Here is a 404,502-nt window from a genome sequence, read left to right as displayed (position 1 = left end):
CATCTGGGACACCCAAATCCAAAACTAAAAAATCATAAAGTAATGTATTTCAGTTTTTTACAATTAAATGGGACTGACGACTGTCGAAGTCAGGAAAAATGAAGGGTAGGCGGAAACAGTGCTCCTTTAGGCGGCAAGAATTAAAAAAGGGAAGACCATGGCCTTCCCTAAAATACCTAAAAATCAGAATTTAAAAGGTGAATTTCCGAATTAGTTTTTTTCTTGTTGAATACTGGAAAAATCAAAGGTATCCAGAAATTTAGTGGTAAAATTTCCGGCGACAAATTGAGGATCATCCAGCAAGGCCAGATGAAAAGGTATGGTAGTTTTGATACCATCGATTACAAACTCTGCCAGAGCTCGTTTCATACGCACGATCACTTCTTGTCTGGATTGCGCACTTACGATCAACTTGGCGATCATGGAATCGTAATTGGGAGGAATGACGTATCCGGCATAGACATGGCTGTCTATTCGGACCCCTTTCCCCCCGGGTAAATGCAGATTTACAATTTTACCGGGACTAGGTCTGAATCCATTGGAAGGGTCTTCTGCGTTTATCCGGCATTCCATGGCATACAGTTTTGGGAAATAATTTTTCCCGCTGATGGGTTCGCCTGCCGCTACCTTGATTTGTTCTTTGATAAGATCAAAATCCGTCACTTCCTCAGTAATGGGATGTTCTACCTGTATTCGGGTATTCATCTCCATAAAATAGAAATTACGGTTTTTATCCACCAGAAATTCGATGGTACCGGCTCCTTCATAGGAAATGGCCTCTGCTCCTTTTATGGCTGCTTTGCCCATTTGATCCCGAAGTTCATCTGTAATAAAGGGGGAAGGGGTTTCTTCCACCAATTTCTGGTGCCTCCTTTGAATGGAGCAATCCCTTTCTGACAAATGACAGGCTTTTCCGGTGGAATCGCCAATAATCTGGATCTCAATGTGGCGGGGCTCTTCTACGAATTTTTCAAGATACAACCCGGAATTTCCAAAAGCAGCAGAAGATTCCTGCCGGGCATCATCCCAGGCCTTTTTAAAACCAGCAGGCTCTTTTACTATGCGCATCCCCCGCCCTCCGCCACCGGCGGTAGCTTTAAGGATGACGGGGTACCCAATTTCCTCAGCCAAACTCAAACCCTCTTCTACGGACGTTAGCAGGCCTTCGGATCCGGGAATGATGGGCACTCCTGCCGCTGCCATGGTGGCTTTGGCTGTGGCTTTATCTCCCATTTGGTTAATCATTTCCGGGCTCGCACCTATAAATTTGATATTATATTCTTCACAGATTCGGGAAAATTCCGCATTTTCTGAAAGGAATCCGTACCCGGGATGAATGGCATCTGCATTGGTGATTTCCGCTGCCGCGATTATCCTGGGAATGTTAAGGTAAGAATCTTTGCTGGGAGGAGAACCGATACATACGGCTTCATCTGCGAAACGTACATGCAAACTGTCTTTATCCGCTGTGGAATAAACGGCTACAGTCTTCACTCCCATTTCCTTACAGGTTCGGATGATCCTTAATGCAATTTCCCCTCTATTGGCTATCAATATTTTATTAAACACGTTGTTTTGAGTCAATTTGGTTTGAAAAAACGATCAATTCTGAGGTTCGACCAGAAAAAGCGGTTGATCGTACTCAACGGGAGAAGCATCCTCTACTAATACCTTCACTATTTTGCCGGACACTTCGGATTCTACCTCATTAAACAACTTCATGGCCTCTATAATGCAGACTGTTTGTCCTTTTTGAATGGTATCTCCCACATTTATAAAAAAATCAGAATCTGGGTTAGGAGATCGGTAAAAAGTACCAATCATGGGGGATTTTACTTCGAGAAAATGAGAAACACCTGGATTGACGTTATCATGCGAATCTTCTGCCGGTCGTGCTTCTTGCCGGACCGCAGGAGCATTATCGGCACTTTTCGCCACAGGGTCTTGTGAATTTTTCTTGATAGAAAGCTTGAATTCATCCGTTTCAATTTTGACTTCGGCCAGCCCGGAATTTGAAATAAAGTCAATTAATTCTTGTATTTCTTTTGCCTTCATAAATCAGTTTATTTGGTTATCGTAAGGGAAACGAATTTCCCTTACGATGAGGTTCTGTTTTTTTATTTAATAAAACTACGTAAAATATTCAATTTCTGCTGAAATATCAGCTTTATTTCACCCTTTCCGAGTAGGAACCGTCCCGTGTATCTACTTTGATTAGTATATCCTGATCCACAAAAAGCGGTACCATGACCACAGCTCCTGTTTCCAGTGTGGCAGGTTTTAGGGTATTGGTAGCGGTATCTCCCTTGATCCCCGGCTCTGTATAGGTCACCATCAGTTCTACAAAAGGAGGTAGTTCCACACCCAGGGGCTTATCAGTTTCGGCATGAATCAAAATATCCACCACCTGACCTTCTTTCAGCAATTCGGATCTTTCAATCAGTTTTTTTTCAATCGGAATTTGCTCAAACGTTTCGGTATCCATAAAATGAAAACCAAAATCATCGTTGTAAATGTATTGATGAGGTCTTTTCTCCACCCTTGCAGTGATTACCTTTTCTCCTGCGTTGAAGGTTTTGTCCAGCACTTTGCCTGTGGTGAGGCTTTTTAGCTTGGTTCTTACAAAGGCAGGGCCTTTGCCAGGTTTGACATGTTGAAAATCAACTATCGACATGATGTCGTGGTTAAATTCCAAACAAAGTCCATTCTTAAAATCAGCAGTACTCGCCATATATTACGGTTGTTTTAATTTCCTAAGGTTTGGGATCGTATCCCCATTTTAAATACACTGCCCCCCAGGTAAATCCCCCTCCAAAGGCGGCCAGGATCAGATTGTCACCTTTTTTAAGACGGGATTCGTAATCCCAAAGGCATAAGGGTAAGGTTCCGGCGGTGGTATTCCCGTATTTCTCGATGTTCAACATTACTTTCTCCGGGCCGATGCCCATTCGGTTTGCCGTGGCATCGATGATCCGTTTATTTGCCTGGTGAGGAACCAGCCAGGCCACATCCTTCGCTTCAAGATGATTTTTTTTCATGATTTGGGCACTTACTTCAGCCATTTTGGTAACAGCAAATTTAAAAACCATAGAGCCTTCCTGAAATACATAATGTTCCCTGTTCTTTACGGTTTCCAGTGTTGCTGGCTTTCGACTGCCCCCTGCACGCATGTGTAAGAAATCAGCGCCGGAACCATCGGTATGGAGTAATGAATCCATAATTCCCAATGACTCTTCGGTGGGTTCCAGTAAGACGGCTCCTCCTCCATCCCCAAAGATAATACAGGTAGTCCGGTCCTGGTAATTGACGATGGAAGACATTTTATCCGCACCGATCACGATCACCTTCTTATGAGCACCGGTTTCAATAAACTTACTGGCGATGGTCAGGGCATATAAAAATCCTGAACATGCAGCAGAAATGTCAAAACTATAGCTATTCTTTGCTCCCACATTGTCTGCTACAATATTGGCAGTGGCAGGAAAAAGCATGTCCGGCGTTACCGTTGCGCAAATAATTAAATCGATATCTTCCGGGTTGGTATTGGTTTTTTCAAGCAACCCTTTTACTGCTTCGGTGCCGATTACGGATGTCCCCTGATTCTCTCCTTTTAATATTCTTCTTTCTTTGATTCCGGTCCTGCTGGTGATCCACTCGTCATTGGTATCCACCATGGTTTCCAATTCTTTGTTGTCTAAAACATACTCCGGTACCCAGGCATGAACGCCTGTAATTACAGCTCTTTTTTTCATTTGATGTATTCTCGTCTCAAAAAGGAATTGGGCAGGACTGTCATTTGTCTACAATGTTCAGACAGCGAATTTTGGCAAATCCCAGTTTTTTTTTACTGTTTATTTTAAGGTTTGATCCTGACAGTATTAAATTAAGAATCCCAAAATTATTTAAAATGTCCTTGCCCACCAAAGATTTTATGGATATATGGAAAATAAATGGGGAATGTGCCGCTGGCATCACTTTCCTGGAAGGGTTCATTGTATTTCTCCATTGAATTATTTAAATTAATCGATATACATGGAAACCCAAAGAATATCATGAAAGTTAGTGTAAATAATAAAGAATATACTGTGGAAGTGGACGGGAACCCCAGCCTATTGGAGGTTCTCCGGGAGCAACTGGACCTCACAGGTACGAAATATGGTTGTGGAGAAGCTGCTTGCGGTGCCTGCAGGGTGCTGGTAAATGGCACACCCACCCCCTCCTGTATTACACCTGTAACCAGTATACAGGGAAAACAGGTCTTAACCATAGAAGGGCTGGAAACAGATGGTAAACTGCATCCGGTTCAACAGGTTTTTCTGGAAGAGGACGTGTTCCAGTGCAGTTATTGTGCTCCCGGAATGGTCATGACCGCAGTAGCACTGGTGGAAAACAATAAGGGAATGGGGGAACAGGAAATCATCGATGGGATGAATGGAAATATATGCAGGTGTTGCACCTACCCCGCCATTGTAAAAGCCCTTCATAAGTTAACCCAAAAGGAAACCAAAGGATGAAAGACACCACGAATAGACAACCCAAGACAATGGAAAAATCGGCTCCGAAAAAGGGGATCAGCCGCAGAAGGTTCTTCAAATACATGGGAACAGGAATCGCCACCTATTTCGTTTGGACGGATTACCTGGCTTCCGAATCACTGTTCCGTGACCAAAAATCCCTAGCATACCCTGACCCCGACCAACTGTCTTCCTGGATTCATGTTTCCGAAACCGGAGCCATCACGGTTTATACAGGGAAAGTGGAAGTGGGGCAAAATATCCGGACCTCTCTGACCCAGGTAGTAGCAGAGGAGCTCTTTGTACCGATTTCAGCAATCAATCTGGTCATGGGGGATACGCAGCTTACTCCCTACGACAGGGGTACCTATGGAAGTCTCACTACGCCACAGATGGCACCCGTTTTGCGAAAAGCAGCGGCCAGCCTGCGAGAAATATTGCTGCAGGAGGCAAGAAAGGAATGGAAACTCGGTGAAGTGGAGCTAACGTTAGAAAAAGGCACCGTACAGCATCCTGGAAACGGGAAGAAACTGGGCTATGGAAGTCTCGCCAAAGCCAAGCATTTGCTTCAACCCATCGATGAAAACGTACAGACCATTCATCCGGATAATTGGAAGGTTTCAGGAACTTCTGTGAGGAAAATTAATGGAGAAGATTTTATTACCGGCAGGCATCGTTATGTCTCCGATAGGGTACTTCCTAATATGGTGTATGGGAAAGTGCTCCGGCCCCCGGTTTATGGGGCTAAACTGCTTCGGGTAGATACCAGCAGTGCCGCTGAATTACCAGGTGTTCAGGTGGTGAAAGAGGGGGACTTTATCGGCGTTACGGCAAAAAATTCCAGAACGGCAGCGATGGCCCTTGCCATGATCGAAGCAGAATGGGAAAAATCCCCACAGGTCCCCGGCAATCAGTTGTTTGAGCACTTGGAAAAAAGTGCCGGGAATACCGATCCGGTTCCAGCGGCAGTTTCGGATGCTTTTGATAATGGTTCAATAAAAGTGGCGCATGATTTTAAGGTTAGCTATATCGCTCATGTGCCCCTGGAACCCAGAGCCGGTTTGGCCCGGTGGACCGGTGACCAACTGGAAGTCTGGACCGGCACGCAAAGACCCTTCGGAGTACAGGAAGAACTGGAGAATACGTTTTCTATTCCAAAAGAGAAAATCCGGGTATACATGCCCGATACCGGCTCCGGATATGGAGGAAAGCATACGGGAGAGGCCGGAATTGAAGCTGCCAAACTGGCCAAGGCAACAGGTCTGCCCGTTAAGGTCAATTGGACCAGGGAAGAAGAATTTAAATGGGCCTATTTCAGACCGGCAGGTTTGATTCGGGTAAAGGCAGCGGTACATGGTAACCGCATTTCCTCCTGGGAATTTCATAATTACAATTCAGGGGGAGCCGGAATCTCATCCCCTTATTCCGGACAAAACAAATACCAGGAATACCATCGCTCTGATTCTCCCCTAAGGCAGGGGTCTTATCGTGCTTTGGCATCCACCGCCAATATTTTTGCCATGGAATCCATCATCAATGACCTGGCCAAGATGGCGGGTACGGACCCAATGCAATTCCGCTTGAATAATCTGGAAGACGATCGCTTAAAATCCGTCATCAAGGCTGCCGGACAATCCTTTAATTGGAACAGAGACAAGTCCAAATCAAGCCATGGATTTGGAATGGCTTGTGCGGCGGTAAAGGGAGGTTTTGTGGCTACATTTGCCGAAGTGGCGGTGGATCCCGACAGCAGGGAATTGAAGATTTTGTCTGCTGTTACTGCCTTTGAATGCGGAGCTGTTTTAAATCCACGTCATTTGGAAAGTCAGATTACCGGTTGTGTCCTTCAGGGCTTGGGTGGGGCCCTATTTGAATCCGTTGAGTTTAATGAAGGAAATGTATCCAATGCCTTTCTATCTTCCTACAGGGTTCCCCGATTTAAGGACGTCCCTGAAATGAAGGTAATTCTGGTCAACAGAAAGGATCTGCCTTCTTCGGGAGCAGGGGAAGCACCTATTGTGTGCATCGCTCCGGCTATCCGAAATGCTATTGACGATGCGGTTGGGGTCAAACTTTATGACTTGCCCATGCTACCATCAGGCGTTGTCCCCCGGTCTTAAGGAAGGGGCCAAAACCCCTTTCCACATTACAGGATATACTGAGAAAGGTCCCGGTTCTTAACCAGACTGCTTAACCTTTCCTGAACCATTTCTTTGGTAATCATGATTTTACTATTGGGTCCGATGGTATCGGGAACCTCAAAAAGGAAATCGTTTAGCAAGTGGCTCATAACGGTATGGAGTCTTCTGGCGCCAATGTTTTCCACCTCTTCGTTGATGCTGAAGGCCAAAGCAGCAATCTCCTGTATGGCATCATCGGTGTATTCCAGATATACCTGCTCTGCTTCGAATAAAGCCTGGTATTGTTTGGTCAGGGCATTTTTGGGATCTTTCAGGATTTTATAGAAATCGTCCCTGGTCAGACTGGATAATTCTACTCGAATAGGGAATCGGCCCTGCAATTCGGGAATAAGGTCTGAAGGTTTGCTCACGTGAAAGGCTCCTGCGGCTATGAACAGCACGTGATCGGTGTGAACAAGGCCATACTTTGTATTCACGGCACTACCTTCTACAATGGGGAGTAAATCCCTTTGAACGCCTTCCCGGCTCACATCTGGACCTCCTCCGGATTTTCCGGACCCCGAGGCAATTTTATCAATCTCATCAATAAAAATAATACCATTATTTTCAGCGAGGTGAATTGCCTGTTCCTTCACTTCATCGAAATCAATTAATTTGGAGGCTTCTTCCTCCATTAAAATTTTCCTCGCTTCGGAGATGGTGACTTTCCTTTTTTTGGTCTTCTTTGGCATCATATTGCTAAGCATGTCCTGAATACCTGCCATACTGGCCTCATCCATCATGCCATTGCCTATCATGCCTATACCTGAAGAAGTAGATTGTTTGACGTTGATTTCGATCTTCCGCGATTCCAGTTCCCCGTCTTTTAATTTTTCCCGAAACCTTTCGCGGGTTTTTTCATTTAATTCCTGCTCAGAAGCCTGATCCGGATTGAAATTTTCCCGAGATGTGCTGGGAGTAAATCCACTTCCCTTCACGGGAGGAATGAGTATATCCAGCAGCATGTCCTCAACAATTAGTGCTGCCTTTTCTTTAACTTCTTCATTTTTGGTTTCCTTGACCAGATTGACGGCTTGTTCTACCAGGTCTCGGACCATGGATTCTACGTCCCTTCCCACATAACCTACTTCAGTGAATTTAGAAGCCTCCACCTTTGTGAAAGGAGCATTGGCGATTTTGGCCAATCTTCGGGCGATCTCTGTTTTTCCTACTCCGGTGGACCCAATCATCAAAATGTTATTGGGGACGATGTCTTTCTGAAGTTCAGACTTGACCATCAGCCTCCTGATCCGGTTTCTAAGCGCGATGGCTACGTTTCTTTTGGCATCATTTTGCCCAATGATGTATTTATCCAACTCAGCAACAATCTGCTTTGGTGTCAATTGATTCATGGTGTTCCTGTCTTTAGTTTCCCTCATTTTTCCGGGATTTTGTCTCAAAAGTAAACGTTACCGGATGGTCAACTGTTTCGGGAAGCAGCGCGATCTGCAATACCTCACTTACATGGTCCACAAAATGGAAGGTAACCCCTTTAAGATAGCTTTCATCTATTTCTTCAATATCCCGCTGATTTCTTTTACAAAGCAGGATATCCTGGATTCCTGCCCGCTTGGCAGCCAGGATTTTTTCCTTTATTCCCCCTACCGGCATTACTTTTCCCCGAAGGGTGATCTCTCCAGTCATAGCCAACTTGGATTTTACTTTTCGCTGGGTGTAGACCGAGGCAATGGCCGTGAGCATGGTAATCCCGGCGGAAGGCCCGTCTTTTGGCACCGCACCGGCAGGAACGTGTATGTGCAGGTCGTATTGGTCAAATACCCTGTGATCAATATTAAGGGTGTCAGCCTGTGATTTCAGGTAGGAAATGGCAGTCATCGCTGATTCTTTCATGATGTCTCCCAACTGCCCGGAGAGGGTCAGCTTTCCTTTTCCACGGCTGATACTTGCCTCTATAAAAAGGATTTCACCGCCCACAGAGGTCCAAGCAAGTCCGGTGACCACCCCTGCCAGCGAATTATCCTGATAAATCTCTTTATCAAAAATTTCTCCTCCCAAAACTTTACGCACCATTGCTGGAGTAATTTTCTTCTGGTAGGTTTCTTCCAAAGCGATTGACTTGGCGATATTCCGAATCATCTTCCCGATTTGCCGCTCCAGACTACGGACGCCGGATTCCTTGGTGTAGTCTTCGATGATTTTGACCAGGGCCTCATTGGCAAACGTAACGTCTTTGGCTTTTAGGCCATGCTCTTTACGTTGTTTGGGCACGAGGTGTCGTTTAGCGATTTCTACTTTTTCTTCCATCGTATACCCTGTCACCTCAATGATCTCCATTCGGTCCCGAAGGGCAGGTTGAAGTGTTTCCAGGGTATTGGCAGTAGCTATAAATAAGACCTTGGATAAATCGTAATCTACCTCCAGGTAATTGTCTACAAAAGCGCTATTTTGCTCAGGATCTAAAACTTCCAGGAATGCCGAGGAAGGATCCCCTCTAAAATCGGAGCTTAACTTGTCAATTTCATCCAGTACGAATACAGGGTTTGAGGATTTCCCCTTTTTCATATTTTGGATAATTTTTCCAGGCATAGCACCCACATAGGTTTTTCTGTGACCCCTGATCTCAGCCTCATCATGTAGTCCTCCAAGAGACATACGGATGTACTTTCTTCCCAGGGCTTTGGCGATGGATTTGCCAAGGGAGGTTTTTCCAACCCCCGGAGGTCCATAAAGACAAAGGATGGGTCCTTTCAAATCCTGTTTTAACTTCAAAACTGCCAGGTACTCAATAATCCGATCTTTTACCTTATCCAGGCCGGAATGGTCCCTGTCCAGGATTTTTTTGGCCCGATTGAGGTCAAAATTATCTGTAGTATATTCATTCCATGGAAGTTCTACCAACACCTCAGCGTAATTTAGGGAGATAGGGTACTCCGCCGCTGCGGGATTCATTCGTAGGATTTTGTCCAGTTCTTTGTTAAACTGTATGGCGACTTCCTTAGGCCATTTCTTCCGCTTTCCTTTGGCCCGAAGTTCTTCCACTTCTTTTTCCGGTCCCTCTTCGCCCAGTTCGGTTTGCAATACCTTCATCTGTTGCCGAAGGAAATAGTCCCTTTGTTGCTGGTCAATATCTGTATGGACTTTTTTCTGGATTTCACTTTTGAGTTCCAGCATCTGAATGTCCTTCATCATGAATTCGAGCAAAAGCGTTGCCCGCTCGACGCCATCGTTTATCTCCAGCAGTTTTTGCTTGGATTCCACCGGGGCGTTGATATTGGATGAAAGGAAATGCGTTAGAAAGGGCGTACTGTCAATGTTATCCAAGGCTACCTGAGCCTCTCGTGGGATTTCCGGATTTAACTGCAGGATTTTAAATGCCGCTTCTTTCAAAGACTGCTCAAGGGCCTCGATCTCCTCACTGTTGTTTGGAAAAGTTTCCTCCAGATAACGAACATTTGCCAAAAAATAGGGGTCTTCTGTAAGTTCCGTATCGATCTCAAAACGTTTTTTCCCCTGTATGATAATGGTAGTGTTACCATCTGGCAAAACGATCATCTTGATGATTTTGGCCAGTGTTCCCACATGGTAAATATCCTCCCAGGAGGGATCTTCCATGTTGGGATTTTTCTGGGCACATACCCCAATTAGTTTATCCCCTTTTTGGGCTTTTTTTACCAATTTAATGGATCTTTGCCTCCCTACAGTTATGGGAATCACCACACCGGGAAACAAGACCGTATTTCTAACCGAAAGAATGGGGATTTCCTTGGACAGATTCTCCTCTTGCAATGCGTTCTCATCCTCGTCATCAGTAATCAGGTGTATCAGATCTCCTTCTCCCGAATAATCGCCTAACATTAATGAATGGTATAGTTGATTGTCGTTATTGTTCATATAGACAGAATGACAGGTATAATGCCATGTTAAATTTATAATGTTGAAAAAACCTCTACTAAACCAGAGATTACGGTAAAAGTATCCAAGGCTTGTGCCAAGTTGGTACTACGAACAAATTGTCAGGAAGTAACTAATGCCACTAACCTAGGTCTGTTTGCTAGAAAAGCGATCCTTTTCCAGAAAAGCAGGCTCAGGCTCCTGTGAATAATTTAAGTATATCATTGCCTATGGCAAATACCATAATTGCCAGAAGCAATACCATTCCTACTTTCTGCGCATTTTCCAGAAAGCGATCGGATGGACTTCGACCTGAAATCATTTCATACAATAAAAACATGACATGTCCGCCATCCAGGGCGGGTATGGGCAGCAAGTTCATAAACGCCAGGATCATGGAAATCAGACCGGTAATCGACCAAAATTTGGTCCAATCCCAGGTAGATCCGTATATTTTCGCCATGCCGATGGGACCACTGACATTTTTTGCGGAAACCTCTCCGGTAAACATTTTACCCATGGCCCGGGCGTTGATAATTACGATGCTGAAGGCCCTTTCAGTTCCTATGGGGATTGACTGCATAAAAGAGTAGGTCTTTTTGACCGGCTCCAACAGGTTTTCTACTGCAATTCCGATGGTGCCTTCTTCGCTGACTTCCACTTGCGTTATTAGTTCCTGCTTATCCCTTTCTATTGTGAGCGCTACTTCCTTGCCTTTTTGTTCTTCTAAGGCTGCTTGTAACTCGTTAAAATAATAAACTTCGGTCTCATTGACGGAAAGGATTTTATCTCCGGGCTGAAGTCCAGCTTTCTCTGCATTGCCATCAGGACTTACGTCCAAAACGGCAAAGGGAAACCGTATCTGGACGAAATTTGACATGCTTTCTTCATTTGAAAAGGAATTTATAAATCCTCTTGGAATTTCCACACGCAAGCGCTCACCATCTCTTTCCACTGTGTAGAAACCGTCTGAACTCAACAAGGCATCACCACTGCTGAGATCATTCACGGATTCATAGGGGATACCGTTTATATCCAGAATTTTATCGCCATCCTGCAATCCGATTTGCTTTCCAATGTCGTATGCCACGATTCCATGCTCCATCACCTGGTCTCTGGAATAAAAGGTTTCTCCTCTGTCGTAAACTAAGAAAACAAAGATGATAACACCGGTGACTACATTAACGAAGATCCCTCCCAGCATTACGATTAATCGCTGCCAGGCAGGCTTGGATCGAAATTCCCAGGGCTGTGGCTCGGCGGACATTTGTTCGGAATCCAGGGATTCATCGACCATTCCGGAGATTTTGACGAATCCTCCTAAAGGAATGGCTCCTATAGAGTATTCAGTGCCTTTCCATTGAAACCCGGCAATTTTGGGAGGAAATCCTATGGAAAATTTTTCCACCCGCATGCCAAATATTTTTGCTGCCAGCAAATGTCCCATTTCGTGCAGACCTACCAATATTGACAAGCCTAGTAGCAATTGCGCTACCATTATTAATGTATCCATTCTTTATATTCTACTAATGATTTCTTCTGATAATTTTCTAGTTTCCTTATCGGTTTGAATGAGGTCATCCAAACTTGGCGTTTCAATAAAACCAATTTTTTCCATACTCTGTTCAATCAAGTCGGACATTTCCAGGAATCCAATCCTGTCCCGCAAAAATGCTGCCACGGCCATTTCGTTGGCGGCATTCAGAGAACACGCTGCATTCCCCCCCTTTTTCAGCGCTTGGAATGCCAAGCCTAAATTCCTGAACGTCTTTTCATCTGGTTGTTCAAATTCCAGGTTGGGGTAATTTTTGAAATCAAACCTGGGGAAAGCGGATTTAATCCGATCCGGGTAGGATAATGCAAATTGTATGGGGATACGCATATCAGGTAAACCAAGTTGCGCTTTTATTGAACCATCTTCAAACTGAACCATCGAATGAATGATGGATTGAGGGTGTACTACTACGTCGATTTGCTCTGTTTTCAAATCGAAAAGCCATTTTGCTTCGATTACTTCCAGTCCTTTGTTCATCAGCGAAGCCGAATCAATGGTGATTTTGGCTCCCATGTCCCAATTGGGATGCTTTAAGGCCTGTTCCTTGGTGACTCCCGCCAGGAATTTTTTATCTTTTCCGCGGAAAGGTCCACCGGAAGCAGTCAGAATTATCTTTTCAATGGGATTGTGGAATTCACCCACCAGACACTGGAATATGGCAGAGTGCTCGGAGTCTACCGGATAGATGTTAACCGCTTTTTCCCGGGCTCGTCGGGTGACAAGGTCTCCGGCTACTACCATGGTTTCCTTGTTTGCAAGGGCAATGGGTTTTCCTGCCTCTATCGCTTTTAAAGTGGGGATAAGTCCCGCATAACCTACCAGAGCAGTCAGCACGATGTCTACCGTTTCCATTTCCACCACCGAGGCAATCGCATTTTGACCCGTGTATACTTTTATGGGGTATTTCGATAGTCGCTGTTTCACTTCTGGGTACCAGGCTTCATTTCCTATCACTACCGCGTTGGGCTGAAAGCTTATAGCTTGCTCTATAAGTAAATCCTTATTGTTTTGGGCAGTAAGGATTTCTGCTTGAAATTTTTCCGGATGTTTTTGGATGACTTCCAGGGTCTGGGTGCCGATGCTTCCCGTAGAACCCAGGATAGCCACTCGTTTGATTGTTGACATGGGGTCGCTTTACTTTCTTCAAAAAGTACACTGCTTAATCCGACAGCTCTAATTAAAACTACTGACAAATTTACAAGGTAAAAACAGTTTTCCCTGATTTTTTTGACCTTTTTACACATTCTCTTTTTTTGGCACAGAATTAGGAATTATTCCAGCCAGTAACGTGCCTCCGGTTTCTTTACTAATTTTTGTTAAATTAACCGATGGGATTTAGATGGTTTTCGTAAATCAGAAAAAACTAATTACAAAGTTATGCAAAAAATTTTCGTTGTTGTTATTATTTCATTTTTAGGGGGAATTCTAGGAGCCTGGTTTTTTGCTACCCAGCTGGATGTTCCTGAGAAAAACCTTCCGAATCAAGAATGGCAGGAAAACCTGGGCTTCCGGACATCCAGCGTAGAGGAAAGGCCGGACGAAAGAGTGAAAACCACTGATAAACGATTGGATAAAGTTCCAGATTCGTTTGTAGATGCGTCTGAAAAAAGCACCGGATCGGTCGTGTTTATAAAAAATTTTTCCGGAACAGACTCCCGGAGATACAGTATTTTTGATTATTTCTTTGGCCAGGGAGTTCCTCAGCAGACGGTTAGTACCGGATCCGGGGTTATTTTTTCTGAGGACGGATACATCATCACCAATAATCATGTGGTAGCAAGAGCAGAAACCATCGAGGTTGTCCATAAAAAACGAACCTATAAAGCCAGCATGGTGGGAGCAGATGCGAATACGGATATTGCGGTTTTAAAAATTGAGGCTAAAGGCCTTCCAGCCATAAAAATAGGCAGCAGCCGATCCCTGCAGATCGGAGAGTGGGTATTGGCTGTAGGCAACCCCTTTAACCTTACTTCCACAGTGACTGCAGGGATTGTTTCAGCTAAGGAAAGGCAAATCAATATTATGGGAGGGGAGTTTCCGCTGGAGTCATTTATTCAAACAGATGCCCCCATCAATCCCGGAAATTCGGGAGGCGCCCTGGTAAACGTCAACGGAGAACTGGTAGGAATCAATACCGCTATTTTGAGTCGAACCGGCTCGTATACAGGTTATGGCTTTGCTGTACCGGTGGATATTGCGACCAAAATTGCAAACGATCTGATTCGGTTTGGCGAGGTTCAAAAGGCCATTCCTGGGCTGGAAGTCCAGGAAATTACCCCGGAGTTGGCCGAAGAAATGAATTTGAAATCCCTGGATGGAGTGGTGGTTTCTCACATCATTCGAAATGGTGCAGCAGATAGATCTGGTATCCGGCTAAATGACGTAATCGTGGGCATAGATGGAAACCCCATTTCAGGAAAAGGAAGCTTTGAAGAAGCATTGTCTTATTATTATCCGGGGGATAGGGTAAAAGTGGCCTACCTGAGGGATAACGTTCGTCAAGAATCAGAATTAACGCTCCAAAATCTATTAGGAGGAACCGGAGTTATTAAAAAATCTTTTTATTCCTCTCCTTTGCTTGGGGCAAAACTTGAATCCATCAATACTATTGAAATGGACCGTTTTGGTTTGGAATATGGAGTGAAAATAACCGGATTAACCCGAGGCTACCTCAGGGATTTGGGAATGGGTGAAGGATTCATCTTAACCCAGATTAACAATAGGGCAGCAGAAGATCCGGAGGAAGTAGGCCAGTATCTGGAAGCGTTCAGTGGGCGATTGAAAATTGAAGGAATGACTGCTGGAGGAAGACCGTTTGTGCAAGAGTACACGATACAGTAGTCATATGCCTTGAAATTTTATTACTAATTCACGAACGGTTTATGTTGTCCGATTAGGGTTTCGAGATGGTCTTCTGTTGGCTGGACCATCTCCCTCCCTGACTTTTGATTTATTTTTTCGTATATTAGTGATTCTAAAAGACGTGTATTAATCTGGTAATCTGCCAATTGCGCGAATAGAAGTAGCACTTTTAGTTCTTTTCCTTCGTACCGTGTTAACTACAGCATGTCGAAGGGTCCACTTTGGATTTAGTGAAGAAGAAAGGGAAATTACCAGAATTCTACCCTATAACTACACCAAATCATGAAATACAAAACCAAAAATTACCATATCATATTTATTTTGTGTGTCCTGTTTCTGGCGTCCTGTACAGAAACCAAAACCATGGAAGTAACAGCCACAGCCTATAATTCAGTGGAGAGCCAGACTAAAAAAGGTGACGCTGTGACAGCCGCCTGGGGAGATAAACTTAGGCCGGGGATGAAAGCAATCGCCGTGTCCAGAGACCTCCTGGAAGTTGAAGGTATTGAACATGGTACGGACGTTACGATAAAGGGGCTACCTGGGAAATACAAGGTGTTGGACAAAATGAACAAACGATGGAAAAAAAAGATTGACATCTATATGGGAGAAAATGTTGGGAGAGCAAAAGAATGGGGCCGGCAGAAGGTGGAAATCAGCTGGAAAGTAGACTGAAAAGGCAGTTTGCTATATGAATAAAGGAAGACGTGAGGAACTGACAAAGCTTAAATACCTAGAAGGTGCAAAGAAATGGGATTCGACCCTAAAAAAAGTTATTCCCTTAATGCTCAAGGTAAGCCTTGTAGTTGTTCTCTCTGTAGCGGTTATAAGTACGTAAGAACCGTCAAACACAAAGACATGGATGGGGACGGACAGGAAGTGGTATCGAAATAAAACCCGGTACTGACGGATCTTGTTAAACCCGGAAGTATTTCTACTTTTCCCTGGCCAAACCGTGTTCTTTTTAAGATTCCCCTATTTCTTTGACCGGCTGGTCTGGCTTGGGATAAGCTAATCTGGCTAATTTTTTACCTAAATGATAGCCATCCAGTCCGGATACCGTTACCGTTCCGAGTTTTTCCAAGTCAATAAACCCCTCTTTACCTAAGGCACCCTCCTGAACATACACCTGGTCGATGCTGCCAATAACCAGCACGGTATCATTAACAGGAAGGGTCATTTGATCCAGGAGGGTACAACCTACTTTCAGAGGGCTCTCCATTACATAAGGAGCTGGGAATTCATCCCTGTACTCCTCTGTGAGTCCTGTGCCTTTAAACTCTGATATGGGCCAACGTGCACTGCAGTGATGAGCTTGTTTATAGATGGCCTCTGTAACGTGATTTAGCGTGAAAAAGCCATTTTGGATGATGTTTTCAAGCGTATGTCTTTCAACCGTATGGGGCCGGAATAAAACCCCTACCGTTGGCGGAGCAGCTCCGATATGGAAAACCTGGGAAAAAGGAGCCAGGTTGGTTTGGCTGGTTTCCAGATTGATCGTGCCAACGAGATTAAGACTTTTGTAGCCACTCAGGCAATTAACAAAATCCCTACGGAATGATTTGTCTGCCTGGAGGATTTCTTGCTGGGAAAAGTGCTTCATTAAGTTAGGATTGCTTCCTCCATAGAGTCACAATATTTGATGTCCAGGTTTTCGATAATGTTTCCCGGATTGTTTTCAAGGATTTGCTTTTTGGCAATCATCACCATTTTCTCAAACCATTTTTCCGGAGGAAGAATCTTTCGGTGTACGGTAATTCCTTCATAGTACATTTCCTTTTTCCAATCTAAAAAATACCACTCCATACTGGGCTGATGGAACGCCCGCAAGGCCGTTTTGTCAAAAATGAATTTATGATAAGAACCCTTTTTTATTATTGATGTTATCTGGTGAAACGTTTCCTTAAAATCTTCAATGGGAACGTAATCCACTAGCAACTCGCAAATGATTATTCCACGGGATTCATCGACATATACTTTGGCATACCTTCCTTCAAAAGACAGGTCAAAGTTTTCCATCGCTGATTTATTTAGGGTGTCATTCATTTTTACCTCTTTTTTAAATCAAATACCTCTTAATTTACGGAACTTTTGAATAATAGATTTAATGAAAAGAGTTTTTTCTATGCTTTTTCTCGTTTTCCACTTCCGCCTTAAAATTGCCCAGGTCTTCTTCTAGTTTAATAGCGTAGTTAATAGTCGTTTTCATCAATTCCTGTTGTGCTCCAATTTGTTCTTTTAACCGAGATAGTTCGCGATTCATTTCGGCTAGTTTTTCTTCATATGTTTTTCTCAACCGCTCTTTCTCAAGCTGCGCTTTCTTAAGCTCTGCTTTAAAGATCAAAAATGATTCAGGTGGAGTCCTCATAAGTATGCAATTTTTTTTCAGGGACAATACCCTACTCTTTTACACTTTGTTCAACATAAACTTGGTAAGAAATGGAACATTTATCTTACGCTCGACATACCGCCGTCAACTTTAATTACCTGTCCTGTCATCCAGGAGGATTTCTCAGAAAGTAAGAATAAAATCGATTCAGCTATATCATTCACCGTGCCAAATCTGCCCAGCGGGTGTCTTTTTCCGGCAGCTTCTTTTTTTTCAGGGGTGGAAAGTAAAGCTTCAGCAAGGGGAGTATCGGTAAGTGAAGGGGCCACGATATTTACCCGGATTCCTGCCGCAGCCCATTCGGAAGCAAGAGATCGGCCTAGCCCTTCTAACGCTCCTTTTGCACCTGCAATGGATGCGTGAAATCCCAACCCTGTCTGAACAGCTACGGTACTTACCAGCACCACCGATGAGGCGCCCGATTTTTTTAGTGGCCGCTGAAGAGCCTGTAATACCTTTACCGCTCCCAGGTAATTTATTTCAAGGTCTTTCCTGAAATCAGCCAAATTGAAGCGGTGAAAGGGTTTCAATTGAATGGTTCCCGGACAATAAAGCACTCCGTGGATTTTTTCAGGTACGCCCGCTATCTCTTCAAAGTCTTGTGTCACGTCCAACTTATTTTCTCCATCCTGAGATCGGGAATAAGTAAACACATTGGCACCCTCGCCTTCAAGAAGAGCCTTCACTTTTTCTCCAATCCCACTATTTCCTCCGATTATTACTATGTTGTTATTTTTCATAAAATGTAGTTGCTACGTAGATAATAATGAATAAATCATCAAATTGTTTGATTTAGGGTAGCGAAAAAAATATACCTCCAGTTCAAAAAAAACTCCCTCGAGGATTAGTCGATGGGAGTGAGTATTAAGAATCAAGACTTAAACTACAATACTTCGAATTTTTCGATAATTCTACCTGGGCAATTTCAGGTATTTGAGAAATTCGTTTCTTTTCTGGGCCTCATTCTCGAATCGACCACTATAAAAGGAAGTTACCGTACTACTGCTGGTATCTCTAACGCCCCTGCTGGATACGCACATATGATCAGCATCCAGTATTACCGCCACATCATCTGTATTCAGGGCAGCTTTCAGCTCATTACCAATCTGCACCGTTAATCGCTCCTGGACTTGTGGTCTTTTGGCAAAATATTGGACGATTCGATTTATTTTAGATAAACCAATCACGTTGCCATTCGAAATGTATGCCACATGCGCCTTGCCATAAATCGGAACAAAATGATGCTCGCAATGAGAGTAGAAAGTAATGTCTTTTTCAACTAACATTTCATTGTAGCGAAATTTATTTTCAAAAAGCTTCGCTTCTGGCTTGTTTTTTGGATCGAGACCGCTAAAAACTTCTTTTATAAACATTTTTGCCACCCGTTTTGGAGTACCTTTCAGACTGTCATCTGATAAATCCAATCCAAGGACGTACATGATTTCTTTAAAATGTTTCTCTATCAATTCCATTTTGAGATCATCGTCCATTTCGAAGGCATCCTCTCTTAATGGGGTATCGTGAGAAGATGAAAGGTGTTCATCTCCCAATTCTTCAAAGGTCTGATTAAGATCAATTCCCGCTGAATTCAACAAAGTTTCTTTCTGTTTCATATAATCGAACTGTTAAGTCGTATTTTTTTTCAATTTTTTCCCTCAAAATATTCCAAATAACCACAGCAATGTTTTCTGCAGTTGGGTTAAGTTCTTTAAATTCATCTGTATCTAAATTTAGGTTTTTATGATCAAATTTATCGGTAACATACTCCCTGATAACGTCCTTCAGCCGTTTCATGTCATAAACATACCCCGTCTCCGGGTCGATTGGCCCCTCTAGTTTCACAACCAGGTCATAATTGTGACCATGATAGTTTGGGTTATTGCATTTTCCGAAAATCTCTCGATTTTTTTCCTCCGACCAGGCTGCATTGTGGAGCCGATGGGCAGCATTAAAATGTTCTTTTCGGTATATGGCTAATTTCATAGATTCACTAACTGGGATTCCCTTTGCTTTGTTTATCATTCGTTCCAAAAAAACTCAACAAAATTTCCAGGTTTATTTTCAGGACTACTGGCTTTTAAACGAAAAAGGGCAGCAAACCATTTGTTGTCAAGAGTTTTTCAAGCCAATCAACAAGAAAATAAGCCTTTTGGGTTCAAAATAGAAAAAATAATAGCCCAAAGAAAAATATCAAAATAAATAAAAAGAGTGAAACTTAATTTTAATCAAATGCTGTTCTTTATTTGTACTTAGGTTACTATCTTTCTTACCTGCACCGCATGCACCTAAAATTTAATCCATGCAACAACTAGTATTTATCCTTGTTTTTTTCGCCAGCCCAATGTTTTCTTCTGGTGATGCAAATTTGAATCTCTCTGATTTAAAAGCTACGACGCAACTAATGCCAACGGAGCGGAACGTTCATCCTGAATTGGTAGAAAGCATTTGGCTAAATTTAAAGAAAGAAGCTCCAGCATTAAGGAAAGAGGTTTTGAAGGAAGCTGTTCAAGGTTACCGTATTCTAATTGAAAACGGAATGTTACGGGAGGGAAAACCCCTAACAGTTATCGATTTTGATTTGCCGTCTACCGAACGAAGATTATGGATCATCGACATGGGAACCAAAAGGCTGACGCATGAATCACTTGTTTCTCACGGTAGGAATTCCGGAGAGTTACTCGCCAGAAAATTTTCCAATAAGTCAGAAAGTTTTATGAGCAGTTTGGGCTTTTACCTTACTGGAGAAAGGTACGTGGGCAAGCACGGAGCTTCGTTGCGTTTGGATGGGTTGGAGAAAGGAATCAACGATAAAGCCAGATCCAGGGCTATTGTAATCCATTCGGCTGACTATGCAACAGAAACATTTGTCAAGAGGTATGGTAGGTTGGGTAGAAGTTTGGGATGCCCCGCGCTTCCAAAAGAGAACTATGAAGAGGTGATCGACCTAATTCAGGACAAAAGCTGCCTATACATTCATGCCAGCCAGGAATCATACAAGGAAAAATCAGTTTTTATCTCCCACAACGCTGGCAATGAGAGGGGTCCGCAGCAATTTTAATAACTCGATGTCCCGATCATAAATATCCCTTCGAATATTTTCCCGATGGTTTGAATCGGTCCAAAAGGTAAGGTATAGGATGATGACGGGGATCTTTCGGTCGAGTCTGACGATTTGTTCTTTTTTTCCGTTCATGGCACTCCGGATCCTTTCATCCGACCAGAGGGGTTGGTCTTTCAATAGTAATTGTGCCAATTCAAAAGGTTTTTCGATGCGAATACAGCCGGAACTCAACGCACGGTCTTCTCTGTAAAATAATTCTCTGGATGGAGTATCGTGAATGTAAACACTGTATTTATTTGGAAACATAAACTTAACCAATCCCAGGGAATTTTGTGGGCCCGGGCTTTGCCGGATCAGGTAAGGAAAATTGTCTCCATTCATCTGCTGCCAATCCACTGAGTTAGGATTAATTTCCTGCCCTGAGTGATCTATTACCTTCATATTTTTTTGAGCCAGGTAATTGATATTTTTCCTGATAGCAGGTAGGGCATCGTTTTTTAGGATGGTCGGCGGAAGCGTCCATGTTGGGCTAAAAACCAGATAGCTCATGGTAGCATTAAATACCGGTGTTTTTCGGTAGGATTTTCCGACAATCACCTTAGAATGAAGAAGCGTGTCCCGCTCGCGGATCAGATCCAAGGAATAGTTGGCAATATTCACAAGAATAAACTCCTGCAGGGTGGTGTCGGGGAGCCATCTCAGCCGTTCCATATTCACGGCCAGTTTGTCCATTAATTGTCGCGGACGCTGGTTAAGGGCTTCGATTGTAGCTCGGCCAAGGATTCCATCCGGCTGAAGGCCATTTCTCAGTTGAAATTTTTTCACCCCTTCTGCCATGGTACTATCGTAAAAATCCCTCTGCTCCGCAATGACTGGGTAGCTTTCCAGGTCTTTCCAGAAAATCAGCTTTTCCCGAATGTGGGGAACATGTTCGTTTCTTTGAGTGACTTTCAGGGATTCCTCGATGGATAACGGTATCCAGTTTTTATCTTCGTACGCTTTTTCCATTCCGTGGTATTTTTTCATGGAAAGGCGCATCCTTTCGTATACAAGCAATTTTGGACGTAGGCTATGAAGCTCCTCTTTAACATGGTTGCCTGAAAGCGCCCGGTTCAATCTTCCTAATACGCTAGGTTCGGTTTGTTTGGTTTGGATATCCCAAATACCATTTAGGTGTTCGGGGTGAACTTTACCTTTATATAGATGATGGGCGTACGTGAGGAATGCATCACTAAGTAGAATATCCAGCAGCGCTAGTTCTCTTTCCGCGAGGGATTTTCCCTCCATATCTTTATCAAAAAGGGTATTGAGAGACTCAAGGTGATAATCCTCCGGTACCAGTCCATCAAATCCCGCCTGACGAATTAAATATAGGAGCTCCCTTGCCTTACACGTGGGTTGTAGTGCTTCAGACCAGCCAGGAAGAAAGGCTCTCTCGAAGTAAAAGGTGAGCAGGGTGGATCTGGAATGGATAGGTGAGGGGTTGCCCGCAACGCTTATCTGGGTTTCGTTTCCTTCCAATAAGGATCTGATTTCCGCGGCAATGTTACTATCATTTGAAAAAGCCTGGGTCGGAAAAAAGGCCCCTTCCGACAGGATTGACAAAATGAGAATCAGTAATGTCCGGAAAACGATAAATGACCTCATAACAGTGAAAATTCTTTATAACGGTCACCAATCTCCCAAGCCTCCCTGATCATACCAAGGAATGCTTCCATTTGGGAAAGCGGAACCATATTGGGGCCATCACTGAGTGCTTTGGAGGGTTCGGGATGGGTTTCTATAAAAAAGCCGTCTATCCCAGCAGCTCCTGCCGCACGAGCCAAATAGGGAGCCATCTGGCGGAGACCTCCACTGCTACCCTGATTAGCGCCAGGCTGCTGCACACTGTGGGTCACATCGAACACCACCGGCGCAAACTGCCTCATAATGGGCAACGCGCGCATGTCCACCACTAAGTTGTGGTAGCCTAAGGCAAAGCCTCTCTCTGTCAGGCATACGTTCTGATTACCTGTGGAGCGAATTTTATCTACGGCGAATTGCATGTCTTCGGGGGCCATGAATTGACCCCTTTTTATTTTGATTGCTTTTCCTGAATTTCCCGCAGCCAGTAAAAGGTCGGTTTGCCGGCACAAAAATGCAGGGATTTGGATGACATCTACAACAGAAGCCACAGATTCTACCTGGTAGCTTTCGTGTACATCAGTAAGTAAGGGAACTTCCAGCTGCTTCCCGACTTCTTCGAGCACCTTCAGGGACTGATCAAACCCAATCCCCCGAAAGGAATTACCGGAAGTTCGGTTGGCCTTGTCAAAGGAGGCCTTAAAAACATATTCAAATCCATGATTTTGGGCATACTTCTTCACCTTACTTCCGATTTCCAGGCAAATGTCGAGGCTTTCCACGGCACAGGGGCCGGAAAACAACACCGGCTTATTTCCTCCTAAAATCAGTTGATCACGGATGGTCATGGTGTAAGAACTTCTTTCCATAGGTAGGGTTTGGTTTAATTGTCAGACTCAGATTGGGAAGTTGTGGAAATAATTGAGTGCAGGTTGCCTTGGGCAAACAAGATCAGGTCCGCCAATTCGCGAAACGAGCCGCCGCCGCCAGGCTTTGAAGTGACATAATGTACTTTATCGCATATGTAGTCCATGGCATCTGCCGGCGCCGCTGAAAAGCCTACTTTTTGCAGCAATTCCAGATCGATCAGGTCGTCTCCTATATAGGCCACTTCAGTTGTGGAAGTGTTGGTCTGTTCCAAAATTTCCGCTATCGTGCCCCACTTATCCCTTACTCCATGCAAGTGAAAATCCACCTTCATTTGATCACAACGCTTTTTAGAAACGGCTACATCTCTACCCGAAAGGACCCCCACTTGGATTCCGGTTTCCTGTAAGTACCGTATAATTTGCCCGTCTTTCACTTGAAATCTTTTGTACTCCATACCCTGGTCATCTAGAAGGATTCCGCCATCTGTGAGCACCCCATCCAGGTCCGTAAGAAGAAGTTTGATTTTTTTCGCCCGATGTAGGATATCGGTGCTAATATGGCTAAAATAGTCCATCACCTTTTGTTTTTCCATTGGATGGAATAAAGATCCAATCTCCGTTGAGCCAAATTTCTCACGCTGCCGGCTTTGCGGAGTTTGGTCAATAAATCCAGGTCTACGTCCGCTACGATGGTGGTTTCCGTATTAAGCGATGCCTCTGCTATAATGGCATCATGTGGGAAGGAGAAGTCAGAGGGCGAATAAATGGCCGCCTGCGAATGCTGAATATCCATATTTTCTACCCTCGGCAGGTTACCAACCGAACCCGTAATGGCAACGTAGCATTCGTTTTCGATGGCCCTTGATTTCGCACAGGTACTTACTCTAAGGTAGGCATTTTTTGTATCTGTCCAAAAAGGAACAAACAGGATATCCATCTCCTTTTCAGCCAAAATCCGACTCAGCTCAGGAAATTCAATGTCGTAGCAGATTAGGATTCCAACCTTTCCCGCATCGGTATCGAAGACTTTGATCCCGTTTCCACCCTGAAGTCCCCAGTAGGACTGTTCATCCGGGGTGATATGGAGCTTGTATTGCTTGTCCATAGTGCCATCTCTTCGGCAAAGGTAACTGACGTTCCGAAGTTTTTTGTTGTCGTATTCCGGCATGCTACCTGCGATGATATTCACATTATAGGAAAGTGCCAGGTCTCGCATGCGGTTGACAATCTCTTCCGTATAATCTGCCAGGTTTCGGATGGCTTCCGAAGCATCCATTTTATTAAATTCGGCTAATAGAGGGGCATTAAAAAACTCCGGAAAAAGGCAGAAGTCGGATTTGTAATCGGAAACTGTATCTACGAAAAATTCTACTTGTTGCATGAGGTCGTCCACATCATTAAACCGCCTCATTTTCCACTGTACCAATCCCAGACGGACGATGGTTTTCTTATTGCCAATAAGTTTTTCGTCCTTTTCGTAATAGATATTTATCCATTCCAGGAGGGTAGCGTAGGCCCTGGAGTCCGTATCTTCCGGAAGGTATTTGGTGATTACCTTTCGGACATGAAATTCGTTTGCGAGTTGAAATGAAAGAACCGGATCAAAAATTTCCTTATTTTTTACCAATTCAATGTATTTCCGGGGAGACATCTGGTCGGCATATTTGCTGTATCCCGGTATCCTACCCCCTGCAATAATGGATCTGAGGTTAAGGTTTTCACAAAGTTCCTTACGGGCATCATATAGCCTTCTGCCCAGACGTAGGCCGCGGTATTCTTTATCTACAAATACATCCGTACCATACAGGGTGTCCCCGTCTTCATCATGGGTATCAAATTTCCCATATCCTGTAATCTGATCGTAGTTGTGATTGTCTCCGTATTTGGAGTAATCCACTATAAGACTCAAAGCAACGGCGACTACTTTGCCATTGTCTTCCAGGCAAATTTGGCCCTCTGGGAAGGCATTCAATTGATTCTCAAATTCCTCCTTCGTCCATGTCATTCCCTGGGTTTTGTAGGCCGAAACCATGATTTTACGAATATCATCAAAATCGGAAAGCTTGATGTTTCGGAGTTTTAGTCGGTGTTCGAGTTCTTCTTTTTGCTTACTCATATCGTAAAATTAAGCACAAATTTACCTAAATTGACTGCCAAAGGTGTAAATACACTGCGAAATTATCCTCATTTTTTCAATAAAAAGGCTAATTTACGTGGATAAAAATCCGGGAATTCTTTTCTGGAGATGGACTTTGGAAATTTTCAGAGTTGGTCTAACAACTATTTGATGAGAGAAGAGTTGATTAGCTAACGGATTAACCCCATAAATTATGGATGAGATAATAGAAGATATAGAAAATGGCGATTTCGGGGCATTTTTGGAGAAGTTCAATGAATTTTTAAACCTAAAATTATTAATGCTTGGCGAGACCAAGCTGACCATCGGTTTATTTATAGGTTTGACCTTATCCATCATACTCTTGTTTGTTATTTCCGAAATAGCCAGGAAGTTTCTAGCAAACAAAATATTAGCACGCTATAATCTAGACCTGGGTATCCGGCAGTCCATTGCGACCATTTTCAAATACATTTTTATCATATTTGGTCTGGTCACGATCCTTCAAAACAGCAATGTGGACCTGAGTGCGCTGGGAATACTCGCTGGAGCCATAGGTGTAGGCATTGGTTTTGGGTTGCAGAATATCACCAATAACTTTATCAGTGGCTTGATTATTCTCGTCGAAAGGCCGATCAAAGTGGGTGACCGAATCGAAGTAGATGACGTAAACGGAGATGTGATAAAAATATCCGCCCGGTCCACCATGGTGCTTACCAATGATAATATTTCCATCATATTACCCAATAGCCAGTTTATCGACAACCCCGTGATAAACTGGTCGCATAATGACCGGAATATCCGGTTTAACATACCTGTAGGAGTTTCGTACAAGGAGGATCCGGAAAAAATTAAACGAATCCTGATGGAGGTCGTCAAAAACAATACGGGTGTACTAAAATATCCAGAGCCGGATGTGCTCTTCGAGCAATATAACGACAGCAGTATTGATTTCAACCTCAGGATTTGGACTTCGGAATACACGAGCAAACCGAAAGTTCTAAAAAGTCAACTTTACTATTCCATATTTGCTAAATTTCGGGAGGAACAGGTAGAAATCCCTTTTCCCCAGCGAGACCTGCATATACGCTCCGGTCTTGAAAAATTTACCTCTTCCTAATTTTTTTTATTATGCCCTTTTCATTTATCTTTAGGCCTTTAAATATCAACGGATTAATCGGGATGGGATCTGGTGACGTAGTTTTATGATATGATAAGAACCGTATTTTTTTTAGCCTTTTTTTTAATTGTCTCTTCTAAAGAACTACTTGCGCAAAGCATGTATCGATTTCGATTCGAAGAGCCCTGGTCTTTTTCATTACAGGTAGGGCCTTCTCAATATTTCGGTGACCTATATGCACTTTGGCAATACTATGAAGGCATACAGCCGGATTATAATGCCGCTTTTAGTGCACGGTATACCTTTGGAACAAACCTAAAAGCCAGAACTGACATTACCTTTATTGAAATTTCCGGGCAGGACGTGAAAGCAGATCCAAGAAGTGGTCGGATTCCCAGAGACCTGCATTTCAGAAGCCGAAACTGGGAGGCAGCCTTTCTGGTTGAATACTATTACAAGCCAGTAAAGGTGTACAACATCACCCGTGAATTTCTGAATCCCTATATTTTTTTTGGTGTAGGTGCTACCACTAACCAGCCTAAAACCCGGTACAGGGATCAATGGGTTGATTTAAGGCCGCTTCGAACCGAAAATGAATTGTATTCAGACATTGTTATGGTTTTCCCAATGGGACTGGGATTAAAATACAAGGTAAATGTGTACATGGATTTTTTTATGGAGGGCAACTATCGCTTCACGCTTTCTGATTACCTGGATGATATCAGTACCTTCAATATTTCGGGTTACCACGAAGAACTGATTGCGGATTATGTTTCCGGAGAAAATCCGGATCGGCTTCGGCTATCTGTCAGGCAAGGGCGATACCTGCTTCCCAACGGCGAGCCCAATATAGAAATGATACGAAATAGCAGGGGAGCGCCCCGAAGGGGAAGCGGAGACCCCAGACTTAATGAACCAGAAGCAAGGTACGATGGCTATTTTACCTTGAATTTTGGTGCAGAAATTTATTTTTCTCAGGATATTTGGGACAATTGGATTTTTAGAAACAGGGGTAGAGGATTTAGGTTTTGGTAAAAATCTATCGATTTAGCTACCATTAATCTTACTATTTTTCCATATCTCCCGCTCCTTTCAAAATGAATACGGATATTTTTTATAATTTTGAAATCGAAACGATCAAAAAAACTGACCAAAACAGCACATGTCTGAGTATAATTTTCGCGCCATAGAAAAAAAATGGCAGGATCGATGGGAGAAAGATAAGCTTTTTAATGCTAAGCCGGATCCTGAAAAACCCAAATTTTATTCCCTGGACATGTTTCCTTATCCCTCCGGAGCAGGCCTCCACGTAGGACATCCCCTGGGATACATTGCTTCCGACATTGTAACGCGGTATAAACGTCTGAAGGGATTCAATGTCCTTCATCCGATGGGCTACGACTCTTTCGGTCTGCCAGCCGAGCAATATGCCATCCAGACAGGCCAGCACCCTGCCATAACCACCGCAGAAAACATCAAACGCTACACCGAACAACTCAAAAACATAGGTTTTGCTTTTGATTGGGAAAAGGAAGTTCAAACTTCCGATCCGGACTATTACCGATGGACCCAATGGATTTTCATGCAGCTTTTTGAAAGCTATTACGATCTGGATGCGGATAAGGCCCTACCTATAAGTCATCTGGTGTCGATTTTTGAGAAAGAAGGGAGTCGTACTGTCAGGGCTGTCTGTGATGAAGATTCAGCGGCTTTTAGCAAAGAGGATTGGCACCTTTTTTCAGAATCAGAGCGACAAAAGATACTGTTGCAATACCGGCTTACATTTTTGGCGGAGACCACGGTAAATTGGTGTGCAGCGCTGGGGACCGTGCTTTCAAACGATGAGGTGAAAGACGGCTATTCAGAGCGTGGAGGACATCCGGTAGAAAGAAAACGGATGATGCAATGGAGCATGCGGATTACCGCCTATGCCGAGCGCTTGCTAAAAGGATTGGATGAACTGGACTGGCCCGAGCCAGTCAAGGAGATGCAACGAAATTGGATTGGAAGATCGGTAGGAGCGGAAATGTCCTTTGCGATAGATGGAATGGAAGAAACCATTAAGGTTTTTACTACCCGAATAGATACCATCTATGGGGTCACCTATCTGGCACTCGCTCCTGAGCATGAACTGGTGAGCCAATTGATCACTGAGGACCAAAAAGAAGAAGCGCAGGCCTACGTTTCCCAGGCAAAGAACCGGTCTGAGCGAGACCGGATGACAGACGTAAAGACCATTTCAGGGGCCTTTACAGGAAGTTATGCCACCAATCCTTTTAATGGAGAGCGAATTCCTATCTGGATTGCGGACTATGTCCTCGCGGGCTATGGAACGGGAGCCGTGATGGCCGTTCCTGCTCATGACGAGCGGGATTATAATTTTGCCCAACATTTTAACCTCGAAATCCGGCAGGTAATTGAAGGGAGCATGGAAAATGGTTCCTTTCCCGGTAAGGGCGGAACCATCATGAACTCCGGGTTTATTTCTGGAATGGAAATGCAGGAAGCCATGGATAAAGCCATTGTATTCCTTGAAGAAAAGGGAATAGGAAAGGGTAAAATCCAATATAAAATGAGAGATGCCATTTTTACACGGCAGCGCTATTGGGGAGAACCTTTACCTGTTTATTTTAAAGAGGGCCTTCCGTATTTGATAGATGAAAAAGAGTTGCCACTGCGCTTGCCTGAAGTGGATAAATACCTGCCCACAGAAGATGGGGCACCTCCTTTGGGAAGGGCGAAGAACTGGACCTACACCACCCCAGAAGGAACCTTTCCATTGGAAATGAGTACCATGCCGGGTTGGGCCGGCTCGAGTTGGTATTTTTTCCGGTACATGGATTCGGCCAACAAAGAAACTTTCGTCAGTAAGGAAGCGGCAGATTACTGGGGTGCAGTTGACTTGTACATTGGAGGAGCAGAACATGCTACGGGTCATTTATTGTATTCCAGATTTTGGACCAAGTTTCTCTATGACAGGGGCCTTGTGCCCATAGCCGAGCCTTTCCAGAAAATGATCAATCAGGGGATGATTCAGGGCCGATCCAACTTTGTGTACCGGAAAAAAGAGAGTAATACCTTCGTGAGTCATGGATTGATCGGCGATTACGAGGTGATTCCCATGCATGTGGATGTCAATATAGTACACAATGACCAATTAGATTTAGAGGCATTCATACGCTGGCGTCCGGACCTGGCTGATGCGGAATTTATTCTGGAGGAGGGCAAATACTACTGTGGTGCCGAGGTGGAAAAAATGTCCAAATCCAAATACAATGTGGTCAATCCCGACGATGTCATAGAACATTACGGGGCTGATACCTTGCGTTTGTACGAGATGTTTCTCGGGCCATTGGAACAGTTTAAGCCCTGGAACACCAATGGTATTGACGGGGTATTTAAATTTTTGAAAAAATTATGGAGGCTGTATTACGATGCAAAAGGGAACTGGCTGGTGACGGACCAGAATCCGGGCAAAGAGGCTTTGAAAGTGCTTCATAAAACCATTCGAAAAGTGGAGGAGGACATAGATAGGCATTCATTTAACACCTCAGTTTCCTCCTTTATGATATGTGTCAATGAGTTGTCCGCTCTGAAATGTCATCAACGCGCTATATTGGAGCCACTTTTGGTGGTCTTATCTCCTTATGCTCCCCATATAGCGGAGGAACTTTGGGAAAGGCTCGGTCACGAGCAATCCATCATTCATGAAAGCTATCCCCGGGCAGAAGAAAAATACCTGGTGGAAGACAGCCACGAGTACCCCGTGTCCGTAAATGGAAAGATGCGCCTAAAATTAAGTCTGCCTGCGGACCTGTCCAGAGAGGAGATAGAAAAGGCCGCCCTGAACCATGAGGACCTTCAAAAATGGATTGCTGGCAAGACTCCTAAGAAAGTAATTGTCGTTCCCGGCAAGATTGTGAATATCGTGTTGTGATGGATATTTGGTGAGGCGAGAGATGGTGTTTGTTTAAAATGGTTAACCGAAAGGGAGGTTGATGGGGGATATGCAGCAAGGGGTTATTGAAAATTCCATTTGGGGTGGAAAATGCACCTTTTAACAAAGGGAAAGAAAAAATGTATGTGGGAGTGGCAGGTAATCTGGTTGCATTTAGCTTTAACAGACGGAAAAGGTCCCGTATTTATGTCTGTCCCCAAATAAAGCCTCCATTTTTCGATTCCAGCCCCAAAGAGGTGATTTCGTACTTCAATACTGCAATTCAGAACTGAAACGATCCGCGTTTTTACCGCAAACAAGTACGTTTTTACCCGGATCAGCCGCCAAAATGGCATACCGTTCCAACTTTTAACTGCCATGACCCAGTTCCGAACCGCAAGCTTGCGGTTCAGAACCTGACGCGCCGGGTTCCGAAGTACTCCCCCCCACTTCCGAAGTACCCTCTTCAAGCAGAAAATGCGAAAAGCTTCGGTCAACCTGTCAGGTTTTTTAAATTTTAACCGGAAAATTTCGATTTTTGGGTCAAAATGTACCGTTCCGAACATCAATGGGGGACTTCCGAACCGCAACGTTCGAGTTCCGAACCTCGAGCTTGTCCGGTTGAAGTACTCCCCCCCACTTGCGAAGTGGGGGGTACGTTGATTCGATTCACAGTAATTTACGGTATATTGGAAAAAGATTTTGTCAGAGGCAGCTCCATCTCCAAATGGAGGCTTCTTTAAAGCTATTGAGCTCCAAATCACATGCCCAGGGAAATTAGGAACAAAAAGGTTCAATCCATTTCTGAACTATCATTCTCCGAATGGAAGGCCATATTGCTAAAAGTAAAAGACCAGATTGGTGAAAATAATGTGATAATTGTTTCGGCCGGTGTGGGATTTTTTGGTTTTTTGGCCATTTTCCCTGCCATTATGGCCCTGATTTCCATTTACGGTTTCGTCATGGATCCTCAGGAAATCGAGGAACAGGTATCCAAAATCAGTTCCATGATGCCAGAGCAGACCCATGAAATCCTCCAATACCGGGTGGATCAGTTTATCCAATCCACGGGAGAATCCCTGGGCTGGGGTACCGTATTCGCCATTCTGCTGGGCATCTGGATTGCCAATATAGGGACCAAATCATTGTTTAGGGGAATAAACATTGCCTATGAGATCAAAAGTCACAGGGGGATCCTAAAACACAATGGGCTTACGTTATTATTTACCTTTGGGGCCATTATTCTAATCATTCTAAGTGCGGCCTTGATTGTGGCATTTCCTTCCATCATAGAACAAATAGGTTTACCTGATAATATGGAACGCCTGATCAGTTGGCTTCGATGGTTGATCATGGGGCTTATTCTGGTGGGGAGTATGGGTCTGATTTATCGGTTTGGACCGGGAAGAAAACGGCCTACGTTCCATTGGGTCATTCCAGGTGCCGTTTTAGCCACCATTTTGTGGCTTTTGGCTTCCTGGGCATTTTCATTTTACATCCGCCATTTCTGGAATTTAGGTGAAATCTATGGCTCCCTGTCGGCGGTTGTTTTTCTGATGCTTTGGCTTTTTATCAGCACTTTTATCATTCTCCTGGGAGCAGAATTGAATTCCGAAATTGAGCGCCATGCAATGGAGTAGTCGGTGGATCTTTAAAGAGGAAGGATGTCATTTTCCTCGTTCCGGTACGTATCGTTTACTAGCTACCTTTTAAAGAGGTATAGCCGTTGCTACACGGGTGATAGCACGGAATAGCGTTAGAAAATTTTTAGTGGAAAAAAGCGAAGATACCGACCCGTTTTTTTATCAGCGGATCAACGGAATGATTGCCTAGGATGCGTTTAGGACGAGGGTTACGAATAGATCCATCACAGAAAAAGGGACTGGATAGGTACTATCAGGTGCTAATTTCAGCCCTTTTTGGGCTGGAATTTGAACAAGGCCCTTGGAATTACCCCCCTGCGGCGCGATTACCGTCCGATAAGCTGAATATAAATGAAAAATCTAGTTGAGGATACTTGCATTTTTCTTATTTTTAGGAGATCTTACTTGCATTTCCAAAAGAGAAATATCCGCAAGGGTTGCGGTTAGCTAGTAGTTAGCCACAATTAGAAAAAATGTCAGAGAGTACAAAATCACCAAAAATTTTCATCTCATATTCTTGGCAACCAATTCAAAACAAAAATTGGACTCTTGAATTTGCCGAGAGACTTTCAAGAGATGGAGTTCATGTCATTATAGATGAATGGGATGCTTTAGAGGGAATGGATAAATATTCATTTATGGAGCAAATGGTTAATGACCCAAATATTAAGCGCGTACTTTTGATCTGCAATGGTTCCTATCAGGCAAAAGCTAATGACAAAAAAGGGGGCGTAGGAATTGAAAGTATGATTATCTCAGATGAAATCTATTCTCAAGCAGATCAAACCAAGTTTATTCCAATTGTAAGAGAATCAAAAGATGGAAAAGCATGCCTGCCAACTTTCGTAAATAGTAGATTCTACATAGATCTTTCTGACCCAGAATATTATGAAGACAATTATGAGCAACTGCTCAGGAACGTCTTCGATAAACCAAAATCATCACGTCCACCATTAGGCGAACCCCCTGCATTTATCACCCAAGATGACCCAATAAAAAGTCAAACAGCGAACAAATTGCTGCCCTTGATAAATGCATTAAAGAACAACAAGTCAAATACAGAGATTTTTATAAATGAGTATTTGGATGTCTTTATAAACTCAGTCATGGAGTTTCAATTCAGCGAAGAAGAAGCTGATCGAAATAAACCATTGGATGAATTTGTCCTAGAGCGACTTGAAAAGATGTCCATTTTTCGAGATGAATTCTTACTCTTACTTAAAACATACTCTAAATACTCAACTTTTGATACCGAGATTTTTCACAAGTTCTTTGAAAATCTTCTCTCACGTACACTCAATAGCCAATATTCTGATCAGGGCATTTCAGATCATTTTAATTTCTTCAACTATGAATTGTTTCTGTATTTCACATCGTTCCTAATCAAGAATGAACTATTTAAGGAATTACAGTATATGCTTTACAATCCGTTTCTTATCAGTAAACGAGATAGACCAATAGAGCCAATAATGTATTATCATTTAAATAAGCCAGTCTATTCATTAAATAAAGGACGGAGTGAAAGGTTGCGCCTTAATCGTGCGGATGTTACAGCAGATACCATTAAAGAGCGTATACATGAAGATTTCAAATTCGATGAAATTAAAGAAACTGACATAATGTTGTATTATGTTTCTTGCTTCCAATTTGATCCTTCAACCTTTGGACATTTTGCATGGTGGCCTCATTTGACTGTTTACCACACTTATCGACTACCTATAATTGAAAAGTGCATTTCAGAAAGACATTTCAACAAAATCAAAAGCTTGTTTGGGGTTCAAGACAAAGATGAGCTCAAAGAAAAGATTGAAGTAATTAGGGAAAAAGGAGCGGACAGGATTCAAAGGTTTCATAACGAATTCCCGCATTTAACAAATGTCTTTGACTTTGATAAAATTGGAAAATATAAATAACTGTGGCTAACATCTAAGTTTTCGTGCGGCTTGTAAAGCCAAGCATGAAAACGCTGTAACAAAACGTATAAGCAATAGCGCCCTGCGGGACGCTACTGCTCATAGCTAAAACGTTAGCTGCAATACTTACTCATGGGAATAATTAGACCAAGAATTAACGATTATCATAACATCCTTTTTACTCAGGAGGAAGTTGACTTTGCTATTCCCTATCTCAATGAAGACATTCCGCTATATGTAGATCCATTTTTACTTTGGAAATCACCTTCGCTGCAGGATAATTCACTTCATACAGCTTCAATCAACTCATTTAATAATCTAGGGTTTCTGTTAAATAAAGGAAAAGAAAACGAGGCTATCGAAATACTTATTCAGACAAGTGAATGTAACGAAGTGGGTTTAGGTAATTCAAAAACTCGAATCGGCAAACCAATAGGTAAAAAAACAGCGCTTGAGATTTTAAGCCTTTTCAAATCAATTCCGCAAGTAAACCAATCAGGTTTTATCCATTTTGAGAGTATCCAATTGTTCGTTGATGGAATTTCGAGAGACAGGATTAGCGATTTTACATGCAGTTTTATTAAGTCATTTTTGGTAGACTATACAATTGAACAGTGTGAAAAATATGGTATCCCTATACAGAAGGTGATATTAGACTCGGTTTATGATTATCGAAAAAACAAGATTGTATCCGAGCAGACTCACCTTCCAGTAAATCCTGAAAACAATGATCCAATTCTTTTTATCCCAAAACGATGGATTAGAGCAATCCCTTGGATAAATTTTGATGACTACTATTCTAACTTTTATGTCAAAGAAATTGATGAAAGCGGTGAGAAAGACCGCATTCCTCTACTCAATTACAATAGACACAACTATGACGTAATTGAGACTTATTTAAAAATCAAAGAACAGCAACAAGCAAATTGTAAGAACGATCCAATCTTTAAACCTATTTCGAAAACTTCTGTTTCTAAGAAGACTTCTACTATTCTAAAATTACCGACCGGTAAGACAGATAATGCGGATATGAAATTTGAAGATAATGTATGTTCTATGCTAGCTACTGTTTTCTATCCTCAATTAGACTTTGCACAAGAACAAAGTAGAACAATTAGCGGGGTAAGCATTAGGGACTTAATATTTTACAATAATAAATCATATAATTTTTTGGAAGAGATTTTTCAAAAATATGATTGTCGGCAAATTGTATTTGAACTCAAAAATGTAAAAGAATTGAATAACGACCATGTTGATCAATTGAATCGATATTTGAAAGATCAATTTGGCAGATTCGGAGTATTAGTTTCTAGAAATGATCCTCCTAAAAAGGTTCTAAAAAACATAATGGACCTTTGGGCTGGCCAAAGAAAATGTATTTTGGTACTTACCGATGAAGACATAAAAATGATGAATACACTTTTTAGAGGTAATCAACGACTTCCGATTGATGTCTTGAAAAAAAGGTATGTAGAGTTTACAAGAAATTGCCCATCATAACCAAAAGAAAATGAATAAAAAAGAAGTAGACAATTTCGAAAAATATCAGACCCAACTTGAAGGGCTTCTTTCAGAAATTGGAGTTCTTGCTAAAAAATCTCCAAACGATGGAGTAAATAAATTCAAACTTATATTCATCAACGAAGTAATTCAGGAGGCGAATACTATTCTAGGCGATAAGTACAAACCATTTGACTCATTTAATGAATTCGATGAGGATGAGCTACCCTCAAACAGTGATGTAACTTTCATTATGTCCCAATATCTTAATTGTTTCGAAAAGCTCAGGGCTGACAATATTTATGCGGACCAAAAATTTGAAGGAAATAGATACGTATACAACTGGTTTTGGAGAATTGATGGTAAGAAATCAGATATCAAAACGGCACAACCAAAAAAGATAAAATAATGGCGAAGAAAAAAGATAATTCAAAATATCCAACCGAAGCAGAGATTGAAAAGTATAAAATGCTTTCTGAATTAATAGATTCATTGATAGCTGAAACAAAAGAGCTTTCAAAAAAGAAACCTGATGAAGCATTAAATAAACTTAAAATTAAAATGATTAACAGGGTTCTGGACCAACTAAAAGAAATATTAAAAACTCAACCAACAATTGAATTTCTTGATCTGCTTGATGAAAATGAGCTTCCATCTAACAGTGATGCTGTCTTAATTCTTGGTCAATTTAGAGCTGCTATGGATAGATTTAGAAAAACCTATTATGGAAAAACCTCAAATTATGAGAGTAGCAGACGTTGGTTCACAAGAGAAAACCCTGGAGAACACTACAATTCCAGTTATTAATTAAGAAGCAGCTAACACCATGGATGAAATCATAGCCCCGCAAGGTATACGCACAGACCAAAGCTACGATTCATACATTTAATGTTGGGCAACATGCAAAAAAGGCCGACCGCACATTCAGGCAAATTTGGTTTTGCCGACACACAAAGCCAACGAAAAAAACCAAAAGAGCCTGAATTTTTGCCAACGCTCGACAGGAAATTGATAAATTGGCAAAGGAAGAAATGAGTGAAATGAAAAAGGACAAATACTTACAAATATTTAATTACCTTAAAGAGTTCTCGAAACTTAGAAGTAACCCTGTCCGCGACATCGACGCTCAAGATACACAATATCCTGAGAAATTTTGGCTGAACGACATTCCCGAAAATGAGCTTTTTGAAAACATTATCAGACCCGCCTTCAATGAAGACAACGACTATTGGTTGAAAGTAAGAAAGCCTAAAGAGCCAGCGAAACCAGAATTTGCCAAGCTTACAGAAAACTTGGAAAAATGGATTGACAAGCCAACATTATTAAGTGAAGAAGATGAACCCAAGTTAAAGGAAACATTTGAAATCAATGGAGAAACTCTTTCCATTGAAGATTTCCCAGAACTTGAAAAAGAATTACAGCAATACATTGACAAAAAATGGATTGATGACCTGATAGAATATAACGAGAAAATTGAAGCATATAGAATTGAACATGAGAACTATGAAAAACTAAATGCTGTTTATAGGCAACTTTTCCGAATATTCAACAAAACCCAGCAATTTGGAGAAGAGTACGAGTTGGTTGTTGGTGTCGGACTCTTGAACTTCAAGGAGAATGATGAAAGACCTAAGATTTTCAGACATATTTTAACCCAAAAAGTCGATATTAACTTCGAGTACTCTCAAAAGGACTCACAAATTTTCGTTTCACCAAACTTAGAATCTGCGCCTCAAATTGAAACTGATTCCATCCTTGACTTATTTGACCAGTTTGATTCGCAAAACATCATAGATGCCGAAAAGGCGGTAGAGAACTACATTAAAGAGAAAAATATTGAAACAATTTTTAGCAACACAGAAGATGCCCTACAAATGTTTGCAGAAAGGGTCTCTCCTGATGGTAGCTATAACCATTTAATTGAAAAGCCAAATAGAACACCTTCAAAACCAAATATAACTTTTTCCCCAGCTCTCTTACTTAGAAAAAGAAATACACGAAGCTTTACCGCTCTATATGAGAAGATATTAGAGAATATTGAAAATGGTGAAGATAGTCTTGAAATTCCGACAATAAATGACCTTATAGGCATCCACCCAAATATTGAAGATGATAATTCACTATCAGGTAACTCATTTAATGGTTCACAGATTGAGCCTATATTTTTCCCGAAGGAATACAATGACGAACAATTAGAGATAGTTGAAAAGGCCAAAAGAAACAATAAGGTTCTCGTTCAAGGCCCTCCAGGTACAGGAAAGTCACACACTATTGCCAATTTAATTTGTCACTTACTCGCTAACGGAAAAAAGGTTTTGATTACCGCCTATACAAAAAGAGCATTGGAAGTTCTAAAAGATAAGCTTCCACCTGAATTTCAGGATTTGGCAGTAAACCTTTTAAGTGGAGATTCATCTTCCATCCAAGACTTACAATCTAGCGTCAATGCCATAAATGATGAATTGTCAAGAGCCAATCTAACTCAATATCAATCACAAATTGATGAGTATGAAGATGAATTAAAAGAAACAAAAGAGAAAGAAGCAACTGCAAAACATCAATTGTTGGCTGTCAAAGAAAAAGCAACTCGAAAACAGGAGATTAACGAGAAATACAAAGGAACTTTAACTGAAATTGCTGAAAATCTTGAAAGAGACACCCCATTATTTGGATGGTATGAAGACGAATTCAGCAATATTGAAAATAATGAGTTGCTTACGCGGCTAACGGAATTCATTCAACTGCATGAAAGTTACAAGCAAATTGAGACTGATGAATTTGATTTTGAAATTCCCAACCCCGATAAATTACTTACTTCTGCCCAGTTAAAGGAATATTCAATCCTTACTGACAAGCTTGCGAATGGTTCCTTTCCAAAAGATGCTAGCCTAAATATTACATGTTCAGATTTTGAGCAACTATTTCAACACCTAAATAACCTTCAAAACTATTGCAACGAAGTTGATAAATTCCAGATCGACTTCACTTCTACCGTTGTAGAATCCTTTTTAAAAGGCAGGAATCAGGAATGGTTGCAAACTTTGAATCATTCTAAAGCAGTACTCGAAAAGTTCGAAAAACATGATTTACGAAAGATTGATAAGGATATAGAAGTCTCTTATCCTCAAGGCAAAAGTTTAAAGCAGCTTAAAAATGATGCTCAAATACTTCTTGCCTACTTAAATGAAGGCAATCCATTAACAGGATTTACCTTTTCAATTAAAAAGCCCTTTCTACCAAGAGAAATAAAAGAACGACTTTACTTTATTGAATCGGTTCGTGTCAATGGAAGTCCTTGCGATACCGTAGAAGAGTATGAAATTGTATTGAAGGATATTTCATTTCAACAAGACTTTATTGAGCTTTCAGAGAATTGGAAAAATGAAGTGCCTAAAGGGAGCTCGTTATTCAAGAAGTTTTCGTTTTTCCAGCAAATCCAATACGAGGTTCAGCGAATGTCAAAGTTAATGGATGAAGCAAACGCATTAAAATCGGCTATTGAATCCATTAGTAGTTTGCAAATAAAACTCTTTGATAAAGAAAATCTAAAAACAGCTGCTTTAAAAGCTGAGTTTAGCAAGATAACTGAAAGTATATCCGAGCATAAAGATTTGGTTAATCAATCCAAAGCATACCTGAATCATGGCAACTTTCATCCTATTAAAGAGGATATCCTTGAAGCGTATGATAAAATGGACTATCACATTTATGACGAGTTACTGATTAATCTCAATAAATTGATTTATGCTCAAGAGAATTTTATAAATTTTAATAACCTACGTTCAGAAGTTAATTCAGAACTCCCATCTACGGTAAAATCTGTGGAGGAGAATTCTTTTTCAGACCAAGATGTACAAAATCTAAAACAAGCAATCTATTTCAGAAATGCACAACATCAACTTGAAAAGCTGATGGATATGAATTATGAAAACCAACTTATTCAAAACTTAAATGAATTAGAACGGAAGGAAAGAAAACTGACTGCAAAGCTCGCTTCAAAGAAAGCATGGTATAAGGTTGTTGAAGGTCTTCAACAAAGCCGCTCTTTAAGACAGCATTTAGATGCATGGGTAATGGCAGTAAAGAAAATTGGTAAGACCGGAAAAAGCAAAAGAGCAATGAAGTTTAGAAAGATTGCTCAACAAGAAATGGAACATTGCAAAGACTCTGTCCCTTGTTGGATTATGCCGTTATACAAGGTTGCTGAAACAATACAGCCAGAACAGGAGATGTACGATTACGTCATAATTGATGAAGCCAGCCAACTCGGGCCGGATGCCATTTTCTTGCTTTACATTGCAAAAAATATAATTATTGTAGGAGACGATAAACAAACATCTCCTGAATATGTAGGTGTAGATGCTAACACAATGACACCACATATAAATAGACACCTCAATGGTATTCCAAGATCAGATTTTTATGGTACAGAATTTAGCTTCTTTGACCATGCTAAATTTTTCTGTGATGGAGTTACGGTTCTTAGGGAACACTTCAGATGTATGCCTGAAATAATTGAGTTCTCAAATCGTCATTTTTATGCCCCTGATGGAAAAGGACTTTATCCACTTAAACAATATTCAGAAAATCGTCTTGAACCATTGGTGGCAGAGTTTTGCGCCAAAGGCTACACAGAAGGCAGAGGCGCAAGAATTGTTAATGAGCCAGAGGCAAATTACATTGCTGAAACAATTGGGAAGTTAGTCGAAGACGAAAACTATAATGGGAAGACAATCGGAGTGATAACCCTTCAGGGAAATCAACAAGCAAGTGTGATTGAAAACCTACTCCTGAAAAGAATTGGAGAAAAGGAATTTCATAAGCGTAATATTGTTTGCGGAAACTCTTCATCCTTTCAGGGTGATGAAAGGGATATTATCTTTTTAAGCTTGGTTACTGCTCACAATCACAATAGGTCAGCACTTGTAAAACCAGAAGACGAAAGACGGTTCAATGTTGCAGTAAGTCGAGCCAAAGAGCAGATTTGGTTGTTCCATTCGGTACAGTTAGACGATTTAAGTAATACAAATGATTTGCGTTACAAACTATTAGACCATTTCAAAAATTACAGCTCGTACCAACCGATTTTCAATACACCGATAGAAAGGAGAATGGGAACACAACCTGAGCCTTTCGACAGTTGGTTTGAAGTTGACGTTTACAATGATATTATCAGAAAGCAACTCAGTATAATACCTCAATACGAAGTAGCAAAAGGTCGTTATAGAATCGACATGGTTGCTCTGCTTCCTGATGGCACCAAAATAGCCATAGAATGTGATGGTGATAAATGGCATGGTCCAGAGCAGCATCAAAATGACACAATGCGTCAGAAAGTACTTGAAAGGTGTGGTTGGCAATTTTTCAGAGTGCGAGGTTATGAGTATTACACCAGCAGAGAAAAAGCATTAGAACCATTTTGGAACATGATTCCTGTCTTTGAGGAAAAGGAAACAGAACATGTTAGGGATTTAGATTATCTAGAATCAAATACAAAAGAAGAAAGAGACGTAAATACGGATGATTCAATAGAGATGCAAGGTTCGAGGTTGGACCTTGATACAGATGACGAAGAAACTAGGATAGAACATCTTGAGCAGACAGATTCAAGTCCAAGTTCAAATAAAATTCTTCGATACTTCAACCTATTTAAGTCAGGTACATATATTCTGACAGATGATGAGCCGTTGGAAGCTGACTATGTTATTCCAATTCATGAAATTCACCAAACTGGTTTTCTTTTACAGTGCTACCAATCAGGCCATATTAATAAAGTCCATATTTATGCATTGCTTTCGAGAAGAATTGGGAAAGAATATATAAATGGATTGAATAAAGATGGGGAATTGGTGCATATCGAAGCTGTTGAAACTGAAAAAATCATTGGCATTTACTTCAATGAGAATGGTCGTAGAAAATTCAAAGCACATTTGACCGAAAACATTTCGACACGAGAGCAACTTCACTTGCAAGGCTACAAAGTAATCTCCAATGATTTTGAGCAAATAGAATACAATGTCTTGCCTTTAGATATCTACAATGACATCAGTCGTTTAGTATTCCAAAGTTTTACTGCCAATGGGAAACCAGTTGATAATAATTATTACGAATCTGAATGGTCTATAATTAAACGGCTCTCGAAAAAAGACCAAGAACCAGTAGTAGAACCAATAGTAGAACGAGTAGAATTCATTCCAAACTCTCTCTTTGACAATAGAGTCGAACTTAATAGCATAGTTAAAATCAAATTCCTAAGTAATGAAAAGGAATTGAAAGTGAAATTGGTGGACTATGCTACTAATGGTGCTGAAATTATTGGTGGAGTGCAAATTGTAAATATTATGAAGCCTTTAGCTGCTTCAATAAAAGGTAGAACAATTGGAGACAGGGTAACAATAGGCGAAACAAACAGTGAAGTTGAAATAATTGAAATAAGATAACCAATGACTTCAACGCTCAACAGCCACACACATTGTCAAGCCACTCAAAGCCAACGCAACAGCCAAAGCTTGACTAAGAGTTTGTCTTAGTCAACGCGGTACGAAAAAAATAAAAAGCACGAAAGCCCAACATTGGGTATAGTGCCTAGCTTCCTAATGGCAGCTGCGACACCATAGCCAAACCGTCGTGAATATCATTATTCGGAAAAACCACTTTGGTATTTTATAATGGCTGCGGACACTTTTCCTGGGCGCTGACTGATTTTTGATAGGGATTGCTAAATAATGGTGCTTTTCCCCTTTCTATTTGGTAATTTTAGGCTATGAATATAGGGGATAGAGTGAGATTGTTACATGGAAAAGAAGAAGGTGTCATTACCAGGCTTTCTTCCGGTGGGCAGGTGGAAATAGAAATCGAAGACGGCTTTCGGATTCCAGCCATGAAATCGGAAGTGGTCGTCATTGATAAAGCAGAAAAGGAATATTTTGACACACCTTCCTCCTCAGGTACCCTATTTTCGGGAGAAAGCAGGCCAAAACCGGTAGAGAACGTTCATAAAGGCGGGTTTTTTCTGGCTTATGTGCCCTATAACGACCAGGTTCATGACGTGCTGTTGATCAACACCACAAAAAAGGAATACCTTTTTTCTGTCGATGAGCTCCAAGGTGAAGCCTCAAAAAATGTGGCGGCGGGAGTATTGCAGCCCGGTAGCTCCACGAAGGTAGCTGAAAAAATGATTCGGGATTTTGAACAGTGGCCGCCATTAAAGTTCCTTATGGTACCCTTGAATAAACAGGTTGAGGCAAGCCCAAAACCCATTGAAAGAAAAGTGAAATTTAAGGCGAGTGCTTTTTTTAAACACAAAGGGAAGGCACCGCTAATCGACAAAGAGGCCTATTTTTTTAAATTGAACGAACAGGAAAGACTACTGGATGTCAAAAAGCTGAATGAAGAGTTGAATCCAGATGATCCGGAGATCTATCTGAGGAAAAAAATAAACCGACCTGCCTCCTCTATTGACCTGCACATTGAGAAGCTTACGGAAAATCACGACCTGATGAGCAATGGGGAAATGCTGCAGTTGCAATTGACGGTTTTTGAAAAAAGCCTAAACGATGCGATTGCTTCGGGCATGGATGAAATTACTTTTATTCATGGTATTGGTAATGGGGTGCTTCGTAAGGAAATTCACCGCTACCTCAGCCAGATGAAAGGGATAAAATATTTTAAAGACAGCCAGAAAACAAATTTTGGCTATGGAGCAACCACTGTTAAAATTCATGAATAACGATGGAATCTACCTTACCATTCATTATGCAGGTTTTCGACAGGCACTTTGATGCCGGTAAGTCGGTTTTTAGTGAATTATCAAAAAAAATTAAGTCCAGGAAGGCCTTGGAATTGCAGGACGAGTTGTTTTTTTTCAAGTTGTTTTTGCAGGTTTTAGAAAAGATTCATTTCAAGAATAAACATCAGGTAGCTCAGACCTTCACTCCTTTCAAATATTTGAATAAAAACCTGCGCAAGGTGCAGCATATACGCATGATTACCGATGGATTTGAGAATTATTTTGGAGAGAAAAGTGCCGATTATGGGGATTACGAAAAACAGATCGCCCAAAATAAAAAGGAGGTATATACCCAGGTTTACGAAATCATACTGTCCATAACCTTGAAGGACTGGGAAAACCTTTACCATCAGGTGAGGCATTTTTCAGAAGGCCTATCGGTGCTGACCATCAACACCGCCACTACCCAGATTATTAATGAGGAGATTGATTTTTTTTATTTCGATACCAAATCAAGATTGGATCCTCAAACCATTCATGATATTTTTAATGGCTTAAAAAGAGTCACTGCTCTGGAAAAGGTTCGCTTAAGTATTGGGTTAAACTCTATTTTTACCGACAAAGTGCACCAACAAATCACCGAATTATCTCAGCAAATGGAAGGCTGGCAAAGGAATCAATTGCTGCTACAACATTTTGGAAGTTTCCTGGGGCAAAAAGAAAAAGTAAGTAAAAAATACCAGTTGGTACTTACTCAGATTCAAAAAGACCATAAGGAAATGACACAATCCGTAGCGGAAAGATGCCGTGAATTATTTACAAAAATGCTCCATTAATCGCTTAGATGGTGTCCAGGGCCTGAGCTATGTCATTTTTCAGGTCTTCGGCATCCTCTATTCCTACGCTTAGTCGGATCAGGGAATCCGATAGTCCCACCTTTTCACGCTCTTCTTTCGGAATGCTGGCATGGGTCATGGTAGCCGGGTGGCCACAAAGTGATTCTACTCCTCCCAATGATTCTGCCAGCACAAAGACTTTAAAACTTTCGAGCACCTTGATGGCATCGGCTATCCGATTGTTTTTTAGGGTAAATGAAACCATGCCTCCATAGTCTCGCATTTGTTTTTTCGCTGTGGCATGGTTGGGATGGTCCTCAAATCCGGGCCAGTATACGTTTTCTATTTTGGGATGATTTTTAAGATAGGCTGCGATGGTTTTGCCATTTTGACTGTGCCGTTCCATGCGCAGGTGCAGGGTTTTGATGCCTCTTAAGACTAGAAAACAATCCTGGGGTCCAGGTACTCCCCCACAGGAATTCTGAATGAAGGCTAGCTTTTCTGCCAATTGGCTGTCTTTAACCACGATGGCTCCCATGATTACATCCGAATGCCCAGCCAGGTATTTGGTGACCGAGTGCATAACCAGATCTGCACCGTCATCCAGGGGATTCTGAAGGAAAGGCGTGGCAAAGGTATTGTCGACTCCAAATAGGATACGGTGTTTTTTGGCGATCGCTGCCAATGCCTTGATATCAATGATGTTCATCATGGGATTGGTAGGCGTTTCGGCCCAGATCAGCCGGGTGTTTTCATTAATATGAGATTTAACTTGCTCCATGTTATCCATATTGACAAAATGGAAGCGGATGCCATAATTGGAGAAAATCTTCGTAAAGATCCGGTAAGTCCCTCCATACAAATCATTGGTGCTAATGACTTCATCTCCAGGCTTTAGAAGCTTAAGTATCGCATCTATTGCCGCCATGCCAGAGGAAAAGCACAAGCCATGGTTGCCGTTTTCCAATGCAGCCAGATTGTTTTCCAATGCTTTTCGTGTTGGGTTTTGAGTTCTGGAATACTCATAACCCTGATGGTCTCCCGGAGATTTTTGAACGTAGGTGGAAGTCTGAAAGATTGGGGTCATAATCGCCCCGGTACTGGGATCAGGCTCAATGCCTGCATGAATGGCTTTGGTTCCAAATTTCATATGTAGCGAATGATTTTCCAATTTGCTGGCACTTATTTCTGTCCCGAAGGTGTATAAGCTCCAGATGGATTGAATTAAAGTTGGTATTATTTTTAGCTTTGCCCAAAGATGAATAAAAAACCCACTATTTTCAAGCAATTGACCGTTATCTATCGTAGAAACCCATGGGTGCTGCTTGCTTTTTTATGGACAGCTACGGTACCTTCCCTGGGAAGCATGCTGGTAGTTCATTGGCTGTATGAAAATTGGGGGGAGTTTGTAATTCCATCTTTGCTGATGGTAGATACCGCATTTTTGTTCGTAATCACAGGAGCGCTTTTAATGGGGCTGGCCTTCATTCCCACCACATTGTTCGCTATCATTAGTGGATTCCTTTTTGGTTGGCAGGCTTTCCTATTATTGGCGCTGGCTTATAGTCTGGCCAGCGTTTTGGGATATCTTGGGGGAAAAATTTTAGACAAGGATAGCCTGCAGTATTTACTGCAGCCCTATCCAAAAGCAAAGGAGATCATCGCAAGTAAGAAGGACCAAATGGGCAAGCTGGTGTTTTTTGTCAGGATAAGCCCGGTGGTTCCCTTTGCCATTTCCAATCTCCTTTTTGCATTGCTGGATAGCGGACTTAAGCGGGTAGTCTGGTTTGGTTTATTGGGGATGTTGCCAAGGACTTTTCTCGCCTTTTTTACCGGTACCCTCGCTGGAAGCATCCAACAAGCTCTGGCCTCCGGTACTTATTCCTGGCATTACCCGGCAATCGGGCTTTTGTTAGTGATTAGCGTTTGGGGAATCTATTCCTTTTTTAAGCGGTAAGAACACCTCAATGAAAGTTACAGATAAACACGCTCCAGGAAGTAGCCCTCTTTTTTCAGCAAGTGGATCAGTCCCTTTTCTCCGGCTAAATGTCCGGCACCCACTGCAAAAAACATGGTGCCCTTTTGCATCATGGAGCCCATTGTGTCGATCCAGTTTTCGTTTCTCTGATCGACGAGGATGCCTTTGTAATCCTTGTATTCAGGGCTTTCGGTGACCAGTTCCAATAATTGAGCGATGTCTTCTTCCCGGTAACTAGACATGAGTTTTCGAAACTCCTCTTTCCCTTTTTCCAGATTTTCCGTGTAATTAAAAAAACTTCGGTATTGCTCCTTTAGCGGGATCTGTTCAAAAAAAGCCAACTGCTCATCCACCGATTCCAATCCGAGTACGGAAATGTTTTCTGCTTTGGCCAACTGCATCAGTTCACTTTCAAAAGCCATGGTTTCGCATTCGAGCAAATTTGGATAAATCAGCGACATTAATACCATTGGGCGTATGCTTTGCATCCGGTCCATGTCCATACCCGTTCTTTCTTTTAAAAAGTCGCGGATTTTCTCATACTCGTTTTCCGATAAAAAATCGGTGATCTTTTGACCTTCTTCATTGTACATGTTTTCCATCATGCTCCCGTACAGATCCGGGTCATCCAAATCCACCTCCATGACCAAAGCTTCCGCGAGTTCCAGCCGCTTGCTTACCTGCTGACTGATTTGAAAATCATCTTCACACATTAGGTGAATAGTACCAAAAAGATAGGAGGATGAGCGAAGGTCCTTCCCGGAAATTTTCCAAAAGACTCCCTCTTCCTGAGAAAAGACAGAAAGCGCCGCCAGGAAAAAATAAATGCATAGTATAAATCTCTTTAGCATACGAATTCAATTAATTAGCCGTCTTATCAACCACTAAAAGTCTGGTCCAGATGACGGTCTCCCGTCTTTAATTGCTCAAACTCCAAAAACTGTTCCCAAAAGGGTTCTTCCGGAAGCGCTGCCCTCAGAAACAGCTTTTCTTTTTTAATGGGGTGAATAAAAACGAGGTGAAAGGCATGCAGGTTTATACTACCATCGGGATTCGGCTTGGCAAAACCATACTTAACGTCTCCTCTTATAGGACATCCTATGGCCGCCAACTGGACACGCAACTGGTGGGGACGGCCGGTATGGGGGCGAAGTTCTACTAACCAGTGGTCATTTAATTTACCCATCCTTTTATAGCCGAGTTCGGATTTTTTCGCATCAGGAACTTCGGTATCGTAGGCTTTAGAAACGTTTTTTTCGCTGTCCTTTACCAACCAATGGGTCAGTTTGGCCATTTCCTCGGGGGGCTTTCTTTTGACAACAGCCCAATATACTTTATGTACCTCCCGTTTCCTGAATAGGGTCGTCATGCGCTCAAGCGCTTTGGATGTGCGGGCAAAAACTACGATGCCACTTACAGGTCGATCTAAACGGTGGACCGGGTGTAAAAAGACTGCTCCCGGCTTGTTATATTTTTTAGCGATGTAGTCCTTGCAATAATCCGTCAGCGTCTTATCACCGGTTTTATCTCCCTGTACCAAAACCCCTGAGGCCTTATTGACTACCAGAAGGTGGTTGTCCTCAAAAATCACATTGAACGGTTTTTTCATAATCGTGGACGGTTTGGTTAGTATTCGGAAGTGTAATGAAATTCAATATCCGGAAAATTATCCTGGACCATTTGTAACCAGGCCTTACTTTCGGCCATGAATACCAATTTCCCATCTTTATCCCGGGCTATATGTCGTTGTTTGGATCGCACAAATTCATCCAGTTTCTTTTTATCACTACTGTGGATCCAGCAGGCTTTGTACAGGTTCATGGGTACAAAATCTGCAGTGGCATTGTATTCGTTTTTGAGCCTAAATTGGATGACTTCAAACTGCAGTTGCCCCACCGTACCGACTACTTTCCGGGCACCAATTTCAAAGGTAAACAATTGCGCCACACCTTCCTCCATTAATTGCTGCAGACCTTTGTCCAATTGCTTGGTTTTCATCGCGTCTTTGTTCACCACTTCCCGGAATATTTCCGGAGAGAAGCTGGGAATTCCTTTGAATTGTAACGCTTCTCCATCGGTAAGAGAATCGCCTATTTTTAAGTTGCCGGTATCGTAAAGCCCGACAATATCGCCGGGGAATGCCTCCTCTATGATTTCCTTGTCCTGTGCCATAAAGGAGGTCACGTTTGAAAAGCGAAGGGCTTTGGTTCCTCGTACGTGATTGTAGGGTTTGTTTCGTTCAAACCTTCCAGAGCAAATTCTCAAAAAAGCGATCCGGTTGCGATGTTTTGGGTCCATATTAGCATGGATTTTAAAAATAAATCCACTAAAGTGATCTTCCTCCGGTTTCACTTCTCTTTCCTCCGTTACCCGACTTTTTGGGCCGGGAGCGATTTTAATAAAGGTATCCAGCATTTCCTGTACACCGAAATTATTCACCGCAGACCCGAAAAATACCGGGGCCACCTTTCCTTCCAGGTATTCCTTAGGGTCAAAATCAGGATAGACCCCCTCTATTAATTCCACGTCTTCCCGTAGCTGATCTGCCAGGTTAGCACCGATCATATCATCCAATTGAGTATCGCTCAGGTCTTCGATGATGATTCTATCATCGCTTACTTTTCGCTGGCTTGGGGTGAATAGATTTAGTTGCTTGTCATAAAGGTTGTAAACGCCCTTAAATGACTTTCCCATGGAAATGGGCCAGGAAAGTGGGCGTACTTTGATGTTTAATTTTTGCTCCACCTCATCCAACAGGTCGTAAGGGTCTTGTCCTTCCCGGTCCAGCTTATTGATAAAACAGATGACAGGCGTATTTCTCATGCGGCAGACTTCCATCAATTTTTCCGTCTGTATCTCCACCCCCTTTACACAGTCAATGACCATGATGACGGAGTCCACTGCCGTAAGGGTTCGGTAGGTGTCCTCAGCAAAGTCCTGGTGACCAGGTGTGTCTAAAAGATTGATTTTTTGCCCTTTGTATTCAAAACCCATCACCGATGTAGCCACCGAAATACCTCGCTGCTTTTCTATTTCCATCCAATCGGATTTGGTAGCCGTATCGATTTTATTGGATTTTACAGCTCCGGCAGTTTTTATCGCTCCTCCAAACAGCAGCATTTTTTCCGTGAGGGTGGTTTTTCCCGCATCGGGGTGGGCGATGATACCAAAGGTTTTTCTTTTCGCAATCTCTTGAATCAAATTCATGGGGCAAAGGTGTTTTCAGGCTGCAAAGGTAGGTAAATCAGGCGAGAATGTGTGATAGGAAGCCAGTTGGTGCTCAATTTTATGGACCGTGTGGGTTCTTTTGTTTGTTTGCCCTATTTGCTTTAATTTTGTTTCCGTCTTTGGTAACTCATGAACACAAACGAACATTTCTTTCATAGGTTTTTCAAGTTCATTTGGAATGCAATCTTTGTTTTGACCTATCCGGTTCTGGCTACTTTTGGGTTACTTTTCATAGGTGTGACCTATTTTTTTTCTTTTATATCTCGCCTTCTGGCCAGATTAAGCACCTCCTCTCCGGAAATAGAAAATAAGTCCGAGTGGAAGCGGCTTTCAGCCGAGACGGATCTGATCGAAGGGAAACTGTATAAGCAGATTATTTTCGGACCGGAATGTTACCAGCTTAGAAGAAAAGACGGTATACCCTCCGTTATGGATGATTTTATTTTTGGAAAAAAGGTGATTGCATTGGAAGAGGGCTTGTTGTTAGAAAAGTGGAACACCACAGAATTGGCTCAAATACCTGATTTTGATATTTGTCTGTACCAGCCGGATGAGGATAAACTAGTTAAATTGGCCCATATTAAGTGTTTTGATTGGCACCTATCCGAAAGGCAGGACGATTTTGTCTACTTAAAATGGTTTGATGGGACCCAGGGTGGTGAGGTGAAAGTGGCATTAGCCTGATGAAAGACCTGAAAGCATTTCTGGATGAAAAGGTAAGCTTATATAACCGTCCCGACTTTATTGAAGACGACCCTATATCTGTGCCGCACCGCTTTGGAAAAAAGCAGGATATAGAAATTTCTGGTTTCTTTGCCGCCACCCTTGCCTGGGGGCAGCGAAAAACCATCATCAATAAGAGCCTGGAGCTAATGGCTATGATGGATAATAGTCCTCATGATTTCCTTTGTCACCATGAGCCAAATGACCTTAAACCCTTTTTGAAATTCAAACACCGAACATTTAACGATCTCGATACACTGTACTTTATTGATTTTTTGTCCCGGCATTATAGGGAACATGAAAGCCTGGAAACTGCCTTTATTCAGGGATTGACCGGGGAGGTGGATATTATGGAGCGACTTTTAAGTAACTTTCATGAATTGTTCTTTGAAGCTTCTCATGCTCCTCACCGAACCCGGAAACATGTGGCGACACCAAAACGCAAAGCGGCATGTAAGCGGATAAACATGTTTTTGAGGTGGATGGTACGCAAAGATGATCGCGGAGTAGATTTTGGCATTTGGAACAGCCTTTCTCCCGCTCAGCTTATTTGTCCCTGTGACCTCCATGTAGACAGGGTAGGACGCTCCCTTGGGTTGATACAGAGGAAAGCAACCGATTGGCAAACGGCCATGGAGTTGACACGTAATTTGAGGAAGTTTGACCCTAAAGACCCTGTCAAATATGATTTTGCGCTATTTGGTATGGGGGTAATGGAAAAAAACAAAAAGTAGGATTAATCAGCCCAAAAGGATGTAAGGAAGCTAGGTCCTGATAGCACGCTTCGCCATCAAACAACGATAATCGATTTAAACTTGATTGGTAAAAATATGGATCAAAATTGTTTGGGTCTCCTGGTTAGTGAGAGAAAATTAGTTTTTTTCGGGCCAGGTATCCGGTTTTTTCCGCCAGCTGTTGAGTGCTTCCATATCTTCCGGGGAAACGTACCCTTGCTCCAATGCCTGCGGTAGCATGGATGCATAATCGGCCAGGCATACCAGTTTGACCTTTTCTTTGGCAAAGTTTTGTGCTGCCACATCAAATCCGTAAGTGAAAATTGCCACCATTCCCAACACTTCAAATCCGGCATTCCGCAGATCCTGTACTGCTTTTAAGGAACTTCCCCCGGTAGACACTAGGTCTTCTACTACGACCACTTTTTGTCCCGGCGTAATTTTTCCTTCGATCATGTTTTCCATGCCATGACCTTTGGGTTTTGAACGTACGTAAACAAAGGGAAGGTCCAGTTTGTCCGCAATCAAAACGCCCTGGGGAATACCGGCGGTGGCAACACCTGCCACGGCTTCAATATTCAAAAAATGAGTTTGAATGGCTTTGGTCAATTTCTCCAGAATAAGTTTTCGAACTGCCGGATAGGATAACGATAGGCGGTTGTCGCAGTAAATGGGTGATTTCCATCCGGATGCCCAGGAAAAAGGTTTGTTTGGAGAAAGTTTAATGGCGTTTATTTCCAAAAGCTTTTTGGCTATGAGTGGGGCGGTGCTTTTATCATAAATTTCCATAGGCTAAAATTAACCAATAAATGCATACTCACGGTTGTGAGGCCTGGAAAAAAAATGCATTTTTGAAAAAATAAGCGTTGATTATGAAAATTTTTATCAATGACAAGCCCTTGGATTTGGTAGCATCTTCGGAATTTCTACCTAAAAAAACATTTGAATGCGTTTATGATAGCCCCACGGAATTACCTGCTACGGCAGATTTTCACGATGATGTTTTGATAAAGAATCCGTCCCGGGACATTATCGTACGATTATTATTTCTGATGCGCAACCGGAAACTGAAAAATCTGGATAGCATCACCTTGGTTACAGAGGAAAAGAAGGCGATAAAATCGTTTATTAAAAGCAGATTTATGATTATAAAGGCCGCCGGCGGGATCGTGACCAAAGGGGAAAAAGTACTTTTTATACATCGCTTGGGGAAGTGGGATTTGCCTAAAGGCAAATTCGAAAAAAAGGAGTCTCCCGAAGCCTGTGCCCTCAGAGAGGTGGCCGAGGAATGCAATATTCAGGTAAAGCTAACCGGTCCCATCTGCAAAACCTGGCATACCTATACTCAAAACAGAAAAAGTATTTTGAAAAAAACCTATTGGTACAGCATGGACTGTGTGGATGATTCCAGAATGAAACCTCAATTAGGAGAGGGCATCATAGAAACGAAGTGGATGAATCACCAGGACGCCAAGGTGGCATTGATCAATTCTTACCCTTCTATGCGGTATTTGTATCAGCAGTTTTTAAGGCTGCATCCGGGGATTTATCAAACTTTATAAGGAAGAAATTTATCTACATTTCCTCCGTAGCGGTGTACTTCCCGGATGATAGTAGAACTAATGGCCGCAAACTCCGGGCTGGTGATCAAAAAGACGGTTTCTAATTCTTCGTTTAGGTAACGATTCATCTGGCTGATGGTATTTTCATACTCAAAATCCGTGGTGTTTCTAAGTCCTCTGAGTAGGTATTTGGCCTCGTGAGTTTTAGCCAGTGAAGAAGTCAACTCGTTATATACCACTACTTTTACACCTGAGATGTCTGTATAGAGGGTTTTAATTTTGGTTACCATCAAATCAATATCAAAATACCGACTCTTTTTGGTGGTATTGTGCCCAATGCTTATAATGATCTCATCAAACAGGTTTAATCCTCTCATGACGATGTCATGGTGTCCTTTGGTATAGGGGTCAAAAGATCCCGGGAAAAGGGCCGTTTTTTTCATAAACCTAGTGTTGATGCCAGAAAGCTTCCAAAAGCTGCGTGTTCTTAAAATTTTCTGCCCCTTTTTGGTAACTTACTTTTTGAGCTGGAATTGGTTGGTGGATGTTTTTAAAATAGTTACGAAGGTTTTCCAAGGAAGTATGAACCCATTCCAGGTTTCCATAAAGATTGATTCGGCAGTGAGCCTGGTCAAAATCCAATTGCTTAAGAACAATAAATACATAGCGCAAAAATGCCGGCTCTTCGTGAACGATGAATCGGTTAAACACCATTAATTCACCAGCTTTAAATCCAGCAATGTAGATGCTATTTGGTGCTGCGTGAATAAATAGTTCTTGATCGAGTAGATCCTTGGTATGACTCAGAAAAAAATCCAATACATGAGCGGCGCCATGAGCTAGTTCCAACTCGGGTAGCTTCGTGTCAAGTTGCTGGAGCAGGGTTTTTGAACTGGTTCCCAAGACTTGAATACTGTTATTTTGAATACCTGTATAGGTGACTTCATCCTTTTCAGGATCTACCTCTGTAGCAAAACTTAGGTAAAGGCTGCTGTGAGCCGGATTAAAAACCATTCCGGGCACCAGTGTAAAGCCCTGGTGGTGGAGAAATAATTTCCCGGTAGTATTGGGTGCGTTGATCAGTTCATCCGAAGCAATAGACTGTTCCAAATCATTCTGCCCGGATAGGGTGTAAAGATTGGCAGCAGAAATGGCATTCCCGTACTTAGTATGAGAAATGACAACCAAAAGGCTTTCATATAAGAAAAGCGATAAACTTGATATGTTTTCACTATCAAATTTATCGCTAATAAACTTTCGTTGGGTATGATGGGTATCCTTATCCAATCTTATTCCCAGTTTCCTGAGGTAGAGGAATCCGTTCTTGATCCTACCCTCAATGCTTTCTCATTATTATTTCTTCTTCGCTCGGGATTGATTGGCGCAGGGTCTCTGATTTCAAATACAGCAATTTCCCGGTTGCTTCTTTCGATTTTATCTGCAAAAAACTCAAACGTTTTACCTCCTGAACCAGGAACCACATTCAATAAATCCAGGTTAAAATCAGGGTATTTGTTTTCATTAAAGAGGGAGTCCTGAACATTGGCAGAACCTAACGTATCCAGCGTTACGGTTGTTACCTCTTCGCCATAGTCCAAAAGCTCGGTGGTTTCAGTCCTTTGTACGATGTAAATCCGTCCGTCTTCAATAAACTCCCTAAGATCATTCCAGTTTGAGGCGTATTCACCATGAGAAGCCTGATACGCAATCTGCGCATCCCGCAACATTTCCAATTTCTCAATGATCCTGGCTTCTGTTCTTTCAAGCATTTTCTCTTCTTCCACTACTTCGTCCACTCCCATATACAGCCTGTATCCAAGGCCAAGAGCCGCTAGGAGAAACACAATCGATAAAATTTTACTCAATGTCATGTCAATATTTTTAAAGCTAGATTAAATTTATGAAGGTTTGATGGTTTTTTCTAGAACGCTATTTTATGGAATTATTTTCAAAATTAAAATATCCTTTCCATATTCTTACATCATTAAGGGAATTTATTCCTCGGAAGACCGCATGTTTTTCGGAACCGGGGATCTTTTTGATTTCATCCAGGTTTAAAAAGCGGATTTCCTCGATCAGTTGCTGTTCATCCCTTAACTCCGGATCCTTACCCAGGAGTAATTTCCCTCCCAGCAGGTGCACTTCAAAAAAAAGTTCGATAGCATGAAGGGGAGGAGCTAGCAATTCGTGAACAAATAGATAATTTCCCACCTCAATTTCCAGCCCTGTTTCTTCCAAAAATTCCCGGCGAAGATTGTCTTTTGCGTCCTTTCCGTAAATCATTCCTCCACCAGGGACATTCCAGAAAAATGCGTTTTCATCCATTCGGTGTTTAATCATAAGGACCTTGTCATTTACAATCAATATTCCATTCACACGTGTCCTCAACCGGTTTCCGAAATTATCCGCTATATCTTTTTTTATGTTAGCCATTTATCATTTAGCTTCGTCCTCCATCTGTAAAGATAACCAAGTGGTACAAAAGCCCTCTGAATCCATTGAGAAATTTTTCCCCCACGAGCCTACCCGTGATCAGCATTGCTTTTTTGAAGCAATGGATGGTTTTCTTTTGGGAAAAGGTACGGGGAAATCCTTCATTCTTAAAGGGTATGCCGGCACGGGCAAAACCTCTGTTCTTGCGGCACTGGTTCGCGCTTTACCCGGATTAGGACTGAGGCCTGTGATGCTGGCCCCTACCGGCAGGGCGGCCAAAGTAATGAGTACCTATGCTGGAAAAACGGGCTATACCATCCATAAAATTATATACAGACCGCAAGAGAAATCCGGCGATGGGCTGTATGGCTTTGAGGTTCAAAAAAATTATTACCAGCAATCGGTTTTTATCGTCGATGAAGCATCCATGCTTTCCGATGATAAATCCACGGGCTATTCACTGCTGGCAGATCTGATTGGCTTTGTTTTTCAAAATCCGGAAAACCTTCTGATCCTAGTCGGCGATTTGGCCCAACTTCCTCCGGTAGGAAGTGAAGCCAGTCCGGCACTGGACAAGGACTACCTGGTGCGGCGCTTTAATCTGGAAACCAATGAAGTTGAATTAAAAGAGGTTACCCGTCAGCAATTGGATTCGGGCATTTTGGTAAATGCCACCTCACTGAGGGAGCAAGTTCAGGAAAAAGTTCCGAAAATATCTTTTCGAACGAAAGGGTATGGAGATTTTTTTAGAATGACTGGTGAAAGGTTGGAGGATGGGCTGCGGTATGCTTATGATAAATTTGGATTGGATCATACCATGATCATCACCCGATCCAACAAAGCAGCGGTCCAATACAATCGCTACATTCGGAATTCATTGTTTTTTTACGAGGACGAATTGAGTGCAGGGGATCGGTTAATGATTGTTAAAAATAACTATACATACATGGAGTCTTCTGAAAAGGTCAGTTTTTTGGCAAACGGAGATTTTGTGGAAATACTAAAAATTCGTTCATTTGAGGAGTTGTATGGCCTGAGGTTTGCTACGCTTGAACTAAGGCTCATAGATTATCCGGAGGAGTTGCCTTTTGAGGCGAAAGTAATTTTGGATACCCTTCACACGGACACGCCGGCGTTGGGTTACGAGCAATGGAAAAAGTTATACAATCTGGTCACGGAGGATTACCTGGATTTATCCAACAGGTCCAAAATCAGGGAGGCTTTAAGAAAAGACCCCTACCTGAACGCCCTTCAAGTGAAATTCTCCTACACGCTGACTTGTCATAAATCACAAGGAGGGCAATGGGATGCCGTATTTGTAGATCAGGGCTTCTTAAAGGAGGATCAAGTAGACAGCACTTACCTTCGTTGGCTATACACTGCAGTAACCCGGGCAAAGAAAGAATTATATCTGGTGAACTTTCATCCTAATTTCTTCCTTTAATAACAGGTTTTGAAAATGAATGAATTAATTAAATCTAATAAACAGCTATGAAAAGGTTAGTAACATTTGTATTGGCAATCGTCTTTGGCGCAAGTCTCGCCATGGCACAGGAAAAGACGGTAGATGGGCCGGTAATTACCTTTGAAGAATCATCGAAGGATTTTGGAGACATTACCCAGGGGGATAAGGTAGAAAATGTGTTTAAATTTGAAAACACAGGAAATGCTCCCCTGATCATTTCCAATGTAGCAGCTACTTGTGGGTGTACGGTGCCAAGCTGGCCAAAAGAGCCCATCGCGCCTGGTAAAAAAGGGGAGATTAAAGTATCTTTCAATTCCGCCGGCAAAATGGGCAAGCAAAATAGCGTGGTACGCATTTACTCCAATGCTACTGAGCCCATAGAAAAAGTGTCCATGATCTCTAATGTACTTCCAAAGAGTACCAGGTAAGTAGGTACTTCTTTTGATAAAACAGCCTGGCGATTACCTTTCGTCAGGTTTTTTTTTGTCCACGTCTTTAAGGATTCCGGTTTTAATAATTGACGCAAGTGCCCTGGCCCAATCTGAGTAAATGTGCTGGTTAGGGTGTAGTCCATCTGCTACCACATGCGCCGACAGTCCTCCTTTGCCTCTGTAACTTTCCGTAATTTCCAGGTAGGCAATCCCCATCTTAGAAGTTTCTCTTTTAATGATCTGGTTGAACAAATCAATCTCCGCAGCAATCCTATTTATCTCCTGCGGGCCACGTTGACCAAAAGGGGTCACCCCCCAATCCGGAATGGACAGTACTGCAATTCGGCTGGTATTACCGTTGACTAGCAGGCGACACAAATCAATTAGGTGCAGTAAATCTGTCTGAAATTGTTCAGGGGATTGACCCCGATACTGATTATTAACTCCTATGAGCAGACTAACGAAGTCAAACCGCTCTTCTTTCAGGCCCTGAGCAATAGTGGCTTCCAGTAATTCACCACTGGTCCATCCGGTTTTGGCTAAAATCTGAGTTTTGGAAAATGTCCATCCCTCCTTTTCTAAAATTCTTACTACCTGTTTCGGGTAGGTATTTTCCGGTTTTTCTCCCTCTCCAATGGTGTAGCTGTCTCCCATGGCGAGATAGCTGATTTCTTTGGGTGATTCGGAAGTTTCGCTTTTCGGGGATGGTGAATGCATGCTGTCTTGATTGATGCAGGAAATTAGCAAGCTACAGTAAGCTACCAGCGATAGGAGAAAGGGACCGGATCGGCTGCTGAGCTTAACAAAATCCATGGATATTTTTATTGAAAAATCGGACCGTTGGTTTCCAGAATTCCTGTTTCTGAATCCATGGTCATCTTTGCTCCAAAGGGCAACAAAAACTGTTTGGGTACGTGTCCGATCATGGCTCCGCGGTAGGCGGGGATTTTCAGGTGAAGGAGGTAATCGTCCAGAATTTGGTCTAGGGTCAGGTTTCCATAGCCCCCAGTCGGATCACAATCTGTACACTGTCCAAACACAAAACCGTTGATATCCTTGAAAACCCCCATCAGCATCAGGGTGCTCATCATTCGGTCGATGCGGTAGGGTTCTTCTCCGATATCTTCCAAAAACAAGATTTTATCTTTAAAATCGGGAAGATAGGGGGAGCCAGCCAAAGCAGTAAGAACGGTTAGGTTTCCGCCCACAAGTTCCCCGCTGACTTTACCAGGGTAAATGGTCCGGATGCGGTTTTTCTTAATTACCAGATCATCGGTATCCTCCGTTTCATTCTGATAAGTGATTCTATTCTGCTCGCCAAAAAAGACGGTTCGAAACTGGTCTGCATTAAATGGATTCCAGCTACCGGAACCATTGGGACCATGAAAAGTCACCAACCCGGTTTGAGCATGGATGGCATTGTGCAGGGCTGTGATATCACTGTAGCCGAGAATCGGCTTTGGATTGTTTTTGATCATTTGATAGTCTATCAGGGGAAGAATTCGGGCTGCACCGGATCCACCTCTAATGCAAACGATCGCTTTGATTGCTTCATTCCCAAACATTTCATTCAGATCAGTAGCCCTCTCTGCATCGGTACCGGCCAAATGACCTCGTCGGCCGGTGAGGTACTTCCCTTCTTGCACCTGGAGCCCCAGGGCCTCCAATGCTTCCCTGGCAAAGGTAAATTCCATGATGTCTCCGGTTGCTGCTGAGGGGCTGATCAAACCAACCCGGTCACCGGGCTGAATTCTTTTGGGGAGTAAATTTTTAGTGGCAGGCTGATCCTTGGCAAAGGCTGGGATGCCTGCGACCGAACCAAATCCCATTCCCAATCCCAGGGTTTTGATAAAGGTTCTTTTTTTCATACGATTATGGTTGTTTTCTAGGGGTCATATGGAATCCCGCATGTTTTATAATCATCCCTCCGGGAGTCGCTTGCGTCATGCTCGATTTCATGGCAGAATTTAGAAATTATCGCGGATATAAAGCAATACTTTTTCCATTTCATTGCGCACCACAGAAGCTTTGTGCGGGTAATTGTTATTCATGAAAGCAAAAGCGTACACTTTATTTTTCTTGGTTTTAAGAAAGCCTACCATGCTATGATTATTGCTGATCGTACCCGTTTTTGCCATCACATAGGGAACAGGAGCCTGGTAGTTGTATTTTAAAGTACCCGTCCGGCCGCCGGTAGGCAGGAGCCGGAATAGTTCTTCGTCTGGAAACAAGCGGTATATTTTTTCCGCCAGAGCCACCATGGTTCGGGGGGTAAAAAGGTTGTGTCTGGACAAACCTGAACCGTCAACCCATTGTGGGTCATCGGGCAGGTCGTACAAATAAGTCTCTTTTATGTATTCGATCGCTTTCTCACTGTTTAGTTCCCTATGGACTTCATCCGATATTTGCAGTAGCAGCTGTTCTGCGATAAAATTATCGCTTTCCAGTAACATTTCTTTGTAAAGTGCCTGGGTAGGTACTCCTTTTAATATATAATGATCAGGCGGGAGTTTTTCATCAGATGGGATCACCGTTACCCCCCATTCATCGGATGCCAGACTTGCAAAAGTTTCCTGCGAAGTAATAAAGGGTAGGCGCATTTCCCTGCCATTGTAGGTTCTGGGGTTGTAAAAAAAGCGATTGCTGTGCCAATCCCTTTGCACGTTTTTCAACGCCTTTTCGGAAGTTTCTACGGAGAAATAGGTAGGGCTGATGACGGGCCGGTTGTTGATGTTTCTGGCGCGAATCAGGTTACCAAATAGGGGGGTGGGTGATTTTTCGGGAGAATAGGAATGGTAGTAATCGTCCCATTGCCAGCCATAGCCAAAAGGCTCGTCCTTCCAGTTGCTGTGGGAAAAGTACACCGTATCGTAGCTGGACAAAAATTCTTCAAGATTTGGAGAAGGGAGCGGGTTATATTTCCAGGAAGGGTCACCGGTACCCCATAAAGTAAGTGTTTCTTCTTTATTAATAAACCGCAGGAAGGTAGTGCTGTCCCCCAATACCATCAACGACCCAAAAAAAGTAAACAATTTGGTGGTAGAGGCTGGAATAAAGTACAGATGGCTGTTTTTGTCATACCTTACCAATTGGCTGTCCAGATCATAAAGCATGAATCCGGTAAGGTGATTATCAAAAAAGGAACCCTCACCCAACAGCTTTTCCAGACCCAAATACCTTGCTTTGGCATCCTGGGCAGGGGAAGTATGGACTAATAGGCAAACAATGAAAACTCCTAGAAGGCTTCCTTTACGCATATATACTGTTATTGATTTCCTTTTCTAAAACTAACGAATATCCACGCCCAACCCAATATAAAGCTAATGCCACCCAGTGGGGTAATGGCTCCCAACCAGGTGACCTGGCTGAGGCAGAGCAGGTACAGGCTCCCGGAAAAAACAATTATTCCTCCTAAAAAAAACCAGGCGCTTAATTTAAGACCTGTCATGGTTGGATTTTGTTGATAAAGAATCCCTACCATCAACAAGGCAAGACTATAATAGAAATGGTAGTTTACAGCGGTTTCATAAGTGTCCAACCTTCCTGTTTTGACCAATAAGGCCTCCAGCGCATGTGCCCCAAATGCTCCAAAAATTACTGCCAAAGCCCCGAAAATGGCTGCCAATTGCAGCATGATTTTTGCGTTCATGTTTCGATAATTTACTCGTAGTTTCTTTCCCCAAAAACCCCACTCCCAATTCGCACCATGGTACTTCCTTCTTCCTGAGCAATCCGATAGTCTCCGCTCATACCCATGGAAAGCTCACTCATTTGAACCTGATCGGGTAAATCCAAGCCTTTAAGGCGTTCGAAGAGGGTTTTCAGGCCTCGAAATTCTGACCTTATTTTTACGGTGTCATCGGTGTAAGTGGCCATGCCCATTAAACCCAAAATGCGGATATGTTGCATTTCCTTGATTTCGTCTCCGTTTAGAAAAGTAGTCAACTCCTCTTCATCCCAGCCGTATTTGCTCTCTTCACTTGCGATGTGTACCTGAAGCAGGCAGGGGATGACCCTGTCCAATTTCTGTCCCTCTTTATTAATCTGTTTGAGCAGGCGCAGGGAATCCACACTGTGAATCAAGTGAACGAAGGGCGCGATGTATTTTACTTTATTTCGCTGCAAATGCCCGATCATGTGCCAACGAATATCCTCCGGCAATTGTTCCTCTTTTTCGGTTAATTCCTGTACTTTGTTTTCTCCAAAATCCCGAATTCCAGCTTCATAGGCTTCTTTAATGGCTGAGATGGGCTTGGTTTTACTAACGGCTACCAGCCTGCAGTCAGGGTTGACAAACGAACGGGTAATATTAGTGATGTTAGTGGGTATGTTCGAATTTTCCATAAGGTTGACATTCCTATTTTGTTCCGAAACAAAGATATGGGTATATTGATAAATACACACTTTTTACCGACTTGTGAACTAGAATACCTGAGCCCAGATTAAACAAAATTAAGTATGAATAATTTTAAAGTAAATTTAAAACGTATGAAATGGAAACTACTGCTTTTAGTGGGCGGAATGTTGACTGGAGGGTTTTGTAAGGGACAGGGGAAAGCATCCATTCCTGATGTCAACCAGCACAGAAGCATGATTGAAAGCGGGGGAATGATGGTATTAGGGACCTGGGCGGCTGGAAACATGGTTTGGGCAGGGATCGGTGCTGCCAGTAAAAAAGGAAAGACTAAGGCTTTCCATCAGATGAACCTTTATTGGAATTCGGTGAATTTGGTGATTGCTGGTCTGGGATATATCAACGCCAAAAAATCCAGGGAGCCCATTGGTTTGTGGGAGAGTATGAAAGCTCAACAAAAATCAGAAAAAATTCTTTTGGTCAATGCAGCCCTGGATTTCGGATACATGGCAACTGGAATGTATTTGAAGGAAAGAGGCAAAAGGCTGGAAAGCGAACAATTACACGGTTTCGGAAATTCAGTCATTCTTCAGGGGGCATTTTTGATGGTTTTTGATGGTATATTGTACGCACTGCAATCCAAAAATGGAAAAAAATTTGAACCCTGGATACAAAACCTGGATCTCAGTACCTCAGGTCTGGGAATTAAAGCTACATTTTAATAAGAGTTGACGTTCATTAGTTTTCTTTCTAGAATAAGGACTAATGGTTTTTTTATTTTAAGTAACAGTTAAAAAGGTATTTTTTACAGATCATATTTTATTTTAAAATTTTTATTTACATTTTATATTTTTATTCAAATCCAGTGTATATCATTATGTAGTGATATTCTGACATTCAGTAATAAAATATTTTTAATTTTTAGGTTACCGTTTGTGTAATATAGAGGTACTCCCTTCCTTAAAAAAAACGTTGGGTTACCGTTGTTTTTCTATTAATAAAATTCTACATTTCTGTGACTTTCATGACTATTTGACTACCTATCTTCTATTTTTAATCAATAAAATTGGACAAAGGTCCGGTTAAGGCTAAGGTTATTTAAATTGGAGTAAGCAGACCTTCAATAAAATATCCTTTCCATTGATGTAAAAACCGGGAGTGAGTAGAAGAATGCTTGGAAAAAAACAATTTCAAATCCAAAATTATCTATTATGAAAAACCTATTACTTATTGTCTGCCTGATACTATCGTCCGCAATGGGCTATAGTACCCAGGCACAAACCGTTTCCGGGCAGGTGACTGACCAGTCAGATGGGATGCCACTTCCGGGAGTTTCGGTATTGATCAAAGGAACATCTACAGGTACGGCAACGGATGTGGATGGAAATTACAGTTTAAATGTGCCGGGTGAAGAGACGGTGCTCGTGTTTTCCTTTCTGGGTTTTCAGACAGTGGAAGAGCGGGTAGGCAACCGGAGCACCATTAATGTTAGCCTGGCAGAAGATGCGGCCGAATTATCGGAAGTTGTTGTGACAGCGCTTGGTATTGAAAGAGACGTCCGGGCACTTCAGTACTCGATGACGGAAGTGGGTGGAGAAGAATTTACACAGGCCAGGGAAAATAACATTGCCAACCAACTTGCGGGCCGGGTTGCTGGAGTAAATGTCAGCAACGTGGCCTCTGGGCCAGCCGGATCCTCCCGGGTGATCATCCGAGGAAATACCTCCCTTCAAGGTGGTAATCAGCCGTTGTATGTAATCGACGGCGTCCCGATGGACAACACCAATTTTGGACAGGCAGGAGTTTGGGGAGGTGCTGACCAAGGTGACGGTATGACGAGTGTGAACCCAGACGATATCGAATCCATGTCCGTGCTTAAGGGAGCCAGTGCTGCGGCACTTTACGGTTCGAGAGCTGCCAATGGGGTAATCTTGATAACAACAAAAAGAGGAACGGCCAGACGGGGTATCGGTGTGGAAATCAATTCAAATGTGGTGTTCGAAAGGATTAATAAGCAAACTGATTTACAGACCGAATTTGGTTCCGGACGGTTCCAGGGAGATCTGATCACCGGAGCTGCAGAACGACCTACCACGGTGCGTCAAGGTTACGATTGGGGTACACAAGCCTGGGGGCAACCGTTAGGCTCGGGGACCTCCATGCATTTTGACGGGGTGGAACGACCTTATGTATACGCAGGTGACAATTGGGATCGTTTTTATCAAACTGGCACCGCATATACAAATAGCATTTCCCTGGCTGGCGGTAGTGACACGCAAACATTTAGATTCAACGCAACGGACATGAGAAGTTCGTCCGTGGTGCCAAATGCTGGCTTTGACCGTCTGAATATGTCCATTGCCACAAATGGTAAATTTGGAAAAAAACTGACCTTCGATGCAAAAGTCTTGTACTCCAATGAGCGAACTCAAAACCGTCCGCGACTTTCGGATTCTCCCGGAAATGCCTTTCAGTCGATTTTTGCCCTTCCGCCTAATGTAAATGTAGAGTGGGGGAAAGGATCTCTTAATCGATTGGGAACCATACCGATAGGTACCGATCCGGCCCTACTCAGTACCTGGGGCTTTGCCGAACAGGAAGAATACTTGATGACCAATAATCCTTGGGGACAAAATCCTTATTTTTCTACCCATCAATTGTCGATCAACGATACCCGGGACAGGATCATTACCTCCGGGTCCTTGAGATATGACATCACCGACTACCTCTACCTGTCAGGAAGAGCAGGTATGGATTGGTATACCCGGAGGGGTACCACCCTTACTCCACAAGGAACCGGATACCAAAGAAATGGTAGCATGAGCGAAAGTGAGCGAAGAGTAAACGAGATCAACCTGGAGGCCATGTTGGGTTACAATCAGGAATTTGGAAATTTCGGAGTGAACGCTTTTATAGGAGCTAATCGAATGAGAAGAGAGGATGAAACCATTTCTGCCAACGGTCAGGGATTCAATGTGCCTTTCTTTCATGCCATCAACAATACGGTGACCAGAAACTTTGGCTATGGCTATTCGGGCTGGGGCATCAATTCCGTATTTGGATCTGCCGAAGTAAGTTACAAGAATATTATTTTCCTGACTGCTACCGGCAGAACGGACTGGTTCTCGGTGTTGGATCCGCAATTCAATGATGTCACCTATCCTTCCCTTGGCGGTAGTTTTGTCTTTTCAGATGCCCTGAACGAGTTGCCCAATTGGTTAAGCTTCGGCAAAATCAGAGGATCCTGGGCCAGAGTAGGTAATTCCACGGTGGGACCCTACCAGATTCAAAATGTGTATTCCTTATTAGGAGCTCCTGCTGTAGATCATAGTGGCAATCAGGTGGCCATGGCTTCCTTTGCTACCGCTGGAGGCAATGCAGGTACTATTCCAAACCGATTCCTGAAGCCATTGCTGTCTACCGAGATTGAAGCTGGTTTTGATGTGCGTTTTTATCAGAACAGATTGGGGCTGGACTTTACCTACTATCATCAGAGAAGTACAGATGATCAGTTAAATGCCCAGGTTTCCAGATCCTCTGGATTTGGATCTACCTTGGTCAATTTGGGAGAAATGGAAAACAAAGGAATCGAAATATTGCTGACCGGATCTCCCATTCGAACTAATAATTTTAATTGGGACATTTCCTTCAACGTGGCTCGAAACAGGAATAAGGTAATTTCCCTGATTGAAGGTAGTGATATACTGAATGTGGAAGAACCACGAACCAGAACGGTATTTGTGCAACACAGAACCGGCCATCCTTTCGGCGTTTTGGCCGGTTGGGTTCAGAAAAAGTCTCCGGACGGACAACCGGTCTTTGAAGAAAACGGGGCACCGGTACAATCCGATCAAATGGAAGTGATAGGAAACGGTATTCCGGATTGGACTGGTGGAATAAACAACAGTATCACTTTTAAGGGTTTTAATCTTTCAGCACTGGTTGATTTCAGACTAGGGGGAGATTTGTATTCCGGAACTAACGTAAGGCTTACCCAATGGGGATTACATAAGCAGACCTTGCAGGGCAGGGCTGGAGAGGAGCCACTTACCGTTTCCGGTGTCATCCAATCCGGCACGGCTACCGACGGCACTCCGATATACGAATCATTTTCCAAAACACTCTCGCCCGGAGAGGCCAATAACTATTGGAACCAGATGGGGAACAGGGTACAGGATTATTTCGTGTACGATGGCTCTTTTGCCAAATTAAGGCAGGTGACGTTAGGATATAATTTCCCAAGGAGTCTCATGGACAAAACTCCATTCACGAATTTGAACCTGTCTTTTGTTGGCCGAAACTTATCCATTCTTTGGAAAAATGTGGAAAACATCGATCCTGAATCCGGGTATTCATCCGGTAATGGGCAAGGACTGGACTACTTCGGTATGCCACAGACCAGAACATTTGGGTTCAATGTAAGAGCAACGTTTTAATTACTAAAGGAAACAATACTATGAAAAATATAAATAAGTTTCTCTTAATCGGACTAGCAGGTTGTTTTTCCCTGTTTGGTTGTGATACGGAGGAGTTACACGACCTGAATATCAACCCGCAGGCAGTCAATGAGATTGATCTCAATTTCATGTTTACTGCGGCTCAACTCGGTTCGGCCTCCGGTGGTTCCGCCGGTGATAATCGGTACATTGATTGGAGGACCAACATCGGCATGACGGCCTACCTGATCCAACACCTCGCAAATGCAGGTGGGGGCATTGCTCCCGGTGATAAATACACAGAAAACTTCGAGTCTAACAATGCTCCCTTTGAATTTTTCTACGGTGATGCCTTGAAGAATATTTCAGAAGTAATCCGGCAAACCGGTCCCGGTGGATATGACGAAGGAAATAAAATTAATACCCGAAACGCTGCCCGCATCCTGCGTGTTTTGAATTTTCATAGACTAACGGATTTTTATGGAAACATACCTTATTTCGGTGCACTCCAGGGGATGGATGGGGTGTTCTTTCCAGAGTACGATCCTCAGTCTGAAATCTATCCACACCTGCTTCAGGAGTTAGAGGAAGCCACCGCGGCCATCAGTGCATCGAATCCTGACGATGGATTTGCCAAGGCGGACATTATCTTTGATGGCGACATTACCCAATGGAAGCGCTTTGGCTATTCTTTAATGCTGCGGTTAGCCATGCGAGTCTCCGATGTGGCCCCACAATTAGCTAACGAATACGTTACCAAAGCTATTGCAGGCGGGGTTATGCAGAGTAATGAGGACAATGCCTGGGTGCCTATGTCTGAAGGACCTAGTTTATGGATTAATCAGAATGGAATTTCCAGGGCATTTTACCCCGGCGATGGGGGACAACCCAGCTATTTGAGCGAAACGCTGGTTGATTGGCTTAAAGATGGTGCCACTACCGCTGACGAGGTAGATCCCCGCCTGATGGTATTAAGTGGGGGCATTGCCGATTGGTCCGCTGTTAGTTGGTCGCCGATCAACACCAACCCTTTGGAGCAGAAAGGCATGCCCAATGGGTATGATGCTGCCGGACTGGAGGAGATTGAAGGCGGACCAGTCGATCAGGTATCTACCTATTCCAGAATCAACTACCTTATGTTGCAGCGTGATAGCCCCTACATGCTGATGAATTTTGCGGAATCTGCATTCCTGCAAGCCGAAGCTTTGGAAAGAGGAATCGGATCGGGCATTCCGGGGTCAGCAGAGGAGCATTTTAACGAGGGTGTAAAAGGAGCCATGCAAATGTATACGTTCTTTGATGACGAACTGGCAATTTCCGATGATCAGGTGAATGCGTATCTGGCCCGAAATCCTTATGGGGTAGAAAAGCCCGCTTTGGAAATGATTGGAGAGCAAATGTGGGTAAGCAAGTTCTTTAATTGGTGGGAAGCCTGGTCTGATTGGCGTAGGACAGGCTACCCGGAATTAACTCCTACCGATTATCCTGGAAATGTTACCCAAGGACAGATCATGAGGAAACTAAGGTACCCAGCTGCAGAAGTCGCAACCAACGAAAACTTTCAGGCGGGAGCTACCTTGCCGGATATTTTTACCACTCGGGTTTGGTGGGACACCGCTGATTGAGTAAGATGAATGGACGAAGTTAAATAAGAGGCTGCCATAGCAGCCTCTTATTTTTGGTAGATGCCATCTCCTTCTGAACCCATCAGGCTTCCCCATACGGGTGCCTCCCGGACTTTAATGGGAAGGTCGATTCGCTTTACCCGCATTCCCAAAAATGACAAAATATCGGTATGGCTGAAATACTGGCAGTGAACCAGGTCCAGGTAACCATCCTGATCCAGATCTCCAATCCAGGGAGTAGAAAATATATTTTTAAAGCCCTTTGATTGGTCCAGGGTATGCAATTCACCAGAGGCAAAATCCATTATCAGCAATTTGTTTTCGATTAAAAAGGCAGATTCATCGTCAATGGCTCGCTCACAGTCGTAATCATTGATGCTGAATAGCACCTCATCGATTCCGTCCCTATTCAGGTCATAAGCGACGGGAGAGGAAAAACCGGTGCATCCCAATTCTTCCTGCCGGACTACGTTTCCGGTTTCTCCATCTATCAAGACCTGAACAGATCCCGTATTTTCGGGCCAAACGCCCTTACTAACAAAGGTAAAAAGATCCGGAATGTCATCATCGGTAAACTGCCCAACAGCAAAGCTGTTGCTACACTCGGTATGCGGGATGTTTTGCTCCCAAAGCAAGTCCAGGGTTTTTCCTGAAATGGCCGAAATGGAGCTGCTGTGTGAAATCGCTACAATATCCAGAATCCCGTCCCGATCCAAATCGACTAATACCGGTGACGCTATAAATCCATGACCCGATTCCGAAACCAGCTTTCTGGCTTTGGATAAGTCGTTTTTCATCAAGTCTTTCAGGTTGGCCAGGTAAAGGCTCCCCGAAATGGTTTCTCCGCCCGTACCGAAAGCAATCCGATAGTCTTCATTTTCATTTCCGGGAATTACTACTGGGGACAGGTAGGTTTCTCCTCCGTCCGGCATACTGTCTGCGGCCAATACGTCGCCGTTCCATGGGTTGATAACCATCAAAATACCCGGATACCGATCCTTCGTTTCGTAAGGTGCTGCTTTTGAATTCCCACCATTGCAGATCAGTAGTTCATCAAGTCCGTCTCCATTCTGATCAGGTATCCAGACACTATTGGTAAAATTGAAACGCCCATGCCGAAGTACCGGATGGTGTTGGTGGGAAAGGGTGTCGAATTTCCAGATAAGATCACCGCTCCGTCCATCTATACCCTTGAGATAAGGACCACGTCCTCCGATAAAAACATCCGGTGTTCCGTCTCCATTTACGTCTTGAAAAGATGCGGAGCCAAATACCTGATCTTCCGCAGCATGGTGCCACAAAATTTCCCCGTTGGCGCCATCTATGGCGATGATCCCATAAGCACTGGCTTCAAATTCGTTTTTCCCAGCCCCCATCACTAAATCCTGAATGCCGTCCCCGTTGAGGTCCATGGGCCGAGGGGAAGATTGGGACCCGATCACGGGAAACCGGGCATCCCAAATCAGGGCACTTTTATCCTTTTTCTGGCAGGAAAGCATGATCAAAGCCAGACTCCATACTGCATACCGGGCTGGCCAATAGATTAAACCAAATCTTCTCATCAAAAGCGTCGTTGATTCTCTAGAAACACTCAAGATACTTATTATTGGCAAAAAATTGGTTATTAGCAAAATTTATTCAGTGTGAGTCTATATTGTCTCTCTATGTTAGGGGAATGTTTGTATTTTGTTGGGATATCATCCGAAAAAATGTAATTTAACTCCCAAAACCGTGGATTATGGATCATTCCTTTTCTAAGCGGATAAATGGACAAAAGATGGACAAGTTTTCATACCATTGCGTACAAGGCTTATTACTGTTGGTATTTTCCCTTGGTGGAGTTTTGGGTCAGGGTTTTGAAAAATTACCTGCAAGGAAAACAGGGGTAAAATTTCAAAACATCCTTAAAGAGGATCGCTCCTCTAATATTCTCACCTATGAATATTTTTATAATGGAGGAGGAGTAGCTATTGGAGATATCAATAATGACGGATTGGATGATATTTTTTTTACCGGGAACATGAGTACCAACCGCTTGTACCTGAACGAGGGGGATTTTAAATTTATTGATATTACCAAATCTGCAGGAGTAGGGGGAAGGGAAGCCTGGACTACTGGCACCAGCATGGTGGACATTGATGGGGATGGTTTCTTGGATATTTACGTATGTTATTCCGGGAAGGGTGCTCCCGAAACAAGAAAAAACGAGCTTTTTATCAATCAAAAAGACGGGACTTTCGTGGAGGCTGCCGAGAAGTTTGGGCTTGCGGATCCCGCAAATAGTATTCAGGCAGTGTTTTTTGATTTTGACCTGGATGGAGATTTGGACATGTACCTGCTCAATCACAATACTCAGGTGATCAATGAAATTGATTTTGATGCCAAAAGAAAGGACAGGAACCCTTATGCCGGTGATAAATTGTTCCGGAATGATGCGGGGATTTTTACTGATGTGAGTGAACAGGCTGGCATAAAGGGGAACTCGATGGGATTTGGATTAGGAGTGGCTGTGTCTGATGTTTCTGGAGACGGCTATCCGGACATCTACGTGTCCAATGACTATATCGAACCCGATTATCTGTATATCAATAATGGAGATGGAACCTTTACCGAAAGGTTATCGGATTATTTACAACACATTTCCTATTTCTCCATGGGCTCCGATATTAGTGATGTTAACAACGACGGATTGCCGGACATCTTCACGTTGGACATGCTTCCAGAGGATAACAAACGGCAAAAACTCCTCTATGGGCCGGAAAATTACGAGCAATATGCGTTGATGGTCATGAAGGGCTTTTACCATCAAAACATGCGAAACATGCTGCACCTCAACCAGGGCGGAGGTTTGTTTAGTGAAATTGGCCAATTAGCCCAAGTTTCCAATACAGACTGGAGTTGGGCCGCCTTTTTTGCAGATTTTGATAACGACGGATGGAAGGATCTTTTTGTAAGTAATGGTTACTACAGAGATTATACTAATAGGGATTTTTTGAAATACAAGGGGGATTATTATTTCAATAAAGCCAGAGCAAAAGAGGAGGCGGATACACTTCACCTCGTTACGACCATGAGTTCTACCCCAGTTCATGATTACCTTTTCAAGAATTTATCTGGCAAAGAATTTGTCGATAAATCGCAGGAATGGGGTTTGGAAACCCCTGTTTTTTCCAATGGGGCGGCCTTTGCGGATCTGGACAATGACGGCAATCTGGACCTGGTGGTGAATCACTTGAATGAAACGGCCAGTATCTTCAGAAACAAGGCAAGCAACGGTGATGGAAAGGCAAATTTTCTACAATTGTCGCTGCGGGGCGCTGGCAAAAACACTTCTGGTATAGGAGCGAGGGTGACGCTCTATACAAAATCCGGTACCCAGTACATGGAGCAACAACCCACGCGAGGATTTCAGTCGTCGGTTAGCCACAGGATCCACTTTGGACTTGGATCGTTGGAAGTGGTAGATTCCCTGCACCTTGTCTGGCCACAGGGAAAAGAGCAATGGTTAAAAAATATAACCCCAAACCAACTATTGATTTTGGAGGAAAAAGAAGATTTGGGTAGTTTTGACCGGATACTAGTTGACTCAAATCCTGTTTTCAGTCCCATCGTCTCTCCAATTTCCTATTCCCATCAGGAGCCCGGCTACAATGATTTCAAACGGCAGCCCCTGCTAAGTTACATGCTTTCCCCTAACGGACCTGTCATTGCCGTCGGAGATGTCAATAAGAATGGATTTACCGATGTTTTCGTGGGAGGAGCCGAGGGTAGTCCCGGGAAATTGTATTTTCAGGTGTCAACCGGTAAATTTTTAGAATCTCAGGGATTGGATTTGTCCGGAGATAGCAAAAGTGCAGATTCGGATGCTTTGTTTTTTGATGCCAATGGAGATGGATGGCTGGATCTTTACATAGTAAGTGGAGGATACCATGATTTTGCTAGCGACTCCCCCGAATTGCAAGACAGGCTTTACCTGAACGAAGGTGGGGGAAATTTCAGGAAATCAAACACGGCTTTACCGGAAATGGCTGTCAGCGGGTCGGTAGTGAAGGCCATTGACTATGATAAGGATGGAGACCAGGACCTTTTTGTTGGAGGAAGGGTGGTACCTGGGCAATATCCCAAAACGCCCGATTCATACTTCTTGGTCAATGACGGGCAAGGAAAATTTAATGACCAGACAGCAGAAATCTTCCCCGAGTTGAATAAAATGGGAATGGTTACCGATGCTCAGGTTTTGGACTTGAATGGTGATGGTTGGGAGGACTTTGTGGTAGTCGGAGACTGGATGCCTATCAGTGTGTTTATTAACCTACAGGGCAAGGGATTTGAAAACAAGACTAAGGACTTTTTTGACCAGCCTCTTTCTGGTATGTGGTCTGCCCTTCAAGCAGCGGATTTTGATGAAGACGGTGATTTGGACTTGATCGCGGGAAACTTTGGTTTGAATAGCCAATTAAAAGCCAGCGATGCGGAGCCTTTGACATTGGTGTATTCCGATTTTGATGGGAATGGATCCGTGGATCCGATTATGGTTCACTATATCAAAGGAGAACCTTACCCCTACATGAGCAGAGATGAGTTATTGGATCAAATGTACGGCATGCGGAGTAAATTTACAGACTACGAATCGTTCGCAGAGGCCAAGCTGGGAGATATATTTTCAGACCAACAGCTCGAAAACGCTGAAAAGTTAATGATTAACGAATTGCGAACAGTATATCTGGAAAGCCAAAACGGTTCGTTTAAAGTGCACGAACTTCCCAGGGAAGCGCAATTTGCCCCCGTTAATGCCATCGGAGTTCTGGATTACAATGAAGACGGAAACTTGGACGTTGTGCTCGGGGGTAATCAAAATACAACAAGATTGAGATTAGGTGTGATGGATGCCAATTTCGGGCAGCTCTACGAGGGAAATGGAAATGGGGGCTTTACCTATATTTCCTCTCCCGACTCGGGCCTGACTTTTTCGGGAGACGTGAAGTCACTTGAAGTAATAGACCTGAGCTATTTAAAAATATTGCTGGTAGGAATAAACAATCAAGGCGTGGCAGCTTACCTGCTTAACCGTTCACTGGATAACAAGCCATTAAACAGATTATCCGATTAAAATCAGTAAATCGTAAATAATAACTATTGAATGAAAATTAGAAAAACAAACTTAGAAGAAAAGGAGATTCCGGAAAAATGGTATAATATTATTGCGGACATGCCCAACAAGCCATTACCTCCATTGCATCCAGGCACCCTGGAACCTATCGGTCCCGACGCTTTGGCACCCTTGTTTCCCGAGGCACTTATCAAACAGGAAGTAACCACCGATAAATGGGTGACTATTCCGGATGAGGTGCGAAACATGTATTCCATTTGGAGACCCACTCCGCTTTACCGGGCATATGGACTGGAAAAGGCCCTGGATACTCCTGCCAAAATTTATTATAAATACGAAGGCGTGAGTCCATCAGGATCGCATAAACCCAATACTGCCATTCCGCAGGCGTATTACAATAAACAGGAGGGTATCAAAAGAATTACCACGGAAACCGGTGCAGGGCAATGGGGTTCAGCCTTAAGTTTTGCGTGCCAGCACTTCGGTATTGCCTGCGACGTGTACATGGTAAGACTCTCCTATAATGATAAGCCCTACCGAAAGATGATGATGAATACCTGGGGGGCCAATGTTTACCCTTCACCTTCAGACCGGACGGAGGCGGGTAGAAAGATCCTTGCAGAGAACCCGGACTCTCCCGGAAGTTTGGGGATTGCTATTTCGGAGGCGGTGGAAATGGCAGCTACCAGGGATGATACCAAGTATGCGCTGGGAAGTGTGCTAAACCACGTTAAACTTCACCAAACGATCATAGGGTTGGAAGCGATCAAACAAATGGAAAAAGCAGGAAGTGATCTGCCTGATATCGTCATTGCGCCATTTGGTGGCGGATCTAATTTTGCCGGCCTATCCTTCCCATTTCTTCGGTTGAACCTGGAGGAGGGTAAAAAGATTCGGTGCATTGCCAGCGAACCTTCTTCCTGCCCCAAATTAACCAGAGGAATCTTTCGATATGATTTTGGGGATACGGCGGGAATGACCCCCCTTTTGCCCATGTACACCTTGGGACATGATTTTATTCCGGCTCCGATCCATGCAGGGGGCCTGCGTTACCACGGTGCTGGAGTAATAGTTAGCCAATTGCTCAAAGATCAGCTAATCGAAGCCCGAGCTCATGATAACCTGGAAATTTTCGAAGCCGGGGTTCTTTTTTCCCGTGCTGAGGGAATTATACCCGCTCCGGAGGCCAACCACGGAATCGCAACTGCCATTCAGGAAGCCAAAAAATGCAAAGAAGAAGGGGTTTCCAAAACCATTTTATTTAATCTCTGCGGTCATGGAAATTTTGATATGAAAGCGTATGACGATTATTTTGCTGGAAAAATACGGCAGCATGAGTTGAGCCAGGAAGAAATTGATGCTTCCATTGCCAAACTAGGGACACCTACGATTCCCGTATGACAGTTTTGGGGAGATCATGAATAGAAGGAGTTTTTGCAAAAAAGGAGTGTTGGTATCCGGTGCGTTAGCATCGAATTCCACATTCCTTTTTCCCTTTGAGCAAGGAGACCAAAATCATTCAGACATTCCCCTGGTGGATACTCACCTTCACCTTTGGAATTTGTCAGAGATGGATTATCCCTGGCTACAGGGGGCTGATAATCCTTTGGCAAAAAATCACTTATTACCGGATTACCAACAGGCAAGCGACGCATTTCCCATTTCAAAGATGGTTTTTGTAGAATGTGGCAGGGTCCCCGAACAGTATTTACAAGAGGTAGACTGGGTGGTGAAACAATCTGAAAAGGATCCCCGGATAGCAGGAATGGTCGCTTACTTCCCGTTGGAAAAAGGAGAGAAAAGTCGGGGGGCTATGGAAGTCATGGCAGAAAGGAAAATTGTTCGTGGCATACGAAAAACTCCAATGCTTGGACATTCTGGATTTTTGCGAGGTATCGAATTCTTGAGGCGCTTTGGTTGGGTTTATGATCTTAATGTAAATCCCAGGCAATTACATGATGTATTTACTCTGGTAAAGAGTTTCCCGGACCAGGTATTTATTTTAGACCATCTTGCCAATCCTGATATTGTAAATGAGGACTGGGAAGCCTGGGCCAATTCCCTGGCACCTTTCGCTTCCATGGAGCAGGTTTACTGCAAAATCTCCGGTATGCTTACCAGGGCCGGGGCGGGTTGGAAATTGAATGGTCTGCAGCCCTATTTTGATACTGTCCTTGAGGTCTTTGGTCCGGATAGGGTCGTTTTCGGGGGAGACTGGCCGGTGGTACTTCGAGCGGGCACCTATAGCGAGTGGATGGCAACGTTTTATTCCCTTTCTCAAAAATTATCACCGGAAGAAAAGGAAAAATTATACTACCGAAATGCCGAAAAAGTCTACGATCTTTAAGTTGAGTAGTTGATTTGGCGAAAATTGAAGGATGAAATCTACTTTATTATTAGGAGAATAAGAATTGTCTTTTTTAAAATTTAAATCACATAAAAAGAGCTAAAGATGAATAAACAACCGAATAAAAGCGAAACGAATGATTCCCGAAGAAATTTTGTCAAAACAGCCTCCCTCAGTGCAGCGAGTTTTTTTATAGTCCCAAGGTTTGTGCTTGGGGGAAAGGGTCATGTGGCCCCCAGTGATAAGGTCAATGTAGGAATGATCGGCGTAGGGGGAAAGGGTCGTCAAAATGCGCTCGACCTGATGAAACTGGATGATGTTCAGATTACCGCAATTGCCGACCCGGGAGAATACTGGGATTTAGCGAATTTTTATTACCGGTCCATTGCGGGTCGGGGTCCGGTGAAGCGACTGGTTGAGGGTCATTACGAAGACAAAACTGAAAATTACAAACTCAATGAGTATTTGGATTTCCGAGAAATGCTGGAAAAAGAAAAGGGATTGGATGCCATTTGTTGCTCCACTCCAGACAATACCCACGCCTATGTGACCTATGCTTCAATGAAAGCCGGAAAACATGTCTATTGCGAAAAGCCCCTGACTCACAATATTTGGGAAGCCAGGATGGTCAAGCAATTGACCCAAGAAACCGGTTTGGCCACCCAAATGGGAAATGTGGGGCACAGCACAGATGGTATCCGGCAGACCGTAGAATATTTACGAGCTGGAGTGATCGGAGAGGTAAAGGAAACTCATTCCTGGGTCCCTGCTTCCCGCTGGATTCCTGAAATAGAAAGTGTACCCGAAGAAGGCACCCCCAAGCCCCATGGATTGGACTGGGATCTTTGGCTTGGACCTTCCGCCAACAGGCCCTATCACGAGTGGTATTCACCGGTTACCTGGCGGGATTTCTGGGATTTTGGCTGCGGTGCTTTAGGAGACTTTGGCTGCCACGACATGGACGCGGCTACCTGGGCATTTGAACTGGGCTACCCGAAAACCATCGAAGTTTTTCCGGCAGGATTTAGTAACGAGCACATCGCTCCCTATGGGGAAATAGGATATTATCATTTTCCGGAGAACAACACCGGAAAGCCCATAAAGTTAACCTGGTATTCTGGTGGGTTAAAACCTCCCTTACATCCTTCACTTCCTGCAGACTATCAATGGCCTTCCCGTGCGACTTTGTTCGTTGGAGATAAGGGCATCATTGTCAATGGCGGGAACCGGGTACCACACGTGTTTCCTGAGAGCTTGGCAGCCAGCATGAGAAAACCAGCAGAAGTCATCCCCAGGTCGAATGGCCATTTCAGAGATTGGGTGGATGCCATTAAGGGCGGTCCTGCTGCAAGTGCCAATTTTGAATATGGGGCGCACCTTACAGAGATTACCCTTTTGGGAGTTCTGTCCTTACGAATGGGAGGGCAAAAAATTCATTGGGATTCAAAAAACCTCAAAGCCATAGGACTGGATGCGGCAGACAAATACATCCGGGAACCGGTCCGTCCAGGTTGGGAAATGACTTGATTTTTGCAATTAATTGCATGGATATGCCAAGCCCGGTCAAATTTGGACCGGGCTTTTATATTCAGGATAGCCTAAAATACCCCTAATCCAATAAGAAATTGTTAAAAAATGTGCTCTTTAATAACATCCAAACGAAGAAGAACAAAATACCCCAAAAAAGGTACGGCCTGTAGTAGTCCATGGTCTCTTTGTACCGGGACTCAATGATTTCTGCTTTTTCCAGTTCGTCAATTTTTGTAAAAATGGTTTCCAAAGCACCATCGTCAGAAGCCCTGAAAAACTCACCTTCGGTAATGCGGGCGATGTTTCGAAGGGTTTCTTCATTTAGGTAACTCTCAATCATTTGGGGTCTACCAAAGAAGTCCGTGCCATAGGGGACCATTCCGTCCTTTCCAACCGCGATGGTGTAGATTTTAATATCCATTGCCTCCGCAAGCTGCGCAGCAAAAACCGGATCTACGTTTCCTGCATTATTATCCCCGTCACTGAGTAGTACCATGACCTTGGATTTAGCTTCTGATTCCCTCATCCGGTTGGTGGCAGTAGACACCGCACTGCCAATGGCGGTACCCTTGGCATCCATCATATTAAAGGTAATGCTTCCTACCAAGTCTGTTAATAGTTCGTAGTCAGTGGTAAGGGGAGCCAGGGAGAAGGCCTCACCGGAAAAGATGACCATTCCGATCCGGTCTGCGATGCGACCATTGATAAAATCGATTGCCGTTTCTTTAGCCGCTTCCAACCTGTTGGGAGAAAAGTCCTGTAAATCCATGGATTCGGAAATGTCCAATACCAACATGATGTCTATCCCTTCGGTGTATTGTTCCACTTTTTCATTGGTGCGCTGAGGACGAGCGAGGGCGATCACCACCATCCATAGGGCAAATAGAAAAAAAAGGGAGGGAATGAGTCTTAAATAGGTCCAGAAATTTTTCTTTGAAGCCTTTTTTGGTAGGGAAAGCTCCAGGACTGGTTTTTTTAGGAATTTGATGAATTTTCTGAGCAGCAAAAACAAAGGAATCGCCCAAATCAAATGAAGCAGGAAAAAATTCTCCCATTCAAATGACTGTAGTGTTTCCGGTAAAAACCAGTTCCAGGAGATATAGGAAGAGATGTCATTCATGATGTTGAATTTTTTCAATTTTTTCTTCCAATTGCCGCTTTGAAATTTGAAGTAAATTTTCGCAAGCCTCCCGGATATTGCTATCTACCCGATTGGCATAAATGATTAATTCGATCTTCCGGAAATCTTTAATAACGTCCGGTTGCTGGAGGAAGATAGAAATTTCGGTACTAGTCCACTCTTTGACAGGTCGTCCGGTAAGGGTTTCCAAATAGCTTTTCCAAAGCCCCAGAAGTTCATCTGCTTCCTGGATCTGAGGATTTTCCACCAATTTTTTCATGGAAAGTTCCCAATTACCCAAAAACCGTTTCCATTTCTTTTTCTCGCGGCGAACTTGCCAACGTTTTTTCAAGCCATCGCCAAAGAAATAAATTGCTCCAACCAGGAGAATCAGGGCCGCTACCAGGCCTATAATAAGATAGGGGTAGTTAAAATAGGAAGGGATTATCTGGTAATTGTCATTTTGGCGAAAGGCCAACTCCTCCGGAATTTCATCAATAGTAAAAATCAGGTTCAGGGAAGCGGCTTCAGGGAAATGGCTTATGCTGTCGTATTTGAGAATTTCAAATACCGGAATGCGATAATTTTGGACAGAATCAAGAGAAAAGTTTGCCAACCAATAAACGGCACTATCCAAGGTGGTTTGATCATCAGAAATGGAGGCGAAGGTTTGTTTTTCCAGCAACTCGAAATCCCCGAAACGGTAGGTAGAATCCGGAAAAAGTACTGGAAGGTCGCTTGGGTATTGGGCTTTGAGTACATAGCCCACTCGTTCGCCCAATCTGGCTGAATCCTCCATAAAGTACCCTTCAACGGATATTTCCTGTCCCTGTATCCGGTAAGGCTGTGCCATCAGGAATACCGCCAATACCAACAGCTTCACTACTTTATCCACGTTTCATGGTTTTGTTTCTTAACTTGAATAATTCCATTAATGGAAGGACGATATCTTTTCGGGTGTCTATCTGAAGGTAATTGATCTGATTTCTTTTACAAAATTCCCTGAGATGGTCTCTTTCCGAGCCAAAAGAAGAAGCTATTTTTCGGGAAAAACCACCAAAAGCGGTATTTACCCAGGTAGTCTTTCCACCCTCCTTGTCAAAAACAGGAATAATCCCTAGAGAAGGGAGGGCGGATTCGATTGGGTCGGTCATTTGCAAGACTACCAGATCGTGTTTCTTGGCCAATGCTTTTAGCGGGCGTTCGTATTCTGAATCAATGAAGTCGGAAATTACAAAAAGAATGCTTCGCTTTTTGATTAGATTGAGACAAAAGGTAAACATTCCATTGAGGTCAGTACCCTGAGATTTTTTTTCCTGGTCAAAGATCCCTTTGATGATTTTTACGGCTTGCCTGCTCCCTTTTCCGGGAAGGATGATTTTCTCTTTTTCGTCCGAATAACTTATTAACCCCACTTGAGATCCCTCGTGAACAGCAGCCAGGGTTAAGACCCCAGCAATTTCTCTGCCTTGGTCAATTTTTTTTCTTTCCTTACTCCCGATGTCCTGGGAACCGCTGATATCTAGAAGAAAATAGACAGATTGGTCTTTGTCCTCCTTAAAGGTTTTTACAAAAGTCCCGTGACCCTTGGCAGATACCTTCCATTCTACCGTTCTGATATCGTCACCATACTGATAGGGCCTGAGGTCATCAAATTCCAAACCGGCACCCTTAAAAATGGATTGATGGTCACCCTGAAGGTGGCTGTTGGCCACTTTTCTAAGGATGATTTCATATCTTCTCAGTTTTTTAATCAGTTGGTTCATTTTTCAGTTTCAATGAAAAGCCTAATTTAGCAGTCTCCCTTGAATAATAAAACGACTTCGCCTTTACTTATTGCCAATTGTAAAAGGAATTGGGTAATTTTGTGCTGTGAAATTAACTTATAGTGTATTCGCTCTTTTCATATTGCTGGTTTCCTGCGATGGCAAGGAGAAACCAGAGGAGCTATTATCAGAGGATAAGATGGTGGAAATATTAGTTGACATCCACCTGGCTGAGGGTTTTGTCCAGTCCCTTTCCATTCCCTATGATTCAACCAAAGTACTTTACCCCATTCTCGAAAAACAAATTTTTGAAAAGCACGGAATTGCCGATACGGTGTATATCAACAGTCTGGAACATTACCTGCTGGACGCCTCCAAAATGGAATACCTTTACGAACGAACGATTGATTCGTTGACCTTAAGAGAAAAAATCGCCCGATAATTAATGAAATTATACCCTGCAAATCTGGAAGAAAAGATCGATTTTGATAAAATCAAAGAATTGATCAAAGAAGAGTGTACTGGTAGTTTGGGAGCGGATTTTGTAAAGAAAGTCTCTTTTTCCAAAGACCGGAAATTGCTAACCAAACTGTTGTCTCAAACAGATGAATTCCGGAAAATCTTGGTTTCAGGTGAGCCTTTTCCTGCTTCTAATTTCGTCAATATTTACCCTTACCTGGATAAGGCTAAGATTGAGGGTACCTTCCTGTTTGAAGATGAATTTCATGAAGTCAGGCTGGGGCTGAAAACATTGGAAGGATGTGTTTCATTCTTGAACAAATTTAAGGAGGAATACCCGCAGTTATTTCAATTGCTGGGCATGGTGGAGGAGGACATTCCCTTGGAAAAAAGCATTGGGCGGGTGCTGGACGAGAAGGGTAAGATAAAAAATAACGCATCGCAGGAATTGAATCTGATTCGAACACAGCTGGCCTATGAGGAAAGTCGGATCCGTAAAGTGCTGGACCAAATATACCGGTCGGTAAAAGCCCAGGGCTTTACCCCTGAGGACGCATCTGTTACGATCCGGGGAGGGCGTATGGTAATTCCTGTATTGGCAGAATATAAAAAGCGCATCAAGGGCTTTATTCACGACGAATCAGCCACGGGGCAGACGGTATATCTGGAACCGGCAGAGGTTTTGGATATCAACAATGATATCAGAGACCTCGAGTACATGGAACGCAGGGAAGTTCAGAAAATACTGACAAAGCTCACCGATGAATTGAGGATGTACATTCCGGCCCTCCGCAGGGCATTTTATTTTTTAGGAATGGTAGATTTCATTCGGGCCAAAGCCAAATTTGCGCTCAAAATAAATGGAGTAAACCCGGAAATGGCTACTGGCAGGGAAATGTCTTGGGAAAAAGCAAGACATCCTCTACTGGAAATGGCCCTTCGGCAACAAAAAAAGGCGATTGTTCCCGTTAGTCTTCGACTCGATCCCAATCATCGGCTTTTGGTAATATCCGGACCCAATGCAGGAGGCAAATCCGTTACTCTAAAGACCGTAGCATTGGTGCAATATATGTACCAATGCGGGTTGTTAGTGCCTATGGAACCCAATTCTATTTGCAGTATTTTTGACCAATTCTTTATCGATATCGGGGACGAGCAAAACATCGAAAATGACCTGAGTACCTATAGCTCCCATTTAATGAACATGAAACATTTTACGTTTTATGCCAATAAAAAAACCGTATTTTTCATAGACGAATTCGGAACCGGTACTGAACCGCAATTTGGAGGCGCGATAGCCGAGGCAATATTGACCGATTTAAATAAATCCGGGTCCTATGGAATCGTGACCACTCACTACGGGAATCTGAAACAACTTGCCTCCAAAAGTCCGGGGATGGTCAATGGGGCCATGCGGTATGATGTGGAAAAGTTGGAACCCTTATATGAACTGGAGATCGGGAAACCGGGAAGTTCATTCGCTTTTGAAATAGCCGGAAAGATTGGGATACCGAATGAGATAATTCTCCATGCAAAGGCACAGGTAGGGGAAACCCGCGTAAAGTACGACAAACTTCTGCTTAGAGTGGAAAGTGAAAAGAGCAAATACGAAACCCTGATGGCAGAAGCCCAACGGAAAGACCGGCTTCTCAGCCAAAGACTTCAAGAATACAATTCACTCAAAACTACTCTGGACGATCAACGAAAAGCCATTCTTAACGAAGCCAAGGCTCAAGCTAAGCTACTTCTGGAGGATGCAAATAAAAAGATTGAACACACCATTCGGTCCATCAAGGAATCTCAGGCCGATAAAGCGACTACACGTCAACTAAGAAACGAGCTGGAGGCACACAAGACTACCATAAAACCCGAAAAGCAGGCTGAGGAACCACCAAAAGCGATAAAAGTGCTGGAAGGGGAAGTGAAGCCGGGGGATCAGGTGCGGGTGAAAGATAATGGTGCGTTGGCTGAAGTGTTGGAAATCCGGGGAATGCAAGCATCCATTCTTATTGGAGATCTCAAATCAAAAGTTAAATTGAATCGACTGGAAAAGATATCCAATACCTCTTTGAAAAAAGAAAAGAAGGCGGTTGAAAAGCGGATAAGCTACGATACCATGTCCAAAATGGTGGATTTCTCTCCAAATTTGGATATTCGTGGGAAAAGAGGGGAAGAGGTGCTTCCCCTGATTCAAAATTTTATAGACGAAGGTTATATGCTTGGCATGAATGATCTCAAAATCATTCACGGCAAAGGAGATGGGATCTTAAGAGGATTGACCCGAAACCTGATCAGTAAAATGCCGTCTGTAGCCGGATTTTCCGATGAGCATGCAGATAGGGGAGGATCGGGGATTACCCTTGTTCAACTTAAAGCATAAAAGCGGAGACGGATTATCACCGTTTGTAGGCTTGTCTTGCCAATAGGGTCCAATTTTTACCTTTTTTGTGCCAAACAGTTAAAACACCCAAATTTACAGGAGCGGGGTCACTGTTTTGGTTATGGGTCGCACCAATGAGAAAATGCCTGACCAATGCAATCTTTCCCTTAATGTCCACGGTCTGATTTTCAATAGTGATTTCGGTGAAATTAGACTCTCCAGAGCTTAGCGCATGGATGAATTCGGACTGGTTTTCGATTAGGCCATTCGAGTGCCCATAGGTCAATTGGGGATCTGTCAGCATTTTTAACTGAGATTCGTCTCCATCGACCATCGCCTTCACCAAATCAGCCACCGCTTTTTCTACGGCAGCCACCTCTTTACTTTGGGCACACACCGCGGAGGCAGAAAATAAAAAAATAATAAGTAGGTACTTGTTCATGGGTTTATTTGTTTAAGGTAGGTTTATTCCATTAAAACCAGATCAAACACATAGAACCCGGCTAAAGCGCTTACACGTGCATTTTGCGGCGCAGGAACATTCCATTCCAGCCGGAGTCGATTTTGATTTCTGGTAAAGGATATTTCCCGGTTAGCTGCAGGCTGGATTCCGGAAAGGATGATCTTATCGTAATTTTCACCCTCGAATGCCCAGTTGCCGTTGCTGTCAAATAGCAGGTTGCTGTTTTCGGTGATGTAGTTTTTTCCTGTATTGTTGGAGATAAATCGGATCTCGAAATCCGTAAAAGTGTCGGTTTGTAGCGTTCCGTCTTTGGATACAGAGCCCCCGTTTCTAATGGTCCAGGTTTGGCTTCCAGTGGCGCCGGCCAGTTTTTCGATAGCGAGCTCCTCAACTGTCTTTTCCGGTTCGTCACTACCGCTCCCATTGCAGGCCATAACCGCAACAAAAAACAGTATTGTCCAATAAAATCTCCCTGCCATTTTCATAGACTATTCCTAAAGAAGTAAAATTAATCAATTCCAAAATTTATCAAAGTAATCTTTGCCTTTTATAATCTTCAAGACAAAGGATTTGTTCACAAAAGTCATACTCCCTGGAATCATTAGATGCAATAAGCAGGCATTTGGATTTCCCGAAATCAGCTATCAGGTTGCGATACCACTGTATTCCTTTTTCATCCAAATTAGAAGTAGGTTCATCCAACAGCACCAGCGGGGATTGAGAAAAAAAGCATATTCCGAGCTTTAGCCGTTGTTTCATCCCAGATGAAAAAAGGGAAATGGGTTTGTTGACAGCATTTTTCAGATGGAGCAATTCCACCAATTCTCCAAACGGCACCGGGGAATCCAGTTTTTTAAAGGAGAAATGAAAGCGAAGAAACTCTTCAAGAGTAAACTCTTCGGGTAGTTCGAGATAGGGAGCACTGATCACGAGATGCTTGTAGACGTCATCCATTGATATGCTGTAATCTCCTGATTTGAAGTTCAATTCCCCTTCGGTGAGGGGCATTTGGCCAGAAAGGCATTTGATTAACGTAGATTTTCCAGAACCATTTCCGCCAGTGATGGCTATTTTTTCACCGCTGGAAACCCGGAGGCTTAACGCTTTAAAAATCCATTCTCTTTGAAATTTTTTTCCGCCCAGGCTTAGGTCTACAGAAAACATTTTATTGAATATATCCTTTCATTACACCCCTTTCCGAAGAGCGGATAAAATTCACTATCTCATCCCTCTCCTTGGTTGCGGGGAGATTGATTTCGATCTCTTCCAATGCCCTGCTATTGTTCCAGCTATTTAAAAAAAGGTATCGGTAGACTTCCTGAATTTCACTAATGGTTTTTCCCTCGAAGCCCCTTCTACGGAGACCCAGGGAGTTGACACCTGCATAACTCAGGGGTTCGCGTGCCGCTTTGGTAAAGGGGGGAACGTCTTTCCGAACTAGAGAACCGCCGGATACCATACTGTGCATGCCGATTTTCACAAATTGATGGATTGCACTGCTTCCACCGATAAAGGCCCAGTCATCAATCGTCACATGACCAGCAACTTGTACTGAATTGGCAATGATTACCCGATCGTGGATCAGGCAGTCATGCGCAATGTGAACATAAGCCATCAAAAGACATTGTTTCCCGATTTTGGTGGTTTGCTTATCAGCGGTGCCGCGGTTGATGGTTACAAATTCCCGAATGGTTGTTTCGTCTCCTATTTCAACCAGCGAATCTTCCCCTTTAAATTTCAGATCTTGCGGAATGGCTGCGATTACGGCTCCGGGGAAAATGCGGCAATTTTTCCCAATTCTTGCCCCGGGATAAATGGTCACATTGGAACCAATCCAAGTGCCATCTCCAATTTCCACATTGGCATGGATGGAGGAGAACGCTTCTACAGAAACGTTTTTCCCTAGTTGGGCCTTTTCACTTATTTCGGATAATTTATTGATCATGCGTCTTTTCTTACGATACTGGCGGTCATTACGGCTTCACAAACCAGGGCGTTTCCAACAAAGGCTTCGCCTTTCATTTTTGCGATTCCTCTGCGAATTGGGTTTAGTAATTCGCATTTGAAAATTAAGGTGTCACCGGGCAGCACCATTTTTCTGAATTTGCAGTTTTCGATGCTAAGGAAGTAGGTCCAATAATTTTCGGGGTCTTCTACGGTACTCAAAACCAAAATTCCTCCGGTCTGTGCCATGGCTTCCACTTGGAGCACTCCTGGCATGACAGGATTATTGGGAAAATGACCCATAAAAAACGGTTCGTTGATGGTTACGTTTTTTACTCCAGCTACCACCTTGTTGTCCAGATAGATGATTTTATCCACCAACTGAAAAGGGTACCTGTGCGGTAAAATGTTACTAATTTGGTTGATATCGAGGACCGGAGGAGATTTTGGGTCGTAGTAAGGGATATTCATGGGGCCTGCTTTTTCCATGGCCCGCTTTATTTTTTTGGCAAACGCCACGTTGGCTGCATGTCCGGGCCTTGCTGCCAGAATTTGAGCTTTTAGCGGCCTGCCTACCAAGGCCAGGTCACCAATAACATCGAGAAGTTTGTGACGGGCAGGTTCATTTTTATAGCGAAGCTCCACGTTATTAAGGATTCCCTCCTTCTTTACTTCCACTTTTTGCTTATTAAACATTTTGGCAAGATTGGATAACTCCGCCTCTTCTACCACCCGGTCTACTACCACAATGGCATTATTCAGATCCCCCCCTTTGATTAAGTTGTTATTGTAAAGCATCTCCAGTTCGTGGAGAAAACAAAAGGTCCTGCAGGAAGCGATTTCCTGCCGAAACTGGCTGATGTCTGTAATAGAGGCATGCTGACTTCCCAAAACAGGTGAATTGTAGTCCACCATCACCGTTACCCGGAAATCATCCAGGGGAAGTGCTGCCATCTCTACTTCCCTGGCGCTGTCCTTATAATGAATGCTTTCCGGAACCTCAAAAAACCGGCGAAGGGCATTTTGCTCTTCCAGACCGGCATCCTCCAGAATATCAATAAACTGGATACTACTGCCGTCCAATATGGGAGGTTCTGGTCCGCTAAGTTGGATCAGCACATTGTCTATTTCCATACCAACAAGGGCTGCCAGCACATGCTCTACGGTAAAAACCCTGGCTCCACTTTGTTCCAGAGTCGTGCCCCGCGATACATCCACCACGTTGTCTACATCTGCATCGATAATCGGCTGCCCTTCCAGGTCCATTCGTTGAAATTTGTATCCGTAATTGGGATTTGCTGGCAAAAAAGTCATATTGGCTTCAATACCGGTATGTAATCCTACCCCGGATATGGTCACCTGCTTTTTTATGGTATGTTGTTTTACTTTCATTAAAATAACTAACTAATAACTGTGATCTGCCGAATGACTGACAAATTTATAGTTTTTTTTCCAGCTCTCTTAATTTGTCCTGAAGTATAGGTAATTTTTTGAATATAGTATACGATTTTAAGAAAGCCTTAATATCAAAGCCTATATAGCCGAAAATAGTCTTTCCAGGTTCTAAGACCGATTTCATAACGCCTGTGTTGCCACCGACGGTCGTTCGGTCTGCCAGTTGTATGTGACCCACAATGGAACATTTTCCGGCCAGAACGCAATTTTTCCCAACAGTGGTGGATCCCGCTACACCAGCTTGGGAGGCGATTACCGTATTTTCACCCAGAATTACATTGTGGGCAATTTGAACCAGATTGTCTATTTTCACTCCTTTGCCTATTCGGGTGGATCCCATCGTGGCACAGTCGATGGTAGTATTGGCGCCTATGCTCACATTGTCTTCCAGTATTACATTTCCTAACTGTGGAATATTCTTATACGTACCGTCTTCCTGCGGCGCAAAACCAAACCCATCCGATCCAATTACGCTGCCCGCATGAATCTCGCAATCGTTTCCGATGATCGTCCCTGAGTATAATTTTACTCCGGGATAAAACACACAATTATCTCCAATTGTTACCTGATCCCCTATGTATACCTGAGGATGAATTTTGACATTAGTGCCGATGGTACAACCTTTACCAATGTAAGAGAAGGCACCCCGGAAAAACTTTTCTCCGATGGTACTGCTTTCGTGCATATAGCTGGGCATTTCCGTACCAAGTAGTTCTGATGTTGTTAATTCTTTATAGGTTTCCAGGAGTTTAGTAAAACCAATGTACGGATCTTTTACCCGGATGAGAGTCGTATGTATTTTTTTCTGAGGTTTGAAATTATCCGAAACAATGATTGCGGAGCATTGGGTGTTGTAGAGGTATTGCTCGTACTTCAGGTTAGATAAAAACCCAATGCTTCCTATTGTTCCTTCTTGTATTTTTTCAAGGCGGCTGATTTTAATCGAACCATCCCCTTCCACATTTCCATCTAAAAGTTGCGCAATTTGATCGATGGTAAATTCCATGAGGTATAGTTTGTTTTACCGTAAAGTTAAATTTTTAGCATGACAAGCATAATATTTTTTAACAATTTTACTCATGGCCTTGATGTTTGGCAGATCCGCAGCCATTGCCACATCCATTACCTCTCCCTTTTTGGTCAAAATATAGATTTTGTCATCTGCCAGGTATCCATAATTGCTGATTTCTCCCGATGTGAAAAAATAGGGCAAGTCCACATCGGAAAGGCTTAGTTTAGATTGCACGGCAGACTTCATTCGAGAAATATCCTCGTCAGTGAATGGTTGGTTTACCAGCTGGATTTTGAATAGTCTCCGGGTCAAAAACATGTGAGATATCTCACGCAGGACCAGATCATCACTATTTTTCCATAACTTGATGGCACCCCACACATCATAATCATCTAATTGTGAAAAGTCCTCCAGCCAATCAGGGGTTCCTGTTGGCCGTTCTTGTGAAAGGTCACGTTGTAGAAATTCCAACAATTCTACCGAACCAGGCAACGGAACGCCCGAGGAAACCAGTTCTTTCGCTCGAAGAATAAGGTTAATGAGCATTTTCTCTGCACAGACGGTAGTTTTGTGTAAGTAAACCTGCCAGTACATCAGCCTGCGGGCATTTAGAAAATTTTCGATGCTATAAATTCCTTTTTCTTCTATTACCAGATGATCATCCACTATGGTCATCATTTTAATGATGCGGTCAGCACCGATCGTACCTTCAGAAACGCCGGTAAAAAAACAATCTCGTTGAAGATAGTCCAGGCGGTCAATATCCAACTGGCTGGAAACTAATTGGTGAAAGAATTTTCTTTCGTAACTTCCCACAAAAATCGCTTTAGCCAACAAAAGCTGGCCATGAAATTGCTTATTGAGCTCATCAAAGAACAAAAGTGACAAGGATTCGTGGTGAAGCCCTTTGAGGAGGATGGATTCCAGCGCGTGGGAAAAAGGTCCGTGTCCAATATCATGAAGCAAAATGGCAATTTGGGATGCTTCATACTCTTGTTCAGTGATTTCAATTCCTTTGTTACGTAATTGATCCAATGTGATACTCATTAAGTGCATGGCGCCTATGGCATGGTGAAATCGGGTATGAAGTGCACCCGGATAGACCATATCTGTCAAACCTAGTTGTTTGATTCTGCGTAACCTCTGAAAATAGGGATGATCAATGACGGCAAAGATCAGTTCACTGTGGATGTTGATGAACCCGTAGACCGGGTCATTGATTATCTTATGGCTTTTCAATGTCCTGTTCATTTAGGCAACATGCTTAAAAGTAAGTAAACTTAAAAAGAATTAAACCAATTGATATGCAAAATTTCAAAATATTATGGGCCGATGATGAGATTGATCTCTTGAAGCCCCATATTTTATTTTTACAACAAAAAGGCTATGATATAGTCACCGTTAATAGTGGGTTGGACGCAGTAGAAAAGGTAGAGGAGGAAAATTACGATCTTGTGTTTCTGGATGAAATGATGCCCGGAATGACAGGTTTGGAGGCCTTGCAGCAGATCAAAAGCTTAAAGCCCCAAATTCCAGTGGTAATGATCACCAAGAGTGAAGAGGAACACATAATGGATGATGCGATTGGCGGAAAAATAGCCGATTATTTAATCAAGCCAATCAACCCTAATCAAATCCTGTTGTCAGCGAAGAAAATTCTTCAAAACAAACAATTGATCAGTGAAAAAACAAACCTTTCTTACCAGCAAGACTTCAGGAATATCAGTATGGCTTATAACGATGCCATCGACCATGAAGAATGGGCGGACATATTTAAAAAGTTGACCTATTGGGAATTGGAAATTGATGAGACGGAAAACAAAAGCATGCAAGAAGTTTTGGAATCACAAAAAGTGGAAGCCAATGTCAATTTTGCCCGATTTATCAAGGAAAATTATCTGGATTGGCTGAATGTCCCCAATATTAGCAAGCCCGTGTTGTCCCATCAGGTCATGAAACAGCATGTGTTTCCGAAATTGAAAGAGGGTAAACCATTGTTTTTTATTGTAATCGATAACTTGAGGCTTGATCAATGGGAAATGATTGAAAATCAACTGCGGGATTACTTTACGGTAAAAGAAGACGAAACCTATTATAGTATTCTACCCACCACTACGGCATTTTCCAGAAATGCACTTTTCAGTGGCATGATGCCACTGGATATGGCCAAATCTTATCCGGACCTATGGGAGGAAGAAGATACGGATGAAGGTAAAAACAACAACGAAGCCGAATTTTTAAAAATAAACCTGAAGAAAAACCGGCTTTCCATCCGCTCCAGTTACCATAAAATCCTGCAAACCAATCAGGGCAAAGCAGTATTGGATCAGTTTCCAAACCTGGTAAAGAATGACTTGAACGTATTGGTTTATAATTTTGTAGATATGATGTCCCATGCGAGGACTGACATGAAAATGATTCGGGAATTAGCGCCTGATGAGTCGGCCTATCGTTCGCTGACTACCAGTTGGTTTCAGCATAGCTCGTTATTTGAATTGTTCAAAAAAATAAGCCAGGCAGGAGCAGAAGTGGTGGTTACTACCGATCACGGCACCAAGCGGGTTAACAAGCCCTACAAAATCGTGGGAGATCGAAATGTAACTACAAATTTGAGGTACAAACAAGGGAAAAACCTTAATTTTGAATCTGGGAAAGTGTTTGAAATCAAAAAACCAGAGGATGCCAGACTTCCTCAGTTAAATATTTCCTCCAGTTATGTATTTGCAGTGGAGGATTACTTCTTTGCTTATCCGAATAATTATAACTACTACGTAAACTTTTACAAGGATACGTTTCAGCATGGTGGGGTTTCTCTTGAAGAGATGATCATTCCCATCGTTCATTTACAGCCAAAATAGCGAACATTTGAAATCCTGGGAATGTAAACAGTTGGATGAAATTTCAAAATCCGCCGAATTAATCCTAGATTTATGCCGTGATTACACCGTGTGGGTATTCAAAGGAGAGATGGGGGCAGGCAAAACTACCCTGATCAAGGAAATCTGTAGCCTGCTGGCGGTAGAAGATCCGGTAAGTAGCCCTACCTTTTCCATAGTAAATGAATACGATATCAAAAATGGAAAAATCATCTATCATTTTGATTTTTACAGAATAGAAGATCCTATGGAGGCAGTCGAAATAGGTGTGGAGGAGTATTTCTACAGTGGTAATTACTGCTTTGTAGAGTGGGCAGAAAAAATCCCTGGTTTTTTGCCTGAGACCTTTGCATTGATAGAAATCGAAAAAGGAACGGAAGAAACCAGGTATATAAGGGTAAAAATTAGCCACCAATGATAACGGGATCAGGATTTTCTGAAATAGCAAAGGAAACGGGAGTGTTTACCCAGGAATCTGTGGCCCGGGTAAAAAAGAAGGGCTCACATGTACTAATAGGAATACCCAGAGAGATAGCAGATCAGGAAAAAAGGGTTGTACTGACTCCGGAAGCTGTTTCCCTTCTGGTTCAAAACGGGCAACGGGTAAAAGTGGAAACCAATGCCGGCAAACTGGCGAAGTTCTCCGATAAGGATTATTCGGAGGCAGGAGCATCGGTAGTTTATTCTAGTAAGGAGGTTTTTGACGCAGACGTAGTATTGAAGGTTGAGCCACCGACACTTGAAGAGATTGAGTACATGCGCCAGGGATCCTGTCTGATTTCAGCACTCCAGTTGGGCAAACAGAAGGCCTCATTTATAGAGGAACTGAACCGAAAGAAGGTCACTGCTGTGGCATTCGAGCACCTGGAGGATAAGGTCGGGGGAATGCCAGTAGTTCGAGCCATGAGTGAGATCGCCGGAAGTACGGTGATGTTGATCGCTGCGGAGTACTTGAGTAGTGTAAGCGATGGGAAAGGGTTGGTATTGGGAGGAATAACAGGTGTGCCGCCAACGCAGGTGGTGATCATTGGGGCGGGCACCGTGGCAGAATATGCTGCAAGAGCCGCCTTGGGCCTTGGTGCCAATATCAAAATTTTTGATAACCACATTTACAAGTTGCGCAGGATCAAACAGGTTTTGGGACAGCAGGTTTTTACATCCACCATTGATAACTACGTACTGGGGCAGGCTCTTAGAGAATCAGACGTGGTAATCGGTGCCCTTCGGGCGGAAAAAGGAAGACCAAAAATAGTCGTTTCTGAAGAAATGGTTGCCCAAATGATGGACGGCAGCATTGTCATCGATGTAAGTATAGATCAAGGAGGCTGTATTGCGACAGCAGAAATGACCAATCATAGCGACCCGGTGTATGAAAGACACGGTGTGATCCATTATTGTGTACCCAACATTGCGGCCAGGGTTTCCAGAACGGCTTCTTATTCCTTGAGCAATATCTTTACTCCGATTTTGCTTCAAATGGCAGAACTGGGAGGCGCTGAAGAGATGATTTTTAATTACAAATGGTTTATGAAAGGGGTTTATACCTACCGGGGAAGCCTCACCAATGCCCACCTCGGAAGAAAGTTTCAAATGGCCCACAAAGAGCTTCAGCTATTGCTGGCAGCGAGGTATTAAAAATAGCAGACTTAAGAGAGAAGGTTTTGCCGGAGAAGAAACTCTAATTGATCGTTGGCCTTAAGCAAACTATCGGTAAGTTGTTTATTCTCCTTTCTTAGCGAAAAAACTTCAAAAGCATTTTTCACCACGGTACGCAAGTAATCTTCCTCCCAGGGTTTGGTAAGGTAATGGTATACTTTTCCTTTGTTAATCGCATCAATTACCGCTTGAATATCCGTATAACCGGTAAGTAAAATCCGCATGGGATCGGGATGCATGGGTATGATGGACTCCAAAAAGTCTACCCCGTTTTCCTTAGGCATGCGTTGGTCAGTAATGATGATGTCTATGTCCTCCTGCAGTAAAATATCCCTGCCGTCATCAGCTGATTCTGCCAGAAATATCTTGTAATCCCTCCTAAAAGTAGCCTTAAAAGCTTTAAGGTTATTTACTTCATCATCTACATACAGTATCCTGATCTTGTCTTTTTCCATGCCTTAAATATCGTAAATGCTCTGAAATTTCTAAAGAATAAAAAATTGAATTTTAATTTTAAATAAAATAACAGTCTTTTTCAAATATTATTCATTAGTTTAATCGTAATTTATTTATATTCAAAAGTTTATTTTATAAATTAAGGAATTAAACCTAAAATACAAAAAAAAATATAATAAATTAATTCTGTATTTTTGATTGTTTATAATCACAAAAATATAACTTTACCAATATTATTACCTATTTTAGTCATAAAAATTATGGACGACTCAACTAATAAAAATGAGTTTGATCATGCATGGAAACCTGTAATATTATCACCTAGAGATCAGGTAGATAAGAATGTAGTAACAAAATTGAAGGATACAGGTAAAGTAATGTTTTTTGATACTTTTGAATTGCAATTGACCGAGCTGATAAAAACAATGAATCCCAAAAGGAGTTTGAGCCTTGAGGAGTTGTCGGAAAAGAAGATAGATTATTATAAAGCTTCTGGAAATAGTGCTCAGGAATGCGGAAATTGGATATACTATCCCTGGAGGAAAACCCTGGTCCGCGTTTTAGAGGAAAAAGACTTTATCCGGTTACGCACTATTAGAAATAAGTATAAAATCACAGAAGAAGAACAGCAAAAGCTTCGGGAGCAAGCTATCGGAGTAATTGGCCTGTCGGTAGGTCAAAGTGTCGCACTCTGCCTGGCAATGGAAAGATGTTTTGGAGAGTTGCGTATTGCGGATTTTGACACACTGGATTTGAGTAACATGAATAGGATCCGAACGGGTCTCTTCAATCTGGGATTGAAAAAGTCATGGATTGTGGCCCGGGAAATCGCCGAAATAGACCCCTACTTAAAAGTTAGCCTTTTTAATGATGGCGTTTCGGAGGCTAATTTAGAGGAATTCCTTACCTGGAAAGGAAAAAAATTAGATTTGTTGATCGAAGAATGTGACAGTTTGCCGGTAAAAATCCAAAGTAGAATAAAAGCAAAAAGGTTGGGAATACCGGTAATAATGGATACCAGTGACAGGGGTATGATGGACATAGAAAGATTTGACCAAGAGCCTGGACGGCCTATTTTTCACGGACTTTTAGGTGGTTTTGGGGAGGAAGCCGATTTAATGGCAAAAATCCCGGATAGGGGTAAAGAAATCATGATGGCATTATTGCAGTTTGACAACCTTTCCGAAAGGGTAAAATACAGTTTTTTGGAACTTGGAAAATCCATTACCTCCTGGCCTCAACTTGCTTCCTCTGTAGTATTGGGAGGAGCGGCCTGTTGTCATTATGCCAGAATGATCCTTCTCGGGCTATCAGTAGCATCCGGAAGATTTTATGTTGATTTGGACCAAATAATCGATCTGAATGAAGGTTAGAGTTAGGATAGTCAGGGCTATTGACGATGTAGAAGCCACAGAGAAATATATTTTTGGACACCATAAAGTTTTGGAGTCGTATGGGATTACGAAAGTGACGTCTGCTGATCGGTCTTGGGCATTAAACCCGCACGTTTACCTGATTTTGTTTGAGTCCATGGATGATTTGCGAATTTTGGGTGGGGGAAGAATCCAACTCAGAACTGAAAACTTCCCCCTTCCTTTTGAGCTGGCTATAAGAGAAATTGATCCTCAAATCAATGATTACCTATCAGATTTTAAGGATCTTGAGGTGGCTGAATATTGTGGGTTGTGGAATAGCCGGGAAGTAGCCGGTTACGGGATAGGGAGCATTTACCTGGTTAGAGTTGGGATTGCAATTCTTCCGCAGTTGAATCTGAAAAAACTCTTTGGACTCAGTTCGCCTGTCACCCTGAGTATTTCTAAAAGTGTGGGATACCAGGTGATTTCGCTTTTAGGAGATAATGGTTCCTTCTATTATCCTAAAGAAGGCCTCATTGCCACAGCGTTAGAAATCAATGATATCAACGAGCTTTCCCATGCCCAAGATGCCGAAAGATCCTATATTTTTGATTTAAGAAAAAAGATAAATTTTAATACGATCGAAAGTGGTCCGAAAGGTGAGATGGAATTGCAATTTGAACTTCAGATACCGAAACCTGATAAATGAAACACTTATACAATTACCTGAGGAACATAGGCTTGTCCCTGTTTTTGATTTTGTTTGTTACCCTTCCGATTATCTATTATTTGGGAGTTTTTAGCCAGGATGAGGGCATGCGTTTCCAACACTTCACTTATTTCACCGCAAAGGAGGATTTCACTTATTCCTCGTTAGACATGGAATTATTTGATAAGGATGCTTTTCAAACCATTGATTTGGGTGTATTGGAGGAAGATTTATATGTGAAAATGGATTTGGACGAAATAGATGGGTTGCATCAGGATAGTTTGTATGTGGTTGAAATAAGTAATCCCTCATTTCGAGAAGTAGAATTGCTTCGTTTTAATGATTCAGGAGAAATTGCCTCCCGCAATAGAGCGGGAACCGGATTATCAAAAACAAATCCCTTAAAGAACCCCAATCCGTTTTTTAGAATTGTACCGGGTGAAGAACCCAATTCCATCCTTGTCTTCAGAATAAGATCCGCTGTTCCGGTTGAATTTGACGTTTCAATTTCACCCTCCGTTTCCTTTTTTCAGAATTACAGTTTGAGGCTGATCATCATCAGTACCTATTTCGGGATCATGATTGCGTTGTTTTTATACAATTTGATCCTCTATTTCTCTGTAAAAGACAAAGTGTATCTTTTTTATTGTTTTTATATTTTCTTTATCGCCCTGGCCCAACTGTCACTATCAGGGTATTCGTATTTTTTTCTGATGGAAAATGCGTTCTTGTATGAGATAAGTATCATTGGGTTTACGGCTCTTTCGAGCATCTTCGTTATTCCTTTCATTCAACTATTTTTAAAAACGGATGTCTACCTCCCTAAATACGATAAATTTCTCTATCTTATTCCATTATCATATGTAGTTGCCTTGATCTTCAGGGTTTTTGGCTTCGTTCAGTGGAGTTATTCTCTGACAGATCTTAATGGGATGGTATTGGCCATTTGTTTTTTTACCATAGGGATCATAGCTGCCAGAAAGGGTTATCGGTCCGCTTATTTTTTCTTGCTAGCCTGGAGTTTTTTACTTTTTGGCTTGGTGGTATTTATCTTACATAATCAGCGTGTAATCGATCTAGGATCTTATGCTAATTTCCCGCTGTTGGCAGGTACCGCAATTGAAGCCTTGTTACTTTCTTTTGCATTGGCAGACAAAATCAATATACTTAAAAAAGAAAAGGAACATGAGCAGCTCGACAAACTGGAAGCACTGAAAGAAAATGAGCGACTTATTAAAGAGCAGAATCTTTATTTGGAGGATATGGTGAAATCCAGGACAGAAGAATTGGAAAAAACACTAAAAAACCTGCAAAATACCCAGACTCAGCTTGTAAACCAGGAAAAAATGGCCTCCTTGGGTCAGTTGACAGCCGGCATTGCTCACGAAATCAATAATCCGATTAACTTCGTTAGCTCTAATATATCTCCTTTGAAACGTGATCTGAAAGATATTCTGGAATTGATGGAAGTCTATAGAGAGAAAGGAAACGAGGAGTTTACAGAGGAAACCAAGTCGGAAATTGAAGAATTGGAGGAAGACATTGAAATCGAGTATCTTTTGGAGGAAGTAGAACAGCTGCTCAATGGAATGGAAGATGGCGCCAAGCGGACTGTTGAAATTGTTCGTGGGTTGAAGTTGTTTTCCAGGGTTGATGAACAAGATGTGAAAAAAGTCGACTTACACGACGGTATTGACAGTACCTTAATCCTACTGAATAGCAACATGTCCGGGAGGATTAAGTTGACCAAAAATTACGGCTCCATCCCTATGGTAGAATGCCTGGCCGGAAAAATAAATCAGGTTTTTATGAATATTATTAGCAATGCCATCCATGCCCTCATGGATCATCCTATAGAAGGTAGAGAACCTGAACTTACCATTGGTACTGCTTTCGAAAACCAGCGGGTGATCATCAGGATTCAAGACAATGGACCTGGCATGCCTCCCCATGTGAAGGATAAGATTTTTGAACCCTTCTTCACGACCAAGGCGGTCGGAAAAGGAACGGGGCTGGGCTTGTCTATTGTATATACCATCATAGAAAACCATAAGGGTACTTTAAAAGTTGAATCAGAAGAAAGCGTAGGAACTATTTTCATAATTGAATTGCCGATTGATCAAAATTAACAGCTGATGAAACAAAAAATCAATGTGCTGTACATTGATGATGAAGATAATAATCTGAATTCGTTTAAGGCAGCATTGAGGAGGGAGTTTAAAGTCTACACAGCTTTGGATGCAGAGGAAGGACTGGAAATTGCCAGGACCAAAGAATTTGAAGTGGTCATTGCCGATCAGCGGATGCCAGGCCTGACTGGAGTCGAGTTTTTTGAAAAACTGGTGGAGATTAACCCTGATCCGATTCGGATATTGCTGACAGGCTATTCGGATATTTCCAGCGTGATTGATGCAATTAATAGGGGGGAGGTATACCGGTTCATTGACAAACCCTGGAATCTGGAACAGATCAAAAATGCGATTATTAATGCTGCTGAGATTTATTTTGCCCGCAAAGAGTTAAAGGAAAAAAACGAGCGCTTGCAAAAACTGCATTCCGAAATGAACCAATTTGTTTATAGCCTTTCTCATGAGCTCAGAGGACCATTGATGAGTATTTCCGGTATTTCAAAATTGGCTAAAACAGAAGTCCTTGAACCGGGAATCATTGAATATTTTGAAATGATCGACTCGGCTACCCTTAAACTTGACGATTTTATTTACAAAATGTTGGACTTTTATCGATCTACCAAGATCGAGAATAAAGTAGTATCCATAAATTTTAAACATATCCTGGATCAATTAGTTGCAGAGTATAAAGAAAAGTGGGACTTGAGTTCTCTTGAAATGAATCTTGATATCGGCCAGGATGGGTTGTTTTATTCCGATGAGTCCAAAATAAGGGTGATTATTAATAATCTTTTTAGTAATGCTTACAAGTTTCAGAAAGAAGGAGAAAAAGGGTGGATTCGGATCAAAATTAAAGCGAGTCCAACGAAAGCTAATTTGGAAGTAGCGGATAATGGAATAGGCATCGAAGAAAAGCATCAAACCGATGTGTTTAACCTATTTCATCGCGCCACGCAGCGTAATGTGGGGTCCGGATTGGGATTGTATATGGTTAAGGAATCCGTGGAACAACTGAAGGGAAATGTTATCCTTTCATCTGATGTGGGAAAGGGTACGGTGATTCGCGTAGACTTACCCAGTCTGGGAGCTCCTGAACCCGATACAGCTCAAGGTGGCAGGTAGCAATTATATTCATCTAACGCCATTTAAGGGAGGTTCCTTGGGGAAATAGGCTTCTGGGCTTGGACCTTTATTTTAAAATTAGTTACTCTAAGATTTTGCCCTGTTTCCTTTGTTGACAGGCAAAATGGAGCTAATTTGCATGTCAAATAATGTTAATTAAATTGTTTTTTATATGATTAATCCTTGGCATGACGTCAGTATAGGCGATGATTCTCCTGAATATGTAATGGGAGTAATAGAAATTCCCAAAGGGAGTAAGGGGAAATACGAATTGGACAAAAAATCCGGGATGTTATTGCTCGACAGGGTCCTTTTTTCTGCAGTTCATTATCCGGCTAATTATGGCTTTATTCCCCAAACCTATTGTGAGGATCATGATCCATTGGATATTTTGATTATTTCTCAAATTGATATTCCATCCATGACTTTGGTGAAAGCAAAAGTCATCGGAGTAATGCGAATGGTAGACGGAGGAGAAGCCGATGATAAGATTATTGCCGTAGCTGCAGATGACCAATCGGTTAATTATATAGATGATATTTCAGAACTTCCTCCGCACTTGATGAAGGAAACACATCGTTTTTTCGAAGATTATAAAAAGCTGGAGAACAAAGAAGTAAAAGTTGAGGATTTTCTGGGAAAGAAAGATGCCATGAGGATCATAAACGATGCCATCGCACTTTATGACAGGGCTATCAGACCTGTGAAGTATAAATGAGAGGTTTCCAGTGTTTCGTCAATTTGGATATTAGACACCTGCTAACAGCATGTTCCATCTGGAATGCCGATACAATTACAGCCCGGAACGTTTATTTAATTGCGGGCAGGTAAACTAAGCAACGGAAATACCCCATTGAACACCTTCTTTGCCATTTCTTTTTAATTCTTACTGTTCGAGTTTCCTCAAACTTTCTTCCAAAGCATTTAATTTGGACCTGGCATCGGCCATCTTTTTCTTTTCTTTTTCTACTACGGCTTCCGGTGCGTTGGAAACAAATTTTTCGTTGGCCAGCTTTTTCGATACGGAATTCAAAAACCCTTTGGTATATTCTAATTCTTTGAGTAGGTCTTCCTTTTCTTGTTCCAGATCTATTTCCTCCTTCATTGGGATGTAGATTTCATCCGCCTTCACTACAAAGCTGACGGCATTTCCTTCCGGGTCACCAAAATTTACAGAAGTAATAGTAGCTAGCTTTTTAATGATTTCGTCGTACCGGGCATATAGGCTTCGGTTTTCTGTATGAATGTAAAGCTGTAAAGGCAACTTAGGGGATAGTCCTTTCGACGCACGGATATTTCTTATCTGTGAAATCACTTCAAAAATCTGTTGTGCTTCGGATACAATATGTTCATCATAGGAGCTGCTTTTTGGCCATGGAGACAGCATGAGGGCCTCCCCGTCTTTTCGGACTCCTATTTGCTGCCATAGCTCCTCGGTAATGAAAGGCATGAACGGGTGGAGAATTTTCAATAAATCTTCGAAAAAGGAAACGGTCCTTGCTTTGGTGTATTCATCTATTGGAGCCTGGTACGCAGGCTTTATCATTTCCAGATACCAGGAGCAGAAGTCATCCCAAACCAACTTATAGACCGTCATTAAAGCATCGGAGATACGGAATTTTTCAAAATGGTCGGAGAGTTCGTCCAGGGACTGCTGTAACCTACTTTCAAACCAGGCGATAGCGGTTTTGGTAGTAGGATTGGCCGTGGGAGTTACTTCCCACCCCTCAATCAGCCGGTAGGCATTCCAGATTTTATTACAGAAGTTCCTGCCTTGTTCCACTAGTTTTTCGTCAAAAGGCAAGTCGTTGCCGGCAGGGCTGCTGAACAACATGCCTGTCCGTACCCCGTCTGCGCCATAGGTATCTATCAGTGCAAGAGGATCGGGAGAATTTCCCAGCGATTTGGACATTTTCCTACCCATTTTATCCCGGACGATTCCGGTCAGGTAAACGTTTTTGAACGGTTTTTCACCGGTGTATTCATAGCCTGCTATGATCATTCTGGCTACCCAGAAAAATAAAATCTCGGGGGCCGTTACCAGATCATTCGTCGGGTAATAATAGGCCAGATCCCGATTTTTTTCGCCAGTTTTGAAAAATTCAGGATCAAAAACGGAAATGGGCCACAACCAGGATGAAAACCAGGTATCCAGCACATCTTCGTCCTGCTTTATATCCTTTTCGGTGAAATTTTCATTGAACCTTTCCCTTGCCAAATTGAGGGCTTCTTCAGGACTGTTTGCTACAATATATTCCCCATTGGGTAGGTAATAGGCCGGAATCCGGTGCCCCCACCAAAGTTGCCGGGAAATGCACCAGTCACGGACATTTTCCATCCAACTCTTATACATATTTTTGAATTTGGGAGGAAAGAGCTGTACCGTATCGTCCATCACTGCCTTAAGGGCTGGCTGGGTGATTTCCTCCATTTTCAAAAACCATTGCAGGGAAAGCCTTGGCTCAATTACGGCATCGGTTCGTTCCGAATGCCCCATGTTGGAAGCATAAGCCTCCTCTTGGATCAGCTGTCCGGCTTCCTGGAGTAGTTTTGTTATTTTTTTTCTGGCAACAAAGCGGTCTTCGCCGATCAAAATGCTGGCTTTTTCATTCAGGGTTCCGTCATCGTTCAAGATGTCAATGACCTCTAATTTGTGCTTTAAGCCAATTTCATAATCATTGATATCGTGTGCAGGTGTGATTTTGAGACATCCGGTACCAAATTCCCTTTCCACATATTCATCTTCAATGATCGGAATGGGTCGCTCTATCAACGGGATCAACGCTTTTTTTCCTTTAAGATGGCTGTACCTGTTGTCTTCTGGGTGAATACATATGGCAACATCTGCCATGATGGTTTCCGGCCGGGTAGTGGCAATGGTCAGCGATTCATCCGAACCTTCGATTTTATAAGCGATATGGTAAAGAGTAGAGGCCACTTCCTTGAAAATAACCTCATCGTCAGAAAGGGCGGTTTTTCCTTTGGGATCCCAATTGACCATTCGGATTCCCCGGTAAATTTTTCCTTTTTGATGTAAATCTACGAAGACATTGGTAACGGCTTCGCTCAGAGAAGGATCCATGGTGAATCGGGTTCGTTCCCAATCGCAGGAAGCCCCCAGTTTTTTTAATTGCTCCAGGATAATCCCTCCGTACTTTTCTTTCCATTCCCAGGCATGGGATAAAAAAGCTTCCCTGCTGATATTTTTTTTCTCAATGCCTTTTTCTTTCAGCATGGCCACTACTTTGGCTTCAGTGGCTATGGAAGCATGGTCTGTTCCCGGTACCCAGCAAGCGTTCTTACCTTCCATTCGGGCTTTTCGCACCAGGATATCCTGTATGGTATTATTGAGCATGTGGCCCATATGGAGTACTCCAGTCACATTAGGTGGCGGTATGACAATGGAATAAGCCTCTCTTTGATCATCCGGTTCGGAATGGAACATGCCGTGATCCATCCAGTATTGGTACCATTTGGATTCAGAGCTTCGGGAGTCGTACTTGGTAGAAAGTGCCATGCTGATTTAATTTAGGGGGCAAAAATAACACAAAAATGCCTGAAGGTATACTTTTTTACCTTCAGAATTCTAAAAATTCACTAATTGTGCGGATGCTTGGCGGCCTCTATTTAGAGGACCTTTCCAATTTTTGGACGTAACTTGACAGGAAAATGATTGGATGGGAATTTTTTGCAGTGATTAACCGTACCATTGGCGTGGCGGATATCGGAGAAGTTGGAACTCACAAAAACAGGATCGATTCTCTTTTCAGGAAGTAGATCCCAATTAAACGGATGGAAAGTTCGGCTGCCTCCATGAGACGGGATGAGCGAATTGCCCTTGCTGTTATGTAGAGTTTCTTCTTCATTTGATTCCTGGTAAGCGGGTTTGGATTCATCCCCATAAAAATCTCCTGTCAGGATGCAGGGCAAGTGTTCTTTATTGATCTCGGTGATTTTTTCATGAAGCAATTTACTACTCTCCTCACTGGCGGTTTGGCCAAGTGTATCGTAATGTACGTTAAAAACATAAAATAAATCACCCTCTGATGTTTCAAATTTACCCCAGGAACAGATCCTGTTGATTGCTGCATCCCGGTCTTTGGAGGGCTTTTCCAGAGAAGGAGAAAGCCAGAATGTTCCCTTATCTAAAAGCTGAAATTTTTCAGGATTGTAAAAAACAGCGCAAAATTCTCCCTCTTTTTTCCCCGAGTCCTTACTTACCCCAATATAAGGGAAATTAAGGTCCTTACTATTATCTTCCACTTGGGAATACAAGCCTTCCCTAGTCCCGATAATATCCATTTCGTGGAATCGGATCAGGTTGATAAGGTGTGGACCCCTGTCTTCCCAGAGATTTCCAGAATTACTTGGAGTGTCAAAAAAGACATTGTAATTAGCGATGGAATAGGAATCCTGCGCCCATGACCCGGTGATTTGCAAATTGGGCAATAAAAGAAGGACCAGGAAATAATTTTTAAAGGGAACAGCCATGGAATAGGAGGGGTGTTTTCCGGGAATTTAATTTCTTTAATATAGCAATAATTTCGATTTAATCAGTCTATATCCAATAGGAAAGGGAGTAGGGCCATTCTACCTTCCAGTTTTTTCATTCGGTCCACCTGCTGGAATAAATCATAGGAAGCACCAAATTTAATCCGATGGTAGGTGCTTTGTACATCAGTACCAAAGTCGGACAATAGTTGTTCCAGCAGGGTTTTTTGTTTGGGATAGAGAACCACCCGATAGTCATCTTCCAGACCTGCTTTATGAGCGGCGATGTGGATGGCATCATCGAATCCGCCTAGGATATCCACCAAACCAATATTTTTAGCCATTGTCCCCGACCAAACCCTTCCACCAGCAATGGCAATGACTTCCTCACGACTCATTTTTCGGCCATCAGCAACGCGTTGAATAAAGGTATCGTAGCCTTCTTCCACCTTGTTTTGCATGATGGCTTTTTCTGATTCGGACATGGGTTTGGTAGGATTTAGAAAATCTGAATAGGTACCAGTACTAACCACATCGGTAGTAATTCCCAATTTATTATTCAGCAGCCCCTGCATATTAAATAGAATACCAAAAATTCCAATGGAACCGGTAATGGTATTGGGTTGCGCCACAATGGTATCTGCCGGTGCGGCTAGGTAATATCCGCCGGAAGCCGCGTAGTTGGACATGGATGCGATAAGCGGCTTTTCCTTTTGCGCTTCTGATAATTCCCTCCAAAGAACTTCGGAGGCAACTACTGAGCCGCCCGGGGAATTAATCCTCAATACGATGGCTTTTACGTCCTCGTTTTTTCGTGCTTTTCGGATTTCTTTCAGGAAGAGGTCTGAACTGATCTGATCTGGATTTTGTCCACCCACAATCTCACCATCTGCCATTATTACCGCGATCTGATTTCGGGAAAGCCTGTTTTTCTCCTTAGCTGTTTGATTGATCCCACTAATGTTTACACTATTGATATCATCCTCCTCTTCCAGTCCTAGTTTTTCTCGTAGCCTTCCTTTGACCTGATCGTCATACCATAACGCGTCGATCAATCCCAAGTCTACCGCGTCCTGACTGGTTCTGACGGACATGTTGTCGTTAATTTCCTGAATTTTTTCCACCGACAATGAACGGCTTTCTGCTACCGCATTCACTACAACCTGATTCAGGTCTTCTAAGTAAACACTGGTTTGCAGCCGATTTTCCTCACTCATTTTTTCCATGATGAAGGGTTCGATGGCACTTTTAAATTCTCCCACCCGGAAAATCACTGGTTCTACTTCGATTTTGTCTAACAGGCCTTTTAGGAAAATGGGATTGGCGGCAAACCCATTGAACTCCAGATCGCCAATGGGATTGAGGTAAATTTCGTCGGCTACGGAACATAGAAAATACCCCGTTTCTGAAAAATATTCTCCATAGGCAACGATAAATTTCCCACTTTCTTTAAATGATTTTAATGCATTTCGGATTTCAAGGATGTGCGATTGACCGGCGGCCAGAAGTCCGCTTTCCAGATAGATTCCTTTGATGTCCGGGTTTTCTTTTGCCGTTTCTATGGCTCGGATTACCTGGTTGAGTCCTACGCTGGAAACACTACCAAGAAAGGGTAAGGGGGGCAGCGACATGTCGTCCTCAGGAGCTTGTTCTACCAGCACTACTCCATTTAAGCGAATGTGAAGCAATGAATTTTCCTCTATTTCTATTTTACCGGAACCGGCACTAATGGCGATGATCCCGGCCATGATGAAAAATGCCAGCACCCAAAAAACCAGCATTCCCACGATAACAGCTAAAACGTTGCTTAAAAATTTCATAGAGATCCCCTGTTTTAGTAAGTCTCAAAATTAACCTATTTTTACCAAAACTGAGTAATTTGATTTAATAAAATTGGATATGCATACCGTAGTATTGGGGTTAGGTGGAAATGAAGGCGACAGGCTGTTATTATTGAATGAAGCAGTAAATTGGTTGGTAAAGGAGATGGAATTGGTGCGAGCCTCTGCCATTTACGAAACAGAGGCATGGGGAGGGGAGTCACTTAGTCCTTATCTGAATCAAGTACTGGTGCTACGAACAAAAATGGATCCTGAGAAAATCCTTGCCTGTATTCAGCAGATTGAGCGTCGTCTGGGGAGAAAAAGAGAAACTAAATGGGGGGACCGGACCATGGATATAGACATCCTGTATTTTGATGAAGAAGTTATCCAATCAGAGGTTTTGCAGATACCTCATCCGCAAATGAGCTTTAGAAAGTTCGTTCTGGTACCTTTAGCAGAGGTTTTGCCTGAGTATATTCATCCTTTGGAAAAAACGAGCAATAAAGAACTATTGAAAAAATGCAAGGATCCATTAACCGTCGGCCTCTATTCCGACGGTTAATGGCTTGATTTCGTCTTATTGGAGTGAGTCGACCTCCGCTTCTTTGTGGATTTTTTTAACAAGTCCCTGCAATACCTTGCCTGGTCCACATTCGATAAATTTCGCAGCACCATCTTGCACCATGTTCTGCACAGACTGCGTCCACTTGACAGGTGCTGTGAGCTGTGCAATAAGGTTTTTTTTGATGGTTTCCACATCCTTTACGGCAGTGGTACTTACGTTCTGATAAATCGGGCAACTAGGCGGAGAGAAAGAGGTAGAATGGATAGCTGATTCGAGTTTAACACGGGCTGGTTCCATCAAAGGCGAATGGAAAGCACCTCCTACAGACAGGGGGAGGGCTCGTTTGGCTCCGGCAGCCTTCATTTTCTCACAAGCGATTTGGATTCCTTCCAGACTTCCCGAAATGACCAACTGGCCAGGGCAATTATAATTGGCAGGAACAACTATATGTCCTTCTATGGAAGCACAAATAGCTTCGACTTCCTCATCAGGAAGTCCAAGGATAGCCGCCATTGTGGAGGGATTGATTTCGCACGCTTCCTGCATGGCGAGTGCCCGCTGATGAACCAATCGCAATCCATCTTCAAACTGCAATACCTGATTGGCCACCAGAGCGGAAAACTCACCCAATGAGTGCCCGGCAACCATGTCTGGCTGAAAATGGTCGGTTGTTAATGCTGCGATCACCGAATGAAGGAACACGGCTGGCTGTGTTACATTGGTCTGCTTTAATTCTTCGGCGTTACCTTCAAACATGATATCCGTAATCTTGAAATCCAATATATTATTGGCCAGATCGAATAATTTTTTTGCGTCGGGTTTTTGGGAGTACAGGTCTTTACCCATTCCTGGATATTGGGCACCCTGGCCCGGAAATACATAAGCTACCATTATTAAAGGTGGTTTTGTTGGTTAAGAATGCAAAGGTAGGGAAAAAAATAAGGCAGGTTCAACCTATGCGTCGAAGCTGCCTTAAAATCCATTCGCTTAGCGGTAGCTTAATGTTCAAAAAACTCTACCTGTCCTGTTTCTACATCGTAAACGGCTCCAACCACCAGGATTTTGCCCTCTTTTTCCATGTTACTGATGATTGTGCTTCGTTCCCTTATTTCTTCCATTGCCTCGAATACATTAAAAGTAGCCACTTTCTCTATGAACACAGGATCGTCTGTGGCTCCGTTTGATTCTTTTGAAGCCCTGTCGATAGCTGGCTTGATTTTATGCAGAAGCGCAGTAATATTACCGTCCTTTACTTTTTTGCAGGCACTGGTGACAGCGCCACATTTGGTATGGCCAAGTACCAGGACCAATTTCGATCCGGCGTATTTCACCGCATATTCCATGCTACCCAAAATATCTTCGTTCACTACATTACCGGCTACCCTAGCACTAAATATATCACCTAATCCCTGGTCAAAGATCAACTCCGCAGATGTTCTGGAGTCGATACAACTCAATACAACCGCGAAGGGCCATTGGCCATCACGGGTCTCGTTAACCATTTGAAGCAGGTTTTTATTGGTGCTCAGGTTGCTGATAAATCGTTTATTCCCCTCCTTTAAAAAAGTCAGTGCATCTTGTGGGGAAAGGCTATCTTGCGTTGTTTTAGTATGGGCTTTCATAAAATACTAGTTACTTTATTGGTCTAAAATTTAATTAAATTTATTTTTTTCACTAACCACCAACTTAGCGATTTGGGGTTACTTCATCAACTGAATAGTACCTTTACTTTTGTTTTGGCGAAGGTTTTCATCCAGAACATTGAAGTAAACGGTCGCTTCATAGTAATAGGTTCCTGATGGCAACTCATTGCCTTCCGTATCCCTGCCATCCCAATTAATGTAAATGTCGTTTTCAGTTGCCAGGGTGCTATTATAGGAATGAACCAAGGTACCCCAGCGATTGTAGATATTAATTTCTACTGCTTCTACAAATCGCGGACACTTGTCATAGGGGTTGTCAAACGCCTGAAAGGTGTCATTAATGTTATCCCCATTGGGGGTAAATACATTGGGCAATTCATAATTAGGGCAATTATCAATACAAACGATGTTGCTGGGTTCACTTTCATTTCCAGACCGGTCTACCGCGGTGATGTAATAGCAGCCCTTCAATTCTGTTAATCCTTCAATGCGGGTCTGCATTTGGATTACCGGTACGGTTGATACCAGGTTGAAAGTTCCTTCTTCTCCCGTGTTGGAAAAATAGATGCGGTAACCGTTCAGCTCCGAATCACATTCGCCTGTAAAATCAGGCTCCCAACTCAAGTCGTGGTAGAAATCACTGAAATTACAAGGTTTGTCGGCCAGAAAATCGGTGCATTCGGGGCCTTCGTAGCTCAATACCGGTGGGCAGGGGAGTCGGTCATCATCTGGTCGGGCGCAAACGATCTGGGAGTTGTTAGCTAAGGGATACTCTAAAATATCGAGGTTATAGCTTCCATTTGTGACCACATAATAGCAATATTCCTTTTCGGTATCCAGAGGAATACCATTATGGTTACCGTCATCCAGGTAAACAAATCCATCTTGCGTTACGTTTACCTCGGCGATCAGTGTGAAGTTTTCGGTATCTTCAGCGTCAGGATCTGTTCGGTTTCGGTATACTAAATGAGGATAGGTAGCATCCTCGTTGTTCCAGGGAACCTGAAATTCCCATTGTAGTTCAATTGCTTCATTAATGATCGTGGGATCAACTCTTACCGAGGATGCGACACTGCTAGTGTCTATTTTTTCGCCATTTGATAGGAGGATAACCTTATAGTTATAGACCAGGTTTTCGGTATTTAACTGACTATCCCTGAAAACCGTATCGGCGGTGGTGATGAGCGACGTAGTACCATTTGCTCCGGTAAATCCCTGATTCCGAATTAATTCATAGGTGAAAGGGCCGGGATAAATTTCCGTATCAATATCGTACGGGGGAGTCCACCTGACCAGAATTTCACCAGAATCTGAACTGGTTTCTTCTACACTCACATTGGTAATCAAGGGTACGTCCACGTCTACGGTAATACAGATCTCTTCGGAAACGTAACTTTCCCCGGATCTTGGAGAAGGAAAAGCAGCTACCAGTCGGTAACAATAGGTATTCCCCGGACTTAGCCCCATGCCTTGGTTGGTGTCTTGAAAATCAAATGTTTCCATGCTTGTTTCGCCTACGAGGGTATATCCCTCACGAATTCCGGTTTCACAGGAATCCGGCTCGTAGGGGTCGCTATTAATTCTGCGCCAGACCTGCATGGTTTCGGCTGCATTGGAGCAAACGTACGGATCCCATTCCAGCCGAGCTGAGCGCCCTTGTTGCTGCTCGATGCTGTAGGGAACAGGTGGAGGAGCTACGATGGTAATATTCCAGGTCTTAATATCCACCAATGCAGGTCCCGAATCCGGCTGGTCCTGTATCCGGACCCTAACTTGATAGGTTCTTGCCCGGACATGATTGCAAACAGTCTGCCATTGAAAACTGATAATACCCGGTGAGGGTTGAAATGTAGATTCTGGACTGTAAGACGCCGGGGAGGAGGTGATTTCTACGGGATCCCCAAAGACTTCAATCATAATAGGGTCCCCATCCGGATCCATTCCCTGAAAGATCTCGGTGATCTCAGTTCCTGCTTCAACACAAATATCCTCCGGCATGATCAATTCGGGCCTTCGATTATCTGTGTTTTCAATAATGATCTGCATGTCTCGTAGCACATAGCCGATGCGTTCCCATTTGCCGGCAACCATGCGCCATTCCTCAATTCGAAAAGCCACATTGTATTGACCCGCAATTCCTGGAGCATCCCAGATAAGGTCTCCGGTGACCGGATCCAGTTCCAGAAAAGGAGGGGTGGTACCATCCTGTCGGGTAAAACTAAATTCTCCGGAAGCTGGACTCCTGTAGTTATTTACTTCTCTCTGAAAGGCTTGTTTTGGGACGTCCAATACGTAGGCGAGGCTATCCCCATCCGGATCATAGGCTCCTGGATTGTGGATGTAGGTTTGATTAACAGCGCCATTATCAACAGGAGCGATGGTTAAAATCGGGGAATTATTGACCCCTAAAAATGGGTCGATGCTGATCATGGTCTCTATGTAGAATGGAGTGTCTACCGACTGATCCATATTTAAGGTGTTGGCATTTCGGTTAAACTCCATAAACCGGATGGTGTAATTGCCTGGACCCTGGTAGGTATGGGTTATGACAAAAACATTTTTTTCAATGTTGTTACCAAGGTTTTCCGTTAAATTAAAGTCACTCTCCGTATTCAATACCTCTGACCGACCATCACCGAAATCAATTTCTCCCGGACCAAAAACCACGGTGGAACGGGTATCTGTGTATCCCACTACCGTAATTCGATAAGTCAGGGTTTGGGTGGAAATTCTTTCAGCGATGATTTCCCCAGCCCGGATATGGGTCGCCTGTGAGGTTGTAACCGAAGCAATCATTAGGACTACCAGCCCCACAATAAACGGAACGTATTTCATTATTTCGGTGGATTTTAGTAAGTTAATCCGAGGTTGATATCCAATCATTAGGGGTACGTTTATTCAAAGTCTATTTTACGCTAATGCAGGGATATACCAACAAAACGTTTTTATTTTTTCAATGGTTACCCTAAATTATATCTTTATCAGGAATATTTCATTTTCCAGACGATTTTATTACACATTACCATTCCAGGTTGGAAAGGATTGAAGTGGCTATGACCATTAATCATCTGTGTCTTATATTCAGGTGAAAATCCGTGAACGGGCAGCAACCGATTTTCGGTTTAATCGCTCAATGCTAAACTTTTTTAGACGTACATCCGCTTCCGCAAACTCTTCAACGCTTCATTACAGAAGTTTATATATTTTATCAAACAAAGAAACCCAGCTTCTGGTTAAAACTACAAATAAAATTATGAAATTTATTTAGAACGATTTAAAATAAGAGCATTGATTCTGGTTTGATTGTTTACTATTGAATCCAAATGTAAATTTGGATCGAGTAATTTAGATCAAACCGTAATAACGAAAAATTCTATGAGTTGGGTATCCAAAACCTTGAATAGTACACTTGGCAAAAAATTATTAATGGCCCTTACCGGCCTGTTCCTTATTTTGTTTTTGGTGGTTCACTTAGCTGGAAACCTGCAATTATTACTGCCAGATGATGGTAAAGCGTTTAATATTTACGCTGAAACAATGGCTTCCAATCCCCTGATCCGGGTGGTAGGCTATTTGAATTTTGGTTTTATAGCACTGCATGCCGTCTACTCTGCTATTTTAACCCGTAACAATAAAAAATCAAGACCGGTTGGGTATGCCGTTACAAATGCATCTGCCAATAGTACCTGGAGCTCCAGAAATATGGGCATTTTAGGAACATTGATTCTCATATTTATTTTGGTACACTTGAGAGGTTTTTGGTATGAGTTTAAGTTTGGGGAAATCCCTTACGTAACCTATGACGGCGTCACCTACAAAGACGGTTATACGGTGGTTTCGACTGCCTATCAAAACATCTTGTATGTCATTTTTTATGTGGTAAGTATGGCAGTCTTAGCCTTCCACCTTTCTCATGGGTTTGCTAGTGCGTTCCAAACCTTGGGCATCAATCATAGCAAATACACCCCGTTTATCAAGAAATTGGGTTTGGGTTTTGCCATTATTGTTCCTGCACTATTTGCACTAATACCCATAGTCATGTTTTTGCAAAACAGTTAAGCTGACTAAAAATTGAAATTAAAGGGAATTTAAATTTGAATATTGATGAAACTTAATTCAAAAATACCCAGCGGTCCTTTGGCCGAAAAATGGACCAATCATAAATTTAATATTAAATTGGTCAACCCGGCCAATAAAAGAAAATACGAAATAATAGTGGTTGGAACGGGCCTGGCGGGCGCTTCTGCAGCCGCCTCATTGGCTGAATTGGGATATAATGTGAAAGCATTTTGTTTTCAGGATAGCCCGAGGCGGGCGCATTCTATTGCGGCCCAGGGAGGGATTAATGCAGCCAAAAATTATCAGAACGATGGAGATTCAGTTTTCCGTTTGTTTTATGACACCATTAAAGGGGGCGACTACCGCTCCAGAGAAGGAAATGTATATCGTCTTGCTCAAGTATCGGTAAACATCATTGATCAATGTGTAGCCCAAGGGGTTCCATTTGCCAGGGAATACGGAGGTTTGTTGGCTAACAGGTCCTTTGGTGGTGCGCAGGTATCCCGGACCTTTTATGCCCGAGGTCAAACAGGACAGCAGTTGCTTTTAGGAGCCTATTCCGCATTGAGCAGGCAAGTGGCGAATGGGAAGGTGAAATTATATCCAAGGACAGAGATGATGGATGTAGTGGTAGTGGATGGCAAGGCCAGAGGGATTGTCACCCGAAATCTCATCACCGGTGCCATTGAATCTCACAGTGCGCACGCAGTCTTGTTGTGCACCGGGGGGTATGGAAATGTTTTTTTCTTATCTACCAACGCCATGGGTTCGAACGTGACTGCAGCCTGGCGCGCACACAAAAAGGGAGCATTTTTCAGTAATCCGTGTTACACACAAATTCATCCAACCTGTATCCCTGTATCCGGAGATCACCAATCTAAATTGACCTTGATGTCCGAGTCCTTGAGAAACGATGGGCGAGTTTGGGTCCCTAAAACTATTGAAATAGCAGAAAAGCTGCGAAAGAGGGAAATTGCGCCTAGAGATATCAAAGAGGAGGATCGAGATTATTACCTGGAAACAAAATATCCATCTTTCGGAAACCTGGTCCCCAGAGATGTGGCATCCAGGAATGCGAAGCATGTTTGTGATGAAGGTAGGGGAGTAAATGAGACTGGTGAAGCGGTATTTCTGGATTTTCGGGACGCTATCCTAAGGGATGGAGAAGATGCGGTAAGAGGTAAGTATGGTAATCTTTTTGATATGTACCAACAAATTACCGGAGAAAACCCCTATAAAACGCCCATGAAGATCTATCCTGCTGTTCATTATACCATGGGAGGTCTATGGGTAGATTATAACCTAATGACTACCGTTCCGGGCCTTTATGCTTTAGGTGAAGCAAATTTCTCCGATCACGGTGCCAACCGACTGGGAGCATCGGCCTTGATGCAGGGATTGGCGGATGGTTATTTCGTAGCTCCTTACACGGTTGGGGATTACCTGGCAGGGTTGTCATACGAAAAAGTCCCTGAGGAACATCCGGAATTTCGAAAGGCAGAAGACGAGGTGAAGGCCAGAGTAAAGCAACTGTTGGAGATCAATGGTAGTAAAACGGTAGATCACTTCCACAAGAAACTAGGGAAAATCATGTGGAATCACTGCGGGATGGCTAGAAATGCTGCTGGCCTGACCAAAGCCAAAGAAATGATCCGGGCATTGAAAGAGGAATTCTGGTCGGATGTTAAGGTGCTGGGAACAGGAGAAGAATTGAACCTATCATTGGAAAAGGCCCATCGGGTAGCCGATTTTCTGGAATTGGGAGAATTGATGGTGGAGGATGCCTTACATCGAAACGAATCTTGTGGAGGTCACTTTCGGGATGAATATCAGACGCCGGAAGGAGAAGCCTTGCGGGATGACGAAAACTTTGCCTACGTAGCCGCCTGGGAATATTTGGGTGACGGTAAAGACGAAGCGCTACACAAAGAAGAGCTCGTATTCGAAAACGTCAAACTTACCCAGAGAAGCTATAAATAATTGATTGAACCTAAAAAATTCATTACGATATGAATCTAACGTTAAAAGTGTGGAGACAGAAAAATGCCTCTGACAAGGGTGATTTTAAAACATATAAAATTAGTGGTATTTCGGCAGACATGTCCTTTTTGGAAATGTTGGATGTTCTAAATGAGGATCTTTCCGATAAAGGAGAAGATCCGGTCCATTTTGATCATGACTGCCGGGAAGGAATCTGCGGCATGTGTTCACTGTATATAAACGGGCAGCCGCATGGCCCAAATCAGACGACCACCTGTCAGTTACACATGCGTTCTTTTAAGGACGGAGACACCATTACGATTGAACCCTGGAGAGCGAGAGCTTTTCCGATAGTGAAGGATCTGGTGGTCGATAGGAGTGCCTTTGACAGAATAATTCAATCAGGAGGTTACGTCTCGGTAAATACCGGAGGTGTTCCGGATGCAAACGAAATTCCAATTCCAAAAGTAATTGCTGACGAAGCCTTTGATTCGGCTACCTGCATAGCTTGCGGCGCTTGTGTTGCGGCCTGTAAAAATGCTTCGGCCATGCTTTTTGTATCGGCTAAAATTTCTCAACTGGCCTTATTGCCCCAAGGCAAAGTGGAAAAACGAGGCCGTGCGGAAAAGATGGTGGCTCAGATGGATGCTGAAGGTTTTGGAGCCTGTACCAATACTGGCGCTTGTTCTGCCGAATGTCCTAAGGAAATCAAGCAAAGTAACATAGCAAGGATGAACAGAGAATACTTCACCGCTTCGGTAAGTACCGAAAAAGTATAGTGCTTTCTGATAAAAAATTAAAAAGGACCGGGCAACCGGTCTTTTTTTTATTCCCTTTTCAATAGTGGCCGCTTTCCCTCGAAGCATACATTAGTAAAAAATTAGGAATTTTCAATTTTTATTGTATTAATGGGAAGCAATTTATTGACTTAACCAGTAAAAAATGGCTTTAATAGATTTATCCATCTTTATCATTTACATGATTTTAATGCTTGGAATAGGGTTTTACTTCATGCGAAAAAATACCGGCCAGGATGATTATTACGTGGGGGGAAGGAATATTGGGAGTTGGCACATAGGCCTTTCTGTAGTAGCCACAGATGTTGGAGGTGGCTTTTCGGTAGGTCTTGGCGGATTAGGTTTTCTGATGGGCCTTTCCGGAAGTTGGATGCTGTTTACCGGTCTGTTGGGTGCCTGGCTGGCCGCAGTCTTGCTAATACCCAGGGTTCGGGCCAATCCTGAATTTAAAAACTTTTATACCCTTCCCCAGATTTTTCAACACTTATTCGACAGAAAAGTAGGAGTTGTTGCTGCCGTGATCAGTTTTGCCGGTTATTTGGGCTTTACTTCTTCGCAGTTGCTTGCTGGTGCCAAACTGGCAGCCGGAACATTTGAGGCCTTGGATTTGAACCTTGCTTTGTTGATCATGGGAATCATAGCGGTTGTGTATACGGTTTTAGGGGGACTTAAGGCGGTCATTTACACCGATACGGTACAATGGATTGTATTGATGATGGGTTTTATCTTTATCGGGCTGCCAGTTTCTTATTATCATGTAGGCGGTTGGGAGGCAATTCGGGACACACTGCCTGCAGAATACTTTTCTTTGACCAATTTGCGCTGGCAGGATCTGGCGAATTGGGGAATTACCATTTTGCCTATTTGGTTTGTCGGAATGACCCTGTACCAGCGGATCTTTGCCAGTACGGATGTGAAATCCGCAAAAAAAGCGTGGTTTATTGCCGGCTTATTTGAATGGCCGATTATGGCTTTTATGGGAGTATCTCTCGGACTTTTGGCCAAAGTAGCCTTCGAGCAGGGGCTAATTGCGGTGAGTCAGGAAGACCTGGATCCGGAAATGGGCCTTCCTATTTTGTTGAGCACGGTTCTCCCTCCCGGGATTATGGGATTGATGATGTCTGCCTATTTTTCTGCGGTACTTTCTACTGCAGATTCCTGCCTGATGGCTGCTTCCGGAAATCTCACTACTGATATTTTCGGTAGGTATCTGAAGACAAAAAAAGATGGCTTTGTGATGCGTATGAGCCAATTGTTTACGCTTTTGATTGGTACAGTTGCCCTGATTATTGCCATTCAGATGACGAATGTGTTGGAGTTGATGCTTTATTCCTATGCCTTTATGGTGTCCGGACTGTTGGTGCCGATTATTGCGGGCTTGTTTTGGAACATGCGTTCGCCACTGGCGGCTATCTCATCCATGATCATCGGTGGCGTAACCACCGCGGTTCTCTCCATATTGACACTGGAACTGCCATTAGGTCTGGATCCCAACTTTTTTGGAGTTTTATCATCTTTAGCAGTGTTTTTGCTTATTTATAGGTTAGAAAAAAAATAAAAGGATAAACTAAATGCGATCGGATAAATGTCTACAATAGAAACACTTTCAGCAGGAGATAATACCACGGCATCACAAAAGCACGAAATAGCCGATTTTTTGTTTCAACACCTGGATCAATACGGAGACCCAAAAGAGGACATCATGCGTTGTCTGGATTATGCATTGGACCAGTCCGATGAAAAAGGCGGCTTTGCTGTGCTGGCCAGGGAAGAAGGAAAAATAGTGGGCACCGCAGTGGTAAATAGAACCGGGATGTCTGGTTATATACCTGAAAATATTTTGGTGTACATTGCTGTAGATGCCTCCCAGAGAGGAAAAGGATTGGGTAAAAAACTCATGAAAACGGCCATCGATATGGCGAAAGGTGATATTGCACTTCACGTGGAACCGGATAATCCGGCCAGAATACTGTACGAAAAACTGGGATTTACTAGTAAATACCTGGAAATGAGACTGAAAAAATAATATGGCTTTCTTAAACCTTTATCGTAATAAACTTAGGGAAAATTTTGACTTCCTGAAAAAGGAATTTGATAGAAATGGGGTGTCATGGGGAGTGGTTTCAAAAGTTCTCTGCGGCAACCGAAAATACATAAAGGAGCTGATTGACATGGGCGCAGACGAAATTCATGACTCCCGAATTAGCAATCTGGCAAAGGTAAAGGAAATTAATCCCAACGTTCAAACCGTCTATATCAAGCCCCCATCCAAACGAAACCTGGCCGATATGGTCAAGTATGCAGACGTCAGCCTGAACAGCGAGTTAAATACGATCCGGTGGATCAGTGAGGAGGCTGTCAAACAAAATAAAAAGCATAAGATTATCATCATGGTGGAAACTGGAGACCTCCGGGAAGGAGTAATGGGAGATCACTTGTTAGACTTTTATGCCAAAGTATTTGAATTGCCCAATCTGGAAATTATTGGTTTGGGGACCAATCTTAATTGTCTCAATGGAGTTATGCCCTCTGCTGACAAATTGATCCAATTGTCCTTATACAAACAGATCATAGAATTGAAATTCAATAAAAAGATTCCTTGGGTGTCTGCCGGTACTTCCGTTACCATTCCGCTGATGCTTCACAAACAACTACCAAAAGGTGTCAATCATTTTCGCGTAGGAGAAACCTTGTATTTTGGAGTCGATCTTTTCGAAGAAAAAACCATCGAAGGCATGAATTCGGATGTTTTTGAACTCTTTGCAGAGATCATTGAAATGCAGGAAAAACCCTTGCTACCGTCCGGAAACCTGGCCAACAATCCGCAAGGTGAAATGGCAGATATTGATGAGTCTTTGTATGGAAAATCTTCCTTCAGGGCAATTCTGGATTTAGGTCTACTTGATGTAGATCCCAAATACATGATAGCTGATGATGGAGAATTTGAAATATTGGGAGCCAGTTCCGATATGCTTATCATCAACCTGGGAGAAAATCCGGAAAAATACAAAGTGGGAGATTTAATCAAATTCCGACTTAAATACATGGGAGCTTTGGCTATTCTTAACTCCAGTTACATCGAAAAACGGGTAGTTTGACCCGATTTCGCAGGAATCTGCCTTTCTGCAATAAAGTCCAGAGATGGAGTTTCCCTGGCATAGAAAAGATTCTAATTAACGTTTTTCCTTTTTTGGAATAAAATTGGTTTTCCTATCCGTTGAATAAACCAACTTTATACCTATCATGAGAAAAATTGGAATCGCAATCAAAGACTTCGATGCTGGAATGGTCGTCGGACTGGGTTACAACCCGCCAAAAGGACTGAATTTTCAGACGAGTTATGATTTTGGATTGGAACCTGTATTTGAAGGCTCAGGTACCGCTGTATATAACAGAGGCTTTAAAGTAGCTATAGGGATTAGTTTCTGATAACCGGATATAGATAGGGGGGAGGGCATGTTATTACAAGTTTTGAATACGATATATGTCCTCCATTTTGTACACGGGTGTCCCCCCGGAATAAGTGGTTGTGAGGGCTCCTAATGCACAGGCAAAGTCCAATATTTTTTCGGGCGATTCATTGGCCAGGTATCTAGACACAAAGCCAGCCAGAAAAGCATCTCCTGCACCTACCGTATCCTTAACCGTAACGGGATATCCGGGATGGCTGATAATTTCTCCATCCTGGTAAAGGACAGCCCCTTTGCTTCCCAGTGTAACACAAATGAGGTCAAAATCAAATAATTCGTTTAGCTTCTCCAAAGCTGCCTCCATTTTACTGGGGAGATCGTAAAAGTCTGCTAAAAGTGTGAGTTCCTCTTCGTTAATTTTCAGTATGTTAGCCTTAGTTAATAAATGTTCAATTAAATCTGCAGAATAAAATGGAGCCCTTAGGTTGATGTCGGCAATTTTTAATATTGGGAACTCCAGCAATTTATCAAGTGTCGCTTTACTTTCCTCACTTCTGGCAGCCAGTGTACCGAATATTAAAGCATCTGCATTTTTAAGTGCTTTTCCCATGTCTTCAGTCCATTGAATGTAATCCCAGGCAGCGGGTTTGACGATTTCATATCGGATATTTTCCTTGTCCTGATCGTTCACGATCACAGTTCCTGTGGGGTGGACAGGGTCTTTTTGTATGAAAGTATCCGAAAGACCGAAGTCCTTAACAAACGCCAGCAATTTATTTCCAAGCTTATCATCACCGATCCTGGAAATCATTTCGACATTCAATCCTAAATGGTGTAATTGGAGGGCTACGTTCATGGGAGCTCCCCCGGCTATGCTTTCTTTTGGAAAAATATCCCACAACATTTCTCCGTAACAAATGATTTTTTTAGGCATGTTCTTTACTAAAATCTTGTTGAATTTCTTCCAGGGACCTGCCTTTAGTTTCGGGCATTTTAAACTGCACCCACAAAAGCTGCAGTACCATCATCAGTGCAAAGAAACCGAAAATGACTACCGGGCCAAATTGATTGGCAAAGAACGGAAACACATTGGCTATCAGGGCAGCAAGAATCCAATGGGTAAAACTTCCGATGGATTGGCCATATGCTCGTATTTCGTTGGGAAAGATTTCGGATATAAATACCCATATCACCGCCCCTTGCCCAATGGCATGGGAGGCGATAAACATAAAAACAAAGATCGGTAAATAACTACTGCTGATCTGACCCCCCGAAAAAGAATATGCGATCAAAACCAAGGAAACGATGTATCCCAGGGATCCGGCGTACATGAGTTTTTTGCGACCTATCCGATCAATTAAAAATAAACCGAGCATGGTCGCTACCATATTAACCGCGCCGATACCTACGGTGGATAACAAAGCACTTTCAGCACTAATACCGGCCATTTCGAATATTCTGGGGGCAAAATAAATGATGGCGTTGATTCCGGATAGCTGATTAAACATTGCTATGAATATCGCTAATAGGGTTATCCGCAGGTATTTGGTGTGAAACAACGCAGAAAAACTTACTGTCAGCTTATTGAGCTTTTTCTCTTCCAGTGCTAGCCGTATGGCCTCGGTCACACCCTCCGGATCGGTCCGCTTCAAAATCCGTTCGGCATTTTCAAAGTCGTCTCGCTTAGCAATCAGCCACCGAGGACTCAACGGTACTTTAAGCACCAACAAGGTATAAATTAGGGCAGGAATGGCTTCTACGCCAAGCATCCAGCGCCAGCTCTCCACGGCTATGCTGAGGCCAATCAGGTAATTAGAAAGATAAGCGACCAGTATACCGAAAACCAAATTAAACTGAAACAAGGCCACCAGTTGCCCGCGGTTTTTCGCTGGGGAAATTTCGCTGATATACATGGGAGCAACCACAGAAGAGGCGCCAACCCCAATGCCACCAATAAAACGGAATACCATAAAGGAATAGACCTCTGGAGCCAGCGCAGAACCCAGTGCAGAGACAAAGTACAGGATACCAATTCCTATCAGGGATGATTTCCGCCCGTAACGGTCGGCAGGAATACCTCCAAACAAGGCACCGATAACCGTACCGTATAAGGCAATGGCCACCGCCATGCCGTGGCTCCAGTCACTCAGGGCCCAAACTTCCTGGATCTGTCTTTCAGCACCTGAAATAACGGCGGTATCGAAACCGAACAAAAATCCTCCCAAAGCCGCAACAACGGAAAGAAATAGTACATAACTGTTGATTTTCATAAAAGTAATCGCTAGGGACAATAACGTTTAAATCTAAACAGATATGTGCTTTTTAAAAAGAGAATCTGAAATTTATCTCAAAATTGAAAATTAAAAGGGAAGCTTTTCAGGAGGGGATACGTTGGTTTCTATTTACCAATAAATATCCGGTAGTAAAACTGGAGTTGCATCAGCATGTCGGACTTGATTCTTTTTTGTTGCTGATCATTTCCTTCCAGTTCAGAAAACGGGCTGACAACTAAAGTCGCCTCAATCCCAATGTCTGCATCTGATTTCAGGTCCTTGTAAATGCCTAGTCTGAAAGGAATATAGATTCCAGAGTCGGAAGCAGGATACGTTTCGGTCCTTCGGGAAGGATCGTTTAGTATCAATTTTTCATCAGTTCGTTGGGAATAAAAATAGCCCAGGCCTAATCCAGCGTACACCTTTACCAGGGAAGGTAGGTAACCGCTCTGATTGGGGTTGAAATGATAAATAGGCATGACATCGGCATAATAGATGTTTCCTTTGAAAGCATGCGGTAAATTAGACGCAGCTATTTTATCTATTTGTTCTGTATTATAAAAATCCCCGCTATTTACCATTTGCCAACCCAATGTTGCTTTTACATCAAAAAACGTTTCAATTTTTTTACTATAATCCAAACTCAAAACAGGAAGCACCTTAAATTTGAACTTGCTGTGTACGCCTGTATTGTCACCGTACATTTTAGCGGGGCCGATACCAATGCCAAGCCTGTCCGTCCTGTTATCCTGTCCAAAGGAAGGTACCGAAAAAAAGAACAGTATGCTGACAAATGGTAGTAGTATTGTTTTCATTCGACTATTGGCTTTAACTTGCAAGTTAGTAAAATCAATTCAATGTATAAAAGAATCTGTATTTGAAACCTAAAAATAGAATTCATGATTTTTTTTTAAGTGAGAATTCATTTTTCTTTAACCATTTATAGTTACGTAAATTGGTAGCATATGGATTGGAGTCATGGGTGGAAGCTGTGAAAAATTTTATTGTAACAAAAATTGAGTTGGAAATTGCAGTAAGGAACCAACACGTATGACAGACCGAATTTTTTTCTGATGGAGAATTTGAACATTCCAGCCGGCATTTCGCGTTGCCCGGATTTGGGGTAAAGGCACAAGAAAAGCTAAAGAGAGCCCGGGTTTTGGTGGTTGGATCTGGAGGACTGGGAAGCACATTGCTCTTGTACCTGGCTGCGGCAGGGGTCGGACAGACCGGGATTGTAGATTTCGAGCGGGTTGATCCTTCCAACCTTCACAGGCAGGTGCTTTTTGATGGATCCCAGATTGGCGAGGCCAGGGTACTGGCAGCAAAAAGAGGCTTGAAGGTATCAATCCTTTATACAGGTAAAAACATACGACCAGCGGCTGACTTCAGCCAATGCCCTGGAAATTATTCCCGATTAGGATGTGGTGGCTGACGGGACGGATAATTTCCCAACCCGTTACCTGGTAAATGATGCCTGCGTGTTAGCGGGGAAACCCAATGTGTATGGTTCGGTTTACCAATTCGAAGGACAGGTAGCGGTTTTTTAATTATCCGGATAAAAAGGGGAATATCGGGCCTAATTATCGGGATTTGTATCCCAGCCCTCCTCCGGCCGGATCAGTACCCAATTGTGCGGAAAGTGGCGGCTTGGGTGTACTTCCTGGAATAATTGGCAGCATGTAGGCCCTGGAGGTAATCAATATCCTAACGGGAGTAGGAGAAGTTACTAGTGGGAAAATCTTACTATTCGATGCGATGACGTTAGTCAGCAGGAGCTTCACCATCAAACGGAAACCCGAAAACCCCTTGAACGGGAATAAGCCATCCATCAAAAAATTGCTAGACTACGAAGCTTTCTGTGGGATTAACAAAGCATCCAAAGTGAAGCAGCTTTTGGTAGAAGCTTTTCATCTTTTAAAAACCCGTGGCGAAAATTTTCAGTTGATTGATGTGCGGGAACCCTATGAATATCAGCGTGCCAATCTAGGTGGGAAGTTGATACCTTTGTCACAAATTGATGAACAATCCGGCCAAATCGAAAGGAACAAAAAAGTGATCTTCCATTGTGAGATGGGTGCCCGGAGCGAGCAGGCGATAAAGCAACTGGAAGATAGGCACGGCTTCATCCATTTATTTAACCTACAGGGAGGTATCAAGGCCTATTTGGATAGATTCCCAAATGGCTAGTTTAGGAATCAATTATCGGTTTCTTCTTGTATCTCCTCTTCCTCAGGGTTGGATTTATCCAGGGGTTTGAAGTTGTCAGGGATGGCAGGATTGAGTTCCTCATCGTCTTTTTCATAAGGAAAAATCTCTACGATTGGACTTTCGCTCACTTCCGGCACATTAAAACTGACAAGCATGTTGTTCAGGCTTTCGTAGATTCGTTCGTATGCTTCCTTTACGTGGTGGGCAGTGACAAGCATGTACTGAGTTACCTTTTTTTCCTTGCCACTATCGGCATCTGCCACGATGTAGGTGATCTTGCATTTGTGCCAGACATCAATATCCTCGTAAAAAAACACATCAACAATATTGCTTTTGCCGATGCTTGTCACCTGAAAATCACCGCGGATGACGCTACCAAGCATATCGTAAATACGGGCTTCCGCCTCTGTGAAGGACACGGCATCTACCAGATACTGCTCGGATACATTTTTGAGCAAGCCCTGCTCGTTTTCTTTGGCATATTTTACTTTACACAAAAACCAGGTTCTCATAATTCGTTCGCTTCAGAATTGCTTTGGATCCACGAAGGTAAACCGAAATCCCTAAAACAAAAAAATGTTTTTTCAAATCGTTAGGAACGTCTCCCAATAAGGGAATCCTTTACTTTTTTGTCAAATGATTTCCTATTTTACAGCAGTTCTTGAAAAAACAGCTTATTTTGGTCCTTTTCAAACCGCCATTTGCCAGTGATGAATGTATCCGGAAATACCAGTAACGTATCGGCTGCCAATACTTTTGGCCTTTTTTTGGGGCCGATACTGTTTGCCGTATTTTTTGCCGGGGATTATGTTGCGATCTGGGCCCTAGATGACAGTGGTAGCGTACTTGCACTTGGAGTCTGGATGTTATGTTGGTGGGTGACGGAGGCCGTACCCATCCCCGTTACTGCCCTACTACCCATGATCCTACTACCTTTGATGGGAGTTTTCGAAATGAGTGAGGCTACGGCTCCTTATGCCAATCCAGTCATTTACTTGTTTATGGGAGGGTTCATCATTGCCCTGGCCATGGAGCGTAACAAATTGCACCTACGGATAGCATTAAACCTGATCAAGTTCACCGGTACCCGGCCGGATGGGATCATTTTGGGTTTTTACCTGGCCACACTTTTTCTCAGCATGTGGATCAGCAATACGGCTACGGCGGTGATGATGCTGCCCATTGCCCTTTCCATTTTGCAGTTAATTCAGTCTACAAATCCGGATCTGGCCGGGAAAAAGGGCTTTTCCAATTTTGCCTTTGCCCTGATGTTGGGGATTGCATATGCAGCCAATATTGGTGGGGTTATCACCATTATTGGCACTCCTCCCAATGTGGTTTTAGTTGGATACATGCAGGAATTGTACGGAGTTTCCCTAGATTTCAGCCGCTGGTTATTGATTGGTTTGCCAATAGGCCTCATTATGGGCCTGCTGATGTATATGCTATTGGTAAAGGTGGCTTACCCCAATAAACTGGGACATATTGCCGGGTCGGCGAAAGTCATACAGGACCAGCTGAATGCCCTGGGGCCAGTGAGTACTGCCGAAATACGGACCACAGGCGTGCTGGTAATGACAGCGCTACTCTGGATTTTCCGAAATCCCTTAAACAAGCTTTTGCCCAATGCTTTTTTAAACGATACCATCATTGCGATGATAGGGGGCGTTCTGGTATTTCTTATCCCAGCGTCACGGCTTGACGGAAGGAGGTTACTGGATTGGAAGAGCATGCAGCGGCTTCCCTGGGGAATTTTGCTGCTTTTTGGGGGAGGGATGTCTCTGGCTAAGGGCATGGAAGCAGCAGGGATCATTCAGGGAATAGGCGGCTACATTTCCGAAAATCAATGGTTTTCCGTAGCGGCACTGGTACTGGCATTGACAGCCGTTTCCTTGTTTCTAACCGAAGTGATGAGTAATGTTGCCCTGGTAACGATTTTCCTTCCGGTGGTCATGGGGATTGCCAATGGGCTGGGGGAGGAGGTTTTATTATTTGCCATACCGGTGACCATGGCCAGCAGTTTCGCCTTCATGCTTCCCATTTCCACACCTCCGAACGCCATTCTGTTCTCCAGCGGATTTATTGGCATGCGGGAAATGATAAAAGTGGGTATTGTTCTGAATTTGGTCGCCATACTGTTGCTGTGGATATCTGCGTACACACTTATTTATTGGGTTTATGTACGTTGAAGACCAGCATTTACGAAACGCCTCTGGTGTTCTAGGAAGTTGCCAGGCTTTCGGTTCGGAACTCGACACTTTCCAGTACCAGGCCTACGGAAGGGGCTTTAGGGCATAAGGGGCTTTTTTCTTTACTGTCCAAGGCTTTTTCAAGAGTTTCCAGGCTAAGCTCGCCGTTGCCAAGCATAAAAAGGGATGCCGCCATTCTTCTCACCTGATGCATCAGAAAACCTGCTCCCTTCACCCTGAATACCCAGGCATTTTCTGTTGGAAGCCACAGCAGGTCGTCCCCTGCCTGGAGGAGGACGGAATAGTCGATCTTCCGGACAAAGTTTTCTGTATTTTTTCCCTGGCTGCAAAAACGTCGAAAATCATGGTGCCCCTGGTAAAGGGCCGCTCCTTGTTCCATTAGGGAAAAATTCGGATTTTTTCCGGCGTAGGCCAGGGTAGTTGTCATGAAGGGATGGGGTTTTTCCCCATAACTAAAATAGTATCCGTACTGTTTGGAACATACATCCTGAATGATGTTGAAAGATGTAGGTACGGACTGACAACTGAGCAGCCGAATATCTGGAGGTAGGTATTCATTGGCAAGTGGCAGGAAGGAGGCCGTATCCAGCGGGTGTTTTAGAAAAAGTTCAAAGGCGCCCTGAAGGCAGGATACGCTGCTGTCCGTTCGACTGGCTCCCAAAAGGGTGAAATCTTCGTGGCCAAGTAGGTAGCGAAACCTTCGTTGCAGAGTGCCTTGTATGGTTTTTACTCCTTTTTGAACCTGCCAGCCATGGTAGCGCAGGCCCAGATACTGTATCCGAAATAGGTAGGTATAAGGACGGGATTGCATGGGGCAAAACTAGTGTAAGTGAGCAATAGGAGCAAACAGGTTGATTTAGTACTGAATGAGAAACTGACCTTTGCATCTATGGCAAAGAACCATATTCTCAATATCAAACTATTTTTATTACTCAAGAAAAATGATTTTATGCCGATATTAATAAGTCTCCATTTCCGGGTGAAAGGTATTAAGGTAATGGATTATTCCTCCTTTTAAATTATACAAATTGCTAAATCCAAATTGCTCTTCCAGTGCCCGGATAGCCTTTTCACTTCGGCCACCAACCTTGCAAAGAACAACAACCTTTTTATCCCTTTCGATTTTCTCCCCCTGCGAAATAATAGTACCTAAGGGGATCAATTCTCCTCCAATATTCGCAATCTCAAATTCGTGGGGTTCGCGTACATCGATCAATTGGAAGTCTTCTTCTTTTTCCAGGAGCTCCCTGAATTCCTCGGCCGAAATTTCCTTGATTTTGGATTCTATTTTGCCAACACTGCAAAATTCCTCATAATCAATCAATTCTTTGATGCTTGGGTTTTCCCCATTTAATGGATTACTCTTTTTCCTCCCAACTTTAAAAGTCCGGGATTGAAAACTTAAGGCATCGAAAGTGTATAACTTACCGCTGAGCACCTCGCCGATGCCTGTAATGACTTTCAACACTTCCAATGCCTGCAGACTACCGATGATTCCGGGCAATACTCCCAATACTCCACCTTCTGCACAACTCGGCACCAGCCCAGGAGGCGGTGGTGTTTCATACAAGTCGCGGTAGTTTGGTCCGAACACCCCATTTGCCTGATAATTGAAAACAGATACTTGGCCTTCAAACTGGTAAATGGAAGCATAAACATTGGTTTTGTTTGACAAGACACAGGCATCATTCACCAGGTATCTGGTAGGGAAATTATCCGTGCCATCTGCTACAAGGTCGTAGTCACCAATTAGCCGCATGGCGTTTTCTTTGGTGAACCTTTCATTATATACATTTATTTGGATATAGGGGTTGATCTCCAGAAGCCTTTTTTTAGCAGCCTCAACTTTCGGAATGCCTAACTCGGAAACCCCGAAGATTACTTGCCTGTGAAGATTACTATCCTCCACAACATCAAAATCCACTATGCCGAGGGTACCCACACCGGCAGCAGCCAGGTAAAGAAGAAGGGGACTACCAAGTCCTCCGGAACCGATGACCAGGACCTTGGATTTTTTTAGTTTTTTCTGTGCCTCCAGTCCGAATTCCGGGATGATGATGTGGCGATTGTATCGGGCCAATTCTCCCTTGGTAAAAGTGATGTCATCGATGCCTCCGGCTATAGCAGGAACGATACTTACCACACTTTCTTTTTTGACCTGAGTGTTTTCCATATCTAAATTCCGGATATCTTCCTCATCTACGAAAATATTAATAAACGAGGGGATTTTCCCATCCGGGGCATATAAATATCTTTTTAGTTCAGGAAATTTTATTGAAAGTTCTTCTAACAAACTTTTGATCGTTTGCGCTTCAATTTCTGTTTTGGCTGCATTAGCAGTAAACTTCCGTAAAGGGGTGGGAATAAATATGGTTGCCATAATTTTACTGGGTAATAATGTGTATTTTTTCTTCTAAAAATTGATTGGTATCGTTTAATCTCCAGGATTTGATTTCCGAAAAGCGAAGTTGTCGTAAGGAAATAATGACATAGGATACATTGGGAAATGCTGCTAAACGATCCGTTTCTGATGGAATGGCCGGCCAATCCAGGTGTGTGTGATAAATACCTATCAACGCTGTTTGGGTTTCTATGGAGAAAGCTTCCGTTCGTAAATAATCCTTTGGATCGATGACATAATGCTTGCTTCTGTTTTGGGTGCTGACATTTGCTACCGGCTTATAATGTAAGACGTTATTTTCATTTTCGGTAGTTTTGCCCAATAAAAAACCACAGGTCTCCTCCGGAATCGATTCGACCTCCTGTATTAGATTTTCGACCAGAGATGATGAAATACGAATCATAATCGGGCAACTAACGGGGTAATTCAAAAGGTTTCCGAGCTTCTTTTTCTAACCCGGTATTTGATAAGGACCGTTGCATTAAGGGAATCATGTCGCCAAAATCCGAAGGAGAGAGACCATCCTCTCGTAAGTGATTCTGATCCAGCCCCCACTTTAGAATCTCTTCGGTTTGTGAAGTAGGGACATGGGTCAGGGAATCTTCAAATAAGTTTTTTAATCCGCTCAGAAGAACTGTTTTTGCGTCTTGGTCTGTTGTTACGTTTTTTAGGTCGCTGATCAGGTTATGAAGCAGGAACCGAGAGGTGGGTACAAGGGATGAAATGATAATATCGTCAGCCTCGTTGACTTGCCGCTTTCGGTTTTCGTAGACATTGATCAAAAGGTTCAATTCGAGTGGATTTTTCCAGTCCAATTGTCCGCGGAAAAATTTCTCTCCATATCCCTTGGGATTCCCGGTAAAAATAATGGGAATTTTTCGTTTAAATTCCTGAATGTAGTAGAGGGCCAATTCAAGGCTTTCTACCGGCCATTCCAGGTTTTTTACCAATAAAAATCGAGCTATTCCTTTTTCTGAATGAATCAAGGCATTTAGCAATAACAGCGCTGCTTCGTTTACGTTTTGCGCGGTTACAAATTTACCCGGAGAATGGATCGGAATAAAATCTTCCTTTTCGGCATACTCCCGGATTTGCTCATCCATTAAACTGTTGTCTACTATATGGGTGAATCGCACCATACTGTAAATTTTCGAGCTGCTTTTAGAAAAGTCGTCCAGCATCATTTCACAAATCTTCTTCGTGGCAGCATATATTTCATTGGTAAGGTACCTACTCGCTTTACCAGTGGAAGAAAAGACGCACTGTTTCACGGACGGTGCTTTTTCGCAGGCATTTAGCACAGCTAACGTGCCTAAAACATTGGTTTTAATCGTATCCAGGATGGTTTTTTCAGCCAGTCCCGGATTTCGTTGAGCTGCGGTATGGAATACATAGGCTGGCTGATATTCTCTGAATAAATCTTCCAGTCCTTTTTCGTCCAGAATATCATGCTGTTTGAGTGTAATCCGGGAAGAGGCGGGCAATTCATACATGCTCTGCTCAGAGGTGACTTTATCTACTACTACAATTTTGGCCGGGTCATACTCCAAAAGGGAACGGACTAATGCAGATCCCACACATCCCAAACCACCTGTTACAAGTACAGTGGATTGATTCAGCATTTTGTGGATGGATTCGGTAGGAAGTGAAAGTGTTCTTTTTCTGGAAGAATACAGGGGATTACGTTCAAGTCTTCCCTGTTCGCGATACAAGGCGATAAGCTTATCCGTCAGACTGGTCAATACCGCGAGCTGGGTTTTGTCTGGAGTATTCGTTGAATGCTCCCAGATTTGTGTCATGATTCCAGTTTCCATAGTGTCTAACCAATTCAGCGCTAAATTCTCAAACGCATTTAACAATAGTTGAACTTCAAAAATGTATATTTAAAAAAAAATCATTTTACCGATGTAAAATTAATTTTATTTTCTTATCTACAAAAGCAATTGGCAGATATTTTTTTATCCCCGCCGTTCAAATATTAATTTATGAACAAACGATTTAGTGGGGTTAATATTTTTTTCTTCAATTTATCCGTATATTTCGTTCAAATTTTGAACGAATATGATTTTTACCGAAACGGAATTAAAAGGGGCCTTTATCCTGGATGTAGAGAAAATAGAGGACGAACGAGGTTTTTTTGGACGAACATTTTGCCAGAAGGAATTTGAAAAAAGAGGGCTTGAAACGCAAATTGCACAAGCCAATATGTCCTACAATAAAGAGAAGGGAACCGTGCGAGGGATGCATTACCAGGTAGCCCCGTATCAGGAGACCAAACTCGTAAAATGCACTTCAGGGTCTATCTATGATGTCATTATTGATCTCAGGGAAGATTCATCCACTTATGGGAAATGGATTGGTGTGGAACTATCAGAGGAAAACAACAGAATGCTGTATGTTCCGAAAAATTTTGCCCACGGTTTCATTACTTTAGAGGACAATACGTCCATTCAATACCTGGTTTCACAGTTTTATACCCCGGGGTCCGAAAGGGGAATCAAATGGGATGACCCGAAGTTTGGATTAAAGTGGCCCATTGAGGTGTCGGTTATTTCTGAAAAAGACAATTCTCACCCTTATTATACCTCCTGATTTTAGCTATGATACTTATAGATACTGCGCTTCAGAAACGTGAAGAAGAAAATAATCCCATCAGAGTAGGGATGATTGGTGCCGGTTTTATGGCGAAAGGAATTGCCATTCAGATGGAGTTGTACACCCCGGGAATGAAATTAGTGGCCATTGCTAACCGGACGGTACCAAAAGCCAGGGAAGTATTTCAAAATGCCGGGCATAACCAGACCGAAGAAGTAACTAACCTGAGTCAGTTGGAATCCGCACTAAGAGCCGATAAAAAGGCAATCAGCACGGATCCTTTATTGCTCTGTCAGGCAAGCGGCATTGATGCGATTATTGAAGTTACCGGAGCGGTAGAATTTGGAGCGAGGGTTGCACTGGAGGCTATTGATAATGGGAAACATCTGATCATGATGAACGCAGAAGCCGACGGAACATTCGGCCCCATATTAAAAGTTTATGCGGATAAAAAAGGCGTGATTTTTACCAACGCAGATGGAGATCAACCGGGGGTTACATTGAACCTTTATCGATATGTCAGGCAAATTGGACTTAAGCCGGTATTGTGCGGTAATATAAAGGGCCTGCATGACCCCTACCGTAACCCTACCACCCAGGAAGGATTTGCCAAAAAATGGAATCAAAACCCGGTCATGGTTACCTCTTTTGCAGATGGTAGCAAGATCTCATTTGAGCAAGCCATAACAGCCAATGCTACCGGAATGAAGGTTGCCAAAAGAGGCATGCATGGCCCTACAGTAGAAGGAGGGAAACATGTTCGGGACTGTTTGGATCAGTATCCAGCTGAAGATTTGCTCAAAGGAGATGGCATCGTTGATTATATCGTTGGAGCAAGTCCGGGACCCGGTGTTTTTGTCCTGGGTACCATGGACCATCCCATTCAAAAAACCTATCTTAATCTGTACAAAGTTGGAGAAGGTCCTTTTTATTGCTTTTACAATCCCTATCACTTGTGTCACTTTGAAGTTCCCATCACGGTGGCAAGAGCTGTTTTATTTCACGATGCAACCATTGCTCCTGTCAAACCCATGGTGGATGTAGTGGCTACTGCCAAGAAAGATCTCAAAAAGGGAGAAGTGCTGGATGGTATCGGCCAATACATGATGTACGGGCTATGTGAAAACATGCCGGTTTCCATGGAAGAGCGCTTGCTTCCACTTGGCTTGGCTGGAGGATGTGTGCTAAAAAGAGATGTTCCAAAAGATCAGGTGATTACTTACGATGACGTTCAGGTTCCTGAAGGAAGGATAAGTGACCGCCTTCGGGCAGAGCAGAATGCCTATTTTTTTCCAAAAGCATAAACCTCCCCTGGAAACATAAATCGGAAGTTTGACATTTGCAGTTCTCTGCCGAGGATACCTATGTCTTGGATGCTGATACCGGGAGCCAGGACAAATCCTGGTCCAGGATTCTTTTTTGTTGGAAACGATTCAAAACCTTTAGGCGGATCAGGCTCGATTCCCGAAAATGGGGATCATTAAAACCGATTCCTGAAAGCCCCTCCTGAAGGTCCTTTATGGTTCGTTCCAAGTTATATTGAGGCTGGAAATCAGGTGCCATTTGTTCGAACTTGCTAAAATTCACCCTGTAGGACCGCTTATCTGCAGGGGCATCTTCGTTTAAGGAAACTTGAGTTTCCGGAATTAATTTCTGGACTTCCAGGGCCACAGTTTTGATTTGGTGGTTCCAGGTATTACTTCCCACATTTACAGCTACGAAGGTTCCACCATTTTCCCTGGTCCGTATAGAAGCCCATTCGATGGCTCTTGACATGTCCTTTACATGTATCATGGCTCTCCAGGGAGTGCCGTCACTTAGTATATTGATCTTTTTTGAGGTAATAGCACCTGCTACAAAATCATTTAAAACCAGATCCAACCTAAGCCTCGGGCTAAACCCACAGGCGGTAGAAAACCTTAGGCAAGTGATCAGGAAATTTTCCTGGGCAAGGGCCTGCAGGTCCTTTTCAGCAAACACCTTCGAACGGGCATAGGCAGTCAGGGGGTTTAAAGTTGCTTCTTCGGTTTTGGGAAAATCGTCTGCAGCCCCATACATACTGCAGCTGGAAGCATAAACAAAATGTTTGACTCCTGCTTTCCTGGCCTTCTTTGCCAGGTTTATACAAGAGCGGAAATTGATCTCCAGGGTGATATCTTCAAAAGTTTTTCCCATAGGATCATTGGAAATGGCCGCAAGATTAATGACCACGTCGATCCCCTCCAAAAGTTCATCCGGAAAATGGCGAATGTCACCAAATACTTGTTTGTCGATCATGATTTCCGGCAAGGGGCCTGAAGTGGTTAGGCAATGAGAAAAATAGCCTATATCAAAACCAATGATCCGAGAATCCGGGTAGTTGTTTTTCAGGTGTTGTACCAAAACGGGACCGATGTATCCCATATTTCCAGCGATGAGTATGTTCATATTTTTCTTTTTATCAATAGATTACCAAACTTTCCAGGGAGCCTTCCCGGAAGACCAGAGTGTTTCCAGGTAATGTTTGTCACGAAGGGAATCCATGGCTTGCCAAAATCCGTGATGGACATAAGCGGACATTTCATTGGCGTTGGTTAGCTTTTCCATGGGTTCTCGCTCCCATACTGTTTCATCATTTTCAATCAGATCAAAAACAGATGGATCTAATACAAAAAAACCACCGTTGATCATGGCACCTTCGGTACCGTCTCCTTGAGGTTTCTCTCTGAATTGTTGGATACGTGTTCCCTCAGACGTTAGTACGAAAGCTCCAAATCTACCAGGTTGTCGGACGGCTGTAAGCGTGGCTGCTGCCCCCTCTTTTTCATGAAATTTTATACTCTCGCGGATATTGACATCTGATACCCCATCCCCGTAGGTCATGCAAAAGGTTTCATTTCCTATGTACTCCTTTACGCGTTTTAAACGTCCCCCGGTCATGGTTTCCAGACCCGTATCAACCAAGGTTATCTTCCAGGGTGTGGCATGCTGGCGATGGATTTTTACTTCGTTCGTTTTCAGGTCTACTGTATAATCAGAATGCATGAGGTGGTAATTGATAAAGTACTCCTTGATGACATGGCCTTTGTATCCACAGCAAATGATAAACTCATTTATGCCGTGATGGGCGTACATCTTCATGATGTGCCATAATATGGGCTTATCTCCAATTTCCACCATGGGTTTTGGGCGAACTGCACTTTCTTCACTAATCCTTGTGCCGTAGCCACCGGCTAAAATAACTACCTTCATATATTATTTATGGTTTATTGTAAACATAAAGTCGAATAATTTCCGGGAAAGAGAGGGATAGGTTGAAGATTTCATCTTTTTAGACGGATTTTTTTTTATACGTAGCCAACAGTACCTTTTCGAGATGGGCAGCAAAAATTTCGGAGTTGAATTTGGTTTCAAATAGTTGGCGGGAGTTTTCGCTCATTTTTACCCAGCAGGACTTTTTGCTGGCAAAGATTGTTAATTGGTTCTTCCAGTCCTGAACGTCGTACATACCTACGTATTTGCCAATCCCCTCTTTTTCAATATCCAAATTCAAACAGGGGTTGCGCGTCATGATCACCGGTTTGCTGAAGGATACCACATCCTGCAAGCTGGTCATTCCCTGACAGCCTTCTTTATGCTCTGGGTATTTAAGAGGGATTAAAATGGCGATGGATTTTTGATAAAAGGGAATCAGGTCGTAGGATCTCGTAACCTCCCAATTAACAGTTACATTTGGAGGGATATCCAGTGTTTTTGGGATGGATTTCGGGGTACAGAATATCCATAGTTTATAATCCAGCCCCCTAAAAGCTTCAATCAGGGTCTCAAAGTCCCTGTCCGTATGTCCAGCGCTAATAAAATATTCACAGGATTCAAAGGGGAGGGGATTCCTACTAAATTTGTCGAGGTAGGTTATATCCGGACCCCACTGGGCAAGGCTGAATTTTTTCTTAGCGTCTTTTTCTGAAATGTTTAACAGGGAAATGGTTTTTTTCATGAGCGGCTCGCTCAAAAAAATGCAGGCATCGTAATTAAGAATATAAAACCTGGAAAGAGAACGATACAAGGGGTTTTCATTTTTACCTTGCCAAAAAGGTTGGTGAATGGTGACCACAATGGGTTTTTTAAATAATCCCAAAACCTTTAATAATAACAATAATTTGGTGTTGGATTTGGAGTAGGGAGAATACAGGATGTCGAATTTTTTGAGGCTGCCTAAGAGGCGGATTTGCTGGTCCAGATGTCCAATACCAAAGAATTTCCCTATTTTATTGATAAGGGGGTGTTTTTCATGGGGAAAGATGGTCATGTCCACCTTGCCCATTTTATCCAATTCTACTTTTCCCCAAACATGATGGCTTCCGCTCAATCCCTTTTTCCAGAGAGAATAGGCATTTTCCATCGAGTAACTGTTAATTAAAAAAACACGAGGCTTCATCCAAATCCAAAAATATCGTTGAAATTTATTCCTGCAAAATAAAGGAATTTTTGTTCTTTCCGAAATAGTAGGATTAAGTTTTTTGATTAGGTAATTTCGAAAAAGGAGTGTTGTTGTAAATTGTAAAATAATTGGAAGTAGGAGTGTGAATGGTTCTGGATTTGGGAATTGCGGAAATGAGCTTTTCCAGGTTGATAATCATAGTGTTATAAAGTTAAATAGTTGCCTGATTATTCCGTTAGATTTATACTCGCACAAAAAAGCCATTATTCTCCAGAAACAAAACTACGGATCTTTTCTGCCGTTTTCTTTCCAAGACCAGGCACCTGGCAGAGGGTTTTGGTGTCCGCACCTATCACTGCTTCGATAGTGCTAAAATATTCTAACAGCTTGGAAGCCCTTACCGCTCCTGTATTGGGGAGCCCCTGCAGAAACCACAGCTGCCTTTTCCTTATTCTTTTGGGTTTGAAACCCGATTTACGGACAAAGGGATGAGCCTGTTCTCGCTGGCCTGCTAACATACCTAACATGTCAGCACTGTCTTTCTTATCCACTGAATATACTATTGGAATTTGCCAGGAGGCGATGACGGACAACAAGGCCCCCTTTACGGCGGCCTCGCTGATTCCGCGGGATGTTTGCAAGGGGTTTCCTTCGAGGAGCATCAAAGGACGCATGCCGGTCTTTATCAAACGGGAGCATTGGTCAAAAAGCCTATTGGAAATCAGAGATTGCAGAAAATCCTTCGCTGATTTTCGCTCCACAATTAGTTCGTCGTTAATTATATAATCACCAGTTCCCAGTTGAGATAGATCGATAGCATATCCTTTTTGGATTAAAAGCTTCGGTATTCCGGATGGGCTCTCACGGTAATCTGCAGTAATGTGGGTCATTTGTGTCACTACCAATAGATAGATATTCCATGCTAAATATCGAAAAAAAAGACCCAACAAAAAATACCGGAATCGGGGTATTTTTTGTTGGGTTTTTATGGTAAGGAGTGTTTTCTTGCTGCCAGGTTCTCCATAGAAACGAGGCATTTTCTTTAGGAATCATTTTCGGCATGCGCTTAGCCACCCTAGAAGAAAGCTCTTATTCCCTGCTTTCAAAAAACTCCACCCAACCCTCTTCAAACGATTGACGCGTGCCCCGGCTCCATTCCCTGGAATGGAAATAGGCTTTTACCAGTTGGTTTATCGGGTCGATGGCTGCGTTTTCCAACTCATAGGGTGTTTTCATGTCCAGTCCTAGCCATTGTCGATAGGAACGGTATTTTGGGTGCTTTTTGTCATCGATCGCATCACAAAAATCCTGGTATCCCCAAGGCCCACCCACATTTTCAGGCGGACCCTTGCCAACGGCATCCAGGCAAATGGGAAATCCCTTAAAGTTCTGTACCTCCTGTTGGGTAGCCTTTAAAAGGCTGATCTTATGCCACCAGTCATCCCCCAAATCATACCGGTACCAAAGGTTTTTTCTACCCAGCATTTCCATAAAGTCTCTTTTAAGCAGGATCCTGTGGGCTTCAAACTCATTCGGTGGCAGTTACGCGTAAGAATCGATTTCTCCAAAGCTGGCAATAAGCTTAGATCGTTGGCGGGTGTCTACAAATTGAAAAAGGTGACTAAATGTCCAGCCCATCGCAATCTGAATCACTGCATGGAGTTGCATCATGTTGATGTAGTCGGGAACCAACAGTTTTCTGTGCACTCTATGAGGCATGTTCTCAAGCTGAATTCCGAGTTTGATGGGTTTTAGACCAATACTGGAAGCCATAGAATAATTAAGTTATCGTAACTAACGCTTGCAAGATAGCCGAAAACTCAAAATTTTCTGCCAAATTTGAAAAGATGAGTAATACGGAGTGGCATCTATGCCTTCCTGCCTGACAAATGCCTACACATGCTGATCAATTAGAATCGTATTGCCATCCGGGTCGGTTAGGACGATGTTGGCAGGTCCGTCAGAAGCACTTTCTGTTTCCCGGTCCAATGGGACTCCCTGTGCCTTTAGCCTTGCCTGGATGTCCCTTATGTCATCAAAATCTTCCAGTTTCTTTGCGTCTGTATCCCAACCGGGATTAAAAGTCAGGAGATTGCCTTCAAACATTCCCTCAAACAACCCAATTAGGCTGTCTTCATTTTTCATGATGAGGTATTTCTTTTCCAGGGCTCCGGCAAATACGATAAACCCCAACTTTTCATAGAATTGTTTGGAAGCCTTGATGTCCTTGACACTTAGACTGACAGAAAATGCGCCTAGTTTCATTATTTCGTGTTTAGGTTTCTGATTTTATTATCCTGTTCTTTTACGGGTTTTTATATGGTAAGGGTAAAGATTGAAAAAAAGATGGATGAAAATAGATTGAAAAAGATTGGAGAAAAGAGATTGGATAAGATTGAAAAAGAAGCTCGATCTGCCTTTCAATCTCCCCACCCCCCCCCCAAAAAAAAAATCCCGTCACCTAGCGGAAACCCTTTTACGCATATGCGAGAGAATTTTCAGCAGTTCGAGGCTTTCTTGATGAAGATCTTTTACCTCTTCTGTGATTAAAACGCCGGATGTAATCATCAGGTCGAGCCACATTTCGGTTTCATCCGTTTCTTCTATGACAATACTTAATTTGCTGAAAAACTCCGCCTTGGACCGGGCTCTCATTGCCGCCCTGTAGTTGGCATACATGGAAGTTCCGGATTTTGTCACCTGGTAATTGATCACATTCGCCCGGGTTGTTTTTGGAAATTTTTCAGATAAAGCCAATATGCTAAGTGCAAATCGTCTAAGCCGCTCCCTGATTTCGATTTTATATTTGATCCAGTTGTTGTTTTCCACCTTAACGGAATTGAGGTTTACTGACTTGAGATTGATTAAGGTTGACAAAGATTGACAAAGATTGACTAAGATTGAACAAGATTGAATAAGATTGAAAAAGTGAAAAATGCCCCCAATCTCTCTCAATCTCTCTCAATCTCCTTCAATCTCCCCTCAATCTCCCTCAATCTCCCTCAATCTCTCATCAATCTCCCCTCAATCTCCCTAAGGCCGGATAATCGTACCGTCAAATTTCCTTACCGTCCAGTTGGAGCGAGTATGCATGGGGTGTTTTTTGGCCAGGTCTTCGTTAATGTCCACGCCCAGACCCGGTGCCTCATTTACCCACATATAGCCGTCTTTCATGGTTGGAGAACCTGGAAATATTTCCCGGGATAGGTCGGAAATACGAGCCGCTTCCTGGATCCCAAAATTCCAAACAGCGAGGTCAATGTGGGCATTGGCAGCATGACCGACCGGAGAAACATCTCCTGGACCATGCCAAGCGGTCTTTACCCCGTAAAATTCCCCCAGCCGCGCCACCTTCATGGCCGGGCTGATTCCTCCGATTTGCGAAATATGGATGCGGATGTAATCAAATAGCCTGTTGGTAATGGGCTCCTTAAACTCGTTGATGTTGTTAAAGAGTTCGCCCATGGCCAGCGGGACTGTCGTAGCTTCGCGCAGGGCTTCAAACCACTCCATCTGCTCTGGAGAAAAAGGATCCTCAATAAAAAAAGGATGGTAAGGCTCGGTGCTTTTGACTACCCGGATGGCATCCATGGGTTCCAGTCGCTCGTGAATATCGTGCAGCAATTCTACCTCCTCCCCACATTGGCGGCGAACGGTTTCAAACAGGACGGGTACGTCACGTATGTATTTGCCCTGATCCATGTACTGGTCGCTTTCCCGCCCATAACTTTGTTTTTTGAAATCCGGCTCCCCGGTAAGCCCGGTTCCGCCATAGCCTCCCTGTTGTATGCGCACGTAGCGGTACCCTTCCTCCATGTATCCGGATACCTGATCGGCAGCGGCTTCCGGGGTGTTGCCGCTGGCATGAGTGTAACAAGGAATGGCAAAGCGGGATTTTCCTCCGAGAAGTTGGTAAACAGGCATATTGGCCCGCTTGCCTTTGATGTCCCAAAGTGCCTGATCCAGACCACTGATGGCATTGTTCAATACAGGACCATTGCGCCAATAAGAACTGACAAATGCCGATTGCCACATATCTTCGATGTTATCGACGTCTTTTCCTATGCAGAAATCCTGCAGGTATTTTTCAATAGCCGTGATCACGGCAAAGGCCCGTTGGGTAAAGGTCGCACAACCCAGCCCATAGAGACCAGGTTCGGAGGTCTCCACTTTTACTACGATGAGGTTGGATCCGCTGGGGGCTGTGCCAATGGCGCGTACATTGGTGATTTTTAACGACGGAAGACCGTTTAAATAGGCTGGTTTTTCGTTTTCTGTCCGGGCGGCTGCCTCCGGATACAATCCCAGAAGCCCTGCGGCCGATCCAAGTCCCAGCCCTTTGAGTAATTTTCTTCGGGTAGTGTTTGTTTGAAGCATGATGTTGATGGGTTTATTCAATTAAATTAGGATGCAGTTGTTTTTGAGCTGGTTAAATCACCAGTCCACCACGGATCCATCTCGGGGATCGTAGGTTTCGGGGTTGGTCCAGTCGTGTCCGATTTTATCTGCCAGCGCATCTTCATCTAACTCGATGCCCAGTCCTGGTCTCTGAGGAAGTAAAACCGTGCCGTCGGATTCAAGTTTAAACGGTTCTTTCAGGTATCCTTCGCCAAGGGAAACCTGCTCCTGAACCAGGAAGTTGGGAATACTGGCGGCCAATTGAATCCCGGTAGCCAGTGAAATGGGGCCCATGGGATTATGCGGGGCAATGGCAGCGTAATAGGCTTCAGCCATTCCAGCAATCAACCGGCCTTCCGTAAGGCCGCCGGCATGGCATAGGTCTGGCTGGAGGACGCTTGCAGCACCTTTTTCCAGGATTTCCCGAAAGCCCCATTTGGTGAATATCCGTTCCCCCGTTGCGATGGGTAAATGGGTGCTTCGGGCAATATCTACCAGCACGTCTACATTTTGGGCTTGGCAAGGCTCCTCGATAAACATGGGCTGGTAGGGTTCAAGGGCTTTGATCAGAACCTTGGCTGTTTGCGGCGAAATCGCCCCGTGAAAATCAATACCGATGTCCATCTCTGGACCTCCAGCTTCTCTGAGGGCCGCAAAATTCTCTGTTGCATAGTCGATAAAAGCGGGGTTTTCCACCATTCGGGCTGCTTGCTTTTTTGCTACGCCGGTTTTGATTACGGTATAGCCTTCCGCTTTCCGTTTTTTCATGTCTTCGGGACTTGAGGCCCTTCCGTATATGCGTACCCGGTCCCGGGTGGGACCTCCGAATAGTTCGTAAACCGGAATGCCCAGCAATTTCCCTTTAATATCCCAGAGCGCCTGATCGATGCCGCTCAAGGCCGAAGTCAGGATGGGCCCACCCCTGTAAAAAGCATGCCGGTAAATGGCCTGCCAGTGGTGCACAACCTGTCGGGGATCTTTTCCGATTAGGTAGGGTTCAATTTCTTTAATGGCTGTTTGAATGGTTAGCGCCCTCCCTTCCAGCAGGGGTTCTCCCAAACCGGTAACGCCCGCATCCGTATGGATTTTCAGGAATATCCATCGGGGTTTGACCAGAAAGGTTTCCAATTTAGTAATCCTTACCTCATTTTTTCGCAGGTTATGTGGATCGGGCTGTTGCGCATAGGAGGAAAGGGGAATCATCAGGCCGGTTCCGGCCAATCCAAGAACAGATTGAATGGCTGCCCTGCGGGAAAGGGATTTGGAATCCTTGCTATTGGTTTTCTTGGGTGGAGATTTCATAGAATAAGGAAATTTTGGGTTAGGGGTTCAAAGCATGTTAGAATTACCAATTATGAATGGCTCCGTCGGGACTCTTTAAATAGGGATGAGTAAATTCGGTGTTTTTGGAAATCTCAAACAGGAAATCTGCTTTCCTCGGGTCAAAAGTGACGCCCAATCCAGGTCTGTCATTTAGGAGTACCTTACCCTCTCTAAAATCTATGAAATCTTCATTGAAATAGGCTGGTTTTTCCGGTTCCCCACCGGCAAGTTCAATCATACAACGGGTAGGGCTAGAGGAGCCCAGGACATGAACCAGCGCAGCCGTGGAAAGGGGACCGGTAAAGTGGGGGATGATGCCCACGTAATGCGTTTCTGCTATGGCTATTATTTTTTTCATTTCCGTGATACCCCCGGTATTGGGGAGGGTCACCCGGCTGTAATCGATCAGGTGGTTTTCCATCAGCACATTCGTATCCCAGCGGTCACCAAATTGCTCTCCCACCGCAATGGGTACTTTGGTCATGTTACGGATGGTTTGGTAAACATCCGGATTTTCTGAGCGGATAATGTCCTCCACGAAATAGGGTTCCAACTCCTCCAGGGCATCGCAGATTTTAATGGCTTCCGGAGTGTCGAAACGAGTATGCAGGTCCACTGCCCAGTTACCATTTCCTCCAACTGCCTTATCCAATTGCTCACACAAGGCAATGGTTTTTTTGCTATGCTCGTAAAAATCAAAGGGCAAATCTCCGTTGCCTCCGGTAGGGCCGATACGATAGCACCTTAGCCCCGCTTCCAGGCAGTCTTGGGCACGGCCTTCCATGGTAGGGGCATTGGATTTTCGAAAACCCGTAGCATAGCATTCCACATAGTTTCGGGTCTTCCCCCCGAGTAGCTCGTAGAGAGGGATGTCCAGGGCCTTTCCTTTCAGGTCCCAAAGGGCCATCTCAATGGCGCCAAGGCCATGGAGTTTTTCTTTTCCAGGCGGGTAAAACATCCCCCGGTACAGGTATTGCCAAAGGTGTTCGATGCGGAAGGGATCTTCGCCGATGAGCATTTCTGCGCATTGCCTTACCATGTCAGGAGTGCCCCCTTCCCCTATACCTCTCAAGCCCGAGTCGGTTTCCACTTCTACGATGCCTCTTGCCTGATTGAATAGCGGTTTGTTATAACCGGGGGCGGCATAGTAGCGGATTTTTTTGATTTTAAAATCGGAGCGGGCATGAGATAAAACGGGAATTCCTGAAAAAGCCGCCATGGAACCTAAAGCTCCCAATTTTATAAAATGTCTTCGTTGCATGGGTTATGTTGGTACTTGGAGATTAAATTTCTATAATCTTCTAATAAATACTGAAAAATGCAAATTCAATTATTGTAAATGGAATGTTCTCTAGAGTAAGGGAGGTTTGTTTCGGAGCACATCGAACTACAAAATTCCGAAAACCATTAACTGCAATTTAATACCTGTTCAATAGGGATGAATTTCTCAGCCTTGTCGTCCGTGAAGAGTAGTTAAAACTGTTAAAATTATAATGATTTCAAAATAAAACATAAATATTTTGGTGAATAAATTACGAATTTTGTATTGTATAAATTTCGTAAAACCTATTCATGAAAAAAATTCGGAAGAAGAGGCCGAGCACTGAAAAAAGTGTGTTGGCAAAATTAAATGACAATCCTGACAAAAATGAAAAAGGAGGGGCTTCTAATAAGAAAAAAGGAATCATTTCAAAAATGAATGATAATCCCGATAAGAAAAATGGAGTATCCTAACTTCTGTCACCTACTTCCTGGAGATCACTAATTCTGATTGCCATAAGGCGAATTTTAGGTAAATGGACAATTGAAAAATTTAAATTCTGAAATTCTGGAAACGGAAACTAAGAAAAGGGCCTGTAAAATCATTATAACCAATCCAAAGAGATATGTTCCACCATGTAAAAGAGTTACAATTTAATGCAAGGGTTTCCAAACCAGATGTACGCTTCGCGAAACTATTGCTAGAGCAATTTGGCGGGCCAAACGGAGAACTGAAAGCTGCCATGCAGTATTTCGTTCAGGCATTTGGCTGCAGAAAGAAGGCCCCTGACAAATTTGATATGTTGATGGACATTGCAACAGAGGAATTTAGTCACCTTGAAATTGTCGGTGCCACTATTCAGATGTTGCTAACGGGTGTCAATGGTGAATTGAAAAATGCCGCCGACGAATCAGATTTAACAAAAATGTTGGATGGTCAGGCAGCCAAGGAAAATTACATACATGATGCCATGGTAAATCCACAATTTTTCCTTGTAAGTGGTGGTACACCCACGCTGACAGATAGCGTAGGCAATCCCTGGAGCGCTTCCTATATCATGGGAATGGGCGATTTAACGGCCGATTTACGCCTAAACATAGGAGCGGAGACAAGTGCAAAAATGGTCTATGAGAACCTGATGAACTTTACAGACGATGTGTATGTAAAAGAATCGCTGCGTTTTTTAATGACCAGAGAAGTGGCTCATTTCCAAATGTTCCAGGCAGCTTTGGATAGTATTCAACCCAACTTTCCCCCCGGTGTTCTGCAAGGTGATCCCAGGTTTAGTAACAAATACTTCAACATGTCTAAAGGCGAAGATTTTAAGGGTCCATGGAACGAAGGGAAAAGTCCATTAATGGGAGAGGAATGGCAGTTTGTAGATGACCCGCATAAACGTGTCAGGGAAACCAACGGACTAATGGACGAAAAAGCAACGGGTACCGATCGAACTGAGAAATCAGTTCAAACTGCCAATAAGAAAGTTAGTGCCAGTAAGAAAGAAAAGGCGGACAAAGCAACAGCCCCTAAGAATGGAGTCATGAGCTGGTCGGTTTATCAGGATAAGAAATAATTTCAGTCACAGAAATACTTTTTAAACGAGCTGCATAAGCAATAAAAACTAACATATTAATTATTAACCAGGGTCAAGTGCCTTAAAAAGATGGAAAAAACGAAAAATACTTCTCCAAAGTCCACTCAAGGATCAGAGAAGTCCAATAAAAAAGCTGCCATGAAATCTTCCCAATTGATGGAATTGTTTGAAGATGAATTGAAGGACATTTATTGGGCAGAAAATGCGCTAACAAAAGCCATTCCTAAAATGATCAAAAATGCCACTTCAAAGGAGTTGAATAAGGCACTAACAAGTCATCTTGAAGAGACCAAGGAACACATCACCCGGTTGGAAAAAGTTTTCTCCCTGATTGAAGTAAAGGCCGTATCAAAAAAATGCGAAGCCATGGAAGGGCTAATAAAAGAAGCTACAGAGATAATGGAGTCATGTGAGGAAGGATCCATGCGTGATGCAGGAATCATTTCTGCAGCACAAAAAGTAGAACATTACGAAATTGCTACCTACGGTACACTCCGGCAATTTGCTGAAACACTGAAATTGCCTAAGGTAGTTGACTTGTTTGAAAAAACCCTTCAGGAAGAAAAAGAAGCCGATCTAAAGTTATCAGATGTGGCGATGGCCGCTATCAATGTAGAAGCAGCTGAAGAAGCAATATAATCCTAATACTATGAATAATATTTTTAAAGGGCTTTTAGCAGGCTATGGTGCGGCAAAATTAGGAGGCGGATGCTTTGGGACAATTATTGTCTTTCTAATCATCTACTTTCTTCTCGGCCAATGCAGCTAGTAAGCAAAATAATAATCACAATCAACTAATCCTAAACAACTTAATAATGGAAAATTCACGCAATGATAATGACGTAAGAAACGATAGGAATCGCGACAAAAGAGTATTAACTGGAATGTTCCGCGACCGTGAAAGTACGGAAAAGGCTTACAATACGCTAAGTGAAAGAGGGTATTCAAAAGACGATATTAACCTGGTCATGTCTGATGAAACCCGAAAAAACGAGTTCAATGAAGATGCGGCTGAAGAAACTGAAATCGGAACCAAAGCGGCAGAACATGCAGGCAAAGGATCCGCTATTGGAGGCTCAATCGGTGCTATTGCGGGAGTAGTGGCTGCCATTGGGACCAGTGTGGCGATTCCGGGACTGGGAATTCTGATCGCGGGCCCCATAGCTGCAGGGTTGGCAGGAGCCGGCGCTGGAGGATTGACAGGAGGCCTTATTGGTGCCTTAATTGGTTCCGGAATCCCGGAAGCAAGGGCAAAATTGTATGAATCCGGAATCAAAGAAGGCAATGTGGTCATTTCGGTAACTCCAAAAAATGAAGAGGATGCTAAATACCTAGAGAACAATTGGAGGACTAACCGTGGTGAGGAAATCCACTATTAATGTTCCATAAATGCAATACGCAAGGGGGCTTTCATGTTCCTTTGCGAATTTTAATAAACTAAACCAACTACTATCATAAATTACAATGAAAAATCCCTTAAATTTTAAATCAGTCTTTGTCCATTCCCTATGGATGGCAGGGCTAATAGTTGTAGTATCTGCTTGTTCTGATAATAAAACGTCAGATTTAAACGAAGTGACAAACCAGGAAGACGTCAATACTATGGCGGCTAGTGATAATACTATCGTGGTTATCGAAAATGATAATGACTCGACGTTTTTAAGGAAAGCGGCTGAAATGCAATTGGAAATGATCAACTTAGGCAAATTGGCCCAGGAAAAAGGAAATTCCGCTGAGGTAAAAGAATTAGGTCGGGTAATGGAATCGGAAAACACCAAATACCAGACTGAAATCAACGCACTGGCCCAATCAAAATCAGTGTCTATGCCAAGCTCAGCTACAGACGATTCCATGGAGGCCTACAATGACCTCAACGAAGAAACAGGAAATGATTTTAGCAAAAGCTACAGCGATAGGATGGTTGATCAGCATGAAGATGCGATCGATTTATTTGAAAACGCAGCGAATGATTCTGAAGATCCTGAAATCAAAGCCTGGGCATCCGAAAAACTCCCAACCCTGAGGACTCACCTAAAACTAGCCGAAGACAGTAAAGAGAAAAGCGATAATCAGAACTCTTAATTGGATTGAAAAAAAGCTAGAATTGTATCAATTCATGTGCAACAGACCTGGTTTGTTGCACATTTTTTATGCCTTTACGACTCAAAGTAAGGGTTGCATAGTGGGGTGGTCTGGGTGTGGGTTTTCTGAAATCAGGATCTTGAATTGCAAAAAGGTTGGTTTTTTTTTTTTGGTTTTCTTTTTTTCGTTAGTGAAATTTATATTTCAAAGCAAATGAAGGTTGTATCATATTAAACCCTGACCTTTTTGTGGCCAGCATTAATTCTCCCTGCTCATTGTAGGTAGCGCTGTCCCTGGTCAGGTAATTGATTTCACCCGAATTCACATAATTTACCTTTAACTCCACAAAAGTATCCCTGCTGGAATTCACCGCAACCATCACCCCGGCACCTGCCTGCAGCATCAGGGCCCAATCGTAATGCTCCGTGCCTGAGGCAATGGGATCGGCCAATCTGTTTTCCCGGATGCGAGACCTGGTAAAAGTATGGATACCTCCAATCTGCCCTTCCAGGAAGGGCCGGAATCCCGAATCAAAATCGGGCATCAACCTGACTACTCCCATGAGGTTGACATAATTGTTGTTTCTCCTGATCCGGTAGCGTTGGTTGACTCCTGGGAAAATATCCCTTCTTCTGGTCACTGCTGTTCCATAACGCCCATACCCCAGCTCTGCTCCAATAAAAAGCGGGCTGCCCTTGATGCCATACAATGCGCCGGCACTTAATTCTGAAACAACAGATATTCCGGACGCCTGATGAAAGTCCCCGGTTGGTATGCCCGGTTTGAGATGGATGCCACCCAATAATTGCTGCGCATTCCCGTTCAGAATGGTAAAGGAGGTGGAGAGCAGGACGAGTAGGAGCAGCCGGACTTTCATGGTTGACAGTGGTTTAGGGAAGCCGTTTTATTTCATAAACTATACGAATAGATTAAATGGTTGGTTTTCTTGTTAAAGGAATTAGTCGGTGATCACATTCCTAATTGAATGGTTAAACCCGATAGGCCCCACCGCTGCATGCATTTCATAAAAAATATCGTCGGACTTGTCGCATTTTCGTGCTTTTCTTCGTATTGCCAGAGAAACCAAACCCGATTGTTTTGCGTCTGGGTAATAACCAAAACCGTATGTTGCCATGAAAAATTATTACTTTCTTTTCGTTTCGCTTTGCGGGTTGTTTTGGTCCTGCAATGGGTTGACTGGGGAGGATGAACCACAGGAACCCAGGATCCGGACCCTTCAAGTGGCAGAGAATTCTCTGGTAAACAGCAGTTCTTCCTTTGCGATGGACCTCTTTCAGCAGCTACAAACCCAGGAAGCACCCAACCAATTTTTCAGTCCTTACAGCATTCACCTGGCACTTGCCATGGCGATGAACGGAAATGAGGGGGAGACCTTGGAGCAATTCAGGAAAGTTCTCCATTTCGAGGGTTTGAACATGGAGGAGGCAAACGAGGCGGCCGGCACCCTTACCCGATTTTTGTTGGAATTGGATCCAAAGGTCCGGTTAGCTATAGCCAATGCCATTTGGTACAAGCAAGGGTATACCCTTGATGAAGGCTTTGCCAGCAGGTTACGTGAAACTTATGATGCCGAATTGGCTGCCATGGACATGTCCAATCCCCAGGCAGCCGACATCATCAATCAGTGGATTGAAACGAATACGGAAGGACTGATCAAAGATATGTTGGATCAGGTTCCGGCCAGTGCGGTCATGTACCTGGTCAATGCCATCTACTTCAAGGCAGACTGGAAGTACCGGTTTGATGAGAAGCTAACCAAAAAAGCTCCTTTCACTACTTCGGATGGGTCCGAGGTACAGGTCGATATGATGCAGTTGGCTGAGGCCACTACCTTAAAATTTCGTAGGGAAAGTGGTTTGGATTACCTGGAAATTCCTTACAGTACCGGTCAATATAGCCTGGGGATTCTGACATCGGATGAAGGTTTGCAGGAAAAGTTGGAAGGGCTGGACCTGGAAATGTTGGAGCGGATCCGGGAAGAGGCCGAGGAAATGAATTTGCTGCTGCACATGCCGAAATTTAAAATGCGCTATAAAGTGGATAATCTAAAAGAAGACCTGATAAGCCTGGGGCTTACACTTCCTTTTCAAAACCATCCAGGTAATTTTACTCGTTTGTTTGCCAATACTACCGCTCCAATGAAAATAAGTCGGGTAATCCACGAGGCCCTGATCGAAGTTGATGAAAAAGGCAGCGAAGCAGCAGCAGCTACCATCGTAGAAATTAGAGAGACAAGCGCTCCATCTTTTTCAGAATATAGGCTGGATAAACCGTTTGTGTTTTTTATTCAGGAAAAACACAGCGGTGCCATCCTTTTTATGGGAAAATTGGGAGACCCTTCCTTATTGGATTGAATTCCGACCCGTTTATAGCACGGAGAAAAAGTCGGTTCTTTCCTGCTCTATGGCCTCCAGTTTTTTCTTCAGGTCAGTGACAAGTTGTGGTTGGTTTTCCCGGATATTTTGATGGGGAAGGGGTTGCTCCCGGTTATCAAACAGATTGATTTCCAGGGTGTCGCCGCTCGATTTGTCGATCCATACCATCAATCGGTAATCCTGGGTTCGTACCGTTTTTCCAAGTACCCCCCAGGCATCTCGCTCTCCTACCACATATTCCTTGAGCGGGGCTTCCGGGTCTTCCATAGCGGATTTGAAGCTTTTCCCCTCCAGATGCACAGGGGACGGAATCCCGCACAAGTCGGCAAGCGTAGGAAATATGTCTACGGTCTCCACCAGTCCGTGGGCTGCCACACCGGGTTGTGTCATCCCGGGTTGCCTGACTATGAGCGGGCTATTGAGGGCAATATCGAAATTGGTGTGCTTGCCCCAGATGCCGTAATCACCCAGGTGCCAGCCATGATCGCCCCACAAGACCACAATGGTGTTTTCATCCAGTCCCAGCCGTGTCAACTCATCAAGGACTTTTCCAATCTGCGCATCGACATAGCTAATCGCTGCCAGGTAGCCGTGTTTGAGGATTTCCTCCCGTTCCGGCGTAATCTCCCAGCCCAGGGTATCGCCCGGCCAGGTGTAGGTCCCCCGTGGTTCGTAGCTGTTGCGACCATAGTGCAAGCTAATGTCAGAGGCGACATTCTCCGGCATGTGTTGGTATTCCGAGGCGGGGATGTTTTCGGGATCATATAAGTCCCAATAGCGCTTTGGCGCATTGAAGGGGAGGTGGGGTTTGTAGAATCCTACGGCCAGAAAAAATGTGGAATCCTTGAGTTGCTGCAATTGCCGGATGGCTGCTGCTGCATTGTGACCATCTGCATATCCCTCGTCGTCTACCTCTGCTGCTTCAAAGGGGGGCAGGCTGCGGTTGGTTGGCCGGCCATAATAGCTCGTTCGGGCCTTTCCTCCAGCATAGGAAAAAAAGGCACTCCAGGGTTCCCTCCATTCGCCAACGGGAGCATAGGATTCATCCCAGCTGTAGGGGACCTCGTGTTGGTTTTGCAATGAATCCATCACCCCACCGGGTTGGTGGGATATCTTACCGATACCAACGGTGCGGTACCCGTTTTCGTTAAAGAGTTGGGGTAGGGAAAAAATGCCGGCCGGTTTGGATCCGGATTCCCGGATGGTTTTGAAAATGTCCCAATCTGTGGTCCGCGTGCCCGAAAGCAAGGTGGACCGGGAAGGCCCGCAAGCTGCCGCATGGACAAAGTGATTGAAAAATACCCGCCCTTCACCTGCAAGTTTGTCGATGTTCGGTGTATGCACGTAGTCAACACCATAACAACCCAATTCCGGGCGTAAGTCGTCTACGGCAATAAATAGCACATTTAGTTTTTCCTTTTTTGCCTCTTGATCTTCACAAGAGAAAAAAGCGAGAGTGCCTAGCGCCAGGCTGCTGAGGAGTAATCGTGTGTTCATACTTTCTTGTCTGTCAATGACCGTATCACAACTTACTTCAATTTCGTTTTTCTTTTTTGCAGTTGGTACAGGGGATGTAAACGGCTACAAAGTCCTTTAGCTTTCAAAAATCCGCTTGAATAAGGTATTAGTTACTTTCCTACCAATAAAAAATTACCTACCAAGTCTGAAGTGACCTGGTAGGTATTTTGATCAATTCGGGATCATACCATGGGGATCGATCACAAATTTTTTGGCTGCACCCCGGTCAAAATCCTTATATCCCTGGACAGATTCCTTCAGCGATATAATTTGCACATTCACTGCTTTGGCAATCTGCACCTTATCATACAGAATGGCTTGCATCAGTTGTCGATGGTATTTCATTACCGGACACTGGCCCGTATGAAAGCTGCAGGATTTTGCCCAGCCCAGTCCTAGTCGGATACTCAGACTTCCTTTTTTTGCGGCTTCGTCGATCGCTCCGGGATCCCCGGTTACGTACAAACCGGGGATGCCTATGCTTCCTCCTGCCCGGGTTATTTCCATGGCTGCATTCAATACAGTAGCAGGCATTTCTTTGTCAGCATTTCCTCCATGCCCTTTGGCCTCGAAGCCTACGCAATCCACGGCACAGTCCACTTCCGGAACGCCTACTATTTCAGCTATGGCATCTGGCAGCGGGGTTTTGTTCCTCAGGTCAATGGTTTCGCAGCCAAAGCTTTTGGCCTGGGCCAGGCGTTCGGGAATCATATCGCCCACAATCACCACGGCCGCTCCAAGCAAATGGCAGGAAGCCGCACAGGCCAGTCCTACCGGCCCTGCACCTGCCACGTAAACAATGGATCCGGGGCCAACGCCAGCGGTCACCGCCCCGTGATAACCGGTCGGGAATATATCGGAGAGCAGGGTGAGGTCACGAATTTTCTCCATGGCCTGGTCCTTATCCGGGAACTTCAGCAGGTTAAAATCGGCGTAGGGGACCATTACGTATTCGGATTGGCCGCCAACCCAGCCACCCATGTCCACATAGCCATAAGCCGCCCCAGGCCTGGCAGGATTAACGTTGAGACAAATGCCGGTTTTGCCTTCTTTACAGTTTCGACAGCGCCCGCAGGCTATGTTGAATGGAACGGAAACCAGGTCTCCTTCTTTGATAAACTCCACATCTCTGCCTGCTTCTATAACAACTCCTGTTATCTCATGGCCGAGAATCAGGCCTTCGGGTGCGGTGGTTCTCCCGCGGACCATGTGCTGGTCACTTCCGCAAATATTGGTGGAAACGATTTTAAGGATGACCCCATGGTGACATTTGCGGTCGCCGAGAGCCAGTTTTGGATAGTCGATTTCCCTGACTTCTACTTCTCCGGGTTTTACATAAGCTACTCCGTGGTTTTTACACATGGTAATTTGGGTTTTGGTGGGCAATTTTTTAAAAGAATGCTTTTTTCCGGTCAATCCGGAACTTGTATTTCAGCCAATTAATTTAGCCATTATTTTTATCATAGACAATTAATTGTAAATTTTGAAATACACTAAATTAATAATACATAAAAATATTCTGGAGCGGATTCTAACTCTTTCTATTTGGGAAGTTTCGTTTTCAGCCAAATATAACTTTTAGAAAAAATAGGACCTGTTCTTCACCCTCTTGCTTCCCCGGCGTTAAACTTTTTTTGGAACGAAATTCTTATTTGAGTATTTTCAAGCTTAAAAAAGGAATAAAAAAAACAGGGAAAACAGGGCTTTGTATTTCTCTTTTTTTCAATGCGGTCAAGCTGTAAGCAAATAAAAAGGAAACTCGGATCGCCAGATTACCCCGTTACAATAGGTCAGGGAAAATACAGACAATCCGAGTTTTAATTGTTTCCGGCGTCATTATAAAAAGGAAGATTCCGGAAAGTCATAAGTAATTAAGTAATCGGTTTGTTTTTCTCTCCCTCTACACTCCATATTCCAGATCCCACCGCAGCTATATATAGAAAAATGAAGCAATACAACAGTGCTTTTTCGCCTCCATTGAGTAACGGATTCCATCCCTGAGGGGCATGGACCATAAAAAATGCCACTGCCATCTGACCACTGCAGATAAAAGCGGCAATACTTCCAATCAGCCCTATCATGATGAGAATTCCTCCTACCAATTCCACAATTCCGGCAAACCCCATCATGGAGAATAATTCTTTGGGTTCTTCCCCTCCTGGCCATCCGATTAATTTTTGGGATCCATGCATGGCAAAACTAAATCCAGCAACGATTCTTAAAATTGCATAAAGTTGGGGAGCAAATTTTCCAAGATACTTTTCCATAGGTTATATTGTTTTTTTTGTTGATGAATGAATCAATTTAATAAATAACCTGCAAAAACCAAGTAGAAAATTTGTAATTACTGCTAATAAAGAGAATTCATGCCTTTTGAAATCAGATCTGGCTCCTGTAGTCGCTGATCTTTCGCATTTTTGTGTTTTTTTTCATCAAATGACTATCTTGAAACCAAAACCAAACCCATTATGAGAAAGTTATTTTTTTTATTGGCATTAGCTACCCTGATAACGGAAACATTTGCTCAGGATGCAAAAATCGAGGGGCCCCAAAAAGCCTTTCAGAAACTGACCTTATCCTGGGAAGGTCCTCAGGGAAAAGAAGAACCTCAAACATTCGTAAACTTTCGTCTGGATGTGAAATTCACCGATCCGACAGGAAAATCCACTGTAGTGCCGGGGTATTTTGCAGGGGACGGCAAGGCCGGAGAAAGCAGTGCCACGGAGGGGAGCACCTGGAGGGTCCATTTATTACCTCTTATTGCCGGGGACTGGCAGTACCAGGCTCGTTTTTATCAAGCCGATCGCGCAGCCATTGCTTCCACTATTAATGAAGAATGGGGTATTTCCTTTCACGGTGACACCGGGGAATTTCTTGTAGCGCCTTCTGAAGATGGGGCGCCCGGGTTTTTGTCCAAAGGCAAACTTGAGTATAAGGGAAACCATTTTTTACAATTTACCGACGGAAGCTACTTTTTAAAAATGGGAGCCAATTCTCCTGAGGTATTTTTGGAATATGCCGGCTTTGACGGTACGGATTCAGACAGAAACTATCCCGCACACCTGCAGGATTGGGAAGAAACCGATCCGGTTTGGCAAGGTGGAAAAGGAAAAGGGATTCTGGGCGTAGTTAATTACCTGCAGAAGCAAGGGATTAACGCCCACTACTTCCTGTTAATGAATGCCTATGGGGACGGAAAAAAGGCCTATCCCTGGACGGGGCCAGATGCTTATTACGAATATGACCTATCCAAACTGGATCAGTGGCAGCAGGTCTTTGATCACATGATAGCGTCAGGGCTAATGCCTCAATTTGTCCTCTCCGAACAAGAAAATCAATCCTATTTTGAGTCCAAGGAAGGAGGCGTTTTTGCCGACAGCCGGAAGGTGTATTACCGGGAGATGGCGGCCAGGTTTGGTTACCTCAATGCGGTTACCTGGAATATTGGAGAAGAAAGTGGCTGGGAAAAGGAACCGACTTACGGAAAGGCCATTACTAGTGAGCAGCGAAGGAATTTTGCTGCCTATTTAAAGGAACTATTGCCCAATAAAGAATTGATTGTCGTTCACAATGGACCTTCCGATACTGACGCAATTTTTGAAGGATTGTTGGGAGATTCTCCCTATACCGGCATTAGTTATCAGGGTAATTTTGAAGATTCTTTTTATGGCTACGAGCGAATCAAGCACTGGCGTGAGCAATCCGCTCTCCATGGAAAACCTTGGGTAGTCACCTACGACGAGCCTTATACGAATCCCGAATTTCCGGATCTGGATACCTGGAGAAAAAATTCCCTTTGGGCGGCATTGATGGCAGGAGGGGCCGGCGTTGAAGTTTATTTTGGAAGTGGAAAAGACCTGACGATTCAAGATTACCGCTCGTATGAAGTCTACTGGAAAACCATGAACCTGGCCAAATCCTTTTTCCTCAATAACAACCTACCCTTTGAGCAAATGAGGCCGATGAATCCATCCGAAACGACAGGCTGGGGCTTGGAACTGGAGTCGGATCAGTATGTAGTATATTTACCGCAAGGAGGAGAAGGACAGGTGGTTTTGCCTGCCGGAACCTATAGCATCTACTGGTTTGACCCGAGACTGGGAGAGACGTATACTACCGGAAGGCCTGTTGAAGTGCCCTCAAAAGAAATGGTATGGCTGGGGGAAGCGCCGCATGATCGGCAAAAAGATTGGGTTGTTTTGGTAAGCGGGGACTAATGGCAGGAAGAGAAACAAAGCAAAGAAAATATTCCAAATTAGGTACTTTCGGGGGGGTTTTTACCCCCTCGTTGTTAACCATTTTGGGGGTTATCATGTACCTCCGTTTTGGATGGGTAGTAGGAAACGTAGGCCTGATCGGTACCTTACTGATCGTTACCTTATCTACCTCCATTACATTTCTTACCTCTCTATCCATAGCCGCAGTAGCCACCAATGCCCCTGTGAAAGGTGGAGGGGCCTATTTTTTGATCAGCAGGTCGCTAGGGGCAGAGATCGGAGGAGCTGTAGGAATTCCTTTATATTTGGCACAGGCTTTTTCTGTTTCCCTGTATATCATTGGTTTTTCGGAAAGTTTGACGGCTGTTTTTCCCGTTTTGGAACCCCGATGGGTCAGTCTGGCGACTACTCTCCTTTTAGGATTCCTGGCACTGTTTTCCACACAAGCTACGATCAAAGTTCAATACATCATTTTAGGGCTGATTGCCCTTTCTTTACTATCCCTTTTCTTTGGCAGACCATTGGAAGACTCCCATATCGAATTGTGGGGCGTACCCGCTTCCCAATCTGTGAGTTTCTGGCAAGTATTTGCCATATTTTTCCCGGCAGTTACCGGTATAATGACAGGAGTAAACATGTCCGGTGATTTAAAAGATCCAGCTAAATCCATCCCCAAGGGCACTTTCATGGCCGTGGGCGTCGGCTTCGTGATTTATATGATTTTGCCGATAATCCTGGCATCCAGGGTGGACGCAGCGACCCTGGTAGCAGAACCACTGATCATGGAGCAGATAGCCCTTTGGGGTGGGGCCATTCTTTTAGGTGTTTGGGGAGCGACCTTATCAAGTGCTACGGGAAGCCTCCTGGGTGCACCAAGAGTATTGCAGGCACTGGCAAATGACAAGATTTTACCTTCCTGGGCAGGTTTTTTTACTCAGGTAACAGGGAAGGAGAAAATCCCCCGTGCAGCCACGCTGTTTACGATAGGAATCACATTGGTGACGGTGTATTTTGGCAATCTGAACCTGATCGCTCCGATTTTAACCATGTTTTTCCTGACTACCTACGCCGTATTGAATGTAACTGCCGGGGTTGAAACCTTTCTGAAAAGCCCTTCCTTTCGACCCAAATTCAAGGTGCACTGGGTTTTTTCTTTATTGGGAGCCCTGGGTTGTGCAGCCGTGATGTTTCTAATCAATTCTCTAGCTACCATCGCGGCATTTCTGGTGATCGGTATTATTTTTATATGGCTGAAACGAAGGAAAATAAGAAGAACCTGGGGAGGTCTGGGTAGCGGCATTCTATCTTCCATCATCCGCTATGCTTTGCTCAGGTTAGAAAAGGAAGTAGATGCCAAGAGTTGGCGGCCCAATATTCTAGTTTTGTCCGGATCTCCCACCAAACGTTGGCGGCTAATCGAGTTGACCAATGATATTACCAACGGTAACTCCCTGTTTACAGTCAGTACCATTCTTTCGGAATCGAATGTACCTCAGGAAAAGGTCAAAGACTACGAAAGCCAGATCATGGACTTTCTGGCCAATAAAAATGTACATGCTTTGGTCCGCGTGCTGCGAGCCCCGGATCCCTTCACAGGCGCCACCCAATTGGTAAACGCGTATGGCTTGGGGCAACTGGTTCCCAATACGGTTCTATTGGGCGATACAAAGGAAAATGCACATTTAAAGCCCTATTCCGAAATGATCAGGCATTTTTATAAATCCAGGAAAAACGTCATTATCGTGCAGGATGAGAATAATAAAGGGTTCAGGAAAAAGCAGGTAATCGATATCTGGTGGGGAGGGCTGAAAAAAAACGGAAGCCTGATGATCATTTTGGCCTACTTGTTAAAAAACAGTAGGGAATGGCAACAAGCCCAGGTGAATGTAAAGATGGTAGTCCCCAACTCCGAAGCCTCAGCAGGTGCCCGAAAAAATTTAGATGCCATTTTTTCAGGGATGCGTACCGGTTTTGGGTACCAGATTTTAGAGTCGCAGGGAAGGGATTTCTGGGACATCTTGAGTGAGGAATCTGCCAAAAGTGATTTGGTGCTGATAGGCTTGGCTGTCCCTGAGCTGGAAGGTGAATTTGAGGTATATTACACCGCATTAAAGGAAAAAACCCAGGCCTTACCCACCAAGGTTTTTGTTTTGGCAGCTCAGGAAGTGGAATTTGATAAGGTGTTGCACTAGCTGGTTTACCGATTCCTAAATCCTACTCAAAAAACGGGTGTAGTTTGAACAAGCAGAACATCCCAGCAATGAGTGGAGCCCATCGAAAAAAGGAGCTGTAGTTCGGAGGAGCTCAGTAAGTGTGTGATATTTCATGCATTTGGCAACCCTCTTACAGGCCTCCTCCTTACAGCCCTCCTCCGATTTTTTATCCGAAACGGAATGCTCCCGTTGCCTGAATGGGGCAAAAATGCGTGCAGCTTCTTACTTTTGCCGGATTAGGGGCAAATGCCAGATTTTTCAAGGAATTTTTCATTTTTGACTCGAAAAGGCTTCATTTCATTGATTTTGGTATAATAAATGTGCGTTAACTAGAACGAAATCAGGTTACTAATTTGATCTGTCAGTAATCTTCTCCCATTTTACAACGATACCCATAAAAAAATGAACACTGGATTTGAACGGATAAAAGAATTGCTAGGTAAGGATGAGGAATATTATTTAGGTCACCAGAGTAAGACCTTTGATAAAAAATTGTTGCACCTTCCTTCCGCTGATTTTGTTGATGAAATTTTTGTAAACAGTAACCGGAGCCCGCAGGTGCTGCGCAATTTGGCTGGCCTGTTTAACCATGGAAGATTGGCAGGCAGTGGTTACCTTTCCATTCTTCCCGTCGACCAGGGCATTGAACATTCCGCAGGAAGTGCCTTCGCTCCAAACCCGGTGTATTTTGACCCCGAAAACATCATCCGGCTTGCCATGGAGGCTGGTTGCAATGGGGTAGCTACTACGATGGGAACGCTAGGGATGATCGCAAGGAAATACGCCCATAAGATTCCCTTTGTTGCTAAAATAAACCATAATGAATTGCTGACATACCCTAACAAACACGAGCAAATCATGTTTGGCTCGGTAGAGAATGCCTGGAACCTAGGGGCAGCAGCTGTGGGAGCAACCATTTATTTCGGATCTGAGGGCTCTAACCGGCAAATCATTGAAGTATCGGAGGCCTTTGAAAGAGCCCATGAACTGGGTATGGCTACCATATTGTGGTGCTATACCCGGAACAGTGGTTTTAAAAAGGACGGTAAGAATTACGAAACCGCAGCAGACCTGACCGGACAGGCCAACCACTTGGGGGTCACCTTGCAAGCAGATATCATCAAGCAAAAACTCCCCACCCACAATGGGGGATTTACAAGTATTAATTTTGGGAAATCTCACCCCGATATGTATGATAAACTGAGCAGTAGCCATCCCATTGATTTGTGCCGCTATCAGGTAGCCAATTGTTACATGGGTAGAATTGGTCTCATCAATTCTGGTGGAGCTTCATCTGGGGAAGATGACCTGCAGGAGGCTGTTAAAACAGCAGTCGTTAACAAGCGTGCCGGCGGCATGGGCCTGATTATGGGTAGAAAGGCTTTCCAGCGCCCCATGGATAAAGGTGTGGAATTGCTAAACACCATTCAGGATGTGTATTTAAGCAAAGAAATAGACGTTGCCTGATTTTATTCCAATAATTTTTGATGAGGTGTGAAGAATATCTTCATAAAGATTGTCCTTATTGGTATTTTAGAATAATTTTATTTTTGCCCAAAACCTTACCTAATAACTAATCCGAAAAATTGATGTCAAAAAAAGTACCACCCACTATACAGGCGATCATATTGGACATGGACGGTGTGATCACCGACAGTGCCAGACTCCATGCCAAAGCCTGGAAGCAGATGTTTGACGAATACTTAGAAAAGGTGCAGGGTAAGAATTTTGATCCTTTGGATATTGGGAAGGATTATAAACGCTATATTGACGGGGTCTCCAGGCATGATGGGGTCCGCGCCTTTCTTGAATCCCGCCAAATAGCCCTGACCGAAGGCAATCCCGAAGACGACCCGGAAGTGGATTCAATAGTTGGTCTGGGTAAGCGGAAAAATAATATTTTTTTAGATTTAATGGAGACGGAGGGGGTGGAAGTTTTTCCGGATACATTGGAAATGGTAAAGAAGTGGAAAAAGGAAGGGATAAAATTGGCGGTCATTTCAGCGAGTCGAAATTGTCGGCGGATTTTGGAAGCTGCTGATATGCTGCGCTGGTTTGATATTAGGATAGATGGTGAAATAGCCAGGGAGCAGCAGATTCCAGGCAAACCAGCCCCGGATGTGTTTATTAAGGCTATGGAGGATCTAAATGCTGATTTGGATCGTACCCTAATTATAGAAGATGCCATTGCCGGGATCAAAGCAGGTAAAAAAGGTGGTTTTCCGGTGGTAGTTGGGGTAGCTAGAAATGGTGAGGATGAAGCGCTTCGTAATGCGGGGGCTGATATCGTGGTACATGAACTTACCGAATTGGAGAATATTATGGAAACACTAAAGAAACCCCGGGAAACGGCGACACTTCCCCATGCGCTGGAAAGCTTCCAGGATATTATTACTGACATCGAGGGGAAGCGACCGGTGTTATTTTTTGATTACGACGGCACACTGACTCCCATCGTGGAAGACCCCAATGCGGCTGAATTAGCCCCTGACAGAAAGAAAATCATTCAGCAATTGTCAGATCAATTTACCATTGCGATCATCAGCGGGCGTGGTTTAGCCGATTTAAAATCAAAAGTTGGGCTTCAGAGATTGATTTATGCAGGTAGCCATGGTTTTGAGATTTCTGGCCCTAATGGGCTGGAGATGCAATACGAGCCAGGTAAGGAAATCTTACCCATTTTGGACGAGGTTGAAAGCAAGTTGAAAAAGCGGGTTGAAGCGATCGATGGCTGTGAGGTGGAAAGGAAGAAATATGCCATCGCTGTTCATTACCGGCAGGTGGAAGCAGGAAAGGTAGCGGAGGTTGAAAATGCAGTGGAAGAAGTTCTGGATGGACAGCAGCGACTTAAAATAGGGAAGGGTAAAAAGATTCTGGAACTTAAGCCGGACCTGGATTGGCATAAAGGACACGCATTAAATTGGCTGCTTAATGAATTAGATTTAGCAGCAGCCCAAAACCACCCCATTTTTATTGGTGACGACATCACAGATGAAGATGCGCTAAAAGCCTTAAAAGGTACCGGTATTTTGGTGGGCTCCCACGGGCAAAAAACCTATGCCGATTACCGGTTAAAGGATACCGGGGAGGTATATGGGTTTTTAGAGGAGTTGGGAAACTGGGATAAAGGTAACTCCTGATAGGAAAGGAAAATTACCGGTAGAGCCAGAAATGTAAAATCAAAGCAAAAAACCAGGTCAAAAGCGGATATGAAGGATAATTTTAGCATCGTTTACGAGGGATGGAAGCCCGAAAAGCAAAAACTAAGAGAAGCTTTATGCACCTTAGGCAATGGATACATCGCTACCAGGGGTGCGGCTGAGGAAAGCCGCAGCGATGATGTTAATTACCCGGGCACCTATCTTGCCGGAGGTTTTAATAGGGCCAAGACCGAGTTGTCTGGGAAAATGATTGAAAACGAAGATTTTGTCAACTTCCCAAACTGGCTGTGCCTCAATTTCAGAGCGGAAGGAGGCGCATGGCTCAACCTTCATAGCCAAAAGATACTGGCCTATCGGCAGAGGCTCGATATGAAATGCGGGATATTGATGCGTGAATTTCGCGTAGAAGATGAAGATGGAAGAATAACAGCCATTACCAGCAAGCGGATTGTGAGCATGCGGGACAAACATATAGCAGTCATCCATTGGTCATTAACTCCAGAAAACTGGAGCGGCAAAATAGAGTTCCGTTCCGGGTTGGATGGAAACGTGATCAATGACAATGTAGCTCGGTATCGGGAATTGGAAAACAGGCATTTAGAGCCTCAGGGGACAGAAAAAATTGATGATAATGCCATTTTTTTATTTGTGAGTACCCGACAATCCAGAATATTCATGGCCCAGGCAGCCAGAACCTCCCTTTATCATAACGAAAGTGAAATGAGCCCTGTAATTACCACCAACCAGCGGGAAGGATACATTGAACAAGTGTTGCGGGTTGAGTTGGAAGAAGGAAAAACCTATACCTTGGAAAAGGTGGTGGGTATTTATACCAGCAGGGATAGGGCAATTAGTGAACCCGGGGTAGAGGCAAAAAAGTCCATAAAGCGAGCTGGGCGTTTTGAAGAGATTAGTTTTCGTCATGAGGAGGCACTAAAGACCTTATGGAATAGAGCAGATATAGGAATCATCAATGGAGATAGCAACCAACAGCTGCTCCGTCTGCATATTTTCCATTTGCTCCAGACGGTATCCACCAATATCATCGGAATGGATGTGGGCGTGCCATCCAGAGGACTTCACGGAGAGGGGTACCGGGGTCATATCTTTTGGGATGAGCTGTATATTTTTCCATTTTTAAATCTGCGGTTTCCGGATCTTACCAGGAGCTTGCTCATGTACCGATATTACCGCATCGAGGAGGCCAGGTTTGCTGCGAAGGAAGATGGGAAAAAGGGAGCCATGTATCCCTGGCAAAGTGGGAGCAACGGCCGTGAAGAAACACAGGTAGTTCATTTGAATCCCCAGTCAGGAAATTGGATTCCTGACAATACCCACCTGCAGCGGCATATCAACTCAGCCATTGCATACAATATTTGGAATTATTACCTCACGACTGAAGATCAACAATTTCTCTCCTATTTCGGAGCGGAAATGTTTTTGAGCATCGCCCAGTTTTGGGAAAGTATGACCAGCTATAACGAAGAAAAGGACCGGTATGAAATTCACGGGGTTGTGGGCCCGGACGAATACCACACATCTTATCCAGACTCCGACCAACTTGGATTAAATAACAATGCCTATACGAACGTGATGGCGGCATGGGTTATGCAAAAGGCACTTCATATCGTGGAAATTATTGAGAAAAGCAGGCGTAGAGAGTTGATGAAGGAGCTCCACATCCAGGAGACAGACCTGGAATTGTGGCAGGATATTAGTACAAAAATGTACGTTCCCTTCATCGAAGAGGATATAATTGCCCAATTCGAAGGGTACGAAAAGCTGGACGAGTTTCCCTGGGAAGAATATCGAAATAAGTACGAAAATATTCACCGGTTGGACCGTGTGTTAGAAAATGAAGGAGACAGCCCGAACCGGTATAAGGCCAGCAAGCAAGCCGATGTGTTGATGCTTTTCTACCTGTTTACGAAAACAGAAATTCAGCGTATTTTCAAAAACCTTGGAATCGAATATTCGGAAGAGATGGTTTCAAAAAGCATCGCTTATTACAGAGAGCGGACCTCTCACGGATCCACCTTGAGCAGGGTGGTGTTTTCCTGGATTTTATTAAAATACGATCAGCAACAGTCATGGGATAATTTTGAGACGGTACTAATCAGTGATTTTGAGGACATCCAGGGCGGGACTACTCCGGAAGGCATTCATTTAGGAGCCATGGCTGGATCCCTGGACCTGGTCCAAAGGGCTTTCCTTGGGCTGGAAGTAGGAGAGGAAGCCTTGTGGATAGATCCTCCGATGTTGGATCATCTTAAAAAGATTTCTTTAAGAGTTCAATACAGACGCCATTGGATTGCCGTTTCACTTGATGACAAAAAATTAACCATAACTTTTGAAACCGGATGGAAAAACGAAGTGAAAATAGGTGTTAAAGGCAAAATATTCGAGTTTAAGCTTGGCGAAGTAAGGGAATTTTTACTTAACTAATGATTTTTACACAAACACCACCAACCAATAACAAGGGTTACGGCATATGGAAAAGGCTTTAGAATCTGGCAGTAAAGAAAAGGATTATTATCTTCAATCGGTAGAGGAAGTCCTGGATGTATGGGAGGTAGATCCTGAAATGGGGCTATCTGATGAGGAAGTAGAAAAAAGGAAAAAAAAATATGGACGAAACATCCTGGAAGATCAAGAGAAAGAAAGCATTTGGCACATTTTTATATCTCAAATTAATAACCCTGTCATCTACCTCCTTTCAGCGGCGGCTTCACTCGCCTTTATTTTTGGTGACGTAGCAGAGGGAATTGCTATTTTAGTAGTGTTACTGGTCAACACATTCATTGGCTTCTGGATGGAATTCAAGGCGCAAAAGTCCATGGAAGCATTGAAGGATATGGACAAAATCACGGCCCAGGTACTTCGAAATGGACGAAAAGCAACGATAGATGCGGAAGGCATTGTCCCTGGTGATATCGTATTGGTGGAATCCGGAGATCTTGTGCCTGCGGATGGAAGGTTAGTAACTGCTAATGAACTGGGGCTGGATGAATCTCCTCTCACAGGTGAGTCGGTACCTGTTACCAAAAGCCCGGATAAGGCTAACGCAGAAAAACAGGTAGCCGACCGAAATAACATTTTGTACAAAGGCACGGCCGTGACAACGGGTACCGGGAAAATGGTGGTTTATGGGACCGGAATGCAGACGGAGTTGGGAAATATTTCAGCACTTGTAGGGGAGCAAGAAAAAGACAGCACTCCACTCAACAAAAAATTAACCCGGTTGACGAAAAATCTGATATACGTAACACTTGGGCTGGCAATGGCTTTTTTGATTGTAGGCTGGTTGACAGGAACGGAAATCTACGAGCTCGTCCAAACCTCGATCGCATGGACCATTGCAGCCATTCCGGAGGGTCTGCCCATTGTGGCCAGTATTGCCCTGGCTCGTGGGATGCTACAATTGGCTAAAAAGAACGTCATCGTAAAAAAACTGGAAGCAGTAGAGACGTTAGGGGAAACTACCCTCATCTTTACAGATAAAACCGGTACCCTCACAAAAAACCAACTCACTGTCAACACCTTTGTATTTCCGGGAGAAAAGCGCTTAGAGTTTGACTGGTCAGAAAATGGCAAGGTGAAATTAAGTGGGTCGGAGGATTCTGGTGGGAATGAGAATTTCCAACAGGCGTTTAAAGTGGCGGTCCTGGCCAACGATGCCAGTCTATTAGAGGAAGTTACCGATGCCAGGGTTCATTCCAACGAATCTTTGCAAAATAATGGGGGCACTTCCGTTCCTATCAACGATCAAACGGAGGACGAGTCGGATGAGCAGGAAAGTGGAGTCGGTGAGGGCGACCCTTTGGAAATAGCCTTGCTCCACTTTTCTAAAAAATTTGACGCTCCTCAATTCGAAAAACTGCGGAAGTTGCAAAGAGAGTTACACGATCCCTTTGATTCCGAAGCCATGGTCATGGGTGCGGTTTACAAAGACGAGGACTCGCACTATGTGGCCGGGAAAGGGGCTGCGCACGCACTTATAGGACGTTCTCAAAAAATTTTGATCGAGGGGAAGGTAAAATCCTTTTCCGAAGAAGAAAAAGATTTTTGGTACCAAAAAAACGATGAGCTAGCTGATGAAGGTTTGAGGGTGTTGGCCATTGCCTATAAGGAGTTGGATCAGTTACCTGAAGGAAAGGAAGCGGAAGATTTTTTACAGGAAATGATTTTTATTGGCCTGGTCGGTTTTATCGATCCGCCCCGAATAGAGGTAGCAAAGGCCATGGACACCTGCAAAGAAGCAGGTATCCGGGTGGTAATGGTAACAGGCGACCACCCTGGAACAGCCAGAAACGTGGGGGAGCAGGTTCGTTTGATTAATGAAGAAGGCAAAGAGGAGTCCTTGACCATGTCAGGGAAAAATCTAAATAATAAATTGGAAGAAGCGGATAGCGAATTCCTCTCGGCGATCCGTATTTTTTCAAGGGTGGATCCTTCTCAAAAACTAAACCTAATAAAATATTTTCAAGATAAGGGCGAGATAGTAGGCATGACCGGGGACGGAATCAATGATGCCCCGGCATTAAAAAAGGCTAATATTGGAATCGCAATGGGTAAAAGAGGCACCCAGGTGGCACAAGAGGTTTCAGATATGGTGCTAAAGGACGATGCTTTTGGATCCATCGTTAAGGCAATAGAGCAGGGCCGCATCATTTTTGGCAATATTCGGAAATTTATCATGTACCAATTGTCTTATCATCTCAGTGAAATCCTGATCATTGCCTTGGTCAGTTTCAGCCTTTTTTCTTTACCGCTCCTACCCCTTCAGTTACTTTTTCTTAATCTTCTATCGGATGTATTTCCCGCTTTGGCCTTAGGAGTCGGTGAAGGTAACGCGGGTATAATGAAACTTCCCCCAAAAGATCCCAAAGAACCTCTTTTGACCCGGGAAAACTGGATACAAATTGCCGTGTATGGGCTGGTATTAACCCTTTGCATCTCTGGAGCCTATTTCTTCGCTCATTTTGTATGGGAAGAGCCTGAAGAGATCACAAATAACGTGGCCTTTTTCAGCCTTGCGTTCGCCCAATTATTGCATGTATTCAATATGAGAGAAGCAAAAGAAAATATGTTTAATAATCAGGTTACCCGGAATAAGTACATCTGGATGGCGCTTGGTTTGTGTTTAAGTTTATTGGCTCTGGCTTTTTTTATTCCTCAGGTTAGTGAAATTCTATCTTTTCAGGAAATGGAGGGAAGGCTATGGGGACTTATTGCTGTGACCAGCTTTTTGCCATTGGTCATCATCCAGATTATCAAACAGTTCAAAAAATAAAAATAGGGAAAATTTGGGATGAAACACTACGCTTCAATAAACAAATCCTTCTACAAAAATTGATGAGTAGAATCCTGGATTTGATTATCGAAAAAAGCGTAGCGGTTTAATCATTCAATCTTATTTATCGTTGCTGTTCATCCAGAAGGCAAGTCCGGAAATGGTAACAATTCCCAATAAAACAAGTGCAAGGTTGACATCTCGCTGCGTTTTCTGTGCTTTTTTAAGATAGGTAGAACCGATTCCTTTCGAAGCGATAAAATCTTCAATTTTTTCAAGACGATCTTCTAATTCTCCTTTAGCTTTCTTAGTAATATCCATAATAATTTAATTTTTATTTTGGTTAATCAACACATACAACTGAGAAGAAAAAAAAATAGTTCTGCTTAAAGCAGATTAATCTGGCTTTCAAAACCAAACCTCCACACTGAAGGATTTCCATTCGGTTGATTAAAAATGGGCCAACAGCCCGATTCATAGGAGCTTTACTTGTAATTTAAGCGGCTCAACCAGTTTGGGCTATTTTTTGATAAAAGTCTTAAAGAAAATTCCGAAAAGCATTCGTGCAGATGATACTACCATGCGATAGGTCAACACCTCCAACAGCGATTTTTGGCATGGAGATTGTTTTTGTAATGCTAAATATCAAATAAATTTTAAATAGTAAACAAAATTAGCATTATGTTATTTATAGAGATAAGAAAAGTTAAAAAACTACAGAAATTCAGATTAATCCCAGCTGTTTTTCTGGGATTGATGATTGGTCTGATTTCAGGATGTGATGTCGACGACGACGACGTGGTTCCACTGCCGGAGATTTCCTACGTGGGGTTGTATCACGCTTCTCCGAATGCGCCTTCACTTGATATTTTAATGGAAAACGGCCGCATCAATTATTACCCTCTCAGGTACGCGGATTACACGAATTATCTCAACTTCTACGCCGGGGAAAGAACCATGCGTGTAAGTCCTGTAAATGCCTCCAATGTGGTGATAGATACCACTTTTACCTTTGAAACAGGAGCGGCTTATTCCATATTTTATGTGAATGAATACGATGAAATTCAGGCAATGCTGGTAGAGGATGAAGAAGTGTCCATTTCTCCGGGAGAGGCTTCTGTGCGTTTTGTTCACCTGTCTCCTGATTCTCCGGAAGTGAATGTGACCAGGACTATGGAAGATGACATGACTACACTGACCGAAGGAAATGCGTATTTAGATGCAACCGAATTTATTACAGTCGAAAGCGGTGTACAGTCTTTTCAAGTTAACTTGACGGATGGTGGTGCCGAAGTACTATCCATTCCTGATTTAAATTTAAGGTCTGGTGGTGTATACACCATCGTAGCCAGAGGTTACAATACTCCTCCAGCAGGAAATAACAATAACCTTAGCGCGGATGTGTTGATTAATAATTAATACCAAGAGCTAGTTGATTCAAACAGAAGACCTGCGGCTGGTAAGATCCTGTTGCAGGTTTTTTTATGATCGGGAGATTTTAATCGTAGCCCCCGGATTTCATGCCCAGACATCCCAGATTTTTGGAATTTCAATAAGCCAGAAAATAAAACACCATTCCCAACGAAAACAAGGTAAGGAAACCAATACCTGCGATAGCCAGAATCTGCATCGCCCGGCCTGGCCGTTGATGTTTAAGCAGGTGATCGCTGAATACCAGTCGGTAATTGAGAAAAGCAATAATCGGTGCAATCAAAAAGGAAATGGTTGTAGCGAGGTTGATCAACTCGGTAAAAGAGGTCATAAAAAAGCGGATCGTAATAAAGCCTCCCAAAGTAATCAAACCGATCCAAAGAAGGTATTGGTAACGGTTTTCAGATTTATCATGTAAAATGGCCACCGCTCTTACCGTGGACCTGGCATAGCCGTCCATTACCCCTATACAGGTTCCAAGCATGATAGTGAATCCGGCTCCTGCGATGATAGGGAAAGTCCAGGCCCCTAAATTGCTGGCGTACAGACTCACCACTCCAGAAGCAAACCCTACGTTATCATTGGGTAAGGATTGGTCGCTTCGGTATAATAGGAAAGCTCCCAAAACGAGGAAGCACACGGACAGTCCTGCAGAAATCCAATAGCCCAGATTGAATTCAAAAACAGTTTCAGTTACGCTTGGCTGATAGCCACTTTGATTTATTCTTTCGGTGGTCCACAGGCTGTTCCAGGTGGATGAGTCGATGGCTGAAGGCATCCAACCCATCAGACCGATAATAAAAGGGATGGTTGCCGGACTGAGTATCGTTTGAAAAGGTTGCCAAACCAAGGGTTCCTCCGGCCCCCTGAACAGGGCTATAAAAAACGCCAGCAGCGTGCTGAGTAACATAAAAGTCCCGATGATTTTGATCCCAGCATCCAAAAGGGCATATCGGCCAAGAGCCAGAAAGGAGAAGGTAAAGGCAAACAAAGCCAGGGAAGGAAGATAATAATATGCGGCAGGCACTTCGATTCCAAAAAGAAACTGTAAAAAGCCTGCGGCGACAAAAGTGACGGCAGCGTTTACAAAAAACATGGAAAGCAAATTGATGCCCAGATACAACTTAAGATACAAGGGATGGAGCAGCTGATATCCATCGATCAACGAACGACCGGTTGCCGAAGCATAGCGAGAACCAAATTCGAAAAAGGGCCATTTGAAGAGATTGGCCGCAAGTATAAACACCAGCAGCCCAAAACCATATTCGGCGCCGGCCCGGGTACTTTGCACCAGGTGGGATACTCCGATGGCGGTGCTCGCAAAGAGAATGCCCGGTCCCAGGGTTTTGAAAAAGGCCCCTTTTTTCAAATATCTAGTCGTTCTGATCCCAAGATACCCCGAGTTTATCACCTAAGGATTTTAGGTCTTCGACAACAGGTTCGAGTAACGGGATTCCATGTTGCCTGCGCTCCGCCTCCAATTCCCTCTCCGGATCCCCTGGGATCAATACCTTTTTCTGCCCTTCCACCGGTTCCGCTTCCCTGAAGCGCCCAATCCATTGGTCCATGTGTTTTTTGAATTCACCTGCAGGTCGGAATGCATCAATACGCATGGCACCAAAGAAATGCCCCAGGCCTTCTCCTACGGGGTTAGGGTGTGGTTCCAGAAATGCTACAAAAGGAGGAACCCAGGGGCCGTAATTGGCTCCGGAAAGCACAGCTGAAAAAATATCGACCACCGATCCCAGACCGTATCCCTTATGAGAGCCATGCTCCCGATCGCCTCCCAGCGGCAACAAAGCACCCCCGTCTTTGACTCCAAGCGGACTTGTGGTAGGATTCCCATCCCTATCTTGTATCCAGCCGAGTGGAGCATCTTGTTTTTTTCGCTGTAAAATTTCAAGTTTCCCGTTGGCAGCAGTGGTAGTGGCCATATCCAAAACGAAAGGTGGTTGTTCATTTGCCGGGATAGCCACGGATATCGGATTAGTGCCCAGCATCCGTTCCCTGGAAAAAGTAGGACTAACCAATGGGCTGGCGTTGGTAAGGGAGATGCCAATCATATCATGCTTTAACGCTTCCATAGCATGAATACCAGCGATTCCGTAATGGTTGGAGTTCTTTACAGATACCCATCCGGTTCCGGCTATTTTAGCCTTATCAATGGCTACCTGCATCGCAAAGGGGGCGACTACAAGTCCCAATCCGCCATCCCCGTCTACTACCGCCGTGCTTGGGGTTTCGTGTACGATGCACATATTAGGAACAGGATTGATCCGGTTGGCTTCCCATAATCGTACGTATCCCGACAGTCGGGCTACCCCATGAGAATCCACGCCTCTTAGGTCTGCAGACAAAAGCACGCGGGCAGCTGTAGCTGCATCTTTTTCAGGACACCCGATTTTTCGTAAGATTTTTTGGGTGAAACTTTCTAACTGTTCGAAACTAAAATTCATACCTGTAGAGAATAGGGGTTACTTTTCGGGTACAAAAGTGCAAAAAGTAACAGGATCTGAGAAACATTGATTCTTTTTATTCCAGAGTGTTTACCGTTACATCCTGATTGCGATCAGCCTGTTCCATTATTTCAGCCAAGACACCTTCTTTTAAGGAATAGGTGGAGCAAAGCAGGTCTCCACTATCGAGTTGACGAAGAATGTAGCGGATCAGGCAGGAGGCCACTACAATCATGTCCACCCGCATGGAGATCATTCCGGGAATCTGGAGCCGTTCTTCTTTGTTGAGCTGGATCAGTCGATCCGAGATCTCATAAAAAGCCTTCAAGGGTAACAGGTGCTTGTGTATGGCTCTGTTTTTAATTTCCTCTGTGGAAGCAATAAATATATCGGTAAGGGTGTCAAACGTACCGGAAGCACCTACTAATTGCTTTGGCTGATATTGCCTGATGGCGACTAAGAGCGGCTTAAGGTGTTGTGAAAGGTATTCGGTCAAGTTGGTTCTGTCCTCCTGAGACATGGGATCCTGATGATGAAAGAGGTCCAGCATACGCTGCCCACCGATTTCAAAACTCCCTTTCCAGTATGTTTCATGCCGGTTTCCGATGATGAATTCCACCGATCCGCCTCCAATGTCCATCATCAAGGCATTGGAATCATCCAGACAACCACTCATCCGTATTCCTTTGTAAATTAGTTCGGCTTCCCTGTCGCCGTCAATTACCTGAACGGTGAAACCGGTTTGCTGGTGAATTTTCTGTACAAATACATCGCCATTTTCAGCATTCCGAACGGCACTGGTAGCAAAAGCAAATACCTGGTCAATATGCTCCCCGCGGATCAAATGCTTAAAATGATCCAGGGTATGAAGTGCTCGCTTTTGGGCATCGGGAAGAATGAGGTTTTGATTGATTCCTCCCTGCCCGATTTTTACGGGAACCTTTTCCTTGTACAGGGTTTCAAATCCCTTTTCATCCAATGCCACCATTAGCAAATGGAAGGTATTGGTACCCATGTCAATTACCGCGGCCTTCTTTTTCATGAACCTGATTTTCAAAAGTTTCTGCGAATATATAAAGTTTATCTAAAAACCTCCTTTCCCGACGTTTTATATTAAAAAAAATGGCGAAGAAAGCCGATTTTTTGTGTTAGAGCCTAATCGTTGCGTAAGACAAGCTGCAGAAAAAGACAGATTTTCCCCCGTTAGAGGGTAACGATTCCTTATGCCAATTACGATTACTACTGCCAACCGATTAAAAAAGGCGTATTAAAAACAGCCGGGCCCGAGGGGTGAGACGAATCCCAGGCAGGCGACGACAAAACCATTGAGAATCGTATTTGATAGGCGTTCCTGATTAATATTTTATTCATAAAACCAGATTATTCAGGCACCGGTTTTTTTCAACCCCATCTTATCCGTAATTTTATCCCTTTAAGGATCCGGAATCCCGGATCATGAAAAAACAATCATTGAATTGCGGTTGATAATAAAAGCTATGAATACAAACGAAAAATTCCTTTATGAATACCTTAACAATGCATCACCTACCGGTTATGAGGCTCCTGGCCAACAAATCTGGTTGGATTATATCCGGCCTTATGTAGACGATTATTTCACGGATGCTTACGGCACAGCTGTAGGGGTGATCAATCCAAAGGCTGAATTTAAGGTGGTCATAGAAGCGCACGCGGATGAAATCAGTTGGTTTGTGAATTACATTACACCAGAAGGATACATTTATGTAATCCGAAACGGGGGATCGGACCACATGATCGCTCCATCCATGCGGGTAAATATTCACACGGATGAAAAGGTAGTGCCTGGAGTGTTTGGTTGGCCGGCTATCCATGTAAGGGATAAAGCCAAGGAAGAGGCGCCTAAAATGGACAATATTTTCATAGACGTGGGAGCTCGCACCAAGGAGGAAGTTTTGGAAATGGGAATCCACGTAGGATGCGTGGTTACCTTCAAAGATGAATTGGCGGACCTGAATAATAAGTTTTATTCTGGAAGGGCGCTGGATAACCGGATCGGAGGATACATGATTGCCGAAGTGGTACGGAAGATTAGTCAGGACAAGGTGGACTTACCCTTCGGGCTTTATGTGGTCAATGCGGTGCAGGAGGAAATTGGATTGAGAGGAGCGGAGATGATTGCTGACCGTATCAAACCCAATGTGGCAATCATTACCGATGTTTGCCACGATACTACGGCCCCGATGTATAATAAAATTACAAGTGGGGATTATACCGCTGGGAATGGACCGGTACTGACCTGCGGCGCGGCGGTTCACAAAAAGCTCCTGGATCTGATCATCGAAAGTGCAAGAAGAAGAGAGATTCCATTCCAGCGGTCCGCATCATCTCGGAGTACTGGTACCGACACGGATGCATTTGCCTATTCCAATGGAGGGGTTCCTTCTGCTCTTATTTCCCTTCCGCTTAAATACATGCATACCACGGTGGAGACAGCAAGTAAACGTGATATTGAAAATGTCATAACCCTGATTATGGGATTTTTACAGGATTTCGATCAAAAATTTGATTTTAGGTACGTAAAATAGGTGGTAAACAAGTACCCCTAGTCTTGTCAGCAGGCGTCTAGCTATTACAGTTGGCGGAGCTTCGGGTGCTGCTCTCTTTTGTATATAAAATCGAGCATGACGAAAACGTCACACAGTGGGATGATTATCAGTCATGCGAGATTCTCCCGATTCAGGATCGGGACAGGCTATCCCGACCGTTGGTGCGGGACAGGTTATGACCGCTGAAAAAAAAATATAAACAGATGAAAGTATTTATCAATAAAGTCATTCCAGCCGTTGGGTACCAAATGCTGGAAGAAGCGGGTGTGGATTACACCGTTTGGAAGGAAAGACCCATTTTAGACAGGGGACAGGCCATTCAATTTTGCAAAGGTCACGATGCATTTATTAGTGCCGGGCAGGCCGGCTTGGATGCTGATTTTTTTCATCAATGCCGACATCTGAAAGTAGTTGCTCTGCATTCGGTGGGATTTGATGGCGTAGACATTGCAGCCGCCACCGAGCAGGGGATACCTGTAGGGAACACGCCAAACGTATTAAACAAAGCCACTGCCGAAACGGCCCTTTTGCTCATGCTTACCGTCGCACGCAGGGCGCTCTATCATCACAAAAAAATTAAGAAAGGAAACTGGGGAATATCGCAGCCTACAGAGGGACTTGGGATTGACCTGGCCGGTAAAACGCTTGGAATAGTCGGATTGGGAAGAATAGGAACCGAGCTGGCAGCCATGTGTACCCAATCGTGGAATATGAAAATCCTATATCACAACCGGAACACCAATCCGGAAGCCGAACAGGCATTTGGGGCAAAGAAGGTAAGTTTGGACACCTTGCTTGCGCAGAGCGATGTCGTTTCCGTGCATACGGCGCTTACCGATGAGACCAAAGGCATGTTTGGAATGGAGCAGTTTAAAAAAATGAAACCTACCGCCCTCTTTGTCAATACCTCTCGGGGAGCAGTACACAAAGAAGATGAGTTGATTGCCGCCCTTCAAAAGGGAATTTTGTGGGGAGCAGGGTTGGATGTCACCAATCCCGAACCCATGTCTCCGGAAAACCCTCTCCTGGATATGGACAATGCGGTCATATTTCCCCACATCGGTTCGGCTACCCAAGAAACCCGGGAGGCAATGACGCGCTGTGCAGTGGAAAATACCCTGGCTGGACTAAAAGGAGAAAAATTACCCTATCCGGTAAATCCGGAAGTCTATCAAAAAAAATAATTTTCCGTGGGTTATCCCAACGCTACATCCAAGATCATCATAATGGTAAAGCCTCCAATAAATCCCATGGTTGCCAAATCAGTGTTTCCATCTTGTTGCGTTTCAGGGATCACTTCTTCAACGACCACGAATATCATGGCTCCGGCAGCAAAAGCCAGCGCATAGGGGAGTACAGGGGTGAAGGTCGATATGGCCGCCGCTCCAAGCACTCCGGCTATGGGTTCTACCAATGCGGATGACTGGCCGTAGAAAAAACTCTTTCGGCGGCTCATGCCCATACGCCTTAGTGGTACAGCGACGGCAATCCCCTCAGGTAGGTTTTGAAGACCAATTCCCAACGCCAGTACTACCGCTCCCGCGATGGTAGCTTCCGGTACCGCCAATGCAGCTCCACCAAACAAAACACCTACCGCCAGTCCCTCAGGAATGTTGTGTAAGGTGATCGCCAATACCAGTAGGGTGGTTTTCTGCCAAGGGGTCTTGAGGCCTTCCGCTTTCTTGAAATTTACATGTAGGTGGGGTAAAATCTTGTCCAGCAGAAATATAAAAAGCGAACCACCCACAAACCCCAGCGCAGCAGGCATGACCTTGGCGAAGCCTTCCCCTTCACTCATACTGATAGAAGGGGCAAGTAGACTCCAAAAACTGGCAGCAACCATGACGCCACCCGTAAACCCAAGCATGGCATCCAACAGCGGACGATGCATTTGCTTGAAAAAAAAGACAAAACCGGCACCTACCGCGGTCAGAAACCAGGTAAATAGCGTGGCCAGCAATGCGGCTTGTACCGCCGATATACTTTCTAGATAGTTGATTATCGTTTCTAACATACGTTGTTGTGATTGGGTAAGACCTGCAATGGGTTCCTGTTTTGCCAAATCAGGTAATTGTATGCTCAATATTGGACTCCGAATGAGTCAAATTAAGTAGTATTTTACTATTTTTGGTAATTAGTTAAGGCAAATTTAAATAGTTAGCATTGACTAACAAATATATTTCAATTATTTTTTATCTTTGTTTGAAAAGTTTAGCGAATGAATAGCCAATCCATCGAAAACTACCTCAAAGTTATTTTTAATCAGGCCATCGTCACAGATGAAGTCAATACTACGGGAATAGCCCAGGCCTTGGAAGTAAGCCTGCCTTCTGTCAATAGCATGGTAAAAAAACTAGCTGGCATGGGCTTATTGGAATACGAAAAGTACAGACCACTGAAGATCACGGAAAAAGGACGGCAGATGGCAGCCATGATTATTCGAAAGCACCGGCTAACAGAAATGTACCTGGTAGAGAAAATGGGTTTTGGATGGGAGGAAGTCCACGACATAGCAGAGCAACTGGAGCACGTACAATCTCCAGTCTTTTTTGACCGAATGGATGAATTGCTGGGATATCCACAGCGTGATCCTCACGGTTCTCCCATACCCAATAAAAATGGACATATAGCTACCTTGGAATACCGCATGCTGGCTGACTGTCGGCCGGGAGAAAAGGTAACGCTAAAAGCCCTGGGCCATACCTCGGATGCGTTTTTGAAATACCTGAACAGCAAAAATTTGGCCCTGGGAGTGGAAGTAGAAATAATCGCCATGGAAGTTTATGACAGAAACATGACCGTAGTATATGATGGGCATCGAGAAGTATTATCTGCCTTGGTTTGTTCCAAACTACTGGTAAGCTAAATTCTTTCATGGAAAAGGTTTCAAACAAGTATGCCATCATCGTAGCCGGGGGATCAGGTACCCGTATGGGGACTAAAATAGCCAAACAGTATCTGGCCATCGGCGGTAAGCCCGTATTAATGCATACCTTGAATCAATTTTTTGTTCTTGACCCAGCTATTCGACTTCTTTTGGTTTTGCCAGAAGCTGATTTTTCCTATTGGGATGACCTTTGCCAGAAGCATGACTTTTCCATTCCTCACCAATTAGTGAAAGGGGGCAAGAGTAGGTTCGCCAGTGTTAGAAACGGGCTGGATAGTATTTCCGACAATACCGGATTGGTAGCCATACACGATGGGGTACGGCCTTTTGTGGGAGGACAGGTGATTCGCCATAGCTATGAAACCGCAGCAGTGAAGGGGAGCGCTATAGCCGTGATTCCTCTAAAGGATTCAATTCGTGAAATAGAAGGACCTGACAAATCCGTATTCCGGGACCGGGGGCAATTTCGACTGGTACAAACCCCACAAACTTTTCAATTGGCCAAAATAAAAGAGGCATTTTCGGGAGGGGAAAAGGAAATTTTTACCGATGATGCGACGGTTTTTGAGTACATGGGTTGGGAGGTTTGCTTGATACCGGGAAATCCGGAAAACATCAAGTTGACTAGTCCTGAAGACCTTGATTTTGCGAATTACCTGCTAAACAAACGGGAAGGCAGTATTTAACCGAAAATTCAGGTCGTTTATCGGTTTTCTGGTGGACCTGGCCGATAAGACCTGTTTTCATTTAAACCTGTCTGTTAAATTGTATTCAAAATTAAACTAGTCAAACCATGAAAAACATACGAAATGGAAATCATGCATTGGGAGTGCTGATTTTGGTCATAGGCGCATTACTCCTTTTAAGGCAGGTTGGAGTATTTATTCCCGGTTGGATATTTTCCTGGCCGATGATACTGATTGCAATCGGATTGTATTCCGGTTACAAAAATGGCTTCCAAAATACCGGGTCAGTGGTGCTATTGATCATCGGTGGTTTTTTTCTGATAAGGGATAAGCTGTATTTGCCTTATGAGCTGGGGCCTTACCTTTTTCCGCTGGCACTAATCTTTCTGGGTTTGTTTATTATTTTTAAAAAGAACCGAAACCCGGCGATCAACTGGAAAGACTGGGAGGGAAATTATGATAAGTGGGAAAAAAAACTCAGAACGGGAAATGATCCGGAAGGGGTGAATAAAGAAAATTCGGATTATCTCAATGTGGAGGCCTTGTTTTGTGGTCTTAAGCGCAAAGTCATGTCCAAAGATTTTAAAGGAGGAGAGATTACGACGGTATTTGGAGGCTCCGACATCGATTTGATGCATGCAGATATTCAAGATCAGGCCGTTCTAAAGGTTTCTGTTGTATTTGGGGGGGTTAAGCTTATTGTCCCGCCTCATTGGGACGTACAGTTGGGAGTAAGTAACCTCGCTGCAGGAGTCGAAGACAAACGCCACTTCCACCAGGCCACCCAAGATCCTCAAAAAAGGTTGGTGATTACAGGTTCGGTCATTTTCGGAGGGATAGAGATTTCTTCCTATTAATCAGCTGATTCACGATGGAAAACCAACTAAAAATCCATAAGCTAACAGGCGAGCCACTGGATCACGTGGCTTTCCTGCTGTTGGTTTTTGCTGGCATCCTGGCTTGTTCCTTTTTCTGGCATCAGCAGTGGGAATGGGCGATTCAGGATGCTATTATGAGCACGCTGGCTTTTGGCTTAGGGGTTTTTATGTTGAACCTGATTCTTTATTATTATCCCATCGGCAAATTCAGAACCTGGCCAACTTTGATGTTTTCTTTGGTAATAAGCATTGCGCTTGTTTTTGCCTGTCGGTTGCTTTGGAAAGGGGAGTTTTTGGGAAATCCGGAATTTTTACCCCTATTTGAAGAATCGCTTCCGTTAAGGGTTATCGTTGGGCTATTGTTGTTTCATTTGGCGGGATTGATTATTTTATACAGCAAAACGTCCATCAAAGAGTTTCAGATGATGCAGCAGGGAGAGTTGCGCCAAAAACTTTCTACCGATGCAGAGCTGCATTACCTGCGGCAACAGATGCAACCCCATTTTTTGTTTAACAGTCTGAATTCGATCAATGCCTTGCTGGCAAGGCAGCCCGAAAAAGCCAGGGAAATGGTACAGGGGCTTGCTGATTTTTACAGGGAAAACCTGAATAAAGATCCAAAGAAATGGGAAAACTTAACCAGGGAGATGAAGGTTATCGGGCAGTACCTGGAGCTAGAGAAAATCAGGTTTGGTCATCGCCTAAAGTACGAATTAGTAGTTCCAGCCGAAGCAGACCAATTGAAATTGCCTTCCCTTCTAATTCAGACGTTGGTTGAAAATGCCGTAAAGCATGGCTTGTACGGTGTAACGGGTGACATCCTGATTCGCATTGAGGCAAGAAAGGAACGGCATCACCTGGAAGTAACGGTGCAAAACCCTACTGACAATCAACCGGGGAAGGCCTCTGGAACCGGATTTGGCTTGGAGAGTTTGGAAAGAAGGTTATTTCTTATTTTTGGAAGAAAGGACTTGCTGATGCTTCGGAATTCAGCTGGGGTTTTCAGTGCAAGTATTAAAATCCCTCAAACTAGCTGATATGATACGATGTGTAATTATTGATGACGAACCGCTGGCCAGAGAGCTGTTGGCTGATTACCTGGCCGAATTCACGGATTTTGAGGTCGTGGGCGCTTTTCAGGATGGTTTTGAAGGGTTTAAGGGTATCGCAGAAACAAAGCCCGAGCTTTTATTTTTGGACATTGAAATGCCGAAAATCAACGGGTTTGAATTACTGGAACTTTTGGATGAGCCTCCAAAGGTAATTTTTACCACTGCTTACGATACCTATGCCATTCAAGCGTTTGATCAGCAAGCCATCGATTATTTATTAAAGCCGTTTTCAAAGGAACGATTAAAGCAGGCGCTGGAAAAGGTCAGTAGAGAAGTTCAGGACCCCTCCGGATTTCCGTCCAGGCTTCGTGCTGTGAGTGAGGGCCTTCAGGTCCGGGATTATCTGCAGCGGGTTGTAGTCAAAACAGGCACTAAAATTCATATCCTGCCTGTGGGGACGATTACGTATTTTTCGGCGGACGGAGACTATGTAAAGATAGTTGCTGAGGGTAAGAGCTACCTGAAATTAGGAACAATGGGATATTTTGAGAAAGTGCTTAATCCAGAAGAATTTGCGAGGATTCACAGATCTCATATGGTGAATGTTTCCATGATCAGTAAAATCGAACCTTTTCAGAAAGAAAATTTCCTCGTCTACCTGAAAGAAGGCACCCAACTGCCGGTAAGCAAAACGGGTATGGGCAAATTAAGAAAAACCTTGCGGATTTAATTGCAGGAATAAAGTGGACGGACGTAACTACTGATTTGGGAAAAAATGGAAAAGCCTTCCGCGGTGGAAGGCTTTTGGGTTAATATTCGTCTTCGTTAAAGAAGAAATCATCTTTGGTCGGATAATCCGGCCAGATTTCCTCTATGTTTTCATAAGGTTCGCCATCGTCTTCCAGCTCCTGAAGGTTTTCTACTACCTCTAAAGGTGCTCCTGACCGGATAGCAAAGTCAATTAACTCATCTTTAGTGGCAGGCCACGGAGCGTCTTCCAAATAGGAGGCAAGTTCTAAAGTCCAATACATAGTCTACACAAATTTAAACGTCCCCTTGAACGGGGTGCAAAAATAGAAATTCTTTTTAAAACACAAACGATTACGTTTCAATTGTTTGTAAGTTCTTTTAATATGTGGTTTTTAACGTCCACTTTTCGTTTATGGGCAGCGATTTTTCTTCGCATCATTTGATCAAAATCACTTTCCTGGGTCCTGAAATTTTCTGTGTTTTCTTTGACCGTGTTCAACTCCCGCTGGTCCCTCGCGATCAGATCTTTTAACAGCCCGGATTTTATAGTGACTTGTTCTTCTGGGGCTTTCGCATCAAAATCCGGATACTTGGAATGACACAATTTGTCCAGAAAGGACTTCTCGAATACGATTTCTGAAAAGAATACGAAGGAGCCAATACTTTGTTGTGCGTTTCTTGGTTTTTTTGGGGGAAGTTTCTTCCACTCAGCTTGTAGCCTTTTAGCCTGCGCCAGCTTGGTGTCATCTATCTTTCCCCTGGAAAGTACTTTCATCTCTTCTGCTAACTTCTCAATTTTCTTAATCATTAGGCCCGGGCTGAGACTAGGTGTGTTTTGACTCACCCGCTTGAAGCGACTAAAGATACGGTTATTTAACTTGGAAAACTCGTCCCATATGGGTTGTCTCTTGGCTGCCGGCACTCTTCCGGAGGCCTTCCATTGTTTTTGAATTTTCTTACTGATTTCAAAGGCTGTTTTTGCATCAGGTAGATCGTGGGCTTCTCTTGCTTGCTCGAGTAGGCTTTCATATACCTTAATATTCTGCTCTGCCTGCAGAGCCAATCCATCAAAAAAGTTTTTTCGGTTGCCGTAAAATACGTCTAGTATATCCTGAAATTCTTTCTCAATATCATCCTGAACTTCTTTTTCTACCGGTCCTGTTTTAAGCCATTTTAATTTTAACTCTTTGAAGGCTTCGGAAGCTTCTTTCCAGTCCGTACTATTCTTAATGGCGTCTGCTTCTTCTATCAGCGCTTTTTTTATTTCCAGATTTTTTTGCCGGTTAGACTGAATTATTTCTTCCAGGAATGCTTCCTGTTCTTCAAGTTCCCGGATCAGGGCTGGAAAATCTCCCAAACCATCATAGCTCATGAGAGCGTTTTTGAGGTGGATCAATTTCATCAGGAATGAACCTTTGTTTTGGTTTTCCGCAATGTCTTTTTTGAGCTTTTCTACCTTTTGCTTGATAGTTTCGTACCTGTCTTCGAAATAGCGAATGGTGGAAGCTTCATCCTCCTTCACCTCTCCGATGGCACGGTCTTCCTGGCCCAAAAATCCTTTCAAGTAAATTTTGTCCTCTTTTATATATCCATAGGGATGCTCCGTCATGATCAGCAAGGTTGGTTGTAATTCTGAAGTGGTTTTTCCAATTTCTGCAAATTAATTAATAATGCTTCATTTATCCTAAGAAAGCGGATTTTTTACCATCTTTGTTGATTGAATTAAACGCAAAAGAACCATGAGTAACGAAAAAATAATTTTTTCTATGGCAGGGGTGTCAAAAATATACCCCCCGCAGAAGAAAGTACTAAAAGAGATCTACCTCTCGTTTTTTTATGGGGCCAAAATTGGCGTGCTGGGCCTTAACGGCTCAGGAAAAAGCTCCCTGCTTCGCATTATTGCAGGGAAGGATTCAGAGTATCAGGGGGAAGTAGTATGGTCGCCCGGCTATTCGGTGGGCATGCTTGAACAGGAGCCTGAACTGGATCCTTCCAAAACGGTAAAAGAAATTGTGGAGGAAGCCGTTGCCGCTACCATTCAGCTCCTCAAAGATTTTGAAACAATAAACGAAAAATTCATGGACCCGGCGGTAATGGACGACCCCGATGCCATGGATAAATTAATCCAACAGCAGGGCGAGGTTCAGGAAAAGATCGATGCGGCCAACGCCTGGGAGTTGGAAACCATGTTGGATAAAGCCATGGATGCGTTGCGGCTACCTCCCGCGGATGCTATCGTTGAAAACCTTTCCGGTGGGGAAAAAAGAAGGGTTGCCTTGTGTCGCTTGCTCCTTCAGGAGCCGGACGTATTGCTGCTGGATGAACCCACGAACCACCTGGATGCGGAATCTGTGCTTTGGCTGGAGCAGCACCTCAAGCTGTACAAAGGAACGGTCATTGCCGTAACGCACGACCGGTATTTCCTGGACAATGTGGCCGGATGGATACTGGAACTGGACCGGGGAGAAGGGATTCCCTGGAAAGGAAACTATTCCAGCTGGCTGGAACAAAAGCAGGAAAGATTGAAAAAGGAGGAAAAAACAGAGTCCAAAAGGCAGAAAACACTGGAACGGGAACTGGAATGGATTCGGATGTCACCCAAGGCCAAACAGTCGAAAGGGAAGGCCAGGTTAAATGCCTACGATAAACTGGTAGGTGAGGATGCCAAGGAGAAAGAATCCAAACTGGAACTCTACATTCCACCTGGCCCCCGCCTGGGTAGCAAGGTCATAGAGGTAAAGGGGGTGTCCAAAGCATTTGGCGAAAAGCTCTTGTTTGATGACCTGACCTTTTCTTTACCCCAGGGGGGCATTGTGGGTGTCATAGGCCCAAATGGAGCCGGAAAATCCACCTTATTCAATTTGATTACCGGTAAAGAAAAACCCGATGCTGGTCATTTTGAAATTGGAGAAACGGTAGAAATCGCCTACGTTGATCAGGAACACGATGATCTGGATCCGAAGAAGTCCGTTTATGAGACCATCACCGATGGAAATGAATTTATACCCTTAGGCAATAAGGAAGTAAATGGAAGGGCATACGTTAGTCGGTTTAATTTCGGAGGGGCCGACCAGGAAAAGAAGGTCGGGGTGCTTTCAGGAGGAGAGAGAAACCGGGTGCACCTTGCAATGACGCTAAAAAAAGGGGGGAATCTCCTTCTTTTGGATGAGCCCACCAATGACCTGGATGTGAATACCCTACGTTCCCTGGAAGAAGCCTTGGAAAACTTTGGAGGCTGTGCCGTTATTATTTCTCACGACCGTTGGTTTTTGGATAGAATTTGTACCCATATTCTGGCATTTGAGGGAGACAGTTCCGTGTATTGGTTTGAGGGGAATTTTTCGGAATATGAAGAGAATAAAAAGAAGCGATTGGGCGATGTGATGCCGAAGCGGATCAAATACAAAAAGCTCAAATAAATTTCCGGTTTTCCGGTAAACGGGGATTTCAAGATTGGCAAGCTTACAGGGTTTGTAAATTTATGGGTCTTACAAGAACTTTTCATGAAAGATGCCCCGGTAACTGAATGGGGGTGGAAACATATTGGTTCCACCTCTTTTTTTTATTTTCCCATACAGGTTGTTTTGCTTTTTTGTTTCTTTGTGTCTGATTAGCACATTTCGGGAAATTATGATGAGACAATTGCTATTGCGTCCGGGCGCTGGAGAATTGAATTACGAGATCAGGGGCATTGTCAAAAAAGCCAGGATGATCGAAGAGCTGGGATATTCCATTACCTGGGAAAATATCGGGGATCCCATTCAGAAGAACAATACCATCCCGGAATGGATGAAAGAAATTGTTGCAGATTTGGTTCAGGACGATCATACTTACGGCTATGCAGATAGTAAGGGAATGATGGCCACGCGAAAATTTTTGGCAAGCTTGAATAATCAAAAAGGAGGCGTTAGGATCGGTCCTGAAGACATCTTGTTTTTTAATGGCCTGGGAGATGGGATAGCAAAGCTCTATCAATTTCTGATTCCAACGGCCAGAATTATTGGTCCATCTCCTGCCTATTCTACGCACAGCTCTGCGGAGGCAGCGCATGCCAATACCCGGCCAATTACCTATAACCTGGATCCGGATAATAGTTGGTACCCCGACATGGAGGATTTGTACAATAAGGTAAAGTACAACTCTTCTATTGTAGGTATTTTGATCATTAACCCCGATAATCCAACGGGAATGGTTTATCCGAGGGAAGTATTGGATCGGTTTGTGGAAATAGCCCGTGAATTCAAACTCCTTCTAATCGCAGATGAAATTTATCAAAATATCACCTACAACGGCTACAAAGCCATAAGCCTGGCCGAGATCCTTGGGGATGATCTTCCGGGAATTTCACTGAAAGGTATTTCCAAGGAATTTCCCTGGCCCGGGTCACGCTGTGGGTGGATGGAGTTTTATAATCAACATACTTCAGAAGAATTTTCCAAGCTTTGTACTACCCTGGAAAATGCAAAAATGATAGAGGTTTGCTCAACAACCTTACCCCAACTTGCCATACCTAAAATCATGAGCCACCCGGCCTACCAGGAATACCGGAAAACGGCCAACGCCGCTATCGGTACCCGAAGCAGAATTATGGAAGAAGTGTTAGGTAATGTCACTGGTATTAAGTTTAATAAAACCAAAGGGGCTTTTTATAATACGGTCATCTTTGAGGAAGGCGTGTTGGATCATCAACAGTTTTTGCCCATTCAGGATGAGCGCGTCAAAAAGTACCTGGACCATTGGCTTCAGGAAAAGGAGATGCCTCATGACAAACGATTTGTGTATAATTTGCTTGCAGCTGAAAGAATTTGTGTGGTTCCGGTCAGTTCCTTTTGTTCGGACTTGAGGGGATTCAGGGTTACCCTACTAGAAGAAAACGAGGACGTCTTTCGAAATACTTTCGAAAGGCTGGCCCGAAGTATAAAAACCTACCTGAATTCTTCAAAAAATGTCCTGGTGGACTCGTAAGGCTGGTTTCGTGTTGCCGGACTTTTAGAGATGGATCCTCCGGTACAAAGGTACTATCGCTTTCATCAGGCTCATTCTCTATGGATGGCGGATCCTCTCCGAAGTCAGGCTGGCCGGCTAGAATCCAGGCCGAATACCAGAAGTCAGCAATGAGTTTGATGGTTTGCCGCATTTGCCGTTCGACCTGTCCGGCCAGCATGCGGTGATAGGCCTCGCTGAAATCCCGGGAATAAACCCGGGTATTGATGCCACCTCTTTCTTCAAAACTGTATTTCTTATCCTCGGGAAATCGATCGTTTAGTATAGCCTCAAAGCCCAGCACGGAGTCCAGCGCGGCATGCGATTGCGCAATCGTATGCCAGATCACTTGTTGGGGATTGGATACGTATTCAGCTTTCCCTACAAAGAAATTGTAGTTTTCGGCATAAAGTTCCGGTAGCCGTGACTCCCAAAAGCCATGAATTCCATATTGTCCGGTGAATTGTCCGTTGTAATTTCTGGTGGTATGCAAGGGAACGTGAATATCCCCCAGATAATGCCCCAAATCCGCTGCCAGGCGAAGAATGATCTCCGTGTCTTTTTGTTCAAAGGCCCGGACCATTTGTAGGTACGTCAGATAAGTACTCCAGGGAGCGATGCCAGATTGGCGAAGGCTGTCCTCCCCAATCAGAGTTACGGCCTCGAACCAGCTCTGGGGTAAGACCTGAAGTGCGCTGTCACCGTATACATCCAGGTCTATGAAATGCTTTTCAGCTTCCCCTTTGACAGCATACCTTCTGCGGTCCGGGTTTACTGCCTTTTCCCGTAAGTAGCCCTGGTATGGTTTGAATAGTACCATTAATTCAGGTGGCAGTGAAAAAACGGCTTGATTATTAATCAGTCTGTGGGCATAAAATCCCCATGCCCGGAGCCCGGTGGAAGAAAACAGCAAAACCATTAGTAGAAACAGGATTCTCATAATCAAATGAGGTAGCGCTTGATGAAATTACTAAAAATCGTACAAAATATAAAACCTTTTCATGTCCATATTTATTCAATTGTTTTGCAATTAAAAATTAAACCGTTAAATTTGCGATCCATAAAGATCTAGGACTAAAAGTTAATCATATAGCATATGGCAAATCACAAATCGGCTTTAAAGAGAATTCGTGCAAATGAAGCCAAAAGATTGAGGAATAGGTATCAGGCCAAAACCACCCGGACGTTTATCAAGAAATTGAGAAATACCGAAGACAAATCAGAGGCGCAAGAATTGTTGAAGCAGGTTACTTCCATGCTCGATAAGCTGGCGAAGAAAAATGTCATACATAAAAACAATGCGGCCAACAAAAAGTCGAAGTTAACAAAACTGGTAAACGCTATTTAAAAAAGCGCGTTTTTTCAAGAAAATAATGCCCTCCTGAGAATCCGGGAGGGTTTTTTTGTGCTTTTTCGTTAAATTTTTTAAAAGTATTCCTTAGATTGAAGAGTGATGAATTTAGGAGGCAGACAGGGCAACCCTTATCCACTTATTTTTTACCATGGAAGAGTACCAGTCGATACGTATTTCCGCCCTTGCGGAAGAAGATCGTCCTCGTGAGAAGTTACTTCTACGGGGAAAGGCGCATCTATCGGATGCAGAATTAATTGCCATTTTGATTGGTTCGGGTACCCAGCATCTAAGTGCGGTAGACCTTTCCAGGCATATTCTCAAAAGTGTCAACCATGATCTTGCCCAATTGGCTAAACTATCCGTCAATGACTTGAAAAAGTTTAAGGGAATCGGGGAAGCTAAGGCCATCAGTATTGTCAGTGCCTTGGAGTTGGGGAGACGACGAAAAGAAGCAGATCCACAGAAAAAGGCAAAAATCACCTCATCCGCAGATGTCTACCGTCTGATGCGCCAGGAACTACAGGATGAATCAATAGAGTATTTTTATGTTCTTTTTCTAAATCGCAGCAACCTGGTCATCAAAAAACAATTGATTAGTCAGGGCGGGACATCAGCGACGATTGCCGATCCAAAATTGATTTTTAAATTTGGAATTGAACAGTTGGCCAATGCCTTGATTTTGGTGCATAATCATCCCTCAGGCAATCTTAAGCCCTCTGCGGCAGATATTAGCCTAACTAAAAAGCTGTGCCTGGTGGGTAAAAATCTGGAGCTTCCGGTACTGGATCATGTTATTTTCACGGATGTTGGCTATTTTAGCTTCGCAGATGAAGGCATGATTTGATTGACTATGAATAAAAATAACGTGTTTTGGGCAATTGTAGCCCTGGTGATTACAGCATCCCTATTGTATACATTTACCGGAACCGAGGATCCGGAATTTTATCAAAATACCATTGAGGCGGAAAGAGAACGTCAATTTAAATTTCTCAAATACAACTTGGATTCTCCCCTAACGGAGGAACAAAAAGACTTGTTGGATTCACTTGATTTCTATCCCATTGATCCTGCTTATAAGGTCCGGGCGAGGATGGAGCCTGTTGCCAATAAAAGCTTAATGGAGGTGCCCATGACCGACGGAAGCGTGGAACGGTACATCCGGCATTCCTTTGCTGTGTTCGACCTGAAGGGCGAACCCGTTAAGTTGCTATTGCTGCAGGCAGAAGATGAAATGGATCGGAGGAATTTTTTCCTGGCCTTTGCGGATGAAACTTCCGCCGATGAGACCTATGGTGGCGGACGTTATCTGAACTTACGGCAGGATGGGCAATCATCCATTACAATAGACTTTAATCTGGCTTATAATCCCTATTGCGCCTATAATCCTGATTTTGCCTGTCCCATCCCTCCCCGGGAAAATATTCTAGAAATCCCGATCCGGGCAGGGGAGAAAAATTACGATAAATAACCTTTCAGTAGAGGCCAATTATCGTAAATTTGTCATTTAGTCAAAACTACAAAAATGAAAATTTCGATCAATAGACTCAAAGATTACATACCTTTTGACCAATCTCCGGAAGAAATTGCTGATTTACTGACAGCCTCTGGTCTGGAGGTGGAGGGCATTGCGAGCTATGAATCCGTAAAGGGAAGCTTGAAAGGGATTGTGGTCGGGGAGGTAATCCGCTGTGAACCACACCCCAATGCCGATAAACTTAGTCTTACCCAGGTGGATGTGGGAGATCGGATTCTGCCCATTGTGTGTGGCGCACCGAATGTAGCCAAAGGGCAAAAGGTGCCTGTCGCCACTGTTGGTACCACACTTAATCCCAATGATGGCGGTTCCTTTGAAATAAAAAAAGCCAAAATTCGTGGAGAAGTATCGGAAGGTATGATTTGTGCAGAGGATGAGCTGGGCTTGGGAGCCAGCCATGAAGGTATTCTGGTGTTGGACACGGATTTGCCCAATGGGAGTCCGGTAGCCCCTTTATTTGAAATTAGTGAGGCAATAGTTCTTGAAATCGGCCTGACACCAAACCGTGCGGATGCCGCGTCTCATTTGGGAGTAGCCAGGGATTTGAAGGCACTGTTGCACAAAGACCTCAAAATGCCGGACGTGTCGGGATTTTTCGTAGCTCGTGAGGACCGCGCTTTTAAGGTGACAGTTGAAGACCAAAAGGACTGTCCCCGATACGCAGGGCTAACGATTAGTGGAGTGAAGGCAATCCCATCTCCCAAGTGGTTACAAGATTATTTGAAAGCCCTCGATCTGGAACCCATAAACGTATTTGTAGACGTTACCAACTTTATCTTGCATGATTTGGGACAGCCGCTTCATGGCTTTGATGCTGATAAAATAGGTGGAGCGGAAATAACGGTTAGGAAATTACCGAAAGGCACGCCATTCACCACTCTGGACGGCAAGGAAAGAATCCTAACAGGAGAGGAGCTAATGATTTGCGACAACAAGGGCGGGCTTTGCATGGCAGGAATTCTCGGAGGACAGAATTCAGGTGTTTCAGATAGTACCACCACCTTGTTTTTGGAAAGTGCCTGTTTTGGAGCCGATGTGATTCGAAAAGGAGCGCAGCACCATGGAATAAAGACAGATGCTTCCTTTCGCTTTGAGAGAGGTACCGACCCGAACATGCCGGTTTTTGCATTGAAAAGAGCCGCCATGCTTATTTGCGAGTTGGCCGGAGGAGAAATCAGTTCCGGTATAGTGGACCACTATCCTGAGCCGATAGAAGATGTCCGGATTCCGGTAAAATACCGCCACGTAGACCGGCTAATCGGGGCAGTGATTGACCGGAGCGAAATCAAAACCATCCTTAAATCACTGGACATCCGGGTGGATCAGGAGACAGAGGAGGGTTTTCTGGCGTTGGTACCCCCATACCGGGTGGATGTTACCCGGGAGGCAGATGTCATTGAGGAAATCTTAAGAATATACGGCTTTGACTCCATTACTCTGGAAGAGAACTACCAGTCGGAATACCTGGCGGAGCATCCGGAAAAGGATCAAAATAAGCTACAGTACCGAATTTCTGAAACCCTGGCCGGAATGGGATACCATGAAATTATCACCAATTCCCTGAGTAGCTCCGCCTTTTCAGCGGCTTCCGGGTTCTTAAACGCTGAAGAGGATGTGGTGATCCTGAATAAATTGAGTGAAGATCTGGATGTGCTCCGGCAAACGCTCCTTTACACGGGCCTGGAAGTATTGGCACACAATATCAACCGGCGTCAAAAAGATTTGAAATTATTTGAGTTTGGAACCGTTTATTTTAAAAAGGCTAAAGGTTTTGCGGAAGGGAATCGACTTTCCCTATTTCTTACAGGAAATTCCAGCAAGGAAAACTGGATCCATCCGGTAACCGAAGTGGGCTTTCCGGAGCTTTATGCGGTGGTAGAAGCACTGTTAGTCAAACTGAATGTACCGCTTCCAGAGGTGGAAATAGTTGAGGATACGCCTTATACGTATGGTCTGATATTACGAACAAATCAGCAGGAGATCGGTAAAATCGGGCTTTTGGAGCAAGCAGTAACGCGACAGGCATCGGTAAAACAGGAGGTTTTTTACGCAGAATTGGATTGGGATAGGTTGGTCCGGTTGGCTAAAAAGCAAGAGAAATTCAAGGAGATATCGCGATTTCCGGAAGTAAGAAGGGATCTTTCGTTGGTAATTGATCAGCAGGTTAGTTTTGAGGAGTTGCGCCAGATAGCGAATAAGGCCGGAGGGAAGCTTCTAAAGCGGATCAACGTTTTTGATGTGTACAAAGGAGATAAAGTAGAGTCCAATCAGAAGGCCTATGCGTTGAGTTTTTACCTTCAGGATGACCAACAGACCCTGACGGATAAATTGATTGATAAGACCATGAACAAATTAATGGCTGCCTTTGAAAAGAATGCGGGGGCATTGATCAGAAAATAAAATGAAGGATTTTGAGGAGCTTCAGAAGCTGGAAAGGCTGACAGAACGGGTCGAACAGAAGGTCAGGCTGCTCGAACAGGAAAATTCTGCCCTTAAAAATCAACTTTTGTCCTACCAAAAGAAACTGTCAGACCAGGAAGAAGCACTCGAAGATTTTAAAAATCAAATTAAAATTAGTAAAATTGTAAGAAACATACCGGTAGAAAATAAAGCGTCTGCTGAATTGAAGGGGAGAATTGATAGCTATATAAAAGAAATCGATAAGATTATCACTTACCTGTCTGAATAATATGGATACACTTTCAATTAGAATAAAAATTGGAGATAGAGAATATCCAATGAAGGTGAAGGCTGATGAAGAAGCCAGAATCAGGCGGGTGGGGAAGTTGATTAACGATAAAATTAAAAAGTACAGGGAAGAGTTTGGCCTGGAAGACCGACAGGACCTGCTTGCAATGGTCTCGTTTGATTGCATGGTGGAATCCATGGAGCTAAACGAAACCCAAAGCAATGAAAGCGAGCAGATCAAAAACGTGGTATCACAGGTCAATCAACGTCTGGATGCTTTACTCTAACCTATAGTCCGTCAAGTCCCAACACAGCAGTAGTGCATTTTTTTCCGGTAGATAAACTCAACTATATCTATGGGATTTTCATTATACATCATTTTATCAGGAGCCATTGGCATTTTGCTGGGCGCCCTTCTTGCTGGATTTTTTATTAAAAATAATAGTAAGAAAATAGAGGCGGAAGCAAAGGAAAAAGCGAAAAGCGTTCTAAGAGAGGCAGAAATCACTGCAGAAGGACTGAAGAAAGATAAGATTCTGGAGGCGAAAGAAAAATACCTTCGCCTCAAATCCGAGTTTGAGGATGAAGTGGGCAAAAAGAAAAACATCCTTATTACCAATGAAAACAAGCTGAAGCAACGGGAACAAATCCTTTCCAAAGAAATGGAGCAGCTCAAGCGGAAGGAAGCCGAACTGGATAGTAAAAAAGAAAACCTAAGTGCCCAATTGCACGCGGTCCAGATTAGAAAAGATGAATTGGATAAGGTGACGCAGCAGCGGATTACGGACCTGGAGAAAGTGGCACTCCTGACACGTGAAGAGGCGCGGGAACAATTGATCGAGATGTTAAAGGATGAAGCAGCTACGAAGGCGTCATCTCATATTAAGGACATACTGGATCAGGCCAAACTCAGTGCCACCAAACAGGCCAAGAAGATCGTTCTCGATACCATTCAGCGAACAGCTACCGAACATGCCATCGAAAATTGCGTGTCGGTCTTCAATATCGAGAGCGATGATGTAAAAGGGAAAATCATTGGTAGGGAAGGAAGAAATATCCGGGCCCTTGAAGCAGCCACTGGAGTGGAGATCGTGGTAGACGATACCCCTGAAGCCATTATCATTTCCGGCTTTGATCCGGTAAGAAGAGAAGTGGCACGATTGTCCCTGCACCGGCTGGTACAGGATGGAAGGATTCACCCAGCCCGGATAGAAGAAGTGGTCGCTAAGACAGAGAAAAACATCGATGAAGAAATTATCGAAATAGGAGAGCGAACCTGTATTGATCTGGGAATACATGGTCTGCATCCCGAATTGATCAAAATGGTCGGAAGGATGCGTTTTCGGTCCTCTTATGGGCAAAACCTCCTACAGCACTCGCGGGAAGTGGCAAAACTTTGCGCAACCATGGCGGCCGAAATGGGAATCAATGCCAAGCTTGCAAAAAGAGCCGGCTTGCTTCACGACATCGGCAAGGTATACCCTGAAGAAGCAGAACTACCCCATGCTATACTGGGCATGGAGTTGGCAAAAAAACATAAAGAGCATCCTGAAGTGATCAATGCTATCGGTGCTCACCATGACGAGATCGAAATGACCTCCATGCTTTCACCCATCGTACAGGCCTGCGATGCCATATCCGGTTCCAGACCTGGGGCACGAAGGGAAATCATGGACAGCTACATCAAACGACTCAAAGACCTGGAGGACCTGGCTCTGAGCTTTGAAGGTGTTAACAAATGTTTTGCCATGCAGGCAGGCAGGGAATTGCGCGTGCTTGTGGATGCAGATAATGTAGACGATACGACCGCAGGCCGATTGTCATTCGAAATTTCTCAAAAAATAGAAAAAGAAATGCAATATCCGGGACAGATCAAAATTACTGTTATCCGGGAAATGCGATCGGTTAATTATGCAAAATAGTTTATAGCTGGTAGCAGTTCACACATTCATTAAGGGTGGCCTTCCGCAAGGAATGGCTGCCCTTTTTTATTTCCGAGGTAAAAAAAGGGGGAATATTTTTGTTTTAAAAATTATTTATTTAGTTTTAATAAGATATGGATTTCTAGGCTTAACCAATATTTAATTTTTGTATATGCTTTCCCAACGCTTTTGTCATTTGTTTCTGATTGGGCTGATGATCGGTTTAAATTTTTCCTGCTCCAATAGCGGGCAGGAAAATTTATCAAACGATGATTTTGAACCCCGGTTTGTGATCACGGACAGCCTGGTGATCGATTACCTTGGCGGACTTAGTATCCTGGACATCAAACCTGACAGGTCAGAGTATCTCATGTATGATTTTCAAAGGAAAGAAATGGTAAGGGTGGGCAGTAATGGAAAAATTTTGCTGGCCAGGAATCTAACCGGCGATGGTAAAGATAGTTTTGGCCAGTATTTTATATCCGCGCATTACCAGGGTCCTGAGGAAGTCATTATTTTCACCGAAAATGAAATTTACAGGTATGATTTAGAATTTAGGTTGACTGATTCCAGGGAAATTCCATTTGGTATTTTTACCAATACTTATGGTGTAGGTCATGTGAATGCCCTTTCTGATGGTGTACTTTTTACCAATATTTTTCCTGACAAACCTTCAAAGGAATTATTTAAGCAGGAGGATTTTCTTTCCCAATTTCCTTTTTTGACCGTATATGATCTGGAGCAGGATAAGATCCTAACCAGTCAATATTTTCCCGCTTCCTCCCAGATGATAAAAAATCCTGGCCAATACCGGGAAACTGCGCCTTTTTCCATAAGAGATGGTAATACTATTTATCTTTTGTTCGCTTATTCACCTGAAATTTACCAATATTCCTTTCCGGAGCTGGAATTGCAAGATACCATACATTTAGAACCCGGAGAAGCTTATGTGCAGATTGATCCTGCTTCTCCCAAAGCGGAAGCTTTTGACCGGTTCTTCAAGGAACTTGGCGCTTCCAGTTATGTCAACTTATATCAGTCGAACGGGTATCTGATGACCGCCTACCAGGGAGCAGCACCCCAGGATAAAGTAGATGCTTTGCCCAGAAACATAGTGGGGGGAGAAGAATTCTCTGCGCTTGAGAAGGAATATAAAATCCCTTATTACCAAGTGATAAAAGATAAGAGGAAGGTATGGGAGGGGCATATGGATATCGATTTCAGGTACCAGGGAGGGAGGTTGTTTGCCCGCCGAAATCTGCAGCTTCCCAGGGTGGATGAGGAACTCGATTACCTTGTCTATTATTTCTATGAGATTCAATAACGACTTTGACCGATGCACCCCACCAAGCCATTACCTAAAGCCCTCAATCGATGACACCCTTCCGACTGGTAATCGTATTTTTCGTTTTGGCAATCATTGGATTTGCTCTGGTTCCCCGATTGTCGGTGGATCTTAATCCCAGGGAAAAGGAACCCGTGTTGAATATTGGGTTTTCAGTGCGCAGTGCTGCCCCGGAATTGGTAGAAAAGCTGGCTACATCTCCACTGGAAGGGGTGCTCTCTCAGTTATCAGAATTAAAAAAAACAACTTCCGTATCCAATTACAATCAAGGCTCCATACAGTTGCGTTTTGACAAGCGTACGGATATGGAATACAAGAAATTTGAAGTGTCGGCATTGATAAGACAGGTGTATCCCTCACTGGATAGCAAGGTCAGCTATCCTACTATTACGCAGTCTGCCCAAAGAGATATACAGGAAAAGCGGCCGATCCTGACGTATAGTATCAATGGCCCCTTTGCATCCTTCGAAATAAAAAAGATTACGGAAGATATCCTAGTCTCTGCGTTAAATAAAATTGAGGAAGTGGAGGAAATGGAAGTAAGGGGGGCTAATGACCTTTACCTATACGTTACTTATAATATCCAAAAACTTCAAAGCCTGAAACTTTCAAGATCAACCCTGGAAAATAAGTTACGCAATTCCTTTGGCAGAAACTTCCCCGGTCTGGCTATGAATGTATCTGGTGAATCCTTGTTTTTGGAAATTGACCGTTCGTTGGTTTCCCTGGCAGCTTTGGAAAATTTACTCATAGGTAGATTGGGAGGGAAGGAAATTTTTCTAAAAGACGTGGCCAACCTGACCATGGAAGAAGCGGCACCTCAGCGTTTTTACCGAATCAATGGTAATAATTCGGTGAGTTTGACAATCAATAGCAGGGATGGGGTAAACAAAGTGCTGGTGGCGGATAAAATTCGGGAAACCATTGCTGCCACAAAAAGTCAATTGCCGGAAGGATTTGATGTGCGGCTGGAGTTTGATGATACTTCGTTTTTAGAGAAAGAACTTCAGAAAATTTACAAGCGTTCCGGACTGTCCATCCTGATCCTGATCTTATTCATATTTTTGATCAACCGAAACCTGAGGTACCTAATCACCTTGTTTTTGGGTATAATAGTAAATGTCAGCCTGACTGCCATCATTCTCTATGCATTGGGAACGGACATTCACCTTTATTCTCTGGCAGGACTGACCATTTCCTTCGGGTTGATTGTGGACAATGCAATTATTATGATTGACCACCTGCACAAACACAAAAACAGGAGGGTGTTTTTGGCTTTGCTTGCTGCGTCGCTTACCACCATTGCTGCCTTGCTGATGGTATTTCTTCTACCTGAAGACGATAGGAAAAACCTGGGAGACTTTTCCATTGTGGTCGCCGTCATGTTGGGGGTTTCGTTACTTATTGCGCTGCTGTTTACACCGGCAGTGTACAGCCTTCTTTTTAAGGGAAGTTCGCGGAAAGGTCGGAAACTGACCTTTCCTCAATTGAGAAGAAGGGGTAGGGGAATGGTGGCTTACGCTCGAACCGTTGCTTTCATGGCGAAGCATCGAAAAGCCTTTGTAGTCGGTCTGGTGCTCCTATTTGGCCTACCCGTTTTTTACCTGCCTGCGAAATGGGAAGGGCAGGAATGGTACAACAGTACCATTGGGAGTACGCATTATCAGGAGACAATCCGACCCTATGTAGACAAGGCATTCGGTGGGTCTATGAGAATGTTTGTACGTGGGGTTTTTGAGAAATCGTCTTACCGGGAGGCAGAGCGTACCAGGCTCTATGTAAATGCCAATTTGGCCTTTGGGAATACCCTGGAACAAATGGATTTTATCATTAGGGAATTTGAAGCGTATCTGAAAGGTGTGGAGGGAATTGATAAATTTGTGACCACCGTCAATTCAGGGCAAAATGCCCGAATAGAAATCACCTTTAAGGAAGCCTATGAAACCTCTGCCCTTCCCTACAGACTTAAAGGTAAACTGGCGATGAAGTCCACTGACTGGAGTGGGGTGCGATGGAATATTTATGGCGTAGGACAAGGCTTTTACACCGGACCGGGGGGAGAGGGGATACCTTCCTTCCGGGCGGAATTGAGAGGGTATAATTACACGGAACTGGAAAAACAAGCAGATATTTTGGCTTCAAAGCTTCTTTCGCACCGCCGGATTCAGGAAGTGAATACAAATGAAAGACTTAGCTGGGGAGAACAGAAAACCGAAGAGTACGTGCTGGAATTCGATCAGCAGCAACTGGCACTATCCGGTACCAACCAGTACGAGATCGTTAATGCTCTACAAGACATGTCGCTTCACGAGCAACCGTCCATGTACTTAGAAGTTGACGATGACCGGTACGGTATGGTGATTAGAGAGAAGCAATCTTCCCGGTTTTCCCGCTTTGATCTGGAAAACAGCAGCCTTATTACTGGCGAAGACCGAATCGTCAAAGTATCCGGTGTGGGTTCCTTGGAAAAAGAATTCACTACCAACGCACTTCATAAAGAAGACCGTCAATACATTCGCCTGGTTTCCTTTGAGTATATGGGCTCGGCTAAGTTTGGGGGAGAATTCCTGGATGAAGTACTCGATGAAATGAAAGCCAGCATGCCTATTGGGTATTCGGCAAGCAGACAGACTTATAGCTGGAATTACGATCAGGCCAAGAGGCAGTATGGGCTCCTATTGGTACTGATAGCAGGCATTTTTGTCATCTGTTCGATCCTCTTCGAAAACTTCAAACAGCCACTGTATATTATCTTTATTATCCCGGTTTCCTTTATAGGGTTATTTCTGATTTTTTCTCTTTTTGATTTTTATTTTGACCAGGGAGGATATGCGGCTTTTGTGATGTTGGGTGGTCTGGCGGTCAATGCTGCCATTTTTATCGTGAATGACCTGAATAACCGGCAAGGGAAAAATTATAATCGCGATGTATTGAAAGCAGTGGCAGGGAAGGCTACACCTATATTGCTGACGATTTTATCAACTTGTTTTGGACTGATTCCCTTCGTGATGGAAGGACAAAATGAAATTTTTTGGTTTTCCCTTGCCATTGGGACTATTGGTGGTCTGATTTTTAGCATGGTAGGTGTTTTTCTTGCGCTACCAGTTTTTTTATGGAAAACAAAATAATTGTCCTAAACTTACTGTAGCATCTGTTAACCTGCTGTACATATGAAATCGAGCATCTCACAAGCGCCACACAAAGGAATGATAATAAAAGCTGCGAGATTCTCCCGATTAAGGATCGGTACAGGCGATCCCGACCTTCGGTGCGGGGCAGGTTATGACCATTAAGAAACAATTATAAACCTATGAAAATTCTTTGCATTCTTTTGCTGCTCCTACCAGCTCTTTTTTCCTGTTCTGATAAGCCATCTTCTGAAAAAGGTGGTTCCCAACAAAAATTAACCCTTGAAGTGGTGGATACCATTATCGTAGATGAGCTGGAACCTCTTGTAATTGATGATTATCTGGAAGACAGCGACAAATTTCTCATGCGGGGAAATAAAAGTAGAAAACCGTATTTGGTAGCAGGGGACGGGGAAATTCTGAAGAGGTTTGAGGTATTGCATGAAGGGCCGGATGGTTTGGGTGCAAACGGTGCCTTCGGGTATGGCTTTTTGAATGAAGAGGAATGGGTGGCACAAGGTCTCTTTAATGGGTACCATGTATACGATATGAGCGGAAACAAATTAAAAATGCTGGACCCCATTCATATAGATATTTATGCCATGTCCATGTACAGTTACCGTACCTTATTTACAGGTTTCACCAAAAATGGAGCCAGGATGCTTATTGGGCAGGAACGGAATTTGTTTGATCCTGAATCTATTGGCGAAGAAAAGAGACAAACCGCCGAGTATTACGATCGTGTAAAAACGGTTTTTTCCTATGGAGTGGATGATGGGGTATTGGAGTTGCTGGAAACCTATCCTGATGAATGGGAACCCAAAAAATCACGCAAAATGGTAGGACAAAGCCAGCCGATCGTCGCCTTTCATCGAGGTAAGCAGGAATTGGCCTTGCTTCCGGTCTTTGGAAACCAATTGTTTGTGTACGATTATTCCGGCAAGGTACCTGAACTGATGCATGTGACCCAACTCAAGCATCGCTACCGACCCGAAGAAATACCCGAGCAGGTATCCGGGGAGAATGGGTATAGTAGTTACCCTGGGTTTACCGATTTGCGGTATGTGGGGGAAAACCTATTGGTCGAATTCAAAACAAGAATCCCCGAAGATATTGTAGAGGAGCTACGTGCTTCCTCGGAGCAATATTATAACAGCCCGGCCTACAGGGAGGCCATGGAAACGTTTAGTAAACCCTATTATTTATGGGTCGTAGAAGGGAATCAGGCAGGTGTGCTGGATGGACTTCCCGTGCATGGAGCCTTGGATTTTGCGGATGAAAATGGGTTGGTCTATGTCAATGATAATTTAGCACCAGATATAGAAAGGGAATACAATATTTTTTACCGATTGAAATTCAAGTAATTAGTCTGAAAATGTTGTATTTATCAGGGTTTACCTATTTTTTATTCTAAAATTCATTCGTTACTAACTATTAAAAAAATTTTATTTTGTTTTTATATCAATTGCACCTTTAATTTTTAAGGTAAAACGAATTTGGAAACGATTCAGATTCCTGTTTCTGATTTTTAATTACATAATATTTACCGCTTAATATTATGTAATAGTTAATTAATTAATATTATTATTGAATAATTTGCAACGTAATATCCCCTTGATTACATTTGTGTCATACTTACGTAAGTTAATCAATTGCCTACCCAAAATAATTAGCCTCAAACAAAAATTTTTCGGGAGGATCCCGGGAAGAGGTTTTAAAAGTTTCTAAACCTTTAAAAATTTAACACCATGAGATTAATTATTGCAACATTACTCGCTTTCACATTTAGTACCGCTGTATTTGCTACGGCACCGGTTGAAAATCCAATTGTGACCCTTGAGAAAATCGGGGAAAAAAGATTCCAATTAAAGTACAATGGTATACCGGATGGGAAGGTAACAGTAGCCATCAAAGATGAATCCAACAGGATTATTTATCGGGATGTCATCGAGTCAGAAAAGGTTTTCTTCAAAAATTACGACTTGAACAAATTGGATTTAGGTAACTATCAAATAGAAGTTTTCAATGCAGAAGTAGGAAAACTATCTGATTTTGAAGTTAACCTTGGACCAAAAAGTTTAGAAAAAACTTATTTCGCAAAGGTAACGGAATTGGATGACCAGACGCTGGCTTTGGTTTTAAAAAACCTGAATGGGGTCGAAAAAAAACTGGAGATATTTGATAACGGAAGACTGGTTTTCGAAGCGCCTATTACCGGCGAAACGTTCGGAAGGAAGTTTAAATTTGAGAATGTGACTTCATTGGAAAGTATTTCCATCAAGATTTCAGACAAAAGCGGATTCGGAAATTTTCTTTCTGTCCGATAATAAGATTGAATTATCCACTAACAAATAAAAAAGGCTGTCCGAGGACAGCCTTTTTTATTTTGTACCAGTAGCTAGAAATGGTCTTTTTGAAATTAATTTTTAGTCGTGGTTGTTTATGAGGCATGCAAGAGATACGAATAAAAAACATGGTCTGTCCCCGTTGCATCATGGCAGTAGAGGATATCCTCAGGGATATGGGCCTTGTTTTTGAAAAGGTGGAATTGGGCTTGGTGTTTTTGAAGGAGCCTTTGGTAAACCCATTATCAGAAACGTTTGAGCAAAGACTAAATTCCCTGGGTTTTGCTTTGGCAAAGTCCAGAGAAATGATGTGGGTAGAAACCGTCAAATTAACCTTATTACAATTACTGGAAAAGGGGAGTGAGGAGCACGGTATCCCAATTTCCCAAATCCTTTCCCAAGAAACAGGGCTGGGCTATTCCCGACTGAGTCAACTTTTCAGTAGTCTTCAGGGAATAACAATCGAACACTATTTTATTGAGTTGAAAATAGAAAAGGCCAGAGAGTTACTCAGCTATGAATCCCATAATATTTCAGAAGTTGCCTGGAAATTGGGATACAGCAGCATGCAACATTTTTCGGCACAGTTTAAAAAACACACCGGAATGACGCCGAGCCAATTTCGAAATCTGAATCGGAAGCCACGTAATTTTTTGGACCAGGTAGGGAAAAATTAATCTTCCCTGAGCCGATTCAGAATAAGCGGATACCCAGAGATAAGATCAGTTGATTTTGTCGTTGATCCGTATTAAGTCCTGCGATTGCATCCACATGGTTGGCCAATGCACCTTCGTACTTAAAATCAATGATCATGTTAGCGATATCCAGGCCAATTCCTGCCTGGTACCCTAAAGTTGCGGTGTTGGGGTCCGAATCAATCGGAATGGAAGGGTCTCCAGCAGTCAATTCACTGTCAACGATAAAGGTGACAATGGGGCCAGCCTGCACTCTAAAGAAGCGGGCAATCTTAAACCCAGCCATCAATGGGAGGTCTATTCTGTCAAAACTAGCCGAATAGATTACAGCGTTTCCCGTTTGAATATTTTCAAACTCTCCCCCAGTATTACTATAGAGGATTTCGGGCTGGATAAAAACGCGGTTTCCTCCGAGTCTGGCAAAGAGCCCCACATGATACCCTAGTTTTTCGTTCCCTTTCGAGAAGTTATTGGCATTAACAGAAATGTTTCCTTGGGATATCCCCAATTTAGGTCCAATGGAAAACTCCTGTGCCTGGGCATTGACAAAAACAAAGGACAATAAGAAACATGTAAGACAAGTATGTATTAAGTGTCTCATGAAGAAGAGTGTATTAGTCTGGTTACAAAACTAAACAAAAACAAAAGGATACGGTTCATTTCTACAAAATACATTTATTCAAAAGCTCCTGGAATCAAAACTGAATGGCATTTTCTTCCAGATGCAAAATAATGGGCATAAACTTTTACAAGTAGCTTGTTATTTCCACATGGTTCCATTAATTTGTCTTTAAACAAAAGGTTAGTCCCCGGCTTTCTTTAAATATTAATAAAAATAAGTAAGTTTGTAAGGCTTCATGTTTCCGATTGGAATGTGCGAATCAATCAGGAAAAAATAATTCCTGTTAGGCACTAGTTTTTAAGATATTACGACAATAAATACGGAATACTGTTTTATAAAGGACAAAAGAATAAAAATAATTTCCATGATAGAAGTATTAAAGTACCCCAGTGTATTAGAAAGTAGCAACCTTGAGCTAAGGAATGTGGCCAAGGATTTGGTTTCCGGACTAAAAATTTATCACGATAACATTGGATACCTGGTAGGAGACCTGGCGCTTTCCGAGGGGACTTCGCCTCACCGGAATATCAATAGTTCTCCGGATGAGATAGATTATCGGATATTTTTAAAAGCAGGTCTTTTGCTGGCCTCTCAAAAACTGGGAAGTCCCATTACGGTGACTACCGGATTTCCCTTTTCAACTTTTCAGGTTTTTAAAGAAAACGCCTATCGATTATTGGAAAATGAGCACATTATAGAGTACGATACACAGACTTTTGGAGGGGGAGGTAGAAAGAAAATGGCCGTAGAAGTCGACCGGGTAGCGGTGATTCCCGAGGTAGTAGGATGTAGTATGGCTGTGAGGCAACAATTCCAGGATGCCCCCAAAAATTTCTTTATGATTAGTCTTGGGTACGGTACCATGGAGGCCATACTCAGCACTGAGGGTGGGTTGGTGCAACGATCCAGTGTATCCACCTTTGGACTTCGCTACGCTATAAACCTCATTACCCGGGAGCTCCAAAAAGACAATTACCTGGATTTGAAAACAGAACACCAGATTGATCAATATTTTAGTGAGGGAACAATTATCCTTAACAGGAAGCGTTTGGACCTAAGAGAACTTCGAAAGCAGGTAATTACGCAATATTACAATGATGTGATTTCGCCTTCTATAAGAAAGGCGTTTTCAGATAGCGATTTTTCAAAATCGGCGGACCTTTACCTGGCAGGAGGCGGTGCCAATTACGTTGAATTGGTAAATTTATTCAGGGACGAATTTGACGGATTGCTAAATGTACATGTACCGGAGGCCCCTGAGCAGATGGCGTCGATAGGCTATTGTTACAACAGCCTCGCTATTGGTGGAGGTGCTAAAGACAAGGCTGTCGGGTTAGACTTGGGTAATAGTTCGACCATACTCACTACATTCAAACAAGAAAAAGAAGATTATTGAGCCTATGAAATTCGGATCCAATAAGCAGCAAAGTGAAGAGCCTCATGCAGGAAAAGTGACGGTATTGTCACTTGGGTTTGAGCTCACCGGAGATATCATTTCTAAAAGTGACATCAGAGCTGATGGCATATTGGTAGGAAGTATCCGCACGGACAAAAAAGTAGTGATAGGAGAAAAAGCTTCCATTACCGGTGATATTATTGCTGAAGAGATCAGCATAAGCGGAGAAGTTATGGGTGATCTTTATATCAAAGGAGAAACGACCATTTATTCCGATGCCAAGGTTTCTGGAAATATCACGACCAGTTCTATATTTATCCACAAAGGAGCTCAAATCAATAGTGGTATTCAGGTAGTAGATGTCAAGGCCGTTGAAGAATCCGCAAAATCCAGTAAAATTAACTCGGTCAGCCGGGAGGAATTATATTCCATGCTGGATGATCGAACTGCTAGAAAGAAGGATGTACCGGTAAAGCCAATAACCAAACCAGAGCGAGAATCTTTTAAGGAAAGTTCTTCTGCCGAATCGTCGGATGATTCTTCTAACATCGATTATCCCAGAACCTGGTAGGATTTCTGAATCGTATATACCTTTTAATATCAAAGGAATAAAAAAATGGTAGCCTGGTTAGTGGCTACCATTTTTTTTATAATGATAGTTCTGGTTTATCCACCTTCACCTGGTGTCCCAAAGATGCCAATCATATTTAAAAGGACCAGTAGGATAACAATTGGACATATCCACCTGATGAAGAAAATCCAGGCTTTTTTGGGTAAACCTTCAAAGAAAGTGGATCCCTGCCCTATTTCCGCTGCGTATTCCTTTACATTTTTGATCCATCCTGTGTACAGGCTAAGCATCAGACAAATAACTACAATAGCCAAGGTGCCGAAAAAGAAATCCATCAGGTCAAAAAAACCAGCTATTTGTCTTCCGAAAAAATTAAAGCCCATATTATTGAAAAAATTCCCTTTTACAGCCGCCAGAGAAGATGGGATACTTAGTACCATTGCGGCGATACCAATGGTCCAGGTAGCTTTTTTTCGTGACCACTTCTTTTCATCGATAAAATAGGCCACGGGTACTTCGAGCATAGAAATGCTGGAGGTCAATGCAGCGACGAGCAATAATAGGAAAAACATTCCACCGATAATATTTCCGAAAGGCTCTATCTGGTCAAATACTCGTGGAAGCACATTAAAAACCAATGCGGGTCCTTCATCGGGGCTGACCCCCGGTAAAAGCGCAAATAACGCTGGAAATATCATCAAACCTCCCATAAGTGCAACCATGCTGTCCATTCCGGCAATCCATCCGGAGGATTGAATGACATTACTGTCCCTGGGCAAATAGGATCCGAATGTGATCATCAGGCCCCAGCCCACAGATAAACTGAAAAAAGCCTGGCCTAAAGCGGACAATATTACTTTTCCATTGATCTTAGAAAAATCTGGTGATAGGTAATACTCGATCCCAGCTCCTGCTCCCGGAAGGGTAACCGCGCGGGCTGCTATCAATAATATGATTAAAAACAAAACGGGCATTAAAAATTTGGCTGCTTTTTCAATACCACCTGAAATTCCTCCCAATACCACAAAAATGGTCAACAAGATAAAAATCATGCATAAGGGAATAACATACAGTGGCGTTTGGACAAAATCTTCGAAATCCACTGGGATATTGATGAGTTCCGTAAAAATATAACCTATGGTCCAACCAGCGATCACGGAATAGTAACTTAGTACAGCAAAACAGACCAGCACGCAGAGTACACCCGCCGACTGCCAAAAACGGTTACCTCCTGTTTCTTTTATCGCCCCCACCGGATTTTTCCCTGACTTTCTGCCCAGCGCTATTTCATTTAACAGGAGGGGGAGTCCGATCAATAAAACACAAAGAACGTAGACAAACACAAATGCCCCTCCTCCGTTTTGCCCTGTAATGTAGGGGAATCTCCAAATGTTCCCCAGACCCACGGCCGAACCTCCTGCAGCCATTATAAAACCAAATGTAGATCCCCATTGTCCTCGGGAGGACCTTGTGCCAGAATTTTGCATAGTATTGGAAGCGTTGTTAGGTGTTCAAATAAAAAAGAATATCAGGATTTGTAATCGGCTAATTTAATTTGTTTTGCCAGAATACCAATTCCGTCTTCAAAACTTTTGGGTTGAAATCCCAGAATTTCTTTTGCTTTGTTAATGATCAGACCGGTACGCAAGGGTCTGGCTGCAACTTGGCCGAAATGAGAGGAATCTGTTTTTTTTATGCCCTTCCGATCCAAACCAAAAAACATTGCAGTCATCAGTGCCATGTCATAGGGCGTGAGCAATTCTTCTCCGGATATGTTGAAGATACCTGTTGCTCCTTTATCAGCAATTAGCAGGCACCCTTCCGCAAGATCTTCTGCAAGCGTGGGAGTTCTAAACTGATCGTCAACTAATTCTAACATCTTGTGTTGCTCAAGCCCTTTCTTTACCCATAAAATGATATTGGATCGGCTCATGTCGTGGGCGGTGCCATAGACCAGGTTGGTCCGGACAATAGTCCAGTTATAAGGATAGTTTTGGACCAGTTTTTCTGTTTCCAGTTTGGTTTTCCCATAATAGTTTAGAGGGTTTGGCCGGTCCTCTTCATCATAGGGTCCGTTTTTCCCATCAAAAATAAAATCGGTAGAGAGGAATATTAAATGAGATTTACAAGCTTCACTTCCATTTATAATGTGTTTGGTACCGGTTACATTTTGTTCGAAACAACTATGACGATTTACCTCGCAGCGATCCACGTCTGTCATAGAAGCCGCGTGAATGACAAACTGCGGGGAATAAATTTTAAAAACCTCCATTACCTCTTTTTTATTGGTAATGTCCATCTGTTCAAAGTCATATCCCTCCCATTCTCCAGGCAATCGACAGGGACCCCGGCCCGTGGCAATGGCATCGTACTTCCCGTCGATCAGAATTTTTTTGACAATTTTCTGCCCCAATAATCCGTTTGCTCCGGTGATTAGCACCTTTGGTTTTTTACTCTTCAGGATATTTATATCCATATTCTTTGGTGATTTTTTTCTTCGAAACTATTTCAACGTTTACATCCATATAAACTGGAGCAATCGGTTCATCATTCGGGCCTGTTTCAAGGTGGGAAATTTTTTCCATTACCTCAAGCCCCTTGATTACTTTTCCAAAGACCGTATAGCCGTCATCCAAGTGAGGCGTACCACCAACGGTGGTATAGGCATTTATCTGATATTCCCTTTTGTTTAATCCCAAATTTACGTTAAAAAATTGTTCCAGCACTACTTTTTTTGAAAGCATTAGTGCATTTAAACTGTCAATTTCCTGATTTTGGTATAATCGACGGTAGGTTTCGCTCAATTCTGTATTGCTGTCAAGTTGTAAGTATTGAGTAAAGGCCTTTTGGAGTTTGGGAATGTCCGTGGTTAGTTCTTCTTCGTTATAAACCCTTCCTTCTACAATATAAAATTGGCAACCACTAGATCTTTTTTCCGGATTCATTCGGTCTCCCTGCCTGGCAGCGGCAATACTACCTTTTTCATGGATGAGTGAAGGGTTGAATTCCGCTGGTATGGTATACCAGTCATCTGGAGGGATCCCCTCACGGGTGAATACGTCTCCGCCCTGCACCATAAAATCACTGATTACCCGATGAAACTGGGTAGAATCGTACCTTCCCGAACGGGCAAGGTCAAGAAAGTTTTCTTTGTGAGCAGGCGTCTCATCGTATAGAATAGCGTACATGGTACCGTATTCGGTGGATATGGTCACCAGATAATCCTTTTCACTGGCGCAGGAACTAGCCAGAAACAAGCAAAAAGCCAGGATGAGTAGCGATTTATTCATGGAGCTGTTGTTTGATTTCTTTTAACAGTTTATCGCCACCTTTCGCCAAAATGCTTTCTGCCAATTGAATTCCCAGGGAAACGGCTTCCTTTTCGCTTCCTTGAAAGGAATCATAAAGCCGTTCTTTTCCTTCGAGCTGTAATAATCCTCCTTTAATATGCAGGGTGGGCCCTTCCCAGACTGCCAGGGCAAAGGCGGGGATACTGCATCCTCCTTCCAATACACGTAAAAAGCTCCTTTCGGCTTGTAAGCAAAAGGCGGTCGCTATATGATTCACCGCTTCATAGATGGCTGCTTTGGTATTGGGAGCCAGGCTTTGGTGTGCCTCCACCCCAATACATCCCTGCCCTACTGCGGGAATAAATTGATCCAGTGGCAGGTCACTCCGGATGAGTTCATCGTAGCCCATGCGGTGAACCCCGGCGTATGCCAGTAACAGTCCGTCGCAGACACCATTCTCCATTTTTGCTATCCGGGTTTGTAAATTTCCCCGTATATCGGTAGTGCGTACATGGGGATAATAATAACGGAGAGTTGCGATTCTTCGGGTAGAGGAGGTGCCCAAAAGTAATGGTTTTTTGCTGTCAAGATCAGGCAACTCCTTTTTATGGCTGAGAATAACATCATTGGCTTTTTCCCTTTCCGTGAAAGCGATGATTTCAAACCCTTCAGGTAGTCGCGAAGGCAGGTCTTTGGCACTGTGTACCGCGATGTCTACCTTTCTTTCGGCCAATTGATTTTCCAGTTCTTCGGTGAAGACCCCTTTGCTGCCAATTTTGGAAATGGCCACGTCCAGGACTTGGTCCCCTTTGGTTTCAATGATTACAATTTCTGTCGCAAGATTTCTTTTATGAAGTAAATCAGCTACATGGTGAGCTTGATAAAGGGCCAGTTTGCTCCCCCTCGTTCCTATTCGAATGGGTTTCATTATTGATTGGTTTTACGTTTACTGGAGTTCTTCTCTACAGAGGTTTCAATGAAGGAAATGATTTTACCTGCGATATCGATACCGGTGGCTTTTTCAATACCTTCCAGGCCCGGAGAGCTGTTGACTTCCAATATTAGCGGGCCTCTGTCTGATTGGAGCATGTCCACACCGGCCACGGATAGCCCCAGTGCTTTTGCTGCGTTAAGCGCAGCAGTTTTTTCTTCTTTGCTCAGGCGGATCACTTCTGCTTTTCCTCCCCGGTGCAAATTGGATCTGAATTCGCCCTCTGCTCCTTGCCGTTTCATGGCGCCAACTACCCGGTTATTTACAATAAACGCTCGGATATCCGCTCCTTTGGCTTCTTTTATAAATTCCTGCACGATAATTCGTGCCCTAAGGCCATGAAAGGCTTCAATAACTGATTGCCCCGCTTTTTTGGTTTCGGCCAGGACCACTCCCAAACCTTGGGTTCCTTCCAGCAACTTAATGATGAGGGGGGCGCCACCTACCATTTCCACCAGTTGTTTCTCTCCTCCCTTGGAAAAATTGGTAAAGGCAGTTTTGGGCATTCCCAAACCTTCACGGGAAAGGATCTGCAAGGACCTCAACTTGTCCCTGCTCCGTACAATTGCCTGGGATTCTACGGCCGAGAATACACCCATTAATTCGAATTGGCGAACGACAGCTGTTCCATAGAAAGTGACAGATGCCCCTATTCGGGGGATGATGGCATCGATTCCAGAGACTTTTTCTCCTTTATATAGAATGTAAGGGCCATTTTGTTCAATGATCAGATCACACGCTGAGTGATCGATTACCGTGGCTTCATGCCCTGCTTCCCGAATGGCCTGAACCAACCTTTTGGTGGAATACAACTGGGTGTTTCGGGATAGTACTGCTATTTTCATCTGTTTATAATTTTCTTTTATTGGTCAGATGGAATCTCGTATGTTTGATAAACATCCCTCTGTGTGTCGATCTCGTCATGCTCGATTTCATGTGTTTATAATTGTCTTTTTTATTGCCACATAGCCTGTCCCGATCTTTAATCGGGAGAATCTCCCATGATTAATAGTTATCCTGCTGTGTGACGCTTTCGTCATGCTCGCTTTCAAGGTAGCTTTCCATTTATAATGGGCTCTCCTGCCAAAAACGTTTTTTCCACATCGACCAAATACCGGCCTTTTAGTATTTTTCTCCCTAGTAATACCGCATGTTTCATTTTGGACCGCTCCGATAAGGTAAAAGCCGCAGAAAAAGTTCGGACTCCTAAGGATAAGGTGGTCAGGACCAAATAGCGCTTTTCCATTTGACCGAAGGAGTTTTTCACTTTTTTGACTTTGTATTTGGAGGCATGGATTTTTTTTCCTGTGTAGGCAGGGTCAGCTGGGGCTAGTAAAACAAATTCTAGAAGGTTCTGCCCCTCTTTCTGAATTTCCTTCACTGCTGACGCATGAATCGTGCAATTGTATGCTCCGGTATCTACCTTGGCAGTGATTTTTTCTATGTCCCAGTCTGGTAAACGGACCGTTTCTTTTCTCCCAATTATTGATTTTTCCATTGGTTCAAAGATAACCCTTTCCCCAGGTATTCCCGGTTTTTACGGTGGGATTCTATATTAACCGGACTTGATTATTTTAGCAAGGGAAAACGCCAGGTCTAAAAATAGGATTTTTGAATTGGCATTCCTTTCCAAATGATAATGTGCGTCATTCAAAAGGGTGTATATTTTAGTCAATTTTTCATCATTGAGAACCGTACTGCTAAATTTCACAATAAACTCCCTGTCCGTATCATTGGTTCGCATTAGGTCGGGTAGCTGGGCACGATTTAATAGCGATTCTCTGATTACATTTACGCCTGTCAGGAGAAGGGATTTTTGGGCTTCCTTTCCGGAGGCACTGACTTGCTCCGAAAACTGCAGTAACGAAGTAATGTCCACCGAATAACAATCCCGTAACCAATCCCTGAATAGCAGCGTATTTTTGTCTTCCACATTTTGGGAGAGCAATACCGCTTCGCGCATATTGCCATCTGCCAGCGGGGCAATTTGCTGGGCAGCTACGGTGTTTGACAAGCCTGATTTTACCAGAAAATTCTGTATTTCTTCGTCCGAGAAGTTTCTTACGTGGATTTTTTGGGTTCGGGAGAGGATGGTTGTCAGCAGGTTTTCATGTTGCTGGCTTACCATTAAAAACAGGGTTTTGGCCGGCGGCTCTTCTAGAATTTTCAGCAAAGCATTTGCGGAAGATAAATTCATGGTTTCCGGAGCCCAAATCAACATCATTTTATAGCCCCCTTCAAATGATTTTAACGAGAGGGTTTTTACAATTTCTTTGGCCGCACTTTTGGAAATACTCAGGGGTTTATTAATTCCTAAATGGGCATTCCAATCCTGGAAATTGCCATAGGTTTTTTCGCGAACAAAGGATCGCCAGGAAGTCAGGTAGTCGGTTTTTCCTTCTTCGCTATCTTCCTTTTCTTTGCCCTTTTTTTTGGAAGGAGCGGGAAGGGGAATCGTAAAATTCACATCCGGATGAATTAATTTCTCCATTTTCAGACAAGAAGGACACTTTCCGCAGGCATCGGATTCCCCCGGATCTTTGCAGTTAACGTAGGTCGCAAGTGCTAATGCAAGGGAAAGATTGGGGCTGCCCTCTTTTCCATGAAATAGGAGGGCATGGGCGAGGTGATCATTTTTGATAGCATTAATGAGTTTTTCCTTGGTGTCTCCAAGTCCCGGAATCGATGAAAAAAGCATGGTTTTTTTGAGTTAAAATTCTTTGTCCCAGATGCGGTAAGGTCGGGTTAGTTCAAATACCCGCTGTAGGATGGATCTCTCTTTCTCATCAAACTCCATTCCTTTAAAAGCCATTGCTTTTTGTGCAGTCTCTTCAAACCGCATCAGTTTAAACGTGCTAAAGCCTGCAGAGCCCCCCCAGGCAAAAGAGGAAACAAATTTTCTGGGAAAACCCTCTCCAAATAAATTGGCTCCCACGCCTATAATCGTTCCGGTATTCAAGGTCGTGCCAATGCCTAATTTGACATGATCCGCTATCATGGACCCGCAAAACTGGAGCCCTGTGTCTGCAAAACCACCTTTGGTATAATCCCAGACTTTGACCGGCATGTGATTGTTTTTTAGGTTAGAAACTACGGTATTGGCGCCGAAATTACACCATTCTCCCACCACACTATTGCCCATGTAGCCATCATGGGCCTTGTTGCTATGCCCCATAAAGACTACATTGGATACTTCTCCACCAACTTTACATTTGGGACCTACCGTCGTGTTTTCCCGAATTTTGGCTCCCATACTCAAAGTGGCACCCTCACATAAAGCGAACGGTCCCCGGATCAGGCACCCTTCCATTACTTGAGCATTTTTCCCAATATAGATGGGACCATTTGTGGCATTTAAAACGGCTGCCCTAATTTTTGCTCCCTTTTCTATGAAAATATGGGGCTCATTATACAAGTGGGTATGGGGGTCGTCCGTACCCCAGGAAACCCTTCTTTTTGTCAACAGGTCAAAATCTTTCTGAATCTCCCCCCCATTCGATTGAAAAATATGCCAATTCCTGTTTATCAACCGAATATCCTTCTCAAAAACCACCTTCTTTTTATTAGGCAGGTGATCCGGTTGAAATTGCTCGGGTTTTTCCAGATAAGTGGCCAATAGGGTGTCCTGGTGCCAGAGGGACTCGTTGTTTTTTAGTTCGAATATGGCTGCCAACAAATCTTCATCGGGACAGACTGCGCCGTTGAGGTAAAGGGATGGGACCGTCAAGGCAGGAAATTTGGTTTGCAAATAATCCTGGGTAAGGTGGCCTACCTGTTTTGCCTGCAAATGGTGTTGCCACTTTTCGCTGATTTTCAAAATTCCAATCCGAAGGTCCGCCACGGGTCGGGTAAAAGTGAAAGGCAAAAGATTTCCCCTACTTCTGGGGTCATCAAATAACATGATATGATCCATATCACAAAAATAAAAAAGTCTACCGGAATAAAGCTTCCGGTAGACTTATTCTCAGGCGATATCCTGAAATATTTATTTTTTCTTGTACCTTCTGTTGAATTTTTCAACCCTTCCGGCAGTATCCAGCAACATTTTCTTACCGGTGTAAAAAGGATGCGATGCAGAACTTACTTCTACTTTTACCAAAGGGTAATCTTTGCCATCTTCCCAGGTGATGGTTTCACCAGTCTCAATGGTGGACTTGGTGATGAATTTATAATCGCTGGAAGTATCAAGAAATACTACGTCTCTGTAATTGGGATGAATTTCTTTTTTCATTGTATAGCCTGTTATTTTCTTCTTCTTCGAATTGAGGCACAAATTTACCCCTTTTTATAATTTTCTCCAAAACATTCGCTTTCAAATATAAAATACTTCCTTAATTTTAAGCCAATCCCGAATCATTCAGCCAATCAGTTGCTTGTTAGGGAACTCGATTTGAAGGATTTTATTCATCGAATGCAGGTAATAAACCAAACTATTTCTTTTATGAGAGTGCTTTTTTTTAGTTTTTTCGTCGCATTTTTCCAATTATCGGTAACCCTGGCCCAAAGTCCTATGCTGCCCTACGATCGGGATTATTACAAACTTATCGAGCGGCTGGAAATCAAACAGGGATTTTTTGCTGAAGCATTTCATACGGGGGTGAAGCCATTCAGCAGAAAGGAGGTGGTTGCCTTTTTGCAGAAATACCAGAAATCAGCCCCGTCCCTAACCGCAATTGATGCGTTTAACATTTCTTACTTGTTGGAGGATAGTTGGGAGTATACCTCCGATACCCTTATTGGCTCTCCACAAAATAACAAGCGAAAGATATACCAGCGACCCGCAGACTTTTACTCGTACAAAGATGAGGCATGGGATATTCATATCAATCCCGTTATTTATTTTCAGGCGGGGGTAGAACAAGGAGAAGATAACCTGCGATTCCGTAATACCAGAGGAATAACCCTAAGAGGGAATATTGACAAAAAAATAGGATTTCAAACCTTGCTTACTACGACCGATTTGGTTTTCCCTTCCTGGATCAAGAGATACGTACAGCAGCATGGAGCCATACCCGAACAGGGTTTTTGGAAACGGTACGGAGATAATGGTTATAGCTTCTTTTCAGCTCGGGGTCAACTCAATTTTAATGCCACCCGGCATATTCAGGTCCATTTTGGCCATGACAGCCATTTTGTAGGACAAGGGTTTCGATCTTTTGTGCTTTCGGATTTTTCAAACCCCTTTGTTTTTCTAAAGCTGAATACCCAAATAGGGCCCGTCAATTTCACCAATCTTTGGGGGCAGCTTACGGCAGATATCCTAACCGCCGGTGGTTTTCCTACAGATGGCAGGTACCCCCAAAAGTGGTTTTCTTTCCATCGGTTGGGGGTAAATGTAGGCCCTAGAATTAATGTGGGCATCTTCGAATCGGTAATGGCCAGCCAGATGGACTGGAATTACCTTAATCCGTTGATATTTTACCGTTGGGTGGAGCATCAGTTAGGAACTCCGGATAAGGTCATGGTAGGCACGGATTTCAAATGGCATCCAGCCAACGGAATTCAGCTCTACGGACAATTTGTCTTGGATGAATTTGTTTTTAATGAGTTTTTTGGAATTTCAGGTAAAGGGTCCAGCCGAAACAAGCATGGGTTCCAACTTGGGTTAAACTACGTATCGGTAGCCGGCATCGATAATCTGGATTTGCAATTGGAATACAACCAGGCCAGACCCTATACGTTTCAGGAGAAGTTTGATTATCAATCCTATACCAACTACCGGATCCCACTTACCCATCCCCGGGGAGCCAATTTCAGGGAATTTATAGCGCTGGCCAGGTACCAACCCCTGCCCAAACTCAGCCTAAACGGAACCTTTCTCTACCAGATGCAAGGACGGGATCCGGCACCCACTGATAATTACGGCGGAGATATTTTAAAAAGCAGACTGGAAAATAGCACTTCACTGTTTGGTAATGTCATTGGACAGGGAGAAAAAATGCATACCCGTATGTACACGATCCGTGCCTCTTACATGCTTCGTCACAATTTATTTCTGGAGTTGTCACAAACCTTACGCCGGGACACAGGGGTAGCGTTTCCTACCTCTGATGCGGTATTGTCCCAGTTGGCTCTCCGTTGGAATCGGAGCCGTTTTGACCCGCACTTTTGAGAAGGATAAAAAAAACCTGGCGTCCCATACCCGGTAAAAAATTGTAAATTGCCCCCTTTATTGATAATATCTTTTATGGAGACCTACCTTCGTATACTTGCCTATGCCCGACCTTACAGGCGGTATTTTCCTCAATATGTGCTGTATGCATTTCTAGCCATTGTTTTCGGGCTTTTGAATTTTACTCTGCTAAAGCCTCTTTTTGATGTGATTTTTGAGCAGGTAGGGCCAGAGGAGCTGCAGGCTTACAGTGAACGGCCGGAATTTTCCTTTACCATTCAGTATTTCATGCACCTTTTTAATTATTATTTCCTGGAGATAGCCAATGCCTATGGGAAATTTGGTACGCTGGTATACGTATGTGTAATTATTGTCATTTCGGTATTCTTGAGTAATCTTTTTGCCTACTTGTCAGGGGTTGTATTGGCAAAGGTAAGGGCCGATATCATTCAGGGAATGCGCGTTCGGATTTTTACTTCAGTCAGCAGGATGCACCTGGGGTATTTTTCTACAGAAAGAAAAGGAGATCTCATTTCCAAGATGACCAACGATATTCAGGAAGTGGAGAATAGCATCGTGCAATCCCTGAGAGTGGTATTCAAGGAACCCGTAACGGTAATCCTCTATTTTGCGGTATTATTTTTCATGTCTGTACAACTTACCTTGTTTACCATCCTGCTTATTCCTGTTTCCGGGGCAATCATTGGCTACGTAACCAAACGATTGAAAAAGTCTGCTGAACAAAGTCAGGAATCCCTTGGTAGGATCGTCAATATTTTGGATGAAACCATTGGAGGCATGCGTGTGGTCAAGGCCTTTGGTGCGCGAAAATTTGTGCAACAGAAGTTTGAGGCAGAGACAGGTTACTATGCATCAGTAAACGTATCCATGGCCAGGAAATATGAATTAGCCTCCCCCATAAGCCAATTCCTGGGGGTAACGGTCGTAGCCGGAATTCTCCTTTACGGGGGTAATCTGGTATTAACGAATTCTTCAAGCCTGAGTGCCAGTGAGTTCATTGCCTATATCATTTTATTTACTCAGGTGCTGAATCCCGCAAAGGAAATATCCAGGGCAGTCAGTAGTATTCAGCGTGGATTGGCTTCTGCACGTAGGATTTTTGCTGTAGTGGATGCAAAACCTGAAATAAATGAAATTCCAGCAGCCTTGCCCCTGGCTCAATTTAATGATTCTGTGGAGTTTCAAAATGTGGGTTTTGCCTATCAGGAGACACCGGTATTAAAAGGTATAAATTTTGTGCTTAAAAAGGGAAAGACCATCGCTCTGGTTGGGCCTTCTGGTGGAGGAAAATCGACCCTGGCGGATTTGTTACCCCGATTCTACGACCCTACGGAAGGAATGATTACAATAGACGGGAAGGATATCAAATCCCTGAAGATTTCTGACCTGCGGCATCTCATGGGGATAGTTACCCAGGAATCCATCCTTTTTAACGATTCCGTTTACCAAAACATCGCCTTTGGAATGGAGGGTATTTCTCAGGAAAAGGTGGAAAAAGCGGCTACCATAGCCAATGCGCATGATTTTATCATGAAGCTGGAGCAAGGCTATCAAACCAATATCGGGGAAAGGGGGACTAAATTATCCGGTGGGCAGCGCCAACGTCTGAGTATTGCCAGAGCTGTTTTAAAAAATCCAGCTATTTTAATTCTGGACGAAGCCACCTCAGCACTGGATTCTGCATCTGAACGATTGGTTCAGGAAGCTCTGGCAAAACTAATGGCTAATCGGACCTCGCTTGTCATCGCTCATAGATTGAGTACCATACAGTATGCAGATGAAATACTGGTGATAGAAGGCGGGCAGATAGTAGAGCGTGGAACGCATGACGAATTAATGGAATCGAATGGTTTATATAAGAAACTTTCCCAAATGCAGTCAGTTTAGTATATTGTGTTAACAAATCCTTATTAGAACTCCTATGAAAAAAGTAAATAATATCTTTCAGCTTTTAACCGCATTGTTTTTCGGTGTTGGCCTGGTTTATTTTCTGACCTACGACAGGATGTGGGGAGGAAGTCCGGAAGCAGGAGAAGTGGTTTCCTGGTTTCTTGTAGGTCTGGTTCTTTACCTGATTACCTGGGGTGCGGGTTGGGCATTTTCCAGTAGTCTGGAGAGCAAAATTAAAAAAACGGACCAGGAGAAAAAAGAATTGAAAGCCATGGTTTTTGACCTGGAAAGAGGGGTTAAAATGGGACAAATGGATAAGAAAATGGAGGAGCAACCCGATGATAAGGATTCTTCTTCCATAAAGCCCAGAGAAAATTTTAAATAGTGGGGCCTGTTTTACCATGAGGCAGTTTGTGTTTTTTCATTTCACATATGAAATATGGTAGCTAAAACTTTTGGAAGTGCAGTCTCTGGAGTAGATGCTAAATTGATCACTATCGAGGTAAACGTAGGTCAGGGCACTAGTTTTTTCATGGTGGGGCTACCCGATAGCGCAGTGAAGGAAAGTCAGCAGCGAGTGGAATCCTCCTTAAAATATTTTGGATATCGGATGCCCCGTCAAAAAGTGGTCATCAACCTCGCTCCGGCTGATATTCGAAAAGAGGGATCCTCGTATGACCTTCCTCTTGCCATGGGAATATTACAGGCTTCTGAGCAGGTTGAGTTTCCGGATTTGGAAGATTATTTGATCATGGGAGAGCTTTCTCTTGATGGAAGATTGCGAACGATAAAAGGAGTTTTGCCCATTGCAATTGAGGCAAGAAAACGAGGATTTAAGGGATTTATTTTGCCCAAGGAGAACGCTAAGGAAGCTGCTATTGTAAATAAACTGGACATCATTGGTGTGGAAACCTTGCAGGAAGCCATTCATTTTTTGGAAGGGAAGGAGGAGATTGCACCGCTGGTAACAGATACCCGAAATATTTTTTATAACTCACTGGAAGAGTATGCCTTTGACTTTGCGGATGTTCAGGGTCAGGAGAATATCAAGCGAGCCATGGAAATAGCTGCTGCGGGTGGGCACAATGTAATCATGATAGGACCGCCAGGTGCTGGCAAAACCATGCTAGCTAAAAGATTGCCGTCCATTTTGCCTCCTTTAAGCTTACAAGAGGCACTGGAGACAACCAAAATCCATTCTGTAGCCGGGAAGTTGGGGGCCGAAGCTTCCCTGGTGGCACAGCGGCCTTTTCGCTCCCCTCACCATACGATAAGCGATGTAGCCCTGGTGGGGGGCGGAGGGAATCCCCAGCCGGGAGAAATATCACTTTCCCATAATGGAGTCTTGTTTCTGGATGAATTGCCGGAATTTAAACGTACGGTACTGGAAGTAATGCGGCAGCCATTGGAGGAGCGAAGGGTGACGATTTCCCGGGCTAAAATTTCGGTTGATTTCCCTGCTAATTTTATGCTGGTGGCCAGTATGAACCCATGCCCCTGTGGCTATTATAATCATCCCGACAAAGAATGTGTATGTGGTCCGGGGGTAGTCCAAAAATACCTCAATCGGGTGAGTGGTCCATTGCTGGACCGCATAGACCTTCACGTGGAAGTGACTCCTGTTAACTTTGAAGAGATGACTTCTGATGGAAAGTCAGAATCCAGTAAGTCTATCCGGCAACGGGTTTCGTTGGCCAGGGAACGACAACTTAACCGCTTTACCGATAGTCCAGAGGTTTACTGCAATGCCATGATGCCTTCCCATACGGTAAAGGAAGTATGTAAAATCAATCAAGCCGGAAAGACGCTATTGAAAACGGCTATGGAAAGGCTTGGATTGTCCGCAAGGGCTTACGATCGTATTTTAAAGGTTTCGAGAACCATAGCCGACTTGGCGGGTACCGATGAAATAAGGGTAGAACATCTGGCCGAAGCGATCCAGTACAGAAGCCTGGACCGGGACGGCTGGGCAGGATGAGCTGCATAACGCTTCATTTTGCTGGTCCTGTTAGGAATTTCGTAAGTCATTTCCGTATATTTGTTTGGTAATCTGAACGTTTACATCTTAATACTATCCTCATTAGAAATAGATTTTAGCGGTATTAACAGCAGTTGATTTTATGTGGACCAAAGAACGAAGAATTCAGGAAGAAATGGAAATGGCTAGCTCAACATCGGTTTTTGCCCCCGGTTTGAATATAAAGGGGAATATTGAAGCTACCAGTGATATCCGGATTGAAGGGGATATTACCGGTAACGTAATTTCAAAAAAGAAAGTGATCGTAGGTGTTTCCGGGAAAGTGCTGGGAGATATCCATGGGTCCGAGATTTGCGTTATGGGAGAGGTTTATGGGGATTTGCATATTCAAGGCCTGGCCAGGTTTTCGGCGGAGGCAAAAATGAAGGGAATTGTTTACTCCGAGAAAATTGAAATTGAGGCAGGCGCAGATATGGAAGTAACGCTTTCAAAATTCAATAAAAGCCCGCTTCCAAAAGAGTCGGGGCCGGAAAAAAAGAACTGGGACAAAGTAAAACCAGCCCAAGATTTAATAAAATTGAATCAATAATCGCTACTGTAGTAGTTTCAACCCTTTTTCCAGGTCTTCCAGTAAATCTTCTGGGTTTTCCAATCCTACTGACATTCGGATGAGTTGTTCCGGAATTCCTTCACTTACGCCCTGAATCCTTGATCGCCTTTCGATAAGGCTTTCCACCCCGCCCAGGCTGGTGGCATTAGTGAAATAGTTTAGATGTGCAATGAATCGATCCGCGTCTCTGGCATTTCCTTTGGGAACAAAAGATAACATGCCCCCAAAGCCCTGCATTTGGGAGCTAGCGATGGCATGGCCTTCGTGCGTTTCCAATCCGGGATAATATACCTTTTCGACGGATGGATGCTGAATCAGAAACCGAGCAATTTTTCCGGCGTTTGCCGCATGGGCCTTCATGCGGTAGGGTAAGGTTTTGATACTTCTGGTGAGGAAGTAGGTATCGAACGGGGAAGGTACGGCTCCGGCAAGTTGTTGAACCGCTTTTATCCTTTTCCAGAAGGCATTAATTTCCCCTGTAATTAAGATTCCTCCAATAATATCACTATGGCCACCTATGTATTTTGTGTTGCTATGCATGACCAAGTCGGCTCCTGCCAGCAAGGGTTGTTGGAATATGGGGCTGGCAAAGGTGTTGTCCACTACTACGGTAAGGTCCCTGTTATGGGCGATGGCGGAAAGACGATTGATGTCCGAAATTTTCAACAATGGATTCGACGGGCTTTCGATCCAAAGCAGACGGGTGTCGGGACAAATAGCTGCTTCCACTAATGCTGGCTCGGTGAGGTTTATGAAATCAACTTTGAGTTTGTCCTTATATACGGTCTCTAGCAAGGATTTTAATCCGTGATACATATCGTCGGGGGCGATAATATGTGCACCGGCAGGTAAAGCCTGGAAAACAGCGTTTGCGGCAGCATTCCCGGAAGCAAAAGCAGCTGCGTCCAGGCCTTTTTCCAGTGCAGCCATGACATGCTCCAGCGATTTTCGGTTGGGGTTTTCCAGCCTGCCATAAAGCATGGATTCCTCCTGATGTTCGTAAGTGGAGGAAAGTGTAATGGGTTGGATTACGGGTTTTAAGGAGTCTGTAACTGCATTTCCTCCGTGGATGGCAATGGTTTCTGTCTTCATTGGTAGTTGCGGTTTAGTTCCACTGAGAGGGCAGGCAGAATTGGCACGGGAACCTCCCTAGCGAATCCTGTCTACGGACCGAATCAGCATTTCGTCTTTTCGGATAAAGCGGTTGGCGATCAAGTTCATGATTAACGCAAAAATGATGCAATAAAATCCCAATACAAAGGCACCACTGACAGTTGGATTAAATTGTTCATTGGCCTTGTAGCTGGAAAATACGGTCAAACCCAGGGTTAGCCCCATCAGTAGGGCATTGATCATGTTCAACATCAGTTGTTTTTTTCGGTTTTTAAACTGGAGCAGGCTGTAGATGGCTAGTGCTGACGCTAAAAGGCACAGAATGCCGATATAGATATTGCCTTCCTGAGAAATAAGGTCTTCCTGGGGCAATTCCAGAATGGAGGTTTGCCAGGCGGTCATTTCCATGGTCTGGTTTTGCATGGGGCTGACTTGAAGCCAAATGGGGGTAAGCGTAGCCACAATCATGGCGATGGCCACCAGTAACAGGAAAAGGGTTTGAATTCGTTGGATCATATTTTAATCTTTTGACAAAGAAAATGGGTTATTTGATTTTTCGCAAGGAATACCCCAATTCCGCTTTGAAATAGGGGTATATTTTTATCTTTGCATTTGAAATGAGCAACAGGTTCCGGTATTTTATAGAAATTGCCTACAATGGTTCCGCCTATCATGGATGGCAAATGCAGAAAAATGCCGTATCAGTGCAGGGATGTATTCAACAGGCATTATCTACTTTGTTTCAAAGTCCCATTTCCATAATGGGTAGCGGCAGAACAGACACGGGAGTGCATGCCTACCAGCAATTTGCCCATTTTGATCTGGACTTTGAAATTTCAAAAATGGATTTTCTAAAAAGAATAAACGGATTGTTGCCCGATGACATTGCCATTTTTGATTTGCGGCCTGTGCAGGAAAATGCGCACGCCCGATTTGATGCGCAATGGAGGAGCTATTCATATCATATTTCCTTTCGTAAAGATCCTTTTTTGTTGGGTAAGGCCTGGCATTGTTATTATGATTTGGAGGTAACCTCCATGCAGGAGGCAACAAAGGTTTTGTTGGAGTATAAAGATTTTCAGTGTTTTAGCAAGATAAAAACGAATGTAAAAACCTTTGACTGTAAAATAAATAATGCGTCTTGGGAACAAACCGACCATGGATTGGTATTTCATATACAGGCAAATCGATTTTTGAGAGGAATGGTCAGGGCCATTGTGGGTACATTGGTGAAAATAGGCAGAAACCATCTAGATGGAACAAGTCTCTCGGGGATAATCGAAAGTAAGGACAGGAAACAGGCCGGTGTCGCAGCGCCAGCTTGTGGGCTGTATTTAAATGAGGTAAGGTATCCGGAAAGAATTTTTAAGTAAATCATTGACCAATTGGGACTGGAAAAAGAAAATGTAAAAAGTGGGGACATCATCGACACCAAAGTGTTGAAAAAGCTCTATCAATTTGTCACCCCTTACAAACAACGGTTTTATTTTTTGGTCGTGCTGACACTTTTATTGGCGGTATTGGCTCCTAGCCGTCCCTTGCTTATACAGATAGCGATAGATGATTACGTGGCCCTGGGGGATGCAGATGGGCTGTTGACCATGATGTATTATTTGGTAGGTCTTCTGGTATTACATGCCTTGGTTCAGTTTGGACACACCTATTTATCAGGTTGGTTGGGGCAGGTGATTATCCGTGATATCCGGACCAAGCTCTACAGGCATTTGCTGAAAATGCGCTTGAAATATTTTGACCAAACCCCGATTGGTCGCCTGGTAACGCGGAATATCTCTGATGTGGAGACACTTTCAGATGTGTTTAGTCAGGGATTGGCAGAGATTATCGGTGATTTGCTACAACTGGTATCCATTCTGGCCGTCATGTTTTATGTGGATTGGCAACTTACTTTAGTGAGCCTGTGTACTTTGCCCCTATTGATTATCTCAACCTATGTATTCAAGGAAAAAGTAAAAGTTTCCTTTAATGATGTCCGGAACGCGGTATCGAACTTAAATTCCTTTTTGCAGGAACACATTACAGGCATGAATATCATTCAGGTCTTTAACAGAGAGGAAAGGGAATACGAAAAATTTAAGGCCATCAATAAAGAACACCGTCGGGCACATCTCAAATCCGTTTTGTACTATTCTGTATATTATCCGGTAGCAGAGATTATTCAGGCCATAGGTATTGGGTTGGTGGTATGGTATGGAGCTACGGGTGTATTTGATATGCAGATACAGGTGGGCGTATTGATTTCCTTCATCATGTACCTGCAATTGTTTTTCCGTCCGATCAGAATGATTGCCGATCGGTTCAACACCCTTCAAATGGGAGTAGTAAGTTCTTCGCGCATTTTTTCTATTCTTGAAAATGATCAACAAATCCCAAATGAAGGAGGATACGCACCGGAAAAAATCAAAGGAATAATATCTTTTGAAAAAGTCTGGTTTGCTTATGACGGGGAAGATTGGGTCTTGAAAGACATTAGTTTTGATGTGAAGCACGGGGAAACCGTGGCACTGGTAGGAGCAACTGGTGCTGGAAAATCATCTACCATCAATCTGATTAGTCGTTTTTATGATATTAACAGGGGGCAAATTAAAATTGATGGGCAGCCGGTATCATCTTTTGAACTTTCCACTCTCCGAAGGCACGTAGGGGTGGTATTGCAGGATGTGTTTCTTTTTTCAGACACCATCCTCCAAAACATTACCCTTGGAAATCCGGATATTTCACGGGATCAGGTAATGCATGCGGCCGAATTAGTAGGGGCTCGAAAATTTATAGAGCGCCTGCCCGGCGGGCTTGATTATGATGTAAAGGAAAGAGGGGGAACCCTATCTGTGGGGCAAAGGCAGTTGATATCGTTTGTTCGTGCCATGGTATACGACCCGGAAATCATCATTTTGGACGAAGCAACCTCATCCGTGGATACCGAGACAGAGGAACTTATCCAGCATGCCATCGAGAAAATGATGAAGGGCAGGACTTCCATCATTATTGCCCACCGACTTTCTACCATTCAAAAGGCCACAAAAATCATTGTCTTGCATAAAGGAGAAATCAAGGAAGAGGGCTCTCACGAGGCACTTTTGAAGTTGGATGGCTATTATTCGCAACTTCACCAGATGCAGCTTAAGTCCATGGTAATTACCTGATTGATTCCTTGGGAAAAAATCAAAAAAAAAGTTTGGTATTCAAGTATAACTTTTGGGAAGTTCGGGTCGTTGGAACGGCAAGTAAGATTCTTTATCAGTCAGCTATTAAATTATGAAACATTTGTTTATTGCCTTGTTTATGCTTTTAGGTTTTCGGGGCTTTGCTCAAGAGTATGAAGTGGGATTAAGGTTGGGTGAGCCTTACGGGATCACGTTTAAAACGCCGATCCATCAAAACTATTCGGCGGAGGTTGTTATTGGAAGGGGTAGTTCAAATACCATCCAGTATTACCGTAGGTCGTTTGAAAATAACCGACCGGTAAGTTCGGCCTTGTATGATGGGCAGCAGGTTTCAGGGGCATTTTCAGCCCAAGTAAGGATGGCCTACGAAGAGTCATTAAATGGCGAATTTGACATAACGGAGGGTAACCTGATTGGGTATGCCGGGGCCGGGGCACAACTTAGGAGCGTTTCGGTTACCTATTTTTACCATACCCCCAATTCAGGAGAAGGTGCTGCGGATTTCAGGGAATCCAGGTCCAATGTGGATATAGGTCCTGAGGGCTTTATCGGTTCTGCTTATTATTTTGAAACCCTCCCCTTGGGAGTTTTTGCAGAACTGGGTTTATTCATGGAAGTATTGGACAGGTTTGGTCATCTTAAAGTCCAGGGAGCCATCGGTGGCCGCTATGTATTTGGGAAATGAGTAAGGGAGGCAAACTAGTTATTCTATTTCTCGTCTTTTTGTTCCTGGTTGGAGGTGGTTACTTGTATTTGGGAGGATGGAAGAAAACTGAATTCGAACTAATTCCTTGCCAACCCATCCTCTTGGCAGGATTGGAATTCCGTGGAACTCCCGGGGACGAACGCCTGGGGAAGGTTTTTCAACAAGTAGAGTCGTTTAGGTTTGAGTCTCCTCTTCATACCATCTATTTTGTAGAACCATCAGGGAAAAGGGACACCTTGCATGTTTTTGTAGGAATTGAAGTAAGAGAAGGGGTGCCCGAAGAATGGATTCAAAAAAGGGTGGATTGCAAAGAGGCAGTCAAAGCTAGCCTTAAGATGCACCAGTGGGTAATGCCGTCCCCTGAGAATACGAAACAACTTATGAGCGATTTTGCCAGCTCTAAAGGACGTAGCCTTGATGGAATTTTTATTGATAAGATTATTGACCGGGATTGGGTAGAAGTATGGGCACCTCTTAAGGATTAAAGAACCTGAGCGATAGCGTGGTTGGTTTAAAATGGTTGCTGATCTTTTGCCAACCGAGTAGGTATCACGAATTTGAAATCGCCTGTTGTAAAATACTATTGATGCTCGCATTTTGGGATTATGGTATGATTTTAGAGATAGTGTTTTAAGTTTTAATCATATACCAGAAGAAACTATGGAAAGAAGCAATCATTCAACAATCATTCGAAAACTATTTTTGATTACAACGGCAGTCCTTCTCTGGAGCTGTGAAGGACCGATGGGACCGGAAGGCCCTCCCGGCACTCCTGGTCAGGATGGTGTCAATATCGTTGGAGAGGTATTTGAAATAATCGGAGATTTTACGCAAGAAGGTAATTTTGGATTGAGTGGAGAGTATGGATTTGAAATTCTGGAATCCGACAAGGTGCTGATTTACCGGCTGGCAGATGTGGATCAGGAGGGGAACGATATTTGGAAACTCATTCCTCAGGTGGTGTTTCATCAAAATGGTATTTTCACCTATGATTACGATTTCACATTTTATGATTATTCCATTTATATGTCAGGTGAGTTCGATTTGAATTCATTGGAAGCGGGTTTTACAGACGACCAAATATTCAGGGTGTTAATTGTTCCGGCAGACAGGATTGATCTCAGGATGGATTATTCCGATCACTACGGAGTCCTAAAGATGCTGAAAGTAGATGAAGAAGATATTCCAAAAATTCATTTAAATTAAACCTTCGGTCCTAAAATAGGTTACTTATTTGGCAGTTTACAGTTTGTGTAGACTGCCTTTTTTTTTATTTGGTATTGGATATACAAAAATTACCCTTTATCTTTCATTTAAAGCAATATAAACGTATCTGGTAAATTAAGATTTATGAAAAAGATTTTATACATAGCAACAGTTTTGGTGGCAATTTTGGCATTGCCCTCATGTGAGGGTCCGGAAGGACCGCAGGGCCCTCCAGGTCTTGACGGTGTAGACGGTGAAGACGGTGAAGATGGGATTGAAGTACTAAACCTGGTATTTGAGGGGACGGTTACTTTTTCAGAAGAAAATGATTTTGCCATCGGCTCGCAATTGGAATTATCTCCAGGCGACAACCTGCTGGTTTACCTGGAATGGGCTCAGGTAGAGGAAAACTCGTTGTGGCGTTTATTGCCGCAAACCGTTTTTTTTGGTGAAGGAGCTACATTGACATACAACTACCAGTATACCAATACGTTTTTCAATGTTTTTATGCAAGCCAATTTTGACCTTAATGAATTAGAGGCTGATTGGAAGGATAATCAACGGATTCGGGTTGTCCTACTTCCCGGGTTTTTTGTAGAGGAAAACGCCCGGGTGGATTTTAGTAATTTTGATGCGGTCATGGACTTGATAGGAAAGGATGAAAATGACATTCTACCTTTGGACCTCAAGTAGGCGTATCCTACACTAGTTTTCTAGTGAAAAAGCTTCCTGATATATTAAGGAGGCTTTTTCATTTTCAGGTGTTTTTCTTTTTTGGTTCAACTTGGTTTATATTTGCCGCATGCAAATTAAGAATGATTTACTGTTACGCGTAATAAAGGGAGAAGCTGTAGAACGAACTCCGGTATGGCTGATGAGGCAGGCTGGAAGGATCCTTCCGGAATACAGGGCCGTGAGAGCGAGTGTGAGCGGATTTGTGGAGCTCGCGCAGACTCCGGAGCTGGCTGCTGAAGTCACCATTCAACCGGTAGACCTACTTGGGGTTGACGCGGCAATCATTTTTTCAGATATTTTAGTAGTACCGGAGGCCATGGGGCTTCCCTATGAAATGGTAGAAAAAAGGGGTCCCTGGTTTCCGAAAACCATAGGTAGTGCGGCAGATTTAAAAAATATCAGAGTAGCAGATCCCAAAACCCACCTTCATTATGTACTAGAAGCCATACAGATTACCAAGAAAGGACTTAACGGGAGGGTTCCTTTAATTGGTTTTGCGGGAGCCCCCTGGACCATATTTGCTTATATGGTGGAGGGGTCTGGGTCTAAGACCTTTTCGAGGGCTAGGGCTATGTTATACCAAAATCCGGCCCTGGCACACCAACTTCTTGATTTGATCACCAAAACCACCATCAAATACCTAAAAGCCCAAGTGGAAGCCGGGGTAAACCTGGTCCAGATTTTTGATAGTTGGGCCGGTATTTTACCTCCCTACCACTACAAGGAGTTTTCACTGCCTTATATAGAAAAAATCTGTGAAGCAGTCACTGAAGTGCCGGTTACAGTGTTTGCCAAAGGGGCCTATTTTTCCTTGAAAGATTTTTTGCATACTCAATGCGACACCGTAGGACTGGACTGGAATATGGACATAGGGGAGGTTAGGCGTATTTTTAAGGAAGAAAAAACCCTGCAGGGCAACCTTGACCCAGCCGTCCTTTATGCTCCCGACGAGACCCTTGTAGCTAAAACCCGGGAAATGATGGTTCAATTTAGCGGTAGTCGACATATTGCTAACCTGGGGCATGGGGTGTATCCGGATACCTCACCAGAAAAGGTTCGGCTCTTTATCCAGACTGTAAAAGAGTTCACCGGACAAAAATAAAGTGGAATCACTTGCGATTTTTTTGCATAGAAGTGTTGTTTTAATGGGAGAAGATTGCTTTTATATGGGCATATCCCATTTTCAAGTGTATTTTTTTGTTAGCGAATGAGCTTGCACCTTCATGCAATATCCTTATTATTACTTGTTTATATCGAAAAAGCTAAATACATTTGCTAAAGTGTATTTCATATACAGGAAAGTGAGGTACGGTTTTTAGAAAGGGATATCCAATACAATAATGGAAAAGTTTTTACACAAGGAAACGGGGCCTGAATTTTTCTCGAAAAGGCTTTCGGGGTATGTCAGTCCGGATGGTACCGTCTACCTCACTGATCCAAAAAAACTTTTGGTAAAAAGATTTATAGACGTTGTTTTTTCTACTTTTTTCCTCGTTTTCATTTTATCCTGGTTGTTTCCGTTGATAGCAGTTCTAATAAGAATCGATTCGAAAGGGCCAATTTTATTTAAACAATTGAGACATGGCAAGGGCAACAAACCCTTCTGGTGTTACAAGTTTCGGACCATGATTCGAAATCAGGATGCAGATACCCGGCAGGCGACAAAAAATGATCAAAGGGTAACCAGGCTGGGTAGGTTTTTGAGAAAAACCAGTCTGGATGAAACACCACAATTTATAAACGTATTAATAGGAAACATGTCTGTGATAGGCCCCAGGCCACATGCTGTACCAATGAATCATTTTTTTTCAAATGAAATAAGTAATTACATGTTTCGCCATTCCGTTAAACCAGGGATCTCAGGTTTAGCCCAGGTAAAGGGTTACCGGGGTGAAGTTTTGACTTTTTTTGATATTTATGGTAGGGTTAGATTGGATCACTTTTATATTAAAAATTGGTGCCTGTTTTTGGATTTGAAAATTGTTTTTTGGACGGTATCAGCCGTGATATTTAATAACAGGAAAGCATATTAATTTTTTTTTTGTCTCTGGCATTAGTCCCCGTCGGCGGATTTAGGATCAGATTCCATCGCTTTAAGGGGGACTATATCATTTTGGAATTGCCTGTCTTTTTTATTAATTCCGCTGTAGCCCCACCTGAAAAGTAATGCGCTAAACTAATTTTTAAAGCTAAAAAAACGAATTTTAAATACATAAAAACGAATCTTAATTCAAAATATTTCCCCAAAAGCTTGTGTAGGTGAAATAGAGAGTATATATTTGTAAAAATGTATTTCAGATATATAAAAATGTTTTTTAAACAAAAGGTCAGGTTTAGTGTTGAAAGTAAATATTGTTAGAGATGGAAAATGTTTTAGTGGAGCGAAAATTTCGCCAACCCCTGAGAAAGGGAAATTTTGTAAAAGATCAGCACCGGGCTAAAATCAGAGTACTTTATGGGCAGAATGACAGCTTTCACAAACGGCGCATGAAGAGAGTCTTTGATTTATCGGTGGCTTTGTTCACTACTGTTTTTGTGCTTTCGTGGTTATTTCCCATCATCGGCTTATTGATTAAGTTGGATTCCAAAGGGCCTGTTTTTTTCAAACAGCTCCGACATGGAAGGGGAAATAGGGTGTTTAATTGTTACAAGTTCAGAACGATGGTCAAAAACAACGATGCAGATACCAAGCAGGCTACTCAAAATGATTCGAGAATTACCAAAGTGGGTAAGTTCCTACGTAAATCAAGTCTGGATGAATTGCCTCAGATCATCAATGTACTCCTAGGCGATATGTCCATTGTGGGACCAAGGCCTCATGCTGTCCCTATGAATCTGGAATTTGCAAAAGAGATTGGTGGATTCATGCAGAGGCACCGGGTAAAGCCGGGGATTACTGGGCTGGCTCAGTGCAAAGGCTTTCGGGGAGAAATTTTAAATTTCCAGGAATTGTATTCTCGCTATCGATTGGATCATTTTTATGTCAAAAAATGGTGTTTATTATTCGACATTAAAATCGTCATTGCTACCGCTTTTTCACTCCTGACCAAAAATGAAAAGGCTTATTAAGCTGGAATCAAATAATGATAATAAAAACAGCACAATAATTGATAACAGCATCTTTAAAACATACTAATAGCTTGAAAAATTATTCCTGGTCGTAAAGATCAAAAACTGCGAAGCTTTTGAACAAAATTAGCTTTTGGAATAGAAAAGTTTCCACCACAGTTCTTATTCTTCTGATAATTAAGTAATTTGCAAGGTCTTTATTAGTAGCATGTTTTAGAAGATTATTGTTTCACTTTTTCACCGGAAACAACTAATTCGGTGAGTAAAAACCGACGTAACAGTCTTAAGATTTTATGAAAAAAAGTACATTAGTAAACAGCTTGATTTTTATTTTCTTTCTCTCCAGTATCTTTGGTTGTGCCAAAAGGAACCTGGTCTATTTCAGCGATATTGAGCCCGGCTCTGATTTTTCAACACAAATTACAGATTATCCGGAGCCCACGATCAAGGAAGGGGATTTATTAAAAATAACGGTAAGCAGTTTGAATCCGGAATCAAACCTATTGTTTAACGCGGGTGTGATGTCCTCGACCGAGGGTGACAGAATGATGAATGCTGCTGTTCCCATCAACGAGGGATATCTGGTGGATAAAAACGGGCAAGTGAATTTTCCAGTTTTGGGCATGGTAGTTCTGGAGGGGTTGACGAAGGAGGAGGCGATTGAGAAAATGGCACAACGTTTGGAGGAGTATATTAAAGATCCCATCGTAAACGTACAATACCTCAATTTTAAGATCACTGTAATAGGTGAAGTTGCCAACCCGAATACGTTTACCCTAGATACTGATCGAATTACCATACTGGAAGCGTTGGGATTGGCAGGGGACATGACCGAATATGGGAAAAGAGAGAATGTATTGGTGATCCGAGACGAGGAGGGTGTGAGGAAAGCTGTAAGGCTTAATTTGAATAATCGGGATATACTGAATTCTCCGTACTTCATGTTACATCAAAATGACGTGGTTTACGTTGAGCCGGATAAAATTAAAGCCGTTCAAGCTAGTACAAATCAGCGTTCGTTAGCCGTTTTTGGTTTATTGGCTTCCATTGGAATTGCGGTACTGTTTAACTTACGCTTCTATTTCGAATAAGATTACGGAATTATGAAAATGTCGGATATGTTGATGGATGATTTTCAACCTAAAGAGGTGGAAAACACAGATTATAAGTACCTGATCATGAAATACCTTAAATTTTGGTATTTGTATTTGATTGGGGTGGTTTTTTGTTTTGGTTTAGCCTATGCCTATTTTCAATACGCAACTCCGGAATATCCTGTAGGTGCAACAATTTTGATTAATAGCAGTAAAGGGTCTGATTTTTCTCAAAATGCGGTATATTCTGAATTAGAAACCTATCAATCGGTAAAAACGGTGGAGAACGAGGCAGAAGTGCTCAAATCCGTAAGTCTCATGGCTGAAGCTATCCGCGATCTTGACCTGAATGTTTCTTACTATGTTAAGGACAATGTTTTCAGGGATAAGGAAATTTTTGGTGCTCAGGTACCCATTCAGGTTGACATAGATCGGTATGATTCAGCAGCATTTTTCGATAAGGACTTACTTACCAAATTCAAGGTCCATGTAGTGGATTCGGTTAATTTTCGTCTGGAAAATGAAGAGGAAAAATTTTCTAATCACCAGTTTGGTGAGAAATTAGCATTTCCTTTTGGTGAACTGAGCATCGAACGAGTGCAGGATATGGATTATCCCAGCACCATCATCATCAACTTTAACAATCCCTATGCGATTCCGGGAAGGTATAGTAGTAAGCTGGATGTGATGATAGTAAATAAGCTTGCCAGCGTATTGAGATTAAGCTTTACTGACCCCGTCCCACAGAAGGGGATGCTGGTCATGAACAACCTGATCGAAGCCTACAACCGGGAGGCCATGCTGAATAAAAATCAAACGGCAAAAAACACGATCGAATTTATAAATAATCAATTAGACTCGGTGACCACTGAACTCAGGCAAATTGAGTCAGAGGCAGAAAAATACAAACAGGAAAACAAGATTACCGAACTGAGTTCGGACGCCCTACAATACGCAGAATCATTTAATCAAGGCAAGGAGCAGCTAGCAGATTATTCAATCCAACTGGATGTGCTTACTTCTATAGAAAATTACCTGATGAATCAACAGGATAATTACCAGGCAGTACCTAGTTCTCTGAATATAGAAGACCAGACGTTGATGACCAACATAAGCCAGTTTAATGAATTGCAGCGCGATAGGGAACGAATGCTTCGGACAATTCAGCCCGGCAGTCCTTTGATTTTAGAGAAGGATCAGCAGCTGAGTTCCATGAGAAGAAACATACTTGAAAACATAAAAAACATAAAATCCAGTGTAGAAATCGCCAGGGATAATCTATTGGCCAGGACTACTGAAGTAGAAATACAAAGTGGGAAAGTGCCGGAAATTGAACGGGAATTACTGGAAATAAACCGGCAACAAGCGATCAAGCAGGATCATTACCAATATTTGGTTAAAAAAAGGGAGGAGGCATCCATGTCGTTGGCGGCAACTACTGTAAGTAACTCCAGAATTATAGATCCGGCTATGGCGGGAAGTAAACCCACCAAGCCAAACAAAATGCTAATTTTAGGATTTGCTTTCTTTCTTGGATTTGGGGGGCCTTTGGGCTTGGTTTTCATCTATTACCAATTAAATACCCAAATTAAAATTAAGAGAGATGTCACCTCCAAAACGAATATTTCGATTTTGGGAGAGGTATCCCACCACGATGAAAAAGTGCCGATTGCCATTTCAAAAGGGGTTAGAACTCCGGTGGCTGAGCAATTCCGCCTTATACGAACCAACCTTCAATTTGCATTACCAAACAAGGATAAAAAAGTCATTCTGGTGACGTCTAGTTCCAGTGGCGAAGGCAAGACCTTCTTTTCGCTAAACCTGGGTGTTAGCATGAGTTTGGCGGATAAAAAGGTGGTTGTGCTTGAGTTTGACCTGCGAAAGCCGTTACTTTTGGAGTATCTCGGAATGACTAGCGATACCGGTATTTCTGACTTTTTGCAGAACGAATCCCTGACTATTTCCGATCTGGTCGTAAAAAACGAAAAATTACCCGCAAATCTTGATCTGATTGGTTGTGGTACGCTTCCCGATGATCCTTCAGAATTGATGCTACTTCCCAAAGTTGGATATTTCATCGACAAGCTTCAGGAGATATACGATGTTATTATTATCGATTCTGCTCCTGTAGGCCAGGTAGCCGATGCCTTTTCGCTATCTAAATTTTCGGACATCACGACCTACATTATGAGGTATAATTACACAACTTCGGATACCATTTCCTTTATTAATGAAAACAAAAAGGAGAAAAAACTGAAAAATCCTGTCATTGTCCTCAATGATGCTAAAGCTAAGTTGAGTTATGGCTACGACTATTATCAGAAAGGGGATATTAAAAAGAAAAAACGAGCAGTTTATAAGGAAATGGCTAAAAAAGCTTGATGAGATTTTTTGGTAGGAGTAACGGAGAAAGTTTTTTTGTATGAGAAGTCAGTTGACATCTCTTTATTTATCCTTGAACAAAGCGATTAATAAAGGGCATAAAAGAAGTGTAAAAGCAAAAAAAAACATACTGGCCTCTTTTTTAATTAAGGGGGGCAGTATTGCCATCAGTTTGATATTGGTGCCCTTGACAATAAATTACGTCAATCCAACGAGCTATGGAATTTGGCTTACCTTAAGTTCTATGGTGGCTTGGTTCGGGTTTTTTGACATAGGTTTTGGTCACGGCTTACGGAATAAATTTGCCGAGAGTATTGCTCAGGGCGAGTACGATCTGGCAAAAAAATACGTGAGTACGACCTACGCCATTTTAAGTATGATTATCGGAGCAGTACTCTTGATTTTTTTGGGCATTAATCCATTTTTAAATTGGGCCTCTATTTTGAATACCTCTCCTGAATTAGGGGATGAACTTCGATCTGTCTCCTTGATTGTGTTTACTTTCTTTTGCCTTCAATTTGTGTTGAAGTTAATTACCACTGTGCTTACCGCCAATCAGGAACCGGCCAAAGCCTCATTGTTTAATTTTTTAGGAAGTTTGTTTTCTCTGATTGTGATATTTGTACTTACTAAGACGACAGAAGGAAATCTGATTTATTTGGGAGCCGCATTAAGTTTTACACCGGTTTTGGTATTGATTAGTTCAAGTGTTTGGTTTTATACCCACGAATACAAAAAGTATGCGCCTTCTTTTAGCAAGGTCGATTTTAGTCTTGCCAGAGATTTGATGTCTTTGGGAGCAAAATTTTTTGTAATTCAAATTGGAGCCCTGGTGTTATTCAGTACAAATAATGTGATCATTACCCAGCTTTTCGGACCAGAAGAAGTGACCCCCTTCAATATTGCATTTAAATTATTTGCGATCGTGACAATGGGTTTTGGGATTGTGGTCACACCCATGTGGAGTGCATTTACGGATGCCTATGTGAGGGAAGAATACAATTGGATAAAAAACACCCTTGTCAAGATGAGAAAAATCTGGTTTTTGGCCATTTTGGCTTCGATAGGGATATTATTTGCTTCTCCATTTTTGTATGATATTTGGGTGGGGGATTCTGTGGATGTTCCCTTTGCATTATCTGCTGCTATGTGTCTTTACGTAATCGTTGCCATTTGGCAAACCATGCACGTGTTTTTTCTTAATGGAATTGGCAAGATTAAATTGCAATTATACATGGTGACTGCTACTGCTCTGCTGAACATTCCGCTAGCTATCCTGTTGGGAAAATGGTTCGGTTTGGTAGGTATTACCATGACCAGCACCCTAATATTCGGTGTGATGGGGATCGTTTTTTCGATACAAACTCATAAACTGCTAAATAAAACGGCAAAAAATATTTGGAACGAATGAACATTTTCAAGCCACTAGTGAATTTTTTCTCCAATTTCTTTTTCTTGGTAAAGACAGCTGCGAAAAACGAAAAAGTCCATTGGGAAATATTGGGGAGTAACCTTATTAATTGTAAAATAGACCCTCAGGCTAGGGTTTACAAATACCACTTGCTGAGTAACACCATTATAGGTAAGGGAACCTATGTGTCATTAAATGCCCGGATTTACAATACAACCATCGGCAAATTTTGCTCGATTGGTCCCAATCTGGTGTCCGGATGGGGACTTCATCCCATTCACGGCATATCCACCTCACCCGTATTTTATTCGGTCAATGGGCAGGCGGGGTTTACCTATTCCAAAAAGACCAAAGTACAAGAAATAATTCCAATAACGATAGGAAACGATGTATTCATTGGAGCGAACGTAACCATTCTGGATGGAGTGACCATAGGCGATGGCGCGGTTATTGGTGCAGGAGCCGTGGTCAGTAAGGATATCCCGCCTTATGCAGTGGCGGTAGGTTGTCCGATAAAAATCATGAAATACCGCTTCGATGAGGAGACGATACAAAGTCTACTCAAATCCAAGTGGTGGGACGGGGATGAAGAAACTTTAAAGAAAGTCGAGGAATTATTTTTTGATGTAGAAAAATTCATTAAAATAGCCCCCAAACTAGCTGATAAATAAGAGGATAGCGTGGATTCATCGAGTCAAATAATGATGTACAGGAGGTATACGGCAAACCTGGATAAGAAAATGTTTTTTTTCTGGACCAGTGTAGCTGTTTACGGTATTGGGTCGGCCTTTACGGCCACCTATGCCACTGGTATGATTAAAGTGATTCAGCTTATTCAGGCGATGGCCATTTTTGGAATCATTTATTTTGCTGGTAGTACCGTTCAGTTTGCCGTAAAAAATTACTTTTTAAGAATCACATTGGTGATTTATTTGATGTATTCCATTTTTATATTACTGCATGGATACGAGTATACGTATGAATTCACCAAACGGCTGTTTTTTTCCAGTTTCATAAAGTATTTCTTCCCGTTACTACTATTAATACCTAAAAACTTAAAGTTCTATTCTCGGATTTTTGATATCATCGTAATCTACGGGATTGCTTTTCTATTACTAAATCTCCTTTTTATGGATCTGGTGATAGCTCATTACGAAGAAAATGTGCCTCAAAAGTTTACTTTTGAAGGATTCTACAAGAACCTGGGCGTTCCGCTATCATTTTTACTCTTTACCTATATTTACCATAGTAAATACCGAAATATGATTGCCTTTGTGGTACTATTGGCAATCATCGGAATTGCTACCTATAAGGCGAGGAGGGCTATCATGGCTTTATCCGTCACCCATATGTTGATTTTTATGGTTATCTTTTACATTAAATCAAACTATAAACTGGTCATGAGTGGTGTGTTGGCCCTCTTTATCGGTGTTTTAGCGGTATACGCACCTAAATTCTATCAAGAGAACAAATATTCCTATTTTGGAGAGTTGAATGAGAGGGGGCTGGAGGATACACGTACCGGAGTGGAAGTGGCCATGGCCAGGGATTTTGAAGCAGTGGATTGGGTGATAGGCAGGGGCATTAATGGTCGGTATTGGTGTCCTAACATTGACCTGAATGATACTTCCGGCTACCGGTACATGATCGAAACAGATTATTTGAATATAATCTTGAAAGGAGGAGTTATTTACCTTGGGCTCATATTGCTAATGGCCATTCCTGCAGCATTTAAGGCTTTTTTCTTTTCCAATAATTTATTGTCAAAAGTGGCAGGGATATGGATTATCCTGTGGATTTTATCTTTGTATCCGTTAAATGTTTTTAATACGGATTTGAACCACATGCTTTTTTGGGTTTGTGTGGGTATTGGGTATTCTAAAGACATGAGAAAAATGTCGGATGAAAATATTAAGGAAGCCATGTCCACATAGCCTTTTAATAGGTTTATGAAGAATACTTTATATTTATTAATCGCTTACAAATGAAGGATTTTCCTAAAGTTTTGATATTGAATCAACCTTTTAATTCTATTTCGGGAGGGGGGATCACGCTTTCCAATTTATTTAAAGGCTGGCCAAAGGATAAACTCGCTGTTACGTGTTTGGGAAACCTAATTACCGAACAAACCCAGCTAGATGCCTGTGATCACTATTATCAATTGGGGCATAAAGAGCATATCTGGCGGTTTCCTCTGAGCCTATTAAAACGCAAATACCCCTCCGGAAAAGTAAGAATCAGCAAAAAAGAAAAAAAGGTAAAACCGATAAAGAAATCAGCCCTGCGAGAAAAATTGTTAAAAGGATATATCAACCCATTTTTAAAATGGTTAGGTGTATTGAATTGGGCATCTACTTTACAACTTTCTCCTGAACTCCAACTTTGGTTGGATGAATTCAATCCGGATGTAATCTACGCACAAGCCCAGCGAAGGGAGGCGGTTATATTTTGCAGACTTGTTCAGGAGTACCTTCATAAACCGATGGTTTTTCATATGATGGATGATTGGTTGGAGGTATTACCCGGTGAAGGGCTGTTGGGTAATTACTGGCACGGGAAAATTGGTGGAGAATTCAAGGATATGCTAACGCGATGTGCACGGCATTTTAGCATAAGCGAACCAATGGCCAAAGCTTACCAGGAAAGATACGGGTTTCAGTTTTCTACCTTCCACAATCCCATTGAGCTTTCCTTTTGGAATAAAAGCCAGAGAAAATCGTATGAATTTGGAGATAAAATTCAAATCCTTTATGCTGGGCGCATGGGTCTGGGAATACAAAGTTCCCTGGAAACCATGGCTAAATGTCTGGAAAATTTGAATAAAACCGGAAAAAAACAATTGGAACTGGTACTACAGGTAGGAAGGAAGCCATCCTGGGCGGATACTTATTCTTGCATTCACCACAGGGGATTTGTTCCGTATGAAGAACTTCCTGACCGGTTTTCAGGTGCGGATCTATTGTTTTTACCCTATGATTTCACGCCTTCTGCCACCGCTTTTATTAAGTATTCCATGCCTACCAAAGCTTCTGAATACATGATTTCCGGAACGCCAATTCTTATATTTGCACCGGAAGATACCGCATTGGTCACGTATGCGCAAGATTACCAATGGGCTAAAGTAGTGACCAAAAATGAAGTAGAGGAATTAAAGGCCGCATTGATGGAATTGATTGATTCAGAGGAATACCGGAAAAAGGTGGCCACCAAAGCGATTGAAATTGCCGAGCAAAGGCACGATGCCCTAAAGGTAAGGGAAGCTTTCAGAAATGAGCTTTCAGCATTGGCAGCTAATAAGACCATTACCCTAAACCCGTCCTGATCATGGCAGCCATTTTTTTATATCCCAAGATTGACAAAATGAAAGGTTCACCAAACCCTTACATGTTGCATTTTCAGGAGGCTTTGTTAAAAAATCACCAGGTGGTAAATTCAACGCATCCTAACCGGGGGATTCTGAATTTTTTTCTTTTCTTTTTCAACGCAGATGTTTTCATTCTCAATTGGCCGGAAACAATTCCGGAGAAGAAGTTAGGAGGGCTTCAAACCCTTCTTTTTCGATTTTTTCTCTGGCTTAGAAGAAAGTTTAAGAAAAAAATTATATGGGTATTGCATAATAAAGGATCCCACCACAAAGGGGAAAATCCAACTACGCGTAAGATGTTCAATAGGATGATGGTCCATTCGGATTACATCATTACCCATTCCCAGGCAGGTGCAGATTTCGTGCAGTCAGAATACCCTTCTTTCCGAAAGAAAGTTCATGTTTTTCCACACCCGGTTACGGAACGCCTTGGTGTGTATCGAGCTGGTGAAAAAGAATATGATTTTTTGATTTGGGGAAGTATTTTTCCTTATAAGGGAATCGATCGCTTCCTGAAATTTGTCCGTCGTTCAGAAGAACTAAAATCCTCTAAAGTACTTCTGGTTGGAAGGTGTAAAAATCAGGACTACAAACAAGAAATTCTTTCTATATTGCCTGATAATGCAGTGTTTAAGGATGAGCTGCTCAGTTTGGAAGAAATAGCAAGTTACGTGGCTAAATCCCGGTTTACATTATTCACCTACAACTCTAAAACCGTATTAAGCTCTGGATCCTTGGTTGACTCTATACGGATGGGTGCGGTAATTATCGGACCAGATCATGGTGCCTTCCGGGATTTGAAAAAATGGTCTTTTTTGCATACCTACCGGGAATTTGACGAATTGCCCGGAATTATTGCTGGATATAGCTCAGACGAGGAAAAAATCGAGTCCGACCGAAAAGATTTTATGGAACAAAATACCTGGGGTAATTTTGTCAGGCAAATAGAAAAAATTACAGGCATATAACGAATTATTTTAAATTTATTCTTTTAAGGCAATGAAACAAGTGATTCAAAATTTTAAGACTGGACAGCTTTACGTGGATGAGGTGCCGGTACCTGCACTTTCTGAAGGCATGGTATTGGTTGAAAACGAATTTTCACTGATAAGTGCCGGCACCGAAAGAAGTACCGTAAAAGTGGCTCAAGCCAGTTTATTGGGAAAGGCAAAACAACGCCCAGATTTGGTATCTCAAGTTATTCAAAATATACAAAAAGAAGGATTGTCTGCAACCATTAGTAAGGTAAGAACCAAACTGGATTCCCTAAAGGCACTGGGGTACAGTACATCAGGAAAGGTCATCGCATCCATGGACACTAACGGAGTATTTAGTCCAGGTGATCGCGTTGCCTGCGCTGGTGCGGATTATGCCTCCCATTCGGAGGTGATTTCTGTGCCTCAAAACTTAGTGGTAAAAATACCGGCAGCGGTAAGCTCGGATGAGGCAGCTTTTACCACACTAGGATCCATTGCATTGCAGGGAGTTAGGCAGGCAGAGCCCCGTCTCGGAGAAAAGGTTTGTGTGATTGGGCTGGGATTATTGGGACAAATCACCGTACAGCTTTTGAAAGCCAATGGCTGCGGTGTTTTTGGCATTGATATGTCCGAGAAGCTGATAGAATTGGCAAGAAAATCCGGGGCCAACCAGGCCATCAACCGGAACGATTCCAACCTGATTGCCGCCTGTGATAACTTCACCAACGGGAGGGGCTTCGACTCAATCATCATTACAGCGGCTACACCAACCAACGACCCGATTGTCCTTTCCACGGAAATTGCCCGAAAGAAGGGAAAAATCATCGTGGTAGGAGCCGTAAAAATGGATATTCCAAGGGAACCCTTCTTTTATAAAAATGAGCTTGAACTAAAGATTTCCTGCTCTTACGGACCCGGAAGGTACGATGTGGAATACGAAGAGTTAGGAAAGGATTACCCCTATGCCTATGTGCGCTGGACCGAACAGCGGAACATGGAGGCCTTTCTAGATTTAATCGCCGAAAAAGCCATTGATATTAAGCCACTTATCACCCATTTGTTTGACATCGATGAGGCTGAAAAGGCCTACGATATTGTCATGGGCAAAGTGAAAGAACCCCATATTGGAATTTTGCTTAAGTATAAGAGCTCCGTTAACAAACTTCAGTCGAAAACGGAAGTAAATCAGGAACCCATAAATACCGTTAATACAGGGTTTATCGGAGCAGGGAGCTTTGCACAAAGTTATTTGATACCGAATGCAAAATCCTGGGGAGCATCTCTGGATGGGGTGGTAACCTCCAAGGGAATTACCTCAAAAAGCGTGTTGGATAAGTTTAAGTTCAACTTTTGCTCTTCTGATGCCAAGGATGTTTTGGAAAATACGCAAATCAATACCTTGTTTATTGCCACCCCTCACGTTTCTCATGCTTCTTTTGTCATTGATGGGTTGAAGGCGGGGAAAAATGTGTTTGTGGAGAAACCCCTGGCCATGAATATGGAGCAGCTTAAGGAGGTTGTTCACACACAAAAGACCACGGAAAAGACCCTAATGGTCGGCTTCAATCGTAGGTTTGCCCCGGTGGCAGAGGAAATTAAAAAGGAATTCGAAAACCTCGGAGAACCCCTGGTAGTAAACATACGGGTGAACGCTGGCTTTATCCCTAAGGACCATTGGTCCCAGATACCAGAAATTGGAGGCGGCCGAATTATTGGAGAGGTATGTCATTTTATAGATCTGATGCAGTATTTCACAGAATCAGTTCCCGTAAAAGTACATGCAGAAGCTATCAATACAAGTAATGATAAACTGACTTCTGCCGACAACCTGGCCGTAACTATTAAATTTAGCAATGGTTCGGTGGGTAATTTGACCTATCTTGCTAATGGCGACAAATCCCTTCCAAAAGAAAATATCGAAGTTTTCGGAGGCGGAAAAATAGGTGTCATCCATGACTTTAGAAGCGGTAGCATTCACAAAGACAACAAACAGGTCAAGTTGAAGTCTGCGGGGAAAGGTCATAAAGAGGAGGTTTACCGTTTTCTGGATCAGGTTAAAGAAGGAAAAGGAAGCCCCATTTCTTTTGAGTCAATTTGTTTGACTACTTTGACCACTTTTAAAATTCTGGATAGCCTTTCTACTGGCTTACCACAGAATATAGAACTTGAAGAGGTAATGTCTTGAATCGGTTAGATCAATTCACCTAAATCTTACTGTGACGTGGGAAAAGTAGTTGACAAGGCATTGAAATACATTAAGTATGTGACTCCTCTCGGATTAAAAAATTTTTTTCGAAAGGCCAGGAGAAGGTATAAGAGAAATTTTACCCTTTCCAAGGAGGAGCGGGTTCCATTGGAGCTGGAGGAATTTGAGCGTATTTTAACGGAAGAGTTGGGAATTAAAGAAGGGGATACCCTTATTGTCCATTCTAGCTTTGGAAACATGAATGCCTCCTTTTCTCCGCAGGATACCGTCGCTTTATTGAAAAAATTGGTAGGGAATTCTGGCAATTTATTGATGCCCTTTTACCCTACAGGTCATGCTTATTACTGGATTCAGGAAGGGAATGTTTTTGATGTTCATACCTCCCGTTCCTATATGGGGGTGCTGACTCAGGTTTTCAAAGAATCCGATGGTGTCAAGCTCAGTCCACATCCCGTGAAAGCACTAAGTGCTTGGGGAAAGGACAGGGATTGGTTGATTCAGGAGCATCACCTTTCGGTTTATCCCTATGATGAAAAAAGTCCCTATTACAAAACCAGGCTATTGCCAGAAAGCAAAACACTTGGTTTGGGCGTGGAGATAAATTCCTTTTTTCATTCCTGTGAAGATTTGTTTCTGAAAGATAAAATGGAAATTTATTCGGATATGCGATTCGATGGAAGGATGAACTACTACGGAAAGATGATGGAAGTAGCTACTTATTTGCACCAACCTGATAAGGTGAATTCCATTATATCTGCCTGTGGGTATTTAAAGGAAACTGGCTGTTCGGATTACGTCTCTGTAGAAAGAAAGGGAGCCGTTTTTTATACCGTAAGTAATGAGGCTGTTTATTTGCACGCAAAAAAATGGTTGGAAGATGGGGTCTCGCGAACAGTTTATTCGCAAAAAAAGCATTAGTTGAAGAGAATGGAATTTGTAATCTACACCAATACCGTATGGGATAGCCCGCCCCGATCGAGGCATCAGTTGGCCCATGCCCTTTCAGAAAATCACAAGGTAACGTTTGTGTCCTCTAATTTGAAAGGCAAACCGGGATTGACCATTAATAAGGTGAATGACAGTTTTGACCTGATACTGCCTTCCTTTCCGGTGAGCCGCAGGGTCAGGTACCGCATGCCTTTGGTGAATGAAGCCTATCAAATCTGGTTGTTTCCTAAATTGAAAAAGCATTTTGAAGGGAGAGAAGTGATTTTGATTTGTTCCGATTTTGGGGCGCACCTGATTGGTGCCTATTTTAAGAAATTCATCTACTTTGCCAGTGATGATTATATCAACAACGTGCAGGTACCAGCCTTGGTAAAAGCGTATACCCGATTTACTCAAAACCGATTGTTGAAGACGGCATCTTTCACCATTGCGACTGCAAAGAAACTGGTGGATGATTTCCGAAAGGTAAATCCGAAATCGTACGAACTCCCATTAGGAGCCCCTGATTTTTCCAAAAGTAAAGCGGATGAAATCCGAAAACGAAAACCTGATGGTAGGCTGAAAGTGGTATTGCTTGGTTTTATTGATAAGAAAAAGACACCGCTGGATTTGATGAATGCCATTTTGCGCATTGAAAATGCCGAACTTCACCTGATTGGCCCCATAGCAGATGATTTCCTTGATTTCCTCGAGCCTGCGGGAAAAGTAGTTACTCATGGGGTCATGACCGGAGATCCATTAGGTCGGGAATTGGAGCAGATGGATGTGGCGATCGCGCCCTATTATCTGGAAGATCCAAACAGCGGAAGAACGCCGAACAAAATGTGGCAATACCTGGCCAGCGGCCTGCCAGCAGTAATCACCAATTTGCCAAATGTGAGGCATTGGGAATTTCCTTCCGGAACAGTTTACAAAGCGAACAATGATAAAGCGTTTGTTAACCAGATCGTACAGGCATATCAAGAAAATACGGACAGCCTGGTCAGAGAACGCATAGCGATCGCCTCCAGAAATTCCTGGAATTCAAGGGCCAATCAGCTACTGGGATACATTAAAGATTATTTTTATGATGAAAAATAACGAACATTCTGTTTCCCATTTAATTCTGACCTTAGATTATGAGTTATATGGCGATGGTTCAGGAAGTGTATTTGAGACGATGATTGAGCCTACCCGTGAATATTTGAAGGTTTGTAAAAATCATGGGATTAAGACCACTATTTTTTTTGAAGTAATGGAGTACCTGCGTATGAAAGAAGCCTGGATTTCGGGTAATGCTATGGGATATGAAAGAGATCCGGTAACGGCAATAGAAGATCAACTGAGGCAAGCTTATTTGGAAGGCCATGATATACAATTGCACATACACCCCCATTGGGTGAACGCCAGCTTTAAAAATGGGCGCTGGTACCCCGACAACCGGTATTGGAAGCTTACCCGGGTTCCTTTATCCCCGGACGAAAATTTCCGAATTAGTTTAGAAGATTTGTTGGCCAAAGGAAAAAAGGGGATTGAAGAACTGATTCGGAAAGTAGACCCCACTTACCAATGCACTATTTTCAGGGCGGGTGGCTTTAGTATTACGCCATCGGAGGAGATAGTCAAGGTTTTACTTAAATTGGGGTTTGTAGCAGATTCCTCGGTTATTCCGGGAGCATTCATTGATAATGAGTACTATCGCTATGATTTCCGTCACCTGAGCCGGGACCGACCCTATTGGATGGTGAAAAGCGCAGTAGAAAAGCCCGAGGATGGGGAAGATGGACTGATCGAGTTACCGATTTTCTCTCAATCTATGACAAGGTTCAAAAAATACGATCGCCAACGGATCCGGATTGCCTTGAAAAATAAGCGCTCGAACCTTGATAAAATCAAAGATAAGGTAGAGGGTAGGAGTTCTGTTTTGGGGAAGATCAAATTCTTTCTTGAGAAAGAGCACCTTACCTGGGATTTTTGTCTTTTTTCCAAAGGCAAACTTCAAAGGTACCTGAAAGATGCCCGGAGAATAGCCGCAAAGGGGCATAACGATTTTCACCCTTTTGTATTGATAGGACATTCCAAGGAATTCATCCATTCCGAAACATTTGAAGCCTTTCTACGGGCCAATAAAGGAAGTTTGTCTTTTCTTACCTTAAAGGAGGCGGTTTACAGAATAAAAAATGAATCGAAAACCGAAAAAACAGTGTGAAAAATGGCATCAGCTAAGGAATTATCTACTGAATCTACCCGATTCTATGATTCTTTTTCAAAATTGGAGGCTTTCTGTGAGGCAGAGTCGTTTAAAGGATATGATCCATACGACAGCCTGAATAGCAGTTTATTTCAGAAAATACCCCTGTTTTCCAAGTCCAGAATTGTAAAACTTGCCTGGACTCAGTTTTTTAAGCGTGCACCACTTAACCTCAGACCGCTTGTCGGCGTGCCTAAAGAATATAATCCCAAAGCCTTGGGGCTGTTCCTTTCCTCATACTGTAATTTGTATTTGATGGAACCAAAAAAAGAATGGTTGGCAAAGATTCATTTTTTTGGGGACCGGATTTTGGAATTACAAAGTAAGGGATGGAGTGGTAGCTGCTGGGGGTATAATTTTGATTGGCAGGCAAGAGCTTTCTTCCAGCCCAAATATACGCCAACGGTAGTGGCTACTACTTTTGTTACCTGCTCATTATTGGATGCCTATGAACTTACGAAAAAGCAAGCCTATTTTGATGCAGCGAGAAGTGCCTGCGATTTCGTATTAAAAGACCTTTACAGGACCTACGATGAAAAGGGGAATTTTTCGTTTTCATATTCTCCGTTGGATAAGAGTGTTGTTTTCAATGCATCCTTGCTGGGAGCCAGGCTGTTAAGCCGTGTTTATGGATATACAAAGGAGGAAGAACTTTATCAGGAAGCAAGAAAAGCGGTTATCTTTGCTTGTGACTATCAGCAAGAAAACGGGGCATGGGGTTACGGTACCCTACCCTTTCACCAATGGATAGATAATTTTCACACAGGATATAATCTGGAGTGTTTATCTGATTTTGCCAAATATACAGGAGACTATGGTTTTGATTCCTATTTGCAAAGAGGATTTAAATATTATTTAGAGACCTTTTTCACAAAAGAAGGAATTTCAAAATACTATAATAATAGTGTTTACCCTATTGATATTCATGCTCCAACCCAGCTGGTCATTACCTTAGATAAGTTGGGAGTCTTTCAGGAAAATAAAGCCATGGCAGAAAAAGTGATGGACTGGACCATTGAACACATGCAATCATCTGAAGGCTATTTTTATTATCAAATTAACAAGTATTTTACATCCAGAATCCCTTATATGCGATGGGCACAAGCATGGATGTTTCTTTCATTCACAGTTTTTTTCAGAAACGCCCCTACATTATATAGTAAGGGAATTTTGAAAAAGAATTCCAGGCAATATTAATATTTGTAAAAAAATAAAAAAGGGAATGCTTTTTGGGGAAAGAATCTGATAATAAAAAAACCACTAAGTTTTACTAATGGAAAATGTAATAAGAATTCAAATTTGCAACGTACCTGTCGACTCCCTTACCATGGATCAGACAGTTGATCTGATTGACAAAAGCATTCAGAGGAAAGAAAGTTTACACCATGTGGTAGTGAATGCTGCCAAATTGGTAAATGCCCAGAGGGATCCCGAATTAAGGGATTCGATCGTTGATTGCGATATTATTAATGCGGATGGGCAGTCAATCGTTTGGGCAGCGAGATTCTTGAAACAACACTTGCCTGAACGGGTAGCGGGAATCGATCTCATGGAAAATCTGGTTGCCCTGGCACATAAGAAAAAATACAAGGTGTTTTTTCTTGGAGCCAAGCAAGAAGTAGTCGCAAAGGTAGTCGCTATTTACAAGGAGAAGTATGGGGAAAACATAATTGCCGGATTCAGAAATGGGTACTTCGGGAAAGAAGACGAGCTTGATATCGCCCAACAGATAAGGGATTCTAATGCCGATATGTTATTTGTGGCCATAAGTTCTCCTAAAAAAGAAATTTTCCTGAACAAGTACAAAAGCGAGATGAAAGTACCATTTATAATGGGAGTAGGTGGAAGTTTTGATGTGGTATCAGGAAAGATAAAAAGAGCCCCACTCTGGATGCAGGAAATCTGCCTGGAATGGTTTTTCAGGACCATGCAGGAACCCGGAAGAATGTGGAAAAGATATTTAACTACCAATATTGCATTTGTGAAGATACTATTTCAAGAAAGGATGAAGCTAATGCGCAAATCTAGCTAGTATTTCTTGGGAGCAATATTTTTTATTTAATGATAGAATGAGACCAAGATTAATGCTTGTAAATAATTATTCAATGGAGAATGCTTACAGTCTGTGGGAAAAGGGCACCAGTGGCAGCCACCATGTCTGGGGCAAAGTAGAGCTCGAGAGGCGAGGGGCTGCGGCTGTTTCTATTTTTACCCATGAAAAATATCCTATTCTAAATAAGTTAGGTAATATGATAGGTATCAAGCATTTGGACCAGCAGATACGGCTACTGGCCCATGCTACTGACTATGACATCCTATACGCACCGTATTCTTTGTCCAACACAAAGTTTCTCATTCTATTGAAATTTCTCGGGCTTTACCGAAAGCCAATTTTGATCACCTTGCATCAACCCTTTTTCGGGATGAATTCCCCTTATTCCCTGGTAAGATGGTTGACTAGAAAAATTTTACTTCGGTACGATGGTATCCTTTTCTTAAGTGAAAAACTTATGGAAAATACATTAAGGACCTTAAAAATTTCAGATACAGAAAGCCTAAAAAAGATTGACGCTGCCCAATGGGGTCCTGATACCGAATTTTATAAAAGATTAAATAACCATGAACAGCCTCAATCGGGTTATTTTATTAGTGCTGGGCATACCGCCCGGGATTATGAGACTCTTATTGAGGCATTTCGTAACTTAGATTATCCGCTAAAAATATTTTGCACCCCAAAAAGTCTTCCCAATACGGCTGATATTCCGTCCAACGTTAGCATCAATTCGAAGTTTATTCCTTATTTTGAATTATTGAATTTCTACAAAGATTCACGTGCTATTCTCATTCCGCTGACATATCCGGAGCGGTTGAAAGGCTGCCAGGGAATGACCAGCCTCCAGGATGTGGTAGCCTTGGGAAAGCCAACGATAATAACTAAAAATTCTTCCATTAATTTAGATGCTGAAAAGGAAGGGTTTGGCATTACTGTTGAGAAGGGAGATGTGGAAGGTTGGGTTGCAGCTGTAAAGATTCTGGCGAAAGATACGGAGAAGTCGCGGCAAATGGGAAAGCAAGCGCTGAAGGTTTATCGTGAAAAATTTAATTCCGAACGATTTGCAGATAAATTAGAAAAGGCAATTTTAAGGATTTCTGCTACCTACAAATTTGGCCAAAAATAACCTTGTTCTCTTTGTTACCATTATTGGTGTATTAGTGTAAAAAAAAACATGAGATTGTTTGGACTGACAAATGTTTATTACGAGGAGCAATCCGATTACGACTTTGAACAACTGAATGAATCAGTGTATATAAAAAAGATAATTGGAGAATTAAGGGAATCCTTGGGTAAACGATTTACCGAATTTGAATTTTTTATTTACTCAAATCACAAAGTCAATAAAAGAAATCCGGGTTCCGAAAAGGATGTCATGCCATCAAGCGCTGATTTGCCCTCGGATAAGAAAAAAATATTGCTTTATTTCTCAGATGAAGGGGGCTTAGATCCAAGTTATTACGCAGACAAATATTTTGCTATTTTTAAAGCTTACATAGGGGTCCAATTTGAGACGCGTAATGTTTTTCCACTCGCCCTGGGCTATGTTAATAGCGTTCCGGAATTTCCGGATAAAATAATAAAAGACAGAAAATTTAATGTTTTTTTCAGGGGAAATCTCAATATGAATCGTATAAATTTTTATCGGACCTTTTCTAATTTGGGATTTTTACTACCTCCCGAAAAGTGGCTTACCCATGAATATTACCGCAAATTCTTAATTAAGCTGAAAAGTGATTTCAGTAATTTTTTTAGTGATTCCATCATCATTTTTAATAGTGGATTTAAGGCAGGGTATTCTCCCGAAAAATACGGGGAGGTGCTGGCGGATTCCAAAATAGTCTTATGCCCCAAAGGGTATTTTATGACAGAGTGTTTCCGGCATTTCGAAGCCATGAGAGCGGGCTGTATCATTATTTCCGAACCGCTTCCACCTACTCCCTTTTACCAGGGATCTCCTATTATTCAAATAGACAATTGGGATACCGGACTAAGGATAACCAAAGAGCTTCTCCAGGATGAACGCCAAATGGAAGCTATTCATCAGCAAACCAGGCAGTGGTGGGTGGAAAAATGCTCCGAAAAGGCGACGGCAAACTATATTATAAACAACATTGAAAAACTGGAAGCTTATTAGAAACCAATTTTTATTATGCATGACAAAATTAAAGTGCTTTTAATAAACTCATACTCCTTCGATAAGATCTATCAAAATTTTTTAACTGGTATAAACCCGAGTCATTACTTAATGGGAAAAATCGAACTTGAAAATTCAGGTGAATTTCAGGTCGACATACATGTAAATCAAAAATACAAATGGCTGGATTTTGTTGGAAAGCTAATAAAGATACCTTTTCTAGACCAACAGGTCAGAGCCTTACATATTCTCCGGAATTATGATTTGGTTTACATGCCCTATCCCTTGTCCACCAGTAGGCTGTTGGTTATGCTTAAAATGATCGGAATTGTCAAAACCCCCATGGTGGGCCTTGCTCATCAGAATTTCATTTATTACAAGAAAAAGGGAGCGTTTTTAAATAAGTTTGCTATAAAGCGTCTCAGGCAGTTTGATGCCTTCGCTTTTTTTTCAACGAAGCTCATGGAAAAAACAACAAGGGACCTGGAGTTTACTCCTGAAGAGATACGGGACCGATGTTTTCCGGTTCGTTGGGGGGCGGATCTCTCCTTTTATGAAAAAGTGAAAGAACTTAAAACATCAGACCATGTTCCTTATGCTATATGTGCGGGCACTGCTGACCGTGATTATGACATGTTGATCAATGCCTTTGAAAATATTCCCCTACGTTTAAAAATTTATTGTACCCCCAACACCATCCCAAATGCCGATCGGTTACCCTCCAATGTAATCGTTGATACTACCTGGGTACCTTACGACCAACTATTGCAAGCGTATGCGAACGCTGAATTTATTATTATCCCTCTCAAAGAGGAAGTAAAAAATAAAGGAAATACCTACGGATTGACGGTAGTGCTAGATGCGCTTGCTGTGGGGAAGCCGGTATTGATGACCTACCATTCCTTTCTTGATATTGACCTTGAGGAAGAAAAAATTGGGCTTTGGGTGAAAGACAATACGAGTTCGGGTTGGGAGTCGAAACTGAAACAGATGATTAGCCCTGATACGGATTTGTCCCAAATGGGAAAAACGGCCAAAAATCTGCACATCAATAAATATAATATTGATTATTTCGCTCAACAAATGGGGAATCTCTTTAAGACGGTTCTCAATAGAAAGCGAGCGGAGTCCTAACCTGGATAATATCATCCTCTTTTCAGTGAGAACAGAGACCTCTCCTTTTAGGAGATCTGAATACTGCCTGAATTTCTACTGACCTGTTAATTTTTTGAGGAAGTTTTGCCCTTTTTCTTTAAAATAAGCTCTTGCATGAGCAGCTGTTCAACCTGCGATCAGCGGGAAATAAAAATCCCCTGGATTTTTTTTCCAGGGGATTAGAATTCTAAGCACTATTCCTTAATTAAGGATTCACTATCAGCCTTTGTTTATTAACAATGGTTTGGTCATTGCTTACACTAATCAGGTACATCCCTTGAGATAGGTTGTCCAATGGAATAGTAAACTGATTTCCTGAAGTTCTGATCCAGTCCAGTTCGAACTGGCCAACTAACTGACCATTCATGTTGTGAATAAGAACCCTTCCCTGGCCAATTTCTTGTCCCAGAACCAAGGAGGCTTTGTCCTTAGCAGGGTTAGGGAAAATCTTCATTTCATTTTGTTCATTATTTTCTACATAAAGATCCATTTCTTTGTATCCTCTACCGAACATTTCTTTATACCCTCTGCCAAACATTTCTCTGTAACCCCTAAGGTTACTTCCATTGATTGCATTTTTGGCTCCACTTCCGATGATGGCGATGCCTGATATACTGGCTCTGTTTTCTTTTGCGGTTAATTCCAGATTTAGGATACCGTCTGTTACGGTGATATTTTCAAAAGCCAATAAAGTGGGTGCGTTTCCATTTTCTTCAAATATGTCGAACCCTTCTTTAACTATTTGACCTTCCAAAGCCAAGTCAAACACCCTTCTTCCGGCCCTTGCATATGGACCACCATGCCCAAACCACAACTCGTTATGCATGGTAAGTACGGTATAGGTGCCATTGGGTACGGGTATGGCATAATTCAGGTTATCAGCATTTCGCTCTGTTTGGAAAAGTTTCTCCGCTGATGCTTTGCTATTTTCGAAACGATAAGAAGGGATATTATAATATGCCTCTGTGTTTTCCTCAGCAACAAAGATATCATCGTTAATTTCTTCGTCAGTCTCTCCACCTGTATTCAAAAAGAAAACATGGTCTGTTCCGGTTTGCTCCACGGTCACGCTATTTTCTTTAAAAATAGCCAGTGCAGATATAGATGCCCTATTGGCACTTGCTACCATTCCTAGGTTTAGTACCCCATCCTTTACGAGTACATTCTCAAAAGTCAGGATGGTAGGTTCGTTGTTATTTTCAACAAATATATCAAAATTGTCTTTTGCCAAATTGTCCTCCAGAAAAATGTCGAAGACCCTGTTTCCGGCTTTCGCGTTAGACCCTCTATGACCATGATACAACTCGTTGTGGTAGGTTTTGATGGTGTAGCTACCATTAGGGACCGGAATGCTATAATTCAATACCTCACCATTTCGTTCTTTTTGGAACAACAGTTCCGAGCTTGCGTCGGTATTGGTATAGGTAGAAGAGGCACTGAAATAGCCCAAGTTATAGTCGGCAATAAAGTCTTCTCCTTCATATTGTACGTTTTTGTAGTGTCCGGTTTTTAACCGCATAAAAGGTTCGAGCACTACAGATTCAGTCGGAGTTATGGCATCGCTGTCAGGAGTGGATATAGTTGAACTACTTGCTGAAATGATGGCCAAACCACTGATGCTTGCCCGGTTGGTAGAAGCACTCAATCCTATTTTCAGGTTTCCGTCGATTACCTCGATAGCCTCAAAAGTCAGAACAAGCGGTTGATTATTGTTTTCAACAAAGAAATCCAGGTTTTCTTTGACCATTTTATCCTCAAGTAGGATGTCAAAAATTCTCCTTCCTATTCCGGCGGAAGGGCCTGCCTGTCCGAAGTACAGTTCGTTATGAAAGGTTTTCACTGTATAAGTTCCATTCGGAACAGGTATTTCAAAAGCGAATTGATCTCCATTTCTTTCCGTCTGGAATAATGGCTCCTGAAATTTGGTGTTAGAATAGGTGTAGGTTAAACCTGAAATTTGGCTGCTTACTGCCTGCTCACCTTCAAAATCAGTTCCTCCATATACTATTTCCTTTTGAGTACCCAGATTGACAAACAGGCTAAAAGCGGGCGCCTGGTCATCCGGTGTGCTACCAACAGTTTCTTCTTCGGTAGGTGTGGTTTCGGTTACCGTTTCTTTAGCTAAAACCTGAACCACCACTTCGTCGGACAATCCTTTACCATTTTCATTATCCACTACCTGCAAGGACAGTGTAAAAGACCCTTCCTGAGCTGAAGTCCATGTAAATTCGAATGGAGAAACAGTCGAGGTAGCGGAAGGATTTCCGTTTACCAGAAGGTCCACCCTGGCCACTTCACCGTCAAGGTCTATCGCTGAACCTGAAACCACCATACTTTCACCAATATTGATTTCAGTATTTTCAAGAGGTTGGGTCAGAGTGATGATGGGTATCACATTTTGTTTGTTAACCTCTATGGCAACACTGTCTGAGAAAATCGTTCTTCCGTAAACATCCACTGCTTCGGCGTAAATAAAGTGGGAACCAAAAGGAACATTTTGCCAGGTAGAAGCCAGGGGAGTTTCTGTTTCTTCCGAGATCAACGTTTCACAATAGTAGTAGTTTACTTTTTCTACTTCCAACTCTCTTCCTGTGTCTACTACTAACGTGATGGGAAGATCATCTCCTTCGATCATACCGGAACCGTATTCAGGAATGATTACCCTGGCTTCTTGTATGGGTTCAGGTTGAGCGGTTGTCTTCTCTGAAGTCTTGATTAATAATACAGAGCGAAATGGATCCAGCTCAATGCTTCCGGAATAGCTTTTGTTATCCATGTCTACAAATTCCCCGGGTAGACTGACCGATTTTTTTGAATACCCCTCATTGTAAGCAAAAAATATTTTGTCGTCAGGGTTGGTCACTTTCAGATCCGCCTCTTTTACGCTGAGGTTGTCAATCTGGAAATCAACCGCGTTCGCATTTTCAAATTTAAATAATAGCACCGTTTCTTCTGAGTTTTCGGCAGGACTTAACAAAATTTCATACTCAATTCTTTCATTTTGAAATTCAGCAACACTTACTGCGCTAATCGTTTTCCAAGGGGAAAATTTTTGTCTGAAATAAACTTTACCTGCGAATTCCTTATTACCAATACCACTAAATTTTATCAGGTAATCTTTGCCAATACTTACTTTGCCAATATTTACATTTATTTCTAATGCACCTGTACCTGTAACCCTAAGGGCTCCATTATCCAACTTTGAACTGCTGACCCATGAGGTTTTTCCATTTTTTACATTTACGTAATCTACGTCCCTGTCGAAGCCTTCATTATCATATTTATTTTCTCCGGATACACCATTTATCTCATATGAAGGAATCGTGACCGGGTGTATTGTGGATCCGGCATCCTGACCGTAAAGGGCTTTCCAGCCATCCAGGTCTAATAATTTTGTGACCTCACTGCTGGTACCCATATTGTATTTATTGATGATCCGGTAATTATCGGTCAATGGGCTGGCATACACGTTATTTCTGAAGTTGGCCATCTGCCCCAAATCGTTTTTAATGGAGCTTAGGTTTAAGTTGTTTTGTTCTCCATTTTGAGAGAAAAACAGGTTGTTTTCAACGGTGTTATTGCGAATATCCGCACCCATATGGTCGTTTCTAAAGAACAATTGGTAGGTGCTGTTGTAAATAGTATTGTGGTGAATGTGGTTTTGCCTTGCATTGTGTAGATAGATGCCTTTGCTGGAAATATTGGCAATGGTATTGTAGGCAATTTCCACGCCGCTGGTATTGTCATCCAGATAGATTCCTTCGGATTGAGGTTTGGCCAAAGCAGATCGGATATTGGTTCCTTCAACCACTCCCTGTCCGTTCAGGATGATGTTACCAATGACTTTTCGGTTGTAAAAAGTCTCATTGCTGTTGCCAGTATAAACATAGATGCCTCCGCCGTCATTTTTGGTCTTATTAAAGTGATTGATAAAATTATTTTTTACCGTACTGTTGTTTCCTCCAAACCGAATGCCAACATAGCCGGAATTAATTATTTGGTTACCCTCAATCAGGTTGTTATCGTTAGGGGAAAAAATACCAAATCCATTACCATCTCCTGATTTTCCCATTCCCGGGTACAGTTGGATGTTCCTTATCCGGTTATTGCGAATAATAGCATTATCACAGGATTTTAATTCAATGCCGGAATTGTGGATATCCAGAATTTCGTTTCCTTCCAAAAGAAGCTGGTGATTTCCTTCTCCTGAAATTGCATTTTGACCAACCATTTCCACTTTTGTGTTTTTTATAGTTACATTCTTTCCAGTGCTGAGGTGGATTGCATTGGAATTGGCACCTTTGAAATGAAGGTTTTCGATAACTACATAGTCTACGCGCGTTACCTGGGTCAGTAGGTGGTCCAGTGCAGCCACTTTTACCGAATGCGTGGATGGTGATTCGTTCCCAAAATACACCTTTAGTTTTGCCTGGCTGGTATCGAAGTACCACTCTCCGAGTTGATCCAGGGTTTTGACGTGGTTTTGAATAAAGTATCCGAATTCAGCCTTTGGCTGGTAGCTGGTTTCGCTATTAGAGGCGTACTGTATGGTATTGCCGGAGTGAGAAGTGATTTTGTGACGATCCAGGATCCAGTAAATTTTTCGAATTACAACTTCAGCTCCGGTCCAGTTGGGCCAGGAACTCAGTTCATTGTCCTTTATGGTATTCCAGGAGGTGGATTCGTAAGTAAGGTATCCTTTGTTTTCACTGTCCGAATTGGGATACCTTCCCATTTCTTTGTCTTTATCATTGAAGGTAACCAAATTGGTAGGCTTAGATTTTAATTGAGAATGACCAGCCTCGTAAATACCATTACCAATGGATTTCCAACTGGTCAAGTCTACCAAACCGGTAATGATGGGGTTTTCTCCATTCCCATACGCCCCTATTTTGATGGGATTGCTTGCCGTACCGGAATTATTCATAAGGATGGTACCGAAATAGGTTTCGCCTCTTCTGAACAGTATTTTGTCCCCAGGTTGGAGAGAGGAAAATACGGCGTTCAGTTTTTCGATTGATTTCCAGGGAGTCTCAGGGTTTTGAGCTTGAGAAAAACTTCTGGAATCGTTTCCCTTTTCATTTGAAATATGGTAATCGGTAGCGAAAGATGCCGAGATCACCAGAAAAGTGAGGATGGCGATTAAAAATACACGTGTTTTCATGAGTTGAGAAATTATGTTTTTGACACTTGTTCCGTTTTTATTCTTCTTGATATTTTTTGAAGGAATATTCATTTTGTTCTATCTTTTCTGAAGTATAAATTCCTAAAACAGTATTTTGACTATTGAAATTAAATTTTTTGAATTTCGTATATACCAAAATGATATTCTAAATATATCTCTGTTTTTGTTAATTAATGATATAAAATATTTATAACCAAATTTTATAGCAAAGAGGATATCTAGCAGAAAGGGTGGGGAATTGGATAATTTCTGTATGTGATTTCAATATTGTTTTTGAAATTATTTTTATTGCCGATAGTCCTTAAAAAGCGGATGGGAAAAAATTTTAAAAAAAAAGATTTTTTTCAACCATTCAATTAAAGCTGGATTGTTTTAGGTAGTGAAGGTGAAAGCAACAAACGATGGTGTAATCAGGGACTAAGGAATTGCTTGAAGTCAATAGAGGTATCGATAGGAAATTGCTAGTGAGGTCGTCGCTAATCTAAAAATGGAAGAGCAGCCGATTTTTTGGGCCTATGAATATTCAATGTATCCGTCCGAGAGCCCCGCATGGAAGGCAGGTTGTTTTTTTCCTGCGTCAAAAAGAGACAGTGCGAATTGGAAATCAGAAATTTGTACCAGGATTGGTTGGATTCGGGTTAAAGCAGTTTGGATTTCGAATATTTAGAGGTTCGGTTCCGCATTGAACGTTTACTATTGATCCGAAAATTTAGCTTCGATGAATAGGCACCATTAGTTGGTAAAGGTCTACAGCTTTTTGATAACGGCCGTAGCGGTCCTTCTCGAAGACTTCAGAACAAAAGAATTGGTGATGCAGTATCCAGAATTCACCTGGCTTGCCTGTAGCTGTGCCAGGCACAGGTAGATTGGTTGGTACTCTATGAATACAGAAAAGGAAAGGGATTCCTATTTAGCTGGAAAGAAACGGTTTGTAATTTTTCCTAGAAATAGGAGAGCAGATTTTGGCAAGACCAAGAAAATAGAAGGAATACATATTAAAAATAAAACGGAATGGGTTCGTATAAACCTAAATGATTCGGGATAGTATCCGGCAATGATTACTACAGCTAATAAGAAACCGATCGTTAGAAATATTTTTTTGTTTTGCCGTAAAAATAGTTCCAGGTTTTCTGAAAGTTGGGTTTTAGGCTGAAAATAATAATAGCTTAAATAAGGTAAAAACACTAAAACATGTAGTGAAAAGGATATATTTAAAGTTAATAGAACTCCAAGGTGAAAAATAGCAGCAATGCCAATTGCTCTTAAAAATACTGCGGACCAAAAAATTGTAAAAATGAATCCCAATTCGAAAAGCAAAGTGCTATAATCTAATAATTTATAGAAAAATAGATTATTGATTTTCGCAAACATTTCATTTAAGTACAATGGCTCTTCGCCTGAATAATATTTTCTTAAAATAAAACCGACCGTACTTGAATTGGAAACATCTAGCCATCCTCCAATTAATTTTGGTAACCCAGCGGTAAAATATCCCCATCCTAACAAAAAAGAAAGATAGGTTAAGGGCCAGCCATTCGGTTTTATTTTATTATTTTTCTTTCTTAGCGCATCAATTGATAGTGCTCCCCCCCAATTAGAAAAAGACATAATAATTGGAAAAATGACCGCAAAAATATCATGATCAATTTTCCCGTAACTAAAGGAGTATGTAAATCCAAATATTAGAAGTAATCCAAAAATAATAGATGTTTCCTTAGTTCGAAAACCGACCAATACTAATACGAAAATTACCCTCAAAACCAGATCAAAAATCCACCAAAACTCGGGCGAAGTGATAGGGCCAATCAATTTAGAGATGCCTACAGGCGGGTCAAAAAAAACTAATTCAAGGTTGGATATCTCTATAAATTGGGGTAGGCCGACAACAAAAAAACCTAAGCAATATATGATTCTGGTTAAACCTAATTGGAAAAAAGTAGGCTTCCAGGTATTTGTTAGCCATCGAGTAATTTTCTCATTAATCTGCTGCATACTCAATCAAAAGTAAATTTTTTATGTCTGACTATTTCTCTGTATTGAAATCCCTCCACCAAGTGATAATATTCTACATATTCATTAACAATAAAATCAGTCACATTTTCCGACTTAAATGGCTTTTTTTTAAGCATAAGTTCGGGGATTACTTCATTTGCTCCACCAATTACATCATTTGTCGTCCATTGTTTTAATACTTCATGAATTTTGATCCCTCCTGGAATTGCGGATATTATTTTTTGTTTTTGATTTCTCGATTCTTCTAAATTTAACCCGGCTTTGTTAAAAAAAATGAAACGCATATTATTTATATATAGGGTTACAGGTACTTCATCAAATATTTCCCTTAAATTACCTTTCCAAACCTCCTCCCCATTATTTAAGTAAATTATTTCAAAATAACTTGCAGGAACAATACCTTCATTAATTCCGCTTCTTGTAAAGGAGGGCATGTTTAAACTTGGATAAGGCTCTCTTACTAATCTTGCAAAAACCATTGATGCAAAGAGAAAGATGATGGTTATATAAAAAACCAATGTTATTTTATGTCTTTCTAAGAGGTTGTTCATTTTCTTTTTGTAATTTAAAAATGATTTAGTAAAACTTAGAATAAATCTTTTATTGCTCTTTTTGCTGCGTGATAACCGGCCATTCCATGAACTCCTCCGCCTGGTGGAGTTGAAGCAGAGCAAATATATAAATATTTAGATGAAGTTCTATAGGGAGATATTCTCAAGGCTGGCCGTGTAAATATCTGGGACCAATCTTGTACTCCTGAATTTATATCTCCTCCAATGTAATTTGGATTATAATTTTCAATTTCCTTGCTGTTGAAAGTATGTTTGCCAATTATGGTTTCTTTAAAGCCCGGTGCGTATTTCTCAATTTGGTCTTCGATAGTGGTTGACATGTCATATGTAGAGCCAGACGGAACATGGCAGTAAGCCCAGGCTGTATGAGATCCATCCGGAGCACGGGTTTTATCAAATAGGCTTTGCTGGGATAAAAGGACATACGGGTTTTGACTATACTTTCCTTCCCAAATTAATTTTTCTGATTTTGAAATTTCTTCTATCGTACCCCCTAAATGTACGGTACCGGCGCTCTTAAGCTCTTCGGATTTCCAGGGGATGGGTTGGGAAAGCGCAAAGTCCATTTTAAAAACCCCCATTCCATACCTAAACCTATTCAGTTGCCATCGATACAATTTGGAAAATTTGTCACCCGCAATTTTTAATAAGTTTTTTGGGCTGACGTCAAACATTATCAACTTTGCATTAGGTAGTTCGTCGATATGAGTTATCATTTTTCCCCTTTCGATTTTACCACCTAGGTCTAGAAAATGATTAGCTAAGGAATCGGCCAACGCTTGAGAGCCTCCCTTAATCATCGGCCAACCACTATGATGGCCTGCCGCCATCAAAACCATTGCTATCGCTGAAGTGGCGATGTTGGTTAGTGGTTGTATCCCATGCGCTGCCATCCCTGCCCAAAGTGCTTTTGTTCGTGTTTCTTTGAATTTTTTGGCGAGAAAGGTAGACGGTTTAAGCGCATTAATGCCAAACAATCCCAGCTTTATTGGGTTTTTAGGGAATTTTAATGGGGATAATATATCCGGTGATAAAGTTTCCCAATGATCAACAACTGGCTTTAATAAGTTTATATAGGTGTTTTTGTCCTTCCCCAAATGATCTGCCGTTTCGTGCAGCGATCGGTGCAAGGAAGTCACGCTTCCATCCGGGAGGGGGTGCCCTGCTAGAATTTTAGGGTGGACAAATTCGAGGCCATATTGAGCAAGCGGTAACGTCTTAAAAAATGGGCCTGCTGCAGCCATAGGGTGTATTGCAGAACAAATGTCATGTTTAAATCCAGGTAGGGTAAGTTCCATTGTTCGCATGCCACCGCCAATGGTTTCCTTCCCCTCTATTAACAGAACTTTTAACCCTTGTTGTTGTAAAACAATTGCAGCCGAAAGTCCGTTTGGGCCCGATCCAACTACGATGGCATCAAAAATAGAATCCATAGTTCACATATTATGTTTGAAATTAAGTTTTTTTTAGTTAAAAAAAAAGTTAGTCAATGCGATTAACTTTAAACCGTTCTATTCCCTCATCAGGAAAATACTCTCGTAGGGATTCAGAGTAAAAACTTTAGGTTGGGTTTTCCCAAATAGGTTAAAATAAACGCTTTCCAGTTTAATCTCTTTCTGAACCAACTCCGTATTGGATAAAAGTATAAAATTAGTTTCGGATGGAGAGGCGGGTGTTTTTTTGAGAACCTCAAAGGATAAAAGAGATATGTTGATTTCCTGTTTTGGAGGGTAAATGTTTAGAATTAATGATGCATCCTGGTCTTCTCTAGGGCTTTCTATTACTATTTTGAACTCATTCTTGGAATTGGTTAATAGTACGGGGGTTTCAGTTGATAATTTTTGATAGGACGGGCCTTTTTGTCTTAAATATGCTTCCATGATGGTCTGCCCCTCTGAAGATGCTGTTATTGATAACAAGTAACTTGAATCATTTTTTAAAGGACCTAAATCTAATTTCAAACTCGCAATTTCATCCTTACCTGTAATCGAAATATTTCCTTCTTTTGCATGCGTTAACGTACAGCCATTAGTACAATAAATACGGTTTATGGCATCAGAAAAGTTGGCGTTGGTAAGGGTTTTAGTATCATATTCGAATAAATCTTGATTTATAGTTTTGGTGATTTGCGTAGTCGATTTTTCCCATCCTGTTTCCCGTTCCCAACTTTCCAAGGTATGATACATCTCTTTTTTTGTCGCTCTATTTTGAAAATAAAAAGGAATACCAAAACCGGTTAGATCCACATATCGGTTTTGGTCAGAAAGGCCGATCGTCTGGAACTCAGGAGAAGCAGAGCGGATTCCCATTCCGATTTGATGCGGTTCCTTTTTGATTAGGGTATTGTTTGATATCCTTATACTCTTAAGAGGTTGTCCCAATTCATCGTCAGTAAGAAAAACCAAATAGCCTGCATCAAACACCAGGTTGTTGCTCACTTCTATGTTTTGGGCATTGTGAAGGTAGATGCCCTTATTAGAGATTTGATAAACCGTATTGTCGGTTACAAGGACATTATTGGAATTGTCATCTATGTAAATTCCCTCAGCGGGAGCAGGTAAATCCGATCCCTGAAGCGGTGTTCCTTCCCTGGCCCCCTCTCCGTTTCGAACGATATTTCCGGTTACTTTTCTATCCGTATATCTTGGATTTGAGTTTCCGGTATAAGTGTAGATTCCTCCCCCATCTCCTTTGCTCAGGCAAAAACCATCCACAAGGTTATTTTTAATCAGCGTCTTACTTCCTCTAAAGCCGATGCCAACGTATCCAACATTCCTAATGGTATTGCGGGCGATGGTGTCCGCATCCGAAATGCTGAAGAGGGCGTACCCGTTATTATCTCCATTTTGCCCCATCCCGGGCATCATGAAGGTATTTTCGATAAGATTGTCAGTAATCGTGGCCTGATAATTACCGGATCGTAAATAGATTCCGGAGTTAAACGAATTTCGGATTTCTGACTGGTGGATGCTCAAATGATCCATATTCAGTGCCAGCACTCCATTTTCACCCGAATTTTCGATGATACTGTTTGAAAAACGGAAAAAGCTACCTCCCCGAATATAAAGCCCCACTTCATTGGCGCCATTTAAATGCAGACCTTCAATGGTTACGTGCCGGGTATTGGGTAACGTGGTAATAAGCTGGTCCACGTTACTGGCATGAATGGTATAATTTTCCGGATTAGTATCTTCCATACAAACATACAGGCGGTTGTTTTCCTTATCCTGGTACCATTCCCCCAATTGGTCTAGTGTATTCAAATGATTTTGAATAAAAAAACCATACCCTTTTTTCGGCTCATAGCTAGATGCCGTTGAAAAGGTGATCGTGTTTCCCTGTCGGGCGGTGATTTTCTGTCGGTCGATGACCCAGTGGTTTTTTCTCAGAACCAGTTCTGCGCTCTGCCAGCCCTCATTTTTTAGGAATACTTCGTGACTTAATTGGTTGTTTCCTTCCACCTTTTCGGGTATCAGGTAACCTTTGTTAACCTCATCCGGATTGGGGAAACGACCCATGGACTGGGGCTTTCCATCCAGGGTAAGGACCTTAATTTGACTGAAAGAAAGGGGTAATTCTACAAAATAGATACCAGGCGAATGGCTTACCCATCCTTTTAATTCGGATAAACCCGTAATCATTGGGAGTGGGCCTTTCCCATAATGACTGTAGACAATGGGATGCTCCTTGGTTCCGGATTTTTTCAGATGTATCGTCCCATAAAAGACATCGCCTCTTTTTAGCAGGACAGAGTCTCCCGGTGCTAACTGCGGAATAAACTGATTTAGTTTTTCAAGGCTTTGCCAGGGAGTTGCCGGGTTTTGCGCTTCCTGGTGGGTATGGGTGTCTTTGCCAGCAGAAGAAGATAAATAATAGCTAGCTGCCGGCATTCTTGTAATGGTGCCTATCCATAGAAAGAGTAATAAAAAATGGGTTCGCCTCATGACTTATTCAATGGTTCCATCTAGTTTTAGGGTAAATTTATCAATGTGAATGGATATATTGACCATCACCAGGTTAAGAATTCAGGAAATATCCGGTTTCGACCTGGAATTTTTCTTATTTGCAATTTTGATACCAGACATTTTGATTACTAAAAAAATGGCGTTAAGAAGTTTAGAACGGACCTATTTCACCGAAACGATCCAGAAAAAATGGATGCCAAGTCCAAGTAAGGCATTCATTTGTCTTTTTTCAAAGAAGCTTTTTCTTGCTTGCTGCTGGCTAACGTTTTTTCATGTTGCGATCGCCCAGGAAACTACTTTTACCAATCCCATCCGAGATGGGGCAGATCCCTGGGTTTATCAGAAAGGGAAAAATTATTTTTATTCTATGAGTAGGGGTAATGGAATTGCGGTGTCGGTATCGGCAAGGCTTACCGATCATGGCACACCGGTGCTGGTATGGACGGCTCCTGAAACTGGCTGGAATAAGGCTACGATCTGGGCTCCGGAAATACATTATTTCAACGGCCGCTGGTACATTTACTATGCTGCTGGAAAGAAAGCGGGCAGCCCGTTTATTCATCAGCGATCCGGTGTCTTGAAATCAGCTGGTGAGGATCCTTTCGGTCCCTATGAAGACATGGGCATGCTCTATACAGGAGAAAACTTGTCGGACCCTGGATCAGCCACATGGGCCATAGACCTTAGTCCGGTAGTGATACGGGGCCAATTGTATGCTATCTGGTCGGGATGGGAGGAAAATAGGGATACTGACAAAACGGCACAACACTTATACATAGCTAAAATGTGTGACCCAGTAACGATTTGTAGTAATCGGGTAAAGCTATCCTCTCCTGAAGAACCCTGGGAAAGGGGAGGGCCACTGGACTTGAACGAGGGTCCTCAGGCATTGCAACGCCGGGGAGAAACCTTTATCATCTATTCGACCAGAGAGTCCTGGCTCAAGGAGTATCGCCTGGGACAGTTAAAGCTGAAGGAACCTGCGGCGGATCCGCTAAACCCCGAAAATTGGGAAAAATCAGGTCCTGTTTTTCAGGGAACGGATGAGGTGTTGGGAGTTGGGCATTGTAGTTTTGCAAAATCACCGGATGGAACAGAAGATTGGCTATTATACCATTCCAAAAAATCTGAAACTCCAGGTTGGGACAGGGATATACGCATGCAACCGTTTAGCTGGAAGGAAACAGGCAATCCTGATTTTGGATCACCTGTTCCCCCCGGCAAGCCAATTCCTATCCCATCCGGAGAACCAGATTAATTATCTGTCAATTCCTTTTGCGTATTAAAATAGTCTACCTGAAAGCGTTGTTCATTTTCATTTCTAAGGTACAGTGTCCGAGTAGGGAAGGCGATTGAAATACCAGCTTCTGTAAACCTTTCAAAGATTCCAAAATTGATTTGCTGCTGGATATCCATGTACTTATTGAAATCGGCGACCTCGATGTAATAAACCACTTCAAAATCCAGACTGGAATCTCCGAATGCCTTGAAATGAGCTCTATCAAAAGTTACAGGAGATTGATTCTCCACAATTTCTTTCAGCATTTCTGGTATTATTTTAAGCTTATGCAAAGGTGTTTCATAGGTTACACCCACGGCAAATAAAATCCGTCTCCGTTGCATTTTCTTATAATTGTGGATTCGTGAGCTGGTAAGATCACTGTTTGCCACCACCAATTCTTCCCCCGAAAGGGTTTTGATTCGGGTAGTTTTAATGCCGATTTTTTCTACAATTCCATTTTTATCGTCTACGACCACAAAATCCCCAATTTCAATGGGCCTGTCAAAAAAGATGACAAAATAATTAAAAAGGTCTCCCAGAATGTTCTGGGCTGCCAATGCGACTGCGATACCACCGATTCCGAGACCGGTGATGATTGCTGTAACGTCCCAGCCAATATTATCAAAGAAAAACAAGATACCTACCGCCCAAATCAATACGTTGACAAGCAGGATGATGCCGCCAATTTGCTTTACTTTTTCCTCTCCACCTTCCTGCCTTTTAACGTAAGAGCGAATTAGCATGATGATTAGATTGGCGATTATTTTGACACCGTAGTAGGTAAGAATTATACTATGAGCTATTGAGATGCTATTTTCCAGAAATGGGGAAAGTGACAAGGTCCTTATCCCCCAAAATACAATGGAAATGTATATTGCAGGCAGTAGGTAGCGCTCAATAATCTCGAATACAAAATCATCCAGGCTATTATCTGTTTTTTCAGTCAGCGTTTTTATTCGCTGAAGTAGGGACTTTTTGAAAATTTTGACAATCGCAATGCCCAACAGAATAAACCCCAAAGCAAGAAGGTAATCCTGTATGGTATTGTTCCAAAATTCCTGACTTAAGTATTCCTGTATCATTTTCTCTTAAATTTGGTTGGTAATTGATGGCTAAGAAAGTAAAACCAGATTCGAAGCGAAAAAGGTTCATCTAAAATGGGGAATTAGGCATTCGGCAATGCCACTAATTGGTGATATCCAGAACTACTCCCGGATTAGAATTTTTTCTTTAAATGAGGCAGGAAGGAAACTCATATCAGTTTTACCGGAAATACCCTTAATTTTTCCAAAGTCAGTGATTTGCCACATGGTGATTTCAGGTTGCGTTATACTGTCAGGAACCATCTTAAACTCGGTTGGAGGCCTCGAAGAAAAACGAGCCAGCCAATAGGGATAGTCATCAAAATGCCCCTTTAAATACGTTTGATAAAAAGCCTCATAGATATAAATCATGGGTTTTACCTTATAATGGTTTTCTATGGCCTGCAGGTAGGTTTTTAGATTCTGAACGAGAAGTTTGTCTGAAATTTCCGGCCGGCTACAGCCCGCGCAGTCCAGTTCCACGTCTACGATTGGCAAAATGTCTTTGGAAAATAAGTTGACCTGGCTGATATAATGCGCTGCCTGCTCCAATTGCGGGTCCTTGTATTGGTAGAAATGATAAGCTCCTTTCAGAATTCCCTCTGTTTCCGCGAAAGCCCAGTTTGTTGTAAAAAAAGGGTCGGTAGCCTTAGACCCTTGAGTAGCCTTGATCAATACAAAGGAGATGAGATGAGGTAGGGAATCTCTTTTTACCGTTTTCCAATCGATCACATTCTGCCCATATCTATTCCAAGGGTTTGTTCTTACTCTCCGGCTTTTTTTCTTTTCCTCCACTAATTGGCCCAGAGCCACTTTAAATTCCACTACCATGTTCTTTATTTTTATGGTTGTTGGTGGAATAAGACTCATCAATGGTACTTGAATGGTCGTTGTGCTGCCTTTTTCTGCCTCCGGATGGAGATTGGGTACTTCTACCACCCAGGTTTTGGCTGCACCTCCGGTACGGAGTATATGGGAAGCCATGTCCTCATTTTTTCGATCTTCATCATCCGGCCACTCAAAATGACGATCCAACTGCTCCAAATGCTGCTGCTCGATAAGCGTTTGCGCTTCCAGTACCGCCTGATGGATCGCTTGAAGGAGGTTATCCAGTTTGATTGTTTTTGCCATGGGGTTATGAAATATTTTCCAGCCAAACAGGTTTTCTCAAAAATCCTACATGGTAAGTGGTACGCTGAAGGGTGATTTGATGATCTCCAACCTGAAAGACACCTACTGAAATGTCTTTACCAATAATCTTTCCTTTCGGGTTTTCATTAAGGCATTTGTTCAGTAAGGCCATTTGTCGTTCTTCGTTTAGTGGGTCATTGGAGTTGATGTTACCTATGCTCACCGTTTGACATAAGTAACATCTGATAATTCCAGGGTTTTGGTACTGCTGTTGATCATGTTGTTTGGGCTACTTGCCTATCAGATTAGGCTGGCATGAGAGCCATCTGGGTTTACCTGCTTTTTACTGGCGTCTATTATTTTACCGGTTTTAGCGTCCCGGTCCTTGCTTGCCGCAAGTGGAGCCACATTCACTTCGTCAGGTGTGGCAGCCGTGGCCATGATATCCTGCATTCTTGCAAGCCCCTCTGGAGTGCGGTGATTGGACGCAGTCACTTCTACATGGTATTTGGCAGAATTGGCGGAGGTTCGGGTGCTTTCTTTGTGGGTAGCTACCGAACCATGAATTTTCACCGTTGCACTTTCCGGACCCGATCCAATTTTAGCAGGAACATCGGCGGAGGCATTCATATCCGTCGGACTGGTTTCAGTGGTGGAACTTTTAACCTCCATGTCAAAGGTAATGTCTACGGTATTTACTTGTAAGTTCGGTATGGGAACCACCGCCAGCATGGGCACCCGGATTTTCACCTCTTCAATGGTCCGCTGAGGTACCGAAGTTGGATTCTTATCGGTAACCTCCGGAACGTAAATACCGGGACGCTCAAATTCAAAATCCAGCATTCTGGCGGCTCCCGTGGCGAATTCACCCCGCTTTTTATCCACCGGAGCTTGGGTAAAACCAACGGTATTGATGAAATCTGCTGTCGCCTGGACTAATTCTACATCGGCCTGCCCATGCAGCATTTAACGGGCCCCCGATTAAATCCTGCATGGGCAGGCCTTATAAATAGATCCGACATGTTTACTAATCCTTCCGCCATTTTGAATTCAGTTTAACTGATTTAAAATTAATGAATGGATAATCACTTGGAAATATGCCAATTATTCTTTATTTCCTATAAAAAAGTGGACAAAAAGGAGACAATTTCTAGTAAAGACCTTTTGACTTGTTAAAAAATGACTTTTTTAAATTTATTTTAAGGTATCAGCAATCCGATCCGTTTTAGAGCCCCCCATTCTGTAGCGACTTTTTATTCAATCTGTACCGTGCCTTTTTCGTGCCGTCATAGAAAATACCCATAATGGTTGCCATTATCCGGGAAGTGTAGCCCAACTTAAATAAGGATGCGATCATTTGCTCGTTTTCGGTCAGATCTGAAAGTTCTTCCATTGATCCTCCCAATAACCAGGGAAAACCGTTTCAATCAACATACGAAAGGTCCGTAAGTCTTCCTTTATGGAAATCCGAAACCGGGAAAGGGCTTCCAGTGCTTCCTGTCTTGCCCTTGCCAGAGAAGACCGTTCCAATTGTGCCATAATCTCCTTGTTTTTATAATCGGAATTGGCCAGGTTTTCAGCATAGACAGGCAGTTTTTGCTTCAGTTTTTCCTGTTTTTTATGGCTTTTTCGCATGCCTCTTTTGCATGCTGAAAAGAGCGTTCTGGTTGGCTGTAGGCCAATTCATTGGTCCGGTCCAGCAGGGTGCGCAAACTCTCCGGGTTTAAATCCTGAGCGGTAGGAGAGAAACCCGCAAGACTGCCTGCACCATGAAAAAACACCAATAAAAAATAAATTGTTTTAAATACAGTTATGCTCGTTAAATTATTCAAAACGGCTGACTTACAACCGAATAATCTGCTAATAAATTTAACTGAAAAATGTTATGGATGCTATAAACTTGATTTAAAATACATGACCCGCATCAAAGAGCATATTTCGGTGTTTAAACTACAAAAAATTTAATCTCAGGCGATTCAATATAATGGAAAATAAAAAAAGAGCTGGCACCTATGGGAGCCAGCTCTTTTTTTATAATATCTGATTGATAGCTCAAACAGAAAATTTTTATTATACGGGACTTACCATCTCTGTCTTTTTGATGTTCCTCTGCCAGAAGAAAAAGATAATAAACAAGACAATCAGGATAGCGGGGAACATGGCCATGTTCTCAAGAGTAGCTTGACCTGCCATAAGTTCCAGTTCATCACCCGAAAATCCCTCAGCACGCATTTCTTCTCTGGAACTATCGATCCAACCTCCAATAATAGGTTGCCAAATAGCTGTTGAAAACATACCGATTCCACCAATAATGGACATTCCTAAAGCACCGCTTAGAGGGACTCTTTGGGCTACAGCCCCAACCATCACAGGCCAGAAATAAGCGACCCCGAGGGCAAATATAATGGCAACAAAATAAGCAGCACCACCTGTAACCATACTGAAAAGGTAGATTCCTATGGTTGCTAGGATAGATCCGGCCAATAATACACCGGTTTGACCTAGTTTTTCAACAACAGGGCCGGCAAAGAACCGGGCCACTGCCATTACTCCTGTAGTAAGTGCCAGAATAATCATGGCATTCGCACCGGAGTTTGCCAGTACAATATTCACCCATTGTTGTGGACCAAATTCGGATATGGCAGTAAGGGACATGCAAACAAAAAGGAAAAGAAAGACAGGACTGAATAGGGCTTTGAAGTTATTGCCAAGAGAGGTGGCACCTTCCACTTTTGCCTTTGGAAACGCTTTTCCATAAAATAACACCGCATAGATCACGGTTGGAACCATGGTGATCCACATTTGTGCTTCCCATCCTAAATTCATTGTGGTCATCACATTCGAAATGATAGCACCCAGCATGATTCCTCCGGGAAACCACATGTGGAAACGGTTGAGCATCTTGTTCATTTTGACGCCGGAATACATGTCTGCAATCATGGGATTACAGGCAGCTTCGGTACAACCGTTACCAAAACCAATAAAAAGTGTGGAAATCAGCAGGGTGGTGTAGCCTCCTGCATAAATGGTAAGCAGGATACCTAGCGTATGGGCTACAAAGGCAACCCGCATAATGTTTTTTGCACCGAAAGAATGATACACAATTCCTCCAATAATCATGGAAATGGGGAACCCCAAAAACCACATGGAGTTGATAAACCCAAGTTGGGCGGCACTCAGGCCAAATTCGTCTCCAAGCTGCGGTAAGATCCCAGCCCGGATACTAAAGGTAAAGGCGGTGGTGATCAGCGCAAAACAGCTCCCGTTAAAGAGTGCGCTTTTGTTAATGTTCTCGTTCATTGAGTTTGGGTTTAGAAGTTTTTAAATGTTGTTTTCGGATGATTGTTCAAATTATTCGGACAATATAAAAAAAATTGATTTTACCTTTTGCCTTTTTTTTAGAATTATCGCCAAATATTTGATAAGGGTAGGTATTATTATTTGGGTAATGAAGCGTATTGGTTATTCGGTATCGTTCTCTTGCTCAGATTCCTTTACGGTATTTTATTCTTCAAAATGGAACTCTTTAGTACTACTATTTCTGCAATCGCAAGGTACATAACAGACTTAAACGAATTGGCAGCTAAAACAAGTGCTTGTCCGCAGACCATTAACCGTTGTACTTTTTTCTTGTTCCAATCTCCCGGCCTGTGGAATAGTACGCCTGCGGAGGAAGAGTGATTTTTCAAGTTGTCCACTGTTATTTTTGAAAAAAATAAGCGCTGATTAAACAAAATACAAAACCTATCCGTATATTGAAATGATATCAATTTAATATTATAATAATATGGAAAAATCGATCAAACCTTTCTCCGGCTACCTGTTGCTCCTGGTCGCCTTTGGTATTTTAGTACTAGCCATTTTTGGCTTTTCTGCAAAGGCTTTTCTTCTGGCCTTACCGGCCGCATTGGCCTTCTTTCTGATCCTTCCCGGATTTTTTATTGTAGAACCAAACAAAGCCATGGTATTGTTGCTTTTCGGGTCCTATAAGGGCACGGTTAAAGCGGATGGTTTCTTTTGGGTGAATCCTTTCATGACCAAAAAGAAAATATCGTTGCGGGTCAGGAATTTTGAGAACAAACCCCTGAAAGTAAATGATAAGATTGGAAATCCGGTAATGGTAGGTACCATTGTGGTATGGCAGGTGGAAGATACCTTCAAGGCTTCCTTTGACGTGGATGATTATGAAAATTTCGTTCACTTGCAGGCCGATGCAGCAGTGCGTAAGATGGCAGGAACGTATCCTTACGATAATTTTGAAGATGAGCATGCAGAGGTAACCCTCCGCTCTGGTGTGGAAGATGTAAATAAATCCCTGGAAGACGAAATCAGTGATCGCCTGCAACATGCGGGTATAAAAGTTATTGAGGCCCGGATATCTCATTTGGCCTATTCTTCGGAGATTGCCTCCGCCATGCTTCAGCGGGAACAGGCCACCGCGATCGTCGCAGCGAGAAGGATGATTGTGGACGGCGCCGTAGGGATGGTGGAGATGGCCCTGGAAGACCTGAAACTGAAAGGGATAATAGATTTCGAAGATGAGAAAAAGGCTGCCATGGTAAGTAACCTGATGGTGGTGCTTTGCTCGGATAAGAATGCCAGCCCTGTGGTAAATGTGGGGACACTAAACCAGTAACGATGGTATACAAAGAAACGCAATCCTTGAAAAGGACCTGGCTGATCCCTTTAGTTTTGCTGATTCAGCTTGTCGTAGGTGTTTTGGGGCTGACGGGAGGATACGCTACAGGGCAGGCAGAGCAAGGCTGGATAAGTTTCGGAATTGTACTTCTGGTGACGGTGCCCTTATTGCTGTTGTTTTCAAGTATGCGGCTGGAGACACGGATGGACGCCTTCGGGTTAAGTTTTAGAAGTCCTCCGTTTATAAATTCATGGAGGAAATACAAATGGGAGGAGGTGGAAGACATCCAATTGCTTTCCACCCGACCGCCCGGATGGATTGGGGGACTCGGTTTACACCTGGGATGGAGCATAGGCATACGGATGGGCCTGAATGGTGAATGGCGGTATGTATTTAGTTCTGGGCATGCGGTGCGGATATTACTTAAGGACAGCAAGTTTGTACTAAGTACACGCAGACCGGAAGACTTAATGGCTGCATGGGAAGAATGGAAAGTAGGAAAGTAAGATTATGGCGCAAAAGAAACCCTTTGCCCTAAGGATAGATGAACGGTTGATGAAAGCCGTCGAAAAGTGGGCATCCGATGAATTTAGAAGTACCAACGGCCAATTGGAGTGGTTAATACACGATGCCTTGAAAAAGGCCGGCAGGTTACCCGGAAGAAAATCACCGGAGGACAAAGAAGGTAACGATTGATTTCCGATACATTTAGGGTTACCCGTTTTCAAAAAGTTGCTTGCTACTATTATTTTTAGGTAAATTTGGAAGGAATCATTGCCGGAATAAGACCGGGAACCCTATTAAAGAAACGATGAATACTAACGAAGAAGGAAAAATAAACGCTTTGATGGCTAAACTTTTGGATGAGGAAGAAGAGGAGCCCCTGCGTTATGCTGAACACCTGTCTCGCATAGGTGGGCCTGAAGTGCATCGTCGCTTGGTCGAAGTATTGAGTCAGGGAAATATGGAGGAGGCTTTTTTAGCTGCCAAAACCCTGGGCATGATAGAGTACGATAAAGATAAGTCATTGGATGCGCTATTGGATGTGATTCTTAAACCTACGAATTCCAGCCATAATGGAGCCCTTGTTTCCCTGCTAGAGGAGTTTGACTTGAGTGAAAAATTTGTTGACTTATTTCGAATTTTCCTTTTTGGTAATTTTAAAGCTTCTGCGCTGGCAAAAGTTCACCTGGATTACGAAGAATTTAATATCAGTCCCCGTACCTTAAAGAAAGCAGAAAAGCATTGGCAACATTTCCTGAATAACCCCCTCAGGGAGGACGATGGCTACCTGCTGAAAAAGGAAGAAGCTGAGACCATTTTAAAAGAATTACACGAATTACTTGAAAAGGAATAAATTACTTTCCTTGTTGTTTATTAGCCTAAATTGAAAAAGTAACCCAAAATAACTAACCTGTGTCATGAGCCGCTTTGCTTTTAGAATTTGTTTGAGTCTGATTGTTTTCGTTTTTCAAGTGGGGAACAGTGCTGCCCAGAAAAACTGGAAAGAGTTGGTTTCTGTTGAAGACCTATATCAAGCGCATCCGGAAACCGTAAAAGGGCTTTTTGCGCACCTTGATCTGAATCTTCCGGAGCTTGCTGAGGTTAAAGAAGCCCGTGATCAGGGAAACTGGATAGTGGCAGCAGACCGCCTGCTCGATTATTATGAAGCGTCAGACAATGCCGAATCTTTTCGAAAACCAGTGCCCTTGCCGACAGACAGGAGCATTGCTGAAGCGGACACCATTTTGGAAAATGTTTTTACCATTCAAAATGTGAAAGGCAAGGTACCCATTCTTCCGGACGGTCACCGGGACTGGTATTACAAAGGCCCCAACAATGATCGGGAGTGGGCTTGGTTATCAAACAGGCATAGTCAGTTGATGGTAGTTATGAACGCTTATTTTGAAACAGGCAACCCAAAATATGTCGAATACCTGGACTTATTTTTACGTGATTTTATTTTGAAAAGCATGCCTTACCCCGGAGAAAAAGGTTCAGAGTCCATTTGGCGTGGACTGGAAGTGGCTGCCAGGGCTAAAGCATGGACGAAGGTGTTTTATGCCATGTTGCAGAATGAGTACCTTTCTCCGGCTACCCGTTTGTTGATACTTAGTAGTTTACCGGATCATGCGCACTACAGTCGTAATTTTCATGGCGGAAATAATTGGTTGACCATGGAAATATCCGCACTGGCCACTATTGCTGCTTATTTTCCTGAGTTCAGGGAATCGGATGCCTGGCTGGATTATGCCATCGCAGCCATGACCGAAAGTATGCGGGACCAGGTTTATCCGGACGGCGTGCAGACGGAACTTGCTTCTCACTATCACAACGTTTCCTTACATAATTTTGAGTTGTTTCAAACCATTTGTGATGAGGCAGATAGAACGCTTCCATTATTTTTTACACAGACGATTGAAAGTATGTACAGATACATTGCCCGAGCGGTAAGGCCGGATGGCCACCGGATCCTAAATAACGATGGGGATCGGGGCAGTGACCGAAGTTTAATTCTTGAAGGCGCAGAAAAATTTAATAGGCCCGACTGGGCATACATTGCCAGTAACGGAAGCGAAGGCAGCAGGCCATCGGATGGACCTTCGTATTTCTTCCCCTGGGCTGGACAGCTGATCAGCCGAAGTGGATTTGATTCCCTGGCTCATTGGTCCTTCTTCGACATTGGACCCTGGGGAAGTGGTCACCAGCATAACGATAAATTGCATCTATCGGTAGCTGCATTTGGAAAGGATTTCCTGGTAGATGCAGGCAGGTTTGCCTACACTGGAGCTGTTGCGGAAAAATTTCGACCTTATGCCCGAAGTAGCAGGGGACATAATGTCTTATTGATCGACGGGAAAGGGCAGGCGGCAGGTCCAACTCATGCTTCCACGGCCTTGAATGAAAAATACGTAAAAATTTCCGATGCTTATGACTTTGCCTCCCAGTCATTTGATCGTTTTGAAGAGTTGGAAGGAGAAGCAACCCATATTCGCAGTTTGTTTTATTTGCGGGGTAAATTTTGGGTTGTGGCTGATAGGATTCACTCAGACCGACCCAGAGAAATACAGGCTTTATGGCATTGGCATCCCGATGTGCAGGTGGAGGTAAAGGAGGAGCAAGTAATCGGAAAGCAGAAGGAGGGAGTGTTGTCCCTTTCTTTGATTAGTCCTGCTGTTTTTGATGCATTCCTTATCAAGGGCCAGGAAGTCCCGGAGATCCAAGGTTGGTACAGCCCGGAGTACAATTTGTACGAACCCAATGTAGCAACCCTTTTTGAAGGTTCACTGGAGCCCGATCAAAGCCTGGTTTGGCTAATCGTTCCAGCGGAAAGCGATTTAGAGGGTGCCTTTCAGGCCAAAATTCTATCTGAAAATGATAGTCAAATCGAAATGGAGGTGCAGGTTGGTGATGAAACCTGGCATTTGGTTATTCCCTTTCTGGACAGTAGCAAGGTAAAGCTTACCAAAACCCGATAAAAAAAGCCCCTTCTTAATGTATAAGAAGGGGCTTTTTTAATCTTTTTACTTTCACAAGGTTAGTTCGCAACCGGCATGTTTTCCTTGTCAATGTTAATGATTTCCACGGTAATGTTTCTTTCTTTTGCGTTGATTTGGAAGTCTTTAATTACCTCAATCACATCGTAGTCAATGATTTTTGAATTTGTTCCATCTATGATTACTCTTTTATTGTCTCCGACGTGCTTGAGCGTCTTGATGAGGGAACCCTTGTTCAGAAAACTCACCTCTTCTGCGAGAATGATATGAACGATGTCTTCATCGTCCTGTCTGGAATCTTTAAAGAAGTGGGAATTTTTGTAATTCCTCATCAGGATATAGACGATGCCAACGATCATTCCCATTCCGATACCTTTCAGCAAGTCAAAGAAAACAATACCTAAAATGGTGATCACGAAAGGCAAAAACTGATCCCAGCCCAACTTATACATGGATTTGAACAGGGATATTTTAGCTAGTTTGTATCCAATAACCAATAGAATGGCTGCCAAACTGGCCAGTGGTATTAAATTCAATAAGTTAGGGATCAAAAAGACACTGAGAAGTAGTAAAAGACCATGAAAGATGGCAGACATTTTGGATTTTGCTCCGGAAGTGATATTTGCGGAACTTCTTACGATGACCGCAGTAATTGGCATTCCACCGACCAGTCCGTTGACCAAGTTACCAGCTCCTTGAGCTAATAGTTCCCGGTTTGGGGGAGAAACCCTTTTTTGAGGATCAATTTTATCGGCTGCCTCCAGGCTCAAGAGGGTTTCCAAACTGGCAATAATGGCAATAGTTATGGCCACTACCCAAACGTCCGGGTTAAATACCCCCGAAAAATCGGGGAAGAACAAATGATCACCCAGACTGGAAAAGCCAGTAATTTCGGGTAAGGTCACCTTATTTTCTGTCCCTATGTACAAATCAGGAATTATAAATTTGAAAAACTTATTGATTCCGATACTTAATAAAACGGCAAGCAAAGGACCAGGAATAAATTTTAAAAATGAATGGTTTTTGACAATTGGCTTTTCCCAAAGAATCAAGATAGCTAACGAAAAAAGTGCGATAATAATCGCTCCCATTTCCAGGGTATTCATTAAGGACTGTAAGGCAAGAACGGCTTGGAAATCATTTATCAACGGAATAAAGTCCTCCACCAACTCGCTGGAATTCGTTCCAAAAACAAAGGGTAATTGTTTTATGATGAGAATAATACCGATGCCTGCCAGCATTCCCTTGATCACGGAGGTGGGGAAGTAATACCCAATCACTCCTGCCTTTATAATTCCGAGAACCAATTGTAGGGCTCCAGCGATTACCAAAGCCGTCAAAAATAGTTCGTAGGCCTGCAGGTCTTCGATGGCATTTAAGACGATCACGGTAAGCCCTGCTGCGGGCCCGGATACGGCAGTGTGCGAACCAGAAAGAGCACCTACAACGATTCCTCCCACAATACCTGCAATTATTCCTGAAAACAGGGGGGCACCTGAAGAAAGGGCAATACCCAGGCAAAGAGGTAAGGCCACCAAAAATACCACAAGGCCAGCTGGTAAATCCGAACTAAGATTTGAAAAAATTCCTTTTTTATTCGACATAATGGTTAGTATGTTTAAGGTTCAAATGGGTTCTTTATTAAGAAAGGTTCTTTTAAATGTTCAATTCAGGGTTGATCAGACAAGCTAATTCCGGCCTTTTTAGTACAGCAAATGAAAATTTTTATTATGATTAACATAAGTAAATTTAATGCAAAAGGGTTCAAAACTATTTCGATTAAGACAGAAATCGATTGCATAGCCTCTAATAAAGGAAGCTGAATTTCTGCTTAAACATTAATTAAACCCTGTTAAATGGAGCAGGTTTTACTAATTATTTAATAAAATTCCATGTTTAAAAAGTAAAAGTCAAGTTTTTGAGGATGAAATCCCTTTTTTTAGGAAAAATCACTTTCCGGTATAGTTAAATGGGCTGATCTTTTTTAGTTCATTTTTGATTTCCAGGGATACGTCCAATTCATTAATAAACTCGCTGATGGTGTTTTGGGTAATGGCCTGGTTGGTCCGGGTTAACGTTTTCAGCGCTTCATATGGCTTGGGGTATCCCTCCCTTCTTAAAATGGTCTGAATGGCTTCAGCTACTACTGCCCAGTTTTCTTCCAGGTCTTTGTTGATGGCAGATTGATTCAATTCCAGTTTGTCTATTCCTTTTTCTAAAGATAGATAGGAAATCAACATGTGAGCCAGGGGCACCCCAAGGACCCTTAAAACGGTACTATCAGTCAGGTCCCTTTGCAAGCGACTAACGGGTAACTTAGCAGCTAAGTGTTCCAATAGAGCATTGGCAATTCCCAGATTTCCCTCAGCATTTTCAAAATCAATGGGATTAACTTTATGAGGCATGGCTGAAGAGCCCACTTCACCAGCTTTGATTTTTTGCTTAAAATAACTCATTGCAATGTATTGCCATATATCCCGGCTAAAATCCAGCAAAATGGTATTCGTTCGTTTCAGCCCATCCATATGAGCGGCCAGATGATCGTAGTGCTCGATTTGAGTTGTGGGGAAACTTCTTTTCAAGCCTAACTTTTCGGAAACAAAGCTGTCAGCAAATTTTTTCCAATCAATTTCCGGATAGGCCACAAAATGGGCATTCATGTTTCCGGTGGCTCCACCAAATTTTCCTGCAAAGGGGACTTTCTGAAGTAAATCCAACTGCTCATTCAGCCGGTTGACAAATACCTGAAGCTCCTTACCAAGCCGGGTAGGCGATGCCGGTTGGCCATGGGTTTTGGCCAGCATGGGCACCGTTTCCCACTCCACCGATCGGCTTGTTAACCTTTTTTTGACCTCATTCAGTGCGGGGAGCAATACCTCTTGGATACCATCCCTATACATCATGGGGATGGCAGTGTTGTTGATGTCTTGCGAGGTAAGGCCAAAATGAATGAATTCCGAAACCTCCACAAGCCCCAATGACTGGAATCGATCTTTCAAGAAATACTCCACCGCTTTGACATCGTGATTGGTCGTTTTTTCTATATCTTTTATCACTTGTGCATCCGTTTCTTTAAAATCCCTTTCTATTGCCCGGATGGTATCAAATTTATTTTTATCCACACTTTTCAATTGGGGTAGCGGCAACTCGCACAGGGCAATAAAGTATTCGATTTCGACTTTTACCCGGTACCGAATCAGGGCAAATTCTGAAAAATAAGCCATTAAAGGGCTGGTTTTTGAGGCATATCGGCCGTCTATGGAAGAAATCGCAGTAAGTGGGGAAAGTTTCATAAGTGTCCTTTGTCGGTCTATCAGAGTGCGAAATTAATTTATATTATTTAAAAGGGATGCTTCTTCCCCAAATTATTGGCATAAAAAAAGCCCCCTTCAACAGGGGGCTTTTCTTTAACGAATTTGAAAATAGTTATTAATAGTTGGGGTAGTTTCGAATAAGTTGTAAACGAAGGCCATCCTGGGAAGTGCTTTCTGCTTCTTTTTGACCTCTTATAATGAGGGTGTATATTCTGCCTTCTCTAAGCATCACATCATTTAATCTGGCCCATTCGCTATTTCCATCGGCAGCCTTAATAATGAGATCTGTTTCACCCTCGGGTACGTTTATAAAGTCCGTAATTTGCATGAATTCCTTTCCCTCGAATAATGGGTTGGAAGCAGCATCTCCCTGGTAGATGCTTACTTCAGGACTATCCGGAGAAAGGTGAACGAGCCGGATTAGCGCATTGCCGGTCGCCGGAAGATCCAGACTGTCTTCGGTGAAAAGGGTCTGTAGCTGTCCTCCCTGCTCAGCCATAAAGAAAGAGTAAGCTTTTTCCACTTCAAGCGTTACAGCTGTATCTAAAAGGGATTGGTCAGAAACAGGGTCTTTGAAAGAGAAATTTCGCTCACCGGTATAAAAGTACCAGTATTCGATGAACTGGCCGTAATCAAAATGCTTGCGGTCATACACGCGCTCATCAACTTCAATCTTTATCTCATGATCGGCTGCTGTCCCATTGTAAAAGGAAACATAGGCCCTTGGCGTATTTCCTATGGACTCACTATCCATATCCATACAGGAGAAGGTAAACGGTAGCAAGGAAAGCAGTGCGAATCCCTGCCATCTAAATCTAATTGTTTTTAAGTAGTGCATCAATTGGGTTGTCATACAATAGTTTGGTTTAATCATTTATTGTCCGTACGCAAAATGTATTCAAAGTGCGACTGGGAGGGCAAAAAATTTTTCCTTTTAAAGGAGAACCATATAGGTATAGACAGGGTTAGCATAATGAAATTACGGCCTGATTTTAGCTTAATTGAAGCTGGCAAACTAATTTTAAGCGTTAAAGTCATTCATTTTATATACATCATAGAAAATGCGATTTAATTTATTTAAAAAAAAGAATACGGGATCTGAAAAGAAAGAAGCTACTTATTTGACATTAAGGATTCGGGAAACGGTCCGGGAAACACCTGATACCCTGACGGTATACTTTGAACAACCGGAGCCTTTTTTGGACTACAAACCGGGGCAGTTTCTAACACTCATTTTAGAAATTGAAGGAAAGCAGGAAAGGCGCTCATATAGCCTGTGCACATCGCCATTTGTGGACCCCTTTCCTGGTATTACGGTGAAACGACTCAAAGGAGGACTTGTTTCCAATCACATTAACGAGCATTTTCATCCGGGAAAGCGGGTAACGGTCATGAGGCCCATTGGTAATTTTGTTTCGGATTACCATTCTCAAAATAAACGGCTTTATGGAATGGTAGCTGGCGGAAGTGGGATTACGCCCATCATGGGGATAATAAAAACCGTCCTTGTTAATGAACCTCAATCGGGTATACACTTACTGTATTGCAGCCGATCTGAAGAAATGATCATTTTTAAAGACGCCATCGAAAACTTACAAGAAAAATACCCGAACCGGCTTCGTGTATGGCATCAATTGTCACAACCCGGCCCAGCCTGGGGTGGGGCTTGTGGCAGGATGGATAAGGAAACCATAAAATCGTTTTTTTCAGATCTTACCCAGCCCCGTGAATTCGATCCGAAGTTTTTCGTTTGTGGACCTGAAGGTATGATGGCTACCGCCAAAACAGCATTGGGTGAACTAGGGATATCAGAGCAAACCATTCTGTCGGAGAGTTTTTACTTAGAGAAGGAAGCGAGCGAACCTAATGATGACTTGCCTGAGCTACTTAGCAGGCCGGTAACGATCGTTTTGGAAGGGGAGGAACATGCCTTTGAAGTGGAAGCTGGAAAAACCATCCTCGAAGCAGGGCTAGAGGAGGGGTTGGACATGCCTTATTCCTGCCAAAGCGGGCTTTGTACCGCTTGCCGGGGTAAATTGCTTTCGGGTGAGGTGAGCATGAGCGAAGATGCTGGATTGAGCGAAAAAGAGATTGCAGAAGGATTTATCCTTTGTTGTTCCACCAAACCAGCGAATTCTGAGGTGAAAGTAAACATAGAATGATAGAGAAAGCCGAAAGACTAAAAAGTCTGAAAAAAGATTTTAGATTGTTGGAACGAAACGTTTTGTTGCTAATAGCCATACCCCTGCCTTTTTTCTCTTTTGCCTACCTTTATTCCACAAGTAGTACGCTTTCCCTGGACCTTCCTGAGCTTCCATCCTTCCTGAATTATGTTACGTTAAGTTTAGTGACCGCCTTGCTGGTGATGCAACAGGTGGGTTTTCAAAAGCGTATCAGCAAGGTCAAAAATAGTGATGCGGACCTGGGAATCCGGATAAAGAGCTACGCAAGCGCGACATTTTTGAGGTACTGGCAGCTATTCTGGGTAGGAATACTCACATCCTTCGGGCTGTTTTTTTACAATAACCAGGGTTTTACCATAATGTATGCGATAAACCTTTTGTTTGTTTCCCTGGGCAAGCCGACTCCCCATCGAATCGTAACATCCTTACATTTAAAAAAAGAGGAAAAGGACCTGGTGTATGAAATCAATAAACGGGATGATTAAGCCAAATATTACTGCCGTTTACATTTTTGCGAAAAGTTACGGTACTGCCCTGAAATCCAACTCCGATGTAAGCGCTTTTGTTTTGGGCCTTTGATTATCCAGGTTTCTATTGCATGTGTTAGGTCTAACCTAACCAAAATGGCTCATCCACATTGCACTTCAGTTGATCTTTGAATAGGTACTGAACTCTTCTACAGAGAAGAAGAGAATATAGTCGTGTTTGACAAATCTTCGGTGTATTCTGAAGGGAATGGCATAGATGCTACCGTTATAGGGTTCCCTCAGAAACCATAAATAACATTCTAAAGTAGCTTTTTATTCCAACAGGCTTTCCCTATTGCTACTTATTCGTTCCTTCAAAATAGTATTGATGCTCCTATTGATTTCATGCTGCATGGCTGCATAAAGCAAAAATTCTGCAGTAGAAAAATGACCAATTACCAAGCCTCGGATTTCGTTTCTGAAAGCTATGTCTTTATGGAAGGAGCTTTCAATGAAGTTTGTTTTCTCCTTTTCTGATAATTGACTGAATTGAAGCTTTTTTGTTGCTATGAAATGCTTAAAATAGGCCAATAATAAGTCATGCAACATTTTGATAACCGGGCGAACCACCGCATTCTGAAAAACTTCTTCCTCGCTCATCCCTTTTGAAAATTCCAGGGTTGGGATCGTTGGCCTTGAATACTCCTGCGTTTTGTCCATGACCAGTTTAACCGACCATGCCAAAGACATGTTTAAAAAAAAGTTAAAAATAGGTTAACCTTCACATGGGTTTCTATAGGTTTGTCGGGATCTTTTTTTTTCACCATTGCAGCCTGAAAAGTCGGTATTGCAAAAAGATACTTCTGTCCTCTTTTTTGGTAAAGGTTTGTACCCGGTAGGTAGTGCTGTTTCTCGCTTTCAATGCCGGGGTTTGTAATCAATCGAAATCTGGATATATAAAAAGCCCTGCCGGTTTTAGGGGCAAGGCTTCTATCAAAAACTGTTAATTATTCCAGGGCTTGGCATTTTTTGCTTTTGGACCTGTAACTCTTGGCTTGGTAGATACGAGTTTTACTTCTTTAAAATTTTTATCGTCACTTTTCCAGGATTTCTTGTTTTTTGCTGCTGGCCCCTGCAACTTTTCTGTTTCAGATAAGGTATAAACCTTCTTGGGATCAGCTTTGTCCTTTTTCATCCATGGTTTGTAATTCTTAGCAGCAGGCCCCTTGAGGTCACTTTTATCTTGTGCATAACTAAAGGAGGCTACTGTCATAAATGCTATGGCTATTATTATACCTTTCATATTTTTTACGTTTTGTTCTTTATTATTCTGTTTAGTATAATAAACGCCAAACGTAGGCCATAGATACTCTAAGAAAATCGGTAAATTATATTACGTTTAATTACCTAATTTCACCATCCGTATTTATACGGATGGTTATATCAAATTCAATTGGGCTGCCTTATTAATAAGTTCCGGGGTGTTTTTTACCTCCAGTTTCTTCATCATGTTGTTTCGGTGAGTTTCCACTGTACGGGTGCTTATGAATAGTTTTTGGGCAATTTCCTTGGTGGTTTGTCCTTCAGCTATCAATTTTAAGATTTCCGTCTCTTTAGGTGACAGTTTCTTTGGGGTGACTCCCTCAAGAGACATGATGCTAATCATTCGTTGTGAGATCTCCGTGTTGAAGTACTTTTTACCATCCAGGACGGTATAAACTGCTTTTAGTAGTTCATCCTCATCCGCATTTTTCAGAAGGTATCCATAGGCTCCACTCCTAATGGTCTGCATGATATAATTGCCGTCATCGTGCATAGAAATGGCAATGGCTTTAATTTGAGGATATTTTTTTCTCAACCTGTCAAGGACCTCAAAGCCATTCATTTCGGGCATGGTAAGGTCAAGTAACACAAGCTCAGGGAGGTTTCCTTTTCTAAGCTTTTCAAAAAAATCCTTCCCATTTTCTGAACTAATTATAATCTCAAAATCATGATGCTTTGACAGAAGAGAATGGATGCCATCTCTAAATAGCTGATGATCGTCTACGATGGCAATTTTTATCTTATTCATCTTCAAAAGGTATTTCTACTTCAACAGCAGTACCACCTGCTCCGCTAACAATTTTGAGGTACCCGTTAAAAACTTCAACTCTTTCCCTGATATTTTTTAGTCCGGAACCTGGTACAACGCTATTTAAATTGAATCCAATACCATCATCAACGTAATAAAACGATATTTTGTCACTGAATTCGGTCAATGAGATCGTAATTTTTTTAGCATTAGAATGCTTCAATGAATTATTGATCAATTCCTGACAGACCCTAAATATGCAAATGTCCAGATCGATGGTCAGTTTTCCGGCCTTTCCCAGGGTGGAATCGTCATAAATAATTTCAATTCCGCTGGATTTTTCTATGACATCGATAAAACTGGAAAGTGCTTTGCCCACGCCAAAATCTACCAAAACAGATGGCATCAGGTTGTAAGTCATCCTACGGATTTCATCAATTGTCTCATCTACATGCGCATTGATCTTTTTCTTATCTTGCGTGGATAAATCTGAAGTCTGAATCATAAGTTTGAGACTAGTGAGCAAGGGGCCAAGGCCATCATGCAGATCTTTGGATAGTCGCTTTCGCTCATTTTCCTGCCCTTCAATCAATGATTTTTTAGCCAACAAACGGCTTTTCTTTTCAGCATTTTCATAGGCCATCAATTTTTTTTGCATAGCGACCAATGACTTTCCCAAAAGGTCACCCTCTTCAGACAACTGATACTCTGCGTTCATATTCATATTGCCTATCTCCGAAGAAAAATGAATCGCTTCTTGAATGGATTTTTGTAATTTCTCCAAAGCAACAAACATTTCATTGATTTCTATTGTCGGGTAAGTGTTGACTATTTTAAAGTCATAATTTCCCCTAGTCATGTTGTTTAGGAAAAGCCTCATTTTCAAAAGCGGTTTTGATAAAACAACCGAGATAAAAAATGAAAATGTAAGGGCAAAAAGAAGGACCAGAAAAGAAATTCCAATCAGTTTATTTCTCATTTTTAAGAGTGGAATGGTAACTTCTTCTACATCTATTTCCGATAAAATCGCCCAGTTCAGATAAGGTATATCTAATTTCTGATAGGAGCTGTAAACAGGTATTTCCCGATAGTCATCAAAAATACCATATCCATCTATTCCTGACAAGGCCTGCTTTGCCCCTTTGGTTTTGGCTACAATTTGACCCGGAGGTATTTCTGGAAAAAACCTTGATAAAGATCTCATCCTATAATCATTGCCTACCAAATAGGTTTCTCCACTTTGCCCCATCCCGGTACGTTCCAGTAATATGTCCTGAATACTACTGGTATCTATCCATTTGATTTGCCTGATTTCATGGCCAACCGTTCTTACCATTGCCAGCATTACCTCTCCATCTGAAACACATGCCGTGAAATCAATTAGACTTTCTGCTGAATTGGTTGAATTTATTTTACTTTTTAGGCAAGTAATATCAAGCTTAGTTGGAAGATTATCTAAAGGATCTATTCTATCCGTTTCACTTGATGATTGATTACTCCCATTAAAAAAAGTCTCCATTTCAGTTTTAAGGAAAGCCTCTAATTGTATGCGCTTTAGGCTTTTGATGGAAGTGAGCTGCAATAGCACTCGCTCATCAAGTGCATTTTTAAACTCTTTGTAGGAGAAAATAGAAAGTATAATGACCACAAGGATCACCAGAGAATTTATTAACAGTATTATCCAGGACCTGATACTCTTCATTTCTTTCAAATCTCATTACTCTTTTCACAAAAGTAAAAATGGCCATAAATCATCCGCATGGAATACTTCAATACTCAATAATTTAGGTTCAATCACATATTCCCAGCCTAAATGCTGGAATTCCATCACGTTCAGCCTTATGGATGACTTTGTGACCTGGTAGAACCTTCAAGGAAAATCTCCCGCCACCTTTCAACTGACTTGTTGTCAATAATAGAAGAACTTACCGGTTCACGACAGGAAACATCTGGATGTACCGCAATATGATTAATTTTTTGTCTGGAAGGCAAAGCCAGTGCCATATTTTTCCTGAATTAGTGGCCGGGGATGTATTACATTTACAAACGATTCAAAGGCTGGTTCGTCATCGACCGATAATACATCTTCTAAATTACCTTGCCTATGCGGTTATTATGCTGCCGCCTTGCTTTTGCAAAGCGATTCTCTCCATTTTCCCTAACATCAGGAATGCCATAGAAGGAATTCCAGCTGGTTCTAATACGTATGCCAGTTGCGAGGCCATAATTTCGGCCGGATTCAATAACGGCATTAGCAATATGGTCCTTTCCATGTGCTACTTGACATCTTTTAAGTAGAGGGGCTTACTTCTTTAAAGGGGAAGAATGGAAATGTTTCCGGAACTGATCTTTCCTTTGATGGTGGGAAAATTCCCATTATGTATGGAAAGGGACTTTGATTGAGAGTGGTTCGCTACCCGTATGTTTCCACTTCCTGCCTGGAGTTCGTAGTTATATGATTGGAGATTACTGCCAGTGTGGATTTGGATGTTTCCAGATGAACCGTTAAAATAAGAGTTGCTTCCCAAACCGGCGCGATCGGCCTTGATGTTTCCAGAGGTGATTTCCAGTTTCCCTAATTCTCCGATTTGGTCCAAACGCATATTACCAGAGGTCAGGCGAGCATTTAAAACACCCTTTACAGAATAGGCCTTAAATTGGCCGCTGGTAGCTTTAAAATCCACATTACCATTGATTTGCTCTAAAATGGCATTTCCTGAAGTTAACTGGCAATCCACATTGCCATCGATTTTCTCCATGCGAATGCTTCCCGAGCTTCCCTTGACACTAACTTTACCGGTAATATCTTTCCCATGGATCTGCCCCGATCCTACTTGAAGATGGGTAACTGGGGCCCGGACTCCGGATACAGTCAAAGATCCGGATCCGTTATTTATGTCCAACTGGACAGCAGAGGGACCTTTCATCCGGATGTATTTTTTGTTACTCCAGCTTCCTCTGGGTGGATCGTAAGCTATTTTCAGCGTGTTGCCCACGGTTATCATTACCAGGGTTTTGTCTGTATTTTCATTGGCTCCGAGTAATGCCTCCAGCTGAATCTGATCCATCCCTTCGTCCCCTTCGTACTCGATGGCTATGGCTCCAGCGCTAATTTCTAACTGTTGTATTCCGGGAAAGGTTTTTTGAATCAATTCCTGAGATTGACCATACTGGCTTCCAAAAGCCGCTAGAATGAAGGATAATAAATAAATTTTCGATAAGGATTTCATAGGAAAATGGGGTTAAATTAAAATACAAGACCGAAACTTATGGGGTTTAGATCCGGGCTGAGGGACTGATGAAAAAGGGGATTAAAGTCGTAGGTGGAGAAAAAGGTAACGCTTTTAAACCCAACCTCAGCCCGTATACCATATCTGAAATTATTCAGATAGCTTCCAGCAGGTTCTTTTTCCTTTTTCCTTCCGGATCCATTGAGTTCCCGGTAGACAAATTTGCTACGACCACCTAGGCGATACCCTGCATAGGGACCGAAACCGATTCGTAGGCCATTTCTTCCCGCGTCGTTGAATTTCCCAAAATCAAATTTGAAAAGGGTAAGTGCATTTAGATAAGAGGCGGAAATTTTACTTTTAAAACCATTCACATCGGTTCGATTGATATAAGAAATACCGTCCTCTGATCCAACGGCCTGGTACCGGGGGTTATCCAGTTTGAAATTGTACCAACTCACTCCCAGCCCAAAATCCCAGAAGGCTCCTTTGCTTAGTTTTTGGCTGGCCATCCAATGAAAACCGACATTCCAGCTGCCCCAGCCTTTAGGACTATACGCGGCACCTGCGCCAGGTATGGTTCCCGATTCAATGTAACTGTTGATACCGATATCAGTATTAAAGTAGGTGCGAAAGGGAGGGTCTTTCTTTTCTTTTGGTACGGTTTCCACTTTAACTTTTGTTCGGCTGCCGGTTTCATCGACGATCAATTTGTACCTGCCTACCGTAACTTCCGTTTCTCCCACATCCTCATAAATGCTTACGATCTCTTTTTGACCATCTTTTTGCCTGATTTCAATGACGGTCAACTCTCCCTTATTCTCGCTTTCAGGTAAATTTAGCTCCCGGATTATCTGGTTAATATCCATTTTTTTCAACCGCTCAAAATCATCTGGATTGTCTATCACAAAGACCATTTTGCCGGAATTTCCAAATTCAACAATTATACTGTCATTTACCGGTCTTTCTTCCGTAAGGATTGGCTTTCCGAACACCATTTGAACCAAGGCCATGAGAAGCATGGCAATCACGTACTTTTTCATATTTCCCATTATTATTTTGTATTTTTTCGATCCTTTTTAGTTGTCAGAGAGGCAAAAATGGTGTTTTTTGCATCTTGTAATTCACCAAAACCCTCGTCCACTCTGGTAAAGAATACGCCGATTTTAGTTTCCAATTCCTCTACCAGTTTATCCTTTTCCGGTTGAAGGGCGTAGCCTCTTGAAACCACTCTAACTGTATAATTTTCCGCAGGCTGTTCTGTTCGCGTTTCTGGCGGAAGGATTGATTCTTCCGTAGTCAGGTTTATTTGTAGTTGTTCGATAATTTTTGGTTCCCTAGTAGCTGAAATGGCCACCGCATCCGAAATTTCTCGTGCTTTGTTTTCTGCGGGAGATGAGACCACCGGGCTTTGCTGGTGGGCTTGCCGATTTGGAATAGTTTCCTGTTTTCCCTTAGTCTCCTTTTCTAGAGCCACTTCTTTTTGGTTATTGGGTTGAGCTTCGGGTTTTTCCGAGGGATGTGGCAACTGGGCCAGTTGATCGGATTGCGAAGCTGGTTTTTCCGGCAACGGTTCCTGAATAGCCGCCGTCTGAGGTTGGCTTTCTTTGAACGTGTCCATTATATAAAATACTCCTGCGATCCCTACAAGTAGGAGGATACCTGCAGCCCATCTGTTCCAAAGAAGGTAGACTGGTTTTTTCTCTTTATCCAGCTGGTCCGAGATACGTTCCCATACCATTTCATCAGGCCTTTTTTGATGTCTTACCAGTGCATTTCGGAATACGGTATCCACATTTTTTTTCTTATCTCCCATTTCGTATTACCGTTTGATTCTGACTTGTTGTAAGTTTTTGTTGAAGAATGGCCCTTGCCCTACTCAATTGTGACTTGGAGGTGTTTTCTGAGATTTCCAGCATTTTACAAATTTCCCGGTGGCTATATCCTTCGATAGCATAAAGGTTAAAAACCGTTCGGTATCCCACAGGGAGAGCTGCAACCAGCTGCAGCAAATCCTCCACCTCCAATGTATTCAGGTCTGGAGCAATGCCGAAATCACGGTCTGGTTCATCCAGATTTACCTCCATCGCTAATTTTCTATTTTTTCTAAGTGTAACCAAGGCCTGAGTGACGATCACTCGCTTCATCCACCCTTCAAAGCTTCCTTCTCCTTTAAATTGAGAAAGGCTTTCAAATATCTTCATAAACCCTTCGACCAATACATCCTGTGCCAAATCCAGATCTTTCACATACCGCATGCATATGGAAAGAAAATTTCCGGAATACTGCTCGTATAATTGCCTTTGGGACTTTCTGTTTCCTTTAAGGCAACCGTCGATCAGTTCTTCTTCCCTACGTGAATTATTGGCTGACATGGTTGATGGCTTACAATTAAGTAGATGCATCCGGTCTAAAAAAGGTTGCACGGCCAGTTAAAAATAATAAAAAAAAAATGGAATTATTCGTCAGGTATTTGTGTAAAAAATTGAATCTCAATAGACTGAACTTAGTAGCTTGCCTTGTAGTCGATGGTGATTTCGGTTCTTTTCCATTTGTTTTTTTCTACGGTTATTGGATGTATGAAACTATCCAGATCAAAAACATTGGCGAAATAGCCTTTATCCTCTTTGGTGAAAATGGAATATTTTCCCGGAGGAAGCTTCACCTCAAAATAGCCGGATTCATCCGTTTCTAGCTCTGCGACCAAGGGGGTTTCTATGTCTCCAAAAAGGTAATCACCGAGGCTGGCCTCATTGATATGTGTCAACTCATGAATCCGTATGGTTCTTTTGACGGGTTGTTTTTTTGGTCCAAGTCGGGAGTCATTCCCTGAATCGGTAGCCTGGGGCATGAGATTCCCATCGATCCAATACACCTGTCCCTTAATTCCTTCCCCGGAAGGGGTTTTGAGGGTTTTTGTGGTTTCTTTTTCCGGAGTCTGTGATTCTGTTTTCTCTGAGGATTGAGGTACCTGCCGGGAAGATTTGCAGGCGGATATCAGGAAGGAAGCCAGTAAGCTCAGCAAGAAAATATGGAAGAGTGGTCTCATTTATATTTAGAATAAATTTGGTTTAAATTGTAGGAACCCACCTTATAAAAGTCACCTAAATTCCAGTAAATAGTTCGAACGATTCCAAATAATGCGGACAAATGGTGTTCCATTGAAACTTTTCTTTCAAAATTCCGGCCAGCTTTTCGCTAGCATCTTTTTCACCATGCACTAGAAAGGTGAATTTTGGTTTGGAGATAAAACTCTCGCACCAATTAATAAGTTCTGTCTGATCGGCATGAGCGGAAAGACCGTCAATAAAATGAATTTCTGCCTTCACGGGCACATCAATGCCATAAATACGGCAGGTTTCATCTCCGTCCAGCAACTTCCGTCCGCGGGTGCCTTCTGGTTGAAATCCTACAAAAATCACGCTGTCGTTTTCATTGGGAAGCCGGTGATAGAGGTGATGCAAAATTCTTCCTCCGGTTGCCATACCACTGGCTGAGATAATGATCGCATCTCCTCTGAGATGATTCAGGCTCATAGAAGCCTCCTGATCCCTATAATAGTGGAGGTTTTTATGCAAAAATGGATTGGCACCTTTTTCTTCCAGGGAGGGACCCAGGTGATGGTAATGGCTGAATTTTTTATATAATTCGGTAACATTAATAGCCATTGGACTATCCACATAAATGGGGATGTCGGGGATCAAACCTTTTTCCTGTAATCGATGCAAGTAAAACAGTAGCATTTGTGTCCGTCCCACTGCAAACGATGGGATTAATGAAACGCCTCCTTTTTGGTAAGTATCACGGATTATTTTTCCCAGACGCTTGTCGACATCGGAGGAGAAATTTAGTCGGTCTCCATAGGTGGATTCCAAAAACACCACATCTCCAAAGGGAATTTCGGCAGGAGGGTTGAGGATGGGGTCGCGGTACCTCCCCAGATCCCCTGAGAATATCAGTTTTTTTTCCTGATTTTCTCCCCTGATTTTTAATTTGAGAATTGCTGCTCCCAAAATGTGCCCCGCATTGTAGGCAATCAGGGTGATTCGCTCGTTGATTTTTATCTCCGCTTCGAAAGCGATGGGCTGAAGAAGCGGAAACACTTTTTCAGCATCTTCCTGTGTAAACAGAGGAAGTGGTTTTTGATGCTTCGAATAGCCTTTTTTAGCTGCAAACTTGGCCTCTTCTTCCTGTAGCTTTCCGGCATCCAATAATAATATTTTTACCAATTCCAGGGTTGGCTCCGTCAAAAAAATTGGCCCCGTAAATCCTTCTTTAACAAATTTGGGTAGGTAACCCGAATGGTCTATGTGGGCATGGGTCAATAGCACGGCATCTACCTTGGATGGGTCCGTGGGGAAACGCTCCCAGTTCCGCAATCTTAGCTCCTTGAGCCCCTGAAAGAGACCACAATCGATTAAAACGTTAAAGCCATCTATCTCCAATAAAAAGCGGGAGCCGGTGACGGTACCGGCTCCCCCCATAAATTTAACTTTAATATCCATAACGGGTACCTCTTTATGCCAGCCTGAATGTAAGGAAAACCATGGATATACTATCTTTTATTTCATAAAATAGCGATCCTGAAACTCACTTCTCGAAATACTGTCTGCCGGAGATTGCTTGTGGTCGTTGATGCAGTTCAGGCATAGCAATCCCCCCTCGTTGAAAACCCAGTAATGATTATCGGAAATATCCCGGGATTTATATCCGTCCCGGCTTAATGTGTTCTTTAGGATGGGAAGTAGGCTACGATCTATAATAAAGGGTTTGTTATAAGGCAAATACAGGGTTTGTTCCAACTGCTGCATCCGGAATTTAGCCGTATTGGGAAAGGTGAGCATTTTTCCAAATACAAACAGAGAATCGGTTTGTCGCAATTCATAACTTACTGAAGTAGCATTTTGCAAAGCATCCTCGTAGCTGGAGCCTTTGGAGGAGAATCGTTGGTCCAGAATTATTTCATCCCTTTCATGGCCTCTCAGTTGAATGCGGACCTGGCCCCAGTCTTCAGAGTCCAAAATAGATTCTTCTCCTCTTAGGACGAGGCTGCCTTCCGATACCTCCAATGTCTGATCCAGCGTATGCACGGCCTCTGAATTGAATTGACCAATGATTTTTGGTACCTGAAAAGCGCAGACCAGGATACTCAGTACCCAAATCCCAAATATCACCAAACCAAAACGGCCATCTATAAGGTTTCTTTTGATCAATACACTGATCCCGAGCAATACCAGTACGATACCGGGTATAAGCACAATAATGGAGGCAGCGATTGCAAGCCAGAATGGAACCAATTCAGCCAACGAATCTACCGGAAACCCATCTAATGCATAAACCCAGCCTTCATTGGTAAGAATTTCTGTATAGATGCCCAGGAAAACCAACGGGGTGATCAGGACAAACATTCCAATAAAGAAAATAATAAGTCCGAAAATTACCCGTACCACTTCCAACATAAATCTGCCAAATGGACCGAGCGCTTTGCCTATGCCATTGATAATCATTCCTAGAAAGCGAAAAGGTGCAAGAACTAGCTTCCGGGTCGCGGACTCCTCCTGCCTGTTTTCAGCAGACAGGTTTTGTTGGATGGTAGTTTCAATATTACTTAGCGTGATGGCGCCTCCTTTCATTTCAATCCTTTCTGTAATAGACTTGGCCATAGGGGTGATGATCCATAGGATGAGGTACAGCACAAATCCCGATCCCCCCGCAAAAATCAATCCTACAAAAGCCAGACGCATCCATATTACATCCAGATTAAAATAAGCCGCAAGACCACTTCCAACGCCACCCAAAACCCGGTCATCGGGATTTCGGTACAACTTTTTGATGTTTTTGTCTTCCGGTTTCTCGTAGGATACCGGAAGGATTACCCATAACAGAATGTAGGCAATCAGGGTCCACCAGCCCAGGGCCATATGAAGACCAAATCCATCTGAGTAGAAAGGAAAGGGAAAGGAATGAAAACTCAACCCCCCGCTAAAAAGCAGTAAAATGGTAATCAATCGTGTCCACAAAGGATCAATGGAGAGGTAGTTCGCAAATCCTGCGCAAACCCCTCCCAGTATTTTGCTATGGGCAAGGCGGGTCAATTTTTTATAGCCTTTACCGGATTTTTGGTCTGGAGGGGTAATGTATTTATAAAAATCATTTTCCTCATCCACCGATTTTTCCTCCTCCAAATCCACGGATACTGCTTTAAAATCAGCTATCGTCCCCATTTTTTCTATGAGGTTGCTAACATTCTCAGCCGTGATGACCTGTTTGTTATTTTTTAAATTACTGAGAAAAATTTCTGCGATCCGGTTTTCTATATCTGTAATGATTTCCTGATTGTCCGCGTAAAGGGAAAAATGCTGATTGATCGCATCCAGGTAGCTTTTCAAGGACGTATAGCCATCCTCTTCTATATGGAAAAGAATGCCGCTAATATTTATGCTTATCGTTTTTTTCATGATTTCTACTTCTAAGATTAAGAAATATTAGGTAATAACCCGAATGCTGCTATTCGTTTTTTGGTGTTGAAATAATTTGATTGACCGAAGTGTCCAGGTTTTCCCAGGTTTTTTGAAGCTCAGTCAAAAAGACATTTCCCTCGGGTGTCAGAGAATAGTATTTTCTCGGAGGTCCTGCGTCGGACTCTACCCATTTGTAGGTAGCCAATCCGGAATTTTTTATTCGGCTTAGGAGCGGATACAAAGTACCTTCCACAATGATCAATTGAGAACTTTTCAATTCTTCGATCAAATCTGTTGCATAGACTTCGCCCCTGGCAATAATGTGTAACACACAAAATTCCAGAATTCCTTTCCGCATTTGTATTTGGGTGTTTGAAGCTTTCATAATTAATTAATTAGTACCATTCTTTTTTAGGAATACGCTTTTTAATGGTGGCTTCCTGTAAATGCATACCAAGAAAAATAGTACCAACTTTTTATCAGGTACCATGTATTACCTAATTCTGCCGAGTACCAGGTATCAAACCCAGACAGGATCTGTTGTAAGACACGCAAAATTAGGGTTTAAATGCGGAATTGGCATGGTGAAAAACACTGATTCCTATTCAATAAAAATCACCAACTTATGGAGAAAGACAATAAGCATAAAGTAAAGCGTACCTTCATCGAACAATTTACTGTTCACTTTTGAACATGGGCGGGCAATTCTATCAGAAAATTTCAATTTTAGCATATTTCGATTGGTTTTTTCTTTTTACTTTGCAGGATAATTATTATTTAAACTCATGGTTTTCAGGGCATATTTTTGTGTGATGGTCGGAATGGTGCTGGGGGGGGCAGTAGGTGCTCAGGGGATAGCTCCCAAGTATTCCAATGAATTTTTAAACATTGGCATTGGAGCCCGAGCGCTGGGAATGGCAGGAGCACAGGTGGCGGCGGTAAATGATGTAACGTCGGCTTACTGGAATCCAGCTGGGCTGATAGGTGTCGCTCACGAACACGAATTCTCGCTAATGCATGCCGAGTATTTTGCTGGAATTGCCTCCTATGACTACGCAGCATACACCACTAATATTCAGGAAGATAACCAGATAGCGGTGTCCCTGATCCGGTTTGGTGTGGATGACATTCCGGATACCCGATTTTTGTACGATGCTAATGGGGCATTGAATTACAACAATATTCAGTATTTCAATGCAGCGGACTATGCCCTGATTCTAAGCTATGCCCGGGATATGAGCGATCGATTTAAAATGGGATTCAATACAAAAATTATCCACCGCAATGTTGGGAAATTTGCCAAGGCTTGGGGATTTGGCCTGGATTTCGGTGCTATTTACCTTTTTGATGGCTGGAGATTTGGATTGATGGGTAGGGACATTACTACCACCTTCAACGCCTGGTCCCACAATGCAGCGATGGTTAGGGATATTTACGCACAAACGCAGAATGAGGTGCCAGTAAATAGCATTGAACTTACTTTACCCAGGGCGATTTTTAGTGTGGCTAAGAATTTTAACCTGAATACTGACATGCGGTTACTTACGGTTTTGGATTTAAATTTTTCATTTGATGGACAACGTCGTGCCCTTTACGGAAGTCCGGTTTTCAATCTGGATCCAAAAATAGGAGCAGAGCTGGCGTATAAGGAAACCGCCTATTTTCGCATCGGAGCGGGCAATTTCCAACGATTAGAAAATTTTGATGGCACGCGATACACCTCCATCCAGCCTGGATTTGGATTGGGATTTCGGGTTAGCGAAAAGGTGCTGATAGATTATGCGCTCACCGATATAGGAAGTATATCAGAAACGCCCTTTTCTCATGTTTTTAGTATAAAGGTTTCTTTGAACCCATTAGAGGATGATTTTAGAATTTATGGAGGTTGGGAGAACAATTAAGCAGTTAATAAGAAAATATTCTTTAGTTTTAGGGTTATTTTCCATTCATTTTTTGGTGCAGGGGCAGGTTAACCAATGGATAGATTATGATCGGGATTATTATAAAATACCTACGGCTACTGATGGGGTGTACCGATTAAGTTATACCACACTTTCTGCGTCGGGTGTTCCCATAGGGGCAATAGATCCAAGAGAAATCCGAGTGTATCATAGAGGGAGAGAAGTGGCGGTAAACATTCAGGGAGAAGCTGATGGGAGCTTTGACCAGGATGATTACCTGGAATTTATTGGCAGGCGAAACGACGCGAGTCTGGATGGAGGATTGTACGAAAACCCGGATTGGATTCCAAATCCCCATTATAATACGTACAACGATACGACTGCTTTCTTTCTAACCATTTCTCCGGGAGAAAGGGGAAACCGGATGGAGACTATTTTGCTGGAAGCTGGTATGGAGGATGCGCCTAACTATCAAAAATCCGAATTGGTCCAATTTTCCGAGCAATATGCAATGGGGAGAGTTTATTTCCCAGGGGTGAGGTTATCTGTTTACGACGAGGGACAGGGATGGACCTCATCCATTCTTTCGAGAGGCTCGAGTAGGTCCATTACATTTACCGACCTGGGTACGGTAGTGGAGCAAGGAACTCCCAGGTTGGAAATAAGCTTGCTGGGCAGATCAGAAACGCCCCATTTATCGGCGGTACAGGTAGGCCCTTCTGTCAATGAGCTACGGGAATTGGGACAATATAGCTTTGAGGATTTTCAAAGCTGGGTAATTGACGAGAATTTACGGGTTTCTGATTTCTCCCCTGAAGGAAACCTGTTTGTACGAATTACTTCTTTGGGAGAAAATAATGCAGTGGATAACATATCCATAAATTATACCAGGGTGAACTACCAGTCAGGGATAAGATCGGGGGATTTTGATAGAGAGGTTTTCAGCTATGAGGAGGGTGGAAAAAAAGTAAGCATTTCTGGCGTCAATGATACTTATCTGGCGTTCGAAATAGAGGATATCTACAACCCATCAACGTTGGAATTGGCCCGATCAGGGGGGACAATAGTATTCCCCGTCGGTGTCAGCGGGAGGTCTGGAAAAGTAATGCTTCTACGTCAGGAGCAGGTCATAGAGCCAAATGTTTTAAAGAAGGTACGATTTAGAAATTTTTTGGATCAGAATGCCAATTATCTCATCATCTCCCACGAACTTCTAAAGAGGCCGGCCACCAATTATGGTGATCCGGTAAGTGCTTATGCTTCCTATCGGGCAACTCCGGCCGGAGGTAGTTTTGACACCTTGACGGTAACCGTTCAGGAGTTGTACGATCAGTTTTCATTCGGAGAAAAAACGCCTTTAGGTATTCGTAACTTTTTAAAAGTGTACCAAAAACGCTTTAATCCTGAATACTTGCTTTTAATTGGTAGGGCCTATGGAATGATCAATACCCGCAGGCGGGGAGGAGAGACGTATTTTTACCGGGATAATCCTTCCCTTTTTGAGTTTCAGGAATTAGTACCGGCTTTTGGTTTCCCTTATTCTGACAATCGGTACGTGGTGGGTCTGGATCCTGAGGCGCCACTGGAGCAGCATATTGGTATCGGTCGTATTCCTGCGAGAACTCCGAATGATGTGGCCGCTTATTTGGATAAAATCAAGGAAAAAGATGCCCTTGGGGTCACAGAACCCTGGCAAAAAAACCTCATTCATCTCAGTGGGGGACGGTCCGCTTTTGAATTGGAACGGTTTTTTAATTTTCTAAACGGTTTTAAAGCAGTAGCAGAAGATATTTACCTTGGAGGAAAGGTGGAAACGGTCCGAAAGCGGTCCAATTCAACCACCGAGCTTATCAACATTTCGGATGAAATCAATCAAGGGGTTGGTTTGGTGACTTTTTTTGGTCATGCAGCGCCTTCCACGACAGATATTGACATTGGATTTGTAAGCGTCAATGAAATGGGATATCGAAACCAGGGAAAATATCCTGTTTTATTGTTGAACGGCTGCGACGCAGGAAATGCCTTTGGCGATGCGTACACCTTTGGAGAAGACTGGATCATTACCCCGGAAAGAGGGGCATCTAATTTTCTGGCACACGCCGATATTGGTATCGATGTATACCTAAGGAGGTACAGCGAATCTTTTTATGCCAAGGCCTTTGCCGACTCTTCACTAATCCACCAAAGCTTAGGCAAGGTAAAAATAGAAGCAGAAAAACTGCTTTATTCCCGGTATGGAAAATCGGAAGTAAACCAGTCACATGCCAATCAAATTATCATGCTGGGGGATCCTGCCTCCCGGATGTTTCCTGCTGATAAAGCGGATTATGCCCTTTATCCGGATGAGGTTCAGCTTCAGGGATTGGATGGGAATCCTTTGAATTCCCTTTCCGATTCACTTGAATTATCCCTGCTGGTACGAAATCTGGGCCGGGTGGATCTTGATTCTGTGACCTTAGATATTGAAAGGAGGTTGCCGGATGGTTCGGTAACGGTTCTGGACACCGAAAATTTAAAACCCGTTTTCAGGTTGGATAGTCTTTTCTTAACCATTCCCAACAGAGGGATCAATTCTTTTGGAGATAATTTGTTTACCATATCGGTGAACAAAGAACGAGAAGTGAATGAATTGACCTTTGTTAATAACTCGGTTTCGGTTTCGTTTTTTGTCCCCCTAAGTGGGACCCTAAATTTATTTCCATTGGAATATGGGATCGTCAACGAACCTTCGCTTGAATTAATAGCCCAGATGCCGGGCCTGGCAAGAGAAGAAAGAAATCTGGTAATCCAATTGGATACAGCGTCGGACTTTAGCAGCCCTAAAAGAAGGGAGGTAAGGATTACCACCAATAACCTGGCCAGGTGGAGAGTAGAGTTGTTTTCTGATTTGTCCTCGCAGGACTCACTTACCTTTTATTGGCGAACCCGATTTTTAGACCCGAGGGAGGGAGAAAATGCAGCTTGGAATGAAAGTAGTTTTTCCTTTATAGATAATGGACCGGAGGGCTGGACTCAGCGAAAACTTCCCCAATTTTCCAAAAATCAGTTGGATCGTATTAGCCTGAATTTGTCAGAGAAGGAATGGCAGTTTCAGGAGACTGCATTAAATATAGATGTATTTACTTTTGGAACAGAAACCGAGGGATATAGCGTGGAAAATACGCAAATTATGCTCAACGGAGTTTCTTACATTTTGGATACCTTCAATCGTTTCTGTCCGAATGGGTCGCTGGGATTGATGGCTTTTGATCACCAAACACTCGAACCCTACCTGCCAGTGCCCCTGGTTACCATAGATGTGCTGGATCCAAGGTCCTGCGGTCGTGTTCCGCAGGTGATCCAGAGTATTCGAAATGCTAATATTGTCAGGGAGGGTCAGACCATGCTGTTGGATTTTGTAGACGGTGTGAAAGCAGACGATTATGTGATTATTTTTTCAGTGGGGAATGTTACTTTTTCAGACTGGCCGGATGAAGCCTATTTGAAGTTAAAAGAATTAGGGGCCAATGAAGCCACCTTACGAAATTTACAGTCCGGTGATCCCTACATTCTATTTGGCAGCAAGGGAATGGCACCAGGTGAGGCCATAGAAGTGGTACCTGACCCCGAGGCGGTTTCTCCCAGGGAATCCCAGGTGATTACCTTTGAGACAGACATTACTGGTTATTTCCCTTCAGGAAGAATTCTTTCTCCAAGGATTGGTCCAGCTTCTAATTGGGTAAGTTTTTTCAATGAAATTAAGGAAAATGACTTATTTGCCGAAGAATACAGTAGCATGGATGTGGTTGGGGTTACCCCGGATGGCGGAGAGGTGTCCCTGCGTACAAATATCCAGGAAAAAGAATTGGATTTATCCGCTTTTGATGCTGAAAATTACCCCTTCCTCCGATTGAGGTATTCTCTCGAAGAGTTGGAGGAGGACAATTTGCCCCAACTATCCAAATGGCAGGTTAATTACACCGGTGTTCCGGAGGGGGTTTTAGTCTTAAAGGACAGACGAACGGAATCGATACTTCGTGAGGGAGAAGAAGACGAATTGGAATTTGATTTTGTAAATATCTCGAATTACGATTTCCCGGATTCCATCACCGTTGACTATACGTATCAAAATCAGGATCAACGAACCATCGTTAAGGGCAGCAAAAAAATTCCTGCTGTAAAGGCAAATTCCGTGGCGACCTTTACCTTACCTTTTGACTCCAAAGGCAGGGCAGGCAAAAACTCCCTAAACGTTTTTGCCAACCCCAGGATTTTTTCCGAGCAGTTATACAGAAACAACGTACTGGATTTGCCTGGTTTTTTCACGGTGCAAGGAGACAATTTAAATCCTATTCTGGATGTAAGTTTTGATGGCAGGTATATCATGAACGGAGATATTGTCTCCCCTACGGTGATTATCTCCGCCCTGGTAAAAGATGAAAATAAAATTTCTCTGAAAAAGGATACGGTGGGAATGGAATTGTGGATACGTAGACCCTGTGAAACATGTGATTTTGAAAAGATACCCTTCAGCAATCCGAAGGTGAAATGGTTTGAAGCCACCGAAAATTCAGATTTTAAAATTGAATATCAACCCGGCCCGCTGGAGGATGGGAGGTACACCTTCCGCATGAATGCGACGGATGCTTCGGGTAATGAAGCTGGTTCAGAACCCTATGAGGTTAACTTTGAAGTAATTAATGAAAGCCGGATTACTCATTTTTATCCGTATCCCAATCCCTTTAGCAGCAGTGTGCGATTTGTATTCACCCTCACCGGATCTCAGATTCCGGATGAAATAAAAATCCAGATCATGACGATTAGTGGAAAGGTAGTCAAGGAAATATTCCAGGATGAGCTGGGACCGGTGACCATTGGAAATAATATTTCGTCCTATGCATGGAACGGAAAAGATGAATTTGGAGATCAGTTGGCCAACGGGGTTTACATTTACCGGGTTTTGGTCAGGAAAGACGGCCAGTTCATGGAATTACGGGAAAGTGCCGGAGATAAAGCCTTTAAAAAAGGGTATGGGAAAATGTATCTACTTCGGTAGGTTCCTTGCAACCAGGATCAGGACTCCATCCTCAACCAGGGCGTTTAAAGATTCGTTTTCAGCTACGTTTTCCCAGAAGGAGTCTGGCTCGAAAATCACCAAAATCTCTTTACCTTCCCTGACTGAGGCCAATGCAATTTCTTTTTCCTCTTTTCTTTCGGTGGGACTTACCGCTTCATTCTTTCCGTCAACGAACCGGAAAGCAGGATCCAGGGGTATTACCTCCCTATCCATAAATGATAGCATTAGTTTTTCGGGGTGATCTGTTCGAATGGTTACCTGTTTATGAGTAAGTAGGGAAGAAATTTCATCTTTGAGAAGGCTGTTATGGAAGGATTTAGCTTCGGTAAGGGAGGCTACCCGGTCCCTTTGCCAAAGCAGCAGGTGTCCGATGAGGGTATGGCCGGCAATGAGTATAGCCAGTACGAGCAAGAGTCGCTTTTTTTCATTCCGTATGAGGACAATCCATAATGCCCAGGAAATTACCAAAAGATACGGAAATAAAGTCCGGTAATTGACCTCACGAAATCCGGCCCATTGTTGGAGGGTAAGAAAAAATAGGGAATAAATACTTCCGAAGAGCAATAGGGAGTAAAGTTTGTTTTCTCTTTTTCTTTGGTGGAATATCAGGAATACCCCTAAAAACCCTATCCAGCAGACTCCTAGAGCAAAGGCAAGTGCTCTGGGAATATATTGGCTTAGAGTGTCTGATATAATCAATCCAAGGGTAACCTGCATCCACGTAGCCAGGTTTTCATAAAAGAGATATAGGGCTGGCCAAATACCATTTCCCTCTCGCTGGGTTACATGAAAATGAAGGATGTTTTCCGGAATGGTCCATTGGTAACAGGCCCAGGAAACCAGTGTGGCTAATGCCACCAGCAGCCAGGATTTATTTCGTGAAATAAGGCTCCATATTAGTAAAAATGGAAAAAGAAATAGTGCATTTAATTTTACCCATATCAATAGAGCAGATAAAATAGCGATTGCCGGGAAATAGTGATTTTCTCTCTGGTCTCCCCAAATAAACAGGTAAAGCCAAAGCACTAAAAGCGCATAAAACAAACTATCTGCATGTGCACTGCCTAGCACCCGGAATGACCACCAGGACAGTAGGCTTAGTCCGAAAGAGAACAATACCCAGGGAAATGTTTTCCCCGCCTTTAGGGCAATTTTATATACTACCCAAAAAGATAGTCCGACAGCAATCAGGTTTGCAACCAGTATTTTATCAAATAATGGCAGGTAAGAAAGGGGCGGTTGGGCCAGAAGGAAAGGGTAAAAAGGAGATAAGGAGGATAGTAGGTTTGGGAATCCATGAATAATTCGCAAATAACTCAACGTGTCGGGGCTAAGGTAGGATCCGAATTTCCAAAAACTCACTATGGATGCTGCCAGCAACAAGCCAACCACTACTGCGAGTCCGGTCAACTGGTATTGACTACCTTTCGATGCGGCCGTTTTCTTTACGGTATCTAGTTCCTCCATTTTTTTTTTTTTATTGGATTCGTGCTATTCTTGAAATGAAAGGCTCTTCTATCAGATTGTAATTTATATAATTTATTTATGAATATTGCTTGTTATTTTCGTAAATTTATATTCAAATTCAAATAAATATTGTACTATATAGTCATTATCAGCAATTTCTTTTATAAGAAATTCACTTATTTGTATGCATTGGTTGGAAGGGGAGGTAGAAACAGGTACCAATGGTTTTTGTGATCAAACTAATAAATATATTTATTCAACGAAACATTTCTGTATTCAGGAGTTTCGGGTATCTTCTTGTGTTCGTTTTTGCAGGCCCACTGGAGAACGCTGCACAAACTTATGGCGGAGCAACTCAGATTTATACTGATTTTAATGGCTACTGGACATCAGCCGCCGGAGCTAATAATCCAGTACAGCCTGATGATTCACATCATTTACTGGGGTTTACCTGGCAGGGTACGGTTTATTCGACCGGTGTGGATGACGGACGTTTGATATCTGAAGGTGTTCCCCATTCTGAACAGATTTATCAGGCCTTTCCTGTCAGAAATATTCAGCCAAAAAGCTCAGGTACCTATATAGGTTTGGCCCAGATTTACGATGGAGTGGATGGAGGTATCTCGGATCCGCCACCATTTGGCGTACCACCCAATCTTTCTACTTTCCTTACAGATGGTCTTCAGGGCCTGGACTACGGCACAGGAGTAGCAAATATAGCGGCTGGCAACGTTATTTTTGATTTTTCAGGAATCATTGATCCCACTCAAATAAGTGACGGTATTCCTGATATTTTGGTGACCCAGTTTGCCGACCCAAGTTCTACACTGGATGAAATTTTTCTTACCGATGAAAATGGAAATCAAGTAGGGAATTCGTTAAGCATCAACCATACTACTATTGATATTTTGGGGCAGTGGTCTGCCGATTTTTATGAATTGGATGGTAATTCTGCGGCCTTTACTAAGAGTTCCCGGGATTTACGTCTATGGGTAGCGGAATTGGAATCCTTTGGTATTAACATGGGAAACTACCAGGGTGTTAGAAGTTTGCGCTATCGCTTGAACGGCAGTAGTGACCTGGCGTTTGCCGCATACAAAGTAGGCGTTTTTGATATTGTGGCAGCAAATAATGACGAAGGATTCACCAATCAGGAAGAGCCGGTAGTTTTAAATGTTTTGGATAATGATTTGCCTGCAGAAATCCTTGATCCAGCCTATTTAAGCATATTGGAGGGACCCCAAAACGGTACTCTTTCCATTAATTTAGACACTGGGGCTATAGAGTATACTCCAGCTTCTGAATTTTATGGGACTGATCAGTTTACTTATGAAATTTGTGGAGATGGTGGGTTGCAATGTGATGAAGCCCTTGTGACAATAGAAGTAAATCAGGTTACCCTTCCGGTGAAATGGATTGATTTTTCGGGACGTGTAATAGGAAATAGGGGGGTAGCTTTAAAGTGGGCAACGGCAAACGAAAAAAACTCTTCTTACTATGACATACAATCTTCTTTTGATGGGAAGAAATGGCGGGTGATGGGCCGTGTGGAAGGAGTAGGCTATGCTTTTACCCAGGTAAATTACAGCCACTTTGTCCCTGTTCAGGGAGCCGGCAGGATTTATTTCAGGCTTCGTCAGGTAGATCGGGACGGGCAATCAAGCTATTCTGAAATTTGGGCGGTGGAGCTTTTCGAACTTATGGAAAAGAAAGTACTGGTCTATCCTAACCCTGCTTTCTCTGAAATTAGGATAGACGGGTTGCAATTCTGTGAAAGCGAAATACGGATAGTAGACCTTTCAGGTAATGATTGTACTCATCTGGTGACAATTGAAAAGCCGATGCCATGTTCTGTTCGTCTTGAAATAGCCTCTTTGCCGGAGGGTATTTACCTTGCAAAGGTAGGGAATCAAACGTTTAAGTTTAAAAAGTTTTAGGTTTAGGCGAACTATGCTGGCTGAAGTGGCGGAAATTTTTTGTAGTTTTATTGGTTTGATAAGCAGTCTTACTATCAAACCAAAACCACATGCCAATAGTTAACACATGAAATCGAGCATGATGAAAACGTCACACAATGGGATGATTATAAAGCATGCGAGATTCTCCCGATTTAGTATCGGGACAGGCTATCCCGACCTTTGGTGCGGGACAGGTTATGACCGTTGAAAAAAATATAGACAGATGAAAACCAACCGAAGAAATTTGTTAAAAGGTTTGGGGCTAGGCTCTGTTGCGGCCTTAACTCCATTCAGCTCTTTTTCCAGTTCACCAAAAAAATCTAATTTTAGTTATTGCCTAAATACCAGCACTATCCGGGGGCAAAAGCCTGGACTCCGTAAGTATATAGAAATTGCTGGAGAAGCAGGTTATGATGGGATTGAGGTATGGGTAGAAGACGTAAAGCAGTATATCGCGGAAGGGAATAGCACAGCGGAGATTCGGGGTTTAATCCAGGACAACGGACTTCGGGTAGAAAATGCAATTGGCTTTGCGCCATGGATGGCGACAGACGAGGCTAAAAGTCAGCAGGGCTTTAAGCAAATGGAGGAGGAGATGTATATGCTGGCTGAAATTGGCTGTAAACGAGTGGCTGCTCCTGGTATTGGGGCTGAGGCTCCAGTGGATTTAATGATTGCCGGGAAAAAATACAAAGCTTTACTGAATCTGGGGAGAAAAACGGGAGTGATGCCTCAGCTAGAATTTTGGGGAGCATTTACCCCTTTTCATCATTTGGGTCAGGTGCTGATGGTGGCTGCTGTGGCCAATGATCCCGATACCCGGTTGCTCCCCGATGTTTACCATTTATTTCGTGGAGGTTCGGGGTTTGAAGGCTTAAAATTGATACATGGACAGGCGATAGAAATTTTTCATATGAACGATTTTCCAGCAGATATCCCCAGAGAGCAACAGCAGGATAAGGATCGGGTTTATCCCGGAGATGGGGTGGCACCTTTGCCACAGATTATCAGTGATCTGAAGCGAATGGGAGGAGATAAAGTACTTTCTCTAGAGCTTTTCAACCCGGCTTATTGGGAAAGAGATCCGCTGGAGGTAGCCAAAACTGGCTTATTGAAAATGAAAAACGCAGTGAAGGCAGTTTCTTGACTTTCTATCACGGTTTCAAACAGAAAAGGCGGTTATTATACCGCCTTTTCTGTTTGATTAAAATAATACCTGTTAATTTCCTCTCCGGGAACGTTGATTCGCTGGGGAAGGAGCGCTTCGTTGTGTTCTTTGCGTCCGGGGGGCTACCCTGGAGGATGATTCGCTCCTACTATTGTTTTGATAGCTTCTGGTAGGGCTAGGTGCCGGGGTGCGCCTGACATTCCTACTTTCTGTTGCAGCCGGGGCAGATCTCCTCACGGATGTATTTGGCCGGGGAGCGGATTTAGTTACCCTACCCTGAGAGGGACTGCTTGACTGCATCCTTTGGGTGGATGGTCTCGCCTGTCTCTGTACAGAGGAGGACGAAGGTCTGTTAGTCACCCGAGGTTGAGATGGAGCAGGGCGCACAGTTTGGGGATTCGAGGAATTATTCCGACGATTTACTGACGGATTTCTGCTTCCCGGAGCTGCTTGCAATCTCCTGTTAGTTTCGTTGGCACCCGATACCTGATTGTTTCTGTCCATTGACCGATTCGGAGAAAAGGTTCCCCTACTTTGATCCATTGCTGAACCGGACCTTCCGGACTGTCTTATGGAACGGTTAGCAGAGCGGCTATCAGGAGTAGGATTATTTCGAAGTACTTCTGACCTTACCCTATTTCCAGAAGAACTGTTGGGTTGCGTAGCTCGTCGTTCCGACCGGACTTGCTGACTACTACGGGCACTATACTCACTAGATGGGATATAGTTTTTTGGTCTGGAAACAACCTGATTTCTATTGCTTGCCTGAGTCCTTTGAACTTCAGGCCTGTAAAGGCGAATGCTGTTATTCGTGATAGAAGATCTACCAGGTCGTCGCTCTTCGCGTACTTCAAATACGGGCACATCCCTTCGGGTGACCTGCTGTAATTCCCTTCTACTAGGTCCGGCAACATAGCGCTGGTTATTATAGACATAGGTATTGTTGATCACCGTTGTTTGATTATAAATAAGGTTTACATTTCTTCCGGGGATGTAATACCGGTAAATATTTCTGCTAAGTAACCTTCTCCTGGGCACGAATACCCAGTGGGCATAGGCTGGAAAATGGACGGATGCATAAAATTGCGTTCTGGGACCTAATGGAAACCACCCGTAATAACCTCTACCAGTTCTCCAATTGACCCAGGCAGGACCCCATTCGTAGTCTGGAATCCACGCCCAACCATAAAAGTCGCTGTAAAACCACCTGCCGTAATGGAAGGGTGCCCATCCCCAATCATAGTTGGAGACCCAGGTATTGCCATAGGTTGACATTACCCAGTGGCCGTTGGTACGGTAGGGTTGGAAATCCCTTTCTGCATAGGGAATCCATATATATCCGTAATGTGGATCTTGCACCCAATCTCCATAAGGACTGAGTTCATCATAAAATACCTGAAAAGAAACGGCAACGGGAGTTGCCTGACTCACATTATTATTTATTCCAAAGACAAGTATCAATAGAGTGAGTAAGGCGTACCAGGAGGTTTTCTTTAACCGGGATGATTTGAATGTGTATGTTTTCATGGCACCTAATAATTGGTTGTATAACTTCATACGTCAATAAGTGTACCATGTTTCAAATCCGGTAAAAAACAAAAAAATATGCCCTTTTTTGAGCTTATGTAAAAAAATATAGAGATATTTTTAATAAAAAATAATATATTATTCTGTATTTTGGAAAGACTATTTTTTCAATAAATCAATTTTTTTTGCTACTTCCTCAGCCTCTGACATTAATTTGTCGGAAAGGCTACGGTTTTGATGAGAAGCCTTGTGGGCTTTTTCCAATAGACTTTTATAGGTATCCTGTAACTTTTCCATTTCTGTTTTCTTTTTGAATAGTCCGAACATATCTTTTTTTTTATACAACAGCATTGGTTGCCCGTTGTTTGGATTTAATTAAAATCCTGAAACAAATCGCTTTCTTCGGGTACGTCTTCCGGTACGACTTCACCTTCTTTAAAGTTAATTATATCCTCCAGGTTACCTGATCGTGTATAATATTTCCAGGCTCCTTCTTTCTGACCTTCTTCCATTTGCCCTTCGGATGCCAACTTCCCATTGTCATGGAAATACTTCCAGGTGCCATCTGGTTTTCCGGATTTGTAATTACCCTCGGACTCTTTTTGGCCATTGATATAATAGGTTATCCGGGTGCCATTTCCATCTTTAAGTGTGCCTGCGTCCAACGTTTGGGAACCATCGTAAGAGTTGTATTCGGTGACATTCATCAGCCTGCCAAACTCCCAGGATTCTTCCTGTGTAAGTTGCTTATTGTCATAAAAGAGCCCCCACATGCCATCTTCTTTGCCCAGTAAATAGCTTCCAACCGATTTCAACTGTCCTCCATCGTAGTAATAAAACCACTGCCCGGTTTCATTCCCGAGTTGATAATTGCCTTCCGCAATTAAAATCCCGATTTTATTGAAGTATTTCCACAAACCAGACTTAACGTCATTTTTATACGCTCCTATGGAATACAATTTGCCTTCGGGGTAGTAACTTTTCCAAATACCCGTTCGAAATCCATTTTCATATTGCCCCCTTACCGATGGTCTGCCATTGCTGTGGTTTTCGATGTAGTCACCAACAGGTACCCCTAAGTCATAACTAACCTTTTTGGACACTGACTTATCCGGAAAATATTCTTCCCAAAGTCCTACCGGAATGTCGTTTTCGTATCGTTCTATTCGCGCAATTCTTCTATTTTCGTAGTAATAGGTCCAGGTCCCGGTTTTGTTACCAGATTGGTCGTAGTTTTTTTCAGATTCCACTATTCGGGTATCCGGAAAATACCGGATCCATTCGCCCACTTTTTTTCCATCCTTATATTTTCCTTCCTCCTGAACCCTTCCAGACGGGGAGTACCTCTTAAAATCACCTTGGGGTTGATTATTTTCGTAATTTGCCTCGACAATTAATTCACCATAGGGGGAATATTCCTTATAGCTTCCATCTTTGATTCCTTCTTTGTAGGCAATTTCTACGGCCTTTTCGCCATTCTCATAGTAGAACACCCAATTACCGGATCTTTTCCCATCTACGTAGTTTCCTTCGGTTTTTACCTGTTTCGGATTGCCATATCCAAGTTCTACTTGATTGCCATAATACTCCTTATAGGGACCAACTAGTACACTGTCTTGATAGACGGCTTCCTTTACCAGAGCTCCTCCGAGATCAAATTCCTGATAAGCACCATTTAGGCGGTTGTCTTTGTATTCGGCAATAATTCGCTTTTGCTGATTGGAATAATAGCTGATCCATTGGCCATCTTTCACCCCATTATCGAAGGTTCCCTGCTGGATAAGTGTTTGAGTTCTTGGATTGATGAACTTCCAAAGTCCATCCATCCTATTGTTTACCATCACACCGTTTCCCATGAGGGTTGAGTCCTTGTTATATAAGTTTACTACCTGGCCTTGTCCAAAAGCAAAATCCAAAAAAAAGAAGGTCAGGAGACAGGCAATTACGTATTTCATGGGTTTGTTTACTAATTTAATATGGTCTTACGGATTGCGTCCAATATTGGTTCCAATTTACATTATATAGTTAAAAAACTTTATTTAGTTTGGGAAAAATTTGGTTTATTTTAATTTTTTGTTTTAAAATTAGTGTGGCAGTTGGTTTTACTTGTCCTCAATACTTCCAATTAGGGTAAGCGACTCTGTAATTTCCGAAATTAATGTTTCGGATATAGCTTCATTTTTAGCGATGCAGATGGGTTTTACCAATTGTAAGTGGGAGAAAATCCGAAGATGTTCTTTAATTTTTATAGAGCTAAAATGTTGCGTTTTACCATTATCAATGATCTCGCCGTAATCCCAACGATCTGTCATACAAACCGAAAATTCATGTACATGACTCTTTTTCGGAAGGAGGTTTTCTAAAGCCGGATGGTTTTTACCAAAAAAAAGGAACAGAAACATCCCTCGTCCCCACCAGTGTAAAATTCGGATATTGAGACCTTTATTCATGTCAAAATCCCTTACGATATCCAAAACCTGATAGGGACACTGTCGCAGTTCGTTTCCCTTACTGATTTTTATACCTTTTTCCGTGGCATGCACTTCTTTGAGGTTGACGGTCGCTAGTTGGTTGCCAACTTCAGAAAAAACGCTGACGATTAAGTTTTTTGCAGCACTTATTTTTTCGAAAAGATTTCGGTCCCGGGTGATCGATAGTAATTCGGTATGGCTAAGGTTCATGGATGTTTTTTTTTACCACCTGATCAGCGCGGAAGCCCAGGTAAACCCACTTCCAAAGGCGGCGAGGCAGACCAGGTCATTGGGGCTAATTCGTTGTTGTTCTATTGCTTCCGAAATTGCCACTGGAATGGTGGCTGCGGTCGTATTACCATAATACATGATATTGTTAAAAACCTGCCTCTCCTCCAAGCCAAGCTTAGCCTGAATAAACTGGCTTATTCGTAAATTGGCTTGGTGAGGAATGAGCAAGTTCAAATCCTCCGGCCCCAATTGATTGGCACTTAGTGCTTCCCGTATTACTTCATCAAATCGGACCACGGCATGTTTGAAAACCGTGTTTCCATTCATTTTCAGGTTGAATGAACCTGAATCGATTAGTTCCTGGGAAATCCTAACTTCCCGACTACTACCGGGATCTTTTACATAGAGTTCTTCGGCAAAATCGCCATCTGCATGGAGGTGGGTCGAAAGAATGCCCCGGTTGGGTTCATCTGTTGCCTGCAGTACCACAGCACCGGCACCATCGGCAAAAATTACGGCACTTGACCTGCCTTCATCACTTTTGTCCAGGGCTGACGATTGGATTTCTGCTCCGACCACAAGAATGTTTTTATACATGCCTGTTTTGATAAATTGATCAGCGATGGAGAGTGCATATACAAATCCCGAACAGGCGTTTCGGACATCGAGTGCTCCGATTCCTTGTAATCCCAACTCCCGTTGAAGCAACACACCATTACCGGGAATGAAGTAATCGGGGGTGATGGTAGCAAAAATAATAAAGTCAATTTCGGAGGTTTTTGTTCCGGCATTTTTAATGGCCATTTCGGATGCCTGTTTGGCCATGCTGGTAACAGTGTCTTTTCCAGGGGTAAACCATCTTCTTTCTTTGATTCCCGTACGCTCTATGATCCAGGCATCGCTTGTATTCATAAGAGTGGAAAGTTCATCGTTCGTGACAATTCGTTCCGGCAGGTAGTGGCCGGCCCCGACTATTAGGGAGTTTTTCATGGTTCAGTAGGGCATTTTTTTATTGGCAAATAGGGTAAATAATATTTAAAAATCAATTTTGGCATTGTGATTATGAATTTCAATTCTTGCCAATGCAGCTTAACTTACCCTTAATCTCATATGGATTAAAAATCCCCTCTGAAAATATCGTTTATCACAGATTCATTAAAATTGATTTTTTAGAATTAATAGAAAAAGCAGAAGTTTTCAAATGGACGTGCCGGAGGCGGAGGTGCAGACAATTTAAGTCTGGAAGATATAGTATAGCAACGAATCCCTAGTGTTTTAGGCTATGGCTTTTTCTTCGGATCCAGGGGCGAAATTGGTTTCCGGTACTTCATATAAATTTAGTAATTCCGGTGCCAGCAGCAGAAAACGTTACCAGCTGGAAAGAAATTCACCTGATCTTAGAATAATGGTTCCCGTAGAGAATGGTAAATATACCGTAGTCACTTTCCATAATGAGCTTTGGTATGGAAAAAAAGTCCCCAAAGCAAGTGCAGGGAACAGGGTGTTTACCATTTCTTTGGAGGGGAAGGTAGTAAAAAATGAATTAGACCTTTTTTGAAAATAATAACCAGCCTCTTGAATGGGTTTTTGAGGAGGTGGAGGTTAAGGATGGAGTATTACAACTTAAAATGGAGGCATCTGCCAAGAGGGCAACTATTTCGGGTCTATTGAACGTCAGTACTACGGCCTCTTCCACCTCCAATTTGCAAATGAAGCAAATTGAAGCTGAAACTCAGAAATTGAATGAAGATAAAAATGACAATGATTCAGAAGCATTGGTTTCTATTTACCCCAATCTTGCCATTGATCAGGTTTTCCTGGAACGAGATTCTGAGAATTCTCAACAAGTTTTGATCGATTATACCCTGGGAAATCTTTTGTTCCAATTTGATCCTACAACCCTTCATAAAGAAAATGCTCGTAATCTCTTACCGATGAAAGGGATTTACCTAATTAGTATTTTGAAAAAAAAGATAATTCCATTAATCGTTTGCGATTTTTGATTATTTCTCAAACTAAATCAAAGGAATGGAGCCAACTATCTTGGGTTATTGGCTCCGTTTTTTTTTACTTTGGTCAGGTAAGAGTTCTTGTTCTATGCTATCCAGAAGCTGTGGATATAGATTTAGATCAAATTTCCGGGCAAATAAAAAATCAGGAGGAAGCGCTTTTAGTCGTAGTAGATCCTCGGGAGTAAAGGTTCGGGGCGAAGTTTCATCCTTGCCCGACCAATTCGCATAGGTCAACGAATTTTTGATTGAGTCTAAGTTTTCTTTGTTAATTTCTAGAACCAGGCTTTGAAACAACATTTCATCCGGTAAGTTGGAAAAATTCATGAATTTCATCAAGTCGGCATGTGTCCTGATTAACCTCAGAATTTTGGAGGTGGTTTCTGTTCTTAAGGCCCACCAGGTATCCCCGCCATACGGCTTCAGATACGGAGGAAATTTTTTTTTGTACAATAATACCGACAGCTTACTCACTTTCTTTCTCGAGATTACCTTCACCAGCTTTTTCAGGCATCCGAAGCTATAAAATTCCCGAGAATGTATGGAAGGCAGTTGGACAAAATCACCTTTTTTATCAGATAAATCTATTTTATACCGGTTTATTCGATCCATTCCTCCCCGGGTCCACCGACTTGTGGGCAGGGAAAACCAGGAAATAAAATCACTTCCGGCATTATTTTGAAAATAGGTACCGATGTAATCTTTGGATTTTACAGGATAATCTTGTCCGCTCAAAAGGACAACATAACCTTTTTCCCCACTTTCTTCCACCAATCTGAGCATGGTTAAGGTTGCCTTTACAATCCCTATTCCTCCCCAGTTGCAGGTTTCACGCTGATCTTCGGGAAGTAAGTAGAGGTTGGGGAATTCGCTTAATGCCTCTTTAAAGGGGGAAAGATTTGTTTTCAAATCTACGTGGACATAAAACCGGGTATTTTTCTGGTTCAATGCCGCAACCAGTCTTTTTACTTGGGGTGGATTGGTATGAGCAAGTATCAAATAGTTAATGGTCATTGGTCGGTATTAAAGAGCTAAAAAAAACTAAAAATAGATTGGATTCCTGAAGATTTCACAATCAGTTCGTTGATGTTCCGGGAATCATTTGGATCTAGGCGTTTGAGTTCAAATGGATTACTTCGGATGGAATTGAAGCCAGGTTTCACTGTTAACCCGCACTTGTATCCCGCCTTTTTGGTAAAATGAACTTCTCTTTTAGTAAAACTACCGTTCGGATAGGCGATGGCATTGATTGGCTTTTTTAGTTTTTTTTCCAGTGCAGATTTGGATTCGGTAATTTCCCATTTTGATTCTTCGTCCTCGCAATTGCTAAGAATAGGGTGAGAAACCGTATGGGACTGCATGGATACGAAAGTGGCCATTTCTTCTATTTGAGTAGCGGACAATGACTGTCTATCCGGGTAATCCTTTCCCGAATCAAATCCTTTTTTCCTTAGAAAAGAAACCCTTTCTTCATTGGGAATTTGCTTTAAGTAACGGAGCGTCTCTTTATTTAATTCCTCCAAAAACCAATAATGTTTAGAGGTGTCAATGATTCCCGAGCAAAGGAAAATGGTCACCGGTACTTTATATTTTTTGAATACGGGAAGTAATTCATGGTTTCCTACATGCCCATCATCAAAAGTGACAACCATGGCCTTTTTAGGGAGTTTGCTGCCATCCTGATTTTGGATGGCAGCAATTAGGTCTTCCAAAGAAATGAAATTATAGTGTTTGGAGAGGTAGGCAAACGACTTCTCAGCGGTTGGAAAGTCGATGTCGTGAAATACCAATATCGAAACTTTATTTCTTTGAAAAACCTCCCTGAAAAGGACAGGGAGTCCGGAATACCTCAGCAAGGCGAAAACAATTTTTTTCATAAAAGTCTAAAGGCTTTTTATTGTTAGAGACTATCCATGAACCAAAACCGAATTCCCATCGATGATTGATTTTGACTGTCGGATATTGGCTCTGGAAGAGGCTCCGAATAGAATGGACTCAACCCCATCCAGTGAACAAACGTACTCAAATGCCTCCTTGGGTGGTATAGCACCTGCGGCCAATACTTGCATGGCTACCAGTCTGCATCTTTTCTGGGAGATTACTTTCTCGTATTTTTTAATACCCCCAGACATTCTGAAGCCAACCTTATTGATGGAAGCGCAAATGGTCGGATTTTCTATCCCGGCTTTTTCCAAGGTATCTAGCAACAGGGGTAGATTCATCGTGATGAATCCGGGTTCAGCCTGGTATTTTTCTTTTATATGGTTATAGTAGGTGACTAGAAAATCAGTCATACCCAGCCCCAAGAGTAAATCTGTGATCACATTTTGTACCCAAATCACCGGTGTGTCGATTCCCTTAAACATCTTCATTTCTGCATCAATCATCAGTCTGGCCAGTTCGTTAAAGTCTTTCTTCATAAAGGCTAACCCTCCTTTGGCAAAGGTGGTGAAGATATTTCCAGGTACAAATTGTTTAATGGTACCCAAATAGCCTAGCTCTGTTACGGCGTTAGCGTATTTGTGGGCATAGGGCATGCAGGGATATATCTTGAAATCTTTGTACTTTTCATTTCCCCGGATGCGGTTACAAATGTCGCCAATACGATCATGTGTGGTGCACATGAACGTATTTATTCCTTCGTCAATGGCTGTGTCTAATACCGCCATGATGGCATCATCCTCCTGAAAGCGGATAGTTTGAGCTCTTGCTTTTTCATCTGAACTGTGGTTGACACCGAAAAATTGGTTATCACCGAATAGTACTCTTTCCATGGTTTTTCTTATTTACTGTCTGTGATTAATTTGGCAATAAGTTGGTCGGTGTAGGAGGCGGTTCTGAAAGAACTTTTATTGTTTGTTTCTGCAGTTGTGATACACTTAATAAAATGGTCGATTTGTGACGAATATTCCTCTCCCCTCAGGTAGAAGTCAACATTTGAAGTAAGTTCGGTTAGGTATTTTATGGTCCAGCCTTTTTTTAGGTCTAATAGCTGGTTGGCTTCTTTTAGGAATATTTTAACTTCCGTGGCATCTGCGATTATCTTTCCTTTTTTGCCCAAAACGGTTATTTGGGTATTCATTTTTCGATGTGTTTCGTCACTCCAATTAACAGATAATTGCCCGCTAAGTCCATTGCTAAGGGTAATACTCGAATATACAGCATCCTCAACGTCATTGGAAAATATCCGTTTTAACTGGGTGCCCGCCACATCCACCGGTTTGTCCAGCAAGTAGTGTATCAGGTTAATGGTGTGGGATGCGTAGTCATACAAACAACCCCCTCCCTGACCCTTTTGGGATCTCCAGGTACTCCCTTTTTCTCTTAAAACCACTGGCCCATAGGATTCACCGCTAAAGTGGTACACCTCACCTAAAGCCTGCATGTTCAGCAACATTTTTACCTCATTGAAGGTGCCCAGGAAGCGATTGTGGTATCCCACCTGGTTGACTAGATTTTTCCTTTCTGCCTTGGTGGCTAAGATTTCCGCATCTTCTGGGTTTAGCACAAAAGGCTTTTCGCAAAAAACATGGAGAGAGTGGTCCAGGGCAAAATGCACCATTTCCGCGTGAAATTTCGTAGGCGATGCAATCACAATGCAGTCAAGATTCATCTCAGCTACCATTTTCCGGTAATCTGTAAAGCATTTAAACCTTGAATGTTTATTGAAAGCTTCAATTACTAATGAGGAGCTGTCACATACAGCTACAAGATTTACATCTGGATGGGCTCCCAGGATGGCGCAATGGGAAATACCCATTTTACCTAATCCAATTATTCCTGCTCGTATCATTTTTGTTTATGAATTGAAAGTTATTTTTGTGTTTTATTTATCTATTGCTTAAAGGGACTGCATATATTCATCAAGAAAGTCAATGATATTTTGTTTTTTTGAGATGAATGGCTTTGGTTTAAAATTTTCAGTCCGAATCAATAGTTCCTTTAATTGGTCTGTCTCTCGCCATCCAAGAAGATAGTTTTCATTTTCAAACTCACTCAGAATTTCCATTTGGTGGTTATCCACTACCTCCCCGTATTTTGGCATTCGGGGGATAGCAATTATTTTTTTGCCCATCTTAATTCCCTTCAAAAGGGAACCAGACCCGGCATGGGAAATTACTATACGAGCTTCCCGGTACAGGTGGTCCAGTTCCTCTACTGGAAGAAATGGTTTGTAGGTAAGGTATTCGGAAGGGAATTTCGTAAAACCATTTTGGACAATGACTTCTTCACGGATAATACCCTCCCTGCAAAGGGTGTCAATGGCAATCAACGGTCTTTCGAATTGTGTCGGAAACGTTCCCAATAATACTAAGATCATTGTAGTCGAATTAAAATGTTAACGTAAAGGATTCGTAGTGAAAATTGACTTTTAGTAAATTCCACCCAGGTAAATTGCTTTTTTGTAAAATTTCTGGGGCTCGGGCCATTGAATGATGAATTTATCTGCGATGGGATAAATTAAATCCGCCGAAGCAGCTCGTGATTTGATCCGGGCATAGGATAATATCCAAACCACTTTTACCCCCAGGGACTTCCCGATCAAACACATGGGCACCGCGGTATGACTGCCTGTTGTGATGATTGCCTTTGGAAAATGTCCCAGAAGTATTTTTATGGTTAGAAAAAAGTTGACCAGTAAATGGAAAAAGAAGTTCAGGTTTCGCTTCCTTCCTTTCGGTCTTCCTTTAAGAAATTTCATGTTGAGATGCTGGGCGTAGGGGAGAGTGGAAGGGGATTTCTCCGTGACAATGAGGTAATCGTATTTGACAAACCAATCCTTCAATTCCATAATTTGAGCCAAGTGACCGCCGTCCGAACAGATAAGTATAATCCTTTTCTTTTTATCTGAGTTTTTCATAAAGAGATTCTTAATAAAATGAGTTTAAATAGTGTTTTTATTCTTGTAACTTTCAGCAGACGGTTGTAACGGATTTCATGGGTTGGGTTTCAGCGAAGTTTTTATCCAATACCCGGAGGTAATGCATCGCCATGGTTTCTGCAATGGACTGGTGCTGGTATTTGCCCTTTTTTAAAAAGGCTTTCCGGATGTCACCACGCTCCTCATTAAGAGTCTTGATCAACAGATTTGCAAGCTCTTCCACGTCATGAGAGGAGGCCACCGGGCAATTAGGTAATCCTTCTACGATTTCCTTCACATCCCCTACAGGTACAGCGACCACCGGCAGGCTACAGCATAGCGCCTCTTTCACCACCTGGGGGGACCCTTCTGTTTTGGATGTCAATAGCAGGCAGTCAGCTTTGCTCAGTAGGGACTTAACTTCTGACCTGCTTAATTGATCGATACAGGCAGTGTCAATCTCATAAGGGACCATTTTTTTAACTCGATCTATTACCTTGGTAAATAGTGGGAAATCCTTGACTTCCCTTTTAGGGCTACTTGGAAACAAGACTAATTTAGAATTTCTCTCGGATTTGAGTTGTGGTTCTGGTCTGAAGAATTCCGCATCCACCCCACAGGTAAGTACTTCAACCTTTTGGTTATAGGGAAATACAAGATTTTTCATGGCTTCATTCTGGACGAAAACCTGATCGACTTTGGAAAGAATTCTTTTTGTTAACCAAACCTGCCAGCCGTTTTTCTTTCGTTTTTGAATATCACTGCCGTGAAGGGTCAAAAACACCTTTTGTTGCGGCTTAAAGAAAAGGAGAAATAATCCCGATAAGCCATAATGGATATGAATTAGGTCAAAAGCCTTTGATTGGATGATCTTGGGAATGGAAAAGATGGATTTTAGATATTCTTTTTTCCCCTTGTATACCGAATCAATTAATACAATCTCTGCCAGAAAAGGGAGTTTTTCAGACAAATCCTGAATTTGTTCTTTGATGAATATACCGTCTACCGGATGTTCCTTAGTAGGGTACATATTGGTGACATAAAGTGTTTTTATAGAATTTACTTTCATACATAGGTGGCCGTTATCCGATCTGGAATGACATTTGATTTGTAAACATAAGTGACTCCAGATAGGGCCTCAGATTATTTTTAGATATGTTTTGCCAAGAGTTTTCGCTACATGCCTGACGAATCTTTTCTGAGTCGAATTCTTTTAATCGCTGCATTAGTTTCGTTAGTCCACTTGTCACGGCTTCCTCAGAGTCTTGGACAAGAACGCCGCAATCATCACTAATAATTTTTGCATTTTCTTCGGTGGCGGTGGCCAATACAGGCAAGCCTGAAAGTAAGTATTCATAGGTTTTGGTGGGTGGTTGGTGCGTGTAATAGGGGGTAATGGGCACAAATGATACTCCCACGTTTGCCTTTTCAAAATAATCGTGCAATAAGTCGTTATGCACATATCCGGTTGTTTTGATCACCTTTTCCAAGTGATTTGATTGGATGTAATTCTCAATTTCACTACGCTCATTTCCGGGTCCGTCTCCGACGATAGTCAAGGAAATGGAAGGGTAGGCAGTATCCAGGGATTTCAAAAACTTATGAAACCCACGAATAAAAACCAGAAGATTTCTGTTTTCCAATGTGCCAACATACAATAGATTTGCCTGATCAAATGATTTATTAATTGTACAGAATCTTTCCCCTCCAAGAGGAAGAAAATGGTATTTTTTAAAACCTAATTTTTTTGCCAGGCCATGGCTTAGGATGGATAGGCGTGGGAATCTGGAACTTTCCCATTTTAAAAGTTTGTCTTTACAAAAGTTAATCAGGGAACTGTCTGTATCCGTTGCTGTGCGTATATCCAAATTGAAAATCTGTTGCGGATTTTCCCTAAGTAAAAAAGAACATCCGGGAAAATATACCAAAAATACCAGGTCATAGTTTCCGGTTTTGATTTCCTTATTTATTTGCTTCAGAAACTGGAAAAACCGCATTGCTTTGCTTCCTTCTCTAGTAAGGTACTTTGTTTGTACGCCAGGAACGGTGATTTTCGGAAGACCAAAATCCCAGCTCAGGTGGGTGATCTGAAAATCATTTTTCAGGTAATACCCAAACTTGTATGGGTCAATGTGGTATCCATATTGAGACTTGGTGACAATTAATAAATTTTTCATTTCAGTGTGTTGTAAAAATGTTCGTTTAAAAACGTCTGTATTTAATGAGGCACCTTATCAGTAATTTGGTGGTTTGGTACAGATCTGCCGGATAAAATTTTTTGAGTTCTTTCAGGTAGTAGAAAAACACAGGTAGGCCTACCTGAGAAGATTTTTTACTTAGAAAGAAAAAAATACTGCCTAGAATCTCGGAAAGAGCATCCGAATCGTAAATTTTTTGAATTTTGTTTTTCTCCTGAAGATATACTAACCATTCAAAAGCTTCCTTGTACGATCGATAAGTTTGAAACAAATAGGTAGATCCAATGCTGCGGTGAATACGAAGTTGATCTTCGGTAGGGGTAATGCCTAGTTCTCGAAGCGATTTCTCATATATAATCTTGTGGATGGAAAAACTCCGTTCCTCTGCTCCATCAAACCTTTTCATAATACTTGAATCGGAATCCCGGTAGTAGTATAGGGATTCGGGTAGGTTGGCCACCGGAAGTTTCCTGCAGGCTTCCCAGTAGAAGTCGAAGTCTTCAGCCACAGCGAGTCTTGGGTCAAAGGAAAGGTTGGCTTCTTTTATCCAGTTTAATCTGTACATGGCTGTAGCATTCCAAATAGCGGGTTTGAACAAAAGCATTGCTTTAATTGCCTCGTGTTCGAGAGGAGATTTGGACACTTCGGATTTTCTTTCGTCAAATCGGGTCAGCCAGGTGCCACATATACCTACCTGGGGATGGGTTTTGAAAAATGCCAATTGTTTTTTAAACCTATCCGGAGCAATAAGATCATCGCAGTCCATCCATGCCAGGAACTCGCCTTTAGCCTCATCCAGTCCCCTGTTCCTTGTAAATGAAATACCTTTATTGATCCCATTGCTTAGAACCCGAATCCTGGGGTCGGACTGTCCTTTAAGAATTTCGTTAGAGCCATCAGTTGACCCATCGTCAATGGCGATCAATTCAAAATCCGTAAAGTTTTGCTTTAAAACGCTGTCTATAGCTTCCTGCAAATACCTTTCTCCATTATATACCGGCATGATTACAGATAGGGTCGGTTCGTTCATTGGTTGATCAGCTTTTCATCGTTTACGGGGGCTGACGTCATGGTACGCCCTGTAGTGTCGGATGTGGTTTTTAATAAATGCTTGACGATGTCCCATTTTTTTTGTTCCATACTGGATCGGTGATAGATGTAAAGGGCAAAAATGGTAGCAATGACGTAGTGATAGTGGTATACCGAATACCATGTTAAACTGGTAAATAACAGGTACCACAAATAATATTTTACATATTGGTGTTTCTTAGGGACGGTCAAAACGAAGCTTTTGTACCACATCAGCCCAAAACCTGCAATGGCAAAAACTCCGAACATGGCATAGACAGCAATTATCCCCACATCGGAGAGGAAATACTCATGTGTATTACTAAGCCTTTCCATAAATTTACCGTAAGACGAGATCCCCCAGTTTGGAGCCCCGTTGCCGAAGATTTGACTTAGGATATTTGGAGAAAAATCGGTTAGAAAATATTCACCAGCTTGAACCCGAATGTAGTCTTTACCCAATTTTATATCCCTTTGCTGCACCTCTATGACCCCTTTGATCATGGGAATATCCGAATTCACCAGGACGAGCATTCCACCTGCAAATGCCCCCAGGATTAGAGATTTTTTTAGCAAAGACTGGCTCTTAAAGAAATGGTAAAAATAGATCAGAAATACCCCGGCAATAAATTGTCTGGTTACTTGCATCACCGGTATTATTAATCCTAGTATTGCTAATCCTATATACAGCCATTTATAACGGTCATTTTGAGTGATTTTGGTGATGGCAATAAAAATGGATAAAATAAAGATTCCAGCTCCGGGAAAAATGATGCGTATAGCCCCTCTTTGCTCCGAAAATTCTTCACCTGAAATGGGTTTTCCAAATAATACGGTGTGAGCATTGGCGTATTGAAAAAAATACAGAAGAACATAAAGTACACCGTATGCAAGAATAATTTTTTCAAGGGTACGAATTGGAATTTTCAAGTGAAGTAACAAGAAGAACAAAGGCCAAAGCATGTATTGGGAAGTCTCTAATAAGCTGTCTTTAAATCCCTGCCCCCAGGAAAAAAGAGCCATCACCATGGAGAAAATAATGGATAACGAGATCATCTGTACAGGTATTACAAAACCAGCCTTTCTATCGAACATGTAAATTGATGAAACCAGTACCGTTCCCATTACCACAAAAAAACCCAGGTAATTGACTATTTTTTGATTGATGAAAGTAGCATCAAAAAAATTTAAGCTGATGATAACCAGCAGGAAGATATATACTATGAGTAATTTTTCTTTCATACTGATTTTGCAAGCGTATAATTCCTAAAAAAATACATGCCAGTAAGTATTAATGCCAGACAAGCAACCAACAGCTTGTAAATAATATCGATTTCGCTTCCTATGAAATAGGAGAAAACAAACAATACCGCAGCGGATACCCACATTAGACTTCTGTCTTCTATTTTGAATTGAAGGGTCTTCCTAAACACATGCCAGAGGTAAACCTGGAAAATGGCAAAGGAAAAAACCATTCCCGAGGCCAATCCCAAAGCCCCATATTGGCTGCTGAAGAACAAAATTGGAGTGGAAAAGAGTGAATTTACAATTCCCAATCGAAGAATTTTTCGCTCGTTATTGGTAGCTCCGAATACCGTCCCAATCAAACTATCTATGGAAGTTAGGAATAGGTACCAGACCTGAAGCTGACATACCAAAACCGCAGGAAGGTAACTTTCAGGGAAAATTAGCCCAAACAACTCTTTGGCGAAAAGGGTGAAAAGAAAGCATAGCAGCATTCCAAACAGCATGTAATACTTGAAACCAATACTTACAAAATTTTTGAATTTGATTTTGTTAGAAACCCAAAGAGCCGACAAATTTGGAAAAATAGCCACCAAGCCAAAATCAAGCACAAACGAAATCGGTCCGGTTAGCCTTTCGGATAGGTTGAAATAGCCAATTTCTTCCCGTGTTGAATTGATATCAAGAAAGTTATTAGTGAACTTGGTGTAGGGAAGCATCACCAATACTAAGGCCAAATAGGGCCAGCTTTCTTTAAGCAAGGAATAAGAAGAAGTTACAAAGCTTTTCATCTTTCCCAAAATGAGGCCATGCTTTCTTAAAGTGACATGAAATACCAGGTTTTTTAGGACGTTTAAACCAAGAAAGGAATAAAAAAGAAAGGGTACATCCATAATCTTTCCTGGAAGTAAGAAAATCCAAAGGAACCAAACTATACTGAAGCCCAGGTTGATAACAGATGGGGGGAGCATTTTTTGATGTCCCAGGAAAGCAGTTTCAAATAGTTTCCCAAAACAAGAAATAAGTGCAAATAAAAGGACAAAAAGAAGTTCCTCAGCCTGTAAGTTTCCAAGCAAGTGATTGTACACCAAGTATATACCTCCCAGGATCAGAAGGGCCAGCGTTCTTAAAATGGCACCATTGTAGATCAGGTCTTTGGAACGGTAAGGGTCTCTGGCGATTGTTCGGATGACTATATTTCGAATGCCCAGATCGCCCACTGTAAGTAATAAGGTACCCTGAGCAATCATGAAAGTATAGAGCCCATAATCGTCTGGGTGAAGAATTTTGGTTATTTTAAACACCGTTAGTAAACTGATCAGTTGAGATAGTATACTACCAATGGTCAGGTATGAAAAATTTTTAAAAACCTTATTTTGTAAAATATTTTTTATCACTGTAAAAAATTTATTGTGAAGCCGACCTCAGGCCACTTCTTTTTTTATAAGTCTCACGAGCTCTTTTGAAACAGGGTACTCAAATTTCCTGGCAAATAATTTGTTTGATTTCAATACTTTTTGTAGGTCAGATTTATCCAAGGTAGCCGGGCTATTACCATTCCGATATTCCCAAAGCACCAGGGTCATGGTTTTTCCAATAATGGAGGGTTCAAAGTGTGAGTTCATAAGCACCGACTGAAATAGGATCTCTTCAGGGCAATGAGTGTGTTTCATTCGCTCCATTATTGCGGGATCCTTATCCAATAGATTGATGACGTAACTGACGCAACAGCTGCTTAACGACCACCATACCGACCCACCGTAAAGCTTAGGAAAAGCAGCAAAGGGTTTTCGCTTGAAACCTAAAAATTTTTGAATTTTCAGCGAAGCACTTATTAACTGGGTACCTAATTTGGTTTTTTTATTAAAAACGTCGTAAAAATTATAATAATCTAATCGGTTCATACCGCCTCCCGCCCATCGGTTTGAGGGCAGGGGAAAATGCTCAATAAACTGTTTCCCTTTATGCTCTTTAAAAAAGTTCTTAATTTCCTTACAACTCTTAATAGGAAAGTCCTGACCACTCATGCTGTGGAGGTAGCCAATTTCTTTATTTTTCAGGGCTTCTTTTGCCAAAAGGAGTAAAGCCTTTAAGAGGTTTAACCCTCCCCAATTCACAGAGTATTCGCGGCTTATGATCTCGACATTTTTTTGTCGGTAAAGCTTTTCGATTGAAGCGCTTTTGATTTTACTTTTCTTATCCAGGTGTATGTAGAACAGAAAATCATCATCCAGACAATTAATGTATTCGACCAAATGATCGATGTTTTTATAGGCTAAAAATAGGATCGCGTGTTTCATTATCGATTGAGAAAAATAATACCTGATCTTATAAATTAAATTTTTGCAGTTTTTTTATCGTAATAATACCCATATCCATATCCGTAACTATGTTCGGATTTGGCATCATTTAGAACCAAAACAGGATTCGTAAATTTTCCCTGTTCTGCTATTTGATTGATTAATTTGAGATGACTGGGTTTGGTGTAGTAGTACCTGACCACATAGGCCAGCATATCGGCGAAAGGAGAAAGAGCAAACGCATCGGCAACCAATCCGATAGGAGCACTATCAATAATGATATGATCAAATTTACTCCTTAACTCATTAAAAAGATCCTCTAATCTGGGACTGTTCATGATTTGAATCGGGTTATCTGGCAATTTTCCAGCGCCAATCAAGAAAATATTTGGATTTTGTTCTGAAAGTGTCAATATATCGCGGGTCAGATAGTTTTCATCCGAGAGGTATTCGCTGATTCCAGGTTTTTCCGAATTGATACCAAGTTGCTTTAGAACAGATGGTTTTCTGAGATCAAATTCCAAAATCACTGTTTTCTTACCGGATAACCCAATAGTACGTGCTAGATTTATGCTGAAAAAGGTTTTGCCTTCTCCTCCAATGCTGGAGGTAGTTAGAATCACCTGATTTGGTTTTCGCATCGAAGCAAATTTCATATTTGTCCAAACCAGATTTACCTGTTCTCCGATAAGGGATTTGTGCTGGTAGTTTCCGAGGTATAGGTTTTTTCTTTTTTCATGGGATATCTCACCCATTACGGGCACCTGACTCAGAGTTTCCACCTCATTTTTTTGCCCAATCTTACCAAAAAAGTAATCATTTAGGTAAATCATCCCGAATGGAATGCCCAATCCAAAAATAAATGCAAATACCATAATTAGCTTTTTCAGTGGCCTGGCAGGGAATAGTCCTGCCATAGGGGGGTCTATGACCCTGGCGTTGGATACAGATGTGGCAGCCAGGGAAAGGACGGATTCCTCCCTTTTTTTCATTAAATACTGGTAGTTTTCTTGTTTCGTGGCCTGTTGTCTGGTAATGGATAGCAGTTCCCGTTCGATTTGAGGGACCCGGTTGGCCCTTTCTTCGATTTTCAAGGCATTTTCCTCAAGGCTTTTTTTGGCAATTTGGATACTCCTTTTGCTACTTTGAATGTTTTCTAATAGATCCGATCGGAGGCTAGAAAGTTGCTCGTCCAGGTTTTTTACTAAGGGATTGTCTGAAGTCGTTCCATTCAAAAGCCGTTGACGTTCGCGTTGCAGTTCGTTGTATTTTTTAACCAAATCAGATAAAGCGACATCTTCAATCAATAGTGATCCCTGTACCATTTTGGATAAATTGTTGCTACTGGTTAAATTTTCTTCCAGGTTATTCAGGACTTCTATGGAAATATCGTATTCGGAAAGTTTCTGCTTGGCAGTGCTGGAATTTTCCAGGTATAGTTGGGATTCTGCGCTTAAGTCAGAAATCGAGTTTTCGTTTTTGTAGGTTTCAACCGCCTGCTCAATTTCTGCAAGTTCGGAGGTGAGTTTCTCCATTTGTTCATCAATAAAATCAAGCGTATTGGCCGCTGTAGAATTGATATTTTTTAATGCCTCACTATTATAAACTTCAACTAATGCTTTTAAAAACTCCTCTCCCTTTTCAGGTATAGAAGCCAACAGGGTAAGGGAAATGACTGTAGAGAGCTTATTTGTAGGTTCAGCATTGATGCTTTCACTGTATTCAAATGCCATTTCGCGCAGGTCATTGTAGGTAAAAAAGATGATTTCCGGATAAGAACCCTGCTGATCCTCTTTTAAATGAATGGTGAACTCCCCGAAAAAATTGCTTATTTTTTCTCCGAAGGAATGCCGGCTCTTAACACCTTCTTCCATTTCTAATTCAAATGATTGGTCATCTACTATTTCAAGACGAACCATTCCGGTAAACTTTTTTGCTTGCTTATTTAATTTGCTATAGCTAATGCTGACAGGTACCGCGTCCCCATACAGTTCCTTATACCGTTTAAACCCATTCTCTACATAGAAGGTATTGTATAGATTCAATTCTTCCAAGGCTTTTCTGATCAGAGAAATGGAAGTCAATACCTCCACTTCATTTTCAACAATATTTGTGGACTGATAACCATCTAAATCATCCAGAACAGTATTGTTTGAAAATCCTTTTTTTGCTTCCTCACTGTTGTTTATCATCAATGTGGAAGTGATTTCGTACTGGTTTGGCGTATAGTATATGTATGTTAAGGCTGCACCGCAGCATACTATCACACCTGCTAAAAAAATATACCAGTGTCTAAGGTATTTCTTCATGTAAAATTCAAGGGGAACGGAACTTGATTTTTTCAAGTCAATTTCCTGGTTCAATAAGTCCTTAATGTCCATATTTTAATTAGAAAGACGGTGAAGTAAAAAACTAAATTCTATTTGCTGTTTGTGCACAACTTCGTCGAGTCAATCCCACAGAGAGGACTGAAGGTTGTATCCCATTATTAAATTAGGCGGATTCACCAACGGGATGGCTGCTGTTGTTTAAAAATAAAATATTTAGATATTATAGTAAATACTTATAATATTTAAATATTACCTACCCATGCATCTTAAATCGATGTATCGGCTACGTTGCTGTTATAAACCTTTTTACGTATTCGAAATACATTTTTACAAATGTAAAGTAATAAAATGGATTAGCCAAATGTTTTTTTTCAGAAAATGTTATGATTATTATCATGTTCCCTTACTTAGAATAATACAGAAGATCAAAAGAATAAATGGGGAGAAATTAGACGATGTTATAATTTTCTAAATTTGGCTGATTTTAAAATTTGGAATAGTATATTTTGTAAAAACAAGAAAATTAATATTATATATTTTCTATAAAAAAAATTTATTAAAAATTAACTATAATTAAATAATACTAATATTTCGTATAAAAATATTGTAAAAAAGTAGTTAAAAATGATCTGAATTAAATTTTTTAAATAAATAAATAAAAAATATAACAAATTAAATAATACCTAATTTTTTAAGTTTCCAATACCGGAGAAGTCCGCTCACTGACATCCAGCTCGGATTGGCTAATTCGTACAATTGCCTCAGGGATTGGTTGGCACCACAGTCAGCCATTTGGTTGCCTGTATAGCTCGTGAATTCTTGTATAATTATTTCTTCAGGTATTTCTTCCTGAAAACGGATTTTCATCCATTCCGCCCAGTCATTTAATAACACTTTCAGCTGCTCAAAGTGCTGGGCTGGATTAGTCACCATACCATAATGAGTCAGGTATAATTTATCCGGTTTTTGTGCCAGAATTTTATCCATGGATTCTCTCCAATCCTCCAGATGAACGTCCGGTGGTGGGCAGGGGGGAACCACTGGTCCATCGTTTATTTTTACCCCCGCTACATCACCTGTAAAAATGTTCTTGCCCAGTTTCCAGGCTACATGATGTACGGCATGGCCCGGGGTATGCAGGGGAATGAACGTCATTTTCCCAATGGCTACTGCTTTAAGGTCTGCTGTAGGAATTAAATTTTGGTTATCAATGGGATACATGTTGCCCCAAAGTTTCCCCATATTGGCTTCTCCATAAATTTTGGCTGCTGATCGCCAAAGTTTTTCAGGGCTGGCCAAATGGGGAAGACCTAAGGGATGAACGTAAATTTTCGCACCTGCCGCTGCCAATCTCCATGCAGCCCCGGCATGGTCAAAATGAATGTGGGTTAACAAAACGGCGTCTATATCCCCTGGAGAGAGTTGGTGTTTACGAAGCTCAGATACGAGTTGGGGCCAGGTGCTTTCTGGCCCTGTTTCCACTAAAACCCGGTGATTTTGGTCCGAAATTAGAAAGCTTGCAATGGTATGACCTTCTTTCTGAAAGTGAAGGTCCAGGGTTTTTATCGTGTACATTATCCAAATAAAGTATAGTTGCCAAATTGATCCATTGGGAGGGTTTTTCGGATTACATAGGGGTTATCATTGGCTACTTGATTGACCATGGGAGAAACCGTGTATTTCATCATTTCTGAGTCAGGGTAGGGTTGAAGCATCTCAAGTAGGGTTTCTTCTGGGGTAGTCAGATCCAACCATTTTGATTCTTGTTCTTTTTTGAGAATCACCGGCATCCTGTCGTGGATTTCTGAAGTGAGTTGGTTGGGGCTGGTTGTCAGAATTAAAAAAGTGTGTGCGATATCTCCTTTTTCTGTTTCGTATTCTTCCCAGATCCCGGCGAAGGCAAACAGCTCCTCTCCGTGCTGAACAAACCGGTAAGGTACCTTGGTTTTTTTTCCGATTTTTTTCCATTCATAAAACCCATCCGCAGGTACCAGGCAGCGATGCTTCTTAAATGCCGATTTGAACGTTACTTTTTCTGTAATGGTCTCTGCCCTTGCGTTTATGAGCTTGGTGGCCACTGGTTTGTTTTTGGCAAAGGCGGGTGTCAATCCCCAATAAAAATGAGAAAACCCCTTGGGGCTATCGCTGGTTATTACGGGTACTAATTGCGACGGTGCAATATTGTACCTGGGTTCAAAAGGTTCCAGCATTTCAGCGGCGAACCTGTTTTCCAGATCTATTTTGGTTTTTGCTAAAGAATATCTACCACACATAAGAATTGGTTAATGGCTTGAGGATTTTACCTGGATTAAAGGTAGTTTTCACTTTGAATAAATTCAAGTGCCCGGACTTCGGACCAGTAGCGTTCATTTTTTGATCTTGGACTGAAGCCTACATGTCCTCCCTGCTTGGGATATTGCAGGCAAAGGTGCTCCGGATTGACCTCCCTGTTTTTTGGATAACAAGAAGCGCTCAAAAAAGGATCATTCCGGGCATTCAATACCAAAGTCGGCTTGCATATACCGGGTAGGAATTGAAGCGCAGAACATTGCCTGTAATAATCTGCGGCCTGTGAAAAGCCGTGCAGAGGAGCTGTGAAAACATCGTCAAATTTTCGGAGGCTATTGATTCGACGCAGGGATTTTCCAAAAAGAATTTCTGGAAATTTCAGGGCCTTTTGTCTAATTTTTTGTTTCAAAGAATAAAGAAAGTTGAAGGCGTATATTTTATTGGAAATATGATCAATTTGCCTGCAAGAGCCATCCAGGTCCAGGGGAACGGAAATGGAAACCGCTTTTTTTATTTTTTCATGTCCAGGCCATTCCTTTTCTCCAAGGTACTTTAGAGTCAGGTTTCCTCCTAAACTAAAACCGATTAAATAAATGGATTGGTAGTTTTTTTGGGCATGAAGTATCACTTGTTCAAGATCCCAGGTAGCTCCAGAGTGGTAAAAAGACCGTTTTAGGTTTTCCGTACCGCTACAACCTCTGAAATTCCAGTTCAGAACATCATACCCGGTTTTGAAAAAATTATCAGCCATGCCACTCATGTAAGGCCTTTGGCTGTTTCCTTCCAGGCCATGACTGATAATGACCAAATCCGAACTTCCCTGCCTGAGCCAATCCAGATCAAGGAAATCACCGTCCTCTGTATTAATCCTTTCTCTCTCAAAAGATAAGGGTATATTTTTCCGAAAAAGGGCGGGAATCAAAGTTTGCAGGTGTCCGTTAAATAAAAATTGGTGTGGATTGTATTTAGACTCGTTCAGGACAGGCATTCGGTAGCTTAGGGGCATTCCATTAACATTTCTTACGTGAAAATACTATTATTAAATTTGATAAACCTATTTTAAGAACTATTTTTGGATTGCTGAAAACATGAATTCGAATAATTTAACTTATGGCCGAAATAATACGAATGCCCAAAATGAGTGACACCATGGAAGAAGGGGTGATCGCACAATGGTTAAAAAAAGTAGGGGATGAGATAAAACCAGGTGATATTCTGGCAGAGGTAGAGACAGATAAGGCAACCATGGAATTGGAATCCTACGACGAGGGGATTTTACTTCATATAGGGGTGGAGGAGAAGGATTCCGTGCCTGTCAATGGGGTCATTGCTATATTGGGCGAAAAAGGCGAAAATATAGACGAGCTCCTCAAAGAGATTAAATCCGGAGGAGACGGAGAGGATTCCAAAGAATCAAAAGAGGAACCCGAAGAGGAATCCGAAACAACAAATAGTGAAAGCGATTCTAAAACAGAGACCCAGGAAATCGATACTTCCGAAATCAATGCTACCGTAATCACCATGCCCAAAATGAGTGATACCATGCAGGAGGGTACGATCGCTAGTTGGCTAAAAAAAGTCGGTGATGAGGTAAAATCCGGTGATGTACTTGCCGAAGTGGAGACGGATAAAGCCACGATGGAGCTTGAATCATATGATGATGGCACCTTGCTTTACATTGGAGTGGAGGAGGGTGATGCTGTAGAGGTAAACGGAGTAATTGCCATCATTGGTGAAAAGGGAGCTGACTACGAGACCTTATTAAAAGCCCATCAGCAACAAGGTTCTAAGGACGCCGACAAGGAAAAAACAGCTCCAAAAGAAGAAGAAACGGAGGAAAAATCCTCTCCGAAAAGTGAATCCAAACCGGAAAAGGCGGCCGATACCAGTAGTTCCGGCTCAAATGGTAGAATAAAGGCGTCTCCACTCGCCAAAAAGATGGCTAAAGAAAAAGGCATCGATATTTCGCTGGTGAAAGGTTCAGGAGATGGCGGAAGGATAATTAAAAAGGATATTGAAAGCTTTGATCCGGCCAAAGCGCCTGCTGCTGTTGAGGCTAGCGGTAGTTCTGCGGTGGTGGGACAGGAATCCTACCGTGATGAGAAAGTATCTCAAATGCGAAAAGTGATTGCCAAAAGGCTTGCTGAGAGCAAGTTTACCGCACCTCACTTCTATCTGACCATGGAAATCAACATGGATAAATCCATAGAGGCTAGGAAAAGCATGAATGAGGTGGCTCCGGTGAAAATATCTTTTAACGACATGGTCATCAAAGCGGTGGCGGCAGCCTTGAAGCAGCATCCCAAAGTAAATACAGCTTGGTTGGAAGACAAGATCAGGTATAATGATCACGTTCACATTGGAATGGCTGTAGCCGTAGAAGAAGGATTGTTGGTACCCGTAATTCGATTTGCTGATAGCAAGTCCTTGTCTCAAATTTCCCAAGAAGCCAAAACACTTGCTGGAAAAGCAAAAAACAAAGAGCTTCAACCGAAGGATTGGGAGGGAAATACCTTTACTGTTTCCAACCTTGGAATGTTTGGAATCGATGAATTTACAGCCATTATCAATCCACCCGACGCCTGCATTCTCGCTATAGGAGGGATCCGGCAAACGCCAATAATAAAGGATGGTGAAATAGTAGCCGGGAACCTGATGAAAGTGACACTATCCTGTGATCATCGCGTGGTGGACGGCGCCATTGGTTCCGCTTTTCTGCAAACGATAAAGAATTTGCTGGAAGACCCTGTCCGATTGCTTATCTGACAAATCTGAAAACACAAATGAGCTCAAAAAGTCCTGGAAACAGGGCTTTTTGTTTTTAAGAGGAAAGAATTTACTTTAGATTATCGAAAAATGGAACGATTAAAATCCACTACAGTAGTAGCCATCCGGCATGAAGGTCAGGTAGCCATCGGTGCCGATGGGCAAGCTACTTTGGGAAACACCATTGCCAAAAGTAGTGTCAATAAAATCCGCAAATTGCAAGGGGGGAAAATTGTGACCGGTTTTGCCGGATCCACAGCGGATGCCTTCACGTTATTGGAAAAATTTGAAGAGAAATTAGGTGCCTATAGCAACAACATGAAGCGGGCAGCAGTGGAATTGGCCAAAGACTGGCGAACCGACCGGATGTTAAGCAAGCTGGAGGCCATGATGATTGTAGCGGACGAAATGGATATTCTTATCCTGTCTGGCACAGGAGATGTAATTGAACCGGACCTGGGAATAGCGACAATTGGATCGGGAAGCATGTACGCGCAAGCCGCAGCCAGGGCAATGAAAAAATACGCGCCACAACTGACCGCTGAGGAAATGGTAAGGGAAAGCCTTAGTATTGCGGCTGATATATGCATTTACACCAACCATAATCTGATCATTGAGAAGGTTAATGGGTAAAAAGGGCTGCTTTCAGGTCCAATGACCTGAAAGCAAAAACCGCTTAGACTTCAAAATCATAGACTTTCACCTGCGACCATTTGTCTTTGTGATCATCGACAAATGCCAGGTGAATAGGGTCTGTCTGGTAAAGGTCATGTGCCTCCAGGGTGTCGAAATAGACGGTTAGTGAAATATGGAAACTGTGGTCCACCACTTCCCTGCGAGCCGTACCGGCAGGCTTTCCAAGTTTATATTCTTTCACACTTTTGGTGCCAGCAATTTTCTTACAGCCTTCCCATACGGCTTGCATGTCTTTATCAGGATTGTGTAACCAGAAAAATACTTGATGTACGATCATAGTAGATTGGGGTTTTGATTTGGTTTGAAAAGGAATTCCTGCTCCAAGGCCAATTGCAGAGAGTACCGCCATAAATTTTCTTCTTGTGAGCATTCTTTTCGTTTGGATTTAAATTGATTCAAGAAATATAAGGATTAATTGATAGAGTTTTAAAGTTACCAGCAAATTATGAATTACAGAAAACTAGGAAAAACAAATTTAAAGATTTCAGAAGTTTCTTTGGGAACCTGGCAGGTTGGAGGAGGCTGGGGTGGTTCTTTTGATTCCAAGGCGGCTAACCGGATTATCAATGAGGCCATCGACCAGGGTGTTAATTTTATTGATACTGCCGATGTTTACGATGCAGGATTGAGTGAGGCGGCCGTCGGAAAGGCGCTTAGAGAACGAAACGAAGAAGTGTATATTGCTACCAAATGCGGTAGGCAGGTACAGCCCCACGTCAGTGAAGGCTATACTCCGGAAATCTTGAGAGGCTATGTAGAGGCAAGTTTGAAAAATTTGGGATTGGAAACCATTGATTTGATTCAACTACACTGCCCACCAAGTCCTGTCTACCAAAGAGATGAAATTTTTGGTCTTTTCGAAGATCTAAAGCATGAGGGTAAGATAAGAAATATGGGGGTAAGTGTAGAAAAGGTGGATGAGGCACTTCAGGCTATGAGTTACCCAAATGTGACTTCGGTTCAGATCATTTTCAATATGTTTCGACAGAAGCCCTTAGATCACTTTTTTGAGCAAGCCAAAAAGAACGATTGTGGAGTCATAGTTAGAGTTCCACTTGCTAGTGGTTTACTATCAGGAAAAATAACGGAACAAACGTCCTTTCACCCGGAGGACCATCGTCATTTCAATAGAAATGGAGAGGCTTTTGATAAGGGGGAAACGTTTTCAGGAATTCCTTTGGAAAAAGGGGTCAAAGCTGTGGAGGAACTAAAGAAGATATTTGGAGAAAGAGAGGCACTGGCTTCTCTGGCCATCCGGTGGGTATTAATGTTTGATGCAGTGTCTACGGTTATACCAGGCGCTTCTAAATTGGAGCAGGTTCGGTCTAACGTGGCGGCTGCCGGATTACCTGGGTTTGAAAAAGAAGAAATGAAGGCCGTCGAAGCCCTTTACGAGAAGTATTTCAAGGCGCAAATCCACCCTCAATGGTAAATTCCATGTAAAGAATACCCTGTGGATGATAACGATTGGCTTCCATCTCCTGTAAATTAAATACAGACGTTATTGGATACAGGGCTGATTTGACCCGGTAGCTTTCAATTTCATAATAAAAAACCGGTGGAGCCGCTCAGACTCCACCGGGATCCATTGAAAAAATGGAATTTCAGAAAGAAAGTTAAAAAACTACTGGTTTTAGACTTTGACTTTATCACCCATCAGCAGGACATCATTGACCTGTACTTCCGTGATGTATTTTTTGTTTCCGTCCTTGTCTTCGTAGGACCTGCTGACAAGTTTGCCCTGTATGCAAATCTCTGAGCCCTTGTCGGTATACTTGTGGATGATCTCCGCTGCTTTTCCAAAAGCGACAAGATTGTGCCAATAGGTTTCGTCGATTTTTTCACCTTTGTTGTTTTTGTAGGACTCGTTTGTGGCTAGGTTCAAACGGACCATGGGGGTGTTTCCGTTTACGGTTTTGAAATCTGCTTTGGCACCCAGTCTTCCGATTAGTTGTACTTTGTTTTTAATAGCGTTCATGACGTGTAAAGTTTTAGTGAGAATTAATTCATTTTTCCGATATGGAACACTACAAAGTTGAAGACAGGGCCCAGATTTATTCGGGTGTTTTTCGTTTAAAACCGTTTGTAAGCGTTTGTAAACGTTTAAAAACGGCTCTTAATATTTGTTAAATTACTTTTTATACATATATTATGCATAAAATTACATTTAAAGTGCTTTTTTATGCCAGTACATTCAAAAAAATGTCTAAGTTGCGGAAAACCAATGGCTGGGCGGGTTGATAAGAAGTTTTGTGATGACTATTGTAGAAACCACCACAATAATCAAATGAAATCAGGAAGCAACAACCTGATTCGTAATATCAATAACGCATTAAAAAAAAACCGGAATATCTTGGCTGGTATTTTACCTGACACAGAGGAGACGGCCAAGATATCCCGGGAAAAGTTATTGGAAAAAGGTTTCCTCTTCAAATACCGCACCCATACCTATACCAATAAAAAGGGGAATGTGTACGGATATTGTTACGATTACGGATATTTAAAATTGGAACAAGACTGGATTCTGGTGGTTCGAAACAAGGAAATCAGTAAGACAAATCAGATTTTGAGCAAGCGGCCCCTCAAACAATAAAATTTGGTTTGTCAAGTTTTTTATCTATCCTATAAGCAGCATTTAGCATGCCCACGTGGCTGTATGTTTGTGGAAAATTTCCCCACTGGCTGCCGGTATGTTGGTCTACGTCTTCGGAAAACAATTTCAGGTGATTGCAGTATTTGCTCAATGTTTCAAATCCTTCCATGGCTTCGTCCAGTCGGTTTACACATGCCAAAGCTTCGATGTACCAAAAGGCACAAATCAAAAATGTAGTCTCCGGTTCCCCGAAATCATCCTGGTGTTTGTATCGGTAAAAAAGGTAATCTTTTGCTAATAAATCCTCCTCCAAGGCTTTTAGGTGATTGTTGGCACTTTCGATATCCTGTCCGAAATACCCCATTGTAATTAGCTGCAAGGTACTGGCATCCATGTTTTTTGTACCGATAGCCTGAGCATAGGCTTTTCTTTCCGGAATGTAGCAGGCTTCAATTTTTCTTATCGCTTTATTTTTTAGTTCTATTGCCTTGGTTCTCATCTCCTTATCGGAAAGCCGATCAGCAATTTTAATGGCCGCACTAGCTCCAGCCCAGTGAAAGAGGAACGTGTAACAATGCTCCTGCTTTAAGTTTCTGAATTCCCATAGCCCGGCGTCTTTTTCGTCCATGGTTTCTTCAATTTTTTGCAACAGGTTATTGATAAAGGGTTTGGAATGGCTTTTTTCGGATTCAATGAAGCGTTTGTCAGCATAGAGTGGAAGCAGACTAACCAGCACTTGCCCGTAAAGGTCATTTTGGATGTGCGTGTAAGCCTGGTTTCCGAAACGAACCGGTTTGTTTCCCATATATCCATCCAGGTCCGCTACAATTTCCGGTAATTTGGAAGATCCGGAGATGGAATAAAGTGGCTGGTACCTGCCTTTATCATCGGTAGGTAGATTTTGAATGTATTCAAAATAGCGTTCTAATTCCTCAAAATGGCCTAAATGATTGAATACATTTAACGTGTAATAGGCATCCCGCATCCAGCAGTATCGGTAGTCCCAATTTCGGGTAGACCCGGGTGATTCGGGCAGGCTGGACGTAGATGAAGCAATGATTCCCCCGGTATCTTCATACTGGTGGATTTTTAGCACTAAAGCAGAACGAACGACCAGTCTTTGATAAAAGTTTGGGATACTGGTAGATTTTACCCAGTTTCTCCAATACTGACAAGTGGCGTTCAAGAATTTTTCAATGGTGCTCTCAATGGGCGCTTCCAGTGGCGAACCATATGTAAGTACCAAATAAATAGTCCTTTGAAGTCTGAATTCCTGTTCTTCAGTTATATAGGTAATGGAACAATTGGTTGTCAGTCTCACTGGTTGATCCCTACCGCTAAATTGGATGTGGTTACTACCGGGAGTGGCAGTCAGCTTCTGCTGCCCGTAGTTTCCAACCGGTTGGCAATTGATTTTTATTTTGGGTTCCCCATGTAGAGGTTCAATTTTTCTGACCAGCATTAAAGGTTTAAAATACCGGTCAAAATTATAAAATCGCGGTGCAAAATCAGTGATTTTGTAGGCCTCTCCGGCAGACGTTTCCACATAGGTCTCCAGGATATTGGTGTTTTCCAGGTATTCCTGACGGGAAGTAAATCCCCCATTTTGTGGCAATACGGTAAATTCTCCCCCTTTTTCTTTGTCCAACATACTACCAAAAAGAAAATCGCTGTCAAATCGGGGTAAACATAACCAGCTAATGTTGGTGTTTTTTTCAATGTGGGCGATATAGCTGCAGTTACCTATCAGGCCAGTGCCATATGTATGTTTTTCCATCAGAAAGCAGGTTAAGTTTCGAAAAGATGCCTATCACACTTTATTTAAGATAATAAAAAGAAATAGGCCTTCAATTTGGCGAAGTTATTAAAAACAAGGGTGATTGTTAAGGAATTGGTATTTTTATTCCCGTATAACCTCCAAAAATTTTCTAGGCACCTTCACCAACATGCTTTGGTTGATACTTGGAATGCGAATGATGAAATAATCCTGGTTGGACTTTTGGATACATTCTCCTGTTAATCCCTGTAGCGGACCTCCCAGGATGTGTACTTTTTCTCCCTGCTCGATGTTTCCGGTGTCCACTTCCACCGCCACCCCCGTTTCAATTACGCGTTGGATAGCGTCAATTTCGTTTTGCTGAACCACTGCATGTTCACCGGAAAAATTAATGAATTTAACCGCTCCGCTCACCTGTAAGGACTCCCAAAGCCTTTCCTTGCTAGTATGCACAAATAGATAACCATTAAAAAGTGGCTTTTGTACCTTTTTCTTACGATCGCTCCATTGCCGAATCTCTTCAATGATAGGCAGGTATACCCTAAAGTCCTTTTCTTTTAATCGCTGTGCTACTTTTTTTTCCGCTCTCGGAGCCGTGTACATGACGTACCAGTGCAACTTTTCAGTCATAAATTCGAGGGTTAAAAAGTGAAATTACCGAATTATTTGGGTAACCGTCAATTATTGTCTTACAAATTTTTTACGATTTCGCCCCTGTTTAAATTGGAGGTTTTTTAAAGCTAATGAAATGAATTTTAAAATTAATAAAGTGTATTTCAAATAATTTTTTACAGTTTTGATTTTTTTATTTACTTTTGAATTGTAATTCGTATAACAAAAGCTGCATCTTTACAACAAACTTAACAGCAATTATTTAAGTTTTCTATTTTTATGGCCGCAATGAAAGTTTGTTCAGTCCATTTCTTTGTGAATTTTAAGTGATTTATATTTTGTAAATTCTTATCTGAGTTTTGGACTTGGGTCTGTCAATCAAAAATTTAACGCATGAAAATCGTCAATGTGGTATTATCCGGGGGAGTAGGTAGCAGGCTTTGGCCACTTTCCAGAAAAAGTAAACCAAAACAGTATTTGCCCATTTTTGAAGGGCAGTCTCTTTTTGAAAAGACGGTGCTTCGAAACGCCGCCGTTTGTGATCAGGTGATGGTAGTGGGGGGCGTAGATAATTACCACCTGTCCCGTCAAATTTTGAATGAAAAAAACATTCCTTTTCAGGAATTAGTAGAAGCAACTCCCCGAAATACCGCGGCTGCCATTGCATTTGCCGCAATATCTTTGCCCGCTGATTCCATCATGCTGGTAACCCCATCGGACCACCTTATCGGGGACCAGAAAAAATACGAGGCAGCACTTACCCAGGCAGTGGATTTGGCCAGAAAGGGCTTTCTGGTAACCTTCGGTTTACTTCCTACACGTCCGGAGACGGGTTTTGGGTACATCGAACATCGGGAAAATGAGGTATTAAGTTTCAGAGAAAAGCCCGATTTGGCCACCGCCAGGGAGTTTTTGGAAAAGGGTAATTTTTTGTGGAACAGTGGGATGTTTTGCTTCACAGCGGAAACCTATCTCAAGGAGCTTGAAATGCATGAACCCGAGGTTTATGAAAAATCAAAAAAGGCGCTCCAGCACGCAAATGAGGGGTTTTTACCTAAAGAACAAAGCATGGAAATCCCTTCCATTAGTGTAGATTATGCGGTAATGGAAAGGTCTGATAAAATCAGAGTGGTACCTTCCAATTTTAGCTGGTCAGATATGGGTTCATTTGAGGCACTGTTTGATTATTTCCCAGAAGATAGTAAGGAAAGAAAGGGTAACAACCTGGTTTTAGGAACTGGAGAGAAACATGTGGAATTTGTTGGAGTACAAGATGTGGTATTGGTGGAAACAGCAGATGCCATTTTGGTATTGAACCGGGCCAATGCGCAGGACGTTAAAAAGGTGTACGAAAAATTGGAAAAAGAAAATCCCGGACTATTAAACTAAGTACCCAATGGACAAACAAGCCAAAATTTACATCGCAGGACATAAGGGCATGGTAGGCTCAGCCATTTGGAGAGCCCTGGAGAAGAAGGGCTACCAACATTTAGTAGGCCTTAGCAGCAAGGAACTAGATTTAAAAAATCAGTTGGAGGTCCAGCGATTTTTCAAGCATGAACGTCCGGCCATTGTCATTGATGCCGCAGCCAGGGTAGGGGGAATCATGGCAAATAACAATTATCCCTATCCATTTTTAATGGACAATCTCATTATCCAAAATAACCTGATTGATTCTTCCCTACAAAATGGCGTAGAAAAGTTTATTTTTCTGGGTAGTTCTTGCATATATCCCAAATTAGCCCCCCAACCGCTTCGGGAGGACGTTTTACTAAGTGGTTCGCTGGAGCCTACCAATCAATGGTACGCTCTGGCAAAAATTACAGGAGTGAAAGCTTGCGAGGCGATTAGAAAGCAGTATGGGAAAGATTTCGTAAGCCTCATGCCTACCAATTTGTACGGGCCCTATGATAATTTTGATCTGGAAACATCTCATGTGCTACCGGCGATGATTCGAAAGTTCCACGAGGCCAAGATCAATGGAAATCTTCCGGTGACTTTATGGGGAACCGGTGCTCCGCTTCGCGAGTTTTTACATGTGAATGACATGGCAGATGCAGTGTGTTTTGCATTGGAAAATACGTTTACGGATAATCTGTACAATGTGGGTACAGGAAAAGACCTGACGATCAAATCGCTTGCCGAATTGATTCAAAAAATCACCGGCCATCAAGGCGAAATCATTTGGGATAGTAGTAAGCCGGACGGGACACCCAGGAAGTTATTGGATGTCAGTAAAATGAAAGAAGCAGGATGGCAGGCTACAATTGGCCTGGAGCAGGGGATTCAGGAAACCTATACCTGGTTCCTTGAAAATGTCGACCGCATTAAGCAGGTCAAATTAAACTAGTCAATTATTTTTAAAAGCGATTAAAATATACATTCTATGAAAACGGCGTTAATTACAGGAATTACTGGCCAGGACGGCGCTTACCTCGCCGAGCTTTTATTGTCCAAGGATTACATTGTACACGGCATCAAACGAAGGGCCTCACTTTTCAATACAGATAGAATTGACCATTTGTATCAGGATCCGCATGACGACAATAAGCGATTGTTTTTACATTATGGGGATCTCACCGACTCTATGAATTTGACCCGAATCATTCAGGAAACCAAACCGGATGAAATTTACAATCTGGCTGCCATGAGCCATGTAAAGGTAAGTTTTGATACCCCTGAATACACGGCCAATGCGGATGGGGTCGGGACACTGCGAATTTTGGAAGCTGTTCGCTTATTGGGGATGGAGAAATCAACCAAGATTTATCAGGCTTCCACCTCTGAACTGTATGGATTGGTTCAGGCAGTACCCCAATCGGAGACCACGCCTTTTTATCCGCGTTCCCCTTATGCCGTAGCCAAGTTGTACGGTTACTGGATCACGGTAAACTACCGGGAAGCCTACGGTATGTATGCCTGTAATGGGATCTTATTCAATCATGAATCGCCGTTGAGAGGGGAGACTTTCGTAACCCGAAAAATTACGCGGGCGGTGGCGAAGATAGCTTTGGGCTTGCAGCATGACTTGTACATGGGGAACCTGGATGCCAAAAGAGATTGGGGGCATGCCAAAGATTACGTGGATGCCATGTGGCGCATCCTTCAGCAGGACGAGCCGGAAGATTATGTCATAGCTACTGGTGTGACCACCAAAGTGAGGGATTTTATCAAAATGGCTTTTGATGAAGTGGGTTTTAAGCTGGCCTTTGAGGGCGAAGGCGTCGAGGAGAAGGGCATTTTAGTAGAAATCGACAAGGAAAAAGCCTTTGACATACTCGGAACCTCTCATTTCAAAGTAAAAAAGGGCGATGTGTTGGTTAAGATAGATCCGGCTTATTTCAGACCCACCGAAGTGGATTTGTTAATTGGTGATCCGACGAAAGCGATGACCAAACTTGACTGGAAGCCAAAGTATGACCTGAAAATGCTGGTGGAAGATATGGTCTTATCTGACGTGAGTTTGTTCAAGCGGGATATCCATTTGATGAAAGGCGGCCATAAGGTGCTGAACCAGGCGGAGTAATCAATTTCACCTTTAAGTAATTATTACGCCACTATTGGGGAGTAGAAATATTTTTTCTACTCCCTTTATTTTTTAAAGAAAGAAAAGTAATGTTTTATTGGTTTTAAAAGGTTTTGTTTTGCGATTTGACATCTGAGAGGGAGCCAATTCAAATTTTAGCCTATGTAATTACAGGGGGATTGTTTACTTTTGTGCCGTTATTTAACAAAACCGATAGCAGAAATAATTTGTTTTTTACTCCGTTCTTAAATGTAACTGACGTGGCGAAGCTGTAAGGTTTCAATAGAAATTTAATGTTAATTCCACTGATTGATTACTTTTATCTCTTTAATGATTAATAGTTAAATACATGATTCTAAATAGGTTTGGTGAAAGACCCGTAGTTTTACTTGTTACTTTGTATTTCACAGTTGTAGGATTAAGTTGGGGTCAATCATTACAAGACATTCAAAATATAAAAGTAGACGAATTATCAGATGCACAAATTGAGCAACTGATACGTCGGGCTGAAGATTCGGGAATGGATGCCATGCAATTGGAGGCCATGGCTCGGGAAAGGGGCATGCCGGCTATGGAGGTAAATAAGTTAAGGCAAAGAATCCAGTCGTTAAGATCAGGCATAGGAAACAGTCAAACAGCAAAAGGAGGAAACCGGCAACGACTTAGAAACGCCCCGGGAATGGGGCCTGACTCAAATATTTTTGATTCCTTACAACGGAGTGACCCTTATTATGATTTAAGCCCCAAGCAAAAAAAAATATTCGGTTTTACTCTTTTTCACAATCGGGAGCTTGATTTCAGTCCAAACCTCAATCTCCCCACGCCCCCCCAATATGTACTAGGACCGGGTGACCAATTGTTGATTGATATCTATGGTGCGTCCCAGCAATCCTATGATTTGACTATTTCTCCGGAGGGAAGTGTATTTGTTCCGAATGTGGGCCCCATTAATGTTGGTGGTTCTACCGTGGAAGCGGCCAGAACTAGGGTTCAAAATGCGTTAGAAAAGATTTATCAAGACCTGGCAAGCCCCAGCCCCAACACCTTTTTGCAACTCAGGGTAGGTGATATACGATCTATCCAGGTAACCATGGCTGGAGAATTGCGAAAACCCGGCAGTTATACCTTACCTTCCTTTGCTTCCGTTTTCAATGCGCTCTTTATCGCCGGAGGCCCCAATGAGAATGGGACATTCAGGGAAATCCAGGTATACCGTGGAAGTAAATTAGTGGGAGAAGTGGATGTTTATGATTATTTGATTTCAGGTGATCAGGAAAGCAATATCATCCTACAGGACAATGACGTAGTGATCGTACCCCCCCTTCGGAATAGGGTGGAATTGGTAGGACCTGTTAGACGTCCTGGATTTTTTGAAATCAAAGGACAGGAAAGTATTGAAGATCTTTTACGATTTGCCGGTGGATTTACAAGTGAAGCTTACCAATCCATGATGACGGTTAAAAGAACCACGGATACCCAAATGATGGTTGATAATATCTACGAAGAAGACTTTGGGGCTTTTGGGATTAAAGATGGAGACACTTTTATAATAGGGGAGATATTAAACAGGTATGAAAACAGGGTTCAGATTTCAGGTGCTGTTTTCAGACCGGGTGAATTTGCCCTTCAGGAAGGTATGAAGCTGAAAGATTTAGTGGAAAAGGCGGAAGGACTCCGGGGAGACGCCTTCACCAAAAGGGCAATTCTTTACCGCACCAATCCGGATTTTACAATGGAAATATTGTCTGTTGACCTGGCCGGGGTCCTTGATGGTTCTTCTCAGGACATTCTCTTAAAGAGGGAGGACATATTAAATGTCCCCAGCATTTATGACCTGAAAGAAGAATATTATGTTCAGATTTCCGGTGAAGTGAACCGAACGGGTGTTTTCCAATATGGGGCAAACATGACGGTAGCAGATCTGGTCATTAAAGCAAATGGATTTAAGGAATCTGCAACGAATTCCTATATTGAAATAGCCAGAAGAGTAAAAGATGATCCCAGTGGAAAGATCGCTGAAATAATAACCCTGACAGTCAATCCGGATCTTACGTTAAATGAAGAAGAGCAAAAAATAATATTATCTCCCTTTGATCATGTGTTTGTCAGAAAGAGCCCCGGATTTCAGGAGGAAAAGATTGTCGAAGTAGAAGGCGAGGTTTTATATCCCGGGGGATTTGCCTTGGAAAAAAGAGATGAGCGTATTTCTGATGTTTTGGAAAGAGCCGGAGGCTTGAACCAGTTTGCCTATCCCAAAGGAGCGACTCTAATACGAAGGACAGAGTATTTTGATGAAGTAGGGGAGGAAGAAAGAATTCTGGAAAATCTGGAATCTTTAAGGGGAAACCTTGACAGAGACCAGGCCATAGAAAATGCAGAAGCAGAAAAACAATTGATGAATCGGTTGGAAGAGCGGGTGACAATGTTGAAATTGGAGCGTTTAAAAAAAGAGGGGCAAACCCTTGATAATGAAACTTTTTCCGAAGACAGGTATTCACTTCTGGAGGGGACGGATAGTTCCGTGATGGAAATTGCCTTAAGAGAGCAGGAACTGATAGGCATAGAGATGGAAAAAATATTACAACAGCCCGGTTCCAAATACGATTTGATTTTGCAGGAGGGGGACATTATCAGCATACCTAAACAATTGCAGACTGTTAAAATGCGGGGGGAAGTATTGTATCCCACTACAGCCAGGTATGACGCATCCCGGGGCTTCAAAAATTATATCTCGCGGGCCGGAGGATTTTCAGAGGAAGCCAGAAAAGGCCGATCCTATGTAATATACGCCAATGGCGATGTAAAAAGGACCAATAAATTTTTATTTTTTAATTTCTTCCCGAAAATTGAGCCTGGAGCAGAGATCATTGTACCCAAAAAACCCGAAAGACAACCTTTGTCAGTTCAGGCCTGGATCGGGATGGCTACAAGCTTAGCTACTTTGGCGATACTGATGGACAGGTTGTCTCAATGAGTCCAACCGAATGAAATGAAATTAATCGACAGACCATCATCAACTTAAATGACTTGCAATGGATGTTTTAAAGCTAATTGGGAGAGAACAATTACTTTTTGAAATGGATATTTATAATCATGATGGCCAATTGACCGAAATGGTTGAAAAATCATCATTTTTAATAATTGGAGGAGCGGGATCCATAGGCCAGGCTGTTTCAAAGGAAATCTTTAAAAGAAATCCAAAAAAGTTGCATATAGTTGATATCAGTGAAAACAATCTGGTGGAATTGGTAAGGGATATCAGAAGTTCATTTGGCTATATTAAAGGGGATTTTAGCACCTTCGCATTGGATATTGGATCTTCCATTTATGATGCTTTTATACAGGCGGATGGTAATTATGATTATGTTTTGAATCTTTCTGCACTGAAACATGTAAGAAGCGAGAAAGATCCTTTCACTTTGATGAGAATGGTGGAAGTTAATATTTTGAATACGCTCAAAACTATTAAGCAAAGTAAAGAGAATGGAGTAAAAAAATATTTTTGTGTTTCAACGGATAAAGCAGCTAATCCTGTTAATATGATGGGGGCTTCCAAACGAATCATGGAGTTATTTTTAATGCGTGAAAGTCAAAGTATTCCGATTTCTACTGCAAGGTTTGCCAATGTGGCATTTTCTGATGGCTCTTTACTACATGGATTTAATCAAAGAATTCAAAAAGGACAACCGATAGTAGCTCCAAGTGATATAAAGAGGTATTTTGTAACACCTCAAGAATCTGGCGAACTGTGTTTAATGTCATGCTTGCTAGGAGAAAACAAAGACATATTCTTTCCTAAGCTTAGTGAAGAATTACATTTGATAACCTTTGCGGAGATTGCAATAAAGTATTTAAATCAACTTGGCTATGACGCTTACGAATGTACCAGTGAAGAAGAAGCAAGGAATTTAGTTAAGACTCTTCCTGATAAAGGCAAATGGCCGTGCTTTTTTACAATTAGTGATACAACAGGTGAAAAAGATTTTGAAGAATTTTTTATGGACCGGGAGCTGTTGGATATGAATAGGTTCAATAATCTGGGCATTATTAAAAGTAGCCTTCCTTTTGAAGAGGAAAAATTGGATGGTTTTATTCAAAATGCATGTGGCTATATTGGAACTAAAAAATGGACAAAACCAGAAATCATTGAGCTCTTTCAGCAATTACTACCTGACTTTAATCTCAAGGAAACCGGTAAATATTTAGATGCCAAAATGTAAAATATGGCCTTTAAAGAAACTATAGAATTTATTAGAAGTAAATTTCCCAAGGGAGATTTTATTCCTCTGCATGTTCCTGTATTTCAAGGTAATGAGCGAAAATATGTCATGGATACCTTGGATTCCACCTTTGTTTCCTCAGTGGGGTCTTATGTGGATTTGGCTGAGAAAATGATGGAAGATATTACCAGAACTAATAAGGCTGTGGCGGTTGTAAATGGAACTTCAGGATTACAAATTGCATTGCAGTTGGCTGGAGTCAAAAGTGGAGAGGAGGTCATCACCCAGGCTCTAACTTTTGTTGCAACAGCCAATGCCATTCATTATTCAGGGGCAGAGCCAATATTTTTGGACGTAGATGATGACACCATGGGATTGTCTCCTAAAGCTGTTGTTAGATTCCTTGAAAAATTTGCAGAAAAGAAAAAGAAAGGGGTAATTCATAAAAAGACAGGCAAAAGAATAGCTGCTTGTGTTCCTATGCATACTTGCGGTTTTCCGGTACACATGGATGAATTGGTAGCCGTATGCAATGAGTGGAATATTCCGATTGTAGAAGATGCAGCAGAATCTTTAGGGAGTTATTACAAAGGTAGGCATACTGGATCCTTTGGTAAGTTAGGTGTATTCTCTTTTAATGGCAATAAGATAGTCACCTCAGGTGGAGGAGGAATGATTGTAACACAGGAAGAAGATTTAGGGAAATTCGGAAAACATTTAACCACCACAGCTAAAGTCCCACATCCGTACGAGTATGTACATGACCATATTGGATACAATTATAGGATGCCAAATATCAATGCTGCTTTGGTTTGTGCTCAAATAGAACAGTTAAATTTTTTCGTGGAGAATAAAAGACAATTAGCTTCAGATTATCAAAATTTTTTCCCTTCTCAAGGGATAAAATTTAGAACTGAATTGGAAGGAACTCGAATTAATTATTGGTTAATGTGTATAGAGTTAGAAAATCTTGCACAGAGAAACAAATTTTTAAAAGAAACCAATGACTCCAAGACCATGACAAGACCTATCTGGCAGCTGATGTATCGGTTACCGATGTATCGGCATTGTTTTAGAGATGAGCAAAAGAATGCAGAGTACTTAGAGGAAAGAATTGTAAATATACCAAGTAGTGTCAGAATCTAAGTTAGTCTTCCTATTCGGATATTCAGGTCATTCCTATGTAATTATCGAATCTTTGCTTCAGGTTGGATATTCAATTGGTGGTTATTTTGATTTTCATGAATCAACTCGAAACCCTTATCAATTAAAATATATGGGATGTGAAAAAGAGGTAGATGTGAAAAAAATTGTGGGGAAAAATTTGGTTTTTCCATCTGTAGGAGATAACGGTGTCAGGCAAAAATTAATTATTATATTTGAGGATTTGGAGTTAAATCAAGCCATCATTTTAGATTCCTCTGCAAGAATTTCGCCTACTGCCCAACTGGGTAAATCAACTTATATTGGAAAAAATGTTGTTGTTAATGCTCAATCTAAGATCGGGAAAGGCACTATTTTGAATACCGGTTGTATAATAGAGCACGAATGTGTTATAGATGATTTTGTCCATATAGGACCTGGAGCGGTTCTTTGTGGGAATGTTCATATCGGAAATAATTCTTTTGTTGGAGCTAATGCCGTAATTAAACAAAATATATCCATAATGAATCAAATTACCGTTGGAGCTGGCTCAGTTGTAATTAAGGATATAAATGAACAGGGGATCTACGTTGGTAATCCTGTGAAAATAAAATGATCCGGCTTGATGATAATATACTTTTAAATATTGATTTACTAAAAATTTATTAATCTTTAGCTAAAATTAATTAAATAATATAATTAATTTTTTTCATGAATACTGGTAATCCTATGAATTTTAAAGGCAGAATAATTACTAAAAATGAATCTATTTTAGAAGGGCTAAGGAAGATGGATTCAATAGATAAAAAATTGCTTGTTGTATTGGACAACCATCAATTTGTTGGGTTAATCAGTGCTGGCGATATCCAAAGAGCGATTATTCAAGATAAATCATTGGATACTCCCATTGAGGAAATCTTGAGGAAAAAAATCAGAGTGGCAAAGCCTGATGATAGTTTTGAATCCATTAAACAAATGATGCTTGATTTTAGAATGGAACTATGCCCGGTAATTAATGAGAATCAAGAAATCTTAAATGTTTATTTTTGGGAGGATATTTTCCTGGAAAAGGAACCTCAACCCAAAAATCAGTTTGATTTACCAGTTATTATCATGGCTGGCGGTTTAGGTACCCGGCTTAAACCAATCACCAACGTGATACCAAAACCCTTGATCCCCATAGGTGAAAAGACGATGCTTGAGCATATTTTTGATAGATTTTCAAAACATGGTTGTAACAGTTTTCTTATATCTGTCAATTATAAAGCTGATTTAATTGACTTCTACTTAAAAAGTAAAAACCTTCCTTATTCAATCAATTATTTTAAAGAAGATAAACCTATGGGCACAGCAGGGAGTTTGTCGTTATTGAAGGGGGTGATTAATGAAACTTTCTTTGTCACTAATTGTGATATTCTAATTGAACAGGATTATTCCGAAATTCTTGATTATCATAGAACCAGCAAAAACGACATTACTATCGTGGCAGCGCTAAAACATTATTCCATTCCATATGGAACCATTGAAACTACGAATAATGGACAGTTGGTTAGTTTGATGGAAAAGCCGGAACTTACTTTTAAAATTAATAGTGGTATGTATATTTTAGAACCAAATCTATTAAATGAAATACCCGAAAATCAGTTTCTTCATATTACGCACCTGATAGATAAAATCCATAAAAGGGGAGGTAATGTTGGCGTATTTCCCGTAAGTGAAAAATCCTGGAAGGACATTGGGGAATGGGAAGAATATTTAAAAATATCTATGGAGTAATGACTAAGAAGGCAAAAAAAATGACTAAGAAGGCAAAAAAAATCCTAGTTGCAGGTATTGGTCAAAGTAATTTTATTGAACAATTGTATTCGAATTTAAATAAATACTATCCGGGGAAATTTGATTTCGATATTTTAGGGCTTAGGTTATTTTCAAATGGGGCAGATACCAATAATACCAATTGTTTCACCAATCAATATAAAACCAGAAAAACGGTTCAATTTAAAGATTTAATAAATATCTTTCAATTTCGATTATATTTGACAATGTTTAACTTTTTAAGGTTTGGTGCAAGTGTGAATTTTCTCTATTTTTTTTTGAAAGAATATATTATTTATGCTACGTTGACCAAAGACTTATTAAAAAATAATTATGATCTCATTCATTTTCATTTTCCAACCAAGGATAAACTTGGTTTATATTGGCATTTAAAGAAAAGTCAAAAATTTATAATTTCATTTTGGGGTTCAGATTTAATGCGTGTAAGCGGTATATTGGATTACTATATACAAAAAAGAGTACTTAATGACTCCTATAGAATCACCACACATAGTATTGAACTTAAGGAACAGATTTTAACAAAATTCGGTAGGGAGCTAACAAATAAAATTTTCATTACTAAGTTTCCTCCGGAGGAAAAATTATACAATCTATTAGATGAATTTCGTCCAAAAATTGATTCGTTAAAATTAGATTTTTTAAAAAACTTTAATATTCCCTTATTTAAGCATCTTGTTGTTATTGGTCATAATGGAGCTAAAGAGAATAATCATATTCATATTCTACAGCAATTGTCTAAAATACCTTCTTCTTTGAAAGAAGAGTGCTATTTTATTTTACCTTTTTCATATTTGTATATTAAAGATGGTATATATGAAAAAAAATGTATGGATACTTTGAGTGAAAATAATTTATCCGGGAAGACACTTAATAAGTTTCTGAATTGGGAGGAGCTTGCCTTGTTAAAACTTTGTACTAAAGTTTATATTCATTTGCCTATATCAGATGCCTTAAGCGGTACACTGACTGAGGCAATTTATGCTGGATCTGATGTAATTACAGGGAAATGGTTGCCATACGGTCCGTTCATCGATGCAGGATTAAAATTTTATTCTATTAATGATTTTTTAGAATTGAGCAAAATTTTTGAATTGGTTATAAAAAATGAGGATGATGAAAATTTAATACAAGAGAATCAATTAAAAATCAGGGATTCATTTTTCCCAGATTTTTGTTCGGAAACCTGGTTTCGGGCACTTGGGAACTAAGGGATGGGATTAAGAAATATAGTCAAATCAGGTCTAAAGTGGAACTTGTTAAATCAGATCGTCTCACAAATTATTTTTGTTGCGTTTGGGATTTATTTAGCTCGAATACTTGGTCCGGAAGCTTATGGGTTAGTAGGAATGATAACAGTTTTTTCTGGGTTTGCTAACCTATTCGTTGACTTTGGTTTTAGTTCTGCAATAATATATGATCCTAAACTTACACAAAATAAAATATCAAGTGTATTTTGGCTCAATCTGTTAATAGGAGTATTTATTTATATCATTTTCTTTTTCAGCTCCCCCCTTCTTGCGGAATTTTATAATTTAGAAGAACTTGAGGTTTTAACAAAAGTCGTAACCATTAGTTTGATCATAAATTCTTTATCCGGGGTCCCTAATTCATTAATTACTAAATCTATAAGATTTAAAAACATAATTAGGGCCAGTTGGATTTCAACAATTATCAGTTATGCTGTTGCCTTTTATTTGGCATTTCAGGGTTTTGGTGTTTGGAGTTTAGTGTTTCAAACTCTTATACTTTCGGTTCTTAATTTAATTTTTGTGTGGAAAATAGCAAGTTTTAAGCCCTCTTTTTATTTTTCATCAAAGGATATTAAGTCATTGATTTCTTATGGTTCTGGAATTGCGGGCACAAATTTGTTAGGTTATTTAACCAGGAATCTTGATAATTTATTGGTAGGTAAATTTTTAGGAGAATCTTCGTTAGGGATTTACGCCAGGAGTTACAGTTTAATGATGTTACCCCTAAAAAACATTTCCAGTATATTCACCAAAGTTCTTTTTCCGGCATTTTCCAAAATTCAAAACCAACCTGATGTTATTGCATTTTATTACTTAAAATCAACCAAAACAATAGCTTTATTTTCATTTCCTTTAATGTTTGGGTTTTTTGCAGTTGCAGAAGAATTTGTTTTGTTATTTTTAGGAAAAGATTGGGTTGAGGCCATTGCAATAATTAAAATGTTGAGTATACTAGGTGCAGTCCAATCAGTTTTGACTTTGAATGGAGTGATTTACAATTCTTTAGGAAAAGCAATAACCGCATTTAAAGTCACCTTAGTTCTTAACTTAATTTTAATTCCTTCGTGGTTAATTGGTATGAAATTGAATGGGCTAAACGGCCTTGTTTTAGCTTATTTGTTAGTAGGTACTTTAGGTTCTATTCCAATACTGTCTATTGCCTTACGCCTCATAAATTTAACTGTTATAGATCAATTTAAGAATTTATTTTATATAATTATAGGTTCTTTGGCTATAATTATATCTTGTTCAGTTTTTGACCTGGTATTTACCTTTCCAATGATTTATAATCTTATTTTAAAAACGATAGTCGGAGGATTTATTTTCTTATTAATTATTGTACCAATTGAAAAGGAATTTTTGGTTGAAATCTACAATATGTTACTTGCCAAAAATACGAGTAAAAATTAATTAAGATTTGTGAGAAATTTATCAATATAGTTAGATTAGAAAAGATAATATGTTTCCTAAGAATTTTAGATAGAGGGGGAAACCTTATATTTCTCTTTCATAATAAATGAGTCTAACTGCTAGCTTTAATTCCTCGCTGAAATTAAAGTTTTGGAATGAATTAAATTACGTTCTGGGTTTGAGTTTCTTTCTGTAGAGAAATTCTAAATTTTCTAATTTTATTTAGAAGTACTATAAGCTAGAATATCCATAATTTATATTGATTTATTTGAATTTATAAAAGTTCAAATAATCCAAGATAACTGATATAGTAATCTGTTTTATTAAACAATATTTAATTTTAATCGGTGTTAATAAATTTTAGAAGTATTATTGGTAAGATAAAGAATCAGAAATCATTTGATTTAAATATACTTATTCTTATGCTGTGGAAATTAAAATTTTATTTTCTCACAGTGGTCTTTTTATTTTTGTTAATTGGAACCGTTTCTTTCCTACTCCAGAATAAAGAATATGAATCCAAAAGTGAACTGATACTGGAATCTTCCAATAGGGGTAATTTTGGACAGCTAGGAAATTTGGCCAGTATGGCAGGGGTAAATCTATCCTCACCGGGAGAGGATAATATACAGATTGATCCTGAATTATATGAAAAAATCATACTTAGTCATTCCTTTATTTTTGAACTGATCCATTATCAATTTTTCTCCAACCTCTTTGAAAAGGAAGTAAGTTTGGAGGAGTTTTTTATTATTAACAGATTTAACGGAGATTTGCCAGAAAATTTTAAACCCACTTCACCTTCTGAGGATAAAATAGTTCGCTCAGATATATTCCAAACCATGGAAGATCTAAAGGAAGATGAGCTTAGAGAATATAATAGCTATCAAAATTATGCCATTAATGAATTAAAATCCCGGATAACAGTTCTTGTAGAAGAGCAATTATTGACGCTTTCTGTTAAAATGCCTGAACCGGAAATTTCCACGCGGTTAAACATTATTTTGGTGAATAAATTGAAAGATTTATTAATTGCCTACAAAACCGAAAAACTGAATAGGAACGTCCAATTTGTGAATGAACGGAAAATAGAGGCGGAAAAAAAATACAAGGAGGCTCAAAAGAGCCTCGCCAGGTTTAGGGACCAAAACCAAGGGGTGATTTCTGAAATGGTGCGCACCAAGGAGGAAAATCTTCAATCTGAACTTGATCTTTCTTTCAATATTTTAAATTCATTAAGTCAAAATCTGGAACAATCCCAAATACAATTAAAAAGAGAAATGCCTGTATTTTTTTATCTGGAACAACCTGTTGTTCCAAGGAGTCATTCAGAGCCAAAGTTCATTCTTTATTTTTTCATTTATTTGGGGCTTGGGATTGTCGTATGTGGTATGATACTCTTTGCCCTGCTTATCTTTATTTATTTTAGTAGAGTGAATCGGGCTTATGGGGAATGAATATTTGGTATCCGTAGTAATACCTTTGTTTAATGCCGAGAAATACATTGAAAAAGCCGTTTTATCGGCTAGTGGATTAGCTGAAGTAGGAGAACTAATTTTGGTTGGGGATGGTTCTATGGATGGCTCACTCCAATTATCCCAGCAATTATCGGAGCGTTAAAATTAAATTGTTACAACATCCAAATGGGGCCAACAAAGGAGCAGGGGCCTCCAGGAATTTAGGGATCAAAAATGCAAATACCCCTACATTGGGTTTCTGGATGCAGATGATTATTTCCTTCCGAACAGGTGTAGCTTTTCGAAGGAAAAAATTTCTGGAAAATCCTGCAATTGATGTGGTCTACGAACCGGTGGGTACCCAATTCCTAAATGAAAAGGCTAAGGTAGACTATTGCAAATTTAAACAAATTCCAATCGATCAGGCCGAAAATGATATTTCCTATCCAAAAGTTCCCTATTTCATGGAAACCATATGGAAGCATAGGCTTTCAGGTTCGAAAATCAATCCAATTGAATTACCAAATGAAATTACCATAGTATGTTTTTGTATCTAAGCAGTTTCTACCTAAGCTCAAAAGGAAACCTACATAAGGGAGTAGAAAATGATATTATTAAGCCAAAATATTGCGATTTAAAAGCAAAGGTCCTTTTGGGCGGTGAAAGTATTTTTTCAAATGTTTTGTGGAGGATTTTATTTTTTTTGAATAAATGAAAATCTCATTCTCAGTGATCGTGCCCGTTTTTAAGAGGGCCAAAACCATTGAAAGATGTATCCATTCGGTTACCAACCAAAGCTATGGAGAGTGGGAGTTATTGTTAGTGGATGATGGGTCGCAGGATGAAACGATAGCAATCATTCAAAAATGCATTGAAAATGATACCCGCATCAGACTTCTTCAACGACCATCAGATCGAAAGAAAGGGGCTAATGCTTGTAGGAATATTGGGATTGAAAATGCTTCGGGTTCTTATATTGCTTTATTGGATGCGGATGATGAGTGGAAACCTGACCGATTAAAGAAAGTGTCCGAATTTTTATCCCTTTCGATGCCTAAAGCAGTTTATAGTGGAGGACTGATAAATAACGGATCAGAAGAAATTAGAAAAATAAGTCGGCGGATATTTCCCGGGGAATCCCCGGTAGATTTTCTTTTATCCGATGATTCATTTGCCCAGACCAGCACATTAATAGTAGAAAGAGGCTTGGCCGGATCGGTTAAATTTGATGAGGATTTACAGCGAAACCAGGATTATGATTTTTTTATAAGACTACATCTGGTGGAAAATTGGGTGTTTTTCGACAGTTTTGATGTGGTCATCCATTGGTTAAAAGGGGAGGCCAGAAATTATCATTTTGATTCAAATATTGCCTTTTGTGAAAAATATAAAAATCTGGTTCAGAATAAGGATTTACTCTATCAGTTTTATTATAATTATTGGTTAATAGCCAAAAAAAACAGAAGTGACAAAGCCGGATATTTTTTAAAAGAAATGAGGAAAATGTTTTTTAATGTAGGATTGAAAAACAAAATCAGGTTCTTGTTCAAAGCCGCTTTTTTTCGATATTATAAAGTTAAAAAACAGATATGATCAACAAAAAAAAATTGGTTATTTTTAGCTATGAATACCCCTATGGTCATGGTGAAGGCTTTTTACATAATGAGATCCAAACCTTAAAGGAAGCATTTTCAGAAATCATAATTGTCCCTTCCAGGAGGGTTTGGAATCGTAATCTTGAGCACAAACATGTAAGGGGTCTTCCTTCTAATGTTACTTTGTTTAAGGAGAGTTTTTCCTTCAGGTATGTTAGTTTAGGTTTATTTATTCGGATGTTGGTCATACCTTTCCAAACTCCGTTTAAGTATAATTTAAAAAATGGCTTCGCCGTTCTGAAGCAATCTTTTAAAATTTCCACTTTGATAGGGTTCATCCGTCACCATCAATTAATCCTATCGGATACGATGTATTATTCCTATTGGAAAAATGAATCTGCTACTGCCCTGGCTTATTTAAAATATAAAAAAAAGATTGACTGTGCCCTTACAAGAGCGCATGGGGAAGATCTCTACCTTGAATTTAGGGGGTTGAAACCTTTTGACCCATTTGTCAGCAAGACCATCAGCAAGGTGTATTGCATTTCCGAAGACGGGCAGAATTATTTGTTGAAAAAAGGCTATGCCAAGGATAAAATTAAAGTTTCAAGGCTAGGAGTATACCCCACAGGAAGCTGTACCTTATATTCTCGGCAGGGATTGTGCATTTTAAGTGTAGCAAACATAAAACCAGTAAAAAGGGTAACATTGATCGCTAAGGCGGTTTTAAAACTTAACATGAAAGTTCGATGGGTCCATATCGGGGACGGGGAGGAGTTTGATGAAGTAAAGAAAATTGTCGATACCAATACCAGGGATAATGTCACCATTGAATTATTGGGTAATCAGCCTAATGAATTTGTTTATGATTTTTACCGTGACAATCAGGTGGATTTGTTTTTAAACGTGTCCTCTTCTGAAGGCTTGCCAGTATCCATCATGGAGGCTTATTCATTTAGCGTGCCTTGCATGGCATGCAATGTAGGTGGTAACCAGGAAATTATTGATCCAAATGGTGATTTTTTACTTTCTCCTCAGATTAATGAAAATGAATTGTCTTTGGCAATTACTAACTTTTATAATAAAAAGGATTTATGGACGGATTTCAGAAAAGAAGCTTTCCATATTTGGGAAACAGAGTATAATGCCATTCAGAACTACAGGAATTTTTCAAAAAGTCTTTTAGTCGAAAAATGTTAATACTCTTATTAGTATTAATGGCTTTTGGATCCATTATTTTTTCAAGTAAAAAATTTGGAAAATATTTAATAATTTATTACATCGGAGGCATTACTTTCTCCATTGCTTCAAGTATCGAATTATTTTGGTTTTATGATAATTTTGTTGGAGGGGATGAACATTTCTTTATAAATGCAGCTATTGATTTTCATTTGTTTGGGATCAGGTACGAAGTAACTGATTACAATTATTTTTTCTATAAACTTTTTGTCTATTTTTCATCACCAGCCATTGATTATCAGGTAATTTCTATTTTTTCTAAAGTAAACTTCACGCTGATCTGGGGGATAGTTCTTTATTTACTGTTTAATCAAGATATTTTAGACCTTAAAGAAAAGGTAGTAATTATTCTTTTGATTTTTATTGGATGGTTTTATTCGACCTATGTTTTGAGAGACGGATTTGTAGCAATAGGTTTTTTATTATTTTTTGGCGGATTATCAAGAAAGGATAAAAGTTACCTTTTAACTATTTTAGGTTTTTGTATTCTTTGTGTAACAAGGATTCAAATTCCAATTTTGTTTATTCCCTGTTTTGTTATCTTTATTATTATCAAAAATTTACCCATAAAAGTCAATCCTGCTATCCTGATCTCTCTATTAATGATATGTGGATTAATTGGATTTAAATTGGCTCCCATACCCCAAACTATTATTACTCCATTAGCCATCACTTTACTTCCGCATGGAGAAACGGCCGAAAAGGCAAGTCCTATTCCGAAACATGAACTGGCTTTGATCTATTATAAAGGTGATCAGAAGGCCAAGGACACTATTGCTCAATTCTGGGTATCCCGATTTCCCTCAATATTTTATGAACCTAACCCATTCCGATATTTCTTTTGGCCTTTCATGGGGATCTTGGGGAGTGAAACCGTGGTTTCTATGATTATTAAAGCGATTTCCTCAATTTCAAGTTTGTTTTTTTTGTCCATTCTCCTTTGTTCTTTTTTAATATCAAAAGATTCCTTTTATAATGTTTTAGGAAATCTTTTTTTATTTTTATTTATATGCCTCTTATTAGTAGGAAGTATTTATGCTATTAAATATTTTGGTATGACTACCCGAATTTATTTTGGCTTTATTGTTGGTTTTTTAGCTATTCTTTTTTACAGGCCCGTTTCAAATGCACAATTTAATTATAATTTTTATCCTGTTTTTTTTATATTAATTTTCTTTAATTTTTTATATTTTTTTGTTAAACCTTTCGATTGGCTATGGAATTATTTATAAATAATATATTGATATGAAAATACAAATGGTAGATCTTTTCTCCCAATACAATAAAATCAAAAGTCAAATTGATATAGGGATTCAAGAGGTAATTGATACCTCTACATTTATTAATGGCCCCCAAGTCAATCTGTTTGCTGATGAACTTGAAACCTATAATCAAGTTGAACATGTAATTCCCTGCGCCAATGGAACGGATGCGCTTCAAATAGCGATGATGGCATTGGGATTTAAGGCTGGACAGGAAGTTATTGTGCCAGCTTTTACTTATGTTGCAACGGTGGAAGTCATAGCATTATTGGGCTTAATTCCTGTGTTTATTGATGTAAATCCTGACACATTTGAATTAGATGTCCAACAGCTCGAAATGCGGAAAACTTCGAACACAGTAGGAATTATTCCGGTGCACCTATATGGTCAATGTTCAAATATGGAGTTTATTCTATCTTTTGCAAAAGAAAATAATCTAAAGGTGATTGAAGATGCTGCCCAGGCAATAGGAGCAGATTACATGTTTTCATCAGGAAGCGTATCTAAGGCCGGGACCATGGGTGAAATAGGAATTACTTCTTTTTTTCCTTCAAAGAATTTGGGTTGCTTTGGGGATGGAGGGGCAATGTTTACCAACGACAAAAATTTGGCGGAAAAATTAAAAATTATCTCCAATCATGGGCAAAAGAAAAAGTATGTACATGAAAGTATTGGTGTAAATTCCCGATTGGATACAATCCAGGCAGCTATTTTGAGGGTCAAACTTAAACATTTGGATGAATATAGTAAAGCAAGGAATTTGGTTGCTGAGAAATATGACAAAGAATTTTCTAAAATTTCCGAAATTAAAATTCCGACCAGAGTTCCAAACTCAACCCATGTATTTCATCAATATACTATTCAGGTAAAGGGAGAAATACGACAGGAATTTAAAGATTTTCTTCAGGAGAATGGCATACCCTCCATGATCTATTACCCTATCCCATTGCATATGCAGGTGGCCTATCAAGGGTTTGGTTATAAGGAAGGTGATTTTCCGGTGGCAGAAGATTTATGTACGAAGGTTCTTTCTCTTCCGATTCACACAGAAATGAAATCAGATGAACAGGATTATATTATTCATACTATAAAAAAATATTTTAATGGATAAATATTTTGCGCATGAGACAGCTGTAATAGATGAAGGCTGCGAAATAGGTGAAGGCTCAGTTATTTGGCATTTTTCTCATATCATGCCCCACAGTAAGATAGGTAAGAAATGCAAGATAGGCCAAAATGTTGTAATCTCTGCGGGGGTGGTACTTGGAAATAATGTTAAAGTTCAAAATAATGTTTCCATTTATACTGGGGTAACATGTGATGATGATGTTTTCCTTGGCCCGTCCATGGTTTTTACCAATGTAATTAATCCCAGAAGCGCCATAAGCCGTAGATCTGAGTATTTAAAAACCCATGTTGAGTTAGGTGCTACTATTGGCGCCAATGCTACTATAGTTTGTGGATATAACATTGGAAAGTATGCATTTATTGGTGCTGGGGCGGTGATTACTAAATCGGTTCCGGCATATGCACTGATGGTGGGAAATCCTGCAAAACAAATTGGTTGGATGAGTGAGTATGGACATAGACTTAACTTTAATCAACAGGGAGAGGCAATTTGTAAAGAAAGTAAAGAGAAATATATTTTAGAAAATAATCAAGTTAAGAAGATATAACATGAAAAAATTTGCATTGATAGGAGCTGCGGGGTACATTTCCCCCAGACACATGAAAGCCATTAAAGACACTAAGAATGATCTTTTAGCAGCCTATGATAAATTTGATAGTGTTGGGATAATTGATAGTTATTTTCCCAATGCAGATTTTTTTACAGAGTTTGAACGATTTGATCGGCATGTTGAGAAACTTAAAAGAACAACCCAGAAAATTGATTACGTAAGTATTTGTTCTCCAAATTATTTGCATGATTCCCATATCAGATTTGGGCTAAGGATTGGAGCGGATGTTATCTGTGAAAAGCCATTAGTACTAAATCCATGGAATATCGATGCATTGAAAGAGGTAGAAAAGGAACATGGTAAAAAAGTTTATAATATTTTACAATTGAGATTGCACCCTTCTATTATAGCACTGAAGAAAAAAATACAGGAAGGCCCAGTTGATAAAATATATGAAGTCGATTTGACCTACATTACTTCAAGAGGGCATTGGTATTATACTTCCTGGAAAGGTGATGTTAGTAAATCTGGTGGTATTGCCACCAATATTGGGGTACATTTTTACGATATGTTAACCTGGATATTTGGTGCTGTAAAGGAAAATGTGATACATATTCATATGCATGACCGAGCCTCCGGTTATTTTGAACTTGAAAGAGCCAGAGTTAGGTGGTTTTTAAGCATTAGTTCAGATACTTTGCCTGATTCAGTAAAGGATAAGGGTGGCAAAACCTACAGGTCCCTAACCATGGAAGGAAAAGAAATAGAATTTAGTGATGGTTTTACGGAATTACATACCCATAGTTACCAACATATATTGGAGGGGAAGGGTTTTGGTTTAGAGGAGGCCAGAAATTCTATAGAAATAGTTCATGAAATCAGACATAAAGATCCAATAGGCTTAAAGGGGGAATATCACCCATTTGCAAGAAAAACTCTAAGTCCTCATCCTTTTGGGAAATAAATATTAATATTACATATCTGTTTTGAAAGTCTTATATATTCATTCAGTGGGCCCCTGGGGGGGCTCATCAAGAAGTTTATTTGAAGTAATTAAGAATTTTCCTGAAGGAGAAGTTGATGCCTATTTCATATTGGCAAAAGGATCCTCTTCAACCCATTTTAAAAAGGTGGCAATGGATACTATTAGTGTTCAAGGGCTGCCAAAACTTGATAATACAGCTTTCAGTTTTTACAGAGGTTTGAGATGGCTCATATTATTAAGGGAAATTTTTTATATTCCCTTTTCAATTTATGCGGTATTAAAAGCAAATTATAAATGGAGAAACTTTGATGTGATTCATGTAAATGAAATTACAGAAGTTTTTACAGTAGTTCTCTTGAAAATGGTTTTTGCGGCACCTATTGTTTTACATGTAAGATCAGTTGCAAGGCAAGACAAAAATTCTTTTCGAAACAAACTTGTCCATTCGATTCTCAAAAATAAAGTTTCTAAAATTATTGCTATAGATGATACAGTGAAAGGAAGTTTAAATTCTGATCTGGATGTCCAAGTTATTCATAATTCTTTTTCTTTTAAGCATGAATTTGCTGAAGACCTGGAATTTAAAAATAAACTTGGAAAAATAGATGGAAATAATCTTATCATCGGATACGTAGGAAGTTTAATGGTTTCTAAAGGAATTCTAGAATTAGTGAAGGCAGCTAAAATTGTTCGGGAGAAAGACAAGTCTGTGGAATTTCTTATTGTAGGTGGAGAAACAATAAATAAAAAAAGTTTAAAACTTTGGCTATTGGGAAAATTTGGTTTTAGTAGAAATATAGGCAATGAGTTAAAGAATTTGCTCTTCAAATATAAATTAACTGACTCCTTTCATCTTGTAGGAGCTACGGATAATGTTGAGTTGGCCTATGAAAAAATGGATGTTTTATGTGTTCCAGGATTTTTTAATGCGCCAGGACGTCAGGTGTTTGAAGGTGCTTTTGCAGGTGTCCCTACAATTTTAGCAATTACAGATCCTATGAAAGATACTTTTATTCCTATGGAAACAGGGATTGCCGTTCAATTAAAAAACCCTCAAGAAATAGCTGATGCTATTTTATATTTTGCAAATCAGCCAAGTGAAATTAAAAGGATGGGTGATAATGCTAAAAAACTAGCTTTGGAAAATTTTGTTCCAGAAAAAAATTCAAAAAAGATTTTATCTTTATATAATAAATTATTGAAACTATAACATAATTGAAATTTAAATTTTTTTATTTATTCTCATAAATTCTATATAATGTTTACAAGTAAAAAACTTCTTATAACGGGGGGTACTGGTTCTTTTGGCAATGCAGTTTTAGACCAATTTTTGAATGATGACCGATTTCAGGAAATCAGGATATTCAGCAGGGATGAAAAAAAGCAGGATGATATGCGTAACAGGCTGAAAAACTCCAAGGTGAAATTTTATATTGGAGATGTAAGGGATTTACAATCCGTAGAAGTTGCCGTCCAGGGTGTCGATTATATTTTCCATGCTGCAGCTCTGAAACAGGTACCCTCCTGTGAATTTTTCCCCTTGGAAGCAGTCAAAACAAATGTACTGGGTGCAGAAAATGTCCTGACGGCTGCCGAAAAATTCGATGTGCAAAAAGTTGTGGTGCTGAGTACCGATAAAGCAGCTTATCCGATTAATGCTATGGGTATGTCCAAGGCTTTAATGGAGAAGGTGATGGTAGCTAAATCCAGAAATTTAAATGATGAAAAAAGTATCTTCTGTGGAACCAGATATGGTAATGTGATGGCCTCAAGAGGGTCCGTCATCCCGTTGTTTATTGAACAAATTAAGGCATTTAAACCACTTACCATTACGGATCCAAACATGACAAGGTATTTAATGTCTTTGGATGAGGCGGTCAGCTTAGTTTTTTTCGCTTTCGATAATGGTGATCAAGGTGATCTTTTTGTACAAAAAGCACCTGCTTCCACTATTCATGATTTGGCTGTGGCGCTGATTGAACTTTTTGATTCAAAGAGTGAGATTGAAATTATTGGGACAAGACATGGCGAAAAATTGTTTGAAACGCTTTGTACCAGAGAGGAAATGGCAAAAGCCGAGGATTTGGGCTCATTTTATAGAATTCCTGCAGATGTAAGAGATCTCAATTATGGAAGTTATTTTACCGAAGGCGATCCCAAAGCCTCAGATATTGAAGATTACAATTCTCATAACACCAAGCGATTGAATATAGCTGAAGTTAAAAACAAGCTCCTGAAAATCGATTATGTCAACGAAGAGTTGCAGAACTGGAATTTAAACCGTTAAAAATGCAAAAATTAAAAGTTGTCACCGTAGTGGGCACCAGACCGGAAATCATCAGACTTTCAGAATGTATCAAGAAATGTGATTTGTTTTTTGATCACATCCTTATTCATACCGGCCAAAATTACGATTATACGTTAAATCAGATTTTCTTTGATGATTTAGAAATCCGGAAGCCGGATCATTTTTTAAATGTTGCAGGGGAGCATCTGGGCCAGACAATTGGGAATATCATTGCCAAATCATATGAAATCCTAAGAGAAATCAGGCCAGATGCGCTACTGGTATTAGGGGATACAAATAGCGTTCTGTGTACGATCTCTGCCAAAAGATTAAAAATTCCGATTTTTCATATGGAGGCAGGTAATCGCTGTTTTGATCAGAATGTGCCCGAAGAAATCAATAGAAAACTCTCTGACCATATCTCTGATATTAACCTCACCTACACTGAAAATAGCCGAAGATACTTATTAAGTGAGGGTTTTCGAAAGGATCATGTGTTTGTGACAGGATCTCCGTTAAGAGAGGTACTTGATATCTATGAAAGTCAAATTAATAAAAGTGAAATTTGTGAAAAATTAAATCTTTCAAATGACAATTACATGGTCGTTAGTGCTCATCGGGAAGAAAATATTGATTTAGCAGCCAATTTTTCGATACTCGTGCATGCATTGAATGGTATTGCAGAAGAATATAAAATGCCAGTGGTGTTTAGTACCCACCCCCGGACAAAAAAAAGAATCGAGTCGGAGGGAATTTCATTCCATCCTCTGATAAAAAACATTCAGCCTTTGGGATTTTTTGATTATGTGAAATTGCAAAAGAATGCCTTCATCGTTTTATCAGACAGTGGAACAATTAGTGAAGAATCCGCCATGATGAATTTCCCAGCTGTAAGTATAAGAACTAGCACAGAAAGACCAGAAGCGATTGATTCCGGAAATATTGTTTTAGGAGGTATTCAGAAGGAAGGGTTATTACAGTCTATTCCAATTGCCAAGCAATTACATCAACAAAGCAGGGCACATTTACCCGCCGAATATGAAATTAAAAATGTATCTACCCGCGTAATCAGGGTAATTCAAAGTTATACCTCTATTGTCAATAAAGTAACCTGGGATAAAGCATGAAAAAAGTATTGATATTAGGGTCAACAGGAATGTTGGGACATCAGGTTTATTACAAGTTCAATTCATTAAATAAATTTGAGATTTTTGACATTTCCTTTAGAAGGCAACTCCGAAAGGAATCCATAATTTGTGATATAACAAAATTGGATGAGTTAGAAAAGCTGCTTGTTAAAATTGATCCGGATTACATAATTAATTGCGTGGGGATACTGATTAAAGGCTCAAGCGAGGACCCGGCAAATGCCATTTTTATTAATGCCTATTTCCCCCATTGGTTGGCTTCAACAGCTGCTTTGGTTCATGCTAAACTTATACATATCTCCACGGATTGTGTTTTTTCTGGAAAATCAGGGGGCTACCAGGAAACGGATTATCGTGACGCAGATGATGTTTATGGGCGCAGTAAAGCCCTGGGAGAAATCAATGACTCAACCAATCTTACCTTAAGAACATCCATAGTAGGACCTGAGCTGAAAGCGAACGGGGAAGGCTTATTTCATTGGTTTATGAATCAGCAGAATACAATAAACGGATTTAAAAAATCTTACTGGGGAGGAGTGACAACGGTGGAATTAAGTAACGTTATAGCGTTTTGCCTTGACCAGGAAAGTGTAGGTTTAATTAATATTAGTAATGGAGAAAAGATTTCAAAATATGATCTATTGAACATATTTAAAGAGATTTTTAACAAAAAAATTGATATTAATTCTGTGGATGGGAAAGAGATAGATAAAAGTTTAATATCTAATAGAAATGATTTTAAATATAGTGTGCCCTCATATTTTCAAATGATTTTCGAAATGAAGAAATTTATGGAGGAAAACCGCAACCTGTACCAAACGATTTATAATTATTGAGTGTATGAATCGGAAAATGGCTTTGGTGATAGGTGAAGCATTTTACCCAGAAGATTTTATTATTAATGATTTGGTAAAGACCTGGAAAAAAAGAGGTTATGAAATAGAAGTTTTAACGAGAACACCATCTTATCCTTTCGGAAAGGTCTTCGAAGGATATAAAAATAAAATTTACCAAAAAACCTCATTTGAAGGGATAAAAGTACATCGATTTCCAGTGATCACTGGGTATCAAAAAAGTGGACTAGTTAAATTATTGAACTATATTAGTTTCATTATTTTTGGAACGATCACTGCCTTATTTATCGGTAGGAAATTTGACAGGGTATTTATCTATCAGACTGGGCCCTTAACTGTGGCACTTCCAGGCGTTTTTTTAAAAATAGTTTATGGGACAAAACTGGGAATTTGGACGCAGGATTTATGGCCTGATACGGTTTATGCCTATGGTTATAAGAAGACTTTTTTTTTACAAATGATTCTTAATAGAATTGTAAAATTTGTCTATAAAAACTGTGACAAAATTTTCATTTCATGTTACGGATTTGAGAAGCCACTGAAAGTAATGCTACCCAAAAAAGATATTCACTGGGTGCCGAATTGGCCGATGGTAGTGAATGACAAACCCAAAGTTAGACTAAAATTGCCTGGCTCTTTTAATTTTACTTTTACAGGGAATGTGGGTAAAGTACAAAACCTTGAAATCGTAGTTAAAGCATTTAAGGAAGTTTCGGATAGCGAACCTAATGTTTTTTTAAATATTGTAGGAGATGGATCCAATTTGGAGGCCTTAAAACAAATTGTAGAAGAGAATGGTATTCAAAATGTAAACTTCACTGGTAGAAGGCCAATTGATGAAATGCCTTCCTTTTTTGAGGCAAGTGATGTTTTATTCTTGTCTCTCGTAAAAAGTCCCTTATATAGTATCATGATACCTTCAAAATTCCCGACTTATCTTACCGCATCGAAACCGGTCTTTGCAATTATGGATGGTGAAGTTCCTGATATGATCAAAGATTACAAGATTGGGGTAACCGCACCTCCTGATAGCATTGAAAAAATAGTTGAAGGGTTTAGATATTTCCTTAGTTTATCTGAAACAGAAAGGTTTTCTTTATCCCAAAACTCTAATTTACTCTTAGAAAATAAATTTTCTAAAGAACGTGCCGTTAATACATTTGAATCTCAATTTTGGACAGGAGATTAACTTTTTTATGAAATTCAAGAAATTTTGTAACCTTACTTTTTTATTGATTTTTATTCATTCCCTGGGTTCGTCTCAAACTCTTCCTGTAGGTATTCCTGGCTTAGCGGATGCATTAAGAAGGCAACACCTTCTTAGTAATAATCAAAGTACAATATCCTTCAATATTAGGCCGATAGGGACAGAATTTGCTAGTCAATCGGATGAATTGCTTGATACTGAGACGAAAAAGGATGAAAATAATTTTATTTTCACGATTTTGCCGTTTCGAAATACAATTGAACTTAATACCAAGAGGCCTTATGGTTGGGGTAATGGTTTAATGATTCCAAATGTCGGAATTCAAAATTATTCTACTTTTGGGGCATTTGTTAAACTGTATTTTTTAAAAATTCAGTTCCAACCGGAGTACGTTTTTGCGCAAAATTTTGAATACCCAGGATTTCCTGATGGATTTGATGATAGGGTAACGAGGGAAAGGTATGTGTTTTGGAATGCAGGAGATTCTCCTGAAAAGTTTGGGAGTGGATCATACGCCAAATTCTGGTGGGGACAATCTAAAATTTCTGCTACAATTGGGGGCTTCGAATTAGGAGCATCCACTCAAAATATTTGGTGGGGCCCTGGTCAATTCAATACATTAACTATCGGCAATAATGCACGTGGGTTTCCCCACCTGACAATCAATACAGTCAAACCTGCAAAAACCTTCCTGGGTAATTTTGAAATGCAGTTGATTATAGGGACCTTAAAAGATTCACAGCTTGAACCTTCCCAAATCCCCCGCCTTAATCAACGTTTTTTTAATGACTTTTCCGGTGATTCAAAATACCTCAACGGATTTTCAATCAGTTATAACCCTAAATGGGTTTCTAATTTGTTTTTGGGAATGAGTAGAACATATCAGCAATATAATGATATGCGTGGAAATAAATGGAGAGATTTTTTCCCGGTAATTGACCCCTTTCAAAAACAAAAGGTCGGGTTTGATCTGGATAATGAAGGGAGAGATCAGCAAGTTTCTGTTTTTGGCAGGTATGTCAATTGGGATGCCAATGCCGAAGTTTATTTCGAATATGGGAAAAGAGACCATTCATATAACTGGAGGGAGTTCATTTTGAACCCTGATCATGCTCGAGCCTATTTGTTAGGGTTCACTAAGATTTTTGACCTTAATAACTCCTCCAAATCGCTTCAAATAAAGGGAGAGATGACACATCAACAGGAAGCAGTAAATAGATATATACGTTATAACGGATTAACAGGAGGATTGACTTGGCATACTCATTTTTTAGCCAGGGGATTTTCAAATGAAGGCGAAAACCTTGGAGTAGGTACTGGTGTTGGAGCTAATGTCCAGACCCTGGAGTTTTCCCTGGTAGAGAAATTTAACAAAATGGGGATTCTATTAGAACGTTTGGCCAACCACCAGGATTTTTACTACCGGGCTTTTGGTCAACAAAAGGAAGTACAGCCTTGGGTAGATCTTAGTCTTGGACTTTTATTTGATCACCGATGGGATAATCTTATGGTTAGTTCCAAATTACAGTTTATCAATGCCCTCAATTACCAATGGCAATTGGAGCCCGATAGTACTCCTGAATTTCCCAAAGGGCAAGATCTTTTTTCCATCCACTCCCAGGTCAGCCTGATTTACCTTTTTCAAAAAAATCATAAGCACTCCGATTAAATCATCTGTTCCTAAGCGTCCCTTATTTCAACCTTTCCGCAATTCGATTACCGTAATTTCCGGCCAGATGCCTACCCGGCCCGAAAAGGCATGAAATCCAAATCCCCTGTTGACATACAAGTGATTTCCAGCGAATTCAGCCAGCCCCGCCCAGTTGGGGTATCGGTATTGGGCCGGACTCCATCGAAACAGCGGAGTCTCTATACCAAACTGCATACCATGGGTATGACCACTTAAGGTAAGGTGTATTTTTTTAGGATGTCTTTTGACTTGCTTGTCCCAGTGAGATGGGTCATGGGAAAGTAAAATTTTAAATTCCTCATCCGCAACACCAACCAGGGATTTTTCTAAATCTCCTTTGGATTGAAAACCCACTCCCCAGTTTTCCACTCCCATTAGCCGGATTTTCTGGCCTTCCTTCTCAATTATCCTGTTTTCATCTAGCAACAAGTCATAGCCCAATTTTTGGTGCTGTTCCTTCAGATGCTCGAAATTCGCTTTTTTAGCCTCCGGGCTTGGCCAGGACGAATAATCCCCATAGTCATGATTGCCTAAAATAGAATACTGTCCATAGGGGGCTTTGATTTGTGAAAAAGCTTCCAGCATGGGCTCGATTTCATCTGCCTTGTGATTGACAAGGTCGCCTGTAAAAACGAACAGGTCGGAATTTTGAGAGGCGGCAAGCTCGGCTCCTCTTTTTACCGCCTCCATATCTGTAAAGCTCCCAGCATGGATGTCAGATAGCTGGGTGATCGTAAACCCATCAAAGGCTTCCGGCAGGTCTTTGAAATAAATGGTCTTCCGGATGGTTCGGAAATCGTATTTACCTTTTAAAATCCCGTATACGAAAGCCGTAAAAGGAATGGCTGCCACCGCAAAGGCCATTTGGCTGACGAACTTTCGCCGGTCAGGATAAACGGCCGGGCTTTCAGCATGGCTGGAAGAAAACCCAGATGAAAAATAGGAGATGGCCGCACTCACAGTCCGGTAGATGTCTTCTCCAAATAAGAATACAATGATTGTAAGCTGGGTAACAGCAATCGTCAGGAATAGGTTTAACGATTTCTGAGAGGTGGTCGATATTTTACCCTCTTGCAGGATGATAAAAAAGGTCAGGCCTATCCACAGGCTGATCCCTCCAGCCAATACCCAGTAGGTTATTTTTCCTTTTGAAAAGTACGCTTCGGGCAGAAGGGTTTTAACTCCCTGATATACGTACCAATTCAGAAAAAATAAAACTGCCAGCAAAATTAAAATAAAGACGATTCCTCCCACTTTTTTCATGGTTTTTTTACGCTACACTAATTAATCGCAAACAGTGCGCAAAGGTTTGTTTATCTGAAGAAAAAAGCCGAAATAACTGAATCAGTTGGTTACTATAATGGCTGAATATGAACTGAAGCAGTCAAGGTGGCTTCCTGCAGGTGATCGCCTCCAAAGGTCCCGTGAACCGGCAGGGTGTTTTTAGGGAGAAAACTACAGGCTAATGGAATGTAATATTCATCGGTCATCAGGCCCAGACTGGGGTCCAGGCCCACCCATCCAGCTCCTGGCAAAAAGGTTTCGACCCAGGCGTGGAGTTCATGCCCTTCGTCCAGTTCAGGATTAAAGGCATAGCCACTGACAAATCGGGAGGCCAGGCCCAAATGGCGTAGTATTTCTATCAACATCCAGGAAAGGTCCCTGCAGGAACCTCTTCCGGCAGCAAAGGTTTGAGTCGCCGGCCAAAGGTTCTCTTCCTCCCTGATGATGTGCTTCCAATCGGCATGAATGGAGGCATTTAGTTCTGTTAAAAACTGAATGGGATCTTTGCTGGTTAGTTTTGCCAGGCCATACTGTCTCAATAGAGAGTTATTACTATGTGAAAGGTAAGCCTGGAGCAGGGGCATATCTTCCTCCGGATACTGGAATGGAGTCTCTGCATGTTGGTCTAGCTTATTGATAAATCCCTGGTCTACCAAAAACAGAAAAGGATTGAAGGGACTGTGTGTGGATTCAAAAGAGGTACTGATGCTAAGCTTGCTCGTTTCTTTTGAAAACCAGACCTGGAAATAGGGATTACCCTCAATACTTTGTCTTTCATTCATTCCATCCGGTTCGGGCTGTATTTGAAGTAAAAATTGGCTTACCTCAAAATAGTTTCTTTGAAGCGGCTTTAAAAAAAGACTGTGGGGATTAAGCCCAACTGGCTGATGGTAGTCGTAAGTGGTGTGGTGTTCAATTTTTAGACGCATGAGTTATCATTTTAAGGGTAAGGAGACCCGGCATCTGCAGCAATCAAATGGAGGGAAATCTATTCGCTTTCTTCCATTTCTTCATGAAAGAATGCTTTTTTTAATATATCGGCCGGCAAATTATGAATGGCTTCTTTCAACGAATTATTCCAAAATTCAGATAAATGATGCAATTCGTGTTGCTCAAACCGATTTTCAATAATTTGGTAACTATCGTTTTCAAGGACGACCGTATCTATCGGATAGTCTACGTCATTCGCGCTGATTCGAGTGGCATCGAAGGCCAGAAACGCACTTTTTAATGCAAAATAAAGCGGTTCCTCATACTTTAACGACCTTCTCAGTACAGGGTTGCCAAAGCCGGTGTTGCCTATAATCACAAAAGGTGTTCCCTGCCGAATTTCTATCCAGTTACCCTGCGGATATAATAGAAAGAGCCGGGGTTCTTTGTCTTCTTCCAATTGTCCACCAATGATGGAGAAAAGGTTGAAAGTGAAACCGGATTTTTCCAGTGAGTCCATGTCTTCTTCCGCCACCCTTTTTACCTGGTCAGCAAATCCGTTGACCGCTTTGTATAACCTATCAAAGGAGGCATCTTCTTTTTCGATTAACTCCCCAAAATAGGTGATGGCCTTGTCCCGCACTGAGCGCAGGCCTGAGGTCATAATAAAGAAAGAGTGCTTTTTTCTATTGACGGTGTATAATTTTTTTGACGTGGTGGTTTCGTTGCCCGAGGTAATTCTGGTGTCCGCTAGCCCTACAATCCCGTGTTTTGTTTTTATTCCAATACAAAATGTCATCCTTGCTCCATAGTTTGGCTTACAAAGTTATCTTTTATTTGGAAATAATTATCGTTTATCTGATTGGATATAAAATTGATTTTCACCTGAAGGTGTTCGAGGTATTCGTGAAGTCCTGTGGCAATGATATCGTTGACATCATCAAATTCAAGTTTAGACCGCAGTTCTCCCATGGATTTTTCGGCCGGATTGGAGAAACCAGAACCATTGGTGCCTGAAATTTTAAATAAGCTTTGCTCGGCCTCCCGGAGGCAGAAAAACACGGACCGGGGGAAGTATTTGTTCAGGACCAGAAATTCAACCACGTACGAAGGATCTATGGTACCGTAAAGACGTCGGTAGGTATTAAAGGCAGTTACTGACTTTAACAGGGCCATCCAGTGGAGAAAGTCAAGGGGGGAACCTACTTCCTTCGGAGAGGGGAGGAGGATATGATACTTCACATCCAGAATGCGTGAGGTCTTATCCGCTCTTTCAAGGTATTGTCCCAGTTGGCGAAAATACCATCCTTCCGTGCGGGCAACAGTACTGTCTGCGATTCCATAAAGAAGTAAGATCTGAGATTTGACAGATTCAAAGAATTCCCTTGGATCTTCTTTTTTCCAGATTTTACTTTCTGAGGCTTTTTTGACAAAATGATAGGTTTCATTGAGCTTTTCCCAGGTTTCTTTGGTTAGATTTTCCCGGACCATTCGAGCATTTTCTCTGGCCTGAGATACAGACGAAATAAGTGAATTGGGATTGTCAATATCAAAAGCCAGAAAATAAATGACTTCCTGCATGTTATACCCTTGATTTTTTGTCTGGTAGAGTTCTTTGTCTCCCGTGGCAAGTACCAGGGGCTCCCATTGTTCCTTCAGGTCTCCGGGGAGGTCTAACATCAGGTTGAAATTTACATCAATAAAACGGGCATAATTTTCTGCTCTCTCAAGGTATCTGCCCAGCCAGTAAATGGAATTTGCTACTCTACTTAACATAATGTTTTTTTCTTGGTTAGTACAATACCCAGGTATCTTTGCTGCCTCCTCCCTGAGAGCTGTTAACAACCAGGGAGCCTTTTTTCAAGGCTACACGGGTAAGGGCTCCGGGAATTACTTCAATTTCGTTTCCGTATAAAATGTAAGGCCTCAAATCAACATGCCGACCTTCGATAGACTTATTGTCTATGATCGAGGGTACCGTCGAAAGGGAAAGGGTGGGTTGCGCAATGTAGTTTTTTGGGTTTTTTTGTATTAATTTCCGGAACTTTTCGTGCTCCTCAGCGTCTGCTTTCGGCCCGATTAACATACCATACCCCCCCGCTGCATTCGTTTCTTTAACCACAAGGTTGGCGATATTTTTCAAGACATACTCCCGGTCTTCTGTTTCCCGGCAAAGGTAGGTAGGGACATTTTTTAAGATGGGTTCCTGATCAAGGTAATACCGGATGATTTTAGGTACGTAGGCATAAACGGCTTTGTCATCCGCAACTCCGGTTCCTGGAGCGTTGGCAAGGGCAATGTTACCCGCCTTGTAGGCATCGAACAATCCTGGGATTCCCAGCATGGAATTCGGATTGAATGCAAGCGGATCCAGAAAGGTATCGTCAATCCTCCGGTACAGCACATCGATCTGTTGCAGCCCCTTGGTAGTTTGCATGTATACTTTTTTGTTTTCTACCAAAAGGTCCATGCCCGAAACTAATTCTACCCCCATTTGCTGGGCCAAATAGGAATGTTCAAAATAGGCAGAGTTGTACACCCCTGGTGTTAAAACTCCGATCACCGGTTTCGGTTTATCGGAGAGGAACTGCAGCATCTCCAAAAGTTTGGTGCTGTAGTCGGATACCGGACGCACTCCGAGAGTATTGAAAAGTTCCGGGAAAGCCCTTTTGATAATTTCGCGGCTTTCGAGCATGTAGGATACACCTGAGGGGCACCTTAAATTATCCTCGAGTACGTAAAAATCCCCGTCTTTATCTCTCACCAGATCGGTACCAGTGATGTGACACCAGATTCCTTTGGGTGGCGTAAGTCCGATACAAGGTTTCAGAAAGTCTTTGCTCCCGACAATCAGCTCCTTCGGAATAATCTCATCCTTGAAAATTTTTTGCTCATTGTAAATATCCTGAAGAAAATGATTTAAAGCGTCAATTCGCTGTTTGAGTCCATCTTCCAATATTTTCCATTCATGCCCGGGAATAATCCGGGGAATGATGTCAAGGTGTAGAATCTTTTCCATTCCTTCTTTATCATGGTAGACGTTGAACGTCATTCCCATGGCCATTTGCGCTTTGTCTGCCGAATACTGAAGGTGGCTGAGTTTCTTGGCCGAAATGCTTTGTATGAATTTACCGAAACTGTTGTAGTGAGGCCTTAGTTCCTGGTTCTTTTCATACATTTCATCGTAAAAGCCTTGTTGATTGTTATGGATTACCTTCATGGTGGGTGGTTAAAATCAGTTGATTTGGTCTTACTAATTGTATTAAAGATAATAATTTAAGTAAATATTGTTGAAACTACAATGAATCCCGGCAAAACACCCTAATTTATTACACAAAAAGGATGATATTTAGGTAAAATTGAAATAAGAGGTGACAGTTTAGCTATTGGTTTATTCCCGCAAGACGAAGTAGAAAGGCATATTCCATGGCTAATTCTTTTAACGCTCTGAACCGCCCACTGGCACCTCCATGGCCCGCTTCCATATTAGTATGAAGGAGAAGCAGGTTGTTATTGGTTCGCATCGCACGTAATTTAGCCACCCATTTTGTCGGCTCCCAGTATTGTACCTGGCTATCGTGTAACCCCGAAGTGACCAAAAGGTGCGGGTAATCCTGTGATTTTACATTGTCATAGGGAGAATAAGATAATATGTACTCATAGTATTCCTTTTCCTTGGGGTTTCCCCACTCGTCAAATTCTCCGGTTGTTAATGGAATGCTCTCATCCAACATGGTGGTAACTACATCTACGAACGGAACCGCAGCTATGACTCCAAGGAAGAGGTCCGGACGTTCGTTAATAACCGCTCCCATTGTTAATCCGCCTGCACTTCCTCCCATGGCAAATAGTTTGTTTTTATGCACGTATTTTTCATGAATCAAATGTTCTGCACAGGCAATGAAATCAGTAAAGGTATTTTTCTTTTTTAGCATTTTGCCTTCTTCATACCAATGCCTCCCCATTTCCTGCCCTCCACGCACATGAGCCATTGCAAATACAAAACCCCTGTCTAAAAGGCTTAGTCTGCTGGGACTAAAATAGGGGTCCGTGCTCAGCCCATAGGCACCATAAGCATATAATAACAAGGGATTTTCCCCCATTTTAGTAAACAAATCTTTTTTGTAAACCAATGAAATCGGAATTTCCTGTCCGTCCGGGGCAGTGGCCCATATTCTTTCTGATTGGTAGTCTTCGGGATTGTGACCACCCATTACTTCTTGTTGCTTCATCAGGGTTTTCTCCCTGCTGTCCATGTGATAATCAAATATGGAAGAGGGGGTTGTTAGCGAGTTATACCCATAGCGTAAGACCTCCGTGTAAAACTCCGGATTATTCCCCAACCAAACCGAGTAGGCGGGGTCCTGCATTCGGATGGTGTGCTTTTGTCTTCCATCCCAGGTATGGATTTCCAGCCTGCTCAGACCATTGAAGCGATTGGAAATTACCAGGTGGTGCTTAAATACATCGAATTCTTCGAGCAATACATTTTCCCTCACAGGAATCACTTCTTCCCAATGGATTTTTCCTGGTTGTTTTATGGGAGCCTTTACCAGTTTAAAGTTCTTTGCTCCGTCTGCGTTGGTCAGGATAACAAAATAATCCTCGTAATGTTCGACCTCGTATTCCAGATCCTTCTCTCTCTTCTGAATAAGCTTCCATTTTCCCTTGGGATTATCGGCAGCCAAGAACCGGTATTCGGTAGAAATGGTGCTCTGGCTGGCAATGAACAGGTATTTACCAGATTTGGATTTTTGTACCTGAAGGGTGAATTTTTCGTCCTTTTCTTCAAAAACTAATTCATCATCCGATTGATTTTGTCCCAGGATATGCTTGTAGACCCGGTTTGACCGAAGTGTTTTCGGATCTTGCTGGGTATAAAAAAGGGTTTTATTATCGCTTGCCCAAGCCATATTTCCGGTAATGGCTTTTATTGATTCTCTAAACGTTTCTCCGGTTTGCAGGTCTTTGAAATGAATGGTGTAGATCCTGCGACCCACGTCATCGGAAGCATAGGCCAGCAAATGCGTGCTTTCGGAAATGGCCAGGGCATTGACATGCAGGTACTCCTTTCCTTCAGCCAATTCATTCACATTAAGTATAATTTGCTCTTCATTAGTCAATTGTTTCTCTTTCCGGCAATAAATCGGATATTCATTCCCTTCTTCATATCTTTGGTAATAGTAATACCCATTTTTAAAATAAGGTACGCTGGAATCATCCTCCTTAATCCGGCTTTTCATTTCTTTAAATAAAGTCTCCTGCAAGCTTTTACCAGGAGCCAGGCATTGCTCTTTGTAGTCATTTTCTTGTTCAAGGTAGGCGAGGACTTCCGGATTTTCCCGGTCATTCATCCAATAATAATTATCTAACCTGGAATGGGAATGAAAATCAAGGTTCTTTGGTGATAATTTTGCCTTTGGAGCTTCTAATTGAAATTGATTTGCCATATTATTGATTTAAAACTTTTTATTTTGTCACTGATAAATTTAAAAACTTTTCAAATAAATATATATATTGAAAAGTTATGCTATTTATTTCAAAGTACTAATTACTATTTCTAACTAACAAAAGCATGGGATTGATTAAAGAATTCAAGGATTTTGCTGTAAGGGGCAATGTGGTAGATCTCGCCGTGGCAGTGATCATGGGCGGTGCATTCGGGAAGATAGTGTCTTCCCTGGTAAATGATGTCATTATGCCCCCCATCGGGTTATTGCTTGGAGGAGTAAATTTCAAAGATCTGATGATCGTACTTAAAGATGCCTACCTGGATCCGGCAGGAGTGGAAGTGGCCGCAGTGGCCATCAAATATGGAAATTTCATTCAGTTTGTAGTGGATTTTACCCTGGTAGCGCTTGCCGTTTTCATGATGGTGAGACTGATCAATAGCCTGAAGAAGAAAGAAGAGGCCGCACCCACTCCTCCTCCGCCTACCGTAAACAAAACAGAGGTTCTATTGGAGGAAATCAGAGATCTTTTAAAGAAGCAAAATGGATGAATTTAACCGGTAAAGATGATTTGTGTTTCTTTACCGGTTAAACTGGTACCTCAACTGAAAAGTGGTTTCCGTCACCTCGTTTCCGGGGATCTCCTGCAGCCCTGAACCGATGCCTTCTCTATTGGTATACGTCGTTTTTGCCCATCTGGCCCAACAAGTCAATTGATTGTTGATTTTGTATTGTGCCAGCAAATAACATCTCATCCCTTGCCCATAGAAATTGGGAACAGAGAAGGCCCAAAGGACATTTTTCTCAAAAAGGTATTGTCGGTTTTCGAAATCATCGGTATCAAATAACGAAATCCTCCCACTGAATTTCCAATCGCCCACACTGCCCGTTAAATCCTGAAAAATAGCGAAGCCCCTGGTTTTTGTTCCATTTATTTGATAAGAGCTGTGTTGGAGTCTGGTCTTTGCCTGCCACCATTGATTAGGTTGGTAGCTCATATTCCAGACAAAGTTTTTTCTCTTGCCTTCAGCCAGCAAATATTGGTTATCCGACTGCTCATCCGATAATAGGTTCCTGCTTTTACTTTCTTCCCGCCATTGAAAGAAAAATGCCAACTGCTTATTCGGTGTGTAGGTAAAACGGCTAAGCCACTCGCTGCCCGAAGAGGGAGCATACATGCGGAACCGCATCCAGGGAAAGGAAAAGTGATCGTAATAGGCAGACCAGGTGATTTTTCTGAAGGGTTTATAGCTCAGACCCAGGTAGAAGCCCTCTTCGTTGATGGGCCGGGAGCCTTCGGAAAATGCATTGCCATAGAAGGAGTGGAAGTTTCGGTCAAATTTTCGCCATACCAGGGAAAAGTCCACCTGCCGGCTTAAACTACTCATAATACCGACTACCTGCCCTTTTCCCATACTTTGGGAAAGTGCCGACTCAGCAAAAAAGTAGTGGTTAGCAAAATTATAGGAAAGGTAAAGACTTCCGATGGAATTATTTTCTCCACGAAATTCGAATTGATTGTATACCCGGGCTCTCGGTATTAGTGGACGGCTGTAACGGGTGTGAAGAAAATTGGCACCAACCTGTAGGTTATTCTTAGGGCTCTGGTAGTGGATATTTGTTCCAATATTTTGTTCCCTGGCCTGCGCTTTTTTTTGAATTTCACTTTCAGTTCGATGATATCCCGAAAGGACAAGCGAAGATAAATACCCCTCGGAAGATTCAAGGCTGTCCCGAAAAATTTGGATACTAGCGTTTCTGGGAGCAAGGGAATACATCCCCGTCCACTCAAAATTTCCTTTTTGGTAGGTAATAGCCCCTCCCCGAAAAAAACCGGTTTCCAAAACCGAGGTATAGGGGCGTAGTCCCAGCGAACTTCTTCGAACAGTAGCGACTGTCTCGGATCCTTTTCCTACGGAAAATCCTGCCCCAAATACCAGCCCCTGACCGAACTGAAACTGATAATCGCCTAACGTGAGCATCTTCATAGCTCCTTTGTTGTAAAGGGTATAGTGAAAGGACAAAAAATCCATTCCATACCTTCGGGTACGCCCGTCCCATACGAATGGTTCACCGGCATCTTTATCAGCGGTCAGGCCCAGGCTGAAATCACCCGGTTGTTGCAATCGCAGCCTGACGTACACGTCATTGGGATCCCCAAGATAGCGGTTGCTCAGTGCTCCACCAGGCAGGGTATCCGGCGGGCTAAATCCCTTTCTGGTTTGCCAGACCCTTCGTTGCCTAAGAATAAAATAAGCATTTTCCGCTGTTCGGATTCGTTTTAAACCGGCAACGCCAGGAAGCGTTTGGCTGGAATTCAATTGCACAAAGGGCAGGATACTTTCGATCGTTTTCAGGTCCCACTCGGGAATGGCTTGTAATTCGTATGTGGAGAGCAAAGGGCCAAATTCAGTTCGATAGGTCATAAACGTTTCCACCTGCAAGGGGGAAAGGATATGCAATGACCTCAGCTCTTCGGCAGAGACTACCTGTAGATCCAGGGGGTTTAGGTGAACCTGCAGGAGACTTTCGTAGAGGTCTTCATACGGAATGTCCTCGTCCTGAAAGGCAAAGCGCTCCTCAATGAACCGTTCGATGTCCAGGCCATTAGTAGGTAAGGATTGGGCAAATAGGACCTGGAAACAGCTTGGCACCAAAAATACAAGAAGGAAACGAGGAGTCAAGGTTCGGAAAGGTTGTAATTGAGGGAAAAATGGTGGGTAAAGCCCAAAAGAAAATGCCGGCTCATGGCATAATCTACTTGAAATCTCCTGGGCCTGAAACCAATACCGAAAAACAGATGGTTTGGATTGGTATTGATACCTGTTCTTGCCCATAGCTTCTGCTCGAAACCATAGGCCAACCCTGCTTTGAACCTGGCAGGAGTTAACAATTCTTTTTCTGATTCGAAATTCAACATTAGATCTTCTGAGGGACGATAAGAAATACCTGCTTTTACAGTGGTAGGCAAGTAGTCCTTGCTAGATTTGCTGATAGCAGCCCGGGTGATGTTGTAGGCATGTGCTCCAAAAAATAGGCCTGGAAGCAGTTCTGCCGTTCCTCCAAATTCGAACACCGGCTGGGCACTTCTACCGAACCCTTCAATATTGGTTTGAAAATAGCTGATTTTTACACCGAGGCTTGCCAGACCGAGCTGGTTGGCGATACCAATACCGACTTGCTGTTGGTTAAATAGCTTTCCGCCATAGCTGGAGATACCGATACCCAGATTCCCCAGGTTGTTGGTAGGAATGATAAGTCCGGTGGAGAGCGTTGTGAGCTCACTTAAGCCCAGCCTGTGGTCATAGCCGGCTATTGCTCGCAGCTCCTGGTTGGCTGTTCCCAGTGCACCGATGTTGTTAAATATTGCCCAGGGATCATTGAGGGTGACGCTGGCATTTCCCAGTCCCATGCTTAATGCTCCTTTCGGGAAATGATCCATGCTGTTTTGTGACCGCCCGGTAAGGACAATCAAAAAGGAAAAAAACAGAACGGTCGGAATCCATTTCTCCATGATTCGAAAAGTTGGGAAAACCACTTAGCGACAAATGAATTTAATACAAAAAAATGTATTTTAAAAACAAAAAAAGTAATTTACAAAGGTGCTTTCACGTTGATGAAAAAATTGCCCGTTCCGGTGTTATTGACGGAATACTCGAAGCGGAAAACGGCATCATAAATACCGATGAGATCCAATCCCAGTCCGTATCCCGAAAGATATTGATTTGTCAAACCTGCATTTTCAGGAATACGGTTAGCATCTCTGACATACCCCTGGTCAAAATTGGCACTCAGGTATAATTTGAAGGGTATGACGGAAAACTCCTCGATGGGCATGAAGTCCGAAATATCAAAGGCAATATTTAATAATTCATACCGAAGGCTGTTTTTATGTACAATGGTCTGCTGCCCTTCGATCACATTTATCTCATAGCCGCGGATAAAATCAGGTTTGTATCCGATCCCTCTTACCAGGGTATAGGGCTGCCTTGGACTAAAAAAAGCGGATCCGGAAATACCGGTTGCAAAATGAAACTTACCTCCCAGACGCGTATATTTACTGGCTAATAACGAAAATTCAGTTTCGCGAATGTCATCTCCTGAGAAAAGCCCGTACTGGCTAAGGCTTAAGTCCAGTAAGGTACCCTGAGTAGCATAAGCTACATTGTCTCGATTGTCGTGTCGGTATCGGTAAGTAGCTTGAAAATATTTTAGTCGTTCGCTGTCATGGGTGAAGTAATTTGGATTCTCTATCAACACGTCTTCATGAATCCGGGTGTTGTGGATTCCCAGGGTCAGGTAATGGAAATTGTAAAAGCTGCCCCGGAAACTATATGTTAAAAAGGCATTGAAAGTTCTCCGCAATACGTCTTCTTCCTGATTTTTGTAGAAAAATTGTTTGTTATCAACAGATTTGATAGGGATGTTTTTGTTTGTGAAATAATTGAATTTCGCAGCCAGCCCATGTAACTGGTTTTTGTCCAGATATGGAATGCTGTAATTGAGGTCAATGGCCTGGGTAAAACCCAATTGTCCGATCACCCGGAGTTTTTCATTCCTGCCTCCTACATTATTATGGTCAAGCTTGATACCATAATTGACCCTCGAAAAATCCCTTCCCTGGTTGATCCACCACTCTGAAAAGTTCCTGTCTGCAAGGTTAAAGATGAGGCTGGGCAAAATGTACCACCTTTCTTTCAGCGAAACCAGTAACTCTACCTGCTCATCGCCTACAAATAAAGGAGTTAATGTGACTGTTGTAAAAAGTTGAAGGTTGTAGATTTTTTTCTGGTCTGCCAACAGCATTTCTACGAATTCCTCCCAGTCGTATGTAAGTTCTGTTTGGATATCCATTTCCCTCAGAATGATATTTCTCCGGGTTTTTTCATTACCTACTACAAAGATATTGTTGACCGTTACCTTCTCCGGGGGATTGGCTGGGTCGTTAGCACTTCCTCCGTTTTCAGCCTGCGCCCACAGCGGCTGGCTCGCCATGCAGAGGTAGCAGGAAAGCAGGATTTGAAAGAAAAAGGAAGGAAAATATTTCAAAATAACTAGATTTTTTGTGAAGGGCCGGAGAACTTAAATAATAAATTTTACCTTACTAGAAGTAAATACGATATAAGTGAAGAAAATAGTTAAAAATATTGCCATTTTTCCCATTTTGATCTATCAATATTTACTATCTCCCTTATTTCCAAGGTCCTGTCGATTTTATCCCACCTGCAGCCAGTATATGAAAGAGGCCATTCAGAAACATGGCGTGTTAAAGGGTGCCTGGTTAGGAATAAAAAGGATTGGACGGTGTCATCCTTGGGGGGGACAAGGACATGACCCCGTTCCCTAATTCCTGATTTATTTCTGGTTTGTTTTCTTGGTTTTAAGGGCATAAATGACCAATCCTATACCTGCCAAAACTAAGGGAATGCTCAGTGCCTGCCCCATATTGAAAGTCAGATTGTCTTCAAAATCTACCTGATTTTCTTTGAAAAATTCCCAGACAAAACGCATTCCAAATACGGAAATTAGAAATAAACCAAGGTATAAGCCTTCCGGAATGCCGGCCTTGTACTTTCTCCACCCTATGAAAAGGAGAATGAAAATCAGAAAATAAGTGAGTGCTTCGTAAATCTGAGTAGGATGCTTGGCGATACCGAAGGTTTTGACTACTGCCAGGTAATGATCCCCTTCATCCGTTATTTCCATATTTAATGGCGTCTCAGGATTTTCAGCCATGTATTTTTTGGAGCTGTTGAATCGTGTCAGGGCATACTTTACATCCCTTTCCAAAACGGAGGCTAAATTACTTTCGTCAAACCCTCCTTTGCTGATGCGAATATCAATATTTACCGGAACCCTGCCGGTGCCCTGCAGTTCGTCTTCCCGGTCCTCCGGTTTATAGGACTCTATGGATTCAATGGGGAGGTTCATCGTACTCAATATGTCCTCTGTATCACGCGCAAATACAATACCCTGGTCTGTTCCAGTGGCTTTTCCGCCGATTTCAGAGTTCATCAGGTTGCCAACACGTATGAGTGCCCCGGTAAGTGCCACGACTATAACAATTCGATCGACTACCCACAAATAAGACTGGCCGGGAGTTTTTTTGGCATAAAGCCATAAGGCAAATAGAATACCTATAGCAGCCCCATGACTAGCAAGTCCTCCTTCCCAAACCTTGAGAATATCTATGGGATTACTCAGGTAGCGTGCCGGTTCGTAGAACAACACATGTCCGAGACGCGCTCCCAGAATAGTGGCCAATACCATATAGATGGTAAGCCGATCTACTAGTTGTTCATCATGACCTTCTTTTCTGAAAAAATGGACCATGATTTGTTGAGAAACGATAAACCCTAGAGCAAAAAGCAGGCTGTACCACCGCAACCTGTCAAATCCTGAAAAAACTGCTGGGTTTGGACTCCAAACCACGTAATACAACACATTATTGATCATTGTCTTAACTTTTTACGCTGTTGCCAGTCTTTATTCTTCTAAAACATCCATTTCTTCTAATTCCTTCCGATACCCTCCGGATAAAATTGGAAACCGATACCAGGTTTTCGGATCTACATTAAACTCATCCAGGTGAAATGAGGGTGCCAGCCGCTCCCTTTTCCATTGGTTTCTGGACCACAGTTCAAAGAATTTTCTAATGTAAGTTTTTAATGGGGCGGATTCAAGAGAAAGCTCTTCTTTCAAAATAAGGTAGATGTCTGCCGGAGATCGTTTGTCCCGGATGGCCAGTTTTTCTATGGCTGTGATGACAGGATAGGGCATCAAATCTTCTTCATCTGTCTGCCGCGATTCCAGAGGACGAAGTTCTGCAGTTGGTTGGAGCGCATTTACACCTTTTAGCCCCTCATATCGCAATTCTTTTTCAGCCCACTGCAGCCATTGCAAAATAAAGTCTTTTGATACGGCTGCGATAGGGGAGAGTCCTCCACTCGTATCTCCGTCCATGGTGGCATAGCCTACATCTCCTTCGCTTCTGTTAGAAGTGCTCAGTAGCAGTGCCTGATGAATATTTGCCAGCATCCAGATAATAGGGGACCTTGCCCGGGCCTGTATGTTTTGCAAGGCAATGTCATCTCCGGACCAGTCCAGGTTTCTGCCCAGGGCGGTTTCGATTTTCTGGGTATAGCCAGCTACTTCTTCATCTATGGACCAATGGTGAAAAGTGGCACCAATAGTTTCAGCTAGTGACTTCGCACTTTGCAGGGTGTCCGTTGACGAGTTACGGGTGCTTTGGTAAGCTGTAATGAGAATTTTACCAATAATATCCTTAATACTGCTCTTGGGATCAATGTCATCGCTACGATGAATTTTTTCCAGAAATAGGGGTACTCCCAAGTCTCTGATTCCTCTTTTTACCATTTCCGCAACCAGCACGGCAATTGTGGAAGAATCTGCTCCGCCGCTCAGGGAAAGGACAAATCCTTTACTCCGACTTTTTCGCATGTAATCAAATAACGCGAGGGTGGCAGCTGCAGTAAACTCTTCGTTTTTGTCGTGCTCAATTGGGTTGCTTACCGGGGTCAAGGGTTTTTCGAGAGGGAAATTGAAGTGCACCAACTGGTAGTTGTGAAAAGACAACAGAGGATTTTTTACCAGGATTTCCCCTCGGTATCCGAAGAGTATTTCCCCGTCAAAAATCATTCTCCCACTTTCATTGCCAAGTAAATTGATATAAAAATAACCTGCTTCCAGCTCTTCAGAACTTTCCCTTACCAGTATTTCCCGTTGCTCGCTTTTGCCCATCGCAAAGTGGCTGGCACTGGGATTAAAAATAAGGGCTGTATTTCTGTCTTTTAGCCGAAATCCGGGGCGTAAGTCACCTCTCCAGGCATCTTCACATATTTCGAACCCGTAGCTTATCCCATTTTTTTCAAAGGTCATATCACCAAAAGGAACCGATGAATCGTAGAAATCGAAACTGATTACCTCTCCGGCTATCCAGGGTGTAAACCACCGGCATTCGTAATGTACCCCATCAATAGCCAAAAATTGTTTGGCCACAATGCCCAGGATCTTCCGGTCTTCTACCACGGCCATGCAATTGTATAATTTACCTGATACCCGGCATGGTAAGCCCAGGCAGATCGTGATTCCTTTGGTGAAAGGAAGAATCTTTTGCAAATAGGCAAGTGCTTTTTTTGGGTACCAGTAACTCAAAAAGAGATCCTCGCTACCATACCCGGTGATGCTGAGTTCAGGAAAGCATAACAGCTCCACCTGTTTTTCTTTTGCTTTTTGAACGGCCTGCATAATAGTGTCAAAATTCCCCTCCCAGTCTAATGGCGTCTGATTCAGGGTGGCACCGGCTATATGTAATTGAGACATAGGGTTGGTTTTTCTTCTCCTCTTATGGAGATTGCGTGATTAAAGGATGATCTGAAGTTTTTCGCAGGCCATTTTTGCAGCTTCCTGCTCAGCTTTTTTCTTGGTAGACCCTTTGCCTTCCGAAAAAGAGGATCCGTCAATATTAAGCGCTACCGTAAACTCTTTAAACCGTTGGCTGCCTTCTACTGATTTTAACTCAAAATCAATCTCCTTGTTATCTTTCTGGGACCATTCGATAATTTTACTTTTAAAATTGATGGTGGTGGTGATGATATTATCTAAATCGAAGAAAGGAGTAATCAATCTTTTGTAGATAAATTTTCTACAAAAGTAATATCCCCTATCAAGGTAAATAGCCCCAATTAATGCTTCCAGAGTATCTCCGTAAAGAGATTTAAAGGAATAAGGGACTTTTCCGTCCATTTCCGTTTCTACGATCTTGGGAAGGCCTATTTTTTGGCCAACCTGGTTTAAAGATTCGCGGTTGACGATGCGGGACCGGGTTTCTGTAAGAAATCCCTCATCTCTGTAGGGAAATTTTTGAAAAAGATACTCTGCCACCACTGTTCCCAAAACGGCATCCCCGAGGTATTCCAGGCGTTCATTACTTATTTTTACTCCTGCTCTTATTTCCTTAGAAGCCGAAATATGCCGGAAGGCCAACCTGTACAGCGATAAATTTAAAGGCTTGCTACCCACTATATTTTTGATAGCGGAAGCAAGCCTTTTTTCTTTCTTATCGTAAGTTAGCTCTTGGACTCTGAGCAACCGAAGTAATTTCAAATTTATTCCTTAATTTTTTTGAAAATGATGGAACAATTGTGCCCGCCAAATCCAAAAGTGTTACTCAGGGCAATGTTCACTTCTTTCTCCTGAGCATGATTGAAAGTGAGGTTCAATTTCCCATCAACCTCTTCATCATCGGTAAAATGATTGATGGTCGGAGGTATAAGGTTATTTCTCATGGCCAAAATAGAGGCAATTGCTTCCACAGCTCCGGCGGCCCCCAACAAGTGTCCTGTCATGGACTTTGTACTGCTGATGTTCAGTTTATACGCATGGTCACCAAATACCTTTTGAATGGCTTTGACTTCGCTTAGGTCCCCGAGTGGCGTAGAAGTACCATGTACATTAATATAATCTACTGCATCTGCGTTAATACCCGCATCCTCAAGGGCAAATTTCATCACATTAGCCGCTCCACGTCCTTCTGGGTGAGGGGCTGTTATGTGATAGGCATCACCGGTCATTCCTCCACCTATTAGTTCTGCGTATATATTAGCCCCACGGGCTTTTGCATGTTCGTATTCTTCCAGGACGAGGGCACCTGCACCTTCTCCCAGCACAAACCCATCCCTGTCCTTATCAAAGGGTCGGGAGGCAGTGGCAGGATCGTCATTGCGTTGAGATAATGCTTTTAGGGCATTGAATCCACCTACGCCAGCCTCTGTAACCGCCGATTCTGAACCACCGGAAATAAAAATATCCGCCTTGCCTAGTCGGATGTAATTAAAAGCATCAATTAAGGCATTCGTAGCAGAAGCGCAAGCCGAAACCGTGGCGAAATTGGGACCTTGGAATCCATATTTTATGGATATAAATCCCGCCGCAATATCGGCTATCATTTTGGGTATGAAGAAGGGATTGAATCGGGGCGTCCCATCTCCGTTGACAAATTCCGTGACTTCATCCTGAAACGTTTTCAGGCCTCCGATACCGGATCCCCATATTACGCCTGATCGGGTGAGGTCAATGCTGTTCAGGTCTATTCCTGAATCATTCATAGCCTCTTCCACAGCAATCATGGCGTATTGCGTGTAAGGGTCTATTTTCCTGGCTTCTTTCCTGTCTATAAATTGCGCTATGTCAAGATTCTTTAGTTCACAGGCAAATTGGGTTTTGAATTTGGAGGCATCAAAACGGGTAATAGGCGCAGCACCACTTACACCAGTTGTCAATCCGCTCCAGAAATCCTCTACGGTATTGCCAATGGGTGTAAGGGCACCTAAACCTGTTACTACAACTCTTCTTAAATTCATAAATGATTTTAAGTATGGGTTATTTTACGTTAGCTTCCAAATAGCTAACAGCCTGGCCTACCGTACCGATCTGCTCAGCCTGGTCATCTGGAATGGAAATGTTGAATTCTTTTTCGAATTCCATGATAAGCTCTACGGTATCTAAAGAATCGGCCCCAAGGTCATTGGTAAAGCTCGCTTCCGGAGTAACTTCAGATTCTTCGACGCCTAACTTATCAACGATAATAGCTTTTACTTTTTGTGCAATTTCAGACATTTTGTGATCAGTTTAGTTTAAACACTCCGCAAAGAAAATTATTTAATACCTTAATGTCAAAAAAAAAGCCAAACTAAATTAAGAACTTTCCTTCAGGGATAGAAGTTGGAATAAAATTTTTAACTTTGTTTTTTTAAATTCTTCCTGAATGAAGAAAAGCAAACTTCATGTTGAGACCACGTTTGATTTTGAGCTTTTAGGCCTTGTAGCCCCTTTAAAGGACTATAAAGTAGCTTGGCTGATCAATCGTTCTTTGGGGATAAGTCTAAAAAAAACCGGTGATTATCAAATGGAATTTCTTCGCCAGCCCGATTTAATTATTTCTCAATTTATATTGGAAAAAGAACATGGCTACATTCAATTGCTAAGAAATAAGTCGTATCCGGTTGGCGGCCACTCCAGGTATCTGGTACCCGAACTCCGGAGTATGGATTACTTTTTAGTCTGCCAGGACTTTACCTATGAAGTGGATTTAAATACGTATATTGACGGCCTTTCCGGGGTCAGCGGGATCCAAAGCATCGTGAAAATTGATATCAACAAGTTAAAATCAAAAGAAAACCTGTTAACATATTAAATACATATAGAAATGAGAGTACCTATTTTTAATAAAACCAAAATATTAGCTACCGTCGGACCTGCCAGCAATACGAAGGAAACCATCACCGAATTGGTCATGGCCGGAGCTGATATCTTTCGGTTAAACTTCTCCCATGGGGATCACAGCATACATGCTGATGTGATCAAAACTATCCGCGAGGTGAATGCTGAAATGAGTTTCAATATTGGGATATTGCAGGATCTTCAGGGCCCCAAAATACGTGTAGGAGAAGTGGAAAATAACGGGGTACTCATCAAACAAGGAGACCCTATTACCATTACTAATGACCCGGTGGTGGGGAATGCTTCACTGGTAAGTACGGTTTACCAAAACCTACCAAACGACGTGGCTCAGGGTGACCGCATTTTGATTGACGATGGGAATCTGGAACTGGTGGTATTGAAGACCGACGGTAAAAATGTGGATTGTACCGTAGTACATGGTGGGATTTTGAAATCCAGAAAAGGGATCAATCTCCCCAGTACGAAAATTAGTGCCCCATCCTTAACAGAAAAAGATCTTGAGGACCTGGAGTTCGGTTTGGAAAATGAGGTGGATTGGATCGCACTCTCTTTTGTACGAACTGCAGATGATATTGTAGACCTACGCGAACGGATTGCCAAGGCAGGCAAAAGCTGTAAGATTGTTGCCAAAATTGAAAAGCCGGAAGCCTTAGAAAATATTGATGCCATTATCCATGCTACAGATGCCATCATGGTGGCTCGGGGAGACCTGGGAGTGGAGGTGCCCATGGAAATTGTGCCCCTTTGGCAGAAAAGAATGGTTGAAAAATGTAAGATAGCCTGTAAACCTGTTATCATTGCCACCCAGATGATGGAGAGCATGATCGTCAACCCCAGGCCTACTCGGGCAGAGACCAATGATGTCGCCACGGCCGTACTGGATGGGGCAGATGCCGTAATGCTATCAGCCGAAACGGCCTCTGGAAAATTCCCGATTGCAGCAGTTAGGGCGATGAGTAGCATTATTGATCATATCGAGGTTAATGCTGATATTTATCACAATCTCTACAAGATCCCCGAAGATACCGATAGCTTTCTGAGCAATAACCTGTTGCTAATGGCCAGTCGCTTATCCAGAAATGTTAAAGCCAAAGCAATTGTAGGCATTACCACTTCCGGATTTACAGCATTCCGTATCTCTTCTCACCGCCCATCTGCAGACATATTCATTTTTACCCGAAATAAAAATTTATTGACGCAACTGAGCCTGGTGTGGGGAGTCAGGGCATTTTATTATGATAATCGCGTCTCTACCGACGCTACCTTTCAGGATATCGAGGACAAATTAAAGGAGGAAAACCATGTCAGCGAGGGAGATATTATTATCAATACGGCTAGCATGCCGCTGAAAGCCAAAGGAAGAACCAACATGCTAAAAATCCATGTTGTGAATTAATTCTGTGACCTGGTTGTCAGTCAATCAGGTTTTGTAAATAAAAGAACTGTCTGTACCTGTTCAGACAGTTCTTTTTTTATTTGTTACAGATCCTCAGGCCCTTCGGGACGAACCATCAGAACCTTTTCCCGATCCACCATCACTGCTCCTGGAGGGGACCCTTTGACTTTCCGTACATACTTACAAGGGGTGTACATCACAGCCGCAAGACTGGAAGTTTTGCTTTTGGAATAGTAGGCGGCTAAAGATGCAGCCTTTTCCAGCACCGGACCCGGTAGTATTTTACCTGACTGATTCTTTATTATGACATGGGAACCAGAAACGTCTTTTGCGTGTAGCCAGATGTCTTCCTTCCAGGCGTATCTACGCAGTAGTTCATCATTGGAACGTGCAGACTTGCCCACCCAAACCTCAAACCCCAACAGTTCAAACTTTTTGAAGGGTAATGACTCGGGTTTCGTGCTTATAGAAGTTCGATCACTTGTTTTAATATACTTTTTTAAGGTGCGAAAATCCTGAACCGATACTAATTCCGCTATTTCTGATTCCAAGGCCTTTAGCAAGCTTTCTTTTCCTTGAAGGTTTTTGCGTACCTGCTCAAATTCTATTTTCTTATTTTTATTTTTTCGATATAGGTTCTCGGCTTGTTTTTGGGGGCTTTGTCCTCGTTTTAAACTTATTTCAATTGTTTTATCCGTATAGAAATCATACAGTTTTACCTTTTCAGCACCGGGAGGTATTTGATGCAGATTGGCCATGATAATGTCTGCGGTCTGACTGGGGGCGGGTTCTGCTTCCATGGCGGCCAATTTTTCCCGGGTCTTTTGCAGGTAGTTTTCCGTTTTTTTACGCTGATCCGCCAGGGAACGTAACATCCTGTTTTTTTGCACCTCAAAAGCCTGGCGGACTACTGCTTTCTGATAATACAGGTTGGCAGCGGTTATCGGGTCCGTAGAGGTTTCCAATGCCTGTTCACATGGGAGCAATGTCAACCGGTACTGGTCCAGCTCTTGAAAAATGGAAAAAAGAGGGCTTTCCAATAGGTCGATCACCTGCAACATTAGCTGGTAGCGACTTTCTAGATCTGCCTCCAAGTATCCACGATCCTTCAACCACGCTCTGGGTAGTTTCCCCAGCGTAGGAAGAAACTGGGAGGCATTTCCTTCCACCGCCTCAAACCTTTCCCGATTAAGTAAAAGGGGTTTTTCCAGCTCCGGAATGGATAAATTCAGATCCTCTCGGAGGTCTTTTCGAAATAATTTTTCCGGGTTTCCTTCCCTGGAATGAAAAAGGAGAATGTTTGACCGACTGCCATGCATCTTGAATAGCAGCAGGGTGCCTGATTCGAATTCCAGGTAAAAGGCCCGTTCAAAAGCCAACAAGCAAACCTGCCGGACTTTTTGACCAATGATTTCAGGAAATAGATCCACGTTGTTTTTTCTACTTCTTCTGAAATCTTCAGGAAAACTCAAACAGGTAGCTGAGGGGAGGAGAAGGGCTCGGATAAAAAAGGGCGCCCTGCCTGAAGGGTGAAATTCCAGAATTAATTCCTCTTTATTTTGTGAAAAGCAAGCGGCAAGGCTGGCACCCTTAATATTTGACTCTAAAGCAGGACATAAAAAGCGAAAAAAATGATAGTTCAGATGCATATCAGTGATGGATCTTTAACCCGTCAAAAGCCAGTTCAACATTTTTCGGCATGCGCTCCTGAACCCGCTGATGCATGCCCATACGGTGACTGATATGTGTCAGGTAGGCCTTTTCAGGTCCAATTTCTTCGATGAATGCCAAGGCCTCTTCCAGAGTAAAATGAGAGATGTGCGGTTTGATTTGGAGTGCATTCACTACAAGGATTTTTGTTCCTTTAATTTTTTCGATTTCCTCCGGTGCGATATAGTTGGCATCCGTTATATAAGTAAAGTTCTTTATTCGGAAACCAAAAACGGGTAATTTGTGATGCATTACCTGAACGGGGATAAAAGGTACACCCAAAACTTCAAAAGGCAGGTTATGGATTTCATTGATAAGTACCCGTGGGATGCCCGGGTATTTGTGATTTGAAAAAATGTATGAAAACTCGGTTTTAATTTGGTCTAGTACCTGGGGAGTTCCAAAAAGTGGAATGTCCGTTTGCTGCATAAAATTAAAAGGCCGGATATCATCCAAGCCTGCGGTGTGGTCTTTATGCTCATGGGTATAAACCACTGCATCCAGCCTGTTGATGGATTCTCGTAGCATCTGCATCCTGAAATCCGGACCGGTATCGATGACGACACTCTTTCCTTCAATCTCCAGGTGAAGGGATGTTCTCGTACGTTTGTCACGAAAATCCAAAGACTGGCAGGTTTCACAATTGCAACCGATGACGGGTACTCCCTGGGATGTTCCGGTTCCTAAAAATGTGATTTTCAAAGTTTCAGCTCGGTTTGTTTAAGTTCAGTAAGAAAATCCTGCTGTTTTTGGTTTTCAAAGCTTTTTGGATTGAAATCAAGCGTTTTCAGGATATCTAGCAATGCATTGATTTTGCCTTCCATCGTGAAATACTTGTTGATAATCACGATTTTAGTATCCTTTAAAATACAGTAACCGGATTTGAAATTGCCCTTTTCATACCGCAGGTGGTATTCAGAGGCAGCAAAAATATCTTCCAGTTTATCCAGATAGCCTTTAGTATACCTAATGTACATTTTACTTGTAAATGTGCTTCTTTACGGTAGCCAGTAAGAGGTCATAATCCAAGGGTTTTTGAACGTAATCATTCAGCCCCGCCTTTTTGAAATCATCCAGCGTGAAATTTTTATAATTTCCGGTAATGGCAACGATAGGGATCTCGGATTTGGCAGGATCAGTAAGCTGACGGATGGCTTTGGTACAGGCAATACCATCCATGACCGGCATGTTGATATCCATCAGTATAAGATCAAAATCTTCTTTACTCAATTTGTCCAAAACCTGCTGGCCATTTTTGACGGCTGTGATGTGAAAGTTTTCAAATAACAGCACATTCTTGGTTAAGTTTATGATCACTGAGCTGTCTTCTGCCACTAGTACTTTTTTGGGTTCACTCATATTTCGCAAAAATTTTATCGTTCTCAATTATCTTTTGGTAGGTTTTTAAGCCTGATTCCAAATTTTCCAGGTCCTCCTCCATGTCTTTCAAGTTGGATTGTTTGATTTTCTTTTCAAATCCTGCCGAGGCATTGTAAATTACCAAAACCCCTAAAGTACCAGAATTTCCCTTTAAAATGTGAAGTTTTTCTCCAATTTCATCAAATTTCCCCAAATCTGCCAATATTCGGATTTCTTGGGTGAGGTTTTCTGCTTCATCCAGGAAATCATGATACACTGCCTTGATATTGTCAATGGTATGGTATTTAAGTAATTGAAGGATTACCGCTTCGTTAAAGTCATCGGTTTCTCCAGCTTCCATGCCAGTAGTTATGGCCCTGCCAACTCCCGGTTGTAGGTGAAAATGAATCGTTTCCAGCAGGTCTTTGGGCTTTACAGGTTTGGCAATGAAATCGTCAAATCCCGTTGACAGAAAATAATCCCGGTCGCCCTGGTTCGAATAGGCAGAGATGGCAATCACCGGAATATCGGTAATTTCCTCTTCTCTAATAATCTTCAGGCAAGAAATGCCGTCCAGTTTGGGCATCTGAATGTCCATAAGAACAATGTCATAGGTATTGTTCTTAAGCATTTCTATGGCTTCCAACCCATCTGAAGCTGAATCAAAAAAATAGTTGTGTCCGATTACGTTTTCAAAAACCCTGCGGTTCAGCGCATTGTCGTCTACGATCAGGACTTTTTTGTTTTTCATAGTTGAAATTCCTTAACTTCGGGATTCTAGTTTAGGTCTGACAAATAGTGACTTCCTCGAATAAAATACTTTTGGTCATCGCAGGTCCAACTGCAGTAGGTAAAACTGATTTGTGCATAAATTTAGCCAAAAAATTTAATACTGCTATCATTTCCTCGGATAGTAGACAATTTTTTCGGGAAATGAATGCAGGTACAGCAAAGCCGGACCGTGACTCCCTGGAAAAAGCTCCACATTATTTCATTGGAAATAAGTCCATCCATGAGCCCTATGATGTCAGAGCATTTGAGGAAGAAGCACTCTGTTTGTTGACGGAACTGTTCGCTGAAAAAGAGTTGTTGATCCTTACAGGAGGTTCCGGCTTATACATAGATGCGGTAGTGGAGGGGCTTGACGAGATGCCGGAAATACACCCTGAAATCCGTGAGCAATTGAATTCTGATTTTAAAGCCCAAGGGCTTTCTTTGCTTCAGGAAAGATTGAAAAAGCTCGACCCGGAGTACTATCAGACCGTAGACCGGAACAATCCACAGCGTTTAATTCGTGCCCTGGAGGTCTGCCTGGGCACCGGCAGGACCTTTAGTAGTTTTAGGCAAAAAAGAAGAAAAACCAGGCCTTTTCGCACACTGAAGATAGCCTTGAACAGGGAAAGAGCTGAGCTTTACGATCGAATAGACAGTCGGATGGAGGATATGATTCGAAATGGTCTTTTTGAGGAGGCAGAGCGTCTCTTTCCCTTCCGACAGCTCAATGCCCTTCAAACGGTAGGCTACAAGGAGATCTTTGGTTATTTAGAAGGGACATATGATAAAAATGAAGCTATCAGACTATTAAAAAGAAATTCCAGAAGGTATGCCAAGAGACAACTGACCTGGTTTAGAAGAGATTCGGATTATGTCTGGTTCCATCCGGAGGAGTGGAATCAAATCCTAAAATGGATTTCAGATCAGAGGGGGCGGTGACCAAAAAGATTGGCTACAAACGAATAAGGTCTCATGCGAACCAGGTTATTGTATTCATACCGGGATCTTTTCAAGCGTAAAAGCAATTCATTGAAAGTTTCAGAATCCATTTGTCCACCATCATCCTCTGGAGCGGATTTTTGCAGGGAGCGGTAGGTCTTTTCAGCACCCTCCAGATCACCCGGAGCCAATTTGTCGGGCGGTGTTTTCTGATGCTGCTGGAGTTGGTATTCAAGATCCTTCCACGTTGATGAAAAAGCATCTTTTTTTTGCCGTATATTTTGGTGAACAAGCAAAATAAATAAAAAGACAAACCCGCCCAGCGTAATAAAAATCGGAACAAATCCCATATTAAATGCTTAATAGTTCCTGAAGTCTCAGGTATTCATCCTTTAGCGGTTTGTTTTTCGTGATGCAGTCCTCAAAGGACGTATAGACAACCTGGTCGTTGATGATTCCGGCCATACAATTAGATTTCCCATTGATTAGCCCTTCTACGGCAGCCATTCCACTTCGACTACCCAGGATCCGGTCTTTGGCAGTCGGGCTACCTCCCCGCTGTATATGACCCAATGTGGTTACTTTAAATTCTTTGTCCTCTCCTTTGAATTCGGATTTCACTTTTTCCATGATATCTGCAGCACCCCCTTCTTCGTCCCCTTCAGCCACTACGACGATGCTGGACGTTTTGGATTTTCTAAGCCCTTTAAGGGATTTTACCACATCGTGAATGGTAGTAGTTGTTTCAGGTACCATGACCAATTCAGCACCTCCTCCGATACCGCATTCTATTGCAATGTATCCACTGTCTCTCCCCATTACTTCAACAAAGAAAATACGGTCGTGGGCGGCAGCGGTATCCCTTATTTTGTCAATGGCCTCCAAGGCAGTATTCACCGCCGTATCAAAACCAATCGTATAATCGGTACCGAAAATGTCATTATCTATGGTTCCCGGGCAACCAACGGTGGGAATACCGTATTCTTCAAAGAAAATTTTTGCTCCGGTAAACGTACCATCTCCACCAATAGCCACCAGGCCATCAATCCCGTGTTTTTTGAGCTCTTCGAATGCTTTTTGCCTTCCTTCTTTCGTTCTGAATTCCTCACTTCGTGCCGACTTCAGGATAGTACCGCCTCTTTGGAGAATATTGCTGACTGAATGAGATTGCATCTTTTTGATATTTCCCTTAATCATACCATCATAGCCATACATAATGCTATATACATCCAGGTTGTGGTAGATGCCTGTTCTGACCACTGCCCGAACACAGGCGTTCATTCCGGGTGAATCTCCTCCTGAGGTAAAAACCGCAATTTTTTTCATACGTATATTCTCATTTTAATTGAGTAAATCGATTAAAAAAACGTGTAACCTGTTCTCCCTGAATCGATTTGAATTAGGATATAAAAATAAAGAAATAAGCTCAATCTAATACGATCTCATAAAAAAAAGGATGGAAAAAATCCATCCTTTCATTATTCGGTTATGCATTTTGCATTTTAGAAGCTTTATTCCTTTCGTTTTCATCCAAGTGGATTTTTCTCATCCGGATGCTTTTAGGCGTGATTTCCAGGTATTCGTCCTTTTGAATGTATTCCATGGACTCTTCTAACGAAAATTTCCTTGCAGGTGCAATTTTCGTATTGGTATCCGAGCCTGAAGCCCTCATATTGGTCAACTGTTTTCCTTTTTGAACATTCACGACAATGTCATTGTCCCGTGAGTGCTCGCCAATTACCTGGCCGGTATATAGTTCTTCCCCAGGATCGACAAAAAAAGTGCCCCTGTCCTGAAGTTTGTCAATGGCGTAAGCCGTACATTGACCGGCATCCATAGAAATCAGCGATCCATTTATCCTGCCGGGAATAGTGCCTTTAAAAGGTTCATAGGCAGAAAACCGGTGGTTCATAATGGCCTCACCCTGAGTTGCGGTGAGTACATTGTTTCTGAGACCTATCAATCCCCTTGAAGGAATTTTAAATTCCAAATGCTGTAAATCGCCTTTCGGCTCCATTACCAGCAATTCGCCCTTTCTTTGGGTAGCCAGTTCAATCACTTTACCTGCACTGACATCTGGAACGTCTACATACAAGGTTTCAATGGGTTCGTGTTTTACTCCATCTATCGTTTTGATAATTACCTGTGGCTGACCTACCTGAAGTTCATAACCTTCCCTTCTCATAGTCTCTATTAGTACGGATAAATGGAGTATGCCCCTTCCATATACCAGGAATTTATCCTCACTATCCGTTGACTCTACCTTGAGGGCAAGGTTTTTCTCTGTTTCCTTCATCAACCTTTCCCTAAGGTGGCGTGAGGTAACAAATTTACCCTCTTTACCAAAAAACGGGGAGTTGTTGATGGTAAAAAGCATGTTCATGGTCGGCTCATCTATGGTAATTCGCGGTAATGGCTCCGGATTCTCAAGATTGGCAATGGTGTCACCAATGTCAAATCCTTCCACGCCTGTTATAGCGCAGATATCACCGGCCTGAACCTCCTGGGATTTCACTTTTCCAAGCCCTTCAAATACCTCCAACTCTTTTACTTTCACGCGTTTGGTGCTCCCATCAGCCTTGCAAAGCGCATATTGGGCGCCTTCTTTGATAGTACCTCTTTTTACCCTGCCAATAGCGATCCTACCTACAAAATTAGAGTAGTCCAATGAAGTGATTTGCATTTGCGTGGTACCCTCATCGATTTTTGGCTCGGGAATATGCTCCACGATGGCGTCTAGAAGGGGGATAATGCTGTCTGTTGGATTTTTCCAGTCAGGGCCCATCCAGTTATTTTTTGCGGATCCATATAGGGTCTGAAAATTAAGCTGCTCCTCAGTGGCGTCCAGATTGAACATCAGTTCGAATACAGCTTCCTGAACCTCATCAGGCCTGCAGTTTTCTTTATCTACTTTGTTTACTACTACGATGGGTGTTAATCCCAATTCCAGCGCTTTGCCTAATACAAAACGGGTCTGGGGCATAGGGCCCTCAAACGCATCCACCAAAAGGATGACGCCATCAGCCATTTTCAACACCCGTTCCACTTCACCGCCAAAGTCAGCGTGACCAGGAGTGTCAATGATATTTATCTTAGTGTCTTTGTACCTTACCGAAACATTCTTAGATAGAATGGTAATGCCTCTTTCTCGCTCCAAATCGTTGCTATCAAGGATCAAGTCTTCAAACTGTTGGTTTTCCCTGAAGATTTTGGAGATGTGGATGATTTTGTCTACCAGGGTGGTTTTCCCATGGTCTACGTGTGCGATAATCGCAATATTACGGATACTCTGCATGTGAATTTAATTAAGGTGCAAAAGTACGAATAATATTTTGAAAATAGGTAGATTATTACGATAGATAATTATTTCTTAACCTCCTTATACCCATATTGGATCAATACCTATCAGTCTTTATTTTATCTCAAAGCGTCTGCTTTTTAACACCACGTGGGATCCAGGGTAAGCAACCTCCAGACTATTTTCGGCAGTGACCAGGATCATATTAGGCCGATAAAGCGTACTGGCTTCAAAAGCAGCTTTACCCCGATTTCTGAAAATCCCACTATTATTGGCAATTTCTCCCAGCTTCTTGATACCCTGGTCAGGTGTATCAATCCAAACCATGTAAAACTTTTTGGGAGGACTCAACCTTTCTGGCAGGGCCAGATTCGAGACGTTCAATGATATGTCATACGTCCCCTCCTTCGTTTTACTTACTTTGGCTTCAGGCTCTGCTGCAGGAACTACCCGCGAAACTGGGAAGGTGATTTTCGTAGAACAAGCGGCAAAACTGAAAATGAGCAAAACTGCAATAAAGCTATTCCTAAATGATGAGGTGCTATTGAATAAGGTTTTCATATCATAAAAGTTAGTTAGTAAATTAAGATTCAGTACATTCAAAATTCGATATACTAACCCAACAAAGTTACGTGCATTTTAGTTATCAAATCAGCTCCTTTTGTAGGATTCACCGCTCGTTGATGTTTGAAGAGATGACAATTAGTCTCCGGATGTCATGAATTTCCAGCGAACTTCTCCTATCGTATTTGGCTTGCCTTCGACTGGAGGTGACAGAAACCCTTTCCATTTTCCTTGTCCGTCTTTTTCTACTTTCAGTTCCCTCCATGTGTACGCTCCTTTTTCAAAATCAAATGAGTACCCATCGTCATCGTAGTACCGGTACCTTGCCGGCTCCTTACCATAATGTCTGATTTCCAGGTCCACTACCTCCCCTTTTTCCGGAGCGTGGAGTCTAGGCTCCATTAAGGGGATGATGCTGCCCTCCTTTACGAAAACGGGAATGCGGTCCATCCTAGCCTGCACTTCGATGATTTCTCCATTGCCAGCAAACGTACCCTCGTAAAAATCGTACCAGTTTCCATGGGGTAGAATGACCTTTCTTGAACGCTCTCCTGCAAAGAAAGGGGCTACCAACAAGGAAGGACCGGCCATGTATTGATCTTTCATTTCATTTCTCAGGGCTTCTTCATAGGGATTGGATTCGAGGTCGGTGGGTCCCTCCAAAATATCAGAACTCTCCATTTCTTTAAACCCAGGCTCCAGGTTCACTCCCCGGAATGGTGGAATACCTTCGAAATGATATTGCGCAAAACTTGAATACCAATAAGGGATCATTTGCATGCGCAAAAGTGCCATAGCCTTCACTTCTTCTTCCACCTCGGGATAGGTCCAGGGTTTGGTGCCACTGGCCCAGGCATTGATCATGGCCATGGGCGAAAATACCACCGTTTGAAACCTTCTTAGCCATTCTTCGGCCGTATCAGACGCCCTCGCCTCAGGTGTCCATAAAACACCGGAATAGCCGCTATTAATCAAAGCAGTGATAAAATCCCGGTGATTGTAGTAATCATTGTAAAGCACGTATGGAAAAGAGACACCACCTCCATTGGAAGCTCTCACCAGACCCCAGGTCCGGCGGTTTTGCTCCCTGAAAAGTTCCGTACTCTGTTTTTGAACCAGAAGTCCGTAGGTCTGTCTCATTTGTTCGGCCGCCAAGCCGGAAGGAAAGGTAGCCACATCGGGCCAAAGCCAGCGGTCGTATCCATCTACTTCATCTATTTTGTAGCCACCCACGCCGATTTCCACATGATCGCGTTTAAAATTCCCCCAATATATTTCCTCTGCCTTTTCCATGCTCAGATCAGGAACCGCTCCCGCCCAGACCGTATGACTTCCATAATAGGGTTTGAGCGTATCATAAAATTCAGCCTGAGGAGAAACATAAGGATTCATCCAAAGATTTATACTCACTCCTTTATCTTTTAGGGTTTTGGCGAGGAGTTCGGGATCAGGAAATCGCACCGGGTCCCAGGCAAAGGTATTCGGGTAGGATTTGCTTTGCCACCCCGGCTCCAGTCCAACAAAATCCAGAGGAAATCCCTTTTTTTCAAACTCATCGACCTCCCGGATAACTTCCTCCTGATCGTATAAGCGGTGTACACGCTGCGTAAATCCCAAGCCCCAACGCGGAGGTATGGGTCCACCGCCATTCAATAAATTAAATCGCTGAATCGCTTCCAAAGCGGAGGGTCCGGCAAAAACATAAAAGGTGACTCCATCAGCCGGTACAAGAATTTCTACCCCGTCCGAATAAGGACTAGCGGTCCAATTTGGGTCGGTATTCCGGTCCCTGGCCTCGGCCGGGTCTTTGCTGTTCAGTCGGGAAGCTGAGCCGGCATAAACATCCAGGTATCTGGCTGAGTTGATAAATATGCCATAACCCTGATCCGAAACATAAAAAGGAACAGGAGCATGTGTGCGGCCATTGTCCTCACCGCCATAATGGTCTACATGTAGCCTTAAAATACGCCCTCTCTGATGAATCGTTTTAAAATTTAAGCCAAAACCAAATAATTGTTCCCCTCTTTTAAGCGGGAATCTCAAATAGGTGTTACCGTCCAGGTGCCTGCTTATGATTTCTCCTTTGCTTAACGGAAATTCCGCTTCTCCCAATTTCTCCAGGGAAGCCATTTTGGGACTGGGTTCTGCCGCAGACCACAAATCATAGGCTTCTGGGGTGCCGGTGGTACCTCTCCACACTCCCGGAGCGACGGATTCCCAATGTATTTCCTGAGAGAAGGAAGGAATGGCTATAAAAAAATAAAGGAGTAAGCTACAAACTGATTGTTTCATTGGTTTCGGATTGGTTGATGGACAGTAAAGTGAGAAAAAAAAACCGAATATTGAAACAATTTCTTGCCGGATGGTAGTTGATTGCGGTGGTACAAATAGCAGATGGGTTCGTACTATTAGTAATTAACCAGTTTTTCCTCTTCCAATGCATATAAATTCCAACCAGTTACTCCTTGGTATTCTTCCTATCCTGTCGCTTATGTTCTTTATAACCTGTCCTGCTCAGGAATTATGGAAAATAAGGCAGCTGACTACAGAAGAGAAAAACCATGAATTGGATCATAACCAGAATTTTTCTCCGGATGATCGATGGATTGTCTACGACACCCGGCCGAATCCCTCCGGAATAGCCCAGAATCAGTGTATTGAAAAGGTGAATGTAGAAAATGGAAAGACCAAAATTGTGTATCAGGTGGAGGAATCCAATCCTTTCGGGCCAGGAGTGGGAGCTGTGAGTTACCACCCTCAGAAAAACCAGGTTATTTTTATACACGGTTTACCGAATGCCGATCCCCAGAAACCGTATGCGGGACACCGGCGATTGGGGAGGATAGTCGATGAATCGATGGGGAATGATGCGTACTGGATGGATAGCAGAGATGTGACACAACCTTACACTCCCGGGGCCTTACGTGGGGGAACACACCGTCACCAATGGAGTGCGGACGGAAATTGGATAGGATTTACTTACAACGATGCCTTGATGGTAGACCTGGAGAAAAAAACAGGAGCAATTCACGATTTACGGACACTGGGGGTATCCAAGCGATTAAGTCCGGCTGTAAAGGTGGATACTGCCAATTCCGATGAAAACATTCAGGGAAGCTGGTTTTCGGTATTGTTGGTAAAGGTAGTTTCCGACCCGCAACCGGGAAGTGGGGAAATCAGCCGTGCTTACAGTGATTGGTGGGTTGGAAAGCAGGGATACCTCAGGGCAGACGGGACCCTGCAACGAGCCAGGTCTTTTTTAGGAGATTTGGTAAGCGAGAAGGGAGAAAAAGTAACTGAAGTATTTATGGTAGATGTACCAGAAAATATTGATATACCCGGTAAAAACGGGCCACTTGAAGGAACCGATAAAACAATGCCCATGCCCCCTAAAGGAGCCACTGTGAAGCGATTGACCTTTACGGAACACAGGAAATTTCCCGGAGTGGCTACCGAACCCCGGCATTGGGTTAGTTCTTCGATGGATGGATCCTATATTAGTTTTCTTGCTAAAGATGATTCCGGAATTGTGCAGGTGTTTCTGGTACCTACCGCAGGGGGAGAATCATTTCAGGTAAGTCACCACGATACCGACGTGCAAAGCATGGTGCGTTGGCACCCTTACCAAAGGGAGTTTGTTTATGTATGCAACCAAGCCCTGTATCTTGGTCGGCTTGATGGTAGGGGTAAAGCGGAAAACCCTAAAAAAATCAGTCCTTTCTTTGAGACCAAACCCTTTTCACCGGTTTATTCCCGTGACGGCAATCGCTTGGCTTTTAACCGCTATTTGGACGGATATGTCCAGATTTTTCTGGCCGAAAGGCCCTGAGTCATTCCTTTAATTCGTACCAGTCAATATTGGTGAGCGGAGGGCGCCGACCGGTTTGTACTGGAGCGTAATTTTCAGAGAGGTAGTCTAAAATGGCTGCTTCCTGCTCACCTAGATCCCATAGGTTCTGCGTGCGTTGCATCCATTGGATCATCCTTTCCCAACCCTCTCTGTCGGCCCGGTTTTGGGTTACGAGTTTTGCAGAATGGCAGGCCGTACAATGGGCGATAACCAGACTCAGCCCTTCACCGGCGATCAGGCCTGTAGGTACATGGATGCCGTTTTCGATCTGCGCTTCTATTCCTTCTACCTGAAGTGGTGCTTCGGCATTTCGGGTTTCCCCCTCTTTGGGAATGGTGTCGGTTTCTGATTGTTCTGTTTGAAAATAAACTCCAATTCCGGCCAATACTAAAATCAAAAGGCCAGCACCCATCAAAAGCCGCAGGTTGGTAGGAAGGTGTTGCATAGATCAGGAAATTTTAATTGCTATCCGGTGGCAGGCATTGTTTAAGTAGCCTTTTGGATTCCAGCCTGGAGTCAACATGGGTTGACTGATCCCATCACTATCCGTGGCTTTAGCCCAAACTTCATAGTATCCCTTTTCGGGAAAAGAAATCTCAGCGTCAAAACGCTGCCAGGCAAAGGGGTTAACCGGGTCTTGTAGTCTGCAGGACTTCCAGGTAGCACCAAAATCAATGGAATAATCCACGGTTTGAACCTTTTTGGCTCCTGCCCAGGCATGGCCTCTGATGGACAGGCTTTGCCTATGTCGGAGTAACGCGCCTGACTTGGGATAAGTGATTAGCGATTTTACAGGCATGTTTTCGATGATGCACATGGCTTCATTGGGTACTTCCGCGCCGGGTTCCACTGGTTCGCAGGGAACAGAATAGGAAGGAGGTGCCATTTTTTCTCCATCATGGATTTTGTTTCGAATGGAAAGGGTATGGATCCATTTGCCCGATGCAGAGGCGGGAAATCCGGAGGCGATTAGCCGGAGGGGATGGCCATGGGCAATGGGGATATCCTCGCCATTCATGGCAAAAGCCAGTAGGGTCTGATCTTCCATGGCTTTATTCAGGGGAATCCCTCTGGAGATGGGGTTTTTACCTGGATCCCTGCTCAGGTGGGTATCTGCTCCGTAATATCCGATGTAAACCGCATCGTCATTGACTCCTACATCCCGTAAGAGATCCCCTAACCTTATCCCGGTCCACTTGGCACAGGAAACGGCACCGATGGTCCACTGATTTCCTTTTGCAGGAGGGAAGAATTCACTTCTCCCGTTTCCCCCACATTCCAGTACAAGCTGATACGAGTAGGTAGGAAATTGGGATTTTAGGGTTTCAAGGCTATAGGTTTTTTCCTGAGCCGCTGACTCTCCTCTAATGGTTAGGGTCCAGGTGTCAGGATTTATATCTTCAGGGATTAGCCCATTATTCCGGATAAACATTTTGTTTGCCGGAGTCACAGAATCGTCCAGCAAATGGGCTTGCGCTTCGATATTCCAGGGCAGGTCATTCAGTACCCGCATCTCCTCGTGTTTTCCGAAAAGGATTCCAGGATCCTGGTTTTGTTGTAAAGCGAGCGGTAGGTATCCTTCAGGGAGCGCGTATACAATTTCAGCTCCCAGCAAGGCGGCCATGGAACCCAAGCCAGCATTTTTTATAAACTTCCTTCTATTGAAAGATTTTTTCATGAATTCCCAATTATATTTTTGTAGCAAATTAGGCCTTTTTTCAGGTTTTTTCAACCCAGAATCAGGTAATCTTAGGTTACGTTGAAATAGGAGTTGAGTTCCTCTTGCATCCGATCCTTGTCCCGGAGGTCCATGATTATCTGTCCTTTTTCCAAAAGCACGATCCGTTCACATATTTCTGTCACATGGGTAAGATCGTGGCTTGATAATAAAAAAGTCACCAGGTGATCCTCATTTTCTCTCTGAATTAGCTTTTTCAGCCGGATCTGAGAACTCGGATCCAGGTTTTCAAAAGGCTCATCTAACAGTACCGCTTCAGGATTTCCCAGCAAGGCAGCGGCAATGCCCACCTTTTTGATGTTGCCTTTGGAAAGATCCCGGATGTATTTTTTATTGCCCACGATTTCGCCGTTAAAAAAGTCCGTAAATTTATTCAGGTGGAGCTGCAAATCCTCTTCCGACAAGTGATAGATTTTCCGGAGTGTTTGGAAGTATTCATCAGGACTAAGGTAAGAGAGCAACATGTTTTCATCCAAGTAAGCACCAATTTTGGTTTTCCATTGTTCTCCTTTGCTGACGTCTTCGTCGTCTACGGTGACACTTCCCTCTGTGGTCCGGACCAGATCCAGAATGGTGCGAAAAAGCGTGGTTTTGCCCGCACCGTTGTTGCCAACCAGACCAAAACACTGGCTTTTGGGGATGCTGAGGCTGGGAATATCCAGGACGGTGGTTTCACCGTAGATTTTTTTCAAAGAGTTTATTTGTATCATAATTCCTGACGAAATGCAGATGCTATTTCATATTTCATTTCAATCACCTTTTCAGCCATCAGAGAGGAAATTCGTGGAAAAACGATTAATCCAAAAGCACCTGTAGCCCCCAGAGCAACCAAGCCTGCATAGTCATTAAACCAATAGGAAAAAGGAAGAAAAACAGCATAGGGAGCAGCTAGCAGTGGAATGATGATCAAAAACTGAGAGAGCCCCATACCTTCATAGTTAAAAACAGATCCTTTATTCAGATCCATGGGTTTGGGTTTCCACAACGCCAGGAAAATAACCAGATGCATGGTGATTCCCATATTAAACAGAAAGGTGGCGGTATGAATCAGCAAAATATGCCACCCGAAATAGGCATAGGGTAGTGAAAGAACGAAGCACATTAAAGATATTCCCATGAACAACAAGTATTTTCCGCGAACAAGTGCTCTTAATCCGTTTCGTTGGTGAACATAAAAGTCAAATGCAGGCGAATTCCAGCTCAAAAAAAGCTGTCCGTATTGAGTCATGAAAATTCCCGTAATGAAGGTACCCACAAATATGAAGACATTACTAAAACCGGTATCTGTCTGGTAGGCCGGATTGTTATAAAAAATCAACCCATACAATAGAAATACCAGGCATAAGGTGAGGTAGGTACGGCTTTTCTTGTGACGAATAATTAGTTTCCACTCCAGATTTGCGATCTCTCCAGCCAGGCCAAATTTGGATAAAAATCCCAGATCCCTGTTGGCAAACTGCAGGTAATCTCCCTCGCTCAGATCCTCCAGATAAGCATTTTGGCGATAGTAGGCAAAACATAAGAAGTAACTCAGTATTAGCACGGTAAGCAACAGAATAATAGGTACGGGACTTTCGAGGGAAAAGGTAAAAACTGGCTCAAAAAAAGCGCCCAGATCAAAAAAGCCAGAATAACTAAACCCTATGCCCAGAAGTAGCGCAGTAAACACGGACAGTGTTCCGATCAGGCTATCCTCAAAGCGCTGCTTAAACCACAAAATAAACCAATGAATAGACCAACTCGTCAGCACCACCGCCACCAGCCAGGTAATGGCGGCAAAAGACCCGTAAGCCTGCTGTATTTCCACTGCTGCAAATGGTCCGAATATCAATAGGGAAATGATATTTAAAGGGGAGATAAAACTGCTTCCTAGTAAAAAGTGGATAATTTTGGATTTGGACAGCGGCAAATGAAGGAAATTTTCAAGGCTGAAAACTGGCAATTGTTGAATAAAATACCGATAAATGAGTTCCAACATAAAAAAGTAGAGCAGGCAACTATTTATAAAATGGACCGCATTCGGGACTCCTAGTACTTCCTTTACTAATCGGTTTAATACCAGTCCAAATAGAAATAAATAGGTAAGTAAAAAAAAGCCTATAATGAAAACCACTACTCCGATAGCCAGACTTCTGGTAAATGAGCTGCTCCTCATTCTTTTTAATAGTTCCAATTTTAAAAGGGGTATCAGCATTCGGGAATTCGGGTTTATTGGAAGTTCTGCCTACTCCGACAGTGGATATTTTTTCTAAAATAGAAAAAAAATAGCAACAGCCACTAAAAATTTCCCCTTTACTCTTAAATAGTAGATCTTTGAGAATCAATAAAAGCATATGGATTCTGAAATTTACATTCGACAGATGCTGCCAGATGACCTCGATGTGGCCATGGCGTTGAAAAAAACCGAAGGGTGGAATCAAACCAGAGAGGACTGGCAGTTATTTTTAAAACAGCAACCCCAGTTCTGTCTGGTGGCAGTAATAGAAAATAAACCGGTGGGTACCGTTACCGCCATTGCTTATCAAAACAGGTTGGCGTGGATCGGAATGATGTTGGTGGATCGGAAATACCGAAGAAAAGGCATCAGCAAGATGTTAATGAGAGAGATTCTTCACAGATTAGAAGGTATTTCCACCATTAAGCTAGACGCAACACCGGAAGGCCAATTTGTTTACCAACAGTTGGGTTTTAAAAAGGAATATTCACTTTGGAGATTTGTTAGAAAAGCCATCCATTCGCTGCAGGAATCTGACCGGGATGCAGGGGTAAGCCGGGTTTCCATTTCAGATCTTCCGGAACTGGAAAAACTGGATGCACCCGTGTTTGGAGCGAGCAGGGAAAAAGTCCTAGGTCATTTACTATTGACCTTTTCGGAAGGAGCACTTATGTTGAAAGAAGCCGGTGAATTGAAAGGCTATATACTCAGTAGAAAAGGGAGCAACTACACACAGCTAGGTCCTCTGGTGGCGAAAGATGAAGCGATTGCCCGAAGGTTAATCAACCAAGCCCTTACTCATTTTAATGACCAGGCACTAGTGCTGGATGTAGCAGCAAACAGACAAGAGTTGATTCCTTGGTTGGAAAACCAGGGGTTCGAACAGCGAAGAGAATTGATCCGAATGTATTTCCAGACGAATCGCTATCCGGGGATACCCGAAAAATACTACCTGATAGCCGGTCCGGAGTTAGGATAGGGAAGGCTATGTGGGAAGTAGAAGGAGGGAAGAATGGAGATATTTTAAGGGGCAAACGATCAGTTAGTTACCTCTGGTAAATAGGTAAAATCCGGGATGGAAGAGATTTAAGTTCGATTAATTTTATAACTTGCGGCAATGGAAAATTTTGTTGTTTCTGCCCGAAAGTACAGACCCTCGGACTTCAAAAGTGTGGTGGGGCAAAGCCACATTACCACCACTCTGAAAAATGCGATTAAAAACGAACATCTGGCGCAAGCTTTCCTATTTTGCGGGCCCAGAGGAGTAGGTAAAACCACCTGTGCACGAATTCTTGCAAAGACGATAAACTGTGAATCGCGTTTGGATAACGGAGAGGCCTGCAACACTTGTAGCTCCTGTGAAGCATTTAATTCCAATAGCTCTTTTAATGTTCACGAATTGGATGCTGCTTCCAATAATTCTGTGGAGGATATGCGGAACCTTGTTGATCAGGTAAGGTATGTTCCCCAAAAAGGGGAATACAAAATTTACATCATCGATGAGGTGCACATGCTATCCACCCAAGCCTTCAATGCGTTTTTGAAAACGCTGGAGGAACCACCCAAGCATGCACTTTTTATTCTGGCTACTACGGAGAAGCATAAAATCATACCTACTATTTTATCAAGGTGTCAGATTTTTGATTTCAACCGGATTCAGATCCAGGATATCAGTCACCATCTGGAATATATTTCAAAGGAGGAGGGGATAGATTATGAGGAAGAAGCGTTGAGGCTAATTGCTACCAAAGCGGATGGAGCACTTCGGGACGCGCTTTCTATTTTCGATTTGATTGTCACTTTTTCTGCAGGAAAAAAGGTGACCTATCGGGAAACCATCAACAACCTCCACATACTCGATTATGATTATTATTTTAAGGTCACGGAGGCCTTGCTGGAAGAAAGCATCTCCAAAGCGTTGTTGATATTTGATGAAATTCTAAAAAAGGGATTTGATGGTCACAACTTTTTGGTTGGCCTTAGTGAACATTTCCGGGAATTAATGGTCTGCAAGGATCCTGATACGGCCCAATTGCTTCAAGTTTCCGAATCGGCAAAGAACCGATATGTAGAACAGTCTGCACAAACCTCTATTTCGTTTTTACTCTCAGCCCTATCCATCTGCAATCAGGCAGACATGGCCTACAAAACCAGCAAAAACCAACGATTACATGTGGAGCTGGTTTTGATGAAATTGGCAAAATTACCACATGCAATTAACCTTGCCGCCCTTGCGGAAGACTCCTCAAAAAAAAAAGCGTAGCACCTGAAGGCCCCCTGGCCGAACCATCTGTCTCCAATGCCCCCATACCAAACAAAGAACAACAGCTTTCATCGCTGAAAAAATCCCATCCTATTCCTTCCAATTTGGGAGATGTCAAACGGCAAATGAAGGATCGGCCTACCCAGCAGGTAAAACAGGAGGTTCCAAAGGAAACCATTACCAAGACCACTTCTGAGGGTTCCCAACGAATACTTAGTGAAGAGGATGTGAAATATGCCTTGGAGGAAGTAAAGGAGGACTTTAAAGTGGGGCATAAAAACATGGAAATGGCACTGCTTCAACAGCCTTTTGAGGTGAAAAACCACCATGTTATTTTTTTTCTCCAGGGAGGATTGCAGGAAGATCTTTTCCCCAAGCTCAAACCCGAATTGACCGGGATTCTTCGAAGAAAATTGCATCAACCAGATTTGGAGGTGATTTTTGAAGTCAGAGTAGAGGCAGCGGATCCTGCAAAATCGTTATATACTTCGAGTGAGAAGCTGAGCTACTTGTTGAAAAAATCTCCTGCATTGAAGGAACTAAAGAACCGGTTTGGTCTGGAAACGGATTTTTAAAAGTCAACGCCTATACCAAAATTGATTAGGTTTTGAAACTGAATAGCTCTGGTAGAGGAGCCGTCCTCTTGCTCTATAAATACATTTTCGTCATAGATAAGGATGGATTCTATTCGGGTGGTAATGTATTTATTTACCTTTAGACTTACGATCGAATTAAAGTTAACGACCATATTGCCTAACTTTTCGTAGTTGGAAAATAGGTTTAAGTCTGTTTTCCAACGAACGTTTTCCATAATTTGCAGGTCGGCTGAAGTGCCTAAAGAAACCCCTGCCTCTGGACGAACCTTTTCTCCAGGAACCACTCCAAAGGCTCCGGCCCTGCTTAGGGAGTCATCCAGGACAATGGTAAACCTTCCGGTAAATGGAGAAAGTATCGTAGAAAATTTCCCGTTGTTTTCTAAGGTAGTCTGGTAATTTAAACCTGTAGAAGATTGTACGTAACCGGGACTTAACAAGTCAGAAATTCTATTTCTGCTTTCTCTTTCTGCTCCCGAAGGTCTAAAATACCGGTATCCTTCCAGCAACTGAGTTCTGGCGTCTATTTGAGTGGACAGGTATATTTTTTCACTTAGCTGCCTCCCATATTTACTGGAGAAATTGAAGTTATCGTTCGATTTCCGGGTAGGAAAGGCCCTGCCGGACTGCCGGTTGATACCATAGTTTAACGCTAACTTGGTGTCCCAGATGATATTCTCTTTTTTGTAATTCGCAAAAATCTGTAGTCCTGTGTTTAAAGCAAAAGAACTGGCTCCCCCTGCGGCCCAGTTACTTAAACTTACCTGCTGCAGACTGAGGTTGAAATTACCTCCGGTTTCCCAGTAAACGGGAGGGGCTTCCGTAGTAAATATCAGGGAGTCCCCCAACATGACCAAGGTATCGCCACCAATTATGACGGTATCTGCTTTGGACAAATCCTGTCCGTATCCGAAGCGGGCGACCAACAACAAAAGTAACGTAAAACAAATCCGGTAAGACATGGTTTTTTTCAGGTGAATGGCAAATATAAGGTCATTTCCTTTGATTTATTTTTTAATCTCCAGTTTTTGTCCCACAGAAAGGACATTGTCCTGGCCAATTTGATTCCAGACCTTCAACTCGTCCACGGTGACTCCGTATTTTCTCGAAATGGCATAAAGGGTGTCGCCGGGTTCAACCAGATGTTCCAATACCCGCGGAGTGGGCTCCTGTATTGGCACCTTAATTTCCTTTCTGGACGTAGGAGGGGCAATAGGAGTAGTCTGGCTTTCTTTTTTTTGTACAGGCGGCGGGGTGGTCGCCTGGCGGTTTGCAGGAGTTAATTTCACCCGGGCAACTGTTTCATTTCTTTTGTAATACTTCCGTAAGCGCAACACCATTCCGGGCATAAGTTGCTCGTCGCGGTAGACCCGGTTCTTTGCCATGAGGGAGTGAAGCCGGATTCCGTATAGCTGGGATATGCCCCAAAGGGTTTCGCCCACCTGTACAACATGTTCAGCCGGCTCTCCTTTACTCTTTTTTCTTCGGGTATAATAGTACCTGCCGGCCTGTACCGGATCGGTTGGCTTTAAATCATTGGAACGTCTAAGTTTTCTTTCGCTAATCCCAGCCTGAGAGGCAAGTTGTCTTTGGCTGCTGCTAGTGGCTAAAATCCCCTTAATACCATTGATTTCGATTTCCCTGGGCTGACTGGCATTTGCGGTATTGCCGCTCACCTTCGGGAATCCCCGAGCATTTTTCCGCAAGGGCACCAACCCATCGTCAGTGGCCACAGGTGGGTTGCTTACCAGTACCGGTCTTTCCGGAACAATTCCGTTCAGAATATAGGTAATTACATAGGTACGATCCCCAGGAATTTTTCCACGGCTGGCCCATTTGTTGTAATTCCTGAGATGACTTTCACTCACGCCAAGTCTTTTTGCAACAGCTTTTAAATCGGTAGGTCCTTTAACAGGGTATTCGTGCAAATAATCTCCATTGCTAACGGTTTTACCCATTTGGCCTTCATAAGCTATTTTATGGGCCAGAAATTTTTTTAGGTACCAGTACGTTTTTCGGTCCAGGTCCATTTCGCGTTGCCCCTTATAGCGACCCTTGAAGTAATTATTGGCTCCGCCAAGACCCATTTGGTAGGAAACGAGTGTGATGGCCCAGTTGTCCAGGTATTTCTGGTGCTTTTTCAGATAAGTGGCAGCCCCTCTGGTGGAGGAAACGATGTTTTTTCGTTCGTCAATTTCCCGGTCTACCCGGAGTGATACTTCCTCGGCCGTACCTTGTTTGAATTGCCAGAAACCGACCGCGTTTGACGTAGAGACGGCATCCGAAATCAGGCTGCTTTCCTGGATGACCAGGTATTTAAAGTCGGTTGGGACCCCTTCTTCGCGTAAAACCCGATCGACGATGGGAAGGTAGAGATTGACCCGATCCAGTTTTGTCTGAAAATGAGAAGGACTTCGGTACTGAGCATTAACCTCGGCCTGAATCTCATTTTGCAGGGCACCATTCAGACGAAGAGTCATGCCCGCAAAATAGATGGTTTGAGGCACTTGTGGTACCTGCCCAATCGCGATTGAGAAACTGGAAATAGTAAAAAGGAAACCAAAGAAAAATGTTGTCTTCATGGTATTAGTGATACTTTCTTGCTAGCATGATGCCATCCCGAATGGGTAATACGACATTTTCCACCCGTGAATCTTCCAGTACTTTTTGATTGAACGCCATGATGGCAGCCGTGTCTTTGTCGAGCTTTTTCCGGTTTCTGGCAAGCACTTTGCCCGACCAAAGAATATTGTCGGCTGCAATCCAGCCTCCCGGTTCCAGCCTTTCAACGACCAGATCGTAGTAATTGATATAGTTTTGTTTGTCTGCGTCTATAAATACAAAGTCAAACGTTTCTTTTGTCTCGGCCAACAGTTCGAGGGCATTTCCCAATCGATAATCGATTTTGTTTTCCAATCCCGATTGCGAGAAAAACTCACGGACCATGGGTTCAAGTTCCCGGTTGATATCCAAGGTAATAATCATTCCTTCTTCAGAAAGCCCACGGGCCATACAGATGGTAGCATAACCGGTAAAAGTTCCAATTTCCAAGACCTTTCTGGCACCACTCATTTTGACCAGCATTTCCAAAAATTTTCCCTGCAATGGCCCTGAAAGCATGCGGGGTTTCAATACCTTCAGGTGGGTCTGACGGGTAATATGTGCAAGTAATTCATCTTCAGGGCTGCTGTGAGCTTCACAATATTCCCATAAGTCTTCGCTTATCATATCGGCTTGGGTAAATAAGTAAGAAAACTGAAGCGATCCACATCATACACTTCATTAGCTAAATCCTGCAGTTCCTCCGCTGTACAGGATCTGATTTTTTTGAAAATTTCTTCCAGGGATTCAATTTTTCCCTTGTCCAGCAGGTTCTTTCCATAAACCAGCATCAGGCCGGAGTAGTTCTCTTCAGCCATGGCCATCTGTCCAATGGTTTGTTCCTTGCCCATATGAAGTTGCATGATCCCCAGCTTTTTCTCCCGAATTTTCTGAATTTCCCTTAAGACAATTTTTCTGGCCTTTGCCGCCGCTTTTTCTTCGGTCCCATAATAAATTCCTATGAACCCTGTATCGGTGAAGGCTTGATAAACGGACTCAATGCTGTAGGCCAGGCCATGCTTTTCCCGCAGTGCCATGTTGAGCCGGGAATTCATACTGGGGCCTCCCAATATGTTGTTGAGCAAATAAAGTTTAAATCGCCTTTCATCGAATATGGACAAGGCAGGTTTTCCCAAGGCACAATGTGTTTGGGTAATCTCCTTGTATTGAATGCCTGTCGATGGTTCGTATCCGTTGACAGGCTGCCTTTTTGCCAAGCTTTTTGTAGCAGGAATGCTGCTTAGCAGCGGTTCCAAGGTCCGAAGGGCTTTTTGGAAGCTAATATTTCCCACTACGGAGCATACGACCCGGGAACTGTCCAAATGCTGGCCTACAAAATTCAGAAAATCCTCTTGGCTAAATCGGCCGACAGTACTTTCAGTTCCCAGAATATTATATCCCAGGGAATGATCTGGGAAAAGCAACTTATCAAATTCATCCTGAATGGCATCATCTGGAGAATCTCTATACATGGCCATTTCCTCCAATATCACCTGCCTTTCTTTATCGATTTGTCTTGCTGGGAAGGTACTGTTAAAAGTGATGTCACAAAGCAGTTCTGCCGCCTTTGTCCAATGCTGCCGCAATACCGTTGCGTAAAAACAGATTTTTTCCTTGGTCGTATAGGCATTCAATTCGCCGCCTACCGAATCCAGTCGGTTGATGATATGGAAAGCCTTTCTTTTTTCAGTGCCTTTAAAAGCCATGTGCTCCCAAAAATGGGCCAACCCCTCCTGTTCTTTTTTTTCATCCCTACTGCCGATATCCAGTATAAACCCACAATGTACCAGTCGGGTGCTGTTTACTTCCTGATGTACAATTCTGATTCCGTTTGCTAATTCTTTAATCTGATATACCATGCTACGCTTTCCAAGACACAAAAATAACAGCAAATATGGGGAAAGAAACCGGGAAAATGAAAAATTGAACCCAAGGCGATTATTTTCTGAATGGTTTATTTATGGATTAATTTTAGTCGTTGAATTTTGCCAGCATAATGAATTTCAACTACTAGCAGGCCTCTTGGAAAATAGGGCGCCCATTGGTCCAATTCAAGTGGAGCCCTGTTCCATTCGGTTTTGACCACAATCGAGGTTCCTGGGCCAATGATTTTTATACGGAGTGGAGTCTTGGAAAGTAGGTCTGGTCCCCGATAACTCAGGAACAAGGTCTCTTCTTGCCAGGGATTTGGATAAATTACCCAGTGTTTCGTTCCTTTCGCGATTTGGGTGACATCTGCTGCTACCGTTTGGCTGAATTCATAGCTTCCATCCATGTTGTAATGGCAAATCCTGTAAAAAACCCGGTGACCAGTGCTGGCTGTCAATCGGTCTTCGAATTGGTACTGAGTAAGTTCGTTGCTGTTTCCTTTACTGGAAATTACTCCCAAGGTTTCGAAATTAGCTATGTCCTCAATAGCTCGTTGAATTTCAAAATGGCTGGATTCCCTTTCCTTTAACGTAGTCCATTTTATGGTAACTGTGCTGGGGTCGGGTTGAACCCGGGCTTCTACTTTTCCCCAGGTAATCGGCAAGGCTCCGAAATACAACACTTCAAAATTCCAGGTACTGGTACAACCAAAAGCATCGGTCACAATAAGGGTGTATTCTCCGGCTATCAGGTCGATGAGATCTTGCTGGCTACTACTAAATCCATTCGGCCCTGTCCAGGCAAAGGTATACGCTCCACTGCTTACCATGGTCAGGTCTATGGCTCCATTTGGGTTTTCATCGTCAGTGTGGTCGGTGAGGGTAGCTGTCAGATCGGTTGTTACCGGGACGTCCACCGCCGAGCTGAAAGTGTTTTGAGTTCCATTGGCGTCGGTGACCGTCAGTTCGGCCGTTCCCGGACCATTAAATTGGATTACAGGATTTGCCACGGTAGCACTGCTACTGACAGCATTGGTAAAGGCCCAATTGTATTGATAGGCTTCTCTTCCGCCATTGGTGGTACTGGTAAAAGTAACTTCAGAGCTGCCACTCACCGGACAGGCGGCACTGTATTCAAATTGCACGGCCAGAGGAGCATCCACTACAATATCTATGGTTTTCTGGCATTGGGCAGCAGGGTAGTCATTACAAGCATAGCTGGTTGAGTAATCCTGCGCGTTCGTTGTCCAGGCCAAAAGTGGGTTTTGGAGGATTACTACCTCCCCGCATGTCCATGATAATGGAAATTGGGAAAGGGTCAGGGTATCGGAAGTGGTTTTGGCAGAGGGAATTGTTCCAAAGAAATAATTTAAATACAGGGAAGAGTCTCCCACCACCAGATCGGCGAACAAACGGCCGTTATCCACAGGACTTCCGGAACTAGTAGTGTAAGTAAAGGAAATGTACGTGGTTTGCTCCACACCTGGAGTACAGGTAAGCAGGGAATTGGTGATGGGAGTCCCGCTGGCGTCACTCAGATATACCGATTCTATTGTATAATTGCTGGAAGTGCAACCATTGCTGCAATCCCTCAGGTCCAGAAGGTCACTTTGGTTTTGGGAAAATCCATGAATGGAAAATCCCAAAATCAGGAGCACCAAAAGCATTATTTTCCGGATCAGAACCATTTTTATTAGTATAAAATTCTATATAAGTATAAATCTAAGCTTTTGTTATTGATGATTAGTAAAAATACAGAATATAATTTTATTTTCCTATTATTTTAAAATTGAACAAGGTTTCGTATAAAGAGGTATTTGGGTAGGTATCAGCAGCTTTTTCGTAAAAATTCTGGCTGGTAAGGTGAGTCAGAAAAAAGTTAAGTTTTTTTAATTTATTTTTCTGAAGTGAAATGCAGTTTATAGGAATCGATTTACATTATTCATTTTTTGTAATTAAAATGGTGTTAATGAGTTGATTTTCATCTTAGTTAGGGGTTTGGTTATTCTAATTTTAAACGCGACCTTAGCAATGGAATAGGCTTTTAGATATGAAAATAGTCGGTTTTTAAGGTTAAATTTTTAATTCTATTTATTATGAAAAATCAAACAAAATTAGTGTTGGCCAATCTGTTTGCGCTGGTGTCGGTTTCGTTAATCTTAGCGATTGCTAGTATTAGTAACCTGGATTTAACGCTGGGTTCGGGAGCTTTACTTCCGCAGATTTTGTTGGTATTGGTCCCTCAGTCAGGGTTTGTTTATTTGCTTTGGAAAGTTTCCAGAGACTCAGGTCAGGAAGTGCTGGCTTGATTTTTTAAACGGTTTTATATTTCGGTTATTACCGCTCACCAGCCTTCCGATGAAGGAGGCTTGTGGGCGGTATTTTTTGTTGATTTCCGCGGAGCTTGGTAGGTATTCTGCCTTTCCTGGGTCCGTCTGCTCAACTCCTTTTCCTACATAGGTGAACGAGGAGTAAATCCATCGTTTTTTGGTTTATAAAACCTTTTTATTGCAAAAAGGCAATACCTTAAGAACTTAAAAATAAATTAACTGGTATGGCAGGCGGGGCAGCAGTAGAAACAGCCATTGGAATTTTGGTAAGCTTCTTTTGCAGTTTTGACCGCATCCTGACACCTGGTAAATCTACCTAATGCTTTTCTGTTTTGCGATTCCGGAAGATGATCACAACTTTCCACGTGTACCTCATGGTCTCCATTGGATTGGGCGTTGGTATTTACATAATAATTCTCAAACATATTGGGTTTATTTTATTCGTTAACTTAAGTTATATTTGACCAAGAATGATGCCGGATTGCTATTTTTCCATATAAAAATACTGGACTTGACTAGTTCCATGTATTAAGTGGGTATTTAGAGAAATAAGAAGGGTATTGGGATGAATAGGCAAAAAAAGGACTGAAATCCTTATTTCAATGTGAGAAAGTCATTCAAGGGGGATGCTTAACAGCACTCCGAATTCATCCGGGAAGTGGATGCTTACCCGGGCATGGATCGCTCCCTGTTCGTCATAGAATATGGCTTTCCTTTCCAATGGGACAATGGCTTCGTGCCATACATTTGGGTGAATATACAAGCCCCTCCCTCCGGTCACCTTAAACGCTACAAAATCCTCCGGTCTGGCCCCGTCGCCAGGTAAAGCCAAGGCTGTAATAAACGGTTTTCCATCAAGCGGAAAAAACAATTGCCCGCCGTCAGGGTGATAATTGGCATGCCATAGCAATACCTCTGTTGGTTTTTCGGTGGAACCTGGGTCTGCCATTTCTGGTAACTTACTCCAACCAAATAAGTACTCCGAACCTACGGCATGGTTTTTACCTCTGAAAAAATCGCCCTCCCAGTAAAATTCAAAGTCACCTGAAACGGTTCCGGCCTCGTCTCCGGTACCTTCGTCTATTTTCCGCCAACCGGAAGCCGGCCAACGGACAATTTCAATCGGGAAGTGTCGGTATTCGTCTTTGCTGACCAGCCTGCCGAACCCTTTCAATGAGGTTTCGGTAGCCTGAACCAAAGGCACTTTTACCGTATCGATTCCGTGTGGGACCTGTGGGTTTTTATAGTCAATTTTCATTTTCGATGTGGAAAGGTGTGATTACCTATTGATTAGGCGAAAGTTAAAAATAAAGAAATTGGCTATAAATCCGCAGATAATCTAAGGAATATCGACTAGCATTTCGGGCCAACCAGGGAAAAAAATAATCATCGATCTACTACTTTTTTTACTTGAAACCAATATAGACCTATTATTTTATCTTTTCTTTAAAAAGTCATCGCTAACCCATCATCAATACGGGTAAATTTTAACCATTTGATTAATTTTATCTAACCTCTTAGGGTGATTAATTCCTTAAAATTCAATGATTTAAAAGGGATAACCTATTTTTAAAAATCATGAAAATTGACTATTGGAAGAGAAACCACCTAATGTCTTCATCTCAGTATTTTTGAATTGCTACCAAAGCCTTGATTTCATAATAATACTTAGTTGAGGGTGAAGTTAAAGAATTAGAAAAATGCATCTATTTGAGAGCGTATTAATAAACCATTAAGTTTGAAGTGAGGTTTTTTTATTTTTCACCCAGAAATCTGTGTAGAGAATTAGTTTTTAAACAGGTATTAATTCATTCTGCGGAAGGCAAACACTGGATTTTGCAAACTGCTATACCAATCAATTTCAATTATATTTGGTTATTGTAACAATTGGCACATTTTTTTCTGTATTTATCTTTAACCATTAATCAATTAAAACAAAATGATTATGATGAAAACAGTAAATTATTTATTTGCAATAGGAATTACCGGTTTTGCCTTTGCCTGTGGGCCAGGAAACAATAATTCCGGAGAAGAAACAAGTATGGAGCAGGAAATGGAAACCAATGAGATGGCGGCTCCTGAAATGGAAACCAAATCCGCTGTTGCCATTTTGTCCGGTGCTAGTGGTAGCAATGTAACCGGTACCGCAACATTTACCAGCCTGGAAAATGGCAAGGTTCGTCTGGTAATGGACGTCGAAAACCTCAGTCCTGGAGAACATGCCCTGCACCTTCATGAGAATGGCGATTGTAGTGCAGCTGATGCTACTTCTGCCGGAGGTCACTGGAATCCAACTGGAGATCCTCATGGGAAAAGAGGTGAAAATGGATACCATAGTGGAGATATTGACAACATGGTAGTCGGAGACGATGGCGTCGGTACACTTGAAATGGAAGTAGAAGGATGGACTATCGGTGATGGGTCCGATTCGGATATCCTCAATAAAGCCGTTATTATCCATGCCGATGCCGATGACTTCACATCTCAACCTTCCGGGGCTGCAGGTTCCAGAGTGGCTTGTGGTGTGATTCAGGCAGGAAATTAATTCCGAAAGGAACATAATCCTACAAAAATAAATCCCGATGGAATTTCCATCGGGATTTATTTTTTGTCATCCGTTAAATAGGCCGTAGTTATGAAATGGATTTTTCAAATGCTAATGAGAATTAATAATAGTGGTCTGGTGTAAGTGCTTCTCAGTTCAGAAAGGAATGAAGGGGGCAGAAAGTTATTTTCTATCCCCTTACATGGTAAGCTGTTATTTTTGAATTCCATTCATCCAGCATTTACTGCTGGTTGTCTTCCAACCCAGGCTACTACTTCTTCTTTTCAATATTGCTTTGTAAGGCATAGGGTGCCAGGTGTTCCCTATTTTTGGTGTCTAGTGTTTTTTCGAAATAGGACGTAGCAGAATGGTCGTCAATAAACATATGGTCGGCGCCAACGCATTCAATGAGATTCCATTTGTTCAATACGTCCCGGATTGGCCCTTTTGTTCCGGTAATACATATATCAATTTTTTCCGCCCGCCAGTCTTTTATCCATTCATAGAGTGCATGGGCACCTGTGCTGTCCATACTGGTGACACTTTCCATATTGAAGATGATCATTTTGGTTTGTTGATTTCTTTCGATAAGCCATTGGCTCATTTTGTCTCGAATGTATTCCACGTTAGCGAAGTAAATGGGGCCATCAATTCGAACAATCAGCAGATTTGGGTTGAGTTCGAGATCAGAAAATCGCCGGATATTTCTGTATATTTGGGTACCAGGCACACGACCTAATTGTGCCATGTGCGGTCGGGAAGCTCGGTAGATCACCACCAGCAGCGAAAGAACCATACCAGCGATAATTCCTGTCTCAATACCCATGGTGAGGGTAATTAGAAAGGTGGCGATTAGCATGGCAAAATCTGTTTTATCTTTTTTCCAGAGATTGACAGGCTCCTTGAGATCTATCAGACCTGCCACGGCCACCAGCACCACAGCCGCCAAAATGGCGCTGGGTAGGTAATAAAACAAACCGGTAAAAAACAGTAGTGTGAGTAGGATCAGAAAGGCACTGATTACGGAAGCCATGGTTGTTTTTGCTCCTGCCTGGTTGTTAACAGCAGTTCTCGAAAAACCTCCGGTAACAGGGTACCCCTGGAAGAAGGAAGCACCAAAATTGGCGAGACCTAATGCCATTAGCTCCTGGTTGGCATCCAGCCTGTAATTCTTGTGTTTTGCCTGAATGGTTTTTGCCACTGCGAAACTTTCTGCAAAGCCTACCAGAGAGATGGTAAGTGCAATGGGAAGCAGCGTTGACCAGCCGCTAATATCAAATGAGGGCATGGAAAAGCCAGGCAAACCGCTCGGAACATCTCCCACAATTTTTACTCCGCTTTGCGTTAATCCAAAGCCCCAGACCAGCAGAATTCCTACCACCACCGCAATTAAGGGCGCGGGAAGTGCCGGATGAATTTTTTTGCCAAATTTGATAATAACGATTCCCAGCAATCCAATACCAAAGGTGAGCCAGTGAATATCTCCAATATTTTGGTAAATAGCCATTAGCATTTCCTGGATATGCTCACTATTGGGAAGGTTGATTTTAAAGAGGTGCTTAATTTGACTTAGCCCAATGATAATCGCTGCTGCTGAGGTAAAGCCGTTAATAACGGGGTGGGAAAGAAAATTTACAACAAACCCCAGCTTAAGTGCTCCCATTGAAAATTGGACCAATCCCACCAAAAACGCCAGGGTGAGCGCATACAGTAAATATTCGCCCGGAGATGCGGGTCCCAGACTACTGATGCCGGCGGCGGTCAACAGGGATACCATGGCTACGGGTCCTACTGCAAGTTGTCTTGAACTGCCAAAAATTGCATATAATAGCAAAGGAACCGTGACCGCATACAATCCGTGTATGGGTTCCAGACCGGCCAGCATGGCATAAGCCATACCTTGTGGGATTAGCATGATCCCAACCGTAATGCCTGCAGATAAGTCCCCCTTTAAATACGTTTTATCGTAATGGGGGAGCCATTGCAAAAAGGGTAAATATTTTTTTATTTCCATCGGAGTCTTCTTTTGTACACTTCTATATAATGATCCTACCTCTTTTTGGGCAATAGA

354 protein-coding genes and 1 pseudogene are annotated in these 404,502 nt (G+C 42.3%); 173 read left to right on the top strand and 182 right to left on the bottom strand.

All coding sequences use genetic code 11. From position 1 onward, the window contains the following. Nucleotides 1-210: 210 nt before the first annotated feature. From accC to GKS34_RS11505, 4 genes are all read right to left on the bottom strand, one after another. Nucleotides 211-1,569: an acetyl-CoA carboxylase biotin carboxylase subunit gene (accC, locus tag GKS34_RS11520; RefSeq protein ID WP_163384958.1), complete on the bottom strand. Its 1,359-nt coding sequence runs from the start codon at nucleotides 1,567-1,569 to the stop codon at nucleotides 211-213. Nucleotides 1,570-1,602: 33 nt separating this feature from the next. Then, a complete protein-coding gene (gene accB / locus GKS34_RS11515) occupies nucleotides 1,603-2,055 on the bottom strand; it encodes an acetyl-CoA carboxylase biotin carboxyl carrier protein (RefSeq protein ID WP_163384957.1) in 453 nt (150 codons plus the stop codon). A gap of 112 nt (nucleotides 2,056-2,167) precedes the next feature. Beyond that, on the bottom strand, nucleotides 2,168-2,731 hold the full coding sequence (gene efp, locus GKS34_RS11510) for an elongation factor P (protein ID WP_163384956.1): 564 nt from the start codon (nucleotides 2,729-2,731) through the stop codon (nucleotides 2,168-2,170). Nucleotides 2,732-2,753: 22 nt separating this feature from the next. Then, on the bottom strand, nucleotides 2,754-3,752 hold the full coding sequence (locus GKS34_RS11505) for a beta-ketoacyl-ACP synthase III (RefSeq protein WP_163384955.1): 999 nt from the start codon (nucleotides 3,750-3,752) through the stop codon (nucleotides 2,754-2,756). Nucleotides 3,753-4,052: 300 nt separating this feature from the next. Between GKS34_RS11505 and GKS34_RS11500 the strand changes: the two genes are divergently transcribed. Both GKS34_RS11500 and GKS34_RS11495 read left to right on the top strand, forming a co-directional pair. Next, nucleotides 4,053-4,514, top strand: coding sequence for a (2Fe-2S)-binding protein (locus tag GKS34_RS11500; RefSeq protein ID WP_163384954.1), 462 nt, complete (start codon nucleotides 4,053-4,055; stop codon nucleotides 4,512-4,514). Continuing rightward, nucleotides 4,511-6,634 carry a xanthine dehydrogenase family protein molybdopterin-binding subunit gene (locus GKS34_RS11495; protein WP_163384953.1) on the top strand — a complete coding sequence of 708 codons (2,124 nt, stop codon included), beginning with the start codon at nucleotides 4,511-4,513 and terminating at the stop codon, nucleotides 6,632-6,634. Before GKS34_RS11500 ends, GKS34_RS11495 begins: the two co-directional genes overlap by 4 nt. A gap of 26 nt (nucleotides 6,635-6,660) precedes the next feature. Here the strand turns inward: GKS34_RS11495 and hslU are convergent, their stop codons facing one another. From hslU to GKS34_RS11475, 4 genes are all read right to left on the bottom strand, one after another. Continuing rightward, a complete protein-coding gene (gene hslU, locus GKS34_RS11490) occupies nucleotides 6,661-8,073 on the bottom strand; it encodes an ATP-dependent protease ATPase subunit HslU (RefSeq protein ID WP_290227364.1) in 1,413 nt (470 codons plus the stop codon). After that, nucleotides 8,060-10,546 carry an endopeptidase La gene (gene lon / locus GKS34_RS11485; protein ID WP_163384952.1) on the bottom strand — a complete coding sequence of 829 codons (2,487 nt, stop codon included), beginning with the start codon at nucleotides 10,544-10,546 and terminating at the stop codon, nucleotides 8,060-8,062. The genes hslU and lon overlap by 14 nt, the downstream gene beginning before the upstream one ends. 193 nt (nucleotides 10,547-10,739) lie before the next feature. Then, nucleotides 10,740-12,059, bottom strand: coding sequence for an RIP metalloprotease RseP (gene rseP, locus GKS34_RS11480; protein ID WP_163384951.1), 1,320 nt, complete (start codon nucleotides 12,057-12,059; stop codon nucleotides 10,740-10,742). Between the two features lie 3 nt (nucleotides 12,060-12,062). Beyond that, nucleotides 12,063-13,226, bottom strand: a complete 1,164-nt coding sequence (locus GKS34_RS11475; RefSeq protein WP_163384950.1) for a 1-deoxy-D-xylulose-5-phosphate reductoisomerase — start codon at nucleotides 13,224-13,226, stop codon at nucleotides 12,063-12,065. A gap of 252 nt (nucleotides 13,227-13,478) precedes the next feature. Here GKS34_RS11475 and GKS34_RS11470 point away from each other — a divergent pair, with 252 nt between their 5' ends. Both GKS34_RS11470 and GKS34_RS11465 read left to right on the top strand, forming a co-directional pair. Beyond that, on the top strand, nucleotides 13,479-14,942 hold the full coding sequence (locus GKS34_RS11470) for a S1C family serine protease (RefSeq protein ID WP_163384949.1): 1,464 nt from the start codon (nucleotides 13,479-13,481) through the stop codon (nucleotides 14,940-14,942). Nucleotides 14,943-15,245: 303 nt separating this feature from the next. Beyond that, a complete protein-coding gene (locus GKS34_RS11465; RefSeq protein WP_163384948.1) occupies nucleotides 15,246-15,638 on the top strand; it encodes a 3D domain-containing protein in 393 nt (130 codons plus the stop codon). Between the two features lie 289 nt (nucleotides 15,639-15,927). Here GKS34_RS11465 and GKS34_RS11460 read toward each other — a convergent pair whose 3' ends face one another. From GKS34_RS11460 to GKS34_RS11435, 6 genes are all read right to left on the bottom strand, one after another. After that, nucleotides 15,928-16,566, bottom strand: a complete 639-nt coding sequence (locus tag GKS34_RS11460; RefSeq protein WP_163384947.1) for a flavin reductase family protein — start codon at nucleotides 16,564-16,566, stop codon at nucleotides 15,928-15,930. After that, nucleotides 16,566-17,009 (bottom strand): hypothetical protein, encoded by a 444-nt coding sequence (locus GKS34_RS11455; protein ID WP_240459279.1) that lies wholly within the window; start codon nucleotides 17,007-17,009, stop codon nucleotides 16,566-16,568. Before GKS34_RS11455 ends, GKS34_RS11460 begins: the two co-directional genes overlap by 1 nt. Before the next feature lie 58 nt (nucleotides 17,010-17,067). After that, on the bottom strand, nucleotides 17,068-17,331 hold the full coding sequence (locus GKS34_RS11450) for a hypothetical protein (RefSeq protein ID WP_163384946.1): 264 nt from the start codon (nucleotides 17,329-17,331) through the stop codon (nucleotides 17,068-17,070). Nucleotides 17,332-17,411: 80 nt separating this feature from the next. Then, entirely contained in the window at nucleotides 17,412-18,092 is a 681-nt protein-coding gene (locus GKS34_RS11445; RefSeq protein WP_163384945.1) for an SDR family NAD(P)-dependent oxidoreductase, read from the bottom strand. A 171-nt stretch (nucleotides 18,093-18,263) separates the two neighbouring features. Beyond that, entirely contained in the window at nucleotides 18,264-18,965 is a 702-nt protein-coding gene (gene folE, locus GKS34_RS11440) for a GTP cyclohydrolase I FolE (protein ID WP_163384944.1), read from the bottom strand. Next, a complete protein-coding gene (locus GKS34_RS11435; RefSeq protein ID WP_163384943.1) occupies nucleotides 18,925-19,335 on the bottom strand; it encodes a 6-pyruvoyl trahydropterin synthase family protein in 411 nt (136 codons plus the stop codon). The genes folE and GKS34_RS11435 overlap by 41 nt, the downstream gene beginning before the upstream one ends. Before the next feature lie 316 nt (nucleotides 19,336-19,651). On the opposite strand from GKS34_RS11435, the gene GKS34_RS11430 reads away from it, so the two are divergent. After that, complete coding sequence (locus tag GKS34_RS11430) at nucleotides 19,652-20,410, top strand: murein L,D-transpeptidase catalytic domain family protein (RefSeq protein WP_240459278.1); 759 nt, start codon at nucleotides 19,652-19,654, stop codon at nucleotides 20,408-20,410. Here the strand turns inward: GKS34_RS11430 and GKS34_RS11425 are convergent. The 4 genes from GKS34_RS11425 to GKS34_RS11410 are packed head-to-tail and all read right to left on the bottom strand — an operon-like array spanning nucleotide 20,357 to nucleotide 25,021. Then, the gene (locus GKS34_RS11425; protein ID WP_163384942.1) at nucleotides 20,357-22,060 is read right to left on the bottom strand and encodes a L,D-transpeptidase family protein; all 1,704 of its coding nucleotides are present in this window, start codon (nucleotides 22,058-22,060) and stop codon (nucleotides 20,357-20,359) included. The two genes, GKS34_RS11430 and GKS34_RS11425, sit on opposite strands and share 54 nt — an antisense overlap. Continuing rightward, the gene (gene kdsA / locus GKS34_RS11420; protein ID WP_163384941.1) at nucleotides 22,057-22,905 is read right to left on the bottom strand and encodes a 3-deoxy-8-phosphooctulonate synthase; all 849 of its coding nucleotides are present in this window, start codon (nucleotides 22,903-22,905) and stop codon (nucleotides 22,057-22,059) included. Before kdsA ends, GKS34_RS11425 begins: the two co-directional genes overlap by 4 nt. 14 nt (nucleotides 22,906-22,919) lie before the next feature. Then, nucleotides 22,920-23,498: a KdsC family phosphatase gene (locus GKS34_RS11415; protein ID WP_240459277.1), complete on the bottom strand. Its 579-nt coding sequence runs from the start codon at nucleotides 23,496-23,498 to the stop codon at nucleotides 22,920-22,922. Next, nucleotides 23,480-25,021, bottom strand: a complete 1,542-nt coding sequence (locus tag GKS34_RS11410; RefSeq protein ID WP_163384940.1) for a GNAT family N-acetyltransferase — start codon at nucleotides 25,019-25,021, stop codon at nucleotides 23,480-23,482. Before GKS34_RS11410 ends, GKS34_RS11415 begins: the two co-directional genes overlap by 19 nt. A 214-nt stretch (nucleotides 25,022-25,235) precedes the next feature. On the opposite strand from GKS34_RS11410, the gene GKS34_RS11405 reads away from it, so the two are divergent. From GKS34_RS11405 to GKS34_RS11355, 11 genes are all read left to right on the top strand, one after another. After that, the gene (locus GKS34_RS11405; protein ID WP_163384939.1) at nucleotides 25,236-26,141 is read left to right on the top strand and encodes a mechanosensitive ion channel family protein; all 906 of its coding nucleotides are present in this window, start codon (nucleotides 25,236-25,238) and stop codon (nucleotides 26,139-26,141) included. 159 nt (nucleotides 26,142-26,300) lie between these two features. Then, the gene (locus GKS34_RS11400) at nucleotides 26,301-27,176 is read left to right on the top strand and encodes a hypothetical protein (RefSeq protein ID WP_435380107.1); all 876 of its coding nucleotides are present in this window, start codon (nucleotides 26,301-26,303) and stop codon (nucleotides 27,174-27,176) included. Between the two features lie 127 nt (nucleotides 27,177-27,303). After that, nucleotides 27,304-30,078 carry a leucine--tRNA ligase gene (gene leuS / locus GKS34_RS11395; RefSeq protein ID WP_163384937.1) on the top strand — a complete coding sequence of 925 codons (2,775 nt, stop codon included), beginning with the start codon at nucleotides 27,304-27,306 and terminating at the stop codon, nucleotides 30,076-30,078. Nucleotides 30,079-30,842: 764 nt separating this feature from the next. Next, nucleotides 30,843-31,718 (top strand): YihY/virulence factor BrkB family protein, encoded by an 876-nt coding sequence (locus GKS34_RS11390; protein ID WP_163384936.1) that lies wholly within the window; start codon nucleotides 30,843-30,845, stop codon nucleotides 31,716-31,718. Nucleotides 31,719-32,194: 476 nt separating this feature from the next. Then, on the top strand, nucleotides 32,195-33,634 hold the full coding sequence (locus GKS34_RS11385) for a toll/interleukin-1 receptor domain-containing protein (RefSeq protein WP_163384935.1): 1,440 nt from the start codon (nucleotides 32,195-32,197) through the stop codon (nucleotides 33,632-33,634). Nucleotides 33,635-33,766: 132 nt separating this feature from the next. Beyond that, the gene (locus GKS34_RS11380; protein WP_163384934.1) at nucleotides 33,767-35,134 is read left to right on the top strand and encodes a DUF8370 family protein; all 1,368 of its coding nucleotides are present in this window, start codon (nucleotides 33,767-33,769) and stop codon (nucleotides 35,132-35,134) included. Between the two features lie 10 nt (nucleotides 35,135-35,144). Beyond that, nucleotides 35,145-35,543, top strand: a complete 399-nt coding sequence (locus GKS34_RS11375; RefSeq protein WP_163384933.1) for a hypothetical protein — start codon at nucleotides 35,145-35,147, stop codon at nucleotides 35,541-35,543. Beyond that, a complete protein-coding gene (locus GKS34_RS11370) occupies nucleotides 35,543-35,941 on the top strand; it encodes a hypothetical protein (RefSeq protein ID WP_163384932.1) in 399 nt (132 codons plus the stop codon). The genes GKS34_RS11375 and GKS34_RS11370 overlap by 1 nt, the downstream gene beginning before the upstream one ends. 209 nt (nucleotides 35,942-36,150) lie before the next feature. Further along, a complete protein-coding gene (locus GKS34_RS11365) occupies nucleotides 36,151-41,574 on the top strand; it encodes a PDDEXK-like endonuclease domain-containing protein (RefSeq protein ID WP_163384931.1) in 5,424 nt (1,807 codons plus the stop codon). Between the two features lie 323 nt (nucleotides 41,575-41,897). Further along, nucleotides 41,898-42,863 (top strand): DUF8465 domain-containing protein, encoded by a 966-nt coding sequence (locus tag GKS34_RS11360; protein WP_163384930.1) that lies wholly within the window; start codon nucleotides 41,898-41,900, stop codon nucleotides 42,861-42,863. A gap of 2 nt (nucleotides 42,864-42,865) precedes the next feature. Beyond that, nucleotides 42,866-43,699 (top strand): hypothetical protein, encoded by an 834-nt coding sequence (locus GKS34_RS11355; RefSeq protein ID WP_163384929.1) that lies wholly within the window; start codon nucleotides 42,866-42,868, stop codon nucleotides 43,697-43,699. Nucleotides 43,700-43,703: 4 nt separating this feature from the next. Here GKS34_RS11355 and GKS34_RS11350 read toward each other — a convergent pair whose 3' ends face one another. Next, the gene (locus GKS34_RS11350) at nucleotides 43,704-44,870 is read right to left on the bottom strand and encodes a cystathionine gamma-synthase (protein ID WP_262888564.1); all 1,167 of its coding nucleotides are present in this window, start codon (nucleotides 44,868-44,870) and stop codon (nucleotides 43,704-43,706) included. An 87-nt stretch (nucleotides 44,871-44,957) separates the two neighbouring features. On the opposite strand from GKS34_RS11350, the gene GKS34_RS11345 reads away from it, so the two are divergent. Further along, nucleotides 44,958-45,656 (top strand): VTT domain-containing protein, encoded by a 699-nt coding sequence (locus tag GKS34_RS11345; RefSeq protein WP_163384927.1) that lies wholly within the window; start codon nucleotides 44,958-44,960, stop codon nucleotides 45,654-45,656. Between the two features lie 17 nt (nucleotides 45,657-45,673). Here GKS34_RS11345 and GKS34_RS11340 read toward each other — a convergent pair whose 3' ends face one another. From GKS34_RS11340 to GKS34_RS11330, 3 genes are read right to left on the bottom strand one after another with little or no spacing between them, the layout of a single operon-like run. Further along, a complete protein-coding gene (locus GKS34_RS11340; RefSeq protein ID WP_163384926.1) occupies nucleotides 45,674-46,528 on the bottom strand; it encodes a TraB/GumN family protein in 855 nt (284 codons plus the stop codon). Between the two features lie 26 nt (nucleotides 46,529-46,554). Continuing rightward, a complete protein-coding gene (locus GKS34_RS11335) occupies nucleotides 46,555-47,289 on the bottom strand; it encodes an RluA family pseudouridine synthase (RefSeq protein WP_163384977.1) in 735 nt (244 codons plus the stop codon). A gap of 14 nt (nucleotides 47,290-47,303) precedes the next feature. Continuing rightward, nucleotides 47,304-48,884: a peptide chain release factor 3 gene (locus GKS34_RS11330; protein WP_163384925.1), complete on the bottom strand. Its 1,581-nt coding sequence runs from the start codon at nucleotides 48,882-48,884 to the stop codon at nucleotides 47,304-47,306. Nucleotides 48,885-49,034: 150 nt separating this feature from the next. Between GKS34_RS11330 and GKS34_RS11325 the strand changes: the two genes are divergently transcribed. Continuing rightward, a complete protein-coding gene (locus GKS34_RS11325) occupies nucleotides 49,035-49,589 on the top strand; it encodes a hypothetical protein (protein WP_163384924.1) in 555 nt (184 codons plus the stop codon). Further along, nucleotides 49,589-50,362 (top strand): TIGR02757 family protein, encoded by a 774-nt coding sequence (locus GKS34_RS11320; RefSeq protein ID WP_163384923.1) that lies wholly within the window; start codon nucleotides 49,589-49,591, stop codon nucleotides 50,360-50,362. The genes GKS34_RS11325 and GKS34_RS11320 overlap by 1 nt, the downstream gene beginning before the upstream one ends. Before the next feature lie 138 nt (nucleotides 50,363-50,500). Here the strand turns inward: GKS34_RS11320 and pyrE are convergent, their stop codons facing one another. Further along, on the bottom strand, nucleotides 50,501-51,151 hold the full coding sequence (gene pyrE, locus GKS34_RS11315; protein ID WP_163384922.1) for an orotate phosphoribosyltransferase: 651 nt from the start codon (nucleotides 51,149-51,151) through the stop codon (nucleotides 50,501-50,503). Between the two features lie 83 nt (nucleotides 51,152-51,234). On the opposite strand from pyrE, the gene GKS34_RS11310 reads away from it, so the two are divergent. Then, nucleotides 51,235-51,924 carry an NUDIX hydrolase gene (locus tag GKS34_RS11310; protein ID WP_163384921.1) on the top strand — a complete coding sequence of 230 codons (690 nt, stop codon included), beginning with the start codon at nucleotides 51,235-51,237 and terminating at the stop codon, nucleotides 51,922-51,924. Here GKS34_RS11310 and coaD read toward each other — a convergent pair. Genes coaD through GKS34_RS11290 form a run of 4 tightly spaced genes read right to left on the bottom strand, consistent with a single transcriptional unit; the run spans nucleotide 51,912 to nucleotide 54,357 of the window. After that, nucleotides 51,912-52,367, bottom strand: coding sequence for a pantetheine-phosphate adenylyltransferase (gene coaD / locus GKS34_RS11305; protein WP_163384920.1), 456 nt, complete (start codon nucleotides 52,365-52,367; stop codon nucleotides 51,912-51,914). The genes GKS34_RS11310 and coaD overlap by 13 nt on opposite strands. A gap of 4 nt (nucleotides 52,368-52,371) precedes the next feature. Continuing rightward, nucleotides 52,372-53,211, bottom strand: coding sequence for a DUF3822 family protein (locus GKS34_RS11300; RefSeq protein ID WP_163384919.1), 840 nt, complete (start codon nucleotides 53,209-53,211; stop codon nucleotides 52,372-52,374). A 2-nt stretch (nucleotides 53,212-53,213) separates the two neighbouring features. Continuing rightward, the gene (locus tag GKS34_RS11295) at nucleotides 53,214-53,795 is read right to left on the bottom strand and encodes a hypothetical protein (RefSeq protein ID WP_163384918.1); all 582 of its coding nucleotides are present in this window, start codon (nucleotides 53,793-53,795) and stop codon (nucleotides 53,214-53,216) included. A gap of 58 nt (nucleotides 53,796-53,853) precedes the next feature. Beyond that, entirely contained in the window at nucleotides 53,854-54,357 is a 504-nt protein-coding gene (locus GKS34_RS11290; RefSeq protein ID WP_163384917.1) for an NUDIX domain-containing protein, read from the bottom strand. Between GKS34_RS11290 and GKS34_RS11285 the strand changes: the two genes are divergently transcribed. Next, nucleotides 54,347-55,801, top strand: a complete 1,455-nt coding sequence (locus GKS34_RS11285) for an ATP-dependent DNA helicase (protein ID WP_163384916.1) — start codon at nucleotides 54,347-54,349, stop codon at nucleotides 55,799-55,801. The genes GKS34_RS11290 and GKS34_RS11285 overlap by 11 nt on opposite strands. A 47-nt stretch (nucleotides 55,802-55,848) precedes the next feature. Further along, complete coding sequence (locus tag GKS34_RS11280; RefSeq protein WP_163384915.1) at nucleotides 55,849-56,250, top strand: DUF1573 domain-containing protein; 402 nt, start codon at nucleotides 55,849-55,851, stop codon at nucleotides 56,248-56,250. A gap of 33 nt (nucleotides 56,251-56,283) precedes the next feature. On the opposite strand, the gene GKS34_RS11275 is transcribed toward GKS34_RS11280, so the two are convergent. From GKS34_RS11275 to GKS34_RS11255, 5 genes are all read right to left on the bottom strand, one after another. After that, nucleotides 56,284-57,066 (bottom strand): SGNH/GDSL hydrolase family protein, encoded by a 783-nt coding sequence (locus GKS34_RS11275; protein ID WP_163384914.1) that lies wholly within the window; start codon nucleotides 57,064-57,066, stop codon nucleotides 56,284-56,286. Nucleotides 57,067-57,074: 8 nt separating this feature from the next. Continuing rightward, complete coding sequence (locus GKS34_RS11270; RefSeq protein WP_163384913.1) at nucleotides 57,075-58,121, bottom strand: S66 peptidase family protein; 1,047 nt, start codon at nucleotides 58,119-58,121, stop codon at nucleotides 57,075-57,077. A 99-nt stretch (nucleotides 58,122-58,220) separates the two neighbouring features. After that, nucleotides 58,221-59,510, bottom strand: a complete 1,290-nt coding sequence (locus tag GKS34_RS11265; RefSeq protein ID WP_163384912.1) for a D-alanyl-D-alanine carboxypeptidase — start codon at nucleotides 59,508-59,510, stop codon at nucleotides 58,221-58,223. A gap of 8 nt (nucleotides 59,511-59,518) precedes the next feature. Further along, nucleotides 59,519-59,902 (bottom strand): DUF423 domain-containing protein, encoded by a 384-nt coding sequence (locus GKS34_RS11260; RefSeq protein WP_163384911.1) that lies wholly within the window; start codon nucleotides 59,900-59,902, stop codon nucleotides 59,519-59,521. An 11-nt stretch (nucleotides 59,903-59,913) separates the two neighbouring features. Then, nucleotides 59,914-60,597, bottom strand: a complete 684-nt coding sequence (locus GKS34_RS11255) for a YggS family pyridoxal phosphate-dependent enzyme (protein ID WP_163384910.1) — start codon at nucleotides 60,595-60,597, stop codon at nucleotides 59,914-59,916. A 144-nt stretch (nucleotides 60,598-60,741) separates the two neighbouring features. On the opposite strand from GKS34_RS11255, the gene GKS34_RS11250 reads away from it, so the two are divergent. The 3 genes from GKS34_RS11250 to GKS34_RS11240 all read left to right on the top strand — a co-directional run bounded on the left by GKS34_RS11250 (nucleotide 60,742) and on the right by GKS34_RS11240 (nucleotide 66,668). After that, the gene (locus GKS34_RS11250; protein ID WP_163384909.1) at nucleotides 60,742-61,329 is read left to right on the top strand and encodes a DUF6992 family protein; all 588 of its coding nucleotides are present in this window, start codon (nucleotides 60,742-60,744) and stop codon (nucleotides 61,327-61,329) included. Nucleotides 61,330-61,818: 489 nt separating this feature from the next. Next, entirely contained in the window at nucleotides 61,819-65,043 is a 3,225-nt protein-coding gene (locus tag GKS34_RS11245; protein ID WP_163384908.1) for a SusC/RagA family TonB-linked outer membrane protein, read from the top strand. A gap of 20 nt (nucleotides 65,044-65,063) precedes the next feature. Beyond that, complete coding sequence (locus GKS34_RS11240) at nucleotides 65,064-66,668, top strand: SusD/RagB family nutrient-binding outer membrane lipoprotein (RefSeq protein WP_163384907.1); 1,605 nt, start codon at nucleotides 65,064-65,066, stop codon at nucleotides 66,666-66,668. Nucleotides 66,669-66,715: 47 nt separating this feature from the next. Here the strand turns inward: GKS34_RS11240 and GKS34_RS11235 are convergent, their stop codons facing one another. After that, nucleotides 66,716-68,230, bottom strand: coding sequence for a hypothetical protein (locus GKS34_RS11235; protein WP_163384906.1), 1,515 nt, complete (start codon nucleotides 68,228-68,230; stop codon nucleotides 66,716-66,718). Nucleotides 68,231-68,445: 215 nt separating this feature from the next. On the opposite strand from GKS34_RS11235, the gene GKS34_RS11230 reads away from it, so the two are divergent. The 4 genes from GKS34_RS11230 (at nucleotide 68,446) to GKS34_RS11215 (ending at nucleotide 75,652) form a co-directional block, all read left to right on the top strand. Further along, nucleotides 68,446-71,778 carry a VCBS repeat-containing protein gene (locus tag GKS34_RS11230; protein WP_163384905.1) on the top strand — a complete coding sequence of 1,111 codons (3,333 nt, stop codon included), beginning with the start codon at nucleotides 68,446-68,448 and terminating at the stop codon, nucleotides 71,776-71,778. 30 nt (nucleotides 71,779-71,808) lie between these two features. Continuing rightward, entirely contained in the window at nucleotides 71,809-73,179 is a 1,371-nt protein-coding gene (locus GKS34_RS11225; RefSeq protein ID WP_163384904.1) for a TrpB-like pyridoxal phosphate-dependent enzyme, read from the top strand. A gap of 16 nt (nucleotides 73,180-73,195) precedes the next feature. Then, nucleotides 73,196-74,125: an amidohydrolase family protein gene (locus tag GKS34_RS11220; RefSeq protein WP_163384903.1), complete on the top strand. Its 930-nt coding sequence runs from the start codon at nucleotides 73,196-73,198 to the stop codon at nucleotides 74,123-74,125. 105 nt (nucleotides 74,126-74,230) lie between these two features. Continuing rightward, the gene (locus GKS34_RS11215; RefSeq protein WP_163384902.1) at nucleotides 74,231-75,652 is read left to right on the top strand and encodes a Gfo/Idh/MocA family protein; all 1,422 of its coding nucleotides are present in this window, start codon (nucleotides 74,231-74,233) and stop codon (nucleotides 75,650-75,652) included. An 82-nt stretch (nucleotides 75,653-75,734) separates the two neighbouring features. On the opposite strand, the gene GKS34_RS11210 is transcribed toward GKS34_RS11215, so the two are convergent. The 3 genes from GKS34_RS11210 to GKS34_RS11200 are packed head-to-tail and all read right to left on the bottom strand — an operon-like array spanning nucleotide 75,735 to nucleotide 78,541. After that, entirely contained in the window at nucleotides 75,735-76,775 is a 1,041-nt protein-coding gene (locus tag GKS34_RS11210) for a vWA domain-containing protein (RefSeq protein ID WP_163384901.1), read from the bottom strand. Then, entirely contained in the window at nucleotides 76,768-77,670 is a 903-nt protein-coding gene (locus tag GKS34_RS11205) for a hypothetical protein (RefSeq protein WP_163384900.1), read from the bottom strand. Before GKS34_RS11205 ends, GKS34_RS11210 begins: the two co-directional genes overlap by 8 nt. Then, the gene (locus GKS34_RS11200; protein WP_163384899.1) at nucleotides 77,663-78,541 is read right to left on the bottom strand and encodes a DUF58 domain-containing protein; all 879 of its coding nucleotides are present in this window, start codon (nucleotides 78,539-78,541) and stop codon (nucleotides 77,663-77,665) included. Before GKS34_RS11200 ends, GKS34_RS11205 begins: the two co-directional genes overlap by 8 nt. 106 nt (nucleotides 78,542-78,647) lie before the next feature. On the opposite strand from GKS34_RS11200, the gene GKS34_RS11195 reads away from it, so the two are divergent. Both GKS34_RS11195 and GKS34_RS11190 read left to right on the top strand, forming a co-directional pair. Further along, nucleotides 78,648-78,983 (top strand): DUF4296 domain-containing protein, encoded by a 336-nt coding sequence (locus GKS34_RS11195; protein WP_163384898.1) that lies wholly within the window; start codon nucleotides 78,648-78,650, stop codon nucleotides 78,981-78,983. Nucleotides 78,984-78,986: 3 nt separating this feature from the next. Then, complete coding sequence (locus GKS34_RS11190) at nucleotides 78,987-81,380, top strand: endonuclease MutS2 (protein WP_163384897.1); 2,394 nt, start codon at nucleotides 78,987-78,989, stop codon at nucleotides 81,378-81,380. A gap of 16 nt (nucleotides 81,381-81,396) precedes the next feature. Here GKS34_RS11190 and GKS34_RS11185 read toward each other — a convergent pair whose 3' ends face one another. The 7 genes from GKS34_RS11185 to GKS34_RS11155 are packed head-to-tail and all read right to left on the bottom strand — an operon-like array spanning nucleotide 81,397 to nucleotide 87,505. After that, the gene (locus tag GKS34_RS11185) at nucleotides 81,397-81,822 is read right to left on the bottom strand and encodes a nuclear transport factor 2 family protein (protein WP_163384896.1); all 426 of its coding nucleotides are present in this window, start codon (nucleotides 81,820-81,822) and stop codon (nucleotides 81,397-81,399) included. A gap of 23 nt (nucleotides 81,823-81,845) precedes the next feature. After that, the gene (locus tag GKS34_RS11180; protein WP_240459276.1) at nucleotides 81,846-82,322 is read right to left on the bottom strand and encodes a hypothetical protein; all 477 of its coding nucleotides are present in this window, start codon (nucleotides 82,320-82,322) and stop codon (nucleotides 81,846-81,848) included. 49 nt (nucleotides 82,323-82,371) lie between these two features. Next, nucleotides 82,372-83,007: an ABC transporter ATP-binding protein gene (locus tag GKS34_RS11175; protein ID WP_163384894.1), complete on the bottom strand. Its 636-nt coding sequence runs from the start codon at nucleotides 83,005-83,007 to the stop codon at nucleotides 82,372-82,374. Nucleotide 83,008: 1 nt separating this feature from the next. Next, nucleotides 83,009-83,788, bottom strand: coding sequence for an acyl-ACP--UDP-N-acetylglucosamine O-acyltransferase (gene lpxA, locus GKS34_RS11170; RefSeq protein ID WP_162342012.1), 780 nt, complete (start codon nucleotides 83,786-83,788; stop codon nucleotides 83,009-83,011). After that, nucleotides 83,785-85,179, bottom strand: coding sequence for a bifunctional UDP-3-O-[3-hydroxymyristoyl] N-acetylglucosamine deacetylase/3-hydroxyacyl-ACP dehydratase (locus GKS34_RS11165; protein ID WP_163384893.1), 1,395 nt, complete (start codon nucleotides 85,177-85,179; stop codon nucleotides 83,785-83,787). Before GKS34_RS11165 ends, lpxA begins: the two co-directional genes overlap by 4 nt. Before the next feature lie 46 nt (nucleotides 85,180-85,225). Beyond that, nucleotides 85,226-86,248, bottom strand: a complete 1,023-nt coding sequence (lpxD, locus tag GKS34_RS11160; protein ID WP_163384892.1) for a UDP-3-O-(3-hydroxymyristoyl)glucosamine N-acyltransferase — start codon at nucleotides 86,246-86,248, stop codon at nucleotides 85,226-85,228. 15 nt (nucleotides 86,249-86,263) lie between these two features. Further along, nucleotides 86,264-87,505 (bottom strand): HD domain-containing protein, encoded by a 1,242-nt coding sequence (locus GKS34_RS11155; RefSeq protein WP_205602060.1) that lies wholly within the window; start codon nucleotides 87,503-87,505, stop codon nucleotides 86,264-86,266. Between the two features lie 53 nt (nucleotides 87,506-87,558). Here GKS34_RS11155 and porX point away from each other — a divergent pair, with 53 nt between their 5' ends. From porX to GKS34_RS11140, 3 genes are read left to right on the top strand one after another with little or no spacing between them, the layout of a single operon-like run. Continuing rightward, nucleotides 87,559-89,112 (top strand): T9SS response regulator signal transducer PorX, encoded by a 1,554-nt coding sequence (gene porX, locus GKS34_RS11150; protein ID WP_163384891.1) that lies wholly within the window; start codon nucleotides 87,559-87,561, stop codon nucleotides 89,110-89,112. A 7-nt stretch (nucleotides 89,113-89,119) separates the two neighbouring features. Continuing rightward, on the top strand, nucleotides 89,120-89,548 hold the full coding sequence (gene tsaE, locus GKS34_RS11145) for a tRNA (adenosine(37)-N6)-threonylcarbamoyltransferase complex ATPase subunit type 1 TsaE (RefSeq protein WP_205602059.1): 429 nt from the start codon (nucleotides 89,120-89,122) through the stop codon (nucleotides 89,546-89,548). Then, nucleotides 89,545-90,765: an alanine dehydrogenase gene (locus tag GKS34_RS11140; protein WP_163384890.1), complete on the top strand. Its 1,221-nt coding sequence runs from the start codon at nucleotides 89,545-89,547 to the stop codon at nucleotides 90,763-90,765. Before tsaE ends, GKS34_RS11140 begins: the two co-directional genes overlap by 4 nt. A gap of 11 nt (nucleotides 90,766-90,776) precedes the next feature. Here the strand turns inward: GKS34_RS11140 and GKS34_RS11135 are convergent, their stop codons facing one another. After that, complete coding sequence (locus tag GKS34_RS11135; protein ID WP_163384889.1) at nucleotides 90,777-91,241, bottom strand: response regulator; 465 nt, start codon at nucleotides 91,239-91,241, stop codon at nucleotides 90,777-90,779. Nucleotides 91,242-91,502: 261 nt separating this feature from the next. Between GKS34_RS11135 and GKS34_RS11130 the strand changes: the two genes are divergently transcribed. The 5 genes from GKS34_RS11130 to GKS34_RS11110 all read left to right on the top strand — a co-directional run bounded on the left by GKS34_RS11130 (nucleotide 91,503) and on the right by GKS34_RS11110 (nucleotide 97,275). Then, nucleotides 91,503-92,615, top strand: coding sequence for a ThiF family adenylyltransferase (locus GKS34_RS11130; RefSeq protein WP_163384888.1), 1,113 nt, complete (start codon nucleotides 91,503-91,505; stop codon nucleotides 92,613-92,615). Then, complete coding sequence (locus tag GKS34_RS11125) at nucleotides 92,605-93,306, top strand: hypothetical protein (RefSeq protein ID WP_163384887.1); 702 nt, start codon at nucleotides 92,605-92,607, stop codon at nucleotides 93,304-93,306. Before GKS34_RS11130 ends, GKS34_RS11125 begins: the two co-directional genes overlap by 11 nt. Next, a complete protein-coding gene (locus GKS34_RS11120; protein ID WP_163384886.1) occupies nucleotides 93,303-95,435 on the top strand; it encodes a sensor histidine kinase in 2,133 nt (710 codons plus the stop codon). Before GKS34_RS11125 ends, GKS34_RS11120 begins: the two co-directional genes overlap by 4 nt. Nucleotides 95,436-95,441: 6 nt before the next feature. Beyond that, entirely contained in the window at nucleotides 95,442-96,557 is a 1,116-nt protein-coding gene (locus GKS34_RS11115; protein WP_163384885.1) for a hybrid sensor histidine kinase/response regulator, read from the top strand. Between the two features lie 172 nt (nucleotides 96,558-96,729). Beyond that, nucleotides 96,730-97,275 (top strand): inorganic diphosphatase, encoded by a 546-nt coding sequence (locus GKS34_RS11110; RefSeq protein WP_163384884.1) that lies wholly within the window; start codon nucleotides 96,730-96,732, stop codon nucleotides 97,273-97,275. 168 nt (nucleotides 97,276-97,443) lie between these two features. Here GKS34_RS11110 and GKS34_RS11105 read toward each other — a convergent pair whose 3' ends face one another. The 3 genes from GKS34_RS11105 to sppA form a co-directional block, all read right to left on the bottom strand. After that, entirely contained in the window at nucleotides 97,444-100,074 is a 2,631-nt protein-coding gene (locus GKS34_RS11105; protein WP_163384883.1) for a valine--tRNA ligase, read from the bottom strand. Between the two features lie 110 nt (nucleotides 100,075-100,184). After that, a complete protein-coding gene (locus GKS34_RS11100) occupies nucleotides 100,185-101,048 on the bottom strand; it encodes an endonuclease/exonuclease/phosphatase family protein (RefSeq protein WP_163384882.1) in 864 nt (287 codons plus the stop codon). A gap of 62 nt (nucleotides 101,049-101,110) precedes the next feature. Continuing rightward, nucleotides 101,111-102,868, bottom strand: a complete 1,758-nt coding sequence (gene sppA / locus GKS34_RS11095) for a signal peptide peptidase SppA (protein WP_163384881.1) — start codon at nucleotides 102,866-102,868, stop codon at nucleotides 101,111-101,113. A gap of 79 nt (nucleotides 102,869-102,947) precedes the next feature. Here sppA and folK point away from each other — a divergent pair, with 79 nt between their 5' ends. Next, a complete protein-coding gene (folK, locus tag GKS34_RS11090; RefSeq protein ID WP_163384880.1) occupies nucleotides 102,948-103,433 on the top strand; it encodes a 2-amino-4-hydroxy-6-hydroxymethyldihydropteridine diphosphokinase in 486 nt (161 codons plus the stop codon). A gap of 15 nt (nucleotides 103,434-103,448) precedes the next feature. On the opposite strand, the gene fabD is transcribed toward folK, so the two are convergent. The 3 genes from fabD to GKS34_RS11075 all read right to left on the bottom strand — a co-directional run bounded on the left by fabD (nucleotide 103,449) and on the right by GKS34_RS11075 (nucleotide 107,914). Continuing rightward, nucleotides 103,449-104,327 (bottom strand): ACP S-malonyltransferase, encoded by an 879-nt coding sequence (gene fabD / locus GKS34_RS11085; protein WP_163384879.1) that lies wholly within the window; start codon nucleotides 104,325-104,327, stop codon nucleotides 103,449-103,451. A gap of 107 nt (nucleotides 104,328-104,434) precedes the next feature. After that, entirely contained in the window at nucleotides 104,435-105,058 is a 624-nt protein-coding gene (locus GKS34_RS11080) for a carbonic anhydrase family protein (RefSeq protein ID WP_163384878.1), read from the bottom strand. A gap of 78 nt (nucleotides 105,059-105,136) precedes the next feature. Beyond that, on the bottom strand, nucleotides 105,137-107,914 hold the full coding sequence (locus tag GKS34_RS11075; RefSeq protein ID WP_163384877.1) for a T9SS type B sorting domain-containing protein: 2,778 nt from the start codon (nucleotides 107,912-107,914) through the stop codon (nucleotides 105,137-105,139). Nucleotides 107,915-108,454: 540 nt separating this feature from the next. Here GKS34_RS11075 and GKS34_RS11070 point away from each other — a divergent pair. The 7 genes from GKS34_RS11070 to GKS34_RS11040 all read left to right on the top strand — a co-directional run bounded on the left by GKS34_RS11070 (nucleotide 108,455) and on the right by GKS34_RS11040 (nucleotide 115,344). Beyond that, nucleotides 108,455-109,138: a succinate dehydrogenase cytochrome b subunit gene (locus tag GKS34_RS11070; RefSeq protein WP_163384876.1), complete on the top strand. Its 684-nt coding sequence runs from the start codon at nucleotides 108,455-108,457 to the stop codon at nucleotides 109,136-109,138. 45 nt (nucleotides 109,139-109,183) lie between these two features. Then, nucleotides 109,184-111,118 carry a fumarate reductase/succinate dehydrogenase flavoprotein subunit gene (locus GKS34_RS11065; RefSeq protein WP_163384875.1) on the top strand — a complete coding sequence of 645 codons (1,935 nt, stop codon included), beginning with the start codon at nucleotides 109,184-109,186 and terminating at the stop codon, nucleotides 111,116-111,118. 29 nt (nucleotides 111,119-111,147) lie between these two features. After that, on the top strand, nucleotides 111,148-111,897 hold the full coding sequence (locus GKS34_RS11060; RefSeq protein WP_163384874.1) for a succinate dehydrogenase/fumarate reductase iron-sulfur subunit: 750 nt from the start codon (nucleotides 111,148-111,150) through the stop codon (nucleotides 111,895-111,897). Between the two features lie 163 nt (nucleotides 111,898-112,060). Beyond that, nucleotides 112,061-113,473: a sodium:solute symporter family protein gene (locus tag GKS34_RS11055; protein ID WP_163384873.1), complete on the top strand. Its 1,413-nt coding sequence runs from the start codon at nucleotides 112,061-112,063 to the stop codon at nucleotides 113,471-113,473. 27 nt (nucleotides 113,474-113,500) lie between these two features. Further along, nucleotides 113,501-113,941 (top strand): GNAT family N-acetyltransferase, encoded by a 441-nt coding sequence (locus GKS34_RS11050; RefSeq protein WP_163384872.1) that lies wholly within the window; start codon nucleotides 113,501-113,503, stop codon nucleotides 113,939-113,941. Nucleotide 113,942: 1 nt separating this feature from the next. Beyond that, nucleotides 113,943-115,013, top strand: coding sequence for an alanine racemase (locus tag GKS34_RS11045; RefSeq protein ID WP_163384871.1), 1,071 nt, complete (start codon nucleotides 113,943-113,945; stop codon nucleotides 115,011-115,013). Between the two features lie 145 nt (nucleotides 115,014-115,158). Then, a complete protein-coding gene (locus GKS34_RS11040) occupies nucleotides 115,159-115,344 on the top strand; it encodes a hypothetical protein (RefSeq protein ID WP_163384870.1) in 186 nt (61 codons plus the stop codon). Between the two features lie 33 nt (nucleotides 115,345-115,377). On the opposite strand, the gene GKS34_RS11035 is transcribed toward GKS34_RS11040, so the two are convergent. From GKS34_RS11035 to GKS34_RS11025, 3 genes are all read right to left on the bottom strand, one after another. Next, nucleotides 115,378-116,259, bottom strand: a complete 882-nt coding sequence (locus GKS34_RS11035; RefSeq protein ID WP_163384869.1) for a carbohydrate kinase family protein — start codon at nucleotides 116,257-116,259, stop codon at nucleotides 115,378-115,380. After that, nucleotides 116,252-117,595: a sugar porter family MFS transporter gene (locus tag GKS34_RS11030; protein ID WP_163384868.1), complete on the bottom strand. Its 1,344-nt coding sequence runs from the start codon at nucleotides 117,593-117,595 to the stop codon at nucleotides 116,252-116,254. Before GKS34_RS11030 ends, GKS34_RS11035 begins: the two co-directional genes overlap by 8 nt. Before the next feature lie 128 nt (nucleotides 117,596-117,723). Then, on the bottom strand, nucleotides 117,724-118,413 hold the full coding sequence (locus tag GKS34_RS11025) for a hypothetical protein (protein ID WP_163384867.1): 690 nt from the start codon (nucleotides 118,411-118,413) through the stop codon (nucleotides 117,724-117,726). 293 nt (nucleotides 118,414-118,706) lie between these two features. Here GKS34_RS11025 and GKS34_RS23425 point away from each other — a divergent pair, with 293 nt between their 5' ends. From GKS34_RS23425 to GKS34_RS23420, 3 genes are all read left to right on the top strand, one after another. Beyond that, nucleotides 118,707-119,033 (top strand): HesA/MoeB/ThiF family protein, encoded by a 327-nt coding sequence (locus GKS34_RS23425; protein ID WP_262888563.1) that lies wholly within the window; start codon nucleotides 118,707-118,709, stop codon nucleotides 119,031-119,033. Further along, entirely contained in the window at nucleotides 119,023-119,148 is a 126-nt protein-coding gene (locus tag GKS34_RS23680) for a ThiF family adenylyltransferase (RefSeq protein ID WP_317167975.1), read from the top strand. The genes GKS34_RS23425 and GKS34_RS23680 overlap by 11 nt, the downstream gene beginning before the upstream one ends. Before the next feature lie 208 nt (nucleotides 119,149-119,356). Next, nucleotides 119,357-119,788, top strand: coding sequence for a rhodanese-like domain-containing protein (locus GKS34_RS23420; protein WP_240459275.1), 432 nt, complete (start codon nucleotides 119,357-119,359; stop codon nucleotides 119,786-119,788). A gap of 8 nt (nucleotides 119,789-119,796) precedes the next feature. On the opposite strand, the gene GKS34_RS11015 is transcribed toward GKS34_RS23420, so the two are convergent. Further along, nucleotides 119,797-120,321 carry a DUF4494 domain-containing protein gene (locus tag GKS34_RS11015; protein ID WP_163384866.1) on the bottom strand — a complete coding sequence of 175 codons (525 nt, stop codon included), beginning with the start codon at nucleotides 120,319-120,321 and terminating at the stop codon, nucleotides 119,797-119,799. A gap of 198 nt (nucleotides 120,322-120,519) precedes the next feature. Here GKS34_RS11015 and GKS34_RS11010 point away from each other — a divergent pair, with 198 nt between their 5' ends. Further along, nucleotides 120,520-121,998, top strand: coding sequence for an SLC13 family permease (locus GKS34_RS11010; RefSeq protein ID WP_163384865.1), 1,479 nt, complete (start codon nucleotides 120,520-120,522; stop codon nucleotides 121,996-121,998). Between the two features lie 31 nt (nucleotides 121,999-122,029). On the opposite strand, the gene GKS34_RS11005 is transcribed toward GKS34_RS11010, so the two are convergent. The 4 genes from GKS34_RS11005 to GKS34_RS10990 all read right to left on the bottom strand — a co-directional run bounded on the left by GKS34_RS11005 (nucleotide 122,030) and on the right by GKS34_RS10990 (nucleotide 126,219). Beyond that, nucleotides 122,030-122,830, bottom strand: a complete 801-nt coding sequence (locus GKS34_RS11005; protein ID WP_163384864.1) for a tRNA pseudouridine synthase A — start codon at nucleotides 122,828-122,830, stop codon at nucleotides 122,030-122,032. 147 nt (nucleotides 122,831-122,977) lie between these two features. Then, nucleotides 122,978-124,399 carry a molybdopterin-synthase adenylyltransferase MoeB gene (gene moeB, locus GKS34_RS11000; protein ID WP_205602058.1) on the bottom strand — a complete coding sequence of 474 codons (1,422 nt, stop codon included), beginning with the start codon at nucleotides 124,397-124,399 and terminating at the stop codon, nucleotides 122,978-122,980. Nucleotides 124,400-124,403: 4 nt separating this feature from the next. Next, nucleotides 124,404-124,823 carry a M67 family metallopeptidase gene (locus GKS34_RS10995; RefSeq protein ID WP_163384863.1) on the bottom strand — a complete coding sequence of 140 codons (420 nt, stop codon included), beginning with the start codon at nucleotides 124,821-124,823 and terminating at the stop codon, nucleotides 124,404-124,406. Nucleotides 124,824-124,833: 10 nt separating this feature from the next. Next, nucleotides 124,834-126,219 carry a polysaccharide biosynthesis protein gene (locus GKS34_RS10990; RefSeq protein WP_240459274.1) on the bottom strand — a complete coding sequence of 462 codons (1,386 nt, stop codon included), beginning with the start codon at nucleotides 126,217-126,219 and terminating at the stop codon, nucleotides 124,834-124,836. Between the two features lie 262 nt (nucleotides 126,220-126,481). Here GKS34_RS10990 and rfbC point away from each other — a divergent pair, with 262 nt between their 5' ends. Together rfbC and GKS34_RS10980 are read left to right on the top strand one after the other, a co-directional pair. Continuing rightward, the gene (rfbC, locus tag GKS34_RS10985) at nucleotides 126,482-127,012 is read left to right on the top strand and encodes a dTDP-4-dehydrorhamnose 3,5-epimerase (protein WP_163384861.1); all 531 of its coding nucleotides are present in this window, start codon (nucleotides 126,482-126,484) and stop codon (nucleotides 127,010-127,012) included. 8 nt (nucleotides 127,013-127,020) lie between these two features. Beyond that, entirely contained in the window at nucleotides 127,021-128,319 is a 1,299-nt protein-coding gene (locus GKS34_RS10980) for an NAD(P)H-dependent oxidoreductase (RefSeq protein ID WP_163384860.1), read from the top strand. A 58-nt stretch (nucleotides 128,320-128,377) separates the two neighbouring features. Here GKS34_RS10980 and GKS34_RS10975 read toward each other — a convergent pair whose 3' ends face one another. The 10 genes and pseudogenes from GKS34_RS10975 to GKS34_RS10925 all read right to left on the bottom strand — a co-directional run bounded on the left by GKS34_RS10975 (nucleotide 128,378) and on the right by GKS34_RS10925 (nucleotide 138,417). Next, nucleotides 128,378-129,442 carry an NAD-dependent epimerase/dehydratase family protein gene (locus tag GKS34_RS10975; RefSeq protein ID WP_163384859.1) on the bottom strand — a complete coding sequence of 355 codons (1,065 nt, stop codon included), beginning with the start codon at nucleotides 129,440-129,442 and terminating at the stop codon, nucleotides 128,378-128,380. Nucleotides 129,443-129,463: 21 nt separating this feature from the next. After that, on the bottom strand, nucleotides 129,464-130,246 hold the full coding sequence (gene rfbF / locus GKS34_RS10970; protein WP_163384858.1) for a glucose-1-phosphate cytidylyltransferase: 783 nt from the start codon (nucleotides 130,244-130,246) through the stop codon (nucleotides 129,464-129,466). A 79-nt stretch (nucleotides 130,247-130,325) separates the two neighbouring features. After that, nucleotides 130,326-131,396: a glycosyltransferase family protein gene (locus GKS34_RS10965; protein ID WP_240459273.1), complete on the bottom strand. Its 1,071-nt coding sequence runs from the start codon at nucleotides 131,394-131,396 to the stop codon at nucleotides 130,326-130,328. Nucleotides 131,397-131,698: 302 nt separating this feature from the next. After that, nucleotides 131,699-132,472 (bottom strand): ERCC4 domain-containing protein, encoded by a 774-nt coding sequence (locus GKS34_RS10960; RefSeq protein ID WP_163384856.1) that lies wholly within the window; start codon nucleotides 132,470-132,472, stop codon nucleotides 131,699-131,701. Nucleotides 132,473-132,524: 52 nt separating this feature from the next. Further along, nucleotides 132,525-133,208: pseudogene (locus GKS34_RS23415) on the bottom strand (plasmid pRiA4b ORF-3 family protein). A gap of 120 nt (nucleotides 133,209-133,328) precedes the next feature. Next, nucleotides 133,329-133,700: a VOC family protein gene (locus GKS34_RS10945; protein ID WP_163384853.1), complete on the bottom strand. Its 372-nt coding sequence runs from the start codon at nucleotides 133,698-133,700 to the stop codon at nucleotides 133,329-133,331. A gap of 192 nt (nucleotides 133,701-133,892) precedes the next feature. After that, complete coding sequence (locus GKS34_RS10940; protein WP_163384852.1) at nucleotides 133,893-134,312, bottom strand: four helix bundle protein; 420 nt, start codon at nucleotides 134,310-134,312, stop codon at nucleotides 133,893-133,895. 156 nt (nucleotides 134,313-134,468) lie between these two features. Beyond that, nucleotides 134,469-135,812 carry an enolase C-terminal domain-like protein gene (locus tag GKS34_RS10935; protein ID WP_163384851.1) on the bottom strand — a complete coding sequence of 448 codons (1,344 nt, stop codon included), beginning with the start codon at nucleotides 135,810-135,812 and terminating at the stop codon, nucleotides 134,469-134,471. A 57-nt stretch (nucleotides 135,813-135,869) separates the two neighbouring features. Next, the gene (dgoD, locus tag GKS34_RS10930; protein ID WP_163384850.1) at nucleotides 135,870-137,135 is read right to left on the bottom strand and encodes a galactonate dehydratase; all 1,266 of its coding nucleotides are present in this window, start codon (nucleotides 137,133-137,135) and stop codon (nucleotides 135,870-135,872) included. A 43-nt stretch (nucleotides 137,136-137,178) separates the two neighbouring features. Then, complete coding sequence (locus GKS34_RS10925; RefSeq protein ID WP_163384849.1) at nucleotides 137,179-138,417, bottom strand: mandelate racemase/muconate lactonizing enzyme family protein; 1,239 nt, start codon at nucleotides 138,415-138,417, stop codon at nucleotides 137,179-137,181. 311 nt (nucleotides 138,418-138,728) lie between these two features. Between GKS34_RS10925 and GKS34_RS10920 the strand changes: the two genes are divergently transcribed. The 5 genes from GKS34_RS10920 to GKS34_RS10900 all read left to right on the top strand — a co-directional run bounded on the left by GKS34_RS10920 (nucleotide 138,729) and on the right by GKS34_RS10900 (nucleotide 142,093). Further along, nucleotides 138,729-138,890, top strand: coding sequence for a hypothetical protein (locus GKS34_RS10920; RefSeq protein WP_163384848.1), 162 nt, complete (start codon nucleotides 138,729-138,731; stop codon nucleotides 138,888-138,890). Between the two features lie 152 nt (nucleotides 138,891-139,042). Then, complete coding sequence (locus GKS34_RS10915) at nucleotides 139,043-139,990, top strand: manganese catalase family protein (protein WP_163384847.1); 948 nt, start codon at nucleotides 139,043-139,045, stop codon at nucleotides 139,988-139,990. Between the two features lie 90 nt (nucleotides 139,991-140,080). After that, complete coding sequence (locus tag GKS34_RS10910; protein ID WP_163384846.1) at nucleotides 140,081-140,650, top strand: YciE/YciF ferroxidase family protein; 570 nt, start codon at nucleotides 140,081-140,083, stop codon at nucleotides 140,648-140,650. A 176-nt stretch (nucleotides 140,651-140,826) separates the two neighbouring features. Next, nucleotides 140,827-141,390 (top strand): hypothetical protein, encoded by a 564-nt coding sequence (locus GKS34_RS10905; protein ID WP_163384845.1) that lies wholly within the window; start codon nucleotides 140,827-140,829, stop codon nucleotides 141,388-141,390. 85 nt (nucleotides 141,391-141,475) lie between these two features. Further along, complete coding sequence (locus GKS34_RS10900) at nucleotides 141,476-142,093, top strand: DUF4142 domain-containing protein (protein ID WP_163384844.1); 618 nt, start codon at nucleotides 141,476-141,478, stop codon at nucleotides 142,091-142,093. A gap of 187 nt (nucleotides 142,094-142,280) precedes the next feature. Here GKS34_RS10900 and GKS34_RS10895 read toward each other — a convergent pair whose 3' ends face one another. Then, complete coding sequence (locus tag GKS34_RS10895; RefSeq protein ID WP_163384843.1) at nucleotides 142,281-142,970, bottom strand: hypothetical protein; 690 nt, start codon at nucleotides 142,968-142,970, stop codon at nucleotides 142,281-142,283. A gap of 256 nt (nucleotides 142,971-143,226) precedes the next feature. Between GKS34_RS10895 and GKS34_RS10890 the strand changes: the two genes are divergently transcribed. After that, nucleotides 143,227-144,468, top strand: a complete 1,242-nt coding sequence (locus tag GKS34_RS10890; RefSeq protein WP_163384842.1) for a serpin family protein — start codon at nucleotides 143,227-143,229, stop codon at nucleotides 144,466-144,468. 12 nt (nucleotides 144,469-144,480) lie between these two features. Here the strand turns inward: GKS34_RS10890 and GKS34_RS10885 are convergent, their stop codons facing one another. From GKS34_RS10885 to GKS34_RS10875, 3 genes are all read right to left on the bottom strand, one after another. Further along, complete coding sequence (locus GKS34_RS10885) at nucleotides 144,481-145,986, bottom strand: sulfatase (RefSeq protein ID WP_163384841.1); 1,506 nt, start codon at nucleotides 145,984-145,986, stop codon at nucleotides 144,481-144,483. Nucleotides 145,987-146,178: 192 nt separating this feature from the next. Further along, nucleotides 146,179-147,369, bottom strand: coding sequence for a formaldehyde dehydrogenase, glutathione-independent (gene fdhA, locus GKS34_RS10880; protein WP_163384840.1), 1,191 nt, complete (start codon nucleotides 147,367-147,369; stop codon nucleotides 146,179-146,181). Nucleotides 147,370-147,878: 509 nt separating this feature from the next. Beyond that, nucleotides 147,879-148,274, bottom strand: coding sequence for a DoxX family protein (locus GKS34_RS10875; RefSeq protein WP_163384839.1), 396 nt, complete (start codon nucleotides 148,272-148,274; stop codon nucleotides 147,879-147,881). 201 nt (nucleotides 148,275-148,475) lie between these two features. Between GKS34_RS10875 and GKS34_RS10870 the strand changes: the two genes are divergently transcribed. The 6 genes from GKS34_RS10870 (at nucleotide 148,476) to GKS34_RS10845 (ending at nucleotide 160,891) form a co-directional block, all read left to right on the top strand. Further along, on the top strand, nucleotides 148,476-150,224 hold the full coding sequence (locus tag GKS34_RS10870) for a DUF5060 domain-containing protein (protein ID WP_163384838.1): 1,749 nt from the start codon (nucleotides 148,476-148,478) through the stop codon (nucleotides 150,222-150,224). Further along, a complete protein-coding gene (locus tag GKS34_RS10865) occupies nucleotides 150,224-152,416 on the top strand; it encodes an APC family permease (RefSeq protein WP_163384837.1) in 2,193 nt (730 codons plus the stop codon). The genes GKS34_RS10870 and GKS34_RS10865 overlap by 1 nt, the downstream gene beginning before the upstream one ends. Before the next feature lie 423 nt (nucleotides 152,417-152,839). Further along, nucleotides 152,840-153,904, top strand: a complete 1,065-nt coding sequence (locus GKS34_RS10860) for a class I fructose-bisphosphate aldolase (protein WP_163384836.1) — start codon at nucleotides 152,840-152,842, stop codon at nucleotides 153,902-153,904. A 122-nt stretch (nucleotides 153,905-154,026) separates the two neighbouring features. After that, entirely contained in the window at nucleotides 154,027-155,577 is a 1,551-nt protein-coding gene (gene otsB / locus GKS34_RS10855) for a trehalose-phosphatase (protein WP_163384835.1), read from the top strand. A gap of 69 nt (nucleotides 155,578-155,646) precedes the next feature. Beyond that, nucleotides 155,647-158,043, top strand: a complete 2,397-nt coding sequence (locus GKS34_RS10850) for a glycoside hydrolase family 65 protein (RefSeq protein WP_163384834.1) — start codon at nucleotides 155,647-155,649, stop codon at nucleotides 158,041-158,043. Nucleotides 158,044-158,089: 46 nt separating this feature from the next. Continuing rightward, nucleotides 158,090-160,891, top strand: coding sequence for a cation-translocating P-type ATPase (locus GKS34_RS10845; RefSeq protein ID WP_163384833.1), 2,802 nt, complete (start codon nucleotides 158,090-158,092; stop codon nucleotides 160,889-160,891). Between the two features lie 120 nt (nucleotides 160,892-161,011). On the opposite strand, the gene GKS34_RS10840 is transcribed toward GKS34_RS10845, so the two are convergent. Continuing rightward, nucleotides 161,012-161,212: a hypothetical protein gene (locus GKS34_RS10840; RefSeq protein WP_163384832.1), complete on the bottom strand. Its 201-nt coding sequence runs from the start codon at nucleotides 161,210-161,212 to the stop codon at nucleotides 161,012-161,014. 360 nt (nucleotides 161,213-161,572) lie between these two features. On the opposite strand from GKS34_RS10840, the gene GKS34_RS10835 reads away from it, so the two are divergent. Beyond that, nucleotides 161,573-162,310 (top strand): DUF4397 domain-containing protein, encoded by a 738-nt coding sequence (locus tag GKS34_RS10835; RefSeq protein ID WP_163384831.1) that lies wholly within the window; start codon nucleotides 161,573-161,575, stop codon nucleotides 162,308-162,310. A gap of 130 nt (nucleotides 162,311-162,440) precedes the next feature. Here the strand turns inward: GKS34_RS10835 and GKS34_RS10830 are convergent, their stop codons facing one another. From GKS34_RS10830 to GKS34_RS10820, 3 genes are all read right to left on the bottom strand, one after another. Then, nucleotides 162,441-163,691, bottom strand: a complete 1,251-nt coding sequence (locus GKS34_RS10830) for an NRAMP family divalent metal transporter (protein WP_163384830.1) — start codon at nucleotides 163,689-163,691, stop codon at nucleotides 162,441-162,443. A gap of 4 nt (nucleotides 163,692-163,695) precedes the next feature. Next, on the bottom strand, nucleotides 163,696-164,778 hold the full coding sequence (locus GKS34_RS10825; protein ID WP_163384829.1) for an Ldh family oxidoreductase: 1,083 nt from the start codon (nucleotides 164,776-164,778) through the stop codon (nucleotides 163,696-163,698). Nucleotides 164,779-164,854: 76 nt separating this feature from the next. Then, the gene (locus tag GKS34_RS10820; protein WP_163384828.1) at nucleotides 164,855-165,820 is read right to left on the bottom strand and encodes a Ppx/GppA phosphatase family protein; all 966 of its coding nucleotides are present in this window, start codon (nucleotides 165,818-165,820) and stop codon (nucleotides 164,855-164,857) included. A gap of 454 nt (nucleotides 165,821-166,274) precedes the next feature. Here GKS34_RS10820 and GKS34_RS10815 point away from each other — a divergent pair, with 454 nt between their 5' ends. Further along, nucleotides 166,275-167,342, top strand: a complete 1,068-nt coding sequence (locus GKS34_RS10815) for a M42 family metallopeptidase (protein ID WP_163384827.1) — start codon at nucleotides 166,275-166,277, stop codon at nucleotides 167,340-167,342. Nucleotides 167,343-167,566: 224 nt separating this feature from the next. Continuing rightward, nucleotides 167,567-168,547 (top strand): 2-hydroxyacid dehydrogenase, encoded by a 981-nt coding sequence (locus GKS34_RS10810; protein WP_163384826.1) that lies wholly within the window; start codon nucleotides 167,567-167,569, stop codon nucleotides 168,545-168,547. 11 nt (nucleotides 168,548-168,558) lie between these two features. Here the strand turns inward: GKS34_RS10810 and GKS34_RS10805 are convergent, their stop codons facing one another. Further along, nucleotides 168,559-169,377, bottom strand: a complete 819-nt coding sequence (locus tag GKS34_RS10805) for a ZIP family metal transporter (RefSeq protein WP_163384825.1) — start codon at nucleotides 169,375-169,377, stop codon at nucleotides 168,559-168,561. A 204-nt stretch (nucleotides 169,378-169,581) separates the two neighbouring features. On the opposite strand from GKS34_RS10805, the gene GKS34_RS10800 reads away from it, so the two are divergent. The 5 genes from GKS34_RS10800 (at nucleotide 169,582) to GKS34_RS10780 (ending at nucleotide 173,596) form a co-directional block, all read left to right on the top strand. Then, nucleotides 169,582-170,229 carry a metal-dependent transcriptional regulator gene (locus tag GKS34_RS10800; RefSeq protein ID WP_163384824.1) on the top strand — a complete coding sequence of 216 codons (648 nt, stop codon included), beginning with the start codon at nucleotides 169,582-169,584 and terminating at the stop codon, nucleotides 170,227-170,229. An 8-nt stretch (nucleotides 170,230-170,237) separates the two neighbouring features. After that, on the top strand, nucleotides 170,238-170,936 hold the full coding sequence (locus GKS34_RS10795) for a 2-C-methyl-D-erythritol 4-phosphate cytidylyltransferase (protein ID WP_163384823.1): 699 nt from the start codon (nucleotides 170,238-170,240) through the stop codon (nucleotides 170,934-170,936). A gap of 107 nt (nucleotides 170,937-171,043) precedes the next feature. Then, the gene (locus tag GKS34_RS10790; protein ID WP_163384822.1) at nucleotides 171,044-171,793 is read left to right on the top strand and encodes a LiaF transmembrane domain-containing protein; all 750 of its coding nucleotides are present in this window, start codon (nucleotides 171,044-171,046) and stop codon (nucleotides 171,791-171,793) included. A gap of 14 nt (nucleotides 171,794-171,807) precedes the next feature. After that, entirely contained in the window at nucleotides 171,808-172,851 is a 1,044-nt protein-coding gene (locus GKS34_RS10785) for a sensor histidine kinase (protein ID WP_163384821.1), read from the top strand. 1 nt (nucleotide 172,852) lies between these two features. After that, entirely contained in the window at nucleotides 172,853-173,596 is a 744-nt protein-coding gene (locus GKS34_RS10780; RefSeq protein ID WP_163384820.1) for a LytR/AlgR family response regulator transcription factor, read from the top strand. A gap of 79 nt (nucleotides 173,597-173,675) precedes the next feature. On the opposite strand, the gene GKS34_RS10775 is transcribed toward GKS34_RS10780, so the two are convergent. Next, nucleotides 173,676-173,897: a DUF2795 domain-containing protein gene (locus GKS34_RS10775; protein ID WP_010855875.1), complete on the bottom strand. Its 222-nt coding sequence runs from the start codon at nucleotides 173,895-173,897 to the stop codon at nucleotides 173,676-173,678. A 77-nt stretch (nucleotides 173,898-173,974) separates the two neighbouring features. Beyond that, entirely contained in the window at nucleotides 173,975-175,225 is a 1,251-nt protein-coding gene (locus GKS34_RS10770) for a DUF349 domain-containing protein (protein WP_163384819.1), read from the bottom strand. A gap of 130 nt (nucleotides 175,226-175,355) precedes the next feature. Between GKS34_RS10770 and ettA the strand changes: the two genes are divergently transcribed. Beyond that, nucleotides 175,356-177,035: an energy-dependent translational throttle protein EttA gene (ettA, locus tag GKS34_RS10765; protein WP_163384818.1), complete on the top strand. Its 1,680-nt coding sequence runs from the start codon at nucleotides 175,356-175,358 to the stop codon at nucleotides 177,033-177,035. A gap of 214 nt (nucleotides 177,036-177,249) precedes the next feature. After that, nucleotides 177,250-178,581, top strand: a complete 1,332-nt coding sequence (locus tag GKS34_RS10760; RefSeq protein WP_163384973.1) for a pyridoxal phosphate-dependent aminotransferase — start codon at nucleotides 177,250-177,252, stop codon at nucleotides 178,579-178,581. Here GKS34_RS10760 and GKS34_RS10755 read toward each other — a convergent pair. Then, nucleotides 178,472-179,539 (bottom strand): zinc dependent phospholipase C family protein, encoded by a 1,068-nt coding sequence (locus tag GKS34_RS10755; protein ID WP_163384817.1) that lies wholly within the window; start codon nucleotides 179,537-179,539, stop codon nucleotides 178,472-178,474. The two genes, GKS34_RS10760 and GKS34_RS10755, sit on opposite strands and share 110 nt — an antisense overlap. Before the next feature lie 156 nt (nucleotides 179,540-179,695). Between GKS34_RS10755 and rpsT the strand changes: the two genes are divergently transcribed. From rpsT to GKS34_RS10695, 12 genes are all read left to right on the top strand, one after another. Beyond that, nucleotides 179,696-179,947: a 30S ribosomal protein S20 gene (gene rpsT, locus GKS34_RS10750; protein ID WP_162417117.1), complete on the top strand. Its 252-nt coding sequence runs from the start codon at nucleotides 179,696-179,698 to the stop codon at nucleotides 179,945-179,947. A gap of 154 nt (nucleotides 179,948-180,101) precedes the next feature. Next, on the top strand, nucleotides 180,102-180,797 hold the full coding sequence (gene radC, locus GKS34_RS10745; protein ID WP_163384816.1) for a RadC family protein: 696 nt from the start codon (nucleotides 180,102-180,104) through the stop codon (nucleotides 180,795-180,797). 6 nt (nucleotides 180,798-180,803) lie between these two features. After that, nucleotides 180,804-181,421 carry a DUF1684 domain-containing protein gene (locus GKS34_RS10740; protein WP_163384815.1) on the top strand — a complete coding sequence of 206 codons (618 nt, stop codon included), beginning with the start codon at nucleotides 180,804-180,806 and terminating at the stop codon, nucleotides 181,419-181,421. Between the two features lie 54 nt (nucleotides 181,422-181,475). Beyond that, complete coding sequence (gene pheT / locus GKS34_RS10735) at nucleotides 181,476-183,887, top strand: phenylalanine--tRNA ligase subunit beta (protein ID WP_163384814.1); 2,412 nt, start codon at nucleotides 181,476-181,478, stop codon at nucleotides 183,885-183,887. Nucleotide 183,888: 1 nt separating this feature from the next. Then, on the top strand, nucleotides 183,889-184,176 hold the full coding sequence (locus tag GKS34_RS10730) for a hypothetical protein (RefSeq protein ID WP_163384813.1): 288 nt from the start codon (nucleotides 183,889-183,891) through the stop codon (nucleotides 184,174-184,176). Nucleotide 184,177: 1 nt separating this feature from the next. After that, nucleotides 184,178-184,462 (top strand): cell division protein ZapA, encoded by a 285-nt coding sequence (locus GKS34_RS10725; RefSeq protein ID WP_163384812.1) that lies wholly within the window; start codon nucleotides 184,178-184,180, stop codon nucleotides 184,460-184,462. Nucleotides 184,463-184,531: 69 nt separating this feature from the next. Then, nucleotides 184,532-186,097 (top strand): ribonuclease Y, encoded by a 1,566-nt coding sequence (rny, locus tag GKS34_RS10720; protein WP_163384811.1) that lies wholly within the window; start codon nucleotides 184,532-184,534, stop codon nucleotides 186,095-186,097. A gap of 172 nt (nucleotides 186,098-186,269) precedes the next feature. Continuing rightward, nucleotides 186,270-187,421 (top strand): hypothetical protein, encoded by a 1,152-nt coding sequence (locus GKS34_RS10715; protein WP_163384810.1) that lies wholly within the window; start codon nucleotides 186,270-186,272, stop codon nucleotides 187,419-187,421. Nucleotides 187,422-187,471: 50 nt separating this feature from the next. Further along, on the top strand, nucleotides 187,472-190,570 hold the full coding sequence (locus GKS34_RS10710) for an efflux RND transporter permease subunit (protein WP_163384809.1): 3,099 nt from the start codon (nucleotides 187,472-187,474) through the stop codon (nucleotides 190,568-190,570). Between the two features lie 182 nt (nucleotides 190,571-190,752). Then, nucleotides 190,753-191,934, top strand: coding sequence for a hypothetical protein (locus GKS34_RS10705; protein WP_163384808.1), 1,182 nt, complete (start codon nucleotides 190,753-190,755; stop codon nucleotides 191,932-191,934). 384 nt (nucleotides 191,935-192,318) lie between these two features. Beyond that, complete coding sequence (locus GKS34_RS10700; RefSeq protein WP_163384807.1) at nucleotides 192,319-192,897, top strand: hypothetical protein; 579 nt, start codon at nucleotides 192,319-192,321, stop codon at nucleotides 192,895-192,897. A 146-nt stretch (nucleotides 192,898-193,043) separates the two neighbouring features. Continuing rightward, a complete protein-coding gene (locus tag GKS34_RS10695; RefSeq protein WP_240459272.1) occupies nucleotides 193,044-193,592 on the top strand; it encodes a helix-turn-helix domain-containing protein in 549 nt (182 codons plus the stop codon). A gap of 16 nt (nucleotides 193,593-193,608) precedes the next feature. On the opposite strand, the gene GKS34_RS10690 is transcribed toward GKS34_RS10695, so the two are convergent. After that, nucleotides 193,609-194,211 (bottom strand): porin family protein, encoded by a 603-nt coding sequence (locus tag GKS34_RS10690; RefSeq protein WP_163384805.1) that lies wholly within the window; start codon nucleotides 194,209-194,211, stop codon nucleotides 193,609-193,611. 325 nt (nucleotides 194,212-194,536) lie between these two features. Between GKS34_RS10690 and GKS34_RS10685 the strand changes: the two genes are divergently transcribed. Both GKS34_RS10685 and GKS34_RS10680 read left to right on the top strand, forming a co-directional pair. Continuing rightward, on the top strand, nucleotides 194,537-195,628 hold the full coding sequence (locus tag GKS34_RS10685) for a ParM/StbA family protein (protein ID WP_317167976.1): 1,092 nt from the start codon (nucleotides 194,537-194,539) through the stop codon (nucleotides 195,626-195,628). A gap of 4 nt (nucleotides 195,629-195,632) precedes the next feature. Beyond that, complete coding sequence (locus tag GKS34_RS10680; RefSeq protein WP_163384803.1) at nucleotides 195,633-196,199, top strand: bactofilin family protein; 567 nt, start codon at nucleotides 195,633-195,635, stop codon at nucleotides 196,197-196,199. Nucleotides 196,200-196,294: 95 nt separating this feature from the next. Here the strand turns inward: GKS34_RS10680 and GKS34_RS10675 are convergent, their stop codons facing one another. The 9 genes from GKS34_RS10675 to GKS34_RS10635 form a co-directional block, all read right to left on the bottom strand. Continuing rightward, nucleotides 196,295-197,686 carry a sodium-dependent transporter gene (locus GKS34_RS10675; protein WP_163384802.1) on the bottom strand — a complete coding sequence of 464 codons (1,392 nt, stop codon included), beginning with the start codon at nucleotides 197,684-197,686 and terminating at the stop codon, nucleotides 196,295-196,297. A gap of 41 nt (nucleotides 197,687-197,727) precedes the next feature. Continuing rightward, nucleotides 197,728-198,675 carry an SDR family oxidoreductase gene (locus GKS34_RS10670; protein WP_163384801.1) on the bottom strand — a complete coding sequence of 316 codons (948 nt, stop codon included), beginning with the start codon at nucleotides 198,673-198,675 and terminating at the stop codon, nucleotides 197,728-197,730. After that, on the bottom strand, nucleotides 198,650-199,489 hold the full coding sequence (locus GKS34_RS10665) for a peptidylprolyl isomerase (RefSeq protein ID WP_163384800.1): 840 nt from the start codon (nucleotides 199,487-199,489) through the stop codon (nucleotides 198,650-198,652). The genes GKS34_RS10670 and GKS34_RS10665 overlap by 26 nt, the downstream gene beginning before the upstream one ends. Continuing rightward, the gene (gene hemC, locus GKS34_RS10660; protein ID WP_205602057.1) at nucleotides 199,482-200,417 is read right to left on the bottom strand and encodes a hydroxymethylbilane synthase; all 936 of its coding nucleotides are present in this window, start codon (nucleotides 200,415-200,417) and stop codon (nucleotides 199,482-199,484) included. The genes GKS34_RS10665 and hemC overlap by 8 nt, the downstream gene beginning before the upstream one ends. After that, nucleotides 200,417-201,325 carry a 30S ribosomal protein S6--L-glutamate ligase gene (gene rimK, locus GKS34_RS10655; protein ID WP_163384799.1) on the bottom strand — a complete coding sequence of 303 codons (909 nt, stop codon included), beginning with the start codon at nucleotides 201,323-201,325 and terminating at the stop codon, nucleotides 200,417-200,419. Before rimK ends, hemC begins: the two co-directional genes overlap by 1 nt. Nucleotides 201,326-201,528: 203 nt before the next feature. Further along, nucleotides 201,529-201,978: an ATP-dependent zinc protease family protein gene (locus tag GKS34_RS10650; RefSeq protein WP_163384798.1), complete on the bottom strand. Its 450-nt coding sequence runs from the start codon at nucleotides 201,976-201,978 to the stop codon at nucleotides 201,529-201,531. 57 nt (nucleotides 201,979-202,035) lie between these two features. After that, nucleotides 202,036-203,178 carry a DNA polymerase III subunit gene (locus GKS34_RS10645; RefSeq protein ID WP_163384797.1) on the bottom strand — a complete coding sequence of 381 codons (1,143 nt, stop codon included), beginning with the start codon at nucleotides 203,176-203,178 and terminating at the stop codon, nucleotides 202,036-202,038. A gap of 12 nt (nucleotides 203,179-203,190) precedes the next feature. Further along, nucleotides 203,191-204,393, bottom strand: a complete 1,203-nt coding sequence (locus GKS34_RS10640; RefSeq protein ID WP_163384796.1) for a GlmU family protein — start codon at nucleotides 204,391-204,393, stop codon at nucleotides 203,191-203,193. Between the two features lie 72 nt (nucleotides 204,394-204,465). After that, nucleotides 204,466-204,711 carry a type B 50S ribosomal protein L31 gene (locus tag GKS34_RS10635; RefSeq protein WP_163384795.1) on the bottom strand — a complete coding sequence of 82 codons (246 nt, stop codon included), beginning with the start codon at nucleotides 204,709-204,711 and terminating at the stop codon, nucleotides 204,466-204,468. Nucleotides 204,712-204,921: 210 nt separating this feature from the next. Between GKS34_RS10635 and GKS34_RS10630 the strand changes: the two genes are divergently transcribed. The 5 genes from GKS34_RS10630 (at nucleotide 204,922) to GKS34_RS10610 (ending at nucleotide 211,070) form a co-directional block, all read left to right on the top strand. Beyond that, complete coding sequence (locus GKS34_RS10630) at nucleotides 204,922-206,592, top strand: hypothetical protein (protein WP_163384794.1); 1,671 nt, start codon at nucleotides 204,922-204,924, stop codon at nucleotides 206,590-206,592. A gap of 75 nt (nucleotides 206,593-206,667) precedes the next feature. Beyond that, complete coding sequence (locus tag GKS34_RS10625; RefSeq protein WP_163384793.1) at nucleotides 206,668-208,500, top strand: ABC transporter ATP-binding protein; 1,833 nt, start codon at nucleotides 206,668-206,670, stop codon at nucleotides 208,498-208,500. A gap of 34 nt (nucleotides 208,501-208,534) precedes the next feature. Next, nucleotides 208,535-208,888, top strand: coding sequence for a hypothetical protein (locus GKS34_RS10620; protein WP_163384792.1), 354 nt, complete (start codon nucleotides 208,535-208,537; stop codon nucleotides 208,886-208,888). A gap of 54 nt (nucleotides 208,889-208,942) precedes the next feature. After that, nucleotides 208,943-210,481: a YifB family Mg chelatase-like AAA ATPase gene (locus GKS34_RS10615; RefSeq protein WP_163384791.1), complete on the top strand. Its 1,539-nt coding sequence runs from the start codon at nucleotides 208,943-208,945 to the stop codon at nucleotides 210,479-210,481. Nucleotides 210,482-210,623: 142 nt separating this feature from the next. Further along, nucleotides 210,624-211,070, top strand: coding sequence for a bactofilin family protein (locus GKS34_RS10610; protein ID WP_163384790.1), 447 nt, complete (start codon nucleotides 210,624-210,626; stop codon nucleotides 211,068-211,070). A 3-nt stretch (nucleotides 211,071-211,073) separates the two neighbouring features. Here the strand turns inward: GKS34_RS10610 and GKS34_RS10605 are convergent, their stop codons facing one another. Beyond that, nucleotides 211,074-212,183 carry a trans-sulfuration enzyme family protein gene (locus GKS34_RS10605; RefSeq protein WP_163384789.1) on the bottom strand — a complete coding sequence of 370 codons (1,110 nt, stop codon included), beginning with the start codon at nucleotides 212,181-212,183 and terminating at the stop codon, nucleotides 211,074-211,076. Between the two features lie 57 nt (nucleotides 212,184-212,240). Further along, nucleotides 212,241-212,720: a DUF4293 domain-containing protein gene (locus tag GKS34_RS10600; protein WP_163384788.1), complete on the bottom strand. Its 480-nt coding sequence runs from the start codon at nucleotides 212,718-212,720 to the stop codon at nucleotides 212,241-212,243. Nucleotides 212,721-212,821: 101 nt separating this feature from the next. On the opposite strand from GKS34_RS10600, the gene truA reads away from it, so the two are divergent. The 25 genes from truA to GKS34_RS10475 all read left to right on the top strand — a co-directional run bounded on the left by truA (nucleotide 212,822) and on the right by GKS34_RS10475 (nucleotide 241,038). Beyond that, a complete protein-coding gene (gene truA / locus GKS34_RS10595) occupies nucleotides 212,822-213,577 on the top strand; it encodes a tRNA pseudouridine(38-40) synthase TruA (RefSeq protein ID WP_163384787.1) in 756 nt (251 codons plus the stop codon). Nucleotides 213,578-213,589: 12 nt separating this feature from the next. Further along, entirely contained in the window at nucleotides 213,590-215,365 is a 1,776-nt protein-coding gene (locus tag GKS34_RS10590) for an ABC transporter ATP-binding protein (RefSeq protein WP_163384786.1), read from the top strand. A 112-nt stretch (nucleotides 215,366-215,477) separates the two neighbouring features. Beyond that, nucleotides 215,478-216,071 carry a hypothetical protein gene (locus GKS34_RS10585; protein WP_163384785.1) on the top strand — a complete coding sequence of 198 codons (594 nt, stop codon included), beginning with the start codon at nucleotides 215,478-215,480 and terminating at the stop codon, nucleotides 216,069-216,071. Then, nucleotides 216,068-216,577, top strand: a complete 510-nt coding sequence (locus tag GKS34_RS10580) for a hypothetical protein (protein ID WP_163384784.1) — start codon at nucleotides 216,068-216,070, stop codon at nucleotides 216,575-216,577. The genes GKS34_RS10585 and GKS34_RS10580 overlap by 4 nt, the downstream gene beginning before the upstream one ends. A gap of 175 nt (nucleotides 216,578-216,752) precedes the next feature. Continuing rightward, entirely contained in the window at nucleotides 216,753-217,298 is a 546-nt protein-coding gene (locus GKS34_RS10575) for a hypothetical protein (protein WP_163384783.1), read from the top strand. 144 nt (nucleotides 217,299-217,442) lie between these two features. Further along, nucleotides 217,443-217,991, top strand: coding sequence for a hypothetical protein (locus GKS34_RS10570; protein ID WP_163384782.1), 549 nt, complete (start codon nucleotides 217,443-217,445; stop codon nucleotides 217,989-217,991). Between the two features lie 109 nt (nucleotides 217,992-218,100). After that, the gene (gene hemE, locus GKS34_RS10565) at nucleotides 218,101-219,135 is read left to right on the top strand and encodes a uroporphyrinogen decarboxylase (protein WP_163384781.1); all 1,035 of its coding nucleotides are present in this window, start codon (nucleotides 218,101-218,103) and stop codon (nucleotides 219,133-219,135) included. A gap of 238 nt (nucleotides 219,136-219,373) precedes the next feature. Then, on the top strand, nucleotides 219,374-220,066 hold the full coding sequence (locus GKS34_RS10560) for a sugar transferase (protein WP_163384780.1): 693 nt from the start codon (nucleotides 219,374-219,376) through the stop codon (nucleotides 220,064-220,066). A 328-nt stretch (nucleotides 220,067-220,394) separates the two neighbouring features. Continuing rightward, on the top strand, nucleotides 220,395-221,102 hold the full coding sequence (locus GKS34_RS10555) for a sugar transferase (protein WP_163384779.1): 708 nt from the start codon (nucleotides 220,395-220,397) through the stop codon (nucleotides 221,100-221,102). A 293-nt stretch (nucleotides 221,103-221,395) separates the two neighbouring features. Continuing rightward, nucleotides 221,396-222,193 carry a polysaccharide biosynthesis/export family protein gene (locus GKS34_RS10550; RefSeq protein ID WP_163384778.1) on the top strand — a complete coding sequence of 266 codons (798 nt, stop codon included), beginning with the start codon at nucleotides 221,396-221,398 and terminating at the stop codon, nucleotides 222,191-222,193. Between the two features lie 12 nt (nucleotides 222,194-222,205). Further along, nucleotides 222,206-224,578 carry a GumC family protein gene (locus tag GKS34_RS10545; RefSeq protein WP_163384777.1) on the top strand — a complete coding sequence of 791 codons (2,373 nt, stop codon included), beginning with the start codon at nucleotides 222,206-222,208 and terminating at the stop codon, nucleotides 224,576-224,578. A 40-nt stretch (nucleotides 224,579-224,618) separates the two neighbouring features. Continuing rightward, entirely contained in the window at nucleotides 224,619-225,989 is a 1,371-nt protein-coding gene (locus GKS34_RS10540; RefSeq protein WP_163384776.1) for a lipopolysaccharide biosynthesis protein, read from the top strand. Further along, complete coding sequence (locus tag GKS34_RS10535; RefSeq protein WP_163384775.1) at nucleotides 225,986-226,660, top strand: CatB-related O-acetyltransferase; 675 nt, start codon at nucleotides 225,986-225,988, stop codon at nucleotides 226,658-226,660. Before GKS34_RS10540 ends, GKS34_RS10535 begins: the two co-directional genes overlap by 4 nt. Nucleotides 226,661-226,690: 30 nt before the next feature. Further along, nucleotides 226,691-227,923 (top strand): hypothetical protein, encoded by a 1,233-nt coding sequence (locus GKS34_RS10530; protein ID WP_163384774.1) that lies wholly within the window; start codon nucleotides 226,691-226,693, stop codon nucleotides 227,921-227,923. Between the two features lie 50 nt (nucleotides 227,924-227,973). Beyond that, on the top strand, nucleotides 227,974-229,311 hold the full coding sequence (locus tag GKS34_RS10525) for a glycosyltransferase (RefSeq protein WP_163384773.1): 1,338 nt from the start codon (nucleotides 227,974-227,976) through the stop codon (nucleotides 229,309-229,311). 2 nt (nucleotides 229,312-229,313) lie between these two features. Further along, a complete protein-coding gene (locus GKS34_RS10520) occupies nucleotides 229,314-230,321 on the top strand; it encodes a glycosyltransferase family protein (protein ID WP_163384772.1) in 1,008 nt (335 codons plus the stop codon). A 31-nt stretch (nucleotides 230,322-230,352) separates the two neighbouring features. Next, nucleotides 230,353-232,515, top strand: a complete 2,163-nt coding sequence (locus tag GKS34_RS10515) for a bi-domain-containing oxidoreductase (protein WP_163384771.1) — start codon at nucleotides 230,353-230,355, stop codon at nucleotides 232,513-232,515. Between the two features lie 36 nt (nucleotides 232,516-232,551). Beyond that, nucleotides 232,552-233,454 carry an AAC(3) family N-acetyltransferase gene (locus GKS34_RS10510; protein WP_163384770.1) on the top strand — a complete coding sequence of 301 codons (903 nt, stop codon included), beginning with the start codon at nucleotides 232,552-232,554 and terminating at the stop codon, nucleotides 233,452-233,454. Nucleotides 233,455-233,463: 9 nt separating this feature from the next. Further along, nucleotides 233,464-234,564, top strand: coding sequence for a glycosyltransferase (locus GKS34_RS10505; protein WP_163384769.1), 1,101 nt, complete (start codon nucleotides 233,464-233,466; stop codon nucleotides 234,562-234,564). Further along, nucleotides 234,551-235,672, top strand: coding sequence for a polysaccharide deacetylase family protein (locus tag GKS34_RS10500; RefSeq protein ID WP_163384768.1), 1,122 nt, complete (start codon nucleotides 234,551-234,553; stop codon nucleotides 235,670-235,672). Before GKS34_RS10505 ends, GKS34_RS10500 begins: the two co-directional genes overlap by 14 nt. Before the next feature lie 3 nt (nucleotides 235,673-235,675). Continuing rightward, nucleotides 235,676-236,911, top strand: a complete 1,236-nt coding sequence (locus tag GKS34_RS10495; RefSeq protein WP_163384767.1) for a delta-aminolevulinic acid dehydratase — start codon at nucleotides 235,676-235,678, stop codon at nucleotides 236,909-236,911. Between the two features lie 76 nt (nucleotides 236,912-236,987). Next, on the top strand, nucleotides 236,988-237,746 hold the full coding sequence (locus tag GKS34_RS10490) for a WecB/TagA/CpsF family glycosyltransferase (protein WP_205602056.1): 759 nt from the start codon (nucleotides 236,988-236,990) through the stop codon (nucleotides 237,744-237,746). A 478-nt stretch (nucleotides 237,747-238,224) separates the two neighbouring features. Then, on the top strand, nucleotides 238,225-238,893 hold the full coding sequence (locus GKS34_RS23410) for a glycosyltransferase family protein (RefSeq protein WP_240459271.1): 669 nt from the start codon (nucleotides 238,225-238,227) through the stop codon (nucleotides 238,891-238,893). Between the two features lie 48 nt (nucleotides 238,894-238,941). Further along, entirely contained in the window at nucleotides 238,942-239,904 is a 963-nt protein-coding gene (locus GKS34_RS10480; protein WP_163384765.1) for a glycosyltransferase family 47 protein, read from the top strand. A gap of 111 nt (nucleotides 239,905-240,015) precedes the next feature. Beyond that, a complete protein-coding gene (locus GKS34_RS10475; RefSeq protein ID WP_163384764.1) occupies nucleotides 240,016-241,038 on the top strand; it encodes a glycosyltransferase family protein in 1,023 nt (340 codons plus the stop codon). Nucleotides 241,039-241,264: 226 nt separating this feature from the next. Here the strand turns inward: GKS34_RS10475 and GKS34_RS10470 are convergent, their stop codons facing one another. The 5 genes from GKS34_RS10470 to GKS34_RS10450 form a co-directional block, all read right to left on the bottom strand. Next, nucleotides 241,265-246,223 (bottom strand): malectin domain-containing carbohydrate-binding protein, encoded by a 4,959-nt coding sequence (locus tag GKS34_RS10470; protein WP_163384763.1) that lies wholly within the window; start codon nucleotides 246,221-246,223, stop codon nucleotides 241,265-241,267. 927 nt (nucleotides 246,224-247,150) lie between these two features. Then, complete coding sequence (locus GKS34_RS10465; protein ID WP_163384762.1) at nucleotides 247,151-248,236, bottom strand: HTTM domain-containing protein; 1,086 nt, start codon at nucleotides 248,234-248,236, stop codon at nucleotides 247,151-247,153. Between the two features lie 2 nt (nucleotides 248,237-248,238). After that, complete coding sequence (locus GKS34_RS10460) at nucleotides 248,239-248,808, bottom strand: hypothetical protein (RefSeq protein ID WP_163384761.1); 570 nt, start codon at nucleotides 248,806-248,808, stop codon at nucleotides 248,239-248,241. Between the two features lie 35 nt (nucleotides 248,809-248,843). Beyond that, nucleotides 248,844-250,262 carry a phytoene desaturase family protein gene (locus GKS34_RS10455; RefSeq protein WP_290227167.1) on the bottom strand — a complete coding sequence of 473 codons (1,419 nt, stop codon included), beginning with the start codon at nucleotides 250,260-250,262 and terminating at the stop codon, nucleotides 248,844-248,846. 78 nt (nucleotides 250,263-250,340) lie between these two features. Further along, entirely contained in the window at nucleotides 250,341-252,773 is a 2,433-nt protein-coding gene (locus tag GKS34_RS10450; protein ID WP_163384760.1) for a right-handed parallel beta-helix repeat-containing protein, read from the bottom strand. A 157-nt stretch (nucleotides 252,774-252,930) separates the two neighbouring features. Between GKS34_RS10450 and GKS34_RS10445 the strand changes: the two genes are divergently transcribed. Continuing rightward, nucleotides 252,931-254,052, top strand: a complete 1,122-nt coding sequence (locus GKS34_RS10445; RefSeq protein ID WP_240459270.1) for a glycoside hydrolase family 43 protein — start codon at nucleotides 252,931-252,933, stop codon at nucleotides 254,050-254,052. Here GKS34_RS10445 and GKS34_RS10440 read toward each other — a convergent pair. The 8 genes from GKS34_RS10440 to GKS34_RS10405 all read right to left on the bottom strand — a co-directional run bounded on the left by GKS34_RS10440 (nucleotide 254,049) and on the right by GKS34_RS10405 (nucleotide 259,589). After that, a complete protein-coding gene (locus tag GKS34_RS10440; protein WP_163384759.1) occupies nucleotides 254,049-255,158 on the bottom strand; it encodes a mechanosensitive ion channel family protein in 1,110 nt (369 codons plus the stop codon). The two genes, GKS34_RS10445 and GKS34_RS10440, sit on opposite strands and share 4 nt — an antisense overlap. A gap of 123 nt (nucleotides 255,159-255,281) precedes the next feature. Continuing rightward, on the bottom strand, nucleotides 255,282-256,289 hold the full coding sequence (locus GKS34_RS10435; RefSeq protein ID WP_163384758.1) for a GH25 family lysozyme: 1,008 nt from the start codon (nucleotides 256,287-256,289) through the stop codon (nucleotides 255,282-255,284). Between the two features lie 4 nt (nucleotides 256,290-256,293). After that, a complete protein-coding gene (locus GKS34_RS10430; RefSeq protein ID WP_205602055.1) occupies nucleotides 256,294-256,512 on the bottom strand; it encodes a hypothetical protein in 219 nt (72 codons plus the stop codon). A 77-nt stretch (nucleotides 256,513-256,589) separates the two neighbouring features. After that, nucleotides 256,590-257,255, bottom strand: a complete 666-nt coding sequence (locus tag GKS34_RS10425) for a DUF2589 domain-containing protein (RefSeq protein ID WP_205602054.1) — start codon at nucleotides 257,253-257,255, stop codon at nucleotides 256,590-256,592. 259 nt (nucleotides 257,256-257,514) lie between these two features. Continuing rightward, on the bottom strand, nucleotides 257,515-257,682 hold the full coding sequence (locus GKS34_RS10420; RefSeq protein WP_163384757.1) for a hypothetical protein: 168 nt from the start codon (nucleotides 257,680-257,682) through the stop codon (nucleotides 257,515-257,517). After that, a complete protein-coding gene (locus GKS34_RS10415; RefSeq protein ID WP_163384756.1) occupies nucleotides 257,661-257,924 on the bottom strand; it encodes a hypothetical protein in 264 nt (87 codons plus the stop codon). The genes GKS34_RS10420 and GKS34_RS10415 overlap by 22 nt, the downstream gene beginning before the upstream one ends. Further along, complete coding sequence (locus tag GKS34_RS10410) at nucleotides 257,891-258,121, bottom strand: hypothetical protein (protein WP_163384755.1); 231 nt, start codon at nucleotides 258,119-258,121, stop codon at nucleotides 257,891-257,893. The genes GKS34_RS10415 and GKS34_RS10410 overlap by 34 nt, the downstream gene beginning before the upstream one ends. 238 nt (nucleotides 258,122-258,359) lie before the next feature. Then, the gene (locus GKS34_RS10405) at nucleotides 258,360-259,589 is read right to left on the bottom strand and encodes an MFS transporter (protein ID WP_163384754.1); all 1,230 of its coding nucleotides are present in this window, start codon (nucleotides 259,587-259,589) and stop codon (nucleotides 258,360-258,362) included. A 487-nt stretch (nucleotides 259,590-260,076) separates the two neighbouring features. On the opposite strand from GKS34_RS10405, the gene GKS34_RS10400 reads away from it, so the two are divergent. The 5 genes from GKS34_RS10400 to GKS34_RS10380 all read left to right on the top strand — a co-directional run bounded on the left by GKS34_RS10400 (nucleotide 260,077) and on the right by GKS34_RS10380 (nucleotide 264,407). After that, the gene (locus GKS34_RS10400) at nucleotides 260,077-260,925 is read left to right on the top strand and encodes an SPFH domain-containing protein (RefSeq protein ID WP_163384753.1); all 849 of its coding nucleotides are present in this window, start codon (nucleotides 260,077-260,079) and stop codon (nucleotides 260,923-260,925) included. A 2-nt stretch (nucleotides 260,926-260,927) separates the two neighbouring features. Further along, nucleotides 260,928-261,434: a hypothetical protein gene (locus GKS34_RS10395; RefSeq protein ID WP_163384752.1), complete on the top strand. Its 507-nt coding sequence runs from the start codon at nucleotides 260,928-260,930 to the stop codon at nucleotides 261,432-261,434. 4 nt (nucleotides 261,435-261,438) lie between these two features. Beyond that, a complete protein-coding gene (locus GKS34_RS10390) occupies nucleotides 261,439-261,624 on the top strand; it encodes a type II toxin-antitoxin system antitoxin (RefSeq protein ID WP_163384751.1) in 186 nt (61 codons plus the stop codon). A gap of 115 nt (nucleotides 261,625-261,739) precedes the next feature. After that, nucleotides 261,740-262,285: a HEAT repeat domain-containing protein gene (locus tag GKS34_RS10385; protein ID WP_163384750.1), complete on the top strand. Its 546-nt coding sequence runs from the start codon at nucleotides 261,740-261,742 to the stop codon at nucleotides 262,283-262,285. Between the two features lie 64 nt (nucleotides 262,286-262,349). Continuing rightward, the gene (locus GKS34_RS10380) at nucleotides 262,350-264,407 is read left to right on the top strand and encodes an alginate lyase family protein (RefSeq protein ID WP_163384749.1); all 2,058 of its coding nucleotides are present in this window, start codon (nucleotides 262,350-262,352) and stop codon (nucleotides 264,405-264,407) included. Nucleotides 264,408-264,466: 59 nt separating this feature from the next. Here the strand turns inward: GKS34_RS10380 and GKS34_RS10375 are convergent, their stop codons facing one another. The 3 genes from GKS34_RS10375 to GKS34_RS10365 form a co-directional block, all read right to left on the bottom strand. Beyond that, nucleotides 264,467-266,029 (bottom strand): SulP family inorganic anion transporter, encoded by a 1,563-nt coding sequence (locus GKS34_RS10375; protein WP_163384748.1) that lies wholly within the window; start codon nucleotides 266,027-266,029, stop codon nucleotides 264,467-264,469. A 345-nt stretch (nucleotides 266,030-266,374) separates the two neighbouring features. Beyond that, nucleotides 266,375-267,718, bottom strand: coding sequence for an adenylosuccinate lyase (gene purB, locus GKS34_RS10370; RefSeq protein ID WP_163384747.1), 1,344 nt, complete (start codon nucleotides 267,716-267,718; stop codon nucleotides 266,375-266,377). Between the two features lie 136 nt (nucleotides 267,719-267,854). Next, nucleotides 267,855-268,592, bottom strand: coding sequence for a DUF4397 domain-containing protein (locus GKS34_RS10365; RefSeq protein ID WP_163384746.1), 738 nt, complete (start codon nucleotides 268,590-268,592; stop codon nucleotides 267,855-267,857). A 208-nt stretch (nucleotides 268,593-268,800) separates the two neighbouring features. On the opposite strand from GKS34_RS10365, the gene GKS34_RS10360 reads away from it, so the two are divergent. Both GKS34_RS10360 and GKS34_RS10355 read left to right on the top strand, forming a co-directional pair. Next, on the top strand, nucleotides 268,801-269,901 hold the full coding sequence (locus GKS34_RS10360; RefSeq protein ID WP_163384745.1) for a ferredoxin--NADP reductase: 1,101 nt from the start codon (nucleotides 268,801-268,803) through the stop codon (nucleotides 269,899-269,901). Next, complete coding sequence (locus GKS34_RS10355; RefSeq protein ID WP_163384744.1) at nucleotides 269,898-270,407, top strand: hypothetical protein; 510 nt, start codon at nucleotides 269,898-269,900, stop codon at nucleotides 270,405-270,407. The genes GKS34_RS10360 and GKS34_RS10355 overlap by 4 nt, the downstream gene beginning before the upstream one ends. Before the next feature lie 315 nt (nucleotides 270,408-270,722). On the opposite strand, the gene GKS34_RS10350 is transcribed toward GKS34_RS10355, so the two are convergent. The 12 genes from GKS34_RS10350 to GKS34_RS10295 form a co-directional block, all read right to left on the bottom strand. Then, on the bottom strand, nucleotides 270,723-271,139 hold the full coding sequence (locus tag GKS34_RS10350; RefSeq protein ID WP_163384743.1) for a glyoxalase: 417 nt from the start codon (nucleotides 271,137-271,139) through the stop codon (nucleotides 270,723-270,725). A 253-nt stretch (nucleotides 271,140-271,392) separates the two neighbouring features. Beyond that, nucleotides 271,393-271,692 (bottom strand): hypothetical protein, encoded by a 300-nt coding sequence (locus GKS34_RS10345; RefSeq protein ID WP_163384742.1) that lies wholly within the window; start codon nucleotides 271,690-271,692, stop codon nucleotides 271,393-271,395. Between the two features lie 135 nt (nucleotides 271,693-271,827). Next, nucleotides 271,828-272,460: a response regulator gene (locus GKS34_RS10340; protein ID WP_163384741.1), complete on the bottom strand. Its 633-nt coding sequence runs from the start codon at nucleotides 272,458-272,460 to the stop codon at nucleotides 271,828-271,830. Next, on the bottom strand, nucleotides 272,453-274,162 hold the full coding sequence (locus GKS34_RS10335; protein ID WP_163384740.1) for a sensor histidine kinase: 1,710 nt from the start codon (nucleotides 274,160-274,162) through the stop codon (nucleotides 272,453-272,455). The genes GKS34_RS10340 and GKS34_RS10335 overlap by 8 nt, the downstream gene beginning before the upstream one ends. A 610-nt stretch (nucleotides 274,163-274,772) precedes the next feature. Beyond that, complete coding sequence (locus GKS34_RS10330) at nucleotides 274,773-275,690, bottom strand: DUF4097 family beta strand repeat-containing protein (RefSeq protein WP_163384739.1); 918 nt, start codon at nucleotides 275,688-275,690, stop codon at nucleotides 274,773-274,775. Between the two features lie 17 nt (nucleotides 275,691-275,707). After that, the gene (locus tag GKS34_RS10325) at nucleotides 275,708-276,733 is read right to left on the bottom strand and encodes a hypothetical protein (protein ID WP_163384738.1); all 1,026 of its coding nucleotides are present in this window, start codon (nucleotides 276,731-276,733) and stop codon (nucleotides 275,708-275,710) included. An 11-nt stretch (nucleotides 276,734-276,744) separates the two neighbouring features. Next, entirely contained in the window at nucleotides 276,745-277,506 is a 762-nt protein-coding gene (locus GKS34_RS10320) for a hypothetical protein (RefSeq protein WP_163384737.1), read from the bottom strand. After that, the gene (locus GKS34_RS10315) at nucleotides 277,496-278,065 is read right to left on the bottom strand and encodes an RNA polymerase sigma factor (protein ID WP_163384736.1); all 570 of its coding nucleotides are present in this window, start codon (nucleotides 278,063-278,065) and stop codon (nucleotides 277,496-277,498) included. Before GKS34_RS10315 ends, GKS34_RS10320 begins: the two co-directional genes overlap by 11 nt. Before the next feature lie 131 nt (nucleotides 278,066-278,196). Then, complete coding sequence (locus GKS34_RS10310; RefSeq protein ID WP_163384735.1) at nucleotides 278,197-278,739, bottom strand: carboxypeptidase regulatory-like domain-containing protein; 543 nt, start codon at nucleotides 278,737-278,739, stop codon at nucleotides 278,197-278,199. A 55-nt stretch (nucleotides 278,740-278,794) separates the two neighbouring features. Then, complete coding sequence (locus GKS34_RS10305; RefSeq protein ID WP_163384734.1) at nucleotides 278,795-280,195, bottom strand: MBL fold metallo-hydrolase RNA specificity domain-containing protein; 1,401 nt, start codon at nucleotides 280,193-280,195, stop codon at nucleotides 278,795-278,797. A 57-nt stretch (nucleotides 280,196-280,252) separates the two neighbouring features. Continuing rightward, a complete protein-coding gene (locus GKS34_RS10300; RefSeq protein ID WP_163384733.1) occupies nucleotides 280,253-282,148 on the bottom strand; it encodes a PspC domain-containing protein in 1,896 nt (631 codons plus the stop codon). Nucleotides 282,149-282,197: 49 nt separating this feature from the next. After that, nucleotides 282,198-282,536 carry a PadR family transcriptional regulator gene (locus tag GKS34_RS10295; RefSeq protein ID WP_163384732.1) on the bottom strand — a complete coding sequence of 113 codons (339 nt, stop codon included), beginning with the start codon at nucleotides 282,534-282,536 and terminating at the stop codon, nucleotides 282,198-282,200. Between the two features lie 400 nt (nucleotides 282,537-282,936). Here GKS34_RS10295 and GKS34_RS10290 point away from each other — a divergent pair, with 400 nt between their 5' ends. Beyond that, nucleotides 282,937-284,052, top strand: coding sequence for a putative type IX sorting system protein PorV2 (locus tag GKS34_RS10290; protein WP_163384731.1), 1,116 nt, complete (start codon nucleotides 282,937-282,939; stop codon nucleotides 284,050-284,052). Continuing rightward, on the top strand, nucleotides 284,015-289,087 hold the full coding sequence (gene porU2, locus GKS34_RS10285) for a putative type IX secretion system sortase PorU2 (protein WP_240459269.1): 5,073 nt from the start codon (nucleotides 284,015-284,017) through the stop codon (nucleotides 289,085-289,087). The genes GKS34_RS10290 and porU2 overlap by 38 nt, the downstream gene beginning before the upstream one ends. Here porU2 and GKS34_RS10280 read toward each other — a convergent pair. Then, on the bottom strand, nucleotides 289,076-290,575 hold the full coding sequence (locus GKS34_RS10280) for a hypothetical protein (RefSeq protein ID WP_163384730.1): 1,500 nt from the start codon (nucleotides 290,573-290,575) through the stop codon (nucleotides 289,076-289,078). The two genes, porU2 and GKS34_RS10280, sit on opposite strands and share 12 nt — an antisense overlap. A gap of 221 nt (nucleotides 290,576-290,796) precedes the next feature. Between GKS34_RS10280 and GKS34_RS10275 the strand changes: the two genes are divergently transcribed. Both GKS34_RS10275 and GKS34_RS10270 read left to right on the top strand, forming a co-directional pair. Then, a complete protein-coding gene (locus tag GKS34_RS10275) occupies nucleotides 290,797-292,512 on the top strand; it encodes an Ig-like domain-containing protein (RefSeq protein ID WP_163384729.1) in 1,716 nt (571 codons plus the stop codon). 244 nt (nucleotides 292,513-292,756) lie between these two features. Next, a complete protein-coding gene (locus GKS34_RS10270; RefSeq protein ID WP_163384728.1) occupies nucleotides 292,757-293,680 on the top strand; it encodes a sugar phosphate isomerase/epimerase family protein in 924 nt (307 codons plus the stop codon). Between the two features lie 72 nt (nucleotides 293,681-293,752). Here GKS34_RS10270 and GKS34_RS10265 read toward each other — a convergent pair whose 3' ends face one another. From GKS34_RS10265 to GKS34_RS10245, 5 genes are all read right to left on the bottom strand, one after another. Beyond that, nucleotides 293,753-295,228 (bottom strand): DUF6600 domain-containing protein, encoded by a 1,476-nt coding sequence (locus GKS34_RS10265; protein WP_163384727.1) that lies wholly within the window; start codon nucleotides 295,226-295,228, stop codon nucleotides 293,753-293,755. Between the two features lie 159 nt (nucleotides 295,229-295,387). Continuing rightward, nucleotides 295,388-295,555, bottom strand: coding sequence for a Lacal_2735 family protein (locus tag GKS34_RS10260; RefSeq protein ID WP_163384726.1), 168 nt, complete (start codon nucleotides 295,553-295,555; stop codon nucleotides 295,388-295,390). Nucleotides 295,556-295,599: 44 nt separating this feature from the next. Beyond that, nucleotides 295,600-297,183 (bottom strand): toxin-antitoxin system YwqK family antitoxin, encoded by a 1,584-nt coding sequence (locus GKS34_RS10255; RefSeq protein WP_163384725.1) that lies wholly within the window; start codon nucleotides 297,181-297,183, stop codon nucleotides 295,600-295,602. A gap of 147 nt (nucleotides 297,184-297,330) precedes the next feature. Further along, nucleotides 297,331-297,909, bottom strand: a complete 579-nt coding sequence (locus GKS34_RS10250) for a hypothetical protein (protein ID WP_163384724.1) — start codon at nucleotides 297,907-297,909, stop codon at nucleotides 297,331-297,333. A gap of 12 nt (nucleotides 297,910-297,921) precedes the next feature. After that, on the bottom strand, nucleotides 297,922-298,920 hold the full coding sequence (locus GKS34_RS10245) for a 3-oxoacyl-ACP synthase III family protein (protein WP_163384723.1): 999 nt from the start codon (nucleotides 298,918-298,920) through the stop codon (nucleotides 297,922-297,924). Between the two features lie 292 nt (nucleotides 298,921-299,212). On the opposite strand from GKS34_RS10245, the gene GKS34_RS10240 reads away from it, so the two are divergent. Both GKS34_RS10240 and GKS34_RS10235 read left to right on the top strand, forming a co-directional pair. Then, the gene (locus tag GKS34_RS10240) at nucleotides 299,213-299,488 is read left to right on the top strand and encodes a malectin domain-containing carbohydrate-binding protein (protein ID WP_163384722.1); all 276 of its coding nucleotides are present in this window, start codon (nucleotides 299,213-299,215) and stop codon (nucleotides 299,486-299,488) included. Between the two features lie 37 nt (nucleotides 299,489-299,525). Next, on the top strand, nucleotides 299,526-299,933 hold the full coding sequence (locus tag GKS34_RS10235) for a hypothetical protein (protein ID WP_205602053.1): 408 nt from the start codon (nucleotides 299,526-299,528) through the stop codon (nucleotides 299,931-299,933). A gap of 45 nt (nucleotides 299,934-299,978) precedes the next feature. Here the strand turns inward: GKS34_RS10235 and GKS34_RS10230 are convergent, their stop codons facing one another. The 16 genes from GKS34_RS10230 to GKS34_RS10155 form a co-directional block, all read right to left on the bottom strand. Continuing rightward, a complete protein-coding gene (locus GKS34_RS10230) occupies nucleotides 299,979-300,953 on the bottom strand; it encodes a beta-1,6-N-acetylglucosaminyltransferase (protein ID WP_163384720.1) in 975 nt (324 codons plus the stop codon). Between the two features lie 17 nt (nucleotides 300,954-300,970). Next, the gene (locus GKS34_RS10225; protein WP_163384719.1) at nucleotides 300,971-301,816 is read right to left on the bottom strand and encodes a polysaccharide deacetylase family protein; all 846 of its coding nucleotides are present in this window, start codon (nucleotides 301,814-301,816) and stop codon (nucleotides 300,971-300,973) included. Between the two features lie 30 nt (nucleotides 301,817-301,846). Next, nucleotides 301,847-302,713 (bottom strand): hypothetical protein, encoded by an 867-nt coding sequence (locus GKS34_RS10220; protein ID WP_163384718.1) that lies wholly within the window; start codon nucleotides 302,711-302,713, stop codon nucleotides 301,847-301,849. Between the two features lie 8 nt (nucleotides 302,714-302,721). Beyond that, nucleotides 302,722-303,732 carry a Gfo/Idh/MocA family protein gene (locus tag GKS34_RS10215; RefSeq protein ID WP_163384717.1) on the bottom strand — a complete coding sequence of 337 codons (1,011 nt, stop codon included), beginning with the start codon at nucleotides 303,730-303,732 and terminating at the stop codon, nucleotides 302,722-302,724. A gap of 48 nt (nucleotides 303,733-303,780) precedes the next feature. Then, nucleotides 303,781-304,260 carry a PssE/Cps14G family polysaccharide biosynthesis glycosyltransferase gene (gene pssE, locus GKS34_RS10210; RefSeq protein WP_163384716.1) on the bottom strand — a complete coding sequence of 160 codons (480 nt, stop codon included), beginning with the start codon at nucleotides 304,258-304,260 and terminating at the stop codon, nucleotides 303,781-303,783. A gap of 51 nt (nucleotides 304,261-304,311) precedes the next feature. Further along, entirely contained in the window at nucleotides 304,312-304,800 is a 489-nt protein-coding gene (gene pssD / locus GKS34_RS10205; protein ID WP_163384715.1) for a PssD/Cps14F family polysaccharide biosynthesis glycosyltransferase, read from the bottom strand. A 52-nt stretch (nucleotides 304,801-304,852) separates the two neighbouring features. Continuing rightward, nucleotides 304,853-305,869 carry a glycosyltransferase family 4 protein gene (locus GKS34_RS10200; RefSeq protein ID WP_163384714.1) on the bottom strand — a complete coding sequence of 339 codons (1,017 nt, stop codon included), beginning with the start codon at nucleotides 305,867-305,869 and terminating at the stop codon, nucleotides 304,853-304,855. A gap of 13 nt (nucleotides 305,870-305,882) precedes the next feature. Then, the gene (locus GKS34_RS10195; protein WP_163384713.1) at nucleotides 305,883-306,977 is read right to left on the bottom strand and encodes a glycosyltransferase; all 1,095 of its coding nucleotides are present in this window, start codon (nucleotides 306,975-306,977) and stop codon (nucleotides 305,883-305,885) included. A gap of 25 nt (nucleotides 306,978-307,002) precedes the next feature. Then, complete coding sequence (locus tag GKS34_RS10190) at nucleotides 307,003-308,028, bottom strand: glycosyltransferase family 2 protein (protein ID WP_163384712.1); 1,026 nt, start codon at nucleotides 308,026-308,028, stop codon at nucleotides 307,003-307,005. Beyond that, nucleotides 308,025-309,308 (bottom strand): hypothetical protein, encoded by a 1,284-nt coding sequence (locus GKS34_RS10185; RefSeq protein ID WP_205602052.1) that lies wholly within the window; start codon nucleotides 309,306-309,308, stop codon nucleotides 308,025-308,027. The genes GKS34_RS10190 and GKS34_RS10185 overlap by 4 nt, the downstream gene beginning before the upstream one ends. Then, a complete protein-coding gene (locus tag GKS34_RS10180) occupies nucleotides 309,305-310,708 on the bottom strand; it encodes an oligosaccharide flippase family protein (RefSeq protein WP_163384711.1) in 1,404 nt (467 codons plus the stop codon). Before GKS34_RS10180 ends, GKS34_RS10185 begins: the two co-directional genes overlap by 4 nt. A 27-nt stretch (nucleotides 310,709-310,735) precedes the next feature. Further along, nucleotides 310,736-311,611 (bottom strand): beta-1,6-N-acetylglucosaminyltransferase, encoded by an 876-nt coding sequence (locus GKS34_RS10175; RefSeq protein ID WP_163384710.1) that lies wholly within the window; start codon nucleotides 311,609-311,611, stop codon nucleotides 310,736-310,738. Nucleotides 311,612-311,646: 35 nt separating this feature from the next. Then, nucleotides 311,647-313,992: a GumC family protein gene (locus GKS34_RS10170; RefSeq protein ID WP_163384709.1), complete on the bottom strand. Its 2,346-nt coding sequence runs from the start codon at nucleotides 313,990-313,992 to the stop codon at nucleotides 311,647-311,649. A 621-nt stretch (nucleotides 313,993-314,613) separates the two neighbouring features. After that, nucleotides 314,614-315,516 (bottom strand): MBL fold metallo-hydrolase, encoded by a 903-nt coding sequence (locus GKS34_RS10165; RefSeq protein WP_163384708.1) that lies wholly within the window; start codon nucleotides 315,514-315,516, stop codon nucleotides 314,614-314,616. Continuing rightward, on the bottom strand, nucleotides 315,516-316,214 hold the full coding sequence (locus GKS34_RS10160) for an SOS response-associated peptidase (protein WP_163384707.1): 699 nt from the start codon (nucleotides 316,212-316,214) through the stop codon (nucleotides 315,516-315,518). Before GKS34_RS10160 ends, GKS34_RS10165 begins: the two co-directional genes overlap by 1 nt. Before the next feature lie 35 nt (nucleotides 316,215-316,249). Further along, complete coding sequence (locus GKS34_RS10155) at nucleotides 316,250-317,218, bottom strand: YheT family hydrolase (protein ID WP_163384967.1); 969 nt, start codon at nucleotides 317,216-317,218, stop codon at nucleotides 316,250-316,252. A gap of 122 nt (nucleotides 317,219-317,340) precedes the next feature. Here GKS34_RS10155 and GKS34_RS10150 point away from each other — a divergent pair, with 122 nt between their 5' ends. Next, a complete protein-coding gene (locus GKS34_RS10150) occupies nucleotides 317,341-318,996 on the top strand; it encodes a pyruvate dehydrogenase complex dihydrolipoamide acetyltransferase (protein ID WP_163384706.1) in 1,656 nt (551 codons plus the stop codon). A 90-nt stretch (nucleotides 318,997-319,086) separates the two neighbouring features. Further along, nucleotides 319,087-319,629 carry an ATP-dependent protease subunit HslV gene (hslV, locus tag GKS34_RS10145; protein WP_163384705.1) on the top strand — a complete coding sequence of 181 codons (543 nt, stop codon included), beginning with the start codon at nucleotides 319,087-319,089 and terminating at the stop codon, nucleotides 319,627-319,629. A gap of 43 nt (nucleotides 319,630-319,672) precedes the next feature. On the opposite strand, the gene GKS34_RS10140 is transcribed toward hslV, so the two are convergent. Next, nucleotides 319,673-320,062 carry a Dabb family protein gene (locus tag GKS34_RS10140; RefSeq protein ID WP_240459268.1) on the bottom strand — a complete coding sequence of 130 codons (390 nt, stop codon included), beginning with the start codon at nucleotides 320,060-320,062 and terminating at the stop codon, nucleotides 319,673-319,675. A gap of 75 nt (nucleotides 320,063-320,137) precedes the next feature. Between GKS34_RS10140 and GKS34_RS10135 the strand changes: the two genes are divergently transcribed. Continuing rightward, nucleotides 320,138-321,124: an aldo/keto reductase gene (locus GKS34_RS10135; protein WP_163384704.1), complete on the top strand. Its 987-nt coding sequence runs from the start codon at nucleotides 320,138-320,140 to the stop codon at nucleotides 321,122-321,124. 201 nt (nucleotides 321,125-321,325) lie between these two features. Here GKS34_RS10135 and GKS34_RS10130 read toward each other — a convergent pair whose 3' ends face one another. Beyond that, a complete protein-coding gene (locus GKS34_RS10130) occupies nucleotides 321,326-321,670 on the bottom strand; it encodes a single-stranded DNA-binding protein (RefSeq protein ID WP_163384703.1) in 345 nt (114 codons plus the stop codon). A 309-nt stretch (nucleotides 321,671-321,979) separates the two neighbouring features. On the opposite strand from GKS34_RS10130, the gene GKS34_RS10125 reads away from it, so the two are divergent. After that, nucleotides 321,980-322,285, top strand: coding sequence for a hypothetical protein (locus tag GKS34_RS10125; RefSeq protein WP_240459267.1), 306 nt, complete (start codon nucleotides 321,980-321,982; stop codon nucleotides 322,283-322,285). On the opposite strand, the gene GKS34_RS10120 is transcribed toward GKS34_RS10125, so the two are convergent. After that, on the bottom strand, nucleotides 322,275-324,062 hold the full coding sequence (locus GKS34_RS10120) for a glycoside hydrolase family 15 protein (RefSeq protein ID WP_163384701.1): 1,788 nt from the start codon (nucleotides 324,060-324,062) through the stop codon (nucleotides 322,275-322,277). The two genes, GKS34_RS10125 and GKS34_RS10120, sit on opposite strands and share 11 nt — an antisense overlap. Nucleotides 324,063-324,185: 123 nt before the next feature. Beyond that, entirely contained in the window at nucleotides 324,186-324,692 is a 507-nt protein-coding gene (locus GKS34_RS10115; RefSeq protein ID WP_163384700.1) for a UpxY family transcription antiterminator, read from the bottom strand. 375 nt (nucleotides 324,693-325,067) lie between these two features. Between GKS34_RS10115 and GKS34_RS10110 the strand changes: the two genes are divergently transcribed. From GKS34_RS10110 to GKS34_RS09990, 25 genes are all read left to right on the top strand, one after another. Next, a complete protein-coding gene (locus GKS34_RS10110; RefSeq protein WP_163384699.1) occupies nucleotides 325,068-326,063 on the top strand; it encodes a mannose-1-phosphate guanylyltransferase in 996 nt (331 codons plus the stop codon). A gap of 7 nt (nucleotides 326,064-326,070) precedes the next feature. Then, the gene (locus GKS34_RS10105; RefSeq protein WP_163384698.1) at nucleotides 326,071-327,024 is read left to right on the top strand and encodes a GDP-L-fucose synthase family protein; all 954 of its coding nucleotides are present in this window, start codon (nucleotides 326,071-326,073) and stop codon (nucleotides 327,022-327,024) included. A gap of 36 nt (nucleotides 327,025-327,060) precedes the next feature. Next, nucleotides 327,061-328,200: a GDP-mannose 4,6-dehydratase gene (gmd, locus tag GKS34_RS10100; RefSeq protein WP_163384697.1), complete on the top strand. Its 1,140-nt coding sequence runs from the start codon at nucleotides 327,061-327,063 to the stop codon at nucleotides 328,198-328,200. A gap of 349 nt (nucleotides 328,201-328,549) precedes the next feature. Further along, on the top strand, nucleotides 328,550-331,174 hold the full coding sequence (locus GKS34_RS10095; RefSeq protein ID WP_163384696.1) for an SLBB domain-containing protein: 2,625 nt from the start codon (nucleotides 328,550-328,552) through the stop codon (nucleotides 331,172-331,174). Nucleotides 331,175-331,232: 58 nt separating this feature from the next. Continuing rightward, nucleotides 331,233-332,420, top strand: a complete 1,188-nt coding sequence (locus GKS34_RS10090; protein WP_163384695.1) for a UDP-N-acetylglucosamine 4,6-dehydratase — start codon at nucleotides 331,233-331,235, stop codon at nucleotides 332,418-332,420. Nucleotides 332,421-332,423: 3 nt separating this feature from the next. Beyond that, nucleotides 332,424-333,566 (top strand): LegC family aminotransferase, encoded by a 1,143-nt coding sequence (locus GKS34_RS10085; protein ID WP_163384694.1) that lies wholly within the window; start codon nucleotides 332,424-332,426, stop codon nucleotides 333,564-333,566. Continuing rightward, nucleotides 333,553-334,179: an acetyltransferase gene (locus tag GKS34_RS10080; protein WP_163384693.1), complete on the top strand. Its 627-nt coding sequence runs from the start codon at nucleotides 333,553-333,555 to the stop codon at nucleotides 334,177-334,179. Before GKS34_RS10085 ends, GKS34_RS10080 begins: the two co-directional genes overlap by 14 nt. A gap of 95 nt (nucleotides 334,180-334,274) precedes the next feature. After that, on the top strand, nucleotides 334,275-335,339 hold the full coding sequence (locus GKS34_RS10075) for a nucleotidyltransferase family protein (RefSeq protein WP_240459266.1): 1,065 nt from the start codon (nucleotides 334,275-334,277) through the stop codon (nucleotides 335,337-335,339). Next, nucleotides 335,339-336,607 (top strand): glycosyltransferase, encoded by a 1,269-nt coding sequence (locus GKS34_RS10070; protein WP_163384692.1) that lies wholly within the window; start codon nucleotides 335,339-335,341, stop codon nucleotides 336,605-336,607. The genes GKS34_RS10075 and GKS34_RS10070 overlap by 1 nt, the downstream gene beginning before the upstream one ends. Nucleotides 336,608-336,610: 3 nt before the next feature. Further along, complete coding sequence (locus tag GKS34_RS10065) at nucleotides 336,611-338,059, top strand: lipopolysaccharide biosynthesis protein (protein WP_205602051.1); 1,449 nt, start codon at nucleotides 336,611-336,613, stop codon at nucleotides 338,057-338,059. A gap of 734 nt (nucleotides 338,060-338,793) precedes the next feature. Then, entirely contained in the window at nucleotides 338,794-339,516 is a 723-nt protein-coding gene (locus GKS34_RS10060; protein ID WP_163384690.1) for a hypothetical protein, read from the top strand. Then, nucleotides 339,506-339,679, top strand: a complete 174-nt coding sequence (locus GKS34_RS10055; RefSeq protein WP_163384689.1) for a glycosyltransferase family 2 protein — start codon at nucleotides 339,506-339,508, stop codon at nucleotides 339,677-339,679. Before GKS34_RS10060 ends, GKS34_RS10055 begins: the two co-directional genes overlap by 11 nt. A gap of 7 nt (nucleotides 339,680-339,686) precedes the next feature. Then, nucleotides 339,687-340,073, top strand: coding sequence for a hypothetical protein (locus tag GKS34_RS10050; protein WP_163384688.1), 387 nt, complete (start codon nucleotides 339,687-339,689; stop codon nucleotides 340,071-340,073). 154 nt (nucleotides 340,074-340,227) lie between these two features. Next, nucleotides 340,228-341,109, top strand: a complete 882-nt coding sequence (locus GKS34_RS10045; protein ID WP_163384687.1) for a glycosyltransferase family 2 protein — start codon at nucleotides 340,228-340,230, stop codon at nucleotides 341,107-341,109. After that, nucleotides 341,106-342,311 carry a glycosyltransferase gene (locus GKS34_RS10040; protein WP_163384686.1) on the top strand — a complete coding sequence of 402 codons (1,206 nt, stop codon included), beginning with the start codon at nucleotides 341,106-341,108 and terminating at the stop codon, nucleotides 342,309-342,311. The genes GKS34_RS10045 and GKS34_RS10040 overlap by 4 nt, the downstream gene beginning before the upstream one ends. Nucleotides 342,312-342,328: 17 nt before the next feature. Beyond that, nucleotides 342,329-343,582, top strand: a complete 1,254-nt coding sequence (locus tag GKS34_RS10035) for a hypothetical protein (protein ID WP_163384685.1) — start codon at nucleotides 342,329-342,331, stop codon at nucleotides 343,580-343,582. A 13-nt stretch (nucleotides 343,583-343,595) separates the two neighbouring features. Continuing rightward, the gene (locus GKS34_RS10030; protein ID WP_240459265.1) at nucleotides 343,596-344,723 is read left to right on the top strand and encodes a DegT/DnrJ/EryC1/StrS family aminotransferase; all 1,128 of its coding nucleotides are present in this window, start codon (nucleotides 343,596-343,598) and stop codon (nucleotides 344,721-344,723) included. After that, nucleotides 344,716-345,288 (top strand): acyltransferase, encoded by a 573-nt coding sequence (locus GKS34_RS10025; protein ID WP_163384684.1) that lies wholly within the window; start codon nucleotides 344,716-344,718, stop codon nucleotides 345,286-345,288. Before GKS34_RS10030 ends, GKS34_RS10025 begins: the two co-directional genes overlap by 8 nt. 1 nt (nucleotide 345,289) lies before the next feature. Continuing rightward, nucleotides 345,290-346,255, top strand: a complete 966-nt coding sequence (locus tag GKS34_RS10020; RefSeq protein WP_163384683.1) for a Gfo/Idh/MocA family protein — start codon at nucleotides 345,290-345,292, stop codon at nucleotides 346,253-346,255. A gap of 22 nt (nucleotides 346,256-346,277) precedes the next feature. Beyond that, nucleotides 346,278-347,486, top strand: coding sequence for a glycosyltransferase family 4 protein (locus GKS34_RS10015; RefSeq protein WP_163384682.1), 1,209 nt, complete (start codon nucleotides 346,278-346,280; stop codon nucleotides 347,484-347,486). Nucleotides 347,487-347,534: 48 nt separating this feature from the next. Then, nucleotides 347,535-348,563: a polysaccharide biosynthesis protein gene (locus tag GKS34_RS10010; protein WP_163384681.1), complete on the top strand. Its 1,029-nt coding sequence runs from the start codon at nucleotides 347,535-347,537 to the stop codon at nucleotides 348,561-348,563. A gap of 2 nt (nucleotides 348,564-348,565) precedes the next feature. Continuing rightward, on the top strand, nucleotides 348,566-349,690 hold the full coding sequence (wecB, locus tag GKS34_RS10005; protein ID WP_163384680.1) for a non-hydrolyzing UDP-N-acetylglucosamine 2-epimerase: 1,125 nt from the start codon (nucleotides 348,566-348,568) through the stop codon (nucleotides 349,688-349,690). After that, nucleotides 349,687-350,547, top strand: coding sequence for a dTDP-4-dehydrorhamnose reductase family protein (locus GKS34_RS10000; protein ID WP_205602050.1), 861 nt, complete (start codon nucleotides 349,687-349,689; stop codon nucleotides 350,545-350,547). Before wecB ends, GKS34_RS10000 begins: the two co-directional genes overlap by 4 nt. 4 nt (nucleotides 350,548-350,551) lie before the next feature. Further along, on the top strand, nucleotides 350,552-351,754 hold the full coding sequence (locus GKS34_RS09995; RefSeq protein ID WP_163384679.1) for a glycosyltransferase family 4 protein: 1,203 nt from the start codon (nucleotides 350,552-350,554) through the stop codon (nucleotides 351,752-351,754). Between the two features lie 7 nt (nucleotides 351,755-351,761). After that, nucleotides 351,762-353,441, top strand: coding sequence for a capsule assembly Wzi family protein (locus GKS34_RS09990; protein WP_163384678.1), 1,680 nt, complete (start codon nucleotides 351,762-351,764; stop codon nucleotides 353,439-353,441). 27 nt (nucleotides 353,442-353,468) lie between these two features. On the opposite strand, the gene GKS34_RS09985 is transcribed toward GKS34_RS09990, so the two are convergent. The 6 genes from GKS34_RS09985 to GKS34_RS09960 form a co-directional block, all read right to left on the bottom strand. After that, entirely contained in the window at nucleotides 353,469-354,725 is a 1,257-nt protein-coding gene (locus GKS34_RS09985; protein WP_163384677.1) for a metallophosphoesterase, read from the bottom strand. Between the two features lie 92 nt (nucleotides 354,726-354,817). After that, complete coding sequence (locus GKS34_RS09980) at nucleotides 354,818-355,675, bottom strand: transglutaminase family protein (protein WP_163384676.1); 858 nt, start codon at nucleotides 355,673-355,675, stop codon at nucleotides 354,818-354,820. Nucleotides 355,676-355,734: 59 nt separating this feature from the next. Next, nucleotides 355,735-356,475 carry a proteasome-type protease gene (locus GKS34_RS09975; protein WP_163384675.1) on the bottom strand — a complete coding sequence of 247 codons (741 nt, stop codon included), beginning with the start codon at nucleotides 356,473-356,475 and terminating at the stop codon, nucleotides 355,735-355,737. Beyond that, nucleotides 356,472-357,452 (bottom strand): alpha-E domain-containing protein, encoded by a 981-nt coding sequence (locus GKS34_RS09970; protein ID WP_163384674.1) that lies wholly within the window; start codon nucleotides 357,450-357,452, stop codon nucleotides 356,472-356,474. Before GKS34_RS09970 ends, GKS34_RS09975 begins: the two co-directional genes overlap by 4 nt. 16 nt (nucleotides 357,453-357,468) lie before the next feature. Then, a complete protein-coding gene (locus tag GKS34_RS09965) occupies nucleotides 357,469-358,896 on the bottom strand; it encodes a circularly permuted type 2 ATP-grasp protein (RefSeq protein WP_163384673.1) in 1,428 nt (475 codons plus the stop codon). A gap of 163 nt (nucleotides 358,897-359,059) precedes the next feature. Continuing rightward, nucleotides 359,060-361,126, bottom strand: a complete 2,067-nt coding sequence (locus GKS34_RS09960) for a S9 family peptidase (protein ID WP_163384672.1) — start codon at nucleotides 361,124-361,126, stop codon at nucleotides 359,060-359,062. A gap of 125 nt (nucleotides 361,127-361,251) precedes the next feature. Here GKS34_RS09960 and mscL point away from each other — a divergent pair, with 125 nt between their 5' ends. Then, nucleotides 361,252-361,677, top strand: coding sequence for a large-conductance mechanosensitive channel protein MscL (mscL, locus tag GKS34_RS09955; protein ID WP_163384671.1), 426 nt, complete (start codon nucleotides 361,252-361,254; stop codon nucleotides 361,675-361,677). 30 nt (nucleotides 361,678-361,707) lie between these two features. Here mscL and GKS34_RS09950 read toward each other — a convergent pair whose 3' ends face one another. From GKS34_RS09950 to GKS34_RS09940, 3 genes are all read right to left on the bottom strand, one after another. Next, a complete protein-coding gene (locus GKS34_RS09950; RefSeq protein WP_163384670.1) occupies nucleotides 361,708-363,810 on the bottom strand; it encodes a ComEA family DNA-binding protein in 2,103 nt (700 codons plus the stop codon). Beyond that, on the bottom strand, nucleotides 363,807-364,640 hold the full coding sequence (locus tag GKS34_RS09945; RefSeq protein WP_163384669.1) for a PorV/PorQ family protein: 834 nt from the start codon (nucleotides 364,638-364,640) through the stop codon (nucleotides 363,807-363,809). Before GKS34_RS09945 ends, GKS34_RS09950 begins: the two co-directional genes overlap by 4 nt. A gap of 80 nt (nucleotides 364,641-364,720) precedes the next feature. Further along, nucleotides 364,721-366,175, bottom strand: coding sequence for a BamA/TamA family outer membrane protein (locus tag GKS34_RS09940; RefSeq protein WP_317167972.1), 1,455 nt, complete (start codon nucleotides 366,173-366,175; stop codon nucleotides 364,721-364,723). Between the two features lie 85 nt (nucleotides 366,176-366,260). Between GKS34_RS09940 and yidD the strand changes: the two genes are divergently transcribed. Further along, nucleotides 366,261-366,473 (top strand): membrane protein insertion efficiency factor YidD, encoded by a 213-nt coding sequence (gene yidD, locus GKS34_RS09935; RefSeq protein WP_435380108.1) that lies wholly within the window; start codon nucleotides 366,261-366,263, stop codon nucleotides 366,471-366,473. An 8-nt stretch (nucleotides 366,474-366,481) separates the two neighbouring features. Here yidD and GKS34_RS09930 read toward each other — a convergent pair whose 3' ends face one another. From GKS34_RS09930 to GKS34_RS09910, 5 genes are read right to left on the bottom strand one after another with little or no spacing between them, the layout of a single operon-like run. Next, on the bottom strand, nucleotides 366,482-367,582 hold the full coding sequence (locus tag GKS34_RS09930; protein WP_163384667.1) for a prolipoprotein diacylglyceryl transferase: 1,101 nt from the start codon (nucleotides 367,580-367,582) through the stop codon (nucleotides 366,482-366,484). Between the two features lie 30 nt (nucleotides 367,583-367,612). Next, on the bottom strand, nucleotides 367,613-369,469 hold the full coding sequence (gene nadE, locus GKS34_RS09925) for an NAD(+) synthase (RefSeq protein WP_163384666.1): 1,857 nt from the start codon (nucleotides 369,467-369,469) through the stop codon (nucleotides 367,613-367,615). A 39-nt stretch (nucleotides 369,470-369,508) separates the two neighbouring features. Continuing rightward, a complete protein-coding gene (gene rnc, locus GKS34_RS09920; protein WP_163384665.1) occupies nucleotides 369,509-370,252 on the bottom strand; it encodes a ribonuclease III in 744 nt (247 codons plus the stop codon). Between the two features lie 2 nt (nucleotides 370,253-370,254). Then, nucleotides 370,255-371,508: a beta-ketoacyl-ACP synthase II gene (gene fabF / locus GKS34_RS09915; protein WP_163384664.1), complete on the bottom strand. Its 1,254-nt coding sequence runs from the start codon at nucleotides 371,506-371,508 to the stop codon at nucleotides 370,255-370,257. Between the two features lie 19 nt (nucleotides 371,509-371,527). Beyond that, entirely contained in the window at nucleotides 371,528-371,764 is a 237-nt protein-coding gene (locus GKS34_RS09910) for an acyl carrier protein (RefSeq protein ID WP_010855324.1), read from the bottom strand. Nucleotides 371,765-371,912: 148 nt separating this feature from the next. Between GKS34_RS09910 and GKS34_RS09905 the strand changes: the two genes are divergently transcribed. Then, on the top strand, nucleotides 371,913-372,341 hold the full coding sequence (locus GKS34_RS09905; protein ID WP_163384663.1) for an IPExxxVDY family protein: 429 nt from the start codon (nucleotides 371,913-371,915) through the stop codon (nucleotides 372,339-372,341). A gap of 12 nt (nucleotides 372,342-372,353) precedes the next feature. After that, nucleotides 372,354-373,784 carry a pyruvate kinase gene (gene pyk, locus GKS34_RS09900; RefSeq protein WP_163384662.1) on the top strand — a complete coding sequence of 477 codons (1,431 nt, stop codon included), beginning with the start codon at nucleotides 372,354-372,356 and terminating at the stop codon, nucleotides 373,782-373,784. Nucleotides 373,785-373,867: 83 nt separating this feature from the next. On the opposite strand, the gene GKS34_RS09895 is transcribed toward pyk, so the two are convergent. The 5 genes from GKS34_RS09895 to GKS34_RS09875 are packed head-to-tail and all read right to left on the bottom strand — an operon-like array spanning nucleotide 373,868 to nucleotide 377,604. Further along, entirely contained in the window at nucleotides 373,868-375,433 is a 1,566-nt protein-coding gene (locus GKS34_RS09895; RefSeq protein ID WP_163384661.1) for an NFACT RNA binding domain-containing protein, read from the bottom strand. Between the two features lies 1 nt (nucleotide 375,434). Further along, complete coding sequence (locus GKS34_RS09890) at nucleotides 375,435-376,196, bottom strand: MBL fold metallo-hydrolase (protein WP_163384660.1); 762 nt, start codon at nucleotides 376,194-376,196, stop codon at nucleotides 375,435-375,437. After that, entirely contained in the window at nucleotides 376,193-376,471 is a 279-nt protein-coding gene (locus GKS34_RS09885; RefSeq protein WP_163384659.1) for a hypothetical protein, read from the bottom strand. Before GKS34_RS09885 ends, GKS34_RS09890 begins: the two co-directional genes overlap by 4 nt. A 1-nt stretch (nucleotide 376,472) precedes the next feature. Then, a complete protein-coding gene (locus GKS34_RS09880; protein ID WP_163384658.1) occupies nucleotides 376,473-376,853 on the bottom strand; it encodes a response regulator in 381 nt (126 codons plus the stop codon). Beyond that, on the bottom strand, nucleotides 376,846-377,604 hold the full coding sequence (locus tag GKS34_RS09875; protein ID WP_163384657.1) for a response regulator: 759 nt from the start codon (nucleotides 377,602-377,604) through the stop codon (nucleotides 376,846-376,848). Before GKS34_RS09875 ends, GKS34_RS09880 begins: the two co-directional genes overlap by 8 nt. A 47-nt stretch (nucleotides 377,605-377,651) precedes the next feature. On the opposite strand from GKS34_RS09875, the gene miaA reads away from it, so the two are divergent. Then, nucleotides 377,652-378,566, top strand: a complete 915-nt coding sequence (miaA, locus tag GKS34_RS09870) for a tRNA (adenosine(37)-N6)-dimethylallyltransferase MiaA (RefSeq protein ID WP_163384656.1) — start codon at nucleotides 377,652-377,654, stop codon at nucleotides 378,564-378,566. Here miaA and GKS34_RS09865 read toward each other — a convergent pair. The 5 genes from GKS34_RS09865 to GKS34_RS09845 form a co-directional block, all read right to left on the bottom strand. Beyond that, a complete protein-coding gene (locus GKS34_RS09865; RefSeq protein WP_163384655.1) occupies nucleotides 378,551-378,916 on the bottom strand; it encodes a hypothetical protein in 366 nt (121 codons plus the stop codon). The two genes, miaA and GKS34_RS09865, sit on opposite strands and share 16 nt — an antisense overlap. A 1-nt stretch (nucleotide 378,917) precedes the next feature. Next, on the bottom strand, nucleotides 378,918-379,892 hold the full coding sequence (gene pfkA, locus GKS34_RS09860; RefSeq protein WP_163384654.1) for a 6-phosphofructokinase: 975 nt from the start codon (nucleotides 379,890-379,892) through the stop codon (nucleotides 378,918-378,920). Between the two features lie 160 nt (nucleotides 379,893-380,052). Beyond that, nucleotides 380,053-381,861 carry a translational GTPase TypA gene (typA, locus tag GKS34_RS09855; protein WP_163384653.1) on the bottom strand — a complete coding sequence of 603 codons (1,809 nt, stop codon included), beginning with the start codon at nucleotides 381,859-381,861 and terminating at the stop codon, nucleotides 380,053-380,055. Between the two features lie 117 nt (nucleotides 381,862-381,978). Continuing rightward, entirely contained in the window at nucleotides 381,979-382,425 is a 447-nt protein-coding gene (locus tag GKS34_RS09850) for a hypothetical protein (protein WP_163384652.1), read from the bottom strand. Between the two features lie 141 nt (nucleotides 382,426-382,566). Further along, the gene (locus tag GKS34_RS09845) at nucleotides 382,567-384,720 is read right to left on the bottom strand and encodes a glycoside hydrolase family 31 protein (RefSeq protein WP_163384651.1); all 2,154 of its coding nucleotides are present in this window, start codon (nucleotides 384,718-384,720) and stop codon (nucleotides 382,567-382,569) included. Nucleotides 384,721-384,919: 199 nt separating this feature from the next. Between GKS34_RS09845 and GKS34_RS09840 the strand changes: the two genes are divergently transcribed. Further along, the gene (locus GKS34_RS09840; protein ID WP_240459263.1) at nucleotides 384,920-386,257 is read left to right on the top strand and encodes a DUF3748 domain-containing protein; all 1,338 of its coding nucleotides are present in this window, start codon (nucleotides 384,920-384,922) and stop codon (nucleotides 386,255-386,257) included. Between the two features lies 1 nt (nucleotide 386,258). Here GKS34_RS09840 and GKS34_RS09835 read toward each other — a convergent pair whose 3' ends face one another. The 4 genes from GKS34_RS09835 to GKS34_RS09820 all read right to left on the bottom strand — a co-directional run bounded on the left by GKS34_RS09835 (nucleotide 386,259) and on the right by GKS34_RS09820 (nucleotide 390,210). Next, entirely contained in the window at nucleotides 386,259-386,723 is a 465-nt protein-coding gene (locus GKS34_RS09835) for a hypothetical protein (protein ID WP_163384649.1), read from the bottom strand. Between the two features lie 3 nt (nucleotides 386,724-386,726). Continuing rightward, nucleotides 386,727-387,956 carry a sulfite oxidase gene (locus GKS34_RS09830; RefSeq protein ID WP_163384648.1) on the bottom strand — a complete coding sequence of 410 codons (1,230 nt, stop codon included), beginning with the start codon at nucleotides 387,954-387,956 and terminating at the stop codon, nucleotides 386,727-386,729. A 71-nt stretch (nucleotides 387,957-388,027) separates the two neighbouring features. After that, entirely contained in the window at nucleotides 388,028-388,726 is a 699-nt protein-coding gene (locus GKS34_RS09825) for an ABC transporter ATP-binding protein (protein ID WP_163384647.1), read from the bottom strand. After that, nucleotides 388,723-390,210, bottom strand: coding sequence for a DUF5687 family protein (locus GKS34_RS09820; protein WP_163384646.1), 1,488 nt, complete (start codon nucleotides 390,208-390,210; stop codon nucleotides 388,723-388,725). Before GKS34_RS09820 ends, GKS34_RS09825 begins: the two co-directional genes overlap by 4 nt. A 139-nt stretch (nucleotides 390,211-390,349) precedes the next feature. Here GKS34_RS09820 and GKS34_RS09815 point away from each other — a divergent pair, with 139 nt between their 5' ends. The 3 genes from GKS34_RS09815 (at nucleotide 390,350) to GKS34_RS09805 (ending at nucleotide 393,069) form a co-directional block, all read left to right on the top strand. Beyond that, on the top strand, nucleotides 390,350-391,210 hold the full coding sequence (locus GKS34_RS09815) for a GNAT family N-acetyltransferase (protein ID WP_163384645.1): 861 nt from the start codon (nucleotides 390,350-390,352) through the stop codon (nucleotides 391,208-391,210). Nucleotides 391,211-391,348: 138 nt separating this feature from the next. After that, nucleotides 391,349-392,494 carry a DNA polymerase III subunit gamma/tau gene (locus GKS34_RS09810; protein WP_163384644.1) on the top strand — a complete coding sequence of 382 codons (1,146 nt, stop codon included), beginning with the start codon at nucleotides 391,349-391,351 and terminating at the stop codon, nucleotides 392,492-392,494. A 125-nt stretch (nucleotides 392,495-392,619) separates the two neighbouring features. Beyond that, nucleotides 392,620-393,069: a DUF8493 domain-containing protein gene (locus GKS34_RS09805; RefSeq protein ID WP_163384643.1), complete on the top strand. Its 450-nt coding sequence runs from the start codon at nucleotides 392,620-392,622 to the stop codon at nucleotides 393,067-393,069. Here GKS34_RS09805 and GKS34_RS09800 read toward each other — a convergent pair. The 5 genes from GKS34_RS09800 to GKS34_RS09780 all read right to left on the bottom strand — a co-directional run bounded on the left by GKS34_RS09800 (nucleotide 393,066) and on the right by GKS34_RS09780 (nucleotide 399,244). After that, nucleotides 393,066-394,049, bottom strand: coding sequence for a DUF3078 domain-containing protein (locus tag GKS34_RS09800; protein ID WP_163384642.1), 984 nt, complete (start codon nucleotides 394,047-394,049; stop codon nucleotides 393,066-393,068). The two genes, GKS34_RS09805 and GKS34_RS09800, sit on opposite strands and share 4 nt — an antisense overlap. A gap of 45 nt (nucleotides 394,050-394,094) precedes the next feature. Then, nucleotides 394,095-395,669, bottom strand: coding sequence for a LysM peptidoglycan-binding domain-containing protein (locus tag GKS34_RS09795; RefSeq protein WP_163384641.1), 1,575 nt, complete (start codon nucleotides 395,667-395,669; stop codon nucleotides 394,095-394,097). A 4-nt stretch (nucleotides 395,670-395,673) separates the two neighbouring features. Beyond that, on the bottom strand, nucleotides 395,674-396,315 hold the full coding sequence (locus GKS34_RS09790) for an O-methyltransferase (protein WP_163384640.1): 642 nt from the start codon (nucleotides 396,313-396,315) through the stop codon (nucleotides 395,674-395,676). Continuing rightward, nucleotides 396,312-397,547 carry a M16 family metallopeptidase gene (locus GKS34_RS09785; protein ID WP_163384639.1) on the bottom strand — a complete coding sequence of 412 codons (1,236 nt, stop codon included), beginning with the start codon at nucleotides 397,545-397,547 and terminating at the stop codon, nucleotides 396,312-396,314. Before GKS34_RS09785 ends, GKS34_RS09790 begins: the two co-directional genes overlap by 4 nt. 95 nt (nucleotides 397,548-397,642) lie before the next feature. After that, on the bottom strand, nucleotides 397,643-399,244 hold the full coding sequence (locus GKS34_RS09780; RefSeq protein ID WP_163384638.1) for a hypothetical protein: 1,602 nt from the start codon (nucleotides 399,242-399,244) through the stop codon (nucleotides 397,643-397,645). A 408-nt stretch (nucleotides 399,245-399,652) separates the two neighbouring features. Here GKS34_RS09780 and GKS34_RS09775 point away from each other — a divergent pair, with 408 nt between their 5' ends. Then, nucleotides 399,653-399,865, top strand: a complete 213-nt coding sequence (locus GKS34_RS09775; protein ID WP_163384637.1) for a hypothetical protein — start codon at nucleotides 399,653-399,655, stop codon at nucleotides 399,863-399,865. 236 nt (nucleotides 399,866-400,101) lie between these two features. Here GKS34_RS09775 and GKS34_RS09770 read toward each other — a convergent pair whose 3' ends face one another. Further along, nucleotides 400,102-400,311, bottom strand: a complete 210-nt coding sequence (locus tag GKS34_RS09770) for a hypothetical protein (RefSeq protein ID WP_163384636.1) — start codon at nucleotides 400,309-400,311, stop codon at nucleotides 400,102-400,104. A 188-nt stretch (nucleotides 400,312-400,499) separates the two neighbouring features. Further along, on the bottom strand, nucleotides 400,500-401,144 hold the full coding sequence (locus tag GKS34_RS09765) for an ureidoglycolate lyase (RefSeq protein WP_163384635.1): 645 nt from the start codon (nucleotides 401,142-401,144) through the stop codon (nucleotides 400,500-400,502). Nucleotides 401,145-401,831: 687 nt separating this feature from the next. Between GKS34_RS09765 and GKS34_RS09760 the strand changes: the two genes are divergently transcribed. Beyond that, nucleotides 401,832-402,431, top strand: coding sequence for a superoxide dismutase family protein (locus tag GKS34_RS09760; RefSeq protein ID WP_240459262.1), 600 nt, complete (start codon nucleotides 401,832-401,834; stop codon nucleotides 402,429-402,431). 271 nt (nucleotides 402,432-402,702) lie between these two features. Here the strand turns inward: GKS34_RS09760 and GKS34_RS09755 are convergent, their stop codons facing one another. Beyond that, on the bottom strand, nucleotides 402,703-404,445 hold the full coding sequence (locus GKS34_RS09755; RefSeq protein WP_163384634.1) for a SulP family inorganic anion transporter: 1,743 nt from the start codon (nucleotides 404,443-404,445) through the stop codon (nucleotides 402,703-402,705). Between the last annotated feature and the right edge of the window lie 57 nt (nucleotides 404,446-404,502).

The organism is Cyclobacterium jeungdonense (genome assembly GCF_010994275.1).
Lineage (GTDB): Bacteria > Bacteroidota > Bacteroidia > Cytophagales > Cyclobacteriaceae > Cyclobacterium > Cyclobacterium jeungdonense.
This window is presented reverse-complemented; position numbering and strand designations above follow the sequence as displayed.

Coding starts and splice junctions, on each gene's coding strand:
- accB (WP_163384957.1), bottom strand. CDS start 2,055: ATGAAGGCAAAAGAAATACAAGAATTAATTGACTTTATTTCAAATTCC.
- efp (WP_163384956.1), bottom strand. CDS start 2,731: ATGGCGAGTACTGCTGATTTTAAGAATGGACTTTGTTTGGAATTTAAC.
- GKS34_RS11505 (WP_163384955.1), bottom strand. CDS start 3,752: ATGAAAAAAAGAGCTGTAATTACAGGCGTTCATGCCTGGGTACCGGAG.
- GKS34_RS11500 (WP_163384954.1), top strand. CDS start 4,053: ATGAAAGTTAGTGTAAATAATAAAGAATATACTGTGGAAGTGGACGGG.
- GKS34_RS11495 (WP_163384953.1), top strand. CDS start 4,511: ATGAAAGACACCACGAATAGACAACCCAAGACAATGGAAAAATCGGCT.
- hslU (WP_290227364.1), bottom strand. CDS start 8,073: ATGAGGGAAACTAAAGACAGGAACACCATGAATCAATTGACACCAAAG.
- lon (WP_163384952.1), bottom strand. CDS start 10,546: ATGAACAATAACGACAATCAACTATACCATTCATTAATGTTAGGCGAT.
- rseP (WP_163384951.1), bottom strand. CDS start 12,059: ATGGATACATTAATAATGGTAGCGCAATTGCTACTAGGCTTGTCAATA.
- GKS34_RS11475 (WP_163384950.1), bottom strand. CDS start 13,226: ATGTCAACAATCAAACGAGTGGCTATCCTGGGTTCTACGGGAAGCATC.
- GKS34_RS11470 (WP_163384949.1), top strand. CDS start 13,479: ATGCAAAAAATTTTCGTTGTTGTTATTATTTCATTTTTAGGGGGAATT.
- GKS34_RS11465 (WP_163384948.1), top strand. CDS start 15,246: ATGAAATACAAAACCAAAAATTACCATATCATATTTATTTTGTGTGTC.
- GKS34_RS11460 (WP_163384947.1), bottom strand. CDS start 16,566: ATGAAGCACTTTTCCCAGCAAGAAATCCTCCAGGCAGACAAATCATTC.
- GKS34_RS11455 (WP_240459279.1), bottom strand. CDS start 17,009: ATGAATGACACCCTAAATAAATCAGCGATGGAAAACTTTGACCTGTCT.
- GKS34_RS11450 (WP_163384946.1), bottom strand. CDS start 17,331: ATGAGGACTCCACCTGAATCATTTTTGATCTTTAAAGCAGAGCTTAAG.
- GKS34_RS11445 (WP_163384945.1), bottom strand. CDS start 18,092: ATGAAAAATAACAACATAGTAATAATCGGAGGAAATAGTGGGATTGGA.
- folE (WP_163384944.1), bottom strand. CDS start 18,965: ATGAAACAGAAAGAAACTTTGTTGAATTCAGCGGGAATTGATCTTAAT.
- GKS34_RS11435 (WP_163384943.1), bottom strand. CDS start 19,335: ATGAAATTAGCCATATACCGAAAAGAACATTTTAATGCTGCCCATCGG.
- GKS34_RS11430 (WP_240459278.1), top strand. CDS start 19,652: ATGCAACAACTAGTATTTATCCTTGTTTTTTTCGCCAGCCCAATGTTT.
- GKS34_RS11425 (WP_163384942.1), bottom strand. CDS start 22,060: ATGAGGTCATTTATCGTTTTCCGGACATTACTGATTCTCATTTTGTCA.
- kdsA (WP_163384941.1), bottom strand. CDS start 22,905: ATGGAAAGAAGTTCTTACACCATGACCATCCGTGATCAACTGATTTTA.
- GKS34_RS11415 (WP_240459277.1), bottom strand. CDS start 23,498: ATGGAAAAACAAAAGGTGATGGACTATTTTAGCCATATTAGCACCGAT.
- GKS34_RS11410 (WP_163384940.1), bottom strand. CDS start 25,021: ATGAGTAAGCAAAAAGAAGAACTCGAACACCGACTAAAACTCCGAAAC.
- GKS34_RS11405 (WP_163384939.1), top strand. CDS start 25,236: ATGGATGAGATAATAGAAGATATAGAAAATGGCGATTTCGGGGCATTT.
- GKS34_RS11400 (WP_435380107.1), top strand. CDS start 26,301: ATGTATCGATTTCGATTCGAAGAGCCCTGGTCTTTTTCATTACAGGTA.
- leuS (WP_163384937.1), top strand. CDS start 27,304: ATGTCTGAGTATAATTTTCGCGCCATAGAAAAAAAATGGCAGGATCGA.
- GKS34_RS11390 (WP_163384936.1), top strand. CDS start 30,843: ATGCCCAGGGAAATTAGGAACAAAAAGGTTCAATCCATTTCTGAACTA.
- GKS34_RS11385 (WP_163384935.1), top strand. CDS start 32,195: ATGTCAGAGAGTACAAAATCACCAAAAATTTTCATCTCATATTCTTGG.
- GKS34_RS11380 (WP_163384934.1), top strand. CDS start 33,767: ATGGGAATAATTAGACCAAGAATTAACGATTATCATAACATCCTTTTT.
- GKS34_RS11375 (WP_163384933.1), top strand. CDS start 35,145: ATGAATAAAAAAGAAGTAGACAATTTCGAAAAATATCAGACCCAACTT.
- GKS34_RS11370 (WP_163384932.1), top strand. CDS start 35,543: ATGGCGAAGAAAAAAGATAATTCAAAATATCCAACCGAAGCAGAGATT.
- GKS34_RS11360 (WP_163384930.1), top strand. CDS start 41,898: ATGAATATAGGGGATAGAGTGAGATTGTTACATGGAAAAGAAGAAGGT.
- GKS34_RS11355 (WP_163384929.1), top strand. CDS start 42,866: ATGGAATCTACCTTACCATTCATTATGCAGGTTTTCGACAGGCACTTT.
- GKS34_RS11345 (WP_163384927.1), top strand. CDS start 44,958: ATGAATAAAAAACCCACTATTTTCAAGCAATTGACCGTTATCTATCGT.
- GKS34_RS11340 (WP_163384926.1), bottom strand. CDS start 46,528: ATGCTAAAGAGATTTATACTATGCATTTATTTTTTCCTGGCGGCGCTT.
- GKS34_RS11330 (WP_163384925.1), bottom strand. CDS start 48,884: ATGAATTTGATTCAAGAGATTGCGAAAAGAAAAACCTTTGGTATCATC.
- GKS34_RS11325 (WP_163384924.1), top strand. CDS start 49,035: ATGAACACAAACGAACATTTCTTTCATAGGTTTTTCAAGTTCATTTGG.
- GKS34_RS11320 (WP_163384923.1), top strand. CDS start 49,589: ATGAAAGACCTGAAAGCATTTCTGGATGAAAAGGTAAGCTTATATAAC.
- pyrE (WP_163384922.1), bottom strand. CDS start 51,151: ATGGAAATTTATGATAAAAGCACCGCCCCACTCATAGCCAAAAAGCTT.
- GKS34_RS11310 (WP_163384921.1), top strand. CDS start 51,235: ATGAAAATTTTTATCAATGACAAGCCCTTGGATTTGGTAGCATCTTCG.
- coaD (WP_163384920.1), bottom strand. CDS start 52,367: ATGAAAAAAACGGCCCTTTTCCCGGGATCTTTTGACCCCTATACCAAA.
- GKS34_RS11295 (WP_163384918.1), bottom strand. CDS start 53,795: ATGACATTGAGTAAAATTTTATCGATTGTGTTTCTCCTAGCGGCTCTT.
- GKS34_RS11285 (WP_163384916.1), top strand. CDS start 54,347: ATGTTAGCCATTTATCATTTAGCTTCGTCCTCCATCTGTAAAGATAAC.
- GKS34_RS11290 (WP_163384917.1), bottom strand. CDS start 54,357: ATGGCTAACATAAAAAAAGATATAGCGGATAATTTCGGAAACCGGTTG.
- GKS34_RS11280 (WP_163384915.1), top strand. CDS start 55,849: ATGAAAAGGTTAGTAACATTTGTATTGGCAATCGTCTTTGGCGCAAGT.
- GKS34_RS11275 (WP_163384914.1), bottom strand. CDS start 57,066: ATGGATTTTGTTAAGCTCAGCAGCCGATCCGGTCCCTTTCTCCTATCG.
- GKS34_RS11270 (WP_163384913.1), bottom strand. CDS start 58,121: ATGAAAAAAAGAACCTTTATCAAAACCCTGGGATTGGGAATGGGATTT.
- GKS34_RS11265 (WP_163384912.1), bottom strand. CDS start 59,510: ATGCGTAAAGGAAGCCTTCTAGGAGTTTTCATTGTTTGCCTATTAGTC.
- GKS34_RS11260 (WP_163384911.1), bottom strand. CDS start 59,902: ATGAACGCAAAAATCATGCTGCAATTGGCAGCCATTTTCGGGGCTTTG.
- GKS34_RS11255 (WP_163384910.1), bottom strand. CDS start 60,597: ATGGAAAATTCGAACATACCCACTAACATCACTAATATTACCCGTTCG.
- GKS34_RS11250 (WP_163384909.1), top strand. CDS start 60,742: ATGAAATGGAAACTACTGCTTTTAGTGGGCGGAATGTTGACTGGAGGG.
- GKS34_RS11245 (WP_163384908.1), top strand. CDS start 61,819: ATGAAAAACCTATTACTTATTGTCTGCCTGATACTATCGTCCGCAATG.
- GKS34_RS11240 (WP_163384907.1), top strand. CDS start 65,064: ATGAAAAATATAAATAAGTTTCTCTTAATCGGACTAGCAGGTTGTTTT.
- GKS34_RS11235 (WP_163384906.1), bottom strand. CDS start 68,230: ATGAGAAGATTTGGTTTAATCTATTGGCCAGCCCGGTATGCAGTATGG.
- GKS34_RS11230 (WP_163384905.1), top strand. CDS start 68,446: ATGGACAAGTTTTCATACCATTGCGTACAAGGCTTATTACTGTTGGTA.
- GKS34_RS11225 (WP_163384904.1), top strand. CDS start 71,809: ATGAAAATTAGAAAAACAAACTTAGAAGAAAAGGAGATTCCGGAAAAA.
- GKS34_RS11220 (WP_163384903.1), top strand. CDS start 73,196: ATGAATAGAAGGAGTTTTTGCAAAAAAGGAGTGTTGGTATCCGGTGCG.
- GKS34_RS11215 (WP_163384902.1), top strand. CDS start 74,231: ATGAATAAACAACCGAATAAAAGCGAAACGAATGATTCCCGAAGAAAT.
- GKS34_RS11210 (WP_163384901.1), bottom strand. CDS start 76,775: ATGAATGACATCTCTTCCTATATCTCCTGGAACTGGTTTTTACCGGAA.
- GKS34_RS11200 (WP_163384899.1), bottom strand. CDS start 78,541: ATGAACCAACTGATTAAAAAACTGAGAAGATATGAAATCATCCTTAGA.
- GKS34_RS11190 (WP_163384897.1), top strand. CDS start 78,987: ATGAAATTATACCCTGCAAATCTGGAAGAAAAGATCGATTTTGATAAA.
- GKS34_RS11185 (WP_163384896.1), bottom strand. CDS start 81,822: ATGAACAAGTACCTACTTATTATTTTTTTATTTTCTGCCTCCGCGGTG.
- GKS34_RS11180 (WP_240459276.1), bottom strand. CDS start 82,322: ATGGCAGGGAGATTTTATTGGACAATACTGTTTTTTGTTGCGGTTATG.
- GKS34_RS11175 (WP_163384894.1), bottom strand. CDS start 83,007: ATGTTTTCTGTAGACCTAAGCCTGGGCGGAAAAAAATTTCAAAGAGAA.
- lpxA (WP_162342012.1), bottom strand. CDS start 83,788: ATGATCAATAAATTATCCGAAATAAGTGAAAAGGCCCAACTAGGGAAA.
- GKS34_RS11165 (WP_163384893.1), bottom strand. CDS start 85,179: ATGAAAGTAAAACAACATACCATAAAAAAGCAGGTGACCATATCCGGG.
- lpxD (WP_163384892.1), bottom strand. CDS start 86,248: ATGGAATTTACCATCGATCAAATTGCGCAACTTTTAGATGGAAATGTG.
- GKS34_RS11155 (WP_205602060.1), bottom strand. CDS start 87,505: ATGAACAGGACATTGAAAAGCCATAAGATAATCAATGACCCGGTCTAC.
- porX (WP_163384891.1), top strand. CDS start 87,559: ATGCAAAATTTCAAAATATTATGGGCCGATGATGAGATTGATCTCTTG.
- GKS34_RS11140 (WP_163384890.1), top strand. CDS start 89,545: ATGATAACGGGATCAGGATTTTCTGAAATAGCAAAGGAAACGGGAGTG.
- GKS34_RS11135 (WP_163384889.1), bottom strand. CDS start 91,241: ATGGAAAAAGACAAGATCAGGATACTGTATGTAGATGATGAAGTAAAT.
- GKS34_RS11130 (WP_163384888.1), top strand. CDS start 91,503: ATGGACGACTCAACTAATAAAAATGAGTTTGATCATGCATGGAAACCT.
- GKS34_RS11125 (WP_163384887.1), top strand. CDS start 92,605: ATGAAGGTTAGAGTTAGGATAGTCAGGGCTATTGACGATGTAGAAGCC.
- GKS34_RS11120 (WP_163384886.1), top strand. CDS start 93,303: ATGAAACACTTATACAATTACCTGAGGAACATAGGCTTGTCCCTGTTT.
- GKS34_RS11115 (WP_163384885.1), top strand. CDS start 95,442: ATGAAACAAAAAATCAATGTGCTGTACATTGATGATGAAGATAATAAT.
- GKS34_RS11110 (WP_163384884.1), top strand. CDS start 96,730: ATGATTAATCCTTGGCATGACGTCAGTATAGGCGATGATTCTCCTGAA.
- GKS34_RS11105 (WP_163384883.1), bottom strand. CDS start 100,074: ATGGCACTTTCTACCAAGTACGACTCCCGAAGCTCTGAATCCAAATGG.
- GKS34_RS11100 (WP_163384882.1), bottom strand. CDS start 101,048: ATGGCTGTTCCCTTTAAAAATTATTTCCTGGTCCTTCTTTTATTGCCC.
- sppA (WP_163384881.1), bottom strand. CDS start 102,868: ATGAAATTTTTAAGCAACGTTTTAGCTGTTATCGTGGGAATGCTGGTT.
- folK (WP_163384880.1), top strand. CDS start 102,948: ATGCATACCGTAGTATTGGGGTTAGGTGGAAATGAAGGCGACAGGCTG.
- fabD (WP_163384879.1), bottom strand. CDS start 104,327: ATGGTAGCTTATGTATTTCCGGGCCAGGGTGCCCAATATCCAGGAATG.
- GKS34_RS11080 (WP_163384878.1), bottom strand. CDS start 105,058: ATGAAAGCCCATACTAAAACAACGCAAGATAGCCTTTCCCCACAAGAT.
- GKS34_RS11075 (WP_163384877.1), bottom strand. CDS start 107,914: ATGAAATACGTTCCGTTTATTGTGGGGCTGGTAGTCCTAATGATTGCT.
- GKS34_RS11070 (WP_163384876.1), top strand. CDS start 108,455: ATGAGTTGGGTATCCAAAACCTTGAATAGTACACTTGGCAAAAAATTA.
- GKS34_RS11065 (WP_163384875.1), top strand. CDS start 109,184: ATGAAACTTAATTCAAAAATACCCAGCGGTCCTTTGGCCGAAAAATGG.
- GKS34_RS11060 (WP_163384874.1), top strand. CDS start 111,148: ATGAATCTAACGTTAAAAGTGTGGAGACAGAAAAATGCCTCTGACAAG.
- GKS34_RS11055 (WP_163384873.1), top strand. CDS start 112,061: ATGGCTTTAATAGATTTATCCATCTTTATCATTTACATGATTTTAATG.
- GKS34_RS11050 (WP_163384872.1), top strand. CDS start 113,501: ATGTCTACAATAGAAACACTTTCAGCAGGAGATAATACCACGGCATCA.
- GKS34_RS11045 (WP_163384871.1), top strand. CDS start 113,943: ATGGCTTTCTTAAACCTTTATCGTAATAAACTTAGGGAAAATTTTGAC.
- GKS34_RS11040 (WP_163384870.1), top strand. CDS start 115,159: ATGAGAAAAATTGGAATCGCAATCAAAGACTTCGATGCTGGAATGGTC.
- GKS34_RS11035 (WP_163384869.1), bottom strand. CDS start 116,259: ATGCCTAAAAAAATCATTTGTTACGGAGAAATGTTGTGGGATATTTTT.
- GKS34_RS11030 (WP_163384868.1), bottom strand. CDS start 117,595: ATGAAAATCAACAGTTATGTACTATTTCTTTCCGTTGTTGCGGCTTTG.
- GKS34_RS11025 (WP_163384867.1), bottom strand. CDS start 118,413: ATGAAAACAATACTACTACCATTTGTCAGCATACTGTTCTTTTTTTCG.
- GKS34_RS23420 (WP_240459275.1), top strand. CDS start 119,357: ATGACGTTAGTCAGCAGGAGCTTCACCATCAAACGGAAACCCGAAAAC.
- GKS34_RS11015 (WP_163384866.1), bottom strand. CDS start 120,321: ATGAGAACCTGGTTTTTGTGTAAAGTAAAATATGCCAAAGAAAACGAG.
- GKS34_RS11010 (WP_163384865.1), top strand. CDS start 120,520: ATGAATGTATCCGGAAATACCAGTAACGTATCGGCTGCCAATACTTTT.
- GKS34_RS11005 (WP_163384864.1), bottom strand. CDS start 122,830: ATGCAATCCCGTCCTTATACCTACCTATTTCGGATACAGTATCTGGGC.
- moeB (WP_205602058.1), bottom strand. CDS start 124,399: ATGGCAACCATATTTATTCCCACCCCTTTACGGAAGTTTACTGCTAAT.
- GKS34_RS10995 (WP_163384863.1), bottom strand. CDS start 124,823: ATGATTCGTATTTCATCATCTCTGGTCGAAAATCTAATACAGGAGGTC.
- GKS34_RS10990 (WP_240459274.1), bottom strand. CDS start 126,219: ATGACACAAATCTGGGAGCATTCAACGAATACTCCAGACAAAACCCAG.
- rfbC (WP_163384861.1), top strand. CDS start 126,482: ATGATTTTTACCGAAACGGAATTAAAAGGGGCCTTTATCCTGGATGTA.
- GKS34_RS10980 (WP_163384860.1), top strand. CDS start 127,021: ATGATACTTATAGATACTGCGCTTCAGAAACGTGAAGAAGAAAATAAT.
- GKS34_RS10975 (WP_163384859.1), bottom strand. CDS start 129,442: ATGAACATACTCATCGCTGGAAATATGGGATACATCGGTCCCGTTTTG.
- rfbF (WP_163384858.1), bottom strand. CDS start 130,246: ATGAAGGTAGTTATTTTAGCCGGTGGCTACGGCACAAGGATTAGTGAA.
- GKS34_RS10965 (WP_240459273.1), bottom strand. CDS start 131,396: ATGGAAAATGCCTATTCTCTCTGGAAAAAGGGATTGAGCGGAAGCCAT.
- GKS34_RS10960 (WP_163384856.1), bottom strand. CDS start 132,472: ATGCCTCGTTTCTATGGAGAACCTGGCAGCAAGAAAACACTCCTTACC.
- GKS34_RS10945 (WP_163384853.1), bottom strand. CDS start 133,700: ATGAAACTAGGCGCATTTTCTGTCAGTCTAAGTGTCAAGGACATCAAG.
- GKS34_RS10935 (WP_163384851.1), bottom strand. CDS start 135,812: ATGCTTCAAACAAACACTACCCGAAGAAAATTACTCAAAGGGCTGGGA.
- dgoD (WP_163384850.1), bottom strand. CDS start 137,135: ATGAAATCTCCACCCAAGAAAACCAATAGCAAGGATTCCAAATCCCTT.
- GKS34_RS10925 (WP_163384849.1), bottom strand. CDS start 138,417: ATGCAACGAAGACATTTTATAAAATTGGGAGCTTTAGGTTCCATGGCG.
- GKS34_RS10920 (WP_163384848.1), top strand. CDS start 138,729: ATGAAAAAAATTCGGAAGAAGAGGCCGAGCACTGAAAAAAGTGTGTTG.
- GKS34_RS10915 (WP_163384847.1), top strand. CDS start 139,043: ATGTTCCACCATGTAAAAGAGTTACAATTTAATGCAAGGGTTTCCAAA.
- GKS34_RS10910 (WP_163384846.1), top strand. CDS start 140,081: ATGGAAAAAACGAAAAATACTTCTCCAAAGTCCACTCAAGGATCAGAG.
- GKS34_RS10905 (WP_163384845.1), top strand. CDS start 140,827: ATGGAAAATTCACGCAATGATAATGACGTAAGAAACGATAGGAATCGC.
- GKS34_RS10900 (WP_163384844.1), top strand. CDS start 141,476: ATGAAAAATCCCTTAAATTTTAAATCAGTCTTTGTCCATTCCCTATGG.
- GKS34_RS10895 (WP_163384843.1), bottom strand. CDS start 142,970: ATGAAAGTCCGGCTGCTCCTACTCGTCCTGCTCTCCACCTCCTTTACC.
- GKS34_RS10890 (WP_163384842.1), top strand. CDS start 143,227: ATGAAAAATTATTACTTTCTTTTCGTTTCGCTTTGCGGGTTGTTTTGG.
- GKS34_RS10885 (WP_163384841.1), bottom strand. CDS start 145,986: ATGAACACACGATTACTCCTCAGCAGCCTGGCGCTAGGCACTCTCGCT.
- fdhA (WP_163384840.1), bottom strand. CDS start 147,369: ATGTGTAAAAACCACGGAGTAGCTTATGTAAAACCCGGAGAAGTAGAA.
- GKS34_RS10875 (WP_163384839.1), bottom strand. CDS start 148,274: ATGGAAAAGTATCTTGGAAAATTTGCTCCCCAACTTTATGCAATTTTA.
- GKS34_RS10870 (WP_163384838.1), top strand. CDS start 148,476: ATGAGAAAGTTATTTTTTTTATTGGCATTAGCTACCCTGATAACGGAA.
- GKS34_RS10865 (WP_163384837.1), top strand. CDS start 150,224: ATGGCAGGAAGAGAAACAAAGCAAAGAAAATATTCCAAATTAGGTACT.
- GKS34_RS10860 (WP_163384836.1), top strand. CDS start 152,840: ATGAACACTGGATTTGAACGGATAAAAGAATTGCTAGGTAAGGATGAG.
- otsB (WP_163384835.1), top strand. CDS start 154,027: ATGTCAAAAAAAGTACCACCCACTATACAGGCGATCATATTGGACATG.
- GKS34_RS10850 (WP_163384834.1), top strand. CDS start 155,647: ATGAAGGATAATTTTAGCATCGTTTACGAGGGATGGAAGCCCGAAAAG.
- GKS34_RS10845 (WP_163384833.1), top strand. CDS start 158,090: ATGGAAAAGGCTTTAGAATCTGGCAGTAAAGAAAAGGATTATTATCTT.
- GKS34_RS10840 (WP_163384832.1), bottom strand. CDS start 161,212: ATGGATATTACTAAGAAAGCTAAAGGAGAATTAGAAGATCGTCTTGAA.
- GKS34_RS10835 (WP_163384831.1), top strand. CDS start 161,573: ATGTTATTTATAGAGATAAGAAAAGTTAAAAAACTACAGAAATTCAGA.
- GKS34_RS10825 (WP_163384829.1), bottom strand. CDS start 164,778: ATGAATTTTAGTTTCGAACAGTTAGAAAGTTTCACCCAAAAAATCTTA.
- GKS34_RS10820 (WP_163384828.1), bottom strand. CDS start 165,820: ATGAAAAAGAAGGCCGCGGTAATTGACATGGGTACCAATACCTTCCAT.
- GKS34_RS10815 (WP_163384827.1), top strand. CDS start 166,275: ATGAATACAAACGAAAAATTCCTTTATGAATACCTTAACAATGCATCA.
- GKS34_RS10810 (WP_163384826.1), top strand. CDS start 167,567: ATGAAAGTATTTATCAATAAAGTCATTCCAGCCGTTGGGTACCAAATG.
- GKS34_RS10805 (WP_163384825.1), bottom strand. CDS start 169,377: ATGTTAGAAACGATAATCAACTATCTAGAAAGTATATCGGCGGTACAA.
- GKS34_RS10800 (WP_163384824.1), top strand. CDS start 169,582: ATGAATAGCCAATCCATCGAAAACTACCTCAAAGTTATTTTTAATCAG.
- GKS34_RS10795 (WP_163384823.1), top strand. CDS start 170,238: ATGGAAAAGGTTTCAAACAAGTATGCCATCATCGTAGCCGGGGGATCA.
- GKS34_RS10790 (WP_163384822.1), top strand. CDS start 171,044: ATGAAAAACATACGAAATGGAAATCATGCATTGGGAGTGCTGATTTTG.
- GKS34_RS10785 (WP_163384821.1), top strand. CDS start 171,808: ATGGAAAACCAACTAAAAATCCATAAGCTAACAGGCGAGCCACTGGAT.
- GKS34_RS10780 (WP_163384820.1), top strand. CDS start 172,853: ATGATACGATGTGTAATTATTGATGACGAACCGCTGGCCAGAGAGCTG.
- GKS34_RS10775 (WP_010855875.1), bottom strand. CDS start 173,897: ATGTATTGGACTTTAGAACTTGCCTCCTATTTGGAAGACGCTCCGTGG.
- GKS34_RS10770 (WP_163384819.1), bottom strand. CDS start 175,225: ATGACGGAGCATCCCTATGGATATATAAAAGAGGACAAAATTTACTTG.
- ettA (WP_163384818.1), top strand. CDS start 175,356: ATGAGTAACGAAAAAATAATTTTTTCTATGGCAGGGGTGTCAAAAATA.
- GKS34_RS10760 (WP_163384973.1), top strand. CDS start 177,250: ATGAGACAATTGCTATTGCGTCCGGGCGCTGGAGAATTGAATTACGAG.
- GKS34_RS10755 (WP_163384817.1), bottom strand. CDS start 179,539: ATGAGAATCCTGTTTCTACTAATGGTTTTGCTGTTTTCTTCCACCGGG.
- rpsT (WP_162417117.1), top strand. CDS start 179,696: ATGGCAAATCACAAATCGGCTTTAAAGAGAATTCGTGCAAATGAAGCC.
- radC (WP_163384816.1), top strand. CDS start 180,102: ATGGAAGAGTACCAGTCGATACGTATTTCCGCCCTTGCGGAAGAAGAT.
- GKS34_RS10740 (WP_163384815.1), top strand. CDS start 180,804: ATGAATAAAAATAACGTGTTTTGGGCAATTGTAGCCCTGGTGATTACA.
- pheT (WP_163384814.1), top strand. CDS start 181,476: ATGAAAATTTCGATCAATAGACTCAAAGATTACATACCTTTTGACCAA.
- GKS34_RS10730 (WP_163384813.1), top strand. CDS start 183,889: ATGAAGGATTTTGAGGAGCTTCAGAAGCTGGAAAGGCTGACAGAACGG.
- GKS34_RS10725 (WP_163384812.1), top strand. CDS start 184,178: ATGGATACACTTTCAATTAGAATAAAAATTGGAGATAGAGAATATCCA.
- rny (WP_163384811.1), top strand. CDS start 184,532: ATGGGATTTTCATTATACATCATTTTATCAGGAGCCATTGGCATTTTG.
- GKS34_RS10715 (WP_163384810.1), top strand. CDS start 186,270: ATGCTTTCCCAACGCTTTTGTCATTTGTTTCTGATTGGGCTGATGATC.
- GKS34_RS10710 (WP_163384809.1), top strand. CDS start 187,472: ATGACACCCTTCCGACTGGTAATCGTATTTTTCGTTTTGGCAATCATT.
- GKS34_RS10705 (WP_163384808.1), top strand. CDS start 190,753: ATGAAAATTCTTTGCATTCTTTTGCTGCTCCTACCAGCTCTTTTTTCC.
- GKS34_RS10700 (WP_163384807.1), top strand. CDS start 192,319: ATGAGATTAATTATTGCAACATTACTCGCTTTCACATTTAGTACCGCT.
- GKS34_RS10695 (WP_240459272.1), top strand. CDS start 193,044: ATGGTCTGTCCCCGTTGCATCATGGCAGTAGAGGATATCCTCAGGGAT.
- GKS34_RS10690 (WP_163384805.1), bottom strand. CDS start 194,211: ATGAGACACTTAATACATACTTGTCTTACATGTTTCTTATTGTCCTTT.
- GKS34_RS10680 (WP_163384803.1), top strand. CDS start 195,633: ATGAAATTCGGATCCAATAAGCAGCAAAGTGAAGAGCCTCATGCAGGA.
- GKS34_RS10675 (WP_163384802.1), bottom strand. CDS start 197,686: ATGCAAAATTCTGGCACAAGGTCCTCCCGAGGACAATGGGGATCTACA.
- GKS34_RS10670 (WP_163384801.1), bottom strand. CDS start 198,675: ATGGATATAAATATCCTGAAGAGTAAAAAACCAAAGGTGCTAATCACC.
- GKS34_RS10665 (WP_163384800.1), bottom strand. CDS start 199,489: ATGAATAAATCGCTACTCATCCTGGCTTTTTGCTTGTTTCTGGCTAGT.
- hemC (WP_205602057.1), bottom strand. CDS start 200,417: ATGAAACCCATTCGAATAGGAACGAGGGGGAGCAAACTGGCCCTTTAT.
- rimK (WP_163384799.1), bottom strand. CDS start 201,325: ATGAAAATAGCAGTACTATCCCGAAACACCCAGTTGTATTCCACCAAA.
- GKS34_RS10650 (WP_163384798.1), bottom strand. CDS start 201,978: ATGGAAAAATCAATAATTGGGAGAAAAGAAACGGTCCGTTTACCAGAC.
- GKS34_RS10645 (WP_163384797.1), bottom strand. CDS start 203,178: ATGCTTTTTTCATCGATTCCGGGACTTGGAGACACCAAGGAAAAACTC.
- GKS34_RS10640 (WP_163384796.1), bottom strand. CDS start 204,393: ATGGATCATATCATGTTATTTGATGACCCCAGAAGTAGGGGAAATCTT.
- GKS34_RS10635 (WP_163384795.1), bottom strand. CDS start 204,711: ATGAAAAAAGAAATTCATCCCAATTACAGAGACGTAGTATTTCTTGAT.
- GKS34_RS10630 (WP_163384794.1), top strand. CDS start 204,922: ATGAGAGTGCTTTTTTTTAGTTTTTTCGTCGCATTTTTCCAATTATCG.
- GKS34_RS10625 (WP_163384793.1), top strand. CDS start 206,668: ATGGAGACCTACCTTCGTATACTTGCCTATGCCCGACCTTACAGGCGG.
- GKS34_RS10620 (WP_163384792.1), top strand. CDS start 208,535: ATGAAAAAAGTAAATAATATCTTTCAGCTTTTAACCGCATTGTTTTTC.
- GKS34_RS10615 (WP_163384791.1), top strand. CDS start 208,943: ATGGTAGCTAAAACTTTTGGAAGTGCAGTCTCTGGAGTAGATGCTAAA.
- GKS34_RS10610 (WP_163384790.1), top strand. CDS start 210,624: ATGTGGACCAAAGAACGAAGAATTCAGGAAGAAATGGAAATGGCTAGC.
- GKS34_RS10605 (WP_163384789.1), bottom strand. CDS start 212,183: ATGAAGACAGAAACCATTGCCATCCACGGAGGAAATGCAGTTACAGAC.
- GKS34_RS10600 (WP_163384788.1), bottom strand. CDS start 212,720: ATGATCCAACGAATTCAAACCCTTTTCCTGTTACTGGTGGCCATCGCC.
- truA (WP_163384787.1), top strand. CDS start 212,822: ATGAGCAACAGGTTCCGGTATTTTATAGAAATTGCCTACAATGGTTCC.
- GKS34_RS10585 (WP_163384785.1), top strand. CDS start 215,478: ATGAAACATTTGTTTATTGCCTTGTTTATGCTTTTAGGTTTTCGGGGC.
- GKS34_RS10580 (WP_163384784.1), top strand. CDS start 216,068: ATGAGTAAGGGAGGCAAACTAGTTATTCTATTTCTCGTCTTTTTGTTC.
- GKS34_RS10575 (WP_163384783.1), top strand. CDS start 216,753: ATGGAAAGAAGCAATCATTCAACAATCATTCGAAAACTATTTTTGATT.
- GKS34_RS10570 (WP_163384782.1), top strand. CDS start 217,443: ATGAAAAAGATTTTATACATAGCAACAGTTTTGGTGGCAATTTTGGCA.
- hemE (WP_163384781.1), top strand. CDS start 218,101: ATGCAAATTAAGAATGATTTACTGTTACGCGTAATAAAGGGAGAAGCT.
- GKS34_RS10560 (WP_163384780.1), top strand. CDS start 219,374: ATGGAAAAGTTTTTACACAAGGAAACGGGGCCTGAATTTTTCTCGAAA.
- GKS34_RS10555 (WP_163384779.1), top strand. CDS start 220,395: ATGGAAAATGTTTTAGTGGAGCGAAAATTTCGCCAACCCCTGAGAAAG.
- GKS34_RS10550 (WP_163384778.1), top strand. CDS start 221,396: ATGAAAAAAAGTACATTAGTAAACAGCTTGATTTTTATTTTCTTTCTC.
- GKS34_RS10545 (WP_163384777.1), top strand. CDS start 222,206: ATGAAAATGTCGGATATGTTGATGGATGATTTTCAACCTAAAGAGGTG.
- GKS34_RS10540 (WP_163384776.1), top strand. CDS start 224,619: ATGAGAAGTCAGTTGACATCTCTTTATTTATCCTTGAACAAAGCGATT.
- GKS34_RS10535 (WP_163384775.1), top strand. CDS start 225,986: ATGAACATTTTCAAGCCACTAGTGAATTTTTTCTCCAATTTCTTTTTC.
- GKS34_RS10530 (WP_163384774.1), top strand. CDS start 226,691: ATGATGTACAGGAGGTATACGGCAAACCTGGATAAGAAAATGTTTTTT.
- GKS34_RS10525 (WP_163384773.1), top strand. CDS start 227,974: ATGAAGGATTTTCCTAAAGTTTTGATATTGAATCAACCTTTTAATTCT.
- GKS34_RS10520 (WP_163384772.1), top strand. CDS start 229,314: ATGGCAGCCATTTTTTTATATCCCAAGATTGACAAAATGAAAGGTTCA.
- GKS34_RS10515 (WP_163384771.1), top strand. CDS start 230,353: ATGAAACAAGTGATTCAAAATTTTAAGACTGGACAGCTTTACGTGGAT.
- GKS34_RS10505 (WP_163384769.1), top strand. CDS start 233,464: ATGGAATTTGTAATCTACACCAATACCGTATGGGATAGCCCGCCCCGA.
- GKS34_RS10500 (WP_163384768.1), top strand. CDS start 234,551: ATGATGAAAAATAACGAACATTCTGTTTCCCATTTAATTCTGACCTTA.
- GKS34_RS10495 (WP_163384767.1), top strand. CDS start 235,676: ATGGCATCAGCTAAGGAATTATCTACTGAATCTACCCGATTCTATGAT.
- GKS34_RS10490 (WP_205602056.1), top strand. CDS start 236,988: ATGGAAAATGTAATAAGAATTCAAATTTGCAACGTACCTGTCGACTCC.
- GKS34_RS23410 (WP_240459271.1), top strand. CDS start 238,225: ATGGAAAATACATTAAGGACCTTAAAAATTTCAGATACAGAAAGCCTA.
- GKS34_RS10480 (WP_163384765.1), top strand. CDS start 238,942: ATGAGATTGTTTGGACTGACAAATGTTTATTACGAGGAGCAATCCGAT.
- GKS34_RS10475 (WP_163384764.1), top strand. CDS start 240,016: ATGGGAAAAATCGAACTTGAAAATTCAGGTGAATTTCAGGTCGACATA.
- GKS34_RS10470 (WP_163384763.1), bottom strand. CDS start 246,223: ATGAAAACACGTGTATTTTTAATCGCCATCCTCACTTTTCTGGTGATC.
- GKS34_RS10465 (WP_163384762.1), bottom strand. CDS start 248,236: ATGCAGCAGATTAATGAGAAAATTACTCGATGGCTAACAAATACCTGG.
- GKS34_RS10460 (WP_163384761.1), bottom strand. CDS start 248,808: ATGAACAACCTCTTAGAAAGACATAAAATAACATTGGTTTTTTATATA.
- GKS34_RS10455 (WP_290227167.1), bottom strand. CDS start 250,262: ATGGATTCTATTTTTGATGCCATCGTAGTTGGATCGGGCCCAAACGGA.
- GKS34_RS10450 (WP_163384760.1), bottom strand. CDS start 252,773: ATGAGGCGAACCCATTTTTTATTACTCTTTCTATGGATAGGCACCATT.
- GKS34_RS10445 (WP_240459270.1), top strand. CDS start 252,931: ATGGCGTTAAGAAGTTTAGAACGGACCTATTTCACCGAAACGATCCAG.
- GKS34_RS10440 (WP_163384759.1), bottom strand. CDS start 255,158: ATGATACAGGAATACTTAAGTCAGGAATTTTGGAACAATACCATACAG.
- GKS34_RS10435 (WP_163384758.1), bottom strand. CDS start 256,289: ATGGCAAAAACAATCAAACTGGATAACCTCCTTCAAGCGATCCATCAG.
- GKS34_RS10425 (WP_205602054.1), bottom strand. CDS start 257,255: ATGCTGCATGGGCAGGCCGATGTAGAATTAGTCCAGGCGACAGCAGAT.
- GKS34_RS10420 (WP_163384757.1), bottom strand. CDS start 257,682: ATGGAAGAACTTTCAGATCTGACCGAAAACGAGCAAATGATCGCATCC.
- GKS34_RS10415 (WP_163384756.1), bottom strand. CDS start 257,924: ATGCGAAAAAGCCATAAAAAACAGGAAAAACTGAAGCAAAAACTGCCT.
- GKS34_RS10405 (WP_163384754.1), bottom strand. CDS start 259,589: ATGAACGAGAACATTAACAAAAGCGCACTCTTTAACGGGAGCTGTTTT.
- GKS34_RS10400 (WP_163384753.1), top strand. CDS start 260,077: ATGGAAAAATCGATCAAACCTTTCTCCGGCTACCTGTTGCTCCTGGTC.
- GKS34_RS10395 (WP_163384752.1), top strand. CDS start 260,928: ATGGTATACAAAGAAACGCAATCCTTGAAAAGGACCTGGCTGATCCCT.
- GKS34_RS10390 (WP_163384751.1), top strand. CDS start 261,439: ATGGCGCAAAAGAAACCCTTTGCCCTAAGGATAGATGAACGGTTGATG.
- GKS34_RS10385 (WP_163384750.1), top strand. CDS start 261,740: ATGAATACTAACGAAGAAGGAAAAATAAACGCTTTGATGGCTAAACTT.
- GKS34_RS10380 (WP_163384749.1), top strand. CDS start 262,350: ATGAGCCGCTTTGCTTTTAGAATTTGTTTGAGTCTGATTGTTTTCGTT.
- GKS34_RS10375 (WP_163384748.1), bottom strand. CDS start 266,029: ATGTCGAATAAAAAAGGAATTTTTTCAAATCTTAGTTCGGATTTACCA.
- purB (WP_163384747.1), bottom strand. CDS start 267,718: ATGAAACTTTCCCCACTTACTGCGATTTCTTCCATAGACGGCCGATAT.
- GKS34_RS10365 (WP_163384746.1), bottom strand. CDS start 268,592: ATGACAACCCAATTGATGCACTACTTAAAAACAATTAGATTTAGATGG.
- GKS34_RS10360 (WP_163384745.1), top strand. CDS start 268,801: ATGCGATTTAATTTATTTAAAAAAAAGAATACGGGATCTGAAAAGAAA.
- GKS34_RS10355 (WP_163384744.1), top strand. CDS start 269,898: ATGATAGAGAAAGCCGAAAGACTAAAAAGTCTGAAAAAAGATTTTAGA.
- GKS34_RS10350 (WP_163384743.1), bottom strand. CDS start 271,139: ATGTCTTTGGCATGGTCGGTTAAACTGGTCATGGACAAAACGCAGGAG.
- GKS34_RS10345 (WP_163384742.1), bottom strand. CDS start 271,692: ATGAAAGGTATAATAATAGCCATAGCATTTATGACAGTAGCCTCCTTT.
- GKS34_RS10340 (WP_163384741.1), bottom strand. CDS start 272,460: ATGAATAAGATAAAAATTGCCATCGTAGACGATCATCAGCTATTTAGA.
- GKS34_RS10335 (WP_163384740.1), bottom strand. CDS start 274,162: ATGAAGAGTATCAGGTCCTGGATAATACTGTTAATAAATTCTCTGGTG.
- GKS34_RS10330 (WP_163384739.1), bottom strand. CDS start 275,690: ATGAAATCCTTATCGAAAATTTATTTATTATCCTTCATTCTAGCGGCT.
- GKS34_RS10325 (WP_163384738.1), bottom strand. CDS start 276,733: ATGAAAAAGTACGTGATTGCCATGCTTCTCATGGCCTTGGTTCAAATG.
- GKS34_RS10320 (WP_163384737.1), bottom strand. CDS start 277,506: ATGGGAGATAAGAAAAAAAATGTGGATACCGTATTCCGAAATGCACTG.
- GKS34_RS10315 (WP_163384736.1), bottom strand. CDS start 278,065: ATGTCAGCCAATAATTCACGTAGGGAAGAAGAACTGATCGACGGTTGC.
- GKS34_RS10310 (WP_163384735.1), bottom strand. CDS start 278,739: ATGAGACCACTCTTCCATATTTTCTTGCTGAGCTTACTGGCTTCCTTC.
- GKS34_RS10305 (WP_163384734.1), bottom strand. CDS start 280,195: ATGGATATTAAAGTTAAATTTATGGGGGGAGCCGGTACCGTCACCGGC.
- GKS34_RS10300 (WP_163384733.1), bottom strand. CDS start 282,148: ATGAAAAAAACGATAAGCATAAATATTAGCGGCATTCTTTTCCATATA.
- GKS34_RS10295 (WP_163384732.1), bottom strand. CDS start 282,536: ATGAAAGCTTCAAACACCCAAATACAAATGCGGAAAGGAATTCTGGAA.
- GKS34_RS10290 (WP_163384731.1), top strand. CDS start 282,937: ATGGTTTTCAGGGCATATTTTTGTGTGATGGTCGGAATGGTGCTGGGG.
- porU2 (WP_240459269.1), top strand. CDS start 284,015: ATGATTTTAGAATTTATGGAGGTTGGGAGAACAATTAAGCAGTTAATA.
- GKS34_RS10280 (WP_163384730.1), bottom strand. CDS start 290,575: ATGGAGGAACTAGATACCGTAAAGAAAACGGCCGCATCGAAAGGTAGT.
- GKS34_RS10275 (WP_163384729.1), top strand. CDS start 290,797: ATGGTTTTTGTGATCAAACTAATAAATATATTTATTCAACGAAACATT.
- GKS34_RS10270 (WP_163384728.1), top strand. CDS start 292,757: ATGAAAACCAACCGAAGAAATTTGTTAAAAGGTTTGGGGCTAGGCTCT.
- GKS34_RS10265 (WP_163384727.1), bottom strand. CDS start 295,228: ATGAAAACATACACATTCAAATCATCCCGGTTAAAGAAAACCTCCTGG.
- GKS34_RS10260 (WP_163384726.1), bottom strand. CDS start 295,555: ATGTTCGGACTATTCAAAAAGAAAACAGAAATGGAAAAGTTACAGGAT.
- GKS34_RS10255 (WP_163384725.1), bottom strand. CDS start 297,183: ATGAAATACGTAATTGCCTGTCTCCTGACCTTCTTTTTTTTGGATTTT.
- GKS34_RS10250 (WP_163384724.1), bottom strand. CDS start 297,909: ATGAACCTTAGCCATACCGAATTACTATCGATCACCCGGGACCGAAAT.
- GKS34_RS10245 (WP_163384723.1), bottom strand. CDS start 298,920: ATGAAAAACTCCCTAATAGTCGGGGCCGGCCACTACCTGCCGGAACGA.
- GKS34_RS10240 (WP_163384722.1), top strand. CDS start 299,213: ATGGCTTTTTCTTCGGATCCAGGGGCGAAATTGGTTTCCGGTACTTCA.
- GKS34_RS10230 (WP_163384720.1), bottom strand. CDS start 300,953: ATGACCATTAACTATTTGATACTTGCTCATACCAATCCACCCCAAGTA.
- GKS34_RS10225 (WP_163384719.1), bottom strand. CDS start 301,816: ATGAAAAAAATTGTTTTCGCCTTGCTGAGGTATTCCGGACTCCCTGTC.
- GKS34_RS10220 (WP_163384718.1), bottom strand. CDS start 302,713: ATGGAAAGAGTACTATTCGGTGATAACCAATTTTTCGGTGTCAACCAC.
- GKS34_RS10215 (WP_163384717.1), bottom strand. CDS start 303,732: ATGATACGAGCAGGAATAATTGGATTAGGTAAAATGGGTATTTCCCAT.
- pssE (WP_163384716.1), bottom strand. CDS start 304,260: ATGATCTTAGTATTATTGGGAACGTTTCCGACACAATTCGAAAGACCG.
- pssD (WP_163384715.1), bottom strand. CDS start 304,800: ATGAAAAACTCAGATAAAAAGAAAAGGATTATACTTATCTGTTCGGAC.
- GKS34_RS10200 (WP_163384714.1), bottom strand. CDS start 305,869: ATGAAAGTAAATTCTATAAAAACACTTTATGTCACCAATATGTACCCT.
- GKS34_RS10195 (WP_163384713.1), bottom strand. CDS start 306,977: ATGAAAAATTTATTAATTGTCACCAAGTCTCAATATGGATACCACATT.
- GKS34_RS10190 (WP_163384712.1), bottom strand. CDS start 308,028: ATGAACGAACCGACCCTATCTGTAATCATGCCGGTATATAATGGAGAA.
- GKS34_RS10185 (WP_205602052.1), bottom strand. CDS start 309,308: ATGAAAGAAAAATTACTCATAGTATATATCTTCCTGCTGGTTATCATC.
- GKS34_RS10175 (WP_163384710.1), bottom strand. CDS start 311,611: ATGAAACACGCGATCCTATTTTTAGCCTATAAAAACATCGATCATTTG.
- GKS34_RS10170 (WP_163384709.1), bottom strand. CDS start 313,992: ATGGACATTAAGGACTTATTGAACCAGGAAATTGACTTGAAAAAATCA.
- GKS34_RS10165 (WP_163384708.1), bottom strand. CDS start 315,516: ATGTACACGATAAAAACCCTGGACCTTCACTTTCAGAAAGAAGGTCAT.
- GKS34_RS10160 (WP_163384707.1), bottom strand. CDS start 316,214: ATGTGTGGTAGATATTCTTTAGCAAAAACCAAAATAGATCTGGAAAAC.
- GKS34_RS10155 (WP_163384967.1), bottom strand. CDS start 317,218: ATGCCTGTCCTGAACGAGTCTAAATACAATCCACACCAATTTTTATTT.
- GKS34_RS10150 (WP_163384706.1), top strand. CDS start 317,341: ATGGCCGAAATAATACGAATGCCCAAAATGAGTGACACCATGGAAGAA.
- hslV (WP_163384705.1), top strand. CDS start 319,087: ATGGAACGATTAAAATCCACTACAGTAGTAGCCATCCGGCATGAAGGT.
- GKS34_RS10140 (WP_240459268.1), bottom strand. CDS start 320,062: ATGCTCACAAGAAGAAAATTTATGGCGGTACTCTCTGCAATTGGCCTT.
- GKS34_RS10135 (WP_163384704.1), top strand. CDS start 320,138: ATGAATTACAGAAAACTAGGAAAAACAAATTTAAAGATTTCAGAAGTT.
- GKS34_RS10130 (WP_163384703.1), bottom strand. CDS start 321,670: ATGAACGCTATTAAAAACAAAGTACAACTAATCGGAAGACTGGGTGCC.
- GKS34_RS10125 (WP_240459267.1), top strand. CDS start 321,980: ATGAAATCAGGAAGCAACAACCTGATTCGTAATATCAATAACGCATTA.
- GKS34_RS10120 (WP_163384701.1), bottom strand. CDS start 324,062: ATGGAAAAACATACATATGGCACTGGCCTGATAGGTAACTGCAGCTAT.
- GKS34_RS10115 (WP_163384700.1), bottom strand. CDS start 324,692: ATGACTGAAAAGTTGCACTGGTACGTCATGTACACGGCTCCGAGAGCG.
- GKS34_RS10110 (WP_163384699.1), top strand. CDS start 325,068: ATGAAAATCGTCAATGTGGTATTATCCGGGGGAGTAGGTAGCAGGCTT.
- GKS34_RS10105 (WP_163384698.1), top strand. CDS start 326,071: ATGGACAAACAAGCCAAAATTTACATCGCAGGACATAAGGGCATGGTA.
- gmd (WP_163384697.1), top strand. CDS start 327,061: ATGAAAACGGCGTTAATTACAGGAATTACTGGCCAGGACGGCGCTTAC.
- GKS34_RS10095 (WP_163384696.1), top strand. CDS start 328,550: ATGATTCTAAATAGGTTTGGTGAAAGACCCGTAGTTTTACTTGTTACT.
- GKS34_RS10090 (WP_163384695.1), top strand. CDS start 331,233: ATGGATGTTTTAAAGCTAATTGGGAGAGAACAATTACTTTTTGAAATG.
- GKS34_RS10085 (WP_163384694.1), top strand. CDS start 332,424: ATGGCCTTTAAAGAAACTATAGAATTTATTAGAAGTAAATTTCCCAAG.
- GKS34_RS10075 (WP_240459266.1), top strand. CDS start 334,275: ATGAATACTGGTAATCCTATGAATTTTAAAGGCAGAATAATTACTAAA.
- GKS34_RS10070 (WP_163384692.1), top strand. CDS start 335,339: ATGACTAAGAAGGCAAAAAAAATGACTAAGAAGGCAAAAAAAATCCTA.
- GKS34_RS10065 (WP_205602051.1), top strand. CDS start 336,611: ATGGGATTAAGAAATATAGTCAAATCAGGTCTAAAGTGGAACTTGTTA.
- GKS34_RS10055 (WP_163384689.1), top strand. CDS start 339,506: ATGGGGAATGAATATTTGGTATCCGTAGTAATACCTTTGTTTAATGCC.
- GKS34_RS10045 (WP_163384687.1), top strand. CDS start 340,228: ATGAAAATCTCATTCTCAGTGATCGTGCCCGTTTTTAAGAGGGCCAAA.
- GKS34_RS10040 (WP_163384686.1), top strand. CDS start 341,106: ATGATCAACAAAAAAAAATTGGTTATTTTTAGCTATGAATACCCCTAT.
- GKS34_RS10035 (WP_163384685.1), top strand. CDS start 342,329: ATGGCTTTTGGATCCATTATTTTTTCAAGTAAAAAATTTGGAAAATAT.
- GKS34_RS10030 (WP_240459265.1), top strand. CDS start 343,596: ATGAAAATACAAATGGTAGATCTTTTCTCCCAATACAATAAAATCAAA.
- GKS34_RS10025 (WP_163384684.1), top strand. CDS start 344,716: ATGGATAAATATTTTGCGCATGAGACAGCTGTAATAGATGAAGGCTGC.
- GKS34_RS10020 (WP_163384683.1), top strand. CDS start 345,290: ATGAAAAAATTTGCATTGATAGGAGCTGCGGGGTACATTTCCCCCAGA.
- GKS34_RS10010 (WP_163384681.1), top strand. CDS start 347,535: ATGTTTACAAGTAAAAAACTTCTTATAACGGGGGGTACTGGTTCTTTT.
- wecB (WP_163384680.1), top strand. CDS start 348,566: ATGCAAAAATTAAAAGTTGTCACCGTAGTGGGCACCAGACCGGAAATC.
- GKS34_RS10000 (WP_205602050.1), top strand. CDS start 349,687: ATGAAAAAAGTATTGATATTAGGGTCAACAGGAATGTTGGGACATCAG.
- GKS34_RS09995 (WP_163384679.1), top strand. CDS start 350,552: ATGAATCGGAAAATGGCTTTGGTGATAGGTGAAGCATTTTACCCAGAA.
- GKS34_RS09990 (WP_163384678.1), top strand. CDS start 351,762: ATGAAATTCAAGAAATTTTGTAACCTTACTTTTTTATTGATTTTTATT.
- GKS34_RS09985 (WP_163384677.1), bottom strand. CDS start 354,725: ATGAAAAAAGTGGGAGGAATCGTCTTTATTTTAATTTTGCTGGCAGTT.
- GKS34_RS09980 (WP_163384676.1), bottom strand. CDS start 355,675: ATGCGTCTAAAAATTGAACACCACACCACTTACGACTACCATCAGCCA.
- GKS34_RS09975 (WP_163384675.1), bottom strand. CDS start 356,475: ATGACATTTTGTATTGGAATAAAAACAAAACACGGGATTGTAGGGCTA.
- GKS34_RS09970 (WP_163384674.1), bottom strand. CDS start 357,452: ATGTTAAGTAGAGTAGCAAATTCCATTTACTGGCTGGGCAGATACCTT.
- GKS34_RS09965 (WP_163384673.1), bottom strand. CDS start 358,896: ATGAAGGTAATCCATAACAATCAACAAGGCTTTTACGATGAAATGTAT.
- GKS34_RS09960 (WP_163384672.1), bottom strand. CDS start 361,126: ATGGCAAATCAATTTCAATTAGAAGCTCCAAAGGCAAAATTATCACCA.
- mscL (WP_163384671.1), top strand. CDS start 361,252: ATGGGATTGATTAAAGAATTCAAGGATTTTGCTGTAAGGGGCAATGTG.
- GKS34_RS09945 (WP_163384669.1), bottom strand. CDS start 364,640: ATGGAGAAATGGATTCCGACCGTTCTGTTTTTTTCCTTTTTGATTGTC.
- GKS34_RS09930 (WP_163384667.1), bottom strand. CDS start 367,582: ATGATCAATAATGTGTTGTATTACGTGGTTTGGAGTCCAAACCCAGCA.
- nadE (WP_163384666.1), bottom strand. CDS start 369,469: ATGTCTCAATTACATATAGCCGGTGCCACCCTGAATCAGACGCCATTA.
- fabF (WP_163384664.1), bottom strand. CDS start 371,508: ATGAATTTAAGAAGAGTTGTAGTAACAGGTTTAGGTGCCCTTACACCC.
- GKS34_RS09910 (WP_010855324.1), bottom strand. CDS start 371,764: ATGTCTGAAATTGCACAAAAAGTAAAAGCTATTATCGTTGATAAGTTA.
- GKS34_RS09905 (WP_163384663.1), top strand. CDS start 371,913: ATGAAGAAAAGCAAACTTCATGTTGAGACCACGTTTGATTTTGAGCTT.
- pyk (WP_163384662.1), top strand. CDS start 372,354: ATGAGAGTACCTATTTTTAATAAAACCAAAATATTAGCTACCGTCGGA.
- GKS34_RS09895 (WP_163384661.1), bottom strand. CDS start 375,433: ATGCATCTGAACTATCATTTTTTTCGCTTTTTATGTCCTGCTTTAGAG.
- GKS34_RS09885 (WP_163384659.1), bottom strand. CDS start 376,471: ATGTACATTAGGTATACTAAAGGCTATCTGGATAAACTGGAAGATATT.
- GKS34_RS09880 (WP_163384658.1), bottom strand. CDS start 376,853: ATGAGTGAACCCAAAAAAGTACTAGTGGCAGAAGACAGCTCAGTGATC.
- GKS34_RS09875 (WP_163384657.1), bottom strand. CDS start 377,604: ATGAAAAACAAAAAAGTCCTGATCGTAGACGACAATGCGCTGAACCGC.
- GKS34_RS09865 (WP_163384655.1), bottom strand. CDS start 378,916: ATGGGATTTGTTCCGATTTTTATTACGCTGGGCGGGTTTGTCTTTTTA.
- pfkA (WP_163384654.1), bottom strand. CDS start 379,892: ATGAAAAAAATTGCGGTTTTTACCTCAGGAGGAGATTCACCCGGAATG.
- typA (WP_163384653.1), bottom strand. CDS start 381,861: ATGCAGAGTATCCGTAATATTGCGATTATCGCACACGTAGACCATGGG.
- GKS34_RS09850 (WP_163384652.1), bottom strand. CDS start 382,425: ATGAAAACCTTATTCAATAGCACCTCATCATTTAGGAATAGCTTTATT.
- GKS34_RS09845 (WP_163384651.1), bottom strand. CDS start 384,720: ATGAAACAATCAGTTTGTAGCTTACTCCTTTATTTTTTTATAGCCATT.
- GKS34_RS09840 (WP_240459263.1), top strand. CDS start 384,920: ATGTTCTTTATAACCTGTCCTGCTCAGGAATTATGGAAAATAAGGCAG.
- GKS34_RS09835 (WP_163384649.1), bottom strand. CDS start 386,723: ATGCAACACCTTCCTACCAACCTGCGGCTTTTGATGGGTGCTGGCCTT.
- GKS34_RS09830 (WP_163384648.1), bottom strand. CDS start 387,956: ATGAAAAAATCTTTCAATAGAAGGAAGTTTATAAAAAATGCTGGCTTG.
- GKS34_RS09825 (WP_163384647.1), bottom strand. CDS start 388,726: ATGATACAAATAAACTCTTTGAAAAAAATCTACGGTGAAACCACCGTC.
- GKS34_RS09820 (WP_163384646.1), bottom strand. CDS start 390,210: ATGCTGATACCCCTTTTAAAATTGGAACTATTAAAAAGAATGAGGAGC.
- GKS34_RS09815 (WP_163384645.1), top strand. CDS start 390,350: ATGGATTCTGAAATTTACATTCGACAGATGCTGCCAGATGACCTCGAT.
- GKS34_RS09810 (WP_163384644.1), top strand. CDS start 391,349: ATGGAAAATTTTGTTGTTTCTGCCCGAAAGTACAGACCCTCGGACTTC.
- GKS34_RS09805 (WP_163384643.1), top strand. CDS start 392,620: ATGAAGGATCGGCCTACCCAGCAGGTAAAACAGGAGGTTCCAAAGGAA.
- GKS34_RS09800 (WP_163384642.1), bottom strand. CDS start 394,049: ATGTCTTACCGGATTTGTTTTACGTTACTTTTGTTGTTGGTCGCCCGC.
- GKS34_RS09795 (WP_163384641.1), bottom strand. CDS start 395,669: ATGAAGACAACATTTTTCTTTGGTTTCCTTTTTACTATTTCCAGTTTC.
- GKS34_RS09790 (WP_163384640.1), bottom strand. CDS start 396,315: ATGATAAGCGAAGACTTATGGGAATATTGTGAAGCTCACAGCAGCCCT.
- GKS34_RS09785 (WP_163384639.1), bottom strand. CDS start 397,547: ATGGTATATCAGATTAAAGAATTAGCAAACGGAATCAGAATTGTACAT.
- GKS34_RS09780 (WP_163384638.1), bottom strand. CDS start 399,244: ATGGTTCTGATCCGGAAAATAATGCTTTTGGTGCTCCTGATTTTGGGA.
- GKS34_RS09775 (WP_163384637.1), top strand. CDS start 399,653: ATGAAAAATCAAACAAAATTAGTGTTGGCCAATCTGTTTGCGCTGGTG.
- GKS34_RS09770 (WP_163384636.1), bottom strand. CDS start 400,311: ATGTTTGAGAATTATTATGTAAATACCAACGCCCAATCCAATGGAGAC.
- GKS34_RS09765 (WP_163384635.1), bottom strand. CDS start 401,144: ATGAAAATTGACTATAAAAACCCACAGGTCCCACACGGAATCGATACG.
- GKS34_RS09760 (WP_240459262.1), top strand. CDS start 401,832: ATGATGAAAACAGTAAATTATTTATTTGCAATAGGAATTACCGGTTTT.
- GKS34_RS09755 (WP_163384634.1), bottom strand. CDS start 404,445: ATGGAAATAAAAAAATATTTACCCTTTTTGCAATGGCTCCCCCATTAC.